The 459,261-nt window shown below is 70.1% G+C and carries 427 protein-coding genes, 6 pseudogenes and 1 riboswitch (1 of these 434 cut by a window edge); of the genes and pseudogenes, 245 read left to right on the plus strand and 188 right to left on the minus strand.

Translation table 11 applies throughout. The annotated features are described in order from the left end of the window. The 3 genes from ACFYP4_RS01080 to ACFYP4_RS01090 form a co-directional block, all read left to right on the plus strand. Positions 1–1,238: the 3' portion of a 3-deoxy-7-phosphoheptulonate synthase class II gene (locus ACFYP4_RS01080; RefSeq protein ID WP_358850464.1), read on the plus strand. Its footprint begins 49 nt before the window's first position; only the last 1,238 of its 1,287 coding nucleotides appear in the window; its start codon lies beyond the left edge, outside the window; the stop codon is at positions 1,236–1,238. Between the two features lie 30 nt (positions 1,239–1,268). After that, positions 1,269–1,466 (plus strand): hypothetical protein, encoded by a 198-nt coding sequence (locus ACFYP4_RS01085; protein WP_358850463.1) that lies wholly within the window; start codon positions 1,269–1,271, stop codon positions 1,464–1,466. Between the two features lie 290 nt (positions 1,467–1,756). Continuing rightward, positions 1,757–3,961 (plus strand): MMPL family transporter, encoded by a 2,205-nt coding sequence (locus ACFYP4_RS01090; RefSeq protein WP_388781518.1) that lies wholly within the window; start codon positions 1,757–1,759, stop codon positions 3,959–3,961. Between the two features lie 180 nt (positions 3,962–4,141). Here the strand turns inward: ACFYP4_RS01090 and ACFYP4_RS01095 are convergent, their stop codons facing one another. Next, the gene (locus ACFYP4_RS01095; RefSeq protein WP_358850461.1) at positions 4,142–5,737 is read right to left on the minus strand and encodes a (2,3-dihydroxybenzoyl)adenylate synthase; all 1,596 of its coding nucleotides are present in this window, start codon (positions 5,735–5,737) and stop codon (positions 4,142–4,144) included. Between the two features lie 435 nt (positions 5,738–6,172). Here ACFYP4_RS01095 and ACFYP4_RS01100 point away from each other — a divergent pair, with 435 nt between their 5' ends. From ACFYP4_RS01100 to ACFYP4_RS01135, 8 genes are all read left to right on the plus strand, one after another. Further along, on the plus strand, positions 6,173–6,919 hold the full coding sequence (locus ACFYP4_RS01100; RefSeq protein ID WP_358850460.1) for an alpha/beta fold hydrolase: 747 nt from the start codon (positions 6,173–6,175) through the stop codon (positions 6,917–6,919). 7 nt (positions 6,920–6,926) lie between these two features. Continuing rightward, the gene (locus ACFYP4_RS01105) at positions 6,927–7,961 is read left to right on the plus strand and encodes an isocitrate/isopropylmalate dehydrogenase family protein (protein WP_388781522.1); all 1,035 of its coding nucleotides are present in this window, start codon (positions 6,927–6,929) and stop codon (positions 7,959–7,961) included. A gap of 66 nt (positions 7,962–8,027) precedes the next feature. Beyond that, entirely contained in the window at positions 8,028–9,398 is a 1,371-nt protein-coding gene (locus ACFYP4_RS01110) for an NAD(P)/FAD-dependent oxidoreductase (protein WP_358850458.1), read from the plus strand. Further along, entirely contained in the window at positions 9,389–9,727 is a 339-nt protein-coding gene (locus ACFYP4_RS01115; RefSeq protein ID WP_358850457.1) for an antibiotic biosynthesis monooxygenase, read from the plus strand. Before ACFYP4_RS01110 ends, ACFYP4_RS01115 begins: the two co-directional genes overlap by 10 nt. A gap of 246 nt (positions 9,728–9,973) precedes the next feature. Then, positions 9,974–17,770: an amino acid adenylation domain-containing protein gene (locus ACFYP4_RS01120; protein WP_388781525.1), complete on the plus strand. Its 7,797-nt coding sequence runs from the start codon at positions 9,974–9,976 to the stop codon at positions 17,768–17,770. Positions 17,771–17,778: 8 nt separating this feature from the next. Next, on the plus strand, positions 17,779–27,186 hold the full coding sequence (locus ACFYP4_RS01125; RefSeq protein WP_388781528.1) for an amino acid adenylation domain-containing protein: 9,408 nt from the start codon (positions 17,779–17,781) through the stop codon (positions 27,184–27,186). A 46-nt stretch (positions 27,187–27,232) separates the two neighbouring features. After that, the gene (locus tag ACFYP4_RS01130) at positions 27,233–27,445 is read left to right on the plus strand and encodes an MbtH family protein (protein ID WP_358850454.1); all 213 of its coding nucleotides are present in this window, start codon (positions 27,233–27,235) and stop codon (positions 27,443–27,445) included. A gap of 276 nt (positions 27,446–27,721) precedes the next feature. After that, positions 27,722–28,129 carry a winged helix-turn-helix domain-containing protein gene (locus ACFYP4_RS01135; protein WP_358850453.1) on the plus strand — a complete coding sequence of 136 codons (408 nt, stop codon included), beginning with the start codon at positions 27,722–27,724 and terminating at the stop codon, positions 28,127–28,129. Positions 28,130–28,284: 155 nt separating this feature from the next. On the opposite strand, the gene ACFYP4_RS01140 is transcribed toward ACFYP4_RS01135, so the two are convergent. Continuing rightward, positions 28,285–29,307 (minus strand): tryptophan 2,3-dioxygenase family protein, encoded by a 1,023-nt coding sequence (locus ACFYP4_RS01140; protein WP_388781531.1) that lies wholly within the window; start codon positions 29,305–29,307, stop codon positions 28,285–28,287. Here ACFYP4_RS01140 and ACFYP4_RS01145 point away from each other — a divergent pair. Next, positions 29,200–30,387, plus strand: a complete 1,188-nt coding sequence (locus tag ACFYP4_RS01145) for a cytochrome P450 (protein WP_358850451.1) — start codon at positions 29,200–29,202, stop codon at positions 30,385–30,387. The genes ACFYP4_RS01140 and ACFYP4_RS01145 overlap by 108 nt on opposite strands. Positions 30,388–30,393: 6 nt before the next feature. Here the strand turns inward: ACFYP4_RS01145 and ACFYP4_RS01150 are convergent, their stop codons facing one another. From ACFYP4_RS01150 to ACFYP4_RS01160, 3 genes are all read right to left on the minus strand, one after another. Further along, the gene (locus ACFYP4_RS01150) at positions 30,394–32,154 is read right to left on the minus strand and encodes an amino acid adenylation domain-containing protein (protein ID WP_388781535.1); all 1,761 of its coding nucleotides are present in this window, start codon (positions 32,152–32,154) and stop codon (positions 30,394–30,396) included. A gap of 89 nt (positions 32,155–32,243) precedes the next feature. Then, positions 32,244–33,434 carry an erythromycin esterase family protein gene (locus ACFYP4_RS01155; protein ID WP_388781538.1) on the minus strand — a complete coding sequence of 397 codons (1,191 nt, stop codon included), beginning with the start codon at positions 33,432–33,434 and terminating at the stop codon, positions 32,244–32,246. A gap of 86 nt (positions 33,435–33,520) precedes the next feature. Next, positions 33,521–34,297, minus strand: a complete 777-nt coding sequence (locus ACFYP4_RS01160; RefSeq protein WP_388781541.1) for a TioE family transcriptional regulator — start codon at positions 34,295–34,297, stop codon at positions 33,521–33,523. Positions 34,298–34,455: 158 nt separating this feature from the next. Between ACFYP4_RS01160 and ACFYP4_RS01165 the strand changes: the two genes are divergently transcribed. The 7 genes from ACFYP4_RS01165 to ACFYP4_RS01195 all read left to right on the plus strand — a co-directional run bounded on the left by ACFYP4_RS01165 (position 34,456) and on the right by ACFYP4_RS01195 (position 43,556). Next, complete coding sequence (locus ACFYP4_RS01165) at positions 34,456–36,834, plus strand: ATP-binding cassette domain-containing protein (protein ID WP_388782650.1); 2,379 nt, start codon at positions 34,456–34,458, stop codon at positions 36,832–36,834. A 268-nt stretch (positions 36,835–37,102) separates the two neighbouring features. Continuing rightward, positions 37,103–38,041, plus strand: a complete 939-nt coding sequence (locus ACFYP4_RS01170; protein ID WP_358850447.1) for an NAD(P)/FAD-dependent oxidoreductase — start codon at positions 37,103–37,105, stop codon at positions 38,039–38,041. A 62-nt stretch (positions 38,042–38,103) separates the two neighbouring features. Next, positions 38,104–39,087: an ATP-binding cassette domain-containing protein gene (locus tag ACFYP4_RS01175; protein ID WP_358850446.1), complete on the plus strand. Its 984-nt coding sequence runs from the start codon at positions 38,104–38,106 to the stop codon at positions 39,085–39,087. Continuing rightward, positions 39,084–39,902, plus strand: a complete 819-nt coding sequence (locus ACFYP4_RS01180) for an ABC transporter permease (RefSeq protein ID WP_358850445.1) — start codon at positions 39,084–39,086, stop codon at positions 39,900–39,902. Before ACFYP4_RS01175 ends, ACFYP4_RS01180 begins: the two co-directional genes overlap by 4 nt. Before the next feature lie 77 nt (positions 39,903–39,979). Then, the gene (locus ACFYP4_RS01185; RefSeq protein ID WP_358850444.1) at positions 39,980–40,693 is read left to right on the plus strand and encodes a class I SAM-dependent methyltransferase; all 714 of its coding nucleotides are present in this window, start codon (positions 39,980–39,982) and stop codon (positions 40,691–40,693) included. 40 nt (positions 40,694–40,733) lie between these two features. Beyond that, complete coding sequence (locus ACFYP4_RS01190) at positions 40,734–42,110, plus strand: DoxX family protein (RefSeq protein ID WP_388781547.1); 1,377 nt, start codon at positions 40,734–40,736, stop codon at positions 42,108–42,110. Positions 42,111–42,173: 63 nt separating this feature from the next. Beyond that, the gene (locus ACFYP4_RS01195) at positions 42,174–43,556 is read left to right on the plus strand and encodes an FAD-binding oxidoreductase (RefSeq protein ID WP_358850442.1); all 1,383 of its coding nucleotides are present in this window, start codon (positions 42,174–42,176) and stop codon (positions 43,554–43,556) included. 68 nt (positions 43,557–43,624) lie between these two features. On the opposite strand, the gene ACFYP4_RS01200 is transcribed toward ACFYP4_RS01195, so the two are convergent. Continuing rightward, positions 43,625–45,271: an RICIN domain-containing protein gene (locus ACFYP4_RS01200; protein ID WP_358850441.1), complete on the minus strand. Its 1,647-nt coding sequence runs from the start codon at positions 45,269–45,271 to the stop codon at positions 43,625–43,627. 409 nt (positions 45,272–45,680) lie between these two features. Between ACFYP4_RS01200 and ACFYP4_RS01205 the strand changes: the two genes are divergently transcribed. Next, positions 45,681–47,102, plus strand: a complete 1,422-nt coding sequence (locus ACFYP4_RS01205; protein ID WP_358850440.1) for a non-reducing end alpha-L-arabinofuranosidase family hydrolase — start codon at positions 45,681–45,683, stop codon at positions 47,100–47,102. Positions 47,103–47,164: 62 nt separating this feature from the next. Here the strand turns inward: ACFYP4_RS01205 and ACFYP4_RS01210 are convergent, their stop codons facing one another. The 14 genes from ACFYP4_RS01210 to ACFYP4_RS01275 all read right to left on the minus strand — a co-directional run bounded on the left by ACFYP4_RS01210 (position 47,165) and on the right by ACFYP4_RS01275 (position 60,743). Continuing rightward, positions 47,165–48,406: a lytic murein transglycosylase gene (locus ACFYP4_RS01210; RefSeq protein ID WP_388781552.1), complete on the minus strand. Its 1,242-nt coding sequence runs from the start codon at positions 48,404–48,406 to the stop codon at positions 47,165–47,167. Positions 48,407–48,449: 43 nt separating this feature from the next. Further along, positions 48,450–49,256 carry a hypothetical protein gene (locus ACFYP4_RS01215; RefSeq protein WP_388781555.1) on the minus strand — a complete coding sequence of 269 codons (807 nt, stop codon included), beginning with the start codon at positions 49,254–49,256 and terminating at the stop codon, positions 48,450–48,452. A gap of 47 nt (positions 49,257–49,303) precedes the next feature. Beyond that, positions 49,304–49,843 (minus strand): hypothetical protein, encoded by a 540-nt coding sequence (locus ACFYP4_RS01220; protein ID WP_358850437.1) that lies wholly within the window; start codon positions 49,841–49,843, stop codon positions 49,304–49,306. Positions 49,844–49,869: 26 nt separating this feature from the next. Next, positions 49,870–50,613, minus strand: a complete 744-nt coding sequence (locus ACFYP4_RS01225; RefSeq protein ID WP_388781558.1) for a hypothetical protein — start codon at positions 50,611–50,613, stop codon at positions 49,870–49,872. Continuing rightward, positions 50,610–51,149, minus strand: coding sequence for a hypothetical protein (locus tag ACFYP4_RS01230; RefSeq protein WP_358850435.1), 540 nt, complete (start codon positions 51,147–51,149; stop codon positions 50,610–50,612). The genes ACFYP4_RS01225 and ACFYP4_RS01230 overlap by 4 nt, the downstream gene beginning before the upstream one ends. Beyond that, positions 51,146–52,444, minus strand: coding sequence for an MlaD family protein (locus tag ACFYP4_RS01235; protein ID WP_358850434.1), 1,299 nt, complete (start codon positions 52,442–52,444; stop codon positions 51,146–51,148). Before ACFYP4_RS01235 ends, ACFYP4_RS01230 begins: the two co-directional genes overlap by 4 nt. Beyond that, positions 52,441–53,691 carry an MCE family protein gene (locus ACFYP4_RS01240; RefSeq protein ID WP_358850491.1) on the minus strand — a complete coding sequence of 417 codons (1,251 nt, stop codon included), beginning with the start codon at positions 53,689–53,691 and terminating at the stop codon, positions 52,441–52,443. Before ACFYP4_RS01240 ends, ACFYP4_RS01235 begins: the two co-directional genes overlap by 4 nt. Further along, a complete protein-coding gene (locus ACFYP4_RS01245) occupies positions 53,691–54,710 on the minus strand; it encodes an MCE family protein (RefSeq protein ID WP_388781561.1) in 1,020 nt (339 codons plus the stop codon). The genes ACFYP4_RS01240 and ACFYP4_RS01245 overlap by 1 nt, the downstream gene beginning before the upstream one ends. Continuing rightward, positions 54,707–55,801 (minus strand): MCE family protein, encoded by a 1,095-nt coding sequence (locus ACFYP4_RS01250; RefSeq protein WP_388781564.1) that lies wholly within the window; start codon positions 55,799–55,801, stop codon positions 54,707–54,709. The genes ACFYP4_RS01245 and ACFYP4_RS01250 overlap by 4 nt, the downstream gene beginning before the upstream one ends. Then, positions 55,798–56,856 carry an MCE family protein gene (locus ACFYP4_RS01255; RefSeq protein WP_358850431.1) on the minus strand — a complete coding sequence of 353 codons (1,059 nt, stop codon included), beginning with the start codon at positions 56,854–56,856 and terminating at the stop codon, positions 55,798–55,800. Before ACFYP4_RS01255 ends, ACFYP4_RS01250 begins: the two co-directional genes overlap by 4 nt. Further along, positions 56,853–58,061 carry an MCE family protein gene (locus ACFYP4_RS01260; protein WP_388782654.1) on the minus strand — a complete coding sequence of 403 codons (1,209 nt, stop codon included), beginning with the start codon at positions 58,059–58,061 and terminating at the stop codon, positions 56,853–56,855. The genes ACFYP4_RS01255 and ACFYP4_RS01260 overlap by 4 nt, the downstream gene beginning before the upstream one ends. A 100-nt stretch (positions 58,062–58,161) precedes the next feature. Continuing rightward, positions 58,162–58,968: an ABC transporter permease gene (locus ACFYP4_RS01265; RefSeq protein ID WP_358850430.1), complete on the minus strand. Its 807-nt coding sequence runs from the start codon at positions 58,966–58,968 to the stop codon at positions 58,162–58,164. 6 nt (positions 58,969–58,974) lie between these two features. Continuing rightward, on the minus strand, positions 58,975–59,706 hold the full coding sequence (locus ACFYP4_RS01270) for an ABC transporter permease (protein ID WP_358850489.1): 732 nt from the start codon (positions 59,704–59,706) through the stop codon (positions 58,975–58,977). A gap of 26 nt (positions 59,707–59,732) precedes the next feature. Beyond that, positions 59,733–60,743: an ATP-binding cassette domain-containing protein gene (locus ACFYP4_RS01275; protein ID WP_358850429.1), complete on the minus strand. Its 1,011-nt coding sequence runs from the start codon at positions 60,741–60,743 to the stop codon at positions 59,733–59,735. Positions 60,744–61,478: 735 nt separating this feature from the next. On the opposite strand from ACFYP4_RS01275, the gene ACFYP4_RS01280 reads away from it, so the two are divergent. The 4 genes from ACFYP4_RS01280 to ACFYP4_RS01295 all read left to right on the plus strand — a co-directional run bounded on the left by ACFYP4_RS01280 (position 61,479) and on the right by ACFYP4_RS01295 (position 66,325). Next, positions 61,479–62,111 carry a hypothetical protein gene (locus tag ACFYP4_RS01280; RefSeq protein WP_358850428.1) on the plus strand — a complete coding sequence of 211 codons (633 nt, stop codon included), beginning with the start codon at positions 61,479–61,481 and terminating at the stop codon, positions 62,109–62,111. A gap of 149 nt (positions 62,112–62,260) precedes the next feature. Continuing rightward, a complete protein-coding gene (locus ACFYP4_RS01285; RefSeq protein ID WP_388781570.1) occupies positions 62,261–63,820 on the plus strand; it encodes a DUF6801 domain-containing protein in 1,560 nt (519 codons plus the stop codon). Between the two features lie 113 nt (positions 63,821–63,933). Beyond that, the gene (locus ACFYP4_RS01290) at positions 63,934–64,884 is read left to right on the plus strand and encodes a hypothetical protein (protein WP_358850426.1); all 951 of its coding nucleotides are present in this window, start codon (positions 63,934–63,936) and stop codon (positions 64,882–64,884) included. Positions 64,885–65,107: 223 nt separating this feature from the next. Further along, a complete protein-coding gene (locus ACFYP4_RS01295) occupies positions 65,108–66,325 on the plus strand; it encodes a helix-turn-helix domain-containing protein (RefSeq protein WP_388781573.1) in 1,218 nt (405 codons plus the stop codon). A gap of 19 nt (positions 66,326–66,344) precedes the next feature. Here ACFYP4_RS01295 and ACFYP4_RS01300 read toward each other — a convergent pair whose 3' ends face one another. The 5 genes from ACFYP4_RS01300 to ACFYP4_RS01320 all read right to left on the minus strand — a co-directional run bounded on the left by ACFYP4_RS01300 (position 66,345) and on the right by ACFYP4_RS01320 (position 73,153). Further along, complete coding sequence (locus ACFYP4_RS01300; RefSeq protein WP_358850424.1) at positions 66,345–67,424, minus strand: NlpC/P60 family protein; 1,080 nt, start codon at positions 67,422–67,424, stop codon at positions 66,345–66,347. A gap of 32 nt (positions 67,425–67,456) precedes the next feature. Further along, on the minus strand, positions 67,457–67,939 hold the full coding sequence (locus ACFYP4_RS01305; protein WP_358850423.1) for a poly-gamma-glutamate biosynthesis protein PgsC/CapC: 483 nt from the start codon (positions 67,937–67,939) through the stop codon (positions 67,457–67,459). After that, positions 67,936–69,501 (minus strand): poly-gamma-glutamate synthase PgsB, encoded by a 1,566-nt coding sequence (gene pgsB / locus ACFYP4_RS01310; RefSeq protein ID WP_358850422.1) that lies wholly within the window; start codon positions 69,499–69,501, stop codon positions 67,936–67,938. The genes ACFYP4_RS01305 and pgsB overlap by 4 nt, the downstream gene beginning before the upstream one ends. A 6-nt stretch (positions 69,502–69,507) precedes the next feature. Further along, positions 69,508–71,763 (minus strand): HAMP domain-containing protein, encoded by a 2,256-nt coding sequence (locus tag ACFYP4_RS01315; protein ID WP_388782657.1) that lies wholly within the window; start codon positions 71,761–71,763, stop codon positions 69,508–69,510. A gap of 208 nt (positions 71,764–71,971) precedes the next feature. Further along, on the minus strand, positions 71,972–73,153 hold the full coding sequence (locus tag ACFYP4_RS01320; protein ID WP_358850421.1) for a CapA family protein: 1,182 nt from the start codon (positions 73,151–73,153) through the stop codon (positions 71,972–71,974). 113 nt (positions 73,154–73,266) lie between these two features. Between ACFYP4_RS01320 and ACFYP4_RS01325 the strand changes: the two genes are divergently transcribed. Further along, positions 73,267–74,172 (plus strand): hypothetical protein, encoded by a 906-nt coding sequence (locus ACFYP4_RS01325; RefSeq protein ID WP_388781578.1) that lies wholly within the window; start codon positions 73,267–73,269, stop codon positions 74,170–74,172. 190 nt (positions 74,173–74,362) lie between these two features. Next, a complete protein-coding gene (locus tag ACFYP4_RS01330) occupies positions 74,363–75,874 on the plus strand; it encodes a cryptochrome/photolyase family protein (RefSeq protein WP_388781581.1) in 1,512 nt (503 codons plus the stop codon). Positions 75,875–75,920: 46 nt separating this feature from the next. Here the strand turns inward: ACFYP4_RS01330 and ACFYP4_RS01335 are convergent, their stop codons facing one another. The 3 genes from ACFYP4_RS01335 to ACFYP4_RS01345 all read right to left on the minus strand — a co-directional run bounded on the left by ACFYP4_RS01335 (position 75,921) and on the right by ACFYP4_RS01345 (position 78,393). Further along, on the minus strand, positions 75,921–76,367 hold the full coding sequence (locus ACFYP4_RS01335; RefSeq protein ID WP_388781584.1) for a Zn-ribbon domain-containing OB-fold protein: 447 nt from the start codon (positions 76,365–76,367) through the stop codon (positions 75,921–75,923). Between the two features lie 104 nt (positions 76,368–76,471). Continuing rightward, entirely contained in the window at positions 76,472–77,134 is a 663-nt protein-coding gene (locus ACFYP4_RS01340) for a TetR family transcriptional regulator (protein ID WP_358850486.1), read from the minus strand. Between the two features lie 167 nt (positions 77,135–77,301). Next, a complete protein-coding gene (locus ACFYP4_RS01345) occupies positions 77,302–78,393 on the minus strand; it encodes a HoxN/HupN/NixA family nickel/cobalt transporter (RefSeq protein WP_388781587.1) in 1,092 nt (363 codons plus the stop codon). 27 nt (positions 78,394–78,420) lie between these two features. Beyond that, positions 78,421–78,660: riboswitch (cobalamin riboswitch) on the minus strand. Between the two features lie 79 nt (positions 78,661–78,739). On the opposite strand from ACFYP4_RS01345, the gene ACFYP4_RS01350 reads away from it, so the two are divergent. From ACFYP4_RS01350 to ACFYP4_RS01365, 4 genes are all read left to right on the plus strand, one after another. Next, positions 78,740–79,099: a metalloregulator ArsR/SmtB family transcription factor gene (locus ACFYP4_RS01350; RefSeq protein WP_358850417.1), complete on the plus strand. Its 360-nt coding sequence runs from the start codon at positions 78,740–78,742 to the stop codon at positions 79,097–79,099. A gap of 134 nt (positions 79,100–79,233) precedes the next feature. Next, on the plus strand, positions 79,234–79,623 hold the full coding sequence (locus tag ACFYP4_RS01355) for a cell division protein SepF (protein ID WP_358850416.1): 390 nt from the start codon (positions 79,234–79,236) through the stop codon (positions 79,621–79,623). Positions 79,624–80,201: 578 nt separating this feature from the next. Beyond that, positions 80,202–81,389 carry an ATP-binding protein gene (locus ACFYP4_RS01360; RefSeq protein WP_388782661.1) on the plus strand — a complete coding sequence of 396 codons (1,188 nt, stop codon included), beginning with the start codon at positions 80,202–80,204 and terminating at the stop codon, positions 81,387–81,389. Next, positions 81,386–81,718 carry a nucleotide pyrophosphohydrolase gene (locus ACFYP4_RS01365; protein WP_358850415.1) on the plus strand — a complete coding sequence of 111 codons (333 nt, stop codon included), beginning with the start codon at positions 81,386–81,388 and terminating at the stop codon, positions 81,716–81,718. Before ACFYP4_RS01360 ends, ACFYP4_RS01365 begins: the two co-directional genes overlap by 4 nt. A 120-nt stretch (positions 81,719–81,838) precedes the next feature. On the opposite strand, the gene ACFYP4_RS01370 is transcribed toward ACFYP4_RS01365, so the two are convergent. Continuing rightward, entirely contained in the window at positions 81,839–81,979 is a 141-nt protein-coding gene (locus ACFYP4_RS01370) for a hypothetical protein (protein ID WP_388782724.1), read from the minus strand. Between ACFYP4_RS01370 and ACFYP4_RS01375 the strand changes: the two genes are divergently transcribed. The 3 genes from ACFYP4_RS01375 to ACFYP4_RS01385 all read left to right on the plus strand — a co-directional run bounded on the left by ACFYP4_RS01375 (position 81,918) and on the right by ACFYP4_RS01385 (position 85,349). Then, positions 81,918–82,385, plus strand: a complete 468-nt coding sequence (locus ACFYP4_RS01375; protein WP_388782664.1) for a DUF6099 family protein — start codon at positions 81,918–81,920, stop codon at positions 82,383–82,385. The genes ACFYP4_RS01370 and ACFYP4_RS01375 overlap by 62 nt on opposite strands. Positions 82,386–82,649: 264 nt before the next feature. Further along, on the plus strand, positions 82,650–83,573 hold the full coding sequence (locus ACFYP4_RS01380) for an LLM class F420-dependent oxidoreductase (protein WP_388781591.1): 924 nt from the start codon (positions 82,650–82,652) through the stop codon (positions 83,571–83,573). A 540-nt stretch (positions 83,574–84,113) separates the two neighbouring features. Next, positions 84,114–85,349, plus strand: coding sequence for an acyl-CoA dehydrogenase family protein (locus ACFYP4_RS01385; protein ID WP_358850329.1), 1,236 nt, complete (start codon positions 84,114–84,116; stop codon positions 85,347–85,349). Between the two features lie 87 nt (positions 85,350–85,436). Here the strand turns inward: ACFYP4_RS01385 and ACFYP4_RS01390 are convergent, their stop codons facing one another. The 5 genes from ACFYP4_RS01390 to ACFYP4_RS01410 are packed head-to-tail and all read right to left on the minus strand — an operon-like array spanning position 85,437 to position 89,272. Beyond that, entirely contained in the window at positions 85,437–86,030 is a 594-nt protein-coding gene (locus ACFYP4_RS01390) for a GAF domain-containing protein (protein WP_358850328.1), read from the minus strand. Between the two features lie 31 nt (positions 86,031–86,061). Beyond that, a complete protein-coding gene (locus ACFYP4_RS01395) occupies positions 86,062–86,664 on the minus strand; it encodes an ATP/GTP-binding protein (RefSeq protein WP_358850327.1) in 603 nt (200 codons plus the stop codon). Next, entirely contained in the window at positions 86,642–87,022 is a 381-nt protein-coding gene (locus ACFYP4_RS01400) for a DUF742 domain-containing protein (RefSeq protein ID WP_358850326.1), read from the minus strand. The genes ACFYP4_RS01395 and ACFYP4_RS01400 overlap by 23 nt, the downstream gene beginning before the upstream one ends. A gap of 2 nt (positions 87,023–87,024) precedes the next feature. Then, complete coding sequence (locus ACFYP4_RS01405; protein WP_358850325.1) at positions 87,025–87,462, minus strand: roadblock/LC7 domain-containing protein; 438 nt, start codon at positions 87,460–87,462, stop codon at positions 87,025–87,027. Between the two features lie 40 nt (positions 87,463–87,502). Further along, positions 87,503–89,272 carry an ATP-binding protein gene (locus tag ACFYP4_RS01410; protein WP_358850324.1) on the minus strand — a complete coding sequence of 590 codons (1,770 nt, stop codon included), beginning with the start codon at positions 89,270–89,272 and terminating at the stop codon, positions 87,503–87,505. Positions 89,273–89,747: 475 nt separating this feature from the next. On the opposite strand from ACFYP4_RS01410, the gene ACFYP4_RS01415 reads away from it, so the two are divergent. After that, positions 89,748–91,454, plus strand: a complete 1,707-nt coding sequence (locus tag ACFYP4_RS01415) for a 3' terminal RNA ribose 2'-O-methyltransferase Hen1 (RefSeq protein WP_388782667.1) — start codon at positions 89,748–89,750, stop codon at positions 91,452–91,454. Continuing rightward, positions 91,451–94,000: a polynucleotide kinase-phosphatase gene (locus tag ACFYP4_RS01420; protein WP_388781598.1), complete on the plus strand. Its 2,550-nt coding sequence runs from the start codon at positions 91,451–91,453 to the stop codon at positions 93,998–94,000. Before ACFYP4_RS01415 ends, ACFYP4_RS01420 begins: the two co-directional genes overlap by 4 nt. A 280-nt stretch (positions 94,001–94,280) precedes the next feature. On the opposite strand, the gene ACFYP4_RS01425 is transcribed toward ACFYP4_RS01420, so the two are convergent. Both ACFYP4_RS01425 and ACFYP4_RS01430 read right to left on the minus strand, forming a co-directional pair. Continuing rightward, positions 94,281–95,180 (minus strand): hypothetical protein, encoded by a 900-nt coding sequence (locus ACFYP4_RS01425; RefSeq protein ID WP_358850322.1) that lies wholly within the window; start codon positions 95,178–95,180, stop codon positions 94,281–94,283. After that, complete coding sequence (locus tag ACFYP4_RS01430) at positions 95,177–96,223, minus strand: SPFH domain-containing protein (RefSeq protein WP_388781602.1); 1,047 nt, start codon at positions 96,221–96,223, stop codon at positions 95,177–95,179. The genes ACFYP4_RS01425 and ACFYP4_RS01430 overlap by 4 nt, the downstream gene beginning before the upstream one ends. 162 nt (positions 96,224–96,385) lie before the next feature. Between ACFYP4_RS01430 and ACFYP4_RS01435 the strand changes: the two genes are divergently transcribed. The 3 genes from ACFYP4_RS01435 (at position 96,386) to ACFYP4_RS01445 (ending at position 100,510) form a co-directional block, all read left to right on the plus strand. Beyond that, positions 96,386–97,609: an arginine deiminase gene (locus ACFYP4_RS01435; RefSeq protein ID WP_358850320.1), complete on the plus strand. Its 1,224-nt coding sequence runs from the start codon at positions 96,386–96,388 to the stop codon at positions 97,607–97,609. Positions 97,610–97,791: 182 nt separating this feature from the next. Continuing rightward, positions 97,792–98,805: an ornithine carbamoyltransferase gene (gene argF, locus ACFYP4_RS01440; RefSeq protein ID WP_388781605.1), complete on the plus strand. Its 1,014-nt coding sequence runs from the start codon at positions 97,792–97,794 to the stop codon at positions 98,803–98,805. A 226-nt stretch (positions 98,806–99,031) separates the two neighbouring features. Next, entirely contained in the window at positions 99,032–100,510 is a 1,479-nt protein-coding gene (locus ACFYP4_RS01445; RefSeq protein ID WP_388781608.1) for an amino acid permease, read from the plus strand. Here the strand turns inward: ACFYP4_RS01445 and ACFYP4_RS01450 are convergent. Continuing rightward, positions 100,467–100,925 (minus strand): ATP-binding protein, encoded by a 459-nt coding sequence (locus ACFYP4_RS01450; RefSeq protein ID WP_358850317.1) that lies wholly within the window; start codon positions 100,923–100,925, stop codon positions 100,467–100,469. The genes ACFYP4_RS01445 and ACFYP4_RS01450 overlap by 44 nt on opposite strands. A gap of 350 nt (positions 100,926–101,275) precedes the next feature. Between ACFYP4_RS01450 and ACFYP4_RS01455 the strand changes: the two genes are divergently transcribed. Together ACFYP4_RS01455 and ACFYP4_RS01460 are read left to right on the plus strand one after the other, a co-directional pair. Beyond that, complete coding sequence (locus tag ACFYP4_RS01455) at positions 101,276–102,103, plus strand: enoyl-CoA hydratase family protein (protein WP_358850316.1); 828 nt, start codon at positions 101,276–101,278, stop codon at positions 102,101–102,103. Positions 102,104–102,156: 53 nt separating this feature from the next. Continuing rightward, complete coding sequence (locus ACFYP4_RS01460; protein ID WP_388782670.1) at positions 102,157–104,424, plus strand: bifunctional salicylyl-CoA 5-hydroxylase/oxidoreductase; 2,268 nt, start codon at positions 102,157–102,159, stop codon at positions 104,422–104,424. Positions 104,425–104,503: 79 nt separating this feature from the next. Here ACFYP4_RS01460 and ACFYP4_RS01465 read toward each other — a convergent pair whose 3' ends face one another. Then, positions 104,504–105,328, minus strand: coding sequence for a PaaX family transcriptional regulator C-terminal domain-containing protein (locus ACFYP4_RS01465; RefSeq protein ID WP_358850315.1), 825 nt, complete (start codon positions 105,326–105,328; stop codon positions 104,504–104,506). A 19-nt stretch (positions 105,329–105,347) separates the two neighbouring features. Then, entirely contained in the window at positions 105,348–107,081 is a 1,734-nt protein-coding gene (locus tag ACFYP4_RS01470) for an AMP-binding protein (RefSeq protein ID WP_388781612.1), read from the minus strand. A gap of 127 nt (positions 107,082–107,208) precedes the next feature. Here ACFYP4_RS01470 and ACFYP4_RS01475 point away from each other — a divergent pair, with 127 nt between their 5' ends. Together ACFYP4_RS01475 and ACFYP4_RS01480 are read left to right on the plus strand one after the other, a co-directional pair. Further along, on the plus strand, positions 107,209–108,399 hold the full coding sequence (locus tag ACFYP4_RS01475) for an acyl-CoA dehydrogenase family protein (RefSeq protein WP_358850314.1): 1,191 nt from the start codon (positions 107,209–107,211) through the stop codon (positions 108,397–108,399). After that, complete coding sequence (locus ACFYP4_RS01480) at positions 108,396–108,794, plus strand: RidA family protein (protein WP_358850313.1); 399 nt, start codon at positions 108,396–108,398, stop codon at positions 108,792–108,794. Before ACFYP4_RS01475 ends, ACFYP4_RS01480 begins: the two co-directional genes overlap by 4 nt. Before the next feature lie 20 nt (positions 108,795–108,814). Here ACFYP4_RS01480 and ACFYP4_RS01485 read toward each other — a convergent pair whose 3' ends face one another. Then, entirely contained in the window at positions 108,815–109,006 is a 192-nt protein-coding gene (locus tag ACFYP4_RS01485; protein ID WP_358850312.1) for a DUF5999 family protein, read from the minus strand. A gap of 334 nt (positions 109,007–109,340) precedes the next feature. Between ACFYP4_RS01485 and ACFYP4_RS01490 the strand changes: the two genes are divergently transcribed. After that, positions 109,341–109,826 carry a DUF6299 family protein gene (locus ACFYP4_RS01490; protein WP_388781617.1) on the plus strand — a complete coding sequence of 162 codons (486 nt, stop codon included), beginning with the start codon at positions 109,341–109,343 and terminating at the stop codon, positions 109,824–109,826. A gap of 145 nt (positions 109,827–109,971) precedes the next feature. Here the strand turns inward: ACFYP4_RS01490 and ACFYP4_RS01495 are convergent, their stop codons facing one another. From ACFYP4_RS01495 to ACFYP4_RS01510, 4 genes are all read right to left on the minus strand, one after another. Continuing rightward, the gene (locus ACFYP4_RS01495; protein ID WP_358850310.1) at positions 109,972–110,589 is read right to left on the minus strand and encodes a hypothetical protein; all 618 of its coding nucleotides are present in this window, start codon (positions 110,587–110,589) and stop codon (positions 109,972–109,974) included. A gap of 38 nt (positions 110,590–110,627) precedes the next feature. After that, a complete protein-coding gene (locus ACFYP4_RS01500; protein ID WP_358850309.1) occupies positions 110,628–111,848 on the minus strand; it encodes an AAA family ATPase in 1,221 nt (406 codons plus the stop codon). A gap of 266 nt (positions 111,849–112,114) precedes the next feature. Beyond that, entirely contained in the window at positions 112,115–113,644 is a 1,530-nt protein-coding gene (locus tag ACFYP4_RS01505) for a UDP-N-acetylglucosamine 1-carboxyvinyltransferase (protein ID WP_358850308.1), read from the minus strand. 110 nt (positions 113,645–113,754) lie between these two features. Then, complete coding sequence (locus tag ACFYP4_RS01510) at positions 113,755–113,952, minus strand: DUF4236 domain-containing protein (RefSeq protein WP_358850307.1); 198 nt, start codon at positions 113,950–113,952, stop codon at positions 113,755–113,757. Between the two features lie 218 nt (positions 113,953–114,170). Between ACFYP4_RS01510 and ACFYP4_RS01515 the strand changes: the two genes are divergently transcribed. The 5 genes from ACFYP4_RS01515 to ACFYP4_RS01535 all read left to right on the plus strand — a co-directional run bounded on the left by ACFYP4_RS01515 (position 114,171) and on the right by ACFYP4_RS01535 (position 124,678). Further along, positions 114,171–114,602, plus strand: coding sequence for a hypothetical protein (locus ACFYP4_RS01515; RefSeq protein WP_358850306.1), 432 nt, complete (start codon positions 114,171–114,173; stop codon positions 114,600–114,602). 19 nt (positions 114,603–114,621) lie between these two features. Beyond that, positions 114,622–116,970: a hypothetical protein gene (locus tag ACFYP4_RS01520; RefSeq protein ID WP_388781622.1), complete on the plus strand. Its 2,349-nt coding sequence runs from the start codon at positions 114,622–114,624 to the stop codon at positions 116,968–116,970. A gap of 25 nt (positions 116,971–116,995) precedes the next feature. Then, complete coding sequence (locus ACFYP4_RS01525) at positions 116,996–117,661, plus strand: hypothetical protein (RefSeq protein ID WP_388781625.1); 666 nt, start codon at positions 116,996–116,998, stop codon at positions 117,659–117,661. 236 nt (positions 117,662–117,897) lie between these two features. Beyond that, on the plus strand, positions 117,898–120,732 hold the full coding sequence (locus tag ACFYP4_RS01530) for an aconitate hydratase (RefSeq protein ID WP_358850303.1): 2,835 nt from the start codon (positions 117,898–117,900) through the stop codon (positions 120,730–120,732). Positions 120,733–121,399: 667 nt separating this feature from the next. Beyond that, positions 121,400–124,678 (plus strand): GH92 family glycosyl hydrolase, encoded by a 3,279-nt coding sequence (locus ACFYP4_RS01535; RefSeq protein WP_388781629.1) that lies wholly within the window; start codon positions 121,400–121,402, stop codon positions 124,676–124,678. A gap of 95 nt (positions 124,679–124,773) precedes the next feature. Here ACFYP4_RS01535 and ACFYP4_RS01540 read toward each other — a convergent pair whose 3' ends face one another. Next, positions 124,774–128,574: a GH92 family glycosyl hydrolase gene (locus tag ACFYP4_RS01540; protein WP_388781632.1), complete on the minus strand. Its 3,801-nt coding sequence runs from the start codon at positions 128,572–128,574 to the stop codon at positions 124,774–124,776. Positions 128,575–129,016: 442 nt separating this feature from the next. Between ACFYP4_RS01540 and ngcE the strand changes: the two genes are divergently transcribed. The 10 genes from ngcE (at position 129,017) to ACFYP4_RS01590 (ending at position 142,726) form a co-directional block, all read left to right on the plus strand. Then, a complete protein-coding gene (gene ngcE, locus ACFYP4_RS01545; protein ID WP_358853099.1) occupies positions 129,017–130,468 on the plus strand; it encodes an N-acetylglucosamine/diacetylchitobiose ABC transporter substrate-binding protein in 1,452 nt (483 codons plus the stop codon). Positions 130,469–130,527: 59 nt separating this feature from the next. Next, the gene (locus ACFYP4_RS01550) at positions 130,528–131,451 is read left to right on the plus strand and encodes a sugar ABC transporter permease (protein ID WP_358853142.1); all 924 of its coding nucleotides are present in this window, start codon (positions 130,528–130,530) and stop codon (positions 131,449–131,451) included. Beyond that, positions 131,451–132,371, plus strand: coding sequence for a carbohydrate ABC transporter permease (locus tag ACFYP4_RS01555; RefSeq protein ID WP_358853100.1), 921 nt, complete (start codon positions 131,451–131,453; stop codon positions 132,369–132,371). Before ACFYP4_RS01550 ends, ACFYP4_RS01555 begins: the two co-directional genes overlap by 1 nt. A 289-nt stretch (positions 132,372–132,660) precedes the next feature. Then, a complete protein-coding gene (locus ACFYP4_RS01560) occupies positions 132,661–133,860 on the plus strand; it encodes an ROK family transcriptional regulator (RefSeq protein ID WP_358853101.1) in 1,200 nt (399 codons plus the stop codon). Positions 133,861–133,992: 132 nt separating this feature from the next. Further along, positions 133,993–135,099: a substrate-binding domain-containing protein gene (locus ACFYP4_RS01565; RefSeq protein WP_358853102.1), complete on the plus strand. Its 1,107-nt coding sequence runs from the start codon at positions 133,993–133,995 to the stop codon at positions 135,097–135,099. A 186-nt stretch (positions 135,100–135,285) separates the two neighbouring features. Further along, complete coding sequence (locus tag ACFYP4_RS01570; protein ID WP_358853103.1) at positions 135,286–136,077, plus strand: ATP-binding cassette domain-containing protein; 792 nt, start codon at positions 135,286–135,288, stop codon at positions 136,075–136,077. Continuing rightward, complete coding sequence (locus ACFYP4_RS01575) at positions 136,074–137,366, plus strand: sugar ABC transporter permease (RefSeq protein WP_358853104.1); 1,293 nt, start codon at positions 136,074–136,076, stop codon at positions 137,364–137,366. Before ACFYP4_RS01570 ends, ACFYP4_RS01575 begins: the two co-directional genes overlap by 4 nt. Before the next feature lie 228 nt (positions 137,367–137,594). Beyond that, positions 137,595–139,517 (plus strand): 1-deoxy-D-xylulose-5-phosphate synthase, encoded by a 1,923-nt coding sequence (gene dxs, locus ACFYP4_RS01580; RefSeq protein ID WP_358853105.1) that lies wholly within the window; start codon positions 137,595–137,597, stop codon positions 139,515–139,517. Between the two features lie 145 nt (positions 139,518–139,662). Further along, positions 139,663–141,186: an amino acid permease gene (locus ACFYP4_RS01585; protein ID WP_388781638.1), complete on the plus strand. Its 1,524-nt coding sequence runs from the start codon at positions 139,663–139,665 to the stop codon at positions 141,184–141,186. Between the two features lie 73 nt (positions 141,187–141,259). After that, entirely contained in the window at positions 141,260–142,726 is a 1,467-nt protein-coding gene (locus tag ACFYP4_RS01590) for a glycosyltransferase family 39 protein (RefSeq protein ID WP_358853107.1), read from the plus strand. A gap of 92 nt (positions 142,727–142,818) precedes the next feature. Here the strand turns inward: ACFYP4_RS01590 and ACFYP4_RS01595 are convergent, their stop codons facing one another. After that, positions 142,819–143,190, minus strand: a complete 372-nt coding sequence (locus ACFYP4_RS01595) for an NTP pyrophosphohydrolase (protein ID WP_388781641.1) — start codon at positions 143,188–143,190, stop codon at positions 142,819–142,821. Positions 143,191–143,328: 138 nt separating this feature from the next. On the opposite strand from ACFYP4_RS01595, the gene ACFYP4_RS01600 reads away from it, so the two are divergent. Continuing rightward, entirely contained in the window at positions 143,329–144,342 is a 1,014-nt protein-coding gene (locus ACFYP4_RS01600) for a hypothetical protein (RefSeq protein WP_388782673.1), read from the plus strand. Between the two features lie 102 nt (positions 144,343–144,444). On the opposite strand, the gene ACFYP4_RS01605 is transcribed toward ACFYP4_RS01600, so the two are convergent. From ACFYP4_RS01605 to ACFYP4_RS01625, 5 genes are all read right to left on the minus strand, one after another. After that, positions 144,445–146,571 carry a 3-hydroxyacyl-CoA dehydrogenase NAD-binding domain-containing protein gene (locus ACFYP4_RS01605; protein WP_388781644.1) on the minus strand — a complete coding sequence of 709 codons (2,127 nt, stop codon included), beginning with the start codon at positions 146,569–146,571 and terminating at the stop codon, positions 144,445–144,447. Next, the gene (locus ACFYP4_RS01610; RefSeq protein ID WP_358853110.1) at positions 146,568–147,794 is read right to left on the minus strand and encodes an acetyl-CoA C-acyltransferase; all 1,227 of its coding nucleotides are present in this window, start codon (positions 147,792–147,794) and stop codon (positions 146,568–146,570) included. Before ACFYP4_RS01610 ends, ACFYP4_RS01605 begins: the two co-directional genes overlap by 4 nt. A gap of 335 nt (positions 147,795–148,129) precedes the next feature. Continuing rightward, positions 148,130–149,413 (minus strand): ribonuclease D, encoded by a 1,284-nt coding sequence (locus ACFYP4_RS01615; RefSeq protein ID WP_358853111.1) that lies wholly within the window; start codon positions 149,411–149,413, stop codon positions 148,130–148,132. 128 nt (positions 149,414–149,541) lie between these two features. Next, positions 149,542–150,201, minus strand: coding sequence for a response regulator transcription factor (locus ACFYP4_RS01620; protein WP_358853112.1), 660 nt, complete (start codon positions 150,199–150,201; stop codon positions 149,542–149,544). A 368-nt stretch (positions 150,202–150,569) separates the two neighbouring features. Continuing rightward, positions 150,570–151,238 carry a DUF3000 domain-containing protein gene (locus tag ACFYP4_RS01625; protein ID WP_358853113.1) on the minus strand — a complete coding sequence of 223 codons (669 nt, stop codon included), beginning with the start codon at positions 151,236–151,238 and terminating at the stop codon, positions 150,570–150,572. A gap of 155 nt (positions 151,239–151,393) precedes the next feature. Between ACFYP4_RS01625 and hemE the strand changes: the two genes are divergently transcribed. After that, entirely contained in the window at positions 151,394–152,464 is a 1,071-nt protein-coding gene (hemE, locus tag ACFYP4_RS01630; protein WP_388781649.1) for a uroporphyrinogen decarboxylase, read from the plus strand. Positions 152,465–152,471: 7 nt separating this feature from the next. Here the strand turns inward: hemE and ACFYP4_RS01635 are convergent. Further along, a pseudogene (locus ACFYP4_RS01635) lies at positions 152,472–152,591 on the minus strand (rhomboid family intramembrane serine protease); the annotation flags it as partial. Between the two features lie 171 nt (positions 152,592–152,762). Here ACFYP4_RS01635 and ACFYP4_RS01640 point away from each other — a divergent pair. Then, a complete protein-coding gene (locus ACFYP4_RS01640) occupies positions 152,763–153,098 on the plus strand; it encodes a hypothetical protein (protein WP_388781652.1) in 336 nt (111 codons plus the stop codon). Between the two features lie 281 nt (positions 153,099–153,379). Here the strand turns inward: ACFYP4_RS01640 and ACFYP4_RS01645 are convergent, their stop codons facing one another. Both ACFYP4_RS01645 and ACFYP4_RS01650 read right to left on the minus strand, forming a co-directional pair. Continuing rightward, positions 153,380–154,789, minus strand: coding sequence for an FAD-dependent oxidoreductase (locus ACFYP4_RS01645; protein WP_388781655.1), 1,410 nt, complete (start codon positions 154,787–154,789; stop codon positions 153,380–153,382). Positions 154,790–154,816: 27 nt separating this feature from the next. Next, entirely contained in the window at positions 154,817–155,833 is a 1,017-nt protein-coding gene (locus ACFYP4_RS01650) for a DUF4349 domain-containing protein (protein ID WP_358853117.1), read from the minus strand. A 160-nt stretch (positions 155,834–155,993) separates the two neighbouring features. On the opposite strand from ACFYP4_RS01650, the gene hemG reads away from it, so the two are divergent. The 5 genes from hemG to ACFYP4_RS01675 all read left to right on the plus strand — a co-directional run bounded on the left by hemG (position 155,994) and on the right by ACFYP4_RS01675 (position 162,108). After that, entirely contained in the window at positions 155,994–157,466 is a 1,473-nt protein-coding gene (gene hemG, locus ACFYP4_RS01655; RefSeq protein ID WP_388781658.1) for a protoporphyrinogen oxidase, read from the plus strand. Between the two features lie 4 nt (positions 157,467–157,470). After that, complete coding sequence (hemQ, locus tag ACFYP4_RS01660) at positions 157,471–158,190, plus strand: hydrogen peroxide-dependent heme synthase (RefSeq protein ID WP_358853119.1); 720 nt, start codon at positions 157,471–157,473, stop codon at positions 158,188–158,190. 376 nt (positions 158,191–158,566) lie between these two features. Further along, on the plus strand, positions 158,567–159,397 hold the full coding sequence (locus tag ACFYP4_RS01665; protein ID WP_358855742.1) for an SDR family oxidoreductase: 831 nt from the start codon (positions 158,567–158,569) through the stop codon (positions 159,395–159,397). Beyond that, complete coding sequence (locus ACFYP4_RS01670; protein ID WP_358855744.1) at positions 159,397–159,534, plus strand: hypothetical protein; 138 nt, start codon at positions 159,397–159,399, stop codon at positions 159,532–159,534. The genes ACFYP4_RS01665 and ACFYP4_RS01670 overlap by 1 nt, the downstream gene beginning before the upstream one ends. A 264-nt stretch (positions 159,535–159,798) precedes the next feature. Beyond that, the gene (locus ACFYP4_RS01675) at positions 159,799–162,108 is read left to right on the plus strand and encodes a beta-L-arabinofuranosidase domain-containing protein (protein WP_358855741.1); all 2,310 of its coding nucleotides are present in this window, start codon (positions 159,799–159,801) and stop codon (positions 162,106–162,108) included. A gap of 93 nt (positions 162,109–162,201) precedes the next feature. On the opposite strand, the gene ACFYP4_RS01680 is transcribed toward ACFYP4_RS01675, so the two are convergent. The 14 genes from ACFYP4_RS01680 to zapE all read right to left on the minus strand — a co-directional run bounded on the left by ACFYP4_RS01680 (position 162,202) and on the right by zapE (position 176,010). Further along, positions 162,202–162,960, minus strand: coding sequence for a TIGR04222 domain-containing membrane protein (locus ACFYP4_RS01680; RefSeq protein ID WP_358855740.1), 759 nt, complete (start codon positions 162,958–162,960; stop codon positions 162,202–162,204). A gap of 44 nt (positions 162,961–163,004) precedes the next feature. Continuing rightward, entirely contained in the window at positions 163,005–163,796 is a 792-nt protein-coding gene (locus ACFYP4_RS01685) for a DUF4142 domain-containing protein (protein ID WP_358855739.1), read from the minus strand. 250 nt (positions 163,797–164,046) lie between these two features. Continuing rightward, a complete protein-coding gene (locus tag ACFYP4_RS01690; protein WP_388781663.1) occupies positions 164,047–165,555 on the minus strand; it encodes a DUF692 domain-containing protein in 1,509 nt (502 codons plus the stop codon). A 196-nt stretch (positions 165,556–165,751) separates the two neighbouring features. Then, positions 165,752–166,543 carry a DUF4142 domain-containing protein gene (locus tag ACFYP4_RS01695; RefSeq protein WP_358855737.1) on the minus strand — a complete coding sequence of 264 codons (792 nt, stop codon included), beginning with the start codon at positions 166,541–166,543 and terminating at the stop codon, positions 165,752–165,754. Between the two features lie 128 nt (positions 166,544–166,671). Continuing rightward, positions 166,672–167,442 carry a peptidyl-tRNA hydrolase gene (locus ACFYP4_RS01700; protein WP_388781666.1) on the minus strand — a complete coding sequence of 257 codons (771 nt, stop codon included), beginning with the start codon at positions 167,440–167,442 and terminating at the stop codon, positions 166,672–166,674. 60 nt (positions 167,443–167,502) lie between these two features. Next, positions 167,503–167,706 (minus strand): hypothetical protein, encoded by a 204-nt coding sequence (locus ACFYP4_RS01705; RefSeq protein ID WP_358855735.1) that lies wholly within the window; start codon positions 167,704–167,706, stop codon positions 167,503–167,505. 47 nt (positions 167,707–167,753) lie between these two features. After that, complete coding sequence (locus tag ACFYP4_RS01710; protein ID WP_358855734.1) at positions 167,754–168,608, minus strand: polysaccharide deacetylase family protein; 855 nt, start codon at positions 168,606–168,608, stop codon at positions 167,754–167,756. 104 nt (positions 168,609–168,712) lie between these two features. After that, entirely contained in the window at positions 168,713–169,549 is an 837-nt protein-coding gene (locus ACFYP4_RS01715) for a PPK2 family polyphosphate kinase (RefSeq protein WP_388782676.1), read from the minus strand. 280 nt (positions 169,550–169,829) lie between these two features. Continuing rightward, entirely contained in the window at positions 169,830–171,212 is a 1,383-nt protein-coding gene (locus ACFYP4_RS01720; RefSeq protein ID WP_388781670.1) for a PhoX family protein, read from the minus strand. A gap of 87 nt (positions 171,213–171,299) precedes the next feature. Then, positions 171,300–172,121 carry a slipin family protein gene (locus ACFYP4_RS01725; RefSeq protein WP_358855743.1) on the minus strand — a complete coding sequence of 274 codons (822 nt, stop codon included), beginning with the start codon at positions 172,119–172,121 and terminating at the stop codon, positions 171,300–171,302. A 138-nt stretch (positions 172,122–172,259) separates the two neighbouring features. Next, the gene (locus ACFYP4_RS01730; RefSeq protein WP_358855897.1) at positions 172,260–173,759 is read right to left on the minus strand and encodes a SulP family inorganic anion transporter; all 1,500 of its coding nucleotides are present in this window, start codon (positions 173,757–173,759) and stop codon (positions 172,260–172,262) included. Further along, positions 173,756–174,331, minus strand: a complete 576-nt coding sequence (locus ACFYP4_RS01735; RefSeq protein ID WP_358855896.1) for a carbonic anhydrase — start codon at positions 174,329–174,331, stop codon at positions 173,756–173,758. The genes ACFYP4_RS01730 and ACFYP4_RS01735 overlap by 4 nt, the downstream gene beginning before the upstream one ends. 71 nt (positions 174,332–174,402) lie before the next feature. Further along, positions 174,403–174,741 carry a hypothetical protein gene (locus tag ACFYP4_RS01740; protein ID WP_388781676.1) on the minus strand — a complete coding sequence of 113 codons (339 nt, stop codon included), beginning with the start codon at positions 174,739–174,741 and terminating at the stop codon, positions 174,403–174,405. 147 nt (positions 174,742–174,888) lie between these two features. Then, complete coding sequence (gene zapE, locus ACFYP4_RS01745; RefSeq protein ID WP_358855894.1) at positions 174,889–176,010, minus strand: cell division protein ZapE; 1,122 nt, start codon at positions 176,008–176,010, stop codon at positions 174,889–174,891. Positions 176,011–176,047: 37 nt separating this feature from the next. Between zapE and ACFYP4_RS01750 the strand changes: the two genes are divergently transcribed. The 7 genes from ACFYP4_RS01750 to ACFYP4_RS01780 all read left to right on the plus strand — a co-directional run bounded on the left by ACFYP4_RS01750 (position 176,048) and on the right by ACFYP4_RS01780 (position 182,351). Beyond that, positions 176,048–176,842: a pyrimidine reductase family protein gene (locus ACFYP4_RS01750; RefSeq protein ID WP_358855893.1), complete on the plus strand. Its 795-nt coding sequence runs from the start codon at positions 176,048–176,050 to the stop codon at positions 176,840–176,842. Between the two features lie 193 nt (positions 176,843–177,035). Then, a complete protein-coding gene (locus ACFYP4_RS01755; protein ID WP_358855892.1) occupies positions 177,036–177,509 on the plus strand; it encodes an indole-3-glycerol phosphate synthase in 474 nt (157 codons plus the stop codon). Positions 177,510–177,593: 84 nt separating this feature from the next. After that, positions 177,594–178,985: a UDP-N-acetylmuramate--L-alanine ligase gene (murC, locus tag ACFYP4_RS01760; protein ID WP_358855891.1), complete on the plus strand. Its 1,392-nt coding sequence runs from the start codon at positions 177,594–177,596 to the stop codon at positions 178,983–178,985. A 28-nt stretch (positions 178,986–179,013) separates the two neighbouring features. Further along, entirely contained in the window at positions 179,014–179,421 is a 408-nt protein-coding gene (msrB, locus tag ACFYP4_RS01765) for a peptide-methionine (R)-S-oxide reductase MsrB (RefSeq protein WP_358855890.1), read from the plus strand. Positions 179,422–179,483: 62 nt separating this feature from the next. Next, complete coding sequence (locus ACFYP4_RS01770) at positions 179,484–180,284, plus strand: VOC family protein (protein WP_388781682.1); 801 nt, start codon at positions 179,484–179,486, stop codon at positions 180,282–180,284. A gap of 97 nt (positions 180,285–180,381) precedes the next feature. After that, entirely contained in the window at positions 180,382–181,995 is a 1,614-nt protein-coding gene (locus tag ACFYP4_RS01775; protein WP_388781685.1) for an ATP-binding protein, read from the plus strand. Next, positions 181,992–182,351 carry a DUF742 domain-containing protein gene (locus tag ACFYP4_RS01780; RefSeq protein WP_388781688.1) on the plus strand — a complete coding sequence of 120 codons (360 nt, stop codon included), beginning with the start codon at positions 181,992–181,994 and terminating at the stop codon, positions 182,349–182,351. The genes ACFYP4_RS01775 and ACFYP4_RS01780 overlap by 4 nt, the downstream gene beginning before the upstream one ends. A 327-nt stretch (positions 182,352–182,678) precedes the next feature. Here ACFYP4_RS01780 and ACFYP4_RS01785 read toward each other — a convergent pair whose 3' ends face one another. Beyond that, positions 182,679–183,629, minus strand: a complete 951-nt coding sequence (locus ACFYP4_RS01785) for a lytic polysaccharide monooxygenase (RefSeq protein ID WP_388781691.1) — start codon at positions 183,627–183,629, stop codon at positions 182,679–182,681. A gap of 364 nt (positions 183,630–183,993) precedes the next feature. Between ACFYP4_RS01785 and ACFYP4_RS01790 the strand changes: the two genes are divergently transcribed. Further along, complete coding sequence (locus tag ACFYP4_RS01790; RefSeq protein ID WP_388781694.1) at positions 183,994–185,148, plus strand: damage-control phosphatase ARMT1 family protein; 1,155 nt, start codon at positions 183,994–183,996, stop codon at positions 185,146–185,148. 66 nt (positions 185,149–185,214) lie between these two features. On the opposite strand, the gene ACFYP4_RS01795 is transcribed toward ACFYP4_RS01790, so the two are convergent. After that, on the minus strand, positions 185,215–186,480 hold the full coding sequence (locus ACFYP4_RS01795; RefSeq protein WP_388781697.1) for a cytochrome P450: 1,266 nt from the start codon (positions 186,478–186,480) through the stop codon (positions 185,215–185,217). Then, entirely contained in the window at positions 186,477–187,337 is an 861-nt protein-coding gene (locus ACFYP4_RS01800; protein WP_388781700.1) for an alpha/beta fold hydrolase, read from the minus strand. Before ACFYP4_RS01800 ends, ACFYP4_RS01795 begins: the two co-directional genes overlap by 4 nt. Positions 187,338–187,666: 329 nt before the next feature. Between ACFYP4_RS01800 and cyc2 the strand changes: the two genes are divergently transcribed. The 4 genes from cyc2 to ACFYP4_RS01820 all read left to right on the plus strand — a co-directional run bounded on the left by cyc2 (position 187,667) and on the right by ACFYP4_RS01820 (position 193,098). Further along, entirely contained in the window at positions 187,667–189,904 is a 2,238-nt protein-coding gene (cyc2, locus tag ACFYP4_RS01805) for a germacradienol/geosmin synthase Cyc2 (RefSeq protein WP_388781702.1), read from the plus strand. Positions 189,905–189,952: 48 nt separating this feature from the next. Continuing rightward, a complete protein-coding gene (locus ACFYP4_RS01810; RefSeq protein WP_358853834.1) occupies positions 189,953–190,807 on the plus strand; it encodes a PDZ domain-containing protein in 855 nt (284 codons plus the stop codon). Positions 190,808–190,983: 176 nt separating this feature from the next. Beyond that, positions 190,984–192,105, plus strand: a complete 1,122-nt coding sequence (locus ACFYP4_RS01815) for an aminopeptidase P family protein (RefSeq protein WP_358853833.1) — start codon at positions 190,984–190,986, stop codon at positions 192,103–192,105. A gap of 48 nt (positions 192,106–192,153) precedes the next feature. Continuing rightward, positions 192,154–193,098, plus strand: coding sequence for an aminoglycoside phosphotransferase family protein (locus ACFYP4_RS01820; protein ID WP_388781706.1), 945 nt, complete (start codon positions 192,154–192,156; stop codon positions 193,096–193,098). A 51-nt stretch (positions 193,099–193,149) separates the two neighbouring features. Here the strand turns inward: ACFYP4_RS01820 and treZ are convergent, their stop codons facing one another. Beyond that, on the minus strand, positions 193,150–194,907 hold the full coding sequence (treZ, locus tag ACFYP4_RS01825) for a malto-oligosyltrehalose trehalohydrolase (RefSeq protein WP_358853831.1): 1,758 nt from the start codon (positions 194,905–194,907) through the stop codon (positions 193,150–193,152). Between the two features lie 170 nt (positions 194,908–195,077). Between treZ and ACFYP4_RS01830 the strand changes: the two genes are divergently transcribed. Beyond that, complete coding sequence (locus tag ACFYP4_RS01830; protein WP_358853830.1) at positions 195,078–195,629, plus strand: DUF1707 and FHA domain-containing protein; 552 nt, start codon at positions 195,078–195,080, stop codon at positions 195,627–195,629. A gap of 132 nt (positions 195,630–195,761) precedes the next feature. Here ACFYP4_RS01830 and ACFYP4_RS01835 read toward each other — a convergent pair whose 3' ends face one another. From ACFYP4_RS01835 to glgX, 3 genes are all read right to left on the minus strand, one after another. Continuing rightward, positions 195,762–197,012: a M14 family zinc carboxypeptidase gene (locus ACFYP4_RS01835; RefSeq protein ID WP_388781709.1), complete on the minus strand. Its 1,251-nt coding sequence runs from the start codon at positions 197,010–197,012 to the stop codon at positions 195,762–195,764. Between the two features lie 198 nt (positions 197,013–197,210). Beyond that, entirely contained in the window at positions 197,211–199,571 is a 2,361-nt protein-coding gene (treY, locus tag ACFYP4_RS01840) for a malto-oligosyltrehalose synthase (RefSeq protein ID WP_358853828.1), read from the minus strand. 282 nt (positions 199,572–199,853) lie between these two features. Continuing rightward, entirely contained in the window at positions 199,854–201,962 is a 2,109-nt protein-coding gene (gene glgX / locus ACFYP4_RS01845) for a glycogen debranching protein GlgX (protein ID WP_358853827.1), read from the minus strand. Between the two features lie 180 nt (positions 201,963–202,142). Here glgX and ACFYP4_RS01850 point away from each other — a divergent pair, with 180 nt between their 5' ends. The 4 genes from ACFYP4_RS01850 to ACFYP4_RS01865 all read left to right on the plus strand — a co-directional run bounded on the left by ACFYP4_RS01850 (position 202,143) and on the right by ACFYP4_RS01865 (position 206,656). After that, a complete protein-coding gene (locus tag ACFYP4_RS01850) occupies positions 202,143–202,964 on the plus strand; it encodes a Tat pathway signal sequence domain protein (RefSeq protein WP_358853826.1) in 822 nt (273 codons plus the stop codon). Positions 202,965–203,101: 137 nt separating this feature from the next. Further along, positions 203,102–204,418, plus strand: coding sequence for a copper amine oxidase (locus tag ACFYP4_RS01855; protein ID WP_358853825.1), 1,317 nt, complete (start codon positions 203,102–203,104; stop codon positions 204,416–204,418). A gap of 102 nt (positions 204,419–204,520) precedes the next feature. Beyond that, positions 204,521–205,759, plus strand: coding sequence for an SAV2148 family HEPN domain-containing protein (locus ACFYP4_RS01860; protein ID WP_358853824.1), 1,239 nt, complete (start codon positions 204,521–204,523; stop codon positions 205,757–205,759). 174 nt (positions 205,760–205,933) lie between these two features. Then, the gene (locus ACFYP4_RS01865; protein ID WP_358853823.1) at positions 205,934–206,656 is read left to right on the plus strand and encodes a 3'-5' exonuclease; all 723 of its coding nucleotides are present in this window, start codon (positions 205,934–205,936) and stop codon (positions 206,654–206,656) included. A 260-nt stretch (positions 206,657–206,916) separates the two neighbouring features. On the opposite strand, the gene ACFYP4_RS01870 is transcribed toward ACFYP4_RS01865, so the two are convergent. Then, entirely contained in the window at positions 206,917–207,918 is a 1,002-nt protein-coding gene (locus ACFYP4_RS01870) for a DMT family transporter (RefSeq protein ID WP_388781714.1), read from the minus strand. 80 nt (positions 207,919–207,998) lie between these two features. Between ACFYP4_RS01870 and ACFYP4_RS01875 the strand changes: the two genes are divergently transcribed. After that, a complete protein-coding gene (locus ACFYP4_RS01875) occupies positions 207,999–208,901 on the plus strand; it encodes a LysR family transcriptional regulator (protein ID WP_358853821.1) in 903 nt (300 codons plus the stop codon). Positions 208,902–208,940: 39 nt separating this feature from the next. On the opposite strand, the gene ACFYP4_RS01880 is transcribed toward ACFYP4_RS01875, so the two are convergent. After that, a complete protein-coding gene (locus ACFYP4_RS01880; RefSeq protein WP_358853820.1) occupies positions 208,941–209,804 on the minus strand; it encodes an aminoglycoside phosphotransferase family protein in 864 nt (287 codons plus the stop codon). Between the two features lie 461 nt (positions 209,805–210,265). Here ACFYP4_RS01880 and ACFYP4_RS01885 point away from each other — a divergent pair, with 461 nt between their 5' ends. The 4 genes from ACFYP4_RS01885 (at position 210,266) to ACFYP4_RS01900 (ending at position 214,751) form a co-directional block, all read left to right on the plus strand. After that, on the plus strand, positions 210,266–211,201 hold the full coding sequence (locus ACFYP4_RS01885) for a sugar ABC transporter permease (protein WP_358853819.1): 936 nt from the start codon (positions 210,266–210,268) through the stop codon (positions 211,199–211,201). A 35-nt stretch (positions 211,202–211,236) separates the two neighbouring features. Then, entirely contained in the window at positions 211,237–212,070 is an 834-nt protein-coding gene (locus tag ACFYP4_RS01890; protein ID WP_388782679.1) for a carbohydrate ABC transporter permease, read from the plus strand. A 2-nt stretch (positions 212,071–212,072) separates the two neighbouring features. Next, on the plus strand, positions 212,073–213,353 hold the full coding sequence (locus tag ACFYP4_RS01895) for a sugar ABC transporter substrate-binding protein (protein WP_358853840.1): 1,281 nt from the start codon (positions 212,073–212,075) through the stop codon (positions 213,351–213,353). Between the two features lie 303 nt (positions 213,354–213,656). Further along, entirely contained in the window at positions 213,657–214,751 is a 1,095-nt protein-coding gene (locus ACFYP4_RS01900) for a CDP-alcohol phosphatidyltransferase family protein (protein WP_358853818.1), read from the plus strand. A 58-nt stretch (positions 214,752–214,809) separates the two neighbouring features. Here ACFYP4_RS01900 and ACFYP4_RS01905 read toward each other — a convergent pair whose 3' ends face one another. Then, complete coding sequence (locus ACFYP4_RS01905) at positions 214,810–217,092, minus strand: MMPL family transporter (protein ID WP_388781720.1); 2,283 nt, start codon at positions 217,090–217,092, stop codon at positions 214,810–214,812. A gap of 271 nt (positions 217,093–217,363) precedes the next feature. Here ACFYP4_RS01905 and ACFYP4_RS01910 point away from each other — a divergent pair, with 271 nt between their 5' ends. Then, positions 217,364–217,909, plus strand: coding sequence for a DUF1697 domain-containing protein (locus ACFYP4_RS01910; RefSeq protein WP_358853816.1), 546 nt, complete (start codon positions 217,364–217,366; stop codon positions 217,907–217,909). A gap of 24 nt (positions 217,910–217,933) precedes the next feature. Here ACFYP4_RS01910 and ACFYP4_RS01915 read toward each other — a convergent pair whose 3' ends face one another. Next, complete coding sequence (locus ACFYP4_RS01915) at positions 217,934–218,773, minus strand: aldo/keto reductase (RefSeq protein WP_358853815.1); 840 nt, start codon at positions 218,771–218,773, stop codon at positions 217,934–217,936. Positions 218,774–218,886: 113 nt separating this feature from the next. On the opposite strand from ACFYP4_RS01915, the gene ACFYP4_RS01920 reads away from it, so the two are divergent. Next, positions 218,887–219,486, plus strand: a complete 600-nt coding sequence (locus tag ACFYP4_RS01920) for a TIGR03086 family metal-binding protein (RefSeq protein ID WP_388781724.1) — start codon at positions 218,887–218,889, stop codon at positions 219,484–219,486. Between the two features lie 330 nt (positions 219,487–219,816). Here ACFYP4_RS01920 and ACFYP4_RS01925 read toward each other — a convergent pair whose 3' ends face one another. From ACFYP4_RS01925 to ACFYP4_RS01995, 15 genes are all read right to left on the minus strand, one after another. Beyond that, entirely contained in the window at positions 219,817–220,563 is a 747-nt protein-coding gene (locus ACFYP4_RS01925) for a sirohydrochlorin chelatase (RefSeq protein ID WP_388781727.1), read from the minus strand. Positions 220,564–220,568: 5 nt separating this feature from the next. Continuing rightward, positions 220,569–221,471 (minus strand): ABC transporter permease, encoded by a 903-nt coding sequence (locus ACFYP4_RS01930; protein ID WP_358853812.1) that lies wholly within the window; start codon positions 221,469–221,471, stop codon positions 220,569–220,571. Next, positions 221,458–222,246, minus strand: coding sequence for an ABC transporter ATP-binding protein (locus ACFYP4_RS01935; RefSeq protein WP_358853811.1), 789 nt, complete (start codon positions 222,244–222,246; stop codon positions 221,458–221,460). Before ACFYP4_RS01935 ends, ACFYP4_RS01930 begins: the two co-directional genes overlap by 14 nt. A gap of 37 nt (positions 222,247–222,283) precedes the next feature. Further along, positions 222,284–223,393, minus strand: coding sequence for an aliphatic sulfonate ABC transporter substrate-binding protein (locus ACFYP4_RS01940; RefSeq protein ID WP_358853810.1), 1,110 nt, complete (start codon positions 223,391–223,393; stop codon positions 222,284–222,286). Positions 223,394–223,619: 226 nt separating this feature from the next. Then, entirely contained in the window at positions 223,620–224,975 is a 1,356-nt protein-coding gene (locus ACFYP4_RS01945; protein ID WP_358853809.1) for a GTP-binding protein, read from the minus strand. A 2-nt stretch (positions 224,976–224,977) separates the two neighbouring features. Beyond that, positions 224,978–225,913: a sulfate adenylyltransferase subunit CysD gene (gene cysD, locus ACFYP4_RS01950; RefSeq protein WP_358853808.1), complete on the minus strand. Its 936-nt coding sequence runs from the start codon at positions 225,911–225,913 to the stop codon at positions 224,978–224,980. After that, the gene (gene cysC, locus ACFYP4_RS01955) at positions 225,910–226,491 is read right to left on the minus strand and encodes an adenylyl-sulfate kinase (RefSeq protein ID WP_358853807.1); all 582 of its coding nucleotides are present in this window, start codon (positions 226,489–226,491) and stop codon (positions 225,910–225,912) included. The genes cysD and cysC overlap by 4 nt, the downstream gene beginning before the upstream one ends. After that, positions 226,488–227,198 carry a phosphoadenylyl-sulfate reductase gene (locus tag ACFYP4_RS01960; RefSeq protein WP_358853806.1) on the minus strand — a complete coding sequence of 237 codons (711 nt, stop codon included), beginning with the start codon at positions 227,196–227,198 and terminating at the stop codon, positions 226,488–226,490. Before ACFYP4_RS01960 ends, cysC begins: the two co-directional genes overlap by 4 nt. Continuing rightward, positions 227,195–227,374: a hypothetical protein gene (locus ACFYP4_RS01965; RefSeq protein WP_358853805.1), complete on the minus strand. Its 180-nt coding sequence runs from the start codon at positions 227,372–227,374 to the stop codon at positions 227,195–227,197. The genes ACFYP4_RS01960 and ACFYP4_RS01965 overlap by 4 nt, the downstream gene beginning before the upstream one ends. 31 nt (positions 227,375–227,405) lie before the next feature. Beyond that, a complete protein-coding gene (locus tag ACFYP4_RS01970; protein ID WP_358853804.1) occupies positions 227,406–229,097 on the minus strand; it encodes a nitrite/sulfite reductase in 1,692 nt (563 codons plus the stop codon). A gap of 134 nt (positions 229,098–229,231) precedes the next feature. Continuing rightward, positions 229,232–229,315, minus strand: a complete 84-nt coding sequence (locus tag ACFYP4_RS01975; RefSeq protein WP_316944184.1) for a putative leader peptide — start codon at positions 229,313–229,315, stop codon at positions 229,232–229,234. Between the two features lie 147 nt (positions 229,316–229,462). Beyond that, the gene (locus tag ACFYP4_RS01980) at positions 229,463–230,035 is read right to left on the minus strand and encodes a GNAT family N-acetyltransferase (RefSeq protein WP_358853803.1); all 573 of its coding nucleotides are present in this window, start codon (positions 230,033–230,035) and stop codon (positions 229,463–229,465) included. A gap of 52 nt (positions 230,036–230,087) precedes the next feature. Then, entirely contained in the window at positions 230,088–231,491 is a 1,404-nt protein-coding gene (locus tag ACFYP4_RS01985) for a hypothetical protein (protein WP_358853802.1), read from the minus strand. 225 nt (positions 231,492–231,716) lie between these two features. Beyond that, positions 231,717–233,006 carry a GAF domain-containing protein gene (locus tag ACFYP4_RS01990; protein ID WP_388782683.1) on the minus strand — a complete coding sequence of 430 codons (1,290 nt, stop codon included), beginning with the start codon at positions 233,004–233,006 and terminating at the stop codon, positions 231,717–231,719. A 337-nt stretch (positions 233,007–233,343) separates the two neighbouring features. Continuing rightward, entirely contained in the window at positions 233,344–234,978 is a 1,635-nt protein-coding gene (locus ACFYP4_RS01995; protein ID WP_358853800.1) for an acyl-CoA dehydrogenase family protein, read from the minus strand. A gap of 17 nt (positions 234,979–234,995) precedes the next feature. Here ACFYP4_RS01995 and ACFYP4_RS02000 point away from each other — a divergent pair, with 17 nt between their 5' ends. From ACFYP4_RS02000 to ACFYP4_RS02010, 3 genes are all read left to right on the plus strand, one after another. After that, positions 234,996–236,165 (plus strand): YihY/virulence factor BrkB family protein, encoded by a 1,170-nt coding sequence (locus tag ACFYP4_RS02000; RefSeq protein WP_358853799.1) that lies wholly within the window; start codon positions 234,996–234,998, stop codon positions 236,163–236,165. Positions 236,166–236,507: 342 nt separating this feature from the next. Continuing rightward, the gene (locus ACFYP4_RS02005) at positions 236,508–237,479 is read left to right on the plus strand and encodes an AraC family transcriptional regulator (protein ID WP_358854102.1); all 972 of its coding nucleotides are present in this window, start codon (positions 236,508–236,510) and stop codon (positions 237,477–237,479) included. Between the two features lie 10 nt (positions 237,480–237,489). After that, positions 237,490–238,176 carry a helix-turn-helix transcriptional regulator gene (locus tag ACFYP4_RS02010; RefSeq protein WP_358854101.1) on the plus strand — a complete coding sequence of 229 codons (687 nt, stop codon included), beginning with the start codon at positions 237,490–237,492 and terminating at the stop codon, positions 238,174–238,176. Between the two features lie 12 nt (positions 238,177–238,188). On the opposite strand, the gene ACFYP4_RS02015 is transcribed toward ACFYP4_RS02010, so the two are convergent. Next, entirely contained in the window at positions 238,189–238,587 is a 399-nt protein-coding gene (locus tag ACFYP4_RS02015; RefSeq protein WP_358854100.1) for a VOC family protein, read from the minus strand. Positions 238,588–238,865: 278 nt separating this feature from the next. Here ACFYP4_RS02015 and ACFYP4_RS02020 point away from each other — a divergent pair, with 278 nt between their 5' ends. After that, positions 238,866–239,534: a ThuA domain-containing protein gene (locus ACFYP4_RS02020; RefSeq protein ID WP_388781739.1), complete on the plus strand. Its 669-nt coding sequence runs from the start codon at positions 238,866–238,868 to the stop codon at positions 239,532–239,534. Here ACFYP4_RS02020 and ACFYP4_RS02025 read toward each other — a convergent pair. Then, complete coding sequence (locus ACFYP4_RS02025) at positions 239,526–241,547, minus strand: sulfatase (RefSeq protein ID WP_388781742.1); 2,022 nt, start codon at positions 241,545–241,547, stop codon at positions 239,526–239,528. The genes ACFYP4_RS02020 and ACFYP4_RS02025 overlap by 9 nt on opposite strands. A gap of 120 nt (positions 241,548–241,667) precedes the next feature. Then, entirely contained in the window at positions 241,668–242,768 is a 1,101-nt protein-coding gene (locus tag ACFYP4_RS02030; protein ID WP_388781745.1) for a LacI family DNA-binding transcriptional regulator, read from the minus strand. A 430-nt stretch (positions 242,769–243,198) separates the two neighbouring features. Between ACFYP4_RS02030 and ACFYP4_RS02035 the strand changes: the two genes are divergently transcribed. Then, a complete protein-coding gene (locus ACFYP4_RS02035; protein ID WP_358854096.1) occupies positions 243,199–244,788 on the plus strand; it encodes a carboxylesterase family protein in 1,590 nt (529 codons plus the stop codon). A 345-nt stretch (positions 244,789–245,133) separates the two neighbouring features. Beyond that, positions 245,134–247,104, plus strand: coding sequence for a lamin tail domain-containing protein (locus ACFYP4_RS02040; protein ID WP_388781747.1), 1,971 nt, complete (start codon positions 245,134–245,136; stop codon positions 247,102–247,104). Between the two features lie 34 nt (positions 247,105–247,138). On the opposite strand, the gene ACFYP4_RS02045 is transcribed toward ACFYP4_RS02040, so the two are convergent. The 3 genes from ACFYP4_RS02045 to ACFYP4_RS02055 form a co-directional block, all read right to left on the minus strand. Continuing rightward, positions 247,139–248,599: a VWA domain-containing protein gene (locus ACFYP4_RS02045; RefSeq protein ID WP_388781750.1), complete on the minus strand. Its 1,461-nt coding sequence runs from the start codon at positions 248,597–248,599 to the stop codon at positions 247,139–247,141. A 168-nt stretch (positions 248,600–248,767) separates the two neighbouring features. Beyond that, complete coding sequence (locus ACFYP4_RS02050) at positions 248,768–249,262, minus strand: DUF3237 domain-containing protein (RefSeq protein ID WP_358854093.1); 495 nt, start codon at positions 249,260–249,262, stop codon at positions 248,768–248,770. Next, on the minus strand, positions 249,241–249,732 hold the full coding sequence (locus ACFYP4_RS02055; RefSeq protein WP_358854092.1) for an ester cyclase: 492 nt from the start codon (positions 249,730–249,732) through the stop codon (positions 249,241–249,243). Before ACFYP4_RS02055 ends, ACFYP4_RS02050 begins: the two co-directional genes overlap by 22 nt. 81 nt (positions 249,733–249,813) lie before the next feature. On the opposite strand from ACFYP4_RS02055, the gene ACFYP4_RS02060 reads away from it, so the two are divergent. Further along, positions 249,814–250,482, plus strand: a complete 669-nt coding sequence (locus tag ACFYP4_RS02060) for a TetR/AcrR family transcriptional regulator (RefSeq protein ID WP_358854091.1) — start codon at positions 249,814–249,816, stop codon at positions 250,480–250,482. A 180-nt stretch (positions 250,483–250,662) separates the two neighbouring features. Here the strand turns inward: ACFYP4_RS02060 and ACFYP4_RS02065 are convergent, their stop codons facing one another. Beyond that, positions 250,663–250,863 (minus strand): hypothetical protein, encoded by a 201-nt coding sequence (locus ACFYP4_RS02065; protein ID WP_388781754.1) that lies wholly within the window; start codon positions 250,861–250,863, stop codon positions 250,663–250,665. Between ACFYP4_RS02065 and ACFYP4_RS02070 the strand changes: the two genes are divergently transcribed. Then, positions 250,862–252,397, plus strand: a complete 1,536-nt coding sequence (locus tag ACFYP4_RS02070; protein ID WP_358854090.1) for a membrane-associated oxidoreductase — start codon at positions 250,862–250,864, stop codon at positions 252,395–252,397. The genes ACFYP4_RS02065 and ACFYP4_RS02070 overlap by 2 nt on opposite strands. Before the next feature lie 305 nt (positions 252,398–252,702). Here the strand turns inward: ACFYP4_RS02070 and mmuM are convergent, their stop codons facing one another. The 3 genes from mmuM to ACFYP4_RS02085 form a co-directional block, all read right to left on the minus strand. Further along, on the minus strand, positions 252,703–253,629 hold the full coding sequence (mmuM, locus tag ACFYP4_RS02075; protein ID WP_358854089.1) for a homocysteine S-methyltransferase: 927 nt from the start codon (positions 253,627–253,629) through the stop codon (positions 252,703–252,705). Positions 253,630–253,761: 132 nt separating this feature from the next. Beyond that, entirely contained in the window at positions 253,762–253,995 is a 234-nt protein-coding gene (locus ACFYP4_RS02080; RefSeq protein WP_358854088.1) for a hypothetical protein, read from the minus strand. Beyond that, positions 253,992–254,246: a hypothetical protein gene (locus tag ACFYP4_RS02085; protein WP_358854087.1), complete on the minus strand. Its 255-nt coding sequence runs from the start codon at positions 254,244–254,246 to the stop codon at positions 253,992–253,994. The genes ACFYP4_RS02080 and ACFYP4_RS02085 overlap by 4 nt, the downstream gene beginning before the upstream one ends. A 200-nt stretch (positions 254,247–254,446) precedes the next feature. Here ACFYP4_RS02085 and ACFYP4_RS02090 point away from each other — a divergent pair, with 200 nt between their 5' ends. The 7 genes and pseudogenes from ACFYP4_RS02090 (at position 254,447) to ACFYP4_RS02120 (ending at position 262,183) form a co-directional block, all read left to right on the plus strand. Then, on the plus strand, positions 254,447–255,289 hold the full coding sequence (locus tag ACFYP4_RS02090; RefSeq protein ID WP_388781759.1) for a helix-turn-helix domain-containing protein: 843 nt from the start codon (positions 254,447–254,449) through the stop codon (positions 255,287–255,289). Continuing rightward, positions 255,271–255,480: a DUF397 domain-containing protein gene (locus tag ACFYP4_RS02095; protein WP_388781762.1), complete on the plus strand. Its 210-nt coding sequence runs from the start codon at positions 255,271–255,273 to the stop codon at positions 255,478–255,480. The genes ACFYP4_RS02090 and ACFYP4_RS02095 overlap by 19 nt, the downstream gene beginning before the upstream one ends. A 230-nt stretch (positions 255,481–255,710) precedes the next feature. Continuing rightward, positions 255,711–256,802: pseudogene (locus ACFYP4_RS02100) on the plus strand (family 43 glycosylhydrolase); the annotation flags it as partial. Positions 256,803–257,604: 802 nt separating this feature from the next. Next, a complete protein-coding gene (locus ACFYP4_RS02105; protein WP_358854084.1) occupies positions 257,605–259,044 on the plus strand; it encodes an RICIN domain-containing protein in 1,440 nt (479 codons plus the stop codon). A 161-nt stretch (positions 259,045–259,205) separates the two neighbouring features. After that, a complete protein-coding gene (locus ACFYP4_RS02110; RefSeq protein ID WP_388781764.1) occupies positions 259,206–260,249 on the plus strand; it encodes a rhamnogalacturonan acetylesterase in 1,044 nt (347 codons plus the stop codon). A 353-nt stretch (positions 260,250–260,602) separates the two neighbouring features. Continuing rightward, positions 260,603–261,511: pseudogene (locus ACFYP4_RS02115) on the plus strand (cation diffusion facilitator family transporter); the annotation flags it as partial. A 15-nt stretch (positions 261,512–261,526) separates the two neighbouring features. Further along, on the plus strand, positions 261,527–262,183 hold the full coding sequence (locus ACFYP4_RS02120) for a class I SAM-dependent methyltransferase (protein ID WP_388781767.1): 657 nt from the start codon (positions 261,527–261,529) through the stop codon (positions 262,181–262,183). Between the two features lie 309 nt (positions 262,184–262,492). On the opposite strand, the gene ACFYP4_RS02125 is transcribed toward ACFYP4_RS02120, so the two are convergent. Next, positions 262,493–263,077: a TetR-like C-terminal domain-containing protein gene (locus ACFYP4_RS02125; RefSeq protein WP_358854080.1), complete on the minus strand. Its 585-nt coding sequence runs from the start codon at positions 263,075–263,077 to the stop codon at positions 262,493–262,495. A gap of 204 nt (positions 263,078–263,281) precedes the next feature. On the opposite strand from ACFYP4_RS02125, the gene ACFYP4_RS02130 reads away from it, so the two are divergent. Both ACFYP4_RS02130 and ACFYP4_RS02135 read left to right on the plus strand, forming a co-directional pair. Continuing rightward, positions 263,282–264,982 carry a PHP domain-containing protein gene (locus ACFYP4_RS02130; protein ID WP_358854079.1) on the plus strand — a complete coding sequence of 567 codons (1,701 nt, stop codon included), beginning with the start codon at positions 263,282–263,284 and terminating at the stop codon, positions 264,980–264,982. Further along, entirely contained in the window at positions 264,979–265,494 is a 516-nt protein-coding gene (locus ACFYP4_RS02135) for a hypothetical protein (RefSeq protein WP_358854078.1), read from the plus strand. The genes ACFYP4_RS02130 and ACFYP4_RS02135 overlap by 4 nt, the downstream gene beginning before the upstream one ends. A gap of 40 nt (positions 265,495–265,534) precedes the next feature. Here the strand turns inward: ACFYP4_RS02135 and ACFYP4_RS02140 are convergent, their stop codons facing one another. The 3 genes from ACFYP4_RS02140 to ACFYP4_RS02150 all read right to left on the minus strand — a co-directional run bounded on the left by ACFYP4_RS02140 (position 265,535) and on the right by ACFYP4_RS02150 (position 271,266). Further along, a complete protein-coding gene (locus ACFYP4_RS02140) occupies positions 265,535–268,426 on the minus strand; it encodes a glycoside hydrolase family 2 TIM barrel-domain containing protein (RefSeq protein WP_388781771.1) in 2,892 nt (963 codons plus the stop codon). Positions 268,427–268,504: 78 nt separating this feature from the next. Next, complete coding sequence (locus ACFYP4_RS02145; RefSeq protein ID WP_388781773.1) at positions 268,505–269,770, minus strand: ROK family protein; 1,266 nt, start codon at positions 269,768–269,770, stop codon at positions 268,505–268,507. 251 nt (positions 269,771–270,021) lie between these two features. After that, complete coding sequence (locus tag ACFYP4_RS02150; RefSeq protein WP_388781776.1) at positions 270,022–271,266, minus strand: FAD-binding protein; 1,245 nt, start codon at positions 271,264–271,266, stop codon at positions 270,022–270,024. Positions 271,267–271,516: 250 nt separating this feature from the next. On the opposite strand from ACFYP4_RS02150, the gene ACFYP4_RS02155 reads away from it, so the two are divergent. From ACFYP4_RS02155 to ACFYP4_RS02180, 6 genes are all read left to right on the plus strand, one after another. Next, entirely contained in the window at positions 271,517–272,848 is a 1,332-nt protein-coding gene (locus ACFYP4_RS02155) for a radical SAM protein (RefSeq protein WP_388781778.1), read from the plus strand. Positions 272,849–273,124: 276 nt separating this feature from the next. Next, positions 273,125–274,609, plus strand: a complete 1,485-nt coding sequence (locus ACFYP4_RS02160) for a cellulose-binding domain-containing protein (RefSeq protein ID WP_358854073.1) — start codon at positions 273,125–273,127, stop codon at positions 274,607–274,609. 271 nt (positions 274,610–274,880) lie between these two features. Continuing rightward, positions 274,881–275,984 (plus strand): ribosome small subunit-dependent GTPase A, encoded by a 1,104-nt coding sequence (gene rsgA, locus ACFYP4_RS02165; protein ID WP_358854072.1) that lies wholly within the window; start codon positions 274,881–274,883, stop codon positions 275,982–275,984. 250 nt (positions 275,985–276,234) lie between these two features. Further along, positions 276,235–277,698, plus strand: a complete 1,464-nt coding sequence (locus ACFYP4_RS02170; protein ID WP_388782686.1) for a DNA-3-methyladenine glycosylase 2 family protein — start codon at positions 276,235–276,237, stop codon at positions 277,696–277,698. A gap of 2 nt (positions 277,699–277,700) precedes the next feature. Further along, the gene (locus ACFYP4_RS02175) at positions 277,701–278,213 is read left to right on the plus strand and encodes a methylated-DNA--[protein]-cysteine S-methyltransferase (protein ID WP_358854071.1); all 513 of its coding nucleotides are present in this window, start codon (positions 277,701–277,703) and stop codon (positions 278,211–278,213) included. Positions 278,214–278,562: 349 nt separating this feature from the next. Further along, positions 278,563–279,090 (plus strand): DUF6584 family protein, encoded by a 528-nt coding sequence (locus ACFYP4_RS02180; protein ID WP_388781783.1) that lies wholly within the window; start codon positions 278,563–278,565, stop codon positions 279,088–279,090. Positions 279,091–279,155: 65 nt separating this feature from the next. Here the strand turns inward: ACFYP4_RS02180 and ACFYP4_RS02185 are convergent, their stop codons facing one another. Continuing rightward, a complete protein-coding gene (locus tag ACFYP4_RS02185; protein WP_358854069.1) occupies positions 279,156–279,527 on the minus strand; it encodes a PPOX class F420-dependent oxidoreductase in 372 nt (123 codons plus the stop codon). 638 nt (positions 279,528–280,165) lie between these two features. Here ACFYP4_RS02185 and ACFYP4_RS02190 point away from each other — a divergent pair. Further along, positions 280,166–281,329 (plus strand): SGNH/GDSL hydrolase family protein, encoded by a 1,164-nt coding sequence (locus ACFYP4_RS02190; RefSeq protein ID WP_388782689.1) that lies wholly within the window; start codon positions 280,166–280,168, stop codon positions 281,327–281,329. A 15-nt stretch (positions 281,330–281,344) separates the two neighbouring features. Here the strand turns inward: ACFYP4_RS02190 and ACFYP4_RS02195 are convergent, their stop codons facing one another. Continuing rightward, entirely contained in the window at positions 281,345–281,827 is a 483-nt protein-coding gene (locus ACFYP4_RS02195) for a DUF456 domain-containing protein (RefSeq protein WP_358854068.1), read from the minus strand. Positions 281,828–281,863: 36 nt separating this feature from the next. Then, positions 281,864–282,853, minus strand: a complete 990-nt coding sequence (locus tag ACFYP4_RS02200; RefSeq protein WP_358854067.1) for a helix-turn-helix domain-containing protein — start codon at positions 282,851–282,853, stop codon at positions 281,864–281,866. A gap of 525 nt (positions 282,854–283,378) precedes the next feature. Here ACFYP4_RS02200 and ACFYP4_RS02205 point away from each other — a divergent pair. Next, positions 283,379–285,367 (plus strand): protein phosphatase 2C domain-containing protein, encoded by a 1,989-nt coding sequence (locus tag ACFYP4_RS02205; protein ID WP_388781788.1) that lies wholly within the window; start codon positions 283,379–283,381, stop codon positions 285,365–285,367. A gap of 64 nt (positions 285,368–285,431) precedes the next feature. Next, a pseudogene (locus ACFYP4_RS02210) lies at positions 285,432–286,586 on the plus strand (thiamine pyrophosphate-binding protein); the annotation flags it as partial. Between the two features lie 360 nt (positions 286,587–286,946). On the opposite strand, the gene ACFYP4_RS02215 reads toward ACFYP4_RS02210, so the two are convergent. The 44 genes from ACFYP4_RS02215 to ACFYP4_RS02430 all read right to left on the minus strand — a co-directional run bounded on the left by ACFYP4_RS02215 (position 286,947) and on the right by ACFYP4_RS02430 (position 311,408). Then, complete coding sequence (locus ACFYP4_RS02215) at positions 286,947–287,147, minus strand: hypothetical protein (RefSeq protein WP_388781791.1); 201 nt, start codon at positions 287,145–287,147, stop codon at positions 286,947–286,949. Continuing rightward, positions 287,137–287,475: a recombinase family protein gene (locus ACFYP4_RS02220; protein ID WP_388781794.1), complete on the minus strand. Its 339-nt coding sequence runs from the start codon at positions 287,473–287,475 to the stop codon at positions 287,137–287,139. Before ACFYP4_RS02220 ends, ACFYP4_RS02215 begins: the two co-directional genes overlap by 11 nt. Then, entirely contained in the window at positions 287,475–287,696 is a 222-nt protein-coding gene (locus ACFYP4_RS02225; protein ID WP_388781796.1) for a hypothetical protein, read from the minus strand. Before ACFYP4_RS02225 ends, ACFYP4_RS02220 begins: the two co-directional genes overlap by 1 nt. Further along, on the minus strand, positions 287,689–287,961 hold the full coding sequence (locus tag ACFYP4_RS02230) for a hypothetical protein (RefSeq protein ID WP_388781798.1): 273 nt from the start codon (positions 287,959–287,961) through the stop codon (positions 287,689–287,691). Before ACFYP4_RS02230 ends, ACFYP4_RS02225 begins: the two co-directional genes overlap by 8 nt. Further along, positions 287,961–288,191, minus strand: a complete 231-nt coding sequence (locus tag ACFYP4_RS02235; RefSeq protein ID WP_388781801.1) for a hypothetical protein — start codon at positions 288,189–288,191, stop codon at positions 287,961–287,963. The genes ACFYP4_RS02230 and ACFYP4_RS02235 overlap by 1 nt, the downstream gene beginning before the upstream one ends. Next, entirely contained in the window at positions 288,188–289,417 is a 1,230-nt protein-coding gene (locus ACFYP4_RS02240; protein WP_388781804.1) for a hypothetical protein, read from the minus strand. The genes ACFYP4_RS02235 and ACFYP4_RS02240 overlap by 4 nt, the downstream gene beginning before the upstream one ends. Beyond that, a complete protein-coding gene (locus tag ACFYP4_RS02245) occupies positions 289,414–289,794 on the minus strand; it encodes a hypothetical protein (protein ID WP_388781807.1) in 381 nt (126 codons plus the stop codon). The genes ACFYP4_RS02240 and ACFYP4_RS02245 overlap by 4 nt, the downstream gene beginning before the upstream one ends. Next, complete coding sequence (locus ACFYP4_RS02250; RefSeq protein ID WP_388781810.1) at positions 289,791–290,231, minus strand: hypothetical protein; 441 nt, start codon at positions 290,229–290,231, stop codon at positions 289,791–289,793. Before ACFYP4_RS02250 ends, ACFYP4_RS02245 begins: the two co-directional genes overlap by 4 nt. Beyond that, entirely contained in the window at positions 290,228–290,908 is a 681-nt protein-coding gene (locus ACFYP4_RS02255) for a hypothetical protein (protein WP_388781812.1), read from the minus strand. Before ACFYP4_RS02255 ends, ACFYP4_RS02250 begins: the two co-directional genes overlap by 4 nt. 62 nt (positions 290,909–290,970) lie before the next feature. Next, complete coding sequence (locus ACFYP4_RS02260) at positions 290,971–291,294, minus strand: Lsr2 family protein (protein ID WP_388781815.1); 324 nt, start codon at positions 291,292–291,294, stop codon at positions 290,971–290,973. 138 nt (positions 291,295–291,432) lie between these two features. Continuing rightward, a complete protein-coding gene (locus ACFYP4_RS02265) occupies positions 291,433–292,005 on the minus strand; it encodes a hypothetical protein (protein ID WP_388781818.1) in 573 nt (190 codons plus the stop codon). Between the two features lie 114 nt (positions 292,006–292,119). Next, entirely contained in the window at positions 292,120–292,497 is a 378-nt protein-coding gene (locus tag ACFYP4_RS02270; protein WP_388781820.1) for a PASTA domain-containing protein, read from the minus strand. A 97-nt stretch (positions 292,498–292,594) separates the two neighbouring features. Beyond that, positions 292,595–293,347, minus strand: a complete 753-nt coding sequence (locus tag ACFYP4_RS02275) for a hypothetical protein (RefSeq protein WP_388781823.1) — start codon at positions 293,345–293,347, stop codon at positions 292,595–292,597. Continuing rightward, entirely contained in the window at positions 293,344–294,561 is a 1,218-nt protein-coding gene (locus tag ACFYP4_RS02280) for a hypothetical protein (protein WP_388781826.1), read from the minus strand. The genes ACFYP4_RS02275 and ACFYP4_RS02280 overlap by 4 nt, the downstream gene beginning before the upstream one ends. 75 nt (positions 294,562–294,636) lie before the next feature. Then, positions 294,637–295,785 carry a hypothetical protein gene (locus ACFYP4_RS02285; protein ID WP_388781829.1) on the minus strand — a complete coding sequence of 383 codons (1,149 nt, stop codon included), beginning with the start codon at positions 295,783–295,785 and terminating at the stop codon, positions 294,637–294,639. 2 nt (positions 295,786–295,787) lie between these two features. After that, on the minus strand, positions 295,788–296,114 hold the full coding sequence (locus ACFYP4_RS02290; protein ID WP_388781832.1) for a hypothetical protein: 327 nt from the start codon (positions 296,112–296,114) through the stop codon (positions 295,788–295,790). A 98-nt stretch (positions 296,115–296,212) separates the two neighbouring features. After that, positions 296,213–296,701 carry a hypothetical protein gene (locus ACFYP4_RS02295; protein WP_388781835.1) on the minus strand — a complete coding sequence of 163 codons (489 nt, stop codon included), beginning with the start codon at positions 296,699–296,701 and terminating at the stop codon, positions 296,213–296,215. Positions 296,702–296,788: 87 nt separating this feature from the next. Next, positions 296,789–297,760 carry a tyrosine-type recombinase/integrase gene (locus ACFYP4_RS02300; protein ID WP_388781838.1) on the minus strand — a complete coding sequence of 324 codons (972 nt, stop codon included), beginning with the start codon at positions 297,758–297,760 and terminating at the stop codon, positions 296,789–296,791. An 84-nt stretch (positions 297,761–297,844) separates the two neighbouring features. Further along, complete coding sequence (locus tag ACFYP4_RS02305; protein WP_388781841.1) at positions 297,845–298,357, minus strand: hypothetical protein; 513 nt, start codon at positions 298,355–298,357, stop codon at positions 297,845–297,847. A 535-nt stretch (positions 298,358–298,892) separates the two neighbouring features. Next, a complete protein-coding gene (locus ACFYP4_RS02310; RefSeq protein ID WP_388781844.1) occupies positions 298,893–299,120 on the minus strand; it encodes a hypothetical protein in 228 nt (75 codons plus the stop codon). Between the two features lie 465 nt (positions 299,121–299,585). Continuing rightward, positions 299,586–299,834 carry a hypothetical protein gene (locus ACFYP4_RS02315; protein ID WP_388781847.1) on the minus strand — a complete coding sequence of 83 codons (249 nt, stop codon included), beginning with the start codon at positions 299,832–299,834 and terminating at the stop codon, positions 299,586–299,588. 101 nt (positions 299,835–299,935) lie between these two features. Next, complete coding sequence (locus tag ACFYP4_RS02320; protein ID WP_388781850.1) at positions 299,936–300,445, minus strand: hypothetical protein; 510 nt, start codon at positions 300,443–300,445, stop codon at positions 299,936–299,938. A gap of 84 nt (positions 300,446–300,529) precedes the next feature. Continuing rightward, a complete protein-coding gene (locus ACFYP4_RS02325) occupies positions 300,530–300,931 on the minus strand; it encodes a hypothetical protein (protein WP_388781853.1) in 402 nt (133 codons plus the stop codon). A 74-nt stretch (positions 300,932–301,005) separates the two neighbouring features. Then, entirely contained in the window at positions 301,006–301,302 is a 297-nt protein-coding gene (locus tag ACFYP4_RS02330) for a hypothetical protein (RefSeq protein ID WP_388781856.1), read from the minus strand. A gap of 103 nt (positions 301,303–301,405) precedes the next feature. Beyond that, positions 301,406–301,765 (minus strand): hypothetical protein, encoded by a 360-nt coding sequence (locus ACFYP4_RS02335; RefSeq protein ID WP_388781859.1) that lies wholly within the window; start codon positions 301,763–301,765, stop codon positions 301,406–301,408. A gap of 84 nt (positions 301,766–301,849) precedes the next feature. Beyond that, positions 301,850–302,344 (minus strand): hypothetical protein, encoded by a 495-nt coding sequence (locus ACFYP4_RS02340; protein WP_388781862.1) that lies wholly within the window; start codon positions 302,342–302,344, stop codon positions 301,850–301,852. A 106-nt stretch (positions 302,345–302,450) separates the two neighbouring features. Next, entirely contained in the window at positions 302,451–302,726 is a 276-nt protein-coding gene (locus ACFYP4_RS02345; RefSeq protein WP_388781865.1) for a hypothetical protein, read from the minus strand. Between the two features lie 100 nt (positions 302,727–302,826). Then, positions 302,827–303,273: a hypothetical protein gene (locus ACFYP4_RS02350; RefSeq protein ID WP_388781868.1), complete on the minus strand. Its 447-nt coding sequence runs from the start codon at positions 303,271–303,273 to the stop codon at positions 302,827–302,829. A gap of 95 nt (positions 303,274–303,368) precedes the next feature. After that, positions 303,369–303,902: a hypothetical protein gene (locus ACFYP4_RS02355; RefSeq protein ID WP_388781871.1), complete on the minus strand. Its 534-nt coding sequence runs from the start codon at positions 303,900–303,902 to the stop codon at positions 303,369–303,371. Positions 303,903–304,020: 118 nt separating this feature from the next. Next, on the minus strand, positions 304,021–304,428 hold the full coding sequence (locus ACFYP4_RS02360) for an HNH endonuclease (RefSeq protein ID WP_388781874.1): 408 nt from the start codon (positions 304,426–304,428) through the stop codon (positions 304,021–304,023). 100 nt (positions 304,429–304,528) lie between these two features. Next, positions 304,529–304,948 carry a hypothetical protein gene (locus tag ACFYP4_RS02365; protein ID WP_388781877.1) on the minus strand — a complete coding sequence of 140 codons (420 nt, stop codon included), beginning with the start codon at positions 304,946–304,948 and terminating at the stop codon, positions 304,529–304,531. A 95-nt stretch (positions 304,949–305,043) separates the two neighbouring features. After that, positions 305,044–305,259 carry a hypothetical protein gene (locus ACFYP4_RS02370; RefSeq protein WP_388781880.1) on the minus strand — a complete coding sequence of 72 codons (216 nt, stop codon included), beginning with the start codon at positions 305,257–305,259 and terminating at the stop codon, positions 305,044–305,046. Between the two features lie 99 nt (positions 305,260–305,358). Beyond that, the gene (locus ACFYP4_RS02375) at positions 305,359–305,649 is read right to left on the minus strand and encodes a hypothetical protein (protein WP_388781883.1); all 291 of its coding nucleotides are present in this window, start codon (positions 305,647–305,649) and stop codon (positions 305,359–305,361) included. A 95-nt stretch (positions 305,650–305,744) separates the two neighbouring features. Continuing rightward, complete coding sequence (locus ACFYP4_RS02380) at positions 305,745–305,996, minus strand: hypothetical protein (RefSeq protein WP_388781886.1); 252 nt, start codon at positions 305,994–305,996, stop codon at positions 305,745–305,747. 73 nt (positions 305,997–306,069) lie between these two features. After that, positions 306,070–306,312 (minus strand): hypothetical protein, encoded by a 243-nt coding sequence (locus tag ACFYP4_RS02385; protein ID WP_388781889.1) that lies wholly within the window; start codon positions 306,310–306,312, stop codon positions 306,070–306,072. Between the two features lie 93 nt (positions 306,313–306,405). Continuing rightward, positions 306,406–306,984, minus strand: coding sequence for a hypothetical protein (locus tag ACFYP4_RS02390; RefSeq protein WP_388781892.1), 579 nt, complete (start codon positions 306,982–306,984; stop codon positions 306,406–306,408). An 88-nt stretch (positions 306,985–307,072) separates the two neighbouring features. Beyond that, positions 307,073–307,708 (minus strand): hypothetical protein, encoded by a 636-nt coding sequence (locus tag ACFYP4_RS02395; RefSeq protein ID WP_388781895.1) that lies wholly within the window; start codon positions 307,706–307,708, stop codon positions 307,073–307,075. A 96-nt stretch (positions 307,709–307,804) separates the two neighbouring features. Beyond that, on the minus strand, positions 307,805–308,101 hold the full coding sequence (locus tag ACFYP4_RS02400) for a hypothetical protein (protein WP_388781898.1): 297 nt from the start codon (positions 308,099–308,101) through the stop codon (positions 307,805–307,807). 270 nt (positions 308,102–308,371) lie between these two features. Continuing rightward, positions 308,372–308,821: a hypothetical protein gene (locus ACFYP4_RS02405; RefSeq protein WP_388781901.1), complete on the minus strand. Its 450-nt coding sequence runs from the start codon at positions 308,819–308,821 to the stop codon at positions 308,372–308,374. 83 nt (positions 308,822–308,904) lie between these two features. Next, a complete protein-coding gene (locus tag ACFYP4_RS02410) occupies positions 308,905–309,192 on the minus strand; it encodes a hypothetical protein (RefSeq protein WP_388781904.1) in 288 nt (95 codons plus the stop codon). 88 nt (positions 309,193–309,280) lie between these two features. After that, positions 309,281–309,640 (minus strand): hypothetical protein, encoded by a 360-nt coding sequence (locus tag ACFYP4_RS02415; protein WP_388781907.1) that lies wholly within the window; start codon positions 309,638–309,640, stop codon positions 309,281–309,283. Positions 309,641–310,059: 419 nt separating this feature from the next. Then, positions 310,060–310,338 carry a hypothetical protein gene (locus tag ACFYP4_RS02420; protein WP_388781910.1) on the minus strand — a complete coding sequence of 93 codons (279 nt, stop codon included), beginning with the start codon at positions 310,336–310,338 and terminating at the stop codon, positions 310,060–310,062. Between the two features lie 79 nt (positions 310,339–310,417). Then, positions 310,418–310,636, minus strand: coding sequence for a hypothetical protein (locus ACFYP4_RS02425; RefSeq protein WP_388781913.1), 219 nt, complete (start codon positions 310,634–310,636; stop codon positions 310,418–310,420). 490 nt (positions 310,637–311,126) lie between these two features. Continuing rightward, positions 311,127–311,408, minus strand: coding sequence for a hypothetical protein (locus ACFYP4_RS02430; RefSeq protein ID WP_388781916.1), 282 nt, complete (start codon positions 311,406–311,408; stop codon positions 311,127–311,129). A 2,398-nt stretch (positions 311,409–313,806) separates the two neighbouring features. On the opposite strand from ACFYP4_RS02430, the gene ACFYP4_RS02435 reads away from it, so the two are divergent. The 8 genes from ACFYP4_RS02435 to ACFYP4_RS02470 all read left to right on the plus strand — a co-directional run bounded on the left by ACFYP4_RS02435 (position 313,807) and on the right by ACFYP4_RS02470 (position 317,097). Beyond that, positions 313,807–314,067 carry a hypothetical protein gene (locus ACFYP4_RS02435; RefSeq protein ID WP_388781919.1) on the plus strand — a complete coding sequence of 87 codons (261 nt, stop codon included), beginning with the start codon at positions 313,807–313,809 and terminating at the stop codon, positions 314,065–314,067. Between the two features lie 147 nt (positions 314,068–314,214). Further along, positions 314,215–314,685, plus strand: a complete 471-nt coding sequence (locus ACFYP4_RS02440) for a hypothetical protein (RefSeq protein ID WP_388781922.1) — start codon at positions 314,215–314,217, stop codon at positions 314,683–314,685. Then, complete coding sequence (locus ACFYP4_RS02445; protein ID WP_388781925.1) at positions 314,682–315,023, plus strand: hypothetical protein; 342 nt, start codon at positions 314,682–314,684, stop codon at positions 315,021–315,023. The genes ACFYP4_RS02440 and ACFYP4_RS02445 overlap by 4 nt, the downstream gene beginning before the upstream one ends. After that, complete coding sequence (locus ACFYP4_RS02450) at positions 315,016–315,462, plus strand: hypothetical protein (RefSeq protein ID WP_388781928.1); 447 nt, start codon at positions 315,016–315,018, stop codon at positions 315,460–315,462. Before ACFYP4_RS02445 ends, ACFYP4_RS02450 begins: the two co-directional genes overlap by 8 nt. A gap of 107 nt (positions 315,463–315,569) precedes the next feature. Continuing rightward, positions 315,570–315,782 carry a hypothetical protein gene (locus ACFYP4_RS02455; protein ID WP_388781931.1) on the plus strand — a complete coding sequence of 71 codons (213 nt, stop codon included), beginning with the start codon at positions 315,570–315,572 and terminating at the stop codon, positions 315,780–315,782. Between the two features lie 153 nt (positions 315,783–315,935). Next, positions 315,936–316,178, plus strand: a complete 243-nt coding sequence (locus ACFYP4_RS02460; protein WP_388781934.1) for a hypothetical protein — start codon at positions 315,936–315,938, stop codon at positions 316,176–316,178. 284 nt (positions 316,179–316,462) lie between these two features. Next, positions 316,463–316,801, plus strand: a complete 339-nt coding sequence (locus tag ACFYP4_RS02465; RefSeq protein ID WP_388781937.1) for a hypothetical protein — start codon at positions 316,463–316,465, stop codon at positions 316,799–316,801. Next, on the plus strand, positions 316,798–317,097 hold the full coding sequence (locus ACFYP4_RS02470) for a hypothetical protein (RefSeq protein ID WP_388781940.1): 300 nt from the start codon (positions 316,798–316,800) through the stop codon (positions 317,095–317,097). The genes ACFYP4_RS02465 and ACFYP4_RS02470 overlap by 4 nt, the downstream gene beginning before the upstream one ends. Before the next feature lie 86 nt (positions 317,098–317,183). Here the strand turns inward: ACFYP4_RS02470 and ACFYP4_RS02475 are convergent, their stop codons facing one another. Together ACFYP4_RS02475 and ACFYP4_RS02480 are read right to left on the minus strand one after the other, a co-directional pair. Next, positions 317,184–317,384: a DUF397 domain-containing protein gene (locus tag ACFYP4_RS02475; RefSeq protein WP_388781943.1), complete on the minus strand. Its 201-nt coding sequence runs from the start codon at positions 317,382–317,384 to the stop codon at positions 317,184–317,186. Between the two features lie 2 nt (positions 317,385–317,386). After that, positions 317,387–318,256 carry a helix-turn-helix domain-containing protein gene (locus ACFYP4_RS02480; protein WP_388781946.1) on the minus strand — a complete coding sequence of 290 codons (870 nt, stop codon included), beginning with the start codon at positions 318,254–318,256 and terminating at the stop codon, positions 317,387–317,389. Between the two features lie 242 nt (positions 318,257–318,498). On the opposite strand from ACFYP4_RS02480, the gene ACFYP4_RS02485 reads away from it, so the two are divergent. From ACFYP4_RS02485 to ACFYP4_RS02495, 3 genes are all read left to right on the plus strand, one after another. Next, the gene (locus tag ACFYP4_RS02485; protein WP_388781949.1) at positions 318,499–319,092 is read left to right on the plus strand and encodes an ATP-binding protein; all 594 of its coding nucleotides are present in this window, start codon (positions 318,499–318,501) and stop codon (positions 319,090–319,092) included. Further along, positions 319,068–319,460 (plus strand): hypothetical protein, encoded by a 393-nt coding sequence (locus ACFYP4_RS02490; RefSeq protein ID WP_388781952.1) that lies wholly within the window; start codon positions 319,068–319,070, stop codon positions 319,458–319,460. Before ACFYP4_RS02485 ends, ACFYP4_RS02490 begins: the two co-directional genes overlap by 25 nt. Positions 319,461–320,441: 981 nt before the next feature. Then, a complete protein-coding gene (locus tag ACFYP4_RS02495) occupies positions 320,442–320,960 on the plus strand; it encodes a hypothetical protein (RefSeq protein WP_388781954.1) in 519 nt (172 codons plus the stop codon). 358 nt (positions 320,961–321,318) lie between these two features. Here ACFYP4_RS02495 and ACFYP4_RS02500 read toward each other — a convergent pair whose 3' ends face one another. Further along, positions 321,319–322,302: a LuxR C-terminal-related transcriptional regulator gene (locus tag ACFYP4_RS02500; protein ID WP_388781957.1), complete on the minus strand. Its 984-nt coding sequence runs from the start codon at positions 322,300–322,302 to the stop codon at positions 321,319–321,321. Positions 322,303–323,182: 880 nt separating this feature from the next. On the opposite strand from ACFYP4_RS02500, the gene ACFYP4_RS02505 reads away from it, so the two are divergent. The 92 genes from ACFYP4_RS02505 to ACFYP4_RS02960 all read left to right on the plus strand — a co-directional run bounded on the left by ACFYP4_RS02505 (position 323,183) and on the right by ACFYP4_RS02960 (position 394,952). After that, positions 323,183–324,073 (plus strand): hypothetical protein, encoded by an 891-nt coding sequence (locus ACFYP4_RS02505; RefSeq protein WP_388781960.1) that lies wholly within the window; start codon positions 323,183–323,185, stop codon positions 324,071–324,073. Between the two features lie 124 nt (positions 324,074–324,197). Further along, positions 324,198–324,611 (plus strand): hypothetical protein, encoded by a 414-nt coding sequence (locus ACFYP4_RS02510; RefSeq protein ID WP_388781963.1) that lies wholly within the window; start codon positions 324,198–324,200, stop codon positions 324,609–324,611. A 68-nt stretch (positions 324,612–324,679) separates the two neighbouring features. Continuing rightward, a complete protein-coding gene (locus ACFYP4_RS02515) occupies positions 324,680–325,306 on the plus strand; it encodes a hypothetical protein (RefSeq protein ID WP_388781966.1) in 627 nt (208 codons plus the stop codon). A gap of 75 nt (positions 325,307–325,381) precedes the next feature. Next, complete coding sequence (locus ACFYP4_RS02520) at positions 325,382–325,549, plus strand: hypothetical protein (RefSeq protein WP_388781969.1); 168 nt, start codon at positions 325,382–325,384, stop codon at positions 325,547–325,549. Next, positions 325,546–325,740, plus strand: coding sequence for a hypothetical protein (locus tag ACFYP4_RS02525; RefSeq protein WP_388781972.1), 195 nt, complete (start codon positions 325,546–325,548; stop codon positions 325,738–325,740). Before ACFYP4_RS02520 ends, ACFYP4_RS02525 begins: the two co-directional genes overlap by 4 nt. Next, positions 325,724–326,275 carry a hypothetical protein gene (locus ACFYP4_RS02530; protein ID WP_388781975.1) on the plus strand — a complete coding sequence of 184 codons (552 nt, stop codon included), beginning with the start codon at positions 325,724–325,726 and terminating at the stop codon, positions 326,273–326,275. The genes ACFYP4_RS02525 and ACFYP4_RS02530 overlap by 17 nt, the downstream gene beginning before the upstream one ends. Positions 326,276–326,315: 40 nt before the next feature. Next, complete coding sequence (locus tag ACFYP4_RS02535; protein WP_388781978.1) at positions 326,316–326,675, plus strand: hypothetical protein; 360 nt, start codon at positions 326,316–326,318, stop codon at positions 326,673–326,675. Then, positions 326,672–326,902: a hypothetical protein gene (locus ACFYP4_RS02540; protein WP_388781981.1), complete on the plus strand. Its 231-nt coding sequence runs from the start codon at positions 326,672–326,674 to the stop codon at positions 326,900–326,902. The genes ACFYP4_RS02535 and ACFYP4_RS02540 overlap by 4 nt, the downstream gene beginning before the upstream one ends. Positions 326,903–326,934: 32 nt before the next feature. Beyond that, positions 326,935–327,186, plus strand: a complete 252-nt coding sequence (locus tag ACFYP4_RS02545) for a hypothetical protein (protein ID WP_388781984.1) — start codon at positions 326,935–326,937, stop codon at positions 327,184–327,186. After that, entirely contained in the window at positions 327,173–327,457 is a 285-nt protein-coding gene (locus ACFYP4_RS02550; RefSeq protein WP_388781986.1) for a hypothetical protein, read from the plus strand. The genes ACFYP4_RS02545 and ACFYP4_RS02550 overlap by 14 nt, the downstream gene beginning before the upstream one ends. Positions 327,458–327,541: 84 nt before the next feature. Next, positions 327,542–329,119: a hypothetical protein gene (locus ACFYP4_RS02555; protein ID WP_388781989.1), complete on the plus strand. Its 1,578-nt coding sequence runs from the start codon at positions 327,542–327,544 to the stop codon at positions 329,117–329,119. A gap of 9 nt (positions 329,120–329,128) precedes the next feature. Then, entirely contained in the window at positions 329,129–329,641 is a 513-nt protein-coding gene (locus tag ACFYP4_RS02560; protein ID WP_388781992.1) for a hypothetical protein, read from the plus strand. Positions 329,642–329,698: 57 nt separating this feature from the next. Beyond that, a complete protein-coding gene (locus ACFYP4_RS02565; protein WP_388781995.1) occupies positions 329,699–330,097 on the plus strand; it encodes a hypothetical protein in 399 nt (132 codons plus the stop codon). A 121-nt stretch (positions 330,098–330,218) separates the two neighbouring features. Continuing rightward, positions 330,219–330,683 carry a fibronectin type III domain-containing protein gene (locus tag ACFYP4_RS02570; protein WP_388781998.1) on the plus strand — a complete coding sequence of 155 codons (465 nt, stop codon included), beginning with the start codon at positions 330,219–330,221 and terminating at the stop codon, positions 330,681–330,683. A 173-nt stretch (positions 330,684–330,856) separates the two neighbouring features. Continuing rightward, on the plus strand, positions 330,857–332,569 hold the full coding sequence (locus tag ACFYP4_RS02575) for a phage portal protein (RefSeq protein WP_388782001.1): 1,713 nt from the start codon (positions 330,857–330,859) through the stop codon (positions 332,567–332,569). After that, positions 332,569–333,366, plus strand: a complete 798-nt coding sequence (locus tag ACFYP4_RS02580; protein ID WP_388782004.1) for a hypothetical protein — start codon at positions 332,569–332,571, stop codon at positions 333,364–333,366. Before ACFYP4_RS02575 ends, ACFYP4_RS02580 begins: the two co-directional genes overlap by 1 nt. Before the next feature lie 28 nt (positions 333,367–333,394). After that, entirely contained in the window at positions 333,395–334,393 is a 999-nt protein-coding gene (locus ACFYP4_RS02585) for a N4-gp56 family major capsid protein (protein WP_388782007.1), read from the plus strand. Positions 334,394–334,505: 112 nt separating this feature from the next. Continuing rightward, positions 334,506–334,856 carry a hypothetical protein gene (locus ACFYP4_RS02590; protein ID WP_388782010.1) on the plus strand — a complete coding sequence of 117 codons (351 nt, stop codon included), beginning with the start codon at positions 334,506–334,508 and terminating at the stop codon, positions 334,854–334,856. Continuing rightward, on the plus strand, positions 334,856–335,170 hold the full coding sequence (locus tag ACFYP4_RS02595) for a hypothetical protein (protein ID WP_388782013.1): 315 nt from the start codon (positions 334,856–334,858) through the stop codon (positions 335,168–335,170). Before ACFYP4_RS02590 ends, ACFYP4_RS02595 begins: the two co-directional genes overlap by 1 nt. After that, positions 335,167–336,069, plus strand: coding sequence for a hypothetical protein (locus ACFYP4_RS02600; RefSeq protein ID WP_388782016.1), 903 nt, complete (start codon positions 335,167–335,169; stop codon positions 336,067–336,069). The genes ACFYP4_RS02595 and ACFYP4_RS02600 overlap by 4 nt, the downstream gene beginning before the upstream one ends. Positions 336,070–336,081: 12 nt before the next feature. Next, positions 336,082–336,897, plus strand: coding sequence for a hypothetical protein (locus ACFYP4_RS02605; protein ID WP_388782019.1), 816 nt, complete (start codon positions 336,082–336,084; stop codon positions 336,895–336,897). A gap of 2 nt (positions 336,898–336,899) precedes the next feature. Beyond that, positions 336,900–337,439, plus strand: coding sequence for a hypothetical protein (locus tag ACFYP4_RS02610; protein ID WP_388782022.1), 540 nt, complete (start codon positions 336,900–336,902; stop codon positions 337,437–337,439). Positions 337,440–337,920: 481 nt separating this feature from the next. Then, positions 337,921–340,881: a glycosyl hydrolase family 28-related protein gene (locus ACFYP4_RS02615; RefSeq protein ID WP_388782025.1), complete on the plus strand. Its 2,961-nt coding sequence runs from the start codon at positions 337,921–337,923 to the stop codon at positions 340,879–340,881. Between the two features lie 217 nt (positions 340,882–341,098). Next, positions 341,099–341,704, plus strand: coding sequence for a hypothetical protein (locus tag ACFYP4_RS02620; RefSeq protein ID WP_388782028.1), 606 nt, complete (start codon positions 341,099–341,101; stop codon positions 341,702–341,704). A 13-nt stretch (positions 341,705–341,717) separates the two neighbouring features. Further along, a complete protein-coding gene (locus ACFYP4_RS02625; protein WP_388782031.1) occupies positions 341,718–343,286 on the plus strand; it encodes a phage tail sheath family protein in 1,569 nt (522 codons plus the stop codon). A gap of 11 nt (positions 343,287–343,297) precedes the next feature. Further along, the gene (locus ACFYP4_RS02630; protein ID WP_388782034.1) at positions 343,298–343,870 is read left to right on the plus strand and encodes a phage tail protein; all 573 of its coding nucleotides are present in this window, start codon (positions 343,298–343,300) and stop codon (positions 343,868–343,870) included. Positions 343,871–343,905: 35 nt separating this feature from the next. Beyond that, positions 343,906–344,775: a hypothetical protein gene (locus ACFYP4_RS02635; protein WP_388782037.1), complete on the plus strand. Its 870-nt coding sequence runs from the start codon at positions 343,906–343,908 to the stop codon at positions 344,773–344,775. A gap of 731 nt (positions 344,776–345,506) precedes the next feature. Next, positions 345,507–348,200 carry an NlpC/P60 family protein gene (locus ACFYP4_RS02640; RefSeq protein WP_388782040.1) on the plus strand — a complete coding sequence of 898 codons (2,694 nt, stop codon included), beginning with the start codon at positions 345,507–345,509 and terminating at the stop codon, positions 348,198–348,200. Further along, positions 348,200–348,916: a hypothetical protein gene (locus ACFYP4_RS02645; protein ID WP_388782043.1), complete on the plus strand. Its 717-nt coding sequence runs from the start codon at positions 348,200–348,202 to the stop codon at positions 348,914–348,916. Before ACFYP4_RS02640 ends, ACFYP4_RS02645 begins: the two co-directional genes overlap by 1 nt. Beyond that, entirely contained in the window at positions 348,913–349,197 is a 285-nt protein-coding gene (locus tag ACFYP4_RS02650; protein ID WP_388782046.1) for a hypothetical protein, read from the plus strand. Before ACFYP4_RS02645 ends, ACFYP4_RS02650 begins: the two co-directional genes overlap by 4 nt. Then, positions 349,184–350,371, plus strand: coding sequence for a hypothetical protein (locus ACFYP4_RS02655; RefSeq protein ID WP_388782049.1), 1,188 nt, complete (start codon positions 349,184–349,186; stop codon positions 350,369–350,371). Before ACFYP4_RS02650 ends, ACFYP4_RS02655 begins: the two co-directional genes overlap by 14 nt. Continuing rightward, entirely contained in the window at positions 350,347–350,991 is a 645-nt protein-coding gene (locus ACFYP4_RS02660; RefSeq protein WP_388782052.1) for a phage baseplate assembly protein V, read from the plus strand. Before ACFYP4_RS02655 ends, ACFYP4_RS02660 begins: the two co-directional genes overlap by 25 nt. A 1-nt stretch (position 350,992) precedes the next feature. Then, positions 350,993–351,397 (plus strand): GPW/gp25 family protein, encoded by a 405-nt coding sequence (locus ACFYP4_RS02665; RefSeq protein ID WP_388782055.1) that lies wholly within the window; start codon positions 350,993–350,995, stop codon positions 351,395–351,397. Between the two features lie 98 nt (positions 351,398–351,495). Beyond that, complete coding sequence (locus tag ACFYP4_RS02670; RefSeq protein ID WP_388782059.1) at positions 351,496–352,992, plus strand: baseplate J/gp47 family protein; 1,497 nt, start codon at positions 351,496–351,498, stop codon at positions 352,990–352,992. A gap of 1 nt (position 352,993) precedes the next feature. Further along, positions 352,994–353,818: a hypothetical protein gene (locus ACFYP4_RS02675; RefSeq protein WP_388782062.1), complete on the plus strand. Its 825-nt coding sequence runs from the start codon at positions 352,994–352,996 to the stop codon at positions 353,816–353,818. A gap of 2 nt (positions 353,819–353,820) precedes the next feature. Then, positions 353,821–356,613: a phage tail protein gene (locus ACFYP4_RS02680; RefSeq protein ID WP_388782065.1), complete on the plus strand. Its 2,793-nt coding sequence runs from the start codon at positions 353,821–353,823 to the stop codon at positions 356,611–356,613. After that, positions 356,613–358,343, plus strand: coding sequence for a hypothetical protein (locus ACFYP4_RS02685; protein WP_388782068.1), 1,731 nt, complete (start codon positions 356,613–356,615; stop codon positions 358,341–358,343). Before ACFYP4_RS02680 ends, ACFYP4_RS02685 begins: the two co-directional genes overlap by 1 nt. Before the next feature lie 7 nt (positions 358,344–358,350). Continuing rightward, on the plus strand, positions 358,351–358,578 hold the full coding sequence (locus tag ACFYP4_RS02690) for a hypothetical protein (protein ID WP_388782071.1): 228 nt from the start codon (positions 358,351–358,353) through the stop codon (positions 358,576–358,578). Beyond that, positions 358,578–358,835 (plus strand): hypothetical protein, encoded by a 258-nt coding sequence (locus ACFYP4_RS02695; RefSeq protein ID WP_388782074.1) that lies wholly within the window; start codon positions 358,578–358,580, stop codon positions 358,833–358,835. The genes ACFYP4_RS02690 and ACFYP4_RS02695 overlap by 1 nt, the downstream gene beginning before the upstream one ends. A 103-nt stretch (positions 358,836–358,938) precedes the next feature. Then, the gene (locus ACFYP4_RS02700) at positions 358,939–360,057 is read left to right on the plus strand and encodes a hypothetical protein (RefSeq protein ID WP_388782077.1); all 1,119 of its coding nucleotides are present in this window, start codon (positions 358,939–358,941) and stop codon (positions 360,055–360,057) included. Between the two features lie 75 nt (positions 360,058–360,132). Next, positions 360,133–361,176 (plus strand): hypothetical protein, encoded by a 1,044-nt coding sequence (locus ACFYP4_RS02705; RefSeq protein ID WP_388782080.1) that lies wholly within the window; start codon positions 360,133–360,135, stop codon positions 361,174–361,176. Then, entirely contained in the window at positions 361,173–361,868 is a 696-nt protein-coding gene (locus tag ACFYP4_RS02710; RefSeq protein WP_388782083.1) for a hypothetical protein, read from the plus strand. The genes ACFYP4_RS02705 and ACFYP4_RS02710 overlap by 4 nt, the downstream gene beginning before the upstream one ends. After that, a complete protein-coding gene (locus tag ACFYP4_RS02715) occupies positions 361,855–362,292 on the plus strand; it encodes a hypothetical protein (RefSeq protein ID WP_388782086.1) in 438 nt (145 codons plus the stop codon). The genes ACFYP4_RS02710 and ACFYP4_RS02715 overlap by 14 nt, the downstream gene beginning before the upstream one ends. Further along, the gene (locus tag ACFYP4_RS02720; RefSeq protein WP_388782089.1) at positions 362,289–363,602 is read left to right on the plus strand and encodes a DnaB-like helicase C-terminal domain-containing protein; all 1,314 of its coding nucleotides are present in this window, start codon (positions 362,289–362,291) and stop codon (positions 363,600–363,602) included. Before ACFYP4_RS02715 ends, ACFYP4_RS02720 begins: the two co-directional genes overlap by 4 nt. A gap of 52 nt (positions 363,603–363,654) precedes the next feature. Further along, positions 363,655–364,575 (plus strand): toprim domain-containing protein, encoded by a 921-nt coding sequence (locus ACFYP4_RS02725; protein WP_388782092.1) that lies wholly within the window; start codon positions 363,655–363,657, stop codon positions 364,573–364,575. Continuing rightward, a complete protein-coding gene (locus ACFYP4_RS02730; protein ID WP_388782095.1) occupies positions 364,575–366,218 on the plus strand; it encodes a DEAD/DEAH box helicase in 1,644 nt (547 codons plus the stop codon). The genes ACFYP4_RS02725 and ACFYP4_RS02730 overlap by 1 nt, the downstream gene beginning before the upstream one ends. A gap of 217 nt (positions 366,219–366,435) precedes the next feature. After that, entirely contained in the window at positions 366,436–367,215 is a 780-nt protein-coding gene (locus tag ACFYP4_RS02735) for a SpdA protein (protein ID WP_388782098.1), read from the plus strand. A gap of 126 nt (positions 367,216–367,341) precedes the next feature. Further along, positions 367,342–367,767, plus strand: a complete 426-nt coding sequence (locus ACFYP4_RS02740) for a hypothetical protein (protein ID WP_388782101.1) — start codon at positions 367,342–367,344, stop codon at positions 367,765–367,767. Next, on the plus strand, positions 367,764–368,228 hold the full coding sequence (locus tag ACFYP4_RS02745; RefSeq protein WP_388782104.1) for a hypothetical protein: 465 nt from the start codon (positions 367,764–367,766) through the stop codon (positions 368,226–368,228). Before ACFYP4_RS02740 ends, ACFYP4_RS02745 begins: the two co-directional genes overlap by 4 nt. Further along, positions 368,225–368,461: a hypothetical protein gene (locus ACFYP4_RS02750; RefSeq protein ID WP_388782107.1), complete on the plus strand. Its 237-nt coding sequence runs from the start codon at positions 368,225–368,227 to the stop codon at positions 368,459–368,461. Before ACFYP4_RS02745 ends, ACFYP4_RS02750 begins: the two co-directional genes overlap by 4 nt. After that, positions 368,461–369,417 carry a hypothetical protein gene (locus tag ACFYP4_RS02755; RefSeq protein WP_388782110.1) on the plus strand — a complete coding sequence of 319 codons (957 nt, stop codon included), beginning with the start codon at positions 368,461–368,463 and terminating at the stop codon, positions 369,415–369,417. The genes ACFYP4_RS02750 and ACFYP4_RS02755 overlap by 1 nt, the downstream gene beginning before the upstream one ends. Positions 369,418–369,492: 75 nt before the next feature. Next, complete coding sequence (locus tag ACFYP4_RS02760) at positions 369,493–371,577, plus strand: DNA polymerase (protein ID WP_388782113.1); 2,085 nt, start codon at positions 369,493–369,495, stop codon at positions 371,575–371,577. A gap of 162 nt (positions 371,578–371,739) precedes the next feature. Further along, positions 371,740–372,123, plus strand: coding sequence for a hypothetical protein (locus tag ACFYP4_RS02765; protein WP_388782115.1), 384 nt, complete (start codon positions 371,740–371,742; stop codon positions 372,121–372,123). Between the two features lie 97 nt (positions 372,124–372,220). Beyond that, a complete protein-coding gene (locus ACFYP4_RS02770) occupies positions 372,221–372,550 on the plus strand; it encodes a hypothetical protein (protein ID WP_388782118.1) in 330 nt (109 codons plus the stop codon). 20 nt (positions 372,551–372,570) lie between these two features. Then, on the plus strand, positions 372,571–374,529 hold the full coding sequence (locus tag ACFYP4_RS02775) for a hypothetical protein (RefSeq protein WP_388782121.1): 1,959 nt from the start codon (positions 372,571–372,573) through the stop codon (positions 374,527–374,529). A 144-nt stretch (positions 374,530–374,673) separates the two neighbouring features. Next, entirely contained in the window at positions 374,674–375,747 is a 1,074-nt protein-coding gene (locus ACFYP4_RS02780; RefSeq protein WP_388782124.1) for a hypothetical protein, read from the plus strand. Further along, positions 375,744–375,920, plus strand: coding sequence for a hypothetical protein (locus ACFYP4_RS02785; protein ID WP_388782127.1), 177 nt, complete (start codon positions 375,744–375,746; stop codon positions 375,918–375,920). The genes ACFYP4_RS02780 and ACFYP4_RS02785 overlap by 4 nt, the downstream gene beginning before the upstream one ends. Positions 375,921–376,073: 153 nt before the next feature. Then, positions 376,074–376,571, plus strand: coding sequence for a hypothetical protein (locus ACFYP4_RS02790; RefSeq protein WP_388782130.1), 498 nt, complete (start codon positions 376,074–376,076; stop codon positions 376,569–376,571). After that, the gene (locus ACFYP4_RS02795) at positions 376,572–376,952 is read left to right on the plus strand and encodes a WhiB family transcriptional regulator (protein ID WP_388782133.1); all 381 of its coding nucleotides are present in this window, start codon (positions 376,572–376,574) and stop codon (positions 376,950–376,952) included. It begins immediately after the preceding gene. Continuing rightward, positions 376,886–377,980, plus strand: a complete 1,095-nt coding sequence (locus ACFYP4_RS02800) for a hypothetical protein (RefSeq protein ID WP_388782136.1) — start codon at positions 376,886–376,888, stop codon at positions 377,978–377,980. The genes ACFYP4_RS02795 and ACFYP4_RS02800 overlap by 67 nt, the downstream gene beginning before the upstream one ends. Positions 377,981–377,987: 7 nt before the next feature. Next, entirely contained in the window at positions 377,988–378,335 is a 348-nt protein-coding gene (locus tag ACFYP4_RS02805) for a hypothetical protein (protein WP_388782139.1), read from the plus strand. 115 nt (positions 378,336–378,450) lie between these two features. Beyond that, positions 378,451–379,176 carry an FAD-dependent thymidylate synthase gene (thyX, locus tag ACFYP4_RS02810; protein WP_388782142.1) on the plus strand — a complete coding sequence of 242 codons (726 nt, stop codon included), beginning with the start codon at positions 378,451–378,453 and terminating at the stop codon, positions 379,174–379,176. A 104-nt stretch (positions 379,177–379,280) separates the two neighbouring features. Then, positions 379,281–379,673, plus strand: a complete 393-nt coding sequence (locus ACFYP4_RS02815) for a hypothetical protein (RefSeq protein WP_388782145.1) — start codon at positions 379,281–379,283, stop codon at positions 379,671–379,673. Then, entirely contained in the window at positions 379,673–379,825 is a 153-nt protein-coding gene (locus ACFYP4_RS02820) for a hypothetical protein (RefSeq protein WP_388782148.1), read from the plus strand. Before ACFYP4_RS02815 ends, ACFYP4_RS02820 begins: the two co-directional genes overlap by 1 nt. Next, the gene (locus ACFYP4_RS02825; RefSeq protein ID WP_388782151.1) at positions 379,822–380,028 is read left to right on the plus strand and encodes a hypothetical protein; all 207 of its coding nucleotides are present in this window, start codon (positions 379,822–379,824) and stop codon (positions 380,026–380,028) included. Before ACFYP4_RS02820 ends, ACFYP4_RS02825 begins: the two co-directional genes overlap by 4 nt. Before the next feature lie 99 nt (positions 380,029–380,127). After that, positions 380,128–380,364, plus strand: coding sequence for a hypothetical protein (locus ACFYP4_RS02830; RefSeq protein ID WP_388782154.1), 237 nt, complete (start codon positions 380,128–380,130; stop codon positions 380,362–380,364). Then, a complete protein-coding gene (locus ACFYP4_RS02835) occupies positions 380,361–381,449 on the plus strand; it encodes an RNA ligase (RefSeq protein WP_388782157.1) in 1,089 nt (362 codons plus the stop codon). Before ACFYP4_RS02830 ends, ACFYP4_RS02835 begins: the two co-directional genes overlap by 4 nt. Further along, complete coding sequence (locus tag ACFYP4_RS02840; protein ID WP_388782160.1) at positions 381,446–382,348, plus strand: AAA family ATPase; 903 nt, start codon at positions 381,446–381,448, stop codon at positions 382,346–382,348. The genes ACFYP4_RS02835 and ACFYP4_RS02840 overlap by 4 nt, the downstream gene beginning before the upstream one ends. Before the next feature lie 22 nt (positions 382,349–382,370). After that, positions 382,371–383,099: an exonuclease domain-containing protein gene (locus ACFYP4_RS02845; RefSeq protein ID WP_388782163.1), complete on the plus strand. Its 729-nt coding sequence runs from the start codon at positions 382,371–382,373 to the stop codon at positions 383,097–383,099. Beyond that, a complete protein-coding gene (locus tag ACFYP4_RS02850; protein WP_388782166.1) occupies positions 383,096–383,431 on the plus strand; it encodes a hypothetical protein in 336 nt (111 codons plus the stop codon). Before ACFYP4_RS02845 ends, ACFYP4_RS02850 begins: the two co-directional genes overlap by 4 nt. Before the next feature lie 11 nt (positions 383,432–383,442). After that, positions 383,443–384,009 (plus strand): hypothetical protein, encoded by a 567-nt coding sequence (locus ACFYP4_RS02855; RefSeq protein ID WP_388782169.1) that lies wholly within the window; start codon positions 383,443–383,445, stop codon positions 384,007–384,009. 142 nt (positions 384,010–384,151) lie between these two features. Continuing rightward, a complete protein-coding gene (locus ACFYP4_RS02860) occupies positions 384,152–384,436 on the plus strand; it encodes a stage V sporulation protein S (protein ID WP_388782172.1) in 285 nt (94 codons plus the stop codon). 91 nt (positions 384,437–384,527) lie between these two features. After that, positions 384,528–384,845, plus strand: coding sequence for a hypothetical protein (locus ACFYP4_RS02865; protein ID WP_388782176.1), 318 nt, complete (start codon positions 384,528–384,530; stop codon positions 384,843–384,845). Next, on the plus strand, positions 384,845–385,015 hold the full coding sequence (locus tag ACFYP4_RS02870) for a hypothetical protein (protein WP_388782179.1): 171 nt from the start codon (positions 384,845–384,847) through the stop codon (positions 385,013–385,015). The genes ACFYP4_RS02865 and ACFYP4_RS02870 overlap by 1 nt, the downstream gene beginning before the upstream one ends. A 2-nt stretch (positions 385,016–385,017) precedes the next feature. Continuing rightward, positions 385,018–385,503 (plus strand): hypothetical protein, encoded by a 486-nt coding sequence (locus ACFYP4_RS02875; protein ID WP_388782182.1) that lies wholly within the window; start codon positions 385,018–385,020, stop codon positions 385,501–385,503. A 4-nt stretch (positions 385,504–385,507) separates the two neighbouring features. Continuing rightward, the gene (locus ACFYP4_RS02880; protein ID WP_388782185.1) at positions 385,508–385,723 is read left to right on the plus strand and encodes a hypothetical protein; all 216 of its coding nucleotides are present in this window, start codon (positions 385,508–385,510) and stop codon (positions 385,721–385,723) included. A gap of 1 nt (position 385,724) precedes the next feature. After that, a complete protein-coding gene (locus ACFYP4_RS02885; RefSeq protein WP_388782188.1) occupies positions 385,725–385,970 on the plus strand; it encodes a hypothetical protein in 246 nt (81 codons plus the stop codon). Positions 385,971–385,983: 13 nt separating this feature from the next. Beyond that, entirely contained in the window at positions 385,984–386,790 is an 807-nt protein-coding gene (locus ACFYP4_RS02890; protein ID WP_388782191.1) for a peptidoglycan-binding protein, read from the plus strand. 79 nt (positions 386,791–386,869) lie between these two features. Beyond that, entirely contained in the window at positions 386,870–387,118 is a 249-nt protein-coding gene (locus ACFYP4_RS02895) for a hypothetical protein (protein ID WP_388782194.1), read from the plus strand. Positions 387,119–387,209: 91 nt separating this feature from the next. After that, positions 387,210–387,836, plus strand: coding sequence for a lytic transglycosylase domain-containing protein (locus tag ACFYP4_RS02900; protein ID WP_388782197.1), 627 nt, complete (start codon positions 387,210–387,212; stop codon positions 387,834–387,836). Between the two features lie 34 nt (positions 387,837–387,870). Then, on the plus strand, positions 387,871–388,368 hold the full coding sequence (locus ACFYP4_RS02905) for a hypothetical protein (protein WP_388782200.1): 498 nt from the start codon (positions 387,871–387,873) through the stop codon (positions 388,366–388,368). A 10-nt stretch (positions 388,369–388,378) separates the two neighbouring features. Continuing rightward, a complete protein-coding gene (locus tag ACFYP4_RS02910; RefSeq protein WP_388782203.1) occupies positions 388,379–388,618 on the plus strand; it encodes a hypothetical protein in 240 nt (79 codons plus the stop codon). A gap of 2 nt (positions 388,619–388,620) precedes the next feature. Then, a complete protein-coding gene (locus ACFYP4_RS02915) occupies positions 388,621–388,941 on the plus strand; it encodes a hypothetical protein (protein WP_388782206.1) in 321 nt (106 codons plus the stop codon). Positions 388,942–388,951: 10 nt separating this feature from the next. Then, positions 388,952–389,221 carry a DUF2829 domain-containing protein gene (locus tag ACFYP4_RS02920; RefSeq protein WP_388782209.1) on the plus strand — a complete coding sequence of 90 codons (270 nt, stop codon included), beginning with the start codon at positions 388,952–388,954 and terminating at the stop codon, positions 389,219–389,221. A gap of 420 nt (positions 389,222–389,641) precedes the next feature. Further along, positions 389,642–390,622 carry a hypothetical protein gene (locus ACFYP4_RS02925; RefSeq protein WP_388782212.1) on the plus strand — a complete coding sequence of 327 codons (981 nt, stop codon included), beginning with the start codon at positions 389,642–389,644 and terminating at the stop codon, positions 390,620–390,622. A 103-nt stretch (positions 390,623–390,725) separates the two neighbouring features. Next, positions 390,726–391,013 carry a hypothetical protein gene (locus ACFYP4_RS02930; protein WP_388782215.1) on the plus strand — a complete coding sequence of 96 codons (288 nt, stop codon included), beginning with the start codon at positions 390,726–390,728 and terminating at the stop codon, positions 391,011–391,013. Beyond that, entirely contained in the window at positions 391,013–391,504 is a 492-nt protein-coding gene (locus tag ACFYP4_RS02935; RefSeq protein WP_388782218.1) for a hypothetical protein, read from the plus strand. Before ACFYP4_RS02930 ends, ACFYP4_RS02935 begins: the two co-directional genes overlap by 1 nt. Continuing rightward, positions 391,504–393,021 carry a hypothetical protein gene (locus ACFYP4_RS02940; RefSeq protein WP_388782221.1) on the plus strand — a complete coding sequence of 506 codons (1,518 nt, stop codon included), beginning with the start codon at positions 391,504–391,506 and terminating at the stop codon, positions 393,019–393,021. The genes ACFYP4_RS02935 and ACFYP4_RS02940 overlap by 1 nt, the downstream gene beginning before the upstream one ends. 240 nt (positions 393,022–393,261) lie before the next feature. Further along, positions 393,262–393,498, plus strand: a complete 237-nt coding sequence (locus ACFYP4_RS02945; RefSeq protein ID WP_388782224.1) for a hypothetical protein — start codon at positions 393,262–393,264, stop codon at positions 393,496–393,498. 10 nt (positions 393,499–393,508) lie between these two features. Then, a complete protein-coding gene (locus ACFYP4_RS02950) occupies positions 393,509–393,928 on the plus strand; it encodes a hypothetical protein (RefSeq protein WP_388782227.1) in 420 nt (139 codons plus the stop codon). Positions 393,929–394,014: 86 nt separating this feature from the next. After that, complete coding sequence (locus ACFYP4_RS02955) at positions 394,015–394,371, plus strand: hypothetical protein (RefSeq protein ID WP_388782231.1); 357 nt, start codon at positions 394,015–394,017, stop codon at positions 394,369–394,371. After that, positions 394,371–394,952, plus strand: a complete 582-nt coding sequence (locus tag ACFYP4_RS02960) for a hypothetical protein (RefSeq protein ID WP_388782234.1) — start codon at positions 394,371–394,373, stop codon at positions 394,950–394,952. Before ACFYP4_RS02955 ends, ACFYP4_RS02960 begins: the two co-directional genes overlap by 1 nt. Positions 394,953–395,003: 51 nt before the next feature. Here the strand turns inward: ACFYP4_RS02960 and ACFYP4_RS02965 are convergent, their stop codons facing one another. The 3 genes from ACFYP4_RS02965 to ACFYP4_RS02975 are packed head-to-tail and all read right to left on the minus strand — an operon-like array spanning position 395,004 to position 395,961. Then, positions 395,004–395,252 (minus strand): hypothetical protein, encoded by a 249-nt coding sequence (locus tag ACFYP4_RS02965; protein WP_388782237.1) that lies wholly within the window; start codon positions 395,250–395,252, stop codon positions 395,004–395,006. After that, complete coding sequence (locus ACFYP4_RS02970; RefSeq protein ID WP_388782239.1) at positions 395,252–395,404, minus strand: hypothetical protein; 153 nt, start codon at positions 395,402–395,404, stop codon at positions 395,252–395,254. The genes ACFYP4_RS02965 and ACFYP4_RS02970 overlap by 1 nt, the downstream gene beginning before the upstream one ends. Beyond that, the gene (locus ACFYP4_RS02975) at positions 395,401–395,961 is read right to left on the minus strand and encodes a hypothetical protein (protein ID WP_388782242.1); all 561 of its coding nucleotides are present in this window, start codon (positions 395,959–395,961) and stop codon (positions 395,401–395,403) included. Before ACFYP4_RS02975 ends, ACFYP4_RS02970 begins: the two co-directional genes overlap by 4 nt. Before the next feature lie 85 nt (positions 395,962–396,046). Here ACFYP4_RS02975 and ACFYP4_RS02980 point away from each other — a divergent pair, with 85 nt between their 5' ends. Next, the gene (locus tag ACFYP4_RS02980; RefSeq protein WP_388782245.1) at positions 396,047–396,214 is read left to right on the plus strand and encodes a hypothetical protein; all 168 of its coding nucleotides are present in this window, start codon (positions 396,047–396,049) and stop codon (positions 396,212–396,214) included. On the opposite strand, the gene ACFYP4_RS02985 is transcribed toward ACFYP4_RS02980, so the two are convergent. Then, positions 396,184–397,815: a recombinase family protein gene (locus ACFYP4_RS02985; RefSeq protein WP_388782247.1), complete on the minus strand. Its 1,632-nt coding sequence runs from the start codon at positions 397,813–397,815 to the stop codon at positions 396,184–396,186. The two genes, ACFYP4_RS02980 and ACFYP4_RS02985, sit on opposite strands and share 31 nt — an antisense overlap. A gap of 66 nt (positions 397,816–397,881) precedes the next feature. On the opposite strand from ACFYP4_RS02985, the pseudogene ACFYP4_RS02990 reads away from it, so the two are divergent. After that, positions 397,882–398,481: pseudogene (locus tag ACFYP4_RS02990) on the plus strand (thiamine pyrophosphate-dependent enzyme); the annotation flags it as partial. 447 nt (positions 398,482–398,928) lie between these two features. Further along, on the plus strand, positions 398,929–399,411 hold the full coding sequence (locus tag ACFYP4_RS02995) for an ATP-binding protein (protein ID WP_388782248.1): 483 nt from the start codon (positions 398,929–398,931) through the stop codon (positions 399,409–399,411). 55 nt (positions 399,412–399,466) lie between these two features. Here the strand turns inward: ACFYP4_RS02995 and ACFYP4_RS03000 are convergent, their stop codons facing one another. Further along, on the minus strand, positions 399,467–400,501 hold the full coding sequence (locus ACFYP4_RS03000) for a DUF2637 domain-containing protein (RefSeq protein WP_358855436.1): 1,035 nt from the start codon (positions 400,499–400,501) through the stop codon (positions 399,467–399,469). A gap of 327 nt (positions 400,502–400,828) precedes the next feature. Next, the gene (locus ACFYP4_RS03005; protein WP_388782250.1) at positions 400,829–401,707 is read right to left on the minus strand and encodes a (2Fe-2S)-binding protein; all 879 of its coding nucleotides are present in this window, start codon (positions 401,705–401,707) and stop codon (positions 400,829–400,831) included. A 156-nt stretch (positions 401,708–401,863) separates the two neighbouring features. Here ACFYP4_RS03005 and ACFYP4_RS03010 point away from each other — a divergent pair, with 156 nt between their 5' ends. Then, positions 401,864–402,700, plus strand: coding sequence for a GntR family transcriptional regulator (locus ACFYP4_RS03010; RefSeq protein ID WP_388782252.1), 837 nt, complete (start codon positions 401,864–401,866; stop codon positions 402,698–402,700). Positions 402,701–402,739: 39 nt separating this feature from the next. Here the strand turns inward: ACFYP4_RS03010 and ACFYP4_RS03015 are convergent, their stop codons facing one another. Continuing rightward, positions 402,740–403,513 (minus strand): hypothetical protein, encoded by a 774-nt coding sequence (locus tag ACFYP4_RS03015; RefSeq protein ID WP_358855433.1) that lies wholly within the window; start codon positions 403,511–403,513, stop codon positions 402,740–402,742. Between the two features lie 149 nt (positions 403,514–403,662). Beyond that, positions 403,663–405,336 carry a PucR family transcriptional regulator gene (locus ACFYP4_RS03020; protein WP_388782255.1) on the minus strand — a complete coding sequence of 558 codons (1,674 nt, stop codon included), beginning with the start codon at positions 405,334–405,336 and terminating at the stop codon, positions 403,663–403,665. A 410-nt stretch (positions 405,337–405,746) separates the two neighbouring features. Between ACFYP4_RS03020 and ACFYP4_RS03025 the strand changes: the two genes are divergently transcribed. From ACFYP4_RS03025 to ACFYP4_RS03045, 5 genes are all read left to right on the plus strand, one after another. Then, positions 405,747–406,646 carry a xanthine dehydrogenase family protein subunit M gene (locus ACFYP4_RS03025; RefSeq protein ID WP_358855431.1) on the plus strand — a complete coding sequence of 300 codons (900 nt, stop codon included), beginning with the start codon at positions 405,747–405,749 and terminating at the stop codon, positions 406,644–406,646. Beyond that, entirely contained in the window at positions 406,646–407,248 is a 603-nt protein-coding gene (locus ACFYP4_RS03030; RefSeq protein ID WP_388782258.1) for a (2Fe-2S)-binding protein, read from the plus strand. The genes ACFYP4_RS03025 and ACFYP4_RS03030 overlap by 1 nt, the downstream gene beginning before the upstream one ends. Positions 407,249–407,250: 2 nt before the next feature. Further along, positions 407,251–409,635 carry a xanthine dehydrogenase family protein molybdopterin-binding subunit gene (locus ACFYP4_RS03035; protein WP_388782261.1) on the plus strand — a complete coding sequence of 795 codons (2,385 nt, stop codon included), beginning with the start codon at positions 407,251–407,253 and terminating at the stop codon, positions 409,633–409,635. A 226-nt stretch (positions 409,636–409,861) separates the two neighbouring features. Further along, positions 409,862–411,316 (plus strand): NCS2 family permease, encoded by a 1,455-nt coding sequence (locus ACFYP4_RS03040; RefSeq protein ID WP_388782263.1) that lies wholly within the window; start codon positions 409,862–409,864, stop codon positions 411,314–411,316. A 33-nt stretch (positions 411,317–411,349) separates the two neighbouring features. Then, positions 411,350–412,501, plus strand: a complete 1,152-nt coding sequence (locus ACFYP4_RS03045) for an XdhC family protein (RefSeq protein ID WP_388782266.1) — start codon at positions 411,350–411,352, stop codon at positions 412,499–412,501. A gap of 453 nt (positions 412,502–412,954) precedes the next feature. On the opposite strand, the gene ACFYP4_RS03050 is transcribed toward ACFYP4_RS03045, so the two are convergent. Next, complete coding sequence (locus tag ACFYP4_RS03050) at positions 412,955–413,395, minus strand: SRPBCC family protein (RefSeq protein WP_358855425.1); 441 nt, start codon at positions 413,393–413,395, stop codon at positions 412,955–412,957. A gap of 227 nt (positions 413,396–413,622) precedes the next feature. Between ACFYP4_RS03050 and ACFYP4_RS03055 the strand changes: the two genes are divergently transcribed. Beyond that, positions 413,623–414,840, plus strand: a complete 1,218-nt coding sequence (locus tag ACFYP4_RS03055; RefSeq protein ID WP_358855424.1) for a cytochrome P450 — start codon at positions 413,623–413,625, stop codon at positions 414,838–414,840. Between the two features lie 39 nt (positions 414,841–414,879). Here ACFYP4_RS03055 and ACFYP4_RS03060 read toward each other — a convergent pair. Then, positions 414,880–415,632, minus strand: a pseudogene (locus ACFYP4_RS03060) (polysaccharide deacetylase family protein); the annotation flags it as partial. A 137-nt stretch (positions 415,633–415,769) separates the two neighbouring features. Beyond that, positions 415,770–416,459: a TetR/AcrR family transcriptional regulator gene (locus ACFYP4_RS03065; RefSeq protein ID WP_388782270.1), complete on the minus strand. Its 690-nt coding sequence runs from the start codon at positions 416,457–416,459 to the stop codon at positions 415,770–415,772. 131 nt (positions 416,460–416,590) lie between these two features. On the opposite strand from ACFYP4_RS03065, the gene ACFYP4_RS03070 reads away from it, so the two are divergent. Then, positions 416,591–418,039 (plus strand): MFS transporter, encoded by a 1,449-nt coding sequence (locus ACFYP4_RS03070; protein WP_358855422.1) that lies wholly within the window; start codon positions 416,591–416,593, stop codon positions 418,037–418,039. 248 nt (positions 418,040–418,287) lie between these two features. Here ACFYP4_RS03070 and ACFYP4_RS03075 read toward each other — a convergent pair whose 3' ends face one another. Both ACFYP4_RS03075 and ACFYP4_RS03080 read right to left on the minus strand, forming a co-directional pair. Beyond that, positions 418,288–418,956 carry an ATP-binding cassette domain-containing protein gene (locus ACFYP4_RS03075; protein ID WP_388782274.1) on the minus strand — a complete coding sequence of 223 codons (669 nt, stop codon included), beginning with the start codon at positions 418,954–418,956 and terminating at the stop codon, positions 418,288–418,290. Positions 418,957–419,052: 96 nt separating this feature from the next. Then, a complete protein-coding gene (locus ACFYP4_RS03080; RefSeq protein ID WP_358855421.1) occupies positions 419,053–420,204 on the minus strand; it encodes a magnesium and cobalt transport protein CorA in 1,152 nt (383 codons plus the stop codon). A 499-nt stretch (positions 420,205–420,703) separates the two neighbouring features. Here ACFYP4_RS03080 and ACFYP4_RS03085 point away from each other — a divergent pair, with 499 nt between their 5' ends. Beyond that, positions 420,704–421,909 (plus strand): winged helix DNA-binding domain-containing protein, encoded by a 1,206-nt coding sequence (locus tag ACFYP4_RS03085; RefSeq protein WP_388782277.1) that lies wholly within the window; start codon positions 420,704–420,706, stop codon positions 421,907–421,909. Positions 421,910–422,302: 393 nt separating this feature from the next. Here ACFYP4_RS03085 and ACFYP4_RS03090 read toward each other — a convergent pair whose 3' ends face one another. Continuing rightward, positions 422,303–425,119 (minus strand): ATP-binding protein, encoded by a 2,817-nt coding sequence (locus tag ACFYP4_RS03090; RefSeq protein WP_388782280.1) that lies wholly within the window; start codon positions 425,117–425,119, stop codon positions 422,303–422,305. A gap of 608 nt (positions 425,120–425,727) precedes the next feature. Then, a complete protein-coding gene (locus ACFYP4_RS03095; RefSeq protein ID WP_388782692.1) occupies positions 425,728–426,546 on the minus strand; it encodes a response regulator transcription factor in 819 nt (272 codons plus the stop codon). A 131-nt stretch (positions 426,547–426,677) separates the two neighbouring features. On the opposite strand from ACFYP4_RS03095, the gene ACFYP4_RS03100 reads away from it, so the two are divergent. Then, a complete protein-coding gene (locus ACFYP4_RS03100) occupies positions 426,678–428,381 on the plus strand; it encodes an AMP-binding protein (RefSeq protein WP_358851578.1) in 1,704 nt (567 codons plus the stop codon). Further along, on the plus strand, positions 428,378–430,000 hold the full coding sequence (locus tag ACFYP4_RS03105; protein ID WP_388782284.1) for an AMP-binding protein: 1,623 nt from the start codon (positions 428,378–428,380) through the stop codon (positions 429,998–430,000). Before ACFYP4_RS03100 ends, ACFYP4_RS03105 begins: the two co-directional genes overlap by 4 nt. 54 nt (positions 430,001–430,054) lie before the next feature. Here the strand turns inward: ACFYP4_RS03105 and ACFYP4_RS03110 are convergent, their stop codons facing one another. Beyond that, entirely contained in the window at positions 430,055–430,645 is a 591-nt protein-coding gene (locus ACFYP4_RS03110; RefSeq protein WP_388782695.1) for a hypothetical protein, read from the minus strand. Between the two features lie 809 nt (positions 430,646–431,454). Here ACFYP4_RS03110 and gcl point away from each other — a divergent pair. Next, positions 431,455–433,239: a glyoxylate carboligase gene (gcl, locus tag ACFYP4_RS03115; protein ID WP_388782287.1), complete on the plus strand. Its 1,785-nt coding sequence runs from the start codon at positions 431,455–431,457 to the stop codon at positions 433,237–433,239. A 678-nt stretch (positions 433,240–433,917) separates the two neighbouring features. On the opposite strand, the gene ACFYP4_RS03120 is transcribed toward gcl, so the two are convergent. The 3 genes from ACFYP4_RS03120 to ACFYP4_RS03130 all read right to left on the minus strand — a co-directional run bounded on the left by ACFYP4_RS03120 (position 433,918) and on the right by ACFYP4_RS03130 (position 437,391). Continuing rightward, positions 433,918–435,375 carry a catalase gene (locus tag ACFYP4_RS03120; RefSeq protein WP_358851575.1) on the minus strand — a complete coding sequence of 486 codons (1,458 nt, stop codon included), beginning with the start codon at positions 435,373–435,375 and terminating at the stop codon, positions 433,918–433,920. Positions 435,376–435,565: 190 nt separating this feature from the next. Further along, positions 435,566–436,459 (minus strand): 2-hydroxy-3-oxopropionate reductase, encoded by an 894-nt coding sequence (locus ACFYP4_RS03125; protein ID WP_358851574.1) that lies wholly within the window; start codon positions 436,457–436,459, stop codon positions 435,566–435,568. A 92-nt stretch (positions 436,460–436,551) separates the two neighbouring features. Next, positions 436,552–437,391, minus strand: a complete 840-nt coding sequence (locus tag ACFYP4_RS03130; protein ID WP_358851573.1) for a TIM barrel protein — start codon at positions 437,389–437,391, stop codon at positions 436,552–436,554. Positions 437,392–437,528: 137 nt separating this feature from the next. On the opposite strand from ACFYP4_RS03130, the gene ACFYP4_RS03135 reads away from it, so the two are divergent. From ACFYP4_RS03135 to ACFYP4_RS03165, 7 genes are all read left to right on the plus strand, one after another. Beyond that, positions 437,529–437,780: a hypothetical protein gene (locus ACFYP4_RS03135; protein ID WP_358851572.1), complete on the plus strand. Its 252-nt coding sequence runs from the start codon at positions 437,529–437,531 to the stop codon at positions 437,778–437,780. Further along, positions 437,777–438,145: a helix-turn-helix domain-containing protein gene (locus tag ACFYP4_RS03140; RefSeq protein WP_358851571.1), complete on the plus strand. Its 369-nt coding sequence runs from the start codon at positions 437,777–437,779 to the stop codon at positions 438,143–438,145. The genes ACFYP4_RS03135 and ACFYP4_RS03140 overlap by 4 nt, the downstream gene beginning before the upstream one ends. Positions 438,146–438,345: 200 nt before the next feature. Then, entirely contained in the window at positions 438,346–438,861 is a 516-nt protein-coding gene (gene uraD, locus ACFYP4_RS03145) for a 2-oxo-4-hydroxy-4-carboxy-5-ureidoimidazoline decarboxylase (RefSeq protein WP_358851570.1), read from the plus strand. Further along, entirely contained in the window at positions 438,858–439,247 is a 390-nt protein-coding gene (gene uraH, locus ACFYP4_RS03150) for a hydroxyisourate hydrolase (RefSeq protein ID WP_358851569.1), read from the plus strand. The genes uraD and uraH overlap by 4 nt, the downstream gene beginning before the upstream one ends. A 5-nt stretch (positions 439,248–439,252) precedes the next feature. Further along, the gene (pucL, locus tag ACFYP4_RS03155; RefSeq protein ID WP_388782294.1) at positions 439,253–440,200 is read left to right on the plus strand and encodes a factor-independent urate hydroxylase; all 948 of its coding nucleotides are present in this window, start codon (positions 439,253–439,255) and stop codon (positions 440,198–440,200) included. Between the two features lie 176 nt (positions 440,201–440,376). Then, on the plus strand, positions 440,377–441,753 hold the full coding sequence (locus tag ACFYP4_RS03160; RefSeq protein WP_358851567.1) for an 8-oxoguanine deaminase: 1,377 nt from the start codon (positions 440,377–440,379) through the stop codon (positions 441,751–441,753). A gap of 364 nt (positions 441,754–442,117) precedes the next feature. Continuing rightward, positions 442,118–443,467: a nucleobase:cation symporter-2 family protein gene (locus tag ACFYP4_RS03165; RefSeq protein ID WP_388782698.1), complete on the plus strand. Its 1,350-nt coding sequence runs from the start codon at positions 442,118–442,120 to the stop codon at positions 443,465–443,467. A 210-nt stretch (positions 443,468–443,677) separates the two neighbouring features. Here ACFYP4_RS03165 and ACFYP4_RS03170 read toward each other — a convergent pair whose 3' ends face one another. The 5 genes from ACFYP4_RS03170 to ACFYP4_RS03190 all read right to left on the minus strand — a co-directional run bounded on the left by ACFYP4_RS03170 (position 443,678) and on the right by ACFYP4_RS03190 (position 447,921). After that, a complete protein-coding gene (locus tag ACFYP4_RS03170; RefSeq protein WP_358851566.1) occupies positions 443,678–444,493 on the minus strand; it encodes a chitosanase in 816 nt (271 codons plus the stop codon). Between the two features lie 165 nt (positions 444,494–444,658). Beyond that, complete coding sequence (locus ACFYP4_RS03175; RefSeq protein WP_358851565.1) at positions 444,659–445,081, minus strand: acyl-CoA thioesterase; 423 nt, start codon at positions 445,079–445,081, stop codon at positions 444,659–444,661. 133 nt (positions 445,082–445,214) lie between these two features. Then, positions 445,215–445,874, minus strand: coding sequence for a hypothetical protein (locus tag ACFYP4_RS03180; RefSeq protein WP_358851564.1), 660 nt, complete (start codon positions 445,872–445,874; stop codon positions 445,215–445,217). Positions 445,875–445,988: 114 nt separating this feature from the next. Further along, positions 445,989–446,588 (minus strand): histidine phosphatase family protein, encoded by a 600-nt coding sequence (locus tag ACFYP4_RS03185; protein WP_358851563.1) that lies wholly within the window; start codon positions 446,586–446,588, stop codon positions 445,989–445,991. A gap of 124 nt (positions 446,589–446,712) precedes the next feature. Then, entirely contained in the window at positions 446,713–447,921 is a 1,209-nt protein-coding gene (locus ACFYP4_RS03190; protein WP_358851562.1) for a pyridoxal phosphate-dependent aminotransferase, read from the minus strand. 86 nt (positions 447,922–448,007) lie between these two features. Between ACFYP4_RS03190 and ACFYP4_RS03195 the strand changes: the two genes are divergently transcribed. Beyond that, a complete protein-coding gene (locus ACFYP4_RS03195; protein WP_388782301.1) occupies positions 448,008–448,640 on the plus strand; it encodes a winged helix-turn-helix transcriptional regulator in 633 nt (210 codons plus the stop codon). A gap of 233 nt (positions 448,641–448,873) precedes the next feature. On the opposite strand, the gene ACFYP4_RS03200 is transcribed toward ACFYP4_RS03195, so the two are convergent. Genes ACFYP4_RS03200 through ACFYP4_RS03210 form a run of 3 tightly spaced genes read right to left on the minus strand, consistent with a single transcriptional unit; the run spans position 448,874 to position 452,518 of the window. Next, positions 448,874–449,695: a hypothetical protein gene (locus tag ACFYP4_RS03200; protein WP_388782304.1), complete on the minus strand. Its 822-nt coding sequence runs from the start codon at positions 449,693–449,695 to the stop codon at positions 448,874–448,876. After that, positions 449,695–450,960: a VWA domain-containing protein gene (locus tag ACFYP4_RS03205; RefSeq protein WP_388782307.1), complete on the minus strand. Its 1,266-nt coding sequence runs from the start codon at positions 450,958–450,960 to the stop codon at positions 449,695–449,697. The genes ACFYP4_RS03200 and ACFYP4_RS03205 overlap by 1 nt, the downstream gene beginning before the upstream one ends. Before the next feature lie 46 nt (positions 450,961–451,006). Next, a complete protein-coding gene (locus tag ACFYP4_RS03210; protein ID WP_358851558.1) occupies positions 451,007–452,518 on the minus strand; it encodes an IucA/IucC family protein in 1,512 nt (503 codons plus the stop codon). A 142-nt stretch (positions 452,519–452,660) separates the two neighbouring features. On the opposite strand from ACFYP4_RS03210, the gene ACFYP4_RS03215 reads away from it, so the two are divergent. Genes ACFYP4_RS03215 through ACFYP4_RS03225 form a run of 3 tightly spaced genes read left to right on the plus strand, consistent with a single transcriptional unit; the run spans position 452,661 to position 455,470 of the window. Beyond that, on the plus strand, positions 452,661–454,226 hold the full coding sequence (locus tag ACFYP4_RS03215) for an IucA/IucC family protein (protein ID WP_358851557.1): 1,566 nt from the start codon (positions 452,661–452,663) through the stop codon (positions 454,224–454,226). 40 nt (positions 454,227–454,266) lie between these two features. Then, entirely contained in the window at positions 454,267–455,190 is a 924-nt protein-coding gene (locus ACFYP4_RS03220; RefSeq protein WP_358851556.1) for a HipA family kinase, read from the plus strand. Between the two features lie 4 nt (positions 455,191–455,194). Next, the gene (locus ACFYP4_RS03225; protein WP_358851555.1) at positions 455,195–455,470 is read left to right on the plus strand and encodes a SelT/SelW/SelH family protein; all 276 of its coding nucleotides are present in this window, start codon (positions 455,195–455,197) and stop codon (positions 455,468–455,470) included. Positions 455,471–455,534: 64 nt separating this feature from the next. Here the strand turns inward: ACFYP4_RS03225 and aceB are convergent, their stop codons facing one another. From aceB to ACFYP4_RS03240, 3 genes are all read right to left on the minus strand, one after another. Beyond that, positions 455,535–457,160, minus strand: coding sequence for a malate synthase A (aceB, locus tag ACFYP4_RS03230; protein ID WP_388782312.1), 1,626 nt, complete (start codon positions 457,158–457,160; stop codon positions 455,535–455,537). A gap of 270 nt (positions 457,161–457,430) precedes the next feature. Next, positions 457,431–458,030, minus strand: a complete 600-nt coding sequence (locus tag ACFYP4_RS03235; RefSeq protein ID WP_358851553.1) for a nucleotidyltransferase family protein — start codon at positions 458,028–458,030, stop codon at positions 457,431–457,433. Between the two features lie 178 nt (positions 458,031–458,208). Further along, entirely contained in the window at positions 458,209–459,021 is an 813-nt protein-coding gene (locus tag ACFYP4_RS03240) for an IclR family transcriptional regulator (protein WP_358851552.1), read from the minus strand. Positions 459,022–459,261: the final 240 nt, after the last annotated feature.

Below are 459,261 nucleotides of genomic sequence, written 5' to 3' on the forward strand. Positions count from 1 at the left end.
CCCAGCAACCCGACTGGCCCGACCCGGTCGCGCTGCGCTGGGTGCGCGGACGGCTCGCCCAGCTCCCGCCGCTGGTCGCTCCGCAGGACGTGGACCGGCTGCACGGGCGGCTGGCCGACGTCGCCAGGGGAGAGGCGTTCCTGCTCCAGGGCGGCGACTGCGCCGAGATGTTCGACCGGGCGACGCCGGAGGCGGTGCACTCCACCGCGGAGACGCTGCTGCGGATGGCGTCCGGTCTCGAACGGGCCACCGGCGTCCCCGTCGTGACGGTGGCGCGGATGGCCGGCCAGTACGCCAAGCCCCGCTCCCAGCCGACCCAGACGTGCGGTGACGTGTGCCTGCCGGTCTACCGCGGCGACGCGGTGAACGGTCTGGCCTTCACCGAGGAGGACCGCACCCCGGATCCGCACCGGCTGCTCCGGGCGTACACCGCCTCCCAGACGACGCTCCGGCTGCTGGACTCCTATCTGCGGTCCACGGCGCCGGCCGCCCGCAGGGAGCTGTTCGTCTCCCACGAGGGGCTGCTGCTCGACTACGAGCGTCCGCTCACCCGTCTGGACGCCCGGGCCGCGGGGCGCCGCTACGCGGCCTCCGGCCATCTCCTGTGGGCCGGAGAGCGGACCCGTGACATCGGCGGCGCACACATCGACCACCTGTCCCGCATAGCCAACCCGGTGGCGGTCAAGATCGGCCCGTCGGCCGAACCCGCCGATCTCGTCGCCCTGACCCGGGTGCTCGACCCCGACGGGATCCCCGGGCGTCTCACCTTCATCGTCAGAGTGGGCGCCCGCGCGGTACGCCGGATCCTTCCCCGGCTGGTCGAAGCGGTGGCGGCGACCGGCGCGCCGGTGGCCTGGGTCTGCGATCCGATGCACGGAAACACCTACACCGCGCCGTCGGGACACAAGACACGCCACTTCGACGACATCCACGACGAGATCGTCGGCTTCTTCGAGGTGCACCGGGCGCTGGGAACGCATGCGGGCGGGGTGCACCTGGAGATGACCGGGACGACGGTGACGGAGTGCGTGGGCGGCGGATCGGGTTCCGCGCGGGGAGCCGCGGTGGCATCGGCGGATCTGGCGACGCGCTACGAGTCCGCGTGCGATCCCCGGCTCAACCGTGACCAGTCCCTGGAGACGGGACGGCTGATCGCCGGACTGCTGGCCGACCGCGGCCGTGGTGTGCCGGTGCTCGACGGCGAGCCGGTCCAGCCGGTCGTGCCGGTGCCGGCCTGACCCACGACGTCCCCCTGGGAGGCGAGCGACGTGAACGAACGGCCCGACCGGCCGTCACCCAAGCTGAGCTGGTGCGATCTGTTCTCCATGGGCACCGGCGTGTATCCGGACGTGTATCCGGGCGAGGAGGCGCAGAGTCCGCCGGACGGCCCGGACTCCGGCGAGGGCAGGAACGGGGGCGAGGCTCCGGGCGGTACCCAGGGGGCCGAGGCGAACCGGGCTCTGTAGACAACGGCTAGTGCCACTGTCTATTCTGGCGGAGCCACTCTCCCCCGAGGAGGGCGGTCTGTGCCGTTCCCCGCACGTCGGTCCGGCGTGAACCGGATGCTCGCCCGGCCGGTCTCCGGTCCGCGACCGACGTGGTCCCCGGCGCACCAGCCGGGGACCGCGCCGGTCGGCGCCCCCGCGCCGAGTCCGAGGGCACAGCAGCAACCCCCGGCCCCTGATCCGCGGGGTCCCGAAGGCACGGGACCCGCTCGGGGGCCGTGCAGCCTTCGACACAGCAAAGGGGAGTCACCGTGCTCACCAGGATCGCCGAACTCGCGCTCCGCAGGACCCGGTTACTGTTGGTGCTCGGCGCGGTAGCGGTCGTACTCATGGGCGCTCTCGGCGTCGGAGCGTTCGGCAAGCTGCTCAGCGGCGGCTTCGACGACCCCGACGCGCCCTCGGCCCGCGCGCAGCACACCATCGAGGAGAAGTTCGGCGGCGAGACGGACCTCGTCCTCCTCGTGCGCGCCTCGGACGGGAGCGCGCTCGACTCGCCCGCCGTCGAGGCACGGGGCCGGTCCCTCACCGAAGGGCTGAAGCGGGACTCCACGGTCGCCAACGTCATCTCCTACTGGGACACCGGAAACCGGGCGCTGACCTCGCACGACGGCAAGAAGGCACTCGTCCTGGCGCATGTGAGGGGCGACGAGAACGAACGGGCCGACCTGGCGGCGGCGCTGATCGACGAGTACGGCGGCGTCAGGAACGGCGTGGACGTCCAGGCCGGCGGGCTCTCCGCGGTGAGCAACGACGTGACCACCCAGGTCGGCAAGGACCTGGTGGTGGCCGAGGCCATCGCCGTGCCCCTCACCCTCATCCTGCTCGTGCTGGCCTTCGGGAGCATCGTCGCCGCACTGCTGCCGCTGGTCATCGGCATGTTCGCGATCATGGGAACCTTCGCCGAACTCTTCGTCATCGGCAGTGTCACCGACGTCTCCGTGTTCGCGGTCAACCTGACCACCGCTCTCGGCCTCGGCCTCGGCATCGACTACGCCCTGCTCCTCGTCAGCCGTTTCCGCGAACAACTGGCCACGGGAGCGGACGTCGACCAGGCGCTGCGGCGCACTGTGCAGACCGCGGGCCGCACGATCGTCTTCTCGGCGGCCACCGTCGTCGCCGCCCTCGCGGCCCTGCTCATCTTCCCGCCCTTCTTCCTCCGCTCCTTCGCCTACGCGGGCATCGGCGTCGTCATCATCTCGGCGCTCAGCTCCCTCTTCGTCGTCCCGCCGCTGCTCGCCGCCCTGGGAGACCGGGTGAACAAGGGCCGCATGCCCTGGGCCGCGCGGGTGCAGCGCGGCGACACTCCCTTCTGGGGCAAGCTGGCCGCCCTGGTCATGCGCCGGCCCGCGCTGACCGCGCTCCCGGTCCTCGCGCTGATGCTGCTGGCCGCGAGTCCGCTGCTCTCCGTCACCTTCGGCACACCGGACGAGCGGGTGCTGCCCGAGAGCGCGGGCAGCCGCCAGGTGGCCACGCAGCTCAGGGAGGACTTCCCCGCGGACGACAACAACGCGGTGCAGATCGTCGCGCTGAACGGCTCCACGGGCGCGGGCTTCCAGAAGTACGCCCGCGAACTGTCCCGCCTGGACGGCGTCGAACGGGTGGCCACCAGTACCGGCTCCTACAGCGACGGCAGGCCCGGCCCCTCGGCCCCCGCGGCCGAGGCCCTGGGCCGCGACGACGCCCAGCGTCTCGTCGTCACCACCGGCTTCGAGACGAAGTCGGACAAGGCCCAGGACCTGGTGAAGGACATCCGCGCGCTGGACCCGCCCGCGGCCACCGAGGTCCTGGTCGGCGGCCAGGACGCGCGCCTGGTGGACTCCAAGCACGCCATCGGCGTCCGGCTGCCCATCGCGGCCGGTCTGATCGGCATCACCACCTTCGTCCTGCTCTTCCTCTTCACCGGCAGCGTCGTCCAGCCGCTGCGTGCGCTGCTGCTCAACGCGATCAGCCTGACCGCCTCGGTGGGCGTGATGGTGTGGATCTTCGAGGACGGTCACCTCGCCGGCTGGCTGGGATTCACTCCCCAGCCGTTGGACACCTCGATGACGGTGCTCTTCTTCTGCGTGGCCTTCGGACTCTCGATGGACTACGAGGTCTTCGTCACCAGCCGGATGAAGGAACTCCACGACGCCGGTGCCGACCGCGAGACCGTCGTCACCCAGGGACTCGCCAGGACCGGGCGCATCGTCACCGTCGCCGCGGGCCTGCTCTCGGTCAGCTTCTTCGCCTTCGGAACCAGCGAGATCAGCTTCCTCATGATGTTCGGGATCGGCAGTGGTCTGGCCGTCGTGATCGACGCGATCCTGGTCCGTGGTGTCCTGGTCCCCGCCGTGATGCGGATCCTCGGCCGCCACGCCTGGTACGCCCCGCGGGGCCTGCGCAGGCTGCACGACCGGGTGGGCCTCACCGAGGGGGAACCGACGGAGGCAGTACGGGAGTCGGTTCCGGTCGCCTGAGCATCCGACCCGGCGCCGACCGCACCGGAGCCCTGCCGTCCGCCAAGGACCGGCAGGGCTCTCGCGCACCTGCGGCAGTGCGCCCCGGCCAGGACGCCCGGCCCTCAGGAGCGCGCGAGGAGTCCGCGTTCCAGGGCGAGGCCGGACCGGGCGACGGCTGCGCGGGGCCCCGGGGCGGCGTCAGCGCTTCGACGCGGCGACCCGTGCGCGCAGTGCCTTCTTGTCGACCTTCCCCATCGGTGTGCGCGGAAGCTCCGGCGTCGGAATCAGCCGGTCGGGGATCTTGTAGGCGGCCAGGCCGCGGCCCCGTAGGAACTCCTTCATGGCGGACGGGCGGACGTCGTCCTCGTCGAGGACGACGAACGCGTACGTCCGCTCGCCGAGCACGGCGTCCGCCACACCGATCACGGCCGCGTCCCGCACGGCGGGGTGGGTGCGCAGCTGCCGTTCCACCTCCTCGGCGGAGACCTTCTCACCGGCCCGGTTGATGACGTCCTTGGTCCTGCCGACGATCACGATGTTGCCGTCCGGCCTGCGCCGGACGAGGTCGCCGGTGCGGAAGAAGCCGTCCGGCGTGAACGAGCGGGCGTTCTCCTCGGGGGCCCGGTAGTACCCGCGGATCGTGTACGGCCCCCGCACCTGCATCTCGCCCGCCTCCCCGTCGGGCAGGGGATTCCCCGACTCGTCGACGATCCGGACCTCGTCACGCGGTGACATGGGGCGGCCGTCCGTGTTGACGGTCACCTCCTCCGGGTCGTCGAGCCGGGTGTGGGTCAGCAGGCCCTCGCTGATGCCGTACCACCGCTGGATCCGGCAGCCCAGCACCTGGGCCGCGCGGCGCGCCAGGGCCGGGTCGAGCGGGGCACTGCCCACCTGGATCAGCAGGCGGGAGACTTCGGCCGGCGGTCGTACGGAGTCGGCCCACAGCCGCAGCACCGCGGGCACGACCGTGGTCACGGTGACCGCCTCGCGGCTGATCAGCGAGAAGACGTCGTCGGGCCGCACACTCGACGTGAGGACGGCCTTCCCGCCCATCAGGAGACTGCCGAACACCCCCGGACAGGCGAGGGCGGCCTGGTGCGCGACCGGGTTGACGGCGAGGTACACCACCTCCCGGCCCACCTGCATCGCCTCCGCGCTGGCCCGCATGACGTACTCGTAGTCGTCGTGGGTCCGGGGAATCAGCTTCGGCAGTCCGGTGGTGCCCCCGGAGAGCAGGAACAACGCGGGGTCGGACGGGTCCACCCGGGGCAGCTCGACGTCCTGGGCGTCCGGCGATTCCAGCGACTCCAGCGACGTGAACTCCTGCGCGTCGCCGCTGACGATCACGTGCGGGACCGACGGGATCTCCCGGGCGACCGTACGGAAGTCGAACCCGCCGAACTCGTCCTTCACCACATAGGCGACGGCCCCGGCGTGAGCGCACAGGTGCGTGATCTCCGCCCTGCGGTGCCCGGGCAGCGCCAGCACCGGGATGGCTCCGGCCCGCAGCAGCGCGAAGACCAGGACGACGAACTCCGGGATGTTGGGGAGGTGCACCACCACCCGGTCCAGGGGCCTGATGCCCAGTCCGATCAGGCCGCCCGCCAACCGGTCCGCCCGCCGGGACAGCTCCGCGTAGGTCATGCGGCGTTCGCCGCACACCACGGCCACCCGCTCGGCGTTCCGTTCGCACGACTCGTGCAGCAGGTCACCGATCGGCCGGCCGAGCCAGACGCCTGTCCGGCGCAGGTCCGCTGCGAGCTGTCCGGGCCAGTGCACAAAACCGTCAAGCATGATCGCGTTACCTTTCGGCAGGTCGGTCGGGGCGTGGAGCGAAGGGCGCGGAGGTCCCGGTGGAGCCGCCGGTGCGCCCGGTCCGTCCGGCCGCGGGACGGCGGCGACGCGGGGCGCGTGCCTGCCGACGATGGCGGGCGGCGTCCCGGTGCGCGACGTCCGCGTGCGGCGGCGGGCGGTGTCCGGGTGCGGTGGTGCGCGACGTCCATGTGCGGTGGCGGCGGTGTCCGGTGCGGTGGCGCGCCCCGTCCGCGTGCGACGTGAGCCCGGTGCCGTGCGGCGGCGTTGCCCGCGGTTGCTGTGTCCCTCGGCATCGTCGGCGCCGAGGTCCACGGCGCCCCGATCTCTTGCCGACATCTGTCGCGGGCCCCGCGAATCCGCGGCGAGTGGAAAGCATGGTGCGGACGGAACGACGGCGGCCGGAAAGGCGGAGGGATGAGCCGGATACGGGAACGCGGCTGGGTGCGGTCGTTGATCGCCGGTGACCCTCTCGGCGTTCGGGTGGTGTGCTTCCCGCACTCGGGCGGCTCGGGGATCGCCTTCGGCGAGTGGGCCGCCGCGGTGCCGCCCGGTGTGTCGCTGATGGCCGTGCAGTACCCGGGCCGCGGCGACCGCTTCGGAGAGCCACCCGTGGACGACGTGGCCGCGATGGCCGACTGCGTGGCGGCCGAGCTGCTGCGGCTGCCGCCGGGCGACCACCTGCTGTTCGGGCACAGCCTGGGCGCGCTGGTCGCCTACGAGACCGCCCTGCTGCTGCGGGACGCCGGCGAGGAACCCCGGGCGCTCTGCGTGTCCGCCGCCATGCCGCCCGGACGCATGAACAACCGGGGTGTCCACCTGGCGCCGGACGACGAGTTCTGGGCGACCCTGTGCGCGCTGGGCGGCATCGAACCCGCGGTCGCCGAGAACGCCGAGCTGCGCGACCTGCTCCTGCCCGTCATCCGCTCGGACCTGCGGGCCCACGCGACCTATCGGCCCCGCCCCGGCACCCGTCCGCTGTCCTGTCCCGTGCGCTGCTACCACGGCGCCGGCGACCCGCTGGTGGAGCAGGGCCAGTTGGCGGGATGGGCGGGCGTCACCTCCGGGGGCTTCACGGGGACGGTTCGGCCGGGCGGGCACTTCCACGTCACGACCGACGTCGCGGAACTCGTCGCGGACGTACTGAGCCAGGGCCGGAAGTGAGGCGGCCGTGACCACCATCGCCGTGATCCCCGGTGACGGCATCGGTCCCGAGGTGATCGAGCCGGCGTTGGACGTCCTCGACGCCCTCGGCGTCGGGGCGCGGACGGACGTCCTGGACCACGTCAACGCGGAGACGTACCTGCGTACCGGAACCGCGCTGACCGGAGCCGACCTCGACCGGATCAGGTCCAGCGAGGCGGCGCTTCTCGGGGCGGTCGGGGATCCCCGGCTCAGCGACACCGCGTACGTGCGTGCCGTCCTCACCACCCTGCGTCTCGAGCTCGACCTCTACGTCAACTACCGGCCGGCCAGACTCTGGCACGACAGGCTCAGTCCGCTGCGTGACCCGGCCCGCCGGGCCATCGACTGCGTGATCGTCAGGGAGAACACCGAGGGGCTCTACTGCGGCATCGGCGGCGGTACGCGCACCGGGACCCCCCAGGAGATCGCCGTCGACGTGGACCTCAGCACCCACCGAGGTGTCTCCCGGGTGCTGGAGTTCGCCTTCTCCGTGGCCCGCAGGTCGGTGTGCCTCGTCGACAAGGCCAACGCCGTCCGCAACGGCGGACAGTTGTGGCAGCGCTGCTGGAGCGAGGCGGTCGCACGGCACCCGCACGTCGGGACGTCCCACCTCTACGTGGACACCGCCGCCCTGCGACTGGCCACCGATCCGACCGTCTTCGACGTCATCGTCACCAACAACTCCTACGGCGACATCCTGAGCGACCTCACGGCCGCGCTCGCCGGCGGCCTCGGCGTGGCGGCGTCGGCGAACCTCAACCCCGTGACCGGACAGGCGCTCTTCGAGCCCGTGCACGGCAGCGCCCCGGACATCGCGGGCACCGGCACCGCCAACCCGCTCGGGGCGATCCTCTCCGTGGCCCTGCTGGTCGAGCACCTGGGCCGGACCGAGGAGGCGGACGCGGTCCGCCGGGCGGTCGCCGCGGCCGTGGCGACCGGCCGTGTCACCCCCGACCTCGGGGGATCCCTGAGCACGAAGGAAGTGGGCGCCGTGGTCCTGGCGGAACTGCGGCGGCCGTAGCGGGATGCGGAGGCGGACACGGCCCGGGAGCAGCGGGCGGAGCAACCGACGAGGGGCGGAGACAGCATGAACGGGAACAGCACGGACCGCACGGACGGGAACCCGGAGACCGTCATCGTGGGGGCCGGTCTGGTGGGCGCGGTCACGGCTCTCTACCTCGCGCCCCGCTTCGGACCGGTCACCCTGCTCGAGAAGCGGGCGGACCCCAGGCAGAAGGACGGCGGACAACGCCGGTCCCTCGTCGTGATGCTGTCGGCGCGCGGCTGGCGTGCCCTGTCGGACCTGGGCGTCGCGGACGCCGTGCGCCGGGTGTGCGTCCCCCTGCACGGACGCCGCGGGCACCTGCCCGACGGCCGGACGCGGGTGACCCCCTACAGCCGGGACGGACAGCCCATCTGGGCGGTGGAGCGCCAACGGCTGCACCAGATCCTGCTGGACGCCGCCGAGGCGACCCCCGGTGTACGCATCCGCTTCGGACAGCGTGTGCGCTCGGTGGACCTGGACGAACCCGCGGTGCTGGTGGAGGACCGGCACGGCTCGCACCGGCTGGCGTGCCGCCGGGTCCTCGGCTGCGACGGCGCGCACTCCGCCGCCCGGGCCGCACTGGAGGCGCGCGGCACCCGGGCCGAGGTGCGCAGGCTGGATCTGGCCTACCAGGAGATCGACGTACCGGCCGGCCGGCTCGACCCGGCCGTCACGCACTACTGGCCCACCGGGCGGGCGATGTTCGCCGCGCACCCCTTGCCGTCGGGAAAACTCGCGGGTTCCCTGTTCATGCGCCTGGAGGGGCCCGCGCCGTCCTACGCGGCGGCCCGCGGCGGGCAGGACCTGTCCGAGATGTTCGCCGCCCACTTCCCCGAGCCGGCCGGGATCATCCCCGACATCGCGGAACAACTCGCCACCAAGGCCGTCTCGACCCTCACGGCCGTCCGCTGCGACCGATGGGTCTGGCGGGACACCTTCGCGCTGCTCGGTGACTCCTGCCACGCGATGGCGCCGTTCATGGGGCACGGCATGAACTGCGGCTTCGAGGACGCCCGGGTCCTCATCGACTGCCTCGACGCCTCCGCGGACTGGGCGGCGGGCCTGGCCGCCTACGAGAAGTCGCGGACCGAGGACGCCGACGCGATCTCCCGGCTCTCCTACCGGCACTACTTCACGATGGCCAACCCGCCTCGCGAGGAGACCGCCGCGGAGGTGCTGCGCGGGCGGCTGACGGCTCTCTTCCCCGACCGGTTCGTTCCGCTGTACGAGCGGTGCGCCTTCACCGAGGAGAGCTACGCCTCCGTACTGCGCGACGACGAGCGTCTCGACCGGCTCGTGGCAGATCTGCTGGCCCGGTACGGCACCGAGCTGGTCTCGGCGCCCGACGACCGACTGCGCGCCTGCACCCCTTCCCCCACCACCGTCACTTCGGAGGACTCCGGATGTACGTGATCCTGTTCAAGTCGCGCCTGTCCGAGCAGGCGGGCGAGGACTACCACACCACCGAGGAGCGGATGCAGGAGCGGGTCCGCGCCATCGCCGGGTCCGATCCGGTGGAGGTCAAGAGCTACACCGGGGAGGACGGCGAACGTCTCACCGTCATGATGTGGCGGGACGGGGAGACGCTGGACACGTGGCGCCGCGACCCCGAGCACCGGGTGGCGCAGCAACTGGGCAGGAAACGCTGGTACTCCGCCTACGAGCTGACCGTCGCCGAGGTGATCCGGACCAGCGCGCACGACAACGAGGACCCGGCCGCGGTGGCCGAGGGACAGCACTAGCAGGCGCCGGACGGCCGTGGGAACGCGCAGACCCGCGATCGAAAGACGTACGTCCGACAGGGGTTGTGGCGGCCGGACGGACGCCGACCCGAACGGCCTGACGGAGTTGTTCCGGGTGTTGGCCAATTCCTTTTCGATCTCTGGCCAACATCTTTCATCCCGGTTGTTCAACCGCACGGGCCGCGACAAGCATCGGCACGGCGAGGGGCCGTTGACCGGGAAACCACTCTTGCTGGGGGCATCTGGATGGGCTGTACCGGCGTCACATCCGCGCAGGAAGCCATGTGGCTCGCGCAGGAATTCACTCCGGACGTACCGAACAACGTGGCGACTCTCTGGGACATCGACGGTGACCTGGACACCGCACTGCTCGCTTCGGCCCTGCGGGCGGCGGTGGCGGAAGCCGACGCGCTGAAGGTGAACTTCCGCCGCGACGACCAGGGGCTGCGGCCGGTCGCCCGGGACCTCGGGGCGTGGGAGCCGTTCCGCCTCGACGTCGGCGACGCCGCCGACCCCGCCGACGCGGCCCGCGCCGTCGTCGCGGATCTCGTACGCCGGCCCTTCGACCTGGCCGAGGACGCGCTGCTGCGGATCGGCTCGATCCGGCTGGGCCCCGGCCGTCACCTGCTCGTGCTCGTCTTCCACCACGTCCTCACCGACGCGTTCGGCGTTCTCACCCTGCTGTCCGGGCGGATCGCCGAGATCTACCGCGCGCTGCGCGCCGGGTCCGCGCTGCCCGAGGGAGCCCCGAACCCGCCGGGGGACGCGGCGGCGAAGGACGCCGTCCACCGGGCGTCGGAGCGGTTCGCCGACGCCGAGCGGTTCTGGCGCGACTACCTCGCCGGAGACCTGCCCGCCGCCCGCCTGCCCGCCGGTGTCCGTCCGGGCACGGAGGTCCCCACCGGCGGGCCCGGCCACTGGGACGGCCTCACCGCACCGCAGGGGATGGCCACCCGCACCGCGACGGTCCCGGCCGGCGAACTCGCCGCCTGGGAACACGCCTCCGCCGCGGCCGGGACCTCGGTGCCCGACCTGATCGCCTCGGCCGCCACCGCGTTCCTGGGGCACATGTGCGGTCTGTCCGAGCCGCTGCTGACCATCACCGTCAATCACCGCGTCGGCGCACTGCGCCGCTCCCTCGGCCTGCTCTCCAACCGGGTGCCGCTGCGCACGCGGGTGGACCCCGCGGCCGACTTCGTGGAACTGGCCGAGGCGCTCGGACGGGAGCGGCGCCGTGTCCTGCGGCACGCCCGGCACGACATATCCCTGATCAAACGGGCCACCGGCCGTGCCGGCGACGTGCGCAGCCCGTTCGGCGCCGTCGTCAACGTGCTGCCCTCCGTCGAAGCGCTCGACCTGGCGGGCGCCACGGGCCACTTCGCCGGCGGCACCTTCGGCGTGATCGACGAGGTGATGGTCTGCGTCTACACCGACGGAAGGCCCGGCAGCGACCTGTACGTCCGGTTCGACGCGCCGCGGACGGAGTACGACGACCAGGACGTCGCCGGGCTCGCCGAGCGGTTCGTGACGTTCCTGCGTACGGCCCTGGCCGACCCGCACGCCCCGGTCGGGACCGTCTCCGCGCTGCACCCCGCCGAACGCCGCGCGCTGCTGACCGAGTACGCCGGAGCCACGGTGGCCCCGTCGCCGGCGACCCTGACCGAACTGCTGGACCGCCAGGCCCGCGCCACCCCGGACGCCGTCGCGGTGACCTTCGAGGACACCCGGGTGACCTACCGGGAACTGGACGAGCGGTCCGGCCGGCTGGCGCGCCTGCTGACCGAGCGCGGCGCCGGCCCCGAGCGGTTCGTCGCGGTCGCGGTGCCCCGTTCCCCGGAACTGGTCGTCGCGCTGGTCGCGGTCCTCAGGGCGGGCGCCGCCTACGTCCCCGTCGACCCGGACTACCCGGCCGCGCGGGTGCGGTTCATGCTCGCCGATGCCGGACCCGCGCTGCTGCTGACGGTCAAGGACACCGCGGACCGGCTGCCCCGGACGGATGTCCCCGTGGTCATGGTCGACGACGCCCCGCTCACCGAAGGGCCCCTCACGTCCGTCCCGCACCGTGTCGACCACCCCGCGTACATGATCTACACGTCGGGATCGACCGGACGGCCCAAGGGCGCCGTCGTCACGCACGCCGCGATCGTCAACCGGCTGCTCTGGATGCAGGACCGCTTCCGGCTCGACGGCACCGACCGGGTCCTGCAGAAGACGTCCGCCTCGTTCGACGTGTCCGTCTGGGAGTTCTTCTGGCCGCTGATCACCGGCGCCACCCTGGTGGTCGCCCGGCCGGACGGGCACCGTGACCCGGACTACCTCGCCGGGGTGATCCGGCGGGCCGGCGTCACGACCGTGCACTTCGTCCCGTCGATGCTGGCCGAGTTCGCCACCGAGGAGACGGCCGCCGCGTGCACCGGTCTGCGCCGCGTCGTGTGCAGCGGCGAGGCGCTGCCGGCCGAGCTGGCCGCGCGGTTCCACCGGACCTTCGGTGTGCCGCTGCACAACCTGTACGGGCCGACCGAGGCAGCCGTGGACGTCACCGCGTGGCAGTACCGGCCCGGGGCGCGGACGATACCGATCGGCCACCCGATCTGGAACACCGAGCTCTACGTCCTCGACAGCCGGCTGCGACCGCTGCCGCCCGGCGTCTTCGGCGACCTCTACATCGCGGGCGCCGGACTCGCCCGGGGCTACCACGACCGTCGGGGCATGACCGCGGAGCGCTTCGTGGCCTGTCCGTTCGGGGAACCCGGGCGGCGCATGTACCGGACCGGCGACCTGGCGCGCTGGAACGCCGACGGCGAGCTGGAGTTCGCCGGCCGCGCCGACCACCAGGTGAAGATCCGCGGCTTCCGGGTCGAACCCCAGGAGACAGAGGACACGCTGACCGGCCACCCCGGGGTGCTCAGGGCGGCCGTCGTCGCCAGGCCCGGCCGAGCCGCGGACGGAGCCGCGCAGCTCGTCGCCTACGTCGTCCCGGCCACCTCCGGCGGCAGCGGCGGGACCGGCACCGACTGGGACCTGCACGCCGGTCTGGACATCGCCGAGCTGCGCGGCTTCGTCGCGGCCCGGCTGCCCGCCCACCTGGTGCCCGCCGCCTTCGTCGCGCTGGACCGGATGCCGTTGACCGCGAACGGCAAGCTGGACCGGGCCGGGCTGCCCGAGCCGGAGTTCACCGGCCGTGCCCACCGGCCGCCCCGGACCCCTGACGAGACCCTCCTGGCCACCGCGTTCGCCGAAGTGCTCGGCCTGAGCCACATCGGGATCGACGACGACTTCTTCACGCTCGGCGGCGACAGCATCCGGGCGATCCAGGTGGTGGGCCGCGCCCGCGCCGGCGGTCTCGCGCTCAGCCCGCGCACCGTGTTCGAGTGCCGCACCGTCGCCGCGCTCGCGCAGGCCGCGACCCACGGCACCGCACCGGTGGCCCTCGCCGAACTCGACGGCGGGGGCGTCGGCCTGCTGCCGCTGCCCCCCATGGCCCGGCTGTACGCCGAGCGAGGCCCCGGCCTGGACCGCCTCGCCCAGTGGCTGGTGCTGGAGCTGCCCGCGGCCGTCGACCTCCCCGGCCTCACCGCGGCCCTGGGCGCCGTCCTCGAGCGGCACGACGTCCTGCGCTCCCGGCTGACGGCGGACGGCCTGCTGGTGCAGCCTCCCGGCACTGCCGACGCCGCCGCACTCGTCGACCGGATCGACTGCCCGGGGGACTGGGACGGCGAGGCCTGGCAGACCCTGCTGCGCGCGAAGGCGGCCGAGGCCGTACGGCACATCGACGCCCGGGCCGGGCGGATGCTCCGGCTGGTCTGGTTCCGTGGGACCGCGGGCGGGTCCGGACGGCTGCTGGTCGTGGCCCACCACCTGGTCGTCGACGGCATGTCCTGGCGGGTGCTGCTGCCCGACCTGGCCGCCGCCTGGCGCCAGGTCCAGGAAGGCCGATCGCCCGCGCTGCCGCGGGTGGGCACCTCCCTGCGCCGATGGCTGCGCGCCCTCACCGACGAGGCGGCCCGCCCCGGACGGGTGGCGGAGGCGTCGCAGTGGCGCGACCTGCTCGCGCCACCCGTCGCACCCGTGGGCTCCCGGCCGCTCGACCCCCGGCGCGACCTCACCTCCACCACGGAGACCGTCCGGGTGGAGCTCCCGGCCGACCTCACGGACGCGGTACTGACCTCCGTCCCCGCGGCCTACCGCAGCGGCGCGGACGACGTCCTGCTCACCGCCCTCGTCCTCGCGCTGGCCCGGGAGCGGCGGGGTCTCACCGACGGCACCACGGTCGTACGGCTGGAAGGACACGGCCGGCAGGAGGAACTGGTGCCGGGCGCGGACCTGTCCCGCACGGCCGGCTGGTTCACCACCGTCACCCCCGTACGCCTCGACGTGGCGGGGATCGACGTCGAGGCCGCGATCGCCGGAGGAGCCGCCGCCGGTGACGCCCTCAAGCGGGTGAAGGAGCAGCGGCGGGCCCTGCCCGACCAGGGCATCGGCTACACCCTGCTGCGCTACCTCAACGACGACACCGCCGCGCTGCTGAGCGCGTATCCGGCGGACGACATCGGATTCAACTTCCTGGGCCGTTTCTCCTTCGACCGCCCGGAGCCGGCGCCCGGCCAGGACCCCGCCCACGGCTCCGGATGGACCCCGGCGCCCGAGTGCGCCGAGTTGGTCGCCGCACCCGCCGCTGACATGCCGGCGCCCAGCGCGCTCGAACTGAACGCCCTGGTGACCGGCACCGGCGACGACGCGCGCCTCACCGCCCTGTTCACCTTCGCCACCGGAGTGCTGACCGCCGACGAGGTCCGCGCCCTGTCCGGCACCTGGTGCGCCGCCCTGCGCGGTATGCGGAGCCTGGTCGCGTCCGGCGGGCGGGGACTGACCCCGTCCGACGTCCCGCTGGTCACCGTCCGCCAGGAAGAACTGGACGACTGGCAACGCCGCTTCGGACGCGTCAGCGACGTATGGCCGCTCACGCCGTTGCAGGACGGGCTGCTGTATCACACGATGCTCGCGCGGAGCGCATCCGAGGCGTACCAGACGCAGTTCGTGTTCCGGCTCGAAGGCGCGGTGGACCCGGCGCGCCTGCGGGCCGCGGGCCAGGCCCTGCTCGACCGGCACCCGAACCTGCGGGTCGCGTTCCGGCCGAGCGCCACCGGTGAGCCCGTGCAGGTCGTCGTGGACGACGTCCCGCTGCCGTGGCGGCACGTCGACCTCACCGGCGAGGCCCACGCCACCACGCGGCTGGAGGAGATCCTCGCCGAGGAGCGGGACACCCGATTCCGCCCGGACAGCCCGCCGCTGCTGCGACTGACCCTCGTCACGCTCGGCCCCCGCCACGCCGAACTGGCCCTGACCGCCCACCACGTGCTCCTCGACGGCTGGTCGGTGCCGCTGGTCGAGCGCGAGCTGATGCACCTGTACGGCGCCGACGGCGTCGGCGCCCCGCCGGCACGCCCGCACGGCTACCGGGACTTCCTGAGCTGGCTGTCACGGCAGGACGCGGCACGCTCCGCCCGCGCGTGGGCCGAGGAACTCACCGGTGTGGCCGAGCCGACCCTGCTGGCGCCCACGACGCCCGGCGCCCGGAAGGCCGACAGCGGCAGCGGGCAGATCGACGTGCCGCTCACCGGCCAGGACGCCACCAGGCTGGCGCGCCGGGCCGCGGAGTGGGGCGTCACCCCCAACACCCTGGTGCAGGGCGCGTGGGCCATGGTGCTCGCGCAGCTCACCGGCCGCGAGGACGTGCTGTTCGGCGCCACGGTCGCGGGCCGGCCCGCCGGGCTGCCGGGCGCGGACACCATGATCGGCCTGTTCATCAACACGGTGCCCGTGCGGGTGCGGTGCACGCCGGCCGACCAGGTCCCGGAGGTGCTCGGCCGGCTCCAGGACGCCCAGGCGGGACTGCTGGACCATCACCATCTGGGGCTCGCCGACATCCAGCGCGCGACCGGGCTGAACGCGCTGTTCGACACGCTGGTGGTGTTCGAGTCGTTCCCCGTCGACCGGTCCGGCCGCTCCACGGCGGGCACGCCGGCGCGACCGGTGGTGACCGGCATCCGCCCGTACGCCCCGCCGCACTACCCGCTCACCGTGATCGCGGCGGCCGACCCGCTGTTGCGGATCTCCTTCCAGTACCGGCGCAACGTCTTCGAGCGGACGGCCGTGGAGGCGCTCGCCGACCGGCTGGTGCGGGTGCTGCGGCAGTTCGCCGCCGGATCGCCGACCACCGTCGGGGCGCTCGACGTGCTGTCCGACACCGAGCGCGAACAGGTGCTGCACGGCTGGAACGACACCGCGGTCACGCCCCCCGAGCGGACCGTCCCCGACCTGGTCGCGGCGCGGGCCGCGGCGACGCCGGACACGGTCTGCGTCGAGTTCCGCGGGCACCGGCTGACCTACCGGGAACTGGACGAGCGGGCCGGCCGGCTGGCGCACTGGCTGGCCGGGCAGGGTGTGGGCCCCGAGTCCCGGGTCGTGGTGCTGCTGCCCCGCTCGGCCGACCTGGTGGTGGCCCTGCTTGCCGTGTGGAAGGCCGGCGGCACGTACGTGCCGGTGGACCCGGAGTACCCGGCCGCCCGCGTGCGGGCCGTGGTCGAGGACAGCGCACCGGTGCTGGTCCTCGACGAGGAGCGGCTGGCCGGGGTGGACCTGTCCGACCGGTCCCCGCACCCTGTCCGGGGACCGCGCGTTCCGGTCGGCGCCGACCACGCCGCCTACGTCATCTACACCTCCGGTTCCACCGGGACACCCAAGGGCGTGGTGATCCGGCACGGTGCGCTGGCGATCCTGCTGACCGGTATGCAGGATCGATTCACCCTGACGCCGGACGACCGGCTGCTGGCCTGCGCCACCGTCGCGTTCGACATCGCCGCGCTGGAACTGTTCCTGCCCCTGCTCGCCGGCGCCCGGGTGGTCCTGGCCGGCAAGGACGACATCACCCAGCCGACGGCACTGCTCGACCTCGTCGAACGGTCCGGCGTCACCGTCATGCAGGCCACCCCCTCGCTCTGGCAGAGCCTGGTCACCCACGCGCCGGACTGTCTGACCGGGCTGCGGGTGATCTCCACCGGCGAGGCCCTGCCCCTGGCGCTCGCCGAAACCCTGTGCCGGCACGCCGCCGAGGTCACCAACCTCTACGGCCCGACCGAGACCACCGTCTACGCCGCCGCCGCCCGTCTGCTCCCCGGCCAGCGCGGCATGCCTCCCTCCGTCGGCGGCCCGGTCGCCGGCACCCGGATCCTCGTACTGGACCACACGCTGCGCCCGGTGCCGCCCGGCGCCGCCGGTGACCTCTGGATCGCCGGCGAGGGCCTGGCCCGCGGCTACCACGGCAGGCCGGGCATGACCGCGGAGCGGTTCGTGGCCTGCCCGTTCGGGCCACCGGGCGCGCGGATGTACCGCAGCGGGGATCTCGCCCGCTGGACGGTCACGGGCGAGGTGGAGTACCTCGGCCGCTCCGACCACCAGATCAAGCTGCGCGGCTTCCGGATCGAGCCCGCCGAGGTCGAGCACACCCTGACCCGCCACCCCGCCGTCCGCCGGGCCGTCGTCATCGCCCGTGAGGACCGGCCGGGCGACCGCCGGCTGGTGGCGTACGTGGTTCCGGAGACCGGCTCCGAGCCGCCCACCACGGAACTCCTGCGGGAGGCGGTCGGGGAGCGGCTGCCGGCCTACATGATCCCGGCCGCGTTCGTGACGCTCACGGAACTGCCGCTGACGCCCAACGGCAAACTCGACCGTTCCGTCCTGCCCCGCCCGGAGTTCGGCGGGGACGAGTACCGGGCTCCCCGCTCACCCCGGGAGCAGACGCTGTGCGCGCTGTTCGCCGAGGTCCTGGGCGCCGGGCGGATCGGTCTCGACGACGACTTCTTCGTCCTGGGCGGCCATTCACTGATGGCCACCCGACTGGTGGCCCGGGTACGCGCCGAAATGGGCGTCGAGATCCCGATGCGCATCCTGTTCACCGCTCCGACCGTCGCCGAACTGACCGCCCGCTGGAACGAGATGTCGGCCTCCACTCGAAAGCCGCTGCGGAGAATGACCGAAAGGTAGGAAACACCATGACCCCCCTGTCGTACGCGCAGCGGCGAATGTGGTTCATCAACCGCTTCGAAGGCCCTTCCTCCACCTACAACATCCCGCTGCTCCTGCGCTGCCACGGCCCGCTCGACACGGTCGCCCTGCGGGCGGCGTTTCGCGACGTGATGATCCGCCACGAGGTCCTGCGCACGGTCTTCGGGGAGAGCGACGGCCAGCCGTACCAGCGTGTTCTGGACCCCGCCGAGATCGAACTGCCCTGGCAGGACTGGGGCCGGGTGGCCCCCGAGCGGGTGGCGGGCGTGGTGGAGTCGGTGAGCGGCAGCTGGATCGACCTGTCGACGGACGTGCCGCTGCGCGGCTGCGTCCTCCAGAGCGGCGACGAGGAGTTCCTGGTCGTCCTGGTCATCCACCACATCGCCGGCGACGGCGGCTCGCTGGCCCCGCTGGCACGTGACGTGTCCACGGCCTACCGGGCGCGGGTGACCGGCACGGCACCGGACTGGCCCGAACTGCCCGTGCAGTACTCGGACTACGCCCTGTGGCAGCAGGAAATGCTGGGCGACGAAAAGGATCCGGACAGCGTCGTCTCGGTGCAGAGCGCCTATTGGCGCGAGGAACTGGCGGGTGTGTCCAAGCCTCTTCCGCTGCCCCTGGACCGGCCCCGTCCCGAGATGGCGAGTTTCCGGGGCGGATCAATTCCGGTCGGGTTGTCCGCGGAACTGCGCGCCGAAGTGGAGAAGTTGGCGCAAACCCATGGCGTCACCACGTCGATATTGCTCCAGGCCGCGTTGGTGGTATTGCTGCACAGGCCGGGAGGAGGCAAGGATGTGACCGTCGGCTCGCCGATCGCGGGCCGTACGGAGGAGGCACTGAGTGAACTGGTGGGATTCTTCGTCAATACCTGGACGCTGCGCGTGCAGGTGACCGCGGACCGGCCCTTCGAGTGGGTGCTGGAACAGGTACGGAAGAAGGCGCTTGCCGCCTATGACCACCAGGACGTGCCGTTCGAGCGGCTCGTGGAGCTGCTGCGGCCGGAACGGTCGACCGCGCACCACCCCCTGTTCCAGGTCGTGCTGGCGTGGCAGAACAACACCCCACCGCACCTGGACCTGCCGGGCCTCACCGTGACGATGGAACCGCTGCCCACCGGCAGCGCGAAGTTCGACCTGTTCTTCAACCTGGCGCCGGACGAGGCCACCGGCTCCGTCGTCGGTGAGATCGAGTACGCCACCGACCTCTTCGACCGCTCCACGGTGGAGGAGATCGCCGCACGGTTCGTGGCCGTCGTCGAGGAGGTCGTGGCCGACCCGGGGACCACCGTCGGCGCGGCGGGCGAGGCCGGACCCGGTCGGCCCGGCGCCACCCTCGACGCCGCCGAACGCCGGAGGATCCTCGTCGAGTGGAACGACACCGCCCGCCCGGTCCACTGCCCGGGACCGGTCCACCTGCTCTTCGAGGAGCAGGCCGCACGGCGCCCGGACGCCACCGCCCTGCGCTGGGCCGACGGCACCATGACCTACGGCGAGCTGAACCGGTGGGCGAACCGCGTCGCCTGGGACCTCAAGGAACGAGGCGTCGGCCCGGAGACCGTCGTCGGCGTCGGCGTCCCCCGTGGCCCGGTGATGATCGCGGCCGTCCTGGGTGTGCTCAAGGCGGGCGGCGCCTACCTGCCGCTCGAACCGGCGCTGCCCGCCGACCGCGTGGCCGGCATGCTCGCCGACGCCGGGTGCTCCCTCGTGCTGTCCACGCCGGACACCGAACGCTGGACCCTGCCGGACGGCGTCACGCTCGTCGAGCTCGGCGACGCCCGGGCACCCGGCCCCGCTCACGATCCGGAACCGGCCGCGGGCCCGGACAACACGGCGTACATCGTCTTCACCTCCGGCAGCACCGGGAAGCCGAAGGGCGTCGCGGTCACCCACCGCCCGGTGCACAATCTGCTCGACTGGTGCTACCGCACGTTCGCCTTCGGCCCCGACGACGTCGTCCTGTGCGTCACCTCGCTCGGTTTCGACCTCTCGGTCTTCGACGTCTTCGGCCTGCTCGGCTGCGGCGGCGGCGTGTACATCGCGGACGCCGTCCAGCAGCGCGACCCGCAGTTGCTCCTGGACGTCCTGCTCACGGAACCGATCACCTTCTGGGACTCGGTGCCCACCACCCTCAACCAGGTCGCCTCCCTGCTCACGGAGGACGGCGGGTACGAGGGCACCGACGACCTGCGCCTGGTGTTCCTCTCCGGCGACTACACCCCGCTGTCGCTGCCCGACGAGGTCCGCCGGGTGTTCACCGGCGCGGAGATCGTCAGCCTCGGCGGCGCCACCGAGGCGACGGTGTGGTCCAACTACTTCCGGGTCCGGGAGATCGACCCGGCCTGGCGCAGCATCCCCTACGGCCGTCCCATCGACAACGCCCGCTACTACGTGCTCGACGAGGACATGGAGCCGTGCCCCGTCGGCGTCGAGGGCGACCTGTACATCGGCGGGGACTGCCTCTGCGTCGGCTACGTCAACCGGCCCGAGCTGACGGCGGAACGTTTCGTCCGCGACCCGTTCAGCGCGCGTGAGGGCGACAGACTGTACCGCACCGGCGACCGCGCCAGCTTCTTCCCGGACGGCAACATCTGCTTCCTCGGCCGCGCCGACAACCAGGTCAAGCTGCGCGGGTTCCGCGTCGAGCCCGGCGAGATCGAGCACACCCTGGTCCGGCACCCGGCCGTCCGCCAGGCCATCGTCACCTCTCGCGAGGACCGGCCCGGCGACCTGCGGCTGGTCGCCTACGTCGTCCCGGACACCGGCGCCCTGCGGCCCGCCGGCGGCACCGACGAACAGGTGGGGGAGTGGCAGCAGGTCTACGACCAGGCCTACTCCCACGACGGCGGACACGGATTCGGTGAAGACTTCACCGGCTGGAACAGCTCCTCCACGGGTGAGCCGATCCCGCTCGACGAGATGCGGGCCTGGCGCGACGCCGCCGTGGAACGCGTCCTGTGCTGGTCGCCCGAGCGCGTCCTCGAACTGGGCGTCGGCACCGGACTCCTGCTGGCGCACATCGCCGGCCGGGTGGAGGAGTACTGGGCCACCGACTTCTCCCAGGCCGTGATCGACCGGCTCGGCGAGCAGGTGAGCCGGGCCGGCCTGGCCGACCGGGTCCGGTTGCGCCGCCGGGCCGCCGACGAGCTCGCCGACCTGCCCCGGGGCGTGTTCGACACCGTGGTGCTCAACTCGGTCGTGCAGTACTTCCCCGACGAGCGCTACCTCGCCCGGGTCCTGGACGGCGCCTGGGAACTGCTCGCGCCGGGCGGCCGGATCGTCCTCGGCGACATCCGGCGGGCGTCCTCCCTGCGCACCCTCCAGACCGGCGTGCAGCGGGCGAAGCACCCCGACGCGGCACCGGACGTACTGCGCACCACCGTCGACCAGGCCGTCCTGCTGGAGAAGGAACTGGTGGTCGACCCCGAGTGGTTCCTGCGCTGGGCACACCGGACCGGAGCGGCCGGTACCGACATCCGCGCCAAGAACGGCGTCCACCACAACGAGCTGACCCGGCACCGCTACGAGGTCGTGCTGCACAAGCGGGGCACGGCACCGGCGGATGTCCCGCGACGGCTCGCCGACGTCCCCACCCTGCCCTGGGAAGGCGACCTCGGCCAACTCGCCGACCGGGTACGTGGGCGGTCCGAGCCGGCGGTGCGGATCACCGGGATCCCGAACGCCCGCCTCACCGAGGAGGCCGCGGCGGCCCGCGCCCTCGGCCTCGACGACTCCGCCGCGCCCGAGCAGCCCCCGCTCGACCCCGCCGAGATCGGCGCCTGGGCCGCCCGGCACGGCTGGGACGCGGTGCCGACCTGGTCGGCCGACGCGGTCGACCTGCTCGACGTGGTCGTGCTGCGCGACGGCCCGGCGGCCGGCACCCCCCTCACCGGCACGTACCTGCCCGCCATCGACGGACGCACCCAGGTGAACGACCCCGCGGCCGCCGCCGCCGTCACGGCGCTGCTGCCCGCCCTGCGCGGCCATCTGCGGGAGACCCTGCCCGAGTACATGATCCCGGCCGCCATCGTGCCCATCGCCGCCGTGCCGCTGACCGACAACGGCAAGCCCGACCGGCGCGCCCTGCCCGCGCCCGACTACACCGCCGGTGGCGGCCGTGCCCCCGCCACACCGGAGGAGGAGTCACTGTGCGCGCTGTTCGCCGCGGTCCTCGGTCTCGACCGCGTCGGCGTGGACGACAACTTCTTCACCGTCGGCGGCCATTCGCTCATGGCCACCCGGCTGGTCAGCCGCATCCGGGCCGAGCACGGCGTGGAGATCCCCATCCGGGTCGTCTTCCAGTCGCCCACCGTCGCCGAACTGGCAGCCCACCTGACCACCCTGAGCGACGTCCGCCCGCCGCTGCTGCCCCACGCCCGGCCCGAACGGCTGCCGCTCTCCTACGCCCAGCAGCGTCTGTGGTTCATCCACCGCTTCGAGGGACCCTCGGCGACCTACAACGTCAACCTGGCGCTGCGGATGCGCGGCGAACTCGACGCGGTGGCCCTGCGCCGCGCCCTGCACGACGTCGTGGTGCGGCACGAATCGCTGCGCACCGTCTTCGACGAGGCGGACGGACAGCCGTACCAGCGGATCGTCGAAGCGGCCGTGGTCGAGGTCCCCTGGGAGGAACGTGAGGTCACCGAGGCCGAGCTGCCCGGCGCCCTGCGGGAGGCGGCGCGCCGCCCGTTCGACCTGGCCGCCGAGATCCCCGTCCGCTCCTGGCTGCTGCGCACCGGCGAGCGCGAGGCGGTGTTCCTGATCGGCGCGCACCACATCGCCGCCGACGGCTGGTCCGCCCTCCCGCTCGCCCAGGACCTCACCACCGCGTACGAGGCCCGCCGCGCGGGCCGGGCACCCGAGTGGGCGCCCCTTCCCGTGCAGTACGCCGACTACACCCTGTGGCAGCGCGAGTTGCTGGGCGACAGCGACACCCCGGGCAGCCTCTACCGGCGGCAGCTGGACTACTGGGCCACCCAGTTGGCCGGCCTGCCCGAGACCGTCACGCCGCCCGCCGACCGGCCGCGGCCCGCCGTCGCGTCGTACGCGGGCGACGTGGTGCCGCTCGCTCTCGACGCCGAGCTCACCGAGGGTGTGCGGCGACTGGCCCGGGAGAGCGGCGCCACGGTGTCCATGGTGCTCCAGGCGGCCCTCGCCGCGCTGCTGACCAGGCTCGGCGCGGGCACGGACGTGCCGATCGGCTCGCCGATCGCCGGACGCACCGACGAGGCACTGGGCCTGCTGGTCGGGTTCTTCGTCAACACATGGGTGCTGCGCGCGGACGCCTCGGGCGACCCCTCCTTCGCCGAACTCCTCGGCCGGGTCCGCGAGAGCAGCCTCGCCGCCTACGACCACCAGGACATCCCCTTCGAGCACCTGGTCGAGAAGCTCAACCCGGTCCGCTCGCCCGCCCACCACCCGCTGTTCCAGGTGTGTCTGGCGCTCCAGAACAACGCGCGGCCGGAGTTCCACCTGGCGGGCCTGACCGTGACCGAGGAGCCGTTCTCCCCGGGCACCTCGCGCTTCGACCTGTTCATCAGCGTCACCGAACGGGACGAGGACGGCGCACCGGCCCGCATCGAGGGCTTCGCGGAGTACGCCACCGAACTGTTCGACGCCGGGACGGTCGGCACCTTCCTCGACCGCTGGCTGCACCTCCTGCGCCAGGTGGTCGCCGCGCCGGAAACACCCATCGGGTCCGTCGGGGTCCTGGCCGAGCACGAGCGCACGGCGCTCGGCAGCTGGGCCGGCCGGGGCCGGGACGCCGGGTTCGAGGCCGGCACCCTTCCCGAGCGGTTCGCCGCCACGGCCGCGGCGACCCCGGACGCGACCGCGCTGGTCTCCGCGGACGGCACGCTCACGTGGACCTACGCCGAACTGGACCGCTGGTCCAACCGCCTCGCGCACCACTTCCGGGCCCGCGGCGCCCGCCCGGGCAGCCGCGTCGCGCTCGTGCTGGAGCGCTCGCCGCTGCTGGTCGCCGCCGTTCTCGGTGTCCTCAAGACCGGTGCGGCCTACGCGCCGGTCGACCCGACCTACCCTCCCGAGCGCATCGACTTCCTGCTCGCGGACCTCGATCCGGCGGTCGTCGTGGAAGGGGGACTCGCCGATGAGGATCTCGACGGGCTGCCCGACTCGCCGCCCGAGCCGGCGGGCCTCGGCGAGCACGCCGTCGCCTACGTGATGTACACCTCGGGTTCCACCGGTCGCCCCAAGGGTGTGGAGGTGACCCACCGCAACGTCGTCGACCTCGCACTCGACGGCTGCTTCGGCACCGGCGCACACCGCCGCGTCCTCCTCCACTCGCCGCACACCTTCGACGCGTCGACGTACGAGATGTGGGTGCCGCTGCTGGGCGGCGGCACGGCCGTGGTGGCCCGGGCCGGCCGGCCCGACACCGCGGAACTCGCCCGGGTCGTCACCGAGCGGAAGGTGACGGCGCTGTGGCTGACCGCCGGACTGTTCGCCGTGATGGCCGAACAGCACGCCGAGTGCTTCGGCGCCGTCCAGGAGGTCTGGGCCGGCGGGGACGTCCTGTCGCCGACCGCCGTCCGCGCGGTCCTCGACGCCTGTCCCGGCGTCACCGTGGTCAACGGCTACGGCCCGACCGAGACCACCACGTTCGCCTCCCGCCACCGGGTGGCCTCCGCGGCGCAGTGCACCGACCCGCTGCCCATCGGCACCCCGATGGACGGCAGCCGACTCCTCGTCCTGGACGACCGGCTGCGGCCGGTGCCGCCCGGCGTGGTGGGCGAGCTGTACATCGGCGGCGACGGCGTGGCGCGCGGTTACGCGGGCCGCCCTGGCCTGACCGCCACCCGGTTCGTACCCGACCCGTCCGCACGGCCCGGAGCGCGCGTGTACCGTACCGGCGACCTGGTGCGCTGGGACACCGCAGGTCGCCTGCAGTACGTCGGCCGCAGTGACGACCAGCTCAAACTGCGCGGCTTCCGCGTCGAACCGGGCGAGCTGGAGGCGGTGCTGCGCGAACAGGACGGCGTGGCGAACGCGGTGGTCGCCGTGCGGCGGGACCGGCTGGGCGACGGCCGCATGGTCGCCTACGTGGTGCCCGACGGCTCCGCGTCCACCGGCCGGGACGCCGCCGAACAGGTCGGCGAGTGGCGCGAGATCTACGACACCATGTACGGCGGGACAGAGGTCGCCGCCGACACGGTCGGCGAGGACTTCACCGGCTGGAACAGCTCCTACACCGGCCGCCCCATCCCACTGCCGGAGATGCGGTCCTGGTGCGAGGCCGTGCTGCGGCGGGTGCGGTCCCTGCGCCCGCGCCGGGTGCTGGAGATCGGCGTCGGCTCCGGCCTGCTGCTCGGCCCGCTCGCACCGGAGGCCGAGGAGTACTGGGGCACCGACTTCTCGGCGCCCGTCATCGAACGGCTGCGCGCCCAGACCGGTGCCGACCGGCGGCTGTCGGACAAGGTGACCCTGCGCTGCCAGCCCGCCGACGACGCCGACGGCCTGCCCGCCGGGTACTTCGACACGGTGATCCTCAACTCGGTCGTGCAGTACTTCCCGGACGCCGGCTACCTCACCCGGGTGCTCGATCTCGCCATGGAACGGCTGGCACCCGGCGGACGCGTCGTGCTCGGCGACGTCCGCAACTACCGCACCCTGCGCACGTTCACCGCGGCGGTGCACCGCTGCCGACAGCCCGCCGAGGGCCCGGCCGCCGTGCAGGCCGCCGTCGAACGCGCCGTGCTCGCCGAGAAGGAACTCGTCGTCGATCCGGGCTTCTTCGCACGCTGGGCCGAGACCCGGCCGGACACCGTCGCCGCCGACATCCGCCTCAAGCAGGGCACCCACCACAACGAGCTGACCCGCCACCGCTACGAGGTCGTCCTGCACAAGGCGCCGGCGAGGCCGCTGGACCTCGGCGGCCTGCCCGAGGCGGTCTGGGGAGCGGAGGTCCGCGCACTGGACGACCTGGAGACCGCGCTGGCCCGGCACGGCGGCAGGCTCCGCCTGACCCGCGTCCCCAACGCCCGCCTGGCCGACGAGGCCGCGGAGTGGGGCGCCCCGGCCGAACTGGGCGGCACCCTCGACCCCGCCGAACTGGAGGCATGGGGCGCCCGGCGGGGGCTCGCGGTGTACTGCACGTGGTCGGCCCAGGCGGGTGACTGCTTCGAGGCGGCCGTCCTGCCCGACGTGGACGCCGTCTGCTGCGACGGCCTCTACCGGCCCGCCGGCGCCCCCTCGGCACGGCTCGCGAACGTCCCCGCGGTCTCCCGCCGCGCCTCCCGGCTGCCCTCCCTGCTGCGGGAGCGGCTCGCCGGCCGGCTCCCGGAGTTCATGATGCCCGCCGAGATCGTCGTCCTGGACCGGCTGCCGCTCACCGAGAACGGCAAGGTGGACCGGGCCGCGCTCCCCGAGCCCGGTCCGGCCGGCAGGGAACACCGCGCCCCGCGCACCCCGCGCGAGGAGGAACTCGCCGCGCTCTTCGCTGAGGTCCTGGGTCTGGACCGGATCGGCATCGACGACGACTTCTTCGCCTTCGGCGGCCACTCCCTGCGGCTGACGCGTCTGGCGTGGCGGATCCACGAGAAGCTGGGCGTGGACGTCCCGATCCGCACGGTGTTCCAGTATCCGACCGTCGCCGCACTGGCGGCACAGCTGTCCGCCGACTCCGAGGCCGACTTCGAGGACCCGTTCGCCGTCCTGCTGCCGATCCGCACCGAGGGGCAACAGCCACCTCTGTGGTGGCTGCACCCCGGCGGCGGGCTGAGCTGGCCCTACCTCGGCTTCGCTCGCCACGTGGACCCCTCCTGGCCGCTGTACGGCATCCAGGCACGCGGCTTCGACGGGACCACCGCGCCGGCCGGTTCCATCGAGGAGATGGTCGAGGACTATCTCGGGCAGGTGCTCCAGGTGCAGCCGAGCGGCCCCTACCACCTCCTTGGCTGGTCCTTCGGCGGCACCCTCGCGCACGCCATGGCGGCCGAACTCCAGCGCTGCGGCCACGAGGTGGCACTTCTGGCGCTGCTGGACGCCGCGCCCTCCAGCCACTTCGCCGACCTGGAAGCGCTGGACGAGGCCATGGTCCGCCGCTACCTCGCCAACTACATGGGACACCTGGCGGGGATGGAGGAGTACCCGTCGCTGGTCACCACCGCCTCCTCGATCTTCATCGGACAGATGGAGCAGATGCGGCGGTTCACGTCACCGCGGTACCGCGGTGACGTCGTCTTCTTCAACGCACTTCTCGATCCGGAGACCCACGACAAGCGGGAACTGGACGAGGAACTGGACGTGCTCTGGAAGGAGCACGTCGACGGTCGTGTGCAGCGCATCGACATCGCCTGCGCTCACAACGAGATGTACTGGCCGAGGAACGCGGCGGAGATCAGCCGCGTCATCAACCGGATTCTGCGGGCGGCGCAGTGACCCTGTCAGCACCCGCACCCGGTGGAACGAGATCTGGAGGACACCCGTGAGCAGCAATCCGTTCGACGACGAGGACGGCCGATTCCACGTGCTGGTCAACGACGAGGATCAGCACTCCCTCTGGCCGGCCTTCGCCGAGGTGCCCGCCGGATGGCGCAGCGTCTTCGGCCCCGCCGGCAGAGCGGAGAGCGTCGCGTACGTGGAGGAGCACTGGACCGACATGCGGCCGCGCAGTCTCCGTGAGGCGATGAACGGCTAACACCGTGCCGCGGCGCGGTTCCGGACACCGACCTGAGGAGCGCGCCGCCATTACGGGTCGAGGCCGTGGCAGCCGAACCGCCACGGCCTGCGGCTCCTTACGCCCGCCGGGCCGACGTGGGAACGCCGTCGGCCCGGCGATGACAGCGACCATCTATGCGTCGACGGGGAGGCGCGTGCTGTGGGATGCACAACCAGCGATGTCATGTTCGTGCGATGGCCGGCACAGATAGACCTTCGAAACCGATGTAAGAGGGACGGCGTACCCCGTCTCCTCGTGGTGGAGGCGGGTGCCCGTCCGCCAGTCTGCAACGACCCCTTCGAGGACTGGGTCCGGGCGCCCATCTCGCGCGATGATCTCGACGCCCGGGTCAGGGCTCTGCAGAACCGGCTCGACGACCGGCAGATACCAACCCTCGACTCCGCCGGAACACTCAGCTTCGGTCCGCATTCGATCACCATCTCGAATGTCCAGACCGAGTTGATGGAACTCCTCATCGAGCACTTCGGGGAGGTGGTGTACCGGCATGAACTGACACAACGGCTGGCGGAACGCGTGCAGAGGCCGACGAGGAACTCGCTCGACCTCCACATCATGCGGCTTCGCCGCCGTCTGTCACCGACCGACCTGGTCATCCGCACGGCCTGGGGCCGCGGTTACGCGCTGGAGACCGAAGCCGTCTAGAGCGTTTCTTCCGATCGGTCGGTCAGCCGGCCGGGCGATCGGATGTGTCCGGGCGGTTGGTGATCACTCATGCGGGGTGGGACCGGATCGAGGCGCTGAGCCCGCCGATCCGGTCCGTGGACGACGGTGCCCGTCACGGCCGCCGGTCCAGCTGTTCAGACGCCCCCCTCGCCGACGGCTGAAGGCTGTGCGAGGTGCGCCCTCCCGCGCAGCCGGCGAAGCTCGGGGAACGGACGGGTGACTCGGCGGGCAAGGAAGTCGACACCGCTCGACCCGCCGGTTCCGCCCTGCTCCCCGACCATTTTCGACACCAGCGCCAGGTGTGCCACTTTCCAGTGCCAGTACCCGTTCCCCAAGTCCACCAGCGCTTCCGCGAGGCGGTGCAGCACGCCGCACTCCACGCCACGTCGGCAGACGTCCTGCACGGACTGCCCGTGGTACTCGACCGCCGCCGCGAAGGCCTCGTAGAGATCACCCGGGTGGTGACTGTTGCCCAGCAGTGTGGTGAGCCGCCGGAACTGCGCGGACTGCGCGCCGCTCGCCGTGCCCAGATGACCCCGGAACTCGGCGAAATAACGCAGCGGCAGTTTCTCCAGCACCAGCAGCTGCTGCTGCAGTACCCGTATCACCTCGCCCGCCCGCAGCAGGAATTCCAGTCCGAGCTCCAGATCCTGCGTGTCACAGGGCGGCAGGAGCGCCTCGGCAGCGGCGTCCAGATCAGCCCCGAGCTGCTTCAGCCACAACTCGCAGGACTGGTGGGTGATGATGAAGAACTGCTCGGCCAGAACGACCGCGCGACCGGCGGTGGGTGGGGTCCGCGGCTCCTGGAGCGAAAGCAGAGTCTCCATCCGGAGATAGTCCGCATACGTCAGAGTGCTCAAGACGCCGCCTCCTCGACATAGGGGATCTGGCGGCCGCAGCCGGACGATCCGGCGCGTCCCACGACCCATGTGCCCGAGCCTGGCACGGAGGGGAAACAGCTGATCAGCAATCTTTCGTCTCTCATTCAAGAAGAAAGACGTGCGCAAGAGATGCCCCGGTGTCGGAGCCGGCGTTGGCACGCTTCGGGCATGACCACCCCGACCGAGCTGGACCTGACCGACGCGACCGCCTTCGTACGGCACGACGCCTACGAGTTCTGGCGCGACGTGCGCAAGTCCCGGCCCGTGTACTGGCATCAGGGGGATCCCGGCTTCTGGGTCGTCGCCCGCCACGCCGACGTGCTGTCCTGCTACGCCGACGTACGCTCCCTGAGTTCCGCTCGCGGGACCGTGCTGGACGTCCTGCTGAGCGGCGGCGACTCGGCGGGCGGCAAGATGCTCGCGGTCACCGACCGGCCCCGCCACCGCGAACTGCGCAACCTGATGCTGCGCGCCTTCTCCCCGCGCGTCCTCGGCGCGGTCGAACAGAAGATAGGGGAACGGACGTCGCGGCTCATCAGGGCCGTCACCCGGCAGGGCGAGTTCGACTTCGCGGCGGAGGTCGCCGAGCACATCCCGATGAACACGATCTGCGATCTGCTCTCCATTCCGGAGGCGGACCGCGAGAAGCTGCTGCGCTGGAACAAGCTGGCCCTCTCCTCCGACGACGCCGATGCCGACCGGCTGGACTCCCTGGAGGCCCGGAACGAGATCATCGGCTACTTCATGGACCTCGCCCGGCACCGCCGCGGCGACCCCGGTGACGACATCATCAGCATGATCGCGACGGCGGAGGTGGGAGACCGCCCGCTGACGCTGGAGGAGGTCGCGCTCAACTGCTACAGCCTCGTGCTAGGCGGCGACGAGTCCTCCCGCGTGTCCGCGGTCTGCGCGGTGAAGACGTTCGCCGAGCACCCCGCCCAGTGGCGGGCGCTGCGTGAAGGGTCGGCCGCGGTCGACACGGCGGTCGAGGAGGTGCTTCGCTGGGCCACGCCGGCCATGCACTTCGCCCGCACCGCGACCCGGGACATGGAGATAGGCGGCCACCGGGTGCGCGCGGGCGACATCGTGACGCTGTGGAACACCTCCGCCAACAACGACGAGGAGGTGTTCGACCGGCCGCGCCTGTTCGACCCGGCCCGCTCGCCCAACAAGCACCTCTCCTTCGGCCACGGTCCGCACTTCTGCGTCGGCGCCTTCCTCGGCCGGGCGGAGCTGCGCGCACTGCTGGGCGCGCTCACCGAGTCGGTCACCGGGATCGAGGTGTGCGGCGAGCCCACACCGATCTACTCCAACTTCCTGAACGGCTACGGCAGCCTGCCGGTCGCCTTCCGCTGAGGGCCGTCAGCCGGCCAGCCGGCTCTCGACGGCAGCGGCCAGCTCGCCGATCGTCGCCGCCTCCAGCACGGTCCGGATCGGCAGCGCGACCTCGAACCGCTCCCGGATCCGGGCCGCCAGCCTCGTCGCCTGCACGGAGTGCCCGCCGAGCTGGAAGAAGTTGTCGGCGGCCCTCGCCTCCGGGATCCCGAGGACCTCCCGCACGATCGCGCAGAGCACGGCCGCGCAGCCGTTCGCCTCGGCGGCGTCCTGCACCCGCCCGCCGTCCGGGAGTCCCTCGGCCCCCGCGTCCGGCAGCGGCAGGGCCCCCCGGTCGATCTTGCCGTTGGCCAGCGTCGGGAACCGCTCCAGCACCGTGACCCGTGCGGGCACCATGTGCGCGGGCAGCGACTCGGCGACATGGGCGCGCAGGTCATCCGGTTCCACCGGCGCCGTGGCGGTGACATAGCCGACGACATGCGCCTCGGCCAGCTCGCCCCGCACCACGGCGACGGCGACGTCCACCGCCGGATGGGCCGCGAGCCGGGTTTCGATCTCACCGAGTTCGACCCGGAAACCGCGCAGCTTCACCTGGCCGTCCGCGCGGCCCGCGAAGAACAGCTCGCCGTCCCGCCCCCTGCGGCCCCGGTCGCCCGTGCGGTACATCCGGCTGCCGGGCGGCCCGAACGGGTCGGCCACGAACTTGGCCGCGGTCGCCCCGAACCGGTTGAGATAGCCGCGCGCCAGCCCGCTGCCCGCGATGTACAGCTCGCCCTCCGTGCCGGGTGGGACCGGGCGCAGGCGCTCGTCGAGCACGTGCACCTCGTTGCCGATCCACGGGGTGCCGATCCCGACGTCGCCGGCGTCGCGCACCGGCCCGCCGATCGTCGCCCCGACGGTCACCTCGGTCGGGCCGTAACCGTTGAACATCCGCCGTGCCCGCGACCACTTGCGCACCAGCGTCGGCGTACAGCTGTCTCCCGTGGACATGACGGTCCCGTCGAGCAGGACGTCCTCGGCGTCGGTCTCGCTGAGCGCCACCGGTGGCAGCACCGCGTGCGTGATGCCGTACTTGAGCAAGGTGTTCCCCAGCGTATCGCCCGGCAGCAGGTCGTCGGCGGGCACCATCACGAGGGCCGCCCCGGACAGCAGCGCCAGGGACACGTCCCAGAAGGCGGCGTCGAAACTGATGGACGCCCACTGGAGCACACGGTCGCCCGGGCCCGCCCGCAGGACGGCCGCCTGGGTGGCGGCCATGTCGCGCACGCCGCCGTGCGGCACGGCGACACCCTTGGGTGTTCCGGTCGACCCCGAGGTGTAGATGACGTACATCAGGTGCTCGGGGCGCAGCGCGGCGTGGCGCTCGTGCTGGGCGACGTCGTGCCCCGGCAGGGCCGCGCACGCGGCGCGTAACGCCGGGTCGTCGAGGACGAGTTCCCGCGGACCCGCAGCGACGGGCGCCACCGAGGAGGACCGCAGCAGCAGGACCGGCCGCGCGTCGGACAGCATGAAGCGCAGGCGTTCTGCCGGATAGTCCGGGTCGAGCGGGAGGTAGGCGCCGCCCGCCTTGAGCACCGCCATGATCGCCACGATCAGTTCGCTCGACTTCGGCACCGCGACCGCGACGAGCGAGTCGGGACCGACACCGTGCGCGATCAGCATGCGGGCGAGCCGGTTGATCCGGCTGTTCAGCTCCACGTACCCGAGAGTGTTCTCCCCGTCGACGAGGGCGGGTTCTCCGCCCTGTCGGGCGACGGTTGACTCGAACAGTGCCGGAACCGTGTTCAAGCGCGGTCAGCTCCTTCGGGGGGCTCCCTGATCGACGGCGAATCTAGTCTCCGGCGCCCGGGGAACCCCGCGAATCCTTCCCGTCTCTGTCAGTGCCCGCTCCCGGTGCCGGCGGGTACGCGCAGGCGGTCCCCCGGCCGGCTCACGGCGGCGCCGTCGCTCACGTGCAGGACCGCGTCGGCGGTGTCCAGGGTGGCGTGGTCGAGCGGGAAGTAGCCCTGCTGCGGGGTGGTGTCCGTCCGGGGCCGGGCGGCGGCGACCGTGCCGGTGGGGGCCAGGGCCCAGTCGGTGACGCGGTCCTGCAGACGGCTCTCGTAGGTGCCCGGCTCGGGGTCGCCCAGCCCGAGGGCCGCACTGCGGCCCAGGCTGCCGACGATGAACACGTACTGGTCGCCCAGCAGCGGTGCCACGACGGTGCCGGCCCCGGGCCAGCCGACACACAGGTCACCCTGGCTCCAGGTGCTCGGGGTCCGCTGGAGGTGCACGTTGTGGGCGAAGGCCAGCGTCGCGCCCCGGCGGCCCTCGATGCTGCGGATGTCGAGGAGGTTCTGTGCCATGAGCGCGTCCCGGGTGGCGAACAGCCGGGACAGCCGGTCGCCGTCCTGCGGGTGCTGGGCCGCCTGCCGGTGGTAGCGCAGCAGGCCGAGGCCGGCGGTGAGGTGTGTCCTGGCCCGGAGCCACTCCGCGCGCGAGGTCCGCGCGATCCGCTCGGCGGCGTCGGAGTGCAGCAGGGTGAGCATGTCGTCGGCGAGGAACCGCAGCCGCTCGGCCTCGGGCGTGGCGCCGACCGACATGGCCGGGTCCATCACCGCCTCCGTACGGCTCCACCGCTCGTCCGCGCCCAGCAGGCCGGTGAGGTCGAGGTCGAGCCCCAGATAGTCGCGGGCGTACTCGAGACAGCGACGCGGGCTGGGGGCGCTGGTCGTCTCCGTGGGGACGTCGAAGCCGTGGAAGGTCAGCTGCTCCTCCGGCGGCAGGTTCGCGTTGTGGTCGCGCATCCAGGCGACGAGGCACCGGTTGGTTTCCAGGTTCCCGAAGTCGTGGGAGAAGCCCTCCCGCGTCACCTCGTCGAGATCCCCGTCGCCGCCCTTGACGAAGTCGTCGACGCGCAGCGCGGCCACGCGGTCGGTCTCCAGGGCGATCGAGCGGAAGCCGAGGCGGGCCAGCCGGGCGAACAGCTCGTTGCGCACCCACCCGAAGGCGGGTTCCCGGTGGGTGGGTTCGCCGAGCGCCAGCACCGCGCACGAGGCCACGGGAAGGTCGTGAAAGTCCTTGCTCATGTCTGTCGATCGAATCATTGAAAGACCCGTTGAGGCTTACGTCGATGCCGTCGGTGCGGCGGGCGGACTCGCCGGGCCGCGGGGTCTCAAACCGTCGGCGGGGCCCCCGGCGCGGGAGCCGGTTCCGCGGGGGCCGGAGGTTCCGCCGGGGCGCCGCCCAGAAGGGCCACGTACCCGCCGAGCCGGGCCGCCGCGTCGAGCATGGACACACCGCGGGCGGTGAGCCGTCGCCGCCAGTCGTCGAGGGCCGCGGACAGCGCCTCGGTGCCGCCGGCCTCGCGGATCTGCCGGACCACCGTACGGATGTGCTCCAGCGGGTAGCCCCCGCGCCGGAGGAGATGGGTCAGCTCGGCGTCGCGTACGTCCGTGGCGCCGAACGAGCGGTGGCCGGTGACCGGCTCCCGGGCGGGGGTGAGGATGCCCACCGCTTCCCAGTTCCGCAGGGTCGCCGCGGTCACCCCCAGACGACGCGCGAGTTCACCGATGCTGAGCGGCTCCCGGCCGGCGGACGTGTCCTCGGCGGGGCCGGGACCGGAGGTGAGGTGCTCCACCGCCCGCCCTACCGCGTCCAGCGTGCCCCGGTCGCGCAGCAGCTGGGCGTGGCCGCGGTCGACGGCGGTCAGCGCGGCATCGAGGTCGCCGGTGTTGAGGGACCGCATGATCTCTCCGCCGGTGGCGTACCCGTACGCCTGGACGAGCGCGAGATAGGCGCGCAGGGCCGCCGCGTGGGTCTCGGTGTAGGTGCGGTAGCCGGACGGGGTGCGCCGGGCGAGCGGGATGAACCCGTCCCGCTCGTAGTTGCGGACCGCCTGGGTGGAAATGCCGTGCTCACGGGCCAGGTCGAACGGACGCAGGTACTTCACGGTTTGAAACTTTACTCCAGGAAATCCGAGTAGTTCCGCTCAAACCCTCAACCGACTTTGCAGGTATACGCTTGAGTCCCATGAACCGGGACGTTGAGGAACTCGTCACCACGTCACAGGACGGCTGCGTGCCGCGTCCGACGAACGGGAGGGACACCATGACGGCCGGCACGGAGACGGACACCCGGCCTCCTGGGCTGTGTGCCGCCGACAGCCATGATCTGATCCGTGTGCACGGGGCACGTGAGAACAACCTCAAGAACGTGCACGTGGAAATCCCCAAACGACGGCTCACCGTGTTCACCGGGGTCTCCGGCTCGGGCAAGAGCTCCCTGGTGTTCGACACGATCGCCGCGGAATCGCAACGGCTCATCAACGAGACGTACAGCGCCTTCATCCAGGGCTTCATGCCCACCCTGGCGCGGCCCGAGGTCGACGTGCTCGACGGCCTGACCACCGCGATCCTCGTCGACCAGCAGCCGATGGGCACCAGTCTCCGCTCCACGGTCGGCACCGCCACCGACGCGGGCACACTGCTGCGCATCCTCTTCAGCCGGCTCGCCAAGCCGTACATCGGGTCGCAGAAGGCGTTCGCCTTCAACGTCGCCTCGGCCGACGCGTCGGGTGTCCTCGTGGTGAACGGCAAGAAGATCGAGAAGGGCTTCAGCGTCGTCGGCGGCATGTGCCTGCGGTGCGAGGGCATGGGCACCGTCTCGGACATCGATCCCGCCCAGCTCCTCGACGACTCCAAGTCGCTCGCGGACGGCGCGGTCACGGTCCCCGGCTGGAAGCCCGACGGCTGGGTGATGCAGTCGTTCACCGAGTCGGGCCTGCTCGACCCGCACAAACCGGTCCGCGACTACACCGAGCGGGAAAGGCACGACTTCCTGCACCGGGACCCGGTCAAGATCAAGGTGAAGGGCGTCAACACCACCTACGAGGGCCTCCTCGCACGAGTGCGCAAGTCCTTCCTGTCCAAGGACAGGGAGACGCTCCAGCCGCACATCCGTGCCTTCGTGGAACGGGCGGTGGCGTTCTCCGTCTGCCCCGAGTGCCACGGCACCCGGCTCAGCGAGACCGCCCGGTCCGCCAAGATCGACGGCCTCAGCATCGCCGACGCCTGCGCCATGCAGATCAGCGACCTCGCGGCCTGGGCCCGTGCGCTGACCGACCCGTCGGTCACGACGCTGCTCACGGTGCTCGGCCAGACCCTCGACTCGTTCGTCCAGATCGGCCTGGGCTACCTCTCGCTCGACCGGTCCTCGAGCACCCTCTCGGGCGGTGAGGCCCAGCGCGTCAAGATGGTCCGTCACCTGGGCTCCGCGCTCACCGACGTCACCTACGTCTTCGACGAGCCCACCGTCGGCCTGCACCCGCACGACATCCAGCGGATGAACGACCTGCTGCTGAGGCTGCGGGACAAGGGCAACACCGTGCTGGTCGTGGAGCACAAGCCGGAGACGATCGTGATCGCCGACCACGTCGTCGACCTGGGGCCGCACGCCGGCACCAAGGGCGGCGAGGTGGTCTTCGAGGGCACCGTCGAGAATCTGCGGGTCAGCGGCACCGTCACCGGACGGCACCTGGACGACCGGGCCTCGCTGAAGCCGTCCGTGCGCGAGCGGTCCGGTGCGCTGGAGGTGCGCGGCGCGAACGCGCACAACCTGCGCGACGTCGACGTGGACATCCCGCTCGGCGTGCTCACCGTGGTCACCGGGGTCGCGGGCTCCGGCAAGAGTTCCCTGATCCACGGCTCGGTGGCCGGCCGGGACGGCGTCGTCACGGTGGACCAGTCGCCCATCAAGGGCTCCCGGCGCAGCAACCCGGCCACCTACACCGGCATGCTCGAACCGATCCGCAAGACGTTCGCCAAGGTCAACGGGGTCAAGCCCGCACTGTTCAGCCCCAACTCCGAGGGCGCCTGCCCCACTTGCAAGGGCGCCGGCGTCATCTACACCGACCTGGCGATCATGGCCGGAGTCGCCACCACCTGCGAGGAGTGCGAGGGCAAGCGGTTCCAGCCCTCGGTGCTCCAGTACCGGCTGGGCGGCCGGGACATCAGCGAGGTGTTCGCGATGCCGGTGGCCGAGGCCGCCGAGTTCTTCCGCAGCGGTGAGGCACGGACGCCGGCCGCGTCTGCCGTCCTCGACCGGCTCAGCGAGGTCGGCCTGGGCTACCTCAGCCTCGGCCAGCCGCTCACCACCCTGTCCGGCGGCGAGCGGCAACGGCTGAAGCTCGCCGGCCACATGGCCGGAACGGGCAGCGTCTACATCCTCGACGAGCCGACCAGCGGTCTGCACCTGGCCGACGTCGAGCAACTGCTCGCCCTGCTCGACCGGCTGGTGGACGCCGGCAAGACGGTCGTCGTGGTGGAGCACCACCAGGCGGTGATGGCACACGCCGACTGGATCATCGACCTCGGCCCCGGCGCCGGCCACGACGGCGGCCGGATCGTCTTCGAGGGCACGCCCGCCGAACTCGTCGCCACCCGCCCCACGCTCACGGGCGAGCACCTCGCCCAGTACGTCGGCGCCTGACGCGGCGCGGCCCGTCGCCCCCGCCCGGTGGCAGGGGGCGACCGGCCGCGGCCCGCGCCGGAAACCGGCACCGCCGCACCCCCGCAGGCGCACGACTGTCTGGCTCACCTCTTTCGCCCGCACCGCGCCGGTACCGCGGCGGTGACCACAATGCGGGTCACGGCCGCCCGCCGGCAGCCCACTCCGGCGTTCCCCACCGCGCACCCGCCGGACCGCTCCCGGCGGTGGACGGACCCGCCCACGCCGCCCGACGGAAGGGATCAGTCTGATGTCCTCGCACGCCGACCACACCACCGTGATCGTGGGAGCCGGTCCTGCCGGGCTCACCGCGGCGCTCAGCCTGGCGAGATACCGGCACCCGGTGACCGTCGTGGACAGCGCCCGGCCACCGCGCAACAGCGCGTCGGCGGGCGTTCACGGCCATCTCGGCATGGACGGTGTCACTCCGGCCGAGTTCCGGGCGCGCGCCTGGCAAGAACTCTCCCGGTACCCGACCGTCGAGCGGCTGGAGGCCGACGCCGAAAGTGTGACCCCCGCTCCGGGTGGAGGCTTCCGGGTCGCCGTCGGCGGCGGTGAGACCGCCGAGGCCGCAACCGTCCTGCTCGCCACCGGTGTCGTCGACGTCCACCCGTCCGGCCTGGACGGCTTCGCGGAGTGCTGGGGCCGCAGCGTGATCCACTGTCCGTTCTGCCTCGGCGAGGAGAACGCCGGCGGGCGCTGGGCGACCGTCGCCGACAACGCGGAACTCGCGGGACTGTCGGCCGTGGCCTTCCGCGCCTGGAGCGAGGACACCATCGCGATCTGCCAGGAGTCCATGCCCGGCCTGGAGACCGCTCGCGCGACGGCGCGGAGCAGCGGGGGCGAGGTCGTCACGGGAACGGTCCGGCGCCTGCACCACCGCCAAGGGGCGCTGTACGCGGTCGAGTTGGACGACGGCCGGGTCCTGGAGCGGGACACCCTGGTCTGGACGCCGCGACAGCGGCAGCAACCCGTCGTGCAGCGGGCGACCGAGGAGCTGAAGCTGTCGGTCGACGACGCCGGCTTCATCGCCGTCGACGCCTCCCAGTGCACCGGCGTGCCGGGCCTGTACGCGGCCGGGGACCTGGCCGCCCGCTGGAAGCAGTCGGTCATCGCGTCGGCCGCGGCGGGCGCCGTAGCCGCCGACGCCATCCACATGCAGGCGTTGTTCGGCGCCGTGCGCCGCTGAACCGGTTGCCGCCCGTCACCACTCGGCCGGGCCGCGCCGGATCCGGAAAGGAACCACGGCAGATGCCAGCAGCGATCAGAACGTCCGGGCTGTGCAAGCGCTTCGGCTCGCTCACCGCACTCGACCACCTCGACCTCACGGTGTCCGAGGGCACGGTGCACGGCCTGCTCGGCCCCAACGGCGCCGGCAAGACCACCACCGTCCGGGTCCTGGCCACCCTCCTCAGGCCGGACGAGGGAGCGGCCGAGGTGTTCGGCGTGGACGTGCGGGACGACCCCGGGCGGATCCGGTCGGTCATCGGCCTCACCGGTCAGTACGCCGCCGTCGACGAACTGCTCACCGGGCGCGAGAACCTGCACATGATCGGCAGGCTGTTCCGGCTGTCGAAGTCCGACTGCCGGGCCCGCGCGAGTGAACTGCTGGAACGCTTCGGCCTGGACGACGCGGCCGGCCGGCAGCCCAGGACCTATTCAGGCGGAATGCGGCGCAGGCTCGACGTCGCCGCCAGCCTCATGGCCCGGCCCAGGCTCATCTTCCTCGACGAGCCGACCACCGGCCTCGATCCGCGCGGCCGTATGGAGGTGTGGCGGCTCGTGCGCGAACTGGTCGGGGAGGGCACGACCGTACTGCTCACCACGCAGTACCTGGAGGAGGCGGACCAGCTCGCCGACTCCCTGTCCGTGATCGACCGGGGCAGGGTCATCGCCGACGGCACCCCGGACGAGCTGAAGGCCCAGGTCGGTCAGGACCGGGTGGCCATCACGTTGTTGGACGGCGAAGGCATGGAGCGGGCGCTGCGGCTGCTGCGGGAGCGGCTGGGCGCCGAACCGGTCGCCGACCCGCAGAAGATGGTGGTCCACGCGCCGCTGGCCGACGGCGGCACACTGCCCGACCTGCTTCACCTGCTCAGGGAATCGGGGGTCGCGATCGGTGACGTGGCGCTCCGCCGGCCCACTCTCGACGACGTCTTTCTCGCCGTGACCGGCCGGTCCGCCGATCACGGCGCCGACCAGAGTGACAACGGGAAGGAAACCGGGCGGACATGACCTCGACCACCCTGGCGCGGGAGAGCGGCACCTCGTACACGCAGTCGCGGAACACCCTCGGGTGGTGGCTCTCCGACGTGTGGCAGATGACCCTGCGCAACGTACGGCACGTGCTGCGCAGCCCCGACCTGGTGATGTTCTCGCTGGTCCAGCCGGTGATGTTCATCCTGCTGTTCACCTACGTCTTCGGTGGCGCCATCGACGTCGGCGGCGAACGCTACGCCCAGTTCCTGCTGCCCGGCATCCTCGTCCAGATGGCGCTCTACGGCTCCGCCGCCGGCACCACCATCGGGGTCGCCGCCGAGATGCGCGAGGGGCTCATGGACCGCTTCCGCTCGATGCCGATGAGCCGTACCGCCGTGCTCATCGGGCGCACGCTGTCGGAAATCCTCCGCAACGTCGGCGTGGCCGGCGTGACCGTGGGAGTCGGCCTGCTGGTCGGTTTCCGGTTCCGCAACGGCCTGCTGCCCGCGCTGGCCGGCCTGCTGCTGTTGCTGCTGTTCGGCTACGCGGTGTCGTGGTTCGCCGCCTTCCTCGGGCTGTCGGTGCGCAACGCGGAAGCCGCCCAGGCGGCCGGCGGTGTGTGGATCTTCCCGTTCACGCTGATCTCCTCGGCGTTCGTACCGACCGGCACGATGCCGGGCTGGCTGCAGGCGTACGCTGCCCACAGCCCCATGACGGCGGCCGTGAACGCCCTGCGCGCACTGTTCACCGGGGGCCCGGCGACGAGCTGGGTCCTGCAGACCGTGGCCTGGTCGGTCGGCCTGATCGTGGTCTTCGCCCCGCTCGCGGTCCGCAAGTACGGTTCGCGCTGACCGGCGGACGGTACCTCCGTGACAGAAGTCCGCAAGAGACCGAGGACGCACCGCGCGGCGACGCAATCATGGCAGCCATGACTGAACCTGTCGGCGCACCCGACGGACCCCCTCCGATGACCGAGGTCTTCGACGCCGTCTACCGCGGGGAGAGCCCGTTCGGCAGCCGTCCGCCGTGGGACATCGGGGCGCCTCAGCCCGCCTACGTCGCCCTGGAGGAAGCGGGGCTCATCGGCGGCGCGGTGCTCGACGCGGGCTGCGGCACTGGTGAGGACGCCCTCCACCTGGCGGGCAAGGGCTACGCGGTGACGGGGCTCGACCTGTCCCCGACGGCGATCTCCCTGGCCCGGGGCAAGGCCGGGGCACGCGGACTCGACGCCGTCTTCGAAGTCGCCGACGCCCTCGACCTCAAGGGCTGGGAAGGGCGTTTCGACACCGTGATCGACTCCGGTCTCGCCCACACCTTCGAGGGCGACATGCTGCGTTCCTACGCGGCGGCCCTGCACCGGGCCTGCCGCCCGGGGGCGGTCGCGCACATCCTCTCGATCAGCGACCGGGGGTCAGCGGAGATGCAGGCGCGGCTCGCCGAGGCCATCGAGGAGATTCCGGCACCGCTCCCGGACGACGACGAGCCGCCCGGCCTCAAGCGCTCCGCCGACCACCTCCGCGACGGCTTCGCCGACGGCTGGACGGTCGAGTCGGTCGCCGAGGCCCGCATGCGCGGCATCATCCCGACCACGTCGGAACTCCTCGACGTGCACGCCTGGCTCGGACGTTTCCGCCGTAGCTGACCGCGACCATCGACGACGGCCCCCGCGAAGGTGAGGAACGATGAAGGTGCGAGTAGGCAAGTGGCTGCGGACCATCGCGTCCTCACCGGCCGACCGGGCGGCCGGACGGGTCTTCCCCACGGTCGGTGCCCGCCCACCGCTCCTGGCCGGCGCCGCCCGCACCGCCCACCGGTTCGGTTCCGTCTACGCCGGCCTGTACTGCCTGACCAGCCCGCAGGTCTATCTGGCCCTGCGCGGGGGCGGAATGGGGCGTCTGCAGGAAGCGGCCGACTCCTGGGCGGAACTCTGGGCGATACGCCCGGTGCGGAACTGGATGTCCGTCCGGGTCCTCGGCAGGGAGCTGGGTGACCGCTTCGACGGCGGCGACGACCCGCACACCTGGGCCGGGCAGCTGTGCTGGCTCGCCGGCGCCGCCGCGGCCACCCCGGTCTGGTCCGTGCTGGACCGGCACGGGACGGACCGCACGACGCTGGACAAGTGGCTCCGCCTGGCCGCCCGGTTCTGTCTCGCGGGACAGATGTTCTCCTACGGCGCGGCCAAGGCCGTCCCGCTCCAGTTCCAGCTGCCGCCGTCCAAGCTCGTCGAGCCGCTCGGCGACCTCAGCCCGATGGGCCTTCTGTGGGCGCAGACCGGGTCCTCGAAGCCGTACCAGATGGTGCTCGGCTGTGCGGAGATCGCGGGTGGGCTGCTGCTCATCGTGCCGCGCACGGCGTCGCTGGGCGCGCTGGTGTCGGCGGCGGAGATGGCGCAGGTGCTCCTCCTCAACCTGACCTTCGACGTCCCCGTCAAGGTCCACTCCTTCCACCTGCTCCTGCTCAGCCTGCTTCTGCTGGCCCCCGAGACGCCTCGCCTGGCCGAGGCCCTGCTCACGCGGCGCCCGGTCCCCGCGGCCGCCTCCGCGGACCTCTTCCGCTCCCGCCGGTCGAACCGGATCGCCACCGCCCTGCAGGTGGGGGCGGGGCTCTGGCTGCTCGGTGCACAACTGCGCAACGACCGGTCGTTCTGGAAGAAGCACGGTGGCGGCCGGGAGAAGCCCGAGTTGTACGGCGTCTGGGACGTCACCGACTTCTCCGTCGACGGTGAGCGGCACCCGCCGGTGACGACCGACGGCCGGCGCTGGCGCCGAGTCGTCGTGGACTCCGCCGACGCCGTGGCCGTCCAGCACATGGACGACTCCCTCGACCCCTGCATGGCGGCGATCGACATGAACGCCGGTTCGATCGCGCTGACCAGGATGGCCGACCCGGAGTGGCGGGTGACGTTCGCCTTCGAGCGCCCGGCCGACGACCGCCTGATCCTGGAGGGCGACGCCGACGGCAACCACCTCCGCCTGCACCTGTGCCGCCGCGATCTCGGCACCTTCCCGCTGGTCGGCCGCGGCTTCCACTGGGTGCAGGACAACTCGTACCTGCGGTAGCGGACCAGTCGACCGAGCGGCACGGGCGGGACGGTGGCCCGCCGTCCAGGAGGAGAACAACGGATGAGCGTGGACGCCGAGTCGCTGGCCGCGGAGGTGCGGGGACCCGTCCTGGTGCCCGGGAGCCGGGGGTACGACGAGGAACGGGCCGGCTTCCAGGCCGGCTTCCGGCACCGCCCCGCCGTCGTCGTGGGCGCCACCCGCCCCGAGGACGTGTGCGCCGCGGTCCGCTTCGCCGCCGGGCGGCGGCTGCCCGTCGCCGTGCAGTCCACCGGACACGGCATCGTCACGGCCCTGGACGGTGAGGGCGTGCTCATCACCACGCGGCGGATGAAGGCCGTCGTGGTGGACGCGGAGGCCGGAACGGCCGGCGCTCAGGCCGGCGTGCTGTGGGGAGAGATCATCGAGCAGGCCGCACCGCACGGTCTTGCCCCGGTCAACGGCTCAGCTCCGCACATCGGCGTCGTCGGCTACCTCCTCGGCGGCGGTGTCGCCCTGCTCGGCCGCCGGACCGGTTACGCCAGCGACCACGTGCGCGCCATCGACATCGTCACCGCCGACGGCACCCCGCGCCACGTCACGGCCGCATCCGACCCCGACCTGTTCTGGGCGCTGCGCGGTGGCGGCGGCAACTTCGGCGCCGTCACCGCCATCGAGACCGCCCTCCTGCCGATGACCCGGCTCTACGGCGGCGGCCTCCACTTCGCCGCGCACCACCCCGTCGCCCTGCTGCAGGCCTACCGGGCGTGGACCCTGACGCTGCCCGAGGAACTCACCTCCTCGATCGGCCTCATGGCCTGCCCGACGTCGCCGTCCGTCCCGGAGCCGTTGCGCGGACGCTACGTCGCACACGTCCGGATCGCCTTCACCGGCTCCGCCGAGGAGGGCGAACGGCTCGTGGCGCCCCTGCGCGCGCTCGGCCCGCGTCTGATCGACACCGTCCGGGAGATGCCGTACACGGAGGTCGGCACCATCTACCAGGACCCGCACGTCCCGCACGCCTACTTCGGCGACAACGTCCTGCTGCGCGAACTCGACCCCACGGCCCTGCGGACCGTCATGGACCTGGCCGGACCCGACGCGGCCGTGCCCTGCGTCGTCGACATCCGTCACCTCGGCGGGGCCTTCGCCCGCCGGCCCACCGACCCGGGCGCGGTCGGGGGCCGGGACGCCGCGTACATGCTGCGAGTGATGACCGCAGGCACCGCCGCGCCGCCCGCGGCAGCCCGGCCGGTCCACCAGCGCGTCTACGACGCCCTGAGGCCGTGGACCGTCGGCCGCAGCCTCAACTCCGTCTACCACGACGGCACCCCGGTCCCCCAGGAGCAGGTGCGGGAACTCTTCGCGGCCGAGGACTACGAGCGGCTGCGGCGCGTCAAGACGCTGCACGATCCGCACAACCTGTTCCGGTTCACCCACAACATCCGACCGGCCGGCAGCGACTGACCGAGCTTCCCCGCTGGTGACCACGGCCCGCGGGGTGCCGGAGGCCGTGGTCACCGCCCGACGCGCCTTCAGGCGCGGGACCACCGCTGGCCGGCCTGGCCGGTGCAGGCCCACAGGACCAGAGGGGTCCCGTTCGCGGTGCGCGCCCCGTCGGTGTCGAGGCACAGCCCGGCGTGGACGTTGCGGATCGTCCCGTCGGAGCCGAGGGTCCACTTCTGGTTGTCCTGGCCGTTGCAGGGCCAGGTGATGACACGGGTGCCGTTGGTGGTGCCCTGGTCGAAGGCGTCCAGGCACTTGTCGCCGTAGACCCGGATCTCGCCGCCCGCCCACGTGGTCCACAGCTGGTTGGCGGCCGTGTGGCAGTCCCAGAGCAGTGCGGTGGCCCCGGCGGCGGTGGAGGCGTTGTCGACATCCACGCAGCGGCCGGACGTGCCGCTCCGCAGACGCGAGGTGGCGGAGGTCAGCGGGGAGCCCCCGCTCACCCGGAACGTGGCCACGCCATGCGCGGGGACGCTCGCGGAGATCTGCCCGGACGAGCTCGACGTGCCGCCGGTCCACAGGTCCGTGAGGGTGAACGGCCCCCCGGACAGGCCGACTTGAGCGGCCGTCGTGGTGACCGTCGCGGTGCCCCCGCCCCGGTTGAAGAGGCCCACCGCGACCGAACCGTCCGACAGGGGCTTGGCGAACACCTCGGTGGCGCCGTCGTCGCGCACCCTGCGTCCGCCCGCGCCCAGCGCGTCCTGGTTCACCGCCAGCAGCCGGGGGTTGCGCAGGATCGCGCTCACGTCGGCGGACATGGTGCGGATGTCGTTGCCGGCCATGAGCGGGGCGCCCAGCAGCGCCCACAGGGCGAAGTGCGAACGGGACTCGGTCGTCGACAGGCCGGGGCGGCCGACGACCAGCATGTCGGGGTCGTTCCAGTGTCCCGGGCCGGACTGCGCCGCCAGCGGCGCGGTGACGTCCAGGACGTTGCCGACGCCCATCGGATAGCTGTTGGTGTTGCCGTTCTGCCAGATGTCCAGCAGATCCTCGGTCGTCCGCCACAGGTCGGCGACCTCGCCCCAGTTGTAGGCGGCGCCGGTGATGGCGTGCAGGCTGTTGGGGTTGATGCTGTAGACGATCGGCCGCCCGGTGGCCCGCAGGGCGTCACGCATGAGCGTGAACCGCGCGACCTGCTCGTCACGGGTACCGCTCGACGAACACCAGTCGTACTTCAGGTAGTCGACGCCCCAGGAGGCGAACGCGGCGGCGTCCTGCGCCTCGTGGCCCCTGCTGCCGGTGGACCCCGGGTAACCGCCCGTGGCCTGCGCGCAGGTGCGCTCGCCGGGCACCTGGTAGATGCCGAACTTCAGCCCCTTGCCGTGGATGTAGTCCCCGAGCGCCTTCATCCCGCTCGGGAACTTGGCCGGATCGGCCCGCAGGTTGCCCGCCGCGTCGCGCTGCGGGTCGAACCAGCAGTCGTCGACCACGACGTACCGGTAGCCGGCGTCCCGCATCCCCGAGGACACCATCGCGTCGGCGGCCTGGCGGACCTGCGCCTCGGTGATCGAGCACCCGAAGCTGTTCCAGCTGTTCCATCCCAGCGGCGGGGTGGGTGCCGGGCTGCCCGGTGCGGCCGTGGCGGTGGAGTGGGAGGAGGCGGTCACGGACGCGGTGACCGTCAGTACGGCGGCCGCGATGAGGCGGAGCAGTCGTCCGCCTGTTCGTCTGGGCACTTGGGGGCTCCTTTTCCCGGGGATCACTCAAGAGCGTTCGAAACTTCGGACGTCGTTCGGAAATAGGGATGCCACGGATGTTAGAGATGTGACCGGCTGTGTCAACACCGCCCGGGGAATCCGCCCCACTCGGGCGTCAAGTGGCGGCCGGACCCGGCCACTTGGCGGTTCGAGCTGCGTCGCCCCGCCCATCGGGTCCGGCGAATGTTTCGACGCTCCTCACGATTCTTGCGAGAAGTATTGACGCCGCTCACCGGTTCCCTATCGTCTTGGTTGCTCGATGAGTCGACCCTCATTCGATATCCCGAACACGGCGACTCGGGCGACCGTTCGCCACACCCCACCGACAGTCCGGACAACCTCTGACGAGGCCGGCCGGAACCGCTTACTCGAGCTTTGGGAAGTCTTCATGCGCAGAGGAAGTTTCAGCCGCGGGCAACTGTCCGCGGTGCTCGCCGCCACGGTCGCGGTCCTGGTCGCGCTGGCGGCGCTGCTCGTCGCCAACCCGGCTCAGGCGGCCACCAGCGGCGCCTTACGCGGTGTCGGTTCCGGCCGGTGCCTCGATGTGCCGGACGCCGGCCAGACCAACGGCACGTACCTGCAGATCTACGACTGCTGGGGCGGGACCAACCAGCAGTGGACACTGACGGACGGCAACCAGCTCACCGTGTACGGCAACAAGTGCCTGGACGTTCCGGGCCACGCCACCACGGCCGGTACCCGGGTGCAGATCTGGACCTGTTCCGGCGGCGCCAACCAGCAGTGGCGGGTGAACGCCGACGGCACGGTCGTCGGCGTGGAGTCCGGGCTGTGCCTGGAGGCCACGGGCGCCGGTACGGCCAACGGCACCTCGGTGCGGATCTGGACGTGCAACGGCGGCAGCAACCAGAAGTGGACCGGCCTGTCCGGGACGACCCCACCCGGCACGTGCGCGCTTCCTTCAACGTACCGCTGGACGTCGACGGGTGTCCTGGCGCAGCCGGCGAACGGGTGGGCCTCGCTGAAGGACTTCACCAGCGTGATGCACAACGGCAAGCACCTGGTCTACGCGTCGAACGTGTCGGGATCGTCGTACGGCTCGATGATGTTCGCGCCCTTCACGAACTGGTCGGACATGGCGTCGGCCGGCCAGACCGGGATGAACCAGGCGGCGGTGGCGCCCACGCTGTTCTACTTCGCGCCCAAGAACATCTGGGTGCTGGCGTACCAGTGGGGTGCGTCGCCCTTCGTCTACCGCACGTCGAGCGATCCCACCAACCCCCAGGGCTGGTCCTCGCCGCAGCCGCTGTTCACCGGCAGCATCTCCGGCTCCGGTACCGGCCCCATCGACCAGACCCTGATCGCTGACGGGCAGAACATGTACCTGTTCTTCGCCGGCGACAACGGCAAGATCTACCGGGCGAGCATGCCGATCGGGAACTTCCCGGGGAACTTCGGCTCGTCGTACACGACGGTCATGAGCGACACGACGAACAACCTGTTCGAGGCGGTGCAGGTCTACAAGGTCCAGGGCCAGAACCAGTACCTGATGATCGTGGAGGCGATGGGTGCGAACGGGCGCTACTTCCGCTCGTTCACGGCCTCCAGCCTGAGCGGTTCGTGGACCCCGCAGGCCGCCTCCGAGAGCAACCCCTTCGCCGGCAAGGCCAACAGCGGCGCCACCTGGACCAATGACATCAGCCACGGTGACCTGGTCCGCGACAACCCCGATCAGACCATGACCGTCGACCCCTGCAACCTGCGGTTCCTCTACCAGGGCAAGTCGCCCACCGCGAGCGGCCCCTACGACCAACTCCCGTGGCGGCCGGGTGTGCTGACCCTGCAGCGCTGACCTTCCTCGTCCCCGGCGGCCGCGATGCCCGTGCGGTCCGCCGGGGATCGGGGCGAGCGGTGTCAGTGCTCAGGTCCCGCCTGCGCCGCGGCTGTCCCGTTCGGCGACGGAGACTGCGTGGGGGACGGGGTGGTGCCAGGGCAGGCCGGGCCGGGTTCGGGAGCCGAAGGGCCGGGGCTCGGGTCCGTCGTGGCCGTCGGGCAGTCCGTCGGCGGGGTCGTTCCCCCCGGATCCGTGGGCGTGCCCGTGTCCGTCGGGCCGGGCGTGGGAGAGGGGGACCCGGCGGGCGGCGTCGGTGTCGGCGTCGGTGTCGGGCCGTGCGTCCCGCTCGGCGACGGTGTCGGCCTGGGCGTGGCGCTCGGACTGCCGGACTCCGACGGGTCGGGACCGACGACGATGCCACCACCGTCCGGACCGTCGTCGACCGGCTTGGTCGCGGGTGTCCTGCCGCCCGCACCCGGGCTGTGCGGTACGACTCCCTTGCCGTCGGGCACCGTGTGCGCGCCCGTGCGGTAGAAGGCGAACCACTGCCGCACGGTCCGCAGATACGCGTCGGAGTGGTTGTAGCTGAGTACGGCGGCGTCGAGGTCGCCGGCGCGCGACAGGTCGCGGCTTCCGGCGCACAGGTAGTGCCCGGCGGCCAGTGCCGCGTCGAAGACGTTGCTCGGGTCGCGGACGCCGTCGTGGTTGCCGTCGGCACCCCAGCGCTGCCAGGTCGATGGCAGGAACTGCATCGGGCCCACCGCCCGGTCGTACACCGTGTCCCCGTCCAGGGACCCGCCGTCGCTGTCACGGATCAGCGCGAACCCGACGCCGTCGAGCGCCGGGCCGGCGATCCGCCCGCGCGTGGTGCCGTCAACGGTGACGGCACCGCCACCGGCGTGTCCCGACTCCACCTTGCCGATCGCGGCGAGCAGTTCCCAGGGCAGCCGGCAGCCGGGGTCCGTCCGGGCCACAGCGGTCCCGGCCGCCCGGTAGGCACGTAAGACCGTCGCCGGGACGCCCGACTGGGCGGCGTAGGCGGCCGGGAGCCGGACCGACGCGGGCAGGTCCGGGCTGACCAGCGGGGGGAGTTCCGTGTGGTAGGAACCGTCGCCCGACCCGCCGGCCCCGGGTGCCGCGGACCCCGTCCACGCGGGGCCGTCCTGGTCGGCGGCGGGCGCGGCGCGGTGTTCCGTGCCACCGCTCACGGCCTCGGGGGCGCGGGAAGCGGTGAGGACCGCCAGTGCCGCGACGGCGATCGCGGTCGTCCGCACACCCTTGCGGGTACGGACGGACGGACGTGGCAGACGCAGTGCGGACATCTCAAGCTCCTGTCGATGGGGGAGAGCCGACCGGCGAGCGGTGTCAGCGGCCGAACGTGTCGATGCCGGAGACCAGCCACCGTCCGTCGCGGCGCACCACGTCCACGGCGAGCACGGCACCCGCGTACGTGCCCCGGTCGTCGGTCCTGGCGCTCTTGGCGGCGGTGCTGACGCTGCTCTGGTCGGCGTAGACGAGGACCCGGGCACGGTCCCCGTCGATCCGCTCCACACCGCTGTCGGTGACCGTCGTCGTGATCACGGCCTTCTGCTCGGCCGCGCGGTCGCGCACCTTTGCGAAGAGGTCACGGTGCTGCGCGACGGCCCTTCCGGTGAGCAGCTCGCGGGCGGCCTCGTCGAAGGCGGCCGGGTCGGCGTGGTCGTACGAGAAGAGCGCGGCCACCGCGCGCGTGGTCTGGCCCTTGATCTCGCTGGTGGCGGCGCTGTCGGTGAGCGCCGTGTTCTGGCGTGCGGGCTGCTCCCGAAGCGTGTCGGCCCGGGAGTGCGCCCACCCCGCGAAGCCGCCGAGCAGCAGCGTCAGTACACACAGGGCACCCACGGCGTAGGGGGTGCGGCGCGGACGGTCCGTGGCGTCCGTGGTGTCCGTGGTGTCCGGGGTGTCGTCGGCATCCGGCCCGGACTCCTTGCGGGGTGCGGTGTCGACGGCGGTGAGGGAGCGGAGCGGGACCCGGACGAACCGGCGCGTGCCCTCGTTCGCCGGCCTCGGCGGGTCCTGCGTGACGGTGCCCGCTGCGGGGGCGGCCGCGGGGCCGGACTCCGTGGCGGTACGGGGCCGGTCGGCGCGGGCCTGGCGGCGGCGCTGGAGGTTGATGTGGTGCCGGGTGCTGGACATGGTGCGCGGGTCCTCTCGGTGCGGCCGGGTGACGGGGCGGGCGGGGCTCAGTCGCTCGCCGCCGAACCCACGGGTGCCTGGCCGAGGTCGCTGAGTTTCCACCGGCCGCCCGTGCGGGTGAGTTCACCGAGCATGCGGCTGTCCTTGTCGGTGCTGCCGGTCGAGGCCCGGACGGTGACGCGCAGGGCGACCAGGACGCGGGCGCGGCCCGCACGTTCGTCGAGTTCGGTGACGGCGCCGGACAGCACGCGTGCGGTGGTGATCGTCCCGGCGGCCTTCACCTGCTTGGTGAAGGCGGCACGCCCGTCGACGAGTTGGTCGTGCAGGTCACCGGTGGTCGAGGACTCCCACAGGTCCAGGCCCGCGTCGACCTCGCGGTGGTCGAGGGTGTTGAGGTTCTGCACGGCCTGTTCGCCCGCCGTCAGGGCCTGGTCGCGCTGGACCGCGTAGTCGGCGGAGTCGTCGTGCGCGGCCCGGTACCAGTCGGTGCCGGCCCACGCGGCGGTGCCTCCGGCCGCCAGAGCGAGGGCGAGGGCCGCGGCGGGTACGGCCCGTCGTCCCGTCAGGGCCCGTACCGGGTTTCTCATCAGGTGCTCCCGTCTCGCGCTGGGGGTCAGCGGGTCTGGATGTCGGCGATGCGCCAGCGGTCGTTCTCGAAGCGGGCCGTGACGGTCAGCTGGGCGGCCGCGTGGCTCTCCTTCGCGTCGCCGCGTCGTGAGGTCTGGTCGAGGAAGACGAGCAGCTTCGCCGTTCCGTCGTGCAGGTCGACCACGCCGGTGCGGACCGCGACCGTGGTCAGGCCGACCTTCTGTCCGGCCAGATCCGACCGGACCCGGTCGAACAGCTCCTCGTACTGCCGGGCGGCCCGTCCCGTGAGCACCGAACGTGCCGATTCCTCGGTCGCGTCGGTGCCCTTCGGGGTGTACGAGAAGATCCGTGCCAGGGCGTTGTCGACATCACCGGCGACGCGGTTGGTGGCCTCGGTGTCCGTGAGGGCACGGTTCTCGGCGGACGGCGTGGACCGGACCCGGTGGGCCTCGTACAGGAACCAGGCGCCGGTCACGAGCAGGACGACGGCCAGCGCGACGAGAGCGATCCCGCGCCGGCCGGCCGCCAGACCGGTACGCCGGGCGTCGTCGGGCTCCCCGGGCGTGTCACCCCCGTCGTCGCTCTCCCGGGGTTCCGCCGCGTCGGACGGAGGGCTGGGGGTGTCCGCGTCGGACGTGGTTTCCGAGGGTTCGTCCGGCAGCGTGTCCGCCGCGGGCGTGGTGTCCGTGGGTTCGTCCGCGAGGGTGGCCGCCGCGTCCTCGGCGTTCTCCCGCGCCGCGGTCCGGGCTCCGCCCCACAGCCGGTTCACCGCGTACCCCCCTTCCTCGGGGCGGGTGACTCGCTCGTGCCGTCGCCCGCCTGCGGGACGGCGCCGAGGGCCCGCACCCGCCACCGCCCGTCGCCGTCACGCGCCAGGACGGCCTCCAGCCGCTTGCGTTGCGGGGTGGCGGTCCTCGACCCGACGGGCGTGACGTCGACCCGTACCGTCGCGATCAGCTTCGCCGTGCCCGCCCGGGTGTCGAGCGCGGTGACGGCGGCCTCCGTGACGGTGCCGCGTGCCGAGGGCCCCTGCCGCGCGCGGGTGGTGCCCAGTTCGTCGCGCAGGGGTCCCGTGGCGACGGTCCGCCATGCTCGTACGCCGACCTCGGCGCGTTTCTGCGTCGAGGCGTCGAGGGTGTTCAGTACGGCGAGAGCATGCCGTCCGTCGTCCAGCGCGGTGTCCCGTGCCCGCCCGTAGGCGAGGGTGTCGTCGGTCCGGGCCTGGGCGTACGTCCATACCCCCGTGGCGCAGAAAGCGAGGGCCAGGGCCAGCCCCGCGCCGGCCAGCGCGTGGCCCCGCCTCATCGGTCGCCCCCGGCGTGAAGGCCCAGGAGGCCGGCCATGCCACTCGCCGAGGTGTCACCCGCGTCGGGCAGGGCCAGGGCGCCGGGCAGTGCCGCGGAGGTGTTCTGCGATGTGCCCCGCGCCGTCGCGGAGGGCGCCGAGGAACCCGACGGCAGCGAACCCGGCCGGGCCGGTGCCGGTACGCCGCCCCCGCTCGGCGCGTTCGCCGAACCGCGGACGTTGACGCCGCTCGACGCGGAAGCGGTGCACGAGGCGCCGGTGTTGAGTGCGGGCGCCGTCCCCAGGTCGAGCCCGTTGCGGTAGCGGGTGGCGCCGTAGCCCTCGGTGCAGGGCAGTGGTTTGAAGAACGTCAGCGCCAGGCCGAGGTTGAGCTTTCCCCCGTCGACGGCGGTGGCGCCGGCGGCGACCGCCGCCGGGTATTTCACCAGGAGTTCCTCGACGCCGCGCTGCCGCGTGACCGCGACCTGCGAGGTGGTCAGGAGATTGGCCAGGACCACGCCGAGGCTCGGATCGACGTCCCGCAGCAACCCGCTGACCTGGGCCGTGGCGTCCGGAGCGGTGGCCAGCAGTCGGCGCAGGTCGGTGTCCGAGCCCTTGAGAGCGCGGGCCAGCTCGGCCGCCCCGGATCCGAAGTCCCGGATCGCGTCGCCCTCTTCGGCCTGGGTCCGCAGGACCGTCTCCGAGTCCGTGATGAGCCGCGTCGTGGCCGGCAGCGCGTCGTCGGCGGCGTCGACGAACGAGGTGCTGCTGTCCAGCAGCACCTCCAGGTCGTCGCCCCGGCCCTCGAAGGCCTTGCCGAACTCGTCGACCACCGTGCGCAGATCGTCCAGCGGCACCGACCTGACGAAGTCGTCGACGCTGGTGAGGACGTCCGTCACGGGCGCCGGAACCCGGGTGTCCGCGCGGTCCACCTGGGAGCCGTCCGCGAGGTAGGGACCGCCGTCGCCGGCCGGCCGCAGATCGATGTACTGCTCGCCGACCGCCGACAGGCTTGCCACCACGGCCTTGGTGTCCGCGGGGATCCGCGGTGCGGACTTCTTGATGCGCAGCTGCGCCACCACTCCGTCGTCGGTCAGCTCCAGCGGCCCGACCCGTCCCACCGACACGCCGCGGTAGGTGACGTCGGAGTGCGTGAAAAGGCCTCCGGTGGCGGGGAGTTCGACGTCCACCGTGTAGTAGTCGGCGACTCCGACGTACCGGCCGAGGTCGGCGTACCGGATGCCGAGGAATCCGAGCACGGTGACGGACAGGGCGAGGAAGGCGATGTTCTTCAACCAGACGGCCCGAGTGATCACCGGTCCTCACCTCCGGCGGTGGCCGTGGCCCGCCCGGGGCTCGGCTGCACGCCGCCGACCGACGGCAGCGGCAGCGGTGACCCCCTGCGGGCGGACGGCTCCGACGACGCGTCGGACGGGTCGGCTGTGGGGGACGGGGTGGGCGAGGGCGAGGACTGTGCGGGGATCAGCGGCGGAATGACGACCGTGTCCCTGGGCGCGGTCATCGTCAGATAGACGTTCAGGTAGTCGCCCTTCACCCCGTTGAGCACCTCGTCGGTGAACGGGTAGGTCAGCAGGACCTCCAGCGAGTCGGGCAGGTCGGTCCCCGCGTCGGCCAGTGCCTTCAGGCTGGGGGCGATGGCCTTGAGATCGGCGATCATGTCGTCCTTGCTCGCGTTGACGGTGGAGACGGCGGTGTCGGACAGCGTGTCGAGCGAGCGCAGCATGGTCAGCAGGGAGCCGCGCTGGTGCTCCAGCGTCTTGAGGCCGGGGGAGAGGTCGGTCAGGACGGTGCTGACGTCTTCCTTGCGGGTGGCGAGGGTCGACGCCAGCCGGTTGACGCCGTCGAGTGCGCCGGTGATGTCGCCCCGGTGCCGGTCCAGTTCGGTGACCAGCTTGTCGACCCGTTTCAGGGTCGACCGGATCTGGGGTTCACGGCCCCCTAGTGCGGAGTTCAGCTCGGTGGTGATCGTCTTCAGCTGGTTCACGCCGCCGCCGTTGAGCAGCAGGGACAGTGCGCCGAACACCTCCTCGACCTCGGTGTTGCGGTTGGTGCGCGAGGCGGGGATGACACTTCCGTCGGCGAGCCGTCCCGTGGCGTCCGGCTTCGGCGGCGCCACGAGCTGGACGTACTTCTCGCCGAGCAGGCTGGACTGCTCCAGCCGGGCGCCGGCGTTCGCGGGCAGTCGTACCGACCCGTTGATCTCCAGGGTGACGCGCGCCGACCAGTTGTCGTTGAGTTCGATCCGGGTGACGCGGCCGACGGCGACGTCGTCGACCTTCACCGCGGCCTGGGGGACCAGGCTCAGTACGTCGTCCAGGTCCGCGGTGACGCGGTAGGGGTGGGAGCCCAGGTCGGCGCCTCCGGGCAGCGGCACGTTCTCGATGCCGTCGAAGCCGGGCAGCACCACCACGGCGGCCCCGACGCTCAGCACGAGGCCGATGCCGACGGCGATGAGGCCGCGCAGGCTGGAACCCGTGACGACGCCCGCGCTGCTCGCTCCGCGGCTGACCGCCGCCGATTCCTCACGTGTCTTTCTGCGCATCATCGGCCCGCTCCCCCCGCCGAGGACGACGCGGCACCGCCACCGGCGACCGGCAGCGGCAGCACGCTGATCTCGTTGAGGTCGGCGCGCCCGTTGAGCCGGCGCGTGTCCGGGTCGTAGGCGGCCACCACGTTGCCCGCGGCGAGCGGCGCCACGTCCATGGCCTCCGCCAGGGACGCCCGCTGCCTCACGAGTGCCTGGGTGATGGGCACGAGCTTGTCCACGTTCTTCTTCAGCTCGCCCCGGTTGGCCTTGATGAAGGTCTTGACCTGGCCGAGGGCGATGCCGAGCTCCTTCAGCGCGTCGGTCAGGTCGTCCTTGTTGTCGGCGAAGAAGCCGACGATCTCGTCGAGGCGTTCCTGGGCGGTGCGGACCCCGGTGTCCTTCTTCTTCAGCATGGTCGTGAACGACTGGAGTTGGCTGAGCGTGGTGAACAGGTCGTCACTGCTGCCGTCCAGGGTCTTGGCCGCCTTGCCGAACTGCTCGACGGTGTCACCGATCGCGGCGCCGTTGCCGTCGAGGTTGGCGGCGCCGGTGGCGAGCAGCTTGTTCAGGGCCCCTTCGGAGTTCACACCCTTTGGGCCGAGTGTCCTGCTCAGCTCGGTGATCTGGTCGTAGAGCTGGTCGATCTCCATCGGAGTGCGGTTGCCGGCCGCGTCGAGCACGGCGTCGTCCGCGAGGCGGGGTCCGGAGCGGTAGGCCGGGGTCAGCTGGACGTACCGGTCGGCGACGACGCTGGGGGCGACGACGACGGCGTGCGCGTCGGCGGGCACGTGCACGCCCTCGTCGAGCTGGAGCCGTACCCGGACCTTGGTGCCCTGCGGGTGCACGGACTCCACCTCACCGACGCGGACCCCGAGGATGCGCAGGTCCGAGCCGGGGTACACACCGACGGCCCGGTCGAAGTAGGCGGTCAGCCGGATGCCGCCGGAGTCGTCGGCCAGGGTGGTGACGGTGAGGCCGCCGGCCAGCACCACCAGGGCGGCCCCGGCCGCGAGGAGTGTTCTGCCCCTGGTCATGACCGGCCCCCTCCTGTGGACGCGGACGACTGCCCGGCGCCCGTCGTCCGGGGCGGCACGCAGCCGGACTTCGGCCGGGACTGTTCGGGCAGGTACTCCGGCGGGACGACCCCGCACAGGTAGCTGTCGAGCCAGTGACCGCTGCCCAGGGTGTTGCCGACGAGCCGGTAGTAGGGGCCGACGAGAGCCAGGGTCCGGTCGAGCTGGTCGCTGTTGGCCTCCAGCACCCCGGTGACCCGGCCGAGCGCCTTGAGGGTGGGGCCGAGCTGCTTGTCGTTGTCGTCGACGAGACCGCGCAGCTCCTTGCCGAGGTTGCGGCTGCCGGTCAGCAGCGCCTTGATGGCGTCACGCCGGTCGGTCAGCTCACCGAGCAGCGGGCCGCCGTCGTCGATGAGCGTCTCGAAGCTCGACTTCTGGTCCTTGAGCGTCTTGGTGAACTTGTTGCTCCCCTTGAGCAGGTCCGCCAGCTTCTGGTCCCGTTTGGACACCGTCCTGGACAGCGCCGAGAGGCCGGTCGCGGCCTTGCGGACGTACGCGGGCGAGTCGGCGAACGTCTGCGAGATCGTCTCGAAGCTGGCGGCGAGCTGCTTCGTGTCGATGTCGTCGATGGTTCCGCCGAGGTCCTGGAACGCCTGGGTGACGTCGTACGGGGAGGTGGTGCGGGACAGCGGGATCCGCACGTCGGGGCTCTGCCGGGACCCGCCGAGCGGGTCGAGCGCCACGTACTTGTCGCCCAGCAGCGTCTTGATGGCGATGGCGGCGGTCGTGCGGTCCCCGATCCAGGCGTCCTTCACGTCGAAGGTCACCTTGACCTTCGCCCCGTCGAGGGAGACGCCGGTGACCTCGCCGACCTTCACCCCGGCGATCCGCACCTCGTCACCGTCCCGGAGGCCGGCCGCCTCGCTGAAGTCGGCGCTGTACGTGGTGCCGGACCCGATGAACGGCAGCTCCCGCACGTTGTAGGCGAGAAGGCCGAGGACGCTCAGCGCGGCCAGACCGACGAGGGCCACGGCCACCGGGTTGCGTTCCTTCACGGGCTTGATCCGGGGCGCGCGTCGCGCGGGCCGGCGGCCCTGGACTTGCGCGGTCATGCGCCGCACCTCGATTCCGTGACGGAGATCCCGGTGGGCGGCCTGGAGCCGTCGGAGGTCCGCACGCCGGTCACCTTCGCCTCGCACAGGTAGAGGTTGAACCAGGACCCGTACGACGACAGCCGCGACAGCGCGGTCAGCTTCGCCGGGGTCCGGTTGAGGAAGTTCTCGATCTGCGGGGTGCCGTCGGCGAGGTTGTCCGAGAGCCGGCCGAGCTGCTTGATGTCCTGCTTGAGCGGTGCGCGGCCGTCCTGGAGGAGGTCCGCGGTGACCGTGGTCAGCGATCCCACGGCGGTGACGGCCCGGCCCAGCGGCTTGCGGTCGGCGTTGAAGCCGGAGACGAGTTCCTTCAGCGTCACGACGAGGTTGTCGAAGGAGGTCTCGCGGTCGTTGAGGGTCTTCAGGACGGTGTTCAGATTGGTGACGACCGCGCCGATCACCTTGTCCTTGGCGGCGACGGTGCTGCTGAGTGAGCCGATGTGCCGCATCAGGCTCTCGACGGTGGCGCCCTCGCCCTGGAGCACCTGGACGATGGAACCGGCCAGTTCGTTGACGTCCTTCGGGGACAGCCCCTCGAACAGCGGCTTGAACCCGTTGAAGAGCAGGGTCAGGTCGAGCGCGGGCGTGGTGCGGTTCAGCGGGATGGTGGAGTTCGCCGCGAGTGTCCCGGACAGGCCGCCGGTGCCGCGGTCCAGGGACACGTACCGCTGGCCGACCATGTTCAGGTACTTCACGGCCGCGGTCGTCGAGCGGGGCAGCGTCCGGTCCTCGCTCACGGTGAAGGTGACCCGGGCGGTGCGGCGGTGGACGACACGGACGTCCGTGACCTCGCCGACCTTGACGCCGGAGATACGCACGCTGTCGCCGTCGACCAGCCCGGTGACGTCACTGAACAGTGCCCGGTACGTGCGGCCGGAGGATCCGGCGCCGGAACCTGCGACGCTGTATCCGAGGATCGTCGTGGCCAGCGCGGTGACCACGATGAAGATCAGCGATTTCAGGAGCGGCCCGGTCAGGGGGCGGCGCCTGATGTGCGCGTCCGAGGGGCGGGTCACTTCAGTGTCACCTCCGTCCCGCGCAGTACGGGTCCGGCCAGCAGGCTGCTCCAGTCGGGCAGGTCGCCGGCCTTCTTCCCGGTGGCGGGCGCGATCAGTTCGTTCACCAGCGCGTTCTCCTGGGGGGAGTTGGCCGGGCCGAGATCCTGTGCGACGTCGGCGGACACCGTGGTCGCTGGGCGGGCGGCCGCGCCGAGATACGGCACCGGGTAGCACTTCGGACCGCCGCCGGAGTCGTAGACGGGCGTGTCGCGGCCCGCGGTGTACGCGCCGCGGCTCGTCTCGGTGGTCACGTCCACGTGCAGCCCCGGCCGGTCGGTGCCCTTGCCCAGCGCCTTGTCCATCGCGGGGACGAACTCGGCGAGCGTGCGCAGCGTGCAGGGGAACTCCGAGGAGTACTCGGCCAGCAGCCGCAGCGTGGGACGGGACGTCGCGGAGAGCCGGATGATGTTGTCCTTGTTCTGCCGCAGGAAGGTGGTCACGTCCTCGGCGGTGCGGGTCGTCGCGCCGAAGGTCCGGGACAGGTCGCCCTCCTTCTCGGCGAGCGTGCCGCTCGTGGTGGTGAAGTCGGTGAGCGCCGTGATGATGTCCGGCGCCGCGTCGGCGTACACGTGGCTCACTTTCACGAGTTCCTTGAGGTCCCTGTTGAGGGCGGGGAGCTGGGGGTTGAAGCGGGCCAGGTGCCGGCCCAGTTGGGAGAGGGTGTCGCCGAGCTGGTCGCCGCGCCCCTCCAACGCCCGGGAGACGGCCGACAGAGTCTGGGACAGTTGGGCCGGTCGTACCGCCGTGAGCATCGGCAGGACATCGTTGAGCACCTGCTGGAGCTCGACGGCGCTGGCGGAGCGGTCCTGCCGGATGACGGCGCCCTCGGCCAGTGGCGTCGGGGAGGGTGCGGCCGGCGGTACGAGGGCGACGTACCGCTCGCCGAACAGGGTGGTCGGCAGCATCTGCGCGCGCACGTCCGACGGGATGTCCGCGAGGACGCCGGGCCGCAGGGCGATGCCGAGCCGGGCCCCGTCGCCCGTGGAGCTGATCTCGCGGACCTCACCGACGACCACGCCGCGCAGTTTCACCTCGGCGCCCCGGTGCATCTCGTTGCCGACGCTGCCGGTCTCCACCGTGATCGGGTCGAAGTCCACGAACTTCTTGTCGTAGACGGCGATCGTGCCGTAGATCAGCAGGGCCGTCACCAGCGGGAACGCCAGGCCTGCCGAACGCCGCACCGCCGTGGACGAGCTCCGTCGGCGCCGCTTCGGCGGCTGCCGGGTCTCGCGTCGCTCCCCGGGGAGCAGAACCGCGCTCATCTCAGCCCGCCACCTTCACGGTCGTGGTGGCGCCCCACAGCGCCAGTGACAGGAAGAAGTCGGTCACGCTGATCAGCACGATGGCGTGGCGCACGGACCGTCCGACGGCGACACCGACGCCGGCAGGACCGCCGGCGGCCCGGTAGCCGTAGTAGCAGTGCGCCAGAATCACCATCACGCTGAAAAGCAGCACCTTGAGCACGGACAGCAGCACGTCCGTGGGGGAGAGGAACAGGTTGAAGTAGTGGTCGTACGTGCCCCGGGACTGGCCGTTGAACAGCACGGTGATGTACCGGGAGGCCACGTAGGAGGTGAGCAGCCCGACCGCGTAGAGCGGGACGATGGCGATCACACCGGCGACGACACGGGTGCTGACCAGGTAGGGCTTGGAGCGGATGCCCATGCCTTCCAACGCGTCGACCTCTTCGTTGATGCGCATCGCGCCGAGCTGCGCCGTGAAACCGGCGCCCACGGTGGCGGACAGGGCGAGTCCCGCGACGAGCGGGGCGATCTCCCGGGTATTGAAGTACGCGGAGACGAATCCGGTGAACGCCGCGGTGCCGATCTGGTCCAGGGCGGCGTAGCCCTGGAGGCCGACGACGGTGCCGGTGAACGCGGTCATCGCGATCATCACGCCGACGGTGCCGCCGATGACGCCGAGTCCGCCGGAGCCGAAGGCGACCTCCGCGAGCAGCCGCTGGATCTCCTTGGAGTACCGGCGCAGGGTGCGCGGGATCCACAGCAAGGTCTTGGCGTAGAAGATGAGTTGGTCGCCGGAGCGGTCGAGCCAGACGAGCGGGGAGGCCACGGGCGCTCAGCCTCCCTTCGGGGGGACGATCTGCAGATACAGGCCCGTCATCACCATGTTCACGAAGAAGAGCAGCATGAAGGTGATGACCACCGACTGGTTCACGGCGTCGCCGACGCCCTTCGGGCCGCCGCGCGGGTTCAGGCCCCGCTGGGCCGCGACGATGCCGGCGATGAAACCGAAGACGAGGGCCTTGAGTTCGCTGATGTACAGGTCGGGCAGCTGGGCCAGCGCGGAGAAGCTCGAGAGGTAGGCGCCGGGTGTGCCGTCCTGAAGGACGATGTTGAAGAAGTAGCCGCCCAGGGTGCCCACCACCGAGACCAGCCCGTTGAGCAGTACGGCGACGCCCATGGTGGCGAGCACGCGGGGGACGACCAGTCGCTGGACGGGGGAGACGCCCATGACCTCCATGGCGTCGAGCTCCTCGCGGATCTTGCGTGAGCCCAGGTCGGCGCAGATCGCGGAGCCGCCCGCGCCGGCGATGAGCAGTGCGACGATCAGCGGGCTGGCCTGCTGGACGACGGCCAGCACGCTGGCGCCGCCGGTGAAGGACTGGGCGCCGAGCTGCTCGGTCAGTGAACCGACCTGGAGGGCGATCACCGCGCCGAACGGGATGGCGACCAGCGCGGACGGCAGGATGGTGACGCTCGCGACGAACCAGAACTGCTCGACGAACTCCCGGAACTGGAAGGGCCGTCGGAACACGGCCCGGCACACCTCGGCAGCCAGCGCGAACATCAGTCCGGTCTGGCGCAGTGCTGCGTTCACGCGCCGCTCCCCGAGACGGGGACCGGCACGGTGGGGGCGGTGGCGCCGCTCGTCGCGTAGGTGCGCTCGATGGCGGCCCGGGCGGCCGGCGGCAGCCGGTCCAGCATGCCCAGCACCCGTTCCCGCCGCCGGGCGACGGCACGTCGCTGGGGGAGTCCGGGGGAGGGCTCCAACTGGGGCACGATCTCCCGGGGTTGCTCCGGACCGCGGGTGGCGGCGGCCTCGGCGGCGAGCGTGGCGGCGTCCTTCTCCTCGGACATGCCGATCGGACCCTCACGGCGTCCGCGCAGGAACTGCGCCACCACCGGTTCCTCGCTGGTGAGAAGCACTTCGCGGGGGCCGAACGTGACCAGCTCGCGCCGGAAGAGCATCCCCATGTTGTCGGGCACGGTCGCGGCGATGTCGAGGTTGTGGGTGACGATCAGCATCGTCGCGTCGATCTGCGCGTTCAGGTCGATCAGCAGCTGCGACAGATAGGCGGTGCGGACCGGGTCGAGGCCGGAGTCGGGTTCGTCGCACAGGATGATCTGCGGGTCGAGCACCAGTGCGCGGGCGAGTCCCGCGCGCTTGCGCATGCCGCCACTGATCTCGCCGGGCAGCTTGCCCTCGGCGCCCAGCAGGCCCACCACCTCGATCCGCTCCATGACGATGCGGCGGATCTCGGACTCCTTCTTGCGCGTGTGTTCGCGCAGCGGAAAGGCAATGTTGTCGAACAACGACATGGAGCCGAACAGTGCGCCGTCCTGGAACATGAGCCCGAACATTTTCCGGGTTTCGTAAATCTCGTGTTCGGGGCTGTTCGCCATGTCCACTCCGTCGATGAGGACACGGCCGCTATCCGGTTTGAGCAGTCCTATGAGCGACTTCAGGAAAACGGTCTTTCCGGTGCCGGACGGACCGAGCATGACACTCACTTCCCCAGCAGGCAAAGTCAGTGTCACGTCCTGCCAGATGTTCTGCCGACCGAAGGACTTGGTCAGTCCCTCGACCACGACTTCGATGCCCATTTCACCTCCAGCAGGCGCAGGTCGCGTGTGCACCGTGTGGCGCACGCTAGGTGGTTCTGTCGTTCGTTGACAATGGGTAGGGAGCCCGCTCTCGGGGGTGCTCCTCGACTTTGTCACCGCGGAGACAAAAACCGGATCGGAACTTGTCTGCGCGGAGACAGCAGGGCCTCGCACCTCCGGGGGGTCGGCTGTACGAGGCCCTGCTGACGGGGATCCGGTCCCGAAGGAGGGTGGGGCCGGAACTGCCCGTCACGGGTCCGGCCGGCAGGGGGCGCCGACCTGGACCGTAGCTGCGCATCGGAACATTACGGCTCAGTAACCTGGCCGGGCAATACCAGTCGCCGAGTTTTTGGAACGACCGGCTTCGGCCAAACCCGTTGTGTGTGCCAGGAGACAAAAGACGGCCGGAACTTTGTCACTCGGTGCTTAATCCAGGGTTCCTGCGCACTTGGGACGGACTGTGCGGGGCTGATGTGGAGCTGCTCGGCCAACCAGTCGGGTCCGGTGCGGATTTGGCATCGGATGACTAAGGCCGAGAGTGGACCGCTCACCTGGGAAACAGTCCCGTAAGCAGCGAAAAGAATCATGGTCTGTGCCATTGTTCTGCGATGTTTCTCACGAGTAACGTCGGAGCGCGGTCGAGGAATCCAGAGCCGCGGGAGCCAGTAGCCCGTAAATTTCTGTCGGGTGATGTGCACCCTCTTCCGGTCAATCCACAAGGAGCGTCCGAGAGTTATGAAGAAAACCCTCAAGAGAACCGCCGTCATCGCCGGTGGGGCCGCTGCCGCCTTCGGTCTGGCCATCGGCCCGTCGTCGGCCGTGCCGTCCACCGTCTGGACCGTCAACCCGACGCCGTCCAGCTTCACGGCCACCAACAGCGGCAACATCGTGCTGACGGCCAACATCCCGATGACGTGTACGACGTCCTCCGCCTCCGGCACGATGGCGAGCGCCACCGGCAACCCCGCGACGGTCGCCAGCATCTCCGCCATCAACTTCGGTACCAGTGCCGCGCCCTGCACCAGCGTCCTCGGCAACGTGACGACCGTGGCCTCCACCCCGTGGACCGTCGTCGCCCAGGACTACACCGCCGCGACCGGCGTGACCAAGGGGTACATCGGCAACGTCAACGCGACCATCACCGTCGGCGCCTGTGTGTTCAAGGTCGCCGGCAAGGCGTCCGCCACCTACACCAACTCGACCGGCATCCTCGCGGTCAACAGTGTCTCCGGTGAGCTGACGGTCACCACGGCGTCCGGGTGCGGTTCGGTCGTCACCACCTCGACCAAGCCCACCTTCAAGGGCAACTACGCCGTGAAGGTCGCCAACACGACCACCATCCCGACCATCAAGGGCTCCAACCCGTAGGTCGTTCAGTGCCCGGATGCGCCCGACCGGACCACCGGTCGGGCGCATCCGGGTCGTCGGCCCGCACGACCCCGTACGACGCACGACCCCGTACGACGCACGACCCCGTACGACCGCACGCCCCTGATCCGACCGAGCGGAGCCACGTGATGAGACTGCACCTGACGGTGGGCGCGACCCGGCCGGGCACCCGTGGCCGCAACGCCACGATCGCCGCGTTCGTCGTCCTCGCCGCCATGGTGCCCGCCGGGGCCGTCGTCGCGGCCGACCAGTCGGTCGACGTCTCGCTGCCCTACACCTGCACCCTGCCGTCCGGAGAAGTGGACGCGGCCGTGCGCGTCTCCGCGTCGCTGCCCGCCCGGGTCGAGGTGGGAGAGGCCATCCGGGCGACGGACGTGGAGACCTCCGTCGAACTGTCCGAGGAGGCGGTGAAGAAGCTCACCGAGAAGGAGGGCGGCGCCGTCTCGGCCGCCACCCGTCTCACGGTGGACGTGGCGCAGGGCGACTCCACCGCGCAAGCGCTGTGGCGCGGCTCCGCGAACCCGCAACCGGTTCCGGCGACCGGACCGCTGACGCTGACCACCACGGGGGACGTCCCCACGGTCACCGGTCAGGACGACGGCGACCTGACCTTCACCGCGGGGGCCCTCGGCGTGGACCTGGCGCTGACCGGGACCACGCCGGACAGCGACCCGGCGCCGCTCACCCTGGAATGCACGCCCGGCAAGGACGCCGCCGCTCTGCTGGCCACCGTCGGGGTCGGGGACGACCCGGGCGGACCGGACGGCTCACCGACCGCCTCGTCCACCGCCTCGCCCTCCGGCACGCCGGGCCGGGACGAGGGGACCACCGGGGACGGCCAGGACAAGGACGCCCCGGAGGTCGCGGACCGGCCGGCCGCCGAGGCCGACGCCCGCCCGGCGGCGCCACCGTGCAAGTACGACGACGGCTACCCCGCCGGTCCGATGTCGCTGAACGCCTACGTCGCCGGGTACGCCAACGTACGCAAGCAGAACGCCGCGGCGCTCATCCCGCCGTTCTGCACCATGCTCGAACAGGGATCGCCCGAGTTCGAGCCGTACCCGGACTGGAGCGGCGGCGTCATCCGCCAGCACTCCACCGGTGACCTGTACAACAACGGCCGCAAGGAGAGCATGCCGTTCAAGGCGACCTTCCTGACCTTCCGCTTCATGCCGGCCGAGGCGACGATGGTGCTGGAACAGGCCGGACCGCTGACGGTCGACTCGCTCGGTGCCACCGACTTCGTCTTCACCAGCACCGACACGTACATCCGGGTGCCGCTCGTGCTACGGGTGATCAAACTGGAGGTCGACGGCACGCCGCTGAACGTCGGCCCGACGTGCCGCACCAGCGGTTCGCTGAAGTCGCCCGAGCCCGACAGCGCCAAGTTCCCCGGGGACCATCTCGTCCTGCACGGGCGTGGCGAGCAGAACTCCGGTGAGCCGGCGACCGGTTACCAGCTGCTCTCCGGCGGACCGCTGACCGGGGAGGTCACCATCCCCGCCTTCCGCGGATGCAGCAACGCCGGAGAGAACCTCGACCGCCTCTTCACGGCAGCCGTCTCCGGATCCGGCAACTACATCAAGCAGATGCAGGGCCAGACCTGCTACGCCGTCGCCGAGGTGCCGAACCCCGACGAGTGCACCGAGGACCGCCAACCCCTGAAGGTCCCCGTACCCGAACGCTGAACCGCACCCGAACGCCGAACCGCACCCGAACGCTGAACCGCACCCGGACGCCGAACCGCACCCGAACCGTTCGACGACCCCCGCACCCACCCTCCCGTCACGAAAGGCACTTCATGACACGCCTGCGTCTCTCCGCCCGATCCGCCACCGTCGTCACCGCGCTGACCACCGCGGTCGGCGCCTTCGCCGCGGTCGGCACGGCCACCGCGGCCACCGCTCAGCTGAACGGCGAATGGGCACCCTTCACCCGGTGTCCCGTCGACGCCCCCGCACTGGTCGCCGCCGACGGCCTGGAGCGGACCCCGCAGTGCGTGGTGTCCTCCTCCGCCAGCGGTTCCATCAAGCTGGGCAACACCACCGTGACCACGGGCCGCACCAACCTGCAGATGGGCGTCGTCCAGAACTCCGACGGCAGCAGCACCGTGGTGGCACCGTCCGGCGGCGCGCTCATCGCCGACTCCGCGACCGTGCCCGGCGGACTGCTCGGCCTGATGTGCCCCAGCAACGTGCCCGCGGTCACGGCGATCTGCAACCAGCTCAGCAACTCGACCCTCAACAAGATCACGGCGACCGTGGAGTCCGTCGGGACGCCCTCCGACTTCAACCAGAGTGCCGGCGCCCTGACCGACCTGCCCATCGTCTCGATCCCGGTCCGCATCCACCTGGAGAACCCGTTCCTGGGCAGCAAGTGCTACATCGGCACGGCGTCCAAGCCGGTCGTGCTCCGCCCGAGCAACGTGAACTACCCCGACTTCTCGCTGACCTTCTTCGACGGGGCCGGCAACCTGAACGACGAGGGCGCGATGAGCCGCGTCAACCTCGTGGGTGCCACCCAGAAGGACAGCACGTTCGCCGTCCCCGGCGCCAGCGGCTGCGGACTCGGACTGTTCGGCCTGATCGACGCCGCGGTGAACCTGAAGACGGGCCTGCCGTCCGCCGCCGGCAAGAACAGCCTGACGCTCAACAACACCACGACGTCCCTCGCCGCCCTCGGAGCACCGGGCACCTTCGCACCGAACGCGGGCAGGGAACTCTCGAAGAACTGGCACAGCGCCGTCAGGTAATGGCCGTGTGGCGGCTGTTCTGAGCCACCTCGGCAGCACACAGTCGCCTCAGCAGACCAATCGGTGCCCAAAGTGTGTACGTGCTACGGAAGTTGAACTACTTTCAACTGTCGAGGACGTCATGCGTCCCTCGTCCGGCCCGGACGCCGAACCCGCCCGTTCGGGGCCTCGGTGTCCGTGCTGGCGATCTCCCCCGGGGCAAGCAGAGAGCGAGGGACCACGGATGCCTTCACCCGCACGTACACCGGAAGTCGGTGAGCCGCTCGACCCACTGCCCACCGGGTTCGCCGCCCTGATGCGACCGGAGTTACCCAGTCTCGTCAAGGAGATCTGGGCCGAGGTCACCCGCGCCTATCCGGTGTACGGCCGCCTCCTCGACGGACCGAACGCGGACACGGTCCGGCAGGGCGTGGAACAGGCCCTCACGGCGTTCGTCGACCGGGTCGCCGAACCCGGCAAGCCCTCCACGCTCCGTGACGCGCTGCTGCGCAGGTTCGGCCGGGTGGAGGCGTACGAGGGACGCGACCTGGAGTCCCTGCACGGCGCGTACCGGCTGGGAGCCCGCATCGCCCTGCGGCGCGCGCAGTCGGTGGGCCGCCAGTACAGCCTCTCGCCCACGCTCATCCTCGCCTTCGCCGACGCCCTCTTCGCCTACGTGGAGGAGCTGGCGGAGGTGACCCGCGAGGGATACAGCGAGGTGCAGGCCCGCGGCACCTCCGAAGTGACCATGCTGAGAAGGCAGTTGCTCCATCTGATTCTCGCGGCGCCGCCGCTGCCGCAGCCCACCGTCACGGACCTGTGCGAGGCCGCCGCGTGGCCCCTGCCGACCGAGTGCACCCTGGTCGTGTTCCGCTCGGCCGTGCCCGACCCCGTCGAGGCGGCCGGGCTCGACGGTGACGTGCTCACGGAACTCGACGCCCCGCATCCGCACCTGCTGGTCCCCGGTCCACTGACCCCCGATCGCCAGGCCATGCTCGGCCGGGCACTGAGCGGCACCCGTGCCGTCGTCGGTCTGACGCTGCCGACGGCACAGGCGGCCGACTCCTTCCGCTGGGCCCGCCGAGTCCTCCAGCTCATCGACGACGGCATCGTCCCCGACGCCCCCGTCGTCCGCTGCGAGGACCACCTCACCACCCTCTGGCTGCTCTCGGACCCGCCGTTGGTGCGCCAGGTCGCCGACCGCGAACTGGCCCCGCTGGCCGGTCTGCCGGCCAGCCGGCGCGAGCGGCTGGTGGAGACGCTCCGGGTGCACATCTCGACCCGGGCGCCGGCCGAACAGGTCGGTGACATGCTCGGGGTGCACGCCCAGACGGTCCGCTACCGTCTGCGCAGCCTCGACGCCCGCCTGGGCGACCGCCTCACCGACCCGGATCACCGCTTCGCACTGGAAGCGGCCCTGCGCTCGCTGCACCTCCAGGACGACGCGGGTACGTGCCCGTGACGCCGGCGGGCAACCACGCTCACAGCCGCTTGGCGCTGCGCAGCGTCTTGGCGTAGTAGCCGTTGCCGTCCAGCCGGGAGACCCCGCCGACGTCGCCGATGGTCGGGCCGTTGACCTCCTCGCGGCTGGAGACGAAGATCAGGTGGCCCTCGGTGTCGTAGCCGAGCACCAGGCCGACGTGGTCGAGCCGGTCCTTCGTGCGGGTGTCCAGTTTGAAGAAGACGAGGTCGCCGGGCTGGAGCTGGTCGATGGCGGACGGCCGGTCGTCGGCCGTCACCCCGGTCAGCGGGAGCACGTCGACGCCCTCGTCGGAGCGGGCCATGCCGTTGGCGGTGCGCGGCAGTCCGTCGCCGGAGGTGTCCGAGGACATCAGCGGGTAGCGGGTGCGGTAGCCGAGCACCATCCGTATGAATCCCGAGCAGTCCAGGGACTTGGCACGCAGGGGCTCGGGGGTGCCGGTCTGTCCGTCCCTGAAGGGGTAGGGCCGGCCGAGGTAGTCGTAGAAGTCGGACTGCTCCAGGCGCAGGTCGCCGCCCTCGGCGCCGGTGGTGTTGAGCGGTCCGAAGTTGGCGTCACCGGCGTAGGCGGTGCCCTGCCCGTCCTTCTTCTGCGGGGCGCCGGACACGTACTGGAAGGCGATGGCGAAGAGGTCGTCCTCCTTGCTGTCCCGGTACTCGGCGTACCAGTCGGTGAACCACTTCTCCTTCTCGGCCCCCTTCTTCCAGGACTTGGGCATCAGCCGCACCCAGTCCGTGGAGGAGACCTTGGAGGAGGTCGAGGCCGGTTCGGCGAAGGTGCGGGCCCGGCCGGTGAGTGTGGCCAGGCGCGCCCCGTCGGTGAACACCGCCCTGATCTGGCCGTCGGAGCCGCGCAGCACCGAGCGCGCGGGGTTCTCCAGCCGGGACCACTTGGCCTCGCCCTTGTCGTCGGAGGCGGAGCCGGAGGCCGCGCCGCCGTCCAGGACGCCGACGTTGCGCACATCCGTCACCCCGGGCACCTCCTGCTTGCGCAGTTCCAGGGTGAGGTAGCCGGAGGTCGCGACGAGCCCCAGCACCACCAGACCCGAGAGGACGGGCCGCGACTTCTTCTTCCCTGCCATCGGTTACTCCTCGGTCGTTCTGGGGCGGCTTGTCAGACGGTGGGCATGATGCCGAGCAGCAGCCCGGCGGCGACGACGATGTAGGCCATGAGCGAGACCGTGCCGGTCGCCAGTAGCGTGGCGCCCTTGGGCTGGCGCACCATCTGGTAGGCGATCAGGCCGGGCACGATGAAGCCGAGGGTCTGGTTGCCGTAGAGCAGCGGGAACTCCAGCGAGAGCAGGATCATCACCGTGCCCTGGAGCAGCACGCCGAGCAGCACCACCGAGGCGAACAGCCGCTTGCCGTAGAGGATCACGAGCCGCTGCATGATCTTGGTGCCGCCGTAGGTGAGGGCGGTGACGCCGACCACCATGGCCGCCCGCTGGACGTCCTCGATCAGCGTCAGGGCGAGCCAGCCCGGAGTGATCATGCCGCCGGGCGAGAGGTTGGTGGTGAGGTAGCACAGCAGCGAGAAGAACAGCCCTATCGCGATACCCAGGGCGGCCATCTCGGGGGTCAGTGCGGCGGTGGTCAACGGGGTCTCCGGGCGTCGTCGTGCGGCTCGTCGTAGGGCGGCGGCCAGGTCTGGGCGGATTCGTACGGCTGCTGCCGCGGCGCGTCGGCGTACTGCTCGTGGGGCTCGTAGCGCTCCTGTCGCGCGTACTGCTCCTGCTGTGCGTACTGCTGGTGGGGCTCGTACCGTTCCTGCTGCGCGTACTGCTCGTCGGGCTCGTACCGCTGCGGGTACGGCGGTGACGGCCGGGCCGGGATGCGGACCACCGGGATCTCCTGGGTCCGCGAAGCCTGGTAGCGCTCCTCGTACGCAGGGGGGTACGAGGCGAACGGGTCGAGGCGGGGCGACTGCGCCGGGGCCGCCGCGGCGACGGGGCCCGGCGTCTCCTCGTCCGCTTCGCTCTCGTCGGCGGGGAGTTCGGCGAGGTACTCCAGCAGCTCCTCGCCCTGGCCGTGGATGTTGCCGATGGCCACCAGGGAGGAGCCGTCGGACATGCGGCCGAGCAGGGCCGGCATGAACTCCTCGGCGGACCGCTTCTCGCCGCCCAGGTCGACCGCCCGGTCCCGCCACTCGGCGGGGATGGCGTCGATGGCGCTCTTCGCGGGGTGCCCGATGACGAAGACGTGGTCGGGCTGGAGATCGGGGATGATCTCGCCCATCTGCCCGTTGCGCTCCACGCGGTCGGGGCGGCAGTTGATCACTACGTTCAGGGGGCGCCGGATCGCGCCCAGGTCGAGCAGCTGGTTGATGTTCATCAGCGTCGACTCGGGGTCGTTGGCCGCGAAGACGTTGGCGAAGGCGAGCCGGTTGCCGCCCGAGGCCGCGTAGCGCTCCACGGAGAGCACGCCCGGGTCCGGCGGCGCGTCGTACATGCCCTGGAGGGCGACCTCGCGCCGCACGCCGAGCAGGTCGGCGACGACCAGGGCGATCGCCACGTTCTCCTTGAAGGTGAACCAGCTGAAGCCGCGCAGTTCCTCGTCGCTGACGGTCTCCGGGTCGGCGTAGACCAACTGGCAGTTCCGGGCGTCCGCCTCCTCCTGGAGGATGTGGAAGCGCTCCTTCTCGGCGGTGACGCAGATGCCGTCCTGGGGCATCGAGCGGCACAGTGACCGGGCCACGTCGTCCAGGGTGGGGCCCATCTCGGCGAGGTGGTCCTCACGGACGTTGCACAGCACGCCGATGGTGGAGCGGATCAGCTTGCTCTGGTTGACCTCCTGGAGGGCCGGCATCACGGCCATGCACTCGATGACGAGGGCGTCGGGCCGGTACGTGGCGGCCCGCCGGACGATGCCGATCTGCTCCACCACGTTGGCGATGCCGAACTTGCGGTAGACCGGCTCCTCGGTGGCGTCGGGGTGGATGAAGCGGGCCGCCGTCCCGGTCGTCTTGGCGACGGTGATCAGGTCACCGCCGCGCAGCGCGCCCGCGCAGAGCCGGGTGATGGAGGACTTGCCGCGGATGCCGTTGACGAGCACCCGCGAAGGGATGGTGTGCAGCGCGGCGTAGTGCCGACGCTGCTCCACGATGCCCGCGACGAACAGGAACAGACAGCCGATCAACAGGACGAAGTAGAGATAGAGCACGCTTGGTCACCTTCCTCCGGCGCCGGGCCGGGACTCGGCGGGCCGGCGCGCCTGGTTCTGCCGGCGGGCCTGCAACTGCTGGCGGATCAGTTCGAGGCTGCGGACGACGGCGCCGACCTCGTCCTGGTAGCGGGGGTAGTGCACGGTCTTGAGGTCGCCGTCGGCGAGCTTCTCGGCGTCCTGTGCGAGGGCCCGCAGGGGCCGTACGACGACGAGGTGGATCCAGCCCAGGCAGACCACGATCAGGGCGAGGCCGAGCAGACCCGCGAGCACGCTGCGGTCCTCGCGCTCGTAGGCGGTGATCTCGAAGTGGTCGGCGTTCTGCCAGCTCACGACGGTCCAGCCGAGGCCGGAGGCGACGCCGCCGCCGGTGAACGGCGCCGCGGCGGCCACGGTGACGGCGCCCCCGCCGCGGATGAGCAGACCGTTCTCCACGGGCCCGGCGCCCACCCGCACGTTGCCGGCGCGCACCAGGTCGGGCAGCGCGTCGTTCGGCAGCCCCTCGAAGGCGCGGAAACCGTCGCTGGCGGCGAGGGTCCGCACGTCGGCGTCCACGATCCGGACCTCGCCGAGGCCGGGCCGCTTCAGCAGCGAGTTGAGGAACTCCACCCGCACCTCGCCGACGAGGGTGGTGCCCTCGTGCTCCGGCACCGGCGCCCCGGTCTGGACGACGGGCTTCTTCCCACCCCTGCCGGAGACGCGGACGAGTGTCCGGTCCTTCTTCGCGCGCCACGCGTGGGGGCCGGCACCGGCCCGGGCGACGACGTCGCCGTCCTCACCGACGACATACAGCGCCTGGTAGCGGGTGTGCTCGCGCAGGGCGTCCTTCAGCACGGCCTCGGTGGCGGCGGGCTCGTCGATGTCGATCAGGTGTGCGGTGGAGACGAGGTCGGCCTGGGCCTCGTTCAGCGCCCGGCGGGCCCGGTCGGCGACCAGGTCGGTGCGGTCGCGCTGGTCGTTGACCATGGGGGCGGGGATGCTGACGGTCCCGTCCGTGCGGTTGAGCAGGAACCCCACGGGGACGCACCACAGCAGCAGGAGCACCGCCGTCAGCACCAGCGGTCCGCGCGCACCGCCCCGGAACCTGCCGGCCGGGCGGGCACCGGCGGCACCGTCCGGGGCGTGCGCGCCGCCGAGCTGGCCGCGGGTGCGCTCCAGCGCGGAGCCGATGCGGGCGGCCTCCCCCCAGCGGGGCACCGCGACGGGCCTGACCAGGTCGCCGCGGGCGAGACGGCGGGATTCCAGGAACAGTTTGAGCAGCGGACGCTGCACGGTCATCCACAGCACGGCGACCGCGAGCAGTCCGAGCAGCACCAGGGCGCCCGCCGCCAGCAGGCCGAAGAGCTGCCGGCTGCCCTCGGTGACGGTCTGCTGCTGGACCACGGGAAGCATGGCGACGACCGTCAGGCCGAGGCCGGCGGCGACACTCTCCCCGTCCTCCGGGTCGGACGCGGCGAGGGAGGCGTACCCGGCGGTCGCGACACGGCCGTTGTAGTCGTCGCCCAGCAGGGTTCCGCTGACGCCGGGATAGCCGCGGGAACCGGGCTCCCGCGCGCTGACGGGGTTCTGCTCGGTCGCCTCGGCGGCCCGGTCGGACAGCCGCGTCATCTGCTTCTGCAGGAAGGTGAGTTCCTCGCGCTCCGCGTCCGAGTTGAGTGCCTCGGACTGCTCGAAGCCGGCGGTGGCGAGGACCTCGCCGCCCCGCGCGACGACGGCCATGCTCCGGAACGGGCCCAGGTTGATGGAGGGCACCGAGAGGCTGTTGGAGGCGATCAGCAGTTGCTGCGCCCCCTTCTTCCCGCCCAGCACGGCCATCGTCATCAGGCGCACGTCGCCGGTCTCCAGGCGCACCATGCGCGGGGTGAGCGCCCGGTCACCGGTGAGGACGTCCTTGTCCAGCCAGCCGAGCGGGATGCGCTCCCCGCGGGCGGCGAGCACCTTGCCGCTCTCCAGGTCCAGCACCGTGGTGCCGGTCCACTTCTGGTACGCCTTGCTCAGGTCCGACAGGACGCGCTCGGGGTCCGCCGGCCTGCCCGTGCTCAGCGCGGTGGCGGTGCGTTCGAGGTCCGTGACCCGCTCGTCGATCGAGGCGCGCAGGGCGATGGCGCCGTCCTGGGCGAAGTACTGCTGCGAGGAGAGCACCGCCTTCGGCACGACCGGTTCCGCGTCCGGCCCCAGCACCTTGGCCGTGAGGGCCGCGAGGGCGAGGACCAGCACGCACAGCAGCGCGATCGGCGGCCGGATTCCGCCCAGCAGCGGCATGTCCGCGCGTCTGCGGCTGCGCCGCCGCCCTTTCGGCACGAGGGGCGCGGCAGGAGTCGATGTCACCGGTCTTCTTCCTTAGTCGCTGCGGGTGCTCAGCGCCCGAAGGAAGCACCGCCGTCGCGCGGCAGCATGACGCCGTCACAGAAAAGACTGATAAACGCCGACAAGGTTGTATCCGTCGGCGCACAGGGGTGTGTGGCCCTGGTCACCTTTCCGGCGAGGAGAGCCGCTTCAGGCCGTCACCGCCCGGCGCTCCCCGGTTGTAGAGGAAGCCGCGCGTGCGGTCCTCGGCCAGGCGGTAGCGGGCGATCCGGTCGTCGGACAGCCCCTCCGGGTTCTCCAGCGCCTGCTGGACGTCCACCACCCGCAGGTCCTCGACCGACCCCTCGGCCGCCTTCTCCCCGGCCTCGGTCTCGGGCGGGATGTCCACCAGCGTGGTGCGGTAGCGGGCGGAGACGTCCCAGCCGTCGGCGGTCTCGTGGAACTCGAACCAGCCGATGGCCCCCTCCTCGGTGAGACCGGTCGGCGAGGAGTGCCGGGCCACCTGGTTGCCGAGGCTGTAGGCGACCCACGTGCCGTTGACCTTCTGGATCGGCTGCACCACGTGGGAGTGGTGCCCGATCACCAGGTCGACCCCGGTCTCCTCGGTGATCCGCTCGGCCATGTCCAGCTGCGGGACGCTCGGTTCGTTGTAGTGCTCCAGGCCCCAGTGCAGGGAGAGGATCACCACCTCGGCGCCCTTGTCGCGGGCCCGCTTCTCGGCCTTCTTCACCTCACCCGTGCTGGAACGGTTGAAGGCCCAGCTCTCCTTCTCGGGTGTGGGGTTGAGGAAGGACTCCCAGGAGTAGGCGAGGTGGGCGACCTTGACGCCCTTGACGTCGCGGATGTTGATCTGCTCCGCTTCCTTCGGCGTCCGCGCCGACCCGGTGTGCCCGAGGCCCACCTCGTCCATGGCGTTCAGCGTGCGCCGTACCGCGGTCAGTCCGTGGTCGAAGGTGTGATTGGAGGCCGTCGAGCAGGTGTCGTACCCCACGTCCTTCAGGGTGGTCAGGATCTGCGGCGGAACCAGGAACTCCGGGTATCCCTCGAAGGGTCCCTTCGGCTTCCCGACCGGTGTCTCCATGTGACAGATCGCCAGGTCGGCCTTGCTGATCACGGGCTTCACCCCGGCGAGCAGCGGCCCGAAGTCCAGTCCGGCCTCTCCGTGCCCGCTCTCCTCGGCATCCTTGGCGGCCTGCTCGACCAGCTCGGGATGGATGAGGACATCCCCGGCGGCGGCGACGGTGAAACTGCGGCCGCCGGCCTTGGTGTGGGGCTGCGCGTCCTCGGAACCGCACGACACGGTCAGGCCGACGGCAGTCGCCAGTAACGCCAGCGAACGGCCCATACGGAGAGACTTACGGAATGTCACCGAGTCATATTTACATGAACCTCACAAGCGACCATCGGATTATGGTCACGGGACGGTCACACTTGCAGCGCGTTTTCGTCCGGATAGGTTTGCTTCTGGCTTTGGTGGGCTGCCAGGCCGACACGTCCCCGACCTCGGAAGATTCCATTCCGCGCGCCCGTGAACTGGTCGACCTGCGCAGCCGCATCGTCGAATACACGGCCGGGTTCCGCGCCGACGACCCCTACACTCCGCCCGGCGAGGCACAGCGCGCACGGCTTGCCAAGGCCGTCGGCAGCCTGTTGTCCGGCGACGCCCAGGAGGCCGAACGGCGGCTCGCCCCGCTCGGCCTCGGGCTCACCCGACTCACCGACACCGACTCCGGCCGCCGCTACGACGAGATCGCCGCCACCGGCACCGGCGCGAGCACCGGCTGGGGCCGCTTGTACCTGAACGCCGACTCCGCCGTCCGGTGGAACGCCCAGGTCCCGCACCCCGTCTCCGACCGCGACACCGAGGCCCTCGGCATCCGGCTCCTGGAGCAGAGTCCCGGCGGCGCCCTCGTCCTCGCCGGCACGCACCGCCGGGCCGGCGAGGACGCTGCCGCCGATGTGGCCCACCGCGAGGACAGCGCCTTCCACACGATCGTCGTCGAGCTGCAGAAGCGCGGGGTGCCCGGCGTGCAGCTGCACGGTTTCACCGACTCCTCCGACCGCCCCTACGACGCCGTCGTCTCCACCGGCGCCGTCGAGACCGCGCCCGCCGAAGTGGCCGCCATGGCCGACCGCATGGACGAGGACGGGCTGCGGGTCTGCCGGGCCTGGGAGGCGCGCTGCCCGCTGGAGGGCACGACCAACGTCCAGGGCCGTTCGGCGCAGCGCGAACACGCCGGCTTCGTCCACGTCGAGCTGGCCCGGCACGCCCGCGCGGACGACGGCCGCGACACCGAGGAGGCCGCCGAGGCCCTCGCCGGGCTGGTCACGGCGTGGAAGTCCGGTGAGCCCGACGGGAGGTGACGCATCAGCTGGGGTACGTGGCGATCGCCGGGCCACCGCTGCTCCCCCCGGTGTCACCTGCCAGGCCATCCGAAGAGGAACGGCGTGTGCCGCGTCCCGTCCGTGACCGCCTGCGCTTTGATCTGCGGACAGGCCCGCCGCCTCGCACGGCGTGCCGGCCCGGCAACGGATCGTCCACGGAGCGCTCGCCATGACGGAAGAAGAGTCCGGCACCCCCCACTGGCTGTTCGGCGACCATCTCGGCCCCCACTTCGCCGATCCGGCGCGGGGCGGGCCCGACCGGGACGCGCCCCTGGTGATGATCGAGTCCAGAGGTGTCTTCCGGCGGCGCCGCTTCCACCGCGCCAAGGCGCACCTGATCCTCTCGGCGATGCGCCATCGCGCCGCGGAACTCGGCGACCGCGTGCGGTACGTCAGGGCGGACACCTATCGCCAGGGCCTGCGCGAGGCGGTGGGGGACGGCTCGGTGACCGTGCACCACCCCACGTCCCACGCGGCCCTCACCTTCGTACGCGCGCTGCCCTCGGTACGCGTCCTGCCGGCCCGCGGCTTTCTCGTGGCGCACGAGGAGTTCAGGCTCTGGGCGGACGGCCGCGGCACGAAACACCTCCGCCAGGAGGACTTCTACCGATGGGTCCGTCAGACACACGATCTGCTGATGGAGGGCGACCGGCCCGTCGGCGGCCGCTGGAACCTGGACCATGACAACCGGCAGCCCCCGCCGCGCGGCCGCACCGGCCTGGGCGTTCCGGCGCCCTATCGGCCCCGGGAGGACGACATCGACGCCGAGGTGCGGTCCGATCTCGACCGCTGGTCGCGCGACGGGGACGTCGAGTTCGTCGGCGAGGACGGACCCCGCAGATTCCCCGCCACGCGCCGGGAAGCCCTCGCCGCGCTGCGCCGCTTCGTCCAGCACCGGCTGGCCACGTTCGGCGCGTACGAGGACGCGATCCTCGCCGGGGACCCGACGATGAGCCACAGCCTGCTCTCGTCCTCGCTCAACCTCGGGCTGCTGGACCCCGCGGAATGCGTCGGACAGGCGGAGGCGCGCTGGCGGTCGGGCGCCGTGCCGCTCAACAGCGCCGAGGGCTTCGTGCGGCAGATCGCCGGCTGGCGCGAGTTCGTCTGGCACGTCTACTGGTACTTCGGCGACCGGTACCGCGAGGGCAACGCCCTCGGCCACCACGAGCCCCTGCCCGGCTGGTTCACGGAGCTGTCCCCGGACGCGACCGACGCGAACTGCCTCACGCACGTCCTCCGGCAGGTCGGAGCGACCGGCTGGACGCACCACATCCCGCGCCTGATGATCCTGGGCAGTCATGCCCTGCAGCGGGGCTGGGACCCGCGGGCCGTCACCGACTGGTTCCACCGGAGCTTCGTCGACGGCTACGACTGGGTGATGGTCCCGAACGTCATCGGCATGTCGCAGTACGCGGACGGGGGCCGCATGACCACCAAGCCCTACACGTCCGGCGGAGCGTACATCGACCGCATGAGCGACTTCTGCGGACCCTGCCGGTACACACCGTCCGTCCGGGTCGGTGCGGACGCCTGCCCCTTCACCGCCGGGTACTGGAACCTCCTGCACCGCCACCGGGACCGCTTCGAACACAACGCGCGGATGACGCAGGCGGTGCGCGGCCTCGACCGCCTGCGCGACCTCGAAGAACTGCTGGAGCAGGAGCGGGGCCGTCGGGACTGAGACCGGCTCCCGGGCACGGTGACGCCGTCGGTCGCGCGGCCGGACGTCAGTCGCGCGGGCCGTAGAAGTCGTCGCAGAGTTCGAAGACGGGCTCGCCGCGGACCGGGTCCTCGGCGACCGTGAGGCGGACGCGGCCGCCCGGGCGGATCGCGATGAACGGGCCCTTCACGCGGCCGCGGACGGTGAAGCCCTCCGCCATCTCGATGAGGGACACGTTGCGCGCGGCGGGGGTGTTGCGGCGGACCACGGTCGTGCGGCGCACGATGCCCGCGCCCCGGCTGTGTTCGGTGTGCAGGTCGCTCGACGCGCAGACCGGACACAGCAGCCGGTGGAACATGGTGGTCCCGCACCAGCGGCACCGCTGGAAGGCGAGACGTTCCTCGCTCCGCGCGGCCCACACGGGGGCGCCGCTCTCCGCGGGGGCGGTGGCCTCGTTCTGGGGCGCATCGGCGTCCAGCACGTCCGCCGCGATCCCGATTCCCGGGTGGAACACGATGTCATCTCCCTGCGCTCGGCCGGAATCTGATGTGCTCGGATCGCCGTGCACGAGCGACAGGTTATGGCACTCAGTGCCAGTCGTAAAGGCACTCCGTACCCTCAATCCGTCCAGGCCGACTCGATCTCCTGGACCACCCGCCACATCGGGACCCCGCGCCGAGCCACGACGACCACCACGTCCCGGCCCTCCCGGCGGGTGCCCGGGTCGTCCGCGCCGAAGGTGCGCCGCACATGGCGCAGCGCCCGGTCCACCCGGGCGCCGGCGTCCCCCTCGCCGTCCGCCCGCAACCAGGACCGCAGCGCGTTGTTGTGGGCCGCGACCACCGCGGCCGCGATCACGTCGGCCTCCAGGGTTCCGTCGCGCCGCCCCGCGAAGCGGGTGCGCAGATGGTCCGCGAGGGCACGTTCGTAGCGCCAGACCACGGACAGCTCGTACGCGCGCAGTCCGGGCACCCGCCGGGTGAGCCGGTAGCGCTGCACGGAGAACGTCGGGTTCTCGGCGTACATCCGCAGCACGAGCCGGGCCGCGTCGCAGACCTGCTCGACCGGGTCCGCCGGGCCGGAGCCGGAGTTCAGGAACTCGGTCATCTCGGCGAGGCAGCGCTCGTGGTCCGGGAAGACCACGTCCTCCTTCGACGGGAAGTACCGGAAGAACGACCGCCGTCCCACCCCGGCCAGCGTCACGATGTCGTCGACCGTGGTCTGCTCGTAGCCGCGTTCGAGGAACAGCCGGAACGCCGCCGCGACCAGCGCGTCGCGCATCGGGGGTTTCGGGGCGCCCGTCCCGGCCGACGGGCTCCGGCGGGGAGTCTCACTCATGCGGGGAAACTAGCATCGGCGATCACATATGACACTCAGTGCCGCCCCTGGAGGGGACTGAGTGTCATATCGGTGGGCGTCCCCGGCGGGCTCGGCCCTCGTCCCCGGCGTCAGCCGCCGTCGGCGGGGCGCACCGCCCACCGCTGCTCGACCCTGGCCAGCCGCCAGTAGGCGAGCGCGGCGGCCCACACGACCACGAACAGACCGACGATGATGAAGCCCACGTTGTCGAGGTCGAGCCCGGCGATCCAGCCCGTGACCGCGTCCCGCAGGTCGAGCCGGTCGTGCAGGACGCCGACCAGTTCGATCGTGCCGATCAGGAACGCCACCGCGATCGACAGGCCGGTGATGGTGAGGTTGTAGAACACCTTGCGCACGGGGTTCGAGAAGGCCCACTGGTAGGCGAAGTTCATGAACGTGCCGTCGAGCGTGTCGAACAGGCTCATGCCCGCGGCGAACAGCAGCGGCAGGCACAGGATCGCGTACCAGGGCAGCCCCGCCGCGGCGCCGCTGCCCGCCATCACCATCAGCGTGACCTCCGTCGCGGTGTCGAAGCCGAGGCCGAAGAGGAAGCCCAGCGGGAACATCTGCCCCGGGCGGCTGATGGACTTGGTGAACCGGCCGAGGATCCGGTTCATGAATCCCCGTGAGTCCAGGTGTCCTTCGAGTTCCTTCTCGTCGTACGTCCCGGCCCGCATCGCGCGAAAGACCCGCAGGATGCCCATGAGGGCCACGAGGTTGAGCGCGGCGATGAGGTAGAGGAACACGCCCGAGACGGTCGTACCCATGACGCCGAGCACCTGGTGCGTGCTCGACCCCTCGTTCATGATCCGGCCGGCCACCTGGGTGCCGCCCGCGATGAGCGCCGCGAGCAGGACCACCACGCTGGAGTGGCCGAGCGCGAACCAGAACCCCACCGACACCGGCCGCTTGCCGTCGGCCATCAGCTTGCGCGTCGTGTTGTCGATGGCCGCTATGTGGTCGGCGTCGAAGGCGTGCCGCATGCCGAGCGTGTACGCGGTGACGCCGAGGCCGATGCCGAACGCCTTCGAACCGACCTCGTAGTGCGCCGGCACGACCAGCAGGAAGAGCACGCCGAACGCGACGACGTGCAGGGCGGCGATCACCGCCAGCAGGCCGGCGGTACGGACGGTGTCCTCGCGTCGCCATTGGAAGGCGGCGGGCCCGGTGGGCAGGGTCATGCGGTCACGCTCCAGCACCTCGTGGATCACTTCGTGAGATGCCGTGGCCGGTCTCCTGGCTCGCGGGTACCTCCCGCACGAGCCGAAGCCGGGCGTGGCGGAGGGTCGACGCGCCCGCCCCTGCCTTCCCGGCCGTCCGGCCAGTGGCGCCGCCCTGGAGCGGCACGGGACGGGAACTCCCCGATCACAGTGGCGAGGGCCGCTCCGGACTGAGCCCCTGAAAGGCTGTCACCGGTCTTCCCGAACACCACGGCCCGCCAACCTTAGGTGCCGCCCGTCAACCGCTGCAAGCCTGCACGGTTGCGCAGGTATCGAAGATCACAGTGCCGCCTGGAAGAATGCCGTCATGCATCTCGTCCCCGCCGACCGTGCCGACCGGCGCACCATCGACGGCCACCGGGTCTGCGACGCCGTCGCCGCCATCGGCGAGCCCGCGGCCGTACGCGCCTGGGCCGACCGCTTCTCGCTGCTCGCCGACCCCGGCAGGCTGGCGCTCCTGCTGGCGCTGCACCGGGCCGGGCCCCTGGCGGTGTCCGACCTGGCGATCGCGACCGGCATGAACGACCCCGCCGTCTCGCAGGCCTTGCGCCTGCTGCGGACGGCCGAGGTCGTCGTCGGCGAGCGGGAGGGACGCGTCGTGCGCTACCGCCTGATCGACGGGCCGGTTGCCGCGCTGCTGGCGCACTGCGGTACGGGTATCGCCTGATTCCGGACGTGTTTCCGCGAGCCGTACCGCAAGGAGAGCTGTCGCGGACCGTGTCGCTGTTCGGCCGAACGGGTGACCATGGGTAAGAATTGCCTGGTGCAGACAACCATGGCGAGCCAGGGCGGGGATGGCCAGTGAACAGCCACGACGTCACCGATGAACAGTGGGAAGGGCTCGCCCAGGTCGTTCCGTTGCGCGGCCGGGACGCGTGGCCGTCGGCCGTCGGCCACCGGTCGGTACCCGAAGCCCCGACCGAGGCGCGGCGCCGCTTCGTGGTCCTGCGGGTCAACGTGTTCGCGGACGCCCGTGAGGTCGCCGAAACGCTGATGGGCGGCACCCCCGTGCTCCTCGACCTGACGGGCGCGGAGACCGATGTCGCCAAGCGGGTACTGGACTTCAGCACGGGTGTGGTCTTCGGCCTGGCGAGCGGGATGCACCGGGTCGACCGGAACGTGTTCCTGCTGACGCCGCCCGGTACCGAGGTGCAGGGGCTGATGGAGAGCGCGGGGGTCCCCGGGCTGTGACCGGGGGGTGACGTCCCCGGGGTGGCCGGCGCCCCCGGGGGTCGCCATCAACGGGCGTGATCCCTCGAACGAAGGAAGACCGCCCGGCCGGAACGGTTCGCCTGGCGGCGGAGTCCTACCGTCCGGATATGACCGCGTCACCTGTGCCGCCGATGCCGGCCCCGTCACCCTTGCCGCCCTTGCCGCCCTTACAGTCCCCGCCGTCCGGGCCGTCCGCTGAGCACCGGACGTCCGCCGGACACAGCACGGATGCCGGACACCGCACGTCCGGCGGACACCCCACGGATGTCGGGGAACACCCGGAAGCCGGGGTGCGCCCGGGTGTTGGGGTCCGCCCGGAGGCCGGGGCGCGTCCGGACACCCGGGCGCGTCCGGAAGCCAGGGTGCTTCCGGGCGTCGGGGCCGGCCCGGATACCGGGGTTCGCTCGGAGGCCCGGGTCCGCCCGGACACCGGCGCGCGCCCAGGCACCGGCGTATGTCCGGACCGGCCCTCCGGCACGGAACCGGACGCGTGGGAGCGTGCTGCCGAGCCTGCGAGGCGGGAGCGGGTCCCCGAACCGCGTGCCGCGGCCCCCGGGATCCTCGCAGCGCCCCCGGCGGCGCCGGATGTTCCCGAGACGGCACCGGCCGCACCGAGCACCCCGCACACGCGGCCGGACCGGCCGAGCATCACCCGCCTACGGCTCTCCGCCTTCGCCGGACACCGCGGCGCCGCCTTCGCGCTCGGGCCGCTCACGCTCTTCGCGGGCCCCAGCGGCAGCGGCAAGTCCACGGCGCTGCGGGCGTACGAGGCACTGGCGCGGCTCGGCGGCGGGGCCGAACTGGGCGAGGTGTTCCCGGACCCGGCGGCCTGCGTTCCCGAAGGGGCCCGCCCGGACGCCCAGCGGCGGCGCGGTTTCCGTATCGGCTGTACGGCGGACGGTCCCGAGGGCCCCGTCCGGCTCGACCTCGCCGTACAGGCCGAACCCGAACTGCGCATCGTCGGCGAACGGCTGACGGCGGGCGGCCTCGTCCTGCTGGAGACGGCGCTGCGGGATCCGAGCCGCTCCGTCGTCCAGGCGGCCTGGCACACGGCGGGCGCGTCCCCGGTCACCCGGGGCCCGCTCCCCGACGACCGCCTCGGTACCGCGCTGCTGCCCCTGCGGGTCGCGGGCAAGACCGACGGCCAGCGCCAAGTGCTCGCCGCCGCCGAGCAGATGGTGATCGCCCTGCGCTCCGTCTTCGCCTGCGACCCGCAACCCCCGTCCATGCGCGCCCCCGTGCCGGCCGGCGGCGGGCGCCTGCTGCGCGGCTGTGACAACGTCGCCGACGTGCTCTGGCGGACCAGGACGGAGTGCGCACGGCGCCACGGGCTGCTGGTGGCCGCGGTCCGGGCCGGCTGCGCGGGCCCGGTCGCCGAGCTGCTCGCCGAGCCGCTGCCCGGCGGCGGGGTCCGCGGCCTGCTCGACCGGGGCGACGGCCGCCGCACGCACCTGGGACTGCTGGGGGACGGCGAGTTGAGGTATCTCGCGCTGGCCCTGGTGCTGCTCACCGGACCCGGGGTGCTGGAGGTGGACACCGCCGGCGAGGTCCCGGCGGCGCTGCAGACGCTGACGGTGCTGGCCGACGGCTTCGACCGTTCGCTCGATCCCCGGCAGGCCGGGGAACTCCTGCGCCTCGCGGCGCGGATGTGCGAGAGGGGACACATCCGGCTGGTGGGGGCCGTGAGCGACGCGTCGGGGGCCGCGGAGGTGGCCGGGGCCACGGTGGTAGACCTGGGGGCGTGACGGAACTGGACGTGTCGTACTTGCAGCGCCGGCTGGCCGGGTTCGCGGCCGCGCGGAACTGGCAGCCCTACCACACCCCCAAGAACCTGGCCGCCGCGCTCAGCGTGGAGGCGTCCGAACTGGTCGAGATCTTCCAGTGGCTGACGCCGGAGGAGTCGGCCCGGGTGATGGACGACCCGGACACCGCGCACCGCGTGCGGGACGAAGTCGCCGACGTGCTCGCCTATCTGCTCCAGTTGTGCACGGTGCTCGACGTGGATCCGCTCGCGGCACTCGACGCGAAGATCGACCGCAACGAACGGAGGTTCCCGCCTCCGGAGGGCGCCTGACCGGCTCTCGGGCCTGCACGCCTCACGCCGTCAATCACTCTCAGTAGTCGTCAAGTTGTCCACAGTCGATTCTGTGTCCACAGATTTCGGGCTACCTCTGGCTTTTCGTCCCGCCTGCCCTCACTCTGGGTAGTGGACGGTGGAGTTCGGGCAGACGTGCGAGAGCGCGTCGGACAGACGGGGGCAGCGCATGGATGCGATGCGGCTCATCGTGACGAGCAGGCGTGCCCTGGCGGGAAGCGGCGAGGTGCCGGAGATCATGAGGGAGGTGTGGCAGGCGCAGGCCCTGGCGCAGGCGATCGGCAGTCGCCTCGCAGTGTCCGGTCCCCCGGAATTACGCGGTGAGGCCCTGGGGCTCACGGAGTTGGCGGGCAGAGGCTGCGGCGTCCTGGACGCGCCGTCGCTCGGCGTGGGTGACCTGCGGGCCGCCCGGCTCACCGACCTGGGCGATGCCCGGCAGACCCTGCTCGATCTCGGGTGTCTGCTCGGCGAAGTGGGCATCGCGCTCGTCGGCATCGCGTGCGCGGCCGACGACGAGGGGACGTACTGGCAGTGCATGGAGGCGATCGACGCGGCGGACGAGTCCCGTGACCGGGTGCTGGAGATGCTGCGGCGCCTCGCGGTCCGGGAGGAGGAGATGGTGGAGCGGGACCGCGCGGCGGGATGAGGGGACGGTGCGGCCTGCCGGGTCCGGGGGGGCGAGAGGTCTCCCCGGATCGTGGCCCCGGCAGGCGGGCCGCCGGGAGCCAGGCGCCGGTGACGGGTGCCCGGCGGTCCCGCTCCGCCCGAGCCGACGATCACCGGCGAACCGGGTCGCTGTCACGGAGCCGCGCCGCAACCGGGCAGACGGGTTCTCACCCGGCAGGGGGGCGGGCGCGGCCGACGGGAGGCGGTGAGGTCGGCCCCCCGTCCGACCGTGCAGGATGGAGGCATGGATCTGCGCATCTTCACCGAGCCCCAGCAGGGCGCCACCTACGACACGCTTCTCACTGTCGCCAAGGCCACCGAAGACCTCGGCTTCGACGCCTTCTTCCGCTCCGACCACTACCTCCGCATGGGCGAGGGCGACGGGCTGCCCGGACCGACCGACGCCTGGATCACCCTGGCCGGGCTCGCCCGTGAGACCAAGCGCATCCGGCTCGGCACGCTCATGACCGCCGGCACCTTCCGGTTGCCGGGCGTACTGGCCATCCAGGTCGCGCAGGTCGACCAGATGTCGGGCGGCCGGGTCGAACTGGGCCTGGGAGCGGGCTGGTTCGAGGAGGAGCACAAGGCGTACGGCATTCCGTTCCCGAAGGAGAAGTTCGCCCGCCTCGAGGAGCAGCTGGCGATCGTCACGGGGCTGTGGGCGACGGAGGCCGGAGCGACCTTCGATCACCACGGCACGTACTACGACCTCACCGGCTCGCCCGCGCTGCCCAAGCCGGCACAGGCGAAGATCCCCGTGCTGATCGGCGGCCACGGCGCGACCCGCACGCCGCGGCTCGCCGCGCAGTACGCGGACGAGTTCAACATCCCGTTCGCGTCCGTCGAGGACAGTGAGCGCCAGTTCGGCCGGGTGCGTGCCGCGGCGGAGCGGGCCGGACGCGAAGCCGGTGACCTGGTGTACTCCAACGCGCTGGTGGCCTGTGTCGGCAAGGACGACCGGGAAGTGGCGCGCCGCGCCGCCGCGATCGGCCGCGACGTGGACGAGCTGAAGGCCAACGGGCTGGCCGGCTCTCCGGCCGAGGTCGTCGACAGGATCGGCCGGTACGCGGAGATCGGCGCCGGGCGCATCTACCTCCAGATCCTCGACCTCGGCGACCTGGACCATCTCGACCTGATCTCGGCGCGGGTGCAGTCGCAGCTGACGTGACGGCCCCGGCTCGGCGGGGGCGCCCGTCCGGCGCCGGCTGTCCGCCCCGGTGAAGCGGACATACAGGGACATGGCGCGAGGGCCGGCCGAGTGCCGAACTGGATGCATGCCCGTGGCGGAGCGGTTCCATCCACGCTCCGCTCACGTTGGCCGAAGTGCGCCGACGGGGCCGCGGACGCGGGTAGAGGGCGGGGCGTTGTCGGCCGATGGGAAGGTGACGGACCGCGCTTTTCCGTAGGTGCCTGCCCCCGGGGCAATTGCCTGGTGGGCAGGCCTGGTTGAAGGAGGCTTGCAGTCCGCTTCCGCTTGTGTCACTTGGCTCTCGTTACTGTCCGTTCGTGACCAAGTTGCGTGCCACATCGCACATTTCAGCTCGGTTCACAAGACGCAGAGTTTGAGTCAAAGACGGCTGGCGATCTTGGCCGAGATGGATCGACAAGACGACAATCCTACAGACGGTCTGCCTGGAGGCGGAGAACCACTGCCGAAGGACGTCCCTCCACACCCGAACGGTCGTGGGGGCAGCGCGGAGGAGGGGTTGTGCAGCGGTACTTCACCACGAGATGGCACGAGGATCTGCGGCAGCGGGTACGCGAGTTCGCCGAACGCGAGGTGCGGCCCCGCATACCCGAGATGGAGGCGTCCCGGACCGTGGCGCACGAGGTGTCCCGGCTCATCGCCCGGCAGGGCTGGATCGGCGTCACCGTCGACCGGTCGTACGGCGGCATGGGGGCCGGCCACCTGGCCAAGACGATCATCATCGAGGAACTCGCCCGGGTCAGCGGGGCGATGGGTGCCATGGTGCAGGCGTCCCAGCTCGGCGTCGCGAAGGTCATCCACTATGGCAACGATGTCCAGAAGGCCACCTGGCTGCCGCGCATCGCCGCCGGCGACTGCCTGCCGACCATCGCGACCACCGAGGAGGAGTCCGGCGGCCACGTCCTCGCCATCCGTACCACCGCGGTGCGTGACGGCGACGACTACATCCTCAACGGGCACAAGGTCTTCGTCGGCAACTCCCACGTCGGAGACCTGCACGGAGTGATCGTCCGCACCGGTGAGGGGTCGCGGGGACTGTCCGCGTTCCTCGTCGAGGCGGACCGCCCCGGCTTCTCGCTCGCCGGACAGCAGCCCGCCATGGGACTGCACGGCTTCAGCTTCGGCAAGCTCATCTTCGACAACTGCCGGGTCCCCGCGGCGAATCTGCTCGGCAGGGAGGGCGACGGGCTCGCGGTCGCCTACTCGTCGAGCGTGCTCTACGGCCGCCCCAACCTGACCGCCGTCTCCCTGGGCATCCACCAGGCCGTCCTGGAGGAGACCACCGCCCTGTGCATCGAGCGCGAGCGGTACGGCGCGTCGCTCGGCGCGCTCAACAACATCAAGCTCAAGCTGGGCCGGATGCAGCACCGGCTGATGACCGCGCGGCTGGCCGCCTACCACGCCGTACACCAGCTGGACCGGGGCAGATCCTGCGACGCGGAGCTGATGAACGCGAAATACCTGAACGTCGAATCCGCCATCGAGTCGGCCAGGGACGGCATGGAGATCCACGCCGCGAGCGGACTGTTCACCGACCGGCCCATCGAGCGGTACCTGCGCGACGCCCACCACATCTACGCCCCCGCGGGCACCTCCGACATCCAGCTCCTGCGCCTCGGCGAGGTGGCGCTCGGCACGGCGAAGGGCGAGTGGTCGGAGCGGCTGGCCGACGTGGTGCGGCTCGGTCCGACGGACCACCTGGAAGAGGGCGACCGGCTGGAGACGGCCGGGGTGTGAGAACGCGGGGAGCCACGGACACAGCGTCGTGCCCGCGGCTCCCGTCCCTGATCCCGCGCCGGGTCCGCCGGCCGCCGGGAACGGCGCTCAGTGCCCGCCCTGCTGCTCCTCCATCCGACGGAGCATGTCGACCATCGCCTGCGCGTTCGCCTTGATGATCTCCAGGCCCTCCCGCCCCCACGGGCGGGTCTCCGGGGCGATGACGCAGATCGTGCCGAGGGCCATTCCCGAGTTCCAGTCGATCAGCGGCGCGCCCAGGTAGGAGCGGATGCCGATCTCGTCGACGACGGGATTCCCGGCGAACCTCGGGTAGTCGCAGACGTCTTCGAGGACCAGGGCCTTGCGGCGCACGACGACGTGCGGGCACCAGCCGTGGTCGCGCGCCATCACGCGGCTCGTGCTGGCCTGCTGCGGCTCCAGCTCGACCCCGGGCTGGCCGTCGGCGGGCGTGTAGAGACCGGCGAAGAACTGGCGGTTCTCGTCGATGAAGTTGACCATCGCGTACGGGGCGTTGAGGGTCCGGGCCAGATTGCGGGCGAACTCGTCGAACTCGGGGACGGGGGCGTTCCCGATGCCGAGCTCGCGCAGCCGGGCCACCCGGGCCGGGGCGTCCTTGTCCTCGGGCGTCACCAGCATCTGGCCGGTCGGGTCGTACTGCGTGTAGGGAACAGGCGCGGACATGCAGGCTCCATTCGGGGGCGCTGAGCGTGCGTCAGTGCAGCGGGGTGGGCTCCGCGGCCGACATGCCGGGAGCCGGGGTGAGCAGGTGCTCCACGAGTGCGATCAGCACCCGGGTGCCGGAATTGCACTGCCGGGCGTCGCACATCACCACGGGGATGTGGGGCTTGAGGTCGAGGGCGGCGCGGACCTCGTCGGGGTCGTAGAGATAGGCACCGTCGAACTCGTTGACGGCGACGACGAAGGAGATGCCGCGCCGCTCGAAGAAGTCGACGGCGGCGAAGCAGTCCTGGAGGCGGCGGGTGTCCGCGAGGACCACGGCTCCCAGCGCCCCGTTGGACAGTTCGTCCCACATGAACCAGAACCGTTCCTGCCCCGGCGTGCCGAAGAGGTACAGGACCTGGTCCGGGCTGAGCGTGATGCGGCCGAAGTCCATCGCCACGGTGGTGGTCGTCTTGTCCTCGACGCCCACCAGGCTGTCCGTGCGGGCGCTGACCTGGGTCAGCAGTTCCTCGGTGCTCAGCGGCGCGATCTCGCTGACCGCTCCGACGAAGGTGGTCTTGCCGACCCCGAATCCTCCGGCGATGAGGATCTTGAGGGCGGTGGGGAAGGGGTCAGAGCCGCTTGCGTAGGCCATGCAGCACCGCCTCCAGGAGGTTTCGGTCGGTCGGGGAGGCCGCCTCGATGGGGCGGGGCGCCCGCGTCGTGAGCGCCTTGTGCGAGACGAGGTCGGACAACAGGACTTTGGTGATGACGGCCGGCAGCCGCATGTGGGCGGCGACCTCCGCCACCGACAGTGGGTGGCCGCCGCACAGGCTGAGGACCTGGTCGTAGTCGGGGCCGAGGTAGGTGCTCGGCCTCGTGCCGGTGGCCATGACGAGGGTCAGCAGGTCGAAGTGGGCGGTGGGACGGGTGCGCCCGTTGCTGACGGCGTACGGCCGGACTAATCGTCCGGCCTCGTCGTCCAGCCACGAGTCGTCCTTCGCGTCCGACATGCCTATCGCCCCGCATCACGCGGCACGTGGGTTCCCTGCTGCCGCGGAGCCGTGACGAGGTAGGGCCGGACGCTCTTGACCAGCATGGCCATCTCGTAGCCGAGCACCGCGGCGTCGGCCTCGCGGCGGGCCAGGACGGCCAGGACGGCGCCGGAGCCCGCCGAGGACACGAAGAGCAGGGAGGTGTTCAGCTCCACCACCACCTGGCGCACCTCGCCGCCACCGTCGAAGCGGTGGCCGGCGCCGCGGCCGAGCGAGTACAGACCCGAGGCCACGGCGGCCATGTGGTCGGCCTCGTCGGCGTCGAGCCCGTACACGGCCTTCTTCAGCCCGTCGGAGGACAGCAGCAGTGCGCTGCGGGTGTGGGGGACCTTCTCGACGAGGCCCTGCAGGAGCCAGTCGAGATTCTGGTTCGAGCTGGTACGGGTGTCGCTCACCATGGTGGTGCTCTTTCTCCTTGGGGGGTGAGTACGGAGCCTGCTAGCGAGAGTGGTCAGCGGGGTCCTCGTCCGACACGGCGTCGGCGAGGCTGACCCCTCTCTGGAACGCGGCCATCAGTCCCGGATCGTGTTCGCCTTCCGGCATGCCCCCCGACATGCGTGCGGTGGGCGCGTCCCGGAGCTCTGGGGCCAGGTGCTCCTGCGCTCGGCGCTGCGGCAGCGCCGGCCGCCCGGAGCGGCGGTCGTCGCTGTCGTACGGGCCTGGTACGTGGGGTGACGGACTGTGCGGTGCGTGCTGCTGCGGAACGTACGGCTGCGGGGCGGCGCCGTAGTGCCGCTGCGGGGTGTACGTGGCCTGCGGGGGCGCGGCCGCCGGCTGCTGCGCGGGACGCTGCGGCAGCTGGGTCCGGGTCATCGGCTGCGCGGTGTCCAGCGGCGGAGGTGTGTACCGCGCCTCGGGGGCCGCCTGAACGGCGTGGGGCTGCTGCGGGGCGGCGTGGACCGGCCGGGCCGCCTCGTGCGCCGCCTGGTGCGGCGCCGGGGGAGAGTCGTCGCCGATGAGGCCGACCGGCAGGACCAGGATCGCCTGGACGCCGCCGTAGATGTTGCCCTGGATCCGCACCACGATGCCGTGGCGGCGGGCCAGCGCGGACACCACGTACAGGCCGATGCGGCCGTCCGCGAGCAGCTTGCTGATGTCGATGCGGTCCGGGTTCGCCAGCAGGGCGTTGATCCGGTCCTGCTCCTCCTGCGACATGCCGAGGCCGCGGTCCTCGACCTCCACGGCGATGCCCGCGGTCACGCGCTGGGCGCGCAGCAGCACCTGGGTGCTCGGGTCGGAGAAGGCGGTGGCGTTCTCGACGAGTTCCGCGAGGAGGTGGATGACGTCGGCGACGGCGTGACCGCGCAGGGAGCCCTCGAGCGGCGGGACGAGCTTGACCCGGGAGTAGTGCTCGACCTCGGCGATCGAGGACCGCAGCACCTCCATCATCTTGACCGGCTTGGTCCACTGGCGGCGGGACACCGAGCCGCCGAGGACCGCCACGTTCTCCGCGTGCCGGCGGATACGGGTCGCGAGGTGGTCGACCTGGAAGAGGCCCTTGAGGAGTTCGGGGTCCTCGACCTCGTTCTCCAGGTTGTCGAGCATGTTGATCTGGCGGTGGACGAGGCTCTGCAGCCGGCGGGCCAGGTTGACGAAGACCTCGACCCGTTCTTCGCTGTCCGAGGGCGTCCCGTTCTGCGCGGCCTGCGCGATGGCGGCCCGGGTGTGCCACACGCTGACCGTCAGGTCGTGGGCGAGCCGGCCGACGGGATCGTGCACGTCGGCCGGCGGGACCGGCTCCTCGAAGTGCGGAAGCTCCACCTGCTCGCCCGACGCCAGCCGGCGTGCCATCTCCTGCACCTCGGCAAGATGCTGTCCCACCTGGCGGCGCAGCGCGGACGCGTGGTGCTCGGCGATCAGACGGGCGTCGGTGGAGCCGTCCCGTGCGGAGCGCCGGGCGTAGGCGGCGCCGGCCCGCGCGGCGAGGACCAGGACACCGCAGCCCAGTACGGCGGCACCGGCGAGTACGCCCCAGGTGGCGGCGTCGGCCGCGCCGGACTGGGCGAGCAGCACATAGCCGGTCGTGGCCCCGGCGAGCAGCGCCATGAGGGCCGCGGGCAGCACCGCGAGGCGGACGGCGCGGGAGCGGGCCGAGGAGTCGGTGTCCCCGCCCTGAGCGGGGGGCCTGCCGTGCCTGTTTCGTGCCGGACTCGCAGCGGTCGTCCGACCGGAATCCGAGCGCACTGCATAGGCCGGGGATTCAGACATGGGAGTCCTCTCGGTCGGCGCGGGGGTACACAGCTGTACGCCGTCGCCAACCGTCAACTCGGGTACGCGGACAGGCAGTTAATAGCACCGCCACCCTACGCCACTGTCATCAATGCACCGTACGCGCACGAGGGTGCAAAACATCGCGAACCGGCTGCTTAAACCCCCGGAAAGAAGGAGCGTTGATGCACCAGGGATGACACCGGCCTATGCCCGAGGTGTGTCTACGGCGCCAATAGACACATTTGCGACGAGCGGCACCATGCCGGTGGTGAAGCGGACCCCCGGGGCGAAAAATCCCGGAGGGTACCCCGGGCCCTCGCTGTAAGTTGTGCGGGCGCGCCGGGAAACCGTGATCGACGGCGCGCTCTCCCATTGCGGCGGCTCGACGCGGCCCGCGCAGGTGCACCGGCCGTGCACGGCGACGGCCGATCCGACGGGTACGCGGCACGAACGACGTTTCGAGGCCACCACCGTGTTCCTGACGATCAGTACCACCGGCACCGCAGAGCGCCCCGCCACCGACCTCGGCTTCCTGCTGCACAAGCACCCCGACAAGGCGCAGGCGTTCTCCACCTCCTACGGCAAGGCGCACGTCCTCTACCCCGAGGCGTCCGCCGAGCGGTGCACGGCCGCGCTGCTGCTGGAGGTGGACACGGTGGCGCTGGTCCGGCGCGGCAAGGGCAAGGGCCGCGGCGGCGCCCCCGACGCCGCGCTCGCGCAGTACGTCAACGACCGTCCCTACGCGGCGTCCTCGCTGCTCGCCGTCGCGCTCAGCACTGTGTTCGCCAGCGCCATGAAGGGGCAGTGCAACGCCCGGCCCGACCTGCCGGCGCGGCCGCTGCCCCTGCGGATCGAGGTGCCCGCACTGCCCGCCCGGGGCGGCGCGGACCTCGTACGCAAGCTCTTCGAACCGCTCGGCTGGACGGTCACCGTCGAAGCGGTGCCGCTGGACGTCCGGTTCCCCGCCTGGGGCGACTCCCGCTACGTACGCCTCGTGCTGGAGTCCGCCGAGACCGGACCGACGCTGGCCGAGGCGCTGCGCCACCTCTACGTGCTGCTTCCGGTGCTCGACGACGCCAAGCACTACTGGGTGGCGTCCGACGAGGTCGACAAGCTGCTGAGGGCCGGCGAGGGCTGGCTCCCGGACCACCCCGAGCAGCAGCTGATCACCAGCCGGTACCTCTCGCGGCGCTGGTCGCTGACGCGGGAGGCCATGGAGCGGCTGGAGCTCGTACGGCTGGCCGAGGCCGACGACAGCGCGGTCGAGGAGATCGACAACGCGGTCGGGGACCAGCCGGACACGGACGGCTCTCCCGGCCCGGGTGATTCCGCCGACGGCCCGTCCGGCACGGGCGGTTCGGCCGATGTCCCGGGGGCGGGTACCGGCGGCGGGTCGGGTGGCACCGGGGAGGCGGTGGGCGCCGAAGCCGGCGCCTCTACAGGCGCCGATGTCTCGGTCTCCGTCTCCGCCTCCGCCTCCGCCGAGGCCGAGACGGAGACCGGCACAGGGGCCAAGTCCGTGCCGCTCGCCATGCTGCGCCGTGAGGCGATCCTCGCCGCGCTGCACGCCTCCGGTGCCGGACGCGTCCTCGATCTCGGCTGCGGGCAGGGCCAGTTGGTGCAGGCGCTGCTCAAGGACCCGCGGTACACGGAGATCGTCGGGGTCGACGTGTCGATGCGGGCGCTCACCATCGCCGCGCGCCGGCTCAAGCTGGAGCGCCTGGGAGAGCGCCAGGCCGCACGCGTCAGACTCCTCCAGGGCTCGCTCGCGTACACCGACAAGCGGCTCAAGGGCTACGACGCGGCCGTGCTGAGCGAGGTCGTCGAGCACGTCGACCTGCCCCGGCTGCCCGCACTGGAGTACGCCGTCTTCGGCTCGGCCCGTCCGCGGACCGTCCTGGTGACGACGCCGAACGTCGAGTACAACGTCCGGTGGGAGTCCCTCCCGGCCGGCCACTCCCGGCACGGCGACCACCGCTTCGAGTGGACCCGGGAGGAGTTCCGCGCCTGGGCGTCGGCGGTGGGTGAACGGCACGCCTACGACGTGGAGTTCGTCCCCGTCGGCCCCGACGACCCCGAGGTCGGGCCGCCGACCCAGATGGCCGTGTTCACCCTGCGCGCCACCACACACGACGACCCGGCGAAGGCCCCGGTCACGAAGGAGGAGAAGGCCGCATGACGGACAAGACCACCAAGGCGCGCACCCTGCCCGTCACCGACCTCTCCCTCGTGGTGCTGATCGGCGCGTCCGGCTCGGGCAAGTCGACCTTCGCCCGGCGGCACTTCAAGCCGACCGAGGTCATATCCAGCGACTTCTGCCGCGGCCTCGTCGCCGACGACGAGAACGACCAGAGCGCGAGCCGTGACGCCTTCGACGTGCTGCACTACATCGCGGGCAAGCGCCTCGCGAGCGGCCGGCGCACCGTCGTCGACGCGACCAACGTCCAGCAGGAGAGCCGCCGGCAGCTGATCGACCTGGCGAAGGAGCACGACGTGCTGCCCATCGCCATCGTGCTCGACGTGCCCGAGGACGTCTGCGCCGAGCGCAACGCCGCGCGCACCGACCGCGCCGACATGCCGCGCCGCGTCATCCAGCGCCACACCCGCGAACTGCGCCGCTCCCTGCGGCACTTGGAACGCGAGGGGTTCCGGAAGGTGCACGTCCTGCGGGGCGTGGAGGAGATCGAGAGCGCGGAGATCCGCACCGAGAAGCGGTACAACGACCTGACCCACCTCACCGGGCCCTTCGACATCATCGGCGACATCCACGGCTGCGCCTCCGAGCTGGAGACGCTGCTCACCCGGCTCGGCTACGTCGACGGCTCGCACCCCGAGGGCCGGACGGCCGTCTTCGTCGGCGACCTCGTCGACCGCGGCCCGGACACCCCGGGCGTCCTGCGCCGCGTGATGTCCATGGTCGCGTCCGGCGACGCGCTGTGCGTCCCGGGCAACCACGAGAACAAGTACGGGCGTCACCTCAAGGGCCGCAAGGTCCAGCCCACGCACGGGCTCGCCGAGACGATCGAGCAGATGGAGGGGGAGAGCGAGGAGTTCCGGCGTCAGGTCCGGGAGTTCGTCGACGGGCTCGTCAGCCACTACGTCCTGGACGGCGGCCGCCTCGTCGTCTGCCACGCGGGGCTGCCCGAGAAGTACCACGGGCGTACGTCGGGACGGGTGCGCTCGCACGCGCTGTACGGCGACACGACCGGCGAGACCGACGAGTTCGGCCTGCCGGTGCGCTACCCCTGGGCGGAGGACTACCGGGGCAGCGCGGCCGTGGTCTACGGCCACACCCCGGTGCCCACGGCGACCTGGCTGAACAACACGATCTGCCTCGACACGGGCGCGGTCTTCGGCGGCAAACTCACCGCGCTGCGCTGGCCGGAGCGCGAGCTGGTCGACGTACCCGCCGAGCGGGTCTGGTACGAGCCCGCGAAGCCGCTGGCCTCCGAGGCGCCCGGCGGGCACGAGGGCCGGCCGCTCGACCTGGCGGACGTGCACGGGAGGCGGGTCGTCGAGACGCGGCACGCCGGACGCGTGTCCGTCCGCGAGGAGAACGCGGCCGCGGCGCTCGAGGTCATGAGCCGCTTCGCCGTGGACCCGCGCCTGCTTCCGTACCTGCCGCCCACCATGGCGCCGACCGCGACCTCGCACGTCGACGGCTACCTGGAGCACCCGGCCGAGGCCTTCGCGCAGTACAAGGAGGACGGGGTCGCGCGGGTCGTGTGCGAGGAGAAGCACATGGGGTCGCGGGCGGTCGCGCTGGTCTGCCGGGACGCGGCCACGGCGCGTGAGCGGTTCGGCGTGGGCGCGGACGGGCCCACCGGGGCGCTGTACACCCGCACCGGCCGGCCTTTCTTCGACGACGGCGCGGTGACCGAGGAGATCCTCGGCCGGCTGCGGGCCGCCGCCGACGAGGCGGGGCTGTGGCAGGAGCTGGGGACCGACTGGCTGCTGCTGGACGCCGAGTTGATGCCGTGGTCGCTGAAGGCGTCCGGGCTGCTGCGGACGCAGTACGCGGCCGTCGGCGCGGCCTCGGGGGCGGTGTTCCCGGGGGCGCTCGCCGCACTCGAAGGGGCGGCGGCAAGGGGTGTCGACGTGCGGGATCTCCTGGCCAAGCAGCGCGAACGGGCCGCCGACGCGACGGCGTTCACGGACGCCTACCGGCGGTACTGCTGGACGACGGACGGACTGGAGGGCGTGCGTCTCGCGCCCTTCCAGATCCTCGCCGTGCAGGGCCGCAGCCTCGCCGCGCTCCCGCACGACGAGCAGCTCGCGCTGATCGACCGGCTCGTCGAGCACGACGGGAGCGGTCTGCTGCAGACCACCCGGCGGCTGTTCGTGGGCACGGGCGACGCGGAGTCCGTGCGGGCCGGGGTCGACTGGTGGCTGGAGATGACCGGACGCGGGGGCGAGGGCATGGTCGTCAAGCCCGTACAGGCCGTGCTGCGGTCGCCGCAGGGGCGGCTGGTGCAGCCCGGGATCAAGTGCCGGGGACGGGAGTACCTGCGGATCATCTACGGCGCCGAGTACACGCGGCCCGAGAATCTCGCGCGGCTGCGCGGACGCTTCCTGAACCACAAGCGGTCGCTGGCGATCCGGGAGTACGCGCTCGGCCTCGAGGCGCTGGACCGGCTGGCCGAGGGGGAGCCGTTGTGGCGGGTGCACGAGGCGGTGTTCGGGGTGCTGGCGCTGGAGTCCGAACCGGTGGATCCCCGTCTCTGACGGGTCCGTCCTCCTCAGCCCCTCCCCACTCCGGGGCGGGACTGGGCTGGGTTTCCGTCCCGGGCTGGGTTTCCGTTCCGGGACCGAGCCTCTGCCCGGCCCCGGACACGCGCTGGTCCGGGTCTCCGCACCGACGCGGGGCTCCGCCCCGGACCCCGCTCCTCAAACGCCGGAGGGGCTGACCTGTCCCCGTCCGGGGCTGAACCCGTCTCCGTCCGGGGCTGAACTGCTTACCCCTCAAGTGAAGTTGCTCCGGCAGAGGCGGTCCGCGGGGACCGGCTCACCCCACCAGCCGCAGCCGGGTCCGAGCCACCCCCACCCGTACCGTCTGACCCCACGTCAGTTCCACCGCGTCGGTCTCCATGCCGTCGCCGAAGGCGATGAGGCGGTCGGACTCCGCCGTGAGGGTGAGGTGTGACCCGCTCGTGAGGGTGCCGGCCACGAGGGACGTGCCGGTGACCGGTGACGGCCAGGCCTCGCGGACGAACCACAGCAGCCGGTCGTCCGAGGGCCCGGGCAGGGGAAGGCGGCCGCCGCGCTCCTGCCACACGGACCGCAGCCACCCGGTCGCCCCCGTCCCCGTCCCCACCAGGACCCCGGACGAGGCCTGGGGCTCGACGACACCCCTGTCGCCGTCGAGCCCCAGCCGGTAGCGGGCCGTCTGATGGCCCGCGGCTCCGAGGTAGATCTCGTTGAGGGCGACCAGCCGCTGGGTGTCGTCGGCCACCGCCTCGACCATGGTCAGTTCGTCGGTCCGCCCGCCGCGGCCGACCGCCGCGGCCAGCAACGCGCCCGCGTCACCGGGCCGATGGCGCACCAGCACCGCCGGATTGCGCCCGGGATCGGTGTCGACGCCGACCACGGGCTGCCCCGCCAGGTACTTGGCGACGTTGGCCACCAGCCCGTCCTGGCCGACGACGACCACGACGTCCTCGGGACCGAACAGGAACCGGTCCAGATCGCGTCGCTCCACGCGGGCCTGACGCCAGGTCAGCGGGATCGCGGCGGCGACCTCGGCCAGCGCCTCGCGGGTGCGCCGGTGCCGGTCCGCGACCTCCGTGATGTCACGTCCGCGTGAGGCCAGGAAGAAGGCGGCCTGCCCGTGCGTGCCGTGCCGGGCCACCAACTCCTCGTACTCGGTGGTGCGGTGCACCAGCACGGCCCGGGGTGCCAGACTCACGCCGGTTCCTGCGGGGCGCCGCCGCCGAGCCTGGCCAGCAGACCCGTCAGCACGTCCGGCGACACCGTGACACTGTCGATCCGGGGCAGGTTCTCCGCCAGCCGGGTGCCCGTCAGGGCGTGCAGCGTGGCGATGTCCGCGTCCCCGTGGACCCGGAGCCAGGCGGCCTGTGCCTCGGCCCGCGCCTCGCCGACCTCCCGCGCCGCCCGGGCCTCCGCGCCGGCCAGCCGTACCGTGCGCGCGGCCTCCGCCTCGGCCAGGCGCACCGTGCGGGCCGCCTCCGCCGTGGCCCGCACGGCGTCCGCCGCCGCGTGCTCCTCGGCCTCGCGGCGCGCGTTCGTACCGCGCTGGTCGACCAACTGCTCCTCGCGCCGGGCGAGTTCGATCTGACTGGCCAGTTCGTTCTCGGCGATCGCCCGCTCCCGCTCGACGGCCACGGCACGCCGTTCGTACGTGGCCTTGTCCGCGTCCTGCTGGATCTGCTCCCGCGCCGGGGTGCGCAGCGCCCGCTCCACCTCGGGTTCGGGGCGCAGGGCCACGACCCGGACGGCGACCACCTCGATCCCGGTCGCGGGCAGCCGCGGCTCGGCCGCGAGTGCGCCCGCGATCCGCTCACGCACCGCCGCCACCCCGTCCACCAGGGCCGACGCCAGCGGCGTACGGGCCAGGACGTCCAGCGCGTGCTGCTGGGCCGTCTCGGTCAGCAGGGTCCCCAGCTGTTCGAGCGGCGCGCCGCGCCACACGCCCGTGTCGGGGTCGATGGAGAAGTCGAGGCGGGCCGCGGCGAGGCCGGGGTCGCTGATCCGGTAGGTGACGGTGGCCTGCACGGCCACGTCCTGGAAGTCGGACGTACGGGCGTGGAAGGTCATCGCCAACTCGCGGTCGTCAACCGGTACTTCGGAGAGCGCCGCGCTCAGTGCGCGGTACCAGAAGCTGAGCCCCGGCCCGTCGTGCACCAGCCGGCCCGACCGGTGGTGCCGCACATGCGCGGTGGGCGCACCACGCAGGTGGCGCCAGCCGAAGCGCCGGGTGATGTCGGCCATGGAACTACCCCCTCGTCGCCGGGCGGGGTTCCGAACCCCCGTCCGTTGTCGTCATTGAGACGATAACCGTGCGGTCCGCTTATCGTCAAGGGGACGAAATCAAGTGGGCCGGGTTCGCGCGGATGGGCGGGTGAAACGCGTCCGGGTGGTCAGGATGGAGTCATGGGATTCCATGTCGACTCCGAGGCCGGGCGGCTGCGCCGCGTCATCCTGCACCGGCCGGACCTCGAGCTCAAAAGGCTCACGCCCAGCAACAAGGACGCGCTGCTCTTCGACGACGTGCTCTGGGTGCGCCGGGCGCGCGCGGAGCACGACGGCTTCGCGGACGTCCTGCGCGACCGCGGGGTGGCCGTCCACCTCTTCGGCGACCTGCTCACCGAGGCGCTGGAGATCCCGGCGGCCCGCTCGCTCGTCCTCGACCGGGTGTTCGAGGAGAAGGAGTACGGCCCGCTGGCCACCGGCCACCTGCGGGCCGCCTTCGAGGGCATGTCCGCCCCGGACCTGGCCGCCGCGCTGGTCGGCGGCATGACCAAGCGGGAGTTCCTTGAGGCGCACGCCGAGCCGACCTCCGTGCGCTTCCACGTCATGGACCTCGACGACTTCCTGCTCGGCCCGCTGCCCAACCACCTCTTCACCCGGGACACCTCCGCCTGGATCTACGACGGGGTGTCCATCAACGCCATGCGCTGGCCGGCGCGTCAGCGGGAGACCGTGCACTTCGAGGCGATCTACCGGCACCACCCGCTCTTCCGCGACGAGTCCTTCTCCCTCTGGTCCGAGGGGCAGGCGGACTATCCGTCCACCATCGAGGGCGGCGACGTGCTGGTCATCGGCAACGGCGCGGTCCTCATCGGCATGAGCGAGCGCACGACGCCGCAGGCCGTCGAGATGCTCGCGCACAAGCTGTTCGCGGCCGGCTCGGCCCGCACCATCGTGGCGCTCGACATGCCCAAGCGCCGGGCCTTCATGCACCTGGACACGGTGATGACGATGGTCGACGGCGACATCTTCACGCAGTACGCCGGGCTCGGCATGCTCCGCTCGTACACCATCGAGCCGGGCGTCGGGGACAAGGAGCTGAAGGTCACCGACCATCCGCCGGAGCACATGCACCGTGCGATCGCCGCCGCCCTCGGACTCAGTGAGATCCGCGTACTGACCGCCACGCAGGACGTGCACGCCGCCGAGCGCGAGCAGTGGGACGACGGCTGCAACGTCCTCGCGGTCGAGCCGGGCGTCGTCATCGCCTACGAGCGGAACTCGACGACCAACACCCACCTGCGCAAGCAGGGCATCGAGGTGATAGAGATCCCGGGCAGCGAACTCGGCCGGGGGAGGGGCGGCCCCCGCTGCATGAGCTGCCCCGTCGAGCGGGACGCCGTGTAGACCGGCGGGAGCGGACGGCCGGGCGGGCGGGGCGCCGGGGCTCCCGGGCGTCCGGGGCGGCGGCACCCCGGGCTCCCGGACGTCCGGACATGGGAGCGGTCGGACACCGGGCCTGTATATAAATGCTGGGAGTCGTATAGAATTCCAGAAGTCCCCGTCATCGTCACCCTGGAGCGCCCCCAATGGCGACAGTCCCGACCGCCCTCGCCGGCCGCCACTTCCTCAAGGAGCTGGACTTCACCGCGGAGGAGTTCCGCGCTCTGGTCCAGCTGGCCGCGGAGCTGAAGGCGGCCAAGAAGGCGGGCACGGAGGAGCGCCACCTGCAAGGGCGCAACATCGCGCTGATCTTCGAGAAGACCTCGACGCGCACCCGCTGCGCGTTCGAGGTCGCCGCCGCGGACCAGGGCGCCTCCACCACGTACCTCGACCCGGCCGGATCGCAGCTGGGCCACAAGGAGTCCGTGAAGGACACCGCCCGCGTGCTCGGCCGGATGTTCGACGCGGTCGAGTACCGGGGCGACAGCCAGGCCGGCGTCGAGGAGTTCGCCGCGTACGCCGGGGTGCCGGTCTACAACGGGCTGACCGACGACTGGCACCCCACCCAGATGCTGGCCGACGTCCTCACCATGACCGAGCACAGCGACAAGCCGCTCGACGGGATCGCCCTCGCCTACCTCGGCGACGCCCGCTTCAACATGGGCAACTCCTACCTGGTCACCGGCGCCCTGCTCGGTATGGACGTGCGGATCGTCGCACCGCGGGCGTACTGGCCCGCCGAGGAGATCGTCACCCGGGCCCGCGAGCTCGCCGAGCACAGCGGCGCCGGGATCACGCTCACCGAGGACGTCGCCGAGGGTGTCCGCGGCGCCGACTTCGTGGCCACCGACGTCTGGGTGTCCATGGGGGAACCCAAGGACGTGTGGGACGAGCGCATCGCCGCCCTGTCGCCGTACGCCGTGACGATGGACGTGCTGCGCGCCACCGGCAACCCGGACGTCAGGTTCCTGCACTGCCTGCCGGCCTTCCACGACCTGGGTACGAAGGTCGGGCGGGACATCCACGAGGCGCACGGCCTGGACTCGCTCGAGGTCACCGACGAGGTCTTCGAGTCGGCGCACTCGGTCGTCTTCGACGAGGCGGAGAACCGGCTGCACACCATCAAGGCGATCCTGGTCGCGACGCTCGCCCGGGCCTGACCGCGGCCGGCCCCGGGGGCCCGGCCTGAGGCGTGCTTCGGCCCGGCCCGGGCCGGTTCGTCCGCGCTCTCCGGCCGGTCACGGGCCGCCCCCGTCCGGCCTTGTGTACCGCTGGCGCCACATCTCACCGTACGATCCTCGGCGAGATGCGGAACCATCCCTTCCGCAGCTCGTCCTGCGACCGACCCCGTCGCGTCCCCGCTGCACCGAAATGAGCACCACCCGCATGCCCGCTCCACGCACCGAGCCCGCCGCCCGCGGCAAGCGCGCTCCCCGCATCAAGTCCACCGAGCTCCTGGTCGCCGAATCCGGCGCGGACCTCGAAGGCCATGGCCTCAAGCGCACCATGGGCCTCTTCCAGCTCGTCTGCTTCGGCGTCGGCGCGATCGTCGGCACCGGCATCTTCGTCGGCCTGTCCGACTCGGTCGGCCAGGCCGGACCCGCCGTGGTCGTCTCCTTCGTCCTCGCCGCGCTCACCTGCGTCTTCACCGCGTTCTCCTTCGCGGAACTCGGCGGCGCGATCCCCGTCTCCGGATCCTCGTACTCCTTCGCCTACGCCGGACTCGGTGAGGGCACGGCGTTCCTCGTCGGCTGGTGTCTGCTCCTGGAGTACGGCGTCTCCGTGTCGGCCGTCGCCGTCGGCTGGAGCCAGTACGTGAACGAGCTGCTCCGGAGCCTGTTCGGCGTGCAGCTGCCCGACGTGGTGTCCGCGGGTCCCGGCGACGGTGGGATCGTCAACCTCCCCGCGGTCGTCGTGATCGCGCTGGCCTCGGTCCTGCTGGTCCGCGGCGTGCGTGAGAGCGCCCGGGCGACGGCCGCCATGGCGATCCTGAAGCTGGCCATCCTCGTGCTCTTCTGCGCCATCGGCTTCACCGCCTTCGAGGACGGCAACCTCAGCCCGTTCTCGCCGGCCGGCCTCGGCGGCATCGGCGCGGGCACCACGGCCGCCTTCTTCTCGTACATCGGCTTCGACGCGATCACCACGGCCGGCGAGGAGGCCAGGAACCCGCGCCGCAACATCCCGATCGCCATCCTGATCTGCATCGGCCTGGTCACCCTGCTGTACTGCGCCGTGGCCCTCGCCGCGATCGGCGCCATCGGCGCGGACCGGGTCGGAAACCGGCCCGCCGCGCTGTCCTACGTCGTCAACGAGGTCACCGGCTCCGCCGTCGGCGGCGGGATCGTCGCCTTCGGAGCGGTCGTCGCGATCGCCTCGGTCGTCCTCGCGGTGATGTACGGGCAGACCCGCGTCCTCATGTCCATGTCCCGCGACGGACTCGTCCCGCGCGTCTTCGAGCGGGTCTCCCCGAAGACCTCGACCCCGGTCTCCGGGACGCTCATCGTCGCGGCGGTCTTCGCGGTCCCGGCCGCCTTCGCGTCGCTGGACGCGGTCGTCGACCTCACCACCATCGGCACCCTCGCCGTCATGGCGGTCGTCAACGTCGTGGTGATCGCCCTGCGCCGCCGCGAGCCCGGCCTCGCCCGCACCTTCCGCGTGCCGCTCTACCCCGTCATGCCGGTGCTCGGAGTCGGCTTCTGCCTCTACCTCATGTACGAGACCGGCTGGCGGACCTGGCTCCAGTTCGCCGCGTTCCTCGTGGCCGGACTGCTGGTGTACGTGGGCTACGGTCGCCGCCACTCGCGGCTCGCCGAGGGTGCGACTAGCGCGCGTACCGGCGCTGCGGCGGCACGACGGGAAGCCTGAACCAGACCGCCTTGCCGGACTCGGTGGGGCGGTGGCCGCAGGAGGAGCTGAGGGTGCGGATGAGGAGAAGGCCGCGCCCGTGCTCCTGCCACGGGTCGGGCGGCCCGGCCTGCCGCGGGATCGTGAGGTCGCCGGGTGGTGCCGGGTCCGGGTCGTGGACCTCGACCTGACAGCCCGACGGCAGCAGCTCCACCACCAGCTCTATCGGACCGTTCCCGGCGGCGTGCTCCACGGCGTTGGCGACCAGCTCCGCCGTCAGCAGCTCGGCGGTGTCGCTGTCGGTCGCGTGCTCCAGCTCGGCGAGCGCCGTCCGGACCAGCGCGCGGGCGACCGGCACCGCCGCAGCCGTGTGCGGCAGCGCGATGCGCCAGGAGGCGGGGGCGGAGGGCGGCTCGTGCAAGGCGGGTCCGTTCATCAGCAGGTTGTCCTGCTTTCAACACAGGAATGGTACGGCTTCCCGCCCGCAGGCGGTCGACGGGCGGTGGCGGGGACGTCCGCCCCGCCTACCGGGCCGTGTACCCGGGCGAACCGCCCGTCGCGCACGGATGCTCCCGCCGTCACGCGGCCATCGACGATCCGTGACTCCGTGACGGCGCCCGTCGCCCCCGCCCGGAGGCCGTCACGTCCCGTTCGCTCTATCGCGTGGTCGTGACGACAGTCACAGACAGGTGATAACTTCGTGGAGCGGCCGCACGTGCACGCAACCGCGGGCGGCCGCCGCCCGGCACCGCCGCCCGCCGCCCCCGTCCGAGGAGGCCGCACGCCATGAGTCCGTTCACGGGTTCCGCCGCCCGCACCCCCGACTGGCAGCACGTGAGGTGCCGGATCGCCGACGGCGTCGCCACCGTCACGCTGGCCCGCCCGGAGAAGCTGAACGCGCTCACCTTCGGCGCCTACGCCGACCTGCGCGACCTGCTCGCCGAGCTGTCCCGCGAGAAGTCCGTGCGCGCCCTGGTGCTGGCCGGGGAGGGCCGCGGGTTCTGCTCCGGCGGTGACGTCGACGAGATCATCGGCGCGACCCTCTCCATGGACACCGCCCGGCTGCTCGACTTCAACCGGATGACCGGGCAGGTCGTGCGCGGGCTGCGGGAGTGCCCGTTCCCGGTGATCGCGGCCGTGCACGGGGTCGCGGCCGGAGCGGGAGCCGTCCTCGCGCTGGCCGCCGACTTCCGGGTCGCCGACCCCTCCGCCCGCTTCGCCTTCCTCTTCACCCGCGTCGGACTGTCCGGCGGCGACATGGGCGCCGCCTATCTGCTGCCCCGGGTGGTCGGGCTCGGGCACGCCACCCGGCTGCTGATGCTGGGGGAACCGGTGCGGGCAGCGGAGGCCGAACGGATCGGCCTGATCAGTGAACTCGCCGGGGAGGGCCGCGCCGACGAGGCCGCGCAGCGGCTCGCCCTGCGCCTCGCCGGGGGCCCCGCGCTCGCGTACGCGCAGACCAAGGCGCTGCTCACCGCCGAGCTGGACATGCCGCTCGCCGCCTCGGTGGAACTCGACGCCGCCACCCAGGCACTGCTCATGCACGGCGAGGACTACGCGGAGTTCCACGCGGCGTTCACCGAGAAGCGGCCGCCCGAGTGGCGGGGGCGCTGACCGTGCGGGACGAACACGGCACCCGAGAGGCGCCCGACGGGGGCCGGCGCGCTCTGCGGGTCGCCGTCATCGGGGGCGGGCCCGGCGGTCTGTACGCCGCCGCCCTCCTCAAGCGGCTGCGCCCCGACCGCGAGATCACCGTCTGGGAGCGCAACGCCGCCGACGACACCTTCGGCTTCGGTGTCGTGCTCTCCGACGAGACGCTCGGCGGCATCGAGCACGCCGACCCCGTCGTGTACGAGGCGCTGCGGGCCGAGTTCGTGCGCTGGGACGACATCGACGTCGTGCGCCGCGGGGTGCGCCACACCTGCGGCGGCCACGGCTTCGCGGCGCTCGGCAGACGCCGGCTCCTGGAGATCCTGCACGCACGCTGCCGTGCGCTCGGGGTGAAGCTGCGCTTCGGGACCGAGGCCCCGCCCGCGGCGGAGCTGATGACCACCCACGATCTCGTCGTCGCCGCCGACGGCGTGCACAGCCTCACCCGCCGGACGCACGCCGACGTGTTCGGGCCGTCCGTCGAGGAACACCGCTGCCGCTACATCTGGCTCGCCGCCGACTTCGCCCTCGACGCGTTCCGCTTCGAGATCGCCGAGACCGAGCACGGCGTACTGCAACTCCACGGCTACCCGTACGCGGCGAGCGCCTCCACCGTCATCGTCGAGATGCGCGAAGAGGTGTGGCGGGCTGCCGGGTTCGCCGGACTGGACGAGCGGGAGTCCGTCGAGCGGTGCGCCAAGATCTTCGCGGACGCCCTCGGCGGCCGTCCCCTGCGCTCCCACAGGTCCGCCTGGACCACCTTCCGCACCGTCGTCAACGACCGCTGGTCGTACGGCAATCTGGTCCTCCTCGGCGACGCCGCCCACACCGCCCACTTCTCCATCGGCTCCGGTACGAAGCTCGCGGTCGAGGACGCCCTCGCACTGGCCGCCTGTCTCGACGAACAGCCGGCGCTCGGTGACGCCCTCGCCGCGTACGAGGCCGAGCGGCGCCCCGTCGTCGCCTCCACGCAGCGCGCCGCCCGCGCCAGCCTGGAGTGGTTCGAGAACCTCGGGCTCCATCTCGGCAGGACGGACCGCCGGTTCGCGTTCGACCTGCTCACCCGCAGCCGGCGCGTCACGCACGACAACCTGCGGCTGCGGGACCCGCACTTCGTGGCGGCCGCGGAACGCGAGTTCGGCTGTCCGCCGGGCACGCCCCCGATGTTCACGCCGTTCCGGCTGCGCGGACTGAGCCTGCGCAACCGGGTCGTCGTCTCGCCGATGGACATGTACTCGGCGGTGGACGGCGTGCCGGGAGACTTCCACCTCGTCCATCTCGGGGCGCGGGCACTGGGCGGCGCCGGACTGGTCATGACCGAGATGGTGTGCGTCAGCGCCGAGGGCCGCATCACCCCGGGCTGCGCCGGCCTCTACACACCCCGGCAGGCCGAGTCGTGGCGCCGGATCACCGACTTCGTGCACCGCGGGTCACCGGGTACGGCGATCGGCGTCCAGCTCGGCCACTCCGGCCGCAAGGGGTCGACGAAGCTGATGTGGGAAGGCATCGACGAGCCGCTGGAGGACGGCAACTGGCCGCTCGTGGCCGCCTCCCCGATCCCGTACCGGCCGGACGCCCAGCTGCCCCGCGCGCTCAGCCGCTCGCAACTCACCGACGTACGCGAGCAGTTCGCGGCCGCCGCGCGGCGCGCCGCCCGCTGCGGCTTCGACCTGCTCGAACTGCACTGCGCCCACGGCTATCTGCTCTCCGGGTTCCTCTCGCCCCTCACCAACCACCGGAGTGACGGGTACGGCGGTTCCCTCGCCGGGCGGCTGCGGTTCCCGCTCGAAGTCTTCGACGCCGTACGGGCCGGGTGGCCGCAGGAGCGGCCCATGACGGTACGGATCTCCGCCACCGACTGGGCCGAGGGCGGCACCACCGCCGACGAGGCGGTCGCGATCGCCCGTGCCTTCGCCGCCCACGGCGCCGACGCGATCGACGTCTCGACCGGGCAGGTCGTCGCGGACGAGCACCCCGACTTCGGGCGCTCCTACCAGACGCCGTTCGCCGACCGCATCCGCAACGAGGCCGGGATCCCGGTGATCGCCGTCGGCGCGATCTCCTCCTGGGACGACGTCAACTCCCTGATCCTGGCCGGGCGCACGGACCTGTGCGCGCTCGGCCGGCCGCACCTCTACGACCCGCACTGGACCCTGCACGCGGCGGCCGAGCAGGGGTACGCCGGGCCGGGCGCCGTCTGGCCGGAACCGTACCGGGCGGGCAGCCGGCGCCCGCGGACCGGACGCACGGACGGCCCCAAGCCCCGCCTGAGGCTCGGCACCTGAGGACGGGCACGCCCGCGGCGCCCGGGGCCGGACGAGTCCCCGCGCCGCCGGCGCCCGCGGTCGCGTCTCGCGAACTGCCTCACCCCGTCACGGAGATGCCCGCGAACTCGGCACCGGCGTCCCGCAGCCGCTCGTGCAGCGCCCGGAAGACGGCGGCCGACCGGGCGCCGGGCCAGTCCTCCGGCAGCAGTGCTGCGGGCAGTCCCGGGTCGGTGTACGGCAGATGACGCCAGGAGTCCAGCGCCAGCAGATAGTCGCGGTACGCCTCTTCGGGCGGGGTGTCCGCGCGGCGCTCCCAGCCGTGCAGCACGAGCGCGTGGCGGTCCAGGAACGCCTCGTGCTGCTTGGCGATCGCGGCGAGGTCCCACCAGCGGGCGACGGCCTCCGTGGTCGCCGCGAAGCCCAGGTGCTCACCGCGGAAGAGGTCCACGTACGGGTCCAGCCGGAGCCGCGCCAGGGTGTGCCGGGTCTCCTCGTACAGCCGCGCGGGCGCGATCCACACGCCGGGGGCCGCTGCACCGAAGCCGAGCCCGGCCAGCCGGGAGCGCAGCACGTGCCGCTTCTGCCGCTCCGACTCCGGGACGGAGAACACCGCAAGCACCCAGCCCTCGTCGTGCGGGGCCGCGGACGCGTACACGCGCCGGTCGCCGTCGTCGAGCAACTGCCGGGCGTCGGGCGACAACGCGTACCCGGCCGCACCGCCCGCCGTGCGCTCCGGCAGGAGCAGTCCCCGTCGCTTGAGCCGCGACACCGACGACCGTACGGAGGGCGCGTCGACACCGACCGCGGCGAGGAGCCGGATCAGTTCGGCCACCGGAACCGGACCGGGTGCGTAGCGGCCGTAGGCGCCGTAGAAGGTGACGATGAGGGACCGGGGGGCGTGCTGCTCGGACACGTTGATCACTCTAAAGCGTAGATCATTCCTACTGGCCCTCCCGGGGGCCGCGAGCGCCGTCCCCGGGGACGGACGTGCCGTCGGCGGCCGGGCCCCCGGCCGTGGCGCGCAGCCGGAAACGCTGGAGCTTCCCCGTCGCCGTGCGCGGCAACGCGTCCAGGAAGACGATCCGGCGCGGGCACTTGTACGGCGTCAGCTCGGACTCGAGAAACGCGCGCAGCGCCTCCGCGTCCCGCCGCGCGCCCGGCCGCAGCACCGCGTAGGCCACCGCGACCTGCCCGCGCGCCTCGTCGGGATGCCCCACCACCGCCGTCTCCAGCACGTCGGGGTGGCGCAGCAGCGCCTCCTCCACCTCGGGCCCGGCGATGTTGTACCCGGCCGAGATGATCATGTCGTCGGCGCGGGCGACGTAGCGGAAGTAGCCGTCCGGGTCCCGCACATAGGTGTCGCCGGTGAGGTTCCAGCCGTCGCGCACGTACTCCCGCTGTCGCGGGTCGGCGAGATAGCGGCAGCCGACCGGCCCCCGCACGGCGAGCAGTCCCGGCCGGCCGTCGGGGACGGGGACGCCCGAGTCGTCCACCACGCGCGCCTCCCAGCCCGGTACGGGAAGCCCCGTCGCGCCGGGCCGGGCGTGCTCGTCGGCGGCGGAGACGAAGATGTGCAGCAGCTCGGTGGCGCCGATGCCGTTGATGATCCGCAGGCCGGTGCGCTCGTGCCAGGCGTGCCAGGTCGCGGCGGGCAGGTTCTCGCCCGCCGAGACGCACCGGCGCAGCGACCCGGTGTCGTGGGCGTCCAGACCGTGCAGCATCGCGCGGTACGCCGTCGGCGCCGTGAAGAGCACCGACACCCGGTGCTCGGCGATGGCGGGCAACAGCTGCCTGGGGCCCGCCTGTTCGAGCAGCAGGGCGCTGGCACCGGCCCGCATGGGGAAGACCACGAGCCCGCCGAGCCCGAACGTGAACCCCAGCGGGGGACTGCCCGCGAAGACGTCGTCCGCGCGCGGTCTCAGTACGTGCGCGGAGAAGGTGTCCGCGATCGCCAGCACATCACGGTGGAAGTGCAGACAGCCCTTGGGCCGCCCGGTGGTGCCGGAGGTGAACGCGATCAGCGCGACGTCGTCCGCGGCGGTGCCGGCCGGGGCGTACGGCTCCGGGGGTGCGCCCGTGATCCGCAGCAGCAGGTCGTCGGGCACGTCCCCGCCGTACGTCGTCACGCGCAGTCCGTCGATCCCCGCTGTCAGCAGGTCGTCCACGGAACGGCTGTCGCAGAGCGCGTGGGTCGCGCGGGCGATACCGCACACGGTGCGCAGTTCCCGCGGCCGTTGCCGGGCCGGCACCGTGACGGCGACCGCACCCGCCTTCAGCACCGCCAGCCAGCACGCGGCCAGCCACGGTGTGGTCGGTCCGCGCAGCAGCACGCGGTTGCCCGGTACGACGTCCAGCTCGCGCGTGAGGACATGGGCGATCCGGTCCACACGGTCGAGCAGCTGCCCGTACGTCCACACGGCGCCGGAGCCGGTGCGGAACACCGGGCGCCCGGCGCCGAACCGTTCCACCGTGCGGTCCAGCAGCTCGACGGCGCAGTTCAGCCGGTCGGGGTAGCACAGCCCGGGCAGTTCGAAGCGGAGGTCGGGCCACTGGTCCGGGGGAGGCAGGTGGTCGCGCGTGAAGGTGTCCACGTGGGCCGAGGGCGACAGCCGTACGGCGCCGGCCGTGCCCGTGGCGTCCGTCGTGGTCCTGTCCCCGGGCGTCCTGGGTTCCATGGCCGTTCGCCCCCTTGTCGTGGTGGGCTCGCCCCACGAGCGTATCGTGTTGGTGACGACAGTCAACGGTCCGCGATACGGTCGTGGGAGTGGGTCTCGGGCCGCTCGGCAGGGGAGGGGACCGGTAGTGACCGCTTTCTCGCTCGATCCCGAACAGGCCACCTGGTGCGCCGAGTTGCGCACCGCGGGGATGCGGCTGCGGCCCCTGGCGGCCCGGGCCGAACCGGGTCGCGTCAACCGCCCGCTCGTCGCGGAGCTGGGCCGACTCGGACTGCTCACCCGGCTGTTCACCTCGGGCGCGCTCGATCTGTGCCTGATGCGCGAGTCCCTGGCGCAGACCTGCACCGAGGCCGAGACGGCCCTCGCACTCCAGGGCCTCGGTGCCCACCCGGTGCACGCGTACGGCACGGAGGCGCAACGGGACCGCTGGCTGCCGGGCGTGCGCGAGGGCACGGCCGTGGCCGCGTTCGCGCTGAGCGAGCCGGGCGCGGGCTCCGACGCGGCGGCGCTGGCCCTGCGGGCCGACGCGGACGGTCCCGGCCGCTGGCGGCTCACCGGCGAGAAGTGCTGGATCTCCAACGCCCCCGAGGCCGACTTCTACACCGTCTTCGCCCGGACCACCCAGGACGCCGGCGCCCGTGGCGTCACCGCGTTCCTCGTCCCCGCCGACCGCTCCGGACTCACCGGCACCCCGCTCGACCTGCTGTCCCCGCACCCCGTCGGAGCACTCGACTTCGACGGCGTACCCGTGACGGCCGCCGACGTCCTCGGCGAGAGCGACCGGGGATTCCGGGTGGCCATGGGCACCCTCAACGTCTTCCGGCCGAGCGTGGGGGCCTTCGCGGTCGGGATGGCCCAGGCGGCCCTGGACGCGACTCTCGCGCACACCGCCCACCGGGAGGCGTTCGGCGGCACCCTGCGGGACCTGCAGACGGTGGCGCACCAGGTCGCCGAGATGGCCCTGCGCACGGAGGCGGCCCGCCTCATGGTCTACGCGGCGGCCGCGGCCTACGACGAAGGTGCGCCGGACGTGCCACGGCGGGCCGCGATGGCGAAACTGCTGGCCACCGAGACCGCCCAGTACGTGGTCGACGCCGCCGTCCAGCTGCACGGCGCCCGTGCCCTGCGCCGCGGCCACCTGCTCGAACACCTCTACCGCGAGGTGCGCGCGCCCCGTATCTACGAAGGGGCCAGCGAGGTCCAACGGGAAGTCATCGCCAAGGAGTTGTACAGGCAACGGCCCTCCGGCACCGCCCGCCGGAGCGAGTGCGGGGAAGGGGCCCGCCGGAGCGCGTGCGAAGGAGGGGACGCGCCGTGACCGCCGAGCGCATCAATCCGCCCGGACTCTCACCGCCCACCGGCTTCTCGCACGCGGTCGTCGCCACCGGCCGCCGGGTGGTCTTCCTCGCCGGGCAGACCGCGCTCGACGCCGAGGGGAAGGTGGTGGGCGAAACGCTCACGGAACAGTTCGCGACGGCACTCGCCAATCTGCTCACCGCACTGCGCGCCGCGGGTGGCACCCCCGCCGACCTGGCGCGCGTCACCGTCTACACGACCGACGTCGCGGGCTACCGCGCCCGGGCCGCCGAACTCGGCCGCGTCTGGCGCGACCTCGCGGGCCGTGACTATCCCGCGATGGCCGTCATCGGCGCCGTGCGGCTCTGGGACGAACGGGCCCTGGTCGAACTCGACGGATTCGCGGTGCTGCCGTAAACCGGGCCGGGGGCCGGGTGTCAGGCCGCGGCGGTCAGCTGCTCGACGGAGACGCGGCGGGGCGCGACCACGCGGCCGTCGGGCAGCAGCTCCCCGGTGTCGTCGAAGACGATCGCCCCGTCGCACCTGAGGCTCCACCCCTGCTCGGGGTGGGCGGCGACGATGTGCGGGGCCTCGCGGCCGGGTCGGTCCGAGGACTGGTGGGAACACATGGCGCACCTCCACGTCGGATGCGATCCGTGGGCGGCAGCGCCGCCGCGGCCTCGCATGGGTAGACCATCCTCCCGTGGCGAAGCCGGCGGAACAGCCGGCCCCGAAGCGTGACAACACGCGGACAACACGGGTACGCCGCGAAGACGGCCGCGGCGCATCCGGCACCGGGGGAGGCGCGTGAGGCACAGGGGAGGCGGGCCCGTGGCCAGGAAACGGGCCGCCGGGCCCACCACCGATGGGGTGACAGTCGCGGCGCGGGGCGGCGCCGGACCGGTACGGGTGGAAGACCCCTTGGAGACCCCTTCGCAGGCCCCCCACTCCAGGAGGTACTCCATGTCCTTCCGTCAGGCCGTCGGCGCGGCCACCGGTGCCGCGCTGCTCCTGCTCCTCGCCCCGACCGCGCACGCCCTCGACGAAGCGCTCGTCCCGAGCACGCCGGCGGACTCAGCCGTGCCGACGGCTCCCGCCGCCTCGGCCGACTGGGTCACCGTGGATGCGGCGGGCCGCCTCGGCTCCGACGGAACCGTCACCCTGTCCGGCACCTACCGCTGCTCGGCCGCGACCGGCCCGGTCTTCGTGAGCTCGTCCCTGGTGCAGGGCGACAGCAACGTCAGGTACGGCATCGGCGGCACCCGCGCGGTCTGCGACGGCGCGGAACACCGCTGGGCGAACGCGTCCCGCCCCGCGTCGGCCACCTTCAAGGCGGGCGACGCGCACGTCGAGGCCACGCTGATGGAACTGCGGCCCGGCTTCATGGGCCTCCCGCTGCCGCACACCCACGCGGCCGGCCGGCAGCAGGTCGTGCTCGCCCGGGGCTGAGGACCGGGCGGCCACGCCGGCGTCGGGCTCACCGCTCCGGCGTGACGGCGCGGCAGGGGACCGGGACCGCCGGGGTGACGCACGTGGCGCGAACCGGGCGGTGGGCGGGCCCACCGAGGTTGCCGGGGGCCCGCCCTGTTCACGGCTACGAGCGACGCGTCCAGCGGCGCAGGTCGGTCAGCAGATCGGCATGCGAGCGGTTCTGCCCTACTGGAGAGGTGAGGAGGCCGTGCGTGGACGCGGCCTTGGCGATCAGCGGTCCGTCACTCTCCCGAAACGCCGGGGATGGCAGCGCCCGCCTCAGCTTCTCCTTGGGGTTGTCAATCAGGCCCGTGTCCTTGCCGGTCAACTGGGTTGGGATCTTCCACTTGGGGTGAACGCGGGGGAACGCCTGCGGGAACAGGAGAAGCCAGCCCTCGGACTCCCAAGCGGCCAGGGCGTACAAGGAGTCCGTCGGGCACTGACGGTGCAGCTCTGCCGCGACTGCCTTCCGGACGGCCTGGTAGCGGTTCCCGGTGTAGTCGTCCAGATCCTCGTGAACAGCGAAGCCGACGAGCGGTCCCTTCTGTTGCAGCGCCTTGCCCTTGGCCTTGCCGACGAGGACGCGTACGTTCTCCTCCAGCGCGGCCCCGGTCTTCTTCTTCAGTCGAACGGGATCGTTGATCCTGACAATCTTGCTGCTGCCCAGCCCGGGGTGGTGCACTTTGATGATCTCGGCGACGATCTGGCAATCATTGGCGTCCTCGCCGGCCAAGACGATCACTCCGCGTCCCGCCTGGCCCCCTTTCGCCCCCCGGAGACTCACATCTCACCCCCGGTGAGGTCGCCGCCGAGGACACCGGAGAACCACAGTTCACCCAATGGCTGGTCGCCGCTCTCCTCGACGATCTCCCGTACCTCGTCGGTGCTGAGAGCCGGAATGACCGACGCTCCGTCCTCGTCGCGCTCGCAGACCACGATCTCCTCCGGAAGGAGCCGGTCGACCAGCGAGGGTGAATGTGTGGCCACCAGGAACTGACTGCGGGATGACGCCTCCCGCAGGCGCTCCACGATCAGAGCCAGCGCCTGCGGGTGCAGGCCGTGGTCGATCTCCTCGATGCAGGTGAGGGCCGGAGGGTTCGGATCGTAGAGGAGCGCGAGCAGACCGAGCAGACGTACCGTGCCGTACGAGGCGTAGGCCAGCGGGGTGGGGCGACGGAGGCCGCGCTCGTGGAGGAGGACGGTGACCTGGTCGGACCCTCCGCCGAACGTGGCGAACTCGATCTCCTCCAGCTGCGGCAGCACCGTACGGGCGTCCGAGATCAGGGAGTTCCAGAGGTCATCCTCGGTGCGCAGGTACATGAGGAACTCGGCCAGGTTGTCCGCCTGCGGGGAGAGGTCGAGAAAGCGGGAGCTGCGGCGGATCCGGTTCGGCAGGCGTGCTGCCGCCACGTCCACGTCGAAGACCCGGAAGGACGACAACTGTTCGGCGAACCGGGAGACCTCCTTGCCCCCGTCCGCACTCGCCAGGCGCGGCAGAGTGGACAGGCCGCTGCTCAGGCGTTGGATCCCGAAGCTGCCGCTGTCGTACTCCTGTCCCGCCTTGTTGTCGGTGACCTGGGCGGATTCGCCGGAGATCGTGATACGGCGTCCGCGGCCCTGCGTGCGCTTGAACCGGAACGACTCTCTGCGAGAGAGGCTGTCGGACCCCGATTTCAACGTCCGCCGCTGAACGGTGAGTTCGTACTCGTCCGGGGTGTTCGCGCTCGCGTTGGTCGTCCAGGTCGCCTTGAGCCCGATCTTCAGGGTGTTCGGCGGCTTGGGGCCACCCCAGAAGGCAATCTCGGAGAAACCCTGACGGGAATCCAGGGCCGGCTGGAGGTCCGTACGGATCACGTCCGCGAGGAAGTCGAACACCTCCAGGAGGTTCGACTTCCCCGCGGCGTTCGACCCGACGAGCACCGTCAGCGGGCCGAGCGGCACCGTCACGTCGCGCAGGCTGCGGAAGTTCTCGACGTGGAGTTCGAGCAGGCGGTCGGTCATGGCGGAAACCTAACGGAAGAGCCGCAGGCGGCGGGCCTTCCCATGAAGACCCGCGCCGGATGCCTGCGCCATTGACGGTCCTCGGGCTGCGTGAGCGGCATCCGGTGTACGCGAAGGGCACGGCGTCTCCTCCGTGGACGTGATCGCCGGTGCCTGTCCGGCCCCGGGCCGAAGTCCCGGACAAGTCCCACGCGTGTCGCCGCTCCCCTCCTGGCCTGCCTGCACGCAGGTCAGGAGGGGAGCGGCGGGAATCTTGACCATGTTGGTCAGATGTCCCGGAAGATCTCGATCTGCGCGCCGATCGTGTTGAGCCGCTCGGCGAGGTCCTCGTAACCGCGGTTGATGACGTACACGTTCCGCAGCACGGACGTGCCCTCCGCCGCCATCATGGCGAGGAGTACGACCACGGCGGGCCGCAGCGCGGGCGGGCACATCATCTCGGCGGCGCGCCAGCGGGTCGGGCCCTCGACCAGGACGCGGTGCGGGTCCAGCAACTGGAGCCGTCCGCCGAGGCGGTTGAGGTCCGTGAGGTAGATCGCCCGGTTGTCGTAGACCCAGTCGTGGATCAGCGTCTTGCCCTGCGCGGACGCCGCGATGGCCGCGAAGAACGGCACGTTGTCGATGTTCAGGCCGGGGAACGGCATCGGGTGGATCTTGTCGATCGGCGCCTCCAGCTTGGAGGGCCGCACCGTCAGGTCCACCAGGCGCGTCCGCCCGTTGTCGGCGAAGTACTCGGCCGTGCGGTCGTGGTCGAGGCCCATCTCCTCCAGGACCGCGAGCTCGATCTCCAGGAACTCGATCGGCACCCGGCACACCTTCAGCTCGGACTCCGTGACCACGGCGGCGGCGAGCAGGCTCATCGCCTCGACCGGGTCCTCGGAGGGCGAGTAGTCGACGTCGACGTCGATGTTCGGCACGCCGTGCACGGTGAGCGTCGTCGTGCCGATGCCCTCGACCCGCACGCCCAGGGCCTCCAGGAAGAAGCACAGGTCCTGGACCATGTAGTTCGACGAGGCGTTGCGGATGACGGTCGCGCCGTCGTGGCGGGCGGCGGCCAGCAGAGCGTTCTCGGTCACGGTGTCGCCGCGCTCGGTCAGCACGATCGGCCGGCCGGGGGAGACCGACCGGTCGACCTGCGCGTGATAGAGCCCCTCGGTGGCCGCGATGTCCAGACCGAACCGGCGCAGCGCGATCATGTGCGGCTCGATCGTGCGCGTACCGAGGTCGCAGCCGCCCGCGTACGGCAGCTTGAAGTTGTCCAGGCGGTGCAGCAGCGGGCCGAGGAACATGATGATCGAGCGGGTGCGGCGGGCCGCGTCCGCGTCGATGGTGTCCATGTCGAGGTCGGCCGACGGCACGATCTCCAGGTCCACGCCGTCGTTGATCCACCGGGTGCGTACGCCGATGGAGCCCAGCACCTCCAGAAGGCGGTACACCTCCTCGATGCGGGCGACCCGGCGCAGTACGGTGCGGCCCTTGTTGAGCAGCGTGGCGCACAGCAGCGCCACACAGGCGTTCTTGCTGGTCTTGACGTCGATGGAGCCGGACAGGCGACGGCCGCCCACCACCCGCAGATGCATCGGACCCGCGTAGCCCAACGAGACGATCTCGCTGTCCAGCGCCTCACCGATTCGGGCGATCATCTCAAGGCTGATGTTTTGATTGCCGCGCTCGATGCGGTTGACGGCACTCTGGCTGGTGCCGAGCGCCTCGGCGAGCTGCGACTGTGTCCAGCCCCGGTGCTGCCGGGCGTCACGGATGAGCTTGCCGATGCGTACGAGGTAGTCGTCTGCCATGAGGCCGAGGTTATCTCAGATATGAGATGGCGCCTCCCGGGGGGTCCCTTCAGGTGACGCATTCTCAGCCCTGGGCCCCCCGGCGGGGTTGACGCGCCGTCTGCCGGGACCTACCGCCGCTTGGAGGTGCGGGTGCGCCGCCAGCCGAACGGGCCCGGCAGGTCCATCGACGTCGTGCGCCGGCCGGTGCTGCTGTGCGTGTGCCGGGGTCCGTTCGCGCCGCCGGTGGTGATGGACCAGGAGTGGCGGTTGATGTTCAGACGGACGCCGGGGAGGATGCGGAAGCTCTTGCGGAATGTGATAGCCATGCCGTGCGGATACCCGCGCCTCCCGCGATCAGTCGACGCGAAACCCCGGAGGCCGGCGCCGAGTTGGCCACCGTGCCCGGTAACTCCGATCTGTTCGCCCTGTGCGCTGCTGGACCGGTCCTTCCGCTCTTGACGGCGGCGAGAGCGAGACGGTTACGGTAGGCGAACGCGTGGCCGCGAGCACCAGACGGGGGCGGCCGTTGAACCGGTGGGGACTCATGTCGTTCGACGAGGAATGGGCCGAACTACGGGACGCGGCGGCGGCACGCCATGGCGCCATGCAGCTCAACAGCCTGCCGCCGGAGGGCGGAGGGGGCGGCGGCACCGCCGATCTGGTGGTGCACCGCGACGAACTGGGGCGTATCGGAAATGACGCGTACGAGCTGCGTACCCGGCTCTCCAAGGAGGGCGACCAGGCCAGGCCCGCCACCTTCGATGCGGCCATCGCCCTGACCAACGGCGAGTTCGTCAGCGGTGCCGCCCTGCTCAAGGTGCACGACCGCTGGAACACCCACGTGAAGACGCTGCTCGACGCCTGCGCGCAGATCTCGAATCACCTCGACTACACCAAGGCCCAGCACGCCAAGGACGACGTGAGGATCCAGGGCGATCTGACCTCCGTGTCCAAGCTCACCGAGTATCTGCAGTAGGGGCCCGGGGAATTCCGACATGCTCAAGTACGAGGACATCATCGACGCGCCGCTCGGGAAGCTGAAGACCGCCGTCGACGACTGGACCGAGATGGCGGGCCACCTGGACCGGCTGGCGGGTCAGGCCGAGGACGGAATGCTGGCCCGGGCGAACAAGGCCGACTGGGAGGGCGTCAACGCGGGCGTCGGCAAGGCGTTCATCGGCAAGACCGCCAAGGAGTTCAGGGACGCCGCCGCCGAGGCCAAGGGCGTGAAGCTGATCCTGGAGGAAGGTCACGCGGCCATCAAGAAGGCCAGGGACGAGCTGATCGACATCCGCGACCACCAGGGGCCGGCGGCCGGCATCCGAGTGGACGGCAGCGGCAAGGTCAGCGCGCTGCACCCGATGGAGGACGTGCCGCCCGCCCTGCGCCACCACGACCCGGACTACCCCGAGCTGGTGCGGCAGGAGAAGGAGAACATCGCCTCCTGGCAGCGCAGGATCGACGCCCTCGTGGACAACTGCAACGACACCGACGTGTCCTTCAAGAACTCCCTGGAGGCCAACGTCACCGACCGCAAGGACTTCAGCGCTCCGAAGTACACGAAGCTGGACCAGGAGGAGGCTGCCCGCGCGGCCGACCTGGCCGCCAAGGGCGGAGACATCACCCACACCGAACTCCAGGCCCTCAACGAACTCCTGAAGGACAACGGGACGTCACCGGAGTTCGCCAGGAACTTCTACGAGAAGCTCGGCCCCGAGAAGTCCCTCGCGTTCTTCGGCCAGCTCTCCACCGACACGTACGAGCACGGGAAGGTCGACAAGGAGCGTCTGAAGGACGTCCAGGAACTCCAGCGCAATCTGGGACTGAACCTCGCGACCGCCTCCCACGACACGGAGTTCAGCGACAAGTGGGGCCCGGAACTGCGCAAGCTGGGTACGGAGCGCATCCCCCTTGCCAAGAACGACTACGGCGGGCCCTACGGGTACCAGCTCCTCGGCGGCATCATGCGGTACGGGAACTACGACAAGCAGTTCCTCAACCCCATCGCCGAGCACGTGGCGCAGCTCCACCAGAAGGACCCGGACCTGTTCGCCGGCAACAAGGTGGTGAACAGCCCGTTCAAGAACCCGTTCAACCCCTCCGGGGTCAACGGCGCGGGCTACGACCCTACGACCGCCATGCTGGAAGCCCTCGGCAACAGTCCTGACGCGGCCAAGCACTTCTTCGCCGACCCGCCGACCGCGTACAACGAGGACGGCACGGTCAACCGCGGCGCGACCGCCGACCTCGGCAAGGCCGACGGACAGCCGGTCGACAACTACCTCGACTTCTTCGGCAACGAGAAGTGGGAGACCTTCGGCGACGTCAACTCACTGGACCGGAAGGAGCAGGAGGGCTCGCTCAACCACATGCCCGACGCGCTGGGCAAGGCGCTGGAGGCCGCGACCCTCGGCTACCCCGCCGGGAACCCCGACGGCGGCGTCGTCAAGGACGCCGACAACGCCGCGGTCATGCGGCAGGTCATGGAGAAGTACGGCTCGGACGCGGGTCTGCTCAAGACGCAGGAAGCCCTCTCCGACAGCCTCGGCACGATGGGCGCCGGATACATCGACGACATCAACTGGGCCCTCGACAAGAACAGGACGGACAGCCCCTTCGCGCCCGGCCCGAACGCGGAAGGGCGCATTGACTTCACCGACACCCTCGATGGCGACGGCCGCAGCGTTGTCCGTGGCTTCCTCAGCTCGCTCGGCCAGCATCCCGACGCCTACGCTACGGTCTCGACCGCCGAGCAGGCCTACACCCGCAGTGTCCTGGAGGGTACGGTCGGCCCCGACGGCAAGATCGATGAAGGCTCGGCCAGGGCCACGGTGCGCCTCGGCGCCGAAGTGCAGGGCATGCTCGACCAGTCCCGCGCCGACCAGGTCGAGGCCACCAACCTCAAGACCCACGAGGACTACGAGAAGGCGGTCGCCAAGCGGGCCGGCTGGATCGAGTTCGGGGCGACCGCCGGTGTAGCCGCGGGCGTGGCCTTCCTGCCGGCGACCGCGGCGGTGGGTACGGCCGCGGTCCTTATCCCGCTCGCGACCGACACCGCGAGCGGCGTAGTGGAGCAGGGCATCAGTCAGTTCGTCGGTGACCTCTCGGACAGCTCGGTCGACGAGCACAAGGACAAGGTCGGGGAGCTCAACGCGGATCAGAGGAAGATGATCTACACCGCGGGTGAGAGGCGGGCCGAATCTCCGATGGAGGAGTTCTTGGCGCTCCACGGCCAGAAGTCGAGCACCGCGTTCGGTGAGGACCTCAGGCAGGCCATGGAGCTTGGCTACGGCGCTGGCAATGACCGCCAGAAGCAGCAGGGCAACGACCCGGAAACGGACTGAACACAGAAGGACCAAGAGAACTCTGATGATGACCAACCCCACCAGGACGCACGGGGTCCGCTGTGCGCTCATGGCCAGCCTTCTCGCACTCGCGGTCGTCGGCTGCGATTCAGGAGGCGACGCAGAGAAGCCCACCCCTTCCGTCCGGGCTCAGCAGTTGTGCGGTGGCAAGGCGGTGACCGAGGAGGCGGCCAAGGCCCTCGAAGAAATCTTCGGCACCGACCGGTTCGAGGCCACGAACAAGAAGACCACCGTCGCGGCCGCCGCCGCGGAGCTGTCCCGCCCGGCTGTCTCCACGACCATCGGGAGAGGGGAGATCTGCCGCATCTTCCCCCCTGTCGGCTCCAGGACCGAGGTCGACGACCTGCGTGTGCGTTGGTACATGTACGACACCGGCCCGGATCAGGACCACCACCCGAAGTACACCCTGTTCCCGATGGGCGAGCAGGCCGGTGGTGCGACCGATGGCGGCTACCTCTACTTCGAGTGCCGCGCCAACGGCCATGCCACCGTGACGCCGAACCACATCTCCGTCAACGTGGAGAACCCGGACCCGTTCGAGGAACCGGAGGGCGACCCCCGGAAGCTGAAGCGCGCCTACGCGACCGTCGCCCACTCCTTCTCCCTGGCGATGGCGAAGGAGCTGCGCTGCGCCGACGACGGCGGGCTGAAGGCCGCCCCGTCGCTGTAGCGCTGGTGCACCCGTGCGCCCCGTACGACGATGAGGGGGCGTGACAGGGGTACGCGCTTGGTTGCGCGCAGGGGTCATGTACTAGAGTTATCTCGACATCGAGATAACTGCCGAGGCGCCCCGTAGCCGCCACGTCAGGTGAGGGTGACCTAACTTAGCCTTACCTTAGCGGATCGGCCGGCCGTCGTGGCGGCAGGATTGCGGTGGGTACGCGCACATATATGAAGGAGACTGTCGTGTCGGCGAACAGCTTCGACGCCCGCAGCACGCTGCAGGTGGGCGACGAGTCGTACGAGATCTTCCGGCTGGACAAGGTGGAGGGTTCGGCCCGCCTGCCGTACAGCCTGAAGGTGCTGCTGGAGAACCTCCTCCGCACCGAGGACGGCGCGAACATCACCGCCGACCACATCCGGGCGATCGGCGGCTGGGACTCCCAGGCGCAGCCGTCGCAGGAGATCCAGTTCACGCCGGCGCGCGTGATCATGCAGGACTTCACCGGCGTGCCCTGTGTCGTCGACCTCGCCACCATGCGCGAGGCCGTGAAGGAGCTCGGCGGCGACCCGGCGAAGGTCAACCCGCTCTCCCCGGCCGAGCTGGTCATCGACCACTCCGTCATCGCCGACAAGTTCGGCACGCACGAGGCCTTCGCGCAGAACGTCGAGCTGGAGTACGGCCGCAACAAGGAGCGCTACCAGTTCCTGCGCTGGGGCCAGACCGCCTTCGACGACTTCAAGGTCGTCCCCCCGGGCACCGGCATCGTCCACCAGGTCAACATCGAGCACCTGGCCCGCACGGTCATGGTCCGCAACGGCCAGGCGTACCCCGACACCCTCGTCGGCACCGACTCGCACACGACCATGGTCAACGGCCTCGGTGTGCTGGGCTGGGGCGTCGGCGGCATCGAGGCCGAGGCCGCGATGCTCGGCCAGCCGGTCTCGATGCTCATCCCGCGCGTCGTCGGCTTCAAGCTGACCGGCGAGCTCCCGGCCGGCACCACCGCCACCGACCTGGTCCTCACGATCACCGAGATGCTGCGGGGGCACGGCGTCGTCGGCAAGTTCGTCGAGTTCTACGGCGAGGGCGTCGCCGCCACCTCGCTCGCCAACCGCGCGACCATCGGCAACATGTCGCCGGAGTTCGGCTCCACCGCCGCGATCTTCCCGATCGACGACGAGACGCTGAAGTACCTGCGCCTGACCGGCCGCGACGCGCAGCAGGTCGCCCTCGTCGAGGCGTACGCCAAGGAGCAGGGCCTCTGGCTCGACCCGGCCGCCGAGCCCGACTTCTCCGAGAAGCTGGAGCTCGACCTCTCCACCGTCGTCCCCTCCATCGCCGGCCCGAAGCGCCCGCAGGACCGCATCGTCCTCGCCAACGCGGCCGAGCAGTTCGCGCAGGACGTCCTCAACTACGTCGAGGCCGGCGTGACCGGCGGCGACGACCGCAAGCCGGGCGTCCCCGCGCAGGAGAAGCCGCACGGCGTGGCCTCCCCGGTCGACGAGGCGAGCTCCGAGTCCTTCCCGGCCAGCGACGCCCCGGCCTACGGCAACGACGACAACGGCGCCGGCGCCCCCGAGCACGCCGCCGTCACCGGTGCCTCCGTGCCGTCCAGCCCGGTCACGGTGACCGCCCCCGACGGCTCGACGTACGAGATCGACCACGGCGCCGTCACCGTCGCCGCGATCACCTCCTGCACCAACACCTCGAACCCGTACGTGATGGTCGCCGCCGCGCTCGTCGCGAAGAAGGCCGTCGAGAAGGGCCTGACCCGCAAGCCGTGGGTCAAGACCACGCTCGCGCCCGGTTCCAAGGTCGTCACCGACTACTTCGACAAGGCGGGCCTCACCCCCTACCTCGACAAGGTCGGCTTCAACCTCGTCGGTTACGGCTGCACCACCTGCATCGGCAACTCCGGCCCGCTGCCGGACGAGGTCTCCAAGGCCGTCAACGACCATGACCTGGCCGTGACTTCGGTGCTCTCCGGCAACCGCAACTTCGAGGGCCGGATCAACCCCGACGTCAAGATGAACTACCTGGCGTCCCCGCCGCTGGTCGTCGCGTACGCCCTCGCGGGTTCCATGAAGGTGGACATCACCAAGGACGCGCTCGGCACCGACCAGGACGGCAAGCCGGTCTTCCTCCAGGACATCTGGCCGACCGAGGCCGAGGTCAACGAGGTCGTCGCCAGCGCCATCGGCGAGGACATGTTCAGCAAGTCCTACCAGGACGTCTTCGCGGGCGACGCCCAGTGGCAGGCGCTGCCGATCCCGACCGGCAACACCTTCGAGTGGGACCCGCAGTCCACCTACGTCCGCAAGCCCCCGTACTTCGAGGGCATGACGATGGAGACCACCCCGGTCTCCGACATCACGGGCGCGCGCGTCCTCGCCAAGCTGGGCGACTCGGTCACCACCGACCACATCTCCCCGGCCGGCGCGATCAAGGCCGACACCCCGGCGGGCCAGTACCTCACCGAGCACGGTGTGGAGCGTCGTGACTTCAACTCCTACGGCTCGCGCCGAGGCAACCACGAGGTCATGATCCGCGGCACGTTCGCCAACATCCGCCTGCGCAACCAGATCGCGCCGGGCACCGAGGGCGGCTACACCCGCGACTTCACCAAGGATGACGCCCCGGTGTCGTTCATCTACGACGCCTCGCGCAACTACATCGAGCAGGGCATCCCGCTCGTCGTGCTCGCCGGCAAGGAGTACGGGTCCGGCTCGTCCCGCGACTGGGCCGCCAAGGGCACCGCGCTCCTCGGCGTCAAGGCCGTCATCGCCGAGTCCTACGAGCGCATCCACCGCTCGAACCTCATCGGCATGGGCGTCCTGCCGCTCCAGTTCCCGGAGGGCCAGAACGCCGAGTCCCTCGGCCTGACCGGCGAGGAGACCTTCTCCTTCACCGGCGTCGAGGAGCTCAACAACGGCACGACGCCGCGCACGGTGAAGGTCACCACCGACACCGGCGTGGAGTTCGACGCGGTCGTCCGCATCGACACCCCCGGCGAGGCGGACTACTACCGCAACGGCGGCATCATGCAGTACGTGCTGCGCAGCCTGATCCGCAAGTAGGCGGACCGGGAGGCCCGTTACGGGGCTTCCGCGCACGCGGTCGAGGGCCGCATCCCCGCGGGACGGGGGTGCGGCCCTCGACGTTCGCGGGGGGACCGCTTCGCCCCGGCGGGCGCGAGCGGGATTCGTGCGTTCCGGTGCGAGACGTGCGCAGGGTGGGGTCCATCGTGTGACAGCCGTTTACAGCGGTGCCGGTGCGCGCTAACTTCCCCATGGGGTGGGAGCGCTCCCATGGTGGCGGACCGGAACCCGCCCCGAGGGGGCCGTTCCCGCCTCGCCCGTCCGCACCGCCCTCGGGCGGTCGGCGGCTCGGGGCGGACCGGGTGGCTGCTTGGACTCACCCGGTCCGCGAGCCCGGGCCGGCCGAAGGGGGGAGTGCCGGCCCGGGGTGGTGCGTGGCTTGTGGCGACCGTGGTGTGCGACAACGTTGTCGAATGGTCTGTACATGACTCTACCGCCTCAACGGACAACGATGTCAAGCCAGTTGCGCCGAAGATCACGGACGGTTCTCCGCCGAAGGGGTGGGCGCCGGACCCCGGGGAGGGCGCGCCCCGCGCGCCGGGCGGTCCGGACGCGGTCTTCCGTGGTACCGGTGGCGCACGTTACTGTCCCTGCGGCTTGTGCGACCCGTGGTGCGCGACCCGTCCGAAGGAGGAGGGGCCGCGTCATGCGTTTCCGTCCGTCATCCGTGCTGCTAGCCGTCGTGCTGACGGCCGGCGGTGCCACTCCCGCCCTGGCCGCGCCCGCGTCCGGCCCGCCGGACCTCGTCCGCGACCCGACCGCCTACGTCGACCCGCTCATCGGCACCAGGAACGGCGGGAACGTCTTCCCCGGCGCCGTCGTCCCCTTCGGCATGCTCTCCTGGAGCCCCGAGAACACCCGCGGCGACGCCACCCGCACCGCCGCGCCCGGCGGGTACCACTACGACGCCACCCGCATCCGGGGCTTCAGCCTCACCCACATGTCCGGCACGGGCTGTGCGGGCGGCAGCGGTGACATCCCGTTCTTCCCGTACGCCGGGCAGGTGACGTCCTCCCCGGCGAGCGACACCAAGGACGCGGTGTACGCCGCCGACTTCAAGCACTCCGACGAGACGGCCGAGCCCGGTCACTACAGGGCCGCCCTCGCCTCCGGCGTCACCGCCGACCTCACCGCGACCGCGCGCACCGGCTCAGGCCGCTTCACCTTCCCGGCGGACAAACCCGCCTCCATGCTCATCCGCACCGCCAACTCCGAGGTCGGATCCACCGACTCGGACCTGCGCATCGACCCGGCGACGCGCACGGTCTCCGGGTCCGTCACCTCCGGCAACTTCTGCGGCTACCTCGACCCGGAGGGCCGGCGCAGCTACTACACCCTGTACTTCACCGCCCGCTTCGACCGGGACTTCAAGGAGACGGGCACCTGGAAGGACGACAGGCTGAACCCGGGCGCCACCGAGGCGAGCGGCGGCACCGGAGGCTTCGCCGACGGCGGACGGCCCGTCGCGGGCAAGGGGGCGGGCGGCTACGTGGAGTTCGCGCCCGGCGCGGGCCCCGTGCACGTCAAGGTCGGCATCTCGTACGTGAACCGGGCGGGCGCGGCGGCGAACCTCGCGGCGGAGAACCCGCGGTCGCGGTCCTTCGCGTCCGTGCGGGAGGCCGCCCGGCGGGCCTGGCGGGAACGTCTCGGCGCGATCAGGGTCGGCGGCGGCAGCGACACCGACCGCACCACCTTCTACACCGCGCTGTACCACTCCCTCCTGCACCCGAACGTCATCAGTGACGCCGACCGCAGATACCGGGGCGGCGACGGCGAGGTCCATGTCGTCGGCCGGGGGCACCGGGCCCAGTACGGCACCTTCTCCGGCTGGGACGTCTACCGCTCCCAGGTCCAGCTGCTGACCCTCCTCGACCCGGACGTCGGCTCCGACATCGCGCAGTCACTGCTCCGGCTGGCCCGGCAGAACGGCGGGATCTGGGACCGCTGGCTGCACGGAGCGAGCGGGACCCACGTCATGAACGGCGACCCCTCGCCGGCCGCGCTCGCCGGGATCCGTGCCTTCGGCGGCACCCGTTTCGACCTGCGCGGGGCACTGGACTCGCTGGTGAGGGCGGCGACCGTGCCGACGGAGAAGGATCTGTCGCCCGCGGGCAAGCCGGTGCTGTCGGTGGGCCAGCGGCCCTCCCTCGACAAGTACTTGAAGCACCACTACATGCCGTCCGTCTCCAACGCCTGGGGCGGTGCGGCCGAGACCCTGGAGATGTCCGGAGCCGACTTCGCGATCTCCCAACTGGCCGCCGCGGCGGGGGAGAAGCGGACCGCGAAGACCTTCGCCGACCGGTCCCAGTGGTGGCAGAACAACTTCAACCTCGCGGCCGACACCACCGGCGGCTACATCGCCAACCGCAGGGCGGACGGCAGCTGGGTCACCGGCTTCACCCCGGCCACCGGCAACGGCTTCGTCGAGGGGACGGCCGCCCAGTACACGTGGATGGTGCAGCACAACCCGGCCGGTCTCTTCGCGGCGATGGGCGGCCGGGCCGAGGCGCTCGACCGCCTCGACACCTTCTTCCACGACGCGGACGGCGGCTGGGCCCTCACGGGGAGCGGCGGCGACAAGTCCGAGCTGGACAACGAGCCGTCGATCAACGTCCCCTACCTGTACGCCTACGCGGGCGCGCCGTACAAGACGCAGGAGACCGTCCGGGCCGCCGTGCGGCAGCTCTGGTCGACGCGGCCGGGCGGCATCCCAGGCAACGACGACCTGGGGGAGATGTCCTCCTGGTACGTCTTCTCCTCGCTCGGCATGTACCCGCAGGTCCCCTCCCGGTCGGAACTGGTGCTGGCGTCACCGCTGTTCCCGCGCGCCGAGATCTCCCGCCCCGGCGGTGGGGACATCAGGATCCGCGCGGCCAAAGCGGCGCCGGACGTTCCGTACGTGCACGCGCTGAAGGTCGACGGCCGTTCCAGTGACCGCCCTTGGCTGCCCGCCTCCTTCGTCCGCAAGGGCGGCACCCTCGACTACACGCTGAGCGGCACCCCGGACAAGGAGTGGGGCAGCGCCCCGGAAGACGCCCCGCCGTCCTTCCGCACCGGCGAGCAGCCGTACCAGATCGGCGTGGGCCCCACCACGGCCAGGCTCGCGCCGGGCGGCAGCACCGAGCTGGACATCAAGGCACTGGCCCTGAGCGGCGGCGCAGGTCCAAAGGTCCGTTTCCACGTGGACGTGCCGGACGGCGTCACGGCGACCCCCGCCGAGGGCACGGTGCGCGACGGGGCGCAGCACATCACCCTGAAGGCGGCCGACAGCGCCCGGCAGGGCTTCTACGACGTCCAGGTGACGGTGACGTCCGGCGGGTCCTCCTACCGGCAGCCGGTGGCCCTGACGGTGGCTGCGCCCGGCTCGCTCCTCGCCGCCTACGACAACACCGGCGTCTCGGACGACGAGGGCGACCACGACGAGGCGGACTACGACGGCGGCGGCTGGAGCTACTCCCGCCAGGCGCTGGCCGCGGCCGGCCTCACGCCGGGTGAGCGCGGCACGGTCTCCGGCGGCCTCGCCTTCACCTGGCCCGACTCCCCGGCGGGCCGCCCCGACAACGCGACGGCGTCCGGCCAGATCCTCGAACTGACGCAGCCCGCAGCCATGTTGAGCTTCATCGGCAGCGCGGTCAACGGAAACCAGCGGGCCGAGGCGACCGTCACCTACACCGACGGCGGCACGGACACCGTCGACCTCGCCCTCACCGACTGGACCGTCGGCGGCGGAGGCGGCACCGTCCAGTACGGCAACGAGGTCGTCGCCAAGACCCCGTACCGCAACGTCGCGGGCGCCGACAAGGACCCGGTGGCGACGTACGTCTTCGCCACGAAGCCCTTCGAGGCACCGGCCGGGCGGACCATCAGGAGCGTGAAGCTGCCGGACAACGGCGACCTGCACGTCTTCACGGTCGCCGTCGGCTGACCCACGCGTGCCCGGCCCACCCCGGGCGCGCCCGACACGCCGCGGGGCGGCACGGAGGAAGTCTCCGTGCCGCCCCGCTCCCGTGGGGAGGTGCGTCAGGACAGCAGCTCCACCTCCGCCAGCGTCGCCTCACCGGTCAGGACCAGGCGGTAGTGCGCGTACGAGCGCGGTGTCGCCACCGAGAACGCCCGCGTCTGCCGGTCCCAGGTGAAGGATTCACCGGAGCGCTTGTCGAGGGTCGACCAGCGGGTGCCGTCCGAGGAGCCCTGCAAGGTCCAGCCGGTCGGCGCCTTCGTGCGGTCCGCCGAGGTCAGGGTGTACTGAACTCCCTTGGTCCGCGCGGTGACCGGCAGGTCCACCGACGTCACGCTCGCGTTCGTCGCCGAGGTGTTGTCGAAGAGCGCGCCGTCACCCCTGAGCGTGTCCGCGCGGGGCGAGGGCACCTTGTCGTCCTGGGTGACGGACACCGGCGCGTCCGTCTTGCCGGTACCCCAGGAGGACGGCTTCGAGCCCATGTCGAACTCCAGGACCCCGCCCCTGGCGATCAGCGAGTGCGGGAGCGAGGTCGACCTCCACTTCTTGCCGTTGACCTTCAGGCCCTGCACGTACACGTTCCTCGCGCTGTTCCTGGGCGCCTTGACCACCAGGTCCCGGCCGTTCTCCAGGTGCACGGTCGCCTTGGTGAACAGGGGGGAGCCCACGGCGTACTCGCCGCTGCCCATCACCAGCGGATAGAAGCCGAGGGAGGAGAAGAGGTACCAGGCCGACTGCTCGCCGTTGTCCTCGTCGCCGTGGTAGCCCTGGCCGATCTCGCTGCCGGTGTAGAGGCGTGAGAGCACCTCGCGGACGTTCTTCTGCGTCTTCCAGGGCTTGCCCGCCGCGTCGTACATGTAATTGACGTGGTGCGCGACCTGGTTGGAGTGCCCGTACATGCCCATCCGTACGTCACGGGCCTCCGTCATCTCGTGGATGACCCCGCCGTACGAGCCGACGAACTCCGGCGAGGCCGTCTCCGGCGTCGCGAAGTAGGTGTCGAGCTTGTCCGCCAGACCGCTGCGTCCGCCGTACAGGTTCGCCAGGCCCCGGCTGTCCTGGGGCGCGGTGAACGCGTAGCCCCAGCCGTTCGTCTCGGTGTAGTCGTAACCCCACACACGCGGGTCGTACTTGGAGGACTCGACCCGCCAGTCGCCCTTCGCCTCGCGGCCCTGGAAGAACCCGGCCTCGGAGTCGAAGAGGTTGACGTAGTCCTGGGCCCGGTTGAGGAAGTACGCGGACTCCTCCTTGTACTTCTTCTTGCCGGTCTTCTTGTAGAGGGCCTGGCCCATCTTGGCGATGCCGTAGTCGTTGAGGTAGCCCTCCAGCGCCCACGAGAGGCCTTCGTGCGTGTCCGTGCTCGTGTAGCCGAGGAAGGGCGAGGTCGACATGCCCTTGCGGCCCACGCCCGAGGAGGGCGGCACCACGGTGGCGTTCTTCACGGCCGCCTGGTACGCCGACTCCGCGTCGAAGTCGACACCCTTCACGTACGCGTCCGCGAACGCCACGTCCGACGAGGTGCCGGTCATCAGGTCCGCGTAGCCGGGCGAGGACCAGCGTGAGGTCCAGCCGCCGTCCTTGTACTGCTGCACGAAGCCGTCGACCATCTCGCCGGCCTGGCCGGGGGTCAGCAGCGAGTACGCCGGCCAGGTCGTCCGGTAGGTGTCCCAGAAGCCGTTGTTGACGTACACCTTGCCGTCGACGATCTTCGCGCCGGTGTGCGTCGGCGAGTCCGGGTTCGGCATCGGCGAGAACGGCGAGGCGTACTGGTACTTGGAACCGACCTTCTCGAAACCGGAGTTGGGGTAGAGGTACAGCCGGTACAGGCTGGAGTAGAGCGTGGTCAGCTGGTCGGGGGTCGCGCCCTCGACCTCGACCTTGCCGAGGATCGCGTCCCACTGCTGCCGCGCCCGCGTCTTGACGGCGCCGAACGAGGTGCCGCCGGGGATCTCCTGGCGCAGGTTGTCCTTCGCCTGGTCGATGCTGATGAGCGAGGTGGCCAGGCGCAGGGTGACCGAGCGGTCGGCGCCCGGCTCGAACTTCAGATAGCCCTTGACGCCCGACGACGTGCCCTCCGTCACCGGCGCGTCGAAGACGCCGTACACGAACAGCCGGGTGGCGCCGGTGGACAGCCCGGACTTCACGTCCGAGTAGCCGGTGAAGGTCCCGCTCTCCTTGTCGAGGGTGAGACCGGCCTGGTCGGTGACGTTGTCGAAGACGACGCTCGCGTCGTCGCCGGGATAGGTGAACTTCAGTGCGGCGGCGTGGTCCGTCGGCGCCATCTCCGCCTTGAGTCCGTTCTCGAACGTGACCCCGTAGTAGTAGGGGCGGGCCGTCTCCTTCTCGTGCCGGAAGGCGAGCGCGCGGGCGGTGCGGCCGGTGTCGGGGGCGCCGGACGCGGCCGACGGCATCACCTGGAAGGTCTGCCGGTCGCCCATCCACGGGCTCGGCTCGTGGCTCGCGCTGAACGCCTGGATGGTGGGCAGGTTGTCCGCGTTGTTCGCGCGGGCGTAGTCGTAGAGCCAGCTCAGCGAGCCCGCGTTGGTGACCGGCGTCCAGAAGTTGAAGCCGTGCGGCACGGCCGTCGCCGGGAAGTTGTTGCCGCGCGAGAAGCCGCCGCTGGAATTGGTGCCGCGGGTGGTCAGCGCGTAGTCCGACAGATGCGCCTTGGGCTTCTCGGGCGCGACGGCCTTCACGGCGATGTCGTCGACCCAGCCGCGGAACTTCGCAGGTCCCTTGGGGGAGTCGTAGGCGACGAGTATGCGGTCCACGGTGCGGCCCGCGGCGACGGAGCCGATCCGGGAGCGGACGTTGTTCCACTGGTTGACGTACAGGACCTTCGAGGCGCCCTGACCCTGCGGGGTCAGCGCGAACCCGTGCTGGTCGGTCGCCTTCAGGTCGCTGAGGTGGGTGCCGTCCGTGAACGCGAGGTCCACGGAGACGTTGGTGGCGTCGTAGTCCCGGTCGCCGTCCGCCATCGACGGGAAGATCCGGTACGACAGCTCGGTGTTCCGGCCCACCGCGACGTTCACGTCGAAGACCTTGTTGTACGAGTAGGCGTGGCCGTCCACCTTGTGCGTACCCGCGTAGCGCAGGGCCCGCTTGCCGGTGAAGCCCGCGCCCGCCTTCGCGGTCGGGGAGCCGCTCGGGCCGCGGTCCACCAGCGACAGCATGTCCCTCGGCGCCGGGTCGTCGCTGCCACCGACGGAGAACTGGAGGTCGGAGAGCTGCGTGGCGTCCGAGGCGCCGTTGTTCCTCGTGACCTGCCACCGGAAGTGCCGGTACTCGGCGGGTTCCGCGAGATCGTACGACTTCGTCTGGAACCGTGCGGAGAAGGACTCGCCCGAGCGGCTGTCCAGGTCCTTCCAGTCCTTGCCGTCCGCCGAGCCCTGCAGGATCCAGTCCTTCGGGTCGCGCTCGTCGTGGTCGTTGGCGGACGTCAGCGCGTACGTGACCAGCTTGACCGGGGCGTCCAGGTCGAACTCCACCCAGCCGGTGGGCGCGAAGGTGAGCCACTTGGTGCTGGACTCCCCGTCGACGAGGTTCTCCTTCACCTCGCCGCCGCCCGCGTTCTCGCCGCTGGCCCGGACGTCCGTGACGTGATCGCTGACGTTGCCCGGGATGCCGCTGCTGTAGCCGCCGTCGACCCCGGCGGCGCGTTTCGTCCCGTCCGGTGCGGTATCGACCGTGTTCAGCCAGTCCGGTGCGGGATCAGCCGTTTCGAAAGAGGAGGCGAACTCCTGGTCGGCGGACGCCCTTTCGGCCGGCCGCGCGACGGCGGCGCCTTGCGAGGCCACCACCAGAGCGAAGGCGGCCGTTGCGACGACCGCCGTGGAACCCCGTCTGAGCCGAGCTCTCTGCATGCGCGAGCACCCTCCCTGCGCTTGGACAACGTTGTCAAATTCGCTGCGCAAGGACCAGTAGGGAGTCAAGTTGCCAGAGATGTCAAGGGTGTTGGATGCGGCATTCGGGCCTGATGTCAAGGATTTCCCTCTGTGGGAGTGCACAGGCGCCCCATATTTCCGTGAGGTCTCAACTCGGAAAAGACCCACGGGCAAACCTGCATTCGATCTTGCTCCGCCGACGGGAAGTGGACTATACCTGTCGGCATCTGCTCCGCCGTCTCCGATGGTCGGGAGGCAGGCAGGCCCCGGGGGGAATCTCGATGTCGCGGACCGCGCCCAGTGCGCCGAATGCCGTGCCGTCCAGCTGAATCCCCCACGCACGACCCCAGCTTCACCACACCGCGGTGCCGGGGAGGATCCGGTTCACCGCCTGAGTCCTGGAGAAGGCGAGGACTTGAGCATGGGATCCACTTCCGCCGAGAACAGCAACACCGAGGGTGTCGGCCGCCGCGCACTGATCAAGCGGTCCGCCGCGCTCGGCCTGATCTCCGTCCCGACGATGAGCTTCCTGTCCGCGTGTGCCAGCGGGGACGGCGGTTCCGAGGACAAGGCCAAGACCGGCAAGAAGACGACGAAGAACCCGCTGGGCGTCAACGCGACCGCCCCGCTCGCCGTCGTCATCTTCGACGGTGGTTTCGGTACGAAGTACGCGACGGACGCGAACGCCGAGTACAAGAAGGCGTACCCGAAGGTCAAGATCGATTTCCACAAGACCCAGAAGATCCAGTCCGAGCTGCAGCCCAAGTTCAACGGGGGCACGCCGCCGGACCTGATCGACAACTCGGGCGCCCAGCAGATGGACATGGGCGTGCTCGTCGGCAAGAAGCAGCTGACCGACCTCACCCCGCTCCTCGACGCGCCGTCGATCGACGACCCGGCGAAGAAGGTCCGCGACACCCTGCGTCCCGGCATCGTCGAGATGGGCCAGTTCGACGGCGACCCCGTCTGGATCATGTACTACGCGTACACGGTCTACGGCGTCTGGTATTCGCAGACCGCCCTGGAGAAGCTCGACTCCGAGTATCCCGAGGACTGGGACGCCATGCTCGCGCTGTGCGCGAAGGCGAAGAAGAAGGGCATCGCCGGCTGGACGTACGCGGGCAAGTACCCGTACTACCTGCCGTTCTCGCTGTACCCCTTCATCGCGAAGATCGGTGGCCGGGAGGTCCTCGACAGGATCGACAACCTGGAGCCGAACGCCTGGAAGGACCCGGCCGTCAAGGCCGCGTTCGAGGCGTACTACGAGCTCTACAAGAAGGGCTACATCCTCAAGGGCACCCCGGGCATCGACCACATCCAGTCGCAGACCGCGTGGGCCAAGGGCAAGGCGCTCTTCATCCCCAACGGTTCCTGGGTGGAGAACGAGTCCGCGAAGGTCATCCCCGCGGACTTCAACCTGGCCGTCAGCGGTCCGTCCGGCCTGGACAGCTCGGACAAGATGCCGTTCGGCACCATCTGGGCGTCCGGCGGTGAACCCTTCATCGTGCCCGCCAAGGCGAACAACCCCGAGGGCGGCATGGAGCAGCTGCGCATCATGCTCAGCGAGGCCTCGTCGAAGAACTTCACCAGCCAGGTCAAGTCGCTCACCGCGTTCAACGGCGGCACCGACGGAATCGAGCTGACTCCGGGTCTCAAGTCCGGCGTCGCGGCCCTGGACAAGGCCGGCGACAACGTGGTCAACCCGCGTCTGCAGGACTGGTACGTGAAGCTCCAGAAGGAGCAGATCGGTGTCTCCGGTCTCGGCGAGATGATGGCAGGGCGACTGACCCCGGTCGAGGCCATCAAGAAGATTCAGGCGTACGCGGACGCGGCGGCCAAGGACCAGTCCATCAAGCACTACAAGCACCAGTAGCAGCACGTGCGGACGCGTCATCAGCGGCGGCACCCGCGCAACGATCGGGGTCGGTGACCATGCAACACGGCAAGTACCGGTTCATCACGGGGTTCCTGGTGACCCCTCTGGCCTTGTACGCGATCTTCGTGATCTGGCCGTTCATCCAGGCGATCTACTATTCGTTCACGGACTGGACCGGCCTGAGCCCCGACTTCAAGATGGTCGGTTTCGCGAACTACACCAGAATGCTGGACGACGACGTCTTCTGGAAGTCGTTGCAGCACAGCCTCGTATTCGCGTTGTTGCTGCCGCTGGTGACGCTGGGCCTCGCACTCTTCTTCGCCTTCATGCTCAATGTCGGCGGGCGGCGCCGTAAAGGCGCCGCCATCACCGGAGTGCGGGGTTCGGGTTTCTACAAGATCGCCTACTTCTTCCCGCAGGTGCTCTCGATCGCGATCGTCGCTCTTCTGTTCCAGTTCGCGTACAACCCGAATGACGGCGTGATCAACGGGACATTCAAGGCCATCGGTCTCGGCAGTGTTCAGCCCGACTGGCTGGGCGATCCCGGGCTCGCCCTCTGGTGCGTGATGTCGGTACTCCTGTGGAGCACCGTCGGATTCTTCGTGGTGCTGTTCTCGGCGGGAATGGCCTCCATTCCGAAGGACTTCTACGAAGCCGCTCTCCTCGACGGCGCGAGCCGCTTCACCACGTTCTTCCGTATCACCCTGCCGCTGCTCTGGGACACCGTGCAGTCCGGCTGGGTCTACATGGGCATCCTGTCCCTCGGCGCCGAGGCGTTCGCCGCCGTTCAGATCATGACGGTGGGCCCCGGCGGACCGGACTACTCGACGACGGTCCTTCCGCTGTACGTGTACCAATCGGCGTTCCGTGACGCGAACGCCGCCTACGCAACAACGATCGGGGTCGCCCTGCTCGTCGTCACGCTGCTGTTCGCGGCTGTCGTGATGCGGCTGGGCCGGCGCGAGCGGCTGGAGTTCTGATGAAAACCACTGAGATCCCGCCGCCGGTGGGCCCGGTACAGGACCACTCCCCGGTGACCGGGAAGCCGGGCGCGCCCGAGCCGGCCAGGAGCAGTGAGCGAGGAGTCCTCAACGTCTTCTCCCACGGCGTCCTCGTCCTCTGGGCGATCATGGTCGTGATGCCGCTGCTGTGGGCGGTGATGACGTCCTTCAAGGACGACGACTCGATCTTCAGCTCCCCCTGGTCGCTGCCCGACAAGCTGCACTTCGACAACTGGTCGCGTGCCTGGTCGCAGGCGCACATGAGCGACTACTTCGCCAACACCCTGATCGTGGTGGGCTTCTCGCTGGCCGGCACGCTCGTGCTCGGCTCGATGGCGGCCTATGTCCTGGCCCGCTTCGACTTCCCGGGCAACCGCTTCGTCTACTACCTCTTCGTCGGGGGCATGAGCTTCCCCGTGATGCTGGCCCTGGTACCGCTGTTCTACGTGCTGAACAACATGCGGCTGCTGAACACGCTCCCGGGTCTGATCCTCGTCTACATCGCCTACTCGCTGCCCTTCACGGTGTTCTTCCTGACCTCGTTCTTCAGGACGCTGCCGACCTCGATCGCCGAGGCGGCGTTCGTCGACGGGGCGTCGCACACCAGGACCTTCTTCCAGATCATGCTGCCGATGGCCAAGCCGGGCCTGATCAGCGTCGGGATCTTCAACTTCCTCGGGCAGTGGAACCAGTACATGCTCCCGACGGTGCTGAACACCGACCCGGACAAGAAGGTGCTCTCCCAGGGACTGGTCGAGCTCGCGACCAGCCAGGGGTACAAGGGCGACTGGTCGGGACTGTTCGCCGGCCTCGTGATGGCGATGCTGCCCGTCCTCGCCGCGTACATCGTCTTCCAGCGCCAGGTGGTGCAGGGTCTGACCGCGGGAGCCCTGAAGTAGCGGAGTGACCACGCAGCGTCCGTCGGCCCGGATCGGCAGCCCTGCGGTGTCCTGAGGGGCCCTGTCCCTTCACGTGTCGGCGTCGTGCCCGTGAACCCGGGCCGGCGCCGACACGTCTGTGTGCGGTCCGGCAGGTTGCACCCGATTTCCCTCAAGGACTTGACTGCGGTAACCCGTTCAGCGGAGCTTGGAGTTCACAACTTGTAAGTGACCCGGGTCCCGCTGCTGTGGCCCGGGTCACAAGGGCGGCATCTTCGCCGTCCGGCTGAGGGCAGGAGTGGATGAGTCGATGGAGACTCCGGGGTCGCAGTCGTCGCTGCACCGAGCAAATCTGGAGCGCGTCGTCCGTGCGGTGCGCCTTGCCGGGTCGCTCACGCAGGCGGAGATCGCGAGGACGACGGGCCTGTCCGCAGCGACGGTCTCCAACATCGTGCGGGAGCTCAAGGACGGGGGAACGGTCGAGGTCACGCCCACCTCGGCGGGCGGTCGCAGAGCCCGCAGCGTGTCGCTCAGCGGAGACGCCGGCATCGTCATCGGCGTGGACTTCGGGCACACGCATTTGCGCGTCGCGATCGGGAATCTGGCCCATCAGGTGCTTGCCGAGGAGTCCGAGCCCCTGGATGTCGACGCCTCCGCGCCGCAGGGTTTCGACCGGGCGGAGGAACTGGTCAGCCGCCTGATCGCGGCGACAGGAGTCGACCGGTCGAAGATCGCCGGCGTGGGCCTCGGCGTGCCCGGCCCGATCGACGTGGAGTCCGGCACGCTGGGCTCCACGTCCATCCTGCCGGGCTGGACCGGCGCGCGGCCCGCCGAGGAGCTGCGGGGGCGGCTCGGCGTGCCCGTGCACGTGGACAACGACGCGAACCTGGGCGCCCTCGGCGAGCTGGTGTGGGGGAGCGGCCGGGGCGTCAGGGACCTGGCGTACATCAAGGTCGCCAGCGGCGTCGGCGCCGGTCTGGTGATCAGCGGCAAGATCTACCGCGGCCCGGGTGGCACGGCGGGAGAAATCGGGCATATTACTCTTGACGAGTCCGGCCCGGTCTGCCGTTGCGGTAACCGCGGCTGCCTGGAGACCTTCGCGGCGGCGCGCTATGTGCTGCCGCTCCTCCAGTCCAGTCACGGTACGGATCTGACCATGGAAGGCGTCGTCAGGCTGGCGCGGGACGGTGATCCGGGCTGCCGTCGGGTGATCGCCGACGTCGGCCGCCACATCGGCAGTGGAGTCGCGAATCTCTGTAACTTGCTGAACCCGAGCCGGGTGGTTCTCGGCGGCGATCTCGCCGAGGCCGGGGAGCTGGTTCTCGGGCCCATCAGGGAGTCGGTCGGCCGGTACGCGATCCCCAGCGCCGCGCGTCAACTCTCGGTGTTGCCAGGGGCTCTTGGAGGCCGTGCGGAGGTCCTCGGGGCACTCGCTCTCGCGCTCAGCGAGATGGGTGATTCGACCCTTTTGGACGGGTCTCTGACGGCTGCCACGCCTGCCTTCACTTAGAGAACGGATGGCACCGTTGCCATCTCGTTAAGGATTTACTTCTTGACGTCGCACGTGCGGCCGAGTTGACTTCCAGCCACCTCGGCCGCAACGTCGCGGCCTCGTCAGGGAGGTTCTGAAGTGAACACGCGTATGCGTAGTGCAGCTGTAGCCGTCGCCGCTGGTGCGATGGCCGTTTCGCTGGCCGCTTGTGGCAGTGCGGACAAGGCCGACGGTGGAAGTGACAGTTCCAGCTCCGCCAAGAAGGGTGACGCGATCAAGGTCGGTCTGCTCCTCCCGGAGAACCAGACCGCGCGTTACGAGAAGTTCGACAAGCCCCTGATCGAGAACAAGATCAAGGAGCTGACGAACAACAAGGGCGAGCTCGTCTACGCCAACGCCAAGCAGGACGCGACCACCCAGTCGCAGCAGGTCGACACGATGATCACCAACAAGGTGGACGTCCTCATCGTCGACGCCGTCGACTCCAAGGCCATCGCCAACTCGGTGAAGAAGGCCGACGAGGCCGGCATCCCGGTCGTCGCGTACGACCGCCTCGCCGAGGGCCCGATCAAGGCCTACACCTCCTTCGACAACGAAGAGGTCGGTCACGTCCAGGGCAAGGCGCTCCTGGAGGCCCTGGGTGACAAGGCCAAGCCCTCCGCCAAGATCGTCATGATGAACGGCGCGATCACCGACCCGAACGCCGCCCTCTTCAAGAAGGGCGCGCTGGCCGAGCTCAAGGGCAAGGTCGCCATCGCGAAGTCGTACGACACCAAGGAGTGGAAGCCGGAGAACGCCAACAGCAACATGGACGCGGCGATCTCCGCCGTCGGCAAGAAGAACATCGTCGGCGTGTACTCCGCGAACGACGGCATGGCGGGCGGCATCATCACCGCCCTCAAGTCCGCGGGCGTCACCCCGCTCCCGCCGGTCACCGGCCAGGACGCCGAGCTCGCGGGCGTGCAGCGCATCATCGCGGGTGAGCAGTACATGAGCGTCTACAAGCCCTACGCCCCCGAGGCCGACGCCGCCGCCGAGATGGCCGTCGCGCTCGCCCAGGGCAAGGACCTCGGCGACATCGCCAAGGACTCGGTCGACAGCCCGACCACCAAGGGCGTCCCGTCGGTGCTCGTCCCCGTCACCTCGCTGACCAAGGACAACGTCAAGGACACCGTCGTCAAGGACGGCGTCTACACGGTCGACGACATCTGCACCGCCAAGTACAAGGCCGCCTGCGACAAGGCCGGCCTGAAGTAACCAGCCGCAGGTTCCGTCCCGTACGGGGGAATCCGCTCCCGGACTCCCCCACGGGACCTGCGCACAAAAAGCTCCTCCGGCGCCCCGCACTCACCAGCCCCGCAAGCTCGGGCGGGGCGCCGGAGCGAACAACACCCCCCTCCCACACTTCTGCACAACCTCCCGCCCGGCCAGGCGGCGAAGGAGATGGTTCACGTGTCCGCTACGCCCGTGCTGGCGTTGCGCGGGGTCTCCAAGCGGTTCGGTGCCGTCCAGGCGCTCACCGACGTAGAGCTTGAGGTCCACGCCGGTGAAGTGGTCGCCCTGGTGGGCGACAACGGCGCCGGAAAGTCCACGCTGGTCAAGACGATCGCCGGCGTGCACCCCATCGATGAAGGCGTCATCGAGTGGGACGGCAAGGCCGTCCAGATCAACAAGCCGCACGACGCGCAGAACCTGGGCGTCGCGACGGTCTACCAGGACCTCGCGCTGTGCGACAACATCGACGTCGTCGGCAACCTCTACCTGGGCCGTGAGCTGAAGAAGCGCGGCATCCTGAACGAGGTCGAGATGGAGCGCCGCTCCCGCGAGCTGCTCCAGACGCTGTCGATCCGCATCCCCAGCGTGCGCATCCCGATCGCCTCGCTCTCCGGCGGTCAGCGCCAGACCGTGGCCATCGCCCGTTCCATGCTCGGCGAGCCGAAGCTGGTCATCCTCGACGAGCCCACCGCCGCCCTCGGTGTGGAACAGACGGCACAGGTCCTCGACCTGGTCGAGCGGCTGCGCGAGCGCGGCCACGCGGTCCTCCTCATCAGCCACAACATGGCCGACGTGAAGGCTGTCGCCGACAAGGTGGCCGTGCTCCGGCTCGGCCGGAACAACGGCATCTTCGAGGTCAAGACGACCTCGCAGGAAGAGATCATCTCCGCCATCACCGGTGCCACGGACAACGCCGTGACCCGTCGTGCGGCGCGCACCAACGGGGAGGCTCAGAAGTGAGCATCGACAAGACCTCCGCCACCTCCGACGAGCACGCCGTCGAGAACCCCGAGGCCGCCGCCGCCGCGGTGACCGCCGTCGACCCCCGGCTGCTCGTGCGCGAGCGCGGCTTCGCCGGCTACCTCGACGAGTTCAAGCGCAAGATGCGCGCCGGTGACCTGGGTTCCCTCCCGGTCGTCGTCGGTCTGATCGTCATCTGCGCGATCTTCCAGAGCCTGAACTCGGCGTTCCTCTCCTCCGAGAACCTCAACAACATCGCGGTCGCGATGGTCGCCACCGGCATGATGTCCGTCGGCATCATCTTCGTGCTGCTGCTCGGCGAGATCGACCTGTCGGTCGGCTCGGTCAGCGGTGTCGCGGGCGCCATCACCGCCGTGCTCAGCGTCACGCACGGCATGAACGAGTGGCTGGCGGTGGTCATCGCTCTCGCCAGCGGCGCGGCCATCGGCGCGATCCACGGCTTCTTCTTCGCCAGGATCGGGGCGCCCGCGTTCGCGGTCACCCTGGCCGGCCTGCTGTTCTGGCTCGGCTTCATGCTCCAGATCCTGGGCGAGAACGGCACGATCAACATCGACAGCGACGGCGTGGTCGGCAAGCTGACCACGTACTACTTCTCGGACGTCGCGGTGGCCTACGGCCTCGCCACGGTCGCGGTCGTGGTCTTCTTCGTGACCTCGTTCCTGGACAGCCGGCGCCGCGAGGCCGCGGGCATCCCGTCCCGGCCGCTCAGCGAGATCGTGCTGCGCACGGTGCTGCTCGCGATCGTCGGATACGCCGCGGCGGTCATGTTCAACCAGTACAAGGGCCTGCCCCTGGCCCTGCTGCTCTTCGTGCTGGTCCTGGTCGGCACCGACTTCCTGCTGCGCCGCACGGGATACGGCCGCAAGATCTTCGCGCTCGGCGGCAGCGTCGAGGCCTCCCGCCGTGCCGGTATCAACGTCACGGCCGTGCGGATCTCGGTCTTCGCGATCGCGGGCTTCTTCGCCGCCGTCGGCGGTCTGTTCTGGTCGTCCAAGATCGCCGCGGCCAACCAGAGCGCCGGTGCCGGTGACCTTCTGATGAACGTCATCGCGGCGGCCGTCATCGGCGGCACCAGCCTCTTCGGCGGCCGCGGCCGCACGTGGAACGCGCTGCTCGGCGTCATGGTGATCACCTCGATCCAGTACGGCCTGGCCCTCGAAGGCATCGCCACGCCGATCCAGTACATGATCACCGGTGGTGTTCTGCTGGCGACCGTCGTCATCGACTCCGTCACCCGCAAGACCCAGAAGACCGCGGGCCGCGCCTAGCAGCCCCGGCCCCTTCCGGCCCCGGACCGAAGTGCCCGGCACCCATGGCGGTGCCGGGCACTTCGCCGTACCCGCAACCCCGCGTCTCGTTGCGGAACGTTTGTACGAGAATGGGTAAGACCGTTCGCGTGACGTACAAAGCATGGCCCCGGCACCGGCGGCAGAGGCGGAACATTAGACTCGACAGACCCGGCAAAGCTCGAACAGCTCTATTGCAAGGAGGCACGGGTGCCGCTGCTGACCCGCATCAGGGGACCGCGCGATCTGGACCGGCTCAGCCTGGAAGAGCTGACGCAGCTGGCCGAGGAGATCAGGACCTTCCTGGTCGAGGAGGTCTCCAAGACCGGCGGCCATCTCGGCCCGAATCTTGGTGTCGTCGAGCTGACCATCGCCCTGCACCGCGTCTTCGAGTCGCCGAAGGACCGGGTCCTGTGGGACACGGGCCACCAGTCCTACGTCCACAAGCTGCTCACCGGCCGCCAGGACTTCTCGAAGCTGAAGATGAAGGGCGGCCTCTCGGGCTACCCCTCGCAGGCCGAGTCCGAGCACGACGTCATCGAGAACAGCCACGCCTCCACCGTCCTCGGCTGGGCCGACGGCCTGGCGAAGGCCAACCAGGTCCTGGAGCGGGACGACCACGTCGTCGCGGTCATCGGCGACGGCGCCCTCACCGGCGGTATGGCCTGGGAGGCGCTCAACAACATCGCCGACGCCAAGGACCGCCCGCTGGTCATCGTCGTCAACGACAACGAGCGCTCCTACGCCCCCACCATCGGCGGCCTCGCCAACCACCTCGCGACCCTGCGCACCACCGACGGCTACGAGCGCTTCCTGGCCCGCGGCAAGGACCTCCTGGAGCGCACCCCGGTCGTCGGCCGGCCCCTCTACGAGACTCTGCACGGCGCCAAGAAGGGCCTCAAGGACTTCATCGCCCCGCAGGGCATGTTCGAGGACCTCGGCCTGAAGTACGTCGGCCCGATCGACGGCCACGACATCGAGGCCCTGGAGTCGGCTCTCGCCCGCGCCAAGCGCTTCGGCGGCCCGGTCATCGTGCACTGCCTCACCGAGAAGGGCCGCGGCTACCAGCCGGCCCTCCAGGACGAGGCCGACCGCTTCCACGCCGTCGGCAAGATCCACCCGGACACGGGCCTGCCGATCTCCACCTCCGGCGCCGACTGGACCTCGGTCTTCGGCGAGGAGATGGTCAAGCTCGGCAGGGAGCGCGAGGACGTCGTCGCCATCACGGCCGCCATGCTCCAGCCGGTCGGCCTCGACAAGTTCGCGAAGGCCTTCCCCAAGCGGGTGTACGACGTCGGCATCGCAGAGCAGCACGCCGCCGTCTCCGCGGCCGGCCTCGCCACCGGCGGGCTGCACCCCGTCTTCGCCGTCTACGCGACCTTCCTCAACCGCGCCTTCGACCAGGTCCTCATGGACGTCGCCCTGCACAAGTGCGGCGTCACCTTCGTGCTGGACCGCGCCGGCATCACCGGCACCGACGGCGCCTCGCACAACGGCATGTGGGACATGTCGATCCTCCAGGTCGTCCCGAACCTGCGGCTGGCCGCCCCGCGCGACGCCGACCAGGTCCGCGCCCAGCTGCGCGAGGCCGTGGAGGTCGACGACGCGCCGACGGTGGTCCGCTTCTCCAAGGGCGCGGTCGGCCCGGCGGTACCCGCGGTGGGCCGCGTAGGCGGCATGGACGTCCTGCGCGAGCCCGGCACCGACGCACCCGACGTGCTGCTCGTCTCCGTCGGCGCCCTCGCGCCCATGTGCCTGGAGATCGCGGGCCTCCTCGACCAGCAGGGCATCTCCACGACCGTCGTCGACCCGCGCTGGGTCAAGCCCGTCGACGAGGCGATGGCCCCGCTCGCCGAGCAGCACCGTGTGGTCGTCACCGTCGAGGACAACTCCCGGGTCGGCGGCGTCGGTTCGACGATCGCGCAGGCCCTGCGCGACGCCGGAGTCGATGTGCCGCTGCGCGACTTCGGCATCCCGCCGCGCTTCCTCGACCACGCCTCCCGCAAGGAGGTCATGGCGGAGATCGGCCTGACCGCCCCGGACATCGCCCGCCAGGTCACCGGTCTCGTCGCCAAGCTGGACGGACGGTTCGAGCGCCCGGCGGCCCGCGCCGTGGAGTCCGCCCGCGACTGACGCGCCACTGGTCCATTGGGCCGGTTCCCCCTCCCTGTACGGGTGGCGGAACCGGCCCGTTCGCGTGAACCTCCACGCGCCGCGGCATGCGCTTCGGGAGCCCCCTCGGATCATGTCGAGCACGACAAGCGTGGGAGGTACGCCCGTGAGCACCACCCTCTTCAGGACGAAGAGAGTCGAACAGTCGATCTCGGACACTGAGGAGCCGGAGCACGCACTCAAGAAGTCGCTGTCCGCTCTGGACCTCACCGTCTTCGGTGTGGGTGTCATCATCGGCACCGGCATCTTCGTCCTCACCGGCACGGTCGCCAAGAACAACGCCGGTCCCGCGGTGGCCCTGGCCTTCGTGGTGGCCGGCGTCGTCTGCGCGCTCGCCGCCCTGTGCTACGCCGAGTTCGCGTCCACGGTCCCGGTCGCCGGTTCGGCGTACACCTTCTCGTACGCCTCCCTCGGCGAACTGCCCGCCTGGACCATCGGCTGGGACCTCGTCCTCGAATTCGCCCTCGGCACGGCGGTGGTCGCGGTCGGCTGGTCCGGGTACGTCGCCTCGCTGCTCGACAACGCCGGATGGCATCTGCCCGCGGCACTCAGCGGACGGGAGGGCGCCGACGGCTTCGGCTTCGACATCCTCGCCGCCGCCCTGGTCCTGGTGCTCACCGCCATCCTCGTGGTCGGCACGAAGCTCTCCGCGCGGGTCACCGCCGTCGTGGTCGCCATCAAGGTGACGGTCGTCCTGGTCGTGATCGTCGCCGGCGCCTTCTTCATCGAGGGCAAGAACTACGACCCGTTCGTCCCGAAGGCGAAGCCGGTGGAGGCGGGCGGCGGCCTCGACTCCCCGCTCATCCAGCTGATGTTCGGCTGGGCGCCCTCCAACTTCGGCGTGATGGGCATCTTCACCGCCGCCTCGGTCGTCTTCTTCGCCTTCATCGGCTTCGACGTCGTGGCCACGGCCGCCGAGGAGACGAAGAACCCGCAGCGCGACATGCCCCGCGGCATCCTCGGCTCGCTCCTCATCTGCACGACGCTGTACGTCGCCGTGTCGATCGTCGTCACCGGCATGCAGAACTACAAGCAGCTGTCCGTGGACGCCCCGCTCGCCGACGCCTTCAAGGCCACCGGACACCCCTGGTTCGCCGGCTTCATCAGCTTCGGAGCCGCCGTCGGCCTCACCACCGTCTGCATGATCCTGCTGCTCGGGCAGACCCGGGTCTTCTTCGCGATGAGCCGCGACGGACTGCTGCCCCGCTTCTTCTCGCGGGTCCACCCGCGCTTCAGGACCCCGCACCGGCCGACCATCCTGCTCGGCGTCATCATCGCGATCGTGGCCGGCTTCACCAGCCTGAGCGAGCTCGCCGAGCTGGTGAACATCGGCACGCTGTTCGCCTTCGTCGTCGTCGCCGTCGGCGTGATCATCCTGCGCCGTACGCGTCCCGACCTGCCCCGCTCCTTCCGCACCCCGCTGGTGCCCGTCCTGCCGATCCTGTCGGTCCTCGCCTCGCTGTGGCTGATGCTGAACCTGCCCGCCGAGACCTGGCTGCGGTTCGGCATCTGGATGGCGATCGGTTTCCTCGTGTACTTCCTGTACGGGCGTTCGCACAGCCGCCTCGGCAGGAGCCAGGAGGCCGCGGCGGGCGGCGCGGTTCCGCCGCCCGGCCGCACCACCGAGTGATCCGACCGATTCCCGCCCCGGCCCCGTATGTCCCGCACCGGCGGAGACCGCGGGGCCGGATAGCGTGCACCGTATGCCCGCCGGCCCCCTCGCCCCGCCACGCTCCGCCCCCGCGCTCCGGCCGCGCACGGACCCCGGCTACTGGGGGCGCCTGCTCCCCGCGCTGGCGCTGCTGACCTGCGTCACGCGCGTTCCCTCCTTCCTGCGGCCGCTGTGGAACCCGGACGAGGGGTATCTCGCCGTACAGGCGCGGCTGCTCGCCGACGGGGGAGAGCTGTACGAGACGGTCGTGGACCGCAAGCCGCCGCTGGTGCCGTGGCTCTACGAGGGCGCCTTCGCGCTCTTCGGCTCCGACTCGCTGACCCCGGTACGGGTCCTCGCGGCCCTGGCACAGCTGCTGACCGCCGTACTCCTGGCGTCCCTGGCCCGGCGCCGGTGGGGGGACACGGCCGGCCGTACGGCGGGAACGCTGTACCTGCTGGCCTCCGTCGGACTCAACCCCGAGGACGCGCAGGCCGCCACCTTCGAGGTGTTCATGCTGCCGTGCACGGCCGCGGCGATGTGGTGCGCGGACCGGCGCCGCTGGGGTGCGGCCGGGGCGGCCGTCGCGTGCGCGTTCCTCATGAAACAGACCGGCGGAGCGGTGCTCGTGCCGGTGCTGTGGCTGCTGTACCGGGACGCCGGCCCACGAACGGCCCTGCTGCGTACGGGCCTGGGCGCGACCGTGCCGGTGCTGGGCGCCGCGCTGCTCACCGACCCGTCGGGCTTCCTGTTCTGGACGGTCACCGGCTCGGGCGCGTACGCCAGCTTCACCGGTTCCGAACTGCACGTGCTGGCACGGGGGTCGGTCAACGCCGCGATCCTGGCCGTGGCCTGCGCGGGGCTGATCCCGCCGGTCGTCCGCGTGCTGCGCTCCGCCCGCAGCGGTCCCGCGGAGCTCTGGCTGTGGCTCGCCGCCTCGGCCGCCGCGGTGTGCCTGGGGTTCCACTTCTTCGGGCACTACTACCTGCAACTCGTCCCGCCGATGGCGCTGTTGGCGACGGCGGCACTGCAGAGCCTGCCGCGCGGGCGGCGGGTGCGCGCCGTGGTGACGTCGGTCTGCTGCTGCGCGCTGTTCCTGACGTGGGGCGTGCTGGCCCCCCGGTCCGGCCTCACGCACGCACAGCGCCTCGCGGACACGGTGGCCCGCCGGACGGAACCAGGCGACCGCGTCCTGGTGTGGGGCATACACCCGGAGGTCTACTGGCTCGCCGGCCGGGCTCCCGCCAGCCGCTATCTGACCGCGGGCCTCCTCACCAACTACAGCGGCGGCCGCAGCGGCCCCCGGGTCGGCGAGAAGTACGGTGTCGAGGGCGCCTGGCCGGTCTTCCGCGGGGAGCTGGACGCTCGTCCGCCGACGCTCATCGTCGACGACTCGGGCGACGGACCGTACCGGCCGGAGCGCGTGCCCTCACTGCGCCGGCTCCTTGCGGCCCGGTACGAGGCGGTGGGGGAGGTTGCGGGCGCGGTGCTGTACGTACCGGCGCGAGGCCGCAACTGACCGTACGGACGCCGGGCGAGGGCGGCCGTACGCGCGCCGGACAGGGCCCGCCGTACGCGTTCGGCGGCAGGGCGGGCCGTACGCCCGTGGCGTCAGGTCCGGCCGTGCACCGCGCGCGGGCCCACCACCTCCGCGCCGAGGGCGGTCACCCGGCGGCGCAGTTCGCGGTCGGCGGTGACGACGAGGCGGGCGCGGCCGGGGGAGGCGGACGTCAGCTCCACGATGCGGTCGTCGCCGCTGCCTGGGGCGTCCTCGACGCGTACTCCCGGCACGGACTCCACACCGCGCGCGGCGCCCTCCAGCACCAGGACGACCTCCAGGGGGCCGGGGCGGCCGGGCAGCCCCCGCTCCGCGCAGTCGGTCAGCCGGTCCCGCAGGCGCACGGCGGCACCCCGGCGGTCGCGCCACCACCCGTCGGGCACCGAGCCCACCACGTTCGCGCCGTCGACGATGAGCAGGGTCATGGGATCCACCCTGCCAGAGTGCCCGAGAGCCGGGGCCGAGCGGGCACCCGGGCCGGCGGACGCGGCGGGGCCCGGAACAGGGGAGGCCCCGTCCACTCCGCGGGGACGCCGAATTAGAGTGAGCCCGTGGCGACGGTGGTGAACGGGGACTGGTTCCTGCGCGGGCGCGACGGCAGGCTGAGTGTGTACGTGCCGTCGGACGCCGATGTCCGGTGCCGGGCCGAGCGCGGACCCGGCGGCCCGTGGGACCCCGCACGCGTCGTCGGCGGCGACCAGCGCCTGCATCCCGTGCTCGCCGTCGGCCGGGGCGCGGACGGTTACGCCCACCTGGTGTCCTGGCGGCCGACCGTCCCCGGGGAGTCGGGACTCGTCCACTCCACGCACTACCGCGCCCACCTCGCCGCCCTCGACTGGGTCCCGCTCGGGCACCCGGACAGGACCGGCGACCGCACCGGAACCCCGGCCGTCGCCGTCGACGCGCAGGGGCGGGCCCACGTCTTCGTGCGCAACAGGGGCGGCGGGGTGAGCATGCTCGGCCAGAAGGAGAAGGGCGGCTGGGGGCCGTGGCGGGACCTCGCGGGGCAGGACGTCCACACCGCCCTGACGGCCGTGACGGGGGAGTCGGGACGCGTCGAGCTGTACGCGTCCGCCCCCGGCGCGCTCCTGCACTGGCGGCAGGAGGAACCGGGCAAGCAGCCGGTCCTGGAGGACGTGACGGAGGCACCGGTGCGGCCGGGCACGCTCCGGGCGCTGGCCACCTCGCCCGAGCGCACTTCGCTGTTCTTCACCGACGAGTCCGGGGATCTGTGCCTCTGGCGTCCCGGCACCGGGCCCGTCACCCTGCTCGCCGCCGCGGGACCGGGCCCGGTGACGGCCGTACGCACCGAACTGGACGGCCACGACTGCACGTTGCTCGCCCAGGTCGCCGCCGACGGGCGGGTCGCCTTCGCCGCCTATCCGACCGAGGACGAGTCCGCGGGCGCCTGGTGGACCCCCTCGGGGCCCCGGCTGCCCGACGGGACCCGGGTGTCGCTGGCCCAGGACGAGGAGGGCCGCGTGGTCGCGGCGACGCTCGCCCCGGCCGGTGAACTCCTGCTCACCCGCCGCAAGGACGAACCGGGCCTCGCGCTGGAGGCGTGGCGGGCGGTGTGACAACCGCCTCCCGGTACGCGGACTCCGGTCGGCCGACCCCGTGAACGCCGTTGCCCGGCACGCCAGTCGGTGTGCCGGGCAACGTACGGACCGAAGGTTCGGCTAGGCGGGAACGCTCGCCACGCCGGGCTCCAGGAACCTCTTGCCGTTCACCCGCTCCGAGACGCCCTCGCGGTCCAGGTACGGCGTGATGCCGCCCAGGTGGAAGGGCCATCCGGCGCCGGTGATCAGGCAGAGGTCGATGTCCTGCGCCTCGGCGACGACGCCCTCGTCGAGCATGAGCCCGATCTCCTGGGCGACGGCGTCGAGCACGCGGGCACGGACCTGCTCCTCGGTGAGGACGACGTCGCCCTGCTTCAGCAGCGCGGCGACCTCCGGGTCCAGCTCCGGCTTACCGCTGTCATAGACGTAGAAGCCGCGCTTGCCCGCCTTGACGACGGCCGCGAGGTTCGGGGACACCGTGAAGCGGTCCGGGAAGGCCCGGTTGAGGGTCTCCGAGACGTGCAGACCGATCGCGGGGCCGACCAGCTCCAGCAGGACCAGGGGAGACATCGGCAGGCCCAGGGGCTCCACCGCCTTCTCCGCGACCTCGACCGGGGTGCCCTCGTCGATGACGTTCTGGATCTCGCCCATGAAGCGGGTGAGGATGCGGTTCACGACGAACGCCGGGGCGTCCTTCACCAGGACCGCGGTCTTCTTCAGCTTCTTGGCGACGGCGAACGCCGTGGCCAGCGAGGCGTCGTCGGTCTGCTCGCCGCGCACGATCTCCAGGAGCGGGAGGATCGCGACCGGGTTGAAGAAGTGGAAGCCCACGACCCGCTCGGGGTTCTTCAGCTTCGACGCCATCTCCGAGACGGAGAGCGAGGAGGTGTTGGTGGCGAGGATCGCGTGCGCCGGGGCGACCGCCTCGACCTCCGCGAACACCTGCTGCTTGACGCCGATCTCCTCGAACACGGCCTCGATGATGAAGTCGGCGTCCGCGAAGCCCTCGGCCTTGTCCAGGACACCGCTCACCAGCGCCTTGAGGCGGTTGGCCTTGTCCTGGTTGATGCGGCCCTTGCCGAGCAGCTTGTCGATCTCGGCGTGGACGTAGCCCACACCCTTGTCGACCCGCTCCTGGTCGATGTCCGTGAGGACGACCGGGACCTCCAGGCGGCGCAGGAAGAGCAGCGCGAGCTGGGAGGCCATCAGGCCGGCGCCGACGACACCGACCTTGGTGACCGGACGGGCCAGCGACTTGTCCGGCGCACCGGCGGGACGCTTGCCGCGCTTCTGCACCAGGTTGAACGCGTAGATGCCGGCGCGCAGTTCACCGCCCATGATCAGGTCGGCGAGCGCCAGGTCCTCGGCGTCGTAACCCTGCTGGAGGTCGCCGTTCTTGGCGGCGGCGATGATGTCCAGGGCGCGGTAGGCGGCCGGGGCGGCGCCGTGCACCTTGGAGTCGGCGATGAAGCGGCCCTTGGCGACGGCCTGGTCCCAGGCCTCGCCGCGGTCGATCTCCGCACGCTCGACGACGATCTCGCCCTTGAGGACGGACGCCGTCCACAGCAGCGACTGCTCGAGGAAGTCGGCACCCTCGAACAGGGCGTCGGCGATGCCCAGTTCGTAGACCTGGTGGCCCTTGAGCTGCTTGTTCTGGTTGAGCGAGTTCTCGATGATCACCGAGACGGCCTTGTCGGCGCCGATCAGGTTCGGCAGCAGGGCGCAGCCGCCCCAGCCGGGGACCAGGCCGAGGAAGACCTCGGGGAGGGAGAAGGCCGCGATGGACGCCGACACCGTGCGATACCTGCAGTGCAGGCCGACCTCGACGCCGCCGCCCATGGCCGCGCCGTTGTAGTAGGCGAAGGTGGGGACCGCGAGGCCGGACAGACGCTTGAAGACCTCGTGGCCGCCCTTGCCGATGGCGAGCGCGTCGCTGTGGTCCTTCAGCAGCTCGACGCCCTTGAGGTCGGCGCCCACCGCGAAGATGAACGGCTTGCCGGTGAGGCCGACACCGACGATCTCGCCGGCCGCGGCCTCCTTCTCGACCTGGTCGAGCGCGGCGTTCAGGTTCGCGAGCGACTGCGGTCCGAAGGTGGTCGGCTTGGTGTGGTCGAAGCCGTTGTCCAGCGTGACGAGCGCGAAGCGCCCGGCGTTGAACGGCAGGTCGAGGTGGCGTACGTGCGCCGAGGTCACGACCTCGTCGGGGAACAGCTCGGCTGCGCCCTTCAGGAGTTCAGCGGTGGTCACTTGTCGCCTCCGGCGTCCTTGTGGTGCGGGTTCTCCCAGATCACCGTGGCGCCCATGCCGAAGCCGACGCACATGGTGGTGAGGCCGTAACGGACCTCCGGCTGCTCCTCGAACTGGCGGGCCAGCTGCGTCATCAGACGGACGCCGGAGGAGGCGAGCGGGTGGCCGAACGCGATGGCGCCGCCGTACTGGTTGACGCGCGCGTCGTCGTCCGCGATGCCGTAGTGGTCCAGGAAGGCCAGGACCTGGACGGCGAACGCCTCGTTGATCTCGAAGAGGTTGATGTCCTCGATCGAGAGGCCGGCCTTGGCGAGGGCCTTCTCGGTGGCGGGGATCGGGCCGTAGCCCATCACCTCCGGCTCGACACCCACGAAGGCGTACGAGACCAGGCGCATCCTGACCGGCAGGTCGTGCTCGCGGGCGAAGTCCTCGGACGCGATGATCGACGCGGTGGCGCCGTCGTTCAGACCGGCCGCGTTGCCCGCGGTGACCCGGCCGTGCACGCGGAACGGCGTCTTGAGGCCGGACAGGTTCTCCAGCGTGGTGCCCGGGCGCATCGGCTCGTCGGCGGTGACCAGGCCCCAGCCGGTCTCACCGACCTCCGCGTTGGTGTTGCGCACCGAGATCGGCACCAGGTCCTGCTGGATCTTGCCGTTGGCGTACGCCTTGGCGGCCTTCTCCTGCGAACGCACGGCGTACTCGTCGGCGCGCTGCTTGGTGATGTGCGGGTAGCGGTCGTGCAGGTTCTCCGCTGTCATGCCCATGAACAGGGCCGACTCGTCGACCAGCTTGTCCGATACGAACCGCGGGTTCGGGTCGACGCCCTCGCCCATGGGGTGACGGCCCATGTGCTCGACACCGCCGGCGATGACGGCGTCGTACGCGCCGAAGGCGATGGAGCCCGCGGTGGCCGTGACGGCGGTCAGGGCGCCCGCGCACATGCGGTCGATGGAGTAGCCGGGAACCGACTGGGGGAGCCCGGCGAGGATGCCGGCCGTGCGGCCGAGCGTCAGACCCTGGTCGCCGATCTGCGTGGTCGCGGCGATGGCGACCTCGTCGATCTTCGCGGGGTCCAGGCCGGGGTTGCGGCGCAGCAGCTCCCGGATGGCCTTCACGACGAGGTCGTCGGCCCGGGTCTCGTGGTAGATGCCCTTCGGGCCCGCCTTGCCGAACGGGGTGCGGACGCCGTCGACGAAGACGACGTCCCTGACGGTACGAGGCACGATGGCTCTCCTCCAGATGCGGGATGGCACTGCTGCGCGGCGCAGACGCCTGAGCGCGCGCTCACCCCTCATGCTACTTGCGGGTAACCATGCTGCCCAGTCCCCCGGCCGGGAGCGGCGAAGGTCACACCGCCGGGGTGCCGTGGACCTCCGGCGTCCCCCCGGAGGTATCCCCGGATCTTGGCGTGATCTCGACGTCGCCGAACAGCCGCACGAGGCGTCCGGCGTACGCGGCGGGACGCGATCCCAGCCGGGATCGCGTCCCGCGGCCATGCATCCCGCGGCCTGCATCCCGCAGCCATGCGTCCCGCCTCGATGCGTCGGGCCCCGATGCGTCAGGCCGTGGCCGCGCCGGAGCGCAGCGCGGCCACCAGGACCGGGGTGACCTGCTCGACCTGCCAGGGCCGCGCCCCGTGTCCGGCGAGCGCGGCCGCGACCGAGTCGGCGTCGGGCACCGCCGGCGGCTCCCAGCAGACCCGGCGGACGGTGTCGGGCGCGATCAGGTTCTCCTGCGGCATGTTCAGCTCCTCGGCGAGCGCCGACACCGCGGCCCGCGCCGCGGAGAGCCGGGCCGCGGCCTCCGGGTCCTTGTCCGCCCAGGCGCGCGGCGGCGGAGGACCCGTGACCGGCTGCCCGGGCTGCGGCAGCTCGGAGTCCGGCAGCGCCCTCGCCCGGTCCACCGCGCTCTGCCACTGCTCCAGCTGGCGCCTGCCCATGCGGTGCCCGAAGCCGTTCAGCGCGGCGAGGGCGTGCACGTTGGCGGGCAGGGACAGCGCGGCCTCGACGATCGCCGCGTCCCCGAGGACCTTGCCCGGCGAGATGTCCCGTCGCTGGGCGACCTGGTCACGGGCCTGCCACAGTTCCCGGACGACGGCCAGCTGCCGGCGCCTGCGCACCTTGTGCATGCCGGACGTGCGGCGCCAGGGGTCCTTGCGGGGCGGTGCGGGGTCGGCCTGGGCGATCGCGTCGAACTCCTGGCGGGCCCACTCGAGCTTGCCCTGCCGGTCCAGCTCCTTCTCCAGGGCGTCCCGCAGGTCGACGAGCAGTTCGACGTCGAGGGCCGCGTAGCGCAGCCACGGCTCGGGCAGCGGGCGCGTCGACCAGTCGACGGCGGAGTGCCCCTTCTCCAGGACGAAGCCCAGGACGCCCTCGACCATCGCGCCGAGCCCGACCCGGGGGAACCCGGCCAGGCGGCCGGCCAGCTCGGTGTCGAAGAGGCGGGTGGGGATCATGCCTATTTCGCGCAGGCAGGGCAGATCCTGGGTGGCGGCGTGCAGCACCCACTCCGCTCCGGAGAGCGCCTCGCCGAGCCCCGACAGGTCGGGACAGGCCATGGGGTCGATCAGCGCGCTGCCGGCGCCCTCGCGGCGCAGCTGCACCAGATAGGCGCGCTGGCCGTATCGGTACCCGGACGCGCGTTCGGCGTCCACGGCCACGGGGCCGGAGCCGGCGGCGAAGGCGGCGACCACCTCGGCGAGCGAGGCGTCGTCGGCGATCACGGGCGGAATGCCTTCCCGGGGCTCGAGCAAAGGGATCGGCGCCGGTTCGACGTCGTCCGGAGGGGCGCCTCCGGTGGTTCGCAGTGAGCTGTCTGCTGCGGTCTCTTGGGCGTCGGTCACCTGTCAAGGGTATCCGTGGATGGACGACGCCCGCCGACGGAACGTTCCGTCGGCGGGCGTCCGGGGGGCGTAAACCAGTCACCGCGGTGAAAGATCCGGTTCACGGTCGGGGAGGACCCCTCGCAGGGTCAGTGGATGATGCCGGTGCGCAGCGCCACCGCGACCATGCCGGCGCGGTCGCCCGTGCCGAGCTTGCGGGCGATCCGGGCGAGGTGGCTCTTGACGGTCAGTGCGGACAGGCCCATCGAGACGCCGATGGCCTTGTTGGACTGTCCCTCCGCGACGAGGCGGAGCACCTCGACCTCGCGGCCGGACAGTTCGCGGTAGCCGCCCGGGTGGCTCGGGGCACCCGGGGGGCGGCGGTGCATGCGGGCGGCGCCGCCGAGGGGGGAGGCCCCGGGGCGGCTCGGCAGCCCCAGGTTCGTCCGCGTACCGGTGACGACGTAGCCCTTCACGCCGCCCGCGAGGGCGTTGCGCACGGCGCCGATGTCGTCGGCTGCGGACAGGGCCAGGCCGTTGGGCCAGCCCGCGGCCCTGGTCTCGGACAGCAGGGTGAGCCCGCTGCCGTCGGGCAGGTGGACTTCGGCGACACAGATGTCGCGCGGGTTGCCGATTCGGGGACGGGCCTCCGCGACGGACGACGCCTCGATGACGTCGCGTACTCCGAGCGCCCACAGGTGGCGTGTGACGGTGGAACGGACCCGTGGGTCTGCCACGACCACCATGGCGGTCGGCTTGTTCGGGCGGTAGGCGACCAGGCTTGCGGGCTGCTCAAGGAGAACGGACACCAGGCCTCCTGGGGTGCGGGGACGGGGGGACCGGCTGTGGGGATGAAGCCGGGATGAACCGTGCTTTCAAGGTCACAGACGTCTTCGGCACCAAACCCGTCCGCCTTTAGAGAATGATCACGATTTAGTGAGTAACAATCCGTGCAATTCGGACACGCTATCGATCATCCGAAGATCGAACCGAGTCGCTCCGCGTCATTACGCGTCCGAAAGTGGTCGTATCGACAAAGGGACGATCAGTGACCGGCCGCACGGAGGGAGTCGGCGTGCGGGCCCTGAGGGGGCAGCGGGAGGGTGCGGGCGGGGCGGGGCGCAGCAGAAAGCGCACGGCCGGGAGGCCGATGCGCTGGGACGGGGCCGCGCGCGACTCAGCGGGACTGCGGACCGCGGCGCTGCGGGAGGGTGACCACCGACGCGTCGCCGGGACCGGCCGGCGGGAGCCCGGCGACCTGGCACAGCAGATCGCACCAGGCGGCGAAGTGCGCCCCCGTGTCCGGGACGCCGCCCAGCCCCTCGCGCGGCGTCCACGACGCCCGGATCTCGATCTGGGAGGCGGACGGGCGCTCCGCGAGACCGCCGAAGTAGTGCGAACTCGCGCGCGTGACGGTGCCGCTGGGCTCGCCGTAGGACAGACCGCGCGCCTGCATCGCACCGGTCAGCCACGACCAGCACACCTCGGGAAGGAGCGGGTCGGCCGCCATCTCCGGTTCCAGCTCGGCCCGGACCAGGGTCACCAGCCGGAATGACCCCTGCCAGGCGTCGTGTCCCGCCGGGTCGTGCAGCAGGACGAGCCGGCCGTCGGCCAGATCCTCGTCGTCCTGGACGACCGCGGCCTCCAGGGCGTACGCGTAGGGCGCCAGGCGCTGCGGCGGCCGGGTCGGGTCGATCTCGATCTCCGGCCGCGGGCGCGCGGCTCTCAGCGCCTCGACGGCGGCCCGGAAGGGCAGCGGCGCCGCCTCCCTCGCATCCCCGTCCCCCTCCTTCGAGTCGTCCATTCCGCCAGCGCCGTCCGACAGTCGTCCCTGAGCCGCAGCCATGCGGGGAAGATTAAGGGGAACGGAGCCTTCGCGCAGGGAGAGACACCCGTGCACGGCGCCACTGTCCGGATCCCGCCGTGCGAACACGCGCCCCGCGCCGTCGGCGCCCGCTGCCCGGGACGGGACGGCCGCCGGACCGTGCGAGACTTTCCGACGTGAGTGCCAACGATCGCCGCCCCCCGGGCCAGCAGCCGACAGCCACGTACGAGTCCGCCTTCCTCAAGGCGTGCAGGCGCGAGCCCGTGCCGCACACTCCGGTGTGGTTCATGCGGCAGGCCGGGCGCTCACTCCCCGAGTACCTGAAGGTGCGCGAGGGCATCCCCATGCTGGAGTCCTGCATGCGGCCCGAGCTGGTCGCCGAGATCACCCTCCAGCCGGTCCGCCGGCACAACGTGGACGCGGCGATCTACTTCAGCGACATCGTCGTCCCGCTCAAGGCCATCGGCATCGACCTCGACATCAAGCCGGGCGTCGGCCCGGTCGTCGAGAACCCGATCCGTACGCGCGCCGACCTCGCGCAGCTGCGCGACCTGACCCCGGAGGACGTCTCGTACGTCACCGAGGCGATCGGGCTGCTGACGGCCGAGCTGGGCGAGACCCCCCTCATCGGCTTCGCCGGTGCGCCGTTCACCCTCGCCAGCTACCTGGTGGAGGGCGGCCCGTCCAAGAACCACGAGCACACCAAGGCGCTCATGTACGGCGACCCGCAGCTGTGGGCCGACCTGCTCGACCGTCTCGCCGAGATCACCTCCGCCTTCCTGAAGGTGCAGATCGAGGCCGGCGCGAGCGCCGTCCAGCTCTTCGACTCCTGGGTCGGCGCCCTGGCCCCCGCCGACTACCGCCGCTCGGTGATGCCCGCCTCGACGAAGGTGTTCGAGTCCGTCGCCGGGTACGGCGTCCCGCGCATCCACTTCGGCGTCGGCACCGGGGAACTCCTCGGCCTCATGGGCGAGGCCGGCGCGGACGTCGTCGGCGTCGACTGGCGTGTCCCGCTCGACGAGGCCGCCCGCCGCGTCGGCCCCGGCAAGGCGCTCCAGGGCAACCTGGACCCCGCCGTCCTCTTCTCCTCGACGGAGGCCGTGGAAAGGGCGACCCGCGAGGTGCTCGACGCCGCCGCCGGTCTGGAGGGCCACGTATTCAACCTCGGCCACGGTGTCCTGCCGACCACGGACCCGGACGCGCTGACCCGCCTCGTCGAGCACGTCCACACGCTCACCGCCCGCTGACGGCCCCTCACGCGTGCCGCGCCTGCCTGCCCCAGAGCAGGCTGCGCGGCTCCGGCGGGGGCGGGGTGCCCGGGCGCAGCGGCCAGGCCAGCACCATGCCCGCGAGGAAACCCGCCACGTGGGCCGGGTGCGTACGGCGGCCGGATTCACGTCATGGACGGGGATGACCACAGGGAATCACTGCCCCTGATTCCGTGGGGCGAACCGGTGAACGCGTCCGTGCGCGCCCGCGTATGACTCCTCGACCGTCCGTGGCGCGGGGAAGCCGCGACGCGAGGAAGACGTGAGGACACAGGCGATGAACGAGCGAGTTACTCCTCCGATGCACGCCCTGCCCGACGGCGAGGCCGAGATCGCCCTCGTACTGCACCTGCCCTGGGAGGACCTGGCCGCGCTCGGCCAGGAGGCCGGCCGGCTCGCCGCCCGCATGCAGCGGCCGGTGACGCTCGACGAGGCCGTCAGCCACCGGCTGCGGTCGGCCCGGCCGGCCGCGCACGCGAAGCCGGCGCCCGCGCAGACCCCGTCGATGCCGTCGGCGGCGTCCGTGTCCTCGCTGCCGGGGCGCCCGCCCGCGGAGCAGGCCCGGCAGGCCATCGAGCGGATCAACGGGACCGGGCAGCACGAGTCGGCGTGAGCCCGTGCCGTCACGGGCGGGCCGGTCCCCGGCACGGACGGCTCCCGGGCACGCCGCCCGTGCCCGGGGCGCCGGGTACGGGCGTGGGGACGCGTGGGCCGTCGCAGGGCCGCGGGTCCGCTGCGGCCGGTCGGGCGGGTCCCCGCGCCCCCGGGTGGGCCGTCGTCCGCGCTGCGACGGAGGTCACCGCGGTTCCCCGGGGCCCCGGGCCGGCTGCCGCGCGGGTCCCGGGTGAGTGACCGGGGCTGTGGAGAGGCGGCTCCGGGCCGGACGCGCGCCGCTCAGCCGGCGTTGTCGCGTACCGCCGCCACCGCCTTGCGGGCCGCCACCAGGACCGGGTCCCACACCGGGGAGAACGGCGGGGCGTAGCCCAGGTCGAGGGCGGTCATCTGTTCCACCGTCATGCCCGCGGTGAGCGCCACCGCGGCGACGTCGACCCGCTTGCCCGCACCCTCGCGGCCCACGATCTGTACGCCCAGCAGGCGTCCCGTGCGGCGCTCGGCGAGCATCTTCACCGTCATGGGGGCGGCGCCCGGGTAGTAGCCCGCGCGGCTCGTCGACTCGACGGTGACCGTCTCGAACTGCAGCCCGACGCGGCGGGCGTCCTTCTCGCGCAGTCCGGTGCGGGCGATCTCCAGCTCGCACACCTTGCTCACCGCCGTACCCACGACGCCCGGGAAGACGGCGTACCCGCCGGCCACGTTGCTGCCGATGATCTGCCCGTGCTTGTTGGCGTGCGTGCCCAGCGCGATGTGCCGCTCGCGTCCCGAGACCAGGTCGAGGACCTCGACGCAGTCGCCGCCCGCCCAGATGTTCTCGTGTCCGCGGACCCGCATGGCGAGGTCGGTGAGCAGCCCGCCGTGTTCGCCCACGGGCAGCCCGGCCGCCCGGGCCGGCCCGGTCTCGGGGCGTACGCCGATGCCGAGCACCACCACGTCCGCCGGGTACTCGGCGTCCTGGGTGGCGACCGCCCGGACCCGGCCCGTGCCGTCGGTGAGGATCTTGGTGACCTCGGCGCCGTTGACCATGGTGACGCCCATGCCCTCCATGGCCGTGCGCACCAGCCGGCCCATGTCGGGATCGAGGGTGGACATCGGTTCCCTGCCGCGGTTGACGACCGTCACCTCGTAGCCGCGTCTGATGAGCGCCTCGGCCATCTCCACGCCGATGTAGCCCGCGCCGACGACCACCGCGCGCCGCCCCTCGGTGGCGGCCAGCGTGTCGAGCAGCGCCTGGCCGTCGTCGAGGGTCTGCACGCCGTGCACTCCGGGCGCGTCGACGCCGGGCAGGTCGGGCCGGACCGGCCGCGCGCCGGTCGCGATCACGAGCTTGTCGTACCCGGTCCACTCCTCGGCCCCGGAGTCCAGGTTCCGGGAGCGGACCCGGGCACCCGGCACGTCGATCTCCACGACCTCCGTGCGCATCCGCAGATCGATGCCGCGCTCCCGGTGCTCGTCCGGAGTGCGGGCGATCAGCCGGTCCCGGTCGGTGACGTCACCGCCCACCCAGTACGGGATGCCGCACGCCGAGAAGGAGGTGAAGTGGCCGCGCTCGAACGCCACGATCTCCAGCTCGTCCGCGCCCCGCAGCCGGCGTGCCTGCGACGCGGCGGACATGCCCGCCGCGTCGCCACCGACCACGACCAGTCGCTCTTTCCGCCGGCCGGTACCGCTCCCATGGCTCATGCTCATGCGAACACGCTACGGGGACCCGGCATTTCAGTCCCGCTCGCGTCCCTCCGTCGTGCGGGCCTGCCCGCCCCGCCCCGGCTGCTCGGGGACGGGCGGGGCGGCCGGGAGCGTCCCGGCCGAGGGCGCCGGGGCGGCCCTGCGGGACATCCGGGGCCGTACGACACGCACCCACAGCAGGATGAGCAGCGCCGCGCCCGCCAGGAAGGGGAGGACGGCGCCGAACGCGACCGCGATCCAGCGCAGCGTGGTGACGAACGCGTGCCAGCCGCCCGCGAGCGCGTCCAGGAAGCCCGGATCCCCGTCCTTCCCGTCGGCCTCCTTCGCCGGCCTCTCGGACAGGGACAGGGTGATCGTGGCCAGACTCGTACGGTCCTTGAGGGAGGCCTGCTGCGCGAGCAGGGACTCCAGGTCGGCCTGACGGCTGCTCAGCTCGCCCTCCAGGGCGACCACGTCGCTGAGCTTGGTGGCCTCGTCCATCAGCTCGCGGATCCGGGTCACGCTGGCGCGCTGCGACTTGACGCGGCTCTCCACGTCGACGACCTGCTCGGTGACGTCCTGCGCCCTGGCGGTGCGGGCGAGGAGCTTGCCGGCGCCCTCCAGTTCGTCGAGCACCTCCTCGTACCGCTCGGCGGGCACCCGCAGGATCACCCGGGTCCGCTCGCGGCCGCCGCCGTCCCGGGTGGTCGTCTCGTTGCCGACGAAACCCCCGGCGTCCTCGGCCGTGGTGCGAGCGTCGGCCAGCGCGTCGGGCACGTCCTTGACCCGGACCGTCAGCGAGGCCGTGCGGATGATGTGGCTGTCGGCGGGCCTGGGCGCGGCGGTGCCCGTCGACGTGCCGCCGCTGCTCCGGTCCGCGGCGCCCCCACCGGCGTCCCGGGCCCCCTTGCCGCCCTCCTGGGCACCCGGGGCGAACGCCTTGGAGTCGCCGTCCGAGGAACTGCCCCCGGAGTCGTCGGCGCCGCCGCACCCCGTCAGCGCGAGAGCGGCGGCGAGGAGAACTCCCGCCAGGGCCTGTACCGGTCGTACCGAACGTCGTGTCTGCATGCGGGCATCCCCCGGGTGTGTCGTGACGACTTACGTTCCTTCGACGCCCGGACCGGCCGGGACGTTGGGATGATCCGGTTCCGATGCGGTCACGGAAAGGACTCGCGCAGGACACCGGCCTCGCGGCGGGACCGCCGGCGGGGTCTGAGAGGGTGGAGGCATGCGTGCACAGGACACTCGTACCGGTTCGGGACAGGCCGTCGTCGTCGGCGGCGGGATCGCGGGACTGGCGGCGGCGCACCGCCTGCTGGACTCCGGAGTGCGCGTGACCGTCCTGGAGGCGTCGGACCGGGTGGGCGGCAAGCTGCTGCCCGGCGAGATCGCGGGCGCGCGGGTCGACCTCGGCGCCGAGTCGATGCTCGCGCGCCGCCCGGAGGCCGTCGCCCTCGCCCGCGAGGTGGGCCTGGCGGACCGGCTGGCGCCGCCCGCCACCGCGACGGCCTCGATCTGGACCCGCGGCGCCCTGCGCCCCATGCCCAAGGGGCACGTCATGGGCGTCCCCGGCACCGCCGCCGCCCTCGCCGGTCTCCTCTCGGACGAGGGACTGCGCCGCATCGGGCGCGACGCCGACCTGCCGCGCACGGAGATCGGTGACGACGTCGCGGTGGGCGCCCACGTCGCGGAGCGGCTCGGCCGGGAGGTCGTGGACCGGCTGGTGGAACCGCTGCTGGGCGGGGTCTACGCGGGCGACGCGTACCGCATCTCGATGCGTTCCGCGGTCCCGCAGCTCTTCCAGGCCGTCCGCGCGCACGACTCGCTCACCGAGGCCGTCCGGGACATCCAGGACAAGGCGGCCGCCGGCAGCCGGACCGGGCCGGTGTTCATGGGCATCAGGGGCGGTGTCGGGCAACTGCCCCTCGCGGTCGCCGAGTCGGTCCGCGCCCGGGGCGGGGAGATCGTCACCGGCGCACCGGTGACCGAACTGCGCCGCACCGGCCCGCAGGGCCGGCCGGACGGCTGGCGGATCACCGCCGGCGACCGGGTCCTGCACGCCGACGCCGTCGTACTCGCCCTGCCCGCACCGGCCGCCGCGACCCTGCTGCGCGCCGAGGCACCCGCGGCCGCGGCCGAGCTGGCCGCCGTCGAGTACGCGTCCATGGCCCTCATCACCCTCGCCTACCGCCGTGCCGACGTCACCCTCCCCGAGGGGAGCGGTTTCCTGGTGCCGCCGGTCGACGGGCGCACCATCAAGGCGTCCACCTTCGCCTCCCGGAAGTGGGGCTGGATCGACGAGGAGAACCCGGAGCTGCTCGTCGTGCGGACCTCCGTCGGCCGGTACGAGGAGGGCGAGGTGCTCGACCGGGACGACGAGGACCTCGTCGGCGTCTCCCGGCACGACCTGCGGGAGGCCACCGGCCTGACCGCCGCTCCCGTCGCCGGCCGCGTCACCCGCTGGTACGACGGCCTGCCGCAGTACCCGGTCGGGCATCACGCGCGCGTGGCCCGCGTCCGCGAGCACGTCGCCGCCGTGCCCGGCCTCGCCGTCTGCGGCGCGGCGTACGACGGCGTCGGCATCCCGGCGTGCATCGCCAGTGCGTACGCCGCGGTGGACGCGCTGCGGGGCGATCGCGCCGGAGTGGACGCGCTGACCGCGAACCCGGTGCAGAGTCTGCACGGCGGCGCGGGAGAATAGCCCCATGAGTGACGACGCCCCCGCCAAGATCCCGAACAAGGGCAAGCTGGCCAAGGACCTCAACGAGGTCATCCGCTACACGCTGTGGTCCGTCTTCAAGCTCCGTGACGCCCTCCCCGAGGACCGCGCGGGCTACGCCGACGAGGTCCAGGAGCTGTTCGACCAGCTCGCCGCCAAGGACGTGACCGTCCGCGGTACGTACGACGTGTCCGGACTGCGCGCCGACGCGGACCTGATGATCTGGTGGCACGCCGAGACCAGCGACCAGCTCCAGGAGGCGTACAACCTCTTCCGCCGCACCCGGCTGGGCCGCGCCCTGGAGCCGGTGTGGTCGAACATGGCGCTGCACCGCCCCGCCGAGTTCAACCGCTCGCACATCCCGGCGTTCCTCGCCGACGAGACGCCCCGGAACTACATCAGCGTCTACCCGTTCGTGCGCTCCTACGACTGGTACCTGCTGCCCGACGAGGACCGCCGCCGCATGCTCGCCGACCACGGCAAGATGGCCCGCGGCTACCCGGACGTGCGGGCCAACACCGTCGCGTCGTTCTCCCTCGGCGACTACGAGTGGATCCTCGCCTTCGAGGCCGACGAGCTGTACCGCATCGTCGACCTCATGCGGCACCTGCGCGCCTCCGAGGCCCGCATGCACGTCCGTGAAGAGGTCCCGTTCTACACGGGCCGCCGCAAGGACGTCGCCGAGCTGGTCGCCGGCCTCGCCTGATCAGCGCGTCCGCGGCTGCCGGGGGCGCCTTCGCGCGACCGCCCGGCGGCACCGGCGCCGGCTCGGCTCGGCACGGGGGCGCAGTCCGCGCCCCCGTGCCGAGCCGGCCGTCCCTGCCGCCAGGCGCTGCACGTCGTGGGCATCGACGCGTCCGGTGATGCCCTCCAGGTCAGCGCTGATGCAGATCCGCACCTTGCACGCTCGTCGCTAGTTGATCCCCTTTTGGGGCCGTCGGGTGCCGGGCGGCGTGCCGTCGTTCGTGCGTAGCACACGAGATGGCTGCTTTCCGTCGTCGGACGCAGTGAGTCGGCGATAGTTTCCCACTACGGATTCCCTTGTCCGACGGCGCCGATGGCAAGGATGGAGCAGGAACGCATTGACTGACGAGCGAGTTGTCATCGTGACCGGCGGAGGTACGGGGATCGGAGAGGCCACCGCGCGGTTGATGTGCGGGCAAGGCCATCACGTGGTCGTGTCCGGTCGACGGCCCGAGCCGTTGCGGCGCGTCGAACGGGAGGCCGGGGCACTGGCGTATCCGGCCGACATCGGTGACCCGGAGGCGGCCGGCGGTCTCGTCGAGGCAGCCCTGGCCGCGTACGGACGTCTGGACGGGCTGGTGCTCAACGCGGGTATCGGACGCGGCGGAAGCGTCGGGGACCTGTCGCTGGAGGACTGGGACGAGGTGATGCGTACGAATGTCACCGGTCCGCTGCTGCTTCTGCGTGCGGCTATTCCTCACCTGCTGGAATCCAAGGGGTCGATCGTTGCGGTCGCTTCTGTGTCGGCACTGCGGAACGGAACGGGTAACGCGCCGTACGCCACGTCCAAGGCGGCTCTGCTCCAGCTGTGCCGTTCCGTCGCCGTCGACTACGGGCGGCGGGGGCTTCGCGCCAATATCGTGTGCCCGAGCTGGGTGCGCAGCGAGATGGCCGACAGGCGCATGGCCCGCTTCGCTGAGGAAGCGGGTCTGCAAGGTGGCGCCGAGGCCGCCTACGACGAGGCGACCATGCCGCTGCCCATGGGCCGGCCGGGTGAGCCGCGTGAGATTGCGGAGACGGTCAGCTGGCTGCTGTCTCCGGCGGCGTCGTACGTCAACGGCGCCGTGCTCGCCGTTGACGGCGGGGCGACAGCCCTTGACCCCGGAACACTCGCGTTCGATTTTCATGTCGAGCCGCGCCGCGCCGGGCGCTCCGACGACACGCGCTAATGGCCGGTGCGTGGCGCGCGATCGACGAGGTGCTGCTCATCTGCCACCTCGCCTCCGGTGGCCGTCGGTTCCAGCCCGGCGGTCATACGGAGGAAGGCGACGACACCATCAACGTCCCGTCCCTGCTTCGGTCTTGACCGAGCACCCCATTTTTCATGTGCTTCTGCGCCGGGCTCACGCAGCCCTGCGTGGGCCCACCGTGGTCGACGTGCAGCCAGATGCCGTGCCGCCGCCCCACTTCGGATGCGCTCGGCGCTCGGCTACGAAACATTTTCGGCAGCGGTGACGAGGTCGGCGACATTGACGGGCCCGTGCGCACCCCCTAGGGTCTCGTCGATTCTGCGAACGATGTTCGACATTGCGAACAGGAAGCCTGCGCCTGAGCCGAAAGGATTTCCCGCATGTCCTCTTCCGTCAGCAGACGCCACCTCCTCCAGTTCGCCGGGGCGGGCGCCGCGGCCGGCGCGGTGGGACCGCTCCTCGGCGGCTCCCCCGCCCGGGCCGCCGTACCGCCGCTCCGCGCCGACACCGGAGTGCTGGCCTCTCCCTTCGAGCTCGGCCAGGTGCGGCTGACCGCGAGCAGGTGGCTGGACAACCAGAACCGCACCCTGAGCTATCTGCGGTTCGTCGACGTCGACCGGCTGCTGTACACCTTCCGCGCCAACCACCGCCTGCCGACCGGCGGCGCGGCCCCGGTGGGCGGCTGGGAGGCGCCCGACTTCCCCTTCCGCAGCCATGTGCAGGGGCATTTCCTCACCGCGTGGGCGCAGGCGTACGCCGTCACGGGGGACACCGTGTGCCGGGACAAGGCCCGCTACATGGTGGCGGAGCTGGCCCGGTGCCAGGCCAACAACAGCGCCGCGGGCTTCGGCGCCGGGTATCTGTCGGGCTACCCGGAGTCCGACTTCGACGCGCTGGAGGCGGGCACGCTGTCCAACGGGAACGTGCCGTACTACACGATCCACAAGACCCTCACCGGCCTGTTGGACGTGTGGCGCCGGCTCGGCAGCACGCAGGCCCGGGACGTGCTGCTGGCCCTGGCGGGCTGGGTCGACCGGCGCACCGTGAAGCTGAGCACGGCCCGGATGCAGGCCGTGCTGGGCACCGAGTTCGGCGGCATGAACGCCGTCCTGACCGACCTCTACCGGCAGACCGGCGACAGCCGCTGGCTCACCGCCGCCCAGCGCTTCGACCACGCCGCGGTGTTCGATCCGCTGGCGGTGGGCCAGGACAAGCTGGCCGGGCTGCACGCCAACACGCAGGTGCCGAAGTGGATCGGGGCCGCCCTCGCGTACAAGGCGACGGGCACCACCCGCTACCGGGACATCGCCACCAACGCCTGGAACATCTGCGTCGGCGCGCACACCTACGCCATCGGCGGCAACAGCCAGGCCGAGCACTTCCGCGCCCCGAACGCCATCGCCGGATACCTCCGGCAGGACACCTGCGAGAGCTGCAACACCGTCAACATGCTTACGCTCACCAGGGAGTTGTTCACCCTCAACCCGGACCGCGCGGCCCCGTTCGACTACTACGAGCAGGCCTGGCTGAACCAGATGATCGGCCAGCAGAATCCGGCCGACCCCCACGGCCACGTTACCTACTTCACCCCGCTCAACCCCGGCGGCCGGCGGGGCGTCGGCCCTGCCTGGGGCGGCGGCACCTGGAGCACCGACTACACCACCTTCTGGTGCTGCCAGGGCACGGGCCTGGAGATGCACACCCGGCTGATGGACTCCGTCTACTTCCACGCCGGCACCACCCTGACGGTGAACCTGTTCGTGCCGTCGGTGCTCACCTGGACCCAGCGCGGCATCACCGTCACGCAGACCACGTCCTACCCGGCGAGCGACACCACGACCCTGCGCGTCACCGGCTCCGTCGGCGGCACGTGGGCGATGCGCATCCGCATCCCCGGCTGGACCAGCGGTGCCACCGTCAGCGTCAACGGCGCCGTGCAGAACATCGCCACCACCCCGGGCAGTTACGCCACGCTGACCCGTGCCTGGACCTCCGGCGACACGGTCACCGTCCGCCTGCCCATGCGGACCGTCCTGCGCCCCGCCAACGACAACCCGAACGTCGCCGCGATCACCTACGGCCCCGTCGTCCTGTCCGGCAACTACGGCGACACCGCGCTCGGTTCGCTGCCCGTGCTGGACACGTCGTCGATCCGGCGGACCAGCTCCAGCGCGCTGTCCTTCACCGCCACAGCGAACGGCTCGGCCGTCGCCCTCGGCCCCTTCCACGACGCCCACGGCCACAACTACACGGTCTACTGGAACACCGGTTCCGTCTCCTCCGTCCGCCTCGCCAACGCCGCCGGCGGGCTCGTCCTAGGCATCCAGGACATGGCCACCGCCGACGGCGGCCGCGCCCTGCAGTGGAGCGACTCGGGCACCGCCGACCACGACTGGGAGATGATCCCCGACGGCGACGCCGCACGCTTCCGCAACATCCACAGCGGCAAGGTGCTCGGTGTGCGGGACATGTCGACGGCCGACGGCGCGGCGGTCCTGCAGTGGTCGGACAACGGCACCGCCGACCACCGCTGGGTACTCCTCGACCAGGGCGACGGCACCTTCAAGATCCGCAACGCGAACAGCGGGAAACTGCTCGGCGTCGAGAACGGCTCCACCGCGATCGGCGCGTTCGTGGTGCAGGTTCCGGACGACGGTACTCCCGACAACCGGTGGCGCATCCTGCGCTGACGCCCGCGCCTGCGCCCGCCATGGAAGACGCACGAGGCAGCGGTCACCCTCGCACCGGTTCTGTTCTGGGCAAGATCCGTTTGAAGACGGACCCTAGCGGTGGGCGAAGGCGGCGCGCAGCTCCGGCTCGCGGACCGCGCGGATGCCCAGCACGGCGACGGCGGCCAGATACGTACGGTCGTCCCCGGTGCCGGAGGGACGCCGGGAGAGAGCGCCCAGCAGTCGCTGTCCGGCCGGGGAGGCCCAGCGGGTGTACGGGTGGATCTCGATCCGGGCGATGGCCAGGCAGCCCAGGGCCAGGACGAGGGGGAGCGCGAACCAGAGGGCGATCAGACCCCGGTCCTCGCCGGCCGGGCCGGGCAGCAGCAGGGCGGTGGCGCCCAGCGCGAGGACGGCCGCCGCGGCCGCCCGGACCTGGCGGACGCCGTCGGCCACGCTCGTACGGGCCCCGTCCGGCACGGCGAGCCCGGCCGCGACGAGGCGGTCGGCGAGTCCGCGCACCGCGTCGGCCGCCGCGGTGGTCCGGCGCACCGGCGCTATCCGGGACTGTCCCCGCGGCCCTATCGCGCCCAGCACCGAACGCTCCATGTCGTCCCGCCCGTCCGGGTCCACGACGGTCGCCCAGCCCGTGTGCGCGAGCAGCAGCCGGCGCTGGCGGGCCATCGACACCAGGGTGAGCTCGGCGACCCGCTCCGGCCCGCCGGACAGGAACGCGGCCTCGTACAGCGTCAGTTCGTGTTCGCGGCCCGCCTGCTCGTCGACGGCCGCCGTATGGACGGCGGCCAGGCACAGCCGGGTGCAGGCCGACCCGGTCGCGACCCAGGCGAGGAGCAGAAGCAGGACCCAGAACATGGCGTTTTTCTATGCGACACGGGCCGTGGAGCGCCACACCTTATTCACGATGCGGACACCGTGCCGTCCTCGCCGTCCTCCGGGGGCCTCGGGCTGGACGCGGCCGGGGGCAGCGGGTAGCCCGGGGAGGGGCTCACCGGGACGGGCGGCCTGGCGGAGGCCGTGGGGCCGGGCGGGGCGGGGGAGTTGGTGAGCGGGGGCGGGGCGGCGGTGGCGGCGTCCTCGGCGAGGGCGTCGAAATCGACGTACCCGGTGGCCTCGAGGACCTTGATGTGGTCGAGCACGGTGGTGTTCGCGTCGTCGGCGAGGTCGCGTACGAGGGAGTTGCGGGTGCTCGCGCGGACCTGGGCGACCACCGAGAAGACCTTGCCGTGTGCCCTGCGGAGGACGTTCGCGAACTCCCGGTCGTATTCCGCGCCGTGGGCGGCGTCCAGCGTGGCCAGCCACTCGCGCTGCTGCGGGTTGGGCTGGTTGGGCAGTTCGAGGCCGAGCCGCGCGGCGACGTTGCGGACGCGGGCGTCGAGGAATGTGTGGCCCTCGATGAGGTGCCCGCCCGCGGTCCGTACGGCCTGGGTGGTACCGCGCTCCTGCGCCTGCTGGCCCGCGGGCAGTTCCCAGAGACCGGCCAGCCGGACCTTCGTGATGAACTCCCGGTCCAGCCCGGACAGCGGGCCGAACCGTGTCGGCACGGTCTGCGCGTTCAGGGTGTCCAGGCCGGTGCCGGAGCGGTCGGCGTACGACCAGACCGGGAAGACCAGCGCGACGAGGGTCGCCGTCAGGCCCGCGACGACGAGCCCGGTTCCGTCGACCAGTCCTTTGCGGTTGATGGATCGCATGGTGCCTCCTGTTGCGGCACCGCACGCTAGTGCGCTTCGGGTGCGGATTGGCATATTACTGCCGTCCGTACGCCAACTGCCGTACAGGAGGAACGGGTTCCGCGGCGGCGCGGGGTGCCGGATGCGCGAGATATGTCCACCCTCGCATCATGGCAAAAGGGGTCGAATCGTCGCTGGGTCCATGGTGAGGGTAGCGGTCCGGGCACAGCCGGTGACCGTCCCCGTCCGGTGCCGCCGGGGCGGCGCCGGATCAGCGGCGCAGCAGGACGCGCCGGGTGGCGCGGGCCAGGCGGGCCGCAGGGCGCTCGGAGCGCGGGGCCGGCCCGGACCGGTCCAGCCACCAGTCGCGCAGCCGGCGCCGGGTATCGGCGTCCTCGGGGCGCCCGGCGAGCAGCAGGTGCTCGGCGTAGTCCAGGGCGTCCTGCCGGTAACCGCCGGCCATGGGGTGCCGCTGCGCGTACGCGAGGAAGGCGGGCCGGTACGCCGCGCCGAGGATCCCGGGCAGCTCCGGGGCGACCTTGGCGACCACGTCCGCGCGCTTCGCGGCGAGCGCCCTGGCCTGTACGCCCATCCGCACCCGGTCGAATCCCTCGGGGACCGGGGTGCCCGCGACGAGCGCGGAGAGCAGCGCGGCCTGCGCGAGCGCGAGCCGCTGCCGGGCGGCGCCGTCGGCCTCGACGGCACCGGTGCTCCCGCCGCAGGCGGCACCCTGCTCGGCGGCCTCGGCGGCCTCGGCGGCGGTGACGCCGGACTCGGCGGAGGTCGCCGCTCCGGTGGAGACCGCCGGCTCGACCGGGATGGGTGTCGGGGCGGCTTCGGCTCCGGTGGCGGCGACCGCCGGCTCGAAGGCGGGTGTCCGGGCGGCTCCGGTCCCGGTGGAGACCGCCGGTTCCGGGACGGGTGTCCGCGTGGTTCCGGTGCCGGTCGTCCGGGGGGTCGCCGTGCGCAGCGCCTCCCGGATCGCCGTCAGTTCCCGCTCCAGCTCCCCGGGAGCGGGGAAGTTCTCGTCGCGCTCCAGCAGGACCCCGGGCGGGGAGACCCGGGAGGCGAGGTCGGCGAGGATGTCGAGGACCGGCCGCGGGACGGGGTGGGCGTGGCTGTCGTGCCAGACGCCGTCGCGCTCGAAGCCGCCCGCGACATGGACGTAGGCGATGGCCTCGACCGGGAGTTCGTCCAGCGCCTTCGCGGGGTCCTCGCCGCGGTTGACGTGGTTGGTGTGGAGGTTCGCGACGTCGATCAGCAGCCGTACGCCGGTGCGGTCGGCGAGGTCGTACAGGAACTGCCCCTCGGTCATCTCCTCGCCCGGCCAGGAGATCAGCGCCGCGATGTTCTCGACGGCGAGCGGAACGGGCAGCGCGGCCTGAGCGGCGCGGATGTTCCCGCACAGGACGTCCAGCGCGTCCCGGGTGCGGGGGACGGGCAGCAGATGGCCCGCCTCCAGCAGCGGGGACGCGGTGAGCGGGCCGCCCGCGCGCACGAAGGCGATGTGCTCCGTGACGAGCGGCGCGCCCAGTGCCTGTGCCCGCTCGGCGAGCGCGGTGAGCCGGGACTCGTCCGGGTGGTCCGCGCCGCCGAGGCCCAGCGAGACCCCGTGCGGCACCACCGTCACCCCGCGCTCGCGCAGCCGCAGCAGTGAGGCGGGAAGGTGCCCGGGGCACACGTTCTCCGCGACGGCCTCGACCCAGTCGATGCCGGGCATGCGCTCGACGGCGTCCGCGATCTCCGGGCGCCACCCGATTCCCGTCCCGAGCTGCTGCATGTCCCTGCCCCCTTCTGCGTCACGTCACGTCCCGACCGGACCCTGCGTGCCGTCTGTTCGCGACGCCCCCCGCGGCGGACCGGTGTTCCGGCGTGACGGGGTGATGGCCCCGGAAACCGGGGCCCAACCCGCCGGAGGGGACCTTCAGAGCAACATTTGAGGTTCCGAAGGTCCCCGTCGGCGGGCTCACCGCAGTTCAGCCCACCTCGCCGGCCGGATCGCCGCTGGGCTCCGGACGGTTCGTGTTGACCTCCCCCGGCGCCGCGGGCGACGGACTCGACGACACGTCGACGGGTCCGGACGGCTCCGCGGGCGGTACCGAGGCCGGGGACGCCCCCACGGTGGGCGGCGGCGGTCCCGTCGGGCTGGCGGTCGACCCGGCCGCCGTGTCGTTGGCGATGGCGTCGAAGTCGACGTCACCCGTCTTCTCCAGCACCGTGATGTGGTCGAGCACGGTCTGGTTGGCATCCGAGGCGAGCTGCCGCACCAACGTGTTGCGGGTGCTGTTGCGTACCGCGCCGATCGCCGGAAAGATCTTGCCGTGCGCGGACCGCAGGAGGTTCGCGAACTTGCGCTCGTACTCCTTGCCCTGAGCGGCCGTCAGCTCGTCCAGCCAGCCCTGCTGCTGCTCGTTCGGCTGGTTCGGCAGCTCGACGCCGAGCTGGGCCGCGATGATCCGTACCCGCTTGTCGAGGTCGGTGTGGCCGACGATCAGGTGATCGCCCGCCTCCTTGACCGCCTTCGTGGGGGCCCGCTCGATCGCCTGCTGTCCGGCCGGGAGTTCCCACAGCCCGGCCAGCCGTACACGCACGATCAGGTCGCGGTCGGAGGCGGAGAGGGGACCCCAGCGGGTGTTCACCGTCCCGGCCGCCAGATTGGACGGACCCGTGCCCGAGCGGTCGGCGTACGACCACACGGGGAACGCGAGCGCGCCCACGGTGGCGACGAGGGCCGCGATGACAAGGGCCGTACCGTTGATACGCCGCAAATGAGCCTCCCGGGGAAAACCAACTGGTCGTTGGGAATCTGTGCTTGGCCAGCGCCAGGAGGTACGTACGGGACGGCTGTGCTGTTCAATCGCCCCGGCGAAGTGCCGGATCTTTGCGGAAGAGGGGGTCAGCGGCGCAGTGCGGGATGGTCGGCGACCACCGTGCACGACCCCGGCGCGATCTCCGTGAAGCCCGCGTCGCGCACCAGCGGCAGCCCGGAGGCGGTCAGTCCGCTCCACCCGGCGGGCTCGGCCGTACGGACTGCGAGCGGGAATCCCGCGTCGCGCCAGGCGGCCCGCTCCTCGTCCGACAGCTCCCACCAGGCCAGCTGGGCCCCGTGCCCCGCCTGAGCCATCGCCTTGCCCGCCGACATGTCCAGGTCCGGGCTCAGCCAGAGCACGGGCGCCGTCGGGTCCGTGTCCACCGGGGGCTCCGGGTCCTCGAGGTCCGTGCCGGAGACCTGGAGGCGGGCCAGGTCCTTGGGCCAGCCGTCCAGCGGGACCGGCGGGAACACGCGGACCTCGGCGGACTTGCCGGTCACCGTGATGCCGGGCAGTGCCTCGGCCCGCCGCCACTCCGCGCCGCGCGCCCGGCGCACCACCTTGCGGATCCGGGCGTCCTGCCAGTCCCGCACGCGCTGCGCCCACTCCCCGTCCCCGAGCGACCGCTCGTCGCTCAGGACCGTCAGCACGGCGCGCGCCGCCGTCTCCAGCGCGTCCGTGCGCGCCGGGGGAGCGGTCTTCTCGATGCGGACGACCAGGGGCAGCACGAACTGCGGCGCCTCGTCGCGCGCCGTGCGCTCGGAGCGGAAGGGGCTGTCGCCGGACGGCGCGGGATCGACGGCGCTCGGATCACTGGTCACGCCGTCCAGTCTGCCAGGCGCAAGATCGGCCCCCATGGGGCGGTCGTGCCCGCGGACGGGACGCGGCACTCGTCGGGCCGGTCCCTCCGGAGCCGGTCAGCCCGAGCAGGCGGTGCGCTGCGCCTCCTGCCACTCGCAGACGGGGCACAGCGTGGCCCCCTTGTACGACTCCGGGTACTCGGTAGGCCTCCGGCACAGCACGCACTCGGCGAACGGCGGTCCGTCCGCCGTGGGCGCCGGGCCGACGGCCCGCTCCGGGCCCGCCTCCCGTTCCGCGCCGGTGTCGCAGTAGTCGCTCATGCCTCCAGCGTAGGCCGGGCCCGCCACCAGGCGTCCGTCGGACAGCTCTACGAGCGGTGGGCCGCCGTCGCGCCGATCAGCTCCGACACCTTCACAAACCGGAACCCCTGCCTGCGCAGCTCGGGCACGATGGTCCGCACCGCCCGCTCGGTCGTCGGGGCCGCGCTGCGCGTGCAGTGCATGACGACGACGGAACCGGGCCGGACCCCGTCGAGCACCTGCCGGGCGACCGCGTCGGCGTCCGTCGCGAACGCGTCCCCGCTCACCACGTCCCACTGCACGGCGGTGACGCCGGACGCGCTCAGCGCCCGCAACGCCGGCTGGTCGTAGCAACCGCCGGGGAACCGGAAGTACGGCTTCGGATCGGGTACCCCGGCCCGGCGGAACGCAGCGAACGCCCGCTCCACGTCGGACCTCATCCGCTCCCGCGGCACGGTCGGCAGGCCGTAGCAGTCGCCCGTGAAGGCGTGGTGGCTGTACGAGTGGTTGGCGACCTCGAAGAGCGGGTCCCGCCCGACGGCCCGGGCCTCCCGCGGGTACTCGTCGGCCCACCGCCCCGTCATGAACACGGTGGAGGGCACCTTCAGCTCCCGCAGCGCGGCGATCAGTCCCGGGTTGTCGAAGCGCTCGCCGGAGGCGGCCCGTTCCCCCTGGTCCGAGGTCATGTCCGCGTCGAAGGTGAGCGCGACCGTCCGGTCCCGGGTCCGGGGGCCGTTCGTGAAGACGGGCGTCAGGCCTGCGGGCCCCGGAGCGAGCGTCGGGGAGACCGAGCGGGAGGTGGCCGAAGGGCGGGCGGACGCCTTCGACGGCCGGGCGGCCGACGGGGCGTCGGCGGAGCCGCAGGCGGCCAGGGCGGCGCTCAGCACACAGACGGCGGCGATGTGTCGTACAAGAATGATCACCCGATGAAGGTATCCGGGTAAATGTGACTAATCGCCCGTCGCGGGTACGTGCCGTGCCGACCGGCCGGCGACGTCACCCGCCCGGCCGCCCGTCCCTCCCGGCCTCAGGGGGAGAGGGTCTGGCCCAGCAGCCGCTCCCGGCACTCCGCCACGTCGATGTCGCCCTTCGGGTACTGCGGGTCCAGAGCCTCCAGATGTTCGAGGAGGAGCTTGCTGACCGCCCAGTTGCGGTACCACTTGCGGTCGGCCGGGACCACGTGCCAGGGGACCCCCGAGCAGCGTTCGAGCGCGGTCTCGTACGCCTCCTGGTAGGCCGGCCACAGGGCGCGCTCGTCGATGTCGGCGGGGCTGAACTTCCAGTGCTTGTCCGGGTTGTCGAGGCGGGCCAGGAGGCGTCGGCGCTGCTCCTCGTACGAGACGTGGAGGAAGCACTTGACCACGGTCACGCCGTCGTCCGCGAGGGACTTCTCGAAGTCGTCGATCCGGCCGTAGCGGCTCTCGATCTCGGACCGGGGAGCCAGCTCGCGGACGCGTGCGATCAGAACGTCCTCGTAGTGCGAGCGGTCGAAGATGCCGATCTCGCCGGGCTGCGGGAGCGCCTTCCTGACCCGCCAGAGGAACGAGTGCTTGCGCTCCTGCGGGGTCGGTGCCTTGAACGCCCTGATGCGGCAGCCGGACGGGTTGAACAGGCCGATGACGTGCTTGACCGTGCCGCCCTTGCCGCTCGTGTCCATGCCCTGGAGCACCAGCAGGACCCGGCGCCGGTCACCCGCCGTGGCCGAGGCGTACAGGCGTTCCTGCAGGTCGGCCAGCTGCTCGCCCGTCCGGGCGGTGGCTTCGCGGCCCGCGGCCTTGTCGGCGGGGCCGCCGGGCGTGCCCTTCGTGTCGTAGGAGGAGAGGTCGACCGGGGCGCCCGGGGGGACGCGCAGCAGTTCCCGCAGCGGAGTCGAACGCTCGCCCGAGTCCCGCCCCTGCTCCGCGCCGCTCCTGCCGGCCGCGTCCTTGCCGGCCCCGTTCTTGCCGGAACCGCTCTCGTGCTTGCTCCCGGCACCGCTCTTGGTCTTGGCCTTGCTCTTCGCCACCACGTACCCCTTCACGCCGTGTCCCTCGATCCTGTGCCGGGGCACGGGTGCCCGCTACCCGCCGTCCGACTCGGGGGAATGCGGTGAGCCCCGGGACGGGCGCCCCGGGGCTCGGCCCTCTCAGGTGGCGGGCCCTGCCTCACCTGCGCCAGGGCCCGGTCACCGCGAACGTCGTGCCCGGCGTGTAGCAGTTGACGTACATCGTCCGGCCGTCCGGGGAGAAGGTGACGCCCGCGAACTCGCCCCACTCCGGGGCCTCGGGCGTGCCGATGTTCTGGGCGCCGCGGGCCATCGGGTAGACCTCCCCGCGCCGGGTCACCCCGAAGACGTGCTGGGCGCCGTTGCCGTCCTCGCAGACCATGAGGCCGCCGCTCGGGGCGAGGCAGATGTTGTCCGGGGACTCGCCCGGGAGCTGGATGTCGGTGTCCGGGCCGAAGACGATCACGAGCGTGAGGCGGCGCGAGGACGGGTCGTAGCGCCAGATCTGCCCGTAGTGGTCCGCGGCCGAGCCCTCCGCGCTGTGGGCGAAGGAGGAGACGAAGTACACGGACGTCCCGCCCCAGTAGCAGCCCTCCAGTTTCTGGGCGTGCGTGATGCCCTTCGGGCCGAAGTCCTGGAGCCGGACGGGAGTCTGCGCGGCCAGCGGGTCCGGTACGTCCACCCACTCGATGCCGTCGAAGGTGGCCCCCGTCTCCTGGATGGACGACAGGTCGGGCACGCCGGGCACGCGCATCGCCTGGAGCCTGCCGCCCGCGCGCAGCGAACCCAGGCCGCCCTCGGGCCTGTTGGGCAGGAAACGGTAGAAGAGGCCGAAGGGCTTGAGGAACGCGTCCTCGGTCTCGTAGACGATGCCGCGCCGCGGGTCGACCGCGATCGCCTCGTGCTGGAAGCGGCCCATCGCGGTGAGCGGGACGGCGCCGGTGCGGCGCGGGTTCACCGGGTCGACCTCGAAGATGAAGCCGTGGTCCTTGGTGTAGCCGTTGGTGCCGGCCCTGTCCTCCGTCTCCTCGCAGGTGAGCCAGGTGCCCCAGGGAGTGGGCCCGCCGGCGCAGTTGACGGCGGTGCCGGCGATGGCGACGCGCTCCGAGAGGACCTTGCCGTGCCGGTCCACCGTCAGGGCCGTGCACCCGCCCTTGCCCGTCGGGTCGTACGTGATGCCCTCGACCGCCGGGACCGGGATCTTCGCGGTCGCCCGGTTCTCGTGGTTGCGGACCAGATGGACCCGGCCGTGGCCGCCGGGGAAGGCCGACATGCCGTCGTGATTGCTCGGCACCAGACCCTCACCGGAGCGCAGCGGGTCGCCCTCGCGGGACAGGACCCGGTAGCGGAAACCTTCCGGCAGATCGAGCAGTCCGTCCGGGTCGGGGACGAGGGGGCCGTAGCCGTGGTGGCCGAGATCCTGTGCGGCGGCGGTGCCCGCGAAGAGTTCGGAGAGGTTTCCTGCGAAGGCGATCGAGGCGCCCAACGCGCCTGTACGGGCGAGGACCTGACGTCGCGTCGCGGATCGGGCGGGCTCGGACATGGGGCAACCTCCTGCTGGCGGACAGGACTGTGACCCCGCTGTGGTATCACGCGCTGCGGGCTACCGGAACCACGCGCGTAGCACGTGTCACTCGCCGCCCGGCGGCGGACCCCCGGCCGGCGGGCCCGGCTGCGCGGCCGGCGGCGGGCCCTGCTGCGCCCGTTCCAGGAAGCGCAGCAGCTCCACCGGGAAGGGCAGGACGAGGGTGGAGTTCTTCTCGGCGGCGACGGCCACCACGGTCTGGAGCAGGCGCAGTTGCAGGGCGGCGGGCTGCTCGGACATCACGCCGGCGGCCTCCGCCAGCTTCTTGGACGCCTGGAGCTCCGCGTCGGCGTTGATGATGCGGGCGCGGCGCTCCCGGTCGGCCTCCGCCTGCCGGGCCATGGACCTCTTCATGGTCTCGGGCAGCGACACGTCCTTGATCTCGACCCGGTCGATCTGCACGCCCCAGCCGATGGCCGGGCTGTCGATCATCAACTCCAGGCCCTGGTTCAGCTTCTCGCGGTTGGACAGCAGATCGTCCAGATCGCTCTTGCCGATGATCGACCGCAGCGAGGTCTGCGCCATCTGCGAGACCGCGAAGCGGTAGTCCTCGACCTGGACGACCGCGTCGGCGGCGTCCACGACCTTGAAGTAGATGACGGCGTCCACCCGCACCGTCACGTTGTCCCGGGTGATGCCGTCCTGCGCCGGCACCGGCATCGTCACGATCTGCATGTTGACCTTGCGCAGCCGGTCGATCAGGGGGACCACGGCGGTGAAACCGGGTCCGCGCGCCTCACCCCTCAGACGGCCGAGCCGGAAGACGACCCCGCGCTCGTACTGCTTGACGATCCGGGCGGCCGCGGCGAGGTAGACGAGCCCCGCGGAACCGGCTGCCGCACCTGCGACGAGAAGTTCTTCGAGCACGACGACCCCCTTCGAGCCGCCCGACATGCCTGGAAAGTCCACTGTACGCCGCCGTCTCGGGCTCCCCGGAGTCCGCGCACGGCACCGGGCCGGGCCCGCCGTGGGGGCGGGCCCGGCCCGGTCGGGCGGCCGAGCGGCTCAGGGCACCGGTGTGACCCTGACCGGCTCGGTTCCGGTCGAGCTGTGCCGGGCCGCCCAGTTCTCCAGCGCGACGCGGCACGCGTGATCGAGATGGTGCAGCCCGGACAGGTTCAGCTCGACCGGCCGGTCCTGCGGCAGCGCCTCCAGGCTGTCGAGGATCTTCGGCAGCCGTAGGAAGGTCGCGTTGCCCGAGAGATACGCCTGGACGGGGCCCGCACCCTTGTCTATGACCTCGAGCCGTATGTGCGAGGCCTCCCAGGCGGTCTTGACGACGGCCAGGGCGAGGCCGATCAGGACACCCTCGAACATGCTGACGACGACGATGGACACGGCGGTGACGACGAGGATCAGGGCCTCCCCGCGGTGCTCCCGCCAGAGCACGGCGATCTGGCGCAGTGGGATGAGCTTGAAGCCCGCGTGCACCAGGACGCCGGCGAGGGCGGGCAGCGGGATCACCGCGAGTGCGGCGGGCAGCAGCGCGGCGAACAGCAGCAGCCAGACACCGTGCAGGACCCGGGACGCCTTGGTGCGCGCGCCCGCCTGCACATTGGCGGCGCTGCGGACGATCACCGCGGTCATCGGCAGGGCGCCGAGCAGCCCGCAGACGGTGTTGCCCGCGCCCTGCGCCATCAGTTCCTTGTCGTACCGGGTCCGCGGCCCGTCGTGCATCCGGTCCACGGCGGCGGCGCTGAACAGGCTCTCCGCCGAGGCGATCAGCACGAAGGCGAGGACCGTGCCGAGGAGGCCGGGGCTCGCGAGCTCCCCGAAGGCGTCGAGGGGCGGCGGCTGGAGCGAGCCCAGCAGCCCCCGCACCTCGACGGTGGCGACCGGCAGGGAGAACAGCAGCGAGGCGAGGGTGGCCAGGGCGACCGCGGCGAGCGGGCCCGGCACCGTCCGGACCCGGTCCGGGAGCCGCTTCCACAGCACGAGGACGGCGACGGTGCCCGCGCCGAGGGCGAGCGACGCCAGGGACCCGGTGTCGTCGAGCGCCCCGACGAGCGCCTCCGGCAGGTGGGTGATCTTGTCCAGGCCGGAGGCGGGCGCGGTCAGCCCCGCCGCCGAGTAGAGCTGGCCCGCGATCAGCACGAGGCCGATGCCGGCGAGCATGCCCTCGACGACGGCCACCGAGATGGCCCGGAAGTAGCGCCCCAGCTTCAGGGCTCCCATGAGGAGTTGCAGCAGGCCCGTCGCCAGCACGATCACCCCGAGGACCGGCAGCCCGAACTCCCGCACCGCCTCGAAGACCAGTACGGTCAGCCCGGCCGCCGGCCCCGAGACCTGGAGGCTGCTGCCGCGCATGAGTCCGGTGACGATCCCGCCCACGATGCCGGTGACCAGCCCCAGTTCGGCCGGCACGCCGGAGGCGACGGCGACCCCCACGCACAGCGGGAGGGCGACGAGGAAGACCACGACCGACGCGGCGAAGTCCTGCCGCAGGTGGGGGAACCGTGCCGGGCGCTCCGGCCGCACCCCGGCCGGCTTCGTCGCGGCGCTCACAGCGCCTCGAAGGTGTCGGTGTCCGGACGGTGTTCCCGTACGGCTCCGGTGTGCACCTCGTAGAACCAGGCGTGCAGGCGCAGTCGGCCGTCCGCCAGCCGGTCGGCGACGCACGGGTAGGAGCGCAGCCGCAGCAGCTGCGTCAGGAGGTGGCTCTGCACCGCCTCGGTCACGGACGGGTCCTCGACCGCGCCCCCGGGGCGCGGTGTCTGGGCCAGCCAGTCGCGGACGGCGGGTACGGCGGTCAGGTCGTCGTCGCGCACCAGGGCGCCGACCGCGCCGCAGTGCGAGTGGCCGCAGACGACCACGTCGGTGACTTCGAGCACGTTCACCGCGTACTCGATGGTGGCCGCCTCGCCGGTGGGCCGGCCAAGGGTGTACGGGGGGACGATGTTGCCCGCGGTGCGCAGCTCGAAGAGCTCGCCCGGACGGGCCCCGGTGATCAGTGCCGGGACGACGCGGGAGTCCGAACAGGTGATGAACAGGGCCTGCGGAGACTGGCCCGCGGCCAGCAGGGCGAACTCCTCCGGTCGCTGTCCGTGGGCGCGTGCGTGATCGATGAGGGGCTGCATGTCGGTTCCTCCTGGCGCGCCTCGAAGGCGCGTCGGCTGACGAAACGTGATGTGGGGGGATCACGCCTCGGTCAGCAGCGGAAGACCTGAAGTGCCGCCGGGGAGTGGGCGGCCGGGGATTTCGACGCGTGCGGGTCGGGGCCGGCGAGTGCGAGCAGCGGGAGCACGCGGGGGTGGGCCGGCGCCGGCGAGCCGCCGACGGGCGCCTCGGGTACGCGGTCCTGGCCGCGGCTCCGGTCGCGCGCCGCCGCAGGCGGGGCCACCTTCTGCGGGTCCTCGGTCTCCGCGCACGAGATGATCTCGCTCGTGTGTACGGACGCGAACGCCTCGGAGGACGCGAACAGCTGAAGGACCAGCAGGACGGCGGCGAGAGCGGATAACAGCGCCCGGGCCTTGCTACCTCGTAACACGCGCCCCCCTCCCGGCGTCCGTCCCCACACGTCGACCAGCACGCTAGCGCGGCAAGTTGTTCGCTGGGTTAACTTAACGTTTCACCCTGAAGGGGGCCTGAAACGGCAGGGAGGGGGAGTGGCGGGATACCGCCTGCGGAAGGCGTTTTACGTTCGGCCGGATTCCGATTCCGTCTTCTCCACCAGGACCTTGGCGTCCCGGGCCAGCGCGGTGAGCCGGGAGATCGCGCGGAAGTACTTCTTGCGGTAGCCGCCGTTCAGCATCTCCTCGCTGAAGAGCCGGTCGAAGGGCATCCCGGAGGCGAGGACCGGTACCTCGCGGTCGTAGAGCCGGTCCGCGAGCACCACGAGCCGCAGCGCCGTGGACTGGTCCGGCACCGGCCGCACCCCGGTCAGGCAGACCGCCCGCACGTCGTCGGTCAGCGCGCCGTACCGGCTGGGGTGGACGCGCGCGAGGTGGTCGAGCAGATGCGGGAAGTCGTCGAGGGACGCGCCCTCGGTGGCGTAGGCGGTCTCGGTGACCCGCTCGTCGGAGAACGGCGCCGGCGCCTCGGGCAGCCCGCGGTGGCGGTAGTCCTCGCCGTCGATGCGCAGCGGACGGAAGTGCGCGGACAGGCCCTGGATCTCCCGCAGGAAGTCGGCGGCCGCGAACCGGCCCTCGCCGAGCTTGCCCGGCAGGGTGTTCGAGGTGGCCGCGAGGGCCACGCCCGCGTCGACCAGCTTGCCCAGCAGCGTGGAGACCAGGACGGTGTCGCCCGGATCGTCCAGCTCGAACTCGTCGATGCACAGCAGCCGGTGTCCGGAGAGCGTCTGCACGGTCTTCTGGAAGCCGAGCGCGCCGACCAGGTTCGTCAGCTCCACGAAGGTGCCGAAGGCCTTGAGGGCGGGCTCGGCCGGGGTGGCGTGCCACAGGGAGGCCAGCAGATGGGTCTTGCCGACGCCGTACCCGCCGTCCAGATAGACGCCGCGCGGCCCGGCGGGCGCCTTCGGAGCCCTGCCGAAGCCGAACAGCCTGCGTCTGCCCGCACCGGAGGCGTGCGCACCGCCGAGGCCGGCGGCGAAGTCGCCGAGGACGCGGACGGCCTCGGTCTGGCTGGGCTGGTTCGGGTCCGGGAGGTAGGTATCGAAGCGGACCGAGTCGAAGCGCGGCGGCGGCACCATCTCGGCGACGAGCCGGTCCGCGGGGACGTGGGGCTCGCGGGCGCACAGGGACAGGGGAGCCGCTTCGGCTATCGGGCTGGGGCCGGGAGCGGCCGGGGTGGACGACACGGTCACCCACTCTAAGGGCCGTGCCACACTGCACGACATGCGACGCCTGTTCCCTGTGACCGAAGAAACAGCAGCCCAGGCCTCGGACGGGGCGCCCGGTACGGAGGTGACGGACCGGGAGTGGAGCCTCCAGGAGCTGGCGCGCGCCTACGCCTACCCCGGCGGCCGGGACCCGTGGCTGCGCGCGAACATGGTGTCCACCCTCGACGGCGCGGCCCAGCACGAGGGGCGCTCGCAGCCCATCTCCTGCGCCGCGGACATGCGGATCTTCGGCACCCTGCGCGGCCTCGCGGACGTGGTCGTGGTGGGCGCCGAGACGGTGCGCCAGGAGGGGTACCGCCCGGCACGCGCGCGTGAGGCCTTCGCGCCGCTCCGCGCGGCGGCCGGGCAGGGCCCCGCGCCCGCCGTCGCCGTCGTGAGCGCCAGTCTCGACCTGGACTTCTCGCTGCCGTTGTTCACCTCGCCGCTGGTGCCCACGCTCGTGCTCACCGGTGCCGCGGCGGCGCCGGCCAGGATCGCCGCCGCCGAGGAGGCGGGCGCCGAGGTGGTGATCGCCGGGGACGGCACCGGGGTGGACCCCGCCCGTGCGGTGCGCGCCCTCGCCGGCCGCGGCCTGACCCGCCAGCTTACCGAGGGCGGTCCCCGCCTGCTGGGCCAGCTGATCGCCGCCGGGGTGCTCGACGAACTGTGTCTCACCGTCTCCCCGATGCTCACGGCGGGCGGCGCCCAGCGGATCGCCTCGGGCCCCCCGGTGACGGTCCCGGCGCGCTTCGGGCTGGCGTCCCTGCTGGAGGAGGCCGGGTTTCTCTTCAGCCGTTACCGTCGGACCTGACACGGTCACGGAATGCGCTGTTCCGGTTGGTTTCCACCGGGCACGCCCCACCGCGCGGTACCCGTGCGGTTACGGGGCAGGATGGTTTCCGCAGGGTCACAGAACGGCCCGTGCGCGAGACGCAGGAGACGGGGCCGTGCGGCCCCCGCAGGAGACGGGCCCCAGACGGCCCCGGAGGAGAAGGGCGCCTGTCGTGTTCACAAGCGTATTGATGATCGAGAAGGCCCTGACGTCCGCCGACGTGGAGTTCGTCACGACCCTGCACGGTGACGAGGCGGTCACCTTCCACGTACTGCTCCAGCCCCGCGGCGACCAGGCGGACCGGCTGCTGCGGGCCATCGACGACGTCGCCCTCGGCGAGCTGGACGAAGCGGTCCGCGAGGACGAGACACCCGAGGGCGAGGACGCGCTCGGGCAGGGACAGCAGGCGCTCGACGTCTCCCTGCTCGCCCTGCGCGCGTCCGGCAGCGCGGCCCAGGGGCGGCTCGTCGAGGACCACCCGCTGGACGCGCTGAAGACCCTGGTCGACGAGATCGGCGCCGACGAGGTCATCGTGCTCACGGACCCGCACTACGTGGAGGAGTTCTTCCACCGGGACTGGGCCTCCCGGGCGCGGCACAAGGTGGGCGTCCCGGTGCTGAAACTGTTCTCGCACAGCAAGGCATAGGCTGGGGCCCGCGCAGCCGCGGGCACCTGCCGTCCGCTGCCGTCCTACCGCTCGTCACCACCGCACCGCTTGGGGAGAACACACATGGCACCCGGCCTTCCTACCGCCATGGACCGACCGCACTTCATCGGGATCGGCGGAGCCGGGATGTCGGGCATCGCGAAGATCCTCGCCCAGCGGGGTGCCCGGGTGGCCGGCAGCGACGCCAGGGACTCGGCGACCGCCGACGCCCTGCGCGCCCTGGGCGCGACGGTGCACATCGGGCACGCGGCCGGTCATCTCGCCCCCGACGCCACCTGTGTCGTCGTCTCCTCGGCGATCCGCGCGGACAACCCGGAGCTGGCCCGCGCGGCGGAGCTGGGCATCCCGGTCGTCCACCGCTCGGACGCCCTGGCCCGTCTGATGGACGGTCTGCGCCCGATCGCGGTGGCCGGCACCCACGGCAAGACGACGACGACCTCCATGCTGGCGGTGTCCCTGTCGACGCTGGGCCTCGCCCCGTCCTACGCCATCGGCGGCGACCTGGACGTCCCCGGCTCCAACGCCCTGCACGGCACGGGCGAGATCTTCGTCGCCGAGGCCGACGAGTCGGACCGCAGCTTCCACAAGTACGCCCCCGAAGTGGCGATCATCCTCAACGTGGAGCTGGACCACCACGCCAACTACGCCTCGATGGACGAGATCTACGAGTCCTTCGAGACCTTCGTGGAACGCCTCACCGAGGGCGGCACGCTGGTCATCTCCTCGGACCACGAGGGTGCCCGAGAGCTGACCCGCCGCGTCAGGACCCGCGACGTCCGGGTGGTCACGTACGGCGAGGCCGCCGACGCGGACGTCCGTGTCCTCTCGGTGGTCGCGCAGGGACTCAGGAGCGAGGTCACCGTCGAGCTGGACGGCACGCCGCTGACCTTCACCGTCTCCGTCCCCGGCCGCCACTACGCGCACAACGCCGTGGCGGCGCTCGCGGCGGGCGCGGCGCTCGGCATCCCGGCCGCCGAGCTGGCCCCGGCCCTCGCCTCCTACACCGGCGTGAAGCGCCGCCTCCAGCTGAAGGGCGAGGAGGCGGGCGTCCAGGTCGTCGACTCCTACGCCCACCACCCGACCGAGATGACCGCGGACCTGGAGGCGATGCGCGCGGCGGCCGGCGACGCCCGCATCCTCGTCGTCTTCCAGCCGCACCTCTTCTCCCGCACCCAGGAACTCGGCAAGGAGATGGGCGACGCCCTGTCCCTGGCGGACGCCTCGGTGGTCCTCGACATCTACCCGGCCCGCGAGGACCCGATCCCCGGCATCACCAGCGCGCTGATCATCGAGGCCGCGCGGGCCGCGGGCGCGGACGTGACACCGGTCCACGACAAGGCGGAGGTGCCCTCCGTGGTGGCGGGAATGGCGAAGCCCGGTGATCTCGTTCTCACCATGGGCGCGGGGGACGTGACGGATCTCGGCCCCGAGATCCTGGCCCGCCTGTCGAAGTAGGCACAGCGTTTGTGAGGGGTTGAGCTTCATGGCGTACGACATCGAGAAGCCGGACGAGCAGTGGCGCGCGGAGCTGACTCCTGCCGAGTACACCGTCCTGCGCAAGGCCGGCACGGAACCGGCGTTCACCGGCGAGTACACCGACACCAAGACCACGGGCGTGTACTCCTGCCGGGCCTGCGGCGCCGAACTCTTCACCTCCGGGGAGAAGTTCGAGTCGCACTGCGGCTGGCCCAGCTTCTTCGACCCCAAGGACACCGACGCGGTCGAACTGATCGAGGACCGCACGCACGGCATGCTCCGCACGGAGGTCAGGTGCGCCCGGTGCGGGTCCCACCTCGGGCACGTCTTCGAGGGCGAGGGCTACCCGACACCCACGGACCAGCGGTACTGCATCAACTCGATCTCGCTGCGGCTGACGCCCGACGAGGGCTGACCCGCGACCCGCCTGGGTGACCGACGGTGCGCCCCGGGCCGGGACGGGAGATGCTGGGCCGGATGAACAGAGACGAAGCGCTCCACGGTGAGGTGCTCTCCAGCCACTCGGTGTTCGGCGCGCCGTGCTGGGTCAGCCTGAGCGCGCGCGACCTGGGGGCCGTGGAGGCCTTCTACGCCGCCGTGCTCGGCTGGGAGTGGAGCACGGGCGGGTTCGGGGACCAGTTCCGGACCGCCCGTGCGGGCGGCGTACCGGTCGCGGGCGCCGCCGAGGTGGCCACCGCCTGGCGGACGGCCGTCTCCTGGACGCCGTACTTCGCGGTCACCGACGCGAACGCCGCCGTGTCCCGCAGCCAGGAGCGGGGCGGGACGACCGCCGTGGGCCCGATCGCCTTCCCGCCCGGCCGGGCCGCCGTGCTCGCCGACCGGGACGGAGCCGTCTTCGGCGTCTGGGAGGGCGCGCTCGTGGCCGGCTGGGAGCACTGGCGCCAGGCCGCGCCCGCCTTCGTACGGCTGCACACCCGCGACGCCTTCGACGCGGCGATCTTCTACGGCGAGGTCCTGCAGTGGGCGTCCACCCGCCCCGGCGGCTGCGAGGTCCACTACGACGGGGACGAGGTCGTCCTGACCAGCGGGGGACTCGTGGTGGCCCGGATCCACTCCGGCGCTCTCGGGGCGGCGCCCGACCCGGCCCTGCGGCCGCACTGGCAGATCCACTTCGCCGTCACCGACGTGGAGGCCTGCGTCACGGCCGCCCTCGCCCACGGCGGCAGCGCCCTCAGACGCGGGACCGACGTGGACGAGGCGGTCCTCGCCGACCCCGACGGGGCGCGCTTCACGGTCACCTCGCGCGCGGCACCCTGAGACCGCGCGCGCCGGTGGTGAGCAACCCGCTCGTCCTGTACGTAGTTGAGGGGGCCGCACCGAGAACGGTCTCGGCACCGCGGCGCGGAGGGGGACCATGCCCGCCTGGACACCGGATGCGGCGGGGGCGCTCCTGGCGGCCGGCCTGCTCACCCTGACCGTCCTGCTCGTGCGCCAGCGCCGGGTCATCGCCGTCCAGCGTGCTCACCACGCCCGGCTGGCCGACCGCCTGCGGGCCTGGGAGGAAGAGATACGGCATCTGGTCGCGGTGCGGCTGCCGGGGCCCGACGACGGGGTGCGCCCGCCGGTGCCCATGGCGCCGGTGCATCCGCCGACGCCCGGCGGCGGGGCGTACGCGCCGGGAGCCGGCCCGGCCCTCGCGGCCGACGAACCCGCGCCCGCGGGCCGGTCCGCCGTCACCGACCGGCCGCTCACCTTCGTGGACACCGGCCCGCTGGACGCGCGCCTGGCCGGCACCGGTCTCGCGGCCTGCCTCGACGCGGTGCTGGAACGGTTCGCGGGCGCGGTCGAGCGGGCGCGGGCGGACGCCGACCGGGCCGCGCGGGCCGCCCTGGGGGAGGCGATGCGCTCGGTCGGAGTCCTGGCCGACGAACAGCAGGCGGCCGTCGCCGGGATGCAGGACCGGTACGACGACCCGGACGTCCTCGGCGACCTGCTCGGCGTCGACCACCTCAACGCCCGTATCGCCCACCCCGTCCAGGCCCTCGCCGTGCTCTGCGGCTCCTGGCCCGAGCGGGGACGGGAGGCCTGCGACCTCACCGACGTGGTGCGCGGGGCGGCTTCCCGCATCCCCGAGTACCGGCGGATCCGGGTCGGCGGGCGGGCGGACGTGACCGTGGCGGGCCGGGCGGTGGAACCCGTGGTCCTCGCGCTCGCCGAACTGCTGGACAACGCCACGCGCCACTCCCCGCCCGGCACGACGGTCGAGGTCGACATCCTGTCGGTGCCCGACGGCGCCTGCGTGCGGGTCGACGACGCGGGTGCCGGCCTGGACCGTGAGACGGCCGAGTACGCCACCGACCTGCTCTCCGGCCGTCACCCGGTGGACGTCACCCGCCTCGGCGACCCGCCCCGCTTCGGCTTCGCGACCGTCGGCGCGCTCGCCGCCCGGTACGGCCTCGCCGTCTCCGTGGACACCCGGTCGCCCTACGGAGGAGTACGCGCCGTCGTCCGCATCCCGCCGGCGCTGCTCGTGTTCCCGGCGGCCGACAGTGGTGCCGGTGCCGACGGGAGCGCGGCGGAGGGGGACGCGGCACAGGCGCTGCCGAGGCGGCGGCGACGTACGACGCCTCGGGTGCCGGGAGCCGGTCGCGTGCCGACGGCCGGGGGACCCGGGGCGAGAGAGGGAACCGAGACAGGGAGGGGAGCTGTGGGGGCAGTGGGGGCCGAGGGAGTCGCTGCGGGCGGGCCGGGTGAGACGGCCGGTGGAGCCGAGGGGGGCGTGCCGGGCCGGGGTGGCGGGTCGGGTGAGCGTGTGCCGGGTCATGGAGGCGGGCCGGGTGAGCGTGTGCCGGGCCGGGAAGCCGCTCGGCACGACGCGGACACGGTCCGCACGGCCGAGGAGAACGCCCGGCGGATGAGCGCCTTCGCGAGCGGACTCCGCCGGGGCCGGGCCGCCGGACCTTCCGAGGCCGGGGCCCGGGAGACGACCGCGGATGTGCCGCGGGACGACGACGGCGGCACGTCATGACACCCCGGCGGCCACCGGCGGGGCGCCTGGTACGGGTGTACGTGGTCACGGACGGCCGCGCGCACCCCACCCGCAACACGCTCGAGCCGGGCACCCTGCTGGTCGGCGCCTACGATCCGCCGCCGGGCCCGCTGAGCCCGGAGAAGTGCCGGCTGGTCGAGCTGTGCGGGCCGGGAGCCCTGTCGGTCGCGGAGGCTGCCGCGCACCTGGAGCTGCCGGTCAGCGTCACCAAGGTGCTGGCCGCCGACCTCGTCGACAGCGGCCACCTCGTCACCAGGGCGCCCGTGCCCGCCGCCCGGCCGCCCGACCCCGGTGTCCTCCAGGAGGTGCTCGACGCACTCCGCGACCGCCTCTGAGGACAGGGGTGACGTCGAACGTGCCGATGCGGGAACGAGGTCGACACGCTCGAGGAGTTCAGGGCTCCGCAGGGCCGGCGTAGGGAGGCGTCGTGCAATCAACCGCGGCTTCGACCGTGCCGGCCTGTGAGGGGCCTGGCGGCGTCCCTCTCTCGCCGCTGTTCGGAATCGTCCCGGCGTTCATCGTCTTCGGCGTCGTCCAGGCTCGCAAGAAGAAGCAGCACCTGAGATCCGGGCGGCGGGCGGAGTCTGTCCGGGGCTCCGCCCGCCGCCGTGCAGCACGCGTCCCGGCCCCCGGACTCCGGGCGGGCGACCCGGTGGTCTTCGTCAGCCGACCCGGCCCCGGCGGCGGCGCAGGGCGAGCGCGACACCCGTCGTGAGCAGGAGCGCCCCGGTGCCACCCGCGAGCAACGGCAGAGCCGCCGGCCCACGGGAACCGCTGTCCGCCACGGGCTCGGACCGGTCGGCCGCGACGTCCTCGGCGGGCTTCGCGGCCTCGGCCGGAGCCGCCGCGGACGTCGACGCCGGTTCCGAGGGCTCGGGCGTCTTCGAGGACGCGGGCCGGCTCGGCTTCGCCGCGGCGCTCGCGCCGCCCGAACCCGGCGCCTGCGCGGCCGGCCCCGCCGTACCGCCGCCCCCGATCCGCGCGAACACCACGTCCGAGCACGAGTAGTACGTGTCCGCCGTGCTGGAGTTCTGCCAGACGGTGAACAGCACATGGCGGCCCGACCGGTCGGCGGGGAGCTTCGCCGCGATGCGGTAGGCGCCCTTGACCAGGGACGGGTCGGTGGCCGTGGCGAACGGCCGCGTCGGCAGGTCGGACCACGTCAGCGGTTTCGCCGGGTCGTACCCCGGCTTCGTCAGGTAGAGCCTGAACGTGCCCGTGTGCGGGATCGTCGAGCTGTAGGCGAGGGTCAGCGGAGCGCCGGGCGAGAGGCGGGTGGCGGGCCAGTCCGCGCGGGCCAGGTCGAGCCCTCTGTAGGCGGGCAGACCGCCACTGCACAGCTGCCCGTCGGGGATCACCTGGCGCTCCCTGCCGTTCACGCCCGCCACCCGCAGGTTGTCCCAGGCGGTGAACGGCGCGCCGTTCGACGCGATCGCCGCCCGGCAGGCCGCGGACCCGGCACGGCTTCCGCCCTCCGGCGAGCACGCCACGACCCGGCTGACCGGATCGGTGGGCGCTCCGTGGGCCTGCGCCGGTCCCGCGGCCCAGGATGTCAGCAGGAGCGGGGCCGCGACGGCGACGGCGGCCGCGGCGGCGGTGCGGTGTGCGGTCATCCGGTGGGGCTCCTCGGGCTGTGGCGAAGGGGGCCGTTCCCCGTGCAGTACGGGAAATGCGGGCCGCGTGTTCAGCGGGTGGGCGCCGGCCGGTCTCGGGCCCGCAGGCAGGTGCCCGGCCGGAGGGGGTGGCGGCTCGGCGACACGGGCGCCTGAACGGGGCCCTCCGGTGATCCGGCCCGACGTGTCCCGCCCGCAGCCGCACAGGAATGCCCGGCCCCCGGCCCCCGGCCGCCGCAGCGGGCGGTCCGCGCGCCCCCGCCCGGGCCGCCGATGCGGGGTGGGCCGGGTGCGCCCCGGTGGGCCGGCCGGGGACGCTACTGTGCCTGCGAGGTCCTGCCCCGCACCGGAGGAACGCAACCGCATGCCCGACGCCCCCGTGATCGTCAGCAGTGACCCGGAGTCCTTCCCGCACAGCGTGCTGGCCGAGCGGCATCCGGCCCTCATCCGGAAAGTACTGGACGCGTTCCCCTACGGCCCCGACCGGCGCCGGGCCCTCGACGCGCTGCTGACGAGCGTCACCGAAGGAGTGCTGGAACCGCTCGGGCCGGACGCCGCGGACGGGGCGCAGTGGGACGCCTGGGGCCTGCGGGCGTATGCCGGCCGCTCCTGGTTCGAGGTGCCGTTCCTCTGGGCGGAGAGCTACTTCTACCGCCGACTCCTCGAAGCGGTCGGGTACTTCGCCCCGGGTCCCTGGCGCGGTGTCGACCCCTTCCGCCCCTTCAAGCTCGCCGAACTCGACACCCCGGAGGCCGACGCGGAACTGGCCGCGCTCGACCAACTCGCCGCGCGGCCGGCCCAGGACCGGGCGACCGCCCTCCTGCACGGCTCGCTGTGGGGCAACCGCGCCGACCTCGGCTTCCAGCTCTCCGCCGCCGGGGGTCCGTCCGCCGAAAGGCAACTCGTCGCCGACGAGAGCGAGTTGTTCTGGGCGCTGTTCAGTGGCGGCACCGTGTGCCTGGTCGCGGACAACGCGGGCCGGGAACTGATCCCCGACCTGCTGCTCATCGACCACCTGCTGCTGCACGGCCGTGCGGACCGGGTCGTGCTGCACCTGAAGCCGTACCCGTATTACGTCTCCGACGCCACGACCGCCGACCTGCTCGACGCCGTGCACCGGCTGACCGGGGCGGGGGGTGCCGCCGCCGAGTCCGGTCGCCGTCTCCGGGTCGCGCTGACCGACGGCAGCCTCGCGGTCCGCACCCACCCCTTCTCCTGTGCGCCGCTGCCCTACGCCGACATGCCCGACGACCTCGCCCACGAGTTCGCGCAAGCCGACGTGACCCTCCTGAAGGGCGACCTCAACTACCGCCGTCTGGTCGGGGACCGCGACTGGCCGCCCACCACGCCCTTCGCCCGAGCCACCGCCTACTTCCCCGGCCCCGTCGCCGCCCTGCGCACCCTCAAGTCCGACGTCGTCGTCGGTCTCGCGCCCCGGACGGAGTCCTCGCTCGTCGCCGCCGAGGGGCAGAGCTGGCGGACGAGCGGCACCCACGCCCTGATCCAGGCAAGGCCCTGAGCCAGGCAAGGTCCTGAGCGGGGGATCAGGCGGTCAAGGTGACTCGTCCGGGGCCGGTCCGGGGTCTCATGTCACGTGCAACCGGAGTGACTTGATGCCGTTGATGAAGTTGGAGACGAGACGGACCGGGGGCCCGGCGACCCGCGGCGCGGGCACCACCCGCAGCATCTCCCCGTACAGCACCCGCAGTTGCAGCCGTGCGAAGTGCGCGCCGAGGCATACGTGCGGACCGTCCCCGAAGGAGACGTGCGGGTTCGGGGTCCTGGCCGGGTCGAGACGCCCCGGGTCGGTGAAGACCCGCTCGTCGTGGTTGGCCGAGGCGTGGAAGACGACCACCTTGTCGCCCGCCCGGATGCGCCGCCCGGCGAGCGTGGTGTCGGTGACCGCGGTACGCCGGAAGGTCAGCACCGGCGGATGCCACCGCAGCAACTCCTCCACGGCCGGTGCGAGTTCGAGTCGGCCGGTCCGCAGTCCCGCGTACGCCTCCGGGTGTCCGGCGAGTGCCAGCAGGCCGCCGGGCGCGGCGCTGCGTACGGTGTCGTTGCCCGCGATCGTGAGCAGGAAGAAGAACATCTCCAGTTCCGGCTCGGTGAGTTCGGGGTCGGTGGCGAGGGTGGACATGAGGTCGTCGGCGGGACGGCTCCTCTTGTGGGCGGCCAGGTCCCGGGCGTACGCGAACATGTCCCGCAGAGCGGCGGGGGAGCGCGGGTCGAGGGGCCGGCCCGTGCCGTCGCGCAGCGGCTCGCCCGCCTCCTCCGGGTCCTGGTAGCCGATGACCCGCCGCGTCCAGTGCAGCAGCAGGCCCCGGTCGCTCTCCGGTACGCCGAGCAGGTCGGCCAGGTTCAGCAGGGCGTAGTCGTCGGTGACGTCCGCGACGAGGTCGCAGGTGCCGTCGCCCGCGCGGGCCCCGTCGAGTCCGCGCGCGAGGAGCGTGCGGGCCCGCTCGCGTGCCGACGCCTCGAAGCGCTCGATGCGGCGGGGCGTGAACGCACGGCTGACGAGCCGCCGCAGCCCGCCGTGGTCCGGCGGATCCTGATTGAGCATCATGCGGCGGACGAACGGCAGGTCGGCCGGATCCGGGTCGCGGATCTGGGTCGCCCCCAGGTGCGAGGAGTAGGCCGCCGGGTCCTTCAGCACCCGGACCACGTCCGCGTGCCGTGTCACCGCCCAGAACCCCGGGCCGGCCGGCCAGCCCAGCACCTCGGGCTCGTCCTGCCAGGCGACGGGGTGGTGGTCGCGCAGGACGCGGTAGGCGGCGTACGGGACGCCGTCACCGTACCGCCGCGGATCGAAGACGTCCGGGACGGGTGGCGGCGTCTCACGCACGCTCACACGGACTCGCCCGCCGCGCGAGCGGACTCGCCCCGCGCGGCCGGCCGGGTCTCCTCGCCGACCTCGTCCGAAGCGTCCTCGCGGTCCTCGTCGTCCTCTCGCAGGAACGCCTCGACCACCGCGATCAGGTCCAGGGGCGTCTCGTCCATCGCGTAGTGGCCGGCCGCCGGGAACTCGTGGTGGCAGCCGTGCGGGTACCAGCGCATCCAGGTCTGAGCCATCAGCCCGGCCGACAGGGCGGGATCGAGCGCTCCCGTCACCGCCAGCGCCGGCACCGTCGCGCCCTCGACCTCGGCGTGGAAGTCCTCACCGGCCCAGGAGTCCAGCCACGCGCGGAACGCCTTGGGGTCGCTCCGTGCCAGGGAGCGCGCCACCATCCGGTCGAGCCAGGCGGCCGGACGACGGCTTCCGGTGGTGAAGTCGAGGATGGCACGTCTGTTCTCCGGCCGGTGCGCCGCGTCCGCGAACAGCCCCCACTGGTCGCCGGGCAACGGCAGCCCGGAGGCCGGCACCGGCGAGACCCCGACGATCCGCCGCAGCCGCCGCGGGGCGAGGGCCAGCAGCCGCTGCGCGACGCCGCCGCCCATCGAGTGCCCGATGACCGAGAACCGCTCCCAGCCGAGCCGGTCGGCGAGAGCGAGCAGATCCGCGGCCGCCTCGGCGGTCGTGTACGCGCCCGCCGCGTCCCGGGCCGCCCCGTAACCGCGCAGATCCACCAGCGCGTACTGGAACGCCGTGCGGTCGAGGTCCGGCAGCACCGGCGCGTACGCCGACCGGTCGGCGAACCAGCCGTGCACCGCGAACACCTTGTGGGTGCCGGCGCCGTGCAGTTCATGGGGCAGCACGAAGGAGGTCATGCGCCTACGGTGACCGGCACACCGCCGCGGGACAAGGGCGCGCACGCGGGCGCACGAGGAGGCACGCCGCGTGCCCCCGGCCCGGTCCGTCAGGGTGCGCGTGCCCGGACCCGCCCGTCGAGGGGCGCACCCGGCCCGGCCGTCGGGGCGCGCACCCCGTACGGTGGCCCGGCCGGACAGGAGGCGCACCGGCACCCGGGAGACCGGCCCGCGAGCGGGACAGACACCTGAGGCTCGCGCCGGGGGGCCTTACGGCGCCGATTCACGCGATGGTGTGATCATGTCCGGGCTCACGGATGCCCCGGGGAGGCCCTGGGTAGGGCCCGGCCATGACGCAGCCCTTCGTACTCCCGCACTTCTACATGCCGTACTCCGCGCGGCTCAACCCGCACGTCGACGAGGCCCGCGCCCACACCACGCAGTGGGCGCGCGGCATGGGCATGCTGGAGGGCTCCGGCATCTGGGAACAGTCCGACCTCGACGCGCACGACTACGGACTGCTGTGCGCCTACACCCACCCCGACTGCGACGGACCCGCGCTCTCGCTCATCACCGACTGGTACGTGTGGGTGTTCTTCTTCGACGACCACTTCCTCGAAACCTTCAAACGCAGCCAGGACCGCGAGGGCGGAAAGGCCTACCTGGACCGGCTGCCGCTGTTCATGCCGCTCGACCTGGCCACCCCGGTACCGGAGCCGCGGAACCCGGTCGAGGCGGGACTCGCCGACCTGTGGGCGCGCACGGTCCCCTCGATGTCCCCGGACTGGCGCAGGCGCTTCGCCGTCTCCACCGAGCACCTGCTGAACGAGTCGCTCTGGGAGCTGTCGAACATCAACGAGGGGCGGGTCGCCAACCCCGTCGAGTACATCGAGATGCGCCGCAAGGTGGGCGGCGCCCCCTGGTCGGCGGGGCTCGTCGAGTACGCGACCGCCGAAGTGCCCGCCCGGGTCGCCGAGTCGCGGCCGCTGCGGGTGCTGATGGAGACGTTCTCCGACGGGGTGCACCTGCGCAACGACCTCTTCTCCTACCAGCGTGAGGTCGAGGAGGAGGGCGAACTGAGCAACGGCGTCCTCGTCCTGGAGACCTTCTTCGGCTGTACGACGCAGGAGGCCGCCGAGATCGTCAACGACGTCCTCACCTCGCGGCTGCACCAGTTCGAGCACACGGCGTTCACCGAGGTGCCCGCCCTCGCCCTGGAGCAGGGGCTCGCCCCGGACGAGGTCGCGGCCGTCGCGGCGTACACGCAGGGGCTCCAGGACTGGCAGTCGGGCGGCCACGAATGGCACCTGCGCTCCAGCCGGTACATGAACGAGGGGGCACTCACGGGAGAGCCCTTCCGTGCCTTCGGGGCCGGCACCTCGGCGGCCGACATCGGCGCCCTGCTCTCCGCCGCCGGTGCGCAGCGGCTGCGGTCGTTCACCCACGTGCCCTTTCAGAAGGTCGGCCCGTCCCGGCTGCCCGACTTCCACATGCCCTTCCCGCTGACGCTCAGCCCCCACCTGGACGGTGCGCGGCATCGCATCACCGGCTGGGCGCACGCCGTGGGCATCCTGTCGGAGGGTGTCTGGGACGAGGACAAACTCGCCGCCTACGACCTGCCGTTGTGCGCGGCCGGCATCCATCCGGACGCCACCCCGGAAGGCCTCGACCTGGCCTCCCAGTGGCTCGCCTGGGGCACCTACGGCGACGACTACTACCCGCTCGTCTTCGGGCACCGGCGCGACCTGGCGACGGCCAAGGCGTGCACCGCGCGCCTGTCGGCCTGCATGCCCGTCGACGGCGAGGAGCCCCCGGCCCCCGCCAACGGCATGGAACGCGGCCTCGTCGACCTGTGGACGCGCACGACGGCGGGGATGACACCGCAGGCACGCCGCACGTTCAAGGCCGCCGTCGACGTGATGACGGAGAGCTGGGTGTGGGAACTGGCCAACCAGATCCAGAACCGCATCCCGGACCCGGTCGACTACCTGGAGATGCGCCGCGCCACCTTCGGCTCCGAGCTGACCATGAGCCTGTGCCGGCTGGGACACGGCAAGGAGGTTCCCCCCGAGGTGTACCGCAGTGGTCCGGTGCGCTCACTGGAGAACGCCGCGATGGACTACGCGATGCTCCTGAACGACGTCTTCTCGTACCAGAAGGAGATCGAGTACGAGGGCGAGGTGCACAACGGCATCCTCGTCGTGCAGAACTTCTTCGGCTGCGACTACCCGACCGCCCTCGGCGTCGTCCACGACCTGATGACCCAGCGCATGAAGCAGTTCCAGCACGTCGCCGCACACGAACTGCCGATCCTGTACGAGGACTTCAGGCTCTCGGAGGAGGCGCGCGACATCATGCGGGGCTATGTCGGGGAACTGCAGAACTGGCTGGCCGGCATCCTGAAGTGGCACCAGGACTGCCGCCGCTACGGGGCCGCCGACCTCGCCAGGCGCGCTCACGGCTTCGTCCCCGACAAGGCGCCGGCCCTGCCGTTCACCTGGTCGGGGACCACGGCGCCCCTCTCCGCGCAGCGGCGACCGGGGCGGACGGACTTCTCGAACACGACGGACAGTCTCACTCGTTCGTGAATCGTCGCGCGCCGGAGTGCCGGGTAGAGCACCTCCCGGAGGCGAACCATGGAACAGACTGCACTGCGTCCCAAGCCGATGCCGGGCCGGGAGCCCGGCGACGCCCGCCCGTCGGACGGTCACCGCGAAACGGGTGGTGACCGCGAGCCGGGTGGTACCGGTGAACCGGGCGGTGTCCGCATGCCGGGGGGTCCTTCCCGGCGCCCGCACACCGCATGGCGGCGCGGCAGGCGGCTCATGACCCTGCTCCTCGGTCTGTTCGTCGGAGCGGCCCTGGTGCTGTCGGGCGTCGGCCTCGGCACGGTGGGCGCCACGGTGATCGGCATGAGCAAACTCGCGGACCTGCGGAAGCAGACCGGCACCGGCGCGCCGGGCGCGCCGGGCCCATCGGCGCGCCCGGGGACGCCGGGGGAGTCCCGCACCCTGGGACAGGGCTCCCCGAAGCAGTCGGGCGAGTCCGGCAGGCCCGGCAGACCCGACCGGCTCGGCAAAGGCACTGGTCACCAGCCGTCCGTCGGGTCCGCATCCGCTCCGTCCAAGCCGGCCTCGTCCAGGGCGGCTTCGGGACCCGGGGCGGCGGCGGGATCCGGGACGGCCGCTTCGGGATCCGGGACGGCCGCTCCGGCTCAGAAGCCCGTGAGCGCCACCCTCGGCGTCGAGGCTGTGGACGCGCCGAGGGGCGGGGCGCTCGTCGTCGGCGTCCACGTGCCCGGTCCCGGCTACACCGCGGGTCTGGTGCGCGGTGACGTCCTCGTCGGCTTCGGCACGGCGCGCGTCCGCTCGGCCGACGGACTCGCGCGGGCGGTGGCGGTCGCGCGCCCCGGCTCCCCGGTCACCGTGACGGTGCGGCGTGCGGACGGCGCCCGTCAGCGGCTGTCCGCGACCCCGGGCGTCGTCACCTGAGCCGCGCCACCCCCGGGCACGTCTGCACGGACGCCGAGCGGACGTACGGCCGCGCGACCGCTGCGCCTGCCGACGCCGCCACCCCCGATCCGCCGACGCAACCGGCTCGCGTCCGCCGCACCGGAAGGGCAGGATGCTGCCCGTAGGCCCCTGGGGAACTCCGGACGGAGACATGGATGACCGGCACACCCGCACCCTTCACCGCCGACGACTACGCGGCGCGGATGCGGCGCGCGGCGCAGGCCGCCGCGGACGCCGGACTCGACGGAGTCCTGGTCGCACCCGGACCCGACCTGGTCTGGCTGACCGGGTACCGGCCCGTCGAGACCGAACGCCTCACCCTGCTCGTGCTCAGGCCGGGCCAGGACCCCGTCCTGGTCGTGCCCACCCTGGAGGCCCCCGACGCGGCAGCCGCCGCGGCGGCGAGCGCGCTGACGCTCCGCGACTGGACCGACGGCACCGACCCGTACGAGGCGGCCACCTCGCTCCTCGACCGCGCGGGCCGCTTCGGCGTCAGCGACAACGCGTGGGCCCTGCACCTGCTCGGCCTCCAGGAACGGCTGCCGGACACGCGCTACACCTCCCTCACCGAGTCCCTGCCGATGCTGCGCGCCGTCAAGGACGCCGCGGAGCTCGAACGGCTGGCCGCCGCCGGCGCGGCCGCGGACGCCACCTACGAGGAGATCGTCAAGGTCCCCTTCGCCGGTCGCAGGGAGACGGACGTCGCCGCCGACCTCGCCGACCTGCTCCGCCGGCACGGCCACTCCCAGGTCGACTTCACTGTCGTCGGCTCGGGCCCGAACGGCGCCAACCCGCACCACGAGGCGGGTGACCGGGTCATCGAGCACGGTGACATGGTCGTCCTCGACTTCGGCGGACTCAAGCACGGCTACGGCTCCGACACCTCCCGCACCGTGCACGTCGGCGAACCGGGCGAGGAGGAGCGCAGGGTGCACGACATCGTGCGCGCGGCCCAGGAGGCGGGCGTCCGGGCGGTGCGGCCGGGAGCCGCCTGCCAGGACGTCGACCGGGCGGCCCGCGCGGTCATCACCGACGCCGGATACGGGGACCGCTTCATCCACCGCACCGGCCACGGCATCGGTGTCACCACCCACGAACCGCCCTACATGATCGAGGGCGAGGAGCAGCCCCTCGTCCCGGGGATGTGCTTCTCCGTGGAGCCCGGCATCTACCTGCCCGGCCGGTTCGGGGTACGCATCGAGGACATCGTGACCGTCACCGGGGACGGCGGACGCCGCCTCAACACCACCGACCGCGACCTGATGATCGTCGGCTGACCGGGCGCCGGCAGCCCCCACCACGTCCCGAACGGCGATGGCGCGACCATGACCCAGGCACCGACACCGACCGCGGACACCGTCCGCCGGCTGGTCCGCTCACTGCTCGCCGACGGCGGCAAGGCCGACGCGGGGCCGGGCGTCCGGCCCGTCACCGACGACGGCGGACACCGCACCTGGTGGGTCGGCACCCGCCATGTGCTGCGGCTCGCCCCCGACCGCGAGGCCGCCGCCCGGCAGCGCCGCGAGCTGCGGCTGCGCGATCTCGTACGGCCGCACATCCCGGTCCCGGTGCCGGTGAGCGTCGCGCACGGCGAATGGCCCGACGACGGCCTGACCTACACGCTCGACGCCAGGCTGCCCGGCGGCAGTGCCGAGGAGCAGGCCGTGTCGGCGGTCGGCGAGGCGGATCTGGCGGGGCTGCTGACAGGCCTGCGCGAAGTCCCCGTACGGCAGGCCGAGACACTCGGCGTCCCGCGCGAGGCGCCGCGCTCCCTGGAGACACTGCGCGCCGCGGCCGGGGAAGCCGCCCGGGACCTCGCCGCCGCCGACGAGTTCGACCCAGCCCGGCTCGCCCGGTTCCCGGCGCCCGCCGCGGCCCAGCTCGGGGCACAGTCCGGCGCCGCGGTCCTCGTCAACCACGGGCTCCGGGGCGAGCATCTCGTAGTCAGCGGCGACGGGCGGGTACGCGGTGTCCTCGGCTGGACGGGCGCGGTAGTCGGCGACCCCGCCGAGGACATCGCCGGGCTCGCCGTCGCCGTCGGCGCCCCCGCGGCCGTGCGCGCCGCGACACTCGCCGGGTACGGGGCGCGTCCCTGTCTGCGCGGCCTGTGGCTGGCCCGCTGCGACACCGTGGTGCGCCTCGCCGGGCGGCTCCGGGGCCCCGGAGAGGGAAGCCTGCCGCTCCTGCGCACCCGGCTCCGCCGCGCCTGGGAGCCGATCCTCCTGGAGCGCGTCAGCGACCTGGGCGGCGGGGCGGACGAGGGGTCCTGAGCGGGCCGGGGCGGCGGAGGCCGTCCCGGCCCGGACGAGGCACGCCCCTCGTCACGCCTGTGTCAGCACCACGCACGACTCGCCCGGCAGGCTCAGCAGCCCGTCGCTGCCCGGGGTCGCGACCGGCTCCCACGCGGCCAGTACCCGTGCGCGCCGCAGACCCAGCGGAATCACCGCCGGCTCCTTGCCCAGGTTCACGGCCACCCGCACGTCGCCGCGTCCGAGGGCGAGCCAGCGGGCGTCCTCGTCGTAGGCGACCTTGACCGCCGCGAGGCCGGGGTCGGAGAGGTCGGCGTGGCGGCGGCGCAGGGCGATCAGGTCGCGGTACCAGGCCAGTACGCGCGTGTGCACCGCGTTGGCCGGCTCCGGCGCGAGCTCGGACCAGTCGAGGCAGGAGCGCTCCCGGGTCACCGGGTCCTGCGGGTCGGGCACGTCCTCCTCCGCCCAGCCGTGCGCCGCGAACTCACGGCGCCTGCCGCGGCGTACGGCGTCCGCCAGCTCGGGATCCGTGTGGTCGGTGAAGAACTGCCAGGGAGTGCCGGCCGCCCACTCCTCACCCATGAACAGCATCGGCGTCATCGGGCCGGTGAGCGTCAGCGTGGCGCCGCAGGCCAGCAGCCCGGGGGAGAGGGAGGCGGAGAGCCGGTCTCCGACGGCGCGGTTGCCGATCTGGTCGTGGGTCTGGGAGTAGCCCAGCAGGCGGTGCGCCGACACGCGCGTACGGTCCAGCGGACGGCCGTGCCGGCGGCCCCGGAAGCTCGAGTACGTACCGTCGTGGAAGAAACCCGCCGTGAGCGTCTTGGCGAGTGCCGCGAGCGGGGCCCGCGCGAAGTCAGCGTAGTAGCCCTGGCCCTCACCGGTCAGGGTCGTGTGCAGGGCGTGGTGGAAGTCGTCGTTCCACTGGGCGTGCAGCCCGAGGCCGCCCTCCTTGCGGGGGCGGACGAGCCGCGGATCGTTCAGGTCCGACTCCGCGATCAGGAACAGCGGCCGGCCGAGATCGGCGGCCAGTTCGTCGACGGCCGCCGACAGCTCCTCGAGGAAGTGCAGCGCCCGCGTGTCGGCCAGCGCGTGCACCGCGTCCAGGCGCAGCCCGTCGAGGCGGTAGTCCCGCAGCCAGGCCAGCGCGCTGCCGATGAGGAACGCGCGCACGTCGTCCGAGCCGGGCGCGTCCAGGTTGACGGCGGAGCCCCAGGGCGTCTGATGGGTGTCCGTGAAGTACGGCCCGAACGCCGGGAGGTGGTTGCCGGACGGGCCCAGGTGGTTGTGCACCACGTCGAGGACGACGCCGAGACCCAGCTCGTGGGCCCGGTCGACGAACCTCTTCAGTGCCTCGGGCCCGCCGTACGGCTCGTGCACGGCCCACAGCGAGACCCCCTCGTACCCCCAGCCGTGCCGGCCGGGGAACGGACAGAGCGGCATCAGCTCTACGTGCGTGACGCCCAGTTCCGCCAGGTGCCCCAGCCGCTCGGCGGCCGCGTCCAGCGTGCCCTCGCGCGTGTACGTCCCCACGTGCAGCTCGTACAGCACCGCGCCCGGCAGGCCGCGTCCCGGCCACGCCTGGCGCCACGCGTACCGCCCCTGGTCGACGACCGCGCTCAGCCCGTCGGGGCCGTCCGGCTGGCGCCGTGAGCGCGGGTCGGGCAGTACGGGCCCGTCGTCCACGGCGAACCCGTACCGCGTCCCGTCCTGCGCGTCGGCCTCTCCCGTCCACCATCCGGCCCGGTCCGGATCGCGCCCCAACGCGTGCGTGGAGTCGCCGCACCGGAGCGTGACCCGGTCGGCCTGTGGTGCCCACACCTCGAACTGCACGGACGGTTCTCCCTCGTCTGCTCAGCGTGACGTCGCCCGTCCATGGTGCGTCACGCGAGATCAATTCGCTTTTGAATCGACCCTTTTGCCGCGCCGGACGACTCCGTCGGACGCTGTGGTCCTTCCCCGTTTTCTGGACACTCCGCGCATGCTGTCCGACAATCACCTCCGTGACGTCGTCCTTCGAGTTCCACACGTACCCCGCGCGGCCCTCGGACGCCGAGCGCGACAGCGCGCTGAAGGTGCTCCGTGACGGCGTCGCCCTCGGGCGTCTCTCGCACGACACGTTCATCCGGCGCATGGAACTGGCGCTCGCCGCCCGGCGTTCCGAGGAACTCGCCGTGCTCACCGCCGACCTGTCGACGGAGAGCCGCTGGTCGCGCCTGGTGTTCGGCACCGTCGAGGCGGTCTCCGGCTTCTCCGTGCGGCTGCGCAGGGCCTGGCAGGCCGAGCGGCTTCCGAAGCTCCAGCTGCCGCAGGGCAGAAGCGGTTACCCGCTGCGCATCGGCCGGGACCCGGCCAGCGGCCTGCGGCTCAACCACGAGACGGTCTCCCGCGTGCACGCCGAACTGAGCCGCCAGAGCGGGCTGTGGGTGCTGCGCGACCTCGGCTCGACCAACGGCACGACGGTGAACGGGCGGCGCGTGATCGGCGCGGCCGTGGTGCGGGACGGCGACCAGGTCGCCTTCGGACGGATGGCGTTCAAGCTCGCGTCGGAGTGATGCAGCCGACGAACTCCGGCCCGCGCGAAGGGACATGACCCGCTCCCGCTCGCGGCTCCCGGTGTGTCCCTCGGGTTCCGCGTGCTCCCGTGGTGACGGGAGAGCGGTACGGGATGCGCGTGCCGCCCTCGCTCAGCCCGTCCGTCGGCGGGCGTGGCGGGCCGCCGCGACGACCGTGCGGGACTGGTGCTCGACCTGGTGCTCGAGCGGCACCCAGCGGGCGCGGAAACGGGCGGCGAAGGCCTCGCTCCAGGTGGTGACGAGCCGTTCGAGGCGAGGGGCCGCGCGGTCGTCGGACTCCCGCAGGACCCGCAGCAGCATCGCCGCCGCCCGCAGGGGCAGGCGCCGGCCGAACGCGTCGACACTGCCGACGTACGCGACGGTGGTGTCCGGCAACGGCTCGCCGGCCCAGTCGCCGGCCAGCCCCGGCACCAGCTCCAGTGCCCACTGCGCGGCCCGCAGCAGCGGTCCTTCGGGACCCGGCAGCCGCGGCAGCGCCTCCGCGAGGATCCGCTGCACCTCGGACGCGTCCCGCTCCAGCCTGCGTGCCAGGTGCCGCAGCGCCGCCGCCGGGGCGGGATGGGGCGCCGGATCGTCCACGAGGTCGCTCGCCCACATCGGCACCTCGACCACGGCGGTCAGACCGCCGTACCGGTGGGCGTGGTACCAGGTGCTGTGGCGTGGGTCGTCGGGCATGCTCGGATACGCCGCGTACGAGCCGGGGGCCGGCATCACGTGGACGCCCGGCCCCGACGCCGGCCAGCCGGCCGCGTCCGAGGGGCCCGTCTCGACCGGGATGTGCAGCTCGGCCGCGGACTTCGCGAACGGTTCCGCGAGTCCCGGGACGTCCTTGGTCAACTGCACCCAGCTGCCGCCCAGATCGGTTCCGTGCAGGGTCACCTGGAGGTAGGGCCGCAGTTCGTCGATGACCCCGAGGAGCGCCCGTGTCTCGGGCGGCAGCCGGTCGGGCGGCAGCACCGACGGGGACCACTCGGGCTGCTCGGGCCCGGCGGGACGGAAGAAACCGAGGTGGTAGTCGAGCAGGGTGCGGGGCGCCGGCGCCATGTGCAGACTCGCGCCGTCCGGGTCCGCGCAGAGCAGGAAGTGCCACGAGGTGTCGGCCCGCAACTTGCGTTCCAGCAGGACACGTTCGGCCAGGGACAGCAGCGTGGAACCTCCGGTCTGCTCGTTCGCGTGGGCTCCCGCGACCACGAGCACCGCCCGGGAGGCGGGACCGACGGACAGCAGGTGCAGCGCCCGGCCCGCGCGCGAGACACCGACCTGCCTGAGCGTGCACAGTCCCGGCCGGCGGTCCGCCAGCGCCCGGGCCGACGAGAAGATCTCGGACACACTGAGGTAGCGCAGCTCCGGCAGTGGACTCACCCCCGACGTGTCCCGTCCGGCGTCGCCTTCGCAGTACTCCACGGACTGGGTGACGTGTCAAGCAAACGCCCGGGCGGCTCCGCGGGGCACCGAGCCGCCCGGACAGGGGTACGGACGGCGACGCCGGGCCATGCGCCTGCCGCCGGGCGCCGGATCTCCGCCTCGCCTCCGCGGGTCTGCCCCGCCCTCGGGGCCGCCTCAGCCGACCTCCGGCACCCGTTCGAGCAGTGCCACCGGCAGTTCCGCGAACAGCTCCCGCACGCTCGTGTGCCCCGCGAACTCCCGTCCCGGAGCCAGCACATCGGTCCACCGTCCCGGCGGAAGCTCCAGCCGGGTGTCCTGCCAGCCGCCCGCCTCCGCCAGCCGCAGCGACAGCCGCGTGACCGCGGTGAGCACCTCTCCGGAACGTACGAAGGCGAGGCAGTGCGCCGCCGCCGGGCCCGCCGCGGCGAGGGGCGCGTACGTCGCGGCCCCGCCGAACACCTCGGGGCGCCGCCGCCGCAGCCGCAGGGCGGCCGTGGTGAGCGCCGTCCTGGCCGAGGGGTGCTCCTGCGGCGCGAACGGACGGCGGTTGTCCGGGTCGACCAGGGCGCGGTACTCACCCTCCGTGCCCTGGTAGACGTCCGGCACGCCCGGCATCGTCAGGTGGACCAGGGCCGCCCCCAGGGCGTTCGCCCGGACGTGCGGCTCGACGCCGGCCCGGAAGTCGTGCACGAGCCGCCCGGGAGCCCCGCACGGGCCCTCCGCGACGAACGCGGTCACCGTCTCCTCGTACGCCGGATCCTGCTCGGTCCACGTGGTGTGCAGCCCCGCTTCCCTGACGTGCTTCAGCAGCGCCCCCTGGACCCGCTCCTCGTCCGCCGGGCCGAGCCCGAACACCGTCTGCCAGGCGGCCCACGCCAGCAGGGGGTCGGGCCCGGCGTCCGGTCCGGGGCGGGTCACCTCGGCCAGGACGTCGTCCCAGCGCCCGGGGCACTCGGTGAGCACGGCGACGGCCGCGCGCACGTCGGCGCTGCGCTTCGTGTCGTGCGTCGACAGCACGGTCCCCGTGGCGGGCCAGTCGCGCTGCACGCGCGCGCAGTAGGCGTGGAACTCCTCCGGGGACACCGACGGCTTCCCCGGGTTCCCGCCGACCTCGTTCGCCGACAGGAGCGGCACATGGCGGTAGAACGCCGTGTCCTCCATGGACTTGGCGCGCAGCGCGGACGAGGTCTGCGCGAACCGGGCACGGAACTCCGCGTGCTCCGGCCCGTCACCGGCCCGCCCGAGCACCAGGTCCCGTACGACGTCCACGGCCCGCGCCTCCTCGGGCACCGTGAACGCACTGCGGGCCTCGGCCGCGGCCTCCTCGGTGACGACGGAGGCGGCGTCCCCTGAGGCGTACGGCCGGTAGACCTCGAGACGGACGAGGAGCTCGCGCAGCGCGGTGCGCAGCGCCCAGGGCGCGCGGTCGCGCAGCCGGGGCTCGGAGGAGGTCGCGCACAGCCGGTCCGCCGCGCGGGTGAGGCGCTCGACCTCGGTGGCCAGTTCGTGGGTGACGACCTCGTGGGCGGCGCGCCGCACGGTGGCCTCCCAGCGGCCGCCCCGATCGTCCTCGGGGGCCGCGAACCGGCGGAACCGGCCGAGGAGGTCCGTCGCGCCCGCCGGGTCCGCGAAGAGGCCGTCCACGTGGCGCAGGGCGTCGTATCCGGTGGTGCCGGCCACCGGCCAGGGCGCCGGCAGCGGTTCGCCGTCGGCCAGGATCTTCTCGACCACCGTCCAGCGGCCGCCGGTCGCCTCGTGCAGGCGGCGCAGGTAGCCGTCGGGGTCGGCGAGGCCGTCGGGGTGGTCGACGCGCAGGCCGTCGATCACGCCCTCGTGGAGCAGCGCCAGGATCTTCCCGTGGGTCGCGGTGAACACCTCCGGATCCTCCACGCGCACCCCGATGAGCTCCGAGATGCTGAAGAAGCGCCGGTAGTTGAGTTCGGTCCGGGCGAGCCGCCACCACGCGAGGCGGTACCACTGCGCGTCGAGCAGCTGTGGCAGCGGCAGGTCCGCGGTGCCTTCGCGCAGCGGGAACTCGTGGTCGTAGTAGCGCAGCACGTCACCGTCGGCCTTCAGCCGCTCGATCTCGTCGCCGAGCGGTGCTCCGAGCACCGGGAGCAGCAGCCGGCCGTCCTGGGCCCGCCAGTCGATGTCGAACCAGCGTGCGTAGGGCGAGTCGGGGCCCTCGCGGAGCACCTCCCACAGGGGGCGGTTGTGGCGCGGGGCCGTCGCCATGTGGTTCGGCACGATGTCGACCACCAGCCCCAGGCCGTGCTCCCGCGCGGTACGGGACAGGGAGCGCAGCCCCTCCTCGCCGCCGAGTTCGGCCCGTACGCGCGCGTGATCCACAACGTCGTAGCCGTGCAGCGAGCCCGGGACGGCCTCCAGGACGGGGGAGAGGTGCAGATGGGAGACCCCGAGCGAGGCCACGTACGGCACGGCCGCCGCCGCGGCCGCGAAGGGGAACTCCGGCTGCAGCTGCAGCCGGTAGGTGGCCGTGGGTACCGTCACCGGGTCAGGACGCTCAGATGTCATGCAGACCTACGTACCCGCCGGGCCGCCCTTCGTGACATGGACTCACGCGGACGTACGCGCGCGGGTGGCCGGTTTCGAGCGGACGAGGGCGCGGCGATTGCTTCCGCAGGCGTCCGCGCCGCGTCCGGACGCGGTCGCCGCGCCCTTCGTCCGCCTGCCGTCGCGGGCGCGCGCCGGGGCCGTCGCCGGAAGCGGCCGCCCCGCCGTGACGGAGGGGCACGCACACGGCGGGCGTCCTCGCGGAACGCCCCGCCACGCGTGCGTGCCCCTCCGCCACACGCCCTAGGCGGGCCGCTGCAACACCGTCATGCTCCGGTCCACCAGGGTCAGCCGGTCACCGGCCTGGACCTTCTGGACGGTGCCCGGAGGCATCCCGTCGGCGCGTGCGGTGTCGACGATCACCTCCCACTGCCGTCCGTGGTCGACCGGGATCACGAACTCCAGCGTCTTCGGTGAGGCGTTGAACATCAGCAGGAACGAGTCGTCGGAGATCCGCTCCCCACGGGGGCCCGGCTCGGAGATCGCGTGACCGTTGAGGAACACGGTCAGCGCCCCCGCCTGCGCCGAGTCCCAGTCCCGCTGGGTCATCTCCTTGCCCTCCGGGGTGAACCAGGCGATGTCCGACAGGTCGTCGTGCGTGCCCTCCACCGGCCGCCCGTGGAAGAAGCGGCGGCGGCGGAAGACCGGATGGTCCCGGCGCAGCCACACCATCGCGCGCGTGAAGTCCAGCAGGGGGCTGCCGTCCTCCGGCCAGGGCACCCAGGACAGCTCGCTGTCCTGGCAGTAGCCGTTGTTGTTGCCACTCTGGGTGCGGGCGAACTCGTCCCCGTGACTGAGCATGGGAACACCCTGCGAGAGCATCAGGGTCGCCAGGAAGTTGCGCATCTGGCGGGCCCGCAGCTCCAGGACCTCCGGGTCGTCGGTCTCGCCCTCGGCCCCGCAGTTCCAGGACCGGTTGTGGCTCTCGCCGTCGCGGTTCTCCTCTCCGTTGGCGTCGTTGTGCTTCTCGTTGTACGAGACGAGGTCGTGCAGGGTGAAGCCGTCGTGACAGGTCACGAAGTTGATCGAGGCCAGGGGACGGCGGCCGTCGTCCTGGTAGAGGTCGGAGGAACCGGTCAGCCGGGAGGCGAACTCCGCGAGGGTGCGCGGCTCGCCCCGCCACATGTCCCGCACCGTGTCCCGGTACTTGCCGTTCCACTCCGTCCACAGCGGCGGGAAGTTGCCCACCTGGTAGCCGCCCTCGCCGACGTCCCACGGCTCGGCGATCAGCTTCACCTGGGAGACCACCGGGTCCTGCTGCACCAGGTCGAAGAACGACGACAGCCGGTCCACCTCGTGGAACTGGCGGGCCAGTGTCGCCGCGAGGTCGAAGCGGAAACCGTCGACGTGCATGTCGGTCACCCAGTAGCGCAGCGAGTCCATGATGAGTTGCAGGACGTGCGGGGAGCGCATGAGCAGGGAGTTGCCGGTCCCGGTGGTGTCCATGTAGTAGCGCGGATCATCGGTGAGCCGGTAGTAGGACGGGTTGTCGAGCCCCTTGAAGGACAGCGTGGGACCCAGGTGGTTGCCCTCGGCGGTGTGGTTGTAGACCACGTCGAGGATGACCTCGATCCCCGCCTCGTGCAGCGCCCGGACGGCCGACTTGAACTCCAGGACCTGCTGCCCGCGGTCGCCCCAGGACGCGTACGCGTTGTGCGGGGCGAAGAAGCCGATGGTGTTGTAGCCCCAGTAGTTGTTGAGGCCCATCTCGACGAGACGGTGGTCGTTCACGAACTGGTGGACGGGCATCAGCTCGAGGGCCGTGACCCCCAGTCCGGTCAGGTGTTCGATGATGGCCGGGTGGGCCAGCGCCGCGTAGGTGCCGCGCAGTTCGTCGGGCAGCGCCGGGTGCTTCATGGTGAGGCCCTTCACGTGGGCCTCGTAGAGCACCGTGTGGTGGTACTCCGTGCGGGGGCGCCGGTCGTCCCCCCAGTCGAAGTAGGGATTGACCACGACGGACGCCATCGTGTGCGGCGCCGAGTCGAGATCGTTTCTCCTGTCGGGCGCCCCGAAGTGATAGCCGTACACCTCCTCGCCCCATTTGATCTCCCCGCTGATCGCCTTCGCGTACGGGTCGAGCAGCAGCTTCGCGGAGTTGCAGCGCAGACCGCGCCCCGGTGCGTACGGGCCGTGCACGCGGAATCCGTAGCGCTGTCCCGGCATGATGCCGGGCAGATACGCGTGCCGTACGAACGCGTCGGTCTCTCGCAGCTCCACTGCTGTCTCCGAGCCGTCGTCGTGCAGCAGACACAGTTCGATCCGGTCGGCGGCCTCCGAGAAGACCGCGAAATTGGTGCCGGCGCCGTCGTACGTCGCGCCGAGTGGATACGCCTCTCCAGGCCAGACCTGCATGGATACGACTCTCCCAGTAGTGCTGTGCCCCGGGGGGCGACTCCGGGCCGAGTCTCCCCGAAAGTGATGGAACCTCCTAGGACTTACCTCCCTCTTACCCAATGACCAGGGCATACGCGTGATGCCCAACCAGTGGGGCTCGAAGGACTCCTAGCGACACAGGGGGAGTAGGGGGAGAATGTGCGCAAAATAGTGCACCGCCATCTCGGCAAGATGGTGGCCGGTGCGGCCATCGCGGTGGCCGGGACGGCGGCGATGGTCGCGGTGACCCTGCCGGGTTCGGCGGGGGCCGACGACTCGGACGCCGGCAAGGGGACGGGCCGGTCCTCCCAGCAGACCGGCGCGACGGCGCAGGGGGCGGCGCAAGGGGCGGCGCAGCCCGGCGTCGTCGAGCAGGCACCGGCGGAGGGCGACAAGGGCAAGGGGCGCGACCCGCTCACCGGGGACGAGATGAAGCGGGTGGAACAGCTCGCGCTGAACCGGCAACTGCTCTCCTCCTCCGAGAACGTCGAGGGCGAGCGCGGCCCGCAGCGCGTCGGCGTCAACCTCGCCGAACCCGAGGTGGACGAACTGGACGACCCGGGCGCGCCCCGCCGCGCCGAGGTGACGTTCTACGACTACAAGGACGACACGCTCGTCACCAGGACCGTCAACCTCGACACCGGCAAGGTGGAGCAGACGGGCACACAGCACGGTGTCCAGCCGCCCATCAGCCGCGACGAGATGACCGAGGCCGCCCAGCTGCTGATCGCCGACCCGCTCGGGGCGGGGCTGAAGGCCGACTACAAGGACGCCACCGGCAAGGAACTCACCTCGCCCGGTCAGCTGCTGCTGAACAGCATGGTCTACCGGGCGACTCCGGGTGCCCAGCCCGCCGTACTCGCCGACTGCGGCGACCACCGGTGCGTACGGCTCTTCCCGAAGGTCCGGAACGGGCCCTGGATCGACAGCCGTGACCTGGTCATCGATCTGAGCGCCCGCAAGGTCGGCAAGCTCGGCTGAGCCGTGGGGCGGCCGATGGCCGCCGAACGGCTCGCACCGGCCGACGGCCGACCGCCGTCCGGCCGCGGGCCGGCCCGTGCGGCCCGCCCGTCTTCCGTGCTCGTCTTTCGTGCTCTTTGCAAGGGAGTCACTTCTTCATGCGCGTCAACAGAATCAGCCGAGCCCGCAGCCGGGCGGCGGTGGGCCTCACGGCCGCCGCGCTCGCCGTGGGCCTGACGACGGCCGGGGGGCCGGCCGTCGCCCAGCCCAAGGCCGCCCCGACGGCCGCCGACTGCAGCGCGGCGTACAAGATCGAGCAGCAGCTCGCCACCGGCACCACCTGGCGGATGTGCTGGCACTACGAGAGCGAGGCCGGGCTCGTCCTGGAGAACATCTCCTACCAGCCCAAGGGCGAGGCCCAGCCGATCAAGGTCCTCACCAGCGCCAAGCTCGCCCAGATCCACGTGCCCTACGACGACGGCCGCGCCGAGTACAGCGACCTCACCGGCGCGGGCTTCGGCCAGGGCCTGGTGAACATGGCGCCCGGCGAGTGCCCCGGCGGCACCATCAAGACCGTCAAGGTCCCGGAGGCCTGGGACCCGGAGCACGCCAACGTCAACGGCCTGTGCACCACCACCCGTTCACGGGGACACGCCTACCGCATGCAGGGCGACACCGCGAACAAGGTCTGGCAGACCCAGGGCAAGGACCTGCTCGTCTACACCGTCAACCAGGTCGGCTGGTACGAGTACATCACCGAGTGGCGCTTCCAGGACGACGGCACCCTCCACATGAACGTGGGAGCCACCGGCAGCCTCTCTCCCGGTGACTACGACGCCGGTGACGGCCGCGGCTGGCCGCTCGGCAAGAACGCCACCTCGTACGCCACCAGCCACAGCCACAACGTCTTCTGGCGGCTCAACTTCGGCCTGGACGGCTCCCCCAAGAGCAAGGTCGAGCAGTACGACTCCGTCGTCACCCCGCCGGCGCGGGGCAACGAGGGGCCGACCAACAGGACGACCCGCACCAAGGTCACCAAGGAACTCGCGGGCAACGCCAAGAACATGCGCTGGTGGCGAGTCGTCAGCAACTCGGGCAAGAACAAGGACAACCACGCGCGTTCGTACGAGATCGTCCCCGGTGCCACCACCAAGTACCTGGGCCGTCCGTACACCAAGAGCGACATCTACTTCACCGAGTACAAGAAGTGCGAGCAGTTCGCCAGCGACAACCTGCGCAACTGCGGTACCGGGGGCGGCAAGTCCGTCGACAAGTGGGTCAACGGACAGACGCTCACTCACCCGGTCGTGTGGATGAACGTGGGCTTCCACCACGTCGCCCGGGACGAGGACCAGCAGCCCATGCCGGTCCACTGGCAGGGCTTCTCCATCGCCCCGCGCGACGTCACGGCTATGAATCCGCTCACTCCCGCGGACCTCGCCGACCAGAACGGGCGTCCTCGAGAAGGCAGTTGAGAAGCGACCTGTCCATCGGGCTGCACCGCCGACCGCTCCCGGAGTACCCTTCCTTGATCGTTCAGTAGGGGAGAGCTCGGGGGAGCGGAAGGCGGTGCACGGGTGGGCTCGGGAGGGCTGGAGCTGCCTCCTGGTGACGAGAGTCACGAGGGGAACTCCACAGAGGTCCCGCCCGGCGCGGTGTCCCTGGCACGGCCGATGGAGATGGGCTCCATCGGCCCGGAACTGGACTGGGGCGCCGACGCCTGGCGCGAGGTGCGTACCCGCGCCCAGCGAGCCGGCCGGGCCTACATCTGGCTGAATCTGGTCGAACAGCGGCTCCGCGCGGTCGTGGCCGCCGTGCTGCGCCCCATCTACGAACCCGTCCACGGTGACGACTGGGTGGTCGCGGCGGCCGGACCCGCGGGCCAGGAATGGGTGCAGCGCGCCGTCGCCGTACGCGAAGTGAGCCGCCGCAAGGGGTACTTGCTCGACCCGGCCGACGACAACGTCCTCAGCTTCCTGACACTGCCGCAGCTGCGCGAGCTGATGGTGCAGCACTGGCCCTGCTTCGAGCCCTACTTCGACGAGCGCCGGGACGTCGAACTCGCCCTGGACGAGCTGGAAGTCACCCGGAACGTGGTCTCGCGCAACCGGGCGCTGTCGGAGGCCGTGCTGGCCCAGGCCGAGCGCGCCTCGGCCCGGCTCCTGGAGATCCTCGGCGCCGGCGGCGACGTACCGTCCGCGCGCCGGCTGCCCGTCGACGCGGTGGAGAACCTGGTCGGCGACCGGTACGCCGACGTGGTCGGCGTGCACTCGGACCGGGTCAGGCTGCTGCGGCAGTTCCCCGCGGAGGACCTCTTCGGCGGCGCGCGCCGCCTCGACGCCATCGGCATCGGCCTGAACCTGCTGGTGCAGAACTTCTCCGGGCGGCGCCTCGTGCGGCTCGCCGAGACGGGCTGCCGGGTGCGGCTGCTGTTCCTGAACCCCGCCTCCAGCGCGGTGAAGCGCCGGGAGCGCGAACTCGGCATCAAGCGCGGCGAGCTGAGCCGCGCCGTGGAGACGAACATCCTGCACATGCGCCGGGTCCGCGCCCGGCTGCGCGATCCGGGCGCCTTCGAGATCCAGGTCTTCGACGAGACCCCGCGCTTCACCGCGTACCTGGTGGACGGCGACGGCTCCGACGGTGTCGCCGTGGTGCAGTCCTATCTGCGCCGGACGCGCGGCATGGAGGCCCCGGTCCTGGTGCTGCGCGGCGGAGGACGTGTGCTCAAACCGGGCGACACCACCGAAGAGGGGCTTTTCCCCACGTACCGTGAGGAGTTCGAGGTCGCCTGGGCGGACTCCCGGCCGGTGTCCTGAAGGCGGTGCGGTCCGGTGGGGCGAAGGCTCCGTGAGGCTTCGGTGCCGCGGCCCGATCCGGTGGTTCGCGCCCCCGGCGTCCCGGGCAAGCGGAATGCGGTCCTCGCGTTGTCAGTGGCCCGTGCGATCGTGGGGACCACTGGGGGAAAGCACCACGAAGAAGGGGGGCCGCCCATGGGCTGGCACCGGGAGCTGCTGATCGGCTTCGACCTGGAGACGACCGGGACGGACCCGCGCGAGGCGCGCATCGTCACCGGAGCCGTGATCGAGGTCAGGGGCGGGGAGCCGGTCGGACGCCGCGAGTGGCTGGCCGATCCGGGCGTCGAGATCCCCGCGGACGCGGTGGCGGTCCACGGCATCAGCAACGAGCGCGCGGCAGCCGAGGGCCGGCCGGCCGACCAGGTCGCCGACTCCATCGCGGCCGTCCTCGTCGGCTACTGGCAGGTGGGCGTCCCGGTCGTCGCGTACAACGCGACGTTCGACCTGACGCTGCTCTCCGCCGAGCTGCGGCGGTACGGGCTGCCGTCGCTGCGCGACCGACTCGGTGGCAGGGACCCCGCCCCCGTCATCGACCCGTACACCATCGACCGCTCCGTGGACCGCTATCGCCGCGGCAAGCGGAATCTGGAGGCGGTGTGCACGGAGTACGGGGTCGCGCTCGACTCCGCCCACGACGCGCTGGCGGACGCGCTCGCCGCGGCCCGGCTCGCCTCCGCGATAGCCGGCCGCCACCCGAAGGTCGCGTCCCTCGGCCCGGCGGAGCTGCACCGCCGTCAGATCGAGTGGTACGCCGAGTGGGCGGCGGACTTCCAGAGCTTCCTGCGGCGCAAGGGGGACGAGGCGGCCGTGGTGGACGGCACGTGGCCGGTCCGGGACCTGGCGGACGAACGCGTCTGAGACGCCTCGGCCGCGGCCCCGGCGGACCGGCGTCCGCGCACACCTCGCCGCCCGGCAGCCACCCGCCGGAACGTCCGCCCGGCAGCCATCCGCCGGAACGTCCGCCCGGCAGCCATCCGCCGGAACGTCCGCCCGGCAGCCGTCCGCCCGAACGGCCGTCGCCGTCCGCCCCGCGTACGGGGCCCCGGGCATCCGTCGCATGCCCGGCTGACGGGCAGCCGCCCCTCCGCCCGCGACCGGCATCCACCGCAGCCGTTGCGTCACCCCGGACCGGAGCCCGCGGGATGTCGTGCCGGCGCCGTGGTGAGCGCTGTGCCGTCCCGTGTACCGTCCCGCGTGCCCCGCTCGCCCGGCGTCTCGGGAGGGCGGCGGGCGCCGGCCGCGCGGTGGGCCTCGGGCGATCGGTGGCCCCGCTCCACCGCCTGACCCCAGTACGTCCCGGCGACCATCAGCGCCGCGCCGAGACCGGTCAGCGGGGTGAAGTGCTCACCGGCGAGACCGATACCGACCGCGGCCGCCCAGACCGGCTCGGTGCCCAGCAGCAGGCTGGCCCGGCTCGCCGAGGTCCGCTGGACGGCCCACGTCTGGGCAAGGAAGGCGAACACACTGCAGAACAGCGAGAGATACAGCAGCTGGGCCCAGCCCGCTGCCCCGACCCGGGTCAGGGCGGGCAGACCGCTCGCGGCGGGCAGCAGGAACACCCCCGTCCCCACGAGGGTCTGCACGGTGGTCAGCCGCAGCGGACGGATCGCGCGGCCGGCGATGAGCCGTCCGACGAGCGCGACGTGCACCGCCCGCACCAGCGCCGCGAGGAGCATCAGCAGATCACCGAGGCGCGGAGCGTGGAAGCCGTTGCCCGACATGAGCAGCCCGACGGCCAGCAGGCACACCCCGGCGGCGGCGTAGAAGGACGGCGGCAGCCCGCCGCGGTCCAGGAGCGGGGTGAGCACGATGGTGAGGCTGATGATCAGCCCCGCGTTGGCGGCGCTCGTGTGCGCGACGCCGTACGTCTCGACGACCAGGACGGCGGCCTGGGTGATCCCCAGCGGCACGCCGACGCGGATCTCGTCGCGGGTCCACCCCCCGGACTTCCGGTCGGCGGCGACCAGGCCGAGGCAGGCGAGCGCGGAGAGCGCGTACCTCGCGAAGAGCACCACGAGGACGGGCAGGACGGCGGTGGCCGTCCGGGCCGAGAGATAGCTGGAACCCCAGACGAGCGCGACCAGGAGAAGTACCGCATCGGTACGGCGGGAATCAGGCACGCGCCCACCCTGCCCCGACCTGTCGCTGAAGCCCAGAGCCACCTTCTTAAGCGATCTTTCAGTTTCCCTACACTGACGCCATGGACGAACGGCAGCTGCGGATCCTGCGGGAACTGGGCGAACTGGGCAGCGTGACCGCGGTGGCCGAGGCGTTGCTGGTGACCCCGTCGGCGATCTCCCAGCAACTGCGGCTGCTCCAGCGGGCGATCCCCGTCCCGCTCACCGAACGGCAGGGGCGGCGGCTGGTGCTCACGGACGCGGGCCAGGCCCTGGCCGGAGCGGCGATCGAGGTGGAGACCGCGCTGGAGCGGGCCCGGCACACCGTCGCCGAGTTCGTCGGCCGGCCGGACGGCGAGGTGTCGCTGGCGGCCTTCCACAGCGCGGGGTCGGCGTTCTTCCCTCTGCTGCTCCGCGGGCTCACCGCACCCGGCGGCCCCCGGCTCTCGCTCGCCGACGAGGACGTCCCGCAGGACGACTTCCCGCCGCTGACCAGGCAGTACGACCTCGTACTGGCCCATCGCCTGGAACACGCCCCGGCCTGGCCGCGCACGGTGACCGCGACCACGCTGCTGCGGGAGCCGCTGGACGTCGCCCTGCCCGTCGATCACCCACTGGCCGCCAGGCGGCGGCTCGCGCCGCGCGACGTCGCCGACCAGCCCTGGATCACCGTGCACGACGGCTTCCCGCTCATGGCGACCATCGACGCCATCGCCACCGCGGCGGGCCGCCGCCTGCATCTCGCCCACCGCATCAACGAGTTCGCCGTCGTCGCCGAGGCCGTTGCCGCGGGTGGCGGGCTCGCCCTGATGCCGCGCTGGACCACGCGCCCGCACGCCGCGCTGGTGCTCAGACCGCTGAGCGGCGTCCGCGCCCGGCGGCACATCGACGTGCTCCACCGCCCCGAGCGCACGGCGCGCCGGGCCGTCCGCCGGGTCCTGGCCGAGCTGCACGAGGCCGCCGCGACGATCCGCACCCGAGGCTGACCCGCGCGGCCGTGTGAGGGCCGCCCCCCGCCCGCGAGCTCAGAAGGGATACCAGCGCACGGTCTCGTCGCCGTCCCGCAGCGACGCCACCCGCCGTTCGAACTCGGCGAGCGCCTTCGGACTGGCGGGCGCGTGCTGGGCGACCCACGCGCAACTGGCCGTCTCGCGGGCGCCGCGCAGCACACCGCAGCCCTCCCACGCGCGCACGTCCCAGCCGTAGGCACGGACGAAGGAGTCGTAGGCACCCGCGGGCAGCCCGTAGCGGTCGCGGGAGAGGGCCATCACCACCAGGTCGTGCTCGCGCAGGTCGGCGGAGAAGGTCTCCAGGTCCACCAGGACCGGCCCGTCGGGGCCCACGTGGACGTTGCGGGGGAGCGCGTCGCCGTGGATCGGTCCCGGCGTCAGCCGCGGGGTCAGGGCGGCGGCGGCCGACGCGAAACCGTCACGGCGCTCCCGCAGATACGCGGCGTCCGCGGGGTCGATCGCGTCGCCGGCGAGCCGCAGCCAGCGCTCCACCCCGCCCAGCAGCTCGCGGGGCGGCAGGGTGAACGGCGGGGCGGGCAGCGCGTGCACCACGCGGAGCAGGCCGGCCAGATCCGCCGGCTCCGCAGGGCGCACGGAATCCGGGAGCCGATGCCACACCGTCACCGGGCAGCCGTCCACCAGCAGCGCCTCGGGCTCGGCCGCGCGCACCGCTGGGACGTCCGCCTCGGCGAGCCAGGCGGCGACGGCCAGCTCCCGGCGCGCCCGGTCCAGGAGTTCGGCGTCGCGCCCCACCTTGACCACCAGGTCACCGGCGGCGAACACCGCGTTCTCCCCGAGGGCGAGAAGCCGTGCGTCCCCCGCCGCTTCGGGCAGCACCCCCGCCGCGGCCAGCACGTCCCGCGCCCGCGCCTCGTCCATCCTTCGCCTCCGTGGTCCCGCGTGCACCGCGTCCCGGTCACGCCCTGTTCCCGGCGGCGCCGCCGGCGGTCCCGTGCGGCGCCTAAGGGCTGTCCCGCAATTCCCGGCGGGCGCACGGCGACAGCTACGGCACCTCGCCGCGTTGTCGGATCGCCCGAATACGCCCGGTATGAGGACGACCCTCCGCCTTGCGATGCACCGCATCTGACGCCGCGCGCTGATCCACCGGGAATTGCGGGACAGCCCTCAGTTCCGGCCATCCGTCCGCCAGTGTCGCATTCGTACTGGTCGGAGCGGTCACACGGGATGACGCGCCACCTTGACGCCACGTCAGCGGGTCAGGACCATGACGGGGCCCTGTCCCTGGACGGGCGGCGCCGCAGCGACGACGAGACCCGGATCCGTACGAGCGTGTGAGGAGCCGAATCCGTGACATCAGCGACCGCGACGAAGCCGAATCCGTGACATCGGCGACCGCGACGAAGCGGTCCGGCAAGCGCGCGGGCACGAAGGGCGGGACCCCCCGCCACGGCGGCCACGGCGCCTGGTTCCTGGTGCTGCCCGCGCTGATCCCGATCCTGGTGCTCAGCGTGGGGCCGCTGCTCTACGGGGTCGCGCTGGCGTTCACCGACGCGCAGTCGGGCCGGACGGTGCCCACGCGGTGGGTCGGCGCCCTCAACTTCCAGGACCTGCTGCACGACACGCTGTTCTGGGACTCCTTCCGGATCGGCCTGGTCTGGGCGGTCGGCGTGACCGTGCCGCAGTTCCTGCTCGCGCTCGGGCTCGCGCTGCTGCTCAACCAGGACCTGCGACTGCGCTGGCTGGCCCGGGCGCTGGCGATCGTCCCGTGGGCGATGCCGGAGGTGGTCGTCGGCATCATGTGGCGGCTCGTCTACAACCCGGACGCGGGCATCCTCAACGAGACCCTGCGCGACGCCGGCCTCGGCGACGGCCGGGACTGGCTCTCCGGCCTCGGCACGGCGCTGCCCGCGGTGATCGTCGTCGGTGTCTGGGCCGGCCTGCCGCAGACCACCGTCGCCCTGCTCGCGGGGCTGCAGAACACCCCGCGCGAACTCCACGAGGCAGCCGCGATGGACGGCGCGGGCGCCTGGCGCCGCTTCCTGACGGTCACCTGGCCCGCCCTCCGGCCGGTGGCCCTCGCGATCACGGCGCTCAACCTCATCTGGAACTTCAACTCCTTCGCCCTGGTCTACGTGCTCACCAACGGCGGGCCCGGCGGCCGGACCCGGCTGCCGATGCTGTTCGCGTACGAAGAGGCGTTCCGGTACGGACAGTTCGGCTACGCGGCGGCGATGGGATGCGTGATGGTCGCGGTGATCTCGGTGATGCTCGCGTTCCACCTGGTGGCCCGGCTGCGGGACGGTGACGACCGGTGACCGCCGTGCCGCGTACGAGCAGGGGGCCCTCGGGCCTGCGGACCAGCGGGCGGGGCCGCTTCGGGCAGTACCTCGCCCTGTTCGGGTATCTCCTCTTCCTCGCCTTCCCCTTCCTCTGGCTGATCTCCACGGCCTTCAAGCCGCCGCGCGAGCTGGCCAGCCTGCATCCGACCTGGATCCCCGAGGACCCGACCCTCGCCAACTTCCGGCAGGCCTTCGATGAGCAGCCGCTGCTGCACGCGGCGCTGAACTCGCTGGTCGCGGCCCTCGCGGCGGCGCTGGTCGCGGTGGTGATCGCGACGCCGATGGCCTACGTGATGGCGCGGCACCGCACGCTGCTCGCGAAGGCGGCCACCGGGTGGGTGGTCGTCAGCCAGGCGTTCCCCTTCGTGCTGGTGATCATCCCGCTGTTCCTGGTCCTGAAGAACCTGCGGCTGGTCGACTCGCTGCCGGGACTGGTCATGGTCTACGTGGTGTGGGCGCTGCCCTTCGCACTGTGGATGCTGGTGGGGTACGTGCGGGCGGTGCCCACCGAGCTGGAGGAGGCCGCGGCGGTGGACGGGGCGGGCCGGGCGCGGACACTGGTCTCGATCACGGCCCCGCTGCTGGCGCCGGGCATCGTGGCGACGGCGCTGTTCGCGTTCATCAGCGCGTGGAACGAGTTCTTCTTCGCGCTGGTGCTGCTCAAGACGCCGGACAGGCAGACCCTGCCGGTCGTCCTCACGCACTTCATCGGGGCGGAGGGCGTCGCGGATCTCGGTCCGCTGGCGGCGGCGGCGTTCCTCGCGACGCTGCCCTCCCTCGTCGTCTTCGCGGTCATCCAGAAGCACATCACGGGCGGCATGCTCGCCGGGGCGGTGAAGAGCTGATGATGCGGACACGCTGGAGCCTGTTCCTCACGGTGTGCGCGCTGCTGCTCACCGGCTGCTCGGACGACGGGCGGCACGGGGAGGGCCCCGTCACCCTCCGCTTCCAGTCCCTGGCGTGGCAGGAGGAGTCCGTCACCGCCAACAAGGAGCTGGTGAGGGAGTGGAACGCGACGCACCGGGACGTCAAGGTCGAGTACGTGCAGGGCAGTTGGGACAGCGTTCACGACCAGCTGCTCACCTCCTTCGAGGGTGGCGAGGCACCGGACATCATCCACGACGCCTCGGACGACCTCGCGGACTTCGCTTACGGCGGCTACCTCGCCGACCTGCGGGACCTGCTCCCCGAGCGGCTCAAGTCGGACATCCCGCGGCGCAGTTGGGAGACGACGACGTTCGGGGACGGAATCTACGGGGTGCCGTTCCTCCAGGAGCCGCGGGTGCTCGTCGCGAACGCGACATGGCTGCGCGAGTCGGGCGTGCGTGTCCCGACGCCGGAGCACCCCTGGAGCTGGGGGGAGTTCCGGTCCGTCACGAAGGAGCTGAGCGGTGAGGGCCGCTACGGGGTCGCCTGGCCACTGAAGGAACCGGTCTCGGCCACCCTCAACCTCTCCCTCTCGGCGGGCGGCCGGCTGTTCCACCGCGCCGGGGACGGCAAGGTGGAGGTCCGCTTCGACGCGGCCGACTCCGTGGTGCCGCGGATCGTCCACGACGGGGTGAACAGGGACCGCAGCGCCTCCGGCACCACGCTCGGGATGGGCGGCTCCGACACCCTGCCCGGCTTCTTCGGCGGCAGGTACGCCATGGTCCCGCTCGGCTTCTCCTACCGGCAGCAGCTCGTCCAGCAGGCCCCGAAGGGCTTCGACTGGCAGGTGCTGCCCGCCCCGGCGGGCGCCGACGGCCTCACCCAGGGCGTCAGCCCGCAGACCCTGTCCGTCGCCGAGGACAGCCCGCACAAGAAGGAGGCCGCCGAGTTCCTCGGCTTCCTGCTCCGGCCGGCGAACATGGTCCGGCTCGCACTCGGCGACTGGATGCTGCCCACGGGCACCGAGGCGCTCAGGGACCCGGCCCTGCACACCGCGAAGAACGACTGGGCGACGGGCACGGCGCTGGCCGCGCATCTGCAGTCCGCGCCCGCCCAGTCCGTCCGCGGCTATCCCGAGTGGAAGGACAAGGTCGCGACCCCCGCCTTCCAGGAGTACTACAGCGGGGCGATCGGTCTGGCCGAACTGCGCAGGCGGCTGGTGAAGGACGGGAACCTGGTGCTGGCGCGCTACCAGCGGTGACCTCAGTCGGTTTTCGTGCCGGTCCAGCGCCCCGGATGCACCGGAACGTCACGGTCCGCGTCCCTCGCCCTGCCTGTGCGTCACGGTTGCGGGGAAACGGTGAAGTCCTGGCGTGTGTTGGATAACGGACGGGTCATTCGGTAACGCTCGGATAACGCGGGCACTGCCTGATGAAGCCACCGACCTGTCCGGAGAGTGAGACCGTTACCCCCCTCGGAAGGTTGCACGGGCCGGATCTTGTTCCTTGCCGCAACGGCTACCTAGCGTGAGGTGAACTCCAGTCGAACACCAGGAAGTTGGACCATGCGATCACCGCGCCGAGACATCCCGCCGCTGCCCGAGGTCCGACGCGTCACGCAGAAGAAGCGCGACGCGTGGTGGACCGTGCTCCTCGTCGACCCGGTCGCCACGCCCCTGGTGCGGCAGGTCGCGCTGCGCACCCGGATCACCCCCAACCAGATCACCTGGGGCGCCTTCCTGCTGGGGCTCGCGTCCTCCGTGTTCTTCGCCCTGGGCGACTGGCGGTGGCTGATCGCCGGCGCCTTCCTGTACCACCTGAGCTTCATCCTCGACTGCATGGACGGCAAGGTCGCCCGGCTCACCGGCCAGGGCTCGGTGTTCGGGGCGTGGCTCGACTTCGTCTTCGACCGCATCCGCGTGATGGTGTGCGCGGTGGCGCTGATGGCGGGGCAGTACCAGCGCAGCGGCGACACCCTCTACATCTGGCTCGCCCTCGCGGTGGTCGGCCTGGACACGCTGCGCTACATCAACTCACTGGAGATCTTCAAGATCCGGCACTCGATGCGCAAGCAGATCAAGGCCCGGCTGCGGGAGGCGCGGCGTACGGAGAACCGGGCCGAGCTGACCTTCATGGAGGACCTGCTGCGCAACAACCCCGAGGCGGACATCGAACAGGACCTCCGCAAGGCGGCCACCGGGACCGCGGCGAGCGTCACCGGGACCGTATCGGACGTCACCGGGTCCGCATCGGGCGGCATCACCGGGTCCGCGGCGGACGGGCCGGACGCCGGGGGCGGGACCGCAGCCGGGGACGTGCCGGCCGGTGCGGACGGCTCCGGCGGCTCGGCGGGGCATCCGCCGGCCCGGGTCATCGACCTGCACCAGGAGTTCCGGCACCGGTTCCCCGCGTACCTGCGCGCCCGCTCCTTCCTGCTGCGGCACCGCATCCGTACGCATCTGATCAGCGGCATCGAGTTCCAGATGGGCGTGTTCATCGTCGGGCCGCTCCTCGACGCGGTGACCGAGGCGACGATCGTCTCCGGAGCGCTGCTTCTCGTCTTCGAACTCGCCATCGTCTACAAGCTGTTGTTGTCCACCCGCGACTTCACCCGCACCATCGACTCCTTCGAGCGCGAGGACGTCGCGGCGGCCGCCTGACCGTACGGCGACGTGGCCGGGGTGCGTGCACCCCGGCCACGTACGGCGTTTCGAACGGTCAGACCCCGACCCGCTCGCCCTCGACCGCCGGCGGCTGCTGCGGCCCGGCGAACTGCTCCGGAGCCTCGTCGTGCGTGAGGTCGGGCAGCCGGTGCAGCCACTTCGGGAAGTACCAGTTGTGCTCCCCGAGCAGGGCCATCACCGCCGGGAGCAGCACCCCGCGGATGATCGTCGCGTCGATCAGCACGGCGGCCGCCAGGCCGACGCCCATCTGTTTCATCGACTGCATGGACAGCGTGCCGAAGATCGCGAAGACGGCGACCATGATGACGGCGGCGCTGGTGACGACGCCGGCCGTGGTGACCACTCCGTGCCGGATGGCGTCCTTGGTGGCGAGCCCGCGCAGCCGTGCCTCACGGATCCGCGAGACCACGAAGACGTGGTAGTCCATCGAGAGCCCGAACAGGATCACGAAGAGGAACAGCGGCAGCCAGGTGATGATGGCGCCCACTCCCTCCGCGCCGACCAGCGAGGCGCCCCAGCCGTGCTGGAAGACGCCGACCAGGATGCCGTACGCGGCGCCCACGGACAGCAGGTTGAGGACGATCGACGTGACGGCGATGGTCAGCGAGCGGAACGACAGGAGCATCAGCAGGAAGGCGAAGACCACGACGAACGCGAAGACCGGGACCACCGAGCCGACGAGCTGGTCGTTGAAGTCGCGCGACCCCGCGACCTGTCCGGTGATCGGGGCCTCGACGCCGTCGACCTTGCCGAGCGTGTCCGGCCGCACCTCGTCGCGCAGCAGGTCCAGGCTCTTGCCGGCCTTCTCCTGGTCGGAGCCGCCGACCAGCGGGACGTAGACGAAGGCGACGTTCTGCGCGTCGTGCACCTTGATGTCCACCGGGCCGCGGGTGGCGCCCGAACTGATCGCCCGCGCACGGAAGTCGGCCAGCGCGGACTTCACCTCGGGGGAGTTGATGTCCTGGGCCCTGACGATCACCTCGGCCGGCTCCGTGCCGCCGGGGAAGGCCTCGTTGACCCGGTTGTACGTCGCCACGATGGGCAGCGAGTCACCGAACTCCTTGTCCAGCGTCAGCTGTTCGGTCTTCATGCCGAGCGCGGGGGCGGCGACGGCCAGCAGCGCGCCGGCCGCGACCACCAGGGAGATGCCCGGCTTGGCGAGCACGACCCGCAGCACGGCGCCCCAGAAGCGGCTCTCGCTCCCGCCGGAACGCGCCGGGGTCTGCCGGTCCTTCCTGCGTCGCTTGTCGCGGTGCAGGAACGGCAGACGGCCCTTCTCCACCCGCTCGCCGAGCAGCGAGAGCAGCGCGGGCAGCACCGTGACGGAGCCGACCATGGCGACCGCCACGACCATCAGCGAGGCCAGGCCCATCGCCTCGAACTCGGCGAGGCCGGTGAAGAGCATGCCGGCCATCGCGACGCACACCGTGACACCGGAGACGATGATGGCCCGGCCGCTGGTCGCCGCGGCAATCCGCAGCGCGGTCTGCGCGTCCCGGCCGGCCTCGCGCTCCTCGCGCTCACGCCGGAGGTAGAACAGGCAGTAGTCGACGCCGACCGCGAGACCCACCAGCAGCATCACGGAGTTGGCGGTGTCGCTCATCGGCATCACATGACTGACGATGCCCATGAGGCCCATCGTCGCCATGATCGCGGTGACCGCGAGCGCCACCGGCAGCAGGGCCGCCACCAGCGCGCCGAACGCGATGAGCAGGATGCCGAGGGCCACGGGGACGGCCGACAGTTCGGCCTTCTTGAAGTCGTCCCCGAACGCGTCGTCGAACGTCTTCATCATGCTGGCGCCGCCGATCTCCTCGATCCGCAGCTCCGTGTGGTCCTCCTGCACCCCCTCGACGGCCTTCAGCACCGGCTCGATGCGCTCGCCGGCGGTGTCCGAGTCGCCGCGCACGTCGAACTGCACGAGCGCGCTGCGGCCGTCCTTGGAGATCGTCTTCGTGTCGTACGGCGAGGTCACGTCCGCGACCTCGCCGGTCGCCTCGACCGCCTTCACGACGTCGGCGACGGCGCTGCGGAACGCCGCATCGGTGGTCTTGGTGTCCCCGTCCTTCGCCTGCACCAGGACGGTCTCGCCGGCCGGCTCCTCGATGCCCGCGTCCTCGATGATGTGCGCGGCCGTACTGGTCTCGCCCTTGAGCTGCTCGCTGTCCTTGACGTCGACGCGGCCGACGGCCGAGCCGAGGCCCATGGCCAGGACGACGAACAGCACCCAGATCCCGACGGCCGCCCATCGGTGCCGGGCGCTCCATCCCCCCGCCCGGGCGGCGATCCCCCGCACTCTTGTGTCTCCGTTCCCCATGACGGGCTAGCCCCCTCGTATGCGGTGACAACCCCCTGCCGCCACCTCGCCTTATGAAGGTATGGGCCGGATAAGCGCGTCTCGTCGTGCTTCCCGGTGACCCGCCGGCCGCCCGGGTCCTCCCCTCGGACCCCGGCTCCTCCGCACTGGGGATGATGAGGGCCCCTTACACGTAACGGCGGTTGTCGGGGATGCGGATCAGGGTGACGGTGCCGGACACGGCCGCCGCCACCGCCGACACCGGGGGCGACGGCCGCTCTATGGTGTGCCGATGACGAAGTATGCGGCGCTGCTGCGCGGAATCAACGTGGGCGGCAGCAAGAAGGTGCCGATGGCCGAGCTGCGCACCCTCATGCAGGGGCTCGGGTACACGGACGTGGCCACCTACCTGCAGAGCGGCAACGCGGTGTTCGCCTGCGAGCACGGGGACGAGCGGTCCCTCGCCGCCGACCTGGAGCGGGCCGTCGAGGCGCACTTCGGCTTCGCCGTCGCCGTGCTGGTGCGCGACCACGCCTACCTGAAGGCGGTGCGCGAGGCCTGCCCCTTCCCGGCCGCCGAGCTGGCGGGCAGGCAGCTGCACGCCACGTACTTCTCCGAGCCCGTCACCGCCGGCCGCTTCGCCGCCGTCGACCCGGCGGCCTTCCTGCCGGAGGAGTTCCGTCTCGGCGACCGTGTCCTGTACCTGTACGCCCCCGACGGTCTCGGCCGCTCCAAGCTCGCGGAGACCCTGTCCAAACCCCGGCTCCTGAAGGGCCTCACCGCCACCACCAGGAACTGGAACACGGTCGTCAAGCTGGAGGAACTGACCCGCGACTGAACGGGAGTCCGCTCAGGGGCGACGTCAACCCAGGGCGTCCAGCCGGGACATGTCCTCGGTCGTGAGGCGGAGTGCGGTCGCGTCGAGGTTCTCCTCCAGGTGGGGCAGCGAACCCGTGCCCGGGGTCGGGCAGAGCACGGGGGAGCGGCGCAGCAGCCAGGCCAGGGCGACCTGTCCCGCGGTCGCCCCGTGCGCTGCGGCGATCCCGGCACACACAGGGTGGGACGTCAACGAACCGTTGCCCAGCGGGAACCACGGCAGGAAGGCGATCCCGCGGGCCTCACACAGCCTCAGCAGCGGCTCCGACGCCCGGTCCAGCAGGTGGTAGCGGTTCTGCACGGACGCGACGGCGGTCGACTCCAGCGCGGCCGAGAGCTGCCCGGCGGTGACGGTGTCCAGGCCGATGTGCCGGATCTTGCCCTCGGCGCGCAACGCGTCGAGCGTGCCCAGCTGTTCGGCCATCGGCACGTCCGGGTCCAGGCGGTGCAGCTGGTACAGGCCGATCGAGTCGAGCCGCAGCCGCCGCAGGCTCGCCTCGCACATCGCCCGCAGCCGCTCCGGCCGTCCCGCGACGTGCCAGGCGTCGGCACCGGTGCGGACGACTCCGCCCTTGGTGGCGATCACCAGGTCCTCGGGGTAGGGATGCAGGGCCCGCGCGATCAGTTCCTCGGCGACCGAAGGGCCGTAGTTGTCGGCGGTGTCGATCAGAGTCACCCCGCGCTCGACCGCCCGGCGCAGGACCGCGACGGCGTCCCGGGCGTCCCCGCGCGGACCCCAGTAGCCGGGGCCGGTGAGCTGCGCGGTGCCGTAGCCGAGCCGCCGCACCGGCAGCTCCCCGCCCAGCACGAGACGTTCCGAGATCATTGACGGGAGGTTACCCCTACGGCACGCGGGACCGGCTCCGGCCGGCGCCGCTCGCCCGGCCGCTGTCGCGTTTGTTCAAGAGGAGCGGGCGTGGCGCTTCTAGCGTGGGGCGCATGACGAACGCGTACAAGAACGTGCACCCGTACCTGGCGGAATGCGCCGCCGAGGCCGCGCGGGTGGCCCGCGGCGTCACCCCCGCGCAGCTGGCCGGCCCCACGCACTGCGTGGGCTGGGACGTCCGCGCCCTGGTGAACCACTGGGTCCTCTACACCTCGTACGGTCTGGAGCACCGGGCGCTGCGCAAGCCGCTCCCCGAGGAGCTGACCGGACGCGACTTCACGGCGGACCCGGACTGGGCGGGGGCGTACGCCGCCCAGCTCGACCGCGCCGTCGCCGCCTGGGACGACCCGGCCGTGTGGGAGGGCGACGTGGACCTCGGCATGGCGACGATGCCGGCGGCCGAGCTGGTGCCGATGATCGTGAAGGAGACGGCGGTCCACGGCTGGGACGTGGCCGTCTCCACCGGCCAGGAGTTCCGGGTCCCGGAGGGCGCGGCCCGGCTCGTCCTGGACGTGGTCGAGCGGCACGGCGAGCTCTACCGCCGGTACGACGGCTTCGCCGACCCGGTCGCCGTCCCCGACGACGCGCCCGTCTTCGAGCGCGCCCTGGCCGCGAGCGGCCGGGATCCGCGCCGGGGCGCGACGCGCCGCTGAGGGTCCCCGTGCGGCTCGTCCGGCCCCGGCCGAGGAGCCGGCGGCCGGACCGCCGGCGCCAGCACCGTCGCCGTGCGGCGACGAGGCCTGCCCGTGACGGGTTGCCCGAGCTGCGGGCGAAACGGGTTGCCCGACCACGGGACACGCACGACGCCGGCCGGGGGCACGGCACGTCGCTGCGACGCCGGACCGGGTGCGGGGCATGTCACCGTGGCGCGGGCACGCGGTGACCGCACCGGGTCCACGGCGCGTCTCCGCGACGCCGGCCCCGAGCGCGGCGCGTCCCCGCGACCTCGCCCCGGGCGTGCGGCGCGTGTCACCCCGGTGTCGCTACGCGCCGAGTGCCGTCAGGGCCGGGTGCCTGGCCTCGTCGTACCGTTCCAGCAGGGCGCGCACCACCTCGGGTGCCGGGCCGAGGACCTCGGCCAGGACGTCCGCCTCGGCGGCGCCCCGCGCGATGCGGTCGGGCAGGAAACCGGGCGCCAGAACGTACGGCGCCACCGCCACCCGGGCACAGCCGAGCGCCCGAAGTTCGCGCACGGCGTCCTCGGTGCGCGGAAGGGATGCGGAGGCGAACGCAGGCCGCACGGCACACCAACCGGTGCGCCGCCACTCCCGCGCGATGTCGGCGATCACTGCGATCGCCTCCGGGTCCGTGGACCCCGCCGAGGCCAGGACGACCCCGGTCGAGGACTTGTCGGCGGGCCCGAGCCCCGCCTCGTACAGACGGCGTTCGAGCGCCGCCGTCAGCAGCGGTGACGGGCCGAGCACCTCCGCCTGGCGGACCCGCAGCCGCGACGGCGCGTCCCGCAGCACCGCGGGGATGTCCGCCTTCGCGTGGAAGGCGCGGGTCAGCAGCAGCGGCAGCGCCACCACGTCCCGTACGCCCTCCGCCGCCAGCGACTCCAGCACCCCGTTCACCGACGGGACGTTGAAGTCCAGGAAGCCGGTCTCCACCCGCAGACCGGGCCGCCGCGCCCGCACGCGCCGCACCAGGGCGTGCACGGTCGCGGCATGGCGCGGGTCGCGGCTGCCGTGGGCGATGACGAGCAGGACGGGGCGGGCGGCTGCGGGCACGGGAATCAGCTCTTCACGAGGAGACCGCGGCTGCGCAGCACCCACCGCTCCAGCGGACTGAAGATCAGCAGGTCGATGGCGATACCGACGATCAGGATGAGCAGGATGGCGAGGAAGACCATGGACATGGAGCTGACCGTGCGGCCGTTCTCCAGCAACTGCCCGAGGCCGACGCCCAGTTCCGGCGAGGAGGCGATGATCTCCGCGGCCATCAGCGAGCGCCAGGAGAACGCCCAGCCCTGCTTCAGGCCGGCCAGATAGCCGGGAAGGGCGGCCGGCATGACGATGTGCCAGGTGTGCAGCAGCCCCTTCGCGCCCAGCGTCCGCCCCGCCCGCAGGTACAGCGGGGGCACCTGGTCGACGCCCGACACCAGACCGTTGGCGATGGAGGGCACCGCGCCGAGCAGGATCACCGCGTACATCATCGACGGCTCGAGGCCCAGCCAGATCACGGCGGGCGGCACCCAGGCCACCGACGGGAGCGACTGCAGGCCGGACAGGACAGGACCGATGGCCGCGCGCACGAACCGCACCCGTGCCACCAGCAGGCCCAGCGGGGTGCCGATGGCCAGCGCCATCAGGAAGCCCAGCAGGCCCCGCGAGACGCTCGTCCAGATGTAGCCGAGCAGCTTGCCCTCGAGCCAGGCGTCCTCGACCTCCGCCCACACGTCGGCGGGCGAGGGCAGCTTGGTGGGGTCGTCGACGACCTTGAAGGAGATCAGCGCCTGCCACACCACCAGCACCAGAGCGATGGCGATGACCGGGGGCAGCACCTTCTGCACCAGGGTCTGCCGGAGCGGCGTACGCCTCGTCTGGACCGTCTCCAGCGCGTCGAGGCCCGCTTCAAGCCCGGCCAGCCCGTCGCGGTCCCCGACGTTCGCGTCGGCCTTGGTCTCAGTGCTGGCCATGGCGGCGGATCTCCCCACGCAGTTGTTCGGTGATCTCGACGGAAAGTTCCGCCACGGCGGTGTCCTCGATGCGACGCGGCTGCGGGATGTCCACCGTCCACTCGTGCGCGATGCGCCCGGGACGGGAGGAGAGCAGCACGACCCGCTCGGCGAGCCGGACGGCCTCGCGCACGTTGTGCGTCACGAACAGCACGGAGACGTTCGTCTCGCTCCAGATCCGGGTCAGTTCGTCGTGCAGCACGTCCCGCGTGATGGCGTCCAGCGCGGCGAACGGCTCGTCCATCAGCAGCAGCGGGCTGTCCTGGGCGAGCGCACGGGCCAGCGCGACGCGCTGCCGCATACCGCCCGACAGTTCGTGCACCCGCTTGCCGTACGCGCCCTTCAGCCGGACGAGCTCCAGCAGCTCCTCCGCCCGGCCGCGCCGGTCGGCCTTGGCCACGCCGCGCAGTTTCAGGGCGAGTTCGATGTTCTTGCCGGCCGTCAGCCACGGGAAGAGCGCGTGTTCCTGGAACATCAGGGCGGGCCGGCCGGCCGTGGTGATGGTGCCTGCGGACGGGGCGTCGAGCCCTGCCACCAGGTTGAGCAGTGTGGACTTGCCGCAGCCCGAAGCCCCCAGGAGGGTGACGAACTCGCCCGGCGCGACATCGAGCGAGATGTCGTCGAGGACGAGCTGCTGTCCGGCGGGCCCGGCGAAGGACTTCGAGACGTGCTCGAGCCGCACGGCCTGCTCCACCGACGTGCCGGTGTCGCCTGCCTTGACGAGAGCGGTTGCCATGGTCGTCACCTCCTGGGAACTGATCAGTGTCGGATGGCTACTTGACGCCGAGACCGGCGTCGTCGACGGTGCTCTCGCCCTCGGCCCTGAGAACCTTGTTCAGCAGCGTGAGGTCGTAGATGCCCTTGAGGTCGGGGGCCTCCAGCAGACCGGCCTTGACCGCGTGGTCCGCCTCGGTGTCGAGGGTGGACGCCAGCGGGTCGTCGGTGATCTGGATGGACTTCCACGCCGGGTCGAGGACGTCGGCCGGGAGTTCCTTGCCAGAGTCCTCCTTGAGGCGGGCGTTCGCCGCCGCCTTCGCCTCGTCCGGGTTGGCGTTGATCCACTTGTTGGTCTTCACCGCGCCCTTCAGGACGGCTTCGACAACCTTCGGGTGCTCCTCGAGGAACTTCTGCGACACGATGATGTTCGTGATCACGAACTTCTTGCCGGGCCACAGGTCGGCCTCGTCGAGCAGCACCTTTCCGCCCTCGGCGACCAGCTTGGACGCGGTCGGCTCCGGCACCCACGCGCCGTCGATGGAGCCGGACTTGTAGGCGTCCGGGGTGATCTTGTTGTCCGTGCGGATCACGGACACGTCGCCCTTGCCGCTCTCCGCGTCGACCTTCCAGCCCTGCTCCGCGATCCAGTTGAGGAACGCGACGTCCTGGGTGTTGCCGAGCTGCGGGGTCGCGATCTTCTTGCCCTTGACGTCCTTCAGGGACTTGATCTTCTTCGGGTCGACCACGAGCTTCACACCGCCGGACGCCGAACCGCCGATGATGCGCAGGCTCTTGCCGTCGGACTTGGCGTAGCCGTTGATCGCGGGGGAGGGGCCGATCCAGCCGATGTCGATCGATCCGGAGTTCAGGGCCTCGATCTCGGACGGACCGGCGTTGAAGGTGGCGTACTCGGCCTTCGTGGCGCCCAGTTCCTTCTGGAACAGGCCCTCCTGGCGGCCCACCAGCGCGGTGGCGTGGGTCAGGTTGCCGAAGTAGCCGATCTTCACGGTGTCGAGACCGTCGATCTTCTCGGCGCCGGCGGCGACCTTCGCGGCGCCGTCGTCCTTCGAGTCCGAGCCGTAGCCGCAGGCGGCCAGGGTCAGGAGGGGGAGCGCGGCGACGGCCGCGACGGTGCGGCGGAAGGCGGTGGAGCGGTTGGCAGGCACGGGAGGTGTTCCTCTCGTTGGCCCGGCGGTCACGGTGTTCTCAGGCCGTGGCCGGGAAGTCGGCAGGTCTTCGTTTTCGCGTGCTGTGGGGGGACGGGGCGCGCAGGCAGTGCGCGTACGTCATCGCGCACATCGCGCGACTCCGCCCTGCCCGCTGCCGAGGGCGCCGCTGCCGATGCGGCCGCCCTCCTTCGCGAACGTGGAGTAGAAGTCGGTGGACGTCATGTCAGAAGTCCCACCCGTCGTCGTCCGACGCGTCCCTGACCGGCTCCGGTGCGGCGAAGGACTCGCCGACCATGCCCGCGGTGAGGGTGGTGCCGTCGGCGGGGTCGATCAGGATGAACGAACCGGTGCGCCGGGAGTCGGCGTAGGCGTCGAGGGGGAGCGGCTCGGCGGTGCGGATCTTGACGCGGCCGATGTCGTTGGCGACGAGCCGGCCCGGGTGCGGGTGCAGGGACAGGTCGTCGAGGGTCAGCCGGGACGGGATGTCCTTGACGATCGCCTTGACCGTGCGCGTGCCGTGCTTGAGCAGCACCCGGTGGCCGACGGTGAGCGGCTCGTCGGCGACGTGGCAGACGGTCGCCTCGACGTCCTGGGTGGTCGGGGGTGCGTCCTTGCTCGGCACGATCAGGTCGCCGCGCGAGATGTCGATGTCGTCCTCGAGCAGCAGGGTCACCGACTGCGGGGTCCAGGCGACGTCGACCGGCGTGCCCAGCAGGTCGATCCCGGCGAGCCGCGTCGTGCGGCCGGACGGCAGCACGGTCACGCTCTCGCCGACGCGGAAGGTGCCGGCCGCGATCTGGCCCGCGTAGCCCCGGTAGTCGGGGTGCTCGGCGGTCTGCGGGCGGATCACGTACTGCACGGGCAGCCGTGCGTGGCAGTGCGCCAGGTCGTGGCTGACCGGCACGGTCTCCAGGTGCTCCAGGACCGTCGGACCGCCGTACCAGTCCATGTTCGCGGAGGGTTCCACCACGTTGTCGCCGGCGAGCGCCGAGATCGGGATCGCGGTGATCTCGGGAACGCCCAGTTCGGAGGCGTACGCCGTGAACTCCTCGGCGATCGCGGAGAAGACGGCCTCCCGGTACTCGACGAGGTCCATCTTGTTGACGGCGAGGACGACGTGCGGGACGCGCAGCAGGGCGGCGACCGCGGCGTGCCTGCGGGTCTGCTCGATGACGCCGTTGCGGGCGTCGACGAGCACGACGGCGAGGTCGGCGGTGGAGGCGCCCGTGACCATGTTCCGCGTGTACTGCACGTGCCCGGGGGTGTCGGCGAGGATGAACCGGCGGCGGGCGGTGGCGAAGTAGCGGTAGGCGACGTCGATGGTGATGCCCTGCTCGCGTTCGGCACGCAGGCCGTCGGTGAGCAGTGCCAGGTCGGGTGCTTCCTGGCCGCGGCCGGCGGAGACGCGTGCGACGGCCTCCAGCTGGTCGGTGAGGACCGACTTGGAGTCGTGCAGCAGGCGCCCGACGAGGGTGGACTTGCCGTCGTCGACGGACCCCGCGGTGGCGAACCGCAGCAGGGTGGTGGCCGACAACTGCTCGACCGACAGCGGCTGGGCGGGTTCGGTGGTGCTGGTCATGGCTAGAAGTACCCCTCGCGCTTGCGGTCTTCCATCGCGGCCTCGGACATCTTGTCGTCGGCCCGGGTGGCGCCGCGTTCGGTGAGCCGGGAGGCGGCGATCTCGGCGATCACGGCGTCCAGGGTGGTGGCGTCGGAATCGACGGCGCCGGTGCAGGACATGTCGCCGACGGTCCGGTAGCGCACGAGCCGCTTCTCGACCGTCTCGCCGTCCTTGGGGCCGCCCCACTCGCCGGCGGTCAGCCACATGCCGGCGCGCTGGAACACCTCGCGCTCGTGGGCGAAGTAGATCTCAGGCAGTTCGATGCCCTCGCGGGCGATGTACTGCCACACGTCCAGCTCGGTCCAGTTGCTGAGCGGGAAGACGCGGACGTGTTCGCCGGGGGCGTGGCGGCCGTTGTAGAGCTGCCACAGCTCGGGGCGCTGGCGGCGGGGGTCCCACTGGGAGAACTCGTCGCGCAGGGAGAACACGCGCTCCTTGGCGCGGGCCTTCTCCTCGTCCCGGCGTCCGCCGCCGAAGACGGCGTCGAAACGCTCGGCCTGGATCCGCTCGGTCAGCGGCACGGTCTGGAGCGGGTTGCGGGTGCCGTCCGGACGTTCCCGGAGCTTGCCCGCGTCGATGTACTCCTGCACGGAGGCGACGTGCAGCCGCAGGCCGTGCCGGGCGACCGTGCGGTCGCGGTACTCCAGGACCTCGGGGAAGTTGTGCCCGGTGTCCACGTGCAGCAGGGTGAACGGCACCGGCGCGGGCGCGAACGCCTTCAGCGCCAGGTGGAGCATGACGATGGAGTCCTTGCCGCCGGAGAACAGGATCACCGGCCGCTCGAACTCGCCCGCCACCTCGCGGAAGATGTGGACGGCCTCGGACTCCAGCGCGTCCAGGTGCGAGAGCGCGTACGGGCTGTCCGTCTTTGCGGAGACGGTGGCTGCGGTCGTCATGCGAGACCCCTCTCGGTGAGCAGCGAGTGCACCGCTGCCGCGGACTCCCGCACGGTCTGGGTGTGGGACTCGATGCGCAGGTCGGGCGAGACGGGCTCCTCGTACGGGTCGTCGACCCCGGTGAGCCCCGATATCTCGCCCGCCGCCTGCTTGGCGTACAGCCCCTTCACATCGCGTACGGAGCACACCTCGACCGGGGTCGCCACGTGCACCTCGAGATACGCGGCGCCGCTCGCCCGGTGACGCTCGCGCACGGCCTCGCGGCTGTCCGCGAACGGCGCGATCACCGGCACCAGCGCCTTGACGCCGTTACGGGCGAGCAGGTCGGCGAGAAAGCCGATGCGCTGCACGTTGGTGTGGCGGTCCGCGCGGGAGAAACCGAGGCCCGACGAGAGGAACTCGCGGATCTCGTCACCGTCGAGCACCTCGACGCGGTGGCCCTCCTCGCGCAGCCGGCCGGCCAGCTCGTTCGCGATGGTGGTCTTGCCGGCACTCGGCAGACCCGTGAGCCAGATGGTGGCTCCGGTCGTCACTTGCTTCTCCTGAAAGTCCTGGGAGTGGTGCGTGGTCGTCGTCATCCGTGCAGCCCGCACTCGGTCTTGTTGCGGCCCGCCCAGCGGCCGGCGCGTACGTCCTCGCCCTCCAGCACCCGGCGGGTGCAGGGCGCGCAGCCCACGGACGGGTAGCCGTCCATCAGCAGCGGGTTGGTGAGGACCCCGTGCTCGGCGACGTAGGCGTCCACGTCGTCCTGCGTCCAGCGGGCGATCGGCGAGACCTTCACCTTGCGGCGCTTGTCGTCCCAGCCGACGACGGGCGTGTCCGCCCGGGTCGGGGACTCGTCGCGGCGCAGCCCCGTCGCCCACGCGTCGTACGCCGTCAGGCCCTGTTCCAGCGGCTGCACCTTGCGCAGCCTGCAGCACAGGTCGGGGTCGCGGTCGTGCAGCCGGGGGCCGTACTCGGCGTCCTGCTCGGCGACCGTCTGCCGCGGGGTGAGCGTGATGAGGTTGACGTCCATCACGGCCTCGACCGCGTCCCGGGTGCCGATGGTCTCGGGGAAGTGGTATCCGGTGTCGAGGAACACGACGTCGACCCCGGGCCGGGCACGGGACGCGAGGTGCGCGACCACGGCGTCCTCCATGGAGGAGGTCACGCAGAACCTGCCGCCGAAGGTGTCGGCGGCCCACCGCAGGATGTCCAGTGCGGACGCGTCCTCGAGGTCGCGTCCGGCCTGCTCCGCGAGGCTCTTGAGGTCCTCGGCCGTCCGTCCGTCCTGAAGCGTCGTCATGTCTCGTCCCCTCCAACGTCGTTGAGCCGAACTCCCCGGGACAGCAGCCCGAGGAACTTCAGCTGGAAGGCTCGACTGCAGGCCGCGCATTCCCACGCGCCGTGGCTCTCCTCGTTCGGCCGCAGGTCCTCGTCGCCGCAGTAGGGGCAGTAGAAGGGCGCCGCGCGCTCGCTCATGCGCTGTCCTTCGTCTCGTCGTCCGCACGGCTCACGACAGGGACTCCTCGGAGGCGCGCGCGGCCCAGGCGGCGAAGCGTTCGCCTTCCTCGCGCTCGGCCTGGTAGCGCCTGAGGACCCGCTCGACGTAGTCGGGCAGCTCGTCCGAGGTGACCTTGAGGCCGCGGACCTTGCGGCCGAAGCCGGCCTCCAGGCCGAGCGCGCCGCCCAGGTGCACCTGGTAGCCCTCGACCTGCTCGCCCCGGTCGTCGAGGACCAGCTGGCCCTTGAGACCGATGTCCGCGACCTGGATACGGGCGCAGGCGTTCGGGCAGCCGTTGAGGTTGATGGTGACGGGCTCGTCGAACTCGGGGATGCGGCGCTCGAGTTCGTCGATCAGGGAGGCGCCCCGCGCCTTGGTCTCGACGATGGCCAGCTTGCAGTACTCGATGCCCGTGCAGGCCATCGTGCCGCGCCGGAAGGCCGAGGGCCGGACGGTCAGGTCCAGCGCCTCCAGGGCCTCGGTCAGCGACTCGACCCGGTCCTGCTCCACGTCGAGCACGATCATCTTCTGCTCGACCGTGGTGCGCAGCCGGCCCGAGCCGTGGGCCTCGGCGAGTTCGGCGATCTTCGTCAGGGTGGCGCCGTCCACGCGGCCGACGCGCGGCGCGAAGCCGACGTAGAAGCGGCCGTCCCGCTGCCGGTGGACGCCGATGTGGTCGCGCCAGCGGGCGACGGGCTCGGCGGGCGCCGGGCCGTCGACGAGCTTGCGCTTCAGGTACTCGTCCTCCAGGACCTGGCGGAACTTCTCGACGCCCCAGTCGGCCAGCAGGAACTTCAGCCGGGCGCGGTTGCGCAGCCGCCGGTAGCCGTAGTCGCGGAAGATCGAGATGACGCCTTCCCAGGCGTCGGCGACCTCGTCCAGCGGGACCCAGGCGCCGAGGCGCTGGCCGATCTTGGGGTTGGTGGAGAGGCCGCCGCCGACCCACAGGTCGAAGCCGGGGCCGTGCTCGGGGTGGTGCACGCCGACGAAGGCGACGTCGTTGATCTCGTGGGCCACGTCCAGCAGCGGGGAGCCCGAGATCGCGGTCTTGAACTTGCGCGGCAGGTTGGAGAAGGCCTTGTCGCCGATGAAGCGGCGGTGGATCTCCTCGACGGCGGGGGTGCCGTCGATGATCTCGTCCTCCGCGATGCCGGCGACCGGTGAGCCGAGGATGGTGCGGGGCGTGTCGCCGCAGGCCTCGGTGGTCGAGAGGCCGACGGCCTCCAGGCGGTTCCAGATCTCGGGGACGTCCTCGATGCGGATCCAGTGCAGCTGGATGTTCTGCCGGTCGGTGATGTCGGCGCTGCCGCGTGCGAACTCCTGCGAGATCTCGCCGATGACCCGCAGCTGGGCGGTGGTCAGTCGGCCGCCGTCGATGCGCACCCGCAGCATGAAGAACTTGTCGTCCAGCTCCTCGGGCTCCAGGATCGCGGTCTTGCCGCCGTCGATCCCGGGCTTGCGCTGGGTGTAGAGGCCCCACCAGCGCATCCGGCCGCGCAGGTCGTTGGGGTCGATCGAGTCGAAGCCCCGCTTGGAGTAGATCGTCTCAATGCGTGTCCGCACGTTGAGACCGTCGTCGTCCTTCTTGAACTGTTCGTTGCCATTGAGCGGGGTGAAGTGACCCACGGCCCACTGACCCTCGCCGCGGTGACGGCTCACCTTGCGGCGGGGCGCGGCGGGATTCTGCGGGGTGGCGGCCATGGCTGATACGTCCTTCGGGACTACGGGACAGGCAAGAGGGCGGCTCTGACCTGCACATATGGGCACATACCGAAGTATGGGCGCGTCATTGCGCAAGGTTCACGAAAGGGGGGATCTCGGCGGCGCTGGGCTGATCAGCTCGCCGGACAGATGGCGCTGGACATGCGGCAGAGATCGACGTGTCGCCGACTCACCAAGGCAATCCCAGTTCCAGACATGACGGAAGCGTGTCACGGGCATCTCGGGGGAGTCCACCATTGTCCGTCATGTGGACATGCTTGTCCCGAATCGCAAGACGCGAGTGTTGTCGATCACATGGCGGCGCGGTTGCCCTGCTGCCGAGGGGGTGTCACACCCCGGGCCGCTCACCTGGCTTCGGCCCCGGGCCAGGGGCCGGGTGCGGCTACGTCGGGCTCCTCCTCGACCCTGGTGTCGAAGAGCTTGAAGCCGCGCCGCAGGTAGTTGTCCATGGCGTGCTCGCCGTCCTTGCTGCACGTGTGCAGCCAGACCCGCCTGGTCTCGGCCCGCCCGGGCCAGCGCCCGGCCAGGTCCCAGGCGCGCGCGGCACCGTAGGAGAGCAGGTGCCCGCCGATCCGGCGGCCCCGGAAGGCGGGTATCAGCCCGAAGTACGCGATCTCCACGGCCCCGTCGTCCTGCGGGTCCAGCTCCACGTATCCCGCGGGCGTCCCCCGGTCGTACGCGACCCACGTCTCCACACCCGGCCGGTCCAGCACCGCCTGCCACCGCGCGTACGTCCAGCCGAGCCGGTCGGTCCAGCGGATGTCCCCGCCGACCGACGCGTAAAGGAAGCGGCTGAACTCGGGCGAGGGCACCTCGGCGCGGACGATCCTGACGTCCGCGCCGGGCGCGGAGGCGGGCAGCAGGTCGGAGGGGGCCGTCTGCTCCAGGGACCAGGTGGTCACGATGAGGTTGCTCATGCCGGCCAGGGAACCACGGGGCGCGGTTCGCCTCCAAAAAGGCCCCGGCCGGCTAGTCGAGGGCGCTGTCCACCGACGACAGCGGGACGGCGTACAGCGCCCGCTCCGGGATGGCGTCGGGCTCCCACGCGTTGTCCTTGTTCGCCGCCCACTCGGTGAGCGTCCACAGCTCGCCGGTCTCGTGCCAGTACGACAAGGACTCCGTGTGCTGGCCCCAGCAGGCGAGTGTCCGGTCGGCGGTGCACCGGGCCGCCGAGGCCCCGCTGCCGTTCTGCCGCCAGAGGGTGCCGTGCCGGCCGCGGATCCCCGGTGCCTGACCGACGTACCAGTCGGCTTCGCTCGCGCCCGCGGCCTTGTGGGAGAGGACGCCCTGCACCCCGACGGCCTTGGTCTCGTAGGCCTCGTCGGCGTTCACCAGGCCGCTCGCGTTGCTGCCGAGCAGGCCGGTGCGGTCGCTCGCGGTGCTGAAGTAGTAACGCCAGAGGCGGCCCGGCTGCGTGCCGCCCGAGCTGAACCACTCGTTGGCGACGAGGCTGTCCGGCGTCGACGTGCGGTCCAGCGAGACCGACGCGAAGCAGGGGACCGCGTTGTCGTGGCTCGACGTACAGGCGCCGCCGGTCAGGTTGTACGAGCCGACGGCGGGCAGCACGTACTGGTAGCCGTGCGCCGAGTAGCCGCCGCTCACCTTGCCGACCGCGTCGCTGTCGACGTTCGCCCGCAGGATGCGGTGCATGTCGAAGACGAACAGGGCGTTGTCGTGGTCGGCGCCGTTCTTCGCGGTGACGATCAGCTTGTCCTGGTACCAGACCATGCCGCCGACGTGGGAGCGCACCGCCCCGAAGCTCTTGCCGCCGTTCAGCGGTGCCACCAGCAGGACCCAGCGGTACTTGAGGTCGTCGGGGTCGTTCGCGTCGACGAAGGCGATCCGGGCCAGCCCGGTGTCCTCCGGGGGCTCGTCCGCCTTGTGGTCGTTGTGCGTCCAGCCTGCCAGGATGACGCGGTCGTCGCCCCACGTGCCGTCGTCGTCGGCGTCACCGGAGGTGGTGACGGACTGCGGCAGCCACTTCTGGGTGATGGCGTCCCCGCTGTCCCAGCAGTACGCGCGCGTGGCCGTCGGCTCCACCGGCAGGGCGGCCGTCTCGGTGTCCGCGCACCGCGCCTTCGCACGCATCGGGTGGTTGGCGCTCTGCAGCACGCCGTGCACCCCGACGTTGCCGCCCATGTTCGTGGTGAGCGTGTCCAGGGTGCTCTCGGCGACCAGGTTCTCGTGCAGCTGGAGCTTGCCGATCTCGGCGGACGAAGTGAGCGGGGTGAGCTTGCCCGGGTCCGCCACGTCCCCGGCCTGGGAGGTGCTGATCAGGGTGGCCGCGGCGGTCAGGGCCAGTGCGGTCCCGGCCAGGGTGGCGCGCAGCGCCTGCCCCCTTCTCCTGCGACGGTGCCTGCCACGCTGCTTCATGCATCCTCCCGGTAAGGCCAACTGCCCCTCATGGTCAAGACATTGAGCGAGGGGCATGCGGGGTGACCCATGAGAGGGATGCTACGGCAGAGAGCACCCAAGCCGGTCGAGGACGGTCGAATAGGAGAACAATCGCCGCACCGCGCCACCCCCCCGGGCCGGATCGCCGCACCTCGCCACCCCCCGGGCCGGATCGCCGCGGCCGACGCCCCCGGCCCCGCCGGATCAGCGCGGCCGGGGAGCACGCGGCCGGGCCGCCCGCTCCCGGACGATCGCGGGGGCCGTCGAGTGGGGCAGCAGGTCGAGCGGGTCCTCGGGGAGCAGGAGTTCGACTTCGGCACGGTCGCAGAAACGATACGGCTGGTGTTCCAGAAAGGCCCCGAGGAAGCGCCGGACGCGGGACATCTCGGCGCGGACCGTCACCGTACGGCCCGGGTCGCCGAACAGGTCGTCCGCCAGGCCGGAGGCGCCGCGGCCGCCCGGGTGCAGGGCCAGCAGGCAGAGCAGTTCGGCGTGCCGGGGACTCAGCTCGTGCGTCCAGGAACCCGCGCCGCCCGACACGGTCACCGCCCGGCGCCGCGGATCGGCCAGATCCAGCACGATCCGGACCGCCTCCCGCGGCGGCGGTTCGTCCGCGACCCGCAGCAGCCAGCCGCCGGGCAGGGACTCGACCGCGCACGGCCCGAGGGACGGCAGCCGGCAGCGGCCGTCCCGGCCGAGGGAGGCGGGCAGTGCCACCCGGTTCGTGTACGGCATCCCGGTCACCGCCGCGGTCCAGCCGTCCCGGTCCACCACCAGGGCACGCCCGTCGAGCCGCGCCAGGACCGGCGCCGCGACCGCGCGCAGCCGCTCCAGCGAGGCCTGGTGCAGCTCCCGCAGCCGCGCCTGGGCGAGCTTGGCCACCGCGTCGACCAGGGCCAGCGTGGCCGGATGCATCGTCTCCAGCGGACCGCTCACGTCGACCGCCCCGACCAGACGGCCGTCGCGCGGGTCGGTGACCGGGGCGCCGGTGCACGTCCACGAGTGGTGGGTGCGCACGAAGTGCTCGGCGGAGAAGACCTGCACGGGGCGCCGGGTCACCAGGGGAGTGCCCACGCCGTTCGTGCCCACGACGTCCTCGCGCCAGTCGGCGCCGACCTCGAAGCCGTGCCCGTCGGCCTTGCGCAGCACCGCGGGGCTGCCCTCGCGCCACAGCACCCGGCCCTCCTCGTCCGCGACGACCATGATGTGCTGCGCCGTGTCCGCGACCGAGAGCAGACCCTCGCGCAGCACCGGCAGCACGTGCCGCAGCGGTGAGGCGTGCCGCCGGCGCTCGATCTCCTCGTCGCCGAGGAGCCCGGCCCGGAAGTCGTGGTCGGGGTCGACCCCGCTGCGCAGCATCCGCTCCCAGGACTCCTCGATGACCGGCCGCGGCGCCACCCGCGTGCGCTGCCCCGCAAGAGCGGCGCTGCGCACCTCGCTGAGCACGCGTGCCGCCTGCGCGGCGTCCAGGGCGGCGAGCCGCGTCACATCCATCGCCGAGTGCCCCACCGGATCCTCCTGCATAGCCTTGGGGCAACCGGCTTCCGAGCCCCTTTTCGGCCAGAGCTCCGCCTCCGTGCCGGCTGCCGTTCTCATAGTGCAGCCCGGCGGCCTCGGAAGTGCACGATCCGCCCGAAGGGAACGGGCGAGTTGCAACCCCCTGCAACCCTGGCGAAGCGCCCCCCGGTGTCCGAAACTTGAGCAGCGCCGCCCGTGCGGCGTCCGTGCTCCTTGACCGGGGCCCGCGGGGCGGGGGTGGTGCCGTGTCGGCGCAGCACCACCCCCGTTCCGTACGACGCCGGAGGGCGCCCGGGCACGGACGGCCCGCCGGTCAGCTCACCGGCCGCGCCCGCTCCACCACCGAGGCCAGGTCCAGGGTGTGCGGCAGGGTGCCGAACGCCGAGCCCCAGTCACCGCCCAGCCGGGAGGCGCAGAACGCGTCGGCGACCTCCGGCGGCGCGTACCGGACCAGCAGCGACCCCTGGAGGACCACCGCGATGCGCTCCACCAGACGGCGGGCCCCGGCCTCGGCGCCCTCCAGGTCGGCGAGTTCGGTCAGCAGGTTCTTGATCGCGCCGTCCAGCCGGTGGTCGGCGCCGCGCGCCCGGCCCACCTCCCGCAGATAGGCGTCGAGAGCCCCGGGCTCCCGCTGGAGGGCGCGCAGGACGTCCAGCGCCTGGACGTTGCCCGCGCCCTCCCAGATGGAGTTCAGCGGGGACTCGCGCAACAGCCGGGGCATGCCCGACTCCTCGACGTAGCCGTTCCCGCCCAGACACTCCAGTGCCTCGACCGCGACCGGCGTACACCGCTTGGTCACCCAGTACTTGGCCGCCGGCACCGCGAGCCGCAGGAACGCCCGCTCCTGCTCGCCGCCGTCGTCGTAGGCGGCGGCCAGCCGCATCGCGAGCGTCGTCGCCGCCTCCGACTCCAGCGCCAGATCGGCCAGCACGTTGCGCATCAGCGGCTTGTCGACCAGCGTGCCGCCGAACGCCTGCCGGTGGGTGCAGTGGTGGACCGCCTGGGCCACGGCCTGCCGCATCAGCGAGGCCGAGCCCAGCACACAGTCCAGACGGGTCGCCGCGACCATCTCGATGATGGTGCGCACCCCGCGGCCCTCGTCCCCGACCCGGCGCGCCCAGGTCCCGTCGAACTCGACCTCGCCCGACGCGTTCGACCGGTTGCCCAGCTTGTCCTTCAGCCGCTGGATGCGGAACACGTTGCGTGTGCCGTCCCGCAGCACGCGCGGCACGAGGAAGCAGGTCAGACCGCCGGGGGCCTGTGCCAGCACCAGGAAGCCGTCCGACATCGGCGCCGAGCAGAACCACTTGTGGCCCGTCAGCTCGTACGTCCCGTCCTCGGCGAGCGGCCGGGCCGCCGTCGTGTTGGCGCGGACGTCGCTGCCGCCCTGCTTCTCCGTCATGCCCATCCCGAAGAGGGCGCCGGCCTTCTGGTGGGCGGGCCGCAGCCCCTCGTCGTAGACGGTGGACGTCAGCCGCGGCTCCCATTCGGCGGCCAGTGCGGGGTCCGTGCGCAGCGCGGGGACCGCCGCGTGCGTCATCGACAGCGGGCAGCCGTTGCCCGCCTCGACCTGCGTCCAGATCACGAACCCGGCCGCCCGCCGGACGTGCCCCCCGGGACGGCTCCAGGCGGCGGTCAGACCGGCCGAGACGCCCTTGCCGAGGAGCCGGTGCCAGGACGGGTGGAACTCGATCTCGTCGACGCGGTTGCCGTAGCGGTCGTGGGTGCGCAGCCGGGGCGGATGCTCGTTGGCCAGCGCTCCCCACTCCAGGACCTGGGCGGAACCGGACGAGCGTCCGAGGCCCGAGAGCTCCTCGCGCGCCTCGTCCAGGAGCTGTGGATCGAGATGACGTTCGACCGCCTCCACCAGGGCCCGGTCGGCGGCGAAGACGTCATATCCGACCAGGGGCGGAGGCTGGTTGGTCACGGTGTGGGTGCTGGCTGCCATACGGATACGGTAAGGACGTGCACCAGGCAAAAGAAACACCTGAACGGCCATCCTCCGGCCGTCTTCACCGCGCCAAGGCGCTGTACCGGAACGTGTCGAAGCGCAGGACCGCCTGGCTGCTGCTCAAGGACACCGTCAACTCGTGCATGGAGTACCGGATCCTGGGACTGGCGGCGGAGGCGGCCTTCTTCACGCTGCTGTCCGTGCCGCCCCTGCTGCTGAGCATGATCGGACTGCTCGGCTACGTGGACGACTGGACCGGCGCCGACAGCATCGCCAGCCTGGAGAACAACCTGCTGGAGGCGTCCCGCACCGTCCTGTCCGACAAGGGTGTCACCCAGATCGCCCAGCCGATCCTCGACGACGTCATGAAGGGCGGCCGGCCCGACGTCATCTCCCTCGGCTTCCTGTTCGCCCTCTGGTCGGGCTCCCGCGCGGTGAACGTCTTCATCGACACCATCACCGTCATGTACGGCCTCGACGGGACCCGCGGCATCGTCGCGACCCGCGTGATGTCCTTCCTGCTCTTCATCGTGGCCCTGCTGATCGGCTCGGTCGCGCTGCCCCTGATGGTCGCGGGCCCGGACGCGGTGGTGCAGATCGTGCCCTGGTCGACGACCGTCGTGCAGGTCCTGTACTGGCCCGTCGTCATCGTGCTGTCCATCGTCTTCCTGACGACGCTCTACCACGTGTCCGTGCCGGTCCGCTCGCCCTGGATCGAGGACGTGCCCGGAGCCCTGGTGGCCCTCGGCATGTGGGTGCTCGGCAGCCTCCTGCTGCGCATCTACCTGACCAGCACCGTCGAGGGACCCACGATCTACGGATCACTCGCCGCGCCCGTCGCCGTCCTGCTGTGGATCGGCGTGTCCGCCTTCGCGGTGCTGGTCGGCGCCGCCGTCAACGCCGCCATCGACCGGGTCTGGCCGGCCGCCGCCACCGCCGCGGCCCGCGCGGCCAACGAGCGGCTGCGCCGGGCCCAGGCCGCCGAGTACATCGCCCGTGCCTCCGCGGCCCGCTCCGGCGACGGCGACCCGGACCCCGACGACGCGGACATGCCCTCCGAGTTCCCCGAACGCTGGTCGCGCTTCCTGCCCCCGGAGGACGTGACCTCCCGGCTGCGGGCGCACGCCAGGAGCCTGCACCACCCGCCGGCCAAGCACGAGGACGAGACACCGCCCGAGCGGTGACCCTCGCCGCACCGGTGGCCCGAAGCGGGCCGAGGGGCGGCCGCCCCCGTCGCGGTCACCCCCCTTCCGGCCGCCCCCGTCGCGGCCACCCCCTTCCGGCCGCCCCCGTCGCGGTCACCCCCTTCCGGCCGCCCCCGTCGCGGCCACCCCCTTCCGGACGTCCCCGTCGCGGTCACCCCCCTTCCGGACGCCGCCGTCGCGGTCGCCATTCGCCGGACGCCCCCGTCGCGGTCACCCCCTCCCGGACGCCCCCGGCGCACTCGCCATTCGCCGGACGCCTCTTCGTGGGTTCCCATGAGGGGACGTCCACGGCCGTTCCCGCCGGGCCTCTACGCTGGCGGCATGGACGCTCCTCCACGCTCGAACACGCTGACGCGGGGGGACCCCCTCGCAGACCTGCTCGAAGGCCCACGCGCGCGGGGCGCCTTCATGATCCGGGCGTGCTTCGACCCGCCCTGGTCCGTGCGCGTCGAGGACCGCGCCCCGCTCACGATCATGCTCGTGGTCCGCGGCGAGGCGTGGGTCGTGCCCGACGGGGGAGAACCGGTACGGCTGCGGGCGGGCGACCTCGCCGTCGCGCGCGGACCCGACCCGTACCTCTGCGCCGACCACCCCGGCACCGCGCCGCAGGCGGTGATCCTGCCGGGCGGCGAGTGCGTCCACCCCGACGGGCGGTCCCTCGGCGGGCACTGGGACCTCGGCGTGCGCAGCTGGGGCGACCGGCCCGACGGCTCCACCGTGATGCTCATCGGCACCTATCTCGTGCGGGGCGAGATCAGCGGCCGGCTGCTGGACGCCCTGCCACCGCTGCTGTCGCTCACCTCCGACGTCTGGGAGTGCCCGCTCACCCCGATCCTGACCGCCGAGATCGTGCGCGACGAACCGGGCCAGGAGGTCGTCCTCGACCGCCTGCTCGACCTGCTCGTCATCGCCGCGCTGCGCGCCTGGTTCTCCCGCCCCGAGGCGGCGGCCCCCGCCTGGTACCGGGCGCGCGCGGACCCGGTCGTGGGCCGGGTGCTGCGGCTGGTGCACGACGACCCGGCCCACCCGTGGACGGTCGCGTCGCTCGCCGCGGAGGCCGGGGTGTCGCGGGCCGCGCTGGCCCGGCGCTTCAACGACCTCGTCGGCGAGCCCCCGATGACGTACCTGACCGGCTGGCGCCTGGCCCGCGCGGCGGACCTGCTGCGCGACGGCGGGGAGACCATCGGCGCGATCGCCCGGCAGGTCGGCTACGGCAGCGCGTTCGCCCTGTCCGCCGCCTTCAAACGGGTCCACGGCGTCAGTCCGCAGGAGTACCGCAGCCGGGCGGCGTAGCCTGGCGTACGTGTACGTGGAACGGGCGTCCCTGCTGGCGGGCGCCGTCGTGTGGTCGCACGGGGCGCCCCGCGACGCGGCACGGCCCGTGCTGCCCGACGGCTGCATGGACCTGCTGTGGAACGAGGGGCGGATGCTGGTCGCCGGACCGGACACCCGTGCGTACGTCCCGGCGTGCGCGGCGGGCCGCTGGGCCGGCGTGCGCTTCTTCCCCGGCACGGCCCCCGCCTACCTGGGGGTGCCCGCGCACGAACTGCGCGACAGGCGGGTGGAGTTGGCGGACCTGTGGCCCGCCGGCGAGGTGCGGCGCCTCGCCGGCCGCATCGACGCCGCCGACGACCCCGTGACCGCTCTCGAAGAGGTCGCCCTGGAGCGGGCGGGCCGGGCCCGGCCACCCGATCCGCAGCTCCGCATGGTCGTGTCGGCCCTGCGCGCGGGGCGGTCGGTCGCCGCGACGGCGGACGAACTCGGCCTCGGGGCCCGCCAGTTGCACCGCCGTTCGCTGGCAGCCTTCGGCTACGGACCCAAGACGCTGGCCCGCGTGCTGCGGCTGCAACGGGCCCTCGCCCTCGCCCGCGGCGGCGTGCCGTACGCCGAGACGGCGGCCCGCACCGGCTTCGCCGACCAGCCTCATCTGGCGCGGGACGTACGTGAGTTGACGGGCATGCCACTGGGGGAGCTGCTGGCGGGCGTCTGATCGGGCGTCTGATCAGACGTCGGGCAGGGGCGAGAAGAGGTCCACCCCGTTGCCGTCCGGGTCGTGCACGACCGCGTACCGCATGCCCCAGAAGGCGTCCCAGGGTGCGAGCTCCCCGTGGTGCCCGGCGCCGGTCAGGTCCGCGTAGAGCGAGTCGACCTCCGCCGGAGCGTCGCAGCGGAAGGCGAGCGAGACCCGTCCGCCGCCGGCCGGCGCCCGCCAGTCGGCGTGGAAGGACCGGATGGTCTCCTCGGTGTCGAGCGCCAGCCGCAGACCGCCGGGCAGCTCGGCCTCGACGTGCGGCAGAGTCTCCGCACCCTCGGGGAAGACGATCCCGAGCCGGCGGTAGAAGGCGAGCGAGGCGGACAGGTCGGAGACGGCGATGCCGATCACGGCGAAAGCTGGAGTCATGTGATCACGGTAGGCAGGCCGGCGGCGGCCGGTCTTGTAGGAATCGGACGCGCATCGGACGCGGACGCCCGGTGGCACAGGTGTTCACCGCGCTCCGGCCGGCCCGGCTGCGGGACCGGTCGAGCGCGGGGACCCGCCGCAGGTGGGCGACGGACCCCCCGACGACACCGTGGGGACCCGCGGGCCGGGGCAGAGGAAGCTCCCGGCGGGTCCGGAGAGGCTCCCGGCGGATCCGGACGCCCGGGATCCCGGACCCGCCGGGGAATAGGCTCCGCAGCATGGCCTTCCGCGCACTCGTGTACACCCGTACCACCGACTACCGGCACGATTCCATCCCGGACGCCGTCGCCGCCGTGCGCGAACTCGGCGGCGCGCACGGCTTCGCCGTCGACGCGACCGAGGACCCCGCCGCCTTCGAGGCGCCCCTCGACGCGTACGCGGCGGTCGTCTTCCTGTCCACGAGCGGGGAGGTCCTGACCCCCGAGGGGCGTACCCGGCTGCGCGCGTACGTGGAATCGGGCGGCGGGTTCGCCGGGGTGCACGCGGCGGCCTGCACCGAGTACGACTGGCCCTACTTCGGCGAGCTGCTCGGGACGTGGTTCGCCCGGCACCCCGCCCACCAGCCGGGCAGGGCCGTTGTGGAGGACCGCGACCACCCGGCGACCCGCCACCTGCCTGCGGTCTGGGAGTTCACGGACGAGTGGTACGACTTCCGCGACAACCCGCGGAGTTCGGTGCGCGTCCTCGTCCGCGCCGACGAATTTTCCTACAAGGGCGGCGGGATGGGAGCGGACCACCCGCTGGCGTGGTGCCGGGAGCAGGGGGCGGGCCGGGTCTTCTACACCGCGCTCGGGCACGCCTCGGAGGCCTACGCGGACCCCGCCTTCCGCGCGCATCTGCTCGGCGGGATCTCCTGGGCAGCCGGCGCCACGGGCGCCTCAGGGTGACGGCGTCGACCCGTACGCCGTGAGGAAGCGGTCGCGGAAGGAGTCCATCTTCCACACGGGGGCGTCGTGTCCGGGCTGGAGACCGTCCGTCCAGCCCCAGCCGGCGATCCTCTCCAGCACCTCGGGGTCGTGGGCGACGATCGCGCAGGGCACGTCACGGCTCGCGTGGTCGCCGCTGACCCGGGCCATGGGCTGGTGGTCGCCCAGGAAGACCAGGACGGTGTTCCTGCCGCCGTACCTGATCACGTAGTCGATGAGGCTCCTGACCGAGTACTGGATGGACCTGCCGTACTCCTGCTTCACCTTCGCCGAGTCGTAGAAGACGTCCGCGGGCTTCTTGCCGGCCCGCTGGATGCCCTCGTAGACCGAGCCGTCCCCGACCTGGTCCTGGGGGACCGTCTTCGGGATCGGGGCCCAGGGCTGGTGGCTGGAGGTCAGGATGATCTCCGACATCAGCGGCTTGTCGTGCTTCCTGCCGTGCTCCAGGCGTTCGAAGGCGGCGAGGGCGTACTGGTCGGGCATGGTCGACCAGCTGAACTTCGGGCCCCTGTAGCCGAGGTTCCGTGCGTCGTAGAGGTGGTCCAGGCCGTAGAACTCGGCCTCCGGCCAGGCCTTCTGGACGCCGGGCATGATGCCGACCGTCCGCCAGGCGCCCGTCTTCCTGAAGGCGCCGGTCAGGGTGAGGTGGTCCCCGGCGGTGACGGTGCGGTAGCGCTGCTGGTTGTCGATCCACAGGCCGGACAGGAAGGTGGAGTGGCCGAGCCAGCTGCTGCCGCCGTACGTCGCCGAGGTGAGCCAGCCGCTCTTCGCGGCGTACCCGGCCCTGCCGAGCCGCTCGGTCGCGGAGGCGAGCGTCGCGTCGACCCCCGGTGCCGTGACCGGGTCCTCGACCGCGCTGCGGCCGTAGCTCTCGATGAAGGTGAACATCACGTCCTTGCCGCGCAGCCCGGTCAGCAGCTGCTCGGGCGGGGTGCCACCGAAGGTGTCCTCCCGCGCCGCCTCCGCGAACGCGGCCTCGTCCCGCAGGGTGGCCCGCACCCGTTGTGCCCGGTCCTGGACGCCCGCCGCCGCGTGGCCGGCGGCGACGGGCACGCCACCGAACTGCACCCCGGTCGCCGTGCACAGGACCCAGACGGTCCCCAGCGCCAGCGTCGAACGGGTCGCGAGAGGGCGGTGCCGGGCCAGCAGACGGGCGAGGCGTACGACCGCGAGCGCCATGAGGACCAGCACGGCGAGGACGAGGACGATCACGGCGACGGCGGCGGCGGTCGCGCCCGCCGGACCGACCGAGTCCTTCAGATACGCCCGGGCGTCGCCGAACAGGGTCCAGTCGAGGACGAGGTTGAAGCCCCGCCCGAGGAATTCGTCGAAACCCAGGTCGAGGAGGTTCAGGACCGTCAGCGCGCCGAGGCCCAGCCCCGCGGTCACCGCCACGGCGACGCGCGGCCTGCGCGGCAGGACGATCAGCACGGCGGCACCGAGGACCGCCTCCACGGGGAGCCGCGCGAACGCGGCGGCCCGGAGGTCGCCGAGCCTGTTCGGGAGCAGCAGCGCGATGACGACGGCCGCGAACGCCAGCACGTCGGTGCCGCGAGCCAGGCCGCGCGCGAGCGCGGGGTGCCGTGCCCGCAGGCCGCGCGGCGCGCCACGCGGGCGGCTGTCGGGGGCGGCAGGGGTGTCGCGGGGGGCGCCGGAACCACCGGGGTCGGTGGGCGGCTCGCCGGGGACGGCTGACGCCTCGCCGGGACCGGCGGAGGCGTCAGGGGAGCCGGCGGAGACCTCGCGCGGATCGGCGGACGCCTCACCGGAGTCCGCCGGCACCTCCTCGGGGCCGGCGGAGGCGGTGGCCGGGGCCTCCACGGCCTCTCCGGAGCCGGCGGAGGCATCGCCCGGCTCGGCGGCGGCGGTGTCCGGAGTTTCCTCCTGCCGGGGTGAGCCGTTCCCCGGTGTCTCCGTCCGCCGGGGTGTCCCGTCCGTGTGCCGAGGGCGCTGTGAGCGTGTGAAGAGGGACAACCCGGATTTCCTTCCGTGCGAAGCCCGGTGACGGCACCGCGGACCCGTCGGCGGGCCCGGCCTCGTGGTCCGCCGCTCCTTCGTACGGCCGTTCGCCGGGTTCCGTTCAATCGCCGGGGGTCACCCCGGTGTCACCCCGCGGAGCACGTGGCCCGGGCCGCCGTGCAGGAAGGACCGCCCGGGCCCGCCGCGGGGAGGTGCCGTGCTGGCCCGCTCCACCAGACGCGTGGACAGCTCGGTGCGGGTCCCCTCGGGCCGGTCGCCGGCCATCATGCGCACGAGCAGCCGCAGCGCCGTCGCGGCCATCTCGGAGAGCGGCTGGCGCACGGTGGTCAGCGCGGGTGCCGCCCAGCGTGCCTCGGGCAGGTCGCCGAAACCGACCACACTGAGGTCGTCCGGCACGCGCAACCGCCGCTCGGCCAGGGCCCGGTAGACGCCGAGCGCCATCGTGTCGGAGCAGGCGAAGACCGCGGTGGGCGGTTCGGGCAGGTCGAGCAGCCGGCTCATGCGCCGGTGGGCACCGCCCTCGTCGGACCCGGCGTGGCGGAGGTACTCCGGCCGGCACCGGACGCCGGCCGCCGCGAGCGCGGAGCGGTACCCGGCGACCCGCGCACCGCCGGCCGCCTCGTACCGGCGGCCTCCGATGACGGCGATGCGCTCATGGCCGAGGGCGAGCAGATGCTCGGTCGCCAGCAGTCCGCCCCGCCAGTCGGCCGCGCCGACCGAGATCACGCCGGGCGGGGGTTCGTGCGCCGGGTCGACCATCACGAAGGGGATGCGGTGCTGCTCCAGCCAGGCGTACTGGGAGGGGGACAGCTCGGCCAGGCTGAACAGCATCCCCGCCGAGCCCCTTGCGGTGATCCTGTCCTGCCAGCCGTGCCCCGGCCGCCCGTCCCGGCCCGGGCCCGTCGTCACCACGAGGTCCAGGCCCGCGTCGTGCGCCGCCTGCTCCGCCCCGTGCAGCACGGCTCCCGACCGGGAACTGTCGAGCGTGTGCACGACCAGATCGATCAGGCGGGGTGCCCGCGCCGGGTCGAACCGCGGCCTGCGCACATAGCCGAGCCGGTCCAGGGCCTCGGTGACCCTCTTGCGGGTCCCGGGCGCCACGTCCTCCCGTCCGTTGACGACCTTCGACGCCGTCGGCACGGACACGCCCGCCTCGCGCGCGACGACGGCCAGGGTCGGCCCGGCCGTCCCGCTCCGGCTCCGGCTCCGGACCATCCACAACCGCCTCTCCGCCCCGTCCCGAGGGCCGACGAATCTTCGAACAGCCGCGGTCGCGCCCTGGAGGCGGAGACCGGATAGAAAGCGCTTCCTACAGTAAGCGTGCGGCAACTCGCCCCGGAAGACCCGGGAAATCAACGGCACGCGCGGACCGGCGAGCGTGTCACCCCGTCGAACAGGAGCCGCCGCGGGCCGCCCCGCACTCTCGCGACCCGGACCCGACCGGCACGACAGCGGCACGCAACCCGGGCGGGACACACTGAAGACCGGTTCCAGGTCATGTCCGCCAAGTCCCGCTTGTTTCGCGACACCTGGCACGCACGACGGGGCTTCGCGGACACGACCTGGGCCGTCCGGGCCGCGGGGGCGCCGGGCGGTGTCATGCGGTGACTGCCGCAGCCCCGCACCGCGGTGAGGAGAGGGATGTATGGGACGTATGGCCGGTGTGTCCGAGGATCCTGTGGTCGCCACCCCGTACGGAGCCGTGCGCGGGCGGCGCGAGAAAGGTGCCGCCGTCTTCCGCGGTATCCCCTACGCCGCCCCGCCGTTCGGTCCGCACCGCTTCCGTCCGCCCGTCCCGCCCGAGCCCTGGGACGGCGTCCGCGACGCGGGTTCGTTCGGGCCGACCGCGCCGAAGCCGCCGTACTCCGAGGCGTTCGGGCGACTGCTGTCCGACCCCGTGGTGGCCGGCGACGAGTGCCTCAACCTCAACGTGTGGACCCCCGACCCCGATCCGGCCGCCCGGCTCCCGGTCATGGTGTGGATCCACGGCGGCGCCCTCACCCGGGGCTCGTCCGCCGTCCCCGTGTACGACGGCGGCTCCTTCGCCCGTGACGGCGTCGTCTTCGTCTCGCTCAACTACCGGCTCGGGGTGGAGGGTTACGGCCTCTTCCCGGACGCGCTGCCGAACCTGGGCCTGCGTGACCAGCTCGCCGCCCTGGAATGGGTGCGTGACACCATCGCCGCCTTCGGAGGGGATCCGGACCGCGTCACGGTCTTCGGCGAGTCCGCCGGCGCGATCAGTATCGGCGCGCTGCTGGCGAGCCCGCGTGCCGAGGGCCTCTTCCGCCGGGCGGTCCTGCAGAGCGGCCCGCCGGGGGTCACGGAGCGGGAGAAGGTGCGGCGCCTGGTGCGGCGGATGGCGGCACGGCTGAGGATCCCGGCGACCGCCACCGCCTTCGCCGGCGTCGACCGGACCGTCCTCGCCGAGGTCCAGGCCGAGGTCGGCCGCCGTGCCGGCCCGGTGCTCGGCGGACCGGCGTTCGGCATCGTCGTCGACGGTGACCTGGTGCCGCGCGATCCGCTGGCCGCCCTGCTCGACGGCGCCGCGCGGGACGTCGGTCTGCTGCTGGGCTGGACCAGCGAGGAGTACCGGCTGTGGCTCGCGCCGACCGGACTGCTCGAACGCATCGACCGGCTCGGTCCGGTGGCCGTGGCCGGCGCGATGGCCCGCTGCCACTGCGGCCCCGAGGTCCCGCGCGGCTACCGCGCCGCCCGTCCGGACGCGGGCACCGCCGAGCTGGTCGGCCAGCTGGTCACCGACCATCTGCTGCGGCGCCCCCTGCAGCGGCTCGCCGACGCCCGCGTCGGCCACGCCCCTTCCCACGTCTACGAGTTCGCCTGGCCCTCCAGCGTGCCGGGACTCGGCGCGTGCCACGCGCTGGAACTGGGCTTCGTCTTCGACACCGCCCATGTGCCGGAGTCGGCGAAGCTCGCGGGCCCCGGAGCCCCGCAGGAACTGGCCGACGTGATGCACGCGGCGTGGGTGCGCTTCGCGGTGGACGGCGACCCGGGGTGGCCCGCCTGGGACGCGTCGCACCCGGTGCGGATGTTCGGCGCGGAACCCGAGCTGCTGTACGGGCCGCGGGACCACGAAATGGAGCTGTGGCAGGCGCGGTCCGCCCGCGCGGCAGCCGCACCCGTGGCGGCTCCCCGGCCCGGTTCGCCCACGCGGGGTACGGCGCCGCTGTCAGCCGTACGGCGCCTGCGTCGCTCCGCGGGTGTCCGTCGGCCCTGACCACGGCGACCCCGCCGAGCGGCTCCGCCCGGCGGGCGGCCCTCTGCCGGGCGCCGACGGGACGGCGCGAGGCCGCCGAGCGGGACGCCGGACTGCGGCGGCGCGACGAGGGAACGACCGGCCCGGCCGACGGCGGTGGGCGGCCGGAGGCCGCGTACGCCGACGCGGTGCGCGCGTACGCCGACGCGGTGCGCGCGTACGCCGACGCGGTGCGCGCGTACGCCGACGCGGTGCCCGCGTACGCGGGCGACGGCGGTGTCGTCTGCCGGACGTTCCGGTGGCCAGTGGGCGGCGTTCAGCCGGAGTACACGCCGTTTCAAGATCGTCTCACCAGAGTTCCGCCTCGTGCCTACCTCATACTCACGTGCCGGCGCCGCCCCCGTGCGCGCCGTGGCTCTGGCCCTGTCCGGACTGCTCGCCACCGGGCTGCTGGCCGCTCAGCCCGCGGCTGCCGCGGACCCCGTCGGCTACCAGAACGTCCGGATCAACGAAGTCACCTCGTCGAACAACGACACGGTGGAGCTGTACAACGCCGGCGCGACCGCAGTGAGCGTCAGCGGCTGGAAGATGGCCGACGACGGCTTCTCGCCGCAGTCGTTCACCCCGTCCTCCGGCACGATTCCGGCCGGTGGCTTCGTCACCTTCAACTCGCCCAAGGGACTGGGTGACGCGGACAAACTGGTGCTCTACACGTCCGGCGGCACGGTGGTCGACCGTGTCGAGTGGGCGACCGGCCGGGCGAAGCCGGCGATGGCGCGCTGCGGCGGCGGCACCGGGGCGTGGGTGACCGCGGCCCCGGCGTCCACGTTCGGCGCCGCGAACGCCTCGGGCTGCCCGTCGTCGGTCCCGGCGGCGAGCCGCGTGCGGATCAACGAGGTCACCTCGAACAGCTCCGACACGGTGGAGCTGTACAACGGCGGGACGAGCGCGGTCAGCGTCGGATCGTGGAAGTACGTCGACAACGACACCTCGCACTCCGCCGCGTCGGTCTCGTCCTCCTCGCCGAGCGCGAGCAGCATCCCCGCGGGCGGCTACATCACGTTCAACTCGGCCATCGGCCTCGGCGACAACGACTCGGTCTTCCTCACGGACGGCAGCGGCAACACCATCGACTCGGTGACCTGGACGACCGGCGGCGCCCAGCCGTCGGACGAGCGCTGCGCCAACGGCACCGGCTGGTTCAGGACCGCCACGACCGCGACGCTCGGCAGCGTGAACTCCTGCTCGGGCGGCACCGGCGGCGGCGACCCGCAGAACGGGCAACTGCTGGGGGGCGGCGGCTCGCTCACCAGCGGCTGCGCGCCCGAGGCGCCCTCCGGCACGGGCTCCGCGCCGACGGGCACCCTGGCATGGCCGGGCGGCCCGAACGTCACCATCGCGGACAACGTCTGCGCGTTCACCACGTCCACCGGCCCGGAGGGCCGGGACCTGAGCGGCCTGGCGTTCGACCCGGCGAACCCGTCGGTGCTGTGGGCCGCCAAGAACAAGAACTGGCTGTACAAGCTGGTCAAGAGCAACGGCAAGTGGATCCCGGACGCGGCCTGGAGCGCGACCGGCAAGCAGATCCGCTTCGCGAGCGGCTCCGGCGAGCCGGACTCCGAGGGCCTGACGGTCGGCGGAAACGGCCACGTCTACGTGACCTCCGAGCGCGACAACACCGACAACACCCGGCCCAGGGACACGATCCTGGAGTTCGACCCGGCCGCGACCGGATCGACGCTGACGCCGGTCCGCCAGTGGGACATGACCGCGCAGTTCCCGCAGCTCGACACCGGTGACAAGGACGACGCCAACCTCGGCTTCGAGGGCGTCGGGTATGTGCCGGACAGCTGGCTGACCGCGAACGGCTGGGTCGACCCGCGCACCGGCGCCGCCTACGACCCGGCGAACTACCCGCTGCACGGCTCGGGCCTGTTCTTCGCCGGTCTGGAGTGGGACGGCTCGCTGCACGTCTACGGTCTGAACTCCGACGGCACGTTCACCACGTTCGGCACGATCGCGACCGGCAAGGCCTCCGTGATGGACGTGACGTTCGACGCCGGCACCCAGCGCCTCGTCGCGACCTGCGACAACACCTGCGGTGAGACCCACACCCTCCTGAAGGTCAACGCCTCCGGCGCGATCGTGCCGGACGTGACCTACACGAACCCGGCCGTCATGCCCGCCGGCAACCTGGAGGGCTTCGCGATCGCACCGACCACGGCCTGCGTCAACGGCTCCCGCGAAGCGGTCTGGAGCGACGACGGCACCTACGGTTTCGGCTCCGGAAGCTCCTCCTACGGACACGTCCTCTACAGCGGCACCTTCCCCTGCTGATCCTGCCATCTCGCCGATGCGGGGGCCCGACCGTTCAGATGATCCCCAGCCGCCGGGCCTCCCGGACCCACGACGGGAACTCGGACAGCAGCCTGTCGTAGAGCTCCGTGTCCGGCAGGTCGCCGATGTCGTCGACGGCGAAGAACCCGACGTTGTCGACGCGTCGGCCCGGCAGGGTGTCGAACCGTTCCAGGACGCCGTAGTCGGACCGCCCCAGTCCGACGAACTGCCAGAAGACCGGTTCGTCCGCCGCCTGCCGCAGCTCGGCCTCGATCTCCCTGTTGCGGTGGACGCCGCCGTCGGAGAAGAAGAGCACCAGGGTGGGGGCCGCCGCCGGGTGCTCACGGACGTACGCCCGCACCTCGGCGATCACCTTCTGCTCCTCGTTCTGGACCCCGACCGCCCGCATGTCCACCTGGCCCGGCAACAGACCCCTGCGCGGCTTCCTGCGCCGGAACAACGTCAGTTCACCGACCCGCACATGAAGCTGAAGCCACTGAGGCAGGTCACCCACGGCGAGGTCCGGCAGCCGGGCCGGGTTCGACGCGAACGTCCACGCCTGCATCTCACCGTCGTCGTCGAGCTGCGCGGCCACTGCGGCCATCCGCTCCACGACGTCGGCCACGACACCCTTCGAGTACAGGAACGACATGGACCCGGAGGCGTCCAGGACCAGGATGACGCGCGCACTCACCCCCTCCGCCCCGTGCTTGCGCAGACTGACGGCCACCTGCTCCTTGCGCAGGGAGAGCCGCTTGCGCATGTCCACCGGCAAGTGCTCCTCGCCCTTGACGAGACGCGGGGAGGGGGAGGCCGGGGAGGAGGAGGCCGGTGAGGGGGAGGCCGGGGTGGCGGGGCCGGGCCGGGGCGGGGCGCTCGCGTACGGGGAGGCGGGGGGCGCGGGCGGGAACGTGGGTGCGGTCGCGGCGGCGGGGGAAGCCGTCGACGCGGTGGTGCCCGGTTCCTCGTCCACGCTGATCCCGAAGTCGGTGGCCAGGCCCGCGAGTCCGGACGCGTACCCCTGTCCCACCGCGCGGAACTTCCACTGGCCGGCCCGCCGGTACAGCTCTCCGCCGATGAAGGCAGTCTCCGTCGTCGCCTCCATCTCGAACAGCGCCAGCTGTTCGCCCGTGCCGGCGTCGAGCAGCCGCAGCCGCAGACCGGACAACTGGCCGAAGGTGCCCCCGTCCGCGGAGGCGCCGAGCACGACCCGCTCGATCTCCGGCTCCAGGGCCCCCAGATCCACGCCGACGGTGTCCGTCGTCCCGCCACCGTCCTGCAGCTTCCCCAGATGACGCACGGCACCCGAGGCGTGCTGGGGCTGGTTGTAGAAGACGAAGTCCCCGTCGTCCCTCACCCGCCCGTCGGCACGGAGCAGCAGCGCCGAGACGTCGGCGTCCGGCGCGCCGGGGCCCCCGGACCAGCCGATCTCGACCCGCACCGCGTCGGCGGCGACGGGAAGGTTGCCGCCCTTGCTCATCGATGTCGCTGTCATACGCCCAGTCTGCCCAGAGAATCCCGGCACCGGGCTCCACCAAGGACTGCCGTCGGCGCAGTCCGGAGAAGAGGTCGCTCTCGGCATGGCGGCGCCGGTGGCGTTCTTGGGTCGTACGAAGGTCTGCGTGCCCATCAGCCCGCCGCACGGCTCCTGCCGGCGAGCGTCTCATTCGATGGCTGACACCTTGTAGGCGACGCCACCTTCGACGAGGTATCCCGCCCCTACGCAGACGATGTCGTTGAGCCACTTGTAGTGAGGTGCTCCCGTTTCGAACAGCGGATTGGTGCGGAAGTAGTAGTTCGCCGGGTCGACCTGGTGTCGTCTGGCGGGGTTGGCGATGTCGGCTCGCAAGTGGGCCGGGGTGACCAACCGGCCGCCGTAGGTCATGTGCAGCAGATGTCCGTCGTGGGTGCGTAAGGTCAGCCGGACGTCCAGGGTCATCACGCCGTCGGGGCGGAACAGTGCCCAGTCTCCGCCTCCCGGCAGCACGTCACCCCGCAGCCTTGGTCCCTCGAAGGTCCCCCCTGCGTCACCGAAGAAGACCCGGCGGCCGAGGGGACCTTCTCCGTACTCCAGTCGAGGGTGGAGGTCGACGACCATGTCGAAGAGGTGGGTCGTCCTGATCTCACCGACGTCTTTCACGCGCGCTTCTGCTGCCATGCGTCATCTCCCTTTCCACTGTGACGAGTTGTGTGGAACAGCGTGCGCCTGACGGCGTCTGCGGACACGCCCGACTGGGCGCACAGTTCGCAGAGGTCGAAGAAGAACCGCTCACTCGCGATCAGGTCGTCCTTGAACGTGAACTGGATGAACACCGGAAGTTCGGCACGTCGGCCGGTGGGAATCACCCCGAACCGGTCACCCGTCATCGTCATCCCCGCCGTGCCCCAGCACGTCAGCGTCTCGTGATCGGCGGCGTGCCCGTCCAGGGACACCGCGTAGTCGGGGAACGTGGCGAAGAAGCGCAGGAGTGCCTCTTCGTTGGCAGTCCGGCCGCACGCCTTGGTCCCCAGTGCGGGAGCCCACAGCGTCATGTCGGAGTGGAAGAGCTCCAGGGCGGCCGGCACGTCCTGGTCGTTCTTCGCGGCGGCGAGTTCTCGGGCCAGTTGGTACATGCGTTCCCCATCCATTGCGTACGCCCTTCTTGATTCGCTCAGAGTAAACATACGACCGTACGTACGTTGAATCAAGCGGTCTGGCAAAATGGCGTGATGAGCGAAGGCGAGCAGCGGCTCTTTACCTCCGGCGGCAGTGCCCGCGCGATCGAGCCGACGACGTCCGACCGGCGTCTGCTGAAGGGCGCCCGGTCGAGGCAGACGGTGCTGCGTCATGCCGTGGACCTCGCGTCACTGGAAGGACTGGCCGGCCTCAGCCTCGGCCGACTGGCCAGTGACCTCGGAATCAGCAAGAGCGGCGTGCAGACCCTCTTCGGCACGAAGGAGAACCTGCAGAACGGCGCGGTCGAATACGCACGTGACGTGTTCAACGAGGTGGTCGTGCGTCCCGCGATGAGCGCACCTCCCGGGGCGGTGCGACTTCGTGCACTGGTCGAGTCGTGGATCGAGTACGCCACGGCGCCCCTGTTCCCCGGAGGCTGCTTCTGGGCCGCCAACCTGGCCGACTTCGACAGCCGGCCGGGGCCGGTGCGCGACGCCTTGTTCCGCTGCCAGAGTGACTGGCGCATCCTCCTCGCCAACGAACTGCGCCACGCCTCCGACTCCGGGGAGGTCGCCGAACTCGACGCGGAACTCGCGGCCTTCCAGGTGGACGCGGTGCTCCTGGCGGCCAACACGGCGCTGCGTGTCGGTGCGGACAGCGCCGAGGAAGTGGTGAGCAGGGTCCGCCGGATCAGGGAACAGCTCCTGACCTCTCCGCGATGAGTCGACCGCGGGCATCGGGACGGCTTCCGGGCCCTCGCCGCCAGCCGCCTGCCGGGTCAGAGGGTGCGGCTTCCGCGGGAGTCCCTCTCGCGCATCCGAACAGGCCGGACCCTACGGCGGCGACGACGGCATCCCCGCTGGTGCGGCGCCAAGTGTCCCCTGCACGAGAGGGATTGCGGGCTATTTGATGCGGTCCAGGAAGTCGTGCATGCGGTGAGCCACCTGCGTCGCAGAAGGCTCGCCGTGCGACGGCAGACTGCTGTCGCAGAACAGATGCCGGTCGCCGGGATGGAGGAACAGCTCGGCATCCGCCGCCGACTCGACGAGAGCGCGGGCCGCGTCCACGTCGCCCTCGCCGGCGAAGAACGGATCCGCGTCCATGCCGTGGATCTGGTTCCGCTCGCTTCAGGCCGCAGACCGGCAACTGCCAACCGCCCAGGGGAGAGCGGATAGGGTCTCGCCGGTGGACATGACGCATCTGACGCCTCTGGAGCGCCGCATCTGGCGGGCGTATCCGCATGGTGCCGCGGTCGACCTGCGCTCAGGCGCGGACGAGGATTCCGCGACCGCCGACGGCGCGGAACGGGCGGTTCGCGCCGAGGTTCTGCGGACCCTGGCCCTGCAGGGTCCAGCCGAGTCGGCAGAGGCGCCGGCCCTGCGCCTCGCGGGAGCGGACGTTGTCGGTGTTCTCGACCTTCGGCACCTGGAGATACTCCATCCTGTCGAGCTGACCTCTTGTCACTTTCAGGACCCTCTCAAGTTCGACGGGGCGCAGACCCGCGAAGTCGACCTGAGCGGCTCCCGGCTCCCCGAGCTGACCGGCGCCTCCGTGCGCGTCGCCGGGGCTCTGCGACTCACCAACTGCCGTATACCGGGTGGAGTACTGCTGAACAGCGCCGAGATCTCCAGTGGCATCTTCCTCGCCGGCGCGCACCTCGGACCGGACGGGGCGTGGGCCCTACAGCTCGACCATGCCGCTGTGGGCGCCGACGTCCGGGCGCCCCGCATGGTGGCACTGGGCGGGATCCGACTCGACACAGCGCGTGTCGAAGGAGCCGTCGATCTGGAAGACGCGCGAATCGAGAACATGGACGGCGACGCACTCGACGCCGCACGCCTCACTGTCGGCACCGTCCTGAATGCGGGCGGCCTTGTCGCCCGGGGACGAATCCGGCTCACCGGTGCCAGAGTCGCAGGCTGGATCTCGTTCATCGAAGCACAGCTGGGAAACCCGGGCGGCGTCGCACTGGGCATCAGCAGTTGTGAAGCGACGCAGTTGACGCTCCGGGGCGCCCAACCAGTGGTCGGCGACGTCAACTTGCACTACTCCAGCTTCAAGGTCATCGAGGCGGAGCCTCAGGTCTGGCCGGCCACCGTGCGCCTGGAGGGACTGACGTACGAGGCACTCGCCCCGCGTCTTCGCGCAGGCGACCGCATCGCGTTACTGCGCCGTGATGCGGACGGCTTCGTCCCGCACAGTTACGAACAGCTCGCGGCTTCCTATCGCCGAGTCGGCGACGACGCGGACACCCGCGCCGTACAGCTCGCTCAGCAGCGAAGGCGCCGGGCCACGCTGACCTGGTACGCCAAACTGTGGGGTTACGTCCAAGACGCCGCCGTGGGTTACGGCTTCCGTCCCACACGTGCCGGCGCATGGCTCCTCACACTGCTCCTGCTGGGCTCGATCGCGTACGGCCGACACCACCCGCCCGCCCTGGAACACGGCAAGGGCCCCGCCTTCAACGCCCCCGTCTACACCCTCGACCTCCTGCTGCCGTTCGTCGACTTCGGCCAGCAGAGCGCCTTCACCCCTACCGGCCTCTACCAGTGGCTCTCGTACATGTTGATCGCCGTCGGCTGGGTTCTCGCCACGACGGTCGCTGCCGGAATCACCCGCACGCTGAGTCGCCAGTAAGAGCTGATGGCGAAGCCGGCACGTCTCCGGATACGTCGATGATCACGCGGTGGCTCAAGTTTCTGCGCCGGGAAGGGGCAGTTGACTCTTGCAGAAACCGCTCCCACTCCTCGTCGGACCTCGACGAGCCGTCCGGCTCCGTACCCGCGCCCAGCCCCGACCCCCTGGCCATCCGCAGACCGCGCCCGCTCCCCTGGGACGCGTCCCGCGTGATGACACAGAGCGGTGACAGCGAGGCCGACCGGGCGGGGGCGGTGTGGACGCTCACCATCTCTCAACGGGCCGACTGGGCCCGCCATCCGTGATCACCCGGTCCGCAGGGCCGCCGCGATTCCGGCGACGGCCTCCGGCCCCACCCGGCAGCATCCTCCGATCAGCCGGGCACCCGAGGCCCGCCAGCCGGTGACCTCCTCGGGAGTGAACGTGGCCCGGCCGTCCCAGGCGCGCTTGCCGGCGTCCCAGGTCTCGCCACTGTTCGGGTAGACCACCACCGGCTTGCCGGTGACCCGCGCGGCCGTCCCGACGGCGCGGTCCACGTCCGCCGGGGCGCAGCAGTTCACGCCCACCGCGACGATCTCGTCGGCGTCGGCCGCGAGCGCGAAGGCCTCCTCCAGGGGCTGCCCGGCGCGGGTGCGGTCACCGTCCACGGAGTACGACAGCCAGGCCGGTACGCCGAGGCCGCGGACCGCCCGCAGGAGGGCCGCCGCCTCGTCGGTGTCCGGCACGGTCTCCAGGGCCAGCACGTCGGGAGCGGCGGCGGCCAGCACCTCGAGGCGCGGGCGGTGGAAGCGCTCCAGCTCGCCCACGCTCAGGCCGTAACGGCCCCGGTACTCGGAGCCGTCCGCCAGCATCGCCCCGTACGGGCCTGCCGACGCGGCCACCCACAGCGGCCGGCCGATCCCGCCCGCGTGTGCCAGCCGGGCCGCCTCGCGCGCCGACTCGACGCTGGAGCGCAGGAGTTCGGCGGCGCGTGCGGGGCCGACCCCGCGCTTGGCGAAGCCTTCGAAGGTGGCCTGGTAGCTGGCGGTGATCGCCACGTCGGCGCCCGCCTCGAAGTAGGCCAGGTGCGCCTCGACGAGCGCCTCGGGCCGGTCGGCGAGCAGCCGCGCCGACCACAGCTCGTCGCTCAGGTCGTGGCCGGCCGACGCGAGCTGGTTGGAGAGCCCGCCGTCCAGGACGACCGTGCCGGTGGCGAGTGCGTCGGTGAGGGTGCGGGAGGTGTCGCTGGTCATGCCCCGACGCTAGCCGATGCGCGGGGCGCCGCCCCGGGGTGTCCACGGTCCGGTGCTCGGCGATGAGCGCGAGCTGCTCGCCTCCCACGGCGGACGGGTGCCGGACGATGCCGGGGTGTCGGGGTGGCTCCGTCACGGGTCTCCCTGCCTGCTGCGGGCGTTGACCTCGGCCACCAGAGCGCTCAGCAGCTCGGCCTGGCTCAGTGTTCGGACGTGACGCGGGTCCGCGTCCCATTCGAGGCCACCGCCGAGCGGGCGGAGCTGGAGGCAGGGGCCCTCGTGGCCCATGACCCGCCCGACCCGGTCGCGCACGGTGTCGCGCACGGCCTCTCCGACACCAGGGACGTCGTTCCCGCCCTCGGTCACCTGTCGATTCCCTTCAGGATCACGTCCGCGAGCATGAGGGCCACCGGCGCGGAGCACACCCCGAGGTGGACGAGCGCGTACCGGATCTCGCCCTCGCGGTCGTCCGTCCACGGGGTACGGACGTCCAGCGCGGGGAGCTGGATGCCGGCCTGGCCGAGGGCGTACGCGAGGGTGTCGCGGGCGGCGAGTGCCTCGTGGGCCCTGGTCGCGGGGGGCGTCGTGCTGTGCGGGCGGTGCGTTGCGGCGGTCATACGAGTCCTCATCGGTGAGTACGGCGGATTCCATGACCCGGCTGCGCTGGGTGAATTACGCTGCGTAGTCCGGGGGTTACGAGAATGCGCCCGGATCCGGACGGCCGCGCCGTGGACGGGTTCGTGCTTCCCCGTGCTCGAAGGGCCGTTCCACACCTTCCACACCGTCCACGCGAGCCTCTCCGAGGGGAGTCAGCCGTATGCCGCAGCGTCGCGTCATCACCGGCCGCAGTCAGGAACCACGTCAGCGGTTCGCCGAGGAGCTGCGGATCCTGCGGGCGGGCAGCGGGACGAGCCTGCGGCAGCTCGGTGAGCGGCTGGGCTGGGACTGGTCCCTGTTCGGCAAGATGGAGAAGGGCGAGACACTGGGCAGCCCGGAGGTCGTCCAGGCCCTCGACACGCACTACGGCACGCCCGGACTGCTGCTCGCGCTCTGGGAGTTGGCCGCGGGGGACCATACGCAGTTCCGTGAGCGGTACCGGCGGTACATGGCGCTGGAGGCCCAGGCGGTGAGCCTGTGGCACTTCGCGGTGAGCGTCCTGCCGGGGCTGTTGCAGACGCCGGGGTACGCACGGGAGGTGCTGGCGGCCGGTGGACTGAAGGGGAAGGAACTGGAGCAGCAGGTCGAGGCGCGAATGGGCCGACGGGAGTTGCTGGAGGGGGAGGATGCGCCGAGGTTCCGGACGATCCTGTCGGAGGCGGTGCTGCGGACGCCGTTGCGGGATGTGCGGGAGTGGCGGGAGCAGTTGGAGTACCTGGGAGATGTTGCGGAGCGCCCCGACCTCACGGTGCAAGTGCTGCTGCAGAGCGCCGGGTTGCACGGTCTCCTGGGGGTGGACGTCTGGTGTCTGCTCCTTCCGGACGGCAGGACTGTGGCGTATACCGAGAACGGGTACCGGGGTGAACTCATCGAGGAAGCCGGTCCGGTTGTACGTTTGCAGAACACGTACGATGCGGTGCGCGACCTGGCGCTCACCCCGGTGGAGTCGCGCAAGTTCATCCTGCGGATGTTGGAGGAAGCGACGTGCGATCCATCGACCTGAGCGCCGCATCTTGGCGCAAGAGCAGCCACAGCAACCAGGACGGTGGCGCTTGCGTCGAAATCTCTGACGACTTCGCTGCCGTCGTGCCGGTGCGAGACAGCAAGATTCCGCACGGGCCGGTGCTCGTGTTCCCGGCGGCCGGCTGGTCCACCTTCGTGGCAGCCGTGCAGCGCGGTCGGCTGATCGACTGACGCTGGACGTCGAAGGGCCCTCGCGAGGATCGGTACCGCGAGGGCCGTCTTCATGTCCGGTTCGGGCAACCGGCCGGAAGGCCGAGACATCTTCGTCCCGTCGGACCCGTTGACCTCCTCGTGACACGCCCTTACCTTTTCGGCGTTCGTGATGACAGATGCCGTTCGGTATGTCGAACGGCATGGTCCGAGCGACCCCCTGTGTCCCCCACCACGGAGAGGCGGTCCGCATGAACCGCGCCGACGACCTGCCCGACATCCCGAGCCGCAGACTGGTGTTGAAGGGCGCCCTGGCCGCGGGCGCCCTCACCGCCACGCCCGGCGTCGCCGCGGCGGCTGCACCGACCGCCGCACCGACCGCCGCACCGGCGGCCGCCCCGTTCGTCAATCCGCTCGTCCGCAACCGCGCCGATCCCCACGTCCACCGCCACACCGACGGCCGTTACTACTTCACGGCCACCGCCCCCGAGTACGACCGGATCATCCTGCGCCGTTCCCGCACTCTGAACGGACTCGCCACGGCCGACGAGTCGGTGATCTGGCGCAAGCACGCGAGCGGCGACATGGGCGCGCACATCTGGGCCCCGGAGATCCACCACATCGACGGCAAGTGGTACATCTACTTCGCCGCGGCTCCCGCGAACGACGTGTGGGCGATCCGCATCTGGGTGCTGGAGAACGCCAACTCCGATCCCTTCAAGGGGACCTGGACGGAGAAGGGCCAACTCAGGACGGCGTGGGAGACCTTCTCGCTCGACGCCACCACGTTCACCCACCAGGGCACCCGCTACCTCGTCTGGGCGCAGCACGAACCCGGCATGGACAACAACACGGGCGTCTTCCTCTCCGCGATGGCCAACCCCTGGACCCTCAAGGGCCCCCAAGTCCGCCTCACCACACCGGAGTACGACTGGGAGACCGTCGGCTACAAGGTGAACGAGGGCCCCTCGGTCATCCAGCGCAACGGACGCGTCTTCCTGTCGTACTCGGCCAGCGCGACCGACCACCACTACTGCCTCGGCCTGCTCACCGCCGACGCCGGCAGCGACCTCCTGGACGCCGGGTCCTGGTCCAAGTCGCCCACCCCGGTCTTCACCAGCAACGACACCACCCGGCAGTACGGGCCGGGCCACAACTGCTTCACCGTCGCCGAGGACGGCCGCACCGACGTCCTCGTGTACCACGCCCGCCCGTACAAGGAGATCACCGGCGACCCGCTGAACGACCCCAACCGGCACACCCGGATCCAGCGGCTCCGCTGGCACGCGGACGGCACCCCGGACTTCGGCGTGCCCGTCGCCGACACCCCCGCTCCGGCCGTCCGGGCCGCGACCCGCTACACGATGACCGCCTTCACCAACAGCAGCGAGTCGAACCTGTACATCTACGACTCGGCGGACGCCCTGTCGTACCGGCTGCTGAAGGGCCCGGCCTACACCCCGCCCACCGGACTGATCCGCGACCCGTCGGTCATCAAGCACTCCGACGGCTACTACTGGATCGTCTACACCACCAACTGGACCGGCAACACCATCGGGTTCGCCCGCAGCAAGGACCGCACGAGCTGGCAGTTCGTCGCCAACCACACCCTGCCCACCGCCGGCCTGGCCCGCACCTGGGCGCCCGAGTGGTTCGTCGACCCCGCGAACGGCAGCGTCAACATCGTCGTCGCGCTCGACACCACCAACACGTCCGTGTTCCGACCGCATCTGCTCACCGCGTCCGACACGTCCCTGCGCAACTGGTCCGTGCCCAGGCCGCTGTCGGGGCTCGACGCCGCCAACTACATCGACACGTTCATCGTGCGCTACGCCGGCAAGTACCACGCCATCACCAAGCAGGAGACCACGAAGTACCTGGAGCACGCGGTCGCCGACCGGCTCGCCGGCCCCTACACCTTCGTCGGCAGGGGCGACTGGGCAGGCTGGGGCAGCTGGCGCGAGGGCCCCGCCCTGGTGCACCTGGACAACGGCGCCTGGCGGATCTACTTCGACGGCTACGCGGAGCAGAAGTACTACTACAGCGACAGCCTCGACGGCTTGCGCACCTGGACCCCGATCCGCACCCTGCCCGGACTCTCGGGCTTCGCCCGGCACTTCACGGTGCTGAAGGAGAGTGTGTGACGTGACCGGAACGACCGGCACGCCGAGCGTCACCCGCCGCGCGTACGCCGTCCTCGTCGCCCTGTGCCTCGCGCTCGCCGCGGCACTCACGACCGCGGGACCGGCCGCGGCGGCACCGCAGACCGTCGTCAACGGCACGCGGTTCACCGACACCTCGGGCAACGCCGTCCACGCGCACGGCGGCGGCGTCATCAAGGTCGGCGCCTACTACTACTGGTTCGGCGAGCACCGCAACGCCGACAACACCTTCCAGTACGTGGACGCCTACCGCTCCACCGACCTCAAGAACTGGGAGTTCCGCAACCACGTCCTGACCCGGTCCAGCGCGGGCGAGCTGGCGAACGCCAACATCGAGCGGCCCAAGGTGATGTACAACGCGGCCACCGGCACGTTCGTGATGTGGATGCACAAGGAGAACGGCACCGACTACAGCGAGGCGCGCGCGGCCGTCGCCGTCTCCGGCACCGTCGACGGCGACTACACCTATCGCGGCAGCTTCCGGCCCCTCGGCCAGCACATGTCCCGTGACCTCACGGTCTTCGTCGACACGGACGGTACGGGCTACCTGGTCTCGGCCGCCCGCGAGAACTACGACCTGCACCTGTACCGGCTCACCGCCGACTACACGGGCATCGCCGCGCTGACCGCCAACCCGTGGCCCGGCGGCCACCGCGAGGCCCCCGCCCTCTTCAAGCGCGGCGGCGTCTACTTCATGCTGACCTCGGGCGCCACGGGCTGGAACCCCAACCAGCAGCAGTACGCGACGGCGACCTCCCTCACGGGTCCCTGGAGCGCGATGAAGAACGTCGGCGACTCCACCGCGTACGGCTCGCAGACCGCGTACGTCCTCCCCGTGCAGGGCACTTCGGGCACCGCCTACCTCTATCTGGGGGACCGCTGGGGCAACGCTTTCGGCGGGACGGTCAACGACTCGCGGTACGTGTGGCTGCCGCTCTCCTTCCCGACGTCGACGAGCCTGAGCATGAGCTGGTACCCCGAGATCACCGTCGACACGGCCACGGGGACGGTCGGCGGCACGAGCGCCACCTACGAGACGCTCACCGCCCGGCACAGCGGCAAGTGCGCCGACCTGCCGAGCCGTTCGCTCCTCGAAGGCGTCGCGTTCACGCAGTACACGTGCAACGGCGGCACCAACCAGAGGTTCTGGTTCAGGAGTTCCGGCGGCGGCCACTACACGCTGATGACCCGGCACAGCTCCCTGTGCCTGACCGAGGGCGCCACGAGCGTCACCCAGGAGGACTGCACCGGCGCGACGGCGCAGCAGTGGTCGGTCACCGCCTCCGGCGGCTACGTGCTGCTCAAGTCGCGGGCGAGCGGGGAGTGCCTCGACGTGTCCGGCGCGTCCACTTCCGACGGGGCCGCCCTCCTCACGTACACCTGCACCGGAGGAACCAACCAGCAGTGGACACGCGGGACATGAGATCCGGTCTTCCCCGGGCGGGGGCTCCGTCCGCGCCCGGGGAAGCGCTTTCACGTCAATGAAGCAAAGGTTCCAGCGAATTCCATGACGCCTGTAGAGAGCGCTTGCCGAGAACGGTAGCGTCCAGCCGCCGGGTGAGTCGTCCTGCCGGAGGAGCCGCGATGAGACGTGTCAAGACCGCTGTGCTCGGGGCGGTCGTCGCCGCGACCGCCCTCTCGGTCACCCCCGCGCAGGCGGGAATCGGCCGGGGGAGTGCCGTCCTCGGCCGGGAGAACTGCACGGCGACCGCCTGCCACTTCGACGTGGCGCCGGGCACGTACGAGGTGAAGGTGCTGCTCGGCGGGGATGCCCCCGCGAGCACGAGCGTCCGCGGCGAGACCCGGCGCTCGCTCCTTCCCGAGACGGCCACCGCGGCCGGTGAGCGCGTGGCCCGCAGCTTCACCGTGAACGTCCGCACCCCCGAGGGCGAGCCGACCGGTCCCGAGGGCAGCGCCGGCCTGGACCTCGCGCTCGGCGGGGCGGCGCCCGCACTGGCGGACATCCGGGTGACCCCGGCCCGCCGCGTCCGCCAGATCTTCCTGGTCGGCGACTCGACGGTCTGCGACCAGCCGGGGGACCCTTACTCGGGCTGGGGGCAGCAGCTGCCCCAGTACCTGCGCAAGGGGCTCTCCGTCGCCAACTACGCCGACTCCGGCGAGAGTACGGTCACCTACCTCGAGAATCCGGCGCTCTTCGCGACCGTCCGGCCGCTGGTCCGCGACGGCGACCTGGTCCTCGTCCAGCTCGCACACAACGACAAGACGACCGACGAGGCGACCTACCGGGCCAATCTGGAAACCCTCGTGGCGGGCGTCCGCGCCCGCGGCGGCAGGCCCGTCCTGGTGACACCCGTCGTCCGCCGCTGGTTCAACGCGGACGGCACGCTGAACAACAACACCGCCCTCCTCGTGAACGGCCTGGGTGTGGACCATCCGGCCGTCGTCCGCTCGGTCGCGGCCGCCGAGGACGTGCCGCTGATCGACCTGACAACCAGGACGAAGTCCGTCGTCGAGTCCCTGGGTGTCGAGGGTTCCAAGGCGCTCTACCTCTACAACGAGAAGCGCGACAACACGCACACCTCCGTCCACGGTGCCACGGTGTACGCGGGCCTGATCCGCGACGAACTCGTGGCGCGGCGGCTGGTCCCGAGGGGGCTGGTGAGGTGACTCCCGGGGCGTCCCGACCGGAACCGGGACGCCCCGGGATCCGGCGGGAGGACCGGCACGGTTCGGCCGGTGCCGAAGCGCCGGAGCGCCGGAGCTCCCCCATGAACGAGCAGCCGCAGGGCACTTCGGCGGACGCGCGCCGGTGGCCGCGATCCGGGGACGTGAGCGCGCGGATTTCACGCCGCTTGCCGCCGGAGGCCCCGCTGCCCGGCGGGTGCCGGGGCGGCAGGAGACGTGTGAGCCGGGGCTGTCAACCAACTGCCCCGCGCGCGCTGTTGCGAGGACGTCGCACCTGGTCAGGCCAGGTATGACGACTGTAGCTGCAATCGAATCCGTGTGCCACGGTGAGGCTCATGGAGGGGAATCAGCACACCCACACACACGACCACCACCACGACCATGCGGAGGAGGGGCACGGGCAAGAGATCTCGCGGCTGGCCCGGGTGCGCCACCGCGTCGCCCACCTGGCCCGGCCGCACAGTCACGAGGCCGCCGACAAGGTCGACGCGGCGATGGAGACCTCACGGGAGGGGATGCGCACGCTGTGGATCTCCCTGGCCGTCCTGGGGGTCACCACCGTCGTTCAAGCGGTGATCGTCGCCCTGTCGGGGTCGGTAGCGCTGCTCGGCGACACCATCCACAACGCGGCCGACGCCCTGACAGCCGTTCCGCTGGGCATCGCGTTCGTCCTCGGGAGGCGGGCGGCCAACCGCCGCTACACCTACGGCTATGGCCGGGCCGAGGACCTGGCCGGCATCCTGATCGTGGCGACCATCGCCGCCTCCGCGGCCCTGGCCGCCTGGGTGGCCCTCGACCGGCTGTTCAACCCCCGCGACATCACCCATCTGTGGGCCGTCTCCGCTGCCGCGCTGGCGGGGTTCGTGGGCAACGAGTGGGTGGCCCGCCACCGCATCCGCACCGGGAGGAAGATCGGATCTGCCGCGCTGGTCGCGGACGGGCTGCACGCCCGTACCGACGGCTTCACCTCCCTGGCCGTCCTGCTGGGCGCCGGCGGTGCGGCCCTGGGCTGGCAGGCGGCCGACCCGGTCGTCGGTCTGCTGATCACCGCCGCGATCCTGTTGGTCCTCAAGGACGCCGCCCGCGAGGTCTACCGGCGCCTGATGGACTCCGTCGATCCCGCCCTGGTCACCGCCGCAGAGCAGGCGCTGCACGCGGTGAAGGGCGTACGCGGCATCGGGCAGGTGCGGATGCGGTGGATCGGCCACGCGCTGCGTGCCGAGGCCGACATCATCGTCGACGCCTGAGAGGATCACTGGATGACAAGCCCCGCTGCTGCCATCACCGCCTACTGGGACGCCGCCGCCCCGGGCTTCGACGACGAGCCGGACCACGGCCTCAAGGCCACTCACACCCGCGCCGCATGGGCGGACCTGCTGACCGCGTGGCTGCCCACCGACCCGGCCGACGTCCTGGACGTCGGCTGCGGCACCGGATCACTCTCCGAGCTGATCGCCCAGGCCGGGCACCGGGTCACCGGGGTGGACCTGGCGCCGCGGATGGTCGAGGCCGCCCGCGCCAAACTGACCGCCGCCCAACTCCCGGGGCGGTTCCTGGTCGGGGACGCCGCCGCACCACCCACGGGCCAGGAGAAGTTCGACGTCCTGCTCTCCCGCCACCTGGTGTGGACCCTGCCCGACCCGCACGCCGCCCTGCGCGAGTGGGCCGGCCGCATCCGCCACGGCGGCCTCCTGATCCTCGTCGAGGGCCGCTGGCGCGAAGCCGGACAGAAGGACGTGCCGTACGTCGTCGGCGCCGACACACTGCCCTGGTACGGGGGCATCGCCGCCGACGACCTGGCCGACGCGGTACGCCCGCTCGTCAGTGACGTGCGCACCGAGCCCCTCAGCGCCGATGCCGCCCTGTGGGGCGGCCCGGTGACCGACGAACGCTACGCCCTGATCGCACGGATCTGACGCTCACCCGGCTGCCTCAACGCCTGCATCGAGCACGCGGCGGCCCCTGACTCCTCCTGGCGTCGGGGGCCGCCGCGCGGCGTCGTCAAGCTGGACGGCAGCGCGGAAGGCCTTGTCGGCGAGCGTCGCCCCCATGGGGCGGACCGAATCCAGATGAAGCTCTGAGAACCCCGCTGTTCCGCTCCCACGTGCGGCCGTACGAGGAGGTCAACCTCGGCCTGGACGCCCACCTCGACCTTGCCGCGGTCAAAGTCCGTTCTCGCTCGAAAGCATGTCAGGGCCCGGAGACCTGCATCGTGCGCCGGGACTTCATCCCAGGCCTGGCTTCTCCCTGGGCCAGTGCTCCAGCAGGACGTGCAGGGCGTCGACGGCGCGGTCCCAGGACGTCTGCACGTCACGGGGCGCGCCGAAGCCGCCGGCGGCCTCGATGCCGCAGAAGCCGTGGAACGAACTGCGCAGCAGCCGTACGGCGTCGGTCAGGTCCGGCTCGTCGAGCCCGTAGGCGCGGAGCATGCCGTAGGTGATCTCGGCGGTCCGCAGCAGGGCGCGGGAGTCGGCGACGAGATCCTGGTCGATGCGGATCTGGGTCGCCGCGTACCGTCCCGGCCGGCGGAGGGCGAAGTCCCGGTAGGCGCCCGCGAACGCGGCCAGCGCGTCCTTGCCGGCCCGTCCGGCGACGGCGTCGGCGATCTGCTCGATCATCTCCTCGCCGGCCAGCAGGGCGACCCTGGTCCGCAGCTCCTGGAGGCTTCTGACGTGCGAGTACAGGCTCGCGTCCTTCACGCCGAAGCGGCGTGCCAGGGCCGAGACGGTGACCTGGTCGAAGCCGACCTCGTCCGCGAGATCGGCGGCGGCCGCAACGAGCCGGTCGACCGTGAGCCCGGCACGGGCCATCCCCTCACCACCCACCCCTCTGCCTGGTCGGAACCCAGGATCCCTAGGAGGCAGCCCAATGTACCGACCCGGCTGAGGGCGGCGGGGCGGAGCCGCCTCTCCGGGGCCGTCCGGAGATCACGCCGCGGCCGTTCGGCGTTCACGTGTTCCGTAGATCCTCCTTGTCGCGCGGCCGTCCGGCGCCGCCGGACTCAGGAGACCGACATGGGGCACGGACACGGCCACGGGCACGGGCATCACCACCATTCGCACGACCACGTGGCCGAGCCGCTCCCGGCCGCCTTCGACACCTCGGTGCCGGACGAGGCTCTGACCCCCGAGCAGCAGTCGCGCCGTTCGCTGCTGCGGCGCGCCGGTCTGCTGGGCGCGGGCCTGGCGGCGGGCAGCGTCCTCGCCGAGGGGGCGACGGCACCCGCGTACGCCGCCGAAGGCCGACGCGGAAAGGGCGGCTTCCTCTGGCTCTCCGGTGACCACCACATCCACACCCAGTACAGCAGCGACGGCAAGTACCGCGTCGGCGACCAGGTGCGCCAAGGGGCCCGGCACGGGCTCGACTGGATGGTCATCACCGACCACGGCAGCGAGACGCACGCCAGGATCGGCGTCGAGAAGGTCAACCCGGACATCCGGGAGGCCCGGGCCGCGTACGAGGACACGCTCGTCTTCCAGGGGCTGGAGTGGAACATCCCGGCCGCCGAGCACGGCACGGTCTTCGTCCACCCCGGCAGGAACGAGGTCGCCGTCCTCAAGCAGTTCGAGACCTCGTACGACGGCGGCGTGCGGGGCGCCTCCGACTCCACGCCCGCCAACGAGGCGCTGGCCGTCGCGGGCCTCGACTTCCTCGCCGAGCAGGTGCGGCGGCGCAAGGTCAAGGACGCCCTGATGCTCGCCAACCACCCGGCGCGGCGCGGTGTCGACTCCCCGCACGAGATCCGCGGCTGGCGCGACGCCACCCCCGCGAGCCACCAGATCGCGGTCGGTTTCGAGGGCGCGCCCGGCCACCAGGCCGCCGGCATCGCCGCGCCCACCGGCATGGGCCGCGCCCGCGGCATCTACGACAACAGCCCGAGCGCCAACTCCTTCGCCGGATACCCGCTGGAGAGCTACCGCACCTGGGGCGGCTTCGACTGGATGACCGCCACCGTCGGCGGCCTCTGGGACAGCCTGCTCGCCGAGGGCAAGCCCTGGTGGATCACCGCCAACTCCGACGCGCACCAGGTCTACACGGACACCGCCGTGCGCGGCGGACCGGACAGCGACTTCACCGCCAACGGCAGGCACACCGACCCCGTATACGGCGGCAAGGTCGACCTCACGCAGGGCGACTACTGGCCCGGCCAGTACAGCCGCACGCACGTCGGCGCCGACGGCTTCTCGTACGCCGCCGTCATGGACGGCATCCGCGCCGGCCGGATCTGGGTGGACCACGGCCAGTTGGTCAGCGGTCTCGACGTCAGGGCGGCGGGCGGCGGCCGTTGGGCCACGCTCGGCGGGGCGCTGCACGTCAAGAAGGGCACGAAGGTGACCCTGACGGCGGACGTCGCCCTGGCCGGCGGCCCGAACTGGGCGGGATTCGTACCGCGGCTGGCCCGCGTGGACGTCATCCAGGGAGACGTCACGGGCGCCGTGCGGGACAAGGACACGTTCACCGCGCCGACGGCCCGGGTCGTCCGCTCGCACGAGGTCGGGAAGTCCACCGGCACGGTCCGGCTGACGTACTCCCTGGGCGAGGTCGACCGGCCGCTCTACGTCCGGCTCCGCGGCACGGACGGCAACCGTTCGGCGACCGGCCTGATGGGTGCCGCGGTCGACCCCGCGGGCCCGGCCGTGGACGTCGTCGGCGACGCCGACCCGTGGCGCGACCTGTGGTTCTACTCCAACCCGGTGTGGATCCTGCCGTCGTGAGCGCACCCCACACCCTCACGGTGGACGCGGGAAGCAGCGACCTGCGTACGGCGGACCACCTGCTGCGCGCCCTCGCCGCCGAACTGGCCCTCACCGAGGACTGGTTCGGCTGCACCCATCTGGTGCGCGGCGACCGCCCGCGGGTCGCCCTCTCCCTCGCCGCCCCTTCACGGGCGCTGCTGAGCACCGTCCGGCAGCGCCTCACCGCCCAGGGGTACGAGGTGTCCCCGGGAGCACCCGACGCGGTGGGCCGCGCGGTGCTGTACCCGGGCGTCACGCGCCTCACGGGCACCGTGACGATCGCGGAGGCCCTGTCGGCCTCCGCGATCGCCCGCGTCGCCGTCCTGGGCGCGTGTGGCCAACCACCGCCCGAGCAACGGCTGGTGACGCGGGACCACGTACGCCCCGAGTGGCGGGACGGCGTGCTCGTCCTGACCGCGATGCCCGCCGCCGGCGGCACCCTCGTCCCCTTCGAGGTCCCGGAACCGACGCCGTGCTGCGCGGACCACTGACGGACGCTGGAGAAGGCCGGACGCCGTCCCGGTGACCGTGTCAGCCGTCGAGCTCCGCGAAGACGAACGAGAACTCCGCCGGTTCGGGCCTCAGTTGGTACTGGGGGAGTGCGCCGGGGCCGCACGACTGGGAGCCGATGCCCTGCTGGCCGTGGTCCAGGTTCACCCAGACCGTGTCGCCGGGCTCCAGGTCCGTGAGGTGGTCCGCCGCGTCGAGCTGCTCGGTCGTCCAGCGTCGCGCCGTGAACCAGAACTCGGGGTCGCCCTCGACGCGCAGCCCGCCGAGCCGCACCCAGCGCACGCCGGCCCGCGCGCCGTTCTCCTGCGGACGGACGTACGGCGTCTGGAGCGCGTCGACCGACGCCTCCCAACGGCCGAGCCGGGAGGCCGATTTGGTGTCCGGATAGGCCTCGCCGGGACCGCCGCCGAACCACGTGACCCGGTCCGCGGACGACGCCAGCCCGAACCGTATCCCGAGCCGGGGCAGCGGCACCGTCCACGCGCCCTCGGGCGCCACGGACACCGTCAGCCGCAGCCGCGTCCCGTCGGAGGTCCACCGGTACACCGTGCGCAGGCCGATGTCCCGTCCCGCGGGCGCCACCCGGGTCCGTACGGTCAGCGCGTCGCCCGACATCTCCACCCCGTCCGTGCGGTGCCGCATCCGGTGCAGGCCGAGCCTGCGCCACAGCGGGCCGTGGCGCGGGTCGGACTGCCAGGACGCGCCGTCGTCGTTGTCGGTCGGCGCGCGCCACACGTCCAGGCGCAGTCCGGTCACCGCCGTCCCGCCGATCGCACGCAGCGCACCGGTGCGGGCGTCCAGGACGGCGGGGCCCAGCGTGATCGTGCGCTCGCCCGGCACGGGGCGTGCCGAAGGCACCACGCGCGGTGCGGGCCGGCCGGCGGCCGGGATCTGGGTCCAGGCGACCTCGTGGCCCCGCGGCGCCCACGCGGTCTCCCCGGCCAGCACCGCGCGGACCGTCCACCCGGTCTCGGCCCCGCGTCCGTCGGGCGGCGGCGGCAGCTTCACGTCGGCGCTCTCGCCGGGGGCGAGCGCGGGCACCGACAGCGTGCCCGCCCCGACGGCCTCGCCGTCCACCTCCTGCGACCACGCGAAGGCCAGCGCGGAGAGGTCGGCGAAGTCGTACCGGTTGGTGATGCGGAGCGTTCCGCGCCGCCCGTCGCCGGTCAGGTGGACCGGCTCGATCACCTTCTTGTACTCGACGAGTCCGGGCGAGGGCGTCCGGTCAGGGAAGAGCAGCCCGTCGCAGACGAAGTTCCCGTCGTGCAGCTCCTCCCCGAAGTCGCCGCCGTACGCGAACCCGTACCGCTCGTCCTTGATGCCGTGGTCGATCCACTCCCAGACGAAACCGCCCTGCAGGCGGTCGTGGGACTCGAACAGCCGCTGGTAGTCGGCGAGTCCGCCGGGGCCGTTGCCCATGGCGTGCGCGTACTCGCACAGGATGAAGGGCAGGGTCCGCCGCCGGTGGCCGCCGCCGTCCAGACCCCGGCCGATCCGCTCGACCTCGGCATGGGAGGCGTACATCCGCGCGTACACGTCCGTGTCGCGGCAGTCGGGGTCGCCCTCGTAGTGCAGGAGCCGTGAGCCGTCCCGGCCGCGGATCCACTCGGCCATGGCGGTGAGGCCGCGCCCGGTGCCCGCCTCGTTGCCGAGCGACCAGACGATCACCGACGGGTGGTTCTTGTCGCGCTCGACCATCCGGGCCGCGCGGTCCAGCAGGGCCGGGGTCCAGCGGTCGTCGTCCACCGGGTTGTCGCGCCAGTCCTGCTCGGTGAAGCCGTGGGTCTCCAGGTCGCACTCGTCGATCACCCACAGGCCGTACTCGTCGCACAGATCGAGGAAGGCGGGGTGCGGCGGGTAGTGCGAGGTGCGGACGGCGTTGACGTTGTGCCGCTTCATGAGCAGCACGTCCTCGCGCATGGTCGCCAGGTCCAGGGCGCGGCCCCGCTCCGGGTGCCACTCGTGCCGGTTGACGCCCCGGAAGAGGACCGCACGCCCGTTGACCTTGATCAGTCCGTCCTCGAGAGCGACGGTCCGGAAGCCGATCCGCAGGGGTACGCGCTCGCCCTCCGTCGCCAGTACGCCGTCGTACAGGCGGGGTGTCTCGGCGGTCCACGCCGCGACCGGCAGCGTCGCGGACTCGCCGGTGGCGACGTCGATACCCAGCTCGGGCACGGTGACCCGGCCGTCGACGTCGGAGTCCACCCGCAGGGTGCCCTCGCCGGTGACGTGGTCGTACGAGGCGTGCACGAAGAAGTCCCGTACGCCGCCCGCCGGGCGGTGCAGCAGGGTGACGTCCCGGAAGATGCCGGGCAGCCACCACTGGTCCTGGTCCTCCAGGTACGAGCCGGCCGACCACTGGTGGACCCGGACGGCGAGCACGTTGCCCGCCGGCCGGAGCAGCGGCCCCACCTCGAACTCGTGCGGCAGCCGCGAGCCCTTGAACCCGCCCAGCTCCGTACCGTTCAGCCAGACCCGGGCGCAGGACTCCACCCCGTCGAACCGCAGCACGCTGCCGCCGTCCGCAGGCCACCGAGCGGGCAGGTCGAAGGAGCGCAGATGGTCCCCGGTCGGGTTCTCGGCCGGCACCCGCGGCGGGTCGACCGGGAAGGGGTAGAGGTGGTTGGTGTAGATCGGAGCGCCGAAGGCCCCGTCGCCCTGGAGCACCCAGTGACCGGGGACGGAGACCTCCGCCCAGTCACCGCAGTCGTAGCCCGCCTCGGCGAAGGAGTCGTCCTCGGTGTCGGCGGCCGGGGAGACACGCAGGCGCCAACTGCCGTTCAGAGAGAGGGAGTCGGCGTCGGAGGACGCGTACCGGGCACGCGGGGGCAGCACCCCGCTGCCGGGGGAGACGTCCTCGACGTAGTCGGTGGCGGACTGGGATTTCCCGAGGGGGGAGGTGCGGAACGACATCGGTCTCCTAGCTGGGCCCGTGATGCGATTCGCTGTGCGGGTGCCGGACGCGTCCGTACGACCGGGACGCCCGTCGGTTCACGCGGGTGGTGCGGTACGGCTCCTGGCAGGGGCGGGCACGGTGCCTCGTGGGGCGGGTCCGGCGGCGGGTCTCTGGCCCACCGCGGACAGGGCGCCCTCCAGCGCGAAGGTGGCGGCGCCGAGGCACACCGGGTCGGTGGGGATGGGGGACAGGACGATCTCGGTCGCCGCCAGCGGCCGCCTCAGCGCGTGCCGGGCGACGGCCGCGCGCACCTCACGCAGCAGGGGCTCGCCGAGCGCGGCAGCGACCCAGCTGCTCAGCACGACCACCTCCGGATTGAGGAGGTTCACCAGGTCGGAGACCGCGGCGCCCAGGTAGCGGGCGGTGTCGCCCACCACCTTCAGGGCCACCGGGTCCTGCGCCGCCACCCCGCGGGCCAGGGCGTCGATCGTGGCGGTCTGGTCCCCGGGGTGCAGCAGGGCGCTGCCGGGGCTCAGCTCCCGCAGGTTCAGCATGATGCCGGGCGCCCCGACGTACGTCTCGACGCAGCCCTGGTCGCCGCAGTGACACAGGCGCCCGTCCAGCACCAGCGTCGTATGACCCCACTCGCCCGCGCTGTTGCTGACCCCGCGGTGCACTCCGCCGCCCAGCACGAGACCGGCGCCGACACCGGTGCCGAGGTTGACGACCACCGCGTCCCCGCGGCCGCGCGCCGCGCCGAACCAGAGCTCGGCCACCGCGCAGGCGCGCAGCGGGTTGTCCAAGTGCAGCGGGTAGGGGACGTGCTCGGCGAGCAGGTCGAGGAGCGGCACGTCGTGCCAGTCCCAGTTCGCCGCGTACTGGCAGACCCCGCGTTCGCGGTCGACCTGCCCGGGGACGCTGACTCCCACCCCCAGGACGCGGGCGTCCGCCACCGCGGCCTGCGCCACCACCGAGCCGACGGCCGCCGCGACCTGCGCGACCACCTGCTCGGGGCGGTTCTCGCCGGGGAGCAGATCCGCCCCGGCGCGGGCGAGGACGTCCAGGGAGAGGTCGAACAGCTCGACGCGTACGTAGGTCTCGGCGATGTCGACACCGATCAGCGCGCCGCCCGGGGCGTTCACCGCCACCAGGCCGCGCGGCCGGCCGCCCGCGGAGTCCTCGAAGCCGACCTCGGTCAGCATCCCCAGGTCGAGCAGCTCCCCGACGAGTGTGGCGACCGTGGCCAGGCTCAGCCCGGTCACCGCGGTCAGCTCCTGCCGGGACGTGGGGGAGGCGGCGATGATCTGGCGCAGCACCTCGTAGCGGTTGGCGGTGCGGATGTCGCGGGACGTGCGCTTCACCGGACTGGCCCCCTCGACCCGTGCGATCCATGCCGGGGCCCTCGGCCCACACGCAAGGCTAGGACCCGCGGGGCCTTTCGACAAGGGGTTAGGAAAGGGGCTGTAGGAAGGGGAGGGAGGGGCGGCCTGCCGGGAGGCGGTGAGGTCGAGGCCGTCGGTCAAGGGCGGGGCGGCCCGCCGGGAGGCCGGGGAGTCGCAGGCGAGGGAGCCGGGCCCGGTGCCGCGGGGACACCGGGCACCCTTCTCCCGGGTCAGACGCCGAGGGCCTCCCGGACGAACGCGTTGCGGAACTTGCCCGCCGGGTCCAGCGCGGCGGCGAGCGACGCGAAGTCGGCCAGCCGCGGATAACGCCCCCGCACCACCGAGGACGGCATCGTGTACACCTTGCCCCAGTGCGGCCGTGGACCGAACGCGTCGAGCGCCTCCTCCACCCGCCGCACCACGGGCAGGACGGCCGCCGTGTCCGCGACCCAGGTGAAGTGCAGCGCCACGGTGTCCCGCCCGTACGCGGGGCTCAGCCACTGCCGGTCCGCGGCGACGGTCCGTACCTCGCAGACCTGGAGCACCGGCGAGACCGTGTCCCGGACCGCGTCGAGGGCGTGCAGCGCCTCCAGCGCGCGGGCGCGCGGCAGCAGGTACTCGGACTGCAGCTCCGCCCCGCTGCTCGGGGTGAACTCGGCGCGGAAGTGGGGCAGCCGCTCGTGCCAGGGGCCGGGTACGCCGAACTGTTCCGTGCAGTTCACCGCGGGCATGCCCGGCACCGGATGCATCGCCGCGGTGGCGGGCGCGGCCCACGGGAAGTCGGCAGGCGGCTGGTCGGTGCGCCGCTTGAGCCACACCTGCCGGAAGCCCGGCCGCACCCAGTCGGTGAAGAGACTGACGCTGTACGCCGCCGCCGCGACCGTCTCGAAGTCGAGCCCCGCCAGCGGGAGTTCCGTGAAGACGTGCTGGCTCACCTCGAAGGCCGGCTCCAGGTCGAGCGTGAGGGCGGTGACCACACCGAGCGCGCCCAGGGAGGTCACCGCTCCGTCGAAGCGCTCCTCGCCCCGCCCGACCGTCACGGTGGAGCCGTCGGCCGTGACCAGCTCGACCTCGCGCACGACCGAGGCGAGGGAACCGTTCGTGACTCCTGAGCCGTGCGTACCGGTCGCCACCGAGCCCGCCACCGAGATGTGCGGGAGGGACGCCATGTTCGGCAGCGCGAAACCCGCCCGGTGCACCCGGCGCGCGAGCTCGGCGTACCGGACACCGCCCGCGACCCGGACCGTACGGGCGCCGGAGTCGACGTCCACCGCGGACGGCAGCGCGGTCAGCGACAGGAGCACGCCGTCGTCACCCGGCTCGGCGATCGTGTTGAACGAGTGCCCGCTGCCCAGCACCCGCACCCTCGTGGCGGCGGCGACCAGCGCCGCGAGCGCGTCGAGCGACTGCGGACGGTGCAGCTTCCCGGCGGAGTACGTGATGTTGCCCGCCCAGTTGGTCAGCGTCCCGGTCATGCGTGCGTCCCTCCCCTGGAAGTCCCGGCCGGCCGTGCACCGGCTGTGACGTCGTGATGCGTACGAGGCATCCCAGCCGAAGGACGCCTCGCGATCAAGACCGTACGTGCCGGTGCCCCGGCGGAGCGCCCGGGCCCGGGCGCTCCGCGGGCACGGACGGACCCCTCCCGGGGGACCCGGCACCGCCGTGCCGCAGGCAGGGGCATACCGTGAGGAGTCGAGCACGAACGCCGGGAGCGAGGAGAACGGGATGGGCAGCCGCACCGCGCTGGTCGAAGATCTGATGGAACGGTTCCCGCACGTGCCGCGGGAAGCCGTCTTCAAGGAGGACCTGCTCCGCGGGGGCGTCGCCTTCGACGACTCGGCCCTCTCGGACAACGAGGACGGAGACGTCAAGCCGAAGTCGTACTTCATCTTCTCCTTCGACCACGGCACCCTGCCCGAGCTGGGCGAGGCCGCGCTGCGCCGCCCGCCCGAGGAGATCATCCTCACCGGCGGGCCCTACGACCTGCGGCGCACGGTCGTCTCCGTCCGCGTGAACCCCGCCTCCCCCTACCGCGTCGCGGCCGACGACGAAGGCGTACTCGGCCTCTACCTGGACGGGAAGCGGATCTCCGACGTCGGCGTCCCGCCCATGCCGGACTACTACCGGCACAAGCTCTCCAGCGGGAAGTCCGTGATGGAGGTGGCGCCCACCATCCAGTGGGGCTACCTGATCTACCTCACCGTCTTCCGGGTCTGCCAGTACTTCGGCGCCAAGGAGGAGTGCCAGTACTGCGACATCAACCACAACTGGCGCCAGCACAAGGCGGCCGGCCGCCCCTACACCGGTGTGAAGGACGTCGAGGAGGTCCTGGAGGCCCTGGAGATCATCGACCGGTACGACACCGCGAAGACCTCCACCGCCTACACCCTCACCGGCGGCGCGATCACCAAGACGGTCGCCGGACGCGACGAGGCCGACTTCTACGGCCACTACGCCAAGGCCATCGAGGAGCGCTTCCCGGGCCGCTGGATCGGCAAGGTCGTCGCCCAGGCCCTCCCGCGCGACGACGTGCAGCGCTTCAAGGACTACGGCGTGCAGATCTACCACCCCAACTACGAGGTGTGGGACCGCCGCCTGTTCGAGCTGTACTGCCCCGGCAAGGAGCGCTACGTCGGCCGCGACGAGTGGCACAAGCGCATCCTCGACTCGGCGGAGATCTTCGGCGCGCGCAACGTCATCCCCAACTTCGTGGCGGGCGTCGAGATGGCCGAGCCCTTCGGCTTCACCACGGTCGACGAGGCCATCGCCTCCACCACCGAGGGGCTGCGCTTCTTCATGTCGCACGGCATCACGCCCCGCTTCACCACCTGGTGCCCGGAGCCGACCACCCCGCTCGGCAAGGCCAACCCGCAGGGCGCCCCGCTGGAGTACCACATTCGCCTGCTGGAGGCCTACCGCTCCACGATGGAGGACTTCGGCCTCTCCTCACCCCCCGGCTACGGCCCGTCCGGCCCCGGCCAGGCGGTCTTCTCGGTGAGTTCGTTCATGGACAGCCTGCCGGCGAACGAGCCGGTGGCCGGGCACGCCGGCGGGTAGTCCGGCGCCCGCCGGGGCCGCCGGCGTGAAAAAAACCCGCAGAACATCGAGCCGTCCCGGGCGTTCTTCCGTACAACACCCCGGGACGGCTGTCGCCGTCCGCGCGGCGGCCGTCCCGCCCCGGCCGCCGCGCTCCCGCGCGCAATTGAATATGCTGCTTGTCAGTTGTGCGGGAACCGTGAAAAGGTCGGGGCCTGTCGCGAGTCGATCGCCAACTCCCCTGTAGCGGCAGCGAGTTGACGTATCTTGAGGATGCACTTGACGCGGGAGCTCCCCATGCCCGACCTGCCGACCCCCCAGGACACCACCGAGGCCGCGTGGTTCTCGGAGTGCTGGGACGCGGTCCTGTCGTACGCCGATCTGTGCACCTCCGGCTCCGCCGCGGCCACGCGGCTGGCCACCGAGGCGTTCACGCACGGCATCCGCGAGGCGCGGGACGAGGACGCCGGGGCCAGGGGCGCCGGACGCCGGACGCTGCGGCTGCCCCGGATCCCCCTGCTGCTGACCTCCGTCCGGACCACCGCCGCCGCCTGGGAGGCACAGGGGAGCGGACACCGCCTCGATCCGGACCTGCGGCTGTGGCTCAACTCCGAGAAGGCGGCCCGCTACACCGGACCGCCGCTGCACCGCCCGCTCGCGCTGCGCGGCCTCAGGGACCTCCAGGAACCGGACGCCGCGCTGCTGTGGCTGGCCGAGGTCGAGGCACTGCCGCTGTCCGCGGTGGCCCGCCGGCTGGGTCTCGACCCGGCGACCGCGGCCACCGAACTCGCCCAGGTACGGGCGCTGTTCCGGGACCGCTGCCACCGCAACCACCTCGACACGCCCATGGACGCGCGCTGCCGCAGCTTCGCACGGCTCCTCGACGCGGTCACCCGTTCACCCGGGACCGGGACACCCGAAGATCTCTCGCACCACCTCGCGCGGTGCGTGGCGTGCGCCGAGGCCGCCGCCTGTCTGCGCCTGCACGGCGGCGGACTGCCGGGCGCGCTGGCCGGCGGCGTCGTCGGCTGGGGCGGCCTCGCCTATCTGGAGCGCCGCCGCCGGGCGGCGGAGGCGGGTCTGGTCGGCCGGCGCGCCGACCCCTCCACGGACACCGGTATCGCCATGGGCGAGATGCCCGCGCCGAGGATCGGCCGCACCGGCACGCTGGTCACCGCCGTCCTCGTCTCCGCGCTGGCGCTCGCGGTCTCGCTGATGCCCTTCGACGGCTCCGAGGGCAGCACCTCGGCGCGGGACGCCGGGGACCGGCAGCCGGTGGCGGACCCGGGCCCGTCCTTCCCCTCCCTCGGCACCGGCACCGGCACGGCGAACTCGACGGCGTCGCCCCGGCCGTCGGGCTCCAGGACCCGCTCCGAGGCGGACCCCGGCCCGAACATCCAGGGCGGGTCCTCCTCGCCCGCCACCACCTCGCACCGGCCCGCCGAACCCACGAAGCGGGCGTCCGCGACCTGCCGCGTGGAGTACGACATCGTCGGCGAGTGGCCCGACGGGTTCCAGGCCGCGGTCACCCTCACCTCCACCAGGGCCCTCGACACCTGGCGCGTCGGCTGGACCTTCCGCGACGGTCAGCGGGTCAGCCAGATGTGGGACGGCGACTACACACAGAACGGCTCCCGGGTCACCGCCACCGCCGCCGACTACAACAAGTCCGTCCCCGCGGGCGGCACCTTCGGCGTCGGCTTCATCGCCTCCTGGCAGGACGCCAACGCGCCCGCGCACGACTTCACCCTCAACGGGCGCCCCTGCACGACACGTTCGTGAGCCCGCCGCCACGCGCGGGCGCACGGCCGTGAATATTCGGTGGCGTCCGCCCGCGGGGTGCGCCTAGGCTGTACCTCGTACCCCTGCGGCGTGAGTCGCGGGGCCCGACCGAGCGGAAACCAGGAGGTGTTGACCGATGGCTGTCACTGTGATGGGCGCTGCCCGCATCCAGACGTTCATCAAGTCCACCTCCGTGGCCGCCGGCTGACCTTCTCCTTCATCCTCCGCGCCTGAGCGCGCGTGCCGGGGCCGCCCTTGTGAAGGGTCTCCCTTGTCCTCCTCCGCTTTCGCTTCCCCTCTCGCACACGCTCTCGCTCCCTACGGCTGGGACGAGGCATGGGCGGACGCGTTCGCCCCGTACGCCGCCGAAGGGCTGCTCGCCGGGCGCGTGATCCGGGTCGACCGCGGCCAGTGCGACGTGGTCACCACCGACGGGGTCCTGCGCGCGGACACCGCGTTCGTGACGCCGCACGACCCGCTGCGGGTGGTGTGCACCGGCGACTGGGTCGCCGTCGAACCCTCCGGCAACCCGCGCTACGTACGCGCGTACCTGCCGCGCCGTACCGCCTTCGTGCGCTCCACCTCCTCCAAGCGTTCCGAGGGGCAGATCCTCGCCGCCAACGTCGACCACGCGGTCGTGGCCGTGTCGCTCGCCCTGGAACTCGACCTCGGCCGCGTCGAACGCTTCCTCGCGCTCGCCTGGGAATCGGGGGCCCAGCCCGTGGTCGTCCTGACCAAGGCCGACCTGGTGCCCGACCCGGCGACGCTCGCGCACCTCGTGCAGGACGTGGAGACGGCGGCCCCCGGCGTGCCGGTGCTGTCCGTCAGCTCCAGCGCCGGGCACGGCCTCGACGTCCTCGCCGCCGTCCTGTCGGGCGGCACGTCGGTCCTGCTCGGGCAGTCCGGCGCGGGCAAGTCCACCCTCGCCAACGCGCTGACCGGCGAGGACGTGATGGACGTGCGGGCCACGCGTGACGTGGACGGCAAGGGCCGCCACACCACGACGACCCGCAACCTCCTCGCCCTGCCCGGCGGGGGCGTCCTCATCGACACCCCCGGTCTGCGGGGTGTCGGCCTGTGGGACGCCGGGACCGGGGTCGGCCAGGTCTTCGCCGAGATCGAGGCACTCGGCCGCGACTGCCGCTTCCACGACTGCGCGCACGTCGCGGAGCCCGGCTGCGCGGTCCTCGCCGCCGTCGAGTCCGGCACCCTGCCCGAACGCCGCCTCGACAGCTACCGCAAGCTCCTGCGGGAGAACCAGCGCATCGTCGCCAAGACGGACGCCCGGGTGCGCGCGGAGATCCGCCGCGACTGGAAGCGGAAGGGGGCGGAGGGACGCGCGGCGATGCGCGCCAAACGGGGCCCCTGGTCGTAAACCTCCGTCGTGCGGAGCCGAGGCCCGCAATACCGGCGCCGGCTGCAACGCCGGCGCCGGGCTGCATCACCGGCGCCGGGCTGCATCACCGGCGTCGGCTGCAACGCCGGCGTCGGCTCCCTCCGCGGGGAGAACCCGGTGCGGGTGTCTCCCCGCGGCGAGCCAGGTGCCGCCGCCGCCCCCCCCCGTGAGCGCCGTGTCCGATTCCCGCCAGCGACGCGCGGCGCGGTGGCGGAGACTGGATGACGTGATCGAGGAAGAGACCAGGTACGAGGCGGTGCGCAGCCGCGACGCCCGTTTCGACGGGGAGTTCTTCTTCGCCGTCGAGACGACCGGGATCTACTGCCGGCCGAGCTGCCCGGCGGTGACGCCGAAGCGCGAGAACGTGCGGTACTACGCGACGGCGGCCGCGGCGCAGGGTTCCGGTTTCCGCGCCTGCCGCCGGTGCCGCCCGGACGCGGTCCCCGGGTCGGCCGGGTGGAACGTCCGCGCCGACGTCGTGGGCCGCGCCATGCGCATGATCGGTGACGGAGTGGTCGACCGGGAGGGCGTCGCCGGGCTCGCCGCACGCCTCGGGTACAGCGCCCGCCAGGTGCAGCGGCAGCTCACCGCCGAGCTCGGCGCGGGCCCCGTCGCGCTGGCCCGCGCCCAGCGGGCCCACACCGCGCGGGTGCTGCTGCAGACCACCGGCCTGCCGGTCACCGAGATCGCGTTCGCCGCCGGATTCGCCAGTGTGCGCCAGTTCAACGCCACCGTCCGGGCGGTGTACGCGTCCACGCCCAGCGAGCTGCGCGCCGCCGCGGCACGGCGCGGTCCCGCAGGCCCGCGCGCGGCCCCCACCGCGGGCATCCCGCTGCGGCTCGCCCACCGCGGGCCCTACCAGTCAGGCGCCGTCTTCGACGTCCTGGCCCGCGAGGCGGTCCCGGGCGTCGAGGAGGTCCACGGCACCCGCGGACGCCGCACGTACCGGCGCACCCTCCGCCTCCCGTACGGCACCGGGATCGTCGCCGTCGACGAACGCCCGCGCACACCGGGGCGCCAGGCCTGCGCCCACGCGGGCGGATGGCTCGACGCCCGGCTGCACCTCACCGACCTGCGTGATCTCACCACCGCCGTACAACGGCTGCGGCTGCTGTTCGACCTGGACGCCGACCCGTACGCGGTGGACGAGCGGCTCGCCGCCGATCCCCGGCTGGCACCGCTGGTCGCCGCCCGCCCGGGCCTGCGGTCGCCCGGCACCGCCGACCCGGACGAACTGGCCGTGCGCGCGCTCGTCGGCCCGACCGAGGCCGAGCGGCTGGTACGGCGGTACGGGAAGGTGCTGGACGCCCCCTGCGGGACGCTCACCCACCTGTTTCCCGAGGCCGGCGTCCTCGCGCAGGCGGAACCGGACGGCACACTCGGCGCGCTGACCGCCGCCCTCGCCGACGGCGCCCTGCGGCTCGACGCGGGCGCCGACCGGGACGACGCGCAGCGGGTGCTGCTCGCACTGCCGGGCATGGACCCGCGCACCGCCGCGGTCATCCGCACCCGGGCCCTCGGCGACCCGGACGCCGCACCTCCGGACGAGGACGTCCCCGACACCTGGCGCCCCTGGCGCGCCTACGCCCTGAACCACCTTCACGCCGCCGGCGCAGCCGAAGCGGGCACCGGCACCGGCATCGCGGCGGACGGCACGGCCGCCGCCCACGACTCGGAACGGGAAACCCACTGATCATGCCCACGCACGCCACCACGCACTGCACGACCCTGGACAGCCCGGTCGGCCCGCTGCTCCTCACCGCCGACGACTCCGGCACCCTCACCTCCCTGTCCGTACCGGGCCAGAAGGGCGGTCGCACCCGCCGGCCGGAGTGGCGGCACACGCCCGAGCTCTTCCGCGCCGCGGAGGAACAGCTGGCCGCCTACTTCGCCGGCGAACTCGACGCGTTCACCCTTAAGTTCAGGGGTGACGGGACCGAGTTCCGGGAGCGGGTATGGGCCGCCGTGGACTGCGTGCCGTACGGCGCGACGACCACGTACGGCGCCATCGCCGCGCGCATCGGCGCCCCGCGGGCCGCGGTCCGCGCCATCGGCGGCGCGATCGGCGCCAACCCGCTGCTGATCGTCCGCCCCTGCCATCGGGTGATCGGCGCGGACGGCTCACTGACCGGCTACGCGGGCGGCCTCGACCGCAAACAGCGGCTGCTCACCCTCGAAGGGGTACTGGGGCCCGCCCGCAGGTCTTAGGGGTCGTCTGGGATCGGCTCGGCGGGAAGCGGGGGCCGAGGCCGGGAGCGGCCCGGGTCCGGTCCGGGGCGGGGGGAGGGCGTCAGCGCGCCGGTGGCGGCTGGTGGATCCGGTCCGGGGGGCCGGTCGCGCGGCTCCGGGGCATTCAGCGGCCGATGTCGTCCAGCGCGGCCAAGTCCGCATGAGAGAGGGAGAGCGTTCTTGGCAGGGTGCCCCGGCCGAGAGCTGCTGGACCGCAGACGCGCATGGCCGAGGTCCTCGCGAACCGCGAGAACCACGACGCTCGCACCGAGCGCTGAGCGGCGAAACCAGGTCGACGTAGATCGGTGCGGTACCCGATCATGCGTTCATGCCCTTGAGAGAGACCCTTGACCGAGTCGACGCAGACCTGGCCGCCGGCCGGGTTCCCGTCGCGCGCCAGCGCCTGCGCGGTCTCATCTCGTCCTTCCCGCACGACCTGACGCTCCGCCGTCGTCTGGCCGAGGTGTACCGGCTCTACGGCGACGCCGCCGAGGCTGGACGCTGGATGTACCTCGAAGAGGACCGGAACGCCGAGGAGACCGCCGCCTTCGAGGCGCGGTACGGGTCTCCCGGGTGGCGGATGAAGGCCCTCGCCTGGCAGGGCCCCGAGGCGAAGGCCGCCACCGCTTTCGCCAAGGGGCAGCTCGTCGTGGTGCGGACCGCCCGCGCCGAGGAGTTGGGGCACCCCGTCGACTGGGACGACCCCGCGTCCTACCGGGACGACCTGGAAGGGGAGTACGAGGCACCATCCGAGCCGTGGACGGTCGGCGGTGTGCTGGCGGGCGTCGGCTGCCTGGTGGCGGCCCTCGTGTTCCTCGCGGTCTGGGTGAATGGACTCGTTGCCCTCTTCGGCTGACTCAGCCCCGGTACTCCACCAACCACCAGGTCGTCATCGACGCCGGCACCCGCCCGGGACAGCGCTCAGTCCTCCTCCAGTCCCCAGCTGTGGATCCGCCTCGGGTGGATCCGGATCAGCTCCTCGCTGAAGTGCGGGCCCAACGCGTGCGGGCCGGTGAGCAGTTCGGCCTCCCCGCGGATGTCGACGCCGCGCACCCGCCACGGGTCGAGGCTGACGATGTCGTCGACGACGAGAGCCACCTTCGGGTTCTGCCGGAGGTTGCGCCACTTCTTGGTCGCCCCCATCGCGTAGCCGCCGATCAGGATCGTCCCGTCGTCCTGCGGGAAGAACCCGACCGGGTTCGCCTGCGGCTGCCCATGGGCGTCGACGGTGGCCAGCCGTCCCAGCCGCTGCGACGTCAGGTAGGCGCGTTCCCGCTCGCTGAATTCGGTCATGGCAGCAGCCAAACACTCCCGTGCCGGGGGCGCATCGGGCTTTGGTCCCGGGTCCGGGGAAGGAGTCCGGTGCGCCCGGGGGTGTGACGGCGTGTTGGGGAGGACGGCGGCTGGGAACCCATGGCCCCATGACTCGAGCGATCAAGGTCCGGTGCCTGCTGGCCGCCCTGGTGACAGCCGTGGCGCCCGTCCCGCCGACGGCGGCCGCCGCCGCCACCGGTCCCGGACCCGCCCGGGCCGCCGACGGCCCCCGTCACGCCGCCCCGGGCTACGACTTCGTGGCCCGAAGCGGCGGTGCGCCGGACCACCCGGCCGACGGCGATGCCCCCGAGCGCGACGCCCGGCCGCACGGCTTCCGGCTCCGCGACGCCCTCCTCGGCGCACCGACCCGTGGTGCCGCCCCGGCCGTCGCGTCCGCCGCCCGCGGCGCGGCCCTCGGCACCGGTCCTGCGGTTCCGCTCGCCGGCCGCGCGGCTCCCGCCGCCGGTCCTGCCGCCCGGGGCGGGGCCTTCCCCGCCGGTCGTGCGGACCGCCGTCGGGCGCCCGCGGCCGTTCTCCCGGCCCTCGGCGCCCCCGGCGTGCTCCACGGGGCCCTCGGCGCCGATCCGTTGCCGCCCACCCCCTCCGTCACCGCGGCCCTGACGTCCGGGGTCCTGCGCCCCGCCGCCCGGGACTGGACCGGCACCTGGGAGGCCGCCCCGTCCGGGACCGTGCCGGGGCTGCCCGGCGCCACCGTGCGCAACGTGGTGCACACGAGCGTCGGTGGCAGCGCGGTCCGGGTCCGGATCTCCAACCGGCTCGGCACCGCGCCCCTGCGACTCGGCTCCCTCAGCGTCGCGTTGCGGAAGCCCGGCGCGACCGTGACCGCGGACGCCGTCGCGGGCTCACTGCGCACCGCCACCTTCGCGGGCGCGGAGTCCGCTCTCGTCCCGGCGGGCCGTGACCTGGTCAGCGATCCCGTACCGCTGCGCGTGCCGGCCGCTGCCGACCTGCTGATCTCGGTGCACACGCCTGCCGACTCGGGCCCTGCGACGTACCACCGCGCCGCCCTCCAGACCAACTTCCTCGCCCGGCACGGCGATCACACCCGCGACGAGAACGGCCGCGCGTACTCCGCCACGCTCGGCAACTGGTACTACGTGACCGGCGTCGACGTGTTCGACGCGCCCGCCGTGGGGAGCGTGGTCGCCCTCGGGGACTCCATCACCGACGGCACCGGGTCGACGTTCGGTGCCCACCACCGCTGGCCGGACCGGCTCGCCGAGCGGCTGCGCGGCCTGCCGCCCGGCCGCCGGCTGGGCGTCCTCAACGCCGGGATCGCGGGAAACCGCCTGCTGCGCGCGGGCGTCGGACCCGACGCGCTCTCCCGGCTCGACGCGGACGTCCTCTCCCGCACGGGGGTGCGCGCCCTGATCGTGCTGGAGGGCGTCAACGACCTCAAGGGCACGCCGGAACAACTCGACCCCGGCGCCTTCGAGGACGCGTACCGGCGCATCGTGCGCCGTGCCCACGCCCGTGGCATCCGCGTCATCGGCGCCACGATCACCCCGTACGGCGGGCACGGCGCCCATACCCGGGCCCGGGAGACAGCGCGGCAGGCGGTCAACGCCGTCATCCGCACGGGCGGCCTCTTCGACGCTGTCGCCGACTTCGACGCCGCCGTCCGCGACGCCGGCCGGCCGTCCCGCATCCGCCCGGCCTACGACCCCGGCGACCACCTCCACTTCAACGACGCCGGGATGCGGGCCCTGGCCGACACCGTCGACCTCGCCGCCCTCACCCCGCGCAGCGTCCTGCCCTGAGCGCCGGCCGACCGCTCAGCCCCAGATCACCGCCGCCACCCACGCGCCCGCGATCAGCAGGCAGGCGAACAGCTCCGTCAGCACGCTCCAGCCGCCCGACCGCATCGCCGTACGCAACGCGGCCACCGCCTCCGCGTGCCGCCCGAGCCGCAGCCGCTCCGAGAGATAGACCCCGCCCAGGAAACCGGGCACGGCGCCGAGCACCGGCAGGACGACGAAGCCGAGCAGCGCGCCGGCACCCGCGTACACCGCCATGCGGGCCGTGGCGCCACTCGCGCGCAGCCGGCGCGGGGGCATCGCCCACCGGCTCGCCAGCGACAGCAGCAGGACCGCCGTCGCGCCCACGAGCACGGTCCAGGAGAGCCTGCGCGGATCCTCCAGTGCCCACCACAGGACCGCGGCCCAGACGAGCCACGAACCCGGGACGCCGGGCACCAGTACTCCGGCCAGGCCGAGCGAAATCACCACGCCGACCAGCAGGAGCTCCCACACTCCCATCTGTCCAGGGTGCGGGAGAACCGGCGGAACCGCAGGTCAGTCCTGTCGCTCCCGGGCCACCCAGGCCCTCTCGTACGCATGCCAGCCGAGCTGGAGCCGCGTCGTCACGCCCGTCAGCTCCATCAGCCGCTTCACCCGGCGCTGCACGGTCCGCAACCCCAGATCGAGCTGCTTGGCGACGCTCGCGTCGGTCAGCCCGGCGAGCAGCAGCGAGAGGATCTCCAGGTCGGTGCCGTCCGGGGCGTCCGGTTGCTGCTCGGCCACGCCCCGGCTGCCGAGCCGCAGCGGCAGCGCCTCCCGCCACACCGACTCGAACAGCCCCGACAGCAGTTCCAGGAGTCCGCTCGCGTGCACCACCAGGGCGGCGGGCTCGGCGGTGTGCGAGGTCAGCGGCACCATGGCGAGCGTCCGGTCGGCGATCACCAGCTTGGTCGGCACGGTGTCCACCACCCGCACCTGCTCGTCCCGGCCCAGCGCGGCGGTCAGCTCGGTGATCCCGGAGGGCAGGTCGAGCACCGCCCGCTCCACCACCACGCGATACGCGACACCACGGTCGGCGGCCTGCTTCTCGGCGTCGTTGTCCGCCCCCGACACGACCACGGGGTTCCCGGTGACCAGCGCGCACACCTCCTCGCTCGCGCCCAGCTGGAGCTGGAGGAACCGCTGCGCGACCGCCGCCGCGCCGATCACCACCTCGACCAGGTCGTGCACGGCCGGCTCGGCGGCCTGCGCCCGGTACTCCTCGGCGAGCAGCGCCGCCGCCAGCTCGGCCTTCTCCAGCTCGTGCCGCTGCTGGGTGAGCAGCGCCCCCAGCGCCACCCCGGGCGGCGCCGCCACCCACCGTCCGGGCCGGGCCGTCGACTGCGCCGCCAGACCGTGCCGCTCCAGGCGGCGCAGGGCGCGCTCCGTGTCGTACTCGCCGAGCGTGAGCCGGCGCGCGAGATCGGGCACGTCGGCGGCGCCCACCGACACCAGCGCCCGGTACGCCGACTCGTGCGTCTCGTCCAGACCTATCGCTCCCAGCATGCGCGGGCGTCCCTCCCCGAGGATCAGTGGCGGCCGGCCCGTGGCGGAAAACGGCCACGGCGCAAACCCGCCTCGGCACATCATCGCCGTACCACCGGTCTCTCTGACAAGGTGACGCCACGGGTACCGATCACCGCCCGCGATGCCCGGCTCGGCTCCGCCCGGCCTGCGCGGACGCGGAGACGGGGGTTCCCGTGACCGTGACCACGCGGTTCCCGTGACCGTGACCACGCATCACGGCGGAGCCTCAGGGAACCAGGTCACCCTCAGGGCCGGGACGACCTCCGCGCGGGGCGAACCGGTCCTCAAGACCGTGACTCGGGCCCACGACGCGCGTGGGCCCCGGTCACTCCGGCGCCGCCGGGCGGTTCTCCCGTGGGGGGTGGGACCGCCCGGCGGTTTCTGCGCAGAGGTGTTCGAGTCACTCGCCCGTCCGCCGTCCGACACGCCGTTCGACGATCTCCGTCGGCCGCTTTTTCGTGATGCACCGTTTTCTTCCGGCCCCCGCGGTGGACAATTACCGGCATGAGCCAGCAGGGGGAGAGGCCCGCCGGGCATGAGGACGACTGGTGGGGTCAGCTGTACGACGGCGCCACCGGAGACACGGGGCCCGCGGCCGCCGCCGACTCCCTCGACGACCGGTTCGCGTCCGCGGCGGGCACGGTGGGGGGCGGTCCGGCGCCCGGTGCGGCGGCCGACGAGGTGCCGCCCCGGCCGGGGGAGACGCGCGGAGTACCGGAACAGCGGACCGGCGGCTCCGGACGCCCGTCCGCGGACCCCGGGTCGCGCGGTGGCGCGCTCCACGGCGAGCGCGAGCCGGTGACCGGTGCGCCCGGCGGCACCTCAGCCGACGTCCCGCCCCGCCCGGCCGCCGAGCCGGCGCCCTCTGCCACCCCTGCCGGGGCGCAGCCCCCTCCCGACGGCCCCCCGCCCCCCGACGTGGCCCCGCGACCGCCCGCCGAAGACCCCCGAGCCGCCGCCGGTCGGCCCCTCACGGACGGTCCACGAGCCCCGGGCCGCGTCCCGCCCACCGACGGCGCGCGTCCGCCGATTGACAGCGCGCCTCCGCCGATTGACAGCGCGCCTCCGCCGGTTGACGGCGTGCGCCCGCCGGTTGACGGGGCGCCGCCCACCGAGGGCACGCGTCCGCCTGTCGAGGGTGCGCCTACACCCACCGACCCTCCGCGACCCCAAGTCGCCGCCGAGCCGGGCCAGGTACCGTCACCCCCCGCCATGCCCCCCGCCATGCACCCCGACGTGGCCCCGGCTCCCGTCGGTTCGGCGTCCGCCGCTGGTCCGCAGGCCCCCGGTCACGCCCCGCCCCCCGCCGGCCCGCGGCCCCCCGTCGGGCCTCCGTCCGTCGGGGTGCCGCCCCCGCCCGTCGGCTTCCAGCCCGTTGAGCGGGCGCCGGTTCCCGGGCGTCCCGGGGCGCCGGAGCGGGGCGTCCCGGTCCCGTCGGCGTCGTTCGGACCGGTCGGGGGCCAGGCATGGCCGTCCCTCGCGGACGCCGGACCGCCGGAGTCCGTCCCCGGTGCCCCCGCCGGACCGGCCCCCGTGGGCCACGTGGGGTCCGGGCCGCCCACCTACGAGGCCGAGCCCACCGCGCTGCCGCCCGCCGATCCGGACGAACTGGCGGACCTCGTCGCCGACACGGTGCTGGACGGGGCCCAGTACGGCACGTGCACCCTGCGCGCGGTCTCCGTGCGCGGGGACTCCGCGCGGTACCGGGGCGAGCCGCGCCGGGACTCGCTGCTCACCGCCCGCTTCGGGACGGGCGAGAACGCGCTCGTCCTGGTGGCGATGGCGACCGGCGCCCGGACCGCGCCCGGCGCGCACCGGGCCGCGGCGGAGGCGTGCCGGTGGATCGGCAGGGCCGTGGGGCGCAGTCACGCGCGGCTGGCCGAGGACATCCGGGCGGGCCGGCGCGGTGACCTGAAGTCGGGCCTGCAACGGCTCACCGACCGCAGTCTCGGCAAGCTGCGGGCCGCCGCGGCCGAACAGGGCGTCGAGCCGGAGGAGTACACCGCCGGCCTGCGCTGCCTCCTGCTGCCCGCGGATCCGGACTGCCGTACGCGCGTCTTCTTCGGTGTCGGCGCCGGTGGGCTGTTCCGGCTGCGGGACGGCGAGTGGCAGGACATCGAGCCGCGGGTCACCGAGACCGCGGGGGAGGCCGTCGTCGGGTTCGGTTCGCCGCCCCACGAGACCCCGGAGGGCGACCGGCTCACCATGGATCTCGGGATCGCGACACCCCCTAGCCCGTACGAGCCGGCGCCCCGGCCGCCCCGCGCCCCCTTCCGCTTCCGTGCCTCCGTCGCCCGCCCGGGTGACACGCTGCTGCTGTGCACGAGCGGACTGGCGGAGCCCCTGCGCGGCGAACCGGAGCTGGCCGCCCATCTGACCGGGCGCTGGTCCACGAGCGAGCCGCCCGGTCTCGCGGCGTTCCTCGCGGACAGCCAGGTCAGGGTCAAGGGGTACGCCGACGACCGGACCGCCGCGGCCGTTTGGGAGGCGTAACAGCCACGCTTGTGGATTCATGGAACCCGAAGGGATCTCCGGAGACCGAAGGGCACGTGAAGTCATGGCCAAGCAGAACGTCGCCGAACAGTTCGTCGACATCCTCGTCCGGGCGGGCGTCAAGCGGCTCTACGGGGTCGTCGGCGACAGCCTCAACCCGGTCGTGGACGCCGTCCGGCGCACCCCGGCCATCGACTGGATCCACGTCCGGCACGAGGAGACCGCCGCGTTCGCCGCGGGCGCGGAGGCACAGATCACCGGGAACCTCGCGGCGTGCGCCGGTTCTTGCGGCCCCGGCAACCTGCACCTCATCAACGGCCTGTACGACGCCCACCGATCCATGGCCCCCGTCCTCGCCCTCGCCTCGCACATCCCGTCCAGTGAGATCGGGCTCGGGTACTTCCAGGAAACCCACCCGCAGCAGCTGTTCCAGGAGTGCAGCCACTACAGCGAGATGATCTCCAGCCCGCAGCAGATGCCCCGGCTGCTGCACACGGCGATCCAGAACGCCGTCGGGCGCGGCGGCGTGAGCGTCGTGACGCTGCCCGGTGACATCGCGGACCTGCCCGCACCGGAGAAGGCCGCCGGGACCGCGCTCGTCACCTCCCGGCCGAGCGTGCGCCCGGGCGACGCGGAGATCGACCGGCTCGTCGCGATGATCGACGAGGCCGACAAGGTCACCCTGTTCTGCGGCAGCGGCACGGCCGGTGCGCACGCCGAGGTCATGGAGTTCGCCGAGAAGATCAAGTCGCCGGTGGGGCACGCGCTGCGCGGCAAGGAATGGATTCAGTACGACAATCCTTTTGATGTCGGCATGAGTGGTCTGCTCGGCTACGGCGCCGCCTACGAGGCCACCCACGAGTGCGACCTCCTCATCCTGCTCGGCACCGACTTCCCGTACAACGCCTTCCTGCCCGACGACGTCAAGATCGTCCAGGTCGACGTGCGTCCCGAACATCTGGGCCGCCGCTCCAGGCTCGACCTCGCGGTGTGGGGCGATGTGCGCGAGACCCTGCGGTGTCTGACGCCCCGGGTGAAGACCAAGAAGAACCGCCGCTTCCTGGACAAGATGCTGAAGAAGCACGCGGACGCGCTGGAAGGGGTCGTCAAGGCGTACACCAGGAAGGTCGACAAGCACGTCCCGATCCATCCCGAGTACGTCGCCTCGGTCCTCGACGAGATCGCCGCGGACGACGCGGTGTTCACCGTCGACACCGGCACTGCTTGTCAACATCGTAGGCCGGACAGGTGCCCTGACCTGGGCAAACATGCTCGTCGAGGTCCAGCACGAGCCGGATACTGTCCGCCACAGCATCGTCCTGGCGGTCCAGGAGGTGCTCCAGGTAGGCCCGCTGCACAGCCGACAGAACGGCGGCACGAGATCCCTCACCAGCCGCATGCTCGGCCGCTAGCTTCGCCTGTCGCCGAGCGAAACGAACGTGAGTGGGCTCCGGCGGCGGCAGTGTGAGAGCCATGTTCTGCATCCCTCCCCAGGGCAATTCGTGACCGTGATCTTACGTCGTCACGTGCCCCTCAAACACGAAAAGCCCCCGCCGAGTTGGCGAGGGCTTCGTGCTGTCTACTGCTTCCCCAGGTGCGCCTTCAGCTCGGCACTGGCCCGCAGCTCCTCCAGCCGCTCCTCCGTGGGAGCAGAGAGCGCCAGGACCGCCTCTGTGAGGGCTTGCAGGAGGTTGTTGGTCTGTGGCGTCCCAACCGACTCCACGGCGTTGCTGAGAGCCTCCTGCGCCTTCCGGCGGTGCTCTTCGCGGCTAGTCTCCACGGCTGATCCCTTCCGGTGCCTTCGTGAGTTCCAGATCGTCCGCCGTGAAGAGTGGCACGCTCCGCTCCCTGGCTTGCTGAATGAGGGAGAAGAGCCGACTTGTGTCGCGGTCGTACCTGTCGCTCCGCCACGCCACAATCAGACCGAAGTCCAGCTGCTCCGCTTCCAGTTCGCCGTGGGCCAATTCCAGCGCCGTAGCGGTACCGGCCTCCTGGCGGACACGAACGACTGTGTGTCCATGTCTCTCGCACCAGTTCCGGCAGAGCTTCTCCTGGAGCTCGCGGATCACCGAACTTCTGTGCCTGACGTAGATCAGGGCCTTTGCCATCAGCCCTCCTTCTGGGGCACCTTCAGCGGCTGGGGGCTGCCCGCGCCGCCATCGTCCAGAACGACCCGCTGGTCCAGGGAGATGACGATCCAGACGTCCTTCGCCTCCGGCCAGCCGCCGATGTTCCAGTTTCCGGTGGAGCCGCGCCGCGCACTGACCGCGATCCCCCCGAGTTCCTTCGCCCGGCGACGTGCTTCGCCCTGTTCCATTCCGTCACCCATTACCTTCGCCCTTCTTGGTGCCGCCAAGAACCGGCACCTCGTCAATGTAGTACTGCACGTTGCCCCACCGAGTGGCCATCCAACGGTGCAGCGCCAGACGCTCCTTGGGCTCGTCATCCTCCGAATTCTCGACGCGCTCCCACTTGAATTTCGTGGCCCCCACGATGCTCGTCAGCAACTTCTCGGCGTGCTTCTTCAACTCGTCCAGGGAACCGACCCCGAGCGGCCCGTCACCCGTCGACAGCACATGCATCTTCGGTTTCATTACTTCCCGGCCTCCCTCTGCTCCGGAAGCTGGTCGTAGAGCCCGAGTCGCGCCATGCGGTGGACTACGGCGGACGCGCGGTCGCTGATCATCGTGTCCTTGTCGGGCCGTGCCCCCCTACTGATGATTACCTCCGTCTCGCCCCACGCTTTGCAGATCGTGTCCACGCGACGCAAGGCCATGTCGGCGTCCGTATTGGTGGAGACTGCCAGGTCGTAGAGACTGATCATGTTGTTTCCTTCACTCGCCAGTTTCGTACCGCACTGCGGTTGTTCTGCCAGGCCTCGATGTACTGGCTCGGCGTGAGCAATTTTCGGCGCATCACGTCGACCTTGTACTGGCGTGCCCACTCCTCATCGACCCCGGCTTCCTTCAGTCGGAGCAGACCACCGAGGAGACCGTCCTCGTCAACGTGCCAGGAGTACGAGTACCCACCGCCCGTACCCGTCGACTTGTGTAGAAGGATGGAGAACTGTCGGAGGAAGGCTGGGGAACAGCCAGCTCGCATGAGCTGCACCCACTCGTCCTCCGTGACCTCCTTGCGGACAGTGAAGCTATCGTTCTTGGCTGCACTCCACTCGCCAACCGTCTCCGCCGGAACGCCCTCATTGAAGAGCTCCAGCACCTTGCGGAGGGAGAGAGCCGTGTACGTGCTCGGATACTTCACGACATCGAGCTCTGCCAAGGGAGCAAGCTCTGCCAAGGGAGCAAGCTCCTGCCGGAAAGAGATCCAGGATTTCCGGGGTACGCCCTCGCGCTGAAACCGTGCTGCGAGAAGGGAGTTGATGCCGTTTTCCGCCAGCTCGACCATCTCGCTGACCTGCTCGATACCGAGCTTCTTGAACCCCTCATAGTTGGAGATCGGAATCCCGGCGAGGACCAGCCGGTGGATATCCGCGCTGGACAGGTGCTCCGCCTGCCTCTTGTACTCCGAAATCTCGAAGACCGCACGAGTATCGGACGCCAGCACCTCAACCGGCACAGGGTCTGGCTGACGCAGCGCCGCATAGATCTGGTGGACGGCCACACCACGCCGGAGAAGTTCCCGACCTTCTTCGCAGAGACGTTCCGGCGTGTACTGGAGGGGTGCCACCGTCTGCACGATGCGCGTATAGCGGGTGAGGCGCTCCCTTGGGTACACCGTACCAACGAGGATGCCAGGCATCGCCTCCTCGAGAGCAGGAAGCGCCGCCGACCACGCCAGAAGGTCACCTCCGGCCTTCTCGATGGCTGAGGCAGCCTTCCACCCCAGCCGAAGCCAGGCGACTGCCACATCGGCGTTGAGTGGCTTTTCGGGGAGTTCCAGGACGTACTGAAGGAGCGACTCTCCCTGAACGTCCTGGGCCGCTGCCAGCGCCTCGAAGGCTTCCTCCGTGAGGAGACCAGCTGCCAGAAGGCGCTTTTGCTCCGCCGTCAGAAGGCCCTCCCGGTCGAGAGCCGCAAAGATCTTGCTCATCCCTCTCCTTTCCTCTTGCAGAACTGATTTCGGGCACACGGCTCATCCATGTACGAGCCGTGGACACACCGGTCCCGGTTGTACTCGGGGTCCTCGTCGCGTCGTGGCGCCCTTCGCGACGGAATACCAACACGTTTGTGCCAGCCCACCGGTTCGTCCTGGGTAGCGGGGTCCCATACGGCGAGCGCGGCGGCGACCGCGAACCCGCCCTGTTTCGGGAAGCACCAGCCGTAGTCGTAGGTGTAGGGACTGGCCTTCTCCAGGATCACGAGCCGGTCGTTGTAGCCCATGGGCCAGCATTCGTAGTAAAACTCTTCGTCCTCCGCGAAGCGTATGTGGCCATGCTCATCCACCGGCGGGTTGTCCAACAGCTTCACTCGAAATCCTCCGGCTTCATTTTCTGGATCTCCTCGACGTCACGCTGGTACGCCTCGTGATCCGTGGCGAGCCGCCGCAGAGCCTCACGTACCTCGTCCATGCTTCGGGACCTAAGCAGCGCCTTGCGTAGGAAACTCACTATCGGATCAGTGTCGAGGTCCGTGTCCCACTCCGCCAGGTAGTCCTGAGCGTCCTGGTCCCCAGCGTCCGCCGCTGCCTGCCAACAAGGCAAGGCGTGGCCCTTGCCGTTGAGGCCTTCTACGAGTTCGGCGATGCGACGGAGCTGTGCAGGGCTCGGGGCGGGTATGCGACGCAGCTCCTCCAGTTCCAAGGTGCTTGCCTCGTGCTCCGCCCACTGTTCCGCGATCTTCCGTAGGTTGCGCTCGCGGTTGCGCGTTGCCTGCTCCTCGGGTGTCAGGTCATCAGGACCGCTCATGACTTGTCCTGGAGGTACTCCAGCGTGTGCGTCAGCTCCTCCACATTGGACCGGCGGGCGAGCAGCTCCCGAAGCCGCTTGTCCAGATACTCGCCGACCTCCCGAGAGAAGTCCGTGAGGGTGGGCTCTGACTCCTGTTGAGGGGTTGGGCGACTCCCACCGTTGGCGCGGTCTTCCCAGTACTGGCAGATCTCGTGCAGCCAGTCCGGCATCTCGCCGTCAACGCCTCCCAAGTCAGTGAAGAGGATGGAGTAGTCCCGCTTGGTGGTGACCTTCCCGTCCTTGACCTTCGGTCCCCAGACGGCCGCGTGCGACAGGCACCACCATCCCGCCCGGTTCGGCACGAGGCTGATGGTCACCGAGTGCGGACGCACCGTACCCCCAGAATAGGTGGACACGTCCTCAACGGGGGAGGTCAAGATGACGGGGATCTCCCACCTACTCCTGTCGCTGACGTGGTACCCGATGCCCGTAGAGGTCATCAGACTGGGGGCCCTGCTCACCGTGAAGCCTTCTTCGGTGAGGTGATGTTCCGTCTCGTCCTCATCGCGGATGGCCAGCCCAGCGGCTTCCAGTTTCTGGAGTGTCGGTTTCGGCACGTCGACGAGATATCCGTGCCTGGTTCGCGAGGCGTTGTTGACGGCCTCGCGCATTGCGGCGTCCATTGTGTCGTTCATGTTTTCCCTTCAGGAAATGCGAATAGCCCGCCCCAGCCGGGACGGGCGTCGCGTGTTCATCGTCAGCCGTTGGCCTTGGAGTATGCCTCGCGGATGGACTGGGGGACGCGGCCACGGTCGTTGACCTCGTAGCCGTTCTCCTTCGCCCAGGACCGGATCTGCGCGGTGTCGTCGCCGGAAGCGCGGGGCTTCGTGCGCCCGCTCGTCGTGCGACCGGTGCGACGCCCGGCGGTGACGTAGGGCGCGAGCGCCTTCCGGATCTTGTCCGCGTTCTTGGTCGTGAGGTCGATCTCGTAGTTCTTGCCGTCGAGACCGAACGTCACCGTCTCATCGGCCTCGCTGCCGTCGAGGTCGTCAACGAGGGTGACCTGAACCTTCTGTGCCACTGTTTACTCCTTAAGAATGCTCCGAATGGCCGCATCATAGGGTCTACCCCTGAACTGCGCCAGTTCGCTTGACATATTGCGTGCCCGGCTGCGGATTCGAACCGCTGCGCCCCGTAATTCACGGGCCGGGCTGCCGTGCTAGAAGTTGCCGTTGGCCAGGAGCTCGCCGTCCTTGTCGTAGACGGTCACGAGGCCGTTCTCGGAGTCCTTCCAATCAGCGAAGGCGGAAGCGAGCAGCTTGCCCTCTCCCTGGTGCGGGCCCACGAGACCGCCGCTGAAGTCGGTGTAGATCTCGGGGGCGTCTAGGATGTCGTTCTGCTTGTCGGCGCCCTGGACCTTCGTGATGTGCTTGGCGGCGGCCTTCTCGCTGGCCGTTCCGTTCTTGTTGATGAACGCCTTGAACTGCTCCGCCTGGCTCAGTTCCTTCCTGGCGGGCGCGGGCTTGCCGTCCTTCTTCTTGTCGTCGCCCTTGGCGGGCTGCGAGTTGGAAGTGGACGTCTTGTCCGCGTTGCTGTCCTTGTCGTCGCCGCCACCGGCCACAGCGGCGATGATGCCGATGAGGACGAAGACCGCGAAGATGCCGCCGCAGCCGAGGCCGATCTTCTTGCCGAGCGACTTCTTCTTCGGCGCAACCGGCGGCGGGCCGTACTGCGGTTGCTGAGTGCCCCACTGGGGCTGCTGCGGCTGCTGGCCGGGGTACTGCTGGGTCACGGGGACCCCCCTGTTCTCTTTCGCTTTCGCTGCTGCGCGCTCCCCGCGCGCATGGCCCCGCTCCCGGGCATGACTCGGCGTCCGGCCAATGCCGGAAGAGCGGGTGAGTGCCTGCTAGGGGCAGGCTTCCTCAGTTTTGACGACCTCGAAGACGAGTTGGTCGTCGGGGCTCATCTCGGTACCCGGCTCGGGTACTTGTGAGCAGACCTGCCAGTTGCGGTCCCACACCTGCGCGCGGCCGAGGCCGGACAGGTCGATGGAATTCAGGTCGTACAGGCCGTCGTCCTGTGCAGTGTCCTGCGCGAGCTGGAGTTGTAGTCCGGTGTAGTCCTCGACCACGACGCTTTCGGGTGCGTCGTCGCTGTCGTTGTTGACGAGGGCGCTGCATCCTCCGATGAGAATGGCCAGGCCTGCGAGGATGGCGCAGCCGAGTCTGAAGTCCTGTTTGGACTGCTCGGGGTTCGCCGGTTGTTGATCCGATGTCTGGGCCATTATGCCCCCCTCTTCACTGCTGCGCGCTCCCCAGCACGCATGGTCCTGCCCTCGGCCGTGAACCGTCGTCCGGCCGGTACCGGGGGAGCAGGGATGGTTATTCACGAAGTGCATTCATAGCTTCGATCTCGGCCAGCGCGAGCGGCCTGGGGTCGGGGCGTGGTTGGGTCCACTCGTTCCCAGGCACCGGTAGGCCGTAGTCCGGGTACCTGGCGAGGAAGTCTTCGAATTGCTCGTCACACCACGCCGGGACCCAGGCTCCGCTGCGGCAGATGTAGACGGCATCGTAGACGGTCGGTGGGTTGCTGCCGTCGTCGATCCGCCGATTCACCGGAATGAGCGGACCACTTTCGATGCCGTCGATCTTGGAACGCCAGCGGGGGTAGATGACTTCGAGTTCGCTGCCTAGGTCATGGTGCTTGAGCATCCATGAATCGCACTCCATCTCACCGCCCGCACGCCACTCTTCGAGGGTGCCCTTGTAGCCACAGTCGTGATGGGCATCCCAGAGGGAGACCTTGGTCCAGGCCTCGACCTCCCATCCGAAGGTGGTAGGCAGCAGGAGCCCCGACCAGACGTTGCTGTCCCCGTACAGCATTGGTGCCGGTTCGCCTTCCTCACGAAAGAGGTTGAACCGGTCCCAGAAGCCGTCGTAGTCCCGGCACATGGGTAGTTCGAGGCCGTTCCGGAGCCACCCCTGGGCGACGATGGGCCATTGCATGTCAACGCCCCATCGGGACTCGCTGTGGTGCCAGTCGTAGAGGAGGACGTCTGGGCCCATCTTCGCGCCGTACATGGGGTTGGGGAAGAAGAAGTCCCAGTCGACAACGAGGAGGTTGTACTCACTCATTCGTCGCCCCCCAGCAAGAACACCTTGTCGATGTTTCTGATAGGTGCGCCTGGCGGGCCAGCGATGTAGCCGCTGACCTCGAAGATTCCCTCTCGCCGTTCGCCGGTTGCCGGTACATACTGCGTATACCGGATGTACGGTTCGATGACCCGCCGTTCCTCCCAATGCCACGCGGCGTCTTCTTTACGCTTCGGCGGCCGGTAGCGCAGCGGCTCACCCATTTTGACGATGCGGACAGCGTTACTGGCGATGCGCTCGGGAGCGCCTGCCTGCCGCATCCGCTTCGCCGTGGACTTGGGGGCGTAGACCACATCCCTTTCATCCTGCGCGTGCCGCATGTAGAGCAGGGTGGCAGTGAAAGTGCGCACCATCTGTTCGAGCATAGGGAGGCCTTGGAACTTGCGTTCCCGGGCCAGGATCATGGTCCGGCTGTCCTTGCCCCGCCCACGTGCTGTCGGTACGAGCCGGTCCTCCTTGTCGCTGGTAAACCACGGAACCTTTTCGTCGAGGGGGAGCACCTGCTCCCTCTCCAGCATTACCGGCGCGAGAGCGGCTAGGGATTGTCGGCGCTGCGGGTCCGTAATGTTTTTCAGCGTGGCGACCATGGATTCGGTGTCCGACCAGAACGCCACGTAGAGTCGTCCGTCGTCCATCTTCTTCCAGGATGCTCCCACCACTGGCACGGTCTTGTCGTCCATGACGAGGTTGTAAAGGGAGTAGTAGGAGATGACGGAGGGAACGCCTGTCTCCGGGTCGATCTCGTACCTTGTCGTCGGGTTGAAATGCTCGGTTGCACCGATGGGGCGCTGCCAGAAAATGACACCCGAGTCAGCGGGCAGAAGGCTTGACGGCAGGAAGAACTCGGTCATCCCGGTCCGTGCGGCCTTCATCGTCATTGCCGGAGTCACCGAGTACAGCTTGGCGTTGTCCCAGGAGGAAGCAACCCAATCAGCGAGAGTGAAGATCTCTGCCTGAAAGAAGTGCTCGTTCAGCATCTCACGTGATACGACCTCGCCTGATTGCCGCCGCTTTTTAAGGAACTTATCGGCTAGCGGCTTAGCCGTCGTGCGCACCTCCGGCGGGACGTAGAAGAACGTACCGTCCGAAGCGCTTTGAATCCAGAATATGCCTCCCTTGTTGTTCAGCCATTCGATTTGAGCGTGCTGCATTTCCGGAAGCAGGCGCGGGTTTTCCCAACGCTTACTGACCTTCATGGTGTTCCTCTCTATGTGCGTACCCAGCCGAGGACTCGAACCTCGACGCCCCCAATATCGGGACTGGGCTGTTGATCAACGCCGCGCCTTGAGGCCGCGACGGCGAAGTGGGTCGTGCCGCTGCGCGTCGACTGTGACCACCGTAGTGATGGGGTCCATGTCTTCGGGCAGCTCTTGGAGCCCCACCCAGTGCGGGCGAACCCACCGGGTGAGGAGCTGCGTGCGCTCGTTGGGGCGTCCCGGGCCCACCCGGAACTTGTGGAAGTGCCCTGCGCGCTGATGTGCCGCCCGTTGAACCCCTGAGGGGACCTCCGGGCCGCTGCCGGTCCTTCCGGTCGTTCTGCGGGCCGCGTGGAGCTGGGGGCCCATCTTCCAGCCGACCTCGACCCAGAAAGGGTAACGTTCCCTCGGTGCGGCAGCTCCCCGGCGCCTGGCACCGGTACTTCGCGGGGTGGTCTCGACGGCGTCCCGGTTGTCGCAGCACAGGTAGATCAGGATGCCGAGCGCCTTACTCACGAGCGTTTCGATGAGCTCCCACGTCTGCTCGCGGGCGACCTTGTCACCCGTCGCATACATGGCTTCAACGCGGCCCCCGGCGTAATCGACTGCCTCCGCCAGCGTGAATTCCGCCAGCCTCGTCGGAATACGCAGGCGCATATACGTCTGACCCCTGATATCTCCCGTATCCAAATCGACGAGGTCGATCACCATGAGGAGTCCGAGCCCATCGATATCCTCGTCCGTGAGTGTCTGCCGGTCGGGCTCGTCGTTGAATCCGTAGATGAAGAATCCACGGACGAGACCGTCAGAGCCCTGATGGTTGACCAGCCAAGGTTCCGGAAGCACCACGAGCGGGTTGATGTGCGGAAGGTGGGAGAAGATATTTCCCGGGAGCTTGTCGTACGTGGACCGGTAAAGCTCTGCGGCAAGGTGCTCGTTCAAGTCGTACGTGATACGACCATTCTTCGCCCAGAGCTTGTATGTCCCGACCTGTGATGCCATGTCGACGATGTGGGCCTGCTCCCTCACCGACAATGCGGGACGTGCGAAATCGAGAGGAATAACTCTTCCCTCAGACGCGGCGTTCAGCACGGGAACGACCCATGGATGCTTACTCCGCAGGTTGCTTTCGCGCTCTTGCAACTGCTCTACGAAAATCTCGGTCACCTCGTTGGCTTTGATGCCCCGAGAATGCCGAGAAGGCAGAGGTGCCTTCTTGCCCATGACTACGCCGCCAGCTGCCTCTCAATGCGGGCGATTGCCTCGGTGGCCTGGCTCCTGGAGAAGCCGAAGCGGTCGTGAACGCCGAGAACCTCACTGCCAGGGCCGGTCAGCGAGAACAGGTAGTCGGCGAGATGGTCCAGCAGCTTGTGATCAGCCCGCAAGACGGCTTGCTCTCCCGGCCCTACCTTCTTGTAGCTTGCGGCCTTCAGGCACGAAACGACCTGCATGTCTGTCGACTCGCTGTCGTTGTTGACCATGGCCTCGCCGCTGATAAGGCCACGAACGATAAACGCCGGGAGACTAACCTCCACGGCGGTGGTTTCCTGCATTACCCCTCCTTCGATCCCTGAAACCATCGGACCCACCAACCGGGGAAAGGGGGGACCAAAGCCGGTTGGTGGGCCTGATGGGCACAGGGCCCGTGCTGCTAGGCAGACTTTTTCAATGCAATCCGCGAGAGGGCGGTCTCTGGGTCGCCCTCGCATTCTTGCAGAGACTGCCGGATGACATAGGGCTTTGTCCGGAAGACGCGAGCCCATGTCTTGATATCCTGCACCCGCCCGAACGCAGGAATTGCATCCTCGGTCCACTCGACCGGCTTGTGCAGCACAGGAAGTGCGGCTTTACGCCGGGCGCGCTCACGCGCCTGAGTGATATCAAGGGCGCTGATTTCAGGAAGTTCCTCTTGCGGTCGCCTGTCGCGGATGCAGGCAGCGAAGTAGTGAATCTTGCGCTGGTACCGTCCACGCTGCTGCCGTTCTTGAATATCCCGTGGTGTGGGTATCGTGACGAACCGTTCATGCAAGCTGAGCTCCCGTAGAACGCCGGGCAATTCTTGGATGAAATCGATGGCCTCTTTGCGCTCTGCGAAAACCATCACAGTGCGCAGGCCGTCGTCAGCCTTTTCCTCGCTCATGCGCCAGCTCCCCTCAGTTCTTCACTGCGTACCCGGCCGGAGGATCGAACTCCGCTAGCCCACCAGCAAATGGGTCCGGGTTGAGTGTCATGCACAAATACCGAACACCCGCTCAAGCTCATCAGCGGTGCGGCTCTTAAGCTGTTTCAGCTTGTGTGCATACCTCATTGTGTTGTTGACGTCGGCATGGCTAGCCCGCCACTGCGCCTCCTTGATATCCCCCGAAATGAGGAGGACACCGGAGACGAACGTGTGCCGCGTGTCATGCGGATGCAAGCGCCCCGCCAGGTGGGGGAGGGCTTGATCCCCGACAGAGCGGACGATACGCCAGACGACGGATCTAGCCAATGCCCCTCCGCGAGCACCGAGCAACAGAGGGCCACGATCCCGCATCCCGACCTCCTCCAGGAGGTAACCGGCAGCCGTTCGCGGGATCTCCACTTCGTCGTCCTTCCCACCCTTCCTCACCACACTCAGCCACCATCGTCCATCCCGCGCCTGCAAGCCCTCCCTACGGGCGTTGCACAGCTCAGAGACGCGGAGCCCGGTGGTCAGCAGGGTGAAGATGACGGCCTTCGTCCGCAGGTCACAGGCATACCGTACGTGCGCCGACAATGCCTCGACGTCCGTGAGCGACAGACCTGTGTACTGCGAAACCGAACCCTCCGACGGCTTCTTGACTCCGTAGAAGGGGTTTTGGTTGTACCAGCCCTGCGCCATAGCCAACTGGTACATGCTTCCCACACTGGACATCCGCCTGCGCACCGTCCGGGGCGCCGACTCCAGGGTGTCGAGCATGTACGTTTTCCAGTCAGCCACATGGGGCATACGTGCTTCGTACACGTCCAGCCCGAGACCGCTGTCGGTCTGGAGGAACTGGCGATACTGCCGCATGTCCCGCGTGTAGTCGGCCCGGCTTTTCGAGGAGACAGTCCGCAGATACGCGTCCACGAGCTCATCGGCCGAGTACACCGGCTCGAACGCAGCAGGCTGAGGAACGGCCGAAAGAACGGGTCCCTGCGGCCTCCGCGAAAACAGGTCAATGACCTGTGCAGTCATACTCTCTCCCCTTCTTGAGTTGTTGTACTGCGTGCCCGCTGAGGATTCGAACCTCTCACCCCCGAATTCGGGGCGGGCTGGAGCTCATGACTTCGCCGGAACCGGCTTGCCGTAGACTCCGGCGATCTCCTTGAGACTGTCGAGCGAGTAGCTAAGTCCGTACGTCAGGTCGCCGAGCTCCCTGAACGAGCCCTCGTAGACCGAAATCACGTCGTCCCAGTGGTCGAGCTCCCCGTCGCTGAACTTCGTGTTGAAGCTCTGGCGGCCGTTCCGCATCTGCCGGGCGAGGTAGGACTCGTGGCCGAAGACGAATACATGGCCACGCTGTGCCTCGATGTCCTGGCCCCGCTGCGGCCACACGAAGATGTCACCGGACGGGGCGAAGAATGTCAGCATCACGAACGGCTCACTGCCTCGCCACCCGAGGCTCGTGCCAGGCGAGTCATGGAAGATGTTCTCGCAGCACTCCTGGCACCATTCGAACCCAGGCGCCTTGTACTTCGAGCAGTACTCGGACCCGGGAAGGCCGTAGGCCAGCTGGTTACCGCACTGCCCGATGCCCAACTCGAAGGTGTGGCGCACTCTGTTCTCTTGCATGCTTCCTCCCCTTTTTCCTTGTATTACGTGCCCTGCCCGGCCGTGAACCGGGAGCCCGTCTTTCTCCGGTCAGGGCTGGCCGCTACCCGAACGGCTTTTTACGGCATCGCCTGCACTCGGTGTGCACCGAGGCCTCGGACATCTGCGTCCCGCAGTCCGCGCAGTGCTTGTGCTCGCACTTGCGCCAGGTGTTGCCGGAATCCGGTCTACCCCAGTTCCGGCCTCCCTGGACCCCGAGGTACGGCTTCCAATACACCAATGCGCAGGCTCCGTTGACTTCCTCGACCTCGCCGTAAATAGGCGAGGCTGGAGCCATCTGGACGCTCTGACCGACCTCCACCGCAGTCATCGAGTCGTGCGCGGGCCGGAGCCGTTGCCGGATCCCTTCTGGGACCCCCCGTTCTTGATCTTCTTGCCGCTGCCGTTGCTGGCCATATGGCCTCCCCTTTCATCAACTGCCCCTGACTTTCGGGGGCATGGTGCCCGCCTGCGGATTCGAACCGCATACCCCGACATTCTCGGGGCGGGCTGTGATTCACGACGTGACGTAGGCCTCGTTGAGCTCGAAGGAGTTGTCGTCCTCCTCGACGTCGTTGGGCTCGGGCTTCTTCCAGATGCCGTGGTTCGCCTCGTTGTCGTACAGCCAGTTGAAGAAGGCGTTGGGGTCCTCGCTGTCCAAGACGGACTTCGGAACGTCAACCTCCCGCGTCACCGTGGTCTCGATGGTCTGAGTGACCTTGGCCTGGATTTCAACCTTCGGCATTGCATCCCCTCTCATCAACTGCACCCGAAACAGGGATGCATGGTGCCCGTTGAGGATTCGAACCTCGTACCCCCGAATTCGGGACGGGTTGTTTCACTACTTGAACTCGACGCCGCGACCGACCATTTCGTACCAGAGCTTCCCGGCGTACCGGCCCAGCTCTGCAAGCCCAGTCGTGTTATTCGTGCGGGTCATGTTCTCCATTGCCGAGCAGAACGTCACCACGAGGTCCGCCGTGGATGCACGGGTGATGTCGCTGTCGTCAGGTAGCACCTGCCCACCGCCGTATTCTGGTCGTTCGTACGGACCGGAGCCTGTAAAGCGCTCCATAGGCCTGCCACTGGGAAAACCGCCGACCATTGCATCCCCTCTCTTCAACTGCCCTGCTGGGCATGGCGCCCACTCTCGGTCTTGCTCCGGCGCCCGCCAAAAGCGGGGGAGTGGACGGTACTTCAGAAGCGCAGCTCAGTACTCGTCGTCCCAGCGCTCACCCGCGTACGTGGGGTCGAACCCGGCGGGCGGCACGTCGGAGAACGGCGCGTACCTCGCGTTGATCTCCTCCTGCTTCTTAAGCCGTGCGTCCCAGTGTCCGTCGCAGCGCGGGAACGAACGCCCCGTGCCGGACAGCGGCTCCCGGTACTCGACGCTTCCAGTACAGGTGCTCTGAGGCGCGTCCAGGCAGTGAAGCTCGGCCTGGGATTCTTCGTTCTGCATAATCTCCCCTTTCCTAACCGGATTTCGGGTACCGGAAAACCCTGTGCCTCTCTCCGCCATGACACGGATGCCCGACCGAATCGGGAAAGAGGCTGTGCGTGTCACTGCTCCGGCGGCTGCTCGATGCCGAGTACGCGGGCGGCGTAGTAGTAGGCGTGGGAACCGCTCTCGTTGCGGCGCCAGTCCATTGCGAACAGCAGAACCGTATCCAGGTCGGTGTCGTACCAGAACTGCCCGGTCGATTTGCCGTCCACGTAAGCCACGTACTCCACCCGCATATGAGTCATCCAGGCGCGTACGCCGTCCTGCCGCGATGCGTCGTTGAGCAACCGCAAGATGGTGTACGGACCGATGGATTCGGTCTTGTCCACCACGTGACCGCTCAAGTCCCCGCCATCGGGACCCTGGGTGGTCCGTGAGCCAGGAAGCGGAACCGGCCGGAACGAGTTCCAGCGTGTATACAGCCCCTTTCCCGCCTCACAGCGCTGCGGACCGTACAGCCTGTCTTTGTGGAAGGCGCCCACGTTCTGGCACATCTCCAGACAGGTGTTGTGGTGGTCCTTGAGGGCCTGCTCTGCCGCTCGCGCCGCAGTCAGTGTGCTCTCGTCCATATGTCCTCCCCTTTCCAAATGTTGCGTGCCCCCTCTCCTTCGCGAACGGATGCCGGACTGAATCCGGGGAAAGGGCTGAGAGCCTCAGCTCTCGTTGTGCTTCTTCTCGCGGTAGCTGCGGACCAAATCCTGCGCCGCCTCGGAGAGCTTCTCGTCCTTGATCTCCAAGGCGGAGCCGTACGTGAGTCGCTGGCGCGAGTAGTGCTTGTCCGTCGGGTACGCGAACACCTCCGCGAGAATGCGGCCCGTGTCCACTTCCTCGATCCTGACCGGGCGTTCGTTGCCCTTCGCCGGATTGATGGTGGTCACGATGTGCGTCATACGCGGCGCCTTGAACGTGCACCACGCGTGCCACTTCCCGAGCGGATCCGGTGAAGCCACGTGGTCCGTCGCATCACCGAAGCACTCGGCGCACAGCTCGAACTCGAAGAGCTCCCGAAGAAACTCCTCCGCCGTCTGCCCACCGATGATTTCTCCATTGGACATGTGATCCCCTTTCCTAGTTACTGCGTGCCCTCACCCGGAGTCGAACCGGGTGTACGACCGTCAGGGCTACCTTGCTACAGGCTCGTCCCGCGAACCTCGATCTCGTCCAGGTCGGCGTGCTCACGCCCGATCTCCCCGGACTGCGGGTCACCGGCCACGACCTCGATCTCCGTACGACCCGCGAGGCGCATCAGGTACGGCATGTCGTTCTTCATGTGCTGCCAGAGGTCCCGGATCTCGCCCGCGTTCACGACGAGCCGGGGCAGGCGCTGCGGCTTGGGCGCGGACTCGGCGTCCTTCTGCACCGCGTTCCGCGCTGCCTGCGTGAGCGTCGCGCGCTCCTCGTCCGTCAGCCTGCGGTCTTGCTCCATCGCTGTCCCCTTTCCTTAATGCCTCCCGCGTCTGGGAAACACAGCACCCCCAGCCGGAATCGAACCGGAGCGACTCCCTGAGTGAGTCCTGGGGGCTACCACGCTAGAACTTGCTCTCGTCGTGCTCCGGGAATTCCACATCGGCGTCGAACTCTTCGACTGCGAACTCCAGCGACTTAGCGCGGTTATCCATGATGCGGATCCACCACGCGTCCCGCTCCTGGTTCCTGTCGCCGAGCCTGCACCCGATGTGCTGCTTGGCCATCTCCGGCGTGATGGTGACCGGCTCGTTGGTGTCGCTGTACTTGAGCATCGGGGCGTTCCCGAACTCCTCGTACAGGCGGACACGGACGAAGAACTCGTGCCAGTTGTCGTCGGTGACCTCGTACAGGCCCAGGTTCATGCTCCACATCTGAAGCGGGAACCTCTGGTCCGTCTTCGGCGTGATGTTGATCGTGCTCATCGCCAATCCCCTTTTCCTTCACCCGAATATCGGGCTAGTGCGTGGGGGAGGAGTGGAACCTCCCCTGCGACCATCCACGCGGTGTTACTGGCCGTGCTTCCAGGCATCCACGATGCGGATGCCGGTGTCCTCGTGCTTGTAGCCCTGGCCGTGCGTGTACGGCTCCCGGACGGCCCATAGGTGGTGGACACCGGGCTCTTCCTCCCGGAGCTCCGTAGAGGCCGTCTGGCTCCACTCGGAGCCCATGGCGACGTACTTCCAGTCGGCGGCCGTCCTCGGGCTCTCCGTGTTCACCGGATTGCCTGCCATCTGCTCCGCACGGCCGATCAGCTCTTCGCCGCGCATCACCCGCCAGCGGGGGAGGGGCACGATCTTGGCGCCGATGACGCTCGGATAGATTTCGCCGCCGACCTTGGCCTCGACGATGATCTTGCCTTCCTTGCCGTCGCTGGGGAGCTGGGAGACGTAGAGGAACGTCTCGTCTACGCCCCGGAAGTTGGGAACGACGGATCCCGGAAGGATCTCCTCGCCCGACTCCTTGCTGATCAGCATGGCCTGGGTGTTGCTGTACTTCGGCACTTCTATCCCCTTTCCGTATCCGATTTTCGGGGCAATCGGATAAGCCCAGTCCCCGCCCATGCATTGCACATGGGAGCCGCTTGGATACGGCCGGGGTGGTGTTGAGTCAGTGGTACTGGCCCTCGCTGCGGATCCAGGCCCGCAGTTCGTCGCGCACGTACTCCTCCGGCTCCTCGGGGTCGAACTCGTCGCCCGTGGTGTTGGTCATTGAGACGGCGTGGTGGCCGTCGTCCGGGTTCTCGCCTCGGGCCGACTGATTGGCCCCGCGCTCGCTCCGGAAGATGTCGATGTACTCGCCGCCGTGCCACACCGCCCAGAAGCCATCCTTGTCAACGACGATGGGCTCGTCCAGCTCCGGCCATTCCGGCTGACCAATCTTCATGCTCTCCCCTTTCCAACTGCTGCGGATATCTCCGCATGGTCCCCGCCCCGAGACTCGAACTCGGGTGTACCCGCCTTTACGGATTTCGGGGTGCGCCGAATTACTCGGCCGCTTCCATCCTGTGGGACTTGCCGGTCTTCTTCGCTTCGAGTCCCTTGGTCTTCTCGTCGTAGTTGAGCGCGTAGATCACATCGCCCATGACGAACGTGAGGAGAACGTTGTTGTATTTGTCGTTGCCCTCGACCAGCGTGCGGAACCCCATGCCGACACGCTTGGCGAAGTCGAGCCACTGTTCCCGCGCGGCCTTGCGCTGCTCGTCGATCGACATGGACTCGACGCCCTTGAAGTCGCGGATCGTCAGGTAGTTGAGGCTTTCCGGACGTCCCGGGCAGCCACGGTGCCCCACAGCGAACACGGCGGCGTCACCGCGCGTCCCGCAGTCCTGGCACTTGAAGTCGTCGGTGACCTTGACGTCCGGGTCGGACACACGCTTGATCATGTGCCCGCCGTGCTCGGACGCCTCGGGCCAACCCAGCCACTTCGTCATATCTGTATCCCCTTTCCACCCACCCCGAATTTCGGGGGAGCTTGTGCCCCATCCCGGGATCGAACCGGGAAGGAGGTCACCAGACCTGAGGCTGCTTACATGAACTCGGTGTGGTTGATGTACTCATCGAACTCGGTACCGAGGAACCGCTTCAGCTCGTCGCAGTACCGGCACAGGGACTGCCAGGTGCGGTAGTCCTTGAGGGTCGGTACCGCGTCCGGCTCGGATCGCCGGTCGTCGTACCAGTGCTCGAACGTCGCGTTGTTCTCGACGCCGTGCGCATCCTGGCAGTACATGGACAACACTTCAGCGATGTCCGGCTGCACCGGCTCCGGGTGGTGGTGCTTGTTCTTCGCCTTGCGGTTGCCGACGCCGGACTCCCACTCCAGGACGATGGTGTGCCCGATCTCCCCCTTGGGGGATCCCAGACGGCACGCGCCATCCTGGAGGCGACCGTCCCGCCATGTCGTGTTGTCCGGGCGGAACAGAACCACCGTCCACTTGTCCGCCGGGACGGACCGGACCCTGCCGAGGTCGTCCTTGTAGCTCTCCGCCACCTCACCGTGGTAGATGAAGCGACCGAAGATCCGGTCTTCCTCGACACGCTCCGGGAACGTGGTCTCACTCATGCTCTATCCCCTTTCCTAGCTAGGCGCAGAGCCTAGTGGGACCCGCTGACACTCAGGGGGTCCAGTGCCCACTCCGGTCTTGACCCGGAGCCTGCCCGAAGCAGGGTGGGCTAGGGGACTAGCATGTAGTCCTTCGGATGCTCCGCTTCCGCCTGGCGATCCTGGCGCACTCAGCGCACTTCTTCCAACCGGTTCGCTGGTCGACGTACACACCGACCTCGGCGTAGCAGTGCCCCTTCCTACAGGTGTCAGTTCGTCGGAACCTTGCGGAATTCTCACCGGACGTCTTGGCCTTATGGCATATCAGGCATAGCGCCTGGCATTTCGCAAGCTCCTCAGCACGACGCTGTGTGCTCCACGTCCATACGTTGTGGTGCACTTTCAACGCAGGGTCGGCATGATCTAGCTGAAGATCATCCTTGGATCCGCAGCGAACGCATGGCCCGTTCTCACGAAACCACGCGTCTCGGATTCGACGCCTGCGCTCTCGCTGGCTGTGCCGCTGGTCTTCGGGGTTCTTATACACCCGAGCATCGTATTTTTCTCCCCTCGGAACTAGTTAGTTCCTGTGCCCTGCCTGGAATCGAACCAGGTGAGGCCCCCGTTTTGGGCTCAGGGCTGTGTGCTCAGCCGTAGACGATCTCCTTGAAGAGACCGGCCTGAACGATGTTGTCGGCGTCGCCCGCGTCGTAGTCGTAGTCCTCATCGATGAGGATGCCGACGGCGAGGGCACGCAGGTACGCCATGAACTTTTCGTCGTCCTTGTGCCGCTTGACCTGGCCGGTGACGATGTTCCGCAGGCCCTCCCGGATCGTCTCCAGGGTGATGCGGTACTCCTTGTCCTCGTCCTCGGAGTCGTGGACGACCGCGTGGACCTCGGACGGCGCCAGGTTCTCCCACTTGTAGGCGGAGCACGTCGACCAGTAGCCGATGCCACCCTCCAGCGCGGTCTGGAAGACGTCCTGGAGCGCCTTGTCGGACGGAGTCACGGTCATGGTGAACGTGATCGCCCTGGTGTCCGGCGTCTCGACCTTGTTCTCAGTCATGCTCTCCCCTTTCCATCTGCACCCCGTAGGGGGTACATGGTGCCCTGAGCCGGTCTTGCTCCGGCCGTCCGCCCGAACGCGGATCAGGGCTGCGGTCAGACCGCATACAGGCGGTGCCTTACGGGAATGCACTTCTTCGCATGCTCCGTCCACCAGGCCTCGCGTTGCCGTTCTGCCTCGCGCCATGTCGGCGTCTTGCCGTTCGCGTTTTCTGCGCGGACGTAGGGGAATTCCCCTGGCACGCCGCACGCGACGCACGTCCGGGTAAGCATGCGGACATGGACTGTGAGGTCTTCGTAGTTCTTCTGCATTCTCCTCCCCTTTCTGCCCTCCCAAATTCGGGAGTGAGTGCTCCGGCGCGGAATCGAACCGCTACGCCTAAGCGCATTCCAATACCGGAGCTGTCGTGCTTAGTCGATCCAGGTCCGCCGCTCGTTGCGGGTCATGACGCGGCTCGCGAAGAGCTCGGTGGCCTGCTCCCACGTCTTGTCGTAGAGGCCGTCATCGATCGGCTGCCACGTCTCGTCCAGCGACTTGGCCTTGAGGCCGACCACGGCGAACCGGCGCTTCGGATCCGTGTCGGCACCCCGGTCGTACATGATGACGGCCTGGTGGGGTGCCTCGGTGAGCGCCGACGGAACGTGTATGTGCGCCAGAACCGGCCCACCGTCGAACTCCGTCGGGATATCCTTCAACTTCATATTTCCTCCCCTTGTTCTGTGCACCCGTTTTCGGGCAGCACAAAGTGCCCCGCCACGGATTCGAACCGTGTGCAGCCAATACGGGGCTGTTTACCTCACCTGCGGTCGTACTCGCTGTCTGCGATGACGAAGACGTTTACCACGCCGGAATCAACCATGCGTGAAGGCAACATGTTGTCGATAGCGACGACGCTGTGCCACCGGGCTTGACGATCCTGTGCCCGATAGCACGTGGCATTGTCGCCGGAAATGACTCGCTCGCCGATACGCTCGACGGCCTGGGGAATGGACACGCGCACTTCGCGCGGGCCTTTCCAGTTGACGGACAGGTAGACCTCTGTCGCCAATTTCCTCCCCTTTCGATAGATCCTTGCGGATCAGTGCCCTGCCGGGGAATCGAACCCCGGCGAGATCACCAGATCAGGGCTGTTCAACGTTGAACGCGAGCGCCAACACCTTGTCGTAATTGTCCTGTTCCGCCTTTGTCTGCGGAAACCGCAGGAGGCCCACGTACTGGACGCAGGCACCCATGCCGCACTCGACGACGTATTCGATCAGGCATCCCGCACACCAGGTGGACTCGGCGAACGCCTCCGACGTCTGCACTCGAAACATGGCCTCCGTGTACGCGTCATGACGAGTCGTACCGGTGGAACCGTTCATGCACTCCGGCATTGTTTCCTCCCCTTTCCAGATCCTCTCGGATCAGTGCCCCGGAGCGGAGTCGAACCGCTCTGCACCATCGGGGCTGATCTTTCATGCCTTGCTGGCTTCGGCCTCCCGCTTGTACGGCTCGAACGCCTCCTTGGCGGCCTGTTCCGCCCACTCGCAGCCGATGAGCCCCCAGCAGGAGCCCTCTTCGACTTCCTCCCAGGTGGTCATCTCCGCCTCGCCTTCCGGATCCTCCTTGGGGACCCAGGTGACGGAACGCTCGATGACGTAGCCGTAGACGTCACCCTCTGCCCAAGCCCGGTACTCTTGGATCTCGGACTCGATGACCTTCTCCGGCTCCCACGTGGACTCCGCCGCCTTGTCCGGCATCAGGTACCAGAGCGCCCAAGCGCCGTCGCACGGACGGTCCTCAACCACCGTGGCGCCGTGCCGCATCTTGGCCCAGCGGATGAACAGACGCTCGCTGTCCGGACGGGTGCTGAAGTAGTCCCACCCGTACTGAAGCGGGCCGCCGTTCTCATCCACGCTGATGTAGTTCTGCTGCGCGGGCGTGATCACGTTGGCGAGGTGGTCGTAGTCCTTGCGCGGATTGACCGAGCCGGAGTCCTGGTCGATGACCAAGCGGACCCGGTACTTACCCGCAGTCTCAAGAACGTCGTCCATTCCATATCCCCTTTCCTTCACCCGAAATCCGGGCTAGTGCCTGTCCCGGTCACGAACCGGCGGAGTCATTCTCAGACAGGCGGGCGGATCACTGATCCTGTTCCTGGGCGATTTCGCACTTGTGGCGGTATCCCTCGCCCGTGACGATCCAGTAATGCAGCGGAGCACCCTCCGGCGGCGTGAACACCACACCTACCTTGCCGTCGGCCTTCAACTCCTCGCGGAGCGAATCGCTATCGGTGCGCTCGTCGTACTCGCGCACCTTGGCGGCCACCTCGCACCAACCGCAGTGATCATCGGACTCATCGACCAGCGGATCACCGATGTCGGGGCAGTTCTGGGCCCAATCGTCAGCCTGCATATCCAGTTCGGACGAAAGGACGCCCAGAGCATCGCCGATGTTGTCGACGCAGTGCACATCGCTCTCCGGCAGGTAACCCGGCATGTTGGCACCGATGTGCCAGTGTTCCGAGCCGGATCCCTTTTCATCGTCGATCCACTCGTTGATCTTGGCTCGGAACTCGTCGTAGGTCGCGATGGTGCGCTTGCCGGTGGCGTGGTCGTAGACACTGATGTTCCAGTCCCACGAGTAGACGCGCTCTTCCTCCGGAATCGGCCCGTCAAGGCGCTCGTTCTGGGGACGGCCGACCTCGATCGTCGTACCACCCTCTTTCCAGCGGAAGATGAGCGTTCCATACGGCTCCACATCTTCCATGTATTCCATGGTGTGAGTGTCACCAGCAGCCATATCCATATCCCCTTTCCATTCACCCGAAATCCGGGCTAGTGCGCCGGGCGGAGTCGAACCGCCCCACGACCATCAGCGCTTCCGCTTACGCGGATCGTAGCTAGCAACCCAGTTGGTGATGAACTCGCGGGTGTCGTCGCTGGTGTGCGCAGAAACCCAAAGCAGCGTGTCCAGCGTGCCGAACGCGCTTACGGTGTGCATTTCCCACCAGCCGTTTTCAGCGCGCCGGAACGCCAACCGAAAGGACCGCATACCGCGCCACATGACGGCATCGAAACCGTCCTTGGCTGCTGCGGTGAACAGTCCGATCTCGTCCAGCATCCCCCGGTATTCCTCGGGAGTCGCCGGAACGACCTCAGCGTCAGCCATTGTCAGCCCTTCTTTTCATTCGCGGCGCATCGTTCCAGGTATCGGCGTACAGACTCCGAATATGCCGGGTCTGTGCCCCGAACCGGGCCACCGTCGGGACTGTCGTCGTACGGAGGCTCGAAGTACTGGGAATCAAGCTGCTGCCTGTCCCATTCTTCAAGAATCTCTTCGGACATATCCGTATCCCCTTTCCAACACCCCGAAATCGGGGTAGTGCCCTAGACCGGAGTTGCACCGGACTAGGAGACCTCGTGTCTCTCTAGGGCTGCGTTAGTCCTCGTGGCCGGACCAGACGCACTCGGTGGTGTGGTACAGCTTGCCGTCCGTCATGGGGTGCTCGTACGCCCCTCCGGGCTGGCATCCCTCGTCGTGAGCCTCGCCGCAGTGGCAATGCCCCTCGCAGGCCTGGCAGTCGTGCAGGCGGCCAGGCTCGTGCGGGTAGTCGGCGTGGTCCTCGCTGAGGAAGATTGAATCGTCGTCCACGAACCCGCCGTTGCAGGCGATGAACCACGCGGCTTCAAGGTGAGTCACAGGCAGACCGGCCCGGTAGTCCTGGCCGCGCCGGAGCTCTTCACCGTTGCGCGTGACGATGTATCGCCAGTCACCTTCGTAGCTCCTGCCGACAGTGCCGCCGCCCAGTTTCTCGACCTGGACCACAACACCCTCCCCGGCCGGAACCGAGAACTCACACGTGAAATCGCGCATGTCGGTGTAGCTCATATCTGATCCCCTTTCCAAGCGATCCTTTCGGATCAGTGCCCTAGCCCGGAATCGAACCGGGCCGAGAACCATTTAGGGCCGAGTCACTCGCAGAAATAGCACTTCTCCTCCTTCTTGAGGTAGCACTCGGAACGCTTGTCCTCCTGTGACAAACGGACGTGGTCAACCACGTGTCCGAACCACCAGAGCCGGTGCGGGTTCATGCGGAAATACTTCCGTGCGATCCGTCCGTATCGAGGAAGACTGTGGGCGGGGCGCCGCACGCGGAATTGCGCGTACTGCGTACCGTCCTCTCGGACCTCCGCACCGATCCACGTTTCGAGGATCTTGTCACCTACGTGCAGATCGTGCGCCTCAACGTGCTTTTCCATTTCCTCCCCTTTCCTATCGATCCTTTCGGATCAGTGCCCCATCCGGGAATCGAACCCGGGCGGAGGCCACCAGGCCTAGGGCTGTACCTTACTCGTCGCTGCCGGACGCATCCCCGTAGTCCTCGGGGTCGAAGCCATCCAGCACCCCCCGGCACAGAGCGCACCGGGGACAGTAGTCCGGGAATTCCTCGTCCGCGAAGATCACCTTCGGGAAGTCGCCAGAGTCGTATGAGCGTTCGTTGTCGGGGTCGATGCCTCGGCGCTCGGCAATCACCTTCAAGGCTTCTTCCACGGTCGCAGCACCCTTGAAGCGCATTGTGACGTCCGTGATCAGCTTCGCGCGCTCGTAAACGACGGGTCCAATCTCACCCAGTGCGCGGATGATGCACACACCATCGCAGTAGATATCGGCGTCGAAGCTGTATCCAACGACAGTCCAAGTTTTCATAAAATCCCCTTTCCTGCTCGCATAAGCGAGAGTGCCCTAGCCCGGAATCGAACCGGGCTAAAGACCGTCTAGGGCTTTTTCAGTGCATGGATTCGCAGTTCTGATCCACGGAACCCATCCGAGTTCCGAGTCGCCGAACGTTCGTGGGGACGATCTCACTACTCTTGAGCAGGGCCGCGATTAGTTCCTCGGCGTCCCACCCGTGGTAATTCCACATCGCACCCTTGCATGTCTCCGCTGTTTCCGGAAACCAACCTCCCAAAGCCTCTGCCATGTGTTCTTCGCAGAAAGTGTTGTCGGAGAGGTCCGTGTAGTAATAGCGCATTGCTCCCCTTTCCAACTCACCCCGATAAGCCGGGGGAGTAAGTGCCCTAGGTCGGATTCGCACCGACATAACCACTGAGGCTAGGGCTGCCGCGTTAGCGGTTCTGGAAGCGTCGGATCGTATCGACGTAGTTATGCCATGCCGGAAGCTGGCTTACCGGATTGATGGCACCGAACGGCAACACCAGGTCGGATTGGCGTCCGGCCATCAGTTCCCGCCAACTGTCGAATACCTGAATCACGTACGGATGCGAACCGTTCCAGGCGAAGCACTCACCCGTGGCCGCATCCGTTGCCTGCATAGTCGGCAACAGCACGCCGGAAGGCGTCTGCGGGACACGCTGTGTGGAGTGCAGCGGGCTGACGTTGTTCATCGGTTCCCCTTTCCGAGCAGTCCCGCATTTTGCACGGGACTGAGTGCCCTTGCCCGGAATCGAACCGGGCCAGAGACCATCAGGGCTTTGCCGGTGACCACCAGCACACGATTACTGCACCGGTAGACGGTTTGAATGCCCATGCGACATCCCAAACCCGAGCATCCGCACCGGTTACGGTTCGCATGTCCAGGTCGATATCAGGCGTACGGTGCCGACGGTTGTGCAGCACCATTTGCCCGGCAAGTGCCAACGCGTCGTTCGTCTCATAAGAGAACGTGGCAAGCGTGTCGTCCATCGGATCCCCTTTCCAGCGCTCCCCGGATTCGGGGGAGACTGAGTGCCCGGTAGTGGCTTTGCGCCTACGTCTATGGAAACCGTCTACCGGACTAACACCTACGATGCTTCGCGGCGCCGCTCGATACCCTCGCGTCGCTGTATCTCTTCGATGACAACGGAACGGATTCCGCGCATGCGTGCGGCCATTCGGAAGCGGTCCGTGACACGCAAACCGTAGGACCGTTGACCGGGCCCCGGGCATGTACGGCTCACCTCATACGCCACAAGGTGGCGCGTAACTCCGCGCAGTCGGGACACGTGTCCCAACCACCGGAATCCGTCCCGCACGACCGTCCCTGTCTTGCAATGGGGACAGGGGCGAATTTGAACAGTGAGCCCACCTATGGTCATTTCAACCATGATCACTCCCCTAATCTCGCAAAGATGCGACCGCGTCCCCATGGGGACGCACGCACTAGGCCTAACGCGGTTTTGAGTCGCCTAGTCGACTATGCCCAGCTCTTTTCCTGCGCCTTGGTCCAACGTGTGATCAAGTTAGGATCTGCCAGTGTGTCATCACGCTTGCTCGCTGCAAGAACGGCAATTCGAGACTGCGTAGCTTCCGTGCGCTCGATACGCGAGGCACGGCGCGGCTTGCATACCGTGGACTTGTTGTCGCTGCCACATGCCCGGCATTCCCGCACACGGTCGATGTCGGCAACGTGCAATTCCTGCGCCGAAAGTGCGGCGCGTGCCTTAGTGACTGCCTTACAGGTCGACAGCTCACGCACCCGCGCATAGTCGCCGCGACGTGCAAAGGTGTTGGCAACGGTGCACGCAATCTCATACGCGTGCGTAGCGTCGTCTGACGCTCCCATGACGCGTACGGGGCGCGTGCCCCGGTACTCCACAACGGCGTAAGCGTGCTTACGCAGTAGGTAGCGGTCCCTTGCCGTGCGCGTGACACATTCGCGATGCATCACACGGACAAAGTGGGTTGCCTTACCGGCCGGAACTCCCGCGCTACGTCCCTTAAGGGGAGTAGGCGCAACCGGCGCGCGATATCTCTTACCCATGTTTCCTCCCCTTGTTGGTGGTGCAACCGTCCCCCCGTGGGGGACACGCACTAGGCCTAATGCCTGTTTAGAGTCGCCTAGTCGACTACTTGCGCACCAGCGTGAGCCGCGTACGGGACCGGTACCGGCGCCCGGCAAATGCCGTCCGGTTAGCGAAGCGCACACGGGCAATCCGTATGTGCTCCCACGCGATGGCACGCGCGAAATTCCGGCCGCGCGCCACGTGATCCGGGCGCCCGTTGCCAGTCACGGCGTTGTCAAGGAACACAACGTCCCGCGTGCAGATGGTGCCAACGTGCTGCATATGTACTCCCCAAGGTTGATACCAATGCTGACTAGGTACGGGACCTAGTCACTAGTGGCAGCACGGGAACGGGGCGAATGACTGTCGGGGCCCTCAGTGATCAGGGTCCCTAGGTACTGTCCGCCCCGTTCCCATGCGCCTAAGGGGAATAGGGGAAGTCAAGTTCAGCTAGTCCGCTTCACGTTCCTGCCCGGGGGACTGTCCACGGTTGGGATGATCTATCAGGCTTAGGGTCATGATCGTTATGCCCGTTTGCCGGTAGGTCCGCCGTTTCGCAATCTCGCGGGGGGAGGGACTAGCGTCTCTCGACTCTTCTAGGCATCCCAAAATCGGGCCCTAGGTCACGCGTCGCCACCATCTATGGCAGTGACTCACGCGTGCATCTGCTCTCCACTGTGTAGGGCCCTACGCGTCTCCCGACGGGTAAACCCATGTTCTCAAATAGCAAGCGCGTTAGGATCATCGGTCCGATTACTCAGACCGGCCGGGGGAGCGCTACTCCCTCCCGTGCTACTCGATAGCGAGTAAGGGTGATTGCGACTCACGCCCGCCTTAGGCGACTCCCACACTCCGCGCCGTACGTTCCGACGCTCCGCGCGATGTTCCGCGCAACGCATGGTCATTGCTGATGACGTGCGCGAGATACGCACCCGACCCTTTCCCGCTATTGAGTTCTCAATGAACAGTGGCCCCGGCTTCCCGCCGCCCCGGTGTTGCTGGGGCGCCGTTCCCGCCGTGCCGTTGTTGCTCCACAAACGTAACCCCGTACGTGTGTGTGAGAGCCGCGACTGTGTTGTTTGATCATGAAAAACCAAGATCATTATGGCTTTGACCTGGGCAAATAGTCGTTATGTTTCCGTGACATTAGACCTTGACAAGGTAGTGCCCAAACCTGGACATACTGACTCGTCGATATTAAATATGATCGATCAAAGTGCGTTTGTACAGGTCAGAGCGTTTGTCTTTACATGGGTAAAGCGTGCTCCCCGTGCCCATGACGACCCGCTGAGGGTGGCCCGGCGCCCGTTTCCGGGGGGTGAGGCAGTGAGCGGCCCTCCGTGGCGCTGTGAGCCCCTGTGCCAGCCCTCCCGGCGCCCATGCCCGTGCGCGGCCCTGTAGGCGCCCCTGGGGCCCCGTTTTCGGGGGGAGAGAGCCACTCGACGTCCCTACTCCCCCCAGTAGCCAGAGAGAGGCTTAGAGAGGCCCTGGTGCCCGTCGGCGCCCGTGCGCCCCGGGGGCGCGTGCCCTGTGCCCATGGTGGGCAGTATGTCCGGTTGATGCGTGCTCATTACGTTTATTACATGTATTACGTGTGTGATGGTGTGGGGTGTGCGCCCGTTCAATTACGTTTGACCATTACTCATTAGGTTGGCTAATAGGTGTTATGTCATTCCCCCCTCTATGTGTTTGTCGGGTGGCAGTGCCATAAATGGAGTGGTCTAGTTGATCATGTAACGCAGCGTGTAACTAATGAGTCGTCACTTTGCTTGACGTTGCAGCGCTCCGTGTGATCGATGGCGCGAGCGCGCGTTGACCATGGATGCATGAAGATCGTTGAAACATAACGAGTGTTATGTCTCACTGCCTGCCCGGCATGTCCGTTGTAAGTATGGCGCAGATCACATTGAGCAAATCTGCAAAAGGACTTGACAAGAAGGCACCCCCCACCCTTAAAGAATTTTTTACAGCAATTCGGCCCTGGTGACACAGGTAGGTACCAGTAAGGGCAATCCGGACAGTAACGCGGGTTATTGAAGGGGGAGTTGGTCGTAGGTGACCGGAGGCACGGGGGAGCGGCATACTCGGCGCATGAACGCGAGTGGAGAGGCGAGGGGCCTCGAAGACCTCATCGAGCACATGTCCGAACTGGAACTAGGTGCTGAGTACGAGGTCGCCGACAACTACTGCCGCTACTGCGGGAGTACTCGCCTGGTCTTCGTCATGAAGCTCGTAGCCATCGAGGGTTCATTGGCAGGCGGGCAGGCCAAGACTTCCGCGAAGGCGTGGCCATGGCTGCGATGCAAGGGGTGCGGATGGGAGAGCAAGGGAAAGCGATGGGTTTCATTCTGAAGGCGCCGACGCAAGACCAGGAAGCACACGTCGCCTGGTTGGCACGCCGACCCACATGGGCGACCTGGGGCAAGAGCCGGGGGAACGATCCCGAGAAGCGACGCCGGGAGATGGAAGCAACGAGCCGGTACCTGGGGGAGAGCCGCGATGTCTGAGGCAGGCTGTACGGCGAGGGCGGCCCTGTCCGAAGCCGAGGCGAAGCACTTCAATGAACTCGAAGATGCCGAGCACGCGGTGGACACGGACCCGGGCCTCTGTGAACTCGACACGCATGGTCCTGAGGTCCGGCACGTGATGATGGTGCAGAACCAGTACGACGGCGAGACGAGTACCTCCTGGTGGCTGCGCTGGGATGACGCTGGAGAGCGTGAGATCAAGGTTGAGCCCTACTGCGACAGGCCGATGGAAGACCCGGGGCAGTTCTGTCTCCTTGTGGCGGAGCATCTCGGCCAGTGCAGCTACGGAACCGATGACACCCACGACGATGAGGACAGCGAGCCCTTCGAGGAATTCGTGCCACTCACCGAGGAAGAGCTTGATCAGAAGCTGCCGGGAACGGACATGTCGATTCGGGAGATGATTCCTGACAATGCATTTGAATGGATGCACAACAAATGACGTTCTGGCGTAGGAAGCCTAAGTGGCACGTCGACATGGAAGCCGTTGAGCGGACGGTGCGTGCCGAGCTGGAGGAGAAGCATCGAGCTGAGGTGAACGAGCTGCGGGGTCAGATTCGGTGGATGCTCGACACGGCCACGGACAAGCAGCTCGTTGCGTGGGCGGCAGACGCGGGCAGGCGCTTTTCGGAAATGCCGGATGTGGATGTGGACCCTGACTGGGAAGGCCGGGCCAAAGACGCCATGATGCACGGGCTGTTGAAAGTCCTCGAATTGCAGAGCAGGGTAGCGGAGCTTGAGAGCGAGCTGGCCATGCTCAAGAGGGAGAAGGATGTCTAGCAACAAGGAGCCGGTACCAGTCGTCCCACAGGCCGTCCGCGAGGACATCCATACGATGGTGAATAACCCCCTCACCGAGGAAGAGCTCGCGAGAGTCAAGGCGCGGGCGCCGGAACGCTGCTGCGTCTCGTGCTGGTCCTTGCACATTCTGCGGGGAATTTTCGCTGGGCTGCCTCACGACTCCTGCGGTGAAGCAATCCGGCGCAGTGTGCCGACGGTACGCACAGCCCAGGACACGCAGGAGATGATCAGCATCCTCAAGGGGATGGAAGGCATGGAGGTCGTCCGGGACTGGAAGGTCGAGGCAACACCCGAGGGGGACGTGACCGTGAGCTTCACGTCGATCACCGGGCGGGACGAGGTGCTGAGCGCGGAAGCGATGCGGGGATACAGCAAGGGATTCGCAACGGCTTTCCGCTTCTTCACGGAGCGGCCATGACGGACGGCGGCGACCCGGTGGTGCACTTGACTAGTGGGGCATGCATGACCACGATCTGCTGCCGACGACCCCTGTCAGATGTGGCGGATGACGATGGGCGAGGACGCGTGACTGGCGACGCTTCGCCGGACGACACGTCGTGGATCACCGATGAGGTCGTCCGCCAGGCGCAGGAGTACGAGAACGATGCTTGGGCCTCGACGCAGTTCTACGGGATCCCGCGATGTGTGGCATTTCCCTACTCCGGTCCGTGCTGCGGGAAGTACGACGAGAACGGCGAACTCACGGGCTTCTGCCCGCCGCCTCACGAGAGGGACTGATGGAAACCAGACGGGGCAAGGTCGGGATCCTTGCGGTTGGCGCAGGGCTGGTGGTGTACGGCCTGATGTTCGACATGGTTGTGACCACGATCGGCGGTGTGGCCGCGATGGGGGCAGCGGGTGTCGCACTGGCCGTACATGGGCGGAGGACGCATGACTGACGATGAACTTCGGGACAAGATCTTGAGTGTCGTCAAGGGCACGGTCGGCTACGACCAGGAAGAGCTCGCCGTCGATCTGATCATGGCTGTGGTTCGTGCGCACAACCACTGCGCCTCTTGTGACGGGCACTCATGTGACGAGGGCCGTAGGCAGGAGTCGCCGGAGCGGAGCGTGCAGATGCTGCTGACGCTGTGGCAGGACGCGGGCCCCACGCCGGAGGAGATCAATGGCTGAGCAGGCATGCCACTCGACGCAGCACTGTGTGGAGCACGAGTTCTGCCATCGGTGTGCTCCGGCTCTCGCGGAGGCGAGTAAGCATCTGGTGAAGGCATTGCAGGCGGCTGGGGTGCCTCCGGCGCAGCAGGGTCAGGCGTACAGGATGCTCGCATCGGTACTGCGCAACGCGACGCCGGACGCGCCGGAGCCCCGGCAGGGAGACGGCCCGCTGTGGAAGCTGGTGTGGCCGATTCAGGAGCTCAACCCGCAGACGGGGGAGCCGTGGAAGGAAGGGGAGTTGGATGCCGTACTACGACGTGGACGGTCGTGAGATCACCGAGGATGAGTGGAAGCGGCTTAGCGACGACCGGGTGTACCTGCGCGTCGGGGCGACGGAGCTGCGGAGTGACGGGCCGCCCCAGACGGTGATCCGGGTGTCGACTGTCTGGACGGGCGTGGACACCGGCGGCTGGGAGATCTTCGAGTCGCTCGTCGACAAGGACGGTCGGAAGGCCATGGTCGTGAAGTACCACACGCGGGACGCGGCGAAGGAGGGGCACAACGCCCTGGTGGGCAAGTTCATGTCCGAGCTTCCACCCGGTGCGCGTGAGGCGCGTGAGATTCCGGCGGAAGAGACATGAGCGGCTCGCCCATTCATCTGCGCCTGCCGGACGGTTTCGAGCCTGGAGCACATGGCTGGGTGCGTGTGGAGCGCAACAGCACGGACACGATGACGGTCTGGGAGCGGTGGGAGATCCCGTTCAAGTACCCGGCCGTCCTGGTGGCGCCGGTCTTCACCGATCCGGAGTCGGGCGCCGTCTCGTGCTTCTACACCGGGCCCGTTGAGGGGCTCTTCCTGGAGGCTGCGACGCAGGGAGCGATCCACCGGGAGATCCTCCGCACGGACTTGGTGCCCCCAAGTCCTGTGGCATACTGAGCGGCGCAGTTACCGAGCCCGGCCGACCTCTATGCGGCCGGGAACGGCGAAGGGGCCCCCTAGGGGGCCCCTTCTGTGTGTCTGGGTCAGAGCTGGTCGTGCTTGACGCTCTGTACGAAGGTGGACCAGGCGCCGCGCGGGAAGACGTGGGCGCCCTTGCTGGGGTCCTTGCTGTCGCGGACGGCGATCTCAGCGGGGAGAGCGAGGGTCTCGACGCACTGCGCGTTCCCTCCCTCGCTGTAGGAGCTCTTCATCCAGCCGGTGGCTGGGAGGTCAGTGCGCGTCATGACTATTCCTGTCGTTGATAGGTCCGCACCGCGTCATTGATCAGATTTGCGGTTTGGCGTGAAGGTAGAGCAGATGCCCTGATGTCGTCAAAGAGCTTGCGGTAGACGGCCACGTCACTCGGTTCTTGCCGGTACCAGGCCTTGTGCCAGGTGCTGACCTCCACTACGTCGAGTGCGCCATCCTCGCTGACCAGGGTTCGGAACGAACCGTGCAGTCCAGGGTAGACCGCCTGTTCAAAGGGGACGACCTGGATTGTGACATGGGGTCGCTTTGTGAGTTCGAGGAGTCTCTTGAGCTGCTGCGCCATTACTGCGGGGCCGCCGACGGGACGTCTGATGACGCCTTCGTCGAGGATGCACATGATCTCCGGCGGCTGGGGGTCGACTCTGTCGAGGATCTTCTGTCGCTGCATCCGCAGGTCAACGTAGGACTTGACGTCGTCGCTGGCCAGGGTTGGTTCAAGCCCTTGAATCATAGCTGCGGCGTAGTCCTCTATCTGAAGGAGGCCTGGTAGGTGCATGGTTGAGAACATCTCGGCACGCACGCATGTGGACTCCAGGTCCACCATCTCGCGCATGTCTGCGCGCAGGTCAACCTTGGTGACGAACTCCGTGGGCACGGCTTGCCGCCAACGGCGGATGACGGCCGCAACCTCGTCTTCGCCTGTGAGACCGTACTGCTTGAGCAGTTCGAGTACCTCAAGACGCTTGGGCCACGTGGTCGCGTTCTCGATCTTGCTCATCTTGGACTGGTTGCCGTCGATGGCAAGACCTGCGTCCTTCTGGGACACGCCCGCCCGCTCACGCAGCTGCCGCATCTCTTCGCCGAAGCGCTTCATCCTGAGCGTCGGTGCCCTGCGTTGACCTGCCACATCGCCTCCTTGACCTGCGCCAAGTCTGGCGTACAACAGCACTCCCACGGAAGTACCCCTCTTGCTTGTCATATGCCAGACGCATGAGCGAATTTGGCGTCTTCGAATATATTCCCTCAGGCATGTTGCGCGGAGGCATCACTTCGGTCCAGTCTGTAGTCACACCGAGGGCAACGACCTGAGAGTCGGTCAACTCCCCTTTGGTCAACACTCGTTGACGTTCTCGTACTGGAGGTCTTCGCATGCACGCGGGCACGGTCGAGACACCCCTGAAACATCGCTGGAGTCTCAGGTCGTTAACGCCCGAGCGCGTCTCGGAGGTTCGCGGCGAGGTCATGCGGTTGTTGACGGAGTGGGGCTACGAGACCGACGAACCGGTACTGGTAGTAGCTGAGTTGGTAGCAAACGTGGTTCGCCACGCAACGGGTCGGGGCGTCCTGACGCTGTCCGTACGGGAGGACGACCTCCTGGTGACGGTCGGCGACAAGTCGCCCTGCCTCCCCGAGATGTTGGAGCCGGACTTCCTCAGCGACTGCGGACGAGGTATCTACCTCGTGGATCAGCTCTCGCGGTCGTGGGGATCGCAGGCGACTAAAAGCGGCAAGTTCGTATGGGCGCAATTGAAAGTCGCGCCCCTTTCACCCAAGTGCTATCGATGTGCGGTCCTCGTGCAATCGGATAGAACGGGAATCATTGCTGGCAGGATTCTTCAACGTGGGAAACCGGACTTGCCGCTCGTGTACTGTCCGGCTTGCTCGCAGGAATTGATCGACGAGCGCACCGGATGCGGTGCTTTGAGGAAGAGATCGAAATGCCGCACTCTGGCCCTTACCTGATCGGTGCGCGCAAACATTTCCACGCCTTCTCTTGGCACGGTGAGTGGTGGCCCGAGCGAGACCAGCGGGCCAATCTCTCGCTGGAAACGCCTCCGCTTCGTGTTCCGCTGTGGATGAACAAGCCGGAGACGCTGGAACGCGCGGTCTACGACGGTCAGCAGCAGGCGATTGCCTGGATGGAATCGCAGTTCACCGCGCACAAGGTGCTGGGGATGGACCAGGAGTCCTTGGCCGGGGAGGTGCAACGGGCGGCCGTGGCACTCGGCACCAGCAGGAACTACGCCAAGAGTTACAGGACCGTTGCAGGTGAATTCGCTGCGATTGCGCTGCTTACGTGTCTGCGCAAGAAGGGGCATTGTCGGACATGAAAGCGCCATTGAGGATGGGGCTGACATGGATTGCGTGAGTCGACGAGCTGACGCAATCCGCGCGGTCATGGAACCCTACCGGGATCCTCGGTATGAGGCTCACTGGTATGAGGGAAGGTGCTGGCTCGGTTGTGGCCGCCAAAATCTTCCTGTTCAATGGATCGGCCCGGCTTCCACTGCGCGGGGCACTGCACCGGCTTTCGGATGCAGTTCCTGTATCGCTCGGTGGGACGAGATGATCCAGCAAGCGCAGCTCGAAAGTGATTTCCGCGAGATGATCGCCAGATGACTCCGTGCTCTCGTCCGGAAGGAAGGCATTCTCACCTCCCCGAGAAAGTCGATCCCGGGCGAGAGCGCGGTACCCCCTCGTAGTTTATGCGGTGAACACTGTTCGGTTACCCAGTTCTCACCCCCGTGGCTGGCCGACAGAGGATCCGGTTCAACTCCGGACGAGGGGACTCCTGCTCCGGGTGACCACTGGGCGGTGGTAGCCACCCGGAGCAGGTCCAAATGAACACGCATGTTGGGAAGTAGGGCAAGTGTCGGCGATGCGGGAACTGATCAACCTTGTGATACCTCGGGGTGGTGACGTCAATCCGCAAACCTGCTTGCAGTGCGCGAAGTTGCACCGTAAGGAAGCCCGCGTGATGACCCTTCATGAGGCCGTGACGTTGGCCGAGGAGGTCCGGATACACCGGATTCACGGGCATCCTGATGCGTCCTTGCTGGTGCCCTTCGATCTTCCGACCCGCGCGCCGCGACAAGTTGTACAGCGCGCTCCTGAACCCCCACCTGGTTGCCGCGCCGAACCCCGTGAAGGGGGACAGGTCAGCAGCCGGGTGGGGCCACCAGCCGCACTTCTGGGCGTTCAAGTTGTGCGGCTATCCAGTGCAGCCCAAATTGCCAGGCAGACCGGGCCAACTCCGGTATGGGTCTGGACGATTTGCCGCTGAACGATCTACCTGCAACGAAAGGATCCTCGTGACCATCACTTCGCAGGCCCCCGCGCAGCAGGAGCTTCGAGCCTCTGCGCTCCACCTCCTCACCCCGCAGGACGCCGAGCGCGTCGCCCGCCTGGTCGTCCGTGACAACGAGGGCGTTGACTACCAGCTGGCCGTGCGCATCGTCGATGAGGCCCTGAAGTTCATCGCGGTCGCCGCTTCCGGAAAGCGTGACGGCCGCAACCTGCGGCCGTCGAAGATCGTCGACATGGGCTGGCACGCTCTCATCCTGCACACCGAGTTGTACCGCGACGTGTGCGGCAGTCTCGGCGGTTTCGTGCACCACCGGCCTGAGGGACCCGAGACGCTGCGTCGGGACGCCACCACGCTGGACCAGACCGTGGACGCCATCCGCGCGAGCGGCTACGCCACCGACGACTACCTGTGGGGTGACAAGGCCGACACCGAGATCAAGGGCGGCGACTGCCAGCACACCGAGTGCCACCAGGACCCCGGCTGCGGCGCTCCGCAGGCCTACCCGACGGCCCACCTGAACTGATTCGGGGAACCTCTCGTCACGGTCAGTGCCCACAGCAGTACAGTGAGCGCTGACCGTGAGGAGGGGCATGAGCGAATCCACGTGGATCGATCCCCGCTATGCCGGACTGGTCGCACAGTACGAGGCGCTGAAGAGCAGCCGTCGTCGTCAGGGGCCGATAGTTCCATGTGCGACCTGCTGGCACGGATTGGGCGTCGTCATGATGGCTGATCTGACTAACCGTGAGTTGATCACTGTTCCTTGTCAGCGGTGTCCGGCGCCAGGATGACCGCAGCACCCAGAACGGCCCCGCCTGTGCGCTCCCGCCCCGTTGCGCGCAGGCGGGGTTCTTTGGTGCGTGCGGAGCACGGAAACCGGTTCAGGTCAGGTCGTACTCGGCTGACTCCCGCCAGCGGATTGCGAGCGCCATGTCGGTCTCCACACCGAAGGCGATGCGCATGTCGGCGAGTTCGCTGGATATGACGCGCTCGCTGATGTCCAGCTTCTTGGATATCTCCTTTCGGCTCATGTCGTTGATGAGCAGGCGGAGGATGGTGCGGCCTCGCGCCGAGGTGAGTTCGCCGGAATCCGGCTGTGGTCCTCGGCCGCCGCGCCATGGTTGCGACAACGTCCAGTAGTACATGTAGATGCTGTGGACCCAGGCGAGAACAGCCGGGTGCGAGACCTCAACGGCGGGCTTGCTCTCGGGTCCGCCGCGCAGGTCTTCGAGGTAGGCCGCGACGCCTTCGATGTACACGATCCGGGGAAAAGGTACCGGGCAGGTTCGGACCTCAGCGCCCAGGGCGGACATGTCTTCCGCCCACTTGCTCTCGCCGTCCCGAGACCGGGCGGACAGGTTGTAGATCGTGTAGAGCTTGACACCTCGACGGAGCAGGGCAGCGTCTCGGTCGTAGGAGGCTTCCAGGATCTTGCGGTCACGCTTGGTGGGCTGTGCCGTGAAGATGGCCCGGGTGCCGCGAGCTGCTGCCTGACCGATGGCTTCGTTTACCTGGGGGGCTGTCGGCAGCACTCGGACTCCGGCGTCGCCTGTGTGGTGCTGCTCGTACTCGCGCTCCAGCCGGGCGTAGGTGTCGGCCATCTTGTGGAGCTCGTCCAGTTTGTCGGCGATCTCGCGGTGCACCTTGGCAAGTTGACGGCGCTCGGCGGTGCGCGGGTCGAGGGCGACTGGCTGAGTGGGGGAGTGCGGCTCGTGTTCGGCGAGGTAGTGGCTGCGCAGCTTCTCAACGCGGGGGGCATCCTCGGGGCGCATGTGCTCCCGGGCGACCAGCCTGCGGTACACGTCCTCGTCGTCGGCGTCGAGTGGTGCGTGCTCCACTGGAACAACTTTGTCGGTTTTGGTCACGTTTGAACCTTCGTCAACATGAACTGCGCCAAACTGAACCGTAGTTGGGCTTGCAACTACCTGGTGAGGGCGGCCAGCCTTACACCGCGTAGTTGCAGCGCCTACACGCCGCGTTCACAAGCGGAGTCGGTGCGGCTGGGTAATTCGCCCCCATATGCAGAGGGCGCTAGAAGGCCTAGAAGGAGCACTGTGAAACCTTTCCGTCGGATCGCTCGGTACCTTGGGATCGCGCTTTTGGTCGTTGGCGGCATGACGGCGGCGGCGTCCAACGGTGACGCCGTCAGGCATGCGCAGGCGGACACCATCTGGGGTCTCGTCCAGGACGACTCCGGGACTGACCCGGAGTACGCTCCCGCAGCACCTCAGGACTCCATTTGGGGCTGACCCTGAGCTGAGCGTTCAGGGTATTGCGGAATCCCACGGAAATCCACGCACTGTGAAGTAGCTGTGTGCGCCACGCACCGCATAGTCGCCCCCGCCCCGGAGCGCACTCCCAAGGCTCCGGGGCGGACCCTTCCCAAGTTCACGCAACGCCAACCGTTGGCCAAGGGTCTGGTTTGTTTTTGGGCGGTGGACGCGGCGGAGCCAGGTAAAGGGGTTCTAAAGTCCTAGGGTTCTTGTACAACCTTTCAGCGGGTGGTGCGTCGCCTTCCAAGGCTTTGCGCTGAAACGGAACCGGAATCATCATTTTCTCCGTCCTGAGCGTTGACTGGGTAGGGGTTCGGCGCCACGATGCGGTAGTTGTCACGTGAACAGGTCGTGAAGGTCACCCTCCCTCGTGGCGTCTGCCAGGGAGTATCGGTCGCCACCGAGGGTGTCCGCAAGATCACCCGCCGCTGAGTTTGCCGTTGTCGCCTCAGGTGCGTGTAGTAGGTTGGCGATGCAGCGTGCGAACAAATGTTCGAGCGGGTTGAGGAGGAGAGCCGTGCCACACGAGGGGGGATCGATGGACGGGGCAGCAAGAGAGGCTCGCAGAATCAACCGGCTGCTGGCGGTAGCGGAAGCGGCCGGGGAGCTTGGCTCCGTGGTGGATCCCGAGACAGGGGAACGTCACTACTACGCCACAGAGCTGGGGATCGCCCGGATGGCGAAGAACGCCGCCGGGGAATGCGAGCCTGCTGCGGCGTCGCCCTCGACTCCGCACGGCGCCGTCCAGGAGGAGCGTCGTGCAGCCCATGCCGCCCCGCGTCGCCGCTCGCGCCTCTTGAACACAGTGGCCGCAGCCGTGGCAACCCTTGCGTTGCCCGCGCTGGCCGCTACGGCGTCTGCGAGCAGCTGGCTGCACTCCACGAGTAGGCCTGAGGTCACGCCGGACACCGACGAGGGGGAGGCGCAGGCTCCGGCGGAGACGAGCAGGGCCGCCGAGCCGATGGAGGAGGGTTCTAAGCGCGAGGTCCGTGACCGGCCGGTGACTGTCACGCCGTCCCACACGCCCAGCTCGGGCGATCCGATGCTGGACGGAGCGAAGAAGAACGCGACGCCGAGCACGCATGAAGTCCGTAGGGAGGCGAAGGGCCGACACCGTGGCAAGCGGGCCATGAATGACGTGCCTGAAGCCCTTGAGCGTCTCATTGAGCGGCTGATCGACAGCGAGGCCTACCAGGACGACGTGGCGGACACCGTGCAGTCGTACACAGGGCAGGGGGCTGTCTGGGGCCGGGCAAGCCTTGATGCCCCTCGCGCGCCGGTTCGGGGTGCGGCTTGGGGTCCCGCTGACAGTGAGGTACGTCACACCCGTTCCTGGGCGAGCCGGTTTTCGCAGGTCCGCTAGGGTCGGAGCGTCACGCTCCGTTAATGCATATGCCGATGTAGCGAATAGTGGACCACTTAGTTGCTAGCTAAGTGGTCCACTTGTATGGTCTCAGGCACACCCCCCGATCTGAAGGAGACCTCCCGTGCCTATCGGTAGACCACGAAATACTCCCGGCCATGCCGAAGCCCATCAGTACGTGTGCCGTGCCAACACCTTCGATGAGGAGAAGCAGCGGGCCATCATCTGCGGGGCGGACGTTCCCCCAGGTGAGCTCACGTACCTGGCGCACAACTCGCGTTCCGGCGCCTTCCTTGCCCTTTGCGTTCACCACCGGCAGGCGCTCGCTGAGACGGTTGACGACTGGTTCTCGGCCGAGGTTGGCGTCGGTCGCCTGCTCGCGAGCTACACCGAGCTGCCCGACGGCCGCCTCGTCAGTCAAACCGAGCTGCGGGAGCTTCTCCTGGCGGCCGGTGAAGAGATCAGCAAGAACGGCCCTCTCACTGACCGGCAGGTCAATAAGGCGGTCAAGCTCAAGCTCGCTGCCGATGCGGGATAGTGGACCACTTAATTGACAACTAAGTGGTCCACTCGTAGGTTGGTGCCCCACGCCGACCTAGGAGCAGCATGTCGACGCACTACCTCGAATCCGTCTCTTCGTTCCACCGCGCGTTCGGTGTCCCCAAGCTCGTGCAGCTCTCTGACCAGGAGCAGCTTGTCTCGGTAGCCCTGCGGGCCACCTTGATCGAAGAGGAGACCACGGAGTACTTCGAGGCCCTGGAGCAGTGGAAGGCGATTCAGGCGCCGGACACGTTCCCGCACATGGCCAAAGAGCTTGCTGACTTGCTCTACGTCGTCATGGGTACGGCGGATGTCCTCGGCGTGACCACCACCGTCCAGGCCACACCGAACCACCTGTCGTACTCATTGACTGATCTGGTGCTCCGCACCCAAAGCCGCATCGCCGTCCAGGAACTCACATACCTCGGCCGGATGATTCACTACGGAGACCCTATCGAGGCCGCCGTCGAGGCCCTGGGATCCGACCTCCAATCTCTCGTGCAATCCATCGCCCGCTCCGCGAGCAAGGCACGAATTCCGCTGCGCAAGGTATTCGACGAGGTACACCGCAGCAACATGAGCAAGCTCAATCCCGACACCGGTAAGCCCGAACGTCGCGAGGACGGAAAAGTCCTCAAGGGGCCCTGGTACAAGGAGGCCGACCTCTCCTTTCTGCAAAGGGAAGCTGCCTGAGCTACCTCCCAAAAACCGCCCGACCGTACGATTGAAACTGATCGTGCATCGGGCGGTTTTTGCGTTGGAGGACATATGCCCGCAGTGAAGAAGGCATCGCCCGCAGCCCGGAAGCCGGACCCGGTGATGTGCTCGAACCATCCGGATCGTCCCGCGAAGCACACGACGGGCAGTGAACTGCACCAGGTGATCTCCCTGTGTGCCGTGTGCCTGCACCGCAACCCGCAGATGGCCCAGCGATGACGGCTGATCTGCCAGAGGAGTTCCGCTCCCGGCCGGACACCTATGAGGGCATCGTTCCCGCCTTCGTCGATGCCGCCTACTACAAGGACGGCCAGCTGGTGCACAGCACCCTGCGCGAAGCGCCGGAGGTCCCCGAGGAGGAGCAGCCGGGGTGGACCGTACAGGGGAGCAGGCGTGGCCAAGCCGCGTAAGCGCCGGACACCGCGCATCCCCTCTATCCAGCCTCTCCAGCGCAAGGGGAAGGCCGGGCAAGCACGGGACACCCACATGCTCCGCCAGACCTCTGCGACGGGCCCTGACGGCGTCACACGCCCCACAGGAAACGGCGACGGGCGGGGCTCCTATGGACCCAATCGGCTCCACGGCCAGGCGCAGTCCAAGGCGATGGCGCAGGCTCGCAAGAACTACAAGCCCGCCACGATCCGCGCCATGGACGAGTTCGTCGAGAGCGGTGACGTCTCACGGCTTCTGTACTACCGAACCAACACGATCAATCCGGCCCGGCCGCGCACGAAGCTGGCGGGCTATGACGGCAAGAGCCATACCGTCCGTGTCCTCTTCCGCTACCGGGAGGATCCCGATTCACTCGATGGCGCCATCTACGAGTACTACAACGTTCCCTACCGTGTCTGGCGCATGGTCAAGCGGAATGTGAGCACCGGCCGGACCATTAACCGCACGCTTAACAATTACCCGTACGCGATGATCCGGCAGGCAGCTCCCTGAGCATTACAACGCTCGGAGCCAGAAAACCTAGGATGCGGCCATGAGGACAATCGACTTCCTGGGGTTGTATGTGGGCTTCATACGCCTGAACCCCCGCAGCCCGCTCTTTCACCGTTTCGAGGTGAGCGAGTACGAGGGCAAGTGCCGCACTTCGCGGGCGACTTTCATTCGCTTGTTCCCGTTCAATGCCGCTGTCGTGGTCGGCCGCTGGCACAAGTCCGGCCTGAGTCAACTGGAGATGGTGGAGCAGCTCATGGCGGCGCGGAACATCGACCTCTACGACGAAGAAGGCAGCCTCGACCCGCGCTTCGAGCAGCGGGCCCGGCAGAAGATCGCCGATCAGGCGACTGACCCGGACGACGAGTGGACCATTCTGGAGATGGTGGGGCTCGCCGAATGAGGGCACCCGACTGGCTGGCCGACCTTGTCTCCACGACGCGGCGCCGGGTGCGGCGTATGTCCGTGGAAGACATGGGCATCTGGCTGGACGCCGCCGGATCCGGCATGAGCAAGGCCTTCGCCGAGTATGTCCGCGACCGAGACCCGGCGGCGCTGGCCGAGTTCGAACGTGGCCTGGCCATCCTGGTCGCGATGAACCAGGAAGTGCGCGACCGGCAGAAGGTTTGACAGGTGTATGTGGCGGCAGTGACACTGTTGCGATGACGCAGCCTGCCCCCATCAGCCCCAATGACACGGTAATCGGCAAGATCCGGATCACAGACGACCAGCAGCTCCACCTCCGGCGACGGGAGCTGGGCGGCGAGATCCCTCCGTTCCTGGACCTGGCCCAGTTCAACACGCAGGGCGGCGGCTACCGGCTGGCCACACCGTTCCCCGACGACCCTCGCGTCGTGCGCCAGATCATCAGCCTGCTTCAGCACCACCTGGAGACCACCCATGGAAACGCATAAGCAGCGCTGCGTCGTCTGCGGGCGAGTCCTGGGCCTGACCCTGAACGCCAACTCCGGGTACGCGGCCTACTGCCCCGACCGCCCCTGCATCCTTTACCCGCCCGTCAGCTACTCCCGCGCCGAGGACCCCACCCGGGCACCCCTCATCCTTGCCGTCATGGAGTGCACCAGGACCCCCGCGAGCCGGGTCAACACCGCCCTCGGTAAGAGCGGCTCGTACACCGCGTCCATCTGCGCGCAGCAGAGGAAGCGCTGGGAAAGAGCGGCGTGACGAATCCCCGCCAGGCCTCGGACTAACAGTCCGGGGCCTTTTCTTTTTAGCCTCAATAGATGTGAGCGCATCGATTGGGGCACCATGCAGGAGATAGTCGACGACGAGCTCGATGTCCAGTCTGCGGACGAGACCGAAGATGAACGGCAAGCACGTCTCGACTCCGCCGTGGAGCTGGACGAGCTCTCGATGGAATTCGTCTCCGACCTCGTGGACAAGATCCTGCTCCTGGTCGACGAAATCTCCGGTCACCCGCTGCACCCCTACCAGACGCCATTCGCCCGCCGGGTCATCGAATCCGTCATCATCGGCGACGGCGAGACCATCACGGCGCTCTTTTCCCGTCAGTCAGGAAAATCCGAGACGGTAGCCAACGTCGTAGCGGCACTGATGATCATCCTTCCGCGACTTGCTGCGATGTACCCGGACCTGCTCGGCAAGTTCAAGGAGGGCTTTTGGGTGGGAGCATTCGCGCCGGTCGACGAACAGGCCGACAACCTCTACGGCCGTATCGTGTCCCGGCTGACGTCGGACCGCGCCGTCGAGTTCCTGTCCGACCCCGAAATCGGCGAAGAAGTCATCGGACGCGGCAAAGAGCTCAGGCTGAAGCACTGCGGAAGCCTCGTCAGGAAGACGACCTGTCACCCTCGGGCCAAGATCGAAGGCCGCACCTACCACCTCATCCTTATCGACGAATGCCAGGGCGCTGAGGAGAAGGTCGTCAACAAGTCGATCGGCCCTATGGGCGCCAGCACTAACGCCACCATGGTTTTCACCGGAACACCCGACTACGTCAAGGGCGTCTTCTACAAGCAGATTCAGCTCAACAAGCGGGCCGCAACCAAGCGCGGCGCTAGGCAAAACCATTTCGACGCCGACTACAAGACGGTCGGCAAGTACAACGCGAACTACAAGCGGTTCGTCGCCAAGGAAATCCTCCGCATCGGCGCCGACTCCGACGAGTTCAAGCTGAGTTACAGGTTGATGTGGCTTCTCGATAGAGGAATGTTCACGACGGCGGAAAAGCTCGACGAACTCGGCGACAAGTCCATGCAGGTCCAGCACGCGTGGATGAAGAGCCCCGTCATCGTCGGCATCGACCCCGCCCGGAAAATCGACTCCACCATCGTCACGGTCATTTGGGTCGGCTGGGACTACCCCGATCAATTCGGCCGCTTCGAACACCGGGTCCTCAACTGGCTCGACCTCACAGGCGTCGACTGGGAAGAGCAGTACTTCAGAATCGTCGAATTCCTCAGCAACTACCACGTCTTCGCCATCGGCGTGGACGCAGGCGGAGTCGGCGACACCGTCATATCCCGCCTACGCGTCCTCATGCCCGGCGTCGAAATCGTCCCCGTCGGCGCCGACCGAGGCGCCCAGTCCAAACGCTGGCGCTACCTCATGGACCTCATGCGCGACGGCCGAATCGGCTGGCCCGCCCACGCCAAAACACGCGCACTCAGAGTCTGGCGCAAATTCCGGCAGCAGATGGAAGACGTCGAAATCCGCTACGAAGGCCCCAACCTGATCGTCGAAGCCCCCAATGAGGTCGGCGCACACGACGACTTCGTAGACAGCCTCGCCATCGCCGTATCCATCAGCGAGGAATTCGCCGTATCCGAGGTCGAGCAGAGCGACAACTTCCTCTATGCAGCATAGGAGTACGTCATGGTGGCAGGACCCGACCCCTACGAGCACGACCCCAACGACGCCTGGTGGCGCCCCGGATGGACCGCACAGAACCACACCTTCATCGCGCCCGACGCTGAGCCTCCTCCGACTCCGTTTCCAGTCGACATTCCGATGGTCAACATCGTCGCGACCTACATGGACGACGAAGGAAACCCCGCCACCGGCCGACTCCTGATCAGGCCCAACGCCCGCTACACCGACACCGCCAGCGGCGCGACCATCCTGCCCCGCGTCCGCTCCTACCGCATCCAACACGGCCGCCTGGACATCTCCCTGCCCAGCTCCGACAGCGACGCCCTGGACGCCCCCTTCACCTACACCGTCCGAGAAGCCGTCATCGGAGGAAGGCAGTTCGCCATCAACGTCCCCTCCGCACTCTCCGGAACCGGACCGGTCAAACTCCACACCCTCAAAATGAGCGACGCCGAAATCATCCCCATCGACACCATGCCTCCGACCTACGGATGGCAAGTGCCCACCTCGGGCTAACAATTCCGATCTGCCCGAACCTACGCTGAATGAGAAGACGTCTTCTAAGGAGTTCACATGGCCGGAAATCTGGCACCCTCTCCGGGTTTCCCGGAGCAGGCACCCACGCACTACGAGAGCGAGAACGCCACCCCGACGCCGGGACGGCGTGGCCCCCTCCGCTTCCAGGAAGGGCTCGTCACCGACCCGAACGTGCCCTCCGGATTCCTGACCGGCGCCCGCCAGGGCTACGAGACGGCCGGACGCGGCAACCACAACAAGCAGGTCGGCATCAAGAGCGCGCAGGAGACCATGCAGGAGCGGTCCCACCCGGGCAGCGCCGCGTGGACGGAGAGCCCCACCTACCTCGGCGAATTCGCGCACGGCGCGTCCCCGGTCGCCGAACGGCGCTACGAAGAGGTCGTCCGTGACGGTGGGCACCAGGAGCGCATCGCCCCGGCCGTCGTCCGCGACTAGCACCCAATGAATGCCCCAGTGTCGGCAGTTCACGGCGCCGGGGCATTCTCGCATTAACGCCCTTTCCCGGGCCCTTCCTATTCTGGGACTACTACGCGTAGATCAACGAATGAGGTAACCAATGTCTGAGTGGCCCGGATACACCCCGCCCGCTTCTGGCTCCAGCGCGAACTGCGGTACTCCGCCGCTCTCCTCGTACGTGAACCGCGAGGCGGCCATCAAGGCGCAGTACGCGGCCGACGGCGCCGACGTGAGCCAGGAGCCCCCGCAGTACTACGGCAATTACACGATCCAGAAGCGCAATGAGCCGGAGGGACACGGCACGCCCGGCGTTCCCGGTACTCCGGTCGCAACGCTCGGCGGGGCCGGTACCGCCACCGTCACCTGGGCCGCCTCTGTGCCTCCGCCCTCCCTGTCCTACGTCATCAAGCCGTCCACGGGTGCGGCCAAGACCGTCAAGCCGACGGCAACCTCGGCCACCCTCACCGGCCTCGCCGCTGGCGCCACGACATTCACCGTGCAGGCCGTGAACAACCTGTCGTCCTCGGCCGCGTCCGCCGCGTCGAACTCGGTCACCGTCACCTGATCCACCGGCAGGTCCGCACAGCAATTGGCCTCCTTGTGGGGCCTTTTGCATTCTCCGGCTGTACAAGCATTCCCAGCACGTGTGTAACGATTATCGGGACGCACTCGTGATCACCCCTTGTACCCCGCGTCCCAGCTATCGGGAGCCCGAACCGGGCGAGCGCAAGGGGCCTCATGTCGATCAGTTTTGCACCGCCCGCAATGCGAGCGCAGGCGAGCGATCTGGCAGTAAGCGTCAGCCCCCTTGGCCTCATCGAGCTGAGCGACGAAGAATTCGAAGTACACGGCCAGCGCATGTCGCGCTATGCCTCCTACTGGGCCGCCTACCTCGGCTATATGTGGGCCTATCGCGCAGCACCCGGCGAAACCCAGGTCACTGCGAACTACGCGCGAGCCCTCACCGAGTACGCCGTCAACTTCTGCTTCGGACGCGGCGTCCACTTCGGCGCCGAAAAGAAGTACGAGCATGTCATCCCGGCGCTCCTCAAGCGCATCTGGGAAGTCGATAACAACAAGAAGCCCCTCATCTACGAAATGGGGCTCCAGGGTGGTGTGTCGGGTGACGCATTCATCAAGGTCGCCTACGACCCCGGATACACCGACTCGGCGAAGAACGTACACCGAGGGCGCGTCAGGATCTTGCCCCTGAACTCGGCTCACTGCTTCCCGGAATGGCACCCGCACGACCGCGAACGGCTCATCCGGTTCAAGCTCAAGTACCGCTTTTTTGGCATTGGAACAGACGGGACGCGTGCGGCCTACACGTACACCGAGGTCATCACCGACGATACGATAGCTGAGTACATCAACGACCAGCTGATCGAAGGCGAGGGGATTCAGAACCCCCGCCCGAATCCGCTGGGACAGATCCCCATCGTGCATATCCCCAACATGTCCGTCCCGGGCAGCCCATGGGGGATGAGCGATATGCAGGACATTCTCGGCCTCAACCGCCAGTACAACGAGACGTCCACGCAAATCGCAGAAATTGTCGCGTATCACGCAGAGCCCGTGACTGTGATTACGGGGGCGAAAGCGAGCAACCTCGAACGTGGGGCCAAGAAGGTGTGGTCGATCCCGTCCAAGGATGCCTCCATTCAGAACCTGGACGGCCTCGTAGACCTCGATGGCCCCATCGCCCTGCTCGAACAGCTCAAGCGCATGATGCACGAGATGACCGGCGTCCCAGAGACTGCCCTCGGGCAGGTTCAAGCCGTGTCGAATACCTCCGGAGTGGCCCTCGCCATTCAGTACCAGAGTGCAATGCAGCGCCGGGCACTGAAGCTCATGTCCTATGAACCAGGACTGAAGAAAATCAACGAGCTAGCCCTCCGCACTCTGTTCCTCTTCGAGCCGGATGCACTCAAGTACAACCCGGACACCGAAGGAATCCAAAAAGACTTCCAGGACGAGCAGATCGACCCGCGCGACCCCGAGGTATATCTCACCACCTGTGAGTGGCCCGAACCACTGCCGGTCGACGTTCTGGTCAAGCTGAACGAGATCCAGCTGAAAATGGAACTGGGCCTCGAAAGCAAGCGCGGCGCCCTCAAGGCGCTGGGCGAAGAGTTCGCCGACGAGAAGATGCAGGAGATCTTCGAGGAGCTCCAGAAGGATGTAGAGGAGCAAGGCGCACTCGATATGCTAAGAGCGAAGATTCAATCCGCTATCGTTCAAGAAACGGGGCTTACTCCGGAAGGAGTAGAGGTTCCACCGCCTCCCACCCCAGCGGGTGAGGGGCAACAGGCGACAAGTCCGATGAACACTGGACTAAAGCCACAGAATGACGCACACAAGATCCTTACAGAACTCGTGACACAGGCGCATGGCACTCGAACTCCGCCCCGCCGATCTTCGGAGAATTCACCGGCACAGGAGTCGAGATAATGGCTACACCCATCGAGCAGGGCGTTCCGACCACCGGTCCCACCGTCCCTGTCCCCGCCCCGCCCGCGAACGGCCCGTCCACTGGTGCTCCGGCAGGCCAGAAGACGTACACCGAAGCGGACCTGGAGCGCGTGCGGCAGCAGGAGAAGGCGAAGCTGTACTCGGAGCTGGAGAAGCTCCGCGAGCAGACCAACGTCTTGCCCACCATTCAGACCGAGCTCGAAACGCTCCGCAAGGAGCGCGAGGAGCAGGCCGCCGCCGAAGCCGCTGCCCGCCAGCAGGCGGAGGAGCAGAAGCGCGCCAAGGAGGAGGCCGAGATGTCGGCCAAGGAACTCCTGGAGAAGCGCCAGACGGAGTGGGAAGAGAAGTTCCTCGCCATGCAGGCCGAGCGTGCGGCCCAGGACGAACTCCTCAACAAGGAGCGTGAATTCAGCGCTCTGCGGGACTACACCCAGGCCCGCGTCCAGCAGGAGCAGGAGCACATCGCTCCCGAGCTCCTCGACCTGATCGATGGGAACACGCGCGAAGAGGTTGACGCCTCCATCGAGCGCATCAAGGCAAAGAGCGCAGCCATCGCAGAAAAGGTTCGTGGCACTCAGCAGTCGCTCGCCGCTCAGCAGCAGGGCGTATCACCGTCCGGTTTCAACGCAACCGGGCCCATGGACATGCTCCCGACGAGTCAGCAGTTCTCTGCCGACGAAATCCGGGCCATGTCGCCGAGGGAGTACGCCGAGAAGATCCGGCCGCACGTCCTCGGTCGTGGAGACGCCTCGCGTAACCGTGGCCTGTTTGGCTAAAGAATCGTCACGAACCTAAGGATCTGACATGGCAAATGCCATTACCGGTACGCCGTTCCTTTCGGCGAACCCCACTAACTACTCCGGCGCCAACTCGCAGCTGAACCCGGTCATCGCGACCATCTGGTCGAAGGAAATCCTTTTCCAGTCGATGCCGATCCTGCGGTTCGAGCAGTTCGCCGTGAAGAAGACCGAGCTCGGCGTCCAGCCCGGTCTCACCGTCAACTTCGCGCGGTACAACAACCTGCCTGCTGCAAAGCAGCTCGTTGAAGGTGTCCGTATGGAGACCAACGCTCTCGCGGCGTCGATGTTCTCCATCACGGTCGCCGAGCACGGAATGGCCATCGCCGTCTCCGAGCTGCTGTTGAACGCGTCGTTCGACGACGTCATGGCCACCGCCAGCCGCCTTCTGGGCCGCAACATGGCCATGTACCTGGACTCCCAGGCACGCGACACCCTGCTCCAGGCGTCGAGCGTCCTGTACGGCTACAACAAGTTCGCCCTCACCGAGGCGCAGCGCTCGCCGCTTTCCCCGTACGACCGGGGAACTTCCGCTCCGAACCGCGCGGGACTGACCGGCACGTACGACTTCACGGCGGCGCTGACGAAGGACATCACCGAAACTCTGGCGACGAAGAACGTCCCGAGGCTAGGGGACAGCTACATCACCTTCGTCCACCCGCACCAGAGCCGTCGACTTCGCGATGACCCCGAGTGGATAGAGGTGACCAAATATGCCTCTCCGGGCTCGTTCATGCTCGGCGAGATTGGCCGCATCAACGACTGCACATTCGTGGAAACGACCCAGGTAACGCAGGTCGACAACGGCAACGCGGGCAACCCGGCGCCGGTCTACCAGGCCATCACCGTGGGCGACAACGCGTTCGGTCACGCGATCTCTCTGCCGGTCGAACTTCGCGACGGCGGCGTTCTCGACTTCGGCCGCGAGCACGCGCTCGCTTGGTACGCCGTGTGGGGTCTCGGCCTCATCACCGACCAGGCCGTGGTCATCTCGGAGACCAACTGACATACCCGGGAGAGGCCCAGAACGGGCCTCTCCCATCCGGGGCTAACGCCCTTGTGTATTTCGCTGCCAGGCTTGTCCCGGAACAAGCCCATCAACACAGACGGAGAATGCAATGCCCCCTCGCAAGCGCGCTGGTGATCTCACCGGAATCAAGACCCAGGAACTCCAGGCGAAGCACGCCGAGGAGCTGGCTGAGAAGGCCGGGCAGCTGACCATGCTCCAGGCCGCTGCCACTGCCGAGAAGCTCCAGCCGGTCGACCTCACGGGTGGCGACAGGGCGGTGGTGCAGGAGGGTGACGTCCAGGTCGAGGTGAAGCGCGCGAAGAAGCGCGTTAAGGCCATGGCGGACGTCGAGTGCACGGTTGGCGTCGGCAACAACTACAACCTCGAAGAGGGCCGTACCTACGACCTTCCTCTGCACGTCGCAGAGCACCTGCTTGAGAAGGGTCTGGTCTGGGCCTGATGGCGGTAGAAGCGCTGCTCGCGCCCGAGGATATCGTCCCGGGGGATATTTGGACGCTGACTCCTGCTGAAGGGCTGGGAGTTGGTGCCTGGGCTATTCCGGCCGGGGCTGAGGTGGAGATCCTGGACGTGCTGGATCCGTTCTCGCCGGGCGTGGCGCAGAGCAGCGATTTCACCGTTCGGGCCATATACGAGTTCGTCGACTTCGGCTTTGACGATTCGGGCATGCTGGTGGAGTCGGCGAACTCCCGGACGCTCGCGTATGCGGAGCCGATATTCCGGTCGCTCTTCGCACCGGCTGGAGGTGCTGAATGAGCGGCAGTCTGACGAGCCGGGCTACTCGTGCCGCCCTGGACTACCTGGCGGGTAAGCGGCTGGACCTTGGTGTCGCGCCCCAGACGATGCAGCTGGCATTGCTGACGGCGGCACCCCCAGTCGATCCAACGGTCGGCCAGCTCAACGAGGTTGCCTCCACGGGCTATGCCCGGCAGAACGTGGCATGGGGCTTGGCGACGAATACGGTTCCTGGTCAGCCGTCGCAGATCGCCAACTCGTCGAGTATCCTGTTCGGCCCTTTCACTGACGTCAACGGTTTGGCCTATCCGGCTACTCACTGTGCACTGGTCGGTGTGGGCGTGCCGGACAGTACCGCGAACCTTCTGAGCGCCGATGTCAGTGAGATTGAGACGGATTCCAGCGGCTGGAACGCTGCCAACGCGAACACGACCAAGGCGCGGTCGACTACGGCCTTTAAGCAGGGTGCAGCGTCGCTGCGTGTGACGTCGGGCGCTGCGGGCAATATGCTTGTGGGCACGGCTGTCAATCCTGCGGTGACGGCGTACACGACGTATGCGTCTACGGCTTGGGTGTACACGACTTCGTCTGGGATCAAGACGAAGATCGACTTGAACTTCATGGATTCCACAGGTGTTACGACGGCGTACAAGACTGTCGGTCAGACGACGTTGACACCATCCACGTGGACGCAGCTCACGCACACCACGCAGGCGCCTGCGGGGTCCACTCAGGTGCAGATGCTCCTCAGCACGGATGCAACGGCGGCTGGGCAGATCGCTTATTTCGATGTGATGACCCTTGCTCCCACGCTGACGATGGATGTGCTCATGTCTTGGCAGTTTGACGTGGCTGGTCAGGCCGCGCAGAACGAGTCGCTCCAGGTGAGCCCTGGCTCCTTGACGATGACTCTCGGCTGAGCGGAGAAGAGCGTGGCTGACAAAGCGAGCATCCTCAGCCGTGTCCGCGTCGAACTCGGGGACTTTGGAACGGACTTCCGGGATGTCTTCCTGGGGACGGGTGAGCTCGACGCGTACGACCTGTCGGCCATCAATACGGCGAACGTGACGGTGCGGGCCCGGGTCGGAAACGTGTCGACGCCTTTGGTGGCCGGGCAGGACTACACGCTCGATAGCCGCGCCGGACGCATTTTGCTTCGGGGGAGTTACGCCCCTCTGGCGGATGGCACGGAGCTCATCGTCGAGGGTGCGGGCGGTGGCATGTTCGCCGACGCCGACCTGGAGCAGCTTCTCACGGAGGCCTTTCTCCAGCACACCAACGGCCGGACGACGCGGACGAGGTACCGGGACGAGCATGGGTTCATCCGGTTCCGGGATGAGGCCGTCACGCTGGACACGCTGCCTCCGGTCGAGGGGCTGCCGGTGGCGCTGCTGGTGGTCATCAATGCCCTGTGGGTGCTGTCCACGGATGCCGCTGGCGACGTGGACGTGGATACGCCGGACGGGACGCACGTCAACCGCCAGCAGCGTTACGAGCAGCTCATCCATCAACTCGGCCTGGTCCAGGACCGCTACGACGATCTGTGCCGTCAACTGGGCGTCGGCCTGTCTCGAATCGAGATGTTCGACCTGCGCCGCGTATCGCGGACGACCGGGCGCCTGGTTCCCATCTTCAAGGCGCAGGAGTACGACGACCACTCGCTGCCCACGCGGAAGATTCCGTCGGTGGATTCCCGTGAGGAAGACGACTCGGGCGTGCCGTCGGTGGCGTACTGGGGATGGTGGTAGTTGTGGGCCGTGCCGACTGGAAGCGCGGGCGCTGGTCTCCGGAAGTGGAGACGCAGGCTATCGCTGACGGGCTGCGGGGTTACCAGCCGCAGTTCGGGGACGAGATCGCCTACTTCCGCTACGACTTCGCGCATTCCGTCAAGCACAACGTGTATGACGAGGCAGCGGGCCCAGGACGGGCTTTCAAGGGGCCTGTCGCTGTTCCAGCGCTCAGCGTTGTGCATTCCTTCGGTGGTGACACGCTGGAGGAAACTGGCTTCTACACGAACGACGAGATCGAGGTGGTGTGCGGGTTCCGGCAGCTGGGACGTACGGGACTGTCGCACGCTGATTTGCGGAACGAGCGGTATCTGCGGGATCGACTGGCCTATGACGGAAAGCTGTTCCGTGTGCTGGCCATGTCGATTCGGGGGCAGATCGTCAGGTCGGATGTGGTGGCTACCATCCGGGCGACTCAGCTCAAGCCGGACGAGATCTCGAATGATGTCTTGTTCGCCCAATACGCTGTGAGTCACAGCCGGTTGGGTCACACAGAAGCGTAACGGTTTCCTTGCCGCACATGGCAGGCTTTATACATCGGTAATAGCTCTGCTTTGCAGGGGTTGTAGGACTTCCAACGGTCTCTTTAGTGGAGAGCTAATGTCGACTCCTGTGCAGGGCCCGCCTGGGCTGAGTGCGTACGAAATAGCCGTCGCGAAGGGCTATGTGGGCACCGAGGCCCAGTGGCTGGCGTCCCTCAAGGGAGCCAAGGGCGATAAGGGGAGCACGGGCAGTCCCGGCCCGCAGGGCGCTGCTGGCGTTCAGGGGCCACGTGGATTCACCGGGGCTACCGGAGCGCGCGGCATTGCGGGTCCTGTTGGTCCCGCTGGCGCGAAGGGCGACAAGGGTGACAAGGGAAACGTGGGTGCGACCGGCCCGGCTGGTCCGCGAGGGCTCACGGGCCTCGTTGGTCCGCGTGGTGGTGTCGGCCCTGCCGGTCCAGCGGGTGCCACGGGTGCTCAGGGTCCGCAGGGTCCGCAGGGGTTGCCGGTCACCGTTAACGGCAAGTCGGGCCCTAACGTCTCCCTGACGGCCGCCGATGTTCCCGGCAGCCTTACGCAGACGACTGCTGACGGCCGGTACATCCTTTCCAGTGCCGCTTCCGGGTTCGTGAAGACGACCACCGACCAGTCCATCGCGGGTGTCAAGACGTTTACGCAGACCCCAGTCGTTCCGGGCGGCAAGGTCGTCCCGCTGGACTGGGTGAACGTGAAGACGCTGGGGGCTGTCGGCGACGGAGTGGCCAACGACAGGGCGGCAATCCAGGCGGCTATTGATGCCGTCTCGACGGCTGGTGGCGGAGTGGTGTATCTGCCGCGCGGCACGTATCGCATCGGCTCTGCGCTGCTGCCGACCAACGCCACAGGGGTGCAGATCGTCGGCGCCGGATGGTCGACCTCCATCAAGATCACGGAGGGGATGAACGACTACGCATTCAAATTCGACGGCACCGATACGCGGATGACGTTCGCGAACCTCACGATCGACGGCAACTGCACTGCGCAGACTGCTGGCGGCGGCATTTACGGCATCGGAGCTGTGCAGTGCCTCTTCCAGAACGTTCACTTCGTGGGCTGCTACGACTGGGGCCTGTACCTGGGACCGCAGACGGGCAACGTTTTCGGGCACAATAACAAGGTCACCAACTGCCTGTTCGACAACGCCCTGGCGTCCGCCGGTATCGGTGGCGGAATCTACATGACGTCGAACGACGAGAACTCGATTCTGGCGTGTGACTTCGAGTACCTCGGGGGAGCGGGCGCTGGCCCTGCGGCCATCCTCGACAAGGCGGGAACTCAGTTCATCACGGCGTGCAACTTCGTGAACGGCGGCAACGGATGCGTCGGTGTCCGCATCCAAGACTGCACCTCGACGCGGGTGACCACCTGCAACTTCGATGGCACGTCCGGCGACAGCATCTTCATCGCGGCCACGCGCTGCAACATCGTCGCCAACACGATCTTCAGCCCCGGTATGGCGGGAACTCCCGGCACGGCCAGCGGCATTCACCTGGAGTACGGGACGAAGTACAACGTCGTCAACTCCAACACCATTGCCTCTGCTCCGGCTGCTGGGGGAACCCGCTCCCTGATCCGAGAAGAAGCCATGGGCGACGCGGGCCTCAACAGCATTCAGGGAAACACTCTGATCACCGCTGGCTCGCTGTCGGTTGCCGCCCTGGACTGCCACGGAGTCGACTCCATCATCCGGGGCAACATCGGCGCCGGACCGACCGGTGACGCAGGCTTTCTCACCCAGGCGGCTGGCGACACTCGCTACCTGGCTTCCACCGCTGCTGCGGGTTTCGTTGCCACAACCGGCGACCAGACCGTGGGCGGCGTGAAGACGTTCTCGCAGGCGCCCAAGGTGCCCGGCGGTCCGGTGAACTCGATGGTCCTGTACAACGTCAAGGCCTACGGCGCCATAGGCAACGGGATTGCCGACGACACAGCTGCGATCCAGAACGCCATCAATGCGGCCAGCGCGGCGGGCGGCGGAACGGTATACCTCCCCACCGGCACGTACAAGATCACGGCCGAGCTGACGCTGGCCAATCACATCACGTTGCTGGGCGATGGCGACTTCGTCACCGAGATCAAGCAGACGAGCACCACCGCCAACGGCCTCGTTGGCTCCTCGCTGATCTACATCACCATCAGGGCCCTGCGTCTGACCGGTCCCGGAAGCGGAACCGGCAGAGGCATTGCGTTCACCACCGAATTCGACTACTGCCTCCTTGAGGACGTGACCGTCACCGACTGGGGTCTCACGGGCATCGATATCGAGCAGCCGATCGTCTCGAACTTCACCCGCGTGACGAGCCGCCTCAATGGTGGCGCCGGGTTCTACATCCATGGCACTGGCCTTGGCGCTGGTACTTCCCTTTCCATGGACTCGTGCTGGGCGCGCGACAACGTGTCCAACGGGTTTTCGTTCTACAACATGACCTATTGCGCTTTTGTGGCTTGCGCGGCGGACAACCAGATCAATGCGGGTAAGGCCGGATACCTCTTCGATACCTGCGTTGGTATGTCGTTGATCGGCTGCGGCAGCGAGAACAACAACGTCGGCGTGAAGTTCTCGGGTGGTGGAACGCACACCGTCAACGGGTTCTTCAACTACGCCAACCCGGCGACAGGCGTCGGCTTCTGGGTCACCGGGGGAGCGTCGAATGTCCACCTGATCGGCGTGAACGAGTCCAGCCCGGTTGCCGGGGCCTCCAAGTGGATCCAGGTCGACTCAGGCTGCACGGCCACGGTTCGGGGGTCCATCCACAGCACAGCGGACCAGTTCGCCGCCGGGACGACGATCTCCATCTCGAACTCGGCCGGTGTCGAGGTCGTGGCCGGATCCCGGGCCACGGGTCAGAACACCACCCTGGGAGCGATGGCTCCGCTGGGCGACAACGGTGTTGGTGTCACACAGGTCGCCGACGTGACTACCGCGCCGTCGACCAACCCCACGGGCGGCGTGACGCTTTACGCGGAGTCGGGTACCTCGGTACCGCTCAAGTTCCGTGACGCGAGCGGCAACGTGAGGGGTGTCGCACGGGGTTCGAGCTTCGCGACCGCTGATCAGACATCGGTCGGGACAGCCCTGACGGCGTCGACCTTCCTGACGGCGAGCGTCCAAGCGAACGCCGTGTACCTCGTCGAGGCTCTCGTGTACTGGACGACGGCGAACACGGCCACGGTCACCACGTCGTGGACCGGACCGGCGGGCGCCACGATGATCTGGGGCGACACAACGACCGGAGGAGACATCGTCACCACCCTTGGCGGCGTCTCACCCGCGTGGGCCACTGGAACAAAGCTGGTCCGCATCTTCGGCACGCTGGTTACGGCGGGAACTGCGGGCACACTCGGTTTCACATTCGCCTCGTCGGTCGCCGCATCCGTCACCGTGAAATCCGGTTCCGGGCTGATTCTCGACCGCATCAAGTGACGTCGCCTATAAGCCTTGATGTGGACACCGTAGAATCATTGCAAGCACTCCCTGGGTTCCTCCCCTTTCCCGGGGAGTGCTTGCGTTCCGCTCTTATAAGGGGAATCACCAGCTGTGGCATGCTGATTGGGACGATCACCTCCCAGTTCGGAGAAGAGAATGCCGCAGACGCTGACCCGTCACCTGCGGCTTCTGCCTGCCCGCAAGGGAGGTGGAGATGGCCTGGCTGCTGAATGAGGATACGGCGATCAAAGCCAAGCTCTCCGGTCTCACCGTCGAGAGTGCTGCCCTGGAAGACCCGGTTTCCGTCGACGTGCGTTTCACTGTTCCGGAAGACGAATACGCGGACCTCACGTTCCCTCTGATCACGTTGACCCACGCCTCTATCGAGCGGGCACCGGAACGCGAGTCGCGAGGAATCATTCAGCTCCAGTCCCTTCCCGAGGGAATGGACTCGACCCAGGGACCGTACTTCGCGGAGACGCCTGTCCCGTACAACATCGATTACCAGGTGGTGCTGTACACCCGCTCAGTCACGCACCGGACGCTGCTCGTGGCCACTCTAGCGATGTTTGAGTACCTGCCCGAGCGTTTCGGGTTCCTCGAAATTCCGCAGGACAACACGGTCCGACGCCTGGACCTTCTGGGGGGCCCGGAGCTGAATGCGGGCCGGGACAGTAACAACAAGCGCCTGTTCACGGCGACCTACCGCGTTCGTGTCTCGACGGAGCTCTACCTGATCGACGGAATTCCCAAGAACTACAAGTCCGTATCGACCGTGAACGTGAACGCGCACGAATACACCCCCGGACAGCCGGGCTGATTGAGGAGATCACATGGCCACGACTACCACGGGGCGTCCGGGCGTATTCGTCTCTGAGTCCCTGAATGCGCTGACCTCCGTCGTCGCGACGCAGGAAACAGCGGTCGCCGCGTTCGTCGGCACCCACGACTCCGGTCCTGTCGGCCCGGTAAAGATCAACTCCTGGTCCGCGTGGAAGGCCCTGTACGGCGGATTCGGGAACGGCTCGAAGTACCTGCCCTACGCCGTCTACGAGTACTTCAACTCCGGCGGCGGCACTGCCTGGATCGTGCGCGCAGTGGCCTCGGACGCCGTCAACGCCTCTCTCGTCCTGTCCGACCTCGGCACTGGCGGCTCCGGCGGCACGGACCCGCAGCCCGTGCTCACGCTGAAGGCTGTCGCCCCCGGCGTCACTGGCAACTCCCTGTACATCGACATCGTCGGCGGCAGCGGCACCACGGGCCGGTTCAGCCTGACCGTGCGCTCCGGCTCGCCGACCTCGGCCCCTGTCGAGCGGTATGTCGACGTCAGCCTGGACCCGGCGGATGCCCGCAACGTCGTCGCCATGATCGGCGCCGCGAAGAGCGGGTCGCAGTACCTCACCGCTGAGTACAACGGCGACCTCGACTGGGACTACCGGTTCACCCCGGCGACGCAGAGCGGCACTCCGCTGACCGGCGGCCTGGACGGCACGGACGATGTGGACTTGGTCTCCGCGACGCAGCTGCTGAACGGCGTCAACGGGATCCTGAACATCAACCTGCCCGGTGTCTCGGACGCGACGGTCATCAATCCGCTCATCACGTGGGCGGAGGCCTCCGGCGACCGCTTCCTTGTCGTGGACGGCCCGGCGGCCAAGCCGGTGTACGCGGACACCCTGGCCGACTACACCAACCTCAGCCCACTGGGTGCGTCGACCACCACCCCTTTCACCAAGTCCAGCTACCTGGCCGTCTACGGCCCCTGGCTCAACTTCTCCAACCCGAGCTCGTCCGTGGCAGGCGCGACCCGCCCGCTGCCGCCCGGCGGCGCCATGCTGGGCCTCTACGCGCAGGCGGACCGTAACAAGGGCCCGCAGCAGCCCCCGGCCGGTACCGAGTTCCCCGTGGTCGGCGCGGTATCGGCGCAGGTCGCCTTCGCCAACTCGGACCTCGACACCCTGAACGAACTCGGGGTGAACGTCATCCGAAGCGTCCCCGGCAGCAACGGCCTGATTCCCATGGGCGCCCGAACGTTCTCGAATGGAATGCCCGACCGGTACATATCCATCCGCAGGACGCTCATGCAGGTTCGGCGCCTGTGCATTCAGCGAACCTCCTTCGCCGTCTTCCGGCCGAACAACGAGGATCTCTGGGACCAGATCAGCAGCATCCTCACGGACGAGCTGTCCACCCTCCAGCAGTCCGGCGTGCTGCGGGGAGCCACCGCAGCCGACGCGTTCTTCGTCCGCTGCGACGAGACGAACAACAACGAAAACAGTGTGGCCAACGGAATCGTAAACATCGAGGTCGGCGTCGCGCTCAACACTCCGGCAGAGTTCATCGTCATTCAGATTGGCCAGATGGCGTCCGGCGCCACTTCCGATGACACGCTGGCGAGCTAAGGAGACGCATCATGGCCACAGTTACGCAGACCGATTCCCGGTCTCACATCAACACTGACCCGCTCCGGAATTTCAAGTACCGGGTCATGTTCGACAACCCGAACCTCACGTCGGTCAGCCCGCAGTTCGGATTCATGTCGGTCGACGGCCTTTCCGTCACCACCGACGTGATTTCGTACCGCCAGGGTGGACATAACACGACAACGCAAAAGCTCCCCGGGCAGAGCGACTTCGCACCCATCACGCTGTCCAAGGGCGTCATCGCGTCCAAGGACGACCAGGGCATCATGAAGTGGCTCAACGACATCTTCGTGGCCATTCAGGGCACCGGCTCCAACGACGGATCGAAGAACTTCCGGTCCACGGTCACGATCTACCTCATCGACCACCCGGCGACCACGAAGAAGGCCGCAGTAAAGGCCGCCTGGCGCATCTACCGGGCGTGGCCGACCTCCATAGCCTTCGGGTCCCTCGACGCCGGAGCAAACGGAGTTCTCATGCAGCAGATGTCTCTCGCGCACGAGGGCTGGGACTTCAAGCTGGCTAACTCCGCTGGTGGCCCAAGCTCTACGGTGGGGTTCTAGCAGGCATTTCCCTGATCGACTCACCGGAGAACTTAATGACGCAAGAAACCTGGGATTTCGACAAGCTCGCAGGTGACGTAGTAACCGCTGAAAGCGCACTGGCCAGCCCGGAAATGGTCAACGCGCAGGTGACACAGGCACTGAATGAGTCGGTCGGGGATGCCCCCGAACCGCCGGAGCCCGCAGACGACTACGTTTCGCTGCCCGGCGGCCTCTACTGGGACGGGGAGCTCATCCGAGATGCCCAGGTCCGCGAGCTCACGGGCGACGACGAGGAGCAGCTTGCCCGGGTCAAGGGGTCCCTGGCCCGCTGGGTGAGTGTCCTGCTGGAGCGCAACGTCGTGCGCGTCGGCAGTGTCCCTACCGATGCCACCCTGGTCCGGCGCCTGCTCATCGGCGACCGTGACGCACTGCTGCTCGGTATCCGAATCGCCACCCTCGGCAAGGAGATCACCGCCCGTCAGGTCCAGTGCCCGCACTGCCAGGGGTTCTTCGATGCCACGGTGGACCTGAGCACGGTGGACACGGTGCGGGTCGACGAGCCGAGGCCGCGTCACGAGTACGAAGTCCCGCTGCGCAAGGGCCGGAAGGCGCTCGTGCGCCTCCCGGACGGCGAAGCCCAGGAGCTGATGCTCAAGGCTGACGACGCCACCCTCCCGGAGCGCAACACGATCCTCCTGGGTCACTGCGTGGTCCGCGTCCTGGACGCCGACGGAGAGGGCCTGCGCCTGAGCGGGCCACTCCTGGCCAAGAGTCTGGGAATGGGTGACCGGCAGACCATCCTGAGGCACATCCACGACACCCAGCCAGGCCCGCGCCTTGACGACATTCGCTTCAACCATGAGGAGTGCGGGCGGGAGGTACTGCTGCCGATCACCATCGGCGAACTGTTTCGCGGAGAGTGACGTCCGCGAGGCCTACGAGGAGATCGACACCATCAGCCGGTTCAAGCCGGGCTGGGGCTACCGGGAACTCCGGGAGATGCCAGTACGGCAGCGCCGGTACTGGGCGGAATACGCCCGATGGGACGTGGAGAGGAGGGCGACACTGAATGGCTAGCGACGGAGACGAGACGCCGATCGACCCGGGCTCAGGGCGAATACTCGGAGCGGGCGGGGGCGAACTCCAGCGTTCCGTGGACTCCCTCAACTACACGCTTCAGCGCCTCATGGTGTCCGCCGGTTCCGGCGGTATGGGTGGGGGGCGCCCTCCGGCGGTAGTCGCCACCGCAGCGCCGGAACCGCGCGAGCCGGGCGGGGCTCTTGTCCTGCGAGGCACCGTACTGCCCGCCCGTCCTGAGCGGTTCCCTGCGCCAGTCTCCTGGGCGGGCCAGCAACAGCAGACCAGCAACGTCACCTACCAGTGGGGAACACCAACCCGTAACGGGCCGACGAATGCCCTCCCTGGAAACCAGGCCGTTGCGCCCTACCAAAACGGCGGCTACGCGCCGGTCTCGTGGAACACGGCCTGGCGGACGCCGGGAAACGGCCGCCCAAATCCCTACTCCACAACCAGCGTAGGCCCGCCTGCGCCGCCCGCGCCTCCCTTCAACTGGCGCAACGCTGCACGCAATGCCCAGGACGTCAGCAAGAAGGTCGGAAGCTGGGGAGCGGGTCTCGTGAAAACGGGATCCGTCATGGACACCTACTCACAATGGGCCGGTATCGCCAATGCCGCGCCCTACAGCAGCGACGGCACCAACGGCGGTTCCGTCAACGCGATCAGGAAATACGTCTTCGGTTCCGAGGGGCAAAACCTGACAGGCTGGGCTCAAGACGTCCGGGATGCACAGCGGGCGGCCTTTATCACGTCCAGAAATTCAGGCTTCACGGAGCTCACGCCTGGTACCCGTCAGACCATCAACCCCCAGTTCTCGTCCTACCTCGGCAACGTCAAGGACTTGTCGATCCTGAACCCAGCCCTGAACGCGTCGCAAGCCGCGAACATGGTGGGCACCCTCACTAGCACCCGGGGGCTGTACGCGGCGCAGATGTACGGCTACCGGCCTCTGCTCAGCCCCGGCGGGAAGGTCAACCGCAACGCGCTGGGAGGGTTCGCCGACTCAGTGATGAAGAGGACTTTCAAGGGCCAGGGAGCGATCCGGCCTGAGGAGCTGAAGGCCTCCCTCGGCCAGAACGGAAGTCTCCACGCCAATATCCAGGCCTACGTGCAGTCTGCTGGCGGCGACGCCACGATGGTGCAGGCCCTTGAGGACTACATCAGCGGTCGCAACACCGCCCAGCAAAAGGGCCTTTCGGGCGGCGAGTTCGACAAGCTCCTCGCGGACTACCAGAAGGGTGGGGATGCGGGTAAGCGGGCCGAGAAGAAGCTCCAGAAATTCGGCGTATCCAACACCATCCTTCAGTCGCAGAAGGACTTGAGTGCCGCCAAAACTGGCAACGTGTCCGACCTGATGGACAGCCTCGGCCCCGCCGTCAAGAAGGCGAACGAGGCCCTGGAGGAGTTCTACAACTACCTGAACGACATCGTGAACCTGCCCGGCCTCAAGAGCATCATTGGCGGCGTCGCAGGCTGGGGCTCGGTATTCGGTCCGGCGATTGGCAGTGCCTTTGGCTCCATGGCTGGCATGCGCCTGGGTGCTGGTGCTCTTGGCGTCGCCGGTTCCCTGATGGGCATGCGCGCTATCGCAGGTGCTGCCGGAGCAGGAGCAGCTGGCGGCGGACTCATCGGAGCGGCCGGTGGTACCACCGCCATCGCTCGCGCGGGCGCGTTCGGGCTCGGGGCTTATGGTGTCAACGCGGCCGGAAACGCGATAGCCGACCACATCGACAATCCCAAGGGCAAGAAGTTCGCCAAGTTCGCCACCACGACCGGCACATTCGCTTTGGGCGGAGCCGCGATTGGTTCTGTCGTGCCCGTCGTCGGCACGGGTCTGGGCGCAGCCATCGGTGGCGTCGCTGGTGCTGGTAAGGGGCTGTGGGACATATTCCACGAGGACAGCTCGACTGGCAACGACGGCGTGGGTGGTGGTGACGCCAACAAGTCGAGCAAAAGCTCCTCCGCCAAGAGCGGGTCGGTGATCACGGGCAAGAGTGCGGGCGGTGCCATCAACGCGGCCCTGGCTCAGGTCGGCAAGCCCTACCAGTGGGGCGGAACCGGCCCGAATGCATTCGACTGCTCCGGCCTCATGCAGTACGCGTACAAGAAGGTCGGCGTGCGTCTGCCGCGTGTCAGCCAGGCACAGATGAAGGTCGGCAAAGGCGTCAAGCGAAAGGACGTCCGGCCCGGTGATTTGATGTTCCCGCATTCCGGTCACGTGGTCATGTACATCGGTGACGGCAAGATCGTCGAGGCGCCGCGTACGGGCCTGGACATCCGGGTAGCGCCGGTATCCACCTACGGGAAGTACGCCGCGATTCGTCGCGTGGTCGGCTCTGTCGGCTCGTACTCCTCGGGGGAGGACCAGGACGCGAATCCGCAGAAGGAACAGTCCGGGCAGGCGGGGGGTGACTCCGGGTCGATGATTCTCTCAAGCGAGACGGGGTCGACCGAAGAGGTGGAGGCGATTACCGCCGCCATCGCGGGGGTGAAGCACACACTCCTGAATAGTCCGATGAATGATTCCTCGTCGAGCGAGGACGAAAGCGACGTCGGTGCTGCCTCGGTTGGCGATTACGACTTCGGGGCGATCAAGGGCAGGTTTACGAAGGTCCCGAAGCCGCCGAGCTGGGTGAAATCTGCGGTCCTCCGGGGAATGTCGGCAGCGCACGTAGAGGGCGCCAAGTGGGCGCGGGGCCTGGTGACCATCGCCTACCGCGAGTCGGGATTCCGTAAGAACGCGCAGAACAACTGGGACTCCAACGCGAAACGCGGAACCCCGAGCCAGGGGATTATGCAGGTAATTGCTCCGACGTTCAAGGCTTACCGAGCGAAGACGTTGCCGAATGACCCTTTCAACCCGGCGGCAAGCGTGGCAGCTGCGGCGAATTACATCGAGTCCCGGTACAACGACATCTCGCGTGTTCAGCAGGCGAACCCGGATAAGCCCCCGAAGGGATATGCGGTCGGTGCCTGGGATATCCCCGAGGACCACATCGCCCAGGTCCACAAGGGCGAGATGATTATCGAGAAGCCCAAGGCCGACACTATTAGGCAGGCTCTGATGCGAGACGTCGTGAATATCCGCGACGCCGCAGGAGGGCGTGGGGGTGGCTCTGGGAACCGGGTCGTTCTCAATTTCCACGACGGAGCGGTCCGCTTCTCGGTATCTGGGGCGATGACGCCGAGCGCAGCTCAGGCTGCGGCGAACAACTTCGCGCAGGCGCTGGCAGAGAATAATCGTCTGAGCGACCTCGGAAAGGGGATGTGATGCCCGAGGAAATCAGTAACCCGCCGTTCGACTGGCGTGTCTCGTCCCTTGTCGGGCTTCAGCCGTCCGTCCACCAGGAACTCAAGCGGCTGATGCGGGGTTACATCATTCAGGACCCGGGGTTGGGAAAGGTGCAATACAGGGTGAAGTTCCTGTACAACCCCTCCGTTGTTGCGGTCAGTCATTCCACAGACGCCGCAACGGCCACGGTAACTCCACAGAACTACCGGAACCCGCTGGACAAGGGAGCCTGGAACATCCCTCTCGCCGCGTCGGTTTCGTTCAACCTCCTCTTCGACCGGACATACGAACTGTGGGGGAGTAACGCCGAACCGAACTCAGGAGATGCCACGCAGGGACCGGAACGTGTCGGCGTGCGCGCAGACATTGAGGCGCTGTACCGAGTGGTCGGTATTCTCATGCCGGAAACGAAGATTTCAGGCAATAGCCGCCAGACCGACGGGACGAAGAACCTACCGCCGACGACGTACGTGTACAGCAATGGGGACCCGGGTCCTATGCCGCTCACTCCTGTGACCGTGTATTTCGGAGGTCCGAACTCCGTGAGCTACAGAGGCTACGTGTCCAGCATCGACGTGCAGTGGACGCACTTCTCTCAACTCATGGTCCCGATGCGATGCACTGTGGGTGTCTCAATGAACCTGATGACGCAGAACAGCTGGGAAACAGCCGAGGTGCTTGAGGAGGAGCAGTGACCATCGCGGCGGGATCTAGGTATGCCAACAACGCGGTGCAGCCCATTCTCGGACGGGACGGAATCACCCGGCAGACCATTATGGCGCGGCAGGCGAGTGCACGGGTTTACACCGTCGTCGACTACGTGTGGAACTACGGGGACCGGCCTGACTTGATTGCCGGGCAAGCGTACGGCGATGAGACGATGTGGTGGGTTATCGCGCAGGCGAACCCTCAGATTCTCGACTGGACTGAACTAGCTCCTGGAACGGTGGTGAGAATCCCGAATGGCGTCTCCTGAGCTGTGGGCCCCTTGGGTATCCATCGCTACCCCGAAAGTCCTGCTGCCTTTCTACATCAAAGAACTCGTTGTGCATTCCGAAGAGGGAATGCACCAGTGGGCGCAGTTGACGGTGCGCTACTACCTGTCGAGTGGCATGCGCACCGCATTGGGTTCGTTGCCGCCAAGTCTGTGGTGGGCCGAGGACAAGCCCGTGCGCATCACCTATGGGCCCCGTCGGGCAATTTCGAAGGAGTTCGTCGGCTACGTCGTGTCGCCTGAGCTAATCAGTGATGCCACGGATCCGGCGCCGCACGTCGAGGGCCAGATGCTCGACGTCCGGTACACGCTTCTGGGAGCCACGAAGCCGCTGCAAACGACGCGTGCCCGTACGTGGAGCACCTGCCAGGCGCAGTACATCGTCCGGGAGCTCGCCAGCGCCAATGGCCTGAACGCCCTGGTGGGTAAGCACCCACGTGTCTTCGAACAGCGCCAGCAGGCCGAATCGGATTTCCACTTCATGCAGCGCATCGCCGATGAAGTCGGGTGGCGCCTGGTGGCCGACGGCAGCACGATCTACTTCACCGACCCCAGGACCCCACTCACCAGTCAGACACCCCTGTTCCGGCAGAACGCGACGGCGGGCCTCCAGGACACCATGCAGGCGTTCCGGGCCGTGTCCGGTGAGCTGGACCCGGCAGGGGCCATCAGGGCGCAGCACGAGGCGCTCAGCCTGTCCTCAGCGGGCGTCATCTCCACCGCCCGGACAACCGCCACTCGCACGGATGCGGCAACCGGCAGGGAGATTGCCGCTCAGGTACGTCGGCGTGCCGCCGACCATGTGGCTGGGTCGTATGCCGAGGCGCAGGCGATCACTACTGCTGCGGCAACGCGGTCCTTGTGGTGGGTTTCGGCGACCGCCACGGTGGACGGCGATGTCTCGTTGATGCCGGGAACGGTGGTCCGGCTAGGCGGTTCGGCACTGACCTCGCAGTACGCGGGGAAGTGGATGACGCGCTCGGCGCATCACCGCATCACGCTCAACCAGGCCGACCGGCGGTTGAGTTCGTACTACGTCGACCTTCAGCTCGGAAGGGACCAGCCGGACCGGCTGACGGTGGACAAGGTGCCATTCATGCCGCTGAGGAGGAACGTCCTAGCCAACGCTAGATGGACGTCCAGGGTGGTGGCGTGATGGCATCCTGGCCTGGCGTGTATCGAGGCGTGGTGCGCTCGACGGCCGACCCGCAAAAGCTCGGCCGGGTCCGGCTCCAGGTGGCGCAGGTGACGGGGGCGGCAGTCTCCGGCTGGTCGGCGCCGGTTCAGGTGGGCGGGCCGGTCCCCGGGGTCGGCGATCAGGTGCTGGTCATGTACGAGAACGGGGATCCTTCCTACCCCGTGTACGTCCCGCCAGTAGCGCCGGAGCCGGTGCAGGCGGTTCAACTTGTTCAGGACTGGACGGCGCCGACTCTTGCTGCGGGGTTCACCGGAGACGGCAACTCGAATGGAATTCCAAAGTACCGGGTTCTCAATATTCTCGGATCGGTGCTGGTGGAATGGGTGGGCGGCATCAACATCACGTACAGTTCCGGGACCATAGCGAACGACGGCTTCTTCCTGAGTGCGCCTCTGGGGTTCGCCCCGTCGGACCTGCGCACCGTCACTGCGGGATGCTCGGCCGCGAGCAGTACGGTGAATTCTTTGAAGATAGATTTCCAGGTCAGCGGTCAGGCAAGGATTGTAGGGACGAACACGACAACGAACAACCCGCCGTGGGTGAGTCTCAACAAGGTCGACTACTACCTGGAGGTCTAGCGTGCCCAAGCAGATGGCGATTCCCTTCGCTCTCGGTCCCGACGGCTCCATCGCATCCGTTACGGATCCCATTCAGTCTCTCGCGGACCGTGTACGGGCTTTGACGGCGACGCTTCCCACTCAGCGGGTTATGCGGTCGACATTCGGTGTAGCTACGACCCGGGTGGTTTTCGATTGGGATGCCACCATCGCGCAGGAACAGCTCAACCAGATGGTCCGGGAAGCCGTTGCTCTATGGGAGCCGTCGGCCCGGGTCCTGTCCGTGAAGCCGGTCCTCACCCAGGATGGCAGTCAGGTCATTGCGGCGCGCGTGGATATATCGGCGGGTGATCCTGTCGGCAGCGGTATCTCCCCGCAATACACGGTCACCGTTGCGGCGAACGGGGAAGTGGCGCGGCGGGGATAACTACAGCCGGATCATGGGCGGCTCGTAGACTGAGTTTTGGGCCAGTCGTGTTATGCCTTCGTCTTCTCAGGCCCACCGACAAGGACTGAGGAGCAATCGTGACACCCGTGCCTGCTGTGGACTACACCGCAAAGGACTTTCTGGGCTTTCGCGATGCCATGCTGTCCCATGCCAAAACGGTGATCCCTGAATGGACAACGCGTTCACCGTCGGACTTCGGTGTCGCCCTGGTGGAAATGCTCGCCTACAGCCTGGACATCATGTCCTACTACCAGGACCGGTTGGTGGGCGAGGCGTACCTTTCCACGGCTACGCAGCGCTCTTCGGTCATCGAGATTGCCCGAACGCTCGGCTACCTGCCCTATCCGGCGCAGGCCGCGACCGGCAGCGTCACCCTGGTAACCGACGCCACGCAGACGAGTGCTGTAACCGTTCCGGCCGGGACGCAGGTCATCACCAACTTCATCGAGGTCTTCGGTGGCCCGTTGGTCTTCGAGACGCTGACCGATGTGACCGTCCCGGGCAATGGGGGAGTGGCGGCTGTCTCCGTGGTGGAGGGTGCCACCCAGATGTCCGACACCATCACGCTCACCTCGGACGATGCGAGCCCTCAGACGCTCCCTGTCGTCGACCTCGGCACCTCAACCGGCGAAGTTGACCAGGTATTCACGATTCCCCGGACCCCGGTGGACCTGAGTACCGTGCGCGTCTTCGGTGTCTACCCCGACGGGCCCATCGAGTGGGTGACCATCAGTTCCCTGCTCGACGCCACCAGCTCGGAGCGCGTCATCGAGCTACGTACCGACGCGGACGGCAACGTCTCCATAGCCTTCGGCGACGGCGTGAACGGCGTGGTCCCCGAGAACGGAGTCGATCTCAAGGTCGCCTACCGCAGCGGCGGAGGCACACGAGGAAACCTCTCGGCTGGTTCACTGGTTGACATTGCCTCCCTCATCCCCGGCGTCTCGGTGCAGTCCTCCAGCGAGATGTCCGGCGGCTACGACGCCGAATCCACGGAGAGCATCAGGCGCAACGCGCCGCAGGCCTGGGGCACGCAGGACCGTGCCGTCACCACGGCCGACTATGCCGCCCTCGCCCTCGCCGTCCCCGGCGTCGACAAGGCCAACGCCATCGGCCAGTCCACGACACTGATCTCCCTGTTCCTGCTCGGCGCCCGCAACTCGACCCCCGCCTCGTCCCTGTTCGAGCAGGCCGTCACCTACGTGCAGAAGCGGTCGATGGCCGGAGTCACCGTGGTCGGCCAGGCCGGAACGCTCGTGCCCGTCAACTTCGGCTCGATAGCCGATCCCGTCACTGTCGGCGTCGCTCCCCAGTACCGGCGAAGCGACACACAACTCGCCGTCACGCAGGCCCTTCAGCGGCTCCTGGACCCCGACGTCACCACGTTCGGTCAGCGAGTCAGCGTGGCCTCTGCCTATGCAGCCGTCCACGACATTCCAGGCGTGCTCTACGTCCACATTCCCATGATGGCGAGGGCGGATCAGGCACAGAACGGGACGGACGACGTGCTGTGCCGCGAGTGGGAGGTCCCCGTTCCCGGAACCATCCAAATAACCGCAGTGGGCGGAGTCTGATATGACAGCGAACTACCCGACCATTGTGCGGAAATTTCAGCAGCACGTAGACGGCACTGAATTCGTGATGGCTGGGCACATGAACGATGCCCAGGACGAAATCACCGCGATACAGAGCACGCTGGGCCCCCGCCCCCACGTCTACACGCCCGTCTCAGGCAATCCGACGACCTACACGTCCGTCGCCACCCGCCTAGACACCGTGCAGCGCAAGCAGGCCTCCCAGCAGGGCCAGATCGACGACCTGATCTCAGCATCCGACGAGGGGTGGGCGCTGCCCATTGCCTCCGTCCATGCGACCGGCACGACCATTCCGGCGACGAAGACGACCTCAGACGTCCTGCCGTCAGACTGGTACAACATGCGCTGGAACCGCGCAAGCCTGGATACCAACGGGGCCTACTCGGCGGGCCCTTACCTGACCATCCCCAAGACCGGATGGTGGATTCTCACCGCCCGCGTCATGATGCACACCCCCAGCATCCCCAACACGGTGGAGCACGCCCTCTACGGCCGCATGAGGATCCTGTCCAGTACCAGCGCGCACCAGACGGTCAACTGGGACCTGGCAGCCGCAGACAGCAGCTCGCAGGGCACCACGCACGCATGGCACCGGCTCACCCTGGCAGCCGCCTGGGACTTCTACGTGGGAGACCGCGTATCGATTCAGCTGCGCCACGACTTCTTCCCTACAAACTCCGGCCAAGGTACCCCGGCCAAATCGAGCCTGACGGCTGCAACCCGACTCCAGCTCACTTATGTCCGGGGCCTCCCCGATTATGCGGCGCGGGACTACTACCAGCTTGACGACGAGATTGGTACCTGAGGATGGCGAAGTTTGGCCTCGACCTCTATGGCGAGTCCTACTATGGGCGCGATGTACTCGTCTCGTACTCCGTTGGAGACTTCACGGCCACGCAGGCGGGATACGGCAGCATCGCTCTGTCCTGGAGCACGCCGGTTCAGGCCCAGAACTGGGGTTCCCTGCGAATTATCCGGAACACGGCCGGATACCCCGCCTCGGAAACGGACGGCGACCTTCTCCTGGAATTCGGACCCGACGCCCCGAGCAACTCGTTCACCGATTCCAATCTCGTCGGCGGCCGGTTCTACTACTACTCCGTCTTCCTCAGCAGCGCTTTCCCCGTTTATGACTCGGGCGATATCTACCAGGCCGGAGACACCGTCTCCTACAACGGATCCAACTGGATCTGCCTTGTCGACAACACCCTCGGCGTTGCCCCCGCCACCGGCCTCACGCAGTGGCAGGCCACCAATGCGAGCAAGACGTGGAACCGCGCCGGGCAGGCATGCAGCCTCGCCGTCGCCGACTACGGCTACCGCCAGCGGTTGTACTCACTCCTGCCGACGCCGTACGCCACCGATCAAGAAGAGATCACCAGCCCGCAGGACCCCGAGAACGAGCTGCTCTTCCGCTACCTGTCGGTCTTGGCGTGGGGTCTGGACATGACCCGCACGGAGCTCGGGGACCAGGAGCATCTCCACCGCGTCTCGACGATGCCCCTGTACCGGATGGAACTGCTCGCCCAGCAGCTGGGGGTGGACAACGAAGCGTCGATCACGCCCCGCCTGCGCAGGGTGCGTGCATCCAACGCGGCTGCTTCAGCTCGGCGTAAGGGCACCGTGGAGGCGATCAAGGAAGCCGTCTACGACGCCACCGGGTACGACAGCGACGTCAGCACGAGCAAGAACCTCATGCTTGACGCCGACCAGGCGGAGGCATACAGCCCGCGCTGGCCCCTGTGGGACCCTTCCGTCACCTACCAGGCCGGAGCCGTCGTCTCCTACAACGGATTCCTGTACTCGGCCTCTTCGAACACCATCCGCCTCGAAGCCGAGCTGCAAACGATCACGCTGAACGGCGCCCCGTCCTACACCGTGCAGGCGAACACGGCGACTGCTCAGTTCTCCGGCGGCCAGCAGGTGCTCATCCGGAGCAACGCGGTAAACCAGGCGGCGACGTTCACCATCACCATCCCGAGTACCGGTAGCTATGACCTGTCCATCGGTATGAGCAAGGCCCCCGGATTCGGCATCGTGAACTTCGCGGTGGACGACGTCACGGTCACCACGAACAGGTCGGTGTTCACCTGGCCGCCCACGTCCATAAAGCTGGCTTTCGACGGATACGCGAGCTCCTCATCTCCTGCCAGCAGCGTCTACCTGGGTCGCTTTTCCCTCACGGCGGGAACGCACACGATCCAAGCCAAGGTGGTCGCCAAGAACACGAAGGCCACTGGTACCGACAACGGCTACCAGATGGGCGTCGACTACATTACCTACACGCCGCAGGGGGCGAACTCCGGAGTCGGTGTCGCCCCGACGGGGGCCGCCTCTAACAACGCTTTCTGGACGTACTACACGGCCAAGCTCACCAACGTGCTCGATAACGTCACCAGCGGAGGAATTTCCACCTGGGAGCAGGTGTCCTTCACTGCCGGAGCGACGGCGAATAACGACTCCCTGGACGTATACTCCGGATACAAGGCGCTCAACGGCGTCGGAGACAACCGCGCCAATCTAGCCGTGATGACGAATGGAACTGGCGTAAGCGCAACGCTGGCAGCCCACTCCATTCCACGGGCGCGTGTGACAGCGTGGAACGCCACCACGAACTACGCCCAGGGCGCCTACGTCAGCTACGGCGGAGCCAACTACATCTGTCTCCTGCCGACGTCGGGCACGGCCCCGGACGCGGACCTGACGCACTGGCGGCCCGAGAAGATATCGACCACCGGTACGGACCGGTACCTCGTCTCGTCCTACGGCATCCCCCTGACCCAGGAAAGTATGTGGTCCGGCGGTAAGACGTACGCACCTGGTGACGTCGTGCAGTATCAGGGGCAGGTGTATCGGGCGACCGTCGCGGTAAAGGGGACGGCGCCTACCGGGTTCCCGACCGACAACGCCTCGTGGGCCTGGAACATGTCCGCGCGCAACGTGTACACCGCATCCGCGTACACGTCTCGGTACACGGGATCGGGAACCCCCAGCCGGAGCATCTACATCGAATGGTTTGACGCGGCCGGGAATCTCATCACCACCATCAACCCGTCCACCGTGGGCACCAACCCCGACCTCTTCGTGCCCTTCATCCGGAACAGCACCGACGTCCGCAATGACGCCAACTACGCCGGAGAAATAGCCGGACTGTCGTGGCTCAAGACCAGCACGGACACTCCCGTGGCCTCATCCGGCCTCTTTTACTGGGGAACGCGGACCAGCAACGTGGGAACTACGACCGGCCGCCAACTCTTCTTCACCTACGACCGTGCAGATGCGATCAATGTCGGCATCACCTTCATGACAGCGCCTCCAGCCGGTGTGGAGCACGGCATTGCGTTCAGACGCTCGGGCCCGACAGACATGTGGTCTGTATCCCGGACCCGCCTCGCAAAGAACGTGGCGGGAACGCTGACCACGATGGCCTCCTGGCCCTCGCTGCTCGACGGCACGCGGGTCTACGTCCAGCTCAACGGCAATGCCATCACCGTCTACCGGTACCAGGGTGCCGGTCTCGCACCCCTTCAACTCGCCTCTGTGACGGACGCCTTCAACGCCACCGCCGCAGGCATCGCACTCTTCGAGAGGACGTACTGATGCCCCAGTCTCTGAGCGCATCGGGCGCGGCATCAGCAACCCCTCTGCTGGCAGCCACGATCCGCGTCACCCCGAGCTGGCGGCTCACCGCCGCAGGCATCGCCACCGCTACCGGCCGCGCTATCACGGCGGCCCGCGTGCTGCCGAGCGGCGGCCTGCGGGACCTTGGCGTATGGGCCACCGGCCAGCCGGACACCGCCATGTCCCGCGATTACGCTCATGCTGTCGGCTCCGATGCCACCACCTCGCGAGGCTGGCTGACCGCCAGCGCACCAACCGAGTACAAGCCCGATGGCGCAACGCCTCTGTGGAACGCCGCCAGATACGCGGCCGTCGGCATCAAGTGGGCCAGCATGCCCAGCGCACAGAAGGAAGCCTTCCACCAGGTCCAGTTCGAAAAGACGGCGCCGACAGGCAACCGGTTGGGCTGGGATGCGACTTCGTGGGAAGCCCGACAGTGCTATATCGCCCAGGCCAGCGCTCAGAACTGCATAGTCGCGACGACATCCTCCAATGCAATGTCAGGGAAGAGCAGCGGCAAAATCACGTACAAGGGTGCCCCGCCCGGCGCGTGGGGCTACTGGATTATCCCGGTGATTCCGAACGGCCTGGGCTCCTGCATTCCTGGCGAGAAGATTAATGCCTCTGTCTCTGTACAGATGAGCCGAGCAGCTTGGTGGACCGCCGGAATCCACTTCTACGACGCGAATTACAACGAGGTCGGGAGCTGGGTCTTCAGCGACTACGTGCAGCATCCCGGCGGTAATCGCTGGGCCACCAGTTACGTCTACTCTGCCGTCGTACCCGCGAATGCCGTCTACGCTGCTGTCGTTCCCCATATCTCCATCAACTCCACGCCTTCGGCAACGGACGCCATTGCGCCCGTCGACGAGGTCGCCTACTGCGACATGCACCGAATCTGGTCCAGCTCGTACAACCTCGTCGGCACGCCGACCGCGTATGCGTCGCCGCGAAAGCTGACCATCGACGTCAAGGCCAACCGGATCAATCTCATGAATAACCCGTCCTTTGAGGTGGACCTCAAAGGCTGGGCCAGTTACGGATACGGTACGACTCCATATCCGCTCTCCCGGGATGCCACGGTAGGCCGCCAGCGCGCGGGCTCCTGTAAATTCACGGTCCCCGCCAACGTCGCCACGTTCAGCGGAGTCACCGGACCCATCGGAATCGGCACCCTTTCGGGATGGAGTACCTCGAACGTCGGTGGCTATGGGGTGAAGCCGAGCTCAAAGTACATGGTGAGCATCTACGTGCAGTTGGCTCCAGGGTGCCCGACCGTCACCATGGGACTTCGCCCAAGCCATACGATTCTGGCAGGCGTTACGAATACCGCCGAGGCACTGGCCCAGCACCCGGATTTGGTGGAAGGGAACTGGGTACGGCTGTGGGCGCTTGTGCGCACCCCGTCCTGGGATGACGGGCTCGCGTATGTGACGGTGGGCATTCAGGCTGCTGACGTTACTGCGGCCGGTGTGGCGGCCACGTTCTGGCTCGATGACGTGCTGTTTGAAGCCGGAGATCAGCTGCTCCCGTATTTCGACGGCAGCAGCCCTGGATCCGACTACCTGTGGGCCGGAACTGTCGGGTACAGCAGCAGTCACTATTACCGCGAATTCCGCGCCAACGCGTACCGTCTAAATGACATCGTGTCGGCGCAGGTGCCGCACGGTACCCAGCTGGAAATCAGGTACGCTCGCCCTCCCCAGTAGGAGAATCATGTCTGCCGAAGCCAAGCGCACGCTCCGCTCTGTCGTCCAGATCGCCCTCTTCGCCGCTGGTGCCCTCCCCTCGGTGATCCTCGCGTCCGGCGTTCCGCAGGGTGCGGCAGGCGTCGGTGCCTCGCTCGCCGTCGCGGCGGCCATCACCCGCGTCATGCAGGTGCCCGCGTTCCAGCCCGTCCTCGCGTGGCTGGGGCTCGACGCTCCTGAGGACTCCGTCGGCTGATGACGCTCCTCACGACGGCCCTGGCCGTCTTCGCCGCATGGGAGCTCCTGATCACGCTCCTGCCCGTACACATCCCGGCCTGGCTCCAGCCCGCCCTCGTGGCGGGCTTCGCCGTTGGGGCAACTCACCTGCCCGCAGGCGTACTTGAGGTGGCGGCTGTCGTCGGCATCGTGGTGGTGCTGCACTCCTTCGTAGCAGTGTCGGCAACCGCAACCGTTGTTCGCCGCTCCCGGGGCAGCCGACTGCCGAACCTGTAACCAGCGCAGACTTAGTGGACCACTTAATTGTCATCTAAGTGGTCCACTTGTAGTCTGGGTGGTGCCGCTGCTGAGTAGCGATGCATCCACCCAGAGGAGCCCCGTGCCCACTGACATCACAATCGCCTTCGGCGGCCACGCCGCCAACGCCAGGCCCAACGTCGAGGCCCTGCTCTCAGACTGGCTGCGACTGGGCAGCCCGGACAGGGAGGGCTACTACGACAAGCCCGACCGCTGGGGCAAGATCACCTTCTACGCCCTGCTCGCAGACGGCGTGGTGCCGGACGGTCTCAAGCACGCGATGCGCATGGCCAGCTCCATCGGCGACCTCGACGACGGCGTCGCCTTCGAGATCGTCACTGACACCGTCACCGCCGACGTCGAGAAGTGGGCGGAAGCCGCCGACAAGGTCCACGAGGTAGAAGACCCCTTCAAGCACCTGGTCGCCCTGCTCGGTGAAGCCTCCCGCCCGTATCTCTTCATCAACTGGGACGAGGAGGATGCCGACGACGAGGAGCTCATCAAGCTCTGCCACGAGAACCCGGACATCCGCGTCTCCGACCTCGTGAACGGGCTCGGCCAGATCGTACCCGACGCCCGCGACGAAGAAGAACCGCAGGACGAGCCGGAGGAGGAGGAGCCGGAGGAAAAGCCCGCCCGCCGGAGCGGGAAGTCCCGTTCCCGCGCGGTGGAAGAGCTGGAAGCGCCGGAGGAAGAGCTAGACGAAACACCGGCAAAGGCGCAGGCCAGCACCGTGAAGGCCTCGGAAGCGGCGCCTCAGTCCCTGGAAGAGGACGTGGCAGCCGCCAAGCGCGCGGAGCCCGCGCAGAGCACGCTCGCCGTCGGCGAGATCACGGTCGATAGCAACCGGCTGCGCGATGTGCTCGTAGCGATCAGCCGCACCACCTTCTACCTCCAGAGCCAAGACACGGCGAACGCCGCCCGCGCCCTCACCGAGGTTGTCTTCAGCCCGCTCACCGTGGATCTCGTGGCAGCGGAGGAGACGCTCGCCGGTCTTCTTGAGGGCGAGACGAAGTACGACGAGGTCGTGAAGGCGACCGCCAAGCCCGCGAAGGGCAAGCCCGCACTCGAAGCAGGCAAGAAGGTCATCTGGGACGAGGATGGCGGCACATGGAAACCGGCACCGCGCGGCCGGAAGCGCAGCGGCACGCGCGTCGGCATCGTCCAGGACGATGGCTCCGTGCTGGAAGAAGCGGCGTAGCAAACGAAAGCCCCCGGAAGGCATTTCCGGGGGCTCGCGTACCAGGCATTCAAACCAACACCAGGAAGAGCCTACATGGCCGCCGCTATAACCACTAGTCGTCAGGCGCTACTCCAACGCGGCTGGTACGTCGTAACGGATGTTCAAACCGCATACCTCGGGCTTTCCGGGAAGGCCCACGACCTCCTGATCATCCTCAAGCACAAGCAGGGTGACAACGCCAACGCGGTGCCCACACACGGGGAACTGGCAAGCATTCTCGGCTGGTCGGTCAGGACAGTGGCGCGCGTGCTTGACGAGCTCACTGCCAAGAAGGCGCTTGCCGCGAAGCGGACCGGTCGGGCGAACAGCTACCGCGTGAACTACGTGCATGGCAGTGTCGACGAACTCCGCGTTCTCCTCGGCGGCGAGCTCGAAATCCCGCAGGAACTTGTCACATCTGATCGGACAACAGTTGGCAGATCAGATGTGACAGATTCCGGTGTCTCTCTTCCTTATAAAGAACCACTACAGAACCAACCCAAGAACAACACCCTCCCTTCGGGAGGGGACGCCGCTGCCGCGTCGCAGCCGGAGACACCACTGGAGGACGAGATGGCTCTCAACGGCAGTCGACCCCACGGCTTCATCGCCGATGAGATGGACCCCGCAGCAAACCTGGGCCTGTGGGACAGCCAGGAGGCCACCGAGGGGGCCCAGGAGGGCCTGGACGGGCTCTTCCCGGCTCAGGATGTCTCGGGGGCCACAGAAGCCCGTCAGAAGCCCGCCAGGACCCAGAAGCAGCTCGACGCCCCGATGGCGCTGGCAAGCGAGTTCGACGCCATGGTCCGCCAGCAGCCGTGGGCAGGACCCTCGCCGGTCAACCGTGCCGCCCTCGCCAAGAACCTCAGCACCTGGAAGCGGGACGGCCTGACGGCAGACCAGATCCGCGCCATGATGACCAAGTTCACCTCCCCGGATTACCCCCGAAAGTCCCAGAAGGCGCCCTGGATCGACTTCCTCGCCCAGAGGCACAAGCTCCTGGCCTTCGCCGAGCGCGCCCAGACGGCATCCGCTCTCGAAGAGCACCGCCACGACGGCGCCGACTACTGGCTCGGCAGCATGGCGAGCGGCCGATGAGCGCGTACACCGCCGAGCAGGCGGCACAGATCAACTGGACCCAGCGCTGGATGAGGTACAGCATCCCCCGCCGCTTCTGGGGCCTTGGCCTGGCGGACATGCAGCGCACCGAGGCCAACGCCAGGGGCCTGGACATGGGCCAGCGCATCGTCGACACCTGGCCGCAGCGGCGTCCGCCGGTCACCGAACTGCCTGAGGACCGCAGCCTGATGGGCAAGGGCGCCATCGCCATCGGCCCGGCCGCCACCGGCAAGACGCGGCTCATGTGCGCCATCGCCACGGACATCGCCCGCATGTACAACACCGAAGTGCTGTACATGCCCGTCGTCACCTTCTTCGCCCTCGGCCACAAACTCCGGCAGGCCACAGAGACCGCCGTGAAGCTCCGCGACGAAGAATCAATGCAGACGGTCAAGAAGCTGACACGGATGCAGGAACTCGTCCTGCGGGTGCCCTTGCTCATCTGGGATGACCAGGGCAAGGAACACGACTCCGGGTCCGGCTGGGTAGGAGCCGAGTCCTACCGCATTCTCCGCGAGCGGTTCGACCACTGCCGCCCCACCCTCGCGACCACCAACGTGCCCCTGCCGGAATGGAGCGAGAAGTACGAGTCGGCGATGTTCTCCTTCCTGCACGAGGCATTCGAGGCGGAATCGCTCGGAGGACGGGACTGGCGCCGTGCAGGGCGGTGACATAGACAACGGATTTCAGCCCTGCCTTCTCGTGGTGTTCGAAGGTCTTCTGGGTATCCCACCCAAGGAAACCGCCAAGAAGTCTCGGTGGAAGCTGAGGAAGCCGACAGCCAAAGAGCAGGCCGCCGAGTACGAGATCAACGTCCTCCTCTTGAACCAGATCCGGCGAACTCCATACCCGGTGGAAGTCGTGACTTTCGAGGGGCCCGAGTTCGCAGCCGCCGTGGAATCCAGACTGGAAGACCTCCACGCACTCGTCCGCCGGGTCTGGAGCACCACCCCCACCGAACTCGCGCGTATCCACATCAGCCTTCCTGACGTCGCCGCCATCTACGACCCAGATCCCCGCCGGGCATTCGCGACCTACGGATCGCTCGGACGCCACCTGCTCCCCGCCAACGCAGCGCAGCTTGGAGAAAAGTGACCACCGCTTCTGACACCGAGCTCCTCGACATCGAGCACAGGTTCATCTGCCGCATCCTCACGCAGCCCGAGGACTGGCTGATCACCGCGCAAGCCCAGATCGACGAGGAGTTCTTCCAGAACTCCAAGCACAAGAAGGTCTGGCAGGCCATCACGGAGTACCAGCGCGAATACCGCTCGGTCCCCACCGTCGCTGTCTTGCGCCGCGACTTCCCCAAGGGCACCTACAAGTTCGTCCGCGTCGAGGAGCCCATCGAGTTCCTCCTGGACGAGCTTCGGGACAACCGCCGCTCCGCCCTCCTGGAACAGGGCATCGCCGACGCGGCCACCGCCTGGGAAGACGGCGACTACAGCGCTTCGCTCGCCGCCCTGTACCACACCAGCTCCGTCATCAACCGTGTCATCCCTGTCGCCGACGACATGGACCTCACCAAGACCGGCGACGAGCGCCTCGCGGCCTACATGGAACGCATCGGGATGGACGAAGACGGCGTCGTCGGCATACCCACCGGCTACCGCTGCCTGGACCTGGCGACCGGCGGCTTGCAGCCGGAGCAGCTCATCACGCTCGCGGGCTTCTCCAAGAACGGCAAGTCCTTCGTCCTTATGGACATGGCCCGCGCCGCCCACCTGAGCGGCCACGCACCCCTGTTCATCGGCTTCGAGATGTCCAACCGCGAACAGGGCGAGCGCGTCGATGCCTCCCGTGCCGGAGTGTCCCTCACCCGGCTGCGCAACGGCACGCTCAGCGACGCCGAATGGGAGCTGCTGAAGCGCAGCGTCGCTGACCTGGCGAACATGCACTCCTTCGTGCTCTCCGCCGACCGGGGTCGGACCATGACCATCTCCGGCATCGCCGCCAAGATTGAGCAGATCCAACCACCCGTCGTCTACGTGGACGGCGTCTACATGATGGAAGACGAGCAGGGCGAGCCGAGGATGACGCCGCGAGCGCTGTCCAACCTGACGCAGGGGTTCAAGCGCCTCGCCCAGACGTACAAGATCCCGATCGTCATCTCGACGCAGGGCCTGGAGTGGAAGGCCGACAAGGCAAAGGGCGGCGGCATGAGCCGCACCACCGTCGGCTACGGGTCCAGCTTCCTCACCGACTCCGACGGCCTCATCGGCGTCGAGATCTCCAAGGACAACCCGGACATTCAGATCATCAAAATCCTGGCCAGCCGTACCACCCAGCCCCAGGACTTCTACGTGAAGCGTGACTGGGACAAGGGCTCCTTCGAAGAGCTCGACTACAACCCCTTCGAGACGGACGGCAGTTACGAGGACGACGATGACTTCGCCTCGTACTAGGAAACTCACGCGAGGCTGGCTACCGAAGCGCACCTCGCCCATCCCCGGAGACGTGCTGGCCGCCCTGGCGGAACTGGACCTGCCGATCCTCCGTGTCGTCGGCGAAGAGGCCACCTCGCACTGCTTCAAGCACGAGGAACGCACCGGTAAGGCCGATCGACACCCCTCCTGGGCCTGCAACACCGAGACCGGCGTCTTCAACTGCTTCTCGTGCGGCTACCGGGGCAGCTTCGTCAAGCTCGTCTCGGACGTCCTGGACGTCGACTGGGACGACGCCGAGACCTGGGTACGCCAGCGCGGCGGCATCGAGCGCGTGAACAAGATCCTCGGACGCGGCCAATACCTGGAAGACCTCCTGGAAAGCCAGGAAGTCAGGGAGTACACCGAAGCCGACCTGGCCCTGTACACCCTTCCACCCCTGGAAGCCCGCAGGAAGCGCGGCCTGACCAAGGACGCCTGCGAGAAGTACGGCGTTCTCTGGGATCCAGAGCGTGACATGTGGATCACACCCATCAGGGACTTCACCGGGAAGCTCCTCGGCTGGCAGGAAAAGAACGAACGGCACTTCAAGAACCGCCCCTACTCCGTGAAGAAGAGCCAGGCACTGTTCGGATTCCACGTCCTTCCGCCAGGAGGCACCGCCATCGTCGTGGAATCCCCCCTGGACTGTCCGAGAATTGAGTCAGTAGGCGTCAGCGGGGCGGTCTCCAGCTACGGCGCAGACATCTCCGACATTCAGATGCAGATGCTGTTCGAGCATTCGGAACTTGTCATCATCGCAAGGGATAATGACAGAGCTGGCTGGAAAGCCGCAGAGGCCATCAAGCAGCGCTATCGGGGAATGGGCCGGAGGATCGGATTCTGGAACTACACCGGCAGCGACGCCAAGGACCCGGGTGACCAGTCAGGCAACGAGATCCGATTCGGCGCGGGTAACTATCTCTCGCCGCTCAGAGTGAGGTTCCCGAAATAGTGTTCGTTGGCGAGCTAAGGCCCTATCAGGATGAGGCAGTCGACCGCATGGTGGAGCGCGGCTCACTCCTGCTGGCGTACGACCAAGGCACCGGCAAGACCGTGTGCGCCATCGCCGCATCCGAGGAGCTCATGGGGGAGGGCAAGGTCACCACGACCCTCATCGTGGCCCTGTCCTCCCTCAAACTCCAGTGGGCCGAAGCGATAGCCAACTTCACTGACGTGCGCAAACGCTGGCTGCGCGTCAAGGACCAGTACGTGCGCGTCCCGGCCGAGGACCAGTGCGTCCTTCTGGACGGCAACCCCGAGAAGCGGGCCAAGCTGTACCAGCAGATCCAGGACACGCAGCCCGAGTACATCATCGCCACCTACGACCAGGTGATCGACGACTGGCACCACATCCGGCGCCTGGATGTCGAATGCATCATCATCGACGAGGCCACCCAAATCAAATCCTTCAAGGCCGACCGATCGAAGAAAATCAAGCGCCTGTGGGCCCCTTACCGATACGCCCTCACCGGCACTCCCATCGAGAACGGGAAGCCCGAGGAAGTCTTCAGCATCATGGAATGGGTCGACCCGGAAGTCCTCGGACGCTGGGACCTATTCGACACCACCTACATCGAGCGCCATCGCATGGGCTTCGTCATCAAATACAAACACATGGACGTCTTCCACGACGTCCTGTCCGAGGCAATGGCGCGCAAGACGGCAACTGATCCCGACGTTGCTGCCTACATGCCCAAGGTGGAATTCGCCGAGCGCCACGTACAGCTCGACTTCCCGACCCGCCGGGCGTACCGGCGTATCGCCGCAGACCTGTCAGAGGAGCTCGCCAAAGCCGGAGCCAAGAAACGCGGCAGCTTTGATCTTGCCGCGTATTACTCGGGTTCCAAACAGGCCGACGAGAAGTCCGCACAAGGACGCATCATGGCTCGCATGCTCGCCGCCCAGATGTTGCTCGACCACCCAGACTTGCTCAGGAAGAGCGCACAGGACTGGGAAGACAGTGAGAAACAGCGACAGGAAGGCGTCGAGAAGACCAACTGGCCCGGCTCGAAGTACGCCTACCAGCTCGTCCGGTCCGGCCTCATCGACGACCTGCACACCACACCGAAGACCGACGCCGTCATCGACGAGGTACGCCGCATCCTCGGCGACGATCCGGAACACAAGGTCATCATCTTCAGCTTCTTCCGCGACATGGGCGAGATCCTCCAGCAGGCCTTGCCCGAGTACTCAGCCGTCACCTTCCACGGCCAGATGACCCAGCAGGCCAAGGCCGCAGCCAAGCAACGGTTTTCGCAGGACCCCACGTGCCGTATCTTCCTCGCCTCGGATGCCGGAGGGTACGGCCTCGACCTGCCGGTGGCCAGCCACCTCATCAACGTCGACTTCGCCGTCAGCTCGGGGGCACAGGACCAGCGCAACACCCGGCACCGCCGCACTTCCAGCGACTGGCCGCTGATCTACGTCATCGACTTCCTGGTGGAAGGCACCCTGGAAGAGCGCAAGAAGGAGCAGCTCGGACTGAAGCGCCGGGTGGCTGCTGCCGCGCTCGACAGGAAGGGCGCGAGCAAGGACGGCGAGATCGAGAACGACGTCGAGTCCCTCACCAAACACCTTGCCCGGACGGCTGCTTGACGAAGAAGGGGTGCGGGAAACCTTGACAGGAAGTAAGGTGTCCCGGTCAGTCTGCACCACCCACAAAATGCGCTGGCCCCCTGAGGTTCGCACCCCCAGGAGGCCAACGGCTCGCACATACAGTCCGCAACTGGTTGGAGTTGCTTCCCCGATGCGCTACCTCAAGCGTACGGGAGAGAAGGCTGCGTCCGCACCCTCTCCCAGAACGTCCACGTCCATGCCTGGTGAGACCTTCACCAGGGTCTTCATCACCGTCGACTCGGCGCTCGTCATCCTGCTGGCGTTCCTCTTCGCCTTCGGCAACGGGTGGGATACCGCGCTCATGCTCGGCGTGAACCTCTACATCGCCCCCCTCATTCAGCCCGCCGTCGACCTCGCCGTGATCGGCCTCATGGTCGGCCTGCGCTACCTTGCCGTCCACGGATGGACCGACGAGCAGCTCAAGATGCCCCGGCGCTGGCTGCGCACCTTCGGGCTCATGACACTCGCCATGAACACGGCCCTCCCGCTCAGCGAACAGCACTGGGGCCGGGCCGCCTGGGACGCCATCGGACCCGTGCTGCTCATCGCCTGGTCCGAACTCGCCCCGTGGCTCCTGCGCGCGATCTACAGCGTCCGCCAGGAAGTCGCCGCGCAGACGGTGCAAGCCCGGGAAGCCGCCCAGGCCAGTGAGAAGAAGCCCAAGAAGAACCGGAAGCCGAAGACGGTCAAGAAGCCCACGGCTATACCACCAACTCCGCCGCCCCCGCACAGCGTTGTCACCATCACCACGGGAGAACCGCGAGTGGTCGTGCGCAACTGGCTCCTGGACTGGGACCGCAACGGCCGGACCTACGCCGACAATCCGGCAGCGGCCCTCAAGAAGCTCCGCCGCGCCAACCCGAAAGCCGTCCGCATCGTGCCGGACGTCGGTGACCGGCGCATCGGGCAGCTCTGCACGGAGGAGTGGGACAGGCTCCACAGCACGGGCCTCGTGAGCACGCCGCGTGCCGCCTGAGCATCGAAGACTTAGTGGACCACTTAGTTGTCATTTAAGTGGTCCACTAGTACTGTTGGGGTTACCCAAGGCCCCTGGGAACGGCGTAGTGACCCGTTCCCAGGGCTGCCCAAGTGAGGAGCCCCCATGTCCATGCAGCCGGACCCGTACGTCGAGAAACTTCGGCAGTGGGCGCTGCTCAAGGCGCAGGTCAACACACAGACGACTCGGATGAACAAGCTGCGTGACGATCTGATGGAAACCGTCACCCGGGACGGGGACCGCGACGAGACCGGCAGCGTCCACTGGAAGCTCCCCTCGGAGTTCGAAGTCGCGGGCAAGACGTTCACGGGCATCAAGCGGGAAGCCCGCACAAGCACCGTCCTGAACGAGGACCGAGCCCTGGACTTCGCCAAGGAGCGCCAGATCTGGGACGACGTGGTGGTGATGACACCCACCATCGACCTGGACGCGCTCTACGTAGCGCACCAGCAGAACAAGCTGACCGAGGCCGAGCTTGACGGCCTGTTCGACACCAAGGTCAGTTACGCCTTCAAGCCGGAGAGCTCGTGAGCTGGGAGCAGTCGTTCCAGGAGCTCGCCGACTACTACCCGGGCAGCAGCAAGCGCATCGAAGCGGCTGCACCCAAGCCCAAGGCGACCGCCCCTGAGCCGCACTGGTCCGATCACCCGCGCGTGTACAGCGTGGACGGCAAGGACTACGAGTTCTTCACCGTAAGAGACCTCGCCGCCGCCCTCCAGAAGGCGCCCGTAACCATCCGCTTGTGGGAGAGCCAGGGCTACCTCCCCATGCCCCTCCGTGGCCCCTCCGAACACCCCTCAAAGCGGCACCGCATCTACACCCGACCGCAGATCGAGGGCATTGTCCGCATCGCGCACGAAGTAGGAATCTTCGGCCAGGCGCGGCCCCGGGTCAGCGAGACCGACTTCCGGGAAAAGGTACTCGACCTCTTCCTCGAACTGGCCCGAACTCGCCCCCTCAGCGGGGCCGTACTACTGGAAGAGGCCGCGTGAGGAAGTTTTCCGTCTCCATCACCGAGCGCATCAATCTCGGGCGCTACGAGTTCATGGAGGTGTCCGGGTCCGTCGAATTCGAAGATGACGACATGGGCAAGGGTGACACCCCCGAAACCTACGGAACCCGCGAACTTGACGTCCTGCTGCGTTCTCACCGCAGAAGGGCCCAAGGCCTGGTTCCGGAAGACATCGAATCATTCATGCTCGTCCACCCTGCACTGGAGAACTGATGGCCACATCCACCCGCCGCCGACGTCCTGCCGATGACGAGGAGCTGGAAGAGACCCAGCCGCGCCGCCGTCGGCGCGTAGAGGACGACGACGAGGCCGAGAGCCCGCGTGGCCGCCGTCGCGCCGTGCCTGAGGACGACGACGACGATGAGGACGTTGAGGAGGCCCCCCGCGCCCGCCGCAGCGCCCCCAAGGACGACGACGAGGATGAGGACCCGCCGCGCCGCCGTCGCGGCTCTCGCGCTGCGCGGGACGACGACGAGGACGACGAGGAGGACGCTCCTCGCCAGCGTCGTGGCGCCACCCGTGGGGCAGCTGGCCGTGCGCAGCGTAGTCCCGGTGGCAAGGCAGGACGGGGTCCCGCAGGCGGGAACACCGCGCGCCGCGTCGCATCCGGCTGGGGCGGACACAAGAGCGTGGCCTCAGGCGGCGGAAGCCGGGACGACATCTTCCAGCTCGACAAGAAGCCGCAGGTCGTCAAGGTGCTCGAAGACCAGCCCTTCGCCGCCTACCGCCAGCACTGGATCCCGGCGAAGAACCGATCCTTCGTCTGCCTCAAGCCCATCGACGGCTCGTGCCCGCTGTGCGACATCGGCGACAAGCCCAACAGCAGCAAGACCCTGTTCAACATCGTCGAGATGAGCAACCCGGAGAAGGTGCTCGTCTGGCAGGCCGGAGCCATCGCCGCCGGAGAGCTCGAAGACGCCAGCGAAGACGACCGGTGGGACGGCCTGTCCGACCCGAAGCTCTACTTCGAGGTCTACTCCAAGAAAAAGGGTGACAAGACCGAGCACAAGGTCAACGTCATCCGGTCCCGCGACCTGCCGGACGACTGGGATCTGGACCCGCTGACCGCCGCCGAGACCGACGCCCTCGGGGACCAACTGTTCGACGAGGACTTCGTCCGCATTCCGACCCAGGAAGAGCTCGAAGAGGTCGCCGACGACCTCGTCTAAGTCCGCCTCGCTTGTGCCCTCCCCGGATTCGCTCTGGGTATTCCGGGGAGGGCACACGTCTGCCTGGAGTCAGCTTTGTTCCCTGACATCATCACAACGGAGAAAGATCTCCGGGCCGTCGTTGACTACTTCATGCAGTTCGACGCCTTCGCTTTCGACACGGAGAGCATGGGGGAGCACCGGCTCATCCCCGCACAGTCGGAACTGGCATGGATATCTCTCGCCACACATGGCGCCGCAGTAGCCATCCCCTTCGGCCACCCCAACGGCGACAAGCTGATATCCAAGGCCACACGCAAGAAGAACCAGGTAACGAAGAAGTTCGACCCGATCCCTGCCGTCTTCTCGGATCCCCCCGAACAGCTCCGCCCCTCGCAGGTGTTCGACATTCTGCGGCCCCTCTTCTTCTCCAACCGCCGCAAGATCGGCGCCAACCTCCCCTTCGATGTGGTCGGTGTCAAGAAATACTTCTGCGGCGAAACGATGCCAGGCCCGTTCAGCGATGTCCTGGTCGACCAGTGGCTGCTCAACGAAAACCTCGAACCGCGCATCAAAAGCCTCAAGACCGGCAAGTACTACAACGTTCCCAAGCGTGGCCTCAAGGAGCTCACCGAGCACTACTTCGGCGTCAAGTACGACACCGAAGAGGTCGGCAAGGACATCACCAAGCACCTCTTCAGCACGGTAGGTCGCTACGCCGTCCTCGATGCCAAATACACCTGGCTCTTGTGGCAGTTGCTCGCGCCCCAGATGGAGCCGGAAGACCTCCTGGACACGCTGGAGACCGAAGAGAAACTGATCGGCCCCGTATGCCGTATGAGCGCAGCGGGCGCTCCGGTGAACAGACGTAAGTTCGAAGAGCTGCAAGTGGACTTCGCCCGGAAGAAGATCGAAGCCGAGGCGGACATTTACCGGGCTGCCGGGCGGAAGTTCGACATCGGCTCCGTGCCGCAGAAGCAGGAGATCCTCTACGGCTCGAAGCGGTCAGGCGGCCAGGGCCTCAAGCCGATCAAGCTGACGCCAGCGGGAAAGAAGAAGAAGCAGCTCGGCAAAGAGCTCACCATCAACGACTACTCCACCGACGCGGAGTCCCTGGAAGCACACGCGGACAACCAGGTCGTCCAGGCCCTGTCCGCACACTCGGAAGTCGACAAGCTCCTCGGCTACCTCACGAAGTACCTGGGCGACCCCCTAAAGGGAACACCCTCCATCATTTTCGACGGCCGGATCTACGCCCAGTTCAAGCAGTACGGAACCGTGACAGGCCGGTTCTCCTCCTCCGAGCCCAACCTCCAGAACATTCCCGCGCACGGCGAGAACGCCAAGGGATTCCGGGAAGGGTTCGAAGCCCCCGACGGATTCATCCTCGTTGTCGCGGACTACGGACAGATCGAACTCCGCGTCCTTGCCCACTACATCGGCCACGGCCGCCTCTACGACGGCTTCATGGCCGGGATCGACGCACACACCTCCACGGCCGCAGCGGTGTTCGGTGTTGCCTTCGAAGACGTCACCAAGGAGATGCGCCAGGTCGCCAAGGGCCTCAACTTCGCCATCGTCTACGGCGCGGGCGCGGCCAAGGTCGCCTCGATGGCGGGCATCACCCTGAAGCAGGCGAAGGAGTTCCTGGCACGTCACGCCGAGCTCTTCCCGGAGATCCACGAGTTCACCCGCCGGGTCGTCGAGCGCTGCCGCAAGCGGGAGTTCCCGCACATCCGCACCATGAGTGGACAGTTTCGGCGCCTGCCGGAGATCGCCCGTCAAGCCGCGATGGCTGCCGCCCGCCGCACCTTCAAGGGAGAGCGGTACAACGAGAAGCAGTTCGAGTCCCGCGTCTGGGCCATTCAATCCAAGGCGGAGCGACAGGCCGTCAACTCCCTGATCCAGGGCTCGGCCGCCTACCTCATCAAGCTGGCCATGATTCGTGTGGACGACGCCTTCGAGAAGGACTTCGCCGACCACGGGTACAACGAGGCCGACCGGATCCAACTTTGCCTCACCGTCCATGACGAACTCATGGCAATCGCCCCCGAGCACCGCCAGGAGGATGCAAAAGCTCTCCTCAAAGAAGCGATGCTGGGAGAAGGCATTCAAAAGCTGCTTCGTGTGCCACTCGACAGTGACGTCAAGGCTGCCAAGACGTGGGCCGAGGCCAAGTGATGCAGGGAGGGGACATGGCCGCGTGCAAGGTAAGCGCCGCGATCGTCCAGTGCGCTGAGGTTGAGGATCTGCTCGGCCTTCTCGGCGTGGAAGCGAGCGTTTTTCGTGTCGTCAATCCCGGCGCCGTGGAACAGCTCGCGCAGACTCTAAGGAAGGCCCTCAATGACCGACCCGGATCTCGAACTGCTCGTCCTGAAAAGGCAACTCGCCTGGGACATGGTCCAGCACGCTGACCTCTTCGACCCCGAGAAGCAGGAACGCATCGGGCTCCGTCCGGCATCGCCGGAGGTCCTTCACCGGGAACACGAAGACGCGCACATTCGGTTTGCGCAGGTGCTGCCCTGCTACGACCGGGTGATGACGCTTTCGGGGGTGGCGGCACTTCTTGCCCGGGAAACGGTGCGTGACCTCGGCGATGAAAGCCACGACGACGATGAGCGAAACGCGCTCGCAGGAGCGCTGTTCACCTGCGTCACCACCGCTGTCATCTCGGATTTGATCGACAAGGGTTATCTGACCCCTCACCAGGAGCATTACTATGCCTGATTTCTGGGAAAAGGTTTTGGGCTCTCCACAACCGGCGCCCTCGCAGAACGCACCGGCACCGACGGACGTTCCGTGGTGGCAGCGAACCGTAACCAACGTGCCCGCCCCTCAGCCGCAACAGCAACCGCAGCCTCCGGCGCCGGAGCAGCAGCCGCACGAGGTGGCCCAGCAGTCGATGTCCCGCACCCAGTGGGCCAAGCAGCAAGCCGGGAGCTGCCCGTCGTGCGGCGGCTCCAGCTACCACACGCACCCGGAGACACCCAACGCGCGGCCCCACTGCTACGAGTGCGGCTACCCCCTCACCCAGTCCGGCAGCGGCATCACGGTCCAGGGCAATGCCGTCGGCGATGTCAAGCCCGCGCGGCAGACCGCCGCATCCAAGACCAACTCCTTCAACGCGAAGAACATCTTCCACCACCTGGGCTAACGCCCCCAGAAAGGCCGAGAATGACCGAGCTGCTGAGCCCCGACGGCGACATACAGGATCCCTACCGGGGATTCATCGCCAAGTCCCGCTACTCCCGCTGGCTGGAGAGGGAGGGACGGCGTGAGACGTGGACCGAGACCGTCGACAGGTACATGAGCTTCATGCTCACCCACCTCGCCCACCGGTTTGACCACGTGCCCGACACCCGGCTCGTGGAGGACGTGCGCTCAGCCATCCTCCACCACGAAGTGATGCCGTCGATGCGGGCGATGATGACGGCGGGCGAGGCCCTGGAACGGTCACCGATCGCCGGGTTCAACTGCTCGTACCTGCCGCTGAAGGACCCGCTGTGCCTCGACGAGCTGCTGTACATCCTGATGAACGGAACGGGCGTCGGCTACAGCGTTGAAAAGCGGTACGTCGACCAACTGCCTGTCATTCCGGCGGTGCTGAAGCGGACGCCCAAGACGCGGGTCTTCGTGGAGGACTCCAAGGAGGGCTGGGCACACGGCTATCGGGCTCTGCTTCTCTCCCTGTGGAATGGCTGGGCGCCGGAGTGGGACCTGTCGGCCGTCCGGCCTGCGGGCGCCCGTCTGAAGACATTCGGTGGCAGGGCGAGTGGTCCGGAGCCGCTGGCCGAGCTGTTCGAGTTCACCGTGGAGACGTTCCAGAATGCCGCCGGTCGCAAGCTCCGTCCGATCGAGGTCCACGATCTGGCGTGCAAGATTGCATCGGTGGTTGTGGTGGGCGGTGTGCGCCGGTCGGCGATGATCAGTCTCTCCGACCTGGACGACCAGGAGATGGCTGCCGCCAAGTCGGGGGAGTGGTGGACGACGCATCCCCACCGACGGCTGGCGAACATCTCGGCCGTGTACCACGACAACCTGCTGCACGAGGACTACGCGAGGGAGTGGGATTCCCTGGTCGCCAGTGGCAGCGGCGAGCGTGGCATCTTCAACCGGGACGCAGCCCGCCGCCAGGCAGTCAAGAACGGTGTCCGGGAGTACGACGTGGAGTACGGAACCAACCCGTGCTCGGAGATCATTCTCAAGCCGTTCAGCTTCTGCAACCTGAGCGAGGTCGTGGTCCGCGCCGAGGACGACTACGAGACCCTCCGGCGCAAGGTCCGCGTCGCGGCCGTCCTGGGGACCTGGCAGAGCACGCTGACGGACTTCCCCTACCTGCGGGACATCTGGCGCCGCAACGCCCGGCAGGAGAGGCTCCTCGGCGTATCCCTGACCGGGGTCTACGACAGCCCGATCCTCAACGGCAGCCTCAGCACCATCGTGGACCTGCCGGAGCTGCTGTCGAGCCTGCGGGACCACGTCTACGAGACCAACGCCGCTGTGGCCGACGAGCTTGGAATCGACGTCAGCGTGGCGACCACGTGCGTCAAGCCGAGCGGGACCGTGAGCCAGCTCGTGGACAGCGCTTCCGGTCTCCACCAGCGCTACGCGAAGTACTACGTCCGGCGCGTGCGCGCCGACAAGAAGGACCCCCTGGCGCAGCTCATGACCGAAGCCGGTGTGCCCCACGAGGAAGACGCCTTCAACTCCGGGACCTGGGTCTTCTCCTTCCCGGTCAAGGCGCCGGAGGATGCGGTCACCCGTGAGGATGTGGACGCCGTCTCGCATCTGGACTTGTGGCTCACGTATCAGCGCTTCTGGTGCGAGCACAAGCCGTCCGTGACGGTGAGCGTCCGCGAGCACGAGTGGGATGCCGTCCGGGACTGGGTCTGGAATCACCTGGACGAGATCAGTGGCGTCAGCTTCCTGCCGTACTCCGAGCACACCTACGTGCAGGCGCCCTACACGGAGTGCACGAAGGAGGTGTACGAAGCCCTCCTGGCCCAGATGCCGACGCTTCAGTGGAGCGACCTGTCGTTCTACGAGGTGAGTGACGGCACCGTCGGATCCCAGGAGCTTGCCTGCTCGGCTGACGGGGGCGGATGCGAGGCCGTGGACCTGGTCGCAGCCTGACAACCAGCACAGAAATAGTGGACCACTTAGTTGTCTTCTAAGTGGTCCACTAGTACTGTTGGGGCCACCGGCAGGCGTAGTGAACCTCCCGGACCCCAACCCCTTAGGTGCGTTGTGCCGATCAGTGCTGAAGCGCGAGCCGTCATGGCCCAGGTCAACAAGAAGCACGGCGAAGGCTCCCTGGTCATCGCCAGTGACATTCCCACCCTGGCGCCCATGCCCACGGGATCGCTGAGCGTGGACATCGCCCTCGGCGGCGGATGGCCCCCGAACCAATGGTCGGAGCTCGTAGGGCGCGAATCGTCGTCCAAGACGTCGCTCGCCTACATGACGCTCCGCGAAGCCCAGGAACGCAACCCGGACTTCACGGCCCTCTGGGTCGCAGCCGAGGCGTACAACTCCCGCTGGGCGCGAAACCTGGGCGTGGACAACTCCCGGGTACACATTGCCCCCACGAACAAGATGGAAAAGGCGTACGAGATCCTCATCGCCGCCGCCGAATCCAACGCCTACGACCTCCTGGTACTCGACTCCTACCCCGCCCTCGTGGCTGACCAGGAAGACGAGAAGACCATGGACGACATGGTCGTCGGCCTCGGAGCCCGCCGCACCGGCCAGTTCTTCCGCAAGGTCGGCTCGAACATGGGCCAGTCGGTCCTCAAGGTTGACAAACCCGTCGTCGGGATCTTCATCAACCAGTTCAGGGACAAGATCGGTGGATTCTCCCCGATGGGAACTCCCCAGACCACCCCCGGCGGACAGGCAAAGAACTACGCGTTCTACGCCCGGGTGGAAGTCAGCCGCGCCGAATACATCGACGAACCCATCCCCGGCAAGAACATGAAGCGCCGCGTGGGACAGGTCGTCAAGGCGAAGGTCATCAAGAACAAGCAGGCCGCGCCCCATAAGGTCGCCGGGTACGACTTCTACTTCGAGAACGCACCCGCGCACGGCTTTGTCGCCGGAGAGCACGACAAGGCCAAGGAACTCATCACCCTCGGCGTGCTCTACGACCAGATCAACCGGCGTGGGGCCTACTACGACGTCGCAGGAGAAACGTTCAAGGGCACGGATGCCCTTTTGAGCGGAATCCGCGAAAACCTCGGCCTCCAGGAAGCGTTGACCGCCAACATTCGGTCCGTGGCCATCGGCGAGCAGGCCACCCCCGTCAGCCTGGCGCCCTACGAGGACGACGCGGCGGAAGACGCCGCAGCATGAGCCAGTTCCAGACCCCCGAATCGACGGAAGCACGCCTGGACGGCATCCGCACCCTCGCGAAAGCCCTTACGGATTCCGCTGATCCCTGGGTCTGGAACCTCGCCCTCACCATCGAGCAGCTCTGCATGGGGACCATCACCGTCGCCCAAGCCATGAAGCAGACGGAGGAATGATGATTCCCAAGGTCCCAGTCGTGTGCTTCTTCTGCCGGAGGCAGCATGCGCCCTGGTGGGGGAGGTTCGTCCCGCCACCCGGCTGCACGGCCACCGAGAAGGATCGGGCACACGCCGAGTTCTTCTCCTTCCCCCGCAGGCGGGCGGTGCGCAATGCCGACTGACAACCAGAAGGCGAGCCGCAAGCAGGAGAAGCAGGTCGCCGCCGACAACGCGGGCCGCATCAACCCCGGTTCGGGCAACGGATGGCGCTTCAAGAACGACGTCCGCAGCGCAACCGTCAGCTTTGAGTGCAAGACGACCACCCAGGACCGGTACTCGCTGAAGCTGAGCGAACTTCAGACGGCCCATTCGCACGCCCTCGCCGACGGCAAGGACATGGCCTTCGTCATCGACATCCGGGACAAGCGCTACTACACGGTCGAGCACAACGACTGGCTGGCGATGACCGAGGAATGGCCCGCGAACGACTTCGCGTACTACGACACGATGACCACCCGCGCGTCGGCGCCGCTGAAGCGCATTGAACTGGACGTGCAGGAAACGCAGGCTCTCGCGACCAAGCAGGACCCGGTCTGGCGCAACGAGATCCAGGGACGTCGGTACGTGACGGTGCGCGACTACACCTGGCACATGCTGCGGGGGGACTGAGTGGTTCTGCTCTCCCGGGTCAACGCTCCCGACTGGACCGCCGTAGAAGACCCGCAGATGGAAGCCAAGTGCCGGAAGCTGCCGGTCCCGGTATTCGGTGCCGATCCCTTCTTCGACAACGAGGAGACCGCCCTTGCAGTATGTAACGGGGGAGATGCGGGGGCGGACTACGAGAACGCCGGAGCCCCATGCCCGCAGCGCCATGAGTGCCTGATTTTCGCGCTTATCAATCACGAAGGCGCCGGAGTCTGGGGCGGAATGCTCCTCCACGACCGGATGAACCTCAAGCGAAACGTCCACAGAAAGTGGTGGAGATGGCACCCCCCGACCCCAAAGCCCGCAAAGCTCGACGAGCCGCACTCCGACCAACTGGCGGCCTGAAAGCGTTCGCCGACGCCAAGCGGTATGACGAGTCCCTCGTCCTGGGGCCGACACAAAAGCACGTGCTGTCCAAGGAGGGCCGCGACCTCAGCCGCCGCCAGGACATCATCCACCCCTCGGAAATGTCCCACGGCGACTGGTGTCCCAAGGCCACCTACCTCCGCATCAAAAACCTGCGCGACGGAGGAACGTTTACTAAGGAAGCATTCGGCTTCCAGAGCCTGAACATCTTCCAGCACGGACACGAGGTCCACCATAAATGGCAGACCTGGCTCTGGCAGCGCGGGGTTCTGTGGGGCGAGTGGAAATGCCTCAACAACGAGGGACAGTGCAACTGGAGCTTCTACGCAACCGCTCCCTCGCAGTGCCCGAACTGCGATTCCACCAACCTTGAATACGCAGAAGTGCCGCTCAGTGCCGAAGAGGAACTCCTCATCGAGGGCAGCGCCGACGGTTTTGTCCCTGACATTCAAGCCCTCATGGAATTCAAGACCGTGGGGGAGGGGACGCTCAGGTTCGAGGAACCGGAACTTCTCAAGGCACACACGCACAAGACCGTGGACGGCAAGAGCCTCGTCGACTACCCGGCCCTGTGGAAGGGCATCAACCGGCCCTTCCGCTCGCACCAGAAGCAAGGCCAGATCTACCTGTGGATCGCTGAAATCCTCGGCATCAACGCGGACAAGGTCGTCTACATCTACGAGTCCAAGTTCAACCAGGGCACGAAAGAATTCGTCGTCCAGCGGCGCCAGAAGCTGATTCAGCCGCTTCTCGACTCAGCTCAGGAAATCAAGGACGCGCTGGACCACGACGGCCCGGTACCCGAGTGCCCGCGTGGGGGCTGCAAGCACTGCGAGCCGAAGAGCGCCGAGAAGGAGAAGGAAAGTGGTCAGGAGACTGCCTCCGCCGGAAAGGGAAGCCCCCGAACGGATCGACCTGCGGCTCGCCGACAAGGGACTGTCGTTCGCCGCCAAGCCACACGAGGGGACTCCCGAACTCCCGACAAACCTCGCCGAGCTGACGGTTGAGCGCCTCATGGTGCTGATGGTCGACTTCACCAACTGGGCTGCCTACGCCGGAGGACAACTCGCCCGCGCCGCCGTCAAGGAGAAGCGAGCCGAGGCCGCCCTCAACATGGCCCAGGCCCGTGCTGCGGTGGCCGCCCGCGCCGAGAAGTCCGTGTCCGCGCAGAAGGCGGCAGCGGCGGCCGACCCGGACGTACAGCACGCCACGGAAGCCCTCACCGAGGCCTACGCGATGCGCAAGGCGCTGGAAGCGGTCCACGACGGTCTGGAAGCCAAGTCCCGCGTCGTATCTCGGGACTTGACCCGACGGACCGCAATGCGCGACATGGAAAACCGCTCCGGAAAGTGGAGCGCGTAATGAGACTCATCGAACTCGTCAAGACGGCTCTCGTCACGGGGATTTTCCTCGGGAGCGTACTCGTCGTGTACTTCACGGTCGAGATTTACTGCACGATCAAGGAGCGTAAGAGCCAGTGAACGTCGAACTCATCGGATACACGCTGTTCCGTCCGCCGACGCGCATGCGAGACACCAAGATGATGCAGCGTCTCGCGGACGAATTCGGACCGCAGACAGCCAGCGCCAGCACCCTGTCCGAGTTCGCCGGGCGGCTCTGCTACGACTCCCTGAACCTCCCCAACGAGGGAACCGCAACCAACGCCACCTACCTGGCGAACATCATCAAGCAGCGGCACTTCTCCGTTCTGGAGCACGGCAGCGCCACCTTCTATATCGGGGGAGTCAGCCGCAGTCTCCTGATGGAGATACGCACCCACCGCATTGCCTCCTTCAGCGCCCGCAGCACGCGCTATGTCGACGAACGGGACGCACAGTTCGTCACGCCGCCTGCACTCGCCCCCCTCCTCAGCGAGCAGTTCAGCGAAAGCGATTCCGTCACCGTCGGCGAAGAGCTGGACGACCTCATGGGCCACGCAGCTGCTCTGTACGAGTCCATCTACGAGCGTCTCATCGCCAACGGAGCCACCCGCAAGGAAGCCCGCGAGGCGGCCCGCGAGTTCCTCCCCGGTGCCACCGAGACCGAGTTCGTCATGACAGCCAACCACCACGCGTGGCGGGACCTGCTCCAGAAGCGCATCGCCCCGGGAGCATCGCAGGAAATCCGGCTCCTGGGCGGCGAGATCCTGAGGCACCTCAAGGAGCTGGAGCCTGCCATCTATCAGGACATTCAGTGCCCGTAGCTCCGGCAGAAGCGGAGAACTCGTGATTCTTCTCGACGAAGCAGAAATGGCAGAAATTGTCCAAGCGCCGGACGAGGACGAAGACCCGGATGAGGAGTACGACCGTGACTACTGCGACTAAGTTCCCCCTCAGCCGTCTGCGCCGCGATCAGCGGCACTGGCGCCTCTTCGCGGCCGTGATCGTCGTGTCCCTGATGTCCACGGGAACCTACTTGGGGGTGTACGCCGCGTCCTCCCGCCAGGTCGATTTCACCGTGAACAGCAAGGAGCGCATCTGCTCCAGCGACAGCAGCGGGACGACGGACTGCAAGTACCTGATCTTCACCTCTGCCGGTGTCTTCGAGAACACCGACTCTTTCATGGCGCTCAAGAACAACAGTTCCGACCTGTACAACCAGCTCCGCGCGGGCGAGCGCTACGAGGCGAACGTGATCGGCTGGCGCATACCCATCCTTTCCGAATACCCGAACATCACCTCCGTCACGAAGGAGGGTTGATGGCACTCGACACCAGAGAAGCGGCCGTCGCCGGACCGTGCACCTACTGCCCCGGTTACTACGAAGCCGGAGACATGATCGCGCAGCCCAACGACGGCGAAGTCATGTGCCCGCAGTGCGTCACGGAGCACCGAGAGCTAAACGCCGCGTGAGGCTCATCGACCACGTGGCACAGGCCATCAGGATCCACGACGGAGACCACTCCAAAGGCGCCGCCGAACTCGCGGAAATCGCACTCACGGCCACCTCTCAGTTTTTCCAGAGGCAAGCCGACAAGGCACCGAACCAGACACTCAGGACCCTCAACCTGGTGGCCGCCGACTGGGCCAACCCCGACAACCCTGACGAGAACTGAGGAGGAACGATGCCGAAGCCGCCCACACATTACCGAGGAGTACCGGTCCCGGGCCGACTCCGCCCCTACTGGACCAAGCCCACCGGCAAGTGGTGGCGCATGGGAATCGACGCCAAGGCCGAATCCATGCCCTTCGTCGTCGAGCCCGGCCAGGTGTACGCGGACAACGACCCGCGCAAGGAGGGCCGCGCCATACACATCGACAGCATCGACGGAAGGCACGCCTACGCAACCGTCGTAGAGACCGGCGCCCCCACCAAAATTCTCCTCCGACGCCTTTACCCCAACGCCCGGGGCTACAGGCTTCTCCCGGACGATGCGGCAGTGACAACATGAAACTGAACGAGCTGTTCGTGCTCAGCGAGCTCTACGCCATGAAAGAGCAGGGATACGTCCGCGCCAGCCAGCATCCCACTCTTCCGCTCTGGGTGTACTGCTACACCGACAAGACGGTCATCGAAGAGCACTGGAACGACGTAACGCGGCGCTGCCGAGGCCTTGTTGTCGGCCCGGACGACGAAATCGTCGCGCACTGCATGCCGAAGTTCCACAACGCCTCCGAGCACATCAACGGCAAGCCCTACGCTCCCGCGTTGCCAAACGAACCCTTCAAGGTCTACGAGAAGGCAGACGGCTCGCTCGGCACGATCTTCTTCTACGAAGGACGCTGGCTCGCTGCCACCAAGGGCGGCTTCCAGTCCGAGCAGGCCCAGTGGGCGCAGCGCTGGCTCGACCAGGTGAACATGGACAACCTGTCCACAGCGAACACCTACACGGTCGAGATCATCTACCCGCAGAACCGCATCGTGGTCGACAACGGCCCCACGGAGACCCTCCGCCTGCTCACGGTGTTCCGCCCGGATGGTTGCGAACGACCCATCGACTGGTACGGAGCTGCGTGGGAACTGACTGTGGGCGGCTCCGTCATCCGTCAGTACCCCGACGCCAAACTCAGCACCCTGCTCTTCCGCAGCCAGCGCAACCAGCGACCGGACGGCACACCCGTACTCGGCCACGAGGCAGAAGGCTACGTGCTGCACTACGCCTCCGGCCTGCGAGTCAAGGTGAAGTTCGCCGACTACATCCGGCTCCACGGCGTCGTCACCGGCCTGACAGAGCGGCACGTGTGGGAGATCCTGCGAGACGGACGTGACCTGGCAGACCTGCTGGCACTTCTGCCGGACGAGTACTGCGAGTGGCTGCTCAGCACCGCCGACCGGCTGCGAAACGACTTCCACGACCGCGCTCAGCGCATGGTCCACGACCTCCTGCAAACCGGCATCCCCGCCGATCCCCGGCACTTCCCCGCCTTCACCCAGTCCGGCTCCGGCGCCACACGCCGTATCTACGACGTCGTCAGCGCCCAGGCATGGGACAGCCTCAAGCCCGCCGCCGTCGGCCCCTGGAAGGGGGACATGTGACTACCACCGTCCACTTCACCACCGGCTTGCCAGGGAGCGGGAAGACGACGTGCGCCCGCCAGCTGGTGGCCGAAGCCGGGGGCAAACTCAAGCGGTTCAACCTGGACGACATCCGCGCCATGACCGCCAACGGCGTGTACTCCAAGGAGAACGAGACGCTGGCGCTGAAGGTGCTCGACAAGGGCGTCTTGGCAGCGGTCCAGCAGGGGTTCAACGTCATCCTGGACAACACCCACCTGCACAAGCGGGTACCCGAGCGCATCCTCACCACCCTGGCGACCGAAGACGTCGACTACCGGGTGCACTCCTTCCTCGACGTACCTGTGGAGGAATGCATTCGCCGGGACGCAGAGCGCGGACAGCGCGGCGAACGCTACGTCGGCCCGGACGTTATCGAGCGCATGGCCCGCAAGCAGCGTTGGACCTTGCGCGAGGACTGGCTCAACGCCCAGGCCCTCAATGCCAGCTACTACATCCCCGACACCTTTCAGCCGCGCGCCGTCATCGTCGACCTCGACGGCACTCTCGCCATACACAAGGGCCGCAGCCCCTACGACACCGCGCGGTGCGGGGAAGACCTCCTGAACACACCGCTCAACAACGTCCTCAGGGGCCTTGCACAAACAGGACACCAAATCATCCTGATGTCCGGCCGATCCGATGAATTCCGGCCGCACACCGAAGACTGGCTCTGGGACCACCAAGTCCTGTACCACGCCCTGTTCATGCGCGAGGAAGGCGACCGCCGCAGGGACGACAGAGTCAAGCTCGAACTCTTCGACCGCCACGTCCGCAACCCCTACAACGTGACGATGGCATTCGACGACCGGGACCGCGTCGTCAACCTGTGGCGCTCCATCGGCATCATGACCGCACAGATGGGCCCCGGAGACTTCTGAGCAACCCGCGAAAGGAATGACCATGGCAACTCCCTGGTGGAATGGCGAGTTCGCAGCCTTCGACACCGAAACCACGGGCAAGAACCCCGAAGAGGCGCGCATCGTGACCGCCTGCCTCGCCCGGGTCGGCGCCGACGGCACCGTCAAGGACAGCTGGGAAATGCTCATCAACCCCGGCGTGCCCATCGACCCCAAGGCAACCGAAGTTCACGGTATCTCCGACGAGATGGCCGCCGACGGCCTCGACCCCGCATCCGCCCTTCAAGGTCTCGTAGCGGCACTCGACGGAGCCTTGACCGCCAACATCCCCCTCGTGATCTACAACGCGAGGTTCGACCTCACCACCCTGGACCGGGACTGCCGACGCAACGGCATCCCCACACTGGAAGAGCGCACCGCCGGAGTCCTCGCACCCATCCTCGACCCGTACATCATGGACAAGGCCGTCGACACCTACCGCCGAGGCAGCCGCAAACTCGGCGACGTCTGCACCCTCTACGGCGTCTCCCTCGAAGGCTGGCACAACGCCGCCGCAGACGCCGTCGCAGCCGCCCAGCTCGCCCGCACCCTCATCAAGCGCTACCGGGGCCTCCAGATCCCGCTCAGTACCCTGCACACGGCACAGCAGACCTGGGCCCGCCAGCAGGCCAACAGCTTCGAGCGCTACCTCCGCAACAAGACCGGCGACGCAGGCGTCACCATCGACGGCTCCTGGCCCATGACGCCCCACCCGGTGCCGGTGACCGCATGAGCTCCATCGAGGCATGCTCCTACTGCGGGCACCCCAGGGAAAACCACCCAAAGACCGCCGACGAGCCGGGTATTCGCTGCAACGGGGTAACGACCCGGAATGGCGGATCCCTGTGCAGCGACTGCAACGTCATCGCCGAACTCTTCCGGGACCGCACTACCACCATAGGCATCATCTGGGCGAACATTTTCGAAGATGCGATTCACTACTTCCTTCCGGGAACAGTTTACGCATCCGAGTGGTCGCACAATGAATCCCGGGCAGCCGCCTGGGCCGACATGACAGCAAGTCACATTTATGACGAGCTGGAACGGAACAAGGCGGAATCGTGACAGATGCTTTCATGGGGATCGACCAGTCCTTCGGTGGCTTCTCCATCGTGGTCTGGGTGCCGGAGTGGAAGAAGGCCGAGTTCGACCTCAAGGCTTACCCGGCCAAGAACTACGGATCCGGCGTTGATCGCCTGAAAGCCGTCACCGAACACATCGTGGACGTGGCCCACGGAATCAACGAAAAGGGCCTGGAGATCAAGCACATCTGCATGGAAGGCTACGCCCGCAACAGCCGATTCCGACGGGAGGAAGCAGGTGAACTGGGCGCCACTGTCAAGCTCACCCTCTCAGCGGCCTTCAGCAAGCCCGTCTCCTACCCAACCGTGGTGGCCCCCACCCAGCTGAAGCAATTCGTCACCGGCACGGCCAAGGCCTCCAAAGAAGACATGAAACTCGGCGTGTACAAGAAATGGGGCGAACTCTGCTTCAACGACAACAACGCCGACGCCTACGGTCTCGCGAGAATGGCGGAGGCAGTACACACCGGAGAGGTCAGCGCCGAGAACCCGTACGAAGCCACCGTCCTCGGCAACCTCCACCCGCACACGGAAGTCTTCCCGGTGCCAGAGGCCGCCTGACCTGAAACATGAAGATGCCCCCGGCCGCCAAACCGGGGGCTTTATTGTGCAACCAGTGGAGCCAGCAGCACATCGAGACTAACACCCGCATAGCCGCCCCATCTACTCTCAGACCATAATCGTGAAAACAGATGGAGCACTCATGGGAACCGATAACGGAGAAGAGAAGATCTTCCGGGTAGGCAGCAACACCGCCACCAAGGATCTCGGCGCCGCCATAGCGCACGCCGTCCTGGACGGTAAGACCGTTGTCATCAAGGCAGTCGGTCATGGGGCCATCGGTCAGGCCGGTAAGGGAATCGCCGTCGCAGAAGGAAACGCTGCACGTCAGGCAATCCGACTCAAGACGAACTTCGGTTTCTTCACCACCGAGATGCCGGACAAGAAGGAAGTCTCCGGACTTCTCATGCGAGTCGTACGAGACTAAACCCGTAAACTGAGACCGGCTGCACAATAGCCACATCGGACACCTTCCTCGTCGCACTCCCTCATTTCACGCCGCGTCGAGGAGGAAAACCGTGGCCAGTCGAAATCTTTCCAGCGGCCAGTTCCCGCAGATGGGCGAGTCCGCCGTCGCCGTAACCTACCGGTCCGCCGAACCCGGCCAGCTCGTCCCACGCAAGCGAGGCAAGGAAGTCCCCGAGCCCCGCACCGCCGTACCACGCACCCAGGTCCACGCAAACCATGGCTACGCCAACGGCGGCGTCAAGGTCTACCGGACCTACATCAACGAAGCCGCGTCCGGCGCCACCGGCCGCAACGTCAAGCCGATCGGCGCCAGCCACAACGGCCGCGCCGAGTTCGACTCCCGCCGCTGCTACGGACAGAGCACCTGATGTCACTCGCCTCGCTCAACACCCAGCAGTTCGGCGCCCGCACCAAAGCCAACGAGAACGCCGTCAACACCAACGGCCAGAGCGACCGATCTACCGCGTCCGGCGACGGCACCACCACCGTCATCGCCGTCAAGGGATCCGCCCCCTCCATCAGCACCAGGAGCAGCTAGCCATGGCCTACCCCACCGCGTCCTACAACCCGCCGCTCCAGCAGGGGCAGACGGGCTCTGAGGTACGCGCTGGGGGCGGTGGCGGCTTCCCCATCGTCGGCGCCCGCAACGCCCTCGACATGCGCCGGATGATGCAGTCCGGCCGCACCCCCGACGCCGAGTACCCCGACGGCTACCTCGGCGCCAGCACCGGCCGCCACCAGGACAAGCTCCTCCAGTCCTACGGCGCAGGCGGCACCCGCTACGACCGGCCCTACGACCGAGGCGTCCACAAGGGCGACCGGATGGACCGTGGGGACTACGACTGGCCGTCCTGGCTCACACCCATGTCCGGCATCGAACGCCAGTCACGCACCACCGAGCGCTTCGCGCCCGTCGGCCGCGCCTCCGACGTCCCCACCATCCCTGGCAGCAACGCCAGTCCATCCAACAACAACAGCCCGGCCAATCCCGCAGACCTGGCCCGGTTCGCACCGTCCTGGAGGTGACCTCATGACCAAGCGCGCCATCAAGAACACCAAGCGCATCGACGACCGACGGCGCAGCGGTGTCGGCGACAACTCCCCGTTCACCGCCCGCACAGGCGTCAGCGGACTCGGCGCAGGCAAGCGCGTCAGTTCCCTGGTCGGCCCGTCCATGGCCAAGCACCAGTACACCAACCGAGGCGCCCGCAACAGCCAGAACGGCAAGGGAAAGAAGACGATCTGAGATGGCCCTGCCCCCGCTCCGCAGCATGAACGGCGAGCTCAACGAAGGCATGACCGACGGCTCCCACAAGAAGGTCACCCGCAATCGCGGCGGCTTCGTCGAGCAGACGACCCCCGAGACCCGCCGGGCCATCGACGACCGATACCTCAACATCACCGAGGCCTACGACGCCACCATGCCCGACGGCACCACCCGCTACGCCACCGGCACCCGCGCCGACTACTCACGCATGCGCCACCAGGGTTAAGGAGACCCCCTTCATGAAGGTCATTCGCAGTCGCTGGTACGGGGAGGGACGCTCCGTCCCCATCCGACTGGTCGTCATCCACGACATGGAGGCGCCCGAGAAGTCCACTACCGCCGAGGCCGTCGCCCAGTACTTCGCCAACCTCCCCACCACCTCCAAGAGCTCCGCCCACGTCTGCGTCGACAACGACTCCGCCGTCCGCTGTGTCGACGACAACGACCGCGCCTGGCACGCCCCCGGCGCCAACTCCGACGGCCTGGGCCTGGAGATGGCGGGCTACGCCCGGCAGACCCGAGCCGAGTGGCTCGACGCCTACTCCAAGGCCGTCATCGACCAGGCAGCCAAGGTCACCGCCGACTGGTGCACCAAGTACTCCATCCCCGTCAAGCACCTCACCGTCGCCGAGCTCAAGGCAGGCCACAAGGGCATCGTGGGCCACCGCGACGTCTCCGCCGCCTACCACCAGACCGACCACACCGACCCCGGCCCCAACTTCCCCTGGGACTACTTCCTGGAGCGGGTCAACCACTTCAAGACCGGCGGCACCACCACCCCGTCCACCGGCTCCGGCTCGGCCACCATCCCGGCCTTCCCCGGCACCCAGCACTTCAAGGCGGGCGCCAGCAACAAGTACGTGACCCGGCTCGGCCAGCAGCTGGTCCGCAAGGGCTTCGGCCGCTACTACACCGTCGGCCCCGGCCCGGACTGGGGAGAGGCCGACAGGAAGAACGTCGCCGCATTCCAGAAGTCCCGTCAGGAGCTCGCCGGAGACGCCGACGGATACCCGGGACCGCTCACATGGCGGCTACTGTTCTCCTGACCTGAAAAGGCCCCTGCCCATGACCCCCACGGGAACCCCCATCGACCCTCTGGCCGTATGGTCCATTGCCCTCGCAGCAGTGGCCGGAGGACTCACACTCGCCTGGCGCTTCCTGCGTCTCATACGCAGCGTCGCCAAACGGGTGGACGAGTTCATGGACGACTGGAACGGCATCCCAGAACGTCCAGGCCATGAAGCCCGCCCCGGGGTCATGTCCCGACTGAACTGGATCGAACACGAACTCAAGCCCAACTCCGGCTCCAGCCTCCGCGACGCAGTCAACCGCATCGAAAGCGAACTCGGCACCAACGGCAATAACAGCGCCTGAACAACCCTGCTACGGTAAAGGGCAGTTCCGAAAAGCCGGTCACACACCGGACGCGTCGGAGGACTCCCTGTCCCCGATGTTTGGAACGTTCATGTCTCCCAAGCAGATCAAGCTCGTCGCCTTCATCCTGATCGAGCTCATCGGCATCGCAGTGATTTCACTGGGTGCCTTTTTTCTTGTCGGAAGCGACGACACCCCCGCACCCCGGCCCACAGCGACAGTGACTGCCACCGTCACGAGGACGCCGAGCAGCACACCCACCCGGATCCCGAGCGCCACCCCCAGTTCCACGCCCAGCAGCACCCCCACTGCCAAGCCCACGCACAGCGCGCCCGCCCCGTCGCCGACCGTCGCAGCCAAGAAGGCACCGGTCACCAAGAAGCCCACCCGCGCTCCCGCCACCACCTCCCGCTCCACCCAGAGGCCCCCCAGCGGCTCCCCGCGCACCTACGCCCGCGCCGTCCTCAGCGACGCACAGTTCTCCTGCCTCGACGCCCTGGCAGTCCGAGAGAGCGGCTGGAACGTCCACGCCACCAACCCGTCCTCCGGCGCCTACGGCATCCCCCAGGCCCTCCCCGGCTCCAAGATGGCCTCCGCCGGGGCCGACTGGCGCACCAACGGCGTCACCCAGGTCAAGTGGATGCTCTCTTACGTGAACGGCCGCTACGGATCCGCCTGCGGCGCCTGGAACTTCTGGCAGTCCCACCACTGGTACTAACAGCATTTGCGCTCCGCTCCCTACGCTTTTCCTTATGGCAGCAGAGCAGATTCGTATACTCCGGTGCGACCAGTGCCACACCCTGGAAGAACTCCCCGACTTTGAGGGAAACCCCAGGGATGACCACATCCTCGCAGCGCTCATCCGGCAGAAGCACACCGAAGAGAGCGGCACCACGCACATCGGGCAGCTGATGCGAGTCGAGAAGGACAAGTGGCACACCCCGTCCGTTCGCAAGGAAATCCTGCGCCAGCTTTCCGTACAGACCACCGGGTTCGACCCCGAGGTGTACAAGGCTGACGCAGGATTCCGCGACGACGCCCTCACGTGCTGGAAGAACCACCTCCGCGTCCGCGAATGCGGCGACTACAAATCCCCCGAGAAGCGGCTCACCCCCAACACCGCCAAGGAACGCAAGGAAGCAGGCCTGCCGAAGTACCACTCGGACAAGGACGTCTTCCTCTGTGACTTCTGCCCGGCCAAGTCGGTCGTCCAGGAGAAGGTCTTCAAGCAGCGCGGCCTCTACAACTAGGAGCAAGGCAATGAACATCACGGCCAAGGCGCTGGTCACCGACAAGCGCCAGTGGGGTGAGGGCGAGGATCGCGGGGCGACCATTGGCTTCGGCGTGGACTACGCCGATGACCGCAATAGGGAGTGGGCCTACTACACGCCATCCCTCAGCGTGCAAATGTCGGTCCGGGGTGACGTAGCCGATCATTTCGAGATCGGTCAGCCTTTCACGCTGACGTTCACCCCTGAGTCCGCCCAGGAGGGGGAGTAGCAGTGGCAGCAGTAGACCTTGGCGCGCTGAAGAACGGCGGAGGCGCCCAGACAGACCAGCGGGAAGTCATCGAGGTGGAGACCGCCTTCATGGTCATCATCCGCTCCGGCGGCATCGTCCAGGCCAGCCCCGACATCAACGCGCCCATCGCGCCGGACCGGGAGCCCACCATCGACGACATGCAGATGGCCGCCCGGCGGATCTACGACGACATCCAAGTCACCAAGACAGCTCAGGTCGTCCAGATGGGCATGCAGCAGGCCGCACACCAGATGGCACAGCAGGCCGACGCCCAGCGCCTCGCACAGTCCCTCAAGATCTGAGGTCCCGGATATGGACTTCGCCCAGGCCTTCACCCTGCTCAAGGACGGGCACCTAGTAGCCCGAAAGAACTGGTCCGGATACGGCATGTTCGTCGTACGCCAGCAGGGCTACCCCGACGGCATAGCCATCAACGGAAACACGGCCCAGGCTACGAAGCTGGACGAGGGAACCGTCTGCCGCTTCCAGCCCTACATGATGATCCGCAACCGCGACGGATCCTTCGTGCCGTGGACGCCCAGCCAGACAGATCTCTTCGCCGAGGACTGGCAGCGCGCATGACGCAGGGAACCTGGCGGTACGTCCACAAGGCAGCGGTAGACCAGTACGACACCCAGGGCAACAGGCACCAAGTGCAATACCAGCAGAACGCAGAAGCCCGGCAAGTCCGCTACGTCCACCTGCCGACCTGCTGGTGCAAAATCCCTGCGAAAGATTCCGAACGTGAGTGACCAAAAGCACGACTTCGTCAGCTGTAACGACAACTGCCCCGGCATCTACGACGAATGGTGCGGCGAAGAGAGCTGTAACGGTTGCATCCCCACGTGCTGCCGCTGCAAGTGCCACAAGGGTGATATCTGCGTCTGCGGAAACCCCTACTAACCCCGGTGATTCGCTACCACCGGATGGGAGGATCCCCCGCACCACGCACCCGACACGTGGAATGAGGGGGATCCTCACTGCCCCAGATAAACTCGGGACATGGCTAACGAAACGTATCTCGAAGAGCTGGCCGAGCAGCTGGCAAAGACCGAGATACCCGAATTCCACGGCGCCTCCGGCTACTTCTCGAAGCCGCAACCGAACCTCGACCCCGCCATATTCGAAGGCGAGACCGTCAAGTTCGAGGTGAGCGAGCACATCATCCGCACGCTCCTCAATTTCTGGCACAAGCGCGGCTACCACCACGCTTCCGCCTGGACAACCATCTGGCTCGCCGGATCCGGCGTCTCCTACCAGTGGGCAGGCGACCGAGGCAACGGCGACCTCGACGTCCTCATGGGAATCGACTGGCCCCTCTTCTACACCTGCAACCCGCAGTGGGGCCAGACGGGTATCGAGCAGGTCACCAAGCACATCGACGACGAACTCCGCACACACCTCTGGCCTCGCACCGCCCACACTGATTTCGGGGGCAAGGAGTTCGAGGTCACCTACTTCGTCAACCTCGACGCCACAGACATCCGAGACATCCTCCCGTACGCCGCGTACGAACTCACCAGCACCAGGTGGACGGTCAGGCCCTCGCACGACACCGCATACGACCATCCGGAAGAGCCCCAGTGGCTTCCCTACGCACGGGTGGACCTGGAAGCCGCAATGACGGCCCGCACCAGCATCCGAGCCATCCTGAGCGACCTGCCCCACCTTGACGGCTCCTACCGGGTGACGGCACTTAACCGCCTGGCCTCCGCCGTGCAGTACGCCGTCGGCATGATGACCGACATCCACGGCAACCGGCGCAAGGCGTTCACCAAGCCCCTCGGCAAGGGCTACTGGGACTTCAACAACTGGCGCTGGCAGAAAGCCAAGCAGACCGGCGTCGTGAAGGTGCTGGGTGCCATCGAGCACGCGCACACCAAAGCCATCGAGGCGGCCGAGGAAGCCACCTACTCCGCCCAACTCGCCAGCGCAGACGAGCTCGTCATCCGCGCGGCCATGGCCTACCGGGACGTGTCATGAACTGCTGCCTCTGCGAAGACAACGCATGCATCGACATATCACCTGACGGCCGCTACTGGGAAGCCTGCTGTCACTGTGGAGGAAGCACCCCGGAGGACGCAGAATGACGCACCTCGACGAGGTCTATCGGGAACGAGCACAACTCGTCGCCTTCATTGCGCACCTCTTCCCCTCGTACATGACCCTCTCGCTGGACCTCGACCAGCCTGACTGGTGGACCGTCTTCATCTACGCCGGGACCAAGCAGCTCTCCTGGCACATAGCTCCGGGCGACGTCGAGCTCTTCAGCCACGTCCGCAAGGTCCACCCCAATGCGCCCTTCGTTCAGTGGGACGGCCACACCACACCGGAGAAGTACCAGCGCATGCAGGACTACATCAGGGTCGCGTGATGAGAACCGTAGTGATGAACCTCAGCGGCGTCCTCCGTCCCGCAGCACACCCGGACGGAGTCGACGACATAGGCCGCGCCATTTACCAGTCCCTCGTGCAAAAGTTCCGCGTCGTGCTCCTGGACACGGACGCCCGTGCAGACACCGAACACTGGCTCGGCGTACACGGCATTTCCGGCTACGTGAGGGCCTATACCCCCCCAGCCGATTTCGCGCCCAGGACAGTAGCAGAAGGCCGACTGCGCCTCCTTGCCGCCATTCGCGCATCCGACGGCGCCGATCTCGTCATCGAATCCGACCCTGTCTGCGCCGCCGAGGAAATCCGCGCCGGGTACACCGTGATGCTCTACGGCAAGCCCGAATACGCCCTCGACATCTGGGACCCCGACCACCCCAAGGAAGCCCGCCCCTGGGACACCATCGTGGACGAAATCGAGCGCCAGCGAACCATGAAGGCCCTGGACTCACGACTCAAGGAGACTGACGACTGATGGAGATGTACTACGGAGGCGGCGAGATCAACGCCTTCGGGGAACTCCTCGAATCCTGCGGCGTCAACACCATCGCCGTCTCATTCATGGGACTACGCAGGCGCATCAAGCACCTCGACAAGGTCAACCTCGCAGACCGTTTCTCCGACGGCACAAGGATCCTGCTGGACTCCGGCTGCCACACCATCAACAATGCACCCGACAAGCAGTACAGCGACGACGAACTCAAGCAGATCGCTGACGAGTACTACACCTTCGTGGAACGCAACATCGGCAACATCGAGGCATATACCGAGTTCGACGCACTCCAGCTCGGCCGCGAATGGATCCGAAACCGGACCCGGACACTGAAGCAGATCACCGTCTGGCACGAAGAAGACGGCATAGACGAACTCAAGAACGTCCTCAGTCGCCAGCCACGCGTTGCCGTCACCGGAACGTCGCTCGGAGACCGAGACCTCACCCCACTCCTGAACAAAGCCGTGCAGGAACTGGGAACAGAGCTCTACGGCCTCGGCATGACCAAGCCCGAGCAGATGGCCGAGATCTCCTGGACCGGCGTCAGCTCAACAAGCTGGCTCTCCCCGGTGAAGTTCCGCGACATCATCGTCTGGAACGGCCGCGAGCTCAAGCGCTACCCGAAGAAGAACCGCGAGTCGGGCAAGAAGCGACACCGCACCCTCTTCCACCAGATCGGCATCGACAACGACCGTATCGAGGACGACGACAACAACGAGCTCCTCAAGCTGAGCATCTGGTCGTGGCGCCAGCAGGTCGCCAGCATCAACGGGGAGCCCCTCGACCCGAAGATAGCTGATATACCACTAGACACCCCACTTTCCGCAAACGCGGAAAAGGGTGCTGAGGGTGTTGTTAACTACGGCCGGAGCGCGCAGAACACAGAGCTCAACATCAGCGCCCCGACGGCCCGCCCCAAGCGCCTCATCCCGGGCATGGAAGTCGAGGAGAAGCAGGAACCCTACTTCACCGAAACCGGCGACCGGCGAACCCGCACCCTCAACCTCGTCCGCACGAACTCCGACAGCATCCTCCAATGCACCGGCTGCTACCTCGCAGGAAAATGCCCCGCGTTCGACCCCGGGTCCGCCTGCGTCTATGACATCCCCGTCGAGATCCGCACCAAGGACCAGCTGGCGGCCGTGGAGTCCGCGATCCTGGAAATGCAGGTCAGGCGGGTCATGCTCATGCACCTAGCCGAGCAGGTAGACGGCGGATACGCCGACCCCAACCTCTCCCAGGAGATCGACCGCGCCAACCGCATGATCAAGAACAAGCGCGAAGGCGACGCCGAAGGGTTCTCACTCACCATCAAGGCCAACCAGTCCGCAGCCTCCAACCAGGCAGGAGCTGGAGTCCTTTCCCGTTTGTTCGGCCGCGACGAGAGCCAGCCAGCACGCGAGCTCCCCGCCGCCATACCCCCCAAGTCCGTCGCCGAACAACTCGGCATAGTCGACGCTGAAGTCATCGAAGAAGTAAGGCGGGACGATGCCGCGTAGTAACTATTTCAAGGCCCACACCGTCGTCAACGACGGTGTCATGCAAGAACAGGTCTGCCGCGCCTGCCGAGGATCCGGCGAAGACCCCCGCACCCCCGACGCAGACTGCATCGACTGCTGGGGAGAAGGCACCCTTTCCCTCGCCCAAGACGACTAGTTACACAGAAGAGCTTGACGGCCACGAGACCACGCTGAGAATCTAGTTAGCAACATTCCTCGGATGAGTAATCGGAGCACCTCGTGGCCATCGCCAGCCCCCTCGCCAGCTACCGGCAGCAGGACCGCCGTGAAGCAGCCGATGTACGGCTCGCAGCGATTCGCGAAGAGGTCGACCAGCTCACCCGAGCATGGGAAGCACGCAACCCCAGCGCCGACCCCGAGGAACTGCGCGTGCTCCGCGAGCGTCTCCAGGGGGCACGGGGGCAAGTCAAGGTCTGGACGCGGTACATCAAGAACGGCTGCCCAAGAGGGCGCTGAAGGGGTGGGGATGAAGAGAATCCTTGGGGCGCTGGCTGCGGCTGGCGCCCTCGCTGCTGCACTCACCGGGTGTGGAACCAGCGAAGCCGCCGACGTCCCACCAGAGCCGGGGCAGGCGAAAGCGGGGGAGTGGTGCTACGCCGACGACTGGATCGACAGAGCCAGCTACGTCTACGGCTACTGGCAGGGCAACAGCCCACGCAGCCCAGAGGACGTTGAGGAAGCCATGCGCTACGGACACCGCCTCCGAGGCGCCTACCAAGACGACATAGAGGCCGGGAAGCTCCCCGCCGGAATCGACGACGACCTCAAGGCCTGGGTCCTCAACCTCGCCTACATCCAGCAGCAAAGCCCCATCGGCGCCGACAACAACAACAGCTTGGGCCTCATGGACAGCTACATCGACGAGGTCCATGCCGCCTGCACGTAAGTCCTGTAAAGAACATCAGCCCCAGGGGTGACATACCGCCTGGGGCGTCTTACTCTCTGCGCATGGTACGAAGGTCAACTAGGGGCATGAAGCCCCGCGTAAGGTTCGCTCCCGTCGAAGCCGTCTCGGAGTACGTCGCCGAAGTCTCCGGCCAAGCACTCGCCTGCCGAGACCAGGGACACACCTGGCGCGTCTACGACATCGATGGCGACAGCGACAGCGGCTTCACCCGCTACTACCGCTGCGCATGCAAGGCCCTGCTTGAACAAGGCCTCGACGCCGACGGCCTCATCGTCAGCCGCCGGATCAAATACCCCAAGGGCTACCAGATGCCCGCTGGCACAGGACGCCTCTCCCGAGAGGGGCGCGGCACCATCCGTCTTGCCAGCGCACAGTCCGATCTGCGAGCCATCATGATGCGCCGCCAGAAGCGGGCCAGCTGATGGCACGAGAACTCATCGATACCTGCGACCCGTGCGGCCAGCTCGGCGTTGCTGGGATGCCCGCAGAGCGAAGCATCATGCTCGCCATCGACGGGCCACCGAAGCGCTTCGAGCTCTGCACCGTCCACCTGCATCAGTTGGCCCCGTGGGCGCAGCTGTACCAAGAGTGCGGCGTCGATGAATCCCTCAAGCCGAAGAAGCGGGGACCTAGCCGTCAGGAGGTGACCGACCGAGAGGACGACACACAGGCACAGCTCGAACTCACGGCAGCCGAACCGGCTCCCGCGAAGAAACCTGCGGCGGACAAGGCCGAGGACCACATCATGGTTTCCTGCAACCTTGACCATGCCAACGGACAACCCGCCGTCGTGCAGTACCGAAGCCGCAACAGCCACGCAAAGGAAGCACACGACGGGGCCAAGGTCTGGGAGATCGAATGGAGTGACCTCTCCGGCACACTCACCCACGCCTGCACTACACATGCCGAGTGCGCAAAGGTCAAGCTCGCCTTCCCCTCTGCCACCTCGCTCAGCCGCCACATCCGCATGTGCCCCCTGGAGAAGCTGCCAGAAGCAGACTGACCCCAGAAACACGAAAAGCCCCCGACCAACCGGCCGGGGGCTTCGTGCTGTTCACGCCTTGTGCTCCAAGAACTTGCGTCCCCTCTTGGACTCCGCCACCTGCTGCTCAATCAGGTCGGCCATCAAGTCCACGGAGCTAACCCGCTGCCCACTCATGTGCACCACGCCTGCTTCCATCCCACGAAGCAGTTCGGCATCCAAGCGGCGGGCAGCGTTGACGACGGCCATGATCCGGCCGATGGGTATACCCCGCTGCTTGATGTACGAAATCGCGGCGTCGAGGTCTGCCTGAGCGCTCATCAGATCTGCTCCGGTTCCATGACCTGTCCCTTGAGGCCCTCGAAACCGGGGGCCTCCCTGATGCGGTTCATGAGATGCTGAAGGAGGATCTCCTCCTCGTCGTCCTCGCCGGGCAGCTCGACATGTACGGGGATCACGAAGTGGCGGCTCATTCGCTGTCCTCCCTTTCTGCCTTGAGGGCCGTTGCCATACGGACCATGGCCGTAGCCACCGGACCGTCAAGCACTGTGTATCCGTGCGGTGGTTGCGGCGGAGTCTCACGGTACTGAAGAGCGCCCCGCTCCAGAAGCTCGAAAGTGACACCAAGGATCATGCGGTATTCACGGCGCCCAGGGATGTCCTTGAAGCGAGGAGTGGAGGCCCCAACCATCCTTCGGCGACGCAGTTCCTCGGCTTGATCCTTGGGAGGCGTATAGCCCTCGTGCCGGAAGTAAATGCCGAGCGCTTCACCCCCAATGGGAACGATGTTGAGGATCTCGTCACGTTTGAAGGTGACGTCCTCCATGAATCGGTCGGCGAGGTAGGACAGGAACGCTCCAGGGTGTCCGGATTGCCAGACCTCTTGCGAGATCTTCCACGGAACGAGGCGAAGGACACCCGACGCGGGCCGATAGATGACCCCCACCTCCGGCGGCTCGTCCCACTTCTCTCGGCGTGCCAAAGCAGCCTTTAGGACCCGGTCGAGGTTTTCCTTGTCAACGGTCACCATGCTCCTAACAGATTTTCCGGGGTGGTGGATAGGGTCACCCTAGACCTTCAACTCGGGCTAGGGGAGTGCAATGGAGTCCCAGGATATGGCAGAGGTTGTGCCTCTGTTCGGAGAGCCGAAGGTGTCAGCGGCCGAGCAGGAGTGCTGGGACGGCTTCTGGTCCGTCCTCGGCCGGGCCGCCCACCGTATCTGGCAGGAGGAAGGCGACCCAGCCAAGTTGGATCAGGCGGCGATGTCCAAGGAAGCAGCCTGAGCACGAGCATCCCACTTCGGGATTATCTCGATGCGTGCACGACCACCCTTGCCTTCAGCCTTGAAGACCTTGATGTGGTCGACGACCGTCTTGAGCGCATTGCGCTTCTCGTGGTCCGTCATCTTTGGCCACAGCTCCGACAGCTTCAGCAACGCCTGCTTATTCGGAACCCGGTTGCTGGAGATGGACTCGTTAAGAAGATCGATCTGCGACTCCAGGATCTCCTTGTCCGCGTTCAGCTCTTCCTTCTTGTCGGTGTAGGTCTCCGCGTCAATGATGTCCGCCAAGTAGGAGTCCGTGAGCTTACCGAGCTTCTGCTTGACCTTCTTCAGTTCCAGTTCCTTCATCGCTAGCCGCGCCTCTGCGCTGTCAGCCGCAGCAGCGCGTTCCAGCGCGATCTCACCCATTTCGCTCGCCTTGGCCTTGTCCTCAACCCACTCCTGGACCAGCCGCTCGGCCTTGTCGAGAGAAATCGCGGCGCCCGTGCATGAGCGGTTCACCACATTCGGGCACCGCATCACCTTCCGGTAGCCCTTGGCCCTCGTGCGCATCAAGGACGCGGCAACCATCTTCGTATGGCAGAGGCTGCCGTCCAAGCGCCGCCCCTGGCACCGCAGGAAACCGGAGACGGCGTATTTCGGTGCGCGGTCGTGCCCGCCCTTTGACTTGCGCCGCTTCTGCTTGTATGCCTCCCAGACGTCCATGGGAATGAGCGGCTTCTGCTTGCCCTCGTTCCAGACGTCGAAGGATTCCGGCTTGTTGTTCCTCGGCATGGACTCACGAAGTTCCTGACTGCGGGACCTGAGGAGCCCAGCGGCGAAACCGGTGTCGAGAACCCCGAGCAACGTGGTGGCCGTAAAGCACTTCCCTTCCAGGGTCCGGATTCCCTGCGCCGTCCAGTCCTTCGCAATGGCGGCAGCGGACTCCTCCGTGTACAGCACGCCGGACTGCTCATCCTTCATGCCCAGGTACCGGTAATAGGCGGCACGGTATGCGCTCTTCACCTTGGGATCCGGCTGGAGGACGCCCTGACAGGTGGCACAGCGAACATAGGCGCGAGGGTTGTCCTCGTTGCGGTGACAGTCAGGGCAGCGGATGTAGCCGAAGCGCTCCCGGCCGGTATGGGGGCGACCGCCATTTCGGCGCCGCGTGTGGGTTTCTTTCCACCCATCGCCGATCATGTTCGTCTGGAGTTCGGCGATCAAGAGCATTTGGTCACGCCCGAATTTGCCGGACGTCGTCTTGGTGTCAAAGTGCTGGGTGGAAGAGAGCAGCTCGCCTCCTGCCTCTTCGAGGAGGCGGATGTGCTTCTTAGACAGCTCGATGTTCCGACCGAAGCGAGACCATTGCCAGATGATGACGCAGTCGGCCTCGCCTGCCTCGACTCTGTCAATAATCCTCATGACCTTACGTTTGGCGAACTCCCGGCCAGTCAGGTCAAGGTCATAGACCACATCAACGATCAGGATACCGTTGGTCTTGGCGTAGGCCTCGTTCGCAGCCAGCTGCTGCTCTGGGCTGAATCCCTCGTCCTTTTCCTGCGAGACGCGGATATAGATGATTGCGCGTCGCTGTTGTCGGGGGAGAGTTCTGCGTGACATGCGTTCTCCAGTTCCTGTTGCATCCAACGCTAGGTCGAATGCGGAGGATGTTGTTAACGCATGCTCGTCGACACCGGCATGTGCAACGTGTGGGCGGCACGCTACATCTCGCCCAACGGCCGCCGCCGGGTCATCGGCTCCTTCTCGCACGGCTCGATGGCGAACGCCCTGCCGATGGCGATCGGCGCCCAGTTCACCGACCGCGGCCGCCAGGTCGTCTCGATGTCCGGCGACGGCGGATTCACCATGCTGATGGGCGACTTCCTCACCCTCGTCCAGTACGACCTGCCGGTGAAGGTCGTCCTCTTCAACAACTCCTCGCTGGGCATGGTGGAGTTGGAGATGCTGGTCGCCGGGCTGCCCGCGCACGGCACGGCGAACACGAACCCGGACTTCGCCGCCGTGGCCCGGGCCTGCGGGGCCTACGGGGTCCGCGTGGAGAAGCCCAAGCAGCTCGCGGGCGCCCTCAAGGACGCCTTCCGGCACAAGGGGCCCGCGCTCGTCGACGTCGTCACCGATCCCAACGCCCTGTCGATTCCACCGAAGATCAAAGCCGAGATGGTCACGGGATTCGCCCTGTCCGCCTCGAAGATCGTCCTCGACGGCGGCGTGGGCCGTATGGTGCAGATGGCCCGCTCCAACCTGCGCAACGTCCCGAGGCCCTGAACGCCTCCACGTCGTCTACGACTCGATCAGCAGACGTGCGTCGGCAGTCGGGGCGATGCCGGGTGGTCCGCGCGTCAACGGGGAGCGTCGGCGTGAGGGGGTGCCGAACCGGCTGCCCGTCCGGCGCGTCCACTGCGCGGACGCGCCGGTTCATCGGCCGTCGGCGGCCGGTCCGCCCCGGGAGGCCGGTGCACAGGACCGCGCAAATGGTGCGGAAAGCGCGTCAGTTGCCTCGTCCGCGCGGACCAGCGGCGGGACCCGCCGGCCTCGCCGCTGCGGACGGCTCCGCCCCGGGGCGGCACTCGTCCGGTGACGCGCCGGGAACCCGCCGGTGTCCGGCAGGTGATTGCCGGTCCGGGATGACTGCCGCCGTCCGGGGGAGGGCATGGATCCCCGTGAACGTGTTCGAGCAGGAAGGAAACCGACATCGGCGTGCAAGCGGGGGCCATGAAGAGGCAGGTACGTGCGGGTGGTCCGGTGACACGGGGGACATCCGCGGCGAGAACAGTGGAGGAGACGGTCGACGACGGTCCGCGGAAGCCGGGAGCGGCGCAGCTCCGGCGCAGGCTGGGACGCGGAGACCTACGGGCGGTGCCGGAGGTCCGCAGAGCACTGAGGGAGCTGTTACGGCACTGGGGGAGACCGGGACACTCGGAGACGGCGGAGCTGCTGACCAGCGAGCTCGTGACCAACGCCCTGATCCACACCGAACATGACGCGCTGCTGACCGCCACCGTCTCACCGCACGCCCTGCGCGTGGAGGTACGGGACTTCGTGGGGCGCAGGCCACGGCTGGGGGTACCGATCGCCGACGACGGTACGCACGGCCGGGGCCTCGTGCTCGTGCAGTCCCTGGCCGACGCCTGGGGCGTCCGGGTGCACGGCGTGGGCAAGGTGGTGTGGTTCGAACTGGAGGAGGGCGCGGCATGACCTCATGCCGCGCCCCCCTCCACCGACGTCTCCGGCCCGGTGGGCCGGACACGTCCTAACCGAACTGCTGCTCCAGGTCCTTCAGCTTGCGCTCCAGGGAGTCGAGCCGCGGCAGGCCCATGGTGTCGTCCTCCGCGGTGAGGTCGATGACCGGGTCGGCGGCGCCGCGGACCGGTTCCAGGGAGGCGCGGGAGCGCGCGGGCAGTTGCTCCGACGCCGATATGGCAGGCTCCGACGAGGAGGGGGCGGGAGCCCTCTCCACGGTCGTCTCCACCTGCCGGCTGCCGCGGCCGACCAGGCCGCGGTGGCCGCGGCTGAGCGCCTTGAGGTGCGCCCGCTCGACCCGCTCCTGCTCCCGCCTGCGCAGCCGGTTCTGCTCCTTCTGGCGCCGGTCCTCGCGCACCTCGTCCACGGCCTCGTCCAGCGTCCGGACGTTCTCCAGCAGCATCAGCGACCAGGCGCTGTACGTCTCGCGGGGAGCGCGCAGCCAGCGGACCATGCGGATCTGCGGCAGCGGACGCGGAACCAGGCCCTGCTCCCGCAGAGCGGCGCGACGCGTCTGCTTCAGCGCGCGGTCGAACAGCACCGCCGCCGACAGGGACATGCCGGCGAAGAAGTGCGGTGCGCCCGCGTGGTCGATGCCCCGGGGCGCGTGGACCCAGTTGAACCAGGCGGCCGCGCCCGCGAACGTCCACACGAGTATGCGCGAGCCGAGTGCCGCGTCACCGTGGCTGGCCTCGCGCACCGCGAGCACGGAACAGAACATGGCCGCACCGTCCAGGCCGAACGGGACCAGGTACTCCCAGCCGCCGGAGAGGCCGAGGTTCTGCTCGCCGAAGCCCACGAGTCCGTGGAAGGAGAGAGCCGCGGCGACCGCGGCGCAGCAGAACAGCAGCACGTAGGAGGCGGAGCCGTATATGGCCTCCTTGCGCCTGCGGCGCTCCTCACTGCGCTCCCACGAGTCGTCCGCGCGCGTCGCTTTCTCCCCCGCCCGCTTGCCGCGCGCGAGCACCGCCACCGCCGCCAGCATGCCCAGGAGCAGGACGGCGCCCGGAAGCAGCCAGTTCAGCGATATGTCGGTCAGTCTCATCAGGGTCCCTTGCATTGGGATAGGGCGTATCGCCCGCCATAGTGGCCCAATCCCGTCGGCCCTCAGGGGGGTTTCGGGGCAAGAGGCCGCCAAGGGGGTGCAAGGGCTTGCGCAGGGCGGCATTTTGCTCGAACTGCCGCGCGAGGGACGGGAGTTGAGTACGAACAAGACTACCCGTACGGGTGGTTCCACGGAAAGTTCCCGCGGCCGGTGAGGAAGTTGTGAACTGCTCGTGATCCGCGGGGACTCCGGCACGCGTCCGCAGCCGGATGCTCCCGGTGCGAGTCGATCTTAGAGGACACCCGCCCGCCGGCGTCCTCCGGGGCCCTAACCCGTCGCCGTCGCGGTCAACTTGGCGACGCGGTCCGTGTCGCAGGTGCGCGGGCAGGTGAGGCAGGTGTCCTCGGGGCCCAGCGTGTAGAAGAGGCAGCAGCTCGCCCGGTCCCGGGTGGGCAGGGGTTCCCCGTCCGGTCCTGTCAGTTCCCGGAACGCCGCGGATCCGGCGTACGGCTTCGTCGTCCCCGGCAGCAGCCGCTCCAGCTCGCGCATCGCCCGCCGCTCCTCGCCGAGGAGGTGGGCCACGTACCAGAGCCCCTCGACGATCTCGTCGGTCGCCATGCCCCACAGGGCACGCCCGCGCCGCCGCATCCGCGGCCCGAACCCGCCGAGGACCGGTTCCAGGTGCTCGGCGACGGCGGCCCGCACCTCGGCCTCCAGCGCCGCCTCGTCCGGTACGACGCGGGCGCCGGGCAGTGTGGCCGCGGGGTCGTCCGGCAGGCAGGCGAACTCCCCGACCCGCACCGCCATGCGGCCGAGGGTGCGCTGGTACGTGACGTGCTCCACAGGCAGACGCGGGACCCGGCGCAGCAGGAACCATGGCACGGTGATCAGCAGGCAGGCGGGCCAGGCGTAGCGGTGGAGTCCGAAGCTCGCCACGACGTCGGGGCGGGCCCGCTGTCCGTAGTCCCGGAGCACCTGCTCCTCGTCCCACACGAGGAAGGCGTCCAGATCGGCCCCGCCCTCGGCCAGCCGGGCGGCGGACACCCAGCCGGCGCCCCGGGGAGCCGCCTCCGCGAGCCCGAGTTCGTCGACCGCCAGCCCGGGGAACACCTCGGTCAGCCGGGCGTACGCGTCCGCGACGGCCGAGGGGACCAGGGGTGCGGCGACGCCGCGCGAGGTGTCTGCGGCCGGGGCGGAGAGGGGCATCGAGGACCACCACTTCGGGATCGTTTGAAGGTAAGGCTTACCTTACTCGGATTGGCCGAGGTGTGAACCGGGGGCCCGTGCGCCTATGGTGCTTGACGGACAGGTGACAACCACCGCAATGACCCCCAAGTACCACCAAGCCCGCAAGGAGGACCCGTGGAGCAGGCCGGCCCGCGCGACGTGCCCCGCCCCACGGGTCCCGAGACCCCGAAGACCCCCGCCGCGGCCGTGCGCGTCCCGCCGCAGCCGCGGCCGGCCGGCCGGGACCGGCGCGACGCCGCGGGCCACCACCCGGGCCGCACGGGCGCGGTCCGCGGGGAGCACACACACGGCGAGCCCCCGGTCCCGCGGGCCCGCACCGACGGGCGGCGGCTCGTCGAGCGCTCTTCCGTGCGCGGACAGATCCTCGACGCGCTGCGCACGGCGCTGGTCGCCGGCGAACTCGAACCCGGCGAGGTGTACTCGGCGCCCGTCCTGGGCGAGCGGTTCGGGGTCTCGGCGACGCCCGTCCGCGAGGCGATGCAGCAGCTCGCCGTCGAGGGCGCTGTCGAGGTCGTGCCGAACCGGGGCTTCCGGGTCGTCGAGCGGTGCGCCCGCGAACTGGCGGAACTCGCCGAGGTGCGGGCCCTGATCGAGGTCCCGGTGATGCTGCGCCTCGCCCGCACGGTACCCGCGGCCCACTGGGCCGAACTGCGTCCGCTGGCCGAGGCGACGGCGCGCGCCGCCTCCACCGGAGACCGCGCGAGCTACGCCGAGTACGACCGCGCCTTCCACCGCGCAGTCCTGGCCCTCGCGGGCAACGAGCAGCTGCTGCGGATCGCCGACGACCTCCACCGCCGCGCCCAGTGGCCCCTGGCCGGCGGTCCCGTCTCCCGCGGCCGCGCCGACCTCGTGGCCGACGCGGCCGAGCACACGGCCCTGCTGGACGCGCTGACCGCACAGGACCTGGCCGTGGTCCAGTCACTGGTGCGAGAGCACTTCACCGGCGCGTAGGTAGCCACCCGCCCGGCGCCAGGGGCGGGTCCGGCGGCGTCAGGCCGTCGCCGCCGGCGGGGCCAACTGATGCGCCAGCCACGTGGGTACGCCGCCCAGGAGCCGGAACAGCCGGGCGGCCTCCGCGCGCAGCCGGGACGCCTCCGGTTCGGCCTCGGCGGTCGCGAGGGACACCAGCGCCGGAGCCGTACCGACGAGGTAGCCCAACTCCTCGCGGATGCGCAGGGATTCCGCGAAGCCGTGCCGGGCCTCCGCCAACTCGCCGTCACGCAGGGCGAGTCCCGCGAGGTGGCGCCAGGTGAAGGAGAGCAGCAGCGGGTCGTCCTGGGCGGTGGCCCCGGCGTGGGCGCGGCGGTAGGCGGCGCGCGCCGACTGCGGGGAGCGGGCGAGGTTCTCGGCGAGCAGCCCGCGCCGGAAGTCGAGCAGCGCCCGCCCCGGGGCGCCCGGCGCGATCAGTGCCGCCGCCCGGCCGAGCGCGGCCCGCGCCTCGTCGGCCCGGTCCCGGACCCCGAGCAGGGTGGACGCGTACGCCAGCTGGCCGCGCTCGCAGGCCGCCGCGCCCCGCTCGTCGTCGCTCCGGGCCTGCGCCTCCGCCGTGCGCAGCGCGTCCTCCGCCTCGGCCCATCCGTGCTCGGTGTACAGGCACCGCTCGACGAGCAGGGAAGCTCTCTGCAGCGACGCCGCCGCGGAGTGCGGTTCCACCAGTGCGGCCGCGTCGGCCCAGCAGGCGCGCGAGCGCAGCCGCCACACCGCGGTCTGGAGCGGATCGTCCCCCGCAGTCGTTCCGGAACCGGACATGGCGGGATGCGCCACGTTGCCCTCCCCGAGCACACCGTTGAGCTGTTGAGTGGGGGCATCTCAGCACGGATTCCGGGGCCCGGCCAAGGGGGCGGGTGAAGGATTTCACAAAGTCGCGGGGTGGCGGCGGCCCCTCGTGCCGCCCGGGGCGGGGGCCAGCGACCTCAGCTCATGCGCAGCGCCAGGAAGAAATCGAGCTTGTCCTCCAGGCGCGACAGGTCCCGGCCCGTCAACTGCTCGATGCGGCCCACCCGGTAGCGCAGCGTGTTGACGTGCAGGTGCAGCCGGTTGGCGCAGCGGGTCCAGGAGCCGTCGCAGTCGAGGAAGGCCTCCAGGGTGGGGATGAGCTCGGCACGGTGCCGCCGGTCGTAGTCGCGCAGCGGGTCCAGGAGCCGGGCGGTGAACGCGCGGCGCACGTCGTCCGGCACGAACGGCAGCAGCAGGACGTGGGACGCCAGCTCCTGGTGTCCGGCCGCGCAGACCCGCCCCGGGCGCGCCGCCGCCACCCGCCGCGCGTGCCGGGCCTCCTCCAGCGCGCCGCGCAGCCCCTCCGCGGAGTGCACGGCGGCACTGACGCCGAGGGTGAGCCGCCCGTCGTCGTCCAGCCCGGCCGACAGCGGCCTCCGTACGGCCTCCAGGAGGGAGTCGGCGAGCAGCCCCGACTCGGAGCCGTCGTGCTCGGCCGACACCGCCGGGAGGGGGACGAGCGCGATGGCCTCGCCACCCGTATGGGCGACCGCGATGCGGTCGGAGTGCTCGGGGCCCGTCGAGAGCGGGTCGACGAGGATCTCCTCCAGCAGCGACTGGGCGACCGGCCCCCCGTCGACGGCGCCGCCGTCCCATTCGACCCGGGCCACCACGACCTGCCAGTGCGGGGCGGCGCCGAGCCCCGGCAGCAGCACCGGCGCGGCGACCCGCAGCCGCGCCGCGATCTCGGCGGGCGCGGCACCCGTCTGGACCAGCTCCAGGACCTCCTGGGCGAGCCGCCTGCGCACGGTGCGCGCCGCGTCGCGCCGGTCGCGCTCGACGGCGATCAGCTGGGTGACGCCCTGGAGCAGGTCGAGCCGCTCCGCGGGCCAGTCCCCGGCGTCCGCCTCGACCGCGAGCAGCCAGTCGGACAGCACCGTCTCGCGCACGTCCCGGGAGGCGGACGCGGAGCGGCCGGACGAGCGGACCGGGAACAGCGAGTACGTCGCGGGGCCCACCGTTACCCGGTGCGGTCCCCGGCGGCCGGTACGGACCGCCGCCAGGTGCTCGGCGGCCAGCCGGGCGCACACCTCGGCGGACAGCCCGGGGCCGTTGCGTTCGGCGCCCGCGACGGGCCGGCCCGCGGGGGAGAGCACCCAGGCCCGCAGGTCCAGGTCGGATCCGAGCAGGTCGAGGACCACGTCGGGGCCGCCGCCCGCGGGGCCGGACGTCATCATCCGCCGGTGCCGGTCCACGACGGCGGCCAGGTCACCGGCGCGCTCGCCCGACACCTGCCGTACGACGTGCTCGGTGATCGTCGCGAAGGCCACCGACTCGTTGACGGCGAACAGCGGCAGGCGGTGGCGGGCGCAGGCCAGGACCAGGTCGTCGGGGATGTCGCCCAGCTCCGCCTCGCCCGCGGCCAGCGCGGCGACGCCGGCGCCCGCGAGGATGCGCACGAAGGGCTCGGAGTCCTCGGCGTCGTGCCGCCAGGCGAGCCCCGTGAGGACCAGTTCGCCGCCCGAGAGATAGCGGCTGGGGTCCTTGAGGTCCGTGGTCATCACACCGCGCACGGTGCGGTCCAGTTCGCCCTCGCCGCCGAGCAGCCGCAGGCCCAGCGCGTCGGTGTCCAGCAGTGCGCGCAGCCGCATGTCTCGTCGCCGCCGTTCTTTGTCTAGAAATCTACGATGGATCCGGGGTGGGGGATCCCCGGACGCGGTTTCCCGGCTGGTGACGGGCGGCCCGCCGGCCCCCGTGGCCGGTCGCCCGGGCTCTCCGAGGCCCTGGGCTGGGCTTTCGCGAGCCGGGCTCCCGTTTCCCCCCGCCGTGCCGGATGTTTCCCGGGGAAAGCGAAGAGGTTACTGATGACCTCTGTTCATACGAATCTACAAGATGTGCGCGCTGGCCAGCCAACTCCTTCATGGTTTCGGTGACTGACCCCGGTGGAGCACGGAGCGGTGTACTGGCCTCGATCCGCGTTAACAGCAGATGAACGAGCCGGGCCCGCCGCACACGATCTGGCTTGATCAGAACGCCCACGATACGAAGAAGAGAGCCACTCATGGACTTCCTTCGCCCCGCCAGCTGGGAGGAGGCGCTCGCCGCCAAGGCCGAGCACCCCACGGCTGTGCCGATTGCGGGTGGCACCGATGTGATGGTCGAGATCAACTTCGACCACCGGCGGCCCGAGTACCTCCTTGACCTGAACCGCATCGGCGAGCTGAGCGAGTGGGAGGTCGGCGCGGACAGCGTGCGTCTGGGCGCCTCCGTCCCCTACACCAGGATCATGGAGCACCTGCGCGGCGAACTGCCGGGCCTTGCCCTCGCCTCCCACACGGTGGCCTCCCCGCAGATCCGCAACCGCGGCGGAGTCGGCGGCAACCTCGGCACCGCCTCCCCGGCCGGCGACGCGCACCCCGCTCTCCTCGCGGCCGGCGCCGAGGTCGAGGCCGAGTCGGTCCGCGGCTCCCGCCTGATCCCGATCGACGAGTTCTACACCGGCGTGAAGCGCAACGCACTCGCCCCCGACGAGCTGATCAGGGCCGTCCGCGTCAAGAAGGCCGACGGACCGCAGCAGTACTCCAAGGTCGGCACCCGCAACGCCATGGTCATCGCCGTCTGTGCCTTCGGCCTCGCGCTGCACCCCGAGACCCGCACGGTCCGCACCGGCATCGGCTCCGCCGCGCCCACCCCGGTCCGCGCCAGGGCCGCCGAGGACTTCCTGAACGCGGCGCTCGACGAGGGCGGATTCTGGGACAACGGAAAGATCATCACCCCCTCGGTCGCCAAGCAGTTCGCGGACCTGTGCTCCGCCGCCTGCAACCCGATCGACGACGTCCGGGGCACGGCGAGCTACCGCCGCCACGCGGTGGGCGTCATGGCCCGCCGCACGCTGACCTGGACCTGGCAGTCGTACCGCGGCACTGACGGCCGGACACATCAGAAGGGGAGTGTCGCGTAATGCGCGTCAATTTCACGGTCAACGGCCGTCCGCAGGAAGCCGACGACGTATGGGAGGGCGAGAGCCTGCTGTACGTCCTGCGCGAACGCCTCGGACTGCCCGGCTCCAAGAACGCCTGCGAGCAGGGCGAGTGCGGCTCCTGCACGGTGCGCCTCGACGGCGTACCGGTGTGTTCCTGTCTGGTCGCCGCAGGCCAGGTCGAGGGCCGCGAGGTCGTCACCGTCGAAGGGCTCGCCGACTCCGCCAAGCAGCGGGCGGAGCGCGGCGGTTGCGCCTCCGGCGCCTGCGGCACCGCGGACGGGCGGGGGACTTCACTCGACGCCGCGAAGGGATGGGACGCCCAGGGCCAGGACTCGCACACCGGCGAGGGCACCGAACTCTCCCCGATCCAGCAGGCGTTCATCGACGCCGGCGCCGTCCAGTGCGGCTTCTGCACCCCGGGGCTGCTGGTCGCGGCCGACGAGATGCTGGAGCACAACCCGACCCCGACCGACGCGGACATCCGCGAGGCGCTCTCGGGAAACCTGTGCCGCTGCACCGGCTACGAGAAGATCATGGACGCGGTCCGCCTTGCGGCCGCCCGGCAGTCCGAGGCGGTCTGACCATGGGAACCACGGGTACACCCACCAACCTCACCCAGCGCTCCGGGACCAAGGGCGGCATCGGCGAGTCCACGCTCCGCCCCGACGGCACCCTCAAGGTCACCGGTGAGTTCGCCTACTCGTCCGACATGTGGCACGAGGACATGCTCTGGGGCCAGATCCTGCGCTCCACGGTCGCCCACGCCGAGATCGTCTCCATCGACACCGGCGAGGCCCTCGCGACACCCGGCGTCTACGCCGTCATGACGTACGACGACCTGCCGACCGACGTGAGGAACTACGGCCTGGAGATCCAGGACACCCCGGTCCTCGCCCACGGCAGGGTCCGCCACCACGGTGAGCCGGTCGCGATCGTCGCCGCCGACCACCCCGAGACCGCCCGCCGCGCCGCCGCCAAGATCAAGGTGGAGTACCGGGAACTGCCGGTCATCACGGACGAGGCGTCCGCCACCGCGCCCGACGCGATCCTCCTCCACGAGGGCCGCGACGACCACCACATCGGCCACGTCCCGCACCCCAACATCGTGCACCGCCAGCCGATCGTGCGCGGCAACGCCGACGAGGCCGCCGAGAAGGCCGACTTCATCGTCAGGGGCGAGTACACCTTCGGCATGCAGGACCAGGCCTTCCTCGGCCCGGAGTCCGGACTCGCCGTGCCCGCCGAGGACGGCGGCGTCGACCTCTACATCGCCACCCAGTGGCTGCACTCCGACCTGCGCCAGATCGCGCCGGTCCTCGGCCTGCCCGAGGACAAGGTCCGCATGACGCTCTCCGGCGTCGGCGGCGCCTTCGGCGGCCGCGAGGACCTGTCCATGCAGATCCACGCCTGCCTGCTCGCGCTGCGCACCGGCAAGCCGGTCAAGATCGTCTACAACCGGTTCGAGTCCTTCTTCGGGCACGTCCACCGCCACCCCGCCAAGCTCTCCTACGAGCACGGGGCGACCAAGGACGGCAAGCTCACGCACATGAAGTGCCGGATCGTGCTGGACGGCGGCGCGTACGCCTCGGCCTCCCCGGCGGTCGTCGGCAACGCGTCCTCACTCAGCGTCGGGCCGTACGTCGTCGAGGACGTCGACATCGAGGCGATCGCCCTCTACACCAACAACCCGCCGTGCGGCGCCATGCGCGGCTTCGGCGCCGTCCAGGCGTGCTTCGCGTACGAGGCCCAGATGGACAGGCTCGCCGACGAGGTGGGCATGGACCGGGTCGCCTTCCGGCAGCTCAACGCCATGGAACAGGGCACCCTCCTGCCGACCGGACAGCCCGTGGACTCACCCGCCCCGGTCGCCGAACTCCTGCGCCGCGTCAAGGCGATGCCGCTGCCGCCCGAGCGCCAGTGGGAGAGCTCCGAGGGTGCCGACGTGCGCCAGCTGCCCGGCGGCCTGTCCAACACCACGCACGGCGAGGGCGTCGTCCGCGGCGTCGGCTACGCGGTCGGCATCAAGAACGTCGGCTTCTCCGAAGGGTTCGACGACTACTCGACCGCCAAGGTGCGCATGGAGGTCGTCGGCGGCGAACCCGTCGCGACCGTGCACACCGCGATGGCCGAGGTCGGCCAGGGCGGTGTCACCGTCCACGCGCAGATCGCCCGCACCGAACTCGGCGTCACCCAGGTGACCATCGCGCCGGCCGACACGCAGGTCGGCAGCGCCGGCTCCACGTCCGCGTCCCGCCAGACCTACGTCACCGGCGGCGCCGTAAAGAACTCCTGCGAGCTCGTCCGCGAGAAGGTCCTGGAGCTGGGCCGGCGCAAGTTCGGCTCCTACCACCCGGCCTGGGCGACGGCCGAACTGCTCCTGGAGGGCGGCAAGGTCGTCACCGACGGCGGCGAGGTCCTGGCCGGCCTGGCGGACGTCCTGGAGGGCGAGTCCGTGGAGGTCGAGGCCGAGTGGCGGCACCGTCCGACCGAGGCCTTCGACCTGCGCACCGGACAGGGCAACGGCCACGTCCAGTACTCCTTCGCCGCGCACCGCGCCGTGGTCGAGGTGGACACCGAACTCGGCCTGGTCAAGGTCATCGAGCTGGCCTGCGCCCAGGACGTCGGCAAGGCGCTCAACCCGCTGTCCGTCATCGGCCAGATCCAGGGCGGCACCACCCAGGGCCTGGGCGTGGCGGTCATGGAAGAGATCATCGTCGACCCCAAGACCGCCAAGGTCAGGAACCCGTCCTTCACGGACTACCTGATCCCCACCATCCTCGACACGCCGACCATCCCGGTCGACGTGCTCGAACTCGCCGACGACCACGCCCCCTACGGGCTCCGTGGCATCGGCGAGGCCCCGACCCTGTCGTCCACCCCGGCCGTCCTCGCGGCGATCCGGAACGCCACGGGCCTGGAGCTCAACCGGACGCCGGTACGCCCCGAGCACCTCACCGGCACCGCCTAGAACCCTCCGGGCGGCGCACGGAACGTCACAACTCCGCGCCGCCCGGAGTACTCAAGCACCGCACCGCTCACGGAACTTGAAGCAGCACCCCAGCAGGTCCAGCAGTCGTGTTCCCTCCGTTCGCCTCGGGCCGTCCCCCGGGTCGTGCAGCCGAAGCACCTTCCCAAATCCCGCAGCCAGTCAGGGCTTTCGCGGGTGCCCCTGTGAACCTTGGGAGTCAGGCATCATGACCCAGCAGTCCCTGGAGCCGAAGACCGCGGAGGACGCGGGCACGGGTACCCGTGTCCCGGCCGGCCGGTCCTGGCTCGATCGGTACTTCCACATATCCCAGCGGGGATCGTCGGTCGCGCGCGAAGTGCGCGGCGGAGTCACCACCTTCATGGCGATGGCGTACATCCTGCTGCTCAACCCGCTCATCCTGTCCGGCAAGGACGCCGCGGGGAACATGCTCGGCCAGCAGCCGCTGATCACCGCGACGGCGTTCGCGGCGGCCTTGACCACCCTGCTGATGGGCTTCTTCGGCAAGGTGCCGCTGGCCCTCGCCGCGGGCCTCTCGGTCTCCGGCGTGCTCTCCTCGCAGGTCGCCCCGGAGATGACCTGGCCGCAGGCCATGGGCATGTGCGTGATGTACGGCGTCGTCATCATGCTCCTGGTCGTCACCGGGCTACGCCAGATGATCATGAATGCGATCCCGCTGGCGCTCAAGCACGCGATCACCATGGGCATCGGCCTGTTCGTCGCGCTGATCGGCTTCTACAAGGCCGGATTCGTGCAGCAGGGCAAGGCCACGCCCGTCAGCCTCGGCCCGGCCGGTGAACTCGCCGGCTGGCCGGTGCTGCTCTTCGCGGTCACCCTGCTGATGATCTTCATGCTGCAGGCCCGGGGGGTGCCCGGCGCGATCCTGATCGGCATCGTCAGCGGCACCGTGCTCGCCGTCGTCCTCAACGCCCTCGACGTCATCGACCCGAAGCAGTGGGCGAGCGGTGCCCCCGAACTGCACGGCAGCGCCGTCTCGATGCCGGACTTCTCGCTCTTCGGCGACGTCGAGTTCGGCGGCTGGGGCGAAGTCGGCGCGATGACGGTCGGCATGATCGTCTTCACGCTCGTGCTCGCCGGGTTCTTCGACGCGATGGCCACCATCATCGGCGTCGGCACGGAGGCCAAGCTCGCCGACGCGCAGGGCCGGATGCCGGGCCTGTCCAGGGCACTGTTCATCGACGGTGCCGGCGGCGCCGTCGGCGGTCTCGCCGGAGCCTCCGGGCAGACGGTGTTCGTCGAGTCCGCGACCGGGGTCGGCGAGGGCGCCCGGACCGGCCTGTCCTCCGTCGTCACCGGACTGTTCTTCGCGGCCTGCCTGTTCTTCACCCCGCTCACCGCGATCGTCCCCGGCGAGGTGGCCGCCGCCGCGCTCGTCGTCATCGGCGCCATGATGATGATGAACGCCCGGCACGTCGACTGGTCCGACCGGGCCACGGCGATCCCGGTCTTCCTGACCGTGGTGGTCATGCCGTTCACGTACTCCATCACCGCGGGCGTCGCGGCCGGAGTCATCAGCTACACCGCCATCAAGATCGCGCAGGGCAGGGCCCGGGAGATCGGGGCATTCATGTGGGGGCTGGCGGCGATCTTCCTCGTCTTCTTCGCCCTCAACCCGATCGAGAGCTGGATGGGCGTCCACTGACGCCCTCCCCGTAACCGCTGAGGAGACCGAGACATGCTGGACATCGCCGAAGAGCTCCACCGGTGGGTCGAGCAGGGACGCGACTTCGCCGTGGCCACCGTGGTGGCCGTCGGCGGCAGCGCGCCCCGCCTGCCCGGCGCCGCCCTCGCGGTGGACACCGACGGCACGGCGATCGGCTCGGTCTCCGGCGGCTGCGTGGAGGGCGCGGTCTACGAGCTGTGCCGGCAGGCGCTCCAGGACGGCGAGACCGTCCTGGAGCGGTTCGGCTACAGCGACGAGGACGCGTTCGCCGTCGGACTGACCTGCGGCGGCGTCATCGACATCCTCGTGACTCCGGTCCGGGCGGCGGACCCCGTCCGGCCGGTCCTCGCGACCGCGCTGGCAGCCGCCGCCCGTGGGGAGGCGGCGGCGGTCGCGCGGATCGTCGGGGGCCCGGGCGAGCTGCTGGGACGCGCACTCCTCGTCCGGCCCGACGGCTCCTGGGAGGGCGGCTTCGGCGCCCGTCCCGAACTGGACCGCACCGTCGTCGCCGAGGCCGGGGCCCTCCTCGACGCGGGCCGCACCGGCACGATCGGGATCGGCGAGCAGGGCTCGCGCTGCGGAGCACCGCTCACGGTTCTCGTCGAGTCGTCGGTCCCGCCGCCGCGGATGATCGTCTTCGGTGCGATCGACTTCGCCTCGGCGCTCGTCCGTATCGGCAAGTTCCTCGGCTACCGCGTGACGGTGGCCGACGCGCGCCCGGTGTTCGCGACCCGCGCGCGCTTCCCGGAGGCCGACGAGATCGTCGTCGAGTGGCCCCACCGGTACCTGGAGCGCACGGAGGTGGACTCCCGCACGGTCCTGTGCGTCCTCACCCACGACGCCAAGTTCGACGTCCCCCTGCTGAAGCTCGCCCTGCGGCTCCCGGTGGCGTACGTCGGCGCGATGGGGTCCCGCCGCACCCACCTGGACCGCAACGAGCGACTGCGTGAAGTAGGCCTCTCCGACATGGAGTTGGCGCGACTGCGCTCACCCATCGGCCTCGACCTCGGAGCGCGCACGCCCGAGGAGACGGCCCTGTCGATCGCCGCGGAGATCGTCGCGCACCGGCGCGGCGGCAGCGGGGTCCCGCTGACCGGCGCGCACACGCCGATCCACCACGACGGAACGCCGCCGAGGACCGACCGGATCGGTTCGGTGGCCTGACCGCCGAAACCGACGCCGAGCCCACCGCAGGCGACCCGCCCGCACGGAACCCGTGAAGGCGAGCCCCGTGGACACACCGGCCGACCCCACAACGGCTCTCTCCGGCAAGCGACTTGTACGTCGGACGCGGGGGCGGCAAGGTGAGGGACCGGGGGTGCGGGGGCGCCGTCGCGGGTGAGTGTGCGGGGGCGACCGACCCGTACGGCTTCTCCGGCATCGCCGGCCTGTGCGGCCTGTTCTCCAAGCAGGCCTCGGACGAACTGCGCGAGATCTGCGGCACGGTCCTCAGCGCCGGGTACGACGGCGACCGCGACCGCCGGGACAAGCCGGCCGCCGCGCGGGACGAGCAGACCGACTCGGCCACGTCCTTAGCCCGCCGCGGGGCGGGACCTGCGGTGACCGCAGCGCGGCTCGGTTCGAGCGACCCTGCGCGTAGGAACGCCGAGTTCGAGGTCAGGCGTGCTTCAGCAGCCCGGTCATCGCCCGCCCGAACATCGCGCGCCCCGCCCACGCCAGCGGGCCGTCGAACAGACGGGGCAGCCACCGCACCCGCAGGTCCTCCCGCCAGACCACCCGAGCGCTCCCGGTGCCGCACGGATGGACCTCGATCTCGGCCCAGCCCGTGACGAGCGAGCCCCGCTTGGCCAGCCGGCACCTGCCCGGCCGTCCCTCCGCCGGGACCTGCCAGGCGACGACCTCCATCGGGTCGTCGAAGGCCAGCGGGCCCACCCCCGTCCGGGCCACGAAAGCGGTGCCCTCGCCGGCCGGCGGGGGAGTGAGCACGGTGACGCGGGTCAGCGGGACCACGTCGGCATGACGCTCCCACCGCGTGAGCCGGCGCCAGGCCTCGGCGGCGGGCAGCGGGACGACGCGTTCCAGGACGAAAAGGACCACGAGCCGATCGTATGCGCAACGGGGGCGCGACGGTCTCTCCAGGCCACCCCCGTGGGACCGGGGCCTCCAGGTCGGACCAGGCCACCCCTCCCGGACCAGGCCACCCCTCCCGGACCAGGCGACCCCGGCCGGACCGGGCCACTCGGGCCGAAAGCGTCCTACCGCCCCGGCCCGGCGGTGCGGGACCATGGGTGCGACCCGCGCCCGACGCCCGAGAGGCTGCTCCCGTGGACCGTGAAGCGCACGGCAGGCTCGACGGGTTCCAGCGCGACCCCTACCCGCTCTACGACCGGGCCCGACGCGCCGAGCGGCTGCTGTACGTTCCCGAGCTGGACGCCTGGCTGGTGGCGCGGGACGAGGACGTGCGCGAGGTGCTGCGCCGGCCGGAGGACTTCTCGTCGGCGAACGCGCTGCGCCCGGACGTCGTGCCGTCCCCCGCCGCGCTCGCGGTCCTCGGCGGCGGTTTCGGCGGCCGGCCCGTGGTCCTCACCTCCGACGGCGCCCGCCACCGGGAGCTGCGCGCCCCGCTCGTCCGCGGCCTGTCGTCCGCCCGCGTCGAGGCCGTCCTGCCGTACGCCGCCGAACGGGCCGCCGCGCTCGTGGACGGGTTCGCGAAGGACGGCCGGGTTGAGCTGATGAGCGCGTACGCCCGGCGGCTGCCCGGTGAGGTCGTCGGCCGGATCATCGGTCTGGATCCCCGGGACGTGCCGGCCGTGGTGCGGGGCGGCCACCGCGCCGAGGAACTCCTGTTCCGCCGGCTGCCGGAGGACGAACAGGTGGCCGCCGCCCGGGACGTGGTGGCCGGGCAGCACGTCCTCGACGCGTGCGCGCGCGACCGGCGGGCCCGGCCGCGCGACGACCTGGCCACCGAACTGGTCGCCTCGCTGGCACCGGGGACCGGCGAACTGACGCTCGACCAGCGGCACGAGATCGTCGGCCACCTGCAGAACCTGCTGATCGCCGGGCATCTGACGACGACCGCGCTGATCGGCAACACGATCCTGCACCTCCTGCGGCACCCGCGGCAGTGGGACCTGCTGTGCGCGGAACCCCACCGGGCACCGGCCGCCGTCGAGGAGGCCGCCCGCTACGACAGCGTGCTCCAGGGCTTCCGGCGGATCACCACCCGGCCGGTCACCCTCGCCGGCGCCGAACTCCCCTCGGGGGCGGCCGTGTTCGTCGCCTTCGGTGCGGCCAACCGCGACGGCGCCCGGCACGCGCGGCCGGACGAGTTCGACATCACCCGTGACCCGGACCGCCATCTCGCGTTCGGGCTCGGCGTGCACAGCTGCCCCGGATCACAGCTGGCCCGCGAGCAAGTCCGCCTGACACTGCAGCAGTTGACCGCACGTCTGCCCGGCCTGCGGCTGGCCGAGAAGGGTGCCGTCACGATGCGACCGACCCTGATCCACCGTTCCCCGGAGTCCCTGCACCTGGTCTGGTGACCACCCGCCCGGCCGTGACGGCCAGTCAGGGCCGGTACCCTTCGCGGGTTCGGCCGTGCCGGGCGCCAGCAGCTGCGGCACCGTCACGAAGACGTACCCCCGCTCCTTCAGCGCGTGGATGATCCCGGGGACCGCGGGCACGGTGCCGGGATAGTTGTCGTGGAGCAGGATGATCCCGTCCCGGGACGACTGGCGCAGGACGCGCCGTTCTATGAGCGCGGAGTCGTTCGTCGTGTAGTCCTTGGCGGTCACGCTCCACAGGACCTCGGCGAGCCCGAGTTCACGGCTGATGCGGTGCACCGTGTCGTCCGTACGCCCCTGCGGCGGGCGCATCAGTGTCGGTCTGTGCCCGGTGAGCCTCTCGATGGCGTCGTTGGGTCTGCGCAGTTCCTCGCGTATCTCGTCGGGCCGGAGCCGGGTGAGGATCCTGTGGTCCCAGGTGTGGCTGGCCACCTCGTGCCCCTCGTCGGCCATGCGGGTCACCAGCTCGGGGTGCTTCTCGATGTGACGCTTGCCGAGCAGGAAGAAGGTCGCGGGTATGCGCTCCTCCTTCAGGATGTCGAGCAGCCGTGCCGAGTTCTCGCTCGGCCCGGCGTCGAAGGTCAGCGCGATGCACCTGGCCCGGCGGCAGTCCACCGTCCCGAACCGGGCCCGGGTGTCGACGGACGGGTGCGCGCGAACCGTGCTGGGCGCCGTGGTGTCCAGTGACGAACAGCCCGTCAGCGGCAGTGCCAGAGCGAGAGCCGCCGCGAGTGTGGCGGCCGCACGGAACCTGGTCCCCGTTTTCCTCATCTTCTTGGTCAGAGAAGGCATGCCGGACTATACATGCGGTGTATACGCATGGTTCATAGTGGGAGATCCGAGGGCTCGCGCACGTCAGGGCCGTGAGGGCGGTGACGCACGGGGCCCGGCACCGTGCGGTGAGGAACTCAGGCGCGGGTGTTCGTGGCCTGTGCGAGGAGTCCGTCGACGAAGGCCCGCAGGGCCTCGGGGTAGGTGTCCTGCCAGGAGAGCTCCGCCCACCGGTCGCCGAGCGCGGACAGGTGCGGCATCCGGGCCACGGCGGGGTTGTCGGCGGCGGCTGCCCGGTCGGCGGATCGCAGGTACTCCTCGCGTCGGCGGGCGGAGTGCGCGCGGACGAGGATCTCGCCGACCGTGTAGTACCAGAGGTTGCGGAAGACGTGGACGGCCTGTTCGGGCGTGCACCCGTAGTCGACGGCCCCCGCCACGATGGTCTCGACCAGCCACAGGGCCGAGTCGCCGAGCCGGGCGACGAATCCGTCCGCGGTGAGGACCTCCGCGGCCCACGGCCAGGCCGCGAGGCCGTCGTGGACGGCGGTGATGGACGCGACGATGCGCTCCCGCGGGTCGCTGGGCATGTCGGGGTGGGGGATCTGCTCCGCGTACTCGTGGATCAGCAGGAAGAGCAGGTCCTCCTTGTCCCGCACGTGGTGGTAGAGGGTGGTCGCCCCGATGCCGATCTCGGCGGCCAGCCGACGGATGGTCAGTTTCTCCCAGCCGTCCTGCTCGATGAGCCGGCGGGTCGCGGCCAGGATCTCCGTGCGGGAGGTCACGGGGGGGCGGCCGACGCGGCCGTGCGGTGCTCTGGTTCGGGACACCGGTCCATCATGCCCTCCCGTTGAACCGGGACCGTTCCGGCCTGCGCGTGCTCGACAGCGGGCCGGCCCGGTGTTAATTTCAGAACGTGTTCGAAAAGTCGTCCGGACGTAGGAGAGGGGCTGGGGTCACGGTGACTGAGACGCAATCAGCCGGTGCGGAACCGGTGCTCGCGGGAGGTGCCGCCCGGGCAGGCCTGATCCTCGCCGCAGTGGCGGTCGTGCAGTTCATGGTGGCGCTGGACCTGTCGGTCGTGAACGTCGCGCTCCCGGACATCGGCTCCGACCTCGGCTTCAGCGAGGTGGGTCTGACCTGGGTGATTCACGCGTACGCCCTCACCTTCGGCGGGTTGCTGCTGCTCGGCGGCAAGGTCGCCGACCGGTACGGCCGCAAGCGGATCCTGATGATCGGACTCCCCCTGTTCGGCCTGGGATCCCTCGTCGGAGGCTTCGCGCAGGAACCCGGCCAGCTGGTGGCCGCCCGCGCCGCGCAGGGTGTCGGGGCCGCCGCGCTCGCCCCGGCCGCGCTGGCGCTGCTGGCCTCGACCTTCCCCGAGGGCAAGCCCCGGGTGAAGGCCTTCGGCGTATGGAGCGCGATGAACGCCGCCGGCGGCGCCTTCGGCGTTCTGATCGGCGGCCTGCTCACCGAGTACGCGGGCTGGGAATGGGTGATGTTCGTCAACGTCCCCCTGGTCGCCGTCGCGATGTACCTGGCGGCGCGCGGGGTCGCCGCCGACCGGGCCGCCGCGCACCGCGGCAGCCCGGACGTGCTGGGCGCCGTGCTCGCCACGGCGGGCATGACCCTGCTCGTGTTCGGTGTCATCCGCACCGACCGGCATCCCTGGGGCTCGTCCGAAACCCTGACGACCCTGGCGGTCGCCGTCCTTCTGCTGGCCGCGTTCGTCCTCGTCGAGAGGACCACCTCCCGCGACCCGCTGATCCGGCTCGGGCTGTTCACGAACCGCTCGGTCGCCGGCGCCAACCTGTACACGCTGTTCCTCGGCGGTGCCATGGCCTCGGCCTTCTACTTCGTGTCCCTCTACCTCCAGCGCGTTCTCGGCAGCGGGCCGGCCAGGACCGGCGTCCAGTTCCTGCCGTTCGCGTTCGGCATGGTCATCGGCTCCGTCCTCGCCGTCAAGCTCGGCTACAGGTTCGCTCCCCGGAACCTCCTGATCGGCGGCGGGGTGCTGGCCGCGGCCGGCTTCGCCTGGTTCGGTCTGATCAGTGCGGACGGCTCCTTCACCGTCGACGTCCTGGGCCCGTCGATCGTCACCAGTGTCGGCATCGGGCTCTGCCTCGCACCGGCCGTCTCCCTCGCGACCGCCGGGGTCGCGGCCCACGAGACGGGTGCCGCCTCCGGCCTGCTCAACAGCACGCGCCAGATCGGCGCCTCGCTCGGACTGGCCGCCCTCGGCACCACCGCCAGCAACCGCACCGGTGACACGCTCACGCCCGAGTCCCTCAACAGCGGATACGCGCTGGGCTTGACCATCGGCGCCGTGGTCGTGCTCGTCGCCGTCCTCCTTGCTCTCGCCGTCCTGCCCCGCGCGGCAGCGCCGGCGGCGCGGCCAGGGCCTGTCTGACCCACCGTGCCGCACCGGCGGAGGTCGCCGCTCCTGGTGACCTGGACGCCGGTGCGGCACAGTCCTGTCCGGGCGCCGCACTGATGGAGCCCGGTTGCCCGAGGGGCTGGATCCGGTCCGGATCTGATCGACGGCGGAGCCGCCGACCCGCCGGCCTGCGTCCTGCATCCGCGGGTGTGCCGTACGCGACTCGCGTACGGCACACCCGCTCCGTCCGCCGCGCACGGCCGGAAGCGAAGGACGCCGCCTCAGTCCGTGGCCACCGGTGCCATGGAGATGTTCCAGAAATCGGCGTAGCGGCCACCGCGGCGCAGCAGCTCGTCGTGCCGGCCCTCCTCCGCGATCCGGCCGTCCTCCAGGAAGACGACGCGGTCGGCGCGGTGGACGGTCCGCATCCGGTGCGCCACCATCGCCACGGTCCGGCCCGCCATCAGGCGCTCGATGCCCTCGTGGACGGCCGCCTCGTTCACCGGGTCCAGCGCGGAGGTCACCTCGTCCAGCAGCACGACGGGCGCGTTCTTCAGGAGGGCTCGCGCGATCGAGACCCGCTGGCGCTCACCGCCCGACAGCAGGGCGCCGCCCTCACCGACCTTCGCCTGCCAGCCGTCGGGCAGCCGCTCGATCACCTCGTCCAGCCGCGCCGCGCTCGCCGCCGCCCGCACCTCGGCCCCGGTGGCGTCGGGCCGGCCCAGACGCACGTTCTCCTCGATCGTGCCGTCGAAGAGACAGACGTTCTGGAAGACGATGGCGATCCGTTCCATCAACACCTCCGTGTCGATGGAGCGCACGTCCATCGGTCTCCCCTCGATTTTGAAACGTGTTCGAAAATTGACTGTACCGCAGCCGGGTGCCCACGTGTCCGCGTGTTTCAAGAGCGAGTGGGGAGGTGTGCATCCGTGGCGCCGGAGTGCTGCCACGCCGGGCCCGAGGGCGGCGCGGAGGCGGTGTCATCACCGGTCACGGGGTCCCGTGCGGGGCCGCACTCGTCGTGGCGTGGCTCCCGCGATGCCTGCTCAGAGCCAGTCGCGGCGCTTGAAGATGACGTACAGGCTCGTGCACACCACGGCCATCAGGACGATCGCGAACGGGTAACCGAGCAGCCAGTGGAGTTCCGGCATGTGGTCGAAGTTCATGCCGTAGATCGTGCCGACCAGGGTCGGGGCGAACAGGATGGCGGCCCACGAGGAGATCTTCTTGATCTCCTCGTTCTGCTCGAAGCCCGCCTCCGCAAGCGCGCGCATCTCCGCGTTCTGCTGCTGGGTGACCAGGGTCGCGTTGACCGTGAGGATGTCCGCGAGAGCCTGCCGGAAGCCGTCCACGCGCTCGCTGGTGTGGGTGACGTGGTCGGCGACGTCCCGCAGGTAGCGCTGGAGTTCCTCGTCGGTGCCGTACTTGGCGAAACCGGCCATCAGGCTGTGCAGCATGCCGACCAGGGGACGCGTGGCCCGCTGGAACTCGACCATTTCGCGGGACAGTTCGTAGATGCGGCGGGAGACCTCCGGGTCGCCGCGGAACACCTCCGTCTCGATCTCGTCGATGTCGTTCTGGACGCCGGTGACGACCGGGAGGTAGCCGTCGACGACGGAGTCGAGGATCGCGTACAGGACGGCCTCCGGGCCGAGCCTCAGCAGTTCCGGGGTGTCCTCCATGCGGCGGCGCACCGCGGAGAGGTCCGGCGCGGCGCCGTGCCTGACCGTGATCAGGAAATCGGGGCCCACGAACACGTGCAGCTCGCCGAAGTCGACCTCCTCCGCCGCGTCCAGGTACCGGGCGGCCCGCAGCACGACGAAGAGCGTCTCGCCGTAACGCTCCAGTTTCGGCCGCTGGTGCGCCTCCATCGCGTCCTCGACGGCGAGCGGGTGCAGGTCGAACTCGGCGGCCAGGGAGACGAGTTCGGTCTCCGTGGGGCGGGCTAGGCCGATCCATGCCATGCCGTCGGGCGCGTCCCGCAGTTCGCGGAACGTGTCCGCGAGCGAGGCCGGCGTCGAGACGCGCACCCCGTCCCGGTACAGCGCAGCCTGGACGACGCTGACGACCTCCGCGGTCTCCGCCGCCGGCGGGGCGGGCTCCGGGGGCCGCCGTTTCGCGGGAGGCGAGGACGTCGGCGTCAGCGCGCGGCGCCAGCCGGACTTCGCGGCGTCCGGACGTGCGCGGCGTTCCGACATCGTGCTGCCTCCCGCCCTCGCCGTGACGTCGGTCTGATCACGGAGCAGGATATACGGGGTATATGGCGTCGGTGCGCGGGTCGGGGGCCGTACGGACTGCGTACGGACGGCCTTCGGACGGCCTTCGGACGGCCTTCGGGACGGGAAACCCGCCCGTTGCGGACAGAAGGTGTCCGCGAGCAGCGTTAGCGTGCGGAGCATGACGAAGACGCCGAGCACGACAGGCACGCCGAGCGGACCGGGGACGCCGAAGGCGCCGAGGGCGACGGAGGCGGGGGCGACGGCGGCCGCGTCGGCGGGGACGGGTGGGTCCGCGTCCGGCGGCACGGACGTGACCGCGCGCGCCGGGGCGGGCGGGTCGGTGTCCGGTGGGGCGGACGTGGCAACCGCCGGTGGGACGGGCGGGTCCGCGTCCGGTGGGGTGGGTGCGGCAACCACCGCGGGGACGGATGCGACCGTGCGCGCCGGCGCGGGCGGGCCGGCGTCCGGTAGGGCGGAGATGGCAACTGCCGGTGGGACGGCCGGGTCCGCAGGGGGGACCGGCCGGGCGACTCCCGGCGGGGCGGGCGGGTCCGCGTCCGGGGGAACCGGTGGGGGAGTCGCTCGCGGGGCGGGCGGGTCCGCGCCCGTGCTCGGCGTCCGCGCGCTGAACCGTGCCACCCTCGACCGGCAGCTTCTGCTGCGCCGCTCCGCACTTGGCGCCAAGGACGCCGTCGGGCACCTCCTGGGGCTCCAGGCGCAGAACGTGAAGCCGCCGTACTACGCCCTCGCCGCCCGCCTGGCCGACTTCACACCGCAGGATCTGTCCGTTCTCATGGCCGGCCGCGAGGTCGCGCGGATCGTCACCATGCGCTCCACCATCCACACCCACACCGCGGACGACTGCCTCACCCTGCGGCCGCTCGTGCAGGCCGCCCGCGACCGGGAGCTGTACGGTTTCCGCAAGGGGCTCACCGGCGTCGACCTGGACCGGCTCGCCGCCGTCGCCCGCGAGCTGGTCGAGGCCGAACCCCGCACCATGAAGCAGCTGCGCGAGGCGCTGCTCGCCGAGTGGCCGGACGCCGACCCGTTCGCGCTCTCGGTGGCCGCCCGCTGCCGGCTGCCGCTCGTCCAGGTCACTCCGCGCGGACTGTGGGGCCGCGGCGGCCAAGTGGCGCTGACCACCGCCGAGCGCTGGTTCGGCCGCGCCTCGGAACCGGTGCCCGCGCCGGACGCGACCGTACGGCGCTACCTGGCCGCCTTCGGGCCCGCCTCGGTCAAGGACATGCAGACCTGGGCCGGTCTGACGCGGCTGCGTGAGGTCTTCGACCGGCTGCGCCCCGAGCTGGTCACCTTCCGGGACGAGAACGGCGTCGAGCTCTTCGACCTCCCCGACGCGCCCCGCCCGGACGCGGACACCCCCGCCCCGCCGCGTCTCCTGCCCGAGTTCGACAACCTGCTCCTCTCGCACGCCGACCGGTCCCGGGTGGTGCCCGGCGACCTCAAGGGGCGCACCTGGCAGGGCAACCAGGCCTACTGCGCCCTGCTCGTCGACGGCTTCCTCGCGGGCGTGTGGCGCCAGCAGGGCGACGCGCTGACCATCGAGCCCTTCGGTACGCTCAGCCGGGCCCAGCGGGACGAGGTCGTGACGGAGGCCGAGCGGATGCTCGGGGTGATGTCCGGCGAGGGGCCCCACGACATCCGCTTCGGCGCCGTGAGGTCGTAGGGCCGTCCGGGGCCGCGCGCGGGCCGTCCGGGGCCGCGCGCGGGACGGCCGGGGAGGTGGAAGGGGAGCGTCGCGGGCCGCTCGTGGAGGCCCGCGACGCCCCCCGGTTCATACCTGAGCGGTACTCAGGATGTCTGTGGGCGCCATGAGTTGACGGAAGTGGTCGGCTCCCCGTGCCCGAGCGGCACGCCCTCACGCTAGAAGCCCGGGGCCGGCCGTTCCAAGGGGTAAGCGCCCCTAGCCGGGTGTTGAAGGGAAAACCCTCGGTCGCGCCGGGCAGACCTCCGCCCGGCCGCGTCCCGGGGCAAGGGGGTTCGCCCACCGGCTCGGCCGGCCCGTCCCGTACGCCCGTGCCTCACCCGGTGCGGGGCGCACGTCCCGTACGCCTGTCCTTCACCCGGTGCGGCCCCCGGCCGCCAGCCGGACGATGTCCACCCGCGACCGGATCCCCAGCTTCCGGTAGACCCGGGTGAGGGTGGCCTCGACCGTCTTGACGCTGATGAACAGGCGCCCCGCTATCTCACGGTTGGTGGCCCCCTCCATGACGAGGGCGGCGACCTGGCGTTCCGTCGCGGCCAGCGTGTCCAGTGCCACGGGGGCGTTCACCGGCGCGGCCGGGGCCGCAGGCGCGGAGGCGGCCGACTCGGCCCGGCGCAGCCAGGGCAGGGCCCGGCAGCGCCGGAACAGCCGTACCGCCTCGTCGTACGACGCCGGACCCGGCCGCTGCGGGCGCAGCCCGGCCAGTGCGTACGCGGCCCGCGCCTCCTCGAGTCCGTAGCCCAGCTCGGCGAGCCGGTCCTGCGCCGACGCCAACTGCCTTACGGCGGCGCCGTGTTCCCCGCGGGCCGCGCGGGCCAGGGCCTCGGCCCGGTCGAGCAGGGCCAGCACGCTCGCCCGCCCCAGCCGCAGCGCACGGACCCGTGTGGTGTCGATGACGTCCTGCGCCTGTGCCGGCTCGCCGGTCAGGACCAGCGCCTCCGCGAGGTCCCCGTGCCAGCGGCCGCGCGCCGGATCGGTCACCCCGAGACTCTCCTCCAGCTCTCTGACCCGCCGCAGTGCCCCTACGGCCGCCGACGCGTCCCCCGCCACCAGGTGGGCGTGCCCGAGGGCGCCCAGCGCACGCGACAGATAGATCACGTCGCCGTCCTCCTCAGCGCGCTCCACCGCCTCCCGGGCCAGCGCGAGCGCCCGGTCCAGGTCGCCGCCCGCGGCCTCCGCGAGTGAGTTAAACATGGCAGTGGCCGCCTCCCCGATCCCGGTGTCCCGGGCCAGCCGCAGGCTCTCCCGGGCGAGGTCGAGGGCCCGGCCGCAGTGCCCGGACCGCAGTTCCGTCTCGGCGAGCCCGCGCAGGAAGTGCACCTCGCTCTCGACCATCCCGCGCCGCCGCACCTCACGCAGCAGCGCGGTGATCGTCGTCCGCGCCTCCGCGAGCCGGTCGCCCATGATCAGCCAGCGGAAGCGGGCCGCGCCCGCGCCGTTGTGGTCGCAGGCCACCCGCGGGTCCTGCGGCTCCCGCATGGCCCGCTGGATGGTCGCGGGCGCGTCGGGGTGGCCCATCATGGTCTCCATCTGGGCCTGGAACGCCAGCGCGAGCAGCTCGGTGCGCCGGTCCCCGGCCCGTTCGGCCAGCTCCGCGGCGCGGGCCGCCTCCTCGCGGCCCTTCGCCGTCTCACCCTCCAGGAGCAGTGCCCGCCACGCCAGTTGGTAGCGCACGAGCGCGAGCAGAGCGGGATCCTCGCCCGCGTCGGCGAGGGCCTGCGGGAAGACCGCGTCCACCTCGGCCATGGCCTGCCCGGCCGCGTCGATGACGACCATCCAGGCCCGTACGCGATCGGCGGCCCCGATGGCACGGCCGAGGACCTCCCGGGCGATGTCCCGGGCGAGATCCGTCTCCCCGGCGGTCAGCGCGTCCTCGGCCGCCTGCAGCCGCCGTTCGTCCGGGCCCGGGACGGTGTCCGCCGGGGTGTGCCGGGCGGCCAGCAGCCCGAGGTCCGCGGCGACCGACGGCGCGCCCCGGTCCCGGGCCGCGGCCGCGGCCTCGCCCAGCCGGGCGGCGACCTCGGAGTCGGTGCCGGTGGTGGCCAGGGCGAGATGCCGGGCCCGCTCGATGGGGTCGCAGGCCGCGGTGGACAGCGCGGCGTGGGCGGCGCGCCGCTCCTGGGGGGTGGCCTCCGCGTAGACGGCGGCCGAGATGAGGGGATGCGCGAACCGGATCCCCGGACCCTCCCGCTCCGGAGCCAGCAGTCCGAGCGCGGCGGCCGACGCGGTCTCCGTCTCGGCGTTCTCGCGTCCCGCGGCGGCGAGCAGGGCCTGGGTGGGACGGGCGCCCGCGCTCGCGACGAGCAGGGTGCGGCGGGCCTCGGCCGACAGCATCCCGATACGGTGCAGCACCAGTGCGCGCAGCGAGGTCGGCACGGGAAGCGGCTCGCCCGGTCGCGGGGCGGTCGGACTCTCGGCCAGGGCCCGGCCGAGTTCCAGCGCGAAGAGGGGATTGCCCCCGCTGGTGCGGTGGATGTCCCGTACGGCCGACCGGGGCAGGCCGGTGTAACCGCGGTGGCCGAGCAGTTCGGCGACCTGCGGGTGGGAGAGCGCGCCGACGCGTACGGCGAGGGTGTCCGGCGGCAGCACGCGCAGATGCGGATCGTGCCGGTGGGTCTCGGGCTCGGCCTCCGTGCGGACCGCGCACAGCATCCGCACCGGCATCTCGCCCAGGCGCCGGGCGGCGAAGCCGAGGAGTTCGGTGCTGGCGGGATCCAGCCACTGGAGGTCGTCGGCGACGATCAGCAACGGGCCGCGGGCGGCCAGGGCGCGGAGCGCGGACAGCACCGCGAGGCGCAGGGCGAGCCCGTCGCGCTGGAGGCTCGACTCGCCGCGGCCGGTGAGTGCGGACTCCAGGGCGGTGCGCTGCGGGGCGGGCAGGGTGTCCGACACCTCGTCGAGGACGAGGCCGAAAAGGTCGGCGAGGGCGAGGAAGGGGATATGGGTTTCGGATTCGGTGGCCGAGCAGCGCAGGACGGTCCGGGCCGCGTCGGCGTATTCCGCCGCCAGGGCCCGCAGCACGGTCGACTTTCCTATTCCCGCCGGTCCGTGGACGAGCACGCTGCCCCCGCGGGAGAGCTGTTCGCGCGCGCCCGAGAACAGGTCCTTCCGGCCGATGACCAGGTCGGGGCGGGGTCTCGCAGGCTCCTTGAAGTCCCCTGTCACGGTCACCGCTCCCCTCGTGCGTCGCGTCCGGCCAATATTAGGCAACGGCCGCTTGATTTCGGCCGGTCGTGGAGGTGAGGGAAACAACAAGAGCACGGCATAAGGTCTTTCGGCGCCGGACCGGATAGACGAGGGGCATTCCGGAGACCGGGCGGGCCCCCACGACACCCGCGCTGACAGCGCGCCCCCGACCGGACCGCGGGCCCGCGACGCACACCGCTCCCGGGCCGCGACGCACACCGTTCCCGGGTCAGGGGCGCACACCGCACCCGGGCCCGGCAGCCGCAGCCTCTGTCGGTCCTGGTCGGCCCCCGAGGAAAGCCCCGCGCCGCACGCGGACGCGCGCGTCCCGGCAACAGCCCGGTCCCGCACCACCGCTGCCGCCGCCGCGGACGCGCCCGCACTACGGCACCCGCAGCGGCAGCACGCACCCGACCGGACCCCTGAGACGGTGGCGCACACCGCACCCGGGCCCGGCAGCCGCAGCCTCTGTCGGTCCTGGCCCGCCCCCGAGGAAAGCCTGCGCCGAACGCGGACGCGCGTCCCTCCGCGGCCAGGTCCCGCCTGACGACGGCGCCCCGTCGGCCGCCGCGGCCCGCGCCCCCGCGGTGCCCCTACGGCAGCAGCCCCGCCCGCCGTGCCGCGACCACCGCTTCCGTGCGTGAATGGGCGCCCAGCCTGCGCATCGCCGAGCGGAGATAGGCCTTCACGGTCTCCGGGCGGAGCCCGAGACGTTCGGCGACCGCCGCGTTGGTCGACCCCGCCGCGACACACGCCAGCACGTCGATCTCGCGCGGGGCCAGCCCGGGATCCGGGGCGTCGCCGGACCCGGCGGACTCGCGGGACGCCGCGTGGGCCAGCCGGCCGCAGGCCCGCAGCAGCTCGGCCCGCAGCGCCGGATCCTGGACGCGGGGCGCCAGGGCCCGCAGGGCACCGTGCGCCTCCCGCACCTCCTCCCACACCGCCCCGGAGGCCGTACCGGCCGCACGCGTGGCGGCCAGCAGGCCCTGCGCCTCCTCCCGCACCACCAGCGCCTGTTCCACGTCCCGCGCCGCCTCCACCGCCGCGGCCAGCGTCCGGTCGCCCAGCGGCCGGGCCGTCCGCAGGGCGCCGTACAGGACACCGCGCACCCGGCGCCGTACGACGACGGGCACCGCGAGGACGGAGCACAGCCCCTCCGTGGCGACCGCGGCGTCGTACTCGTGGCTGATCTGCCGCGACGACGAGTAGTCCGTCACCGCGCACGGCCGGGCCAGGGCGACCGCCTTGCCGCCCAGGCCGTTGCCCGACGACACCGCGAGCGCGCTGAGCGCGGCCGTCGCCGTGCCGCTGAGGACGCTGATGCGCACCTGCCGGCGCCCCGGCTCGACCAGGCCGCCGAAGGCGACCGGCAGCCCCGTCGTCCGCCGCAGCCGGATCAGCGCACCCCGCATCTCGGCCGCCTCGGCCGGATCAGCTGCCACGTGCTAGCCCCTTCGTCGCGGCGCACCCCCGTTCGGGGGTGGTGAGACCTGCGTCACGGATTACACGATGTTAGGTGGCTGTCCGGCAACGAGGAGGACGCATGACGGTGAAGACGAGCGCGACGGACGACTTCCGCAGCGCACGGGACTTCCTGCTGGCACACCGCGAGGACTACGCGGGCGCCTACGAGGGGTTCGACTGGCCCCGCCCGGAGTACTTCAACTGGGCGCTCGACTGGTTCGACGTCATCGCCGAGGGCAACGACCGGACGGCCCTGCACCTCGTCGAGGAGGACGGCCGGCGCACCCTCGTCTCCTTCGCCGAGATGTCCGAGCGCTCCGACCGGACCGCGAACTGGCTGCGCGCCCAGGGCGTCCGTGCCGAGGACCGCATCCTGGTCATGCTGGGCAATCAGGTCGAGCTGTGGGAGACCGCGCTCGCCGCGATGAAGCTGCGCGCCGTCGTCATCCCGGCGACCCCGCTGCTCGGCCCCGCGGACCTGCGGGACCGCGTCGAGCGCGGCCGGGTCCGGCAGGTCGTCGTCCGGGCCGAGGACACCGGCAAGTTCGCCGAGGTGCCGGGCGACTACACCAGGATCGCGGTCGGCGGCCCGCCCGGGCAGCGGCAGTCGTACGAGCGCGGGGGCTGGCGCCCGTACGAGGACGCGTACGACGCCTCCGCCGTGTTCGAGCCCGACGGGCCGACCCGCTCGGACGACCCGCTGATGCTGTACTTCACCTCGGGCACCACCGCCCGGCCCAAGCTGGTCGAGCACACGCACACCTCGTATCCGATCGGCCACCTCGCGACCATGTACTGGGTCGGGCTCCAGCCCGGCGACGTGCACCTGAACATCTCCTCGCCGGGCTGGGCCAAGCACGCCTGGTCGAACCTCTTCGCGCCGTGGAACGCGGAGGCGACCGTCTTCATCCACAACTACACGCGCTTCGACGCGGCCCGCCTGATGGCGGAGATGGACCGCGCCGGTGTCACCACCTTCTGCGCTCCGCCCACCGTGTGGCGCATGCTCATCCAGGCCGATCTGACCGCACTGCGCACCCCGCCGCGCGAGGCCCTCGCCGCGGGGGAGCCGCTGAACCCCGAGGTCATCGAGCAGGTGCGCCGGGCGTGGGGCGTGAGCGTCCGGGACGGCTTCGGGCAGACCGAGACGGCGGTCCAGGTCTCCAACAGTCCCGGCCAGCCCCTGAAGGCGGGCTCGATGGGCCGGCCGAGCCCCGGGTTCCGCGTCGAACTGCTCGACCCGGTGTCGGGTGCGCCGGGGGCGTCGGAGGGCGAGATCGCGCTGGACCTCTCGGCGCGTCCCGTGGGCCTGATGACCGGCTACCACGGCGACGCCGACCGCACCGCCGAGGTCATGGCCGGCGGCTACTACCGCACCGGTGACATCGGCTCCCGCGACGCCGACGGCTACATCACGTACGTGGGCCGCGCGGACGACGTGTTCAAGGCGAGCGACTACAAGATCTCTCCGTTCGAGCTGGAGAGCGCCCTGCTGGAGCACGAGGCGGTGGCGGAGGCGGCCGTCGTCCCCGCACCCGACGAGCTCAGGCTCGCGGTCCCGAAGGCGTACGTGGTGCCGGCGGCGGGCTGGGAGCCCGGCCCGGACACCGCGAAGGTGCTCTTCGAGCACTCGCGCCGCGTCCTCGCCCCGTACAAACGCATCCGCCGGCTGGAGTTCGGCGCGCTGCCCAAGACCGTCTCCGGCAAGATCCGCCGGATCGAGCTGCGCGAGGCCACCGCCGCGGGTTCCGCCGCGGAGTACCGCGAGGAGGACTTCCGATGACGAATTCCCCGGCCGACGAGCCGAGTTACGCCCACGGCACCAGTACGACACCGCTGCTCGGCGACACGATCGGGGCGAACCTGGACCGGGCGGTCGCCGCGCACCCCGCACGCGACGCCCTGGTGGACGTGGAGTCGGGGCGGCGCTGGACGTACGCCGAGTTCGGCGCCGCGGTCGGCGAGGTGGCGCGCGGCCTGCTCGCCAAGGGTGTGCTCAAGGGCGACCGGGTCGGCATCTGGGCGGTGAACTGCCCCGAGTGGGTGCTCGTCCAGTACGCGACCGCCCGCATCGGCGCGATCATGGTGAACATCAACCCGGCCTACCGTGCCCACGAGGTGGAGTACGTGCTGAGGCAGGCGGGGATCTCGGTCCTGATCGCCTCGCAGCGGCACAAGGGCAGCGACTACCGCGCCCTGGTCGACCGGGTCCGCGGGAAGTGCCCCGGACTGCGCGAGACCGTCTACATCGGCGACCCGTCCTGGGACGCGCTGACGGCGGCGGCGGCCTCGGTGACGGAGGAACAACTCCTGGCGCGGGAAGCCGGGTTGAGCTGTGACGACCCGGTCAACATCCAGTACACCTCGGGCACCACCGGCTTCCCCAAGGGTGCCACGCTGTCCCACCACAACATCCTCAACAACGGCTACTGGGTGGGCCGTACGGTCGGCTACACCGAGCAGGACCGGGTCTGCCTGCCGGTGCCCTTCTACCACTGCTTCGGCATGGTCATGGGGAACCTGGGCGCCACCTCGCACGGCGCCTGCATCGTGATCCCGGCCCCCTCCTTCGACCCGTCGGCGACCCTGCGGGCGGTGCAGCAGGAGCGCTGCACCTCGCTGTACGGCGTACCGACCATGTTCATCGCGGAGCTGAACCTCCCCGACTTCGCGACGTACGACCTGTCGTCGCTGCGCACCGGGATCATGGCGGGCTCGCCCTGTCCGGTCGAGGTGATGAAGCGGGTGGTCGCCGAGATGCACATGGCGGAGGTGTCCATCTGCTACGGCATGACGGAGACCTCGCCGGTGTCGCTCCAGACCCGCCGCGACGACGATCTGGAGCACCGCACGGGCACGGTCGGCCGGGTCCTGCCGCACATCGAGGTGAAGATCGTGGACCCGGTGGACGGAGTGACGCTGCCGCGCGGCTCGGCGGGCGAGCTGTGCACCCGCGGCTACGGCGTCATGCTCGGCTACTGGGACGAGCCCGAGAAGACCGCGGAGGCCGTCGATTCAGGGCGCTGGATGCACACCGGGGACCTGGCCGTGATGCGCGACGACGGCTACGTCGAGATCGTCGGCCGCATCAAGGACATGATCATCCGGGGTGGCGAGAACGTCTACCCGCGCGAGATCGAGGAGTTCCTCTACGCGCACCCGAAGATCGCCGACGTCCAGGTGGTCGGCGTGCCGCACGAGCGCTACGGCGAGGAAGTGCTCGCCTGCGTCATCCCCCGCGACCCCGGGGACCCGCTCACGCTGGAGGAGCTGCGGTCCTTCTGCGAGGGGCAGCTCGCGCACTACAAGATCCCCAGCCGGCTGCGGATCCTGGAGTCCTTCCCGATGACGGTGTCGGGCAAGGTGCGGAAGATCGAACTGCGGCAGGGGTACGGGGAGTAGGGCGTCCCGCGCGCGGCCCGGCCCGCGCCGCGGTGAAGGGGCCCGGCGTCGCGGTCAGGCCCCCGGCGCGAGAAGTTCGCCTGCGCTGCCGTTGACCGGCTGCGGGGTGCCCGTGAGGTCGAGGACGAACAGGGCGACGCGCAGGGCGTCGGCGCGGCTGCGGGCCTCGTCCTCGTAGCCGGCGAGCGAGAAGTACACGCACCGCGCGGATTCCGTCATGGCCGTCAGCCACAGGCACTCCACGTCCCGCGGCGTCGCCGGATGCACGGTCGGGTCCACCTGTGCCACCAGGCCCCGTGCCGCGAGCCCGATCCCCGACGGCGGCCGCTGGTCCGCCCGCCTGACGTCCCGGTACCCGAGCCACCGCAGGTAGAGGGCGGCGGCGGTGACGGCGTCCCGAGCCGTCCTGATGGCGACGGGCCGGAAGGCGGCACGGCGGGCCGGGACGGCGACGCGGGGCAACGGGCCGCGGCGGGCGCGGCCCGCCGCCGGGCCGGAGGCCGACGGCCAGGACCGGCCCGTCCCGGTCCGCGTCCCGCCGGACGGCCCCGCACCCGAAGCCGCACCCCGGCCGGCCTCCGACCGGCCGTCGGCGCCGGTGCCACGCTCGGCCGCCGGACCACCGCGTGACGCGGCCCGGGGCACGGTGCCACCGGTCCCGGACGCGGAGCCCGTGGTCCCGGACGCGGAGCCCGTGGTCCCGGACACGCTGCCCCTGGTCCCGGACACGCTGCCCCCGGGACTGGGACCGGTGCCGGCGTCGGTCCCGGCACCGATGCCGGTGTCCGTCCCGGCGCCGATGCCGCTGCCGAACGCGGTGTGGCGTCCGGAGCCGGCACCCGAGTCTTCGCCCGTGGCGGCGCCGCAGCCGGGGTGCGGGCCCGCGGGCGGGGCGGCCGGCGTCCTCGGCACCGGGATGCGCAGGACCGTGCCGCACGGGCAGTCCAGCTCCGGGTGGGGCCACTCGTGCTGGCGGCCGCAGGCACCGCAGCGGACGGTGACCCATTCCTCCTCCCAGACGCGGTGGGTGACGGCGACCGGCGCGGCGCGCCGGTCCAGCGGCGGCGCCACCGGCGCACCGCACTCGCACGGGTAGGGCGGCGCGGTGTACAGGTGCTCGCGGCGACAGGCCGGGCACCGCACCGGCACGCTCTCGGCCATAACCCACTCCAGTGACGACGCGGCATCGGGACAGCGTCCCCATCGTCCTCCCGCCGTCCCCCTCCGGTCAGCAGAACGGCCCGACGCCGGAGGTCGGGCGAGGCCGGGGCGCACCCGCGTCCGGGCACGCCGCCCACTCTTGACGGTTCGTCCGCCCGCCACTTACATTGCTTCCAGATAGTAGAAGTTACTTTCCGCATTACGGAATGCGTGGTGCGGGGTCCACACGGATCACATGGCTCTCCGAGGGGCGCGACGGGAGCGCGAATCCGCCAGCGAAGCAGGAGTACTCCATGGCTCGTATGACCGCTGCCCGCGCGGCAGTCGAGATCCTCAAGCGCGAGGGCGTCAGCGACGCGTTCGGTGTCCCGGGCGCGGCGATCAACCCCTTCTACGCCGCGCTCAAGGCCTCCGGCGGGATCAGTCACACCCTCGCCCGGCATGTCGAGGGCGCCTCGCACATGGCGGAGGGATACACCCGGACCCACCCGGGCAACATCGGCGTCTGCATCGGCACGTCGGGACCGGCCGGCACGGACATGATCACCGGTCTCTACTCCGCGACCGGCGACTCCATCCCGATCCTGTGCATCACGGGCCAGGCACCGACCGCCGTGATCCACAAGGAGGACTTCCAGGCCGTCGACATCGCCTCGATCGCCAAGCCGGTCACCAAGATGGCGGTCACGGTGCTGGAGGCCGCGCAGGTCCCCGGCGTCTTCCAGCAGGCCTTCCACCTGATGCGCTCCGGCCGTCCGGGTCCGGTCCTCATCGACCTGCCCATCGACGTCCAGCTCACCGAGATCGAGTTCGACCCGGAGACGTACGAGCCGCTGGGGGTCTACAAGCCCGCCGCGACCCGCGCCCAGGTCGAGAAGGCGATCACCCTGCTCAACGAGTCCGAGCGCCCGCTGATCGTCGCCGGCGGCGGCGTGCTCAACGCGGACGCCTCGCACCTGCTCGTGGAGTTCGCCGAGTTGACGGGCACTCCGGTCGTCCCGACCCTCATGGGCTGGGGCATCCTGCCCGACGACCACGAGCTGAACGCCGGCATGGTCGGCCTCCAGACCTCGCACCGCTACGGCAACGCGACGTTCCTGGAGTCCGACTTCGTCCTCGGCGTCGGCAACCGCTGGGCCAACCGCCACACCGGCAGGCTGGACGTCTACACGGCCGGCCGGAAGTTCGTCCACGTCGACATCGAGCCCACCCAGATCGGCCGGATCTTCGCACCGGACTACGGCATCGCCTCCGACGCGAAGGCCGCTCTGGAGCTGTTCGTCGAGGTGGCCCGCGAGCTGAAGGCCCGGGGCGGGCTCCCCGACCGCTCCGCGTGGGCCGCGTCCGCGCAGGAGCGCAGGGCGACGCTCCAGCGCCGTACGCACTTCGACGACATCCCGATCAAGCCGCAGCGCGTCTACGAGGAGATGAACAAGGCCTTCGGTCCGGAGACCCGCTACGTCACCACCATCGGCCTCTCGCAGATCGCCGGCGCCCAGATGCTGCACGTCCACCGGCCGCGGCACTGGATCAACTGCGGCCAGGCGGGCCCGCTCGGCTGGACCGTCCCGGCCGCGCTCGGCGTCGCCAAGGCCGATCCGGAGGCCCAGGTCGTGGCGCTCTCCGGCGACTACGACTTCCAGTTCATGATCGAGGAACTGGCCGTCGGCGCCCAGCACCGGATCCCGTACGTCCATGTCCTGGTGAACAACGCCTACCTGGGCCTGATCCGGCAGGCGCAGATCGGCCTGGACATCAACTTCCAGGTCAACCTGGAGTTCGAGAACATCAACTCCCCGGAGCTGGGCGTCTACGGCGTGGACCACGTCAAGGTCGTCGAGGGCCTCGGCTGCAAGGCGATCCGGGTCACCGACCCCGCCGAGCTGGGCGCCGCCTTCGAGCAGGCGAAGAAGCTCGCCGCCGAGTACCGGGTGCCGGTGGTCGTCGAGGTCATCCTGGAACGCGTCACCAACATCGCGATGAGCAGGACGAACGACATCAGTGAAGTCGTCGAGTTCGAGGAGCTCGCGACCGAGCCGGGCCACGCGCCCACCTCGATCAGGACGCTGAAGGTCTGACGCCGGCGGCTCTTCCCCGCACGACGGCCGGAAGGGCGGCTCACCGACCGGTGAGCCGCCCTTCCGCCTGTCCGGAACCCGCGTCCCGCGCGGCTCCCGTCTTCGTGCTGCATCCCCCGTGCGGCGGTGCTGTGGTGCTTCCCCCGTGCTGTGGTTCCCTGGTGCTTCCCCCGTGCTTGTGTGCTTCCCCCGATATGAGGCCTGCCGCCCCCGTGACGGCGGGCCTCATGTGCCGAGGATGTGCCTTCGGCGCCGCGAGTTGAAGCCCCTGCGCCGTTGTTCAGAGGTTGATTTGAGGGTTCCGTAGGCGAGGTACGCCCGCTTGCGTACGTACCGGCCCCGCCGCGGCGGACGGCGGAGCGCCGGGTACGGGACCGTCCGTACCCGGCGCTCTGGAACCGGTGGGCTGTGTGGTTGTTGCCGTCCGACGGCGCGAGGCTGGGCGCGACAGGACGTTCGCGCCGCCGGACGGAGTCTGCGGCACCCCCGGAAAGGGGGTGGCTGGGGGACCGCGGCGGATGCGACGGGACCGGGACTTCCTTCTCTCAGGTCGAGAAGGGAGTCCGCGGGCCTGCACCACCGCACTGGCTCGCACGCCGCCGCGGCCCCCGTCCTGCCCGGAGCAGCCGGTGGACCACCCCTCATCCGGGTCCTTGGCTGTCGCGGGCGTCCTTGGGGTCAGTCCTCGCGCAGGGCGCGGACCGCCTCCTCCACGCGCTTGCCGTAGTCCGGGTCGGCGGCGTGGAAGTGGGTGAGGTTCCTCTCGACGACGTCGTCGCGGGAGACCTGCGAGAGGCCGCCCGCGATGTTCGCGACGAGCCGGTCCTTCTCGTCCGCGGACATCAGCCGGTACAGCTCGCCCGCCTGGAAGAAGTGGTCGTCCTTGGTGTGCGACGGGGCCTCGTGCGTGCCCGTGTGACCGTGGACCGCGAGCGGCGCCGACAGCGGGCGGCCGGTCTCGACCGGGCCCTCGTACGAGTTCGGCTCGTAGTTCTTCGCCGCGCGCCCCTGCGGGTTGGCGGCCATCAGGCCGTCGCGGCCGTAGTTCTCCGCGACCGTCGCCCGCGGGGCGTTGACCGCGAGCTGGGTGTGGTTGACGCCCAGGCGGTAGCGGTGCGCGTCCGCGTAGGCGAACAGCCGGCCCTGGAGCATCTTGTCGGGAGAGGGGCCGATGCCCGGGACGAAGTTGTTCGGGGAGAAGGCGGCCTGCTCTACCTCGGCGAAGACGTTGTCGGGGTTGCGGTCCAGCACGAGCCGGCCCACGCGCCGCAGCGGGTAGTCCGCGTGCGGCCACACCTTGGTCAGGTCGAAGGGGTTGAAGCGGTACTCCGCCGCGTCCGCCGCCGGCATGATCTGGACGTGCAGGGTCCAGGACGGGTTGACGCCCCGCTCGATGGCCTGGAGCAGGTCCGTCTGGTGGGAGTTGGGATCCTTGCCCGCGATGTCCTGGGCCTGCTCGGTGGACAGGCAGCGGATGCCCTGGTTCGTCTTGAAGTGGTACTTGACGAAGAAGGCCTCGCCCTCGGCGTTCGTCCACTGGTAGGTGTGCGAGCCGAAGCCGTCCATGTGGCGGTACGAGGCCGGGATGCCGCGGTCGCCCATCAGCCAGGTGATCTGGTGCGTCGCCTCGGGGGAGTGACCCCAGAAGTCCCAGACGTTGTCCGGCTCCTGCCTGCCCGTGAACGGGTCGCGCTTCTGGGAGTGGATGAAGTCGGGGAACTTGACGGGGTCCTTGATGAAGAAGACCGGCGTGTTGTTGCCGACGAGGTCGTAGTTGCCCTCCTCGGTGTAGAACTTCACCGCGAAACCGCGCGGGTCCCGCACCGCGTCCGCGCCGCCGAGGCTGTCGGCCACCGTCGAGAAGCGCAGGAAGAGCTCGGTGCGCTTGCCGACGGTGTTCAGGAAGTCGGCGTACGTGAAGTCCGTGACGTCGTCGGTCACTTCGAAGTACCCGTACGCGCCGGAACCGCGGGCGTGCACCACGCGCTCCGGGATGCGCTCGCGGTTGAACCGGGCGAGCTTCTCCAGCAGGTGCTGGTCCTGGAGGAGGAGCGGGCCGCCGACGCCGGCGGTGGCGGAGTTCTGGTTGTCGGCGACCGGAGCGCCGGACTCGGTCGTAAGCACGCGCTTCGACATCGTGGACCTTCCGTACGAGGGGCAGCGGAAAGCTGCTTCCGCTTCGTGGAGCCTAGGTTCGGGGCGATCTGGACGTCAACAGTTTGTTGAAGTCCGGTGGTCGGAGCTGGTACCGGGCGGCGCCGACGCCTGGGCGCGACAGGACAGGTGTCAGCGGCGGCGCCGCCCGGAGACTGTGGGGGCCGCCGGATCAGAGCCGGGCGCCGGAGAGGCGCTCCACCGCGCGCAGCAGTGCGGAGTGGTCCAGGCCGCCGTCGCCCTGCGCGCGCAGGGAGGCGACGAGCTGGGCGACCACGGCGCCGACCGGCAGCGCGGCACCGACGTTGCGGGCGGCGTCCGTGACGATGCCCATGTCCTTGTGGTGCAGGTCGATGCGGAAGCCCGGCTTGAAGTCGCGGTTGAGGAAGTTGTCCTTCTTGCGCGTCAGCACGGTGGAGCCGGCGAGCCCGCCGCCCAGGACGTCGAGGGCGGCCTTCAGGTCCACGCCCGACTTCTCCAGGAAGACCACGGCCTCGGCGCACGCCTGGATGTTCACGGCGACGATCAGCTGGTTGGCGGCCTTCACGGTCTGGCCGGAGCCGTGCGGACCGCACAGCACGATGGTCTTGCCGAGCGCGTCGAGGACCGGCTTCACCTCGTCGAAGTCGGCCTGCTCACCACCGACCATGATCGAGAGCACGGCCTCGATCGCCCCTGCCTCACCGCCGGACACCGGGGCGTCCAGGACGCGGATGCCCTTGTCCTTCGCGGCCTCGGCCAGGTCCACCGAGGTCTGCGGAGTGATCGAGGACATGTCGACCAGGAGCGCGCCGGACCGCGCGTTCTCCAGGATGCCGTCGGGGCCGTACGCGATGGCCTCGACCTGCGGGGACGCCGGGACCATGGTGATCACCACGTCGGCCTCGCGCACGGCCTCGGCGATCGAGCCCGCCGCCCTGCCGCCGGCCGCGGACAGCCGGTCCAGCTTGTCCTGCTCCAGCGTGAAGCCGGTGACGTCGTATCCGGCCTTGATCAGGTTCTCCGACATCGGGGAGCCCATGATGCCGAGGCCGATCCAGGCGATCTTGGGAAGGGTGCTGCTCATGAGGGTGCCTCTCTGACTGCTGTGCTGCGTCTGGGGGTTGCCGCGGGGCGCGGTCGCGTCGCCGTGCGTCCGGGCGTGCCGTGCGGCGGTGGTCAGCGGGCCGCGCGGCCCTCGCGCGGGAGCCAGTCGAAGGCCTCCGCGCTCGGCCGGTCGCCCGGCTTGTACTCCAGTCCGACCCAGCCGTCGTACCCGGCCTTCGCGAGCCGGTCGAGGAGGTCCTCCAGCGGGAGGGAGCCGGTGCCGGGCGCGCCGCGGCCCGGGTTGTCGGCGATCTGCACGTGCCCGGTCCGGTCGGCGTACCGCTCGATCACCGACGGCAGGTCCTCGCCGTTCATCGACAGGTGGTACAGGTCCATGAGGAACCTGGCGTTGCCGAGTCCCGTCGCCGCGTTGACCTTGTCGACCACGCCCACGCCCGCCGGGGCGGAGACCAGCGGATAGCGCGGCGACTCCGGCTCGTTGAGTGTCTCGATCAGGAGAATCGCGCCGATCCGGTCGGCGGCCCGCGCGGCGAGCGCCAGGTTCTCCAGGGCGAGCGCGTCCTGCTCGGCCGGGTCCACGCCCTCGACGCGGTTGCCGTACAGGGCGTTCAGCGCCGTGCAGCCGAGCGACTCGGCGAACGCGGCGGCCACGTCGATGTTGGCGCGGAACTTCTCCGACTCCGCGCCGGGGAGCGACAGAGCGCCCCGGTCCGGGCCGGGCAGCTGCCCGGCGTAGAAGTTCAGGCCCGTCAGCCGGACGCCCGCGTCCTCGATCGCCTTCCTCAGGGCGTCGAGCACGGACTGCTCGGGGGTGGGGGAGTCGACCCAGGGCCACCACAGCTCGACCGCGGTGAAGCCCGCCGCGGCGGCGGCCGCGGGGCGCTCCAGGAGCGGGAGTTCCGTGAAGAGGATCGACAGGTTGACGTTGAAGCGCTGCTCTGCGAATCCCATGGGGTCGGCGCTCCCTTCCGTATCGATATTCCGTATTGCGGAAGTTCGTTTCTGCTTAATGGAAGATTGCCGCCGGGTGTCGTGCCTTGTCAAGAGGGGGCTGCCGGAAAATCGACACCGCGCAGTAGGTTGAGCGGGTGCGATTGAGAGTGGAGTTCACGACCGAGCCCTTCGACCTCGACGAGGCGCCGCGGCACGCGCTGGTCGCCCGTGAGGTCGTCGAGGCGGCCGAGCTGGACGCCGTGGACGTCGGCCCGTTCGGCAACACCGCGGAGGGTGCCGCCGACGAGGTCCTCACCGCCGTCGGCGCCCTGCTGCGCAGGTCCCTGGAGGCGGGCGCCACCCGGGTCTCGCTCCAGGTCAACGTGGTCGGGGAGGGCGATAAGTGACCGGTATCGGGGACGACCCCTTCGTCACGGCGGTCAAGCCGCTGGTCGACGCCATGGGCGGCGAGATGCTGGCGCCCGGGGAGGCCGGCGCCGACGACGTCGTGCTGTCCTGGGAGGGTGCGGACGTCGTCGCCGTACGGCTGCCGCAGCTCGCCGACTCGCTGGACCACATCCTCGCCGCCCTCGAACGCAAGCGGGGCAGGCCCCTGGCCGAGCTCGACCGCAAGGCCAAGCAGGAGGTCGTGGCGATACTGGAAGCCCGGGGCGCCTTCTCGGTGCGCCACGGCGTGGAGACCGTCGCGAGCGCGCTGGGCGTCAGCCGCTTCACCGTTTACAACTACCTGAACCGCGAGAAGGAATCCTGACCACGTTGCCGGGTGCGAAGTTCTGACCAGGGGAAACGTGGCCGACTCGGCCCCGGTCGCCCCGCCCGTGGTGAGCCGCCGTCCGTGTCCCCCGGACGGCGGTTTTTGTTACCCGCATTTTTCAACAAAGTGTTGACGTGGTGTTTCCGAGGGCGTTAGCTGTCCGCAGCCCGTCCAGCACAAGGCCACGGAGGCTTCCCGTGACTTCGAGTACGACACCCGGCGGCCTCGCCCGGTTCAACGCCCTGGAGGAACACGCGGCTCGCGCCGCCCTCCACGAGGTCTGCGCCTCCACGGCGTGGGCGCGCACCCTGCTCGCCCGCCGCCCCTACGCCACCGCCGACGACCTCTTCGCCGCGAGCGACGCCGCCACGGCCGAGCTGACCCCCGCGGACCTGGCGGAGGCGATGGCCGGGCACCCGCCGATCGGGCGCCCCAAGCCGGGGGACCCGACCTCCTCGCGGGAGCAGCGCGGCATGGCCGGTGCCTCCGAGGAGCTGAAGAGGGAGATGCTCGAACTGAACCTGGAGTACCAGGAGAGGTTCGGCCACGTCTTCCTCGTCTGCGCCACCGGCCGGACCGGCGAGCAGATGCGCGACGCGGTCAGGGAGCGGATCGGCAACTCGCCCGAGCGGGAGCGGGAGATCGTCCGCACCGAACTGGGAAAGATCAACCGCATCCGGCTGACCGGCCTCGTACAGGAAGAGCAGGCATGAGCACCGACAGCACGGCCTCCGTGTCCACCCACATCCTGGACACCAGCGCAGGGCGCCCCGCCGGGGGCGTCGCCGTCCGTCTCGCCGCCCGCGGCGGACGCGAAGCGGACTGGCGCCCGCTCGGCGGTTCCGCGACGGACGCGGACGGACGGTGCAAGGACCTGCCGGCGCTGCCGGAGGGGACGACCCACGTACGGCTCGACTTCGCCGTCGAGCCGTACTTCGAGAAGAAGCAAGCCGATGCGCAGCAGGACGCCCCCGCGAATCGGGACAGCGGTGCGTTCTTCCCCGAGGTGGCGATCACCTTCGCCGTCGTACCGGGCGAGCACTACCACGTACCGCTGCTGCTCAACCCGTTCGGCTACTCCGTTTACCGAGGGAGCTAGCAGACATGACAGACCGATCCCGCCCTGCCCGCATGACGATGCTGGGACAGAACCAGTACGGCAAGGCCGAGAACCGCGTCGTGAAGATCACGCGTGACGGCGACACGCACCACATCAAGGACCTGAACGTCTCCGTCGCGCTGAGCGGCGACATGGACGACGTGCACTACTCGGGCTCGAACGCGAACGTCCTGCCGACGGACACCACCAAGAACACGGTGTACGCCTTCGCCAAGGAGTACGGCATCGAGTCCGCCGAGCAATTCGGCATCCACCTCGCGCGGCACTTCGTCACCTCGCAGGAGCCGATCCACCGGGCGCGCATCCGCATCGAGGAGTACGCCTGGGACCGCATCGCGACGTCGGACGCGAACTCGCGGTTCATCGGCGCCGACGAGGTCAACCACTCCTTCGTGCGCAAGGGGCAGGAGACCCGGGTCACCCAGATCACCTTCGACGGTGAGAAGTGGGAGGTCGTCTCGGGCCTCAAGGACCTGGTCGTGATGAACTCGACGAACTCCGAGTTCTGGGGCTACGTCAAGGACAAATACACGACGCTCAAGGAGGCCTACGACCGCATCCTGGCGACGCAGGTGTCCGCGCGCTGGCGGTTCAACTGGACCGACGACGAGCAGCGGATGCCCCACTGGGAGAAGTCGTACGAGCAGGTCCGCAAGCACATGCTCCAGGCCTTCGCGGAGACGTACTCGCTGTCGCTCCAGCAGACCCTGTACCAGATGGGTTCGCGCATCATCAACCACCGCAGTGAGATCGACGAGGTCCGCTTCTCGCTGCCGAACAAACACCACTTCCTCGTCGACCTGGAGCCCTTCGGCCTCAAGAACGACAACGAGGTCTACTACGCGGCCGACCGCCCGTACGGCCTCATCGAGGCCACCATCCTGCGCGACGGCTGCGAGCCGCACATCCCGGTGGACCTCACCAACCTGTAGTACCGCGCCGGCGGCCGACGAGGGCCGCCGCGGTACCACCGCCCCCGACGCGTGCGCCGGCGTCGACATCCCAGGGGGAGAGCGGGGGCATCTGCGCAACAACAGCACCACGGACCCGGTCGTCACCCCGCTCGACCCCCGGGTCCGTCCGCCGATGGGAAGAACGAGGAACCGCCGTGGCAGTCGAGCGCATCGTCATCGAGAACTGCGCCATCGCGACCGTGGACGCGGGCGACACCGAGTACGCCTCGGGCCACATCGTCGTCGCCGGCAACAGGATCGAGTCGGTGGGTGCCGGAAAGGCCCCCGAGAACCCGGAGAACGTGGTCCGTCGCATCGACGGAACCGGGCACCTGGCGACCCCGGGCCTGGTCAACACCCACCACCACTTCTACCAGTGGATCACCCGCGGCCTCGCCACGGACCACAACCTCTTCAACTGGCTCGTGGCGCTCTACCCGACCTGGGCGCGCATCGACGAGAAGATGGCGTACGCCGCCGCGCAGGGCTCCCTCGCCATGATGGCCCGCGGCGGTGTCACCACCGCCATGGACCACCACTACGTCTTCCCGAAGGGTTCCGGCGACCTGTCCGGCGCCATCATCGGGGCGGCGCGCGAGACGGGCGTCCGCTTCACCCTCGCCCGCGGCTCGATGGACCGCAGTGAGAAGGACGGCGGGCTGCCGCCCGACTTCGCCGTCGAGACCCTCGAAGGGGCGCTGGCCGCCACCGAGGCGACCATCGACGAGCACCACGACGCGTCCTTCGACGCCATGACCCAGATCGCCGTCGCGCCCTGCTCCCCCTTCTCCGTCTCCACCGAACTCATGCGGCAGGGCGCCGAACTGGCCCGCCGCAAGGGCGTACGGCTGCACACGCACGGCTCAGAGACCGTGGAGGAGGAGCAGTTCTGCAAGGAACTGTTCGGCATGGGCCCGACCGAGTACTTCGAGTCCACCGGCTGGCTCGGCGAGGACGTGTGGATGGCGCACTGCGTCCACATGAACGACTCCGACATCGCCGCCTTCGCCCGCACGAAGACCGGCGTGGCCCACTGCCCCTCGTCCAACGCCCGCCTGGCGGCCGGCATCGCGCGCGTCCCCGACATGCTCGCGGCCGGCGTCCCCGTCGGCCTCGGCGTCGACGGCACGGCGTCCAACGAGTCGGGCGAACTGCACACCGAACTGCGCAACGCCCTGCTGATCAACCGCCTCGGCGCCCACCGCGAGGCCGCCCTGAACGCCCGCCAGGCGCTGCGCCTCGGCACCTACGGCGGCGCCCAGGTCCTCGGCCGGGCCACCCAGATCGGCTCCCTGGAGGCGGGCAAGCTCGCCGACCTGGTGCTGTGGAAGCTGGACACCCTGGCCCACGCCTCGATCGCCGACCCGGTGACCGCGCTGGTCTTCGGCGCGGCGGCCCCGGTCACCCTCTCGCTCGTCAACGGCAGGCCGGTCGTCGAGGACAGCCGGCTCCTGAACGTCGACGAGGACGCCGTCGCCCGCTCCACGCGGGCCGAGGCGCAGCGCCTCGCGCGGATCGCCGCGCAGGCCTGACAACCACAGATCTCCGGCCGAGGGGGACGGCCCTCGGCCGGTGGCCATGGACCCGAGCGGGGTCCGTGGTGGCCGTGTCCGGGGAGCGCGCGTGGACGTGCGCTCCCCGGAACGGTCTCCGTCGCGAAGCCGCCGGTGAACCGGAGCCTCGCGACGGCCAACGCCGGGGATTTCCCCTCTCCCTGACGTATCGTCCCGGTCCCGCACGACCGCGCATCACCTCCCTGAAACCCGCGTCGCCGCCGTGGCGGACGCGTAACCGACCGGAGGAGCCGCCGTGGCCGCCCAGCCCGCGCCCAGCACCGATGCAGTCCCCACTGGTCAGCCGACGCATCCGGTTGACGAGAAGCTCCCGCCCCTGAAGATGGCGACCAGCGGCCTCCAGCACGTGGCCGCCATGTACGCGGGAGTGGTCGCCCCACCCCTGATCGTCGGAGCGGCGGTCGGCCTGTCCGCCACCGAGCTGACCTTCCTGACCGGCGCGTGCCTGTTCACCGCGGGACTCGCCACCTTTCTCCAGACGCTCGGCATCTGGAAGATCGGCGCCCGGCTGCCGTTCGTCAACGGCGTCACCTTCGCCGGTGTCGCGCCGATGACCGCGGTCGTCGCCTCCACCGACGACAAGCGCGACGCCCTGCCGATCATCTTCGGCGCGGTCATCGTCGCGGGCCTCCTCGGCTTCCTGGCCGCGCCGGTGTTCTGCAAGGCGGTCCGCTTCTTCCCGCCCGTCGTCACCGGCACGGTGATCACGCTGATCGGGATATCCCTGCTGCCCGTCGCCTTCGGCTGGGCCCAGGGGCCCGACCCGACGGCCCACGACTACGGCTCGACGACCTACCTCGGCCTCGCGGCCGCGACCCTCGCCATGGTGCTGCTGCTGCGCCGCTTCACGCGGGGCTTCGTCAAGCAGATCGCCGTCCTGCTCGGCCTGGTGCTGGGCACGCTCGTCGCGATCCCGTTCGGCGTCACGGACTTCGGGCCGGTCGCCGACGCGGACGTGGTGGGCTTCCCGACCCCGTTCCACTTCGGCGCCCCGCAGTTCCAGGTCGCCGCGATCCTCTCGCTGTGCGTGGTGATGGTGGTCTCGATGACCGAGTCGACCGCGGACATGCTGGCGCTGGGCGAGATCGTCGAGCGGCCGGCCGACGAGAAGACCATCGCGGCGGGTCTGCGCGCCGACACCCTCGGTTCGGCGCTGAGCCCCCTCTTCAACGGTTTCATGTGCAGCGCCTTCGCACAGAACATCGGACTCGTCGCCATGACGAAGGTCCGCAGCCGGTACGTCGTCGCCACCGGCGGCGGTTTCCTGGTGCTGATGGGCCTGTGTCCGATGGCCGCCTCGCTCATCGCGGTCGTGCCCCGGCCGGTGCTCGGCGGCGCGGGCGTCGTCCTGTTCGGCTCGGTCGCCGCGAGCGGCATCCAGACCCTGGTACGGGCCGGCCTGGAGAAGGACAACAACGTCCTGATCGTCGCCGTGTCGCTGGCCGTCGGCATCATCCCGATCACCGCGCCGGAGTTCTACCACGCCTTCCCGGAGACGGCGAAGATCGTCCTGGACTCGGGGATCTCGACCGGATGTGTGGCGGCCGTGGTCCTGAACCTGGTCTTCAACCATCTCGGCAGGAACGCGGACGCGGAGGACGTCACCCATCCCATGGAGGCCGGTGAGGAACTCGGCGGGGGACGGGCGGGCAAGACGGCCCCGGCCCACTGACCGACGGCCCCGGCACACGGAGCCTCAAACACACGGAGCACCCGGGGCACGCGGAGCACGCGGGGCACGCGGGGCACCCGGGGCACACGGAGGGCGCGGCACGTCGGGTGTGCCGCGCCCTGTGCCGTCGGGGCTCCTCGGCGGGGCCGAAGGCGGGACCGTCGTCGTAGGCGTCCAGTCCCTCGGCCGCGCCGGCCCCGGGCGGTTCGGTCAGCCGATGTGGAAGCTGTCCCCGTAGACCTTCCAGTCCAGCGGCGGGTCCAGGTTCAGGTTCCGCTTCTGCAGGAAGACCCGCTGGGCGGTGTCGACGCGGCTCGTGTCCGAGTGGGCCTCCTCCTGCTTCATCGCCCAGACGCGCGCGTCGAGGAACGCGTTCAGGTACGTCACCTCGTCGCCTCCCTGGGCCGGCGGCTTGGCCCTGGCCAGCGCCCGTCGGCGGATGCTGCCGAAGCTGGTGCTGTCGCCGCCGTCGCCGTGCATCACGATGGCGTCGTAGTACGCGAACTGGCCGAGGACGCCGACGCCGTCGGCCTTGCCCTGCCGGACGGCCGGGTTGAAGTACACCCGGTCGCGCTCGTCGTTCTGGGCCTGCTGGAACACCGTGTCCTGGGCGGCCCTGCGCCAGTCGCCGGGGAAGTTCGGGTCCAGTCCGTCGTGGGAGTCGGTGCCGTCCACCTCGCGCAGGGCGGGCAGGTACCTGGCGAGCACGTTGCCCGGCTTGCGCCGGGCGTAGAGCTCGACGAGGTCGAGCATGTCGCCGGTGCCCGAGCAGAAGCCGATGATCCCGGCGGTGTAGCCGCGCCCGTCGCCGATGTCCTCGATGTACCTGTACTGCGCCTTCCAGTCCAGCGAGGAGTTCTCCGCGCTGGAGACCAGCTTCATGGCGATCTCCTTCTTCGCCGGGTCGTCGAGGCCGACCGCCGCGGCCGTCGCCGTCTGGGTCGCGACCACCGGGGCCGCCACGAGGGAAGCGCCCAACAGTGCGAGCAAGGTGCGGCGTGAGGTGTGTATGTGGGGGGTGTGCACGGTGCCTCCAGTGTGGGGAGTACGTCGTTCACGAACTGTTAGGAAGGTTTCCTACCAGACTTTGTGAGTGACGTATACCCGTCAAGGGCGGTGAGCCGGGCGCGACTTGGCCCGGCGGACCCTGGCACGTGAGTCGCCCGCCACGCTCGAGCGCGCTCCGGGCGGTCAGAGGCCGAACCGGGCGGGGTCGTCGGCCAGGGTGCGGAAGTACGCGCGCGGGTCGGCGACCAGCTTGCGCTTCGTCAGGTCCATCAGTCCGCCGACACCGGTCAGTTCGGCGGCCACCGTGCCGTCCAGCCTGCGGATCGTCTGCTCGATCCGGAACGTCTTGCCCTCGCCCCAGACGAAGACGCACGTCACCTCGGTCTCGTCCCCGGCGCGCAGCTCCCGCAGATAGCGGATGGTCGTCTCCAGGGCGACCGGCCCCACACCCTCGGCCATCAGATCGGTCTGCCGGATCCCGGCCGCCTGGAGCAGCGACCACCGGGCGTGCTCGGCGTACTGGAGGTACACGCTCTGATTGAGGTGCCCCTGCACGTCGGTCTCGTACCCGCGGACGGTCACTCCCACGGAAAACGGCTCTGCCACGACTTCCCCTTCACGACGGTCGGACGCACCCGGGCGGGCGAACGCCTGTGCCCGGGTCTCACTGGTCACAACTTCCCCGCCCCACAGGCCATTCCGGGGCCCGGGAGTCACACCCGGCGCGACCGTGCCGGCCTCACGCGCGCCGTGGTGAGGCCAGTACGTACTGCTCCCGCGTGCGCGGCTCCGTGTGCGTGCTGACCTGCCAGCCCGCGCTCTCCAGGGTGGCCGCGCAGGACCGCAGCCGCCCGGGGTCCGGATCGCGCACGGCGACGGCCTCCGGCTGCGGAGTGGCCCGGACCCGGTAGCCGGGGCCCGCCGCGCCGTCCGGGGGGTGGCCCGCCGCCTCCAGGGCGAGGGCGGCGGCCTGCACCAGATGGGCGCGCTCCCAGCCGCAGGGCCGGTCGGTGGCGCCGCCGGGACCGGTCATCCGGCGCAGCTCCAGGAGCCCCTGCCAGGCGCTGTGCACCTCACGGGCGCGGGCTGGGCCCGGCGCGGCGTCCTCCTCGCCGCCGATCCGCGCGGCGAAGACCCCGGAGGCACCCGTGACGGAGGCACCCGCGACGGGGGAGGCCGTGACGGGGACGGCGGGCGTCTCCCCGGCCGCGGGCTCCTCCTCGCGCACCCGGTGACCGGCGGGCGTCAGGAAGTGGTCGTGCGGCGGTCTCGGGTGCCGGAAGGCGAGCCCTCGCTTCACCAGCGCGGCAAGCTGGGTCTCGGTGCCCCGCAGCCGCCCCGTCACGGGGTCCGCGGCGCCCATGACGCGCAGCTGGGCGGCGGTCGGCGGTCGAGTCACGGCGCGCTCCCTCCCCTCGGCCGGCCCCGGACCGGGCCCGGCGCTGTCGAGTCGCCGGCCCGCGCGGGCACGGAAACCGTCACCGGCCCACGCGGGCACCGGCACTCCCGAAGACTACGAGGGGGGTCTGACATTCCAGCTCGCGACGACCGGGCGCCCGTGCTCCGTGCTGAGCCGGCAGACGGTTCCGGTGGCCAGCAGGAACAGCGCACCGCCCGACGGCGGCAGCCCGAGGCGCCGCGCGGTGAGGACCCGCAGGAAGTGCCCGTGGGCGACCAGCACGACACTGCCCTCCGTGTTGGCGAGCGCCGCGTCCACCTTGGCGAGCATCCGGTCCGCACGCTCCCCGACCTGCTCGGGACTCTCGCCGGGACGTTCCGGCGGCCCCGGCGTCACCCCGTCCCGGAAGAGGAACCAGCCGGGCCGGGTGCGCTGGATCTCGACGGTCGTCATGCCCTCGTAGCCGCCGTAGTCCCACTCCCGCAGGTCGGCGTCGATCCTTACGTCGTCGAGCCCCGCGAGCTCCGCCGTCTCCCGCGCCCGGCGCAAGGGGCTGACGAACGCGGTGCCGATGCGGTGCGAGCCGATGAGGGGCGCGACGACGCGCGCCTGCTCGCGGCCCTTCTCGGTCAGCGTGACGTCCGTCAGGCCGGTGTGCCGGCCGGTGAGCGCCCACTCGGTCTCACCGTGCCGCACCAGAAGCACATCGCCCATCGCCCACACCTTCCCGTCGCTCTCCCCGTACGGTGCCACCGGCCCCGGCGGCGCGCAGCACCGGCTCCGCCAGACGGCGGCTCGGCGCGGACGGGAACCCCTCACCCGGTGAGCGAGGCGCGCGCTACTGGCGATAGCCGCTCAGGAAGCGCCCGATGCGGCTGATCGCCGCGTCCAGGTCGTCGGCGTGCGGCAGGGTGAGGATGCGGAAGTGGTCGGGGCGGGGCCAGTTGAAGCCGGTTCCCTGGACGACCTGGATCTTCTCGCGCAGCAGCAGGTCGAGGACGAACTTCTCGTCGTCGTGGATCCGGTGCACCGCGGGGTCGAGGCGGGGGAACGCGTACAGCGCGCCCTTCGGCTTGACGCAGGAGACGCCCGGGATCTCGTTGAGCTTCTCCCAGGCACGGTCGCGCTGTTCGCGCAGCCGGCCGCCGGGGGCCGTCAGTTCGTGGATGGACTGGCGGCCGCCGAGCGCGGCCTGGATGGCGTACTGGGCGGGCGCGTTGGCGCACAGCCGCATGGAGGCGAGCATCGTCAGCCCCTCCAGATAGCTGCGCGCGTGCTGCCTGGGCCCGGTCACGACCAGCCAGCCCGAGCGGAACCCGGCGACGCGGTAGGTCTTCGACAGGCCGCAGAAGGTGAGGACCACCAGGTCGGGCGCGAGGGCCGCCGCGCTGTGGTGCACGGCGTCGTCGTACAGGATCTGGTCGTAGATCTCGTCCGCGAACACCATCAGGCCGTTGCGGCGGGCCAGGTCGAGGATGCCCTCGACGATCTCCTTCGGGTAGACGGCGCCGGTGGGGTTGTTCGGATTGATGATCACGACGGCCCGGGTCCGGTCGGTGATCTTCGACTCCATGTCGGCGAGGTCGGGGTACCACTCCGACTGCTCGTCGCACAGGTAGTGCACCGCCGTGCCGCCGGCGAGGGTCGTCACGGCCGTCCAGAGCGGGAAGTCCGGGGCGGGGATGAGGACTTCGTCGCCGTCCTCCAGCAGGGCCTGGACCGCCATGGAGACCAGCTCGGAGACGCCGTTGCCGAGGAAGACGTCGTCCACGCCGACGTCCAGGCCCCGCTCCTGGTAGCGCTGGGCGACCGCGCGGCGGGCGGAGAGGATGCCGCGCGAGTCGGTGTAGCCGTGCGCCTGGGGGAGCATCCGGATCATGTCCTGGACGATCTCCTCCGGCGCCTCGAAGCCGAAGAGCGCGGGGTTGCCGGTGTTGAGGCGCAGCACGCTGTGGCCTGCCTCCTCCAGGGCGTTGGCGTGCTCGATCACCGGACCACGGATCTCGTAACAGACCTCGCTGAGCTTGCTCGACTGCCGGAACTCCATGCGGTGCGCACCTCCGTGTTGTGGTGTTGCTTGGTTTTACCAAGTAAGTCCTTGGAAAGTCCAACAACATGTCTAGACTGCGTCGCATGTCACCTCGCCGAAGCTACGACCAGTACTGTTCCGCTGCCCGGGCCCTCGATGCCGTCGGTGACCGCTGGACCCTCCTGATCGTCCGCGAACTGCTCGCCGGGCCGCGCCGTTACACCGATCTGCACGCGGATCTGCCGGGCGTCAGCACGGACGTCCTTGCCTCCCGGCTCAAGGACATGGAGCGCGACGGGCTGACGACGAGGCGCCGCCTGCCGCCGCCGAGTGCGGCGTACGTGTACGAACTCACCTCGCGTGGGCGGCAGTTGCTGCCCGTGCTCCAGGCGCTCGGGGAGTGGGGTGCGCCCGCGCTCCAGGAGCGCCGGCCCACGGACGCGGTCCGCGCGCACTGGTTCGCGCTGCCACTGCTGCGCTGCCTGGCGGGTGAGGGTGACGGGCTGGTCCAAGTGCGTCTGGAAGAGGGGGAGTTCCACGTCCGGGTGGGAGCCGGGGAGGGCCCGGTGTACGGGGAGGGGCCCGCGCCCGCGGAGCCCGACACCGGGCTCACCCTCGACGCGCGGACGTGCACCGTCCTGAGCCAGGGCGAACTGACGCTCCGCCAGGCAGTGCTCGACGGCCTGGTGGAGGTCACGGGCGAGGGCGTGCTGGCCAAGGCCCTGCGGGGCGAGTGACACCCAGGGGCCTTCCCCGGGCGCCGGTTGGCAGGCTCCCGCGTTGGGCCGCCGGGCCACGGAGTTGCCGGACCACAGCACCGCGAAGCCGCCGGGTCACGGAGTTGCCGGGCCGCCGGGCCGCGAAGCCGCCGGGTCACAGGACCGCGGGGCCGGGGACCGGGTACGTACGGAGGCCCGCCGCGCCCAGGGGCGCGGCGGGCCTGGCGTCTCCCGCGGGGAGGTTCCGGCGGTCAGGCGCCCGGCGGCACCCGGGACGGCCGGCCCGAGCCGCGCGTCAGCGTGTACCCGCCGACCCCGGCGAGCGCCGCCAGGACGCCCCCGGCCGCGGTCCACGCCCACCGGTCGGTCCACCAGCCGGAGGCCCACCCGTCGTCGGGCTCGATCGACGACAGCACGGCCGTCGGCGAGTCGGAGTCCTCCGCGTCGCCGGACCCCTCGGACGCGGTCGCGATCCCGGGGACGAGCGGCCGGCCGAGCGACCCGTCCACCGCGGCGGAGCCGCCGATGTCCTTGGCGTCGACCCGGACCTCCGCGTCGACCGGGAGCCCCAGGTCGGACACCTGGAGGTCCAGGACGGTCAGCCGGACGTAGTACGTGCCGGGCAGCGGGTCGTTGGCCCACGTCTCGGACCAGGCACGGACCGTGCGCAGGGTGCACGACAGCTCCACCGTCGCCGCGTCCTGCGCGGCCGTGCGCGTCTGCGCCCCGTACTGGCACGCCTGCCTGCGCCGCAGCCCGTCGTACACGTCGATCTGCCAGGTCTGGGCGGCGTGCCGGGTGGACGCCTCGGGCAGCTTCACCGTCGCCTGCACGGTGGGCCGCTGTCCCGCGTCCGCCGGGTACGACCAGTACAGGTAGTCGCCGGTGGACCCGCCCGCCGTGGCCTCCTGGCCCTGGTCGATCTCGGTCGCCGTACGGAACGACGTACCGGCCTCCGTGGGCGCGTCACCGTCGGCCGACGGGCTCGCCGAGGGCGTGGAGTCGGCGAGCGCCGGGGACACGGCGACGCCGAGCATGAACAGTGCCGCGGTCAGTACACGTGCGATACGCATCAGTTGGTCCTCCAGACCGCGACCCGCCAGCGGGAGATCCAGCCCCACAGCACACCCGCGAGGAAGCCGGTGAGCACCAGGGCGCCGAGCAGCCACCAGCCGCGCCCGAGCCCGAAGGCGGCCACGTCGTCCGCTCCGTCGGGCCCGTCGACGACGTCGACCGTCAGCTCGAGGGGCAGGCCGGGCGAGGTCTTCACGCCACCGGCGGCCGAGAAGGAGTGGGACACCTGGAGGCACACGGCCTCGGCGGGCGCGTCCTCGTCGTCGCTCCCGGCCTTCGGGTAGCGCAGGCCGGTCGACACGACGTCGGTGCGGCCGTTGCCCGCCGCCTCGCCGCGGACGATCTCCCGCCCGTGCACGGTCACCGCGCGCAGCAGCACCCCGTGGTCCGGGTTGACCTGTCGGTCGGCGGCCACGCTCACGGAGGCGCGCAGCTCCTTGCCGGGCTCGACGTCCACGCGGTACCAGCGGTGCTGCCCGAACTCCTCGCGGTCGGTGTAGAGGCCGGACTTCAGCGTCGGCGCCTTCGCGCAGGCGTCGGCGCCGTCCACGGCGACCGGCGTCACCACCGGGTCGGCGGCCCGCTCCACCAACTGGCCGACACGGTCGGACAGTTCCTCCTTGTGCCGGACGGAGGTGTACGTACCTCCGGTGGCGTCCGCGATGCAGCTGAGCTGGTCGCGGGTCTTGGCGTCGGGCACGAGCCCGAGCGTGTCGATGGTGAGACCGATGCCCTTGGCGGCGATCTCACGGGCCACCTCGCAGGGGTCCAGCGGCTGGCAGGTGTCCTCGCCGTCGCTGATGAGGACGATGCGCCGGGTGCCCTCACCGCCGTCCAGGTCGGTGGCCGCCTTGCGCAGCGCGGGCCCGATCGGCGTCCAGCCGGTCGGCGCGAGCGTCGCGACGGCGGTCTTGGCCTCGGTCCGGTCCAGCGGCCCCACCGGGTAGAGCTGTTCGGTGTCCTTGCAGCCCGTCTTCCGGTCGTCGCCGCGGTAGTTGGCGCCGAGTGTGCGTATGCCGAGCCGGACCTCCTCGGGGGTCGCGTCGAGCACCTCGTTGAAGGCCTGCTTGGCCGCGGCCATCCGCGACCCGCCGTCGATGTCCCGGGCCCGCATCGAACCGCTGACGTCCAGCACGAGTTCGACCTTGGGAGCGGCCTGCTCCGCCGGTTCACCGGCGGCCGCTCCGGCCGGGAAGGCGGCCCCGGCCGTCAGGGCGGCGAGCAGGGTGCAGATTCCCGCCGCCAGCCGTTGTCTTGTGATCATCGGCGGATCCTATTGATCAAAGGTGCCGCGCTTCAAAACGAGCGGGTCAGAACGAGCGGGTCGCGGCGCCCGCGCCGGAGACCGGGTTGGGCAGCCGCGCCCACAGATCGCCGGAGGTGCCCGGGGACAGCCGCATCAGGGTCAACGCCTTCGTGGGCAGCGGTTCTTCGAGCAGCGCGACGAGGTCCGGAGTGCGCGGCAGTTCCCGTACGGCTGTGGACAGGGCCTCGCGCAGCACGGCGGAGGAACCCGCCGTCGCGCCGAGCGCGCCGCCGACGAGCGAGCCGAACAGCTTGCGGCGCAGGGCGGTCTCGTCGTCCGTGACGATCCGTCCGGACAGCTCCGGCGCCGCGATGCCGTGGCGGGCGAGGCGGGCGGGACTGACGCGGATGTCGGCGAGATCCCGGTAGACGAGCCGCAGCGGGGCGCCCGTGGGGGAGAGGACGACGAGGAGGTTCTGGCCGTGCGCCTCCAGGGCGACGCCCAGGTCGAGCAGGCGCAGACAGGCGGTCAGCGCGAGCCGGGTGAGATCGGCGAGCCAGGCCGCCGACCCGGGCAGCCCGGTGGTCGCGAGGGCGCCCACCGGGACGACCCGCTCGCCCTCGCGCGCGTACGTCTCGGGGGACTCGCGCACCACGGCGGCCAGGTCCGGGGACCCGGCAGTGGCCGCGCCGAGCGTACGGGTGACGTCGAGCAGGCCGTCCGTGCGCGCCGCGACGCTCTCCATGAACGCCGAGACGGTCCCGGACGTCGTGATCGAGTAGACCGAGATGTCCCGCACGGAGGAGGTGAGCCGCGCGCTCAGGGCGGTCTTGACGTGCGGCCCGTCCGGGAGGGCGAGGGTGCGCAGCGACATCAGCGGATGGGCGACGGGCCCCTTGTGGCTCGGGGTGTCGAGCACGTGATCCGCCTGCCAGGGATGGACCGGGATCAGGACGCGCCTGCCGTCCCGCAGCCACTCCGGCCACTCGCCGGTGACGAGACAGTCGTCCACGGCCGCCGACCGCAGTTCCACCAACGGCCCGTGCTCGGGCCCGTACGCGAGCTGCTCGGCCACCGAGAATCCGGGCCGCGAACGGCAGTTGGGGTGGTACGGGTGGCCGTCCACCACCCGCTGCTCCCACTCCCAGCCGGTCTCCGCGGGCCGCTCCACGGCCGGCCGGCCGGCCCGCGACAGCGCCAATGAGGCGACGCTGTGCGCGAGTTCGGCCGCGAAGTCGCTCCCGTGAGCCACTCCCAGGGCGGCCATCAGCTCGTCCGGACGGTCGTACGGTTGTCCGTCGAGCCGGACTTCGGGCGCGTACGCGCTGGTCGCGTAGGGGTCGGCGGGCGGCCCGCACAGCCGGCGCCCGTCGGCGAGCCGGACCGTGACGTCGTCGCGGCCCCGCTCCCGGCCGTCGACCCACGGCAGCGGCTCATGGACCAGCGCGCGCCACAGCCGCGACAGGACTGCCGCCCGCGCACCCGGCAGCTCCGCCGCGTACGGCGCCGACAGATCGGGGCGTACGGCGTCCAGGTCGGCGGCGAACTCGGCCTCGGGCCGGGAGGGACGGTGCACGGTCGGGCTCCTTGGGTACGGGGACGGCGTCGCGACCACCGGCGACGGACGACGGACGGACCGCCCGTGCGCACGCGCGCTGATCACACACGGTCATACTGATCACCGGAGAACAGTGCACCGTACGGAACGTGGGGAACGAATGGACGGCGTGGATCCCCTGCACCCCCGGCCCTCCCCGGACGACATGGCGGAGGCGGCCGACGCGTATGCCGCCGCGCCGCTGCTCAATTGTCTGCTGCGCGAGGCCGCGGAGCCCGCGGGAGGTCCCGGCGTGTACCGGCTGCGCGCCTGCGGCCGGCTGCTGCGGGTCCGCGGCACCCGCCGGCCCGCGTCCCCCGAGGTCCGCGCGAACGGCACCTGGCACCGGCTGACCCACGCCGAACTGGTGAAACTCACTGCCGAGGAGCTGCGCCGCCTCACCGGCCTGTCCAACTCCGAACTGCCCGCCGAGATGACCGACAGCCGCGACGCCGTCGCCGCGCTGCTCGCCGCCCGCGCGGGCACGCGGCCGCCCGACGACCTGTACCAACGCTCCGAGCAGTCCCTGGTCACCGGCCATCCGCACCACCCCGCTCCGAAGGCGCGCGGCGGCGGTCCGGTCGCCGGCTGGCTGCCGTACGCGCCCGAGGCGTACGCCCGCTTCCCGCTGGAGCTGCTGGCCGTGCGTGCGGACGCGGTGGCCGAGGACGGCGACCCGGCGGCCCTCGACGCCCTCGGCACCGCCCCGGCCGGCTACCGGCTGTTGCCCGCGCACCCCTGGCAGTTCGACCTGGTCGCCGCCCGCCCCGAGATCCGGGACGCCCTCGCGGACGGCCGGCTCCTGCGCCTCGGCCGCACCGCCCGCCCGCTGTGGCCCACGGCCGCCGTGCGCACGCTGTACGCCCCCGGGGACGACCTCTTCCTCAAGTTCAGCCTCGACGTGCGCATCACCAACGACATCCGCCGCCTGTGGCGCCACGACCTGCTGAGACTGCGCCGCACGGACGCGGTGGTCACCTCCGCGTTCGCCGCCCTGGACGGGCCCGCCGCCTGGCTGTCCGACCGGGGCTACCGCACCGCCGACTTCGCCTTCGAGGAACTCGCCGTCCTCGTCCGCGACGGACTGCGCGGGCACGTCCTGCCCGGCGCGACACCGCTCCTCGCGGCCGCCCTGGTGGAGGGGTTCGACGGCAGCCCCCTCGACCGGACCGAGGACCCCCGCGCCTGGTGGGCGGCGTACCTGCGCCAGGTCGTGCCACCGGTCCTCGACGCGTTCACACGCCACGGCGTCGTCCTCGAAGCGCACCTGCAGAACACGCTCGTCGCCGTGGACGCGGACGGCATGCCCGTGCAGGCGCTGTTCCGGGACGCGGAGGGCGTCAAGCTGCTGGGCGAGGTGTCCCGCGCCGCGGGATGGGAGCGGCTCGTGTACTGCCTGCTGGTCAACCACCTCAGCGAACTCGCGGCCCTGCTCGCGGAACGGCACCCGGGCACCGACCCGTGGCCCGCCGTACGGAGCGAGCTGACCCGCTACGACACCGAGCACGGCCTCCCCGAGATCCGCGAACTCCTCGCCGCCCCCGCCCTCCCCGGCAAGACGAACCTGCTGCTGCGCTGGACGGGCGCCGACGGCGCCGACGCCCGCTATCTGCCGCTCCCGAACCCGCTGGCCCGGGACACGTCCGGCGGCCCACCGGAGAACGCCTTCGGTCCGGGCCCCGGATAATGCCCGCGGCCCCCGCGACCGGCTGATCTACAGTTGCCGTGTGCTGCGCGAAGTGACTGCCGTCCGATACGTGACCCCGCTGCGGGCGGGCGGCTCCGTGCCCGGAGTCGTGGAGGCCGACGACCTCGGGACGTACGTCGTGAAGTTCACCGGCTCCGCGCAGGGCCGCAAGGCGCTGGTCGCCGAGGTGATCGTCGGGGAGCTGGGCCGCGCCCTCGGCCTCAGGATCCCCGAGCTGGTCCTCGCGCACTTCGACCCCGCGATCGCCGCGCACGAGCCGCACCAGGAGGTCCAGGACCTGCTGCGGGCCAGCGCCGGACTCAACCTCGGCATGGACTACCTGTCGGGCGGCCGGGACTTCACCCCGGAGATCGCCGCGGAGTTCCCCGTCGACCCGCTGGAGGCGGGCCGGGTGATCTGGCTGGACGCCCTCACGGCCAACGTCGACCGGACGGTGCACAGCTCGAATCTGATGATCTGGCCCACGCTCGGCGTCGCACCGCCCCGCCTGTGGCTGATCGACCACGGCGCGGCCCTCGTCTTCCACCACCGCTGGGACGCGTCGGCGCCGGAGAAGGCCTACGACTTCCGCCACCACGCGCTCGGCGCCTTCGCGCCGGACCTGCGGGCGGCGGACGCCGAGCTCGCCCCCCGGGTGACCGAGGAACTGCTGCGCACCGTCACGGCCGGGGTGCCGGACGCCTGGCTCGCGGACGAGCCCGGTTTCACCGGCCCGGAGGAGGTCCGCGAGGCCTACGTCCGCTATCTCGCCGCCCGCGTGCGGGCCTCCGCCGCCTGGCTGCCCACCGGCTTCCCGACCCGGGAACAGCTGGCGGCCGAGGACGCCCGCCGCGCCGCCAGGACGCGGCGGGGCCGCCCGGACTGGCTCAAGCGGGTCCCGGACCTGCACGGGAAGCCGGCCGCCGAGCAGGACTGGTCCGTGCACCTCGAAAGGAAACCCTGACCCCGTGAGCGCACCGCACCGCGTCCAGATCGAGTACTGCACCCAGTGCCGCTGGCTGCCCCGGGCCGCCTGGCTCGCCCAGGAGCTGCTGACCACCTTCGAGACGGAGCTGGCCGAGCTGTCGCTGAAGCCCGGCACGGGCGGCGTCTTCGTGGTCCGGGTGGACGACGAGGTCGTCTGGGACCGCCGTGAGCAGGGCTTCCCCGAGCCGACGGCCGTGAAGCGCCTGGTCCGCGACCGCGTGGCACCGAAAAAGAGCCTCGGTCACTCGGAGAGGTGACCCGTGGACCCGACCGCGCCCCCGGTGCTGTGCGGTACCGGGGGCGCGGTGCGGTGCGGGGGAGTCAGCCGGCGAGCCGCTCGTACGCCGGCAGGGTCAGGAAGTCCGCGTAGTCCTCGTCCAGGGACACCTGGAGCAGCAGGTCGTGGGCCTGCTGCCAGTTGCCGGCGGCGAAGGCCTCGTCACCGATCTCGGCCCGGACGGCGGCCAGTTCCTCGGCGGCGATCCGGCGGGCCAGCTCGGGTGTGGCCTTCTCGCCGTTCTCGAACTCGACGCCCGCGTTGATCCACTGCCAGATCTGCGAGCGGGAGATCTCCGCGGTCGCCGCGTCCTCCATCAGGTTGAAGATCGCGACCGCGCCGAGACCGCGCAGCCAGGCCTCGATGTACCGGATGCCGACCTGGACGGCGTTGACCAGGCCTTCGTACGTGGGCCGGGCGTCGAGCGAGTCGATCGCGATCAGGTCGCCGGCGGCCACGGACACGTCCTCGCGCAGCCGGTCCTTCTGGTTCGGCCGGTCGCCGAGGACCCTGTCGAAGGACTCCATGGCGATCGGGACCAGGTCGGGGTGCGCGACCCAGGAGCCGTCGAAACCGTCGCCCGCCTCACGGTCCTTGTCCGCCTTGACCTTCTCGAAGGCGACCTTGTTGACCTCCTCGTCACGGCGCGAGGGGATGAACGCGGCCATGCCGCCGATCGCGTGCGCTCCGCGCTTGTGGCAGGTACGCACGAGGAGTTCGGTGTACGCCCGCATGAACGGGGCCGTCATCGTGACCGCGTTGCGGTCCGGCAGGACGAACCTGGCGCCGCCGTCACGGAAGTTCTTGACGATCGAGAAGAGGTAGTCCCAGCGGCCCGCGTTCAGTCCGGAGGCGTGGTCGCGGAGTTCGTAGAGGATCTCCTCCATCTCGTACGCCGCCGTGATCGTCTCGATCAGGACGGTCGCGCGGACGGTGCCCCGCGGGATGCCGACGTGGTCCTGCGCGAAGACGAAGACGTCGTTCCACAGGCGCGCCTCCAGATGGGACTCCGTCTTCGGCAGGTAGAAGTACGGGCCCTTGCCGAGGTCGAGGAGCCGCCGCGCGTTGTGGAAGAAGTACAGGCCGAAGTCGACGAGCGCGCCGGGGACCGGCGTGCCGTCGCCGTCCACGAGATGGCGCTCGTTCAGGTGCCAGCCGCGCGGACGCATCACGACGGTGGCCAGCTCGGCGTTGTCCTTCAGCGCGTACGACTTTCCGGTGCGCTCGTCCGTGAAGTCGATGCGGCGCTCGTAGGCGTCGGTCAGGTTGAGCTGGCCGAGGATCACGTTCTCCCAGGTGGGGGCGGAGGCGTCCTCGAAGTCCGCGAGCCAGATCCGGGCGCCCGAGTTGAGGGCGTTGATCGTCATCTTGCGGTCGGTGGGGCCGGTGATCTCGACCCGGCGGTCGTTCAGCGCGGCCGGGGCGGGGGCCACCTTCCAGGAGTCGTCCGCGCGGATCGCGGCGGTCTCGGGGAGGAAGTCGAGCGTGCAGGTGCGGGCGATCTCGGCGCGGCGCTCCGCGCGGCGGGCGAGGAGCTCGTCACGCCGGGGCGTGAACAGCCGGTGCAGCTCGGCCACGAAGGCGAGGGCCGCGTCGGTGAGGACCTCCTCCTGCCGGGGCAGGGGCTCGGCGTCGACGATGGCCAGCGGGGACGGCGCTGGTGCGGACATGAGCTGTCACTTCCTTCAGCGAGCTACGTACGAGGGGGTTACGGCTTCTCACGCGGTACGGCTTCTCACGAACCACCCGGGCGAACCACGTGAGGAGCGCGTACGCCGCGGCACCGGGTGCCAGGGGCCCGGGGTGCGGCGGACGGCGCCCTCGGAACGACCGGGCGCTTCTGAGCAGTGGATACTAGTTTCCTCATGGTGGAAGTTCAATGCTTTGTTGATATCGAGATTCTCCGGGTCGACAGAAGGTGGCGCCCGGTGCCACCCCGTTCACTCCAGGTGGACGAGGTCCGCCTCGGTGTCGATGTCGTACGCCTGCGCCACGTCGCCGCACTCGACGAGCGTGATCTCGTCCCGATGGGCCGCGAGGTAGGCGCGCGCCCCGCGGTCCCCGGTCGCGGACGCGACGACGCCCGCCCAGTGCCCGGCGCCGAACAGCACCGGATGGCCGCGCTCTCCGCCGTACGACGCCGCGGCGAGCGTCCCCGGCGACGCGTATGCGGCCAGGACCCGGGCCACCGCCCGGGGTCCGATCCCCGGCTGGTCGACGAGTGAGACCAGGGCCGCCCCGGCTCCGCTGTCCGCAAGCGACTCGAGGCCGGCGCGCAGCGACGTGCCCATCCCGGCCTCCCACCCGGGGTTGTCCACGAGCGCGCACCCGTCCAGCACGGCCTGCTCCCGGACGTCGGCGGCCCGCGCGCCCAGCACCACGTGGACGCGGCTGCATCCACCCGCCCGCAGGACCCCGACCGCGTGTTCGACGAGCGGGCGTCCGCGGTGCGACAGCAGCGCCTTGGGCCGGCCCCCGAGCCTGCGTCCGCCCCCGGCCGCCAGCAGCAGGCCCGTGACCGGTTCCTTCTTCTCCGTCATCCCCTCTGCATACCCGACACGGCGCGGGCCTGCCCCACAACCGTGCGGGGCGCGGGATGTCCGCGCGGCGAATTTCCGTCCGGCCCGTGCTGCGGGGAGGAGTCGGGGTCGTGGGGACGCACCACCGCGCCCGGCTCGGTGAGGCGGGCGCGGTGGGGGAGACGGGGGCGGGAGCAGGTCAGGCGGGCGGGCCCGAGCTGGCCAGGACCTCCGACAGCTCCGCCGCCACCTGCTGGAGTACGGGGACGATCTTCTCCGTGGCGGCCTCGGTGACGCGGCCCGCCGGGCCCGAGATCGAGATCGCGGCGGCGGTGGGGGAGTTCGGTACGGAGACCGCGAGGCAGCGGACTCCTATCTCCTGCTCGTTGTCGTCGACCGCGTACCCGATCCGGCGGACCTCCTCCAGCGCGGCGAGGAAACCGTCCGGCGTGGTGATCGTCTTCTCCGTGGCGGCGGGCATGCCGGTGCGGGCCAGCAGCGAGCGCACCTCGTCGTCGGGCGTGTGCGCCAGCAGGGCCTTGCCCACCCCCGTGGAGTGCGGCAGCACCCGGCGGCCGACCTCGGTGAACATCCGCATCGAGTGCTTGGACGGCACCTGGGCGACGTAGACGATCTCGTCCCCGTCCAGCAGCGCCATGTTCGCCGTCTCCCCGGTCTCCTCGACCAGCCGGGCGAGGTGGGGGCGGGCCCAGGTGCCGAGGAGCCGCGCCGAGGACTCGCCGAGGCGGATGAGCCGGGGGCCGAGCGCGTAGCGCCGGTTGGGCTGCTGGCGCACATAGCCGCAGGCGACCAGTGTGCGCATCAGGCGGTGGATGGTGGGCAGCGGCAGCCCGCTGCTCGCGGACAGCTCGCTCAGGCCGACTTCGCCCCCCGCGTCCGCCATCCGTTCGAGCAGGTCGAAGGCGCGCTCGAGGGACTGGACGCCACCGCTGGCGGCGGAAGACTTGGCGGCGGCTTGTGCGGGTGCGTCGCTGGCGCTGGACGTCGGCACGGCGCGGTCCTTTCAAGGGCGGGCGGGCAGGGACGCAGCCTACCCGGCGGTCGGCCGACTCCCCGGTTGTGCGTAGCTACGTTCTGCTTGCTGAAATATTAATTCCGCCTTGTGGAAACGTACAGAGAGGGGCGGCCGGGCACAGAGTGGAGAAGGGGACCCTTGACGGCGCGGGAGCGGGAGTGAAGACTCCTTCAACAGAACGTTGAATTCCGTCCCGCGGAAGTGACCAGCGGCAAA

The organism is Streptomyces sp. NPDC005551 (assembly GCF_042871785.1).
GTDB lineage: Bacteria > Actinomycetota > Actinomycetes > Streptomycetales > Streptomycetaceae > Streptomyces.

Coding starts and splice junctions, on each gene's coding strand:
- ACFYP4_RS01095 (WP_358850461.1), bottom strand. CDS start 5,737: ATGCTTGACGGTTTTGTGCACTGGCCCGGACAGCTCGCAGCGGACCTG.
- ACFYP4_RS01100 (WP_358850460.1), top strand. CDS start 6,173: ATGAGCCGGATACGGGAACGCGGCTGGGTGCGGTCGTTGATCGCCGGT.
- ACFYP4_RS01110 (WP_358850458.1), top strand. CDS start 8,028: ATGAACGGGAACAGCACGGACCGCACGGACGGGAACCCGGAGACCGTC.
- ACFYP4_RS01115 (WP_358850457.1), top strand. CDS start 9,389: ATGTACGTGATCCTGTTCAAGTCGCGCCTGTCCGAGCAGGCGGGCGAG.
- ACFYP4_RS01120 (WP_388781525.1), top strand. CDS start 9,974: ATGGGCTGTACCGGCGTCACATCCGCGCAGGAAGCCATGTGGCTCGCG.
- ACFYP4_RS01125 (WP_388781528.1), top strand. CDS start 17,779: ATGACCCCCCTGTCGTACGCGCAGCGGCGAATGTGGTTCATCAACCGC.
- ACFYP4_RS01145 (WP_358850451.1), top strand. CDS start 29,200: ATGACCACCCCGACCGAGCTGGACCTGACCGACGCGACCGCCTTCGTA.
- ACFYP4_RS01140 (WP_388781531.1), bottom strand. CDS start 29,307: ATGCCAGTACACGGGCCGGGACTTGCGCACGTCGCGCCAGAACTCGTA.
- ACFYP4_RS01155 (WP_388781538.1), bottom strand. CDS start 33,434: ATGAGCAAGGACTTTCACGACCTTCCCGTGGCCTCGTGCGCGGTGCTG.
- ACFYP4_RS01165 (WP_388782650.1), top strand. CDS start 34,456: ATGACGGCCGGCACGGAGACGGACACCCGGCCTCCTGGGCTGTGTGCC.
- ACFYP4_RS01170 (WP_358850447.1), top strand. CDS start 37,103: ATGTCCTCGCACGCCGACCACACCACCGTGATCGTGGGAGCCGGTCCT.
- ACFYP4_RS01175 (WP_358850446.1), top strand. CDS start 38,104: ATGCCAGCAGCGATCAGAACGTCCGGGCTGTGCAAGCGCTTCGGCTCG.
- ACFYP4_RS01180 (WP_358850445.1), top strand. CDS start 39,084: ATGACCTCGACCACCCTGGCGCGGGAGAGCGGCACCTCGTACACGCAG.
- ACFYP4_RS01185 (WP_358850444.1), top strand. CDS start 39,980: ATGACTGAACCTGTCGGCGCACCCGACGGACCCCCTCCGATGACCGAG.
- ACFYP4_RS01190 (WP_388781547.1), top strand. CDS start 40,734: ATGAAGGTGCGAGTAGGCAAGTGGCTGCGGACCATCGCGTCCTCACCG.
- ACFYP4_RS01195 (WP_358850442.1), top strand. CDS start 42,174: ATGAGCGTGGACGCCGAGTCGCTGGCCGCGGAGGTGCGGGGACCCGTC.
- ACFYP4_RS01205 (WP_358850440.1), top strand. CDS start 45,681: ATGCGCAGAGGAAGTTTCAGCCGCGGGCAACTGTCCGCGGTGCTCGCC.
- ACFYP4_RS01210 (WP_388781552.1), bottom strand. CDS start 48,406: ATGTCCGCACTGCGTCTGCCACGTCCGTCCGTCCGTACCCGCAAGGGT.
- ACFYP4_RS01215 (WP_388781555.1), bottom strand. CDS start 49,256: ATGTCCAGCACCCGGCACCACATCAACCTCCAGCGCCGCCGCCAGGCC.
- ACFYP4_RS01220 (WP_358850437.1), bottom strand. CDS start 49,843: ATGAGAAACCCGGTACGGGCCCTGACGGGACGACGGGCCGTACCCGCC.
- ACFYP4_RS01230 (WP_358850435.1), bottom strand. CDS start 51,149: ATGAGGCGGGGCCACGCGCTGGCCGGCGCGGGGCTGGCCCTGGCCCTC.
- ACFYP4_RS01240 (WP_358850491.1), bottom strand. CDS start 53,691: ATGCGCAGAAAGACACGTGAGGAATCGGCGGCGGTCAGCCGCGGAGCG.
- ACFYP4_RS01245 (WP_388781561.1), bottom strand. CDS start 54,710: ATGACCAGGGGCAGAACACTCCTCGCGGCCGGGGCCGCCCTGGTGGTG.
- ACFYP4_RS01250 (WP_388781564.1), bottom strand. CDS start 55,801: ATGACCGCGCAAGTCCAGGGCCGCCGGCCCGCGCGACGCGCGCCCCGG.
- ACFYP4_RS01270 (WP_358850489.1), bottom strand. CDS start 59,706: ATGTTCGCGCTGGCTGCCGAGGTGTGCCGGGCCGTGTTCCGACGGCCC.
- ACFYP4_RS01275 (WP_358850429.1), bottom strand. CDS start 60,743: ATGGGCATCGAAGTCGTGGTCGAGGGACTGACCAAGTCCTTCGGTCGG.
- ACFYP4_RS01280 (WP_358850428.1), top strand. CDS start 61,479: ATGAAGAAAACCCTCAAGAGAACCGCCGTCATCGCCGGTGGGGCCGCT.
- ACFYP4_RS01285 (WP_388781570.1), top strand. CDS start 62,261: ATGAGACTGCACCTGACGGTGGGCGCGACCCGGCCGGGCACCCGTGGC.
- ACFYP4_RS01290 (WP_358850426.1), top strand. CDS start 63,934: ATGACACGCCTGCGTCTCTCCGCCCGATCCGCCACCGTCGTCACCGCG.
- ACFYP4_RS01295 (WP_388781573.1), top strand. CDS start 65,108: ATGCCTTCACCCGCACGTACACCGGAAGTCGGTGAGCCGCTCGACCCA.
- ACFYP4_RS01300 (WP_358850424.1), bottom strand. CDS start 67,424: ATGGCAGGGAAGAAGAAGTCGCGGCCCGTCCTCTCGGGTCTGGTGGTG.
- ACFYP4_RS01315 (WP_388782657.1), bottom strand. CDS start 71,763: ATGCCGCTGCTGGGCGGAATCCGGCCGCCGATCGCGCTGCTGTGCGTG.
- ACFYP4_RS01320 (WP_358850421.1), bottom strand. CDS start 73,153: ATGGGCCGTTCGCTGGCGTTACTGGCGACTGCCGTCGGCCTGACCGTG.
- ACFYP4_RS01330 (WP_388781581.1), top strand. CDS start 74,363: ATGACGGAAGAAGAGTCCGGCACCCCCCACTGGCTGTTCGGCGACCAT.
- ACFYP4_RS01340 (WP_358850486.1), bottom strand. CDS start 77,134: ATGCGCGACGCGCTGGTCGCGGCGGCGTTCCGGCTGTTCCTCGAACGC.
- ACFYP4_RS01345 (WP_388781587.1), bottom strand. CDS start 78,393: ATGACCCTGCCCACCGGGCCCGCCGCCTTCCAATGGCGACGCGAGGAC.
- ACFYP4_RS01350 (WP_358850417.1), top strand. CDS start 78,740: ATGCATCTCGTCCCCGCCGACCGTGCCGACCGGCGCACCATCGACGGC.
- ACFYP4_RS01375 (WP_388782664.1), top strand. CDS start 81,918: ATGCGGCTCATCGTGACGAGCAGGCGTGCCCTGGCGGGAAGCGGCGAG.
- ACFYP4_RS01370 (WP_388782724.1), bottom strand. CDS start 81,979: ATGATCTCCGGCACCTCGCCGCTTCCCGCCAGGGCACGCCTGCTCGTC.
- ACFYP4_RS01380 (WP_388781591.1), top strand. CDS start 82,650: ATGGATCTGCGCATCTTCACCGAGCCCCAGCAGGGCGCCACCTACGAC.
- ACFYP4_RS01390 (WP_358850328.1), bottom strand. CDS start 86,030: ATGTCCGCGCCTGTTCCCTACACGCAGTACGACCCGACCGGCCAGATG.
- ACFYP4_RS01395 (WP_358850327.1), bottom strand. CDS start 86,664: ATGGCCTACGCAAGCGGCTCTGACCCCTTCCCCACCGCCCTCAAGATC.
- ACFYP4_RS01400 (WP_358850326.1), bottom strand. CDS start 87,022: ATGTCGGACGCGAAGGACGACTCGTGGCTGGACGACGAGGCCGGACGA.
- ACFYP4_RS01405 (WP_358850325.1), bottom strand. CDS start 87,462: ATGGTGAGCGACACCCGTACCAGCTCGAACCAGAATCTCGACTGGCTC.
- ACFYP4_RS01410 (WP_358850324.1), bottom strand. CDS start 89,272: ATGTCTGAATCCCCGGCCTATGCAGTGCGCTCGGATTCCGGTCGGACG.
- ACFYP4_RS01420 (WP_388781598.1), top strand. CDS start 91,451: ATGACGGACAAGACCACCAAGGCGCGCACCCTGCCCGTCACCGACCTC.
- ACFYP4_RS01430 (WP_388781602.1), bottom strand. CDS start 96,223: ATGGCCGACATCACCCGGCGCTTCGGCTGGCGCCACCTGCGTGGTGCG.
- ACFYP4_RS01435 (WP_358850320.1), top strand. CDS start 96,386: ATGGGATTCCATGTCGACTCCGAGGCCGGGCGGCTGCGCCGCGTCATC.
- argF (WP_388781605.1), top strand. CDS start 97,792: ATGGCGACAGTCCCGACCGCCCTCGCCGGCCGCCACTTCCTCAAGGAG.
- ACFYP4_RS01445 (WP_388781608.1), top strand. CDS start 99,032: ATGCCCGCTCCACGCACCGAGCCCGCCGCCCGCGGCAAGCGCGCTCCC.
- ACFYP4_RS01450 (WP_358850317.1), bottom strand. CDS start 100,925: ATGAACGGACCCGCCTTGCACGAGCCGCCCTCCGCCCCCGCCTCCTGG.
- ACFYP4_RS01455 (WP_358850316.1), top strand. CDS start 101,276: ATGAGTCCGTTCACGGGTTCCGCCGCCCGCACCCCCGACTGGCAGCAC.
- ACFYP4_RS01470 (WP_388781612.1), bottom strand. CDS start 107,081: ATGGAACCCAGGACGCCCGGGGACAGGACCACGACGGACGCCACGGGC.
- ACFYP4_RS01485 (WP_358850312.1), bottom strand. CDS start 109,006: ATGTGTTCCCACCAGTCCTCGGACCGACCCGGCCGCGAGGCCCCGCAC.
- ACFYP4_RS01490 (WP_388781617.1), top strand. CDS start 109,341: ATGTCCTTCCGTCAGGCCGTCGGCGCGGCCACCGGTGCCGCGCTGCTC.
- ACFYP4_RS01500 (WP_358850309.1), bottom strand. CDS start 111,848: ATGACCGACCGCCTGCTCGAACTCCACGTCGAGAACTTCCGCAGCCTG.
- ACFYP4_RS01505 (WP_358850308.1), bottom strand. CDS start 113,644: ATGGCAGACGACTACCTCGTACGCATCGGCAAGCTCATCCGTGACGCC.
- ACFYP4_RS01510 (WP_358850307.1), bottom strand. CDS start 113,952: ATGGCTATCACATTCCGCAAGAGCTTCCGCATCCTCCCCGGCGTCCGT.
- ACFYP4_RS01515 (WP_358850306.1), top strand. CDS start 114,171: ATGTCGTTCGACGAGGAATGGGCCGAACTACGGGACGCGGCGGCGGCA.
- ACFYP4_RS01520 (WP_388781622.1), top strand. CDS start 114,622: ATGCTCAAGTACGAGGACATCATCGACGCGCCGCTCGGGAAGCTGAAG.
- ACFYP4_RS01525 (WP_388781625.1), top strand. CDS start 116,996: ATGATGACCAACCCCACCAGGACGCACGGGGTCCGCTGTGCGCTCATG.
- ACFYP4_RS01535 (WP_388781629.1), top strand. CDS start 121,400: ATGCGTTTCCGTCCGTCATCCGTGCTGCTAGCCGTCGTGCTGACGGCC.
- ACFYP4_RS01540 (WP_388781632.1), bottom strand. CDS start 128,574: ATGCAGAGAGCTCGGCTCAGACGGGGTTCCACGGCGGTCGTCGCAACG.
- ngcE (WP_358853099.1), top strand. CDS start 129,017: ATGGGATCCACTTCCGCCGAGAACAGCAACACCGAGGGTGTCGGCCGC.
- ACFYP4_RS01550 (WP_358853142.1), top strand. CDS start 130,528: ATGCAACACGGCAAGTACCGGTTCATCACGGGGTTCCTGGTGACCCCT.
- ACFYP4_RS01555 (WP_358853100.1), top strand. CDS start 131,451: ATGAAAACCACTGAGATCCCGCCGCCGGTGGGCCCGGTACAGGACCAC.
- ACFYP4_RS01560 (WP_358853101.1), top strand. CDS start 132,661: ATGGAGACTCCGGGGTCGCAGTCGTCGCTGCACCGAGCAAATCTGGAG.
- ACFYP4_RS01565 (WP_358853102.1), top strand. CDS start 133,993: ATGCGTAGTGCAGCTGTAGCCGTCGCCGCTGGTGCGATGGCCGTTTCG.
- ACFYP4_RS01570 (WP_358853103.1), top strand. CDS start 135,286: ATGGTTCACGTGTCCGCTACGCCCGTGCTGGCGTTGCGCGGGGTCTCC.
- ACFYP4_RS01590 (WP_358853107.1), top strand. CDS start 141,260: ATGCCCGCCGGCCCCCTCGCCCCGCCACGCTCCGCCCCCGCGCTCCGG.
- ACFYP4_RS01595 (WP_388781641.1), bottom strand. CDS start 143,190: ATGACCCTGCTCATCGTCGACGGCGCGAACGTGGTGGGCTCGGTGCCC.
- ACFYP4_RS01625 (WP_358853113.1), bottom strand. CDS start 151,238: ATGGCTGCGGCTCAGGGACGACTGTCGGACGGCGCTGGCGGAATGGAC.
- ACFYP4_RS01640 (WP_388781652.1), top strand. CDS start 152,763: ATGAACGAGCGAGTTACTCCTCCGATGCACGCCCTGCCCGACGGCGAG.
- ACFYP4_RS01645 (WP_388781655.1), bottom strand. CDS start 154,789: ATGAGCATGAGCCATGGGAGCGGTACCGGCCGGCGGAAAGAGCGACTG.
- ACFYP4_RS01650 (WP_358853117.1), bottom strand. CDS start 155,833: ATGCAGACACGACGTTCGGTACGACCGGTACAGGCCCTGGCGGGAGTT.
- hemG (WP_388781658.1), top strand. CDS start 155,994: ATGCGTGCACAGGACACTCGTACCGGTTCGGGACAGGCCGTCGTCGTC.
- hemQ (WP_358853119.1), top strand. CDS start 157,471: ATGAGTGACGACGCCCCCGCCAAGATCCCGAACAAGGGCAAGCTGGCC.
- ACFYP4_RS01670 (WP_358855744.1), top strand. CDS start 159,397: ATGGCCGGTGCGTGGCGCGCGATCGACGAGGTGCTGCTCATCTGCCAC.
- ACFYP4_RS01675 (WP_358855741.1), top strand. CDS start 159,799: ATGTCCTCTTCCGTCAGCAGACGCCACCTCCTCCAGTTCGCCGGGGCG.
- ACFYP4_RS01680 (WP_358855740.1), bottom strand. CDS start 162,960: ATGTTCTGGGTCCTGCTTCTGCTCCTCGCCTGGGTCGCGACCGGGTCG.
- ACFYP4_RS01685 (WP_358855739.1), bottom strand. CDS start 163,796: ATGCGATCCATCAACCGCAAAGGACTGGTCGACGGAACCGGGCTCGTC.
- ACFYP4_RS01690 (WP_388781663.1), bottom strand. CDS start 165,555: ATGCAGCAGCTCGGGACGGGAATCGGGTGGCGCCCGGAGATCGCGGAC.
- ACFYP4_RS01700 (WP_388781666.1), bottom strand. CDS start 167,442: ATGGGGGCCGATCTTGCGCCTGGCAGACTGGACGGCGTGACCAGTGAT.
- ACFYP4_RS01705 (WP_358855735.1), bottom strand. CDS start 167,706: ATGAGCGACTACTGCGACACCGGCGCGGAACGGGAGGCGGGCCCGGAG.
- ACFYP4_RS01720 (WP_388781670.1), bottom strand. CDS start 171,212: ATGTCCGAGCCCGCCCGATCCGCGACGCGACGTCAGGTCCTCGCCCGT.
- ACFYP4_RS01735 (WP_358855896.1), bottom strand. CDS start 174,331: ATGCAGCCCCTCATCGATCACGCACGCGCCCACGGACAGCGACCGGAG.
- ACFYP4_RS01750 (WP_358855893.1), top strand. CDS start 176,048: ATGCGACGCCTGTTCCCTGTGACCGAAGAAACAGCAGCCCAGGCCTCG.
- murC (WP_358855891.1), top strand. CDS start 177,594: ATGGCACCCGGCCTTCCTACCGCCATGGACCGACCGCACTTCATCGGG.
- msrB (WP_358855890.1), top strand. CDS start 179,014: ATGGCGTACGACATCGAGAAGCCGGACGAGCAGTGGCGCGCGGAGCTG.
- ACFYP4_RS01770 (WP_388781682.1), top strand. CDS start 179,484: ATGAACAGAGACGAAGCGCTCCACGGTGAGGTGCTCTCCAGCCACTCG.
- ACFYP4_RS01775 (WP_388781685.1), top strand. CDS start 180,382: ATGCCCGCCTGGACACCGGATGCGGCGGGGGCGCTCCTGGCGGCCGGC.
- ACFYP4_RS01780 (WP_388781688.1), top strand. CDS start 181,992: ATGACACCCCGGCGGCCACCGGCGGGGCGCCTGGTACGGGTGTACGTG.
- ACFYP4_RS01785 (WP_388781691.1), bottom strand. CDS start 183,629: ATGACCGCACACCGCACCGCCGCCGCGGCCGCCGTCGCCGTCGCGGCC.
- ACFYP4_RS01790 (WP_388781694.1), top strand. CDS start 183,994: ATGCCCGACGCCCCCGTGATCGTCAGCAGTGACCCGGAGTCCTTCCCG.
- ACFYP4_RS01800 (WP_388781700.1), bottom strand. CDS start 187,337: ATGACCTCCTTCGTGCTGCCCCATGAACTGCACGGCGCCGGCACCCAC.
- cyc2 (WP_388781702.1), top strand. CDS start 187,667: ATGACGCAGCCCTTCGTACTCCCGCACTTCTACATGCCGTACTCCGCG.
- ACFYP4_RS01810 (WP_358853834.1), top strand. CDS start 189,953: ATGGAACAGACTGCACTGCGTCCCAAGCCGATGCCGGGCCGGGAGCCC.
- ACFYP4_RS01815 (WP_358853833.1), top strand. CDS start 190,984: ATGACCGGCACACCCGCACCCTTCACCGCCGACGACTACGCGGCGCGG.
- ACFYP4_RS01820 (WP_388781706.1), top strand. CDS start 192,154: ATGACCCAGGCACCGACACCGACCGCGGACACCGTCCGCCGGCTGGTC.
- treY (WP_358853828.1), bottom strand. CDS start 199,571: ATGACATCTGAGCGTCCTGACCCGGTGACGGTACCCACGGCCACCTAC.
- glgX (WP_358853827.1), bottom strand. CDS start 201,962: ATGCAGGTCTGGCCTGGAGAGGCGTATCCACTCGGCGCGACGTACGAC.
- ACFYP4_RS01855 (WP_358853825.1), top strand. CDS start 203,102: ATGCGCGTCAACAGAATCAGCCGAGCCCGCAGCCGGGCGGCGGTGGGC.
- ACFYP4_RS01865 (WP_358853823.1), top strand. CDS start 205,934: ATGGGCTGGCACCGGGAGCTGCTGATCGGCTTCGACCTGGAGACGACC.
- ACFYP4_RS01875 (WP_358853821.1), top strand. CDS start 207,999: ATGGACGAACGGCAGCTGCGGATCCTGCGGGAACTGGGCGAACTGGGC.
- ACFYP4_RS01880 (WP_358853820.1), bottom strand. CDS start 209,804: ATGGACGAGGCGCGGGCGCGGGACGTGCTGGCCGCGGCGGGGGTGCTG.
- ACFYP4_RS01895 (WP_358853840.1), top strand. CDS start 212,073: ATGCGGACACGCTGGAGCCTGTTCCTCACGGTGTGCGCGCTGCTGCTC.
- ACFYP4_RS01900 (WP_358853818.1), top strand. CDS start 213,657: ATGCGATCACCGCGCCGAGACATCCCGCCGCTGCCCGAGGTCCGACGC.
- ACFYP4_RS01905 (WP_388781720.1), bottom strand. CDS start 217,092: ATGGGGAACGGAGACACAAGAGTGCGGGGGATCGCCGCCCGGGCGGGG.
- ACFYP4_RS01910 (WP_358853816.1), top strand. CDS start 217,364: ATGACGAAGTATGCGGCGCTGCTGCGCGGAATCAACGTGGGCGGCAGC.
- ACFYP4_RS01915 (WP_358853815.1), bottom strand. CDS start 218,773: ATGATCTCGGAACGTCTCGTGCTGGGCGGGGAGCTGCCGGTGCGGCGG.
- ACFYP4_RS01920 (WP_388781724.1), top strand. CDS start 218,887: ATGACGAACGCGTACAAGAACGTGCACCCGTACCTGGCGGAATGCGCC.
- ACFYP4_RS01930 (WP_358853812.1), bottom strand. CDS start 221,471: ATGGCCAGCACTGAGACCAAGGCCGACGCGAACGTCGGGGACCGCGAC.
- ACFYP4_RS01935 (WP_358853811.1), bottom strand. CDS start 222,246: ATGGCAACCGCTCTCGTCAAGGCAGGCGACACCGGCACGTCGGTGGAG.
- ACFYP4_RS01945 (WP_358853809.1), bottom strand. CDS start 224,975: ATGACCAGCACCACCGAACCCGCCCAGCCGCTGTCGGTCGAGCAGTTG.
- cysD (WP_358853808.1), bottom strand. CDS start 225,913: ATGACGACCGCAGCCACCGTCTCCGCAAAGACGGACAGCCCGTACGCG.
- cysC (WP_358853807.1), bottom strand. CDS start 226,491: ATGACGACGACCACGCACCACTCCCAGGACTTTCAGGAGAAGCAAGTG.
- ACFYP4_RS01960 (WP_358853806.1), bottom strand. CDS start 227,198: ATGACGACGCTTCAGGACGGACGGACGGCCGAGGACCTCAAGAGCCTC.
- ACFYP4_RS01965 (WP_358853805.1), bottom strand. CDS start 227,374: ATGAGCGAGCGCGCGGCGCCCTTCTACTGCCCCTACTGCGGCGACGAG.
- ACFYP4_RS01970 (WP_358853804.1), bottom strand. CDS start 229,097: ATGGCCGCCACCCCGCAGAATCCCGCCGCGCCCCGCCGCAAGGTGAGC.
- ACFYP4_RS01975 (WP_316944184.1), bottom strand. CDS start 229,315: ATGTCTGGAACTGGGATTGCCTTGGTGAGTCGGCGACACGTCGATCTC.
- ACFYP4_RS01980 (WP_358853803.1), bottom strand. CDS start 230,035: ATGAGCAACCTCATCGTGACCACCTGGTCCCTGGAGCAGACGGCCCCC.
- ACFYP4_RS01985 (WP_358853802.1), bottom strand. CDS start 231,491: ATGAAGCAGCGTGGCAGGCACCGTCGCAGGAGAAGGGGGCAGGCGCTG.
- ACFYP4_RS01990 (WP_388782683.1), bottom strand. CDS start 233,006: ATGGATGTGACGCGGCTCGCCGCCCTGGACGCCGCGCAGGCGGCACGC.
- ACFYP4_RS01995 (WP_358853800.1), bottom strand. CDS start 234,978: ATGGCAGCCAGCACCCACACCGTGACCAACCAGCCTCCGCCCCTGGTC.
- ACFYP4_RS02005 (WP_358854102.1), top strand. CDS start 236,508: ATGGACGCTCCTCCACGCTCGAACACGCTGACGCGGGGGGACCCCCTC.
- ACFYP4_RS02015 (WP_358854100.1), bottom strand. CDS start 238,587: ATGACTCCAGCTTTCGCCGTGATCGGCATCGCCGTCTCCGACCTGTCC.
- ACFYP4_RS02020 (WP_388781739.1), top strand. CDS start 238,866: ATGGCCTTCCGCGCACTCGTGTACACCCGTACCACCGACTACCGGCAC.
- ACFYP4_RS02030 (WP_388781745.1), bottom strand. CDS start 242,768: ATGGTCCGGAGCCGGAGCCGGAGCGGGACGGCCGGGCCGACCCTGGCC.
- ACFYP4_RS02035 (WP_358854096.1), top strand. CDS start 243,199: ATGGGACGTATGGCCGGTGTGTCCGAGGATCCTGTGGTCGCCACCCCG.
- ACFYP4_RS02045 (WP_388781750.1), bottom strand. CDS start 248,599: ATGACAGCGACATCGATGAGCAAGGGCGGCAACCTTCCCGTCGCCGCC.
- ACFYP4_RS02050 (WP_358854093.1), bottom strand. CDS start 249,262: ATGGCAGCAGAAGCGCGCGTGAAAGACGTCGGTGAGATCAGGACGACC.
- ACFYP4_RS02055 (WP_358854092.1), bottom strand. CDS start 249,732: ATGGATGGGGAACGCATGTACCAACTGGCCCGAGAACTCGCCGCCGCG.
- ACFYP4_RS02060 (WP_358854091.1), top strand. CDS start 249,814: ATGAGCGAAGGCGAGCAGCGGCTCTTTACCTCCGGCGGCAGTGCCCGC.
- ACFYP4_RS02070 (WP_358854090.1), top strand. CDS start 250,862: ATGCCGTGGATCTGGTTCCGCTCGCTTCAGGCCGCAGACCGGCAACTG.
- ACFYP4_RS02065 (WP_388781754.1), bottom strand. CDS start 250,863: ATGGACGCGGATCCGTTCTTCGCCGGCGAGGGCGACGTGGACGCGGCC.
- mmuM (WP_358854089.1), bottom strand. CDS start 253,629: ATGACCAGCGACACCTCCCGCACCCTCACCGACGCACTCGCCACCGGC.
- ACFYP4_RS02085 (WP_358854087.1), bottom strand. CDS start 254,246: ATGACCGCCGCAACGCACCGCCCGCACAGCACGACGCCCCCCGCGACC.
- ACFYP4_RS02090 (WP_388781759.1), top strand. CDS start 254,447: ATGCCGCAGCGTCGCGTCATCACCGGCCGCAGTCAGGAACCACGTCAG.
- ACFYP4_RS02110 (WP_388781764.1), top strand. CDS start 259,206: ATGAGACGTGTCAAGACCGCTGTGCTCGGGGCGGTCGTCGCCGCGACC.
- ACFYP4_RS02120 (WP_388781767.1), top strand. CDS start 261,527: ATGACAAGCCCCGCTGCTGCCATCACCGCCTACTGGGACGCCGCCGCC.
- ACFYP4_RS02125 (WP_358854080.1), bottom strand. CDS start 263,077: ATGGCCCGTGCCGGGCTCACGGTCGACCGGCTCGTTGCGGCCGCCGCC.
- ACFYP4_RS02130 (WP_358854079.1), top strand. CDS start 263,282: ATGGGGCACGGACACGGCCACGGGCACGGGCATCACCACCATTCGCAC.
- ACFYP4_RS02140 (WP_388781771.1), bottom strand. CDS start 268,426: ATGTCGTTCCGCACCTCCCCCCTCGGGAAATCCCAGTCCGCCACCGAC.
- ACFYP4_RS02150 (WP_388781776.1), bottom strand. CDS start 271,266: ATGACCGGGACGCTGACCAACTGGGCGGGCAACATCACGTACTCCGCC.
- ACFYP4_RS02155 (WP_388781778.1), top strand. CDS start 271,517: ATGGGCAGCCGCACCGCGCTGGTCGAAGATCTGATGGAACGGTTCCCG.
- ACFYP4_RS02160 (WP_358854073.1), top strand. CDS start 273,125: ATGCCCGACCTGCCGACCCCCCAGGACACCACCGAGGCCGCGTGGTTC.
- ACFYP4_RS02175 (WP_358854071.1), top strand. CDS start 277,701: ATGCCCACGCACGCCACCACGCACTGCACGACCCTGGACAGCCCGGTC.
- ACFYP4_RS02180 (WP_388781783.1), top strand. CDS start 278,563: ATGCCCTTGAGAGAGACCCTTGACCGAGTCGACGCAGACCTGGCCGCC.
- ACFYP4_RS02185 (WP_358854069.1), bottom strand. CDS start 279,527: ATGACCGAATTCAGCGAGCGGGAACGCGCCTACCTGACGTCGCAGCGG.
- ACFYP4_RS02195 (WP_358854068.1), bottom strand. CDS start 281,827: ATGGGAGTGTGGGAGCTCCTGCTGGTCGGCGTGGTGATTTCGCTCGGC.
- ACFYP4_RS02200 (WP_358854067.1), bottom strand. CDS start 282,853: ATGCTGGGAGCGATAGGTCTGGACGAGACGCACGAGTCGGCGTACCGG.
- ACFYP4_RS02205 (WP_388781788.1), top strand. CDS start 283,379: ATGAGCCAGCAGGGGGAGAGGCCCGCCGGGCATGAGGACGACTGGTGG.
- ACFYP4_RS02220 (WP_388781794.1), bottom strand. CDS start 287,475: ATGGCAAAGGCCCTGATCTACGTCAGGCACAGAAGTTCGGTGATCCGC.
- ACFYP4_RS02225 (WP_388781796.1), bottom strand. CDS start 287,696: ATGGGTGACGGAATGGAACAGGGCGAAGCACGTCGCCGGGCGAAGGAA.
- ACFYP4_RS02230 (WP_388781798.1), bottom strand. CDS start 287,961: ATGAAACCGAAGATGCATGTGCTGTCGACGGGTGACGGGCCGCTCGGG.
- ACFYP4_RS02235 (WP_388781801.1), bottom strand. CDS start 288,191: ATGATCAGTCTCTACGACCTGGCAGTCTCCACCAATACGGACGCCGAC.
- ACFYP4_RS02240 (WP_388781804.1), bottom strand. CDS start 289,417: ATGAGCAAGATCTTTGCGGCTCTCGACCGGGAGGGCCTTCTGACGGCG.
- ACFYP4_RS02250 (WP_388781810.1), bottom strand. CDS start 290,231: ATGAGCGGTCCTGATGACCTGACACCCGAGGAGCAGGCAACGCGCAAC.
- ACFYP4_RS02255 (WP_388781812.1), bottom strand. CDS start 290,908: ATGAACGACACAATGGACGCCGCAATGCGCGAGGCCGTCAACAACGCC.
- ACFYP4_RS02270 (WP_388781820.1), bottom strand. CDS start 292,497: ATGGCCCAGACATCGGATCAACAACCGGCGAACCCCGAGCAGTCCAAA.
- ACFYP4_RS02275 (WP_388781823.1), bottom strand. CDS start 293,347: ATGAGTGAGTACAACCTCCTCGTTGTCGACTGGGACTTCTTCTTCCCC.
- ACFYP4_RS02280 (WP_388781826.1), bottom strand. CDS start 294,561: ATGAAGGTCAGTAAGCGTTGGGAAAACCCGCGCCTGCTTCCGGAAATG.
- ACFYP4_RS02285 (WP_388781829.1), bottom strand. CDS start 295,785: ATGGGCAAGAAGGCACCTCTGCCTTCTCGGCATTCTCGGGGCATCAAA.
- ACFYP4_RS02290 (WP_388781832.1), bottom strand. CDS start 296,114: ATGCAGGAAACCACCGCCGTGGAGGTTAGTCTCCCGGCGTTTATCGTT.
- ACFYP4_RS02295 (WP_388781835.1), bottom strand. CDS start 296,701: ATGAGCGAGGAAAAGGCTGACGACGGCCTGCGCACTGTGATGGTTTTC.
- ACFYP4_RS02300 (WP_388781838.1), bottom strand. CDS start 297,760: ATGACTGCACAGGTCATTGACCTGTTTTCGCGGAGGCCGCAGGGACCC.
- ACFYP4_RS02305 (WP_388781841.1), bottom strand. CDS start 298,357: ATGCAAGAGAACAGAGTGCGCCACACCTTCGAGTTGGGCATCGGGCAG.
- ACFYP4_RS02310 (WP_388781844.1), bottom strand. CDS start 299,120: ATGCCGAAGGTTGAAATCCAGGCCAAGGTCACTCAGACCATCGAGACC.
- ACFYP4_RS02315 (WP_388781847.1), bottom strand. CDS start 299,834: ATGCAGAACGAAGAATCCCAGGCCGAGCTTCACTGCCTGGACGCGCCT.
- ACFYP4_RS02320 (WP_388781850.1), bottom strand. CDS start 300,445: ATGGACGAGAGCACACTGACTGCGGCGCGAGCGGCAGAGCAGGCCCTC.
- ACFYP4_RS02325 (WP_388781853.1), bottom strand. CDS start 300,931: ATGTCCAATGGAGAAATCATCGGTGGGCAGACGGCGGAGGAGTTTCTT.
- ACFYP4_RS02330 (WP_388781856.1), bottom strand. CDS start 301,302: ATGGAGCAAGACCGCAGGCTGACGGACGAGGAGCGCGCGACGCTCACG.
- ACFYP4_RS02335 (WP_388781859.1), bottom strand. CDS start 301,765: ATGAGCACGATCAACATCACGCCGAAGACGGACCAGAGGTTCCCGCTT.
- ACFYP4_RS02345 (WP_388781865.1), bottom strand. CDS start 302,726: ATGAAGATTGGTCAGCCGGAATGGCCGGAGCTGGACGAGCCCATCGTC.
- ACFYP4_RS02350 (WP_388781868.1), bottom strand. CDS start 303,273: ATGACGAAGTGGCTGGGTTGGCCCGAGGCGTCCGAGCACGGCGGGCAC.
- ACFYP4_RS02355 (WP_388781871.1), bottom strand. CDS start 303,902: ATGAGTGAGACCACGTTCCCGGAGCGTGTCGAGGAAGACCGGATCTTC.
- ACFYP4_RS02365 (WP_388781877.1), bottom strand. CDS start 304,948: ATGACTGAGAACAAGGTCGAGACGCCGGACACCAGGGCGATCACGTTC.
- ACFYP4_RS02370 (WP_388781880.1), bottom strand. CDS start 305,259: ATGCAGAAGAACTACGAAGACCTCACAGTCCATGTCCGCATGCTTACC.
- ACFYP4_RS02375 (WP_388781883.1), bottom strand. CDS start 305,649: ATGAAGTTGAAGGATATCCCGACGGAGTTCGACGGTGGGCCGGTTCTG.
- ACFYP4_RS02385 (WP_388781889.1), bottom strand. CDS start 306,312: ATGAACGGTTCCACCGGTACGACTCGTCATGACGCGTACACGGAGGCC.
- ACFYP4_RS02390 (WP_388781892.1), bottom strand. CDS start 306,984: ATGGACGACGTTCTTGAGACTGCGGGTAAGTACCGGGTCCGCTTGGTC.
- ACFYP4_RS02395 (WP_388781895.1), bottom strand. CDS start 307,708: ATGGAATACATGGAAGATGTGGAGCCGTATGGAACGCTCATCTTCCGC.
- ACFYP4_RS02400 (WP_388781898.1), bottom strand. CDS start 308,101: ATGGCTGACGCTGAGGTCGTTCCGGCGACTCCCGAGGAATACCGGGGG.
- ACFYP4_RS02405 (WP_388781901.1), bottom strand. CDS start 308,821: ATGAGCTACACCGACATGCGCGATTTCACGTGTGAGTTCTCGGTTCCG.
- ACFYP4_RS02410 (WP_388781904.1), bottom strand. CDS start 309,192: ATGGAAAAGCACGTTGAGGCGCACGATCTGCACGTAGGTGACAAGATC.
- ACFYP4_RS02415 (WP_388781907.1), bottom strand. CDS start 309,640: ATGAAAACTTGGACTGTCGTTGGATACAGCTTCGACGCCGATATCTAC.
- ACFYP4_RS02420 (WP_388781910.1), bottom strand. CDS start 310,338: ATGAACAACGTCAGCCCGCTGCACTCCACACAGCGTGTCCCGCAGACG.
- ACFYP4_RS02425 (WP_388781913.1), bottom strand. CDS start 310,636: ATGGACGACACGCTTGCCACGTTCTCTTATGAGACGAACGACGCGTTG.
- ACFYP4_RS02435 (WP_388781919.1), top strand. CDS start 313,807: ATGAACGCGAGTGGAGAGGCGAGGGGCCTCGAAGACCTCATCGAGCAC.
- ACFYP4_RS02440 (WP_388781922.1), top strand. CDS start 314,215: ATGTCTGAGGCAGGCTGTACGGCGAGGGCGGCCCTGTCCGAAGCCGAG.
- ACFYP4_RS02445 (WP_388781925.1), top strand. CDS start 314,682: ATGACGTTCTGGCGTAGGAAGCCTAAGTGGCACGTCGACATGGAAGCC.
- ACFYP4_RS02450 (WP_388781928.1), top strand. CDS start 315,016: ATGTCTAGCAACAAGGAGCCGGTACCAGTCGTCCCACAGGCCGTCCGC.
- ACFYP4_RS02460 (WP_388781934.1), top strand. CDS start 315,936: ATGACTGACGATGAACTTCGGGACAAGATCTTGAGTGTCGTCAAGGGC.
- ACFYP4_RS02465 (WP_388781937.1), top strand. CDS start 316,463: ATGCCGTACTACGACGTGGACGGTCGTGAGATCACCGAGGATGAGTGG.
- ACFYP4_RS02470 (WP_388781940.1), top strand. CDS start 316,798: ATGAGCGGCTCGCCCATTCATCTGCGCCTGCCGGACGGTTTCGAGCCT.
- ACFYP4_RS02475 (WP_388781943.1), bottom strand. CDS start 317,384: ATGACGCGCACTGACCTCCCAGCCACCGGCTGGATGAAGAGCTCCTAC.
- ACFYP4_RS02485 (WP_388781949.1), top strand. CDS start 318,499: ATGCACGCGGGCACGGTCGAGACACCCCTGAAACATCGCTGGAGTCTC.
- ACFYP4_RS02490 (WP_388781952.1), top strand. CDS start 319,068: ATGCCGCACTCTGGCCCTTACCTGATCGGTGCGCGCAAACATTTCCAC.
- ACFYP4_RS02505 (WP_388781960.1), top strand. CDS start 323,183: ATGCAGCGTGCGAACAAATGTTCGAGCGGGTTGAGGAGGAGAGCCGTG.
- ACFYP4_RS02515 (WP_388781966.1), top strand. CDS start 324,680: ATGTCGACGCACTACCTCGAATCCGTCTCTTCGTTCCACCGCGCGTTC.
- ACFYP4_RS02520 (WP_388781969.1), top strand. CDS start 325,382: ATGCCCGCAGTGAAGAAGGCATCGCCCGCAGCCCGGAAGCCGGACCCG.
- ACFYP4_RS02525 (WP_388781972.1), top strand. CDS start 325,546: ATGACGGCTGATCTGCCAGAGGAGTTCCGCTCCCGGCCGGACACCTAT.
- ACFYP4_RS02535 (WP_388781978.1), top strand. CDS start 326,316: ATGAGGACAATCGACTTCCTGGGGTTGTATGTGGGCTTCATACGCCTG.
- ACFYP4_RS02540 (WP_388781981.1), top strand. CDS start 326,672: ATGAGGGCACCCGACTGGCTGGCCGACCTTGTCTCCACGACGCGGCGC.
- ACFYP4_RS02545 (WP_388781984.1), top strand. CDS start 326,935: ATGACGCAGCCTGCCCCCATCAGCCCCAATGACACGGTAATCGGCAAG.
- ACFYP4_RS02550 (WP_388781986.1), top strand. CDS start 327,173: ATGGAAACGCATAAGCAGCGCTGCGTCGTCTGCGGGCGAGTCCTGGGC.
- ACFYP4_RS02555 (WP_388781989.1), top strand. CDS start 327,542: ATGCAGGAGATAGTCGACGACGAGCTCGATGTCCAGTCTGCGGACGAG.
- ACFYP4_RS02560 (WP_388781992.1), top strand. CDS start 329,129: ATGGTGGCAGGACCCGACCCCTACGAGCACGACCCCAACGACGCCTGG.
- ACFYP4_RS02565 (WP_388781995.1), top strand. CDS start 329,699: ATGGCCGGAAATCTGGCACCCTCTCCGGGTTTCCCGGAGCAGGCACCC.
- ACFYP4_RS02570 (WP_388781998.1), top strand. CDS start 330,219: ATGTCTGAGTGGCCCGGATACACCCCGCCCGCTTCTGGCTCCAGCGCG.
- ACFYP4_RS02575 (WP_388782001.1), top strand. CDS start 330,857: ATGTCGATCAGTTTTGCACCGCCCGCAATGCGAGCGCAGGCGAGCGAT.
- ACFYP4_RS02580 (WP_388782004.1), top strand. CDS start 332,569: ATGGCTACACCCATCGAGCAGGGCGTTCCGACCACCGGTCCCACCGTC.
- ACFYP4_RS02585 (WP_388782007.1), top strand. CDS start 333,395: ATGGCAAATGCCATTACCGGTACGCCGTTCCTTTCGGCGAACCCCACT.
- ACFYP4_RS02590 (WP_388782010.1), top strand. CDS start 334,506: ATGCCCCCTCGCAAGCGCGCTGGTGATCTCACCGGAATCAAGACCCAG.
- ACFYP4_RS02595 (WP_388782013.1), top strand. CDS start 334,856: ATGGCGGTAGAAGCGCTGCTCGCGCCCGAGGATATCGTCCCGGGGGAT.
- ACFYP4_RS02600 (WP_388782016.1), top strand. CDS start 335,167: ATGAGCGGCAGTCTGACGAGCCGGGCTACTCGTGCCGCCCTGGACTAC.
- ACFYP4_RS02620 (WP_388782028.1), top strand. CDS start 341,099: ATGGCCTGGCTGCTGAATGAGGATACGGCGATCAAAGCCAAGCTCTCC.
- ACFYP4_RS02625 (WP_388782031.1), top strand. CDS start 341,718: ATGGCCACGACTACCACGGGGCGTCCGGGCGTATTCGTCTCTGAGTCC.
- ACFYP4_RS02630 (WP_388782034.1), top strand. CDS start 343,298: ATGGCCACAGTTACGCAGACCGATTCCCGGTCTCACATCAACACTGAC.
- ACFYP4_RS02635 (WP_388782037.1), top strand. CDS start 343,906: ATGACGCAAGAAACCTGGGATTTCGACAAGCTCGCAGGTGACGTAGTA.
- ACFYP4_RS02640 (WP_388782040.1), top strand. CDS start 345,507: ATGGACACCTACTCACAATGGGCCGGTATCGCCAATGCCGCGCCCTAC.
- ACFYP4_RS02645 (WP_388782043.1), top strand. CDS start 348,200: ATGCCCGAGGAAATCAGTAACCCGCCGTTCGACTGGCGTGTCTCGTCC.
- ACFYP4_RS02655 (WP_388782049.1), top strand. CDS start 349,184: ATGGCGTCTCCTGAGCTGTGGGCCCCTTGGGTATCCATCGCTACCCCG.
- ACFYP4_RS02660 (WP_388782052.1), top strand. CDS start 350,347: ATGGACGTCCAGGGTGGTGGCGTGATGGCATCCTGGCCTGGCGTGTAT.
- ACFYP4_RS02675 (WP_388782062.1), top strand. CDS start 352,994: ATGACAGCGAACTACCCGACCATTGTGCGGAAATTTCAGCAGCACGTA.
- ACFYP4_RS02680 (WP_388782065.1), top strand. CDS start 353,821: ATGGCGAAGTTTGGCCTCGACCTCTATGGCGAGTCCTACTATGGGCGC.
- ACFYP4_RS02685 (WP_388782068.1), top strand. CDS start 356,613: ATGCCCCAGTCTCTGAGCGCATCGGGCGCGGCATCAGCAACCCCTCTG.
- ACFYP4_RS02690 (WP_388782071.1), top strand. CDS start 358,351: ATGTCTGCCGAAGCCAAGCGCACGCTCCGCTCTGTCGTCCAGATCGCC.
- ACFYP4_RS02695 (WP_388782074.1), top strand. CDS start 358,578: ATGACGCTCCTCACGACGGCCCTGGCCGTCTTCGCCGCATGGGAGCTC.
- ACFYP4_RS02705 (WP_388782080.1), top strand. CDS start 360,133: ATGGCCGCCGCTATAACCACTAGTCGTCAGGCGCTACTCCAACGCGGC.
- ACFYP4_RS02710 (WP_388782083.1), top strand. CDS start 361,173: ATGAGCGCGTACACCGCCGAGCAGGCGGCACAGATCAACTGGACCCAG.
- ACFYP4_RS02735 (WP_388782098.1), top strand. CDS start 366,436: ATGCCTGGTGAGACCTTCACCAGGGTCTTCATCACCGTCGACTCGGCG.
- ACFYP4_RS02740 (WP_388782101.1), top strand. CDS start 367,342: ATGTCCATGCAGCCGGACCCGTACGTCGAGAAACTTCGGCAGTGGGCG.
- ACFYP4_RS02755 (WP_388782110.1), top strand. CDS start 368,461: ATGGCCACATCCACCCGCCGCCGACGTCCTGCCGATGACGAGGAGCTG.
- ACFYP4_RS02765 (WP_388782115.1), top strand. CDS start 371,740: ATGACCGACCCGGATCTCGAACTGCTCGTCCTGAAAAGGCAACTCGCC.
- ACFYP4_RS02775 (WP_388782121.1), top strand. CDS start 372,571: ATGACCGAGCTGCTGAGCCCCGACGGCGACATACAGGATCCCTACCGG.
- ACFYP4_RS02780 (WP_388782124.1), top strand. CDS start 374,674: ATGGCCCAGGTCAACAAGAAGCACGGCGAAGGCTCCCTGGTCATCGCC.
- ACFYP4_RS02785 (WP_388782127.1), top strand. CDS start 375,744: ATGAGCCAGTTCCAGACCCCCGAATCGACGGAAGCACGCCTGGACGGC.
- ACFYP4_RS02790 (WP_388782130.1), top strand. CDS start 376,074: ATGCCGACTGACAACCAGAAGGCGAGCCGCAAGCAGGAGAAGCAGGTC.
- ACFYP4_RS02800 (WP_388782136.1), top strand. CDS start 376,886: ATGGCACCCCCCGACCCCAAAGCCCGCAAAGCTCGACGAGCCGCACTC.
- ACFYP4_RS02805 (WP_388782139.1), top strand. CDS start 377,988: ATGGTGCTGATGGTCGACTTCACCAACTGGGCTGCCTACGCCGGAGGA.
- ACFYP4_RS02820 (WP_388782148.1), top strand. CDS start 379,673: ATGGCACTCGACACCAGAGAAGCGGCCGTCGCCGGACCGTGCACCTAC.
- ACFYP4_RS02830 (WP_388782154.1), top strand. CDS start 380,128: ATGGGAATCGACGCCAAGGCCGAATCCATGCCCTTCGTCGTCGAGCCC.
- ACFYP4_RS02835 (WP_388782157.1), top strand. CDS start 380,361: ATGAAACTGAACGAGCTGTTCGTGCTCAGCGAGCTCTACGCCATGAAA.
- ACFYP4_RS02845 (WP_388782163.1), top strand. CDS start 382,371: ATGGCAACTCCCTGGTGGAATGGCGAGTTCGCAGCCTTCGACACCGAA.
- ACFYP4_RS02850 (WP_388782166.1), top strand. CDS start 383,096: ATGAGCTCCATCGAGGCATGCTCCTACTGCGGGCACCCCAGGGAAAAC.
- ACFYP4_RS02855 (WP_388782169.1), top strand. CDS start 383,443: ATGGGGATCGACCAGTCCTTCGGTGGCTTCTCCATCGTGGTCTGGGTG.
- ACFYP4_RS02860 (WP_388782172.1), top strand. CDS start 384,152: ATGGGAACCGATAACGGAGAAGAGAAGATCTTCCGGGTAGGCAGCAAC.
- ACFYP4_RS02870 (WP_388782179.1), top strand. CDS start 384,845: ATGTCACTCGCCTCGCTCAACACCCAGCAGTTCGGCGCCCGCACCAAA.
- ACFYP4_RS02875 (WP_388782182.1), top strand. CDS start 385,018: ATGGCCTACCCCACCGCGTCCTACAACCCGCCGCTCCAGCAGGGGCAG.
- ACFYP4_RS02880 (WP_388782185.1), top strand. CDS start 385,508: ATGACCAAGCGCGCCATCAAGAACACCAAGCGCATCGACGACCGACGG.
- ACFYP4_RS02885 (WP_388782188.1), top strand. CDS start 385,725: ATGGCCCTGCCCCCGCTCCGCAGCATGAACGGCGAGCTCAACGAAGGC.
- ACFYP4_RS02890 (WP_388782191.1), top strand. CDS start 385,984: ATGAAGGTCATTCGCAGTCGCTGGTACGGGGAGGGACGCTCCGTCCCC.
- ACFYP4_RS02900 (WP_388782197.1), top strand. CDS start 387,210: ATGTCTCCCAAGCAGATCAAGCTCGTCGCCTTCATCCTGATCGAGCTC.
- ACFYP4_RS02905 (WP_388782200.1), top strand. CDS start 387,871: ATGGCAGCAGAGCAGATTCGTATACTCCGGTGCGACCAGTGCCACACC.
- ACFYP4_RS02910 (WP_388782203.1), top strand. CDS start 388,379: ATGAACATCACGGCCAAGGCGCTGGTCACCGACAAGCGCCAGTGGGGT.
- ACFYP4_RS02920 (WP_388782209.1), top strand. CDS start 388,952: ATGGACTTCGCCCAGGCCTTCACCCTGCTCAAGGACGGGCACCTAGTA.
- ACFYP4_RS02925 (WP_388782212.1), top strand. CDS start 389,642: ATGGCTAACGAAACGTATCTCGAAGAGCTGGCCGAGCAGCTGGCAAAG.
- ACFYP4_RS02930 (WP_388782215.1), top strand. CDS start 390,726: ATGACGCACCTCGACGAGGTCTATCGGGAACGAGCACAACTCGTCGCC.
- ACFYP4_RS02935 (WP_388782218.1), top strand. CDS start 391,013: ATGAGAACCGTAGTGATGAACCTCAGCGGCGTCCTCCGTCCCGCAGCA.
- ACFYP4_RS02940 (WP_388782221.1), top strand. CDS start 391,504: ATGGAGATGTACTACGGAGGCGGCGAGATCAACGCCTTCGGGGAACTC.
- ACFYP4_RS02950 (WP_388782227.1), top strand. CDS start 393,509: ATGAAGAGAATCCTTGGGGCGCTGGCTGCGGCTGGCGCCCTCGCTGCT.
- ACFYP4_RS02955 (WP_388782231.1), top strand. CDS start 394,015: ATGAAGCCCCGCGTAAGGTTCGCTCCCGTCGAAGCCGTCTCGGAGTAC.
- ACFYP4_RS02960 (WP_388782234.1), top strand. CDS start 394,371: ATGGCACGAGAACTCATCGATACCTGCGACCCGTGCGGCCAGCTCGGC.
- ACFYP4_RS02965 (WP_388782237.1), bottom strand. CDS start 395,252: ATGAGCGCTCAGGCAGACCTCGACGCCGCGATTTCGTACATCAAGCAG.
- ACFYP4_RS02970 (WP_388782239.1), bottom strand. CDS start 395,404: ATGAGCCGCCACTTCGTGATCCCCGTACATGTCGAGCTGCCCGGCGAG.
- ACFYP4_RS02975 (WP_388782242.1), bottom strand. CDS start 395,961: ATGGTGACCGTTGACAAGGAAAACCTCGACCGGGTCCTAAAGGCTGCT.
- ACFYP4_RS02980 (WP_388782245.1), top strand. CDS start 396,047: ATGGCAGAGGTTGTGCCTCTGTTCGGAGAGCCGAAGGTGTCAGCGGCC.
- ACFYP4_RS02985 (WP_388782247.1), bottom strand. CDS start 397,815: ATGTCACGCAGAACTCTCCCCCGACAACAGCGACGCGCAATCATCTAT.
- ACFYP4_RS02995 (WP_388782248.1), top strand. CDS start 398,929: ATGAAGAGGCAGGTACGTGCGGGTGGTCCGGTGACACGGGGGACATCC.
- ACFYP4_RS03000 (WP_358855436.1), bottom strand. CDS start 400,501: ATGAGACTGACCGACATATCGCTGAACTGGCTGCTTCCGGGCGCCGTC.
- ACFYP4_RS03005 (WP_388782250.1), bottom strand. CDS start 401,707: ATGCCCCTCTCCGCCCCGGCCGCAGACACCTCGCGCGGCGTCGCCGCA.
- ACFYP4_RS03020 (WP_388782255.1), bottom strand. CDS start 405,336: ATGCGGCTGCGCGCACTGCTGGACACCGACGCGCTGGGCCTGCGGCTG.
- ACFYP4_RS03025 (WP_358855431.1), top strand. CDS start 405,747: ATGGACTTCCTTCGCCCCGCCAGCTGGGAGGAGGCGCTCGCCGCCAAG.
- ACFYP4_RS03030 (WP_388782258.1), top strand. CDS start 406,646: ATGCGCGTCAATTTCACGGTCAACGGCCGTCCGCAGGAAGCCGACGAC.
- ACFYP4_RS03035 (WP_388782261.1), top strand. CDS start 407,251: ATGGGAACCACGGGTACACCCACCAACCTCACCCAGCGCTCCGGGACC.
- ACFYP4_RS03040 (WP_388782263.1), top strand. CDS start 409,862: ATGACCCAGCAGTCCCTGGAGCCGAAGACCGCGGAGGACGCGGGCACG.
- ACFYP4_RS03045 (WP_388782266.1), top strand. CDS start 411,350: ATGCTGGACATCGCCGAAGAGCTCCACCGGTGGGTCGAGCAGGGACGC.
- ACFYP4_RS03080 (WP_358855421.1), bottom strand. CDS start 420,204: ATGTCGGAACGCCGCGCACGTCCGGACGCCGCGAAGTCCGGCTGGCGC.
- ACFYP4_RS03085 (WP_388782277.1), top strand. CDS start 420,704: ATGGCAACTGCCGGTGGGACGGCCGGGTCCGCAGGGGGGACCGGCCGG.
- ACFYP4_RS03095 (WP_388782692.1), bottom strand. CDS start 426,546: ATGCGGGGTGCGCTGATCCGGCTGCGGCGGACGACGGGGCTGCCGGTC.
- ACFYP4_RS03100 (WP_358851578.1), top strand. CDS start 426,678: ATGACGGTGAAGACGAGCGCGACGGACGACTTCCGCAGCGCACGGGAC.
- ACFYP4_RS03105 (WP_388782284.1), top strand. CDS start 428,378: ATGACGAATTCCCCGGCCGACGAGCCGAGTTACGCCCACGGCACCAGT.
- gcl (WP_388782287.1), top strand. CDS start 431,455: ATGGCTCGTATGACCGCTGCCCGCGCGGCAGTCGAGATCCTCAAGCGC.
- ACFYP4_RS03120 (WP_358851575.1), bottom strand. CDS start 435,375: ATGTCGAAGCGCGTGCTTACGACCGAGTCCGGCGCTCCGGTCGCCGAC.
- ACFYP4_RS03125 (WP_358851574.1), bottom strand. CDS start 436,459: ATGAGCAGCACCCTTCCCAAGATCGCCTGGATCGGCCTCGGCATCATG.
- ACFYP4_RS03130 (WP_358851573.1), bottom strand. CDS start 437,391: ATGGGATTCGCAGAGCAGCGCTTCAACGTCAACCTGTCGATCCTCTTC.
- uraH (WP_358851569.1), top strand. CDS start 438,858: ATGAGCACCGACAGCACGGCCTCCGTGTCCACCCACATCCTGGACACC.
- pucL (WP_388782294.1), top strand. CDS start 439,253: ATGACAGACCGATCCCGCCCTGCCCGCATGACGATGCTGGGACAGAAC.
- ACFYP4_RS03165 (WP_388782698.1), top strand. CDS start 442,118: ATGGCGACCAGCGGCCTCCAGCACGTGGCCGCCATGTACGCGGGAGTG.
- ACFYP4_RS03185 (WP_358851563.1), bottom strand. CDS start 446,588: ATGGGCGATGTGCTTCTGGTGCGGCACGGTGAGACCGAGTGGGCGCTC.
- ACFYP4_RS03190 (WP_358851562.1), bottom strand. CDS start 447,921: ATGGAGTTCCGGCAGTCGAGCAAGCTCAGCGAGGTCTGTTACGAGATC.
- ACFYP4_RS03195 (WP_388782301.1), top strand. CDS start 448,008: ATGTCACCTCGCCGAAGCTACGACCAGTACTGTTCCGCTGCCCGGGCC.
- ACFYP4_RS03200 (WP_388782304.1), bottom strand. CDS start 449,695: ATGCGTATCGCACGTGTACTGACCGCGGCACTGTTCATGCTCGGCGTC.
- ACFYP4_RS03205 (WP_388782307.1), bottom strand. CDS start 450,960: ATGATCACAAGACAACGGCTGGCGGCGGGAATCTGCACCCTGCTCGCC.
- ACFYP4_RS03215 (WP_358851557.1), top strand. CDS start 452,661: ATGGACGGCGTGGATCCCCTGCACCCCCGGCCCTCCCCGGACGACATG.
- aceB (WP_388782312.1), bottom strand. CDS start 457,160: ATGTCCGCACCAGCGCCGTCCCCGCTGGCCATCGTCGACGCCGAGCCC.
- ACFYP4_RS03235 (WP_358851553.1), bottom strand. CDS start 458,030: ATGACGGAGAAGAAGGAACCGGTCACGGGCCTGCTGCTGGCGGCCGGG.